General features: G+C 67.6%; 426 protein-coding genes, 3 tRNA genes, 3 rRNA genes, 1 other RNA gene, 2 pseudogenes and 1 riboswitch (2 of these 436 cut by a window edge). Of the genes and pseudogenes, 230 read left to right on the top strand and 205 right to left on the bottom strand.

The features are described from left to right. A protein-coding gene (locus O3I_RS11850) for a DUF3040 domain-containing protein (protein ID WP_014983151.1) crosses the window boundary here: on the bottom strand, positions 1–82 show its beginning. It extends 344 nt beyond the left edge of the window; the window shows 82 of its 426 coding nt (coding positions 1–82); the start codon lies at positions 80–82; the stop codon falls past the left edge of the window. Positions 83–229: 147 nt separating this feature from the next. Then, positions 230–670 carry an SAV_6107 family HEPN domain-containing protein gene (locus O3I_RS11845; RefSeq protein WP_041562568.1) on the bottom strand — a complete coding sequence of 147 codons (441 nt, stop codon included), beginning with the start codon at positions 668–670 and terminating at the stop codon, positions 230–232. A gap of 145 nt (positions 671–815) precedes the next feature. Here O3I_RS11845 and O3I_RS11840 point away from each other — a divergent pair, with 145 nt between their 5' ends. The 5 genes from O3I_RS11840 (at position 816) to O3I_RS11820 (ending at position 6,347) form a co-directional block, all read left to right on the top strand. Continuing rightward, complete coding sequence (locus O3I_RS11840) at positions 816–1,448, top strand: GNAT family N-acetyltransferase (RefSeq protein WP_014983149.1); 633 nt, start codon at positions 816–818, stop codon at positions 1,446–1,448. A 7-nt stretch (positions 1,449–1,455) separates the two neighbouring features. Next, positions 1,456–3,021, top strand: a complete 1,566-nt coding sequence (locus tag O3I_RS11835) for a phytoene desaturase family protein (RefSeq protein ID WP_014983148.1) — start codon at positions 1,456–1,458, stop codon at positions 3,019–3,021. Beyond that, a complete protein-coding gene (locus tag O3I_RS11830; protein WP_014983147.1) occupies positions 3,018–3,998 on the top strand; it encodes a carotenoid biosynthesis protein in 981 nt (326 codons plus the stop codon). Before O3I_RS11835 ends, O3I_RS11830 begins: the two co-directional genes overlap by 4 nt. 56 nt (positions 3,999–4,054) lie before the next feature. Beyond that, positions 4,055–4,828 (top strand): LppM family (lipo)protein, encoded by a 774-nt coding sequence (locus tag O3I_RS11825; RefSeq protein WP_014983146.1) that lies wholly within the window; start codon positions 4,055–4,057, stop codon positions 4,826–4,828. Positions 4,829–5,207: 379 nt separating this feature from the next. Then, positions 5,208–6,347, top strand: a complete 1,140-nt coding sequence (locus O3I_RS11820; protein WP_014983145.1) for a glycosyltransferase — start codon at positions 5,208–5,210, stop codon at positions 6,345–6,347. A 309-nt stretch (positions 6,348–6,656) separates the two neighbouring features. Here O3I_RS11820 and O3I_RS11815 read toward each other — a convergent pair whose 3' ends face one another. Further along, positions 6,657–7,397, bottom strand: coding sequence for a hypothetical protein (locus tag O3I_RS11815; RefSeq protein WP_014983144.1), 741 nt, complete (start codon positions 7,395–7,397; stop codon positions 6,657–6,659). Positions 7,398–7,695: 298 nt separating this feature from the next. Further along, positions 7,696–7,790: riboswitch (SAM riboswitch) on the top strand. Between the two features lie 259 nt (positions 7,791–8,049). Here O3I_RS11815 and O3I_RS11810 point away from each other — a divergent pair. From O3I_RS11810 to O3I_RS11745, 14 genes are all read left to right on the top strand, one after another. Beyond that, on the top strand, positions 8,050–9,057 hold the full coding sequence (locus O3I_RS11810; protein ID WP_014983143.1) for an amino acid ABC transporter permease: 1,008 nt from the start codon (positions 8,050–8,052) through the stop codon (positions 9,055–9,057). After that, positions 9,054–9,821, top strand: a complete 768-nt coding sequence (locus O3I_RS11805; protein ID WP_014983142.1) for an amino acid ABC transporter ATP-binding protein — start codon at positions 9,054–9,056, stop codon at positions 9,819–9,821. The genes O3I_RS11810 and O3I_RS11805 overlap by 4 nt, the downstream gene beginning before the upstream one ends. Further along, a complete protein-coding gene (locus tag O3I_RS11800) occupies positions 9,821–10,795 on the top strand; it encodes an ABC transporter substrate-binding protein (protein ID WP_014983141.1) in 975 nt (324 codons plus the stop codon). Before O3I_RS11805 ends, O3I_RS11800 begins: the two co-directional genes overlap by 1 nt. A gap of 4 nt (positions 10,796–10,799) precedes the next feature. Beyond that, positions 10,800–11,906, top strand: a complete 1,107-nt coding sequence (locus O3I_RS11795; RefSeq protein WP_014983140.1) for an LLM class flavin-dependent oxidoreductase — start codon at positions 10,800–10,802, stop codon at positions 11,904–11,906. Continuing rightward, positions 11,903–13,522: an ABC transporter substrate-binding protein gene (locus O3I_RS11790; protein WP_014983139.1), complete on the top strand. Its 1,620-nt coding sequence runs from the start codon at positions 11,903–11,905 to the stop codon at positions 13,520–13,522. The genes O3I_RS11795 and O3I_RS11790 overlap by 4 nt, the downstream gene beginning before the upstream one ends. 2 nt (positions 13,523–13,524) lie before the next feature. After that, positions 13,525–14,535, top strand: a complete 1,011-nt coding sequence (locus O3I_RS11785; protein WP_014983138.1) for an ABC transporter permease — start codon at positions 13,525–13,527, stop codon at positions 14,533–14,535. Then, the gene (locus O3I_RS11780) at positions 14,528–15,394 is read left to right on the top strand and encodes an ABC transporter permease (RefSeq protein ID WP_014983137.1); all 867 of its coding nucleotides are present in this window, start codon (positions 14,528–14,530) and stop codon (positions 15,392–15,394) included. The genes O3I_RS11785 and O3I_RS11780 overlap by 8 nt, the downstream gene beginning before the upstream one ends. A 3-nt stretch (positions 15,395–15,397) precedes the next feature. After that, entirely contained in the window at positions 15,398–17,092 is a 1,695-nt protein-coding gene (locus O3I_RS11775; protein WP_014983136.1) for a dipeptide ABC transporter ATP-binding protein, read from the top strand. Next, a complete protein-coding gene (locus O3I_RS11770) occupies positions 17,092–17,346 on the top strand; it encodes a hypothetical protein (protein ID WP_014983135.1) in 255 nt (84 codons plus the stop codon). The genes O3I_RS11775 and O3I_RS11770 overlap by 1 nt, the downstream gene beginning before the upstream one ends. Beyond that, positions 17,346–18,467 (top strand): LLM class flavin-dependent oxidoreductase, encoded by a 1,122-nt coding sequence (locus tag O3I_RS11765; protein ID WP_014983134.1) that lies wholly within the window; start codon positions 17,346–17,348, stop codon positions 18,465–18,467. The genes O3I_RS11770 and O3I_RS11765 overlap by 1 nt, the downstream gene beginning before the upstream one ends. Before the next feature lie 94 nt (positions 18,468–18,561). Then, positions 18,562–19,932, top strand: a complete 1,371-nt coding sequence (locus O3I_RS11760; protein ID WP_014983133.1) for an NtaA/DmoA family FMN-dependent monooxygenase — start codon at positions 18,562–18,564, stop codon at positions 19,930–19,932. Next, positions 19,929–20,756: a DUF1684 domain-containing protein gene (locus O3I_RS11755; protein WP_014983132.1), complete on the top strand. Its 828-nt coding sequence runs from the start codon at positions 19,929–19,931 to the stop codon at positions 20,754–20,756. The genes O3I_RS11760 and O3I_RS11755 overlap by 4 nt, the downstream gene beginning before the upstream one ends. Beyond that, on the top strand, positions 20,753–21,904 hold the full coding sequence (locus O3I_RS11750; RefSeq protein ID WP_014983131.1) for an LLM class flavin-dependent oxidoreductase: 1,152 nt from the start codon (positions 20,753–20,755) through the stop codon (positions 21,902–21,904). The genes O3I_RS11755 and O3I_RS11750 overlap by 4 nt, the downstream gene beginning before the upstream one ends. 189 nt (positions 21,905–22,093) lie before the next feature. Then, on the top strand, positions 22,094–24,121 hold the full coding sequence (locus O3I_RS11745) for a CocE/NonD family hydrolase (protein WP_041562567.1): 2,028 nt from the start codon (positions 22,094–22,096) through the stop codon (positions 24,119–24,121). Between the two features lie 35 nt (positions 24,122–24,156). On the opposite strand, the gene O3I_RS11740 is transcribed toward O3I_RS11745, so the two are convergent. Beyond that, positions 24,157–25,158, bottom strand: a complete 1,002-nt coding sequence (locus O3I_RS11740; RefSeq protein ID WP_081593964.1) for a methylenetetrahydrofolate reductase — start codon at positions 25,156–25,158, stop codon at positions 24,157–24,159. Positions 25,159–25,263: 105 nt separating this feature from the next. Here O3I_RS11740 and O3I_RS11735 point away from each other — a divergent pair, with 105 nt between their 5' ends. The 4 genes from O3I_RS11735 to O3I_RS11720 all read left to right on the top strand — a co-directional run bounded on the left by O3I_RS11735 (position 25,264) and on the right by O3I_RS11720 (position 30,867). After that, positions 25,264–26,415 (top strand): polyprenyl synthetase family protein, encoded by a 1,152-nt coding sequence (locus O3I_RS11735; RefSeq protein WP_014983128.1) that lies wholly within the window; start codon positions 25,264–25,266, stop codon positions 26,413–26,415. Between the two features lie 73 nt (positions 26,416–26,488). After that, the gene (gene crtI, locus O3I_RS11730) at positions 26,489–28,021 is read left to right on the top strand and encodes a phytoene desaturase family protein (protein WP_014983127.1); all 1,533 of its coding nucleotides are present in this window, start codon (positions 26,489–26,491) and stop codon (positions 28,019–28,021) included. Between the two features lie 123 nt (positions 28,022–28,144). Further along, complete coding sequence (locus O3I_RS11725) at positions 28,145–29,848, top strand: alpha-(1->6)-mannopyranosyltransferase A (protein ID WP_081593963.1); 1,704 nt, start codon at positions 28,145–28,147, stop codon at positions 29,846–29,848. Next, a complete protein-coding gene (locus O3I_RS11720; protein ID WP_014983125.1) occupies positions 29,845–30,867 on the top strand; it encodes a phytoene/squalene synthase family protein in 1,023 nt (340 codons plus the stop codon). The genes O3I_RS11725 and O3I_RS11720 overlap by 4 nt, the downstream gene beginning before the upstream one ends. 36 nt (positions 30,868–30,903) lie before the next feature. Here the strand turns inward: O3I_RS11720 and O3I_RS11715 are convergent, their stop codons facing one another. Beyond that, positions 30,904–31,272, bottom strand: coding sequence for an Rv2175c family DNA-binding protein (locus tag O3I_RS11715; RefSeq protein ID WP_029893656.1), 369 nt, complete (start codon positions 31,270–31,272; stop codon positions 30,904–30,906). Between the two features lie 241 nt (positions 31,273–31,513). Between O3I_RS11715 and pknB the strand changes: the two genes are divergently transcribed. Further along, positions 31,514–33,454 carry a Stk1 family PASTA domain-containing Ser/Thr kinase gene (gene pknB / locus O3I_RS11710; protein ID WP_014983123.1) on the top strand — a complete coding sequence of 647 codons (1,941 nt, stop codon included), beginning with the start codon at positions 31,514–31,516 and terminating at the stop codon, positions 33,452–33,454. Positions 33,455–33,498: 44 nt separating this feature from the next. On the opposite strand, the gene O3I_RS11705 is transcribed toward pknB, so the two are convergent. Then, positions 33,499–34,431: an undecaprenyl-diphosphate phosphatase gene (locus O3I_RS11705; RefSeq protein ID WP_014983122.1), complete on the bottom strand. Its 933-nt coding sequence runs from the start codon at positions 34,429–34,431 to the stop codon at positions 33,499–33,501. Positions 34,432–34,614: 183 nt separating this feature from the next. On the opposite strand from O3I_RS11705, the gene O3I_RS11700 reads away from it, so the two are divergent. Further along, positions 34,615–35,082 (top strand): MarR family winged helix-turn-helix transcriptional regulator, encoded by a 468-nt coding sequence (locus tag O3I_RS11700; protein ID WP_014983121.1) that lies wholly within the window; start codon positions 34,615–34,617, stop codon positions 35,080–35,082. Positions 35,083–35,130: 48 nt separating this feature from the next. Here O3I_RS11700 and O3I_RS11695 read toward each other — a convergent pair whose 3' ends face one another. Then, a complete protein-coding gene (locus O3I_RS11695) occupies positions 35,131–36,516 on the bottom strand; it encodes a class II 3-deoxy-7-phosphoheptulonate synthase (protein WP_014983120.1) in 1,386 nt (461 codons plus the stop codon). A 157-nt stretch (positions 36,517–36,673) separates the two neighbouring features. Here O3I_RS11695 and O3I_RS11690 point away from each other — a divergent pair, with 157 nt between their 5' ends. Beyond that, positions 36,674–37,168, top strand: a complete 495-nt coding sequence (locus O3I_RS11690; protein ID WP_041563673.1) for a polyadenylate-specific 3'-exoribonuclease AS — start codon at positions 36,674–36,676, stop codon at positions 37,166–37,168. A 56-nt stretch (positions 37,169–37,224) separates the two neighbouring features. Here the strand turns inward: O3I_RS11690 and O3I_RS11685 are convergent, their stop codons facing one another. The 4 genes from O3I_RS11685 to O3I_RS11670 form a co-directional block, all read right to left on the bottom strand. Then, positions 37,225–38,847, bottom strand: coding sequence for a cytochrome b (locus tag O3I_RS11685; RefSeq protein ID WP_014983118.1), 1,623 nt, complete (start codon positions 38,845–38,847; stop codon positions 37,225–37,227). Continuing rightward, the gene (locus tag O3I_RS11680) at positions 38,844–40,073 is read right to left on the bottom strand and encodes a ubiquinol-cytochrome c reductase iron-sulfur subunit (RefSeq protein WP_081593962.1); all 1,230 of its coding nucleotides are present in this window, start codon (positions 40,071–40,073) and stop codon (positions 38,844–38,846) included. The genes O3I_RS11685 and O3I_RS11680 overlap by 4 nt, the downstream gene beginning before the upstream one ends. A 73-nt stretch (positions 40,074–40,146) precedes the next feature. Continuing rightward, a complete protein-coding gene (locus O3I_RS11675; protein ID WP_167829130.1) occupies positions 40,147–41,010 on the bottom strand; it encodes a c-type cytochrome in 864 nt (287 codons plus the stop codon). A gap of 59 nt (positions 41,011–41,069) precedes the next feature. Continuing rightward, the gene (locus tag O3I_RS11670) at positions 41,070–41,681 is read right to left on the bottom strand and encodes a cytochrome c oxidase subunit 3 (protein ID WP_014983115.1); all 612 of its coding nucleotides are present in this window, start codon (positions 41,679–41,681) and stop codon (positions 41,070–41,072) included. Positions 41,682–41,896: 215 nt separating this feature from the next. Here O3I_RS11670 and O3I_RS11665 point away from each other — a divergent pair, with 215 nt between their 5' ends. The 3 genes from O3I_RS11665 to O3I_RS11655 all read left to right on the top strand — a co-directional run bounded on the left by O3I_RS11665 (position 41,897) and on the right by O3I_RS11655 (position 43,983). After that, a complete protein-coding gene (locus tag O3I_RS11665) occupies positions 41,897–42,313 on the top strand; it encodes a hypothetical protein (protein WP_014983114.1) in 417 nt (138 codons plus the stop codon). Between the two features lie 84 nt (positions 42,314–42,397). Beyond that, positions 42,398–43,453: an anthranilate phosphoribosyltransferase gene (trpD, locus tag O3I_RS11660; protein WP_014983113.1), complete on the top strand. Its 1,056-nt coding sequence runs from the start codon at positions 42,398–42,400 to the stop codon at positions 43,451–43,453. Between the two features lie 200 nt (positions 43,454–43,653). Next, positions 43,654–43,983: a hypothetical protein gene (locus O3I_RS11655; protein ID WP_141692281.1), complete on the top strand. Its 330-nt coding sequence runs from the start codon at positions 43,654–43,656 to the stop codon at positions 43,981–43,983. Positions 43,984–43,987: 4 nt separating this feature from the next. Here O3I_RS11655 and O3I_RS11650 read toward each other — a convergent pair whose 3' ends face one another. Continuing rightward, complete coding sequence (locus O3I_RS11650; RefSeq protein ID WP_014983111.1) at positions 43,988–44,263, bottom strand: Lrp/AsnC family transcriptional regulator; 276 nt, start codon at positions 44,261–44,263, stop codon at positions 43,988–43,990. 104 nt (positions 44,264–44,367) lie between these two features. Beyond that, positions 44,368–46,554 carry a DEDD exonuclease domain-containing protein gene (locus tag O3I_RS11645; RefSeq protein ID WP_014983110.1) on the bottom strand — a complete coding sequence of 729 codons (2,187 nt, stop codon included), beginning with the start codon at positions 46,552–46,554 and terminating at the stop codon, positions 44,368–44,370. A 620-nt stretch (positions 46,555–47,174) separates the two neighbouring features. Between O3I_RS11645 and O3I_RS11640 the strand changes: the two genes are divergently transcribed. The 13 genes from O3I_RS11640 to O3I_RS11580 all read left to right on the top strand — a co-directional run bounded on the left by O3I_RS11640 (position 47,175) and on the right by O3I_RS11580 (position 61,429). Then, on the top strand, positions 47,175–47,744 hold the full coding sequence (locus O3I_RS11640) for a C40 family peptidase (protein ID WP_014983109.1): 570 nt from the start codon (positions 47,175–47,177) through the stop codon (positions 47,742–47,744). A 260-nt stretch (positions 47,745–48,004) separates the two neighbouring features. Beyond that, positions 48,005–49,033 (top strand): NlpC/P60 family protein, encoded by a 1,029-nt coding sequence (locus O3I_RS11635; RefSeq protein WP_014983108.1) that lies wholly within the window; start codon positions 48,005–48,007, stop codon positions 49,031–49,033. A gap of 455 nt (positions 49,034–49,488) precedes the next feature. Then, positions 49,489–50,484 carry a hypothetical protein gene (locus tag O3I_RS11630; protein WP_014983107.1) on the top strand — a complete coding sequence of 332 codons (996 nt, stop codon included), beginning with the start codon at positions 49,489–49,491 and terminating at the stop codon, positions 50,482–50,484. Positions 50,485–50,643: 159 nt separating this feature from the next. After that, the gene (locus O3I_RS11625) at positions 50,644–51,771 is read left to right on the top strand and encodes a glycosyltransferase family 4 protein (RefSeq protein ID WP_014983106.1); all 1,128 of its coding nucleotides are present in this window, start codon (positions 50,644–50,646) and stop codon (positions 51,769–51,771) included. 124 nt (positions 51,772–51,895) lie between these two features. After that, positions 51,896–52,279, top strand: a complete 384-nt coding sequence (locus O3I_RS11620) for a hypothetical protein (RefSeq protein ID WP_014983105.1) — start codon at positions 51,896–51,898, stop codon at positions 52,277–52,279. Positions 52,280–52,320: 41 nt separating this feature from the next. After that, positions 52,321–52,758 carry an SRPBCC family protein gene (locus tag O3I_RS11615; RefSeq protein ID WP_014983104.1) on the top strand — a complete coding sequence of 146 codons (438 nt, stop codon included), beginning with the start codon at positions 52,321–52,323 and terminating at the stop codon, positions 52,756–52,758. Continuing rightward, positions 52,755–54,038 carry an ArsA family ATPase gene (locus O3I_RS11610; RefSeq protein WP_237748363.1) on the top strand — a complete coding sequence of 428 codons (1,284 nt, stop codon included), beginning with the start codon at positions 52,755–52,757 and terminating at the stop codon, positions 54,036–54,038. Before O3I_RS11615 ends, O3I_RS11610 begins: the two co-directional genes overlap by 4 nt. Further along, on the top strand, positions 54,028–54,732 hold the full coding sequence (locus O3I_RS46265) for a hypothetical protein (protein WP_014983102.1): 705 nt from the start codon (positions 54,028–54,030) through the stop codon (positions 54,730–54,732). Before O3I_RS11610 ends, O3I_RS46265 begins: the two co-directional genes overlap by 11 nt. Continuing rightward, the gene (locus O3I_RS11600; RefSeq protein ID WP_014983101.1) at positions 54,729–55,736 is read left to right on the top strand and encodes an ROK family glucokinase; all 1,008 of its coding nucleotides are present in this window, start codon (positions 54,729–54,731) and stop codon (positions 55,734–55,736) included. Before O3I_RS46265 ends, O3I_RS11600 begins: the two co-directional genes overlap by 4 nt. A gap of 342 nt (positions 55,737–56,078) precedes the next feature. Continuing rightward, positions 56,079–56,804 carry a lysophospholipid acyltransferase family protein gene (locus O3I_RS11595; RefSeq protein ID WP_014983100.1) on the top strand — a complete coding sequence of 242 codons (726 nt, stop codon included), beginning with the start codon at positions 56,079–56,081 and terminating at the stop codon, positions 56,802–56,804. A 567-nt stretch (positions 56,805–57,371) separates the two neighbouring features. Continuing rightward, the gene (locus O3I_RS11590) at positions 57,372–58,937 is read left to right on the top strand and encodes an alkaline phosphatase D family protein (protein WP_014983099.1); all 1,566 of its coding nucleotides are present in this window, start codon (positions 57,372–57,374) and stop codon (positions 58,935–58,937) included. A 51-nt stretch (positions 58,938–58,988) separates the two neighbouring features. Then, positions 58,989–60,266, top strand: coding sequence for an FAD-binding oxidoreductase (locus tag O3I_RS11585; RefSeq protein WP_014983098.1), 1,278 nt, complete (start codon positions 58,989–58,991; stop codon positions 60,264–60,266). A 377-nt stretch (positions 60,267–60,643) separates the two neighbouring features. Beyond that, the gene (locus O3I_RS11580; protein WP_014983097.1) at positions 60,644–61,429 is read left to right on the top strand and encodes an SDR family NAD(P)-dependent oxidoreductase; all 786 of its coding nucleotides are present in this window, start codon (positions 60,644–60,646) and stop codon (positions 61,427–61,429) included. 30 nt (positions 61,430–61,459) lie between these two features. Here O3I_RS11580 and O3I_RS11575 read toward each other — a convergent pair whose 3' ends face one another. The 3 genes from O3I_RS11575 to O3I_RS11565 all read right to left on the bottom strand — a co-directional run bounded on the left by O3I_RS11575 (position 61,460) and on the right by O3I_RS11565 (position 63,531). Continuing rightward, positions 61,460–61,948: a hypothetical protein gene (locus O3I_RS11575; RefSeq protein ID WP_014983096.1), complete on the bottom strand. Its 489-nt coding sequence runs from the start codon at positions 61,946–61,948 to the stop codon at positions 61,460–61,462. A 75-nt stretch (positions 61,949–62,023) separates the two neighbouring features. Next, positions 62,024–62,440: a cytochrome c oxidase subunit 4 gene (locus O3I_RS11570; protein ID WP_014983095.1), complete on the bottom strand. Its 417-nt coding sequence runs from the start codon at positions 62,438–62,440 to the stop codon at positions 62,024–62,026. Between the two features lie 14 nt (positions 62,441–62,454). Further along, on the bottom strand, positions 62,455–63,531 hold the full coding sequence (locus tag O3I_RS11565; protein ID WP_014983094.1) for a cytochrome c oxidase subunit II: 1,077 nt from the start codon (positions 63,529–63,531) through the stop codon (positions 62,455–62,457). 469 nt (positions 63,532–64,000) lie between these two features. Here O3I_RS11565 and asnB point away from each other — a divergent pair, with 469 nt between their 5' ends. Beyond that, positions 64,001–65,944, top strand: coding sequence for an asparagine synthase (glutamine-hydrolyzing) (gene asnB, locus O3I_RS11560; RefSeq protein ID WP_041562564.1), 1,944 nt, complete (start codon positions 64,001–64,003; stop codon positions 65,942–65,944). A 1,318-nt stretch (positions 65,945–67,262) separates the two neighbouring features. On the opposite strand, the gene O3I_RS11555 is transcribed toward asnB, so the two are convergent. Beyond that, positions 67,263–68,231: a carbohydrate kinase family protein gene (locus tag O3I_RS11555; RefSeq protein WP_014983092.1), complete on the bottom strand. Its 969-nt coding sequence runs from the start codon at positions 68,229–68,231 to the stop codon at positions 67,263–67,265. A 255-nt stretch (positions 68,232–68,486) separates the two neighbouring features. Continuing rightward, entirely contained in the window at positions 68,487–68,843 is a 357-nt protein-coding gene (locus O3I_RS11550; protein ID WP_014983091.1) for a HesB/IscA family protein, read from the bottom strand. A gap of 195 nt (positions 68,844–69,038) precedes the next feature. Between O3I_RS11550 and O3I_RS11545 the strand changes: the two genes are divergently transcribed. Beyond that, the gene (locus tag O3I_RS11545; RefSeq protein WP_014983090.1) at positions 69,039–69,710 is read left to right on the top strand and encodes a DUF3043 domain-containing protein; all 672 of its coding nucleotides are present in this window, start codon (positions 69,039–69,041) and stop codon (positions 69,708–69,710) included. Between the two features lie 73 nt (positions 69,711–69,783). Here the strand turns inward: O3I_RS11545 and O3I_RS45480 are convergent, their stop codons facing one another. Beyond that, on the bottom strand, positions 69,784–69,942 hold the full coding sequence (locus O3I_RS45480) for a hypothetical protein (protein WP_156055072.1): 159 nt from the start codon (positions 69,940–69,942) through the stop codon (positions 69,784–69,786). A gap of 85 nt (positions 69,943–70,027) precedes the next feature. Here O3I_RS45480 and O3I_RS11540 point away from each other — a divergent pair, with 85 nt between their 5' ends. From O3I_RS11540 to O3I_RS11520, 5 genes are all read left to right on the top strand, one after another. Further along, positions 70,028–71,005 (top strand): helix-turn-helix domain-containing protein, encoded by a 978-nt coding sequence (locus O3I_RS11540; RefSeq protein ID WP_014983089.1) that lies wholly within the window; start codon positions 70,028–70,030, stop codon positions 71,003–71,005. 365 nt (positions 71,006–71,370) lie between these two features. Next, entirely contained in the window at positions 71,371–71,898 is a 528-nt protein-coding gene (locus O3I_RS11535; protein ID WP_081593960.1) for a bifunctional adenosylcobinamide kinase/adenosylcobinamide-phosphate guanylyltransferase, read from the top strand. Between the two features lie 244 nt (positions 71,899–72,142). Next, positions 72,143–73,246, top strand: a complete 1,104-nt coding sequence (cobT, locus tag O3I_RS11530) for a nicotinate-nucleotide--dimethylbenzimidazole phosphoribosyltransferase (RefSeq protein WP_014983087.1) — start codon at positions 72,143–72,145, stop codon at positions 73,244–73,246. Positions 73,247–73,322: 76 nt separating this feature from the next. Further along, complete coding sequence (locus tag O3I_RS11525) at positions 73,323–74,072, top strand: adenosylcobinamide-GDP ribazoletransferase (protein ID WP_014983086.1); 750 nt, start codon at positions 73,323–73,325, stop codon at positions 74,070–74,072. Positions 74,073–74,910: 838 nt separating this feature from the next. Further along, positions 74,911–75,624: an MBL fold metallo-hydrolase gene (locus O3I_RS11520; RefSeq protein ID WP_014983085.1), complete on the top strand. Its 714-nt coding sequence runs from the start codon at positions 74,911–74,913 to the stop codon at positions 75,622–75,624. Between the two features lie 43 nt (positions 75,625–75,667). Here the strand turns inward: O3I_RS11520 and O3I_RS11515 are convergent, their stop codons facing one another. From O3I_RS11515 to O3I_RS11505, 3 genes are all read right to left on the bottom strand, one after another. Then, on the bottom strand, positions 75,668–76,765 hold the full coding sequence (locus tag O3I_RS11515) for a branched-chain amino acid aminotransferase (protein WP_014983084.1): 1,098 nt from the start codon (positions 76,763–76,765) through the stop codon (positions 75,668–75,670). A gap of 1,080 nt (positions 76,766–77,845) precedes the next feature. Next, positions 77,846–78,946 (bottom strand): glycine cleavage system aminomethyltransferase GcvT, encoded by a 1,101-nt coding sequence (gcvT, locus tag O3I_RS11510; RefSeq protein ID WP_014983083.1) that lies wholly within the window; start codon positions 78,944–78,946, stop codon positions 77,846–77,848. A gap of 292 nt (positions 78,947–79,238) precedes the next feature. Continuing rightward, a complete protein-coding gene (locus O3I_RS11505) occupies positions 79,239–79,844 on the bottom strand; it encodes a GNAT family N-acetyltransferase (RefSeq protein WP_014983082.1) in 606 nt (201 codons plus the stop codon). A 112-nt stretch (positions 79,845–79,956) separates the two neighbouring features. Between O3I_RS11505 and O3I_RS11500 the strand changes: the two genes are divergently transcribed. Next, positions 79,957–80,754, top strand: coding sequence for a TetR/AcrR family transcriptional regulator (locus O3I_RS11500; RefSeq protein ID WP_014983081.1), 798 nt, complete (start codon positions 79,957–79,959; stop codon positions 80,752–80,754). Then, positions 80,751–82,262 carry a leucyl aminopeptidase gene (locus O3I_RS11495; RefSeq protein ID WP_014983080.1) on the top strand — a complete coding sequence of 504 codons (1,512 nt, stop codon included), beginning with the start codon at positions 80,751–80,753 and terminating at the stop codon, positions 82,260–82,262. The genes O3I_RS11500 and O3I_RS11495 overlap by 4 nt, the downstream gene beginning before the upstream one ends. Before the next feature lie 490 nt (positions 82,263–82,752). Here the strand turns inward: O3I_RS11495 and O3I_RS11490 are convergent, their stop codons facing one another. After that, positions 82,753–83,115 (bottom strand): hypothetical protein, encoded by a 363-nt coding sequence (locus O3I_RS11490; protein WP_014983079.1) that lies wholly within the window; start codon positions 83,113–83,115, stop codon positions 82,753–82,755. A gap of 260 nt (positions 83,116–83,375) precedes the next feature. On the opposite strand from O3I_RS11490, the gene sucB reads away from it, so the two are divergent. From sucB to lipA, 5 genes are all read left to right on the top strand, one after another. After that, a complete protein-coding gene (gene sucB, locus O3I_RS11485; protein WP_014983078.1) occupies positions 83,376–85,148 on the top strand; it encodes a 2-oxoglutarate dehydrogenase, E2 component, dihydrolipoamide succinyltransferase in 1,773 nt (590 codons plus the stop codon). Between the two features lie 33 nt (positions 85,149–85,181). Continuing rightward, complete coding sequence (locus O3I_RS11480; protein WP_014983077.1) at positions 85,182–86,090, top strand: TIGR01777 family oxidoreductase; 909 nt, start codon at positions 85,182–85,184, stop codon at positions 86,088–86,090. After that, a complete protein-coding gene (locus O3I_RS11475; protein WP_014983076.1) occupies positions 86,087–86,623 on the top strand; it encodes a GNAT family N-acetyltransferase in 537 nt (178 codons plus the stop codon). Before O3I_RS11480 ends, O3I_RS11475 begins: the two co-directional genes overlap by 4 nt. Before the next feature lie 112 nt (positions 86,624–86,735). Continuing rightward, positions 86,736–87,434 (top strand): lipoyl(octanoyl) transferase LipB, encoded by a 699-nt coding sequence (gene lipB, locus O3I_RS11470; protein WP_014983075.1) that lies wholly within the window; start codon positions 86,736–86,738, stop codon positions 87,432–87,434. A gap of 75 nt (positions 87,435–87,509) precedes the next feature. Next, complete coding sequence (gene lipA / locus O3I_RS11465) at positions 87,510–88,526, top strand: lipoyl synthase (protein ID WP_014983074.1); 1,017 nt, start codon at positions 87,510–87,512, stop codon at positions 88,524–88,526. Between the two features lie 680 nt (positions 88,527–89,206). On the opposite strand, the gene O3I_RS44795 is transcribed toward lipA, so the two are convergent. Continuing rightward, positions 89,207–89,578 (bottom strand): Rv3235 family protein, encoded by a 372-nt coding sequence (locus tag O3I_RS44795; RefSeq protein WP_272944292.1) that lies wholly within the window; start codon positions 89,576–89,578, stop codon positions 89,207–89,209. A 1,358-nt stretch (positions 89,579–90,936) separates the two neighbouring features. Between O3I_RS44795 and O3I_RS11455 the strand changes: the two genes are divergently transcribed. The 4 genes from O3I_RS11455 to O3I_RS11440 all read left to right on the top strand — a co-directional run bounded on the left by O3I_RS11455 (position 90,937) and on the right by O3I_RS11440 (position 93,632). Further along, positions 90,937–91,266, top strand: a complete 330-nt coding sequence (locus O3I_RS11455) for an ArsR/SmtB family transcription factor (protein WP_014983072.1) — start codon at positions 90,937–90,939, stop codon at positions 91,264–91,266. A 341-nt stretch (positions 91,267–91,607) separates the two neighbouring features. After that, positions 91,608–92,273 (top strand): cation transporter, encoded by a 666-nt coding sequence (locus tag O3I_RS11450; RefSeq protein ID WP_041563667.1) that lies wholly within the window; start codon positions 91,608–91,610, stop codon positions 92,271–92,273. A gap of 207 nt (positions 92,274–92,480) precedes the next feature. Next, positions 92,481–93,002 carry a GNAT family N-acetyltransferase gene (locus O3I_RS11445; RefSeq protein WP_014983070.1) on the top strand — a complete coding sequence of 174 codons (522 nt, stop codon included), beginning with the start codon at positions 92,481–92,483 and terminating at the stop codon, positions 93,000–93,002. 183 nt (positions 93,003–93,185) lie between these two features. Next, positions 93,186–93,632: a hypothetical protein gene (locus O3I_RS11440; RefSeq protein ID WP_014983069.1), complete on the top strand. Its 447-nt coding sequence runs from the start codon at positions 93,186–93,188 to the stop codon at positions 93,630–93,632. Between the two features lie 10 nt (positions 93,633–93,642). On the opposite strand, the gene O3I_RS11435 is transcribed toward O3I_RS11440, so the two are convergent. Then, positions 93,643–94,986 (bottom strand): MFS transporter, encoded by a 1,344-nt coding sequence (locus O3I_RS11435; RefSeq protein WP_014983068.1) that lies wholly within the window; start codon positions 94,984–94,986, stop codon positions 93,643–93,645. A gap of 142 nt (positions 94,987–95,128) precedes the next feature. On the opposite strand from O3I_RS11435, the gene O3I_RS11430 reads away from it, so the two are divergent. Together O3I_RS11430 and O3I_RS11425 are read left to right on the top strand one after the other, a co-directional pair. After that, the gene (locus tag O3I_RS11430) at positions 95,129–95,542 is read left to right on the top strand and encodes a RidA family protein (protein ID WP_014983067.1); all 414 of its coding nucleotides are present in this window, start codon (positions 95,129–95,131) and stop codon (positions 95,540–95,542) included. A 161-nt stretch (positions 95,543–95,703) separates the two neighbouring features. Further along, on the top strand, positions 95,704–97,908 hold the full coding sequence (locus O3I_RS11425) for an elongation factor G-like protein EF-G2 (RefSeq protein ID WP_041562561.1): 2,205 nt from the start codon (positions 95,704–95,706) through the stop codon (positions 97,906–97,908). 58 nt (positions 97,909–97,966) lie between these two features. Here O3I_RS11425 and O3I_RS11420 read toward each other — a convergent pair whose 3' ends face one another. Further along, positions 97,967–98,872 carry a tyrosine-protein phosphatase gene (locus O3I_RS11420; RefSeq protein ID WP_041563666.1) on the bottom strand — a complete coding sequence of 302 codons (906 nt, stop codon included), beginning with the start codon at positions 98,870–98,872 and terminating at the stop codon, positions 97,967–97,969. Positions 98,873–99,231: 359 nt separating this feature from the next. On the opposite strand from O3I_RS11420, the gene guaD reads away from it, so the two are divergent. After that, the gene (guaD, locus tag O3I_RS11415) at positions 99,232–100,578 is read left to right on the top strand and encodes a guanine deaminase (protein ID WP_014983064.1); all 1,347 of its coding nucleotides are present in this window, start codon (positions 99,232–99,234) and stop codon (positions 100,576–100,578) included. Positions 100,579–100,720: 142 nt separating this feature from the next. Here guaD and O3I_RS11410 read toward each other — a convergent pair whose 3' ends face one another. The 4 genes from O3I_RS11410 to glnA form a co-directional block, all read right to left on the bottom strand. After that, the gene (locus O3I_RS11410; protein WP_041563665.1) at positions 100,721–102,196 is read right to left on the bottom strand and encodes a carboxylesterase/lipase family protein; all 1,476 of its coding nucleotides are present in this window, start codon (positions 102,194–102,196) and stop codon (positions 100,721–100,723) included. Between the two features lie 438 nt (positions 102,197–102,634). Further along, positions 102,635–102,964 (bottom strand): DNA-binding protein, encoded by a 330-nt coding sequence (locus O3I_RS11405; protein WP_202804928.1) that lies wholly within the window; start codon positions 102,962–102,964, stop codon positions 102,635–102,637. A 95-nt stretch (positions 102,965–103,059) separates the two neighbouring features. After that, on the bottom strand, positions 103,060–103,347 hold the full coding sequence (locus O3I_RS11400) for a hypothetical protein (RefSeq protein ID WP_041563664.1): 288 nt from the start codon (positions 103,345–103,347) through the stop codon (positions 103,060–103,062). A gap of 107 nt (positions 103,348–103,454) precedes the next feature. Next, entirely contained in the window at positions 103,455–104,891 is a 1,437-nt protein-coding gene (glnA, locus tag O3I_RS11395) for a type I glutamate--ammonia ligase (RefSeq protein WP_014983060.1), read from the bottom strand. A gap of 282 nt (positions 104,892–105,173) precedes the next feature. Here glnA and O3I_RS11390 point away from each other — a divergent pair, with 282 nt between their 5' ends. Then, positions 105,174–105,629, top strand: a complete 456-nt coding sequence (locus O3I_RS11390; protein ID WP_014983059.1) for an RDD family protein — start codon at positions 105,174–105,176, stop codon at positions 105,627–105,629. A gap of 120 nt (positions 105,630–105,749) precedes the next feature. Here the strand turns inward: O3I_RS11390 and O3I_RS11385 are convergent, their stop codons facing one another. Beyond that, positions 105,750–106,484, bottom strand: a complete 735-nt coding sequence (locus O3I_RS11385; protein ID WP_029893784.1) for a DUF4191 domain-containing protein — start codon at positions 106,482–106,484, stop codon at positions 105,750–105,752. Between the two features lie 177 nt (positions 106,485–106,661). Continuing rightward, positions 106,662–107,111, bottom strand: a complete 450-nt coding sequence (locus O3I_RS11380) for a TY-Chap domain-containing protein (RefSeq protein ID WP_041562560.1) — start codon at positions 107,109–107,111, stop codon at positions 106,662–106,664. 233 nt (positions 107,112–107,344) lie between these two features. Here O3I_RS11380 and O3I_RS11375 point away from each other — a divergent pair, with 233 nt between their 5' ends. Both O3I_RS11375 and O3I_RS11370 read left to right on the top strand, forming a co-directional pair. Continuing rightward, positions 107,345–108,085 (top strand): DUF2334 domain-containing protein, encoded by a 741-nt coding sequence (locus O3I_RS11375; RefSeq protein WP_141692068.1) that lies wholly within the window; start codon positions 107,345–107,347, stop codon positions 108,083–108,085. Then, positions 108,085–109,185 (top strand): glycosyltransferase, encoded by a 1,101-nt coding sequence (locus tag O3I_RS11370; RefSeq protein WP_014983056.1) that lies wholly within the window; start codon positions 108,085–108,087, stop codon positions 109,183–109,185. The genes O3I_RS11375 and O3I_RS11370 overlap by 1 nt, the downstream gene beginning before the upstream one ends. A 57-nt stretch (positions 109,186–109,242) precedes the next feature. Here O3I_RS11370 and O3I_RS11365 read toward each other — a convergent pair whose 3' ends face one another. Beyond that, positions 109,243–110,172 carry a DMT family transporter gene (locus O3I_RS11365; RefSeq protein ID WP_014983055.1) on the bottom strand — a complete coding sequence of 310 codons (930 nt, stop codon included), beginning with the start codon at positions 110,170–110,172 and terminating at the stop codon, positions 109,243–109,245. A gap of 147 nt (positions 110,173–110,319) precedes the next feature. Here O3I_RS11365 and O3I_RS11360 point away from each other — a divergent pair, with 147 nt between their 5' ends. The 4 genes from O3I_RS11360 to O3I_RS11345 are packed head-to-tail and all read left to right on the top strand — an operon-like array spanning position 110,320 to position 114,738. Beyond that, complete coding sequence (locus tag O3I_RS11360) at positions 110,320–111,990, top strand: CocE/NonD family hydrolase (RefSeq protein WP_014983054.1); 1,671 nt, start codon at positions 110,320–110,322, stop codon at positions 111,988–111,990. Continuing rightward, a complete protein-coding gene (locus O3I_RS11355) occupies positions 111,987–113,363 on the top strand; it encodes a M20/M25/M40 family metallo-hydrolase (protein WP_014983053.1) in 1,377 nt (458 codons plus the stop codon). Before O3I_RS11360 ends, O3I_RS11355 begins: the two co-directional genes overlap by 4 nt. Positions 113,364–113,406: 43 nt before the next feature. Then, positions 113,407–114,276, top strand: a complete 870-nt coding sequence (locus O3I_RS11350; protein WP_237748283.1) for an alpha/beta hydrolase — start codon at positions 113,407–113,409, stop codon at positions 114,274–114,276. Between the two features lie 9 nt (positions 114,277–114,285). Then, complete coding sequence (locus tag O3I_RS11345) at positions 114,286–114,738, top strand: 6,7-dimethyl-8-ribityllumazine synthase (protein ID WP_014983051.1); 453 nt, start codon at positions 114,286–114,288, stop codon at positions 114,736–114,738. Here O3I_RS11345 and O3I_RS11340 read toward each other — a convergent pair. The 4 genes from O3I_RS11340 to O3I_RS11325 form a co-directional block, all read right to left on the bottom strand. Further along, on the bottom strand, positions 114,735–116,180 hold the full coding sequence (locus O3I_RS11340) for a metallopeptidase (protein WP_014983050.1): 1,446 nt from the start codon (positions 116,178–116,180) through the stop codon (positions 114,735–114,737). The genes O3I_RS11345 and O3I_RS11340 overlap by 4 nt on opposite strands. A gap of 708 nt (positions 116,181–116,888) precedes the next feature. After that, positions 116,889–117,833: an endonuclease/exonuclease/phosphatase family protein gene (locus O3I_RS11335; protein WP_063632244.1), complete on the bottom strand. Its 945-nt coding sequence runs from the start codon at positions 117,831–117,833 to the stop codon at positions 116,889–116,891. A gap of 186 nt (positions 117,834–118,019) precedes the next feature. After that, a complete protein-coding gene (locus O3I_RS11330; RefSeq protein ID WP_014983048.1) occupies positions 118,020–118,667 on the bottom strand; it encodes a cysteine hydrolase family protein in 648 nt (215 codons plus the stop codon). A gap of 10 nt (positions 118,668–118,677) precedes the next feature. Continuing rightward, positions 118,678–119,004 (bottom strand): hypothetical protein, encoded by a 327-nt coding sequence (locus O3I_RS11325; protein ID WP_014983047.1) that lies wholly within the window; start codon positions 119,002–119,004, stop codon positions 118,678–118,680. Positions 119,005–119,016: 12 nt separating this feature from the next. Here O3I_RS11325 and O3I_RS11320 point away from each other — a divergent pair, with 12 nt between their 5' ends. Further along, positions 119,017–119,394 carry a winged helix-turn-helix transcriptional regulator gene (locus O3I_RS11320; RefSeq protein WP_014983046.1) on the top strand — a complete coding sequence of 126 codons (378 nt, stop codon included), beginning with the start codon at positions 119,017–119,019 and terminating at the stop codon, positions 119,392–119,394. A 27-nt stretch (positions 119,395–119,421) separates the two neighbouring features. Here the strand turns inward: O3I_RS11320 and O3I_RS11315 are convergent, their stop codons facing one another. The 3 genes from O3I_RS11315 to O3I_RS11305 form a co-directional block, all read right to left on the bottom strand. Further along, entirely contained in the window at positions 119,422–122,433 is a 3,012-nt protein-coding gene (locus O3I_RS11315) for a bifunctional [glutamine synthetase] adenylyltransferase/[glutamine synthetase]-adenylyl-L-tyrosine phosphorylase (RefSeq protein ID WP_014983045.1), read from the bottom strand. Between the two features lie 87 nt (positions 122,434–122,520). After that, positions 122,521–123,861, bottom strand: coding sequence for a glutamine synthetase family protein (locus O3I_RS11310; protein ID WP_014983044.1), 1,341 nt, complete (start codon positions 123,859–123,861; stop codon positions 122,521–122,523). A 99-nt stretch (positions 123,862–123,960) separates the two neighbouring features. Continuing rightward, positions 123,961–125,493, bottom strand: a complete 1,533-nt coding sequence (locus O3I_RS11305) for an alpha/beta hydrolase (RefSeq protein WP_041562558.1) — start codon at positions 125,491–125,493, stop codon at positions 123,961–123,963. Between the two features lie 205 nt (positions 125,494–125,698). Between O3I_RS11305 and panB the strand changes: the two genes are divergently transcribed. The 5 genes from panB (at position 125,699) to O3I_RS11280 (ending at position 129,822) form a co-directional block, all read left to right on the top strand. Next, positions 125,699–126,556, top strand: coding sequence for a 3-methyl-2-oxobutanoate hydroxymethyltransferase (panB, locus tag O3I_RS11300; protein WP_014983042.1), 858 nt, complete (start codon positions 125,699–125,701; stop codon positions 126,554–126,556). Positions 126,557–126,584: 28 nt separating this feature from the next. Continuing rightward, a complete protein-coding gene (locus tag O3I_RS11295; RefSeq protein ID WP_014983041.1) occupies positions 126,585–127,433 on the top strand; it encodes a hypothetical protein in 849 nt (282 codons plus the stop codon). Between the two features lie 74 nt (positions 127,434–127,507). Then, on the top strand, positions 127,508–127,954 hold the full coding sequence (locus O3I_RS11290) for a hypothetical protein (RefSeq protein ID WP_014983040.1): 447 nt from the start codon (positions 127,508–127,510) through the stop codon (positions 127,952–127,954). Further along, entirely contained in the window at positions 127,954–128,931 is a 978-nt protein-coding gene (gene pip, locus O3I_RS11285) for a prolyl aminopeptidase (protein ID WP_014983039.1), read from the top strand. The genes O3I_RS11290 and pip overlap by 1 nt, the downstream gene beginning before the upstream one ends. Positions 128,932–128,934: 3 nt before the next feature. Next, on the top strand, positions 128,935–129,822 hold the full coding sequence (locus tag O3I_RS11280; protein WP_014983038.1) for a CHAD domain-containing protein: 888 nt from the start codon (positions 128,935–128,937) through the stop codon (positions 129,820–129,822). Here the strand turns inward: O3I_RS11280 and O3I_RS11275 are convergent. Together O3I_RS11275 and O3I_RS11270 are read right to left on the bottom strand one after the other, a co-directional pair. Further along, a complete protein-coding gene (locus tag O3I_RS11275; protein ID WP_014983037.1) occupies positions 129,819–131,258 on the bottom strand; it encodes an RNB domain-containing ribonuclease in 1,440 nt (479 codons plus the stop codon). The genes O3I_RS11280 and O3I_RS11275 overlap by 4 nt on opposite strands. A gap of 16 nt (positions 131,259–131,274) precedes the next feature. After that, positions 131,275–131,607 (bottom strand): hypothetical protein, encoded by a 333-nt coding sequence (locus O3I_RS11270; protein WP_014983036.1) that lies wholly within the window; start codon positions 131,605–131,607, stop codon positions 131,275–131,277. 431 nt (positions 131,608–132,038) lie between these two features. Here O3I_RS11270 and O3I_RS11265 point away from each other — a divergent pair, with 431 nt between their 5' ends. Continuing rightward, positions 132,039–132,416, top strand: a complete 378-nt coding sequence (locus O3I_RS11265) for a hypothetical protein (protein ID WP_014983035.1) — start codon at positions 132,039–132,041, stop codon at positions 132,414–132,416. Positions 132,417–132,505: 89 nt separating this feature from the next. On the opposite strand, the gene O3I_RS11260 is transcribed toward O3I_RS11265, so the two are convergent. From O3I_RS11260 to rnpB, 3 genes are all read right to left on the bottom strand, one after another. Beyond that, entirely contained in the window at positions 132,506–133,375 is an 870-nt protein-coding gene (locus tag O3I_RS11260; protein ID WP_014983034.1) for a slipin family protein, read from the bottom strand. 107 nt (positions 133,376–133,482) lie between these two features. Next, entirely contained in the window at positions 133,483–133,893 is a 411-nt protein-coding gene (locus tag O3I_RS11255; protein ID WP_014983033.1) for a hypothetical protein, read from the bottom strand. A 213-nt stretch (positions 133,894–134,106) separates the two neighbouring features. After that, positions 134,107–134,522, bottom strand: an RNA gene (gene rnpB / locus O3I_RS43300) — RNase P RNA component class A. A gap of 76 nt (positions 134,523–134,598) precedes the next feature. On the opposite strand from rnpB, the gene O3I_RS11250 reads away from it, so the two are divergent. Then, the gene (locus tag O3I_RS11250) at positions 134,599–135,486 is read left to right on the top strand and encodes an alpha/beta hydrolase (RefSeq protein WP_014983032.1); all 888 of its coding nucleotides are present in this window, start codon (positions 134,599–134,601) and stop codon (positions 135,484–135,486) included. Positions 135,487–135,620: 134 nt separating this feature from the next. Beyond that, a complete protein-coding gene (locus O3I_RS11245) occupies positions 135,621–136,139 on the top strand; it encodes a TrmH family RNA methyltransferase (RefSeq protein ID WP_014983031.1) in 519 nt (172 codons plus the stop codon). Here the strand turns inward: O3I_RS11245 and O3I_RS11240 are convergent. Further along, positions 136,115–136,762 (bottom strand): TetR/AcrR family transcriptional regulator, encoded by a 648-nt coding sequence (locus tag O3I_RS11240; protein WP_014983030.1) that lies wholly within the window; start codon positions 136,760–136,762, stop codon positions 136,115–136,117. The two genes, O3I_RS11245 and O3I_RS11240, sit on opposite strands and share 25 nt — an antisense overlap. Positions 136,763–136,802: 40 nt before the next feature. Here O3I_RS11240 and O3I_RS11235 point away from each other — a divergent pair, with 40 nt between their 5' ends. From O3I_RS11235 to O3I_RS11225, 3 genes are all read left to right on the top strand, one after another. Continuing rightward, positions 136,803–137,501 (top strand): hypothetical protein, encoded by a 699-nt coding sequence (locus tag O3I_RS11235; protein ID WP_014983029.1) that lies wholly within the window; start codon positions 136,803–136,805, stop codon positions 137,499–137,501. 160 nt (positions 137,502–137,661) lie between these two features. Further along, entirely contained in the window at positions 137,662–137,949 is a 288-nt protein-coding gene (locus O3I_RS11230; protein ID WP_014983028.1) for a hypothetical protein, read from the top strand. Between the two features lie 39 nt (positions 137,950–137,988). Beyond that, positions 137,989–138,549 (top strand): NUDIX hydrolase, encoded by a 561-nt coding sequence (locus tag O3I_RS11225; RefSeq protein WP_014983027.1) that lies wholly within the window; start codon positions 137,989–137,991, stop codon positions 138,547–138,549. Positions 138,550–139,199: 650 nt separating this feature from the next. Here O3I_RS11225 and O3I_RS11220 read toward each other — a convergent pair. From O3I_RS11220 to O3I_RS11205, 4 genes are all read right to left on the bottom strand, one after another. After that, complete coding sequence (locus O3I_RS11220; RefSeq protein ID WP_014983026.1) at positions 139,200–140,375, bottom strand: hypothetical protein; 1,176 nt, start codon at positions 140,373–140,375, stop codon at positions 139,200–139,202. Next, entirely contained in the window at positions 140,375–141,394 is a 1,020-nt protein-coding gene (locus tag O3I_RS11215) for a YihY/virulence factor BrkB family protein (RefSeq protein ID WP_141692065.1), read from the bottom strand. The genes O3I_RS11220 and O3I_RS11215 overlap by 1 nt, the downstream gene beginning before the upstream one ends. 61 nt (positions 141,395–141,455) lie before the next feature. Next, positions 141,456–141,944 carry a GNAT family N-acetyltransferase gene (locus O3I_RS11210; RefSeq protein WP_014983024.1) on the bottom strand — a complete coding sequence of 163 codons (489 nt, stop codon included), beginning with the start codon at positions 141,942–141,944 and terminating at the stop codon, positions 141,456–141,458. Positions 141,945–142,144: 200 nt separating this feature from the next. Then, positions 142,145–142,552 (bottom strand): hypothetical protein, encoded by a 408-nt coding sequence (locus tag O3I_RS11205; protein WP_014983023.1) that lies wholly within the window; start codon positions 142,550–142,552, stop codon positions 142,145–142,147. Between the two features lie 136 nt (positions 142,553–142,688). Here O3I_RS11205 and O3I_RS11200 point away from each other — a divergent pair, with 136 nt between their 5' ends. Continuing rightward, positions 142,689–143,519: a helix-turn-helix domain-containing protein gene (locus tag O3I_RS11200; protein ID WP_424769581.1), complete on the top strand. Its 831-nt coding sequence runs from the start codon at positions 142,689–142,691 to the stop codon at positions 143,517–143,519. Between the two features lie 11 nt (positions 143,520–143,530). Here O3I_RS11200 and O3I_RS11195 read toward each other — a convergent pair whose 3' ends face one another. From O3I_RS11195 to cobC, 6 genes are all read right to left on the bottom strand, one after another. Next, on the bottom strand, positions 143,531–144,235 hold the full coding sequence (locus O3I_RS11195; RefSeq protein ID WP_014983021.1) for a S1 family peptidase: 705 nt from the start codon (positions 144,233–144,235) through the stop codon (positions 143,531–143,533). Between the two features lie 503 nt (positions 144,236–144,738). Then, the gene (locus O3I_RS11190) at positions 144,739–145,872 is read right to left on the bottom strand and encodes a bifunctional RNase H/acid phosphatase (protein WP_014983020.1); all 1,134 of its coding nucleotides are present in this window, start codon (positions 145,870–145,872) and stop codon (positions 144,739–144,741) included. Positions 145,873–145,903: 31 nt separating this feature from the next. Further along, positions 145,904–146,641 carry a zinc ribbon domain-containing protein gene (locus O3I_RS11185; RefSeq protein WP_014983019.1) on the bottom strand — a complete coding sequence of 246 codons (738 nt, stop codon included), beginning with the start codon at positions 146,639–146,641 and terminating at the stop codon, positions 145,904–145,906. 85 nt (positions 146,642–146,726) lie between these two features. Next, on the bottom strand, positions 146,727–147,368 hold the full coding sequence (locus tag O3I_RS11180) for a hypothetical protein (protein WP_014983018.1): 642 nt from the start codon (positions 147,366–147,368) through the stop codon (positions 146,727–146,729). Between the two features lie 142 nt (positions 147,369–147,510). Continuing rightward, complete coding sequence (locus O3I_RS11175; RefSeq protein ID WP_014983017.1) at positions 147,511–148,632, bottom strand: Nif3-like dinuclear metal center hexameric protein; 1,122 nt, start codon at positions 148,630–148,632, stop codon at positions 147,511–147,513. Between the two features lie 535 nt (positions 148,633–149,167). After that, complete coding sequence (gene cobC, locus O3I_RS11170; protein ID WP_014983016.1) at positions 149,168–150,208, bottom strand: Rv2231c family pyridoxal phosphate-dependent protein CobC; 1,041 nt, start codon at positions 150,206–150,208, stop codon at positions 149,168–149,170. A 445-nt stretch (positions 150,209–150,653) separates the two neighbouring features. Between cobC and O3I_RS11165 the strand changes: the two genes are divergently transcribed. The 3 genes from O3I_RS11165 to O3I_RS11150 all read left to right on the top strand — a co-directional run bounded on the left by O3I_RS11165 (position 150,654) and on the right by O3I_RS11150 (position 153,038). Beyond that, positions 150,654–151,172, top strand: coding sequence for a low molecular weight protein-tyrosine-phosphatase (locus tag O3I_RS11165; protein WP_041562557.1), 519 nt, complete (start codon positions 150,654–150,656; stop codon positions 151,170–151,172). Beyond that, complete coding sequence (locus O3I_RS11160; RefSeq protein ID WP_041563657.1) at positions 151,172–152,047, top strand: SURF1 family protein; 876 nt, start codon at positions 151,172–151,174, stop codon at positions 152,045–152,047. The genes O3I_RS11165 and O3I_RS11160 overlap by 1 nt, the downstream gene beginning before the upstream one ends. 244 nt (positions 152,048–152,291) lie before the next feature. Continuing rightward, the gene (locus O3I_RS11150) at positions 152,292–153,038 is read left to right on the top strand and encodes a hypothetical protein (protein ID WP_014983013.1); all 747 of its coding nucleotides are present in this window, start codon (positions 152,292–152,294) and stop codon (positions 153,036–153,038) included. Positions 153,039–154,244: 1,206 nt separating this feature from the next. Here the strand turns inward: O3I_RS11150 and O3I_RS11145 are convergent. Beyond that, positions 154,245–155,162: a cobalamin biosynthesis protein gene (locus O3I_RS11145; protein WP_041562555.1), complete on the bottom strand. Its 918-nt coding sequence runs from the start codon at positions 155,160–155,162 to the stop codon at positions 154,245–154,247. 1,080 nt (positions 155,163–156,242) lie between these two features. On the opposite strand from O3I_RS11145, the gene sigJ reads away from it, so the two are divergent. Then, positions 156,243–157,205: an RNA polymerase sigma factor SigJ gene (gene sigJ, locus O3I_RS11140; RefSeq protein ID WP_014983011.1), complete on the top strand. Its 963-nt coding sequence runs from the start codon at positions 156,243–156,245 to the stop codon at positions 157,203–157,205. Positions 157,206–157,354: 149 nt separating this feature from the next. After that, positions 157,355–158,545: a cytochrome P450 gene (locus tag O3I_RS11135; protein ID WP_014983010.1), complete on the top strand. Its 1,191-nt coding sequence runs from the start codon at positions 157,355–157,357 to the stop codon at positions 158,543–158,545. 89 nt (positions 158,546–158,634) lie between these two features. Here O3I_RS11135 and ald read toward each other — a convergent pair whose 3' ends face one another. Then, positions 158,635–159,750, bottom strand: coding sequence for an alanine dehydrogenase (ald, locus tag O3I_RS11130; RefSeq protein ID WP_014983009.1), 1,116 nt, complete (start codon positions 159,748–159,750; stop codon positions 158,635–158,637). Positions 159,751–159,878: 128 nt separating this feature from the next. Further along, on the bottom strand, positions 159,879–160,649 hold the full coding sequence (locus O3I_RS11125) for an MBL fold metallo-hydrolase (protein ID WP_014983008.1): 771 nt from the start codon (positions 160,647–160,649) through the stop codon (positions 159,879–159,881). A 71-nt stretch (positions 160,650–160,720) separates the two neighbouring features. Between O3I_RS11125 and O3I_RS11120 the strand changes: the two genes are divergently transcribed. The 3 genes from O3I_RS11120 to O3I_RS11110 all read left to right on the top strand — a co-directional run bounded on the left by O3I_RS11120 (position 160,721) and on the right by O3I_RS11110 (position 162,580). Next, on the top strand, positions 160,721–161,671 hold the full coding sequence (locus tag O3I_RS11120; RefSeq protein ID WP_014983007.1) for a GlxA family transcriptional regulator: 951 nt from the start codon (positions 160,721–160,723) through the stop codon (positions 161,669–161,671). 31 nt (positions 161,672–161,702) lie between these two features. Beyond that, a complete protein-coding gene (locus O3I_RS11115; protein WP_014983006.1) occupies positions 161,703–162,218 on the top strand; it encodes a gamma carbonic anhydrase family protein in 516 nt (171 codons plus the stop codon). A gap of 173 nt (positions 162,219–162,391) precedes the next feature. Beyond that, complete coding sequence (locus O3I_RS11110; protein ID WP_014983005.1) at positions 162,392–162,580, top strand: hypothetical protein; 189 nt, start codon at positions 162,392–162,394, stop codon at positions 162,578–162,580. A 24-nt stretch (positions 162,581–162,604) separates the two neighbouring features. On the opposite strand, the gene O3I_RS11105 is transcribed toward O3I_RS11110, so the two are convergent. Together O3I_RS11105 and O3I_RS11100 are read right to left on the bottom strand one after the other, a co-directional pair. Then, entirely contained in the window at positions 162,605–163,600 is a 996-nt protein-coding gene (locus tag O3I_RS11105; RefSeq protein ID WP_041562554.1) for a GAF domain-containing protein, read from the bottom strand. A 102-nt stretch (positions 163,601–163,702) separates the two neighbouring features. Next, positions 163,703–164,515, bottom strand: coding sequence for an SDR family oxidoreductase (locus O3I_RS11100; RefSeq protein ID WP_014983003.1), 813 nt, complete (start codon positions 164,513–164,515; stop codon positions 163,703–163,705). 215 nt (positions 164,516–164,730) lie between these two features. On the opposite strand from O3I_RS11100, the gene O3I_RS11095 reads away from it, so the two are divergent. Continuing rightward, positions 164,731–165,354 carry a TetR/AcrR family transcriptional regulator gene (locus tag O3I_RS11095; protein WP_041562553.1) on the top strand — a complete coding sequence of 208 codons (624 nt, stop codon included), beginning with the start codon at positions 164,731–164,733 and terminating at the stop codon, positions 165,352–165,354. 7 nt (positions 165,355–165,361) lie between these two features. On the opposite strand, the gene O3I_RS11090 is transcribed toward O3I_RS11095, so the two are convergent. Next, complete coding sequence (locus O3I_RS11090; protein ID WP_014983001.1) at positions 165,362–167,134, bottom strand: Eco57I restriction-modification methylase domain-containing protein; 1,773 nt, start codon at positions 167,132–167,134, stop codon at positions 165,362–165,364. A 237-nt stretch (positions 167,135–167,371) separates the two neighbouring features. On the opposite strand from O3I_RS11090, the gene O3I_RS11085 reads away from it, so the two are divergent. Beyond that, positions 167,372–168,067 carry a nitroreductase gene (locus O3I_RS11085; protein WP_014983000.1) on the top strand — a complete coding sequence of 232 codons (696 nt, stop codon included), beginning with the start codon at positions 167,372–167,374 and terminating at the stop codon, positions 168,065–168,067. Here the strand turns inward: O3I_RS11085 and O3I_RS11080 are convergent. From O3I_RS11080 to aceE, 7 genes are all read right to left on the bottom strand, one after another. Next, the gene (locus O3I_RS11080; protein ID WP_041562552.1) at positions 168,040–168,531 is read right to left on the bottom strand and encodes a winged helix-turn-helix transcriptional regulator; all 492 of its coding nucleotides are present in this window, start codon (positions 168,529–168,531) and stop codon (positions 168,040–168,042) included. The genes O3I_RS11085 and O3I_RS11080 overlap by 28 nt on opposite strands. Positions 168,532–169,022: 491 nt before the next feature. Then, positions 169,023–170,456, bottom strand: a complete 1,434-nt coding sequence (locus O3I_RS11075; RefSeq protein ID WP_014982998.1) for an acyl-CoA carboxylase subunit beta — start codon at positions 170,454–170,456, stop codon at positions 169,023–169,025. 126 nt (positions 170,457–170,582) lie between these two features. Next, a complete protein-coding gene (locus tag O3I_RS11070) occupies positions 170,583–171,833 on the bottom strand; it encodes a KasA/KasB family beta-ketoacyl-ACP synthase (protein ID WP_014982997.1) in 1,251 nt (416 codons plus the stop codon). Between the two features lie 10 nt (positions 171,834–171,843). Further along, positions 171,844–172,143 carry a meromycolate extension acyl carrier protein AcpM gene (gene acpM, locus O3I_RS11065; RefSeq protein ID WP_014982996.1) on the bottom strand — a complete coding sequence of 100 codons (300 nt, stop codon included), beginning with the start codon at positions 172,141–172,143 and terminating at the stop codon, positions 171,844–171,846. Positions 172,144–172,262: 119 nt separating this feature from the next. Next, positions 172,263–173,177, bottom strand: coding sequence for an ACP S-malonyltransferase (locus tag O3I_RS11060; RefSeq protein WP_041562551.1), 915 nt, complete (start codon positions 173,175–173,177; stop codon positions 172,263–172,265). Positions 173,178–173,304: 127 nt separating this feature from the next. Beyond that, the gene (locus O3I_RS11055; protein WP_014982994.1) at positions 173,305–174,639 is read right to left on the bottom strand and encodes a PucR family transcriptional regulator; all 1,335 of its coding nucleotides are present in this window, start codon (positions 174,637–174,639) and stop codon (positions 173,305–173,307) included. An 11-nt stretch (positions 174,640–174,650) separates the two neighbouring features. Beyond that, positions 174,651–177,560 carry a pyruvate dehydrogenase (acetyl-transferring), homodimeric type gene (gene aceE / locus O3I_RS11050; RefSeq protein ID WP_041562550.1) on the bottom strand — a complete coding sequence of 970 codons (2,910 nt, stop codon included), beginning with the start codon at positions 177,558–177,560 and terminating at the stop codon, positions 174,651–174,653. Positions 177,561–177,906: 346 nt separating this feature from the next. Here aceE and O3I_RS11045 point away from each other — a divergent pair, with 346 nt between their 5' ends. From O3I_RS11045 to O3I_RS44790, 5 genes are all read left to right on the top strand, one after another. Further along, positions 177,907–178,464 (top strand): hypothetical protein, encoded by a 558-nt coding sequence (locus O3I_RS11045; protein WP_041562549.1) that lies wholly within the window; start codon positions 177,907–177,909, stop codon positions 178,462–178,464. 115 nt (positions 178,465–178,579) lie between these two features. After that, positions 178,580–179,002 (top strand): DUF3052 domain-containing protein, encoded by a 423-nt coding sequence (locus O3I_RS11040; protein WP_014982991.1) that lies wholly within the window; start codon positions 178,580–178,582, stop codon positions 179,000–179,002. 75 nt (positions 179,003–179,077) lie between these two features. Further along, positions 179,078–179,542: a peroxiredoxin gene (locus O3I_RS11035; RefSeq protein WP_014982990.1), complete on the top strand. Its 465-nt coding sequence runs from the start codon at positions 179,078–179,080 to the stop codon at positions 179,540–179,542. 86 nt (positions 179,543–179,628) lie between these two features. Then, positions 179,629–179,700, top strand: a tRNA-Val gene (locus O3I_RS11030). An 823-nt stretch (positions 179,701–180,523) separates the two neighbouring features. Beyond that, positions 180,524–182,347, top strand: coding sequence for an NACHT domain-containing protein (locus O3I_RS44790; protein ID WP_167829129.1), 1,824 nt, complete (start codon positions 180,524–180,526; stop codon positions 182,345–182,347). Between the two features lie 451 nt (positions 182,348–182,798). Here the strand turns inward: O3I_RS44790 and O3I_RS47045 are convergent, their stop codons facing one another. From O3I_RS47045 to O3I_RS11000, 5 genes are all read right to left on the bottom strand, one after another. Next, complete coding sequence (locus tag O3I_RS47045; protein ID WP_424769568.1) at positions 182,799–183,029, bottom strand: DUF2399 domain-containing protein; 231 nt, start codon at positions 183,027–183,029, stop codon at positions 182,799–182,801. A gap of 186 nt (positions 183,030–183,215) precedes the next feature. Next, positions 183,216–183,794 (bottom strand): TIGR02679 domain-containing protein, encoded by a 579-nt coding sequence (locus O3I_RS11015; RefSeq protein ID WP_014982986.1) that lies wholly within the window; start codon positions 183,792–183,794, stop codon positions 183,216–183,218. Positions 183,795–183,926: 132 nt separating this feature from the next. Beyond that, a complete protein-coding gene (locus tag O3I_RS11010) occupies positions 183,927–185,279 on the bottom strand; it encodes a restriction endonuclease (RefSeq protein ID WP_202804927.1) in 1,353 nt (450 codons plus the stop codon). A gap of 25 nt (positions 185,280–185,304) precedes the next feature. Continuing rightward, complete coding sequence (locus tag O3I_RS11005; RefSeq protein WP_014982984.1) at positions 185,305–185,589, bottom strand: hypothetical protein; 285 nt, start codon at positions 185,587–185,589, stop codon at positions 185,305–185,307. Positions 185,590–185,971: 382 nt separating this feature from the next. Then, the gene (locus O3I_RS11000) at positions 185,972–186,340 is read right to left on the bottom strand and encodes a nucleotide pyrophosphohydrolase (protein ID WP_041562547.1); all 369 of its coding nucleotides are present in this window, start codon (positions 186,338–186,340) and stop codon (positions 185,972–185,974) included. A 181-nt stretch (positions 186,341–186,521) separates the two neighbouring features. Between O3I_RS11000 and O3I_RS10995 the strand changes: the two genes are divergently transcribed. Continuing rightward, positions 186,522–188,462 carry a DUF2075 domain-containing protein gene (locus tag O3I_RS10995; RefSeq protein ID WP_141692062.1) on the top strand — a complete coding sequence of 647 codons (1,941 nt, stop codon included), beginning with the start codon at positions 186,522–186,524 and terminating at the stop codon, positions 188,460–188,462. Positions 188,463–188,478: 16 nt separating this feature from the next. Here the strand turns inward: O3I_RS10995 and O3I_RS47040 are convergent, their stop codons facing one another. Then, positions 188,479–188,700: a DUF2399 domain-containing protein gene (locus O3I_RS47040; protein ID WP_081593957.1), complete on the bottom strand. Its 222-nt coding sequence runs from the start codon at positions 188,698–188,700 to the stop codon at positions 188,479–188,481. Next, the gene (locus O3I_RS47035) at positions 188,655–188,909 is read right to left on the bottom strand and encodes a DUF2399 domain-containing protein (RefSeq protein WP_167829127.1); all 255 of its coding nucleotides are present in this window, start codon (positions 188,907–188,909) and stop codon (positions 188,655–188,657) included. Before O3I_RS47035 ends, O3I_RS47040 begins: the two co-directional genes overlap by 46 nt. 1,366 nt (positions 188,910–190,275) lie before the next feature. On the opposite strand from O3I_RS47035, the gene O3I_RS10990 reads away from it, so the two are divergent. Then, the gene (locus tag O3I_RS10990) at positions 190,276–191,658 is read left to right on the top strand and encodes a carotenoid oxygenase family protein (protein WP_014982981.1); all 1,383 of its coding nucleotides are present in this window, start codon (positions 190,276–190,278) and stop codon (positions 191,656–191,658) included. Here O3I_RS10990 and O3I_RS10985 read toward each other — a convergent pair. Genes O3I_RS10985 through O3I_RS10975 form a run of 3 tightly spaced genes read right to left on the bottom strand, consistent with a single transcriptional unit; the run spans position 191,602 to position 193,412 of the window. Next, positions 191,602–192,249, bottom strand: a complete 648-nt coding sequence (locus tag O3I_RS10985) for a PadR family transcriptional regulator (RefSeq protein ID WP_081593955.1) — start codon at positions 192,247–192,249, stop codon at positions 191,602–191,604. The two genes, O3I_RS10990 and O3I_RS10985, sit on opposite strands and share 57 nt — an antisense overlap. 57 nt (positions 192,250–192,306) lie before the next feature. Further along, complete coding sequence (locus tag O3I_RS10980; RefSeq protein ID WP_014982979.1) at positions 192,307–192,714, bottom strand: RidA family protein; 408 nt, start codon at positions 192,712–192,714, stop codon at positions 192,307–192,309. A gap of 59 nt (positions 192,715–192,773) precedes the next feature. Continuing rightward, a complete protein-coding gene (locus O3I_RS10975) occupies positions 192,774–193,412 on the bottom strand; it encodes a GntR family transcriptional regulator (RefSeq protein ID WP_014982978.1) in 639 nt (212 codons plus the stop codon). Positions 193,413–193,531: 119 nt separating this feature from the next. On the opposite strand from O3I_RS10975, the gene O3I_RS10970 reads away from it, so the two are divergent. From O3I_RS10970 to O3I_RS10960, 3 genes are read left to right on the top strand one after another with little or no spacing between them, the layout of a single operon-like run. Further along, entirely contained in the window at positions 193,532–196,885 is a 3,354-nt protein-coding gene (locus tag O3I_RS10970) for a molybdopterin-dependent oxidoreductase (RefSeq protein WP_237748281.1), read from the top strand. Between the two features lie 17 nt (positions 196,886–196,902). Then, positions 196,903–197,844: an ornithine cyclodeaminase family protein gene (locus tag O3I_RS10965; protein WP_014982976.1), complete on the top strand. Its 942-nt coding sequence runs from the start codon at positions 196,903–196,905 to the stop codon at positions 197,842–197,844. A 16-nt stretch (positions 197,845–197,860) separates the two neighbouring features. Next, positions 197,861–199,297: a short-chain fatty acid transporter gene (locus O3I_RS10960; protein WP_014982975.1), complete on the top strand. Its 1,437-nt coding sequence runs from the start codon at positions 197,861–197,863 to the stop codon at positions 199,295–199,297. A gap of 157 nt (positions 199,298–199,454) precedes the next feature. On the opposite strand, the gene O3I_RS10955 is transcribed toward O3I_RS10960, so the two are convergent. Beyond that, positions 199,455–199,859, bottom strand: a complete 405-nt coding sequence (locus O3I_RS10955) for a C2 domain-containing protein (protein ID WP_141692060.1) — start codon at positions 199,857–199,859, stop codon at positions 199,455–199,457. A gap of 129 nt (positions 199,860–199,988) precedes the next feature. Continuing rightward, positions 199,989–201,011, bottom strand: coding sequence for an AraC family transcriptional regulator (locus tag O3I_RS10950; protein WP_014982973.1), 1,023 nt, complete (start codon positions 201,009–201,011; stop codon positions 199,989–199,991). A gap of 297 nt (positions 201,012–201,308) precedes the next feature. Between O3I_RS10950 and O3I_RS10945 the strand changes: the two genes are divergently transcribed. The 8 genes from O3I_RS10945 to O3I_RS10915 all read left to right on the top strand — a co-directional run bounded on the left by O3I_RS10945 (position 201,309) and on the right by O3I_RS10915 (position 209,089). Next, positions 201,309–203,066: a phytoene desaturase family protein gene (locus O3I_RS10945; RefSeq protein ID WP_081593953.1), complete on the top strand. Its 1,758-nt coding sequence runs from the start codon at positions 201,309–201,311 to the stop codon at positions 203,064–203,066. Then, the gene (locus O3I_RS46775) at positions 203,063–203,191 is read left to right on the top strand and encodes a hypothetical protein (RefSeq protein WP_272944291.1); all 129 of its coding nucleotides are present in this window, start codon (positions 203,063–203,065) and stop codon (positions 203,189–203,191) included. Before O3I_RS10945 ends, O3I_RS46775 begins: the two co-directional genes overlap by 4 nt. A 73-nt stretch (positions 203,192–203,264) precedes the next feature. Continuing rightward, positions 203,265–204,452 (top strand): LeuA family protein, encoded by a 1,188-nt coding sequence (locus tag O3I_RS10940; RefSeq protein WP_014982971.1) that lies wholly within the window; start codon positions 203,265–203,267, stop codon positions 204,450–204,452. Further along, positions 204,449–205,852, top strand: coding sequence for a 3-isopropylmalate dehydratase large subunit (leuC, locus tag O3I_RS10935; RefSeq protein WP_014982970.1), 1,404 nt, complete (start codon positions 204,449–204,451; stop codon positions 205,850–205,852). The genes O3I_RS10940 and leuC overlap by 4 nt, the downstream gene beginning before the upstream one ends. Beyond that, a complete protein-coding gene (gene leuD / locus O3I_RS10930) occupies positions 205,849–206,472 on the top strand; it encodes a 3-isopropylmalate dehydratase small subunit (RefSeq protein WP_014982969.1) in 624 nt (207 codons plus the stop codon). Before leuC ends, leuD begins: the two co-directional genes overlap by 4 nt. Then, a complete protein-coding gene (locus tag O3I_RS10925; protein ID WP_014982968.1) occupies positions 206,469–207,518 on the top strand; it encodes an isocitrate/isopropylmalate dehydrogenase family protein in 1,050 nt (349 codons plus the stop codon). The genes leuD and O3I_RS10925 overlap by 4 nt, the downstream gene beginning before the upstream one ends. Then, positions 207,515–208,690 (top strand): pyridoxal phosphate-dependent aminotransferase, encoded by a 1,176-nt coding sequence (locus O3I_RS10920; RefSeq protein ID WP_014982967.1) that lies wholly within the window; start codon positions 207,515–207,517, stop codon positions 208,688–208,690. The genes O3I_RS10925 and O3I_RS10920 overlap by 4 nt, the downstream gene beginning before the upstream one ends. Positions 208,691–208,741: 51 nt before the next feature. Beyond that, entirely contained in the window at positions 208,742–209,089 is a 348-nt protein-coding gene (locus O3I_RS10915; protein WP_141692059.1) for a hypothetical protein, read from the top strand. A gap of 61 nt (positions 209,090–209,150) precedes the next feature. Here O3I_RS10915 and O3I_RS10910 read toward each other — a convergent pair whose 3' ends face one another. Together O3I_RS10910 and O3I_RS47030 are read right to left on the bottom strand one after the other, a co-directional pair. Next, positions 209,151–209,783, bottom strand: coding sequence for a vitamin K epoxide reductase family protein (locus tag O3I_RS10910; RefSeq protein WP_014982965.1), 633 nt, complete (start codon positions 209,781–209,783; stop codon positions 209,151–209,153). A 68-nt stretch (positions 209,784–209,851) separates the two neighbouring features. After that, positions 209,852–210,511 (bottom strand): WhiB family transcriptional regulator, encoded by a 660-nt coding sequence (locus O3I_RS47030; protein WP_424769567.1) that lies wholly within the window; start codon positions 210,509–210,511, stop codon positions 209,852–209,854. On the opposite strand from O3I_RS47030, the gene O3I_RS10900 reads away from it, so the two are divergent. Both O3I_RS10900 and O3I_RS10895 read left to right on the top strand, forming a co-directional pair. Beyond that, the gene (locus O3I_RS10900; RefSeq protein ID WP_014982963.1) at positions 210,476–210,910 is read left to right on the top strand and encodes a pyridoxamine 5'-phosphate oxidase family protein; all 435 of its coding nucleotides are present in this window, start codon (positions 210,476–210,478) and stop codon (positions 210,908–210,910) included. The two genes, O3I_RS47030 and O3I_RS10900, sit on opposite strands and share 36 nt — an antisense overlap. Positions 210,911–210,958: 48 nt before the next feature. Further along, a complete protein-coding gene (locus O3I_RS10895) occupies positions 210,959–211,423 on the top strand; it encodes a hypothetical protein (RefSeq protein WP_141692058.1) in 465 nt (154 codons plus the stop codon). 63 nt (positions 211,424–211,486) lie between these two features. On the opposite strand, the gene O3I_RS10890 is transcribed toward O3I_RS10895, so the two are convergent. Genes O3I_RS10890 through O3I_RS10880 form a run of 3 tightly spaced genes read right to left on the bottom strand, consistent with a single transcriptional unit; the run spans position 211,487 to position 213,292 of the window. Continuing rightward, entirely contained in the window at positions 211,487–212,047 is a 561-nt protein-coding gene (locus O3I_RS10890) for a flavodoxin family protein (protein WP_014982961.1), read from the bottom strand. A 31-nt stretch (positions 212,048–212,078) separates the two neighbouring features. Then, complete coding sequence (locus O3I_RS10885) at positions 212,079–212,648, bottom strand: LpqN/LpqT family lipoprotein (protein WP_014982960.1); 570 nt, start codon at positions 212,646–212,648, stop codon at positions 212,079–212,081. Further along, entirely contained in the window at positions 212,645–213,292 is a 648-nt protein-coding gene (locus tag O3I_RS10880; RefSeq protein ID WP_041562545.1) for a response regulator, read from the bottom strand. Before O3I_RS10880 ends, O3I_RS10885 begins: the two co-directional genes overlap by 4 nt. A 638-nt stretch (positions 213,293–213,930) precedes the next feature. Between O3I_RS10880 and O3I_RS42545 the strand changes: the two genes are divergently transcribed. Continuing rightward, the gene (locus tag O3I_RS42545; protein ID WP_014982958.1) at positions 213,931–214,785 is read left to right on the top strand and encodes a hypothetical protein; all 855 of its coding nucleotides are present in this window, start codon (positions 213,931–213,933) and stop codon (positions 214,783–214,785) included. Between the two features lie 112 nt (positions 214,786–214,897). On the opposite strand, the gene O3I_RS10870 is transcribed toward O3I_RS42545, so the two are convergent. Next, positions 214,898–215,476: a flavodoxin domain-containing protein gene (locus O3I_RS10870; RefSeq protein WP_237748280.1), complete on the bottom strand. Its 579-nt coding sequence runs from the start codon at positions 215,474–215,476 to the stop codon at positions 214,898–214,900. 174 nt (positions 215,477–215,650) lie between these two features. On the opposite strand from O3I_RS10870, the gene O3I_RS10865 reads away from it, so the two are divergent. Beyond that, positions 215,651–216,841, top strand: a complete 1,191-nt coding sequence (locus O3I_RS10865; protein WP_014982956.1) for an RNA-guided endonuclease InsQ/TnpB family protein — start codon at positions 215,651–215,653, stop codon at positions 216,839–216,841. Positions 216,842–216,860: 19 nt separating this feature from the next. On the opposite strand, the gene O3I_RS10860 is transcribed toward O3I_RS10865, so the two are convergent. Then, positions 216,861–217,841 (bottom strand): Acg family FMN-binding oxidoreductase, encoded by a 981-nt coding sequence (locus tag O3I_RS10860; RefSeq protein ID WP_014982955.1) that lies wholly within the window; start codon positions 217,839–217,841, stop codon positions 216,861–216,863. A gap of 250 nt (positions 217,842–218,091) precedes the next feature. Here O3I_RS10860 and O3I_RS10855 point away from each other — a divergent pair, with 250 nt between their 5' ends. The 16 genes from O3I_RS10855 to O3I_RS10780 all read left to right on the top strand — a co-directional run bounded on the left by O3I_RS10855 (position 218,092) and on the right by O3I_RS10780 (position 233,082). Beyond that, a complete protein-coding gene (locus O3I_RS10855; RefSeq protein ID WP_051066564.1) occupies positions 218,092–219,849 on the top strand; it encodes a GAF domain-containing sensor histidine kinase in 1,758 nt (585 codons plus the stop codon). Between the two features lie 262 nt (positions 219,850–220,111). Next, positions 220,112–220,645, top strand: a complete 534-nt coding sequence (locus O3I_RS10850; RefSeq protein WP_014982953.1) for a hypothetical protein — start codon at positions 220,112–220,114, stop codon at positions 220,643–220,645. Positions 220,646–220,833: 188 nt separating this feature from the next. Next, on the top strand, positions 220,834–221,619 hold the full coding sequence (locus O3I_RS10845) for an alpha/beta fold hydrolase (protein ID WP_014982952.1): 786 nt from the start codon (positions 220,834–220,836) through the stop codon (positions 221,617–221,619). Then, positions 221,616–222,512 (top strand): alpha/beta hydrolase, encoded by an 897-nt coding sequence (locus O3I_RS10840; protein WP_014982951.1) that lies wholly within the window; start codon positions 221,616–221,618, stop codon positions 222,510–222,512. Before O3I_RS10845 ends, O3I_RS10840 begins: the two co-directional genes overlap by 4 nt. A gap of 10 nt (positions 222,513–222,522) precedes the next feature. After that, on the top strand, positions 222,523–223,311 hold the full coding sequence (locus O3I_RS10835) for an enoyl-CoA hydratase/isomerase family protein (protein WP_014982950.1): 789 nt from the start codon (positions 222,523–222,525) through the stop codon (positions 223,309–223,311). Between the two features lie 2 nt (positions 223,312–223,313). After that, positions 223,314–223,985, top strand: a complete 672-nt coding sequence (locus tag O3I_RS10830) for a CGNR zinc finger domain-containing protein (protein ID WP_014982949.1) — start codon at positions 223,314–223,316, stop codon at positions 223,983–223,985. A gap of 27 nt (positions 223,986–224,012) precedes the next feature. Continuing rightward, complete coding sequence (locus O3I_RS10825) at positions 224,013–224,498, top strand: hypothetical protein (protein ID WP_014982948.1); 486 nt, start codon at positions 224,013–224,015, stop codon at positions 224,496–224,498. Between the two features lie 90 nt (positions 224,499–224,588). After that, a complete protein-coding gene (locus tag O3I_RS10820; RefSeq protein ID WP_014982947.1) occupies positions 224,589–225,707 on the top strand; it encodes a 12-oxophytodienoate reductase in 1,119 nt (372 codons plus the stop codon). Between the two features lie 41 nt (positions 225,708–225,748). After that, positions 225,749–226,594: an NAD(P)H-binding protein gene (locus tag O3I_RS10815; RefSeq protein WP_014982946.1), complete on the top strand. Its 846-nt coding sequence runs from the start codon at positions 225,749–225,751 to the stop codon at positions 226,592–226,594. Between the two features lie 548 nt (positions 226,595–227,142). Further along, positions 227,143–228,132: a beta-ketoacyl-ACP synthase 3 gene (locus tag O3I_RS10810; RefSeq protein ID WP_337587889.1), complete on the top strand. Its 990-nt coding sequence runs from the start codon at positions 227,143–227,145 to the stop codon at positions 228,130–228,132. Positions 228,133–228,165: 33 nt separating this feature from the next. After that, complete coding sequence (locus O3I_RS10805) at positions 228,166–228,441, top strand: acyl carrier protein (protein ID WP_014982944.1); 276 nt, start codon at positions 228,166–228,168, stop codon at positions 228,439–228,441. A gap of 4 nt (positions 228,442–228,445) precedes the next feature. Beyond that, positions 228,446–229,573, top strand: coding sequence for a hypothetical protein (locus O3I_RS10800; RefSeq protein WP_041562542.1), 1,128 nt, complete (start codon positions 228,446–228,448; stop codon positions 229,571–229,573). Then, complete coding sequence (locus O3I_RS10795; RefSeq protein ID WP_141692057.1) at positions 229,566–230,504, top strand: hypothetical protein; 939 nt, start codon at positions 229,566–229,568, stop codon at positions 230,502–230,504. Before O3I_RS10800 ends, O3I_RS10795 begins: the two co-directional genes overlap by 8 nt. After that, on the top strand, positions 230,501–231,748 hold the full coding sequence (gene fabF, locus O3I_RS10790; RefSeq protein ID WP_014982941.1) for a beta-ketoacyl-ACP synthase II: 1,248 nt from the start codon (positions 230,501–230,503) through the stop codon (positions 231,746–231,748). Before O3I_RS10795 ends, fabF begins: the two co-directional genes overlap by 4 nt. Continuing rightward, complete coding sequence (locus O3I_RS10785; RefSeq protein ID WP_014982940.1) at positions 231,745–232,773, top strand: methyltransferase; 1,029 nt, start codon at positions 231,745–231,747, stop codon at positions 232,771–232,773. Before fabF ends, O3I_RS10785 begins: the two co-directional genes overlap by 4 nt. A gap of 72 nt (positions 232,774–232,845) precedes the next feature. Then, positions 232,846–233,082: an acyl carrier protein gene (locus tag O3I_RS10780; RefSeq protein ID WP_202804926.1), complete on the top strand. Its 237-nt coding sequence runs from the start codon at positions 232,846–232,848 to the stop codon at positions 233,080–233,082. A gap of 81 nt (positions 233,083–233,163) precedes the next feature. On the opposite strand, the gene O3I_RS10775 is transcribed toward O3I_RS10780, so the two are convergent. Both O3I_RS10775 and O3I_RS10770 read right to left on the bottom strand, forming a co-directional pair. Further along, entirely contained in the window at positions 233,164–233,757 is a 594-nt protein-coding gene (locus O3I_RS10775; RefSeq protein WP_014982938.1) for a nitroreductase family protein, read from the bottom strand. Between the two features lie 3 nt (positions 233,758–233,760). Next, a complete protein-coding gene (locus O3I_RS10770; protein ID WP_014982937.1) occupies positions 233,761–234,951 on the bottom strand; it encodes a CynX/NimT family MFS transporter in 1,191 nt (396 codons plus the stop codon). Positions 234,952–235,039: 88 nt separating this feature from the next. On the opposite strand from O3I_RS10770, the gene O3I_RS10765 reads away from it, so the two are divergent. After that, positions 235,040–235,522 carry an RrF2 family transcriptional regulator gene (locus tag O3I_RS10765; RefSeq protein ID WP_014982936.1) on the top strand — a complete coding sequence of 161 codons (483 nt, stop codon included), beginning with the start codon at positions 235,040–235,042 and terminating at the stop codon, positions 235,520–235,522. A 29-nt stretch (positions 235,523–235,551) separates the two neighbouring features. On the opposite strand, the gene O3I_RS10760 is transcribed toward O3I_RS10765, so the two are convergent. Then, a complete protein-coding gene (locus O3I_RS10760) occupies positions 235,552–236,103 on the bottom strand; it encodes a dihydrofolate reductase family protein (protein ID WP_014982935.1) in 552 nt (183 codons plus the stop codon). A gap of 142 nt (positions 236,104–236,245) precedes the next feature. Here O3I_RS10760 and O3I_RS10755 point away from each other — a divergent pair, with 142 nt between their 5' ends. The 4 genes from O3I_RS10755 to O3I_RS10740 are packed head-to-tail and all read left to right on the top strand — an operon-like array spanning position 236,246 to position 241,707. Beyond that, positions 236,246–237,643: a class I adenylate-forming enzyme family protein gene (locus O3I_RS10755; RefSeq protein WP_014982934.1), complete on the top strand. Its 1,398-nt coding sequence runs from the start codon at positions 236,246–236,248 to the stop codon at positions 237,641–237,643. Positions 237,644–237,665: 22 nt separating this feature from the next. Beyond that, complete coding sequence (locus O3I_RS10750; protein ID WP_014982933.1) at positions 237,666–239,234, top strand: NAD(P)/FAD-dependent oxidoreductase; 1,569 nt, start codon at positions 237,666–237,668, stop codon at positions 239,232–239,234. Next, a complete protein-coding gene (locus O3I_RS10745; RefSeq protein ID WP_014982932.1) occupies positions 239,231–240,313 on the top strand; it encodes an alpha-hydroxy acid oxidase in 1,083 nt (360 codons plus the stop codon). Before O3I_RS10750 ends, O3I_RS10745 begins: the two co-directional genes overlap by 4 nt. Then, positions 240,307–241,707, top strand: coding sequence for a cytochrome P450 (locus O3I_RS10740; RefSeq protein WP_014982931.1), 1,401 nt, complete (start codon positions 240,307–240,309; stop codon positions 241,705–241,707). The genes O3I_RS10745 and O3I_RS10740 overlap by 7 nt, the downstream gene beginning before the upstream one ends. A gap of 22 nt (positions 241,708–241,729) precedes the next feature. Here the strand turns inward: O3I_RS10740 and O3I_RS10735 are convergent, their stop codons facing one another. Genes O3I_RS10735 through O3I_RS10715 form a run of 5 tightly spaced genes read right to left on the bottom strand, consistent with a single transcriptional unit; the run spans position 241,730 to position 247,507 of the window. Continuing rightward, positions 241,730–243,352, bottom strand: a complete 1,623-nt coding sequence (locus tag O3I_RS10735; protein WP_141692056.1) for a hypothetical protein — start codon at positions 243,350–243,352, stop codon at positions 241,730–241,732. Positions 243,353–243,404: 52 nt separating this feature from the next. Beyond that, positions 243,405–244,415, bottom strand: a complete 1,011-nt coding sequence (locus tag O3I_RS10730; protein WP_014982929.1) for an ABC transporter ATP-binding protein — start codon at positions 244,413–244,415, stop codon at positions 243,405–243,407. Then, positions 244,415–245,239, bottom strand: a complete 825-nt coding sequence (locus tag O3I_RS10725; protein WP_014982928.1) for a carbohydrate ABC transporter permease — start codon at positions 245,237–245,239, stop codon at positions 244,415–244,417. The genes O3I_RS10730 and O3I_RS10725 overlap by 1 nt, the downstream gene beginning before the upstream one ends. Further along, positions 245,236–246,129, bottom strand: a complete 894-nt coding sequence (locus O3I_RS10720) for a carbohydrate ABC transporter permease (RefSeq protein WP_014982927.1) — start codon at positions 246,127–246,129, stop codon at positions 245,236–245,238. Before O3I_RS10720 ends, O3I_RS10725 begins: the two co-directional genes overlap by 4 nt. Continuing rightward, complete coding sequence (locus O3I_RS10715) at positions 246,122–247,507, bottom strand: ABC transporter substrate-binding protein (RefSeq protein WP_141692055.1); 1,386 nt, start codon at positions 247,505–247,507, stop codon at positions 246,122–246,124. The genes O3I_RS10720 and O3I_RS10715 overlap by 8 nt, the downstream gene beginning before the upstream one ends. Positions 247,508–247,596: 89 nt before the next feature. Between O3I_RS10715 and O3I_RS10710 the strand changes: the two genes are divergently transcribed. Then, positions 247,597–249,279: an ABC-F family ATP-binding cassette domain-containing protein gene (locus O3I_RS10710; RefSeq protein ID WP_014982925.1), complete on the top strand. Its 1,683-nt coding sequence runs from the start codon at positions 247,597–247,599 to the stop codon at positions 249,277–249,279. A gap of 16 nt (positions 249,280–249,295) precedes the next feature. On the opposite strand, the gene O3I_RS10705 is transcribed toward O3I_RS10710, so the two are convergent. After that, complete coding sequence (locus O3I_RS10705) at positions 249,296–249,553, bottom strand: LuxR C-terminal-related transcriptional regulator (RefSeq protein ID WP_014982924.1); 258 nt, start codon at positions 249,551–249,553, stop codon at positions 249,296–249,298. A gap of 242 nt (positions 249,554–249,795) precedes the next feature. Between O3I_RS10705 and O3I_RS10700 the strand changes: the two genes are divergently transcribed. From O3I_RS10700 to O3I_RS10645, 12 genes are all read left to right on the top strand, one after another. Further along, complete coding sequence (locus O3I_RS10700; protein WP_141692054.1) at positions 249,796–250,530, top strand: response regulator; 735 nt, start codon at positions 249,796–249,798, stop codon at positions 250,528–250,530. A gap of 281 nt (positions 250,531–250,811) precedes the next feature. Beyond that, positions 250,812–253,409, top strand: a complete 2,598-nt coding sequence (locus tag O3I_RS10695) for a tetratricopeptide repeat protein (RefSeq protein ID WP_014982922.1) — start codon at positions 250,812–250,814, stop codon at positions 253,407–253,409. Further along, positions 253,403–254,725 carry a hypothetical protein gene (locus tag O3I_RS10690; protein WP_014982921.1) on the top strand — a complete coding sequence of 441 codons (1,323 nt, stop codon included), beginning with the start codon at positions 253,403–253,405 and terminating at the stop codon, positions 254,723–254,725. The genes O3I_RS10695 and O3I_RS10690 overlap by 7 nt, the downstream gene beginning before the upstream one ends. Further along, positions 254,722–256,185, top strand: coding sequence for a hypothetical protein (locus O3I_RS10685; RefSeq protein WP_014982920.1), 1,464 nt, complete (start codon positions 254,722–254,724; stop codon positions 256,183–256,185). The genes O3I_RS10690 and O3I_RS10685 overlap by 4 nt, the downstream gene beginning before the upstream one ends. Then, the gene (locus O3I_RS10680) at positions 256,182–257,645 is read left to right on the top strand and encodes a CHAT domain-containing protein (protein WP_014982919.1); all 1,464 of its coding nucleotides are present in this window, start codon (positions 256,182–256,184) and stop codon (positions 257,643–257,645) included. Before O3I_RS10685 ends, O3I_RS10680 begins: the two co-directional genes overlap by 4 nt. A 126-nt stretch (positions 257,646–257,771) precedes the next feature. Continuing rightward, a complete protein-coding gene (locus O3I_RS10675) occupies positions 257,772–258,344 on the top strand; it encodes a hypothetical protein (RefSeq protein WP_014982918.1) in 573 nt (190 codons plus the stop codon). A gap of 3 nt (positions 258,345–258,347) precedes the next feature. Continuing rightward, complete coding sequence (locus O3I_RS10670; RefSeq protein WP_014982917.1) at positions 258,348–259,454, top strand: hypothetical protein; 1,107 nt, start codon at positions 258,348–258,350, stop codon at positions 259,452–259,454. Continuing rightward, complete coding sequence (locus O3I_RS10665; RefSeq protein ID WP_014982916.1) at positions 259,451–261,289, top strand: AAA family ATPase; 1,839 nt, start codon at positions 259,451–259,453, stop codon at positions 261,287–261,289. Before O3I_RS10670 ends, O3I_RS10665 begins: the two co-directional genes overlap by 4 nt. After that, positions 261,286–261,942 carry a 4Fe-4S cluster-binding domain-containing protein gene (locus tag O3I_RS10660; RefSeq protein WP_014982915.1) on the top strand — a complete coding sequence of 219 codons (657 nt, stop codon included), beginning with the start codon at positions 261,286–261,288 and terminating at the stop codon, positions 261,940–261,942. The genes O3I_RS10665 and O3I_RS10660 overlap by 4 nt, the downstream gene beginning before the upstream one ends. Then, on the top strand, positions 261,930–262,370 hold the full coding sequence (locus O3I_RS10655) for an FHA domain-containing protein (protein WP_014982914.1): 441 nt from the start codon (positions 261,930–261,932) through the stop codon (positions 262,368–262,370). The genes O3I_RS10660 and O3I_RS10655 overlap by 13 nt, the downstream gene beginning before the upstream one ends. Beyond that, positions 262,370–263,122 (top strand): PP2C family protein-serine/threonine phosphatase, encoded by a 753-nt coding sequence (locus tag O3I_RS10650; protein ID WP_014982913.1) that lies wholly within the window; start codon positions 262,370–262,372, stop codon positions 263,120–263,122. Before O3I_RS10655 ends, O3I_RS10650 begins: the two co-directional genes overlap by 1 nt. Further along, positions 263,115–264,845, top strand: coding sequence for a protein kinase domain-containing protein (locus tag O3I_RS10645; protein ID WP_014982912.1), 1,731 nt, complete (start codon positions 263,115–263,117; stop codon positions 264,843–264,845). The genes O3I_RS10650 and O3I_RS10645 overlap by 8 nt, the downstream gene beginning before the upstream one ends. Here O3I_RS10645 and ileS read toward each other — a convergent pair whose 3' ends face one another. Together ileS and O3I_RS10635 are read right to left on the bottom strand one after the other, a co-directional pair. Further along, positions 264,846–267,995, bottom strand: coding sequence for an isoleucine--tRNA ligase (gene ileS / locus O3I_RS10640; RefSeq protein WP_014982911.1), 3,150 nt, complete (start codon positions 267,993–267,995; stop codon positions 264,846–264,848). Between the two features lie 83 nt (positions 267,996–268,078). After that, positions 268,079–268,843 (bottom strand): IclR family transcriptional regulator, encoded by a 765-nt coding sequence (locus O3I_RS10635; RefSeq protein WP_014982910.1) that lies wholly within the window; start codon positions 268,841–268,843, stop codon positions 268,079–268,081. Positions 268,844–269,011: 168 nt separating this feature from the next. Between O3I_RS10635 and O3I_RS10630 the strand changes: the two genes are divergently transcribed. Genes O3I_RS10630 through O3I_RS10615 form a run of 4 tightly spaced genes read left to right on the top strand, consistent with a single transcriptional unit; the run spans position 269,012 to position 273,666 of the window. Next, positions 269,012–269,836, top strand: a complete 825-nt coding sequence (locus tag O3I_RS10630; protein ID WP_014982909.1) for a hydroxypyruvate isomerase family protein — start codon at positions 269,012–269,014, stop codon at positions 269,834–269,836. Between the two features lie 32 nt (positions 269,837–269,868). Next, positions 269,869–270,759, top strand: coding sequence for a 2-hydroxy-3-oxopropionate reductase (locus O3I_RS10625; RefSeq protein WP_014982908.1), 891 nt, complete (start codon positions 269,869–269,871; stop codon positions 270,757–270,759). 2 nt (positions 270,760–270,761) lie between these two features. Further along, positions 270,762–272,537, top strand: coding sequence for a glyoxylate carboligase (gcl, locus tag O3I_RS10620; protein WP_014982907.1), 1,776 nt, complete (start codon positions 270,762–270,764; stop codon positions 272,535–272,537). A 7-nt stretch (positions 272,538–272,544) separates the two neighbouring features. Beyond that, positions 272,545–273,666: a glycerate kinase gene (locus O3I_RS10615; RefSeq protein WP_014982906.1), complete on the top strand. Its 1,122-nt coding sequence runs from the start codon at positions 272,545–272,547 to the stop codon at positions 273,664–273,666. 75 nt (positions 273,667–273,741) lie between these two features. Here the strand turns inward: O3I_RS10615 and O3I_RS10610 are convergent, their stop codons facing one another. Continuing rightward, positions 273,742–274,482: an IclR family transcriptional regulator gene (locus tag O3I_RS10610; RefSeq protein WP_014982905.1), complete on the bottom strand. Its 741-nt coding sequence runs from the start codon at positions 274,480–274,482 to the stop codon at positions 273,742–273,744. A 92-nt stretch (positions 274,483–274,574) separates the two neighbouring features. Between O3I_RS10610 and O3I_RS10605 the strand changes: the two genes are divergently transcribed. The 4 genes from O3I_RS10605 (at position 274,575) to O3I_RS10590 (ending at position 281,111) form a co-directional block, all read left to right on the top strand. Beyond that, on the top strand, positions 274,575–275,741 hold the full coding sequence (locus O3I_RS10605) for a pyridoxal-phosphate-dependent aminotransferase family protein (protein ID WP_014982904.1): 1,167 nt from the start codon (positions 274,575–274,577) through the stop codon (positions 275,739–275,741). 187 nt (positions 275,742–275,928) lie between these two features. Beyond that, entirely contained in the window at positions 275,929–277,290 is a 1,362-nt protein-coding gene (locus O3I_RS10600) for an MFS transporter (RefSeq protein WP_014982903.1), read from the top strand. An 84-nt stretch (positions 277,291–277,374) separates the two neighbouring features. Continuing rightward, positions 277,375–280,320: an FAD-binding and (Fe-S)-binding domain-containing protein gene (locus tag O3I_RS10595; protein WP_014982902.1), complete on the top strand. Its 2,946-nt coding sequence runs from the start codon at positions 277,375–277,377 to the stop codon at positions 280,318–280,320. Positions 280,321–280,328: 8 nt separating this feature from the next. Then, complete coding sequence (locus O3I_RS10590) at positions 280,329–281,111, top strand: fumarylacetoacetate hydrolase family protein (RefSeq protein ID WP_014982901.1); 783 nt, start codon at positions 280,329–280,331, stop codon at positions 281,109–281,111. A gap of 79 nt (positions 281,112–281,190) precedes the next feature. Here the strand turns inward: O3I_RS10590 and O3I_RS10585 are convergent, their stop codons facing one another. From O3I_RS10585 to O3I_RS10570, 4 genes are all read right to left on the bottom strand, one after another. Beyond that, positions 281,191–281,562: a nitroreductase/quinone reductase family protein gene (locus O3I_RS10585; RefSeq protein WP_424769580.1), complete on the bottom strand. Its 372-nt coding sequence runs from the start codon at positions 281,560–281,562 to the stop codon at positions 281,191–281,193. Between the two features lie 13 nt (positions 281,563–281,575). Then, positions 281,576–284,425 carry a P-loop NTPase fold protein gene (locus O3I_RS10580; RefSeq protein ID WP_014982899.1) on the bottom strand — a complete coding sequence of 950 codons (2,850 nt, stop codon included), beginning with the start codon at positions 284,423–284,425 and terminating at the stop codon, positions 281,576–281,578. Between the two features lie 74 nt (positions 284,426–284,499). After that, entirely contained in the window at positions 284,500–285,033 is a 534-nt protein-coding gene (locus O3I_RS10575) for a DUF3145 domain-containing protein (protein ID WP_014982898.1), read from the bottom strand. A gap of 100 nt (positions 285,034–285,133) precedes the next feature. Next, entirely contained in the window at positions 285,134–285,958 is an 825-nt protein-coding gene (locus tag O3I_RS10570; RefSeq protein ID WP_014982897.1) for a serine hydrolase domain-containing protein, read from the bottom strand. Between the two features lie 42 nt (positions 285,959–286,000). Here O3I_RS10570 and O3I_RS10565 point away from each other — a divergent pair, with 42 nt between their 5' ends. The 3 genes from O3I_RS10565 to O3I_RS10555 all read left to right on the top strand — a co-directional run bounded on the left by O3I_RS10565 (position 286,001) and on the right by O3I_RS10555 (position 288,124). Then, a complete protein-coding gene (locus tag O3I_RS10565; RefSeq protein WP_014982896.1) occupies positions 286,001–287,194 on the top strand; it encodes a serine hydrolase domain-containing protein in 1,194 nt (397 codons plus the stop codon). Between the two features lie 7 nt (positions 287,195–287,201). Continuing rightward, complete coding sequence (locus O3I_RS10560; RefSeq protein ID WP_014982895.1) at positions 287,202–287,699, top strand: GNAT family N-acetyltransferase; 498 nt, start codon at positions 287,202–287,204, stop codon at positions 287,697–287,699. A 77-nt stretch (positions 287,700–287,776) separates the two neighbouring features. Then, on the top strand, positions 287,777–288,124 hold the full coding sequence (locus O3I_RS10555; protein ID WP_014982894.1) for an iron chaperone: 348 nt from the start codon (positions 287,777–287,779) through the stop codon (positions 288,122–288,124). Positions 288,125–288,166: 42 nt separating this feature from the next. Here O3I_RS10555 and O3I_RS10550 read toward each other — a convergent pair whose 3' ends face one another. The 3 genes from O3I_RS10550 to O3I_RS10540 all read right to left on the bottom strand — a co-directional run bounded on the left by O3I_RS10550 (position 288,167) and on the right by O3I_RS10540 (position 291,097). Then, positions 288,167–289,297 carry an NDMA-dependent alcohol dehydrogenase gene (locus O3I_RS10550; protein ID WP_014982893.1) on the bottom strand — a complete coding sequence of 377 codons (1,131 nt, stop codon included), beginning with the start codon at positions 289,295–289,297 and terminating at the stop codon, positions 288,167–288,169. A gap of 133 nt (positions 289,298–289,430) precedes the next feature. Next, entirely contained in the window at positions 289,431–289,961 is a 531-nt protein-coding gene (locus O3I_RS10545) for a DinB family protein (protein WP_014982892.1), read from the bottom strand. A 71-nt stretch (positions 289,962–290,032) separates the two neighbouring features. Continuing rightward, positions 290,033–291,097, bottom strand: a complete 1,065-nt coding sequence (locus O3I_RS10540; protein WP_081593949.1) for a phosphotransferase family protein — start codon at positions 291,095–291,097, stop codon at positions 290,033–290,035. Positions 291,098–291,177: 80 nt separating this feature from the next. Here O3I_RS10540 and pabB point away from each other — a divergent pair, with 80 nt between their 5' ends. Together pabB and O3I_RS10530 are read left to right on the top strand one after the other, a co-directional pair. Continuing rightward, a complete protein-coding gene (pabB, locus tag O3I_RS10535; RefSeq protein ID WP_014982890.1) occupies positions 291,178–293,409 on the top strand; it encodes an aminodeoxychorismate synthase component I in 2,232 nt (743 codons plus the stop codon). A gap of 109 nt (positions 293,410–293,518) precedes the next feature. Beyond that, the gene (locus tag O3I_RS10530) at positions 293,519–295,426 is read left to right on the top strand and encodes a TerD family protein (protein ID WP_063632242.1); all 1,908 of its coding nucleotides are present in this window, start codon (positions 293,519–293,521) and stop codon (positions 295,424–295,426) included. A gap of 9 nt (positions 295,427–295,435) precedes the next feature. On the opposite strand, the gene O3I_RS10525 is transcribed toward O3I_RS10530, so the two are convergent. From O3I_RS10525 to O3I_RS10510, 4 genes are all read right to left on the bottom strand, one after another. After that, on the bottom strand, positions 295,436–296,155 hold the full coding sequence (locus O3I_RS10525; protein WP_041562539.1) for a TetR/AcrR family transcriptional regulator: 720 nt from the start codon (positions 296,153–296,155) through the stop codon (positions 295,436–295,438). 56 nt (positions 296,156–296,211) lie between these two features. Then, the gene (locus O3I_RS10520; RefSeq protein WP_014982887.1) at positions 296,212–297,441 is read right to left on the bottom strand and encodes a cytochrome P450; all 1,230 of its coding nucleotides are present in this window, start codon (positions 297,439–297,441) and stop codon (positions 296,212–296,214) included. 146 nt (positions 297,442–297,587) lie between these two features. Continuing rightward, positions 297,588–298,979: a DUF1254 domain-containing protein gene (locus O3I_RS10515; RefSeq protein ID WP_014982886.1), complete on the bottom strand. Its 1,392-nt coding sequence runs from the start codon at positions 298,977–298,979 to the stop codon at positions 297,588–297,590. Between the two features lie 205 nt (positions 298,980–299,184). Next, on the bottom strand, positions 299,185–299,481 hold the full coding sequence (locus tag O3I_RS10510) for a hypothetical protein (protein WP_014982885.1): 297 nt from the start codon (positions 299,479–299,481) through the stop codon (positions 299,185–299,187). A gap of 424 nt (positions 299,482–299,905) precedes the next feature. Between O3I_RS10510 and O3I_RS10505 the strand changes: the two genes are divergently transcribed. After that, the gene (locus O3I_RS10505; RefSeq protein WP_014982884.1) at positions 299,906–300,184 is read left to right on the top strand and encodes a hypothetical protein; all 279 of its coding nucleotides are present in this window, start codon (positions 299,906–299,908) and stop codon (positions 300,182–300,184) included. 24 nt (positions 300,185–300,208) lie between these two features. On the opposite strand, the gene O3I_RS10500 is transcribed toward O3I_RS10505, so the two are convergent. Beyond that, positions 300,209–301,513 (bottom strand): carotenoid oxygenase family protein, encoded by a 1,305-nt coding sequence (locus O3I_RS10500; protein WP_014982883.1) that lies wholly within the window; start codon positions 301,511–301,513, stop codon positions 300,209–300,211. Positions 301,514–301,625: 112 nt separating this feature from the next. Between O3I_RS10500 and O3I_RS10495 the strand changes: the two genes are divergently transcribed. Then, positions 301,626–302,147: a PadR family transcriptional regulator gene (locus tag O3I_RS10495; protein ID WP_014982882.1), complete on the top strand. Its 522-nt coding sequence runs from the start codon at positions 301,626–301,628 to the stop codon at positions 302,145–302,147. Between the two features lie 7 nt (positions 302,148–302,154). Here the strand turns inward: O3I_RS10495 and O3I_RS10490 are convergent, their stop codons facing one another. Together O3I_RS10490 and O3I_RS10485 are read right to left on the bottom strand one after the other, a co-directional pair. Continuing rightward, positions 302,155–303,402 (bottom strand): VWA domain-containing protein, encoded by a 1,248-nt coding sequence (locus O3I_RS10490; protein WP_014982881.1) that lies wholly within the window; start codon positions 303,400–303,402, stop codon positions 302,155–302,157. 62 nt (positions 303,403–303,464) lie between these two features. Beyond that, positions 303,465–304,007, bottom strand: a complete 543-nt coding sequence (locus tag O3I_RS10485; protein WP_014982880.1) for a hypothetical protein — start codon at positions 304,005–304,007, stop codon at positions 303,465–303,467. Positions 304,008–304,103: 96 nt separating this feature from the next. On the opposite strand from O3I_RS10485, the gene O3I_RS10480 reads away from it, so the two are divergent. Together O3I_RS10480 and O3I_RS10475 are read left to right on the top strand one after the other, a co-directional pair. Next, the gene (locus O3I_RS10480; RefSeq protein WP_041562538.1) at positions 304,104–305,480 is read left to right on the top strand and encodes an MFS transporter; all 1,377 of its coding nucleotides are present in this window, start codon (positions 304,104–304,106) and stop codon (positions 305,478–305,480) included. Then, a complete protein-coding gene (locus tag O3I_RS10475; protein ID WP_014982878.1) occupies positions 305,470–305,889 on the top strand; it encodes a MarR family winged helix-turn-helix transcriptional regulator in 420 nt (139 codons plus the stop codon). The genes O3I_RS10480 and O3I_RS10475 overlap by 11 nt, the downstream gene beginning before the upstream one ends. 93 nt (positions 305,890–305,982) lie before the next feature. On the opposite strand, the gene O3I_RS10470 is transcribed toward O3I_RS10475, so the two are convergent. Further along, a complete protein-coding gene (locus tag O3I_RS10470; protein WP_014982877.1) occupies positions 305,983–306,666 on the bottom strand; it encodes a hypothetical protein in 684 nt (227 codons plus the stop codon). A gap of 149 nt (positions 306,667–306,815) precedes the next feature. Next, complete coding sequence (locus O3I_RS10465) at positions 306,816–306,989, bottom strand: CsbD family protein (protein ID WP_014982876.1); 174 nt, start codon at positions 306,987–306,989, stop codon at positions 306,816–306,818. A gap of 349 nt (positions 306,990–307,338) precedes the next feature. Between O3I_RS10465 and O3I_RS10460 the strand changes: the two genes are divergently transcribed. From O3I_RS10460 to O3I_RS10440, 5 genes are all read left to right on the top strand, one after another. Next, a complete protein-coding gene (locus tag O3I_RS10460) occupies positions 307,339–308,091 on the top strand; it encodes a GAF and ANTAR domain-containing protein (RefSeq protein ID WP_014982875.1) in 753 nt (250 codons plus the stop codon). A gap of 132 nt (positions 308,092–308,223) precedes the next feature. Then, on the top strand, positions 308,224–308,997 hold the full coding sequence (locus O3I_RS10455) for a phosphoribosyltransferase (RefSeq protein WP_081593948.1): 774 nt from the start codon (positions 308,224–308,226) through the stop codon (positions 308,995–308,997). Positions 308,998–309,126: 129 nt separating this feature from the next. Beyond that, positions 309,127–310,095 (top strand): STAS domain-containing protein, encoded by a 969-nt coding sequence (locus tag O3I_RS10450; protein ID WP_014982873.1) that lies wholly within the window; start codon positions 309,127–309,129, stop codon positions 310,093–310,095. A gap of 80 nt (positions 310,096–310,175) precedes the next feature. Then, positions 310,176–310,622 (top strand): anti-sigma factor, encoded by a 447-nt coding sequence (locus O3I_RS10445; protein WP_141692214.1) that lies wholly within the window; start codon positions 310,176–310,178, stop codon positions 310,620–310,622. Beyond that, positions 310,612–311,451 (top strand): RNA polymerase sigma factor SigF, encoded by an 840-nt coding sequence (locus tag O3I_RS10440; RefSeq protein WP_014982871.1) that lies wholly within the window; start codon positions 310,612–310,614, stop codon positions 311,449–311,451. The genes O3I_RS10445 and O3I_RS10440 overlap by 11 nt, the downstream gene beginning before the upstream one ends. A 5-nt stretch (positions 311,452–311,456) precedes the next feature. Here the strand turns inward: O3I_RS10440 and O3I_RS10435 are convergent, their stop codons facing one another. Both O3I_RS10435 and O3I_RS10430 read right to left on the bottom strand, forming a co-directional pair. Continuing rightward, complete coding sequence (locus O3I_RS10435) at positions 311,457–311,963, bottom strand: flavin reductase family protein (RefSeq protein WP_041563627.1); 507 nt, start codon at positions 311,961–311,963, stop codon at positions 311,457–311,459. A gap of 111 nt (positions 311,964–312,074) precedes the next feature. Beyond that, entirely contained in the window at positions 312,075–314,126 is a 2,052-nt protein-coding gene (locus tag O3I_RS10430; protein WP_041562536.1) for a phosphocholine-specific phospholipase C, read from the bottom strand. A 904-nt stretch (positions 314,127–315,030) separates the two neighbouring features. Between O3I_RS10430 and O3I_RS10425 the strand changes: the two genes are divergently transcribed. From O3I_RS10425 to O3I_RS10415, 3 genes are all read left to right on the top strand, one after another. Next, the gene (locus tag O3I_RS10425) at positions 315,031–315,885 is read left to right on the top strand and encodes a ParB/RepB/Spo0J family partition protein (protein WP_014982868.1); all 855 of its coding nucleotides are present in this window, start codon (positions 315,031–315,033) and stop codon (positions 315,883–315,885) included. Between the two features lie 308 nt (positions 315,886–316,193). After that, on the top strand, positions 316,194–316,868 hold the full coding sequence (locus O3I_RS10420; RefSeq protein WP_141692215.1) for a hypothetical protein: 675 nt from the start codon (positions 316,194–316,196) through the stop codon (positions 316,866–316,868). 45 nt (positions 316,869–316,913) lie between these two features. After that, positions 316,914–318,467, top strand: a complete 1,554-nt coding sequence (locus O3I_RS10415) for a M1 family metallopeptidase (RefSeq protein WP_014982866.1) — start codon at positions 316,914–316,916, stop codon at positions 318,465–318,467. Positions 318,468–318,555: 88 nt separating this feature from the next. On the opposite strand, the gene O3I_RS10410 is transcribed toward O3I_RS10415, so the two are convergent. Together O3I_RS10410 and O3I_RS10405 are read right to left on the bottom strand one after the other, a co-directional pair. Next, entirely contained in the window at positions 318,556–318,897 is a 342-nt protein-coding gene (locus tag O3I_RS10410) for a hypothetical protein (protein ID WP_041563625.1), read from the bottom strand. Positions 318,898–318,920: 23 nt separating this feature from the next. After that, the gene (locus O3I_RS10405) at positions 318,921–319,283 is read right to left on the bottom strand and encodes a MerR family transcriptional regulator (protein ID WP_014982864.1); all 363 of its coding nucleotides are present in this window, start codon (positions 319,281–319,283) and stop codon (positions 318,921–318,923) included. A gap of 50 nt (positions 319,284–319,333) precedes the next feature. On the opposite strand from O3I_RS10405, the gene O3I_RS10400 reads away from it, so the two are divergent. Next, the gene (locus O3I_RS10400; protein WP_014982863.1) at positions 319,334–319,972 is read left to right on the top strand and encodes an NAD(P)H-dependent oxidoreductase; all 639 of its coding nucleotides are present in this window, start codon (positions 319,334–319,336) and stop codon (positions 319,970–319,972) included. A 17-nt stretch (positions 319,973–319,989) separates the two neighbouring features. Here the strand turns inward: O3I_RS10400 and O3I_RS10395 are convergent, their stop codons facing one another. The 4 genes from O3I_RS10395 to O3I_RS10380 all read right to left on the bottom strand — a co-directional run bounded on the left by O3I_RS10395 (position 319,990) and on the right by O3I_RS10380 (position 324,948). Then, positions 319,990–321,213, bottom strand: coding sequence for a cytochrome P450 family protein (locus tag O3I_RS10395; protein WP_014982862.1), 1,224 nt, complete (start codon positions 321,211–321,213; stop codon positions 319,990–319,992). A 188-nt stretch (positions 321,214–321,401) separates the two neighbouring features. Continuing rightward, positions 321,402–322,238 carry an alpha/beta fold hydrolase gene (locus tag O3I_RS10390; RefSeq protein WP_014982861.1) on the bottom strand — a complete coding sequence of 279 codons (837 nt, stop codon included), beginning with the start codon at positions 322,236–322,238 and terminating at the stop codon, positions 321,402–321,404. Between the two features lie 47 nt (positions 322,239–322,285). Next, positions 322,286–323,392 (bottom strand): NAD(P)-dependent alcohol dehydrogenase, encoded by a 1,107-nt coding sequence (locus O3I_RS10385; RefSeq protein ID WP_014982860.1) that lies wholly within the window; start codon positions 323,390–323,392, stop codon positions 322,286–322,288. Next, complete coding sequence (locus tag O3I_RS10380; protein WP_014982859.1) at positions 323,389–324,948, bottom strand: GMC family oxidoreductase; 1,560 nt, start codon at positions 324,946–324,948, stop codon at positions 323,389–323,391. Before O3I_RS10380 ends, O3I_RS10385 begins: the two co-directional genes overlap by 4 nt. A 451-nt stretch (positions 324,949–325,399) precedes the next feature. Between O3I_RS10380 and O3I_RS10375 the strand changes: the two genes are divergently transcribed. Then, on the top strand, positions 325,400–325,885 hold the full coding sequence (locus O3I_RS10375) for an HAD domain-containing protein (RefSeq protein ID WP_014982858.1): 486 nt from the start codon (positions 325,400–325,402) through the stop codon (positions 325,883–325,885). 716 nt (positions 325,886–326,601) lie between these two features. Here the strand turns inward: O3I_RS10375 and O3I_RS10370 are convergent. The 4 genes from O3I_RS10370 to O3I_RS10355 all read right to left on the bottom strand — a co-directional run bounded on the left by O3I_RS10370 (position 326,602) and on the right by O3I_RS10355 (position 330,060). Then, a complete protein-coding gene (locus O3I_RS10370) occupies positions 326,602–326,883 on the bottom strand; it encodes a pyrimidine/purine nucleoside phosphorylase (protein WP_014982857.1) in 282 nt (93 codons plus the stop codon). 204 nt (positions 326,884–327,087) lie between these two features. Further along, positions 327,088–327,798, bottom strand: a complete 711-nt coding sequence (locus O3I_RS10365) for an MBL fold metallo-hydrolase (protein WP_014982856.1) — start codon at positions 327,796–327,798, stop codon at positions 327,088–327,090. Position 327,799: 1 nt separating this feature from the next. Then, the gene (locus O3I_RS10360) at positions 327,800–328,738 is read right to left on the bottom strand and encodes a fumarylacetoacetate hydrolase family protein (protein WP_014982855.1); all 939 of its coding nucleotides are present in this window, start codon (positions 328,736–328,738) and stop codon (positions 327,800–327,802) included. Next, the gene (locus tag O3I_RS10355; protein ID WP_014982854.1) at positions 328,735–330,060 is read right to left on the bottom strand and encodes an alpha/beta hydrolase family protein; all 1,326 of its coding nucleotides are present in this window, start codon (positions 330,058–330,060) and stop codon (positions 328,735–328,737) included. The genes O3I_RS10360 and O3I_RS10355 overlap by 4 nt, the downstream gene beginning before the upstream one ends. 106 nt (positions 330,061–330,166) lie before the next feature. Between O3I_RS10355 and O3I_RS10350 the strand changes: the two genes are divergently transcribed. Together O3I_RS10350 and O3I_RS10345 are read left to right on the top strand one after the other, a co-directional pair. Next, entirely contained in the window at positions 330,167–330,802 is a 636-nt protein-coding gene (locus tag O3I_RS10350) for a TetR/AcrR family transcriptional regulator (RefSeq protein WP_202804925.1), read from the top strand. A gap of 95 nt (positions 330,803–330,897) precedes the next feature. Further along, positions 330,898–333,840 carry a tetratricopeptide repeat protein gene (locus tag O3I_RS10345; RefSeq protein ID WP_167829125.1) on the top strand — a complete coding sequence of 981 codons (2,943 nt, stop codon included), beginning with the start codon at positions 330,898–330,900 and terminating at the stop codon, positions 333,838–333,840. 189 nt (positions 333,841–334,029) lie between these two features. Here O3I_RS10345 and O3I_RS10340 read toward each other — a convergent pair whose 3' ends face one another. Together O3I_RS10340 and O3I_RS10335 are read right to left on the bottom strand one after the other, a co-directional pair. Further along, entirely contained in the window at positions 334,030–334,716 is a 687-nt protein-coding gene (locus O3I_RS10340; protein WP_014982851.1) for an ATP-binding cassette domain-containing protein, read from the bottom strand. A gap of 247 nt (positions 334,717–334,963) precedes the next feature. After that, positions 334,964–335,464 carry a MarR family winged helix-turn-helix transcriptional regulator gene (locus tag O3I_RS10335; RefSeq protein ID WP_014982850.1) on the bottom strand — a complete coding sequence of 167 codons (501 nt, stop codon included), beginning with the start codon at positions 335,462–335,464 and terminating at the stop codon, positions 334,964–334,966. Positions 335,465–335,556: 92 nt separating this feature from the next. Here O3I_RS10335 and O3I_RS10330 point away from each other — a divergent pair, with 92 nt between their 5' ends. Next, positions 335,557–335,973, top strand: a complete 417-nt coding sequence (locus O3I_RS10330; protein WP_041562535.1) for a Rid family hydrolase — start codon at positions 335,557–335,559, stop codon at positions 335,971–335,973. A gap of 92 nt (positions 335,974–336,065) precedes the next feature. Here the strand turns inward: O3I_RS10330 and O3I_RS10325 are convergent, their stop codons facing one another. The 3 genes from O3I_RS10325 to O3I_RS10315 all read right to left on the bottom strand — a co-directional run bounded on the left by O3I_RS10325 (position 336,066) and on the right by O3I_RS10315 (position 337,988). Next, positions 336,066–336,692, bottom strand: coding sequence for a TetR/AcrR family transcriptional regulator (locus O3I_RS10325; protein WP_041562534.1), 627 nt, complete (start codon positions 336,690–336,692; stop codon positions 336,066–336,068). A gap of 521 nt (positions 336,693–337,213) precedes the next feature. Then, positions 337,214–337,561 (bottom strand): hypothetical protein, encoded by a 348-nt coding sequence (locus O3I_RS42540; RefSeq protein ID WP_014982847.1) that lies wholly within the window; start codon positions 337,559–337,561, stop codon positions 337,214–337,216. Between the two features lie 353 nt (positions 337,562–337,914). Continuing rightward, positions 337,915–337,988, bottom strand: a tRNA-Ile gene (locus tag O3I_RS10315). 141 nt (positions 337,989–338,129) lie between these two features. Between O3I_RS10315 and O3I_RS10310 the strand changes: the two genes are divergently transcribed. Continuing rightward, entirely contained in the window at positions 338,130–338,561 is a 432-nt protein-coding gene (locus O3I_RS10310) for a nitroreductase family deazaflavin-dependent oxidoreductase (protein WP_014982846.1), read from the top strand. 6 nt (positions 338,562–338,567) lie between these two features. On the opposite strand, the gene O3I_RS44780 is transcribed toward O3I_RS10310, so the two are convergent. Together O3I_RS44780 and O3I_RS10305 are read right to left on the bottom strand one after the other, a co-directional pair. Further along, positions 338,568–338,765, bottom strand: a complete 198-nt coding sequence (locus tag O3I_RS44780) for a hypothetical protein (protein ID WP_141692217.1) — start codon at positions 338,763–338,765, stop codon at positions 338,568–338,570. Positions 338,766–338,821: 56 nt separating this feature from the next. Beyond that, complete coding sequence (locus O3I_RS10305) at positions 338,822–339,829, bottom strand: zinc-binding dehydrogenase (protein WP_041563619.1); 1,008 nt, start codon at positions 339,827–339,829, stop codon at positions 338,822–338,824. Positions 339,830–340,123: 294 nt separating this feature from the next. Between O3I_RS10305 and O3I_RS45475 the strand changes: the two genes are divergently transcribed. The 3 genes from O3I_RS45475 to O3I_RS10290 are packed head-to-tail and all read left to right on the top strand — an operon-like array spanning position 340,124 to position 341,175. Continuing rightward, entirely contained in the window at positions 340,124–340,327 is a 204-nt protein-coding gene (locus O3I_RS45475; RefSeq protein ID WP_014982844.1) for a hypothetical protein, read from the top strand. After that, on the top strand, positions 340,324–340,629 hold the full coding sequence (locus tag O3I_RS45470; protein ID WP_167829124.1) for a hypothetical protein: 306 nt from the start codon (positions 340,324–340,326) through the stop codon (positions 340,627–340,629). Before O3I_RS45475 ends, O3I_RS45470 begins: the two co-directional genes overlap by 4 nt. Before the next feature lie 36 nt (positions 340,630–340,665). Further along, positions 340,666–341,175 (top strand): hypothetical protein, encoded by a 510-nt coding sequence (locus tag O3I_RS10290; RefSeq protein WP_014982842.1) that lies wholly within the window; start codon positions 340,666–340,668, stop codon positions 341,173–341,175. A gap of 12 nt (positions 341,176–341,187) precedes the next feature. On the opposite strand, the gene O3I_RS10285 is transcribed toward O3I_RS10290, so the two are convergent. From O3I_RS10285 to O3I_RS10275, 3 genes are read right to left on the bottom strand one after another with little or no spacing between them, the layout of a single operon-like run. Beyond that, complete coding sequence (locus tag O3I_RS10285; RefSeq protein ID WP_014982841.1) at positions 341,188–342,966, bottom strand: SDR family oxidoreductase; 1,779 nt, start codon at positions 342,964–342,966, stop codon at positions 341,188–341,190. Positions 342,967–342,996: 30 nt separating this feature from the next. Continuing rightward, positions 342,997–344,118 carry a PDR/VanB family oxidoreductase gene (locus O3I_RS10280; RefSeq protein WP_014982840.1) on the bottom strand — a complete coding sequence of 374 codons (1,122 nt, stop codon included), beginning with the start codon at positions 344,116–344,118 and terminating at the stop codon, positions 342,997–342,999. After that, positions 344,115–345,017 (bottom strand): metal-dependent hydrolase, encoded by a 903-nt coding sequence (locus tag O3I_RS10275; protein ID WP_014982839.1) that lies wholly within the window; start codon positions 345,015–345,017, stop codon positions 344,115–344,117. Before O3I_RS10275 ends, O3I_RS10280 begins: the two co-directional genes overlap by 4 nt. Before the next feature lie 276 nt (positions 345,018–345,293). On the opposite strand from O3I_RS10275, the gene O3I_RS10270 reads away from it, so the two are divergent. Next, a complete protein-coding gene (locus tag O3I_RS10270) occupies positions 345,294–346,685 on the top strand; it encodes a WS/DGAT/MGAT family O-acyltransferase (protein WP_014982838.1) in 1,392 nt (463 codons plus the stop codon). A 46-nt stretch (positions 346,686–346,731) separates the two neighbouring features. Here O3I_RS10270 and O3I_RS10265 read toward each other — a convergent pair whose 3' ends face one another. Then, complete coding sequence (locus tag O3I_RS10265; protein ID WP_014982837.1) at positions 346,732–347,628, bottom strand: alpha/beta fold hydrolase; 897 nt, start codon at positions 347,626–347,628, stop codon at positions 346,732–346,734. Positions 347,629–347,703: 75 nt separating this feature from the next. After that, on the bottom strand, positions 347,704–348,162 hold the full coding sequence (locus O3I_RS10260) for a MaoC family dehydratase (protein ID WP_014982836.1): 459 nt from the start codon (positions 348,160–348,162) through the stop codon (positions 347,704–347,706). A gap of 178 nt (positions 348,163–348,340) precedes the next feature. On the opposite strand from O3I_RS10260, the gene O3I_RS10255 reads away from it, so the two are divergent. Beyond that, the gene (locus O3I_RS10255) at positions 348,341–349,084 is read left to right on the top strand and encodes a glucose 1-dehydrogenase (protein ID WP_014982835.1); all 744 of its coding nucleotides are present in this window, start codon (positions 348,341–348,343) and stop codon (positions 349,082–349,084) included. Position 349,085: 1 nt separating this feature from the next. On the opposite strand, the gene O3I_RS10250 is transcribed toward O3I_RS10255, so the two are convergent. Then, positions 349,086–350,102, bottom strand: coding sequence for a YdcF family protein (locus O3I_RS10250; RefSeq protein ID WP_041563618.1), 1,017 nt, complete (start codon positions 350,100–350,102; stop codon positions 349,086–349,088). Positions 350,103–350,329: 227 nt separating this feature from the next. Between O3I_RS10250 and O3I_RS10245 the strand changes: the two genes are divergently transcribed. Both O3I_RS10245 and O3I_RS10240 read left to right on the top strand, forming a co-directional pair. Continuing rightward, positions 350,330–351,544, top strand: coding sequence for a lipase family protein (locus tag O3I_RS10245; protein WP_014982833.1), 1,215 nt, complete (start codon positions 350,330–350,332; stop codon positions 351,542–351,544). 60 nt (positions 351,545–351,604) lie between these two features. After that, on the top strand, positions 351,605–352,633 hold the full coding sequence (locus O3I_RS10240; protein ID WP_014982832.1) for an FAD-dependent oxidoreductase: 1,029 nt from the start codon (positions 351,605–351,607) through the stop codon (positions 352,631–352,633). A 49-nt stretch (positions 352,634–352,682) separates the two neighbouring features. Here the strand turns inward: O3I_RS10240 and O3I_RS10235 are convergent, their stop codons facing one another. Beyond that, a complete protein-coding gene (locus tag O3I_RS10235; protein ID WP_014982831.1) occupies positions 352,683–352,943 on the bottom strand; it encodes a CsbD family protein in 261 nt (86 codons plus the stop codon). A gap of 98 nt (positions 352,944–353,041) precedes the next feature. Next, the gene (locus O3I_RS10230) at positions 353,042–353,659 is read right to left on the bottom strand and encodes a LysE/ArgO family amino acid transporter (protein WP_014982830.1); all 618 of its coding nucleotides are present in this window, start codon (positions 353,657–353,659) and stop codon (positions 353,042–353,044) included. A 78-nt stretch (positions 353,660–353,737) separates the two neighbouring features. Here O3I_RS10230 and O3I_RS10225 point away from each other — a divergent pair, with 78 nt between their 5' ends. The 3 genes from O3I_RS10225 (at position 353,738) to O3I_RS10215 (ending at position 355,967) form a co-directional block, all read left to right on the top strand. Then, positions 353,738–354,622, top strand: coding sequence for a LysR family transcriptional regulator ArgP (locus O3I_RS10225; RefSeq protein ID WP_014982829.1), 885 nt, complete (start codon positions 353,738–353,740; stop codon positions 354,620–354,622). A 112-nt stretch (positions 354,623–354,734) separates the two neighbouring features. Further along, entirely contained in the window at positions 354,735–355,067 is a 333-nt protein-coding gene (locus O3I_RS10220; protein WP_014982828.1) for a histone-like nucleoid-structuring protein Lsr2, read from the top strand. 174 nt (positions 355,068–355,241) lie between these two features. Beyond that, positions 355,242–355,967 carry a PaaX family transcriptional regulator C-terminal domain-containing protein gene (locus O3I_RS10215; RefSeq protein WP_041563617.1) on the top strand — a complete coding sequence of 242 codons (726 nt, stop codon included), beginning with the start codon at positions 355,242–355,244 and terminating at the stop codon, positions 355,965–355,967. 35 nt (positions 355,968–356,002) lie between these two features. Here O3I_RS10215 and O3I_RS10210 read toward each other — a convergent pair whose 3' ends face one another. Beyond that, complete coding sequence (locus O3I_RS10210; protein ID WP_014982826.1) at positions 356,003–357,637, bottom strand: acyl-CoA dehydrogenase family protein; 1,635 nt, start codon at positions 357,635–357,637, stop codon at positions 356,003–356,005. A gap of 124 nt (positions 357,638–357,761) precedes the next feature. On the opposite strand from O3I_RS10210, the gene O3I_RS10205 reads away from it, so the two are divergent. Beyond that, on the top strand, positions 357,762–358,781 hold the full coding sequence (locus tag O3I_RS10205) for a crotonase/enoyl-CoA hydratase family protein (RefSeq protein ID WP_014982825.1): 1,020 nt from the start codon (positions 357,762–357,764) through the stop codon (positions 358,779–358,781). Between the two features lie 8 nt (positions 358,782–358,789). On the opposite strand, the gene O3I_RS10200 is transcribed toward O3I_RS10205, so the two are convergent. Next, entirely contained in the window at positions 358,790–359,515 is a 726-nt protein-coding gene (locus O3I_RS10200) for an AraC family transcriptional regulator (RefSeq protein WP_041563616.1), read from the bottom strand. Between the two features lie 85 nt (positions 359,516–359,600). On the opposite strand from O3I_RS10200, the gene O3I_RS10195 reads away from it, so the two are divergent. Further along, complete coding sequence (locus tag O3I_RS10195; protein WP_014982823.1) at positions 359,601–360,815, top strand: MFS transporter; 1,215 nt, start codon at positions 359,601–359,603, stop codon at positions 360,813–360,815. Here the strand turns inward: O3I_RS10195 and O3I_RS10190 are convergent. Both O3I_RS10190 and O3I_RS10185 read right to left on the bottom strand, forming a co-directional pair. Beyond that, on the bottom strand, positions 360,781–361,758 hold the full coding sequence (locus tag O3I_RS10190) for an enoyl-CoA hydratase/isomerase family protein (protein WP_014982822.1): 978 nt from the start codon (positions 361,756–361,758) through the stop codon (positions 360,781–360,783). The two genes, O3I_RS10195 and O3I_RS10190, sit on opposite strands and share 35 nt — an antisense overlap. Positions 361,759–361,882: 124 nt before the next feature. Further along, positions 361,883–364,363 (bottom strand): excinuclease ABC subunit UvrA, encoded by a 2,481-nt coding sequence (locus O3I_RS10185; RefSeq protein WP_041563614.1) that lies wholly within the window; start codon positions 364,361–364,363, stop codon positions 361,883–361,885. Positions 364,364–364,585: 222 nt separating this feature from the next. On the opposite strand from O3I_RS10185, the gene O3I_RS10180 reads away from it, so the two are divergent. Continuing rightward, the gene (locus O3I_RS10180) at positions 364,586–365,398 is read left to right on the top strand and encodes an NADPH-dependent F420 reductase (RefSeq protein WP_014982820.1); all 813 of its coding nucleotides are present in this window, start codon (positions 364,586–364,588) and stop codon (positions 365,396–365,398) included. Positions 365,399–365,497: 99 nt separating this feature from the next. Here O3I_RS10180 and O3I_RS43705 read toward each other — a convergent pair. The 10 genes and pseudogenes from O3I_RS43705 to O3I_RS10130 form a co-directional block, all read right to left on the bottom strand. Beyond that, a pseudogene (locus O3I_RS43705) lies at positions 365,498–366,577 on the bottom strand (hypothetical protein); the annotation flags it as partial. 992 nt (positions 366,578–367,569) lie between these two features. Continuing rightward, a 5S ribosomal RNA gene (gene rrf / locus O3I_RS10170) occupies positions 367,570–367,686 on the bottom strand. A 136-nt stretch (positions 367,687–367,822) separates the two neighbouring features. Next, positions 367,823–370,957, bottom strand: a 23S ribosomal RNA gene (locus O3I_RS10165). Positions 370,958–371,275: 318 nt separating this feature from the next. Then, positions 371,276–372,794 (bottom strand): 16S ribosomal RNA (locus O3I_RS10160). Together the 16S, 23S and 5S rRNA genes form the textbook arrangement of a ribosomal RNA operon. A gap of 546 nt (positions 372,795–373,340) precedes the next feature. Next, entirely contained in the window at positions 373,341–374,618 is a 1,278-nt protein-coding gene (tyrS, locus tag O3I_RS10155) for a tyrosine--tRNA ligase (protein ID WP_014982818.1), read from the bottom strand. Positions 374,619–374,726: 108 nt separating this feature from the next. Further along, positions 374,727–375,353 carry a DNA-3-methyladenine glycosylase gene (locus O3I_RS10150; protein ID WP_014982817.1) on the bottom strand — a complete coding sequence of 209 codons (627 nt, stop codon included), beginning with the start codon at positions 375,351–375,353 and terminating at the stop codon, positions 374,727–374,729. A gap of 12 nt (positions 375,354–375,365) precedes the next feature. Continuing rightward, complete coding sequence (locus O3I_RS10145; RefSeq protein WP_014982816.1) at positions 375,366–375,650, bottom strand: DUF3761 domain-containing protein; 285 nt, start codon at positions 375,648–375,650, stop codon at positions 375,366–375,368. A gap of 107 nt (positions 375,651–375,757) precedes the next feature. Continuing rightward, the gene (locus tag O3I_RS10140) at positions 375,758–376,906 is read right to left on the bottom strand and encodes a low temperature requirement protein A (RefSeq protein ID WP_014982815.1); all 1,149 of its coding nucleotides are present in this window, start codon (positions 376,904–376,906) and stop codon (positions 375,758–375,760) included. Between the two features lie 35 nt (positions 376,907–376,941). Continuing rightward, positions 376,942–377,832, bottom strand: coding sequence for an RNA polymerase sigma-70 factor (locus O3I_RS10135; RefSeq protein WP_014982814.1), 891 nt, complete (start codon positions 377,830–377,832; stop codon positions 376,942–376,944). A 44-nt stretch (positions 377,833–377,876) separates the two neighbouring features. Continuing rightward, positions 377,877–379,052 carry an NAD(P)/FAD-dependent oxidoreductase gene (locus tag O3I_RS10130; RefSeq protein WP_014982813.1) on the bottom strand — a complete coding sequence of 392 codons (1,176 nt, stop codon included), beginning with the start codon at positions 379,050–379,052 and terminating at the stop codon, positions 377,877–377,879. Between the two features lie 216 nt (positions 379,053–379,268). Between O3I_RS10130 and O3I_RS10125 the strand changes: the two genes are divergently transcribed. From O3I_RS10125 to O3I_RS10110, 4 genes are all read left to right on the top strand, one after another. Next, the gene (locus tag O3I_RS10125) at positions 379,269–380,792 is read left to right on the top strand and encodes a multicopper oxidase family protein (RefSeq protein ID WP_014982812.1); all 1,524 of its coding nucleotides are present in this window, start codon (positions 379,269–379,271) and stop codon (positions 380,790–380,792) included. Between the two features lie 121 nt (positions 380,793–380,913). After that, entirely contained in the window at positions 380,914–381,645 is a 732-nt protein-coding gene (locus O3I_RS10120; protein ID WP_014982811.1) for an ABC transporter ATP-binding protein, read from the top strand. A gap of 50 nt (positions 381,646–381,695) precedes the next feature. After that, a complete protein-coding gene (locus tag O3I_RS10115; protein WP_029892685.1) occupies positions 381,696–382,490 on the top strand; it encodes an ABC transporter permease in 795 nt (264 codons plus the stop codon). After that, entirely contained in the window at positions 382,487–383,107 is a 621-nt protein-coding gene (locus O3I_RS10110) for a TetR family transcriptional regulator (protein ID WP_014982809.1), read from the top strand. The genes O3I_RS10115 and O3I_RS10110 overlap by 4 nt, the downstream gene beginning before the upstream one ends. Here O3I_RS10110 and O3I_RS10105 read toward each other — a convergent pair. Continuing rightward, entirely contained in the window at positions 383,091–384,308 is a 1,218-nt protein-coding gene (locus O3I_RS10105) for a cytochrome P450 (protein WP_041562530.1), read from the bottom strand. The two genes, O3I_RS10110 and O3I_RS10105, sit on opposite strands and share 17 nt — an antisense overlap. Positions 384,309–384,329: 21 nt before the next feature. Further along, positions 384,330–384,527, bottom strand: a complete 198-nt coding sequence (locus tag O3I_RS10100; RefSeq protein WP_014982807.1) for a ferredoxin — start codon at positions 384,525–384,527, stop codon at positions 384,330–384,332. A 254-nt stretch (positions 384,528–384,781) separates the two neighbouring features. Here O3I_RS10100 and O3I_RS10095 point away from each other — a divergent pair, with 254 nt between their 5' ends. Next, entirely contained in the window at positions 384,782–387,889 is a 3,108-nt protein-coding gene (locus tag O3I_RS10095) for a BTAD domain-containing putative transcriptional regulator (protein WP_237748279.1), read from the top strand. Positions 387,890–388,175: 286 nt separating this feature from the next. On the opposite strand, the gene O3I_RS10090 is transcribed toward O3I_RS10095, so the two are convergent. Beyond that, the gene (locus O3I_RS10090; protein WP_041562529.1) at positions 388,176–388,820 is read right to left on the bottom strand and encodes a DUF4097 family beta strand repeat-containing protein; all 645 of its coding nucleotides are present in this window, start codon (positions 388,818–388,820) and stop codon (positions 388,176–388,178) included. A 346-nt stretch (positions 388,821–389,166) separates the two neighbouring features. Then, positions 389,167–390,060: an MBL fold metallo-hydrolase gene (locus tag O3I_RS10085; RefSeq protein WP_014982804.1), complete on the bottom strand. Its 894-nt coding sequence runs from the start codon at positions 390,058–390,060 to the stop codon at positions 389,167–389,169. A gap of 131 nt (positions 390,061–390,191) precedes the next feature. Here O3I_RS10085 and O3I_RS10080 point away from each other — a divergent pair, with 131 nt between their 5' ends. The 3 genes from O3I_RS10080 to O3I_RS10070 are packed head-to-tail and all read left to right on the top strand — an operon-like array spanning position 390,192 to position 392,360. Next, positions 390,192–390,395, top strand: coding sequence for a hypothetical protein (locus tag O3I_RS10080; protein ID WP_014982803.1), 204 nt, complete (start codon positions 390,192–390,194; stop codon positions 390,393–390,395). Further along, entirely contained in the window at positions 390,382–391,767 is a 1,386-nt protein-coding gene (locus tag O3I_RS10075; RefSeq protein ID WP_014982802.1) for an Asp-tRNA(Asn)/Glu-tRNA(Gln) amidotransferase GatCAB subunit A, read from the top strand. The genes O3I_RS10080 and O3I_RS10075 overlap by 14 nt, the downstream gene beginning before the upstream one ends. A gap of 32 nt (positions 391,768–391,799) precedes the next feature. After that, entirely contained in the window at positions 391,800–392,360 is a 561-nt protein-coding gene (locus O3I_RS10070; RefSeq protein ID WP_014982801.1) for a TetR/AcrR family transcriptional regulator, read from the top strand. A 10-nt stretch (positions 392,361–392,370) separates the two neighbouring features. On the opposite strand, the gene O3I_RS10065 is transcribed toward O3I_RS10070, so the two are convergent. The 3 genes from O3I_RS10065 to O3I_RS44775 all read right to left on the bottom strand — a co-directional run bounded on the left by O3I_RS10065 (position 392,371) and on the right by O3I_RS44775 (position 394,950). Next, positions 392,371–393,021 carry an HAD family hydrolase gene (locus O3I_RS10065; RefSeq protein WP_014982800.1) on the bottom strand — a complete coding sequence of 217 codons (651 nt, stop codon included), beginning with the start codon at positions 393,019–393,021 and terminating at the stop codon, positions 392,371–392,373. Between the two features lie 58 nt (positions 393,022–393,079). Further along, on the bottom strand, positions 393,080–393,964 hold the full coding sequence (locus O3I_RS10060) for a helix-turn-helix domain-containing protein (RefSeq protein ID WP_014982799.1): 885 nt from the start codon (positions 393,962–393,964) through the stop codon (positions 393,080–393,082). A 659-nt stretch (positions 393,965–394,623) separates the two neighbouring features. Continuing rightward, entirely contained in the window at positions 394,624–394,950 is a 327-nt protein-coding gene (locus O3I_RS44775) for an STAS domain-containing protein (RefSeq protein ID WP_081594287.1), read from the bottom strand. A 119-nt stretch (positions 394,951–395,069) separates the two neighbouring features. On the opposite strand from O3I_RS44775, the gene O3I_RS10055 reads away from it, so the two are divergent. Both O3I_RS10055 and O3I_RS10050 read left to right on the top strand, forming a co-directional pair. Continuing rightward, positions 395,070–395,957 (top strand): oxidoreductase, encoded by an 888-nt coding sequence (locus O3I_RS10055; protein WP_014982798.1) that lies wholly within the window; start codon positions 395,070–395,072, stop codon positions 395,955–395,957. 59 nt (positions 395,958–396,016) lie between these two features. Further along, positions 396,017–396,619: a TetR/AcrR family transcriptional regulator gene (locus O3I_RS10050; RefSeq protein WP_014982797.1), complete on the top strand. Its 603-nt coding sequence runs from the start codon at positions 396,017–396,019 to the stop codon at positions 396,617–396,619. A 30-nt stretch (positions 396,620–396,649) separates the two neighbouring features. Here the strand turns inward: O3I_RS10050 and O3I_RS10045 are convergent, their stop codons facing one another. The 8 genes from O3I_RS10045 to O3I_RS10010 all read right to left on the bottom strand — a co-directional run bounded on the left by O3I_RS10045 (position 396,650) and on the right by O3I_RS10010 (position 403,165). Beyond that, complete coding sequence (locus O3I_RS10045; RefSeq protein WP_051066547.1) at positions 396,650–398,056, bottom strand: lipase family protein; 1,407 nt, start codon at positions 398,054–398,056, stop codon at positions 396,650–396,652. 197 nt (positions 398,057–398,253) lie between these two features. Beyond that, on the bottom strand, positions 398,254–398,691 hold the full coding sequence (locus O3I_RS42535; RefSeq protein WP_141691959.1) for a DUF6640 family protein: 438 nt from the start codon (positions 398,689–398,691) through the stop codon (positions 398,254–398,256). 569 nt (positions 398,692–399,260) lie between these two features. Beyond that, complete coding sequence (locus O3I_RS10035) at positions 399,261–399,686, bottom strand: YbaB/EbfC family nucleoid-associated protein (RefSeq protein WP_014982794.1); 426 nt, start codon at positions 399,684–399,686, stop codon at positions 399,261–399,263. A 3-nt stretch (positions 399,687–399,689) separates the two neighbouring features. After that, a complete protein-coding gene (locus tag O3I_RS10030; RefSeq protein ID WP_014982793.1) occupies positions 399,690–399,953 on the bottom strand; it encodes a hypothetical protein in 264 nt (87 codons plus the stop codon). Beyond that, positions 399,950–401,338 (bottom strand): hypothetical protein, encoded by a 1,389-nt coding sequence (locus O3I_RS10025; protein WP_014982792.1) that lies wholly within the window; start codon positions 401,336–401,338, stop codon positions 399,950–399,952. Before O3I_RS10025 ends, O3I_RS10030 begins: the two co-directional genes overlap by 4 nt. Beyond that, complete coding sequence (locus tag O3I_RS10020) at positions 401,335–401,628, bottom strand: WXG100 family type VII secretion target (protein WP_014982791.1); 294 nt, start codon at positions 401,626–401,628, stop codon at positions 401,335–401,337. The genes O3I_RS10025 and O3I_RS10020 overlap by 4 nt, the downstream gene beginning before the upstream one ends. Before the next feature lie 4 nt (positions 401,629–401,632). After that, the gene (locus O3I_RS10015; protein WP_014982790.1) at positions 401,633–401,944 is read right to left on the bottom strand and encodes a WXG100 family type VII secretion target; all 312 of its coding nucleotides are present in this window, start codon (positions 401,942–401,944) and stop codon (positions 401,633–401,635) included. A gap of 216 nt (positions 401,945–402,160) precedes the next feature. Next, positions 402,161–403,165, bottom strand: a complete 1,005-nt coding sequence (locus O3I_RS10010; protein WP_014982789.1) for a M28 family peptidase — start codon at positions 403,163–403,165, stop codon at positions 402,161–402,163. Between the two features lie 772 nt (positions 403,166–403,937). Here O3I_RS10010 and O3I_RS46770 point away from each other — a divergent pair. After that, positions 403,938–404,069 carry a hypothetical protein gene (locus O3I_RS46770; RefSeq protein WP_272944290.1) on the top strand — a complete coding sequence of 44 codons (132 nt, stop codon included), beginning with the start codon at positions 403,938–403,940 and terminating at the stop codon, positions 404,067–404,069. Between the two features lie 79 nt (positions 404,070–404,148). On the opposite strand, the gene O3I_RS10000 is transcribed toward O3I_RS46770, so the two are convergent. Together O3I_RS10000 and O3I_RS45465 are read right to left on the bottom strand one after the other, a co-directional pair. Beyond that, positions 404,149–404,221: transfer RNA gene (locus O3I_RS10000), tRNA-Asn, on the bottom strand. A 76-nt stretch (positions 404,222–404,297) separates the two neighbouring features. Next, positions 404,298–405,212 (bottom strand): endonuclease/exonuclease/phosphatase family protein, encoded by a 915-nt coding sequence (locus O3I_RS45465; RefSeq protein WP_167829123.1) that lies wholly within the window; start codon positions 405,210–405,212, stop codon positions 404,298–404,300. Positions 405,213–405,393: 181 nt separating this feature from the next. On the opposite strand from O3I_RS45465, the gene O3I_RS45460 reads away from it, so the two are divergent. Together O3I_RS45460 and O3I_RS09990 are read left to right on the top strand one after the other, a co-directional pair. Then, positions 405,394–405,537 (top strand): hypothetical protein, encoded by a 144-nt coding sequence (locus tag O3I_RS45460; protein WP_156055026.1) that lies wholly within the window; start codon positions 405,394–405,396, stop codon positions 405,535–405,537. 291 nt (positions 405,538–405,828) lie between these two features. Then, entirely contained in the window at positions 405,829–406,074 is a 246-nt protein-coding gene (locus O3I_RS09990) for a hypothetical protein (RefSeq protein WP_014982787.1), read from the top strand. An 18-nt stretch (positions 406,075–406,092) separates the two neighbouring features. Here O3I_RS09990 and dnaG read toward each other — a convergent pair whose 3' ends face one another. From dnaG to O3I_RS09970, 4 genes are all read right to left on the bottom strand, one after another. Next, positions 406,093–408,027, bottom strand: a complete 1,935-nt coding sequence (gene dnaG, locus O3I_RS09985) for a DNA primase (RefSeq protein WP_014982786.1) — start codon at positions 408,025–408,027, stop codon at positions 406,093–406,095. Between the two features lie 55 nt (positions 408,028–408,082). Further along, entirely contained in the window at positions 408,083–409,342 is a 1,260-nt protein-coding gene (locus O3I_RS09980) for a deoxyguanosinetriphosphate triphosphohydrolase (protein ID WP_014982785.1), read from the bottom strand. 64 nt (positions 409,343–409,406) lie between these two features. After that, on the bottom strand, positions 409,407–410,099 hold the full coding sequence (locus tag O3I_RS09975) for a YdcF family protein (protein ID WP_014982784.1): 693 nt from the start codon (positions 410,097–410,099) through the stop codon (positions 409,407–409,409). A gap of 92 nt (positions 410,100–410,191) precedes the next feature. Next, the gene (locus O3I_RS09970) at positions 410,192–410,887 is read right to left on the bottom strand and encodes an MBL fold metallo-hydrolase (RefSeq protein WP_014982783.1); all 696 of its coding nucleotides are present in this window, start codon (positions 410,885–410,887) and stop codon (positions 410,192–410,194) included. Between the two features lie 65 nt (positions 410,888–410,952). Between O3I_RS09970 and O3I_RS09965 the strand changes: the two genes are divergently transcribed. Both O3I_RS09965 and O3I_RS09960 read left to right on the top strand, forming a co-directional pair. Then, complete coding sequence (locus O3I_RS09965; RefSeq protein ID WP_014982782.1) at positions 410,953–412,920, top strand: TPM domain-containing protein; 1,968 nt, start codon at positions 410,953–410,955, stop codon at positions 412,918–412,920. Between the two features lie 59 nt (positions 412,921–412,979). Then, positions 412,980–413,798 (top strand): MerR family transcriptional regulator, encoded by an 819-nt coding sequence (locus O3I_RS09960; RefSeq protein WP_014982781.1) that lies wholly within the window; start codon positions 412,980–412,982, stop codon positions 413,796–413,798. Between the two features lie 69 nt (positions 413,799–413,867). Here O3I_RS09960 and O3I_RS42530 read toward each other — a convergent pair whose 3' ends face one another. Together O3I_RS42530 and O3I_RS09950 are read right to left on the bottom strand one after the other, a co-directional pair. After that, positions 413,868–415,307, bottom strand: coding sequence for a molybdopterin-dependent oxidoreductase (locus O3I_RS42530; protein ID WP_141691960.1), 1,440 nt, complete (start codon positions 415,305–415,307; stop codon positions 413,868–413,870). 514 nt (positions 415,308–415,821) lie between these two features. Then, complete coding sequence (locus O3I_RS09950; RefSeq protein ID WP_141691961.1) at positions 415,822–417,153, bottom strand: phthiocerol/phthiodiolone dimycocerosyl transferase family protein; 1,332 nt, start codon at positions 417,151–417,153, stop codon at positions 415,822–415,824. Between the two features lie 62 nt (positions 417,154–417,215). On the opposite strand from O3I_RS09950, the gene O3I_RS09945 reads away from it, so the two are divergent. Both O3I_RS09945 and O3I_RS09940 read left to right on the top strand, forming a co-directional pair. Continuing rightward, positions 417,216–417,824 carry a TenA family protein gene (locus tag O3I_RS09945; RefSeq protein WP_014982778.1) on the top strand — a complete coding sequence of 203 codons (609 nt, stop codon included), beginning with the start codon at positions 417,216–417,218 and terminating at the stop codon, positions 417,822–417,824. Between the two features lie 54 nt (positions 417,825–417,878). After that, positions 417,879–418,328 carry a DUF1707 SHOCT-like domain-containing protein gene (locus O3I_RS09940; protein ID WP_141691962.1) on the top strand — a complete coding sequence of 150 codons (450 nt, stop codon included), beginning with the start codon at positions 417,879–417,881 and terminating at the stop codon, positions 418,326–418,328. A gap of 58 nt (positions 418,329–418,386) precedes the next feature. On the opposite strand, the gene O3I_RS09935 is transcribed toward O3I_RS09940, so the two are convergent. Beyond that, positions 418,387–419,778 (bottom strand): glycine--tRNA ligase, encoded by a 1,392-nt coding sequence (locus O3I_RS09935; protein ID WP_014982776.1) that lies wholly within the window; start codon positions 419,776–419,778, stop codon positions 418,387–418,389. Between the two features lie 195 nt (positions 419,779–419,973). Between O3I_RS09935 and O3I_RS09930 the strand changes: the two genes are divergently transcribed. The 3 genes from O3I_RS09930 (at position 419,974) to O3I_RS09920 (ending at position 421,884) form a co-directional block, all read left to right on the top strand. Beyond that, positions 419,974–420,324: an ArsR/SmtB family transcription factor gene (locus O3I_RS09930; RefSeq protein WP_014982775.1), complete on the top strand. Its 351-nt coding sequence runs from the start codon at positions 419,974–419,976 to the stop codon at positions 420,322–420,324. A gap of 3 nt (positions 420,325–420,327) precedes the next feature. Then, on the top strand, positions 420,328–420,774 hold the full coding sequence (locus tag O3I_RS09925; protein WP_014982774.1) for a Fur family transcriptional regulator: 447 nt from the start codon (positions 420,328–420,330) through the stop codon (positions 420,772–420,774). A 135-nt stretch (positions 420,775–420,909) separates the two neighbouring features. After that, complete coding sequence (locus O3I_RS09920; RefSeq protein WP_014982773.1) at positions 420,910–421,884, top strand: hypothetical protein; 975 nt, start codon at positions 420,910–420,912, stop codon at positions 421,882–421,884. Positions 421,885–422,012: 128 nt separating this feature from the next. Here O3I_RS09920 and O3I_RS09915 read toward each other — a convergent pair whose 3' ends face one another. Further along, positions 422,013–422,987 (bottom strand): hypothetical protein, encoded by a 975-nt coding sequence (locus tag O3I_RS09915; RefSeq protein WP_014982772.1) that lies wholly within the window; start codon positions 422,985–422,987, stop codon positions 422,013–422,015. Positions 422,988–423,089: 102 nt separating this feature from the next. On the opposite strand from O3I_RS09915, the gene O3I_RS09910 reads away from it, so the two are divergent. Beyond that, positions 423,090–423,707 carry a TetR/AcrR family transcriptional regulator gene (locus tag O3I_RS09910; RefSeq protein ID WP_014982771.1) on the top strand — a complete coding sequence of 206 codons (618 nt, stop codon included), beginning with the start codon at positions 423,090–423,092 and terminating at the stop codon, positions 423,705–423,707. Here O3I_RS09910 and O3I_RS42525 read toward each other — a convergent pair whose 3' ends face one another. Both O3I_RS42525 and O3I_RS09900 read right to left on the bottom strand, forming a co-directional pair. After that, positions 423,708–426,812, bottom strand: coding sequence for a tetratricopeptide repeat protein (locus O3I_RS42525; protein WP_051066545.1), 3,105 nt, complete (start codon positions 426,810–426,812; stop codon positions 423,708–423,710). It lies immediately after the preceding gene. A 98-nt stretch (positions 426,813–426,910) separates the two neighbouring features. Then, entirely contained in the window at positions 426,911–427,186 is a 276-nt protein-coding gene (locus O3I_RS09900) for a YggT family protein (RefSeq protein ID WP_014982769.1), read from the bottom strand. A gap of 253 nt (positions 427,187–427,439) precedes the next feature. Here O3I_RS09900 and O3I_RS09895 point away from each other — a divergent pair, with 253 nt between their 5' ends. Continuing rightward, the gene (locus O3I_RS09895; RefSeq protein ID WP_014982768.1) at positions 427,440–427,871 is read left to right on the top strand and encodes a hypothetical protein; all 432 of its coding nucleotides are present in this window, start codon (positions 427,440–427,442) and stop codon (positions 427,869–427,871) included. A gap of 45 nt (positions 427,872–427,916) precedes the next feature. On the opposite strand, the gene O3I_RS09890 is transcribed toward O3I_RS09895, so the two are convergent. The 7 genes from O3I_RS09890 to recO all read right to left on the bottom strand — a co-directional run bounded on the left by O3I_RS09890 (position 427,917) and on the right by recO (position 433,895). Beyond that, on the bottom strand, positions 427,917–428,522 hold the full coding sequence (locus tag O3I_RS09890) for a response regulator transcription factor (RefSeq protein WP_014982767.1): 606 nt from the start codon (positions 428,520–428,522) through the stop codon (positions 427,917–427,919). A gap of 72 nt (positions 428,523–428,594) precedes the next feature. After that, entirely contained in the window at positions 428,595–429,776 is a 1,182-nt protein-coding gene (locus tag O3I_RS09885; RefSeq protein ID WP_014982766.1) for a sensor histidine kinase, read from the bottom strand. Between the two features lie 188 nt (positions 429,777–429,964). Next, positions 429,965–430,750, bottom strand: a complete 786-nt coding sequence (locus tag O3I_RS09880) for an ABC transporter permease (protein WP_014982765.1) — start codon at positions 430,748–430,750, stop codon at positions 429,965–429,967. Between the two features lies 1 nt (position 430,751). Continuing rightward, entirely contained in the window at positions 430,752–431,717 is a 966-nt protein-coding gene (locus O3I_RS09875; protein WP_014982764.1) for an ABC transporter ATP-binding protein, read from the bottom strand. Positions 431,718–431,832: 115 nt separating this feature from the next. Then, a complete protein-coding gene (locus O3I_RS09870) occupies positions 431,833–432,243 on the bottom strand; it encodes a YbjN domain-containing protein (protein ID WP_041563599.1) in 411 nt (136 codons plus the stop codon). A gap of 14 nt (positions 432,244–432,257) precedes the next feature. Further along, the gene (locus O3I_RS09865) at positions 432,258–433,076 is read right to left on the bottom strand and encodes an isoprenyl transferase (RefSeq protein WP_424769579.1); all 819 of its coding nucleotides are present in this window, start codon (positions 433,074–433,076) and stop codon (positions 432,258–432,260) included. A 66-nt stretch (positions 433,077–433,142) separates the two neighbouring features. Next, a complete protein-coding gene (gene recO, locus O3I_RS09860; RefSeq protein ID WP_014982761.1) occupies positions 433,143–433,895 on the bottom strand; it encodes a DNA repair protein RecO in 753 nt (250 codons plus the stop codon). Between the two features lie 167 nt (positions 433,896–434,062). On the opposite strand from recO, the gene O3I_RS09855 reads away from it, so the two are divergent. Next, complete coding sequence (locus O3I_RS09855) at positions 434,063–434,443, top strand: DUF1870 family protein (protein ID WP_014982760.1); 381 nt, start codon at positions 434,063–434,065, stop codon at positions 434,441–434,443. A gap of 52 nt (positions 434,444–434,495) precedes the next feature. On the opposite strand, the gene O3I_RS09850 is transcribed toward O3I_RS09855, so the two are convergent. Both O3I_RS09850 and O3I_RS09845 read right to left on the bottom strand, forming a co-directional pair. Then, the gene (locus O3I_RS09850) at positions 434,496–435,095 is read right to left on the bottom strand and encodes a TetR/AcrR family transcriptional regulator (RefSeq protein WP_014982759.1); all 600 of its coding nucleotides are present in this window, start codon (positions 435,093–435,095) and stop codon (positions 434,496–434,498) included. After that, positions 435,082–435,948: an alpha/beta fold hydrolase gene (locus tag O3I_RS09845; protein ID WP_014982758.1), complete on the bottom strand. Its 867-nt coding sequence runs from the start codon at positions 435,946–435,948 to the stop codon at positions 435,082–435,084. Before O3I_RS09845 ends, O3I_RS09850 begins: the two co-directional genes overlap by 14 nt. Before the next feature lie 233 nt (positions 435,949–436,181). Here O3I_RS09845 and O3I_RS09840 point away from each other — a divergent pair, with 233 nt between their 5' ends. After that, the gene (locus O3I_RS09840) at positions 436,182–437,627 is read left to right on the top strand and encodes an amidase (protein WP_014982757.1); all 1,446 of its coding nucleotides are present in this window, start codon (positions 436,182–436,184) and stop codon (positions 437,625–437,627) included. A gap of 153 nt (positions 437,628–437,780) precedes the next feature. After that, positions 437,781–438,545 carry a hypothetical protein gene (locus tag O3I_RS09835; protein ID WP_041562522.1) on the top strand — a complete coding sequence of 255 codons (765 nt, stop codon included), beginning with the start codon at positions 437,781–437,783 and terminating at the stop codon, positions 438,543–438,545. Positions 438,546–438,558: 13 nt separating this feature from the next. Here O3I_RS09835 and O3I_RS42520 read toward each other — a convergent pair whose 3' ends face one another. Next, the gene (locus O3I_RS42520; protein ID WP_051066543.1) at positions 438,559–439,044 is read right to left on the bottom strand and encodes a phospholipase A2; all 486 of its coding nucleotides are present in this window, start codon (positions 439,042–439,044) and stop codon (positions 438,559–438,561) included. A gap of 306 nt (positions 439,045–439,350) precedes the next feature. Between O3I_RS42520 and O3I_RS09825 the strand changes: the two genes are divergently transcribed. Next, on the top strand, positions 439,351–440,166 hold the full coding sequence (locus O3I_RS09825) for a lysozyme (RefSeq protein ID WP_141691963.1): 816 nt from the start codon (positions 439,351–439,353) through the stop codon (positions 440,164–440,166). Positions 440,167–440,172: 6 nt separating this feature from the next. On the opposite strand, the gene era is transcribed toward O3I_RS09825, so the two are convergent. The 6 genes from era to O3I_RS09795 form a co-directional block, all read right to left on the bottom strand. Continuing rightward, entirely contained in the window at positions 440,173–441,090 is a 918-nt protein-coding gene (era, locus tag O3I_RS09820) for a GTPase Era (RefSeq protein WP_014982753.1), read from the bottom strand. Further along, on the bottom strand, positions 441,083–441,463 hold the full coding sequence (locus O3I_RS09815; RefSeq protein WP_014982752.1) for a cytidine deaminase: 381 nt from the start codon (positions 441,461–441,463) through the stop codon (positions 441,083–441,085). Before O3I_RS09815 ends, era begins: the two co-directional genes overlap by 8 nt. Continuing rightward, complete coding sequence (locus O3I_RS09810) at positions 441,460–442,821, bottom strand: hemolysin family protein (RefSeq protein WP_014982751.1); 1,362 nt, start codon at positions 442,819–442,821, stop codon at positions 441,460–441,462. The genes O3I_RS09815 and O3I_RS09810 overlap by 4 nt, the downstream gene beginning before the upstream one ends. Continuing rightward, on the bottom strand, positions 442,818–443,372 hold the full coding sequence (gene ybeY, locus O3I_RS09805) for an rRNA maturation RNase YbeY (protein WP_014982750.1): 555 nt from the start codon (positions 443,370–443,372) through the stop codon (positions 442,818–442,820). The genes O3I_RS09810 and ybeY overlap by 4 nt, the downstream gene beginning before the upstream one ends. Before the next feature lie 74 nt (positions 443,373–443,446). Beyond that, positions 443,447–444,508, bottom strand: a complete 1,062-nt coding sequence (locus O3I_RS09800; RefSeq protein WP_041563596.1) for a PhoH family protein — start codon at positions 444,506–444,508, stop codon at positions 443,447–443,449. Positions 444,509–444,667: 159 nt separating this feature from the next. Continuing rightward, positions 444,668–445,603, bottom strand: a complete 936-nt coding sequence (locus tag O3I_RS09795) for a LysR family transcriptional regulator (protein WP_014982748.1) — start codon at positions 445,601–445,603, stop codon at positions 444,668–444,670. 148 nt (positions 445,604–445,751) lie between these two features. On the opposite strand from O3I_RS09795, the gene O3I_RS09790 reads away from it, so the two are divergent. Then, positions 445,752–446,993, top strand: coding sequence for an MFS transporter (locus tag O3I_RS09790; protein ID WP_014982747.1), 1,242 nt, complete (start codon positions 445,752–445,754; stop codon positions 446,991–446,993). A 9-nt stretch (positions 446,994–447,002) separates the two neighbouring features. Here O3I_RS09790 and O3I_RS09785 read toward each other — a convergent pair whose 3' ends face one another. The 3 genes from O3I_RS09785 to hrcA all read right to left on the bottom strand — a co-directional run bounded on the left by O3I_RS09785 (position 447,003) and on the right by hrcA (position 450,076). Continuing rightward, positions 447,003–447,752: a 16S rRNA (uracil(1498)-N(3))-methyltransferase gene (locus tag O3I_RS09785; RefSeq protein WP_014982746.1), complete on the bottom strand. Its 750-nt coding sequence runs from the start codon at positions 447,750–447,752 to the stop codon at positions 447,003–447,005. Continuing rightward, on the bottom strand, positions 447,753–448,907 hold the full coding sequence (gene dnaJ, locus O3I_RS09780; protein ID WP_014982745.1) for a molecular chaperone DnaJ: 1,155 nt from the start codon (positions 448,905–448,907) through the stop codon (positions 447,753–447,755). Positions 448,908–449,044: 137 nt separating this feature from the next. Further along, positions 449,045–450,076, bottom strand: coding sequence for a heat-inducible transcriptional repressor HrcA (hrcA, locus tag O3I_RS09775; RefSeq protein ID WP_014982744.1), 1,032 nt, complete (start codon positions 450,074–450,076; stop codon positions 449,045–449,047). Between the two features lie 289 nt (positions 450,077–450,365). Between hrcA and O3I_RS09770 the strand changes: the two genes are divergently transcribed. Together O3I_RS09770 and O3I_RS09765 are read left to right on the top strand one after the other, a co-directional pair. After that, entirely contained in the window at positions 450,366–450,872 is a 507-nt protein-coding gene (locus O3I_RS09770) for a YbaB/EbfC family nucleoid-associated protein (RefSeq protein WP_014982743.1), read from the top strand. Beyond that, complete coding sequence (locus tag O3I_RS09765) at positions 450,869–451,183, top strand: WXG100 family type VII secretion target (protein ID WP_014982742.1); 315 nt, start codon at positions 450,869–450,871, stop codon at positions 451,181–451,183. Before O3I_RS09770 ends, O3I_RS09765 begins: the two co-directional genes overlap by 4 nt. On the opposite strand, the gene O3I_RS46255 is transcribed toward O3I_RS09765, so the two are convergent. Next, complete coding sequence (locus tag O3I_RS46255; protein WP_041562520.1) at positions 451,144–452,100, bottom strand: hypothetical protein; 957 nt, start codon at positions 452,098–452,100, stop codon at positions 451,144–451,146. The two genes, O3I_RS09765 and O3I_RS46255, sit on opposite strands and share 40 nt — an antisense overlap. A gap of 1,426 nt (positions 452,101–453,526) precedes the next feature. Between O3I_RS46255 and O3I_RS46250 the strand changes: the two genes are divergently transcribed. The 8 genes and pseudogenes from O3I_RS46250 (at position 453,527) to O3I_RS09710 (ending at position 460,669) form a co-directional block, all read left to right on the top strand. Then, on the top strand, positions 453,527–453,757 hold the full coding sequence (locus O3I_RS46250; RefSeq protein ID WP_041562518.1) for a hypothetical protein: 231 nt from the start codon (positions 453,527–453,529) through the stop codon (positions 453,755–453,757). A gap of 695 nt (positions 453,758–454,452) precedes the next feature. Then, positions 454,453–455,343 (top strand): annotated as a pseudogene (locus tag O3I_RS47025) (toxin glutamine deamidase domain-containing protein); the annotation flags it as partial. A 100-nt stretch (positions 455,344–455,443) separates the two neighbouring features. Then, on the top strand, positions 455,444–455,977 hold the full coding sequence (locus O3I_RS09740; protein WP_014982738.1) for a hypothetical protein: 534 nt from the start codon (positions 455,444–455,446) through the stop codon (positions 455,975–455,977). A gap of 48 nt (positions 455,978–456,025) precedes the next feature. After that, complete coding sequence (locus O3I_RS09735; RefSeq protein ID WP_014982737.1) at positions 456,026–456,559, top strand: hypothetical protein; 534 nt, start codon at positions 456,026–456,028, stop codon at positions 456,557–456,559. A gap of 20 nt (positions 456,560–456,579) precedes the next feature. Continuing rightward, the gene (locus tag O3I_RS45440) at positions 456,580–458,934 is read left to right on the top strand and encodes a hypothetical protein (RefSeq protein ID WP_041562516.1); all 2,355 of its coding nucleotides are present in this window, start codon (positions 456,580–456,582) and stop codon (positions 458,932–458,934) included. 27 nt (positions 458,935–458,961) lie between these two features. Further along, positions 458,962–459,453 (top strand): DUF6301 family protein, encoded by a 492-nt coding sequence (locus O3I_RS09725; RefSeq protein WP_014982735.1) that lies wholly within the window; start codon positions 458,962–458,964, stop codon positions 459,451–459,453. Continuing rightward, positions 459,450–460,394, top strand: coding sequence for a DUF6301 family protein (locus O3I_RS45895; RefSeq protein WP_014982734.1), 945 nt, complete (start codon positions 459,450–459,452; stop codon positions 460,392–460,394). The genes O3I_RS09725 and O3I_RS45895 overlap by 4 nt, the downstream gene beginning before the upstream one ends. Before the next feature lie 44 nt (positions 460,395–460,438). Beyond that, positions 460,439–460,669, top strand: coding sequence for a hypothetical protein (locus O3I_RS09710; RefSeq protein ID WP_014982733.1), 231 nt, complete (start codon positions 460,439–460,441; stop codon positions 460,667–460,669). Positions 460,670–460,687: 18 nt separating this feature from the next. Here O3I_RS09710 and O3I_RS09705 read toward each other — a convergent pair whose 3' ends face one another. Further along, positions 460,688–461,373: the 3' portion of a hypothetical protein gene (locus O3I_RS09705; protein WP_141691965.1), read on the bottom strand. 292 nt of this gene lie beyond the right edge of the window; 686 of the gene's 978 nt are visible here — the last part of the coding sequence; its start codon lies beyond the right edge, outside the window; its stop codon occupies positions 460,688–460,690.

Raw genomic sequence — 461,373 nt, 5'->3', positions numbered from 1 at the left:
ACGACGCGAACTTCGGATCCTCAGCATAGAGCGCGCTCTCGATCTGTTCGAGCATGCGCTGCTCGTGCTCGGAGAGTGGCACGGTACCTCCCCCGGCACTAGGCGTGGCTGTCGCCTCCGGGTAGGCGACTGATAGCCGACCTTGGCGGCTATCTGTCACCAATGATACGAGTTCGATCAGGGGCGTACCACCTAGTCGACCATAACTATGCGGTCGTGCCGCCTGTCACTATCCGGTCAAGCCGCCCGTCCAGCCCGGCGCGGGTCGCAAACGGGCTGATGCGGACAGCAGATCTTCCACGTCGTGCAGGAATGCGCCTACCCGCGAAGAGAACTCGTCGGCCTCGTCGTCGTCGACATCACGATCGAGTCCGGCCTCCAGCGCGGCGCGCAACTCCGAGCGCGAACTGAAGTAATCGGCCCACATCGTGAACTCGGGCGCGGCGCCCTGCATGAGCACCCACGCGTTGCGCGAACGCGCCCGCGGCGCGTTGTCCGCTCCGGTGAGCGCGATCACCGCGCCCGCGCCCCGCAGCGCGGCGAGATAGGCGGTGCGGAATCGTTCCCGCGGGTCTCGCTCCCCCGCGGCCTGCATGAGCAGGCCATCCGCTCGTTTCAGGAGCTTGCCCGCACGACCGGGCTGCCCCGGATGTTCGATCCGACCAGACATCTCCGGAGTCCCTTCACGACCTGAGCACCTGGAGCCAACACAGCCTTGGTGTGACCGAACAGGTATTCGAACGTTTGAATTGAGATTGAATATAGAGACGCCCACCGACAAACTTCCGCGCCTGCGCTGTGGACCGACGAGAGTTATGACCGCCGTCAAGCCCAATCACACTCCCGCACCCGTCGTCGTCGACCTCTCCGTCGCGACCCTGCGCTCCCGGCTGCACGATGCGCTGGCGGTGTACGTCGCGGCGATGGACTATCCGCGCGGCACCGAACACCATCGCGCGCCCATGTGGACCGAGCACACCACCCGGGCCGGGTGGCAGGCGGTCGCCGCGGTGGTCCCCGAGGATTCGGGCGAGGTCGACCTACGCTCGGCGCCCATCGTGGCGATCGCCTACGGCTACCGCGGCGCGGCGCACCAGTGGTGGCACCAGCAGGTGCACAGCGGGATGCGGCGCTCCGGCTGGCCGGAACACTCTGCGCGCGAACTCCTTTCGGACTACTTCGAACTGACCGAACTGCACGTGCACCCCACCGCACAGGGTCGCGGTATCGGCGCCACGCTGCTCGAACGGCTGCTGCGCGACCGCACCGAACAGGCGGTGCTGCTGTCCACACCCGAGGTGGACCGGGAGGACAACCGGGCCTGGCGGCTGTACCGGCGCCAGGGATTCGGCGACGTGGTACGGAATTTCGTGTTCGCGGGCGACAACCGGCCCTTCGCCATCCTCGGCCGGCGGTTGCCGCTCTACGGGACGACCGAGCAGCCGTGAGGGTCACGTGACGGTCATCGTCGTAGGTTCCGGCCACAACGCGCTGGTCGCCGCCTGCTACCTGGCGCGCGCCGGACACGCGGTCGAGGTACTCGAACGCGACGACGTGCTCGGCGGCGCGGTGTCGACGGTCGAACGGTTCCCGGGCCATCTGATCGATCGGGGATCCTCCGCGCACATCATGATCCGGCACACCGGGATCATCGAAGAACTCGAGCTGGCCGACTTCGGGCTGCGCTACATCGACTGTGACCCATGGGGTTTCACCCCGGCGACCGGCGACCGCGCGCCCTTGGTCTTCCACCGTGATCTCGACGCCACCTGCGCGTCCATCGCCGCGGCCTGCGGCGACCGTGAGGCCGCGGCGTACCGGCGGTTCGTCGAGGTCTGGGGTCCGCGCAGCGCCCGGGTGATGCGCGCGTTCGGCGGCGGGCCGACACCGGGCCGGCTGGTGCGCTCGTTCTGGGGGCTGGACGCGAAGAACGGCGGCAGCGCGCTCTCCCGCGAATTCCTGCAGTCCGGTGATGCCCTGCTGGACAGCTACTTCCAGGACGAACGGCTCAAGGCGTCGCTGGCCTGGTTCGGCGCGCAGTCCGGGCCGCCGATGTCGGAACCCGGCACCGCGCCGATGGTCGGATTCGCCGCGCTGATGCACACGCTGCCGCCGGGGCGCGCAGTCGGCGGCAGTGGTGCCCTGGCCGCGGCGCTGGTCGCACGGCTGCGTTCGGACGGCGGCGTGGTGACGGCAGGCGACGCGGTGACCAGCCTGCGCCGCACCGGCACCGGCTGGCGGGTGCGCACCGCCGCGGGCCGAGACCTGCACGCCGACAAGGTGATCGCGGGCACCCACGTGCTGACCACGCTGGACCTGTTGGGCGACGGCGGGTTCGACGCGGCGGTGCTCGAGGATTGGCGGCGGCGCATCCGGGTCGGCCCCGGCATCGGCATGGTGGTGCGGGCAGCCACCAGCGGGTTGCCGCACTACCCCGGCAGTTCCCCCGGCGAATCAGCCCGGGGCCTGCAATTTCTCGTCTCCGATCGCAGGCAGCTGCGGCTCGCGCACGGCGCGGCCACCGCCGGTGACCTGCCGCCCCGCCCGGTGGTGCTGGCGATGAGCTTCAGCGCGCTGGACCCGAGCATCGCGCCGCCCGGCGAACATCAGCTCTCGCTGTGGGCGCAGTGGCATCCCTACCGGCTGGCCGACGGCAGCGCGTGGGCCGCGCACGCGGAACGCGAAGCGGATCGGATCATCGCCGAAGTCGACTCCTACGCACCGGGTTTCACCGGCTCGGTGCTGCGTCGCCACGTGCAGACGCCGGTCGATCTGGAGCGGGAGATGGGTCTGCTCGGCGGCAATGTGATGCACGTGGAGATGTCGCTGGACCAGATGATGCTGTGGCGGCCGCTGCCGGAGCTGTCCGGGCAGCGGGTACCCGGTGCGCCCGGCCTGTATCTCACCGGCGCGTCCACCCACCCGGGCGGCGGGGTCTCGGGGGCGAGTGGTCGCAGCGCGGCCGCTTTGCTGCTGCGCGATCAGCGGCGCAGCCGATTCGCGTTGCCGCGCAGGCGATGAACGGGCCGGCCGAGGCGATGACGGGGCAGCAGGCAAAGGCTCCGGTCGTCCCACCCGTCGCGGTGACACCGGATCCCGGCGCAACCTCGGCAGCACAGACCGAGGCACTCGGCACCGCAGTCCGGCGCACGGCACGGTTCCTCGTGCCCGCCGCGTGCGCTGTCCTGCTGGTGCTCGCGCAGATCAGTTATCCGCTGACCTCGGGTACCGGCCGCGATCGGGTCACCGTGGTTGTCGTTCTGCTTTCGGCGGGTACAGCACTGGTGCACGCGACGGCGACCCGGGGGCTCCGGTTCGCGCTCGGGTTCGCGGTGATCGTGTCGGGGCTCGGGCTGCTCGCCGAGATCGTCGGCACGGCAACGGGTTTGCCGTTCGGGTGTTACGCCTACGCGACGGACCGGCTCGGGCCCGCGCTGAGCGGGGTGCCGCTGGTGGTCGCGCTGGCCTGGACCGGTGGGCTCTACCCGGTGTGGGTGGTGGCCGGGCTGCTGGCGCGCGGCCCGGCGCGGCGGATCGGGCTCACCGCGATCGGCGCGGTCGGCTGGGATCTGTTCCTCGATCCGCAGATGGTCGCCGACGGACAGTGGACCTGGTGCGCCACCGACGCGGGACTGCCCGGACTCGCGCACATCCCCTACACCAACTACCTCGGATGGTTCGGCGTGGCGCTGGTGATGGGCGCGCTGCTCACCGTCTGGGACCGCCGCACGGCGGCGTATGCGGGGCTCGACACATTGTCAGCAGGGCTCGACAGGACAGACCCCGGATCGGACCCCGAGACCGACGTGCTGGTGCCCGTCGCGGTGTTCCTGTGGACATGGCTCGGATCCGCGCTCGCGCACGCGGTGTTCCTCGGACTGCCCTACTCCGCCTGCTACGGCGGAATCGGGCTCGGTCTGCTCGGTGTTCCGCTGCTCCTGCGATACCGTCGGCCGCACGAAAAACGAGGCCTGCGCGCCGGCCGCACAGCCCGATGAACCTCGTTCCGCCCGTCGCGTGGGCATCTGGACGAACGGCCTGGCACGATGTCTGCGTGCAGCCGAGTCCCGTCACCACGATCCCCGATGCCCCGGTCCTACCGTCGCCGCGGACGCCCCGCCTCGCCAGGCGTATCGCCGCGGCCGTCTTGCTCACGGCATTGCTGGTTCCGGTCCTCGCGGGCTGCCTGCGCGTGCAGGTCTCGATGGGTGTCTCGTCCAACGATCGGGTCTCCGGACGGATCGTCGCCGCGGTCGTGCCGACCGACCCCAAGGACAAGGGCCCGCAGTTGAAGGCCCCCGATTCGCTCGCCGCGAAGGTGCGCGTGGAGCCCTACAGCCAGGACGGCTACCTGGGCAGTCAGGTGTTCTTCGAAGACATGTCCTTCGGCGAAGTCGCCCAACTGGGCCAGCTGTCCGAACAGACCCAGGGCATGTTCCAGTTGCAGTTCCAGCGCACCGGCGACCTGGTCAGCCTCAGCGGCCGGGTCGACCTGAAATCCGTGCCGCCGCACGGCTCCGACGTCCAGTTCACCGTCGCGTTCCCGGCCCGGGTCGCCAAGACCAACGGCAACCGCGAAGGCGACAACATCGTGTCCTGGAAACTGCCGCCCGGCGACGTCTCCACCCTGCGCGCCGAAGTCAGCTACGCCGACCCCAACACCCGCTCCTTCGCGGGCTGGGCAGGCATCGTCGGCGGCATCACCCTCGCGGTAGCCGCGATCATCGCCGCCATGGCCTACATGGACCGCAACCCCGCGGCCCCCGGCGCCCCGACCGGATTCTCCTGGAGCCGCTGGTGGCGCACCGTCAAACAGAACCGCTGGTAGGCCTGGAAGGGTTCGCCGGCACAGGGTTGCTCGGTGACAGCCGGATCACCTTGCTCCGGTTACCGACACACGCGGCCGGCATGGCGATATCGCCGGCGGCAGCGAGGTGCGGTGTGGCGGCTGCCGGAGTGGCCGTAGGCAGCCGGATCACCCTGCGACGAATAGCAGCACAGGCGGCCGACCTGCGGATTTCACTGTCACCGGCGGAGACCACTGCGGCGGGTGTCCCTACCGGAGTCGCCGGAGAAGGCCGGAGTGCCGCGCGGCACTCGCTGGAACCGGGCGCCGATACGGTGGAATCGCTGGATTCGGCGAGAACGGGTGCGGGGCAGTCGATGCTGCGGAAGGTTGGGTTGGCTTGCGGCGGTTGACGGGACGTATGGCCGACGTGGGGGCGTTGCTGACTTCGGTGGGGAGTGGGGTGGCCCTGGTCGGTGCCGGGATTGCGGCGTACAACTGGGTTACTGTGCGGCGGTTGACTGCTCAGGCGGACAGTGTGATCGAGCCGGTGACCGTGTGTGTTCCGGCGCGCGACGAGGCGACGCGGCTGCCGGGGTTGCTCGCGGACCTGCGGGCGCAGCGTGGGGTCGCGCGACTGCGGGTATCGGTGCTCGACGATGCGTCGACCGACGACACCTACGGCGTGGCGTTCGAGGCGGCGGCGGGCGATCCGCGAATCACGGTGCTGCGCAATGACACCGAGCCAGCGGACGGGTGGACCGGCAAAGCGGCGGCGTGCGCGCGGCTGGCCCAGGACGTGCGGACACCGGTGCTGGTGTTCCTCGACGCGGATGTGCGGCTCGCGCCTGACACCATCGCGGCGGCGGTCACCGAACTCCGCCGTCGCCGCGTCGCGCTGCTGTCGCCGTGGCCGTTCCAGCGGGCCGAATCCTTCGCCGAAGCGCTGGTGCAGCCGCTGCTGTGCTGGTCGTGGGCCGCGTCGCTGCCGATCACCGTCGCGAATCGGAGCCTGCGCCCGTCCACCGCGGTGGCCTGCGGACAGTTCCTCGTCTTCGACACCGCCGCCTACCGCGCCGTCGGCGGGCACGGCGCGGTAGCCGCGAGCCCCACCGAGGATCTCGACCTCGCCCGCACCCTGCGCCGCGCCGGTCACTCCACCGCCCTCGTCGCGGCGGGTCCCCTGGCCGCCACCCGAATGTACCGGGACGCAACCGAACTCGAAGCCGGGTACATCCGCTGGCTGTGGTCCGCCTACGGCGGCACGGTAACCGGCGGCTCTCTTATCGGAACCCTTGCCGCCCTGGCCTTTTGGGTCCCACCCCTGGCCGCCCTCCGCGCCCGCACCCGCCGCACCGGCCTGCTCGGTTACGCCGCCGCCATAACCACCCGCCTCCTCGCCCGATCCCTCGAGCGCGGCGCACCCCCCACCCCCACCGACCTCGCTGCGGCCGCGACCCACCCCCTCGCCGTCGCCACCTACCTCCGCCTCTGGGTTCGCTCCCACCACACCCACCGCCGCGGCCGCCTCGAGTGGAAGGGCCGCCCCCTCCCCACCTGATCCCCGCACCCTTTGTGTCGTACGGCGTGTCGAGTTGGGCGGTTACTCGCTGACCTGCCGGGTGCGAGAACGCAGAACAGTGCGGAAACTCAGCGCACCGCACTGAGCCCCACAAGGCCGCGCCATGGTTGGACACCATGCTGCGCGCTCGGCCATGGGTGCGCAGTCCCCGATGCGGAGCGACACCGTCGAACTCGACTCGTCACGTTGGCCACGGAGCGTTTTCTGATCTGCCGCACCCCTTTTGCGTTCCCGCACCCGCTGTGCCATGGCAGATCCGGTGCGGGAAGGCAGAAGGGGTGCGGGAGTTCAGGGGACTTCGGTGATGCCTACGGTGGGGAGGAAGAGGCAGGTGTCGGTGCCGTTTTCGACCGTGCCGAAGACAGCGGCCAGGACGGTGCCGGAGCCGGTGTCGACCGGGACCGCGCGGATGCCGCCGACCGGGAGTGCGGCGGCGAAGAAGTCTTGGACGGCGCGTTCGGCGAGGGGGCGTAGGGCGGGCGGAACCTCCGGGGGCACCATCGCGCGGAAGACATCCGAAAGCGAACCCATCGACGCCATGCCCCCGCGCCCGGTGGTCACGTTCATCCAGGCGACCCGCATCCCGCCGGTGTCCACGCTGTCGCGACCGAGCCCATACGGCATGAAGGTGAACATGGTCTGCCCCGCCTTGACGGCGGACATGTCGATCCCGGGCAACGTGATCGCCGTCTTCGGCCACGGCCCGGGCACGGCCCCCGCCACCGCCGGCGCCAACCCCAGCGTCGTCCCTTCCGAGCAGAACGCCGCCGCCGTCGGATACAGAAACGGCTGCATCCCGAACGCCCGCAACCCATCCACCGCAGCCTGATAAGTCCCGAACAGATCCGACGCCGTCGTCCCGGACTGACCGGCCCGACCCCCGGGCGGAACAGGCGCAACCGAAGCCTGCGGCGCGGCAGCAGGGGACGCGGCGGGGTCAGGGGTGGCGGCGGCTGGGGCGGTCGCGGCAAGGGTCAGGGCACAGGCCGCGGCCGCGGTGAGCATGGTGAGGCGGTGTGCTGCGGCCACAGGGACCTCTTCTCATCGTCGACACGACCGGGAGATGAACGGTACTCCGGCAAACGTCGGCACCACGAGAAATACGACATCGCTACCTTCTGGCGTGTCGTGCGCACTCCCCGTCCCGCGGCCCGCTCCACCGCGCCCCCGCCACGCTCAGCGCATGTTCGGCTATTGGTTATAGCGGGGGGTGGGCAGGGGCGGCAAGGTCTACGCTCACGGTGATCGGTTTCCTTGTGTCGGGGTTTGCGTGCTGGGCATGATAATTCGGCTCGACCCTGGCATCGCCCGATGTCCGGATCGGCGTCAACCATCCAGAGCGACCGAGAGACCTGGCTCGTCGACGTCGCAGCAACCCCCCGGTTCACCGGGTGCGGGTGCTTCCGCCGGGACCGATGGAGGAACCGAAGTGATCAGCTCTGCTGTCCGCAGTACCCGGTGGGGTCGCCGGCATATCGATCAGTGCAAGGTGACCGCCCAGAGCTGTCGGGGCTGACCCGCAGCCAGAGTGTGCACCCGTCGCTGGCCGGGTGATGCGACCGGCGCCCGACGCGGCGCGGTCACGTTCGTTCTTCCGAAGGACCCCGACCATGAGTGAGCGCAGCGAGCGACCAGCTGCCATGGCCGTCGAGACGCCGCCGAACCTCGGCGGGGTGGCGTCATGAGTGCGTCCACCGCCCCCGAAGCTCTGACCGGCGAAACCACCGTGGACGCGAAAGCACCACGCGCCGAACACGAATCCCTGTCGCAGACAGCCGCCCCGACGGTGGCCAAACCCTGGCATCCGTGGCGGTGGGTGATCAGCGCGATCGCGTTGATCCTGCTCGCCCAGTTCGTGCACGGCCTGGTGACCAACCCCGGCTGGGATTGGCCGACGTTCGCGAAGTACATCACCGCGAAATCGGTGCTGTCGGCGCTGCGGGTGACGTTGGAGCTCACCGCGTGGGGTACCGCGCTCGGCTTCCTGCTCGGCACCGCGCTGGCCATCGCGCGCCTGTCGAACAATCCGGTGCTGCGGGTGATCTCGTGGTGCTACATCTGGGCGTTCCGCTCGATTCCGCTGATCGTGCAGCTGCTGTTCTGGTTCAACATCGCCTACCTCTACCACACGCTCTCGGTCGGGATCCCGTTCGGCCCCGCGTTCTTCACGTTCGAGGTGAACGGCGTGATCAGCGGTTTCACCGCGGCGGTGATCGGGCTCGCGCTGCATCAGGCCGCGTATTCGGCCGAGATCATCCGGGCGGGCATCATCTCGGTGGACGCTGGTCAACTGGAAGCCGCTGCGGCGTTGGGTATTCCGCGGGTGCGACAGTTCCGCACAATCGTGGTCCCGCAGGCGATGCGGTCTATCCTGCCGAACGCGACCAACGAGGTGATCAGCCTGTTCAAGGGCACCTCGATCGTGTCGGTGATGGCGATCGCCGAACTGTTCTATCAGGTGCAGGTGATCTACGGCCGCAACGGCCGGGTGGTGCCGCTGCTCATGGTCGCCACCGCCTGGTACATCGTGCTGACCACCGTGTTGTCGGTGGCGCAGTTCTACATCGAACGGCACTACGCGAAGGGCGCGCAGCGCACGCCGCCACCGTCGCCGCTGCAGCGCGTCCGGCTCAAGCTGCGCGAGATCGCCGAATCCGGTTCCGCCGCACCCCGAGGAGCGACTCGATGACCGCCGCCACCGCCGTCGAGGTCCGCGGCGTCCGTAAGTCTTTCGGCGCGCACGAGGTGTTGCGCGGTATCGACCTGACCGTCCGATCCGGCGAGGTGGTGACGGTGATCGGCCCGTCCGGTTCGGGCAAGTCGACGCTGCTGCGGGTGATCAATCATCTGGAGTCGCTGGACGCGGGCACCGTGCACATCGACGGCGAGTTGATCGGCTATCGCCTGCGCCGCAACACTTTGCACGCCCTGCCCGATCGGGAAGTGCGAAAGCAGCGCTCCCGCATCGGTTTCGTCTTCCAGCAGTTCAATCTGTTCCCGCATCTGACGGTGCTCGACAACGTCACGCTCGCACCGCTTTCCGCGCAGCGCCGCGACCGCAAGGAGGTCGAGGCCGAGGCGCGGGTGCTGCTGGACCGGGTCGGCATCGGCGCGCTGGCCGACGCCTACCCGCGCACGTTGTCGGGCGGTCAGCAGCAGCGGGTGGCGATCGCGCGCGCACTCGCGTTGCGCCCCCGCGTGATCCTGTTCGACGAGCCGACCTCGGCGCTCGATCCGGAGTTGGTCGGCGAGGTGCTCGACGTGATCCGCGATCTCGCGCAGGGCGGCACCGCGCTGGTGATCGTCACCCACGAGATCGGCTTCGCGCGCGAGATCGCCGACACCGTCGTGTTTCTCGACGCGGGCGCCGTGGTGGAGCAGGGCCCGCCCGCGGCCGTGCTCGACCATCCCGAACATCCGCGCACCCGCGCGTTCCTCTCCAGAGTCCGCTGATGAACAGGTATCCGATGAAGCTTTCCGCTCTGGCCACCGCCGCCGCGACCGCCGTCGTGCTGCTGGCCACCGGCTGCACCGATCCCGAGGCGGAGTCGCAGACCCAGCCCGCCGGTGCGATCTCGTTCGATCTTTCGGCCGCCCAGACCGGCCGCGTCCGCGCGCACAAGGTGGACAGCATCGCCGCCGAGGTGCCGCAGGCGATCCGGGACCGCGGCACGCTGGTGGTGACCGGCGCGTCCGGCACCGCGCCGCCGCTGCGGTTCTATGCCGACGACGACAAGACCGTCGTCGGCTCGGAGGTCGATTTCGCCTCCTTGATCGCCGATATCCTCGGGCTGAAACTCGATGCGCAGGTGGCGGATTGGTCGCAGAACTTCGTGCGCATCGATTCCGGCGAGGTGGACGCGTTCATCTCCAACGTCACGGTGACCGAGGAGCGCAAGGAGAAGTACGACTTCGCCACCTACCGCAACGACACGGTCGCGCTGGAGGTGCCCAAGCAGAGCACCCTCGACTACCAGGACCGGAAGAGCTTGGCGGGCAAGCGGATCGGCGTGGGCACCGGCACCAACCAGGAGCAGTTGCTGGTGAAGTGGAACGAGCAGAACCGCGCCGAAGGCCTGGCCCCCATCGACATCGCGTATTTCCAGCAGGTCAGCGACTACTACCTCGCGCTCGCCTCGCAACGGCTGGACGGCTACATCGGACCGAATCCGACGGCGATCTATCACTCCAGCACGGCCAACCAGACCAAGATCCTGGCCACCTTCTCCGGCGCGGGTGAGGTGCTGCAGGGCGAGATCGCGGTACTCACCAAGAAGAACACCGGGCTGGTCACCGCGATCCAGCACGCGTTGAACTACGCCATCGAGCACGGCACCTACCAGCAGGTGATCGATCGGTGGGGCCTGAAGTCCGAGCAGGTCAGCGAGTCCCGGATCAATCCGCCCGGCCTGCCGAAACAGCGGTGATCGCATGAAGTTCCTCTTGTTCACCCTGGTCACTCGCGTTCCCGACCCGACGACCGGACGGCTGCCCGGCACCAGGGAACGCCTGTTGAACGTCGTCGAACAGGCAAAGCTGGCCGAGGATCTCGGCTACGACGGGTTCGCCGTCGGTGAGCGGCACGAGGATCCGTTCCTCTCGGCCGCACCGCCGGTGATCCTCAGCCACCTCGCCGCGGTCACCTCGCGCATCACGCTGTTCACCGCGGTCACCACGTTGAGCCTGCTCGATCCGGTGCGCGCGTTCGAGGACTACTCGACGCTGGACAACCTGTCCGGCGGGCGGCTGGAGCTGATCATCGGCAAGGGCAACGGGGCCGCGCAAGCCGAGCTGTTCCACGTCACCACCGACGATCAGTGGGACCGCAATCGTGAAGGCTACGAATTGTTCCGGGCGCTGTGGGACAGCGACAGCGTCACCTGGTCGGGCCGGTTCCGGCCGGAACTGAAGGACGCCAAGGCCTTACCGCGACCGTGGCAGCCGCGGGTCCGGATCTGGCACGGCAGCGCGACGAGCCGGGATTCGGTGGAACTCGCCGCGCGCAACGGTGATCCGCTGTTCTCGGCCAACGTCACCTATTCGATCGAACCGTATGCCGAACTGGTCCGGTATTACCGGGAGCGCTGGGCGTTCCACGGGCACGATCCGGCCGCGGCCCTGGTCGGTGCGGGTACCGCGGGATTCCATGTGGCGCGCACGTCGCAGCAGGCCAGGGACACCTACCGGCCGATCTTCGAGGCGCGACTGGCGTTGGCGCGCAAGCACGGCCTGCCGATCGTGTTCGAGACGCTCGACGACTTCCTCACCCGCAGTTCGGCTCTGGTCGGCAGTCCGGAACAGGTGATCGACAAAGTGGGCAGGCAGCACGAGCAGTTCGGGCACGAGGTGATCCACCTGTCCGCCGAACGCGACGGCCGCCCCGAGATCGACTACCTGGACGGCCTCGCCCTGTTCCAGACCGAGGTGGCGCCGGAGCTGCGCCGTCGAATTCCCAGCCGCCCCTTGGCCACCGGCACCGCCGATTTCGACCCGCGTGACGTGCTTGTCCGCGCCGATACTTCTGGAGTTACCCCGTGATCCGATCCCGCCCCCGACTCGTCGCGCTGGCAGGCGCATTGGCCGCGGCGACCACGCTGGCCGCCTGCGGCACCGATGCGGCCGCACCCGGCGGCGACGCCGGTCCGCCGCAGCCGGGCGGCACCCTGCGCTACGGCTTGTCCCAGGCGCCGACCTGCTCGGACCCCGCGCAGGCGGGCACCAACCAAACCCTGTACGTGACAAGGCAGATCGTCGATTCGCTGACCGATCAGGACCCGAAGACCGGCGAGCTGAAGCCGTGGCTGGCACAGAGCTGGGAGGTGAGCCCCGACGCGAAGGTGTTCACCTTTCATCTGACCGACGGCGTCACTTTCAGTGACGGCACCCCGCTCACCGCGGATTCGGTCAAGCAGACCTTCGATTCGGTGCTCCGGCTCGGGTCTGCCAAGGCGCCGCTGGCAGGCAGCTATCTCACCAACTACGTGGGCACCACGGCCGTGGACGAACTGACCGCGCGAATCGAGTTCAGCAAGCCGAACGCGCAGTTCCTGCAGGCGTCCTCGACCACCCAGCTCGGCATCCTGGCCGCGGCCACGACGGCGAAGCCGGCCGAACAACGCTGCCTCGGCGACAATATCGGCAGCGGGCCGTTCACCTACACGAACTACCGGCAGGACGCCTCCGCGACGCTGGCGAAGCGCACCGGCTACCAGTGGGGTTCGGCCGTCTTCGCGCATCGCGGCGAAGCCTATCTGGACAAGATCGAGTTCACGGTGGTGCCCGAATCCGGCGTGCGCACCGGCAGTCTCGCCTCGGGACAGCTGGACGCGATCAGCGATGCGCTGCCGCAGGACGCACCGCAGCTCGAGGCGACGGGTGGCCGCATCCTGAGCACCGCGAATCCCGGTGTGCCGTTCGGCTTCCAGACCAACGTGACGCGCGGTCCGCTGCGTGATCCCGCGGTGCGCCAAGCCCTGCTGCCCGCGATCGACCGTAAGCAGTTGGTGGACACCGTGCTCGGGCCGCAGTTCAAGCCCGCGACCAGCGTGCTGGCCAGCAGCACACCCGGCTACCGGGACTTCTCGGCGCGGCTCGCCTACGACCCGGCGAAGGCCAAGGCCCTGCTCAATCAGGCGGGCTGGGTACCCGGCGGCGACGGCATCCGTGTCAAGGACGGTGCGCGCCTGTCCTTCTCTGTGCTGTTCAGTCAGGTGTTCGCGGGCAATCAAGCGATCATCGAGCTGGTACAGCAGCAGCTGCGCCAGATCGGCGTGGAACTGAAGTTGGACCTGGTGTCGATCGCCGAGACCACGGCGCGGCAGGGCACCAAGGATTTCGACGCCAGCTATGGCAACACCACCCGCGCCGACGGCGATATCCTGCGCACTTCGTTCGGTCTGGACGGCCGTAACCTGAATGCGCGCGAGGCCATTCCGGCGCTCGACGACGCTTTGAACGGGCAACTGAGCACCGCGGACACCGCTACGCGCAACACCCTCATCGGCACCGCCCAGCAGCAGGTGCTCGACGCGGGCCTGTTGATTCCGACGGTGGAGCTGTCCCAGGCGATCGGTGCGAGCAGCACCACCCAGGATCTGAAGTTCGAGGCCTCGGCCCGGCTCCAGTTCTTCGACACCTGGCTGAGCGGGCGGTAGCGATGGCGCGCTACCTGGCTTCGCGGGTCCTGCAGGCGATCTGGGTGCTGTGGGCGGCGTTCACCATCTCGTTCGTGGTGCTGTATCTGCTGCCCGCCGACCCGATCTCGATCGCGGCCGACGGCGCCGGTGCGGGCACCCCGGTGGACAAGGCCGCCATCGCCGAGTTGCAGGCCCGTTACGGGCTGGATCGTCCGCTGTGGGAACAGTATTGGACCGCACTCGGGCATGCGGTGCGCGGCGATCTGGGCCATTCGATCGTGACCGGGCAGCCGGTCACCGGCGCGATCGGTGACGCGTTGCCCGCGACACTCGAACTGGCCGGGCTCGCCTTGCTTTTCGCGACCGTCGGCGGGGTAGCGCTGGCTCTGGTGGCCGGTTACACCCGGCGGCCATGGCTGCGCAGCACGCTCGGCGCGCTGCCGTCACTCGGCGTATCGGTGCCCACCTTCTGGACCGGATTGCTGCTGTTGCAACTGTTCTCGTTCCAGCTGCGCTGGGTTCCGGCGTTCGGCGGCCACGGGATCGCGGGCACCATCCTGCCCGCCCTCACCCTCGGCCTGCCGATCGGCGCGGTGATCGCCCAGGTGCTCACCGCCGGGCTCGAATCGACCTGGCGGCAGCCGTTCGTCGACGTGGCACTGGCCAAGGGCGGCTCGCGCTGGTGGGTGCAGCGCAAACACGTGCTGCGCCCCGCCAGCGTGCCCACCTTCACCATCGCGGGTGTGCTGGTCGGCAACATGCTCGCGGGCTCGGTGGTGGTGGAGACCGTGTTCGCCCGGCAGGGCGTGGGACGGCTCACCCAGACCGCCGTGCTGGCACAGGACATCCCGGTGGTGCAGGGCATCGTGCTGCTCACCTCGACGGTGTTCGTCACCGTGAACCTCGCGGTGGACCTGCTGTATCCGCTGCTCGACCCGCGGATCGCCGCCCGCTCCCGGCGCGCGGCCGCCCCGGCGGAACCGCCGCGCCGCACCACCGAGACCCCGGAGGTGGTCGCGAACCATGGTTGATGTCCTCGAGGAGGGCCGCCGCGCCGCCCTCCCCCGGCTGCGCCGACCGGCGCTGCGCTGGAAGTGGTTGCGCGACAACGCGGTACTGCTGCTGTCCGGCGTGGTCGCGCTGCTCGCGGTCGGCTGGGCGTTGTTCCCGTCGGTGTTCGCGAGCGGCGATCCGCTGACCGGCGTGCCCGCGCAGAAATTCCAGAGCCCCAGTGCCCAGCACTGGTTCGGCACCGACAATCTCGGCCGCGACCTGTACACGCGGATGGTGCACGGCGCCGGACTCTCGCTCACCGCGACGCTGGCCGCGGTGGGTATCGCCCTGGTCGCCGGGTCGATCCTCGGCCTGCTGTCCGGTGCGGCCGGCGGCCTCGTCGACACCGTCGTCATGCGCGTTGTCGATGTCCTGCTGTCGATTCCGGCGCTGCTGCTTTCGCTGGCGCTGGTCACCGCGCTCGGCTTCGGTACCCGCAATGTGGCGATCGCGGTGGGGGTTTCGCTGGTCGCCAACTTCGCCAGGGTGCTGCGCTCCGAAGTGCTGCGGGTGCGGCAGGCGGCGTTCGTCGAGGCCGCGCGGGCGGGCGGGGCCCGCTGGCACACCGTGCTGCTGCGGCACGTGCTGCCCAACTCCTACCAGCCGGTGCTCGCGCTGGCCGCGGTCGAGTTCGGTATGGCGGTGCTCGCGGTCTCGGCGCTGAGCTTCCTCGGCTACGGCGCGAAACCGCCCACCCCCGAATGGGGCTCGCTGATCTCGGAGGGCCGCAACTATCTCGCCACCGCGTGGTGGATGACCACGCTACCCGGCCTGGTCATCGTCGCGGTCGTGCTCGCTGCGCAGCGCCTGGGGCGCGCGGCAGGAAGGAACGAATAACTCATGACCACCGCTTCTTCGCCCCGCACGGCAACCGTCGAGGACCGGCCGGGCGCTGTGTCGTGTGCCGAACCCGCAGGGCGGGAAGCAGATCCGCTGTTGCAGGTGCGCAATCTCCGGGTCCGGTACCGGACGGACACCGGCCCGGTGACCGCGCTGGCCGGTGTCTCGCTGAGCGTGGCGCGCGGCGAAGTGGTCGCCCTGGTCGGCGAATCCGGTTCGGGCAAGTCCACCCTCGCGCAGGCGGTGATCGGGCTGCTCGGGAGCAATGCCGAGATCAGCGGCGGCACGGTGACGTTCGGCGGCCGGCTCGTCGATCTCGGATCGGAGCAGGCGCTACGCCGCCTGCGCGGCGCCCGGATCGGTTTCGTGCCACAGGATCCCGGTTTGTCGCTGAACCCGGTGCGCCGGGTCGGCGATCAGGTGGCCGAGGCGCTCGTGGTGCATCGGCTGGCCGACCGGCGTTCGGCCCGGGTCCGCGCGGTCGAATTGCTGGCCGACGCCGGGTTGGACCGCCCGGAGCTGCGCGAGGTGCAGTATCCGCACGAACTGTCCGGCGGGCAACGTCAGCGGGTGCTGATCGCGTCCGCGCTGGCTTGCGAACCGGAACTGGTGATCGCGGACGAACCGACCAGTGCGCTGGACGCCACGGTGGCGCGCCGGGTGCTCGATCAGCTGGCCGCGCAGATCAGCGCCCGGGGCACCGCAGTGCTGCTGATCACGCACGATCTCGCCGTCGCCGCGGAACGCGCGGATCGGCTCGTGGTGCTGAGCGGCGGCGAGATCGTGGAGAGCGGGCCGACCGCGACGGTGCTCGCCGCACCCCGGCATCCGTACACGAAACGGCTGCTCGCCGCCGCACCGAGCCTGGCCCCGCCGCGCGCGTACCGGCCGCCCAAGCCGCGCGAGGGCGCCCCGCTGCTCGCATTGCGCGAGGTGCACAAGCGTTTTCGCGCGCAGGCCGGCGGCTCGGTGACCGCGGTCGCCGGGGTGGGGTTCGAGCTCGGCCGCGGCGAAACCCTGGCGCTGGTGGGCGAATCCGGCTCGGGCAAGTCGACCACCGCGCGAATCGCGCTGCGGCTCACCGATCCCGACAGCGGCCGGGTCACCTTCGACGGCCACGAACTCACCCGGCTGCGCGGCACCCGGCTGCGCACCCTCCGCCAGCGCTTCCAGGTGGTGTACCAGAACCCGTACGCGTCACTGGATCCCCGGTGGCGGGTCGGCACGATCATCGAAGAACCGTTGCGCGCCTACGGCGTCGGCGACCGGGCGGCCCGGCAGGCGCGGGTGACCGAGTTGCTCGGGCAGGTGGCGCTGCCGGAGAGTTTCGCCCGGCGCCGGCCCGCGGAACTGTCCGGCGGCCAACGCCAGCGCGTCGCGATCGCCCGCGCGCTCGCACTGCATCCGGATCTACTGGTGCTCGACGAACCCGTCTCCGCCCTGGACGCCTCGGTGCAGGCGCAGATCTTGGAGCTGCTGGACCGGCTGCAGGCCGAACTGGCGCTGAGCTACCTGTTCATCTCGCACGATCTGGCGGTGGTCCGCCGGATCAGCGACCACGTCGCGGTGATGCGACACGGGCGAATCGTCGAATCCGGCCCCACCGCGGCGATTTTCGACGACCCGCAGCACGAATACACCCGGGAACTGTTGTCCGCCATCCCCACTCCCGCGCTCGCGAAAGGACAAGCCTGATGCCGGATCCGACCTACCGCCACAGCCGGGTACTCGTCCGCACCGGGCACCGGCCCCACTGCCGCAGTCGACCGGAGCCCGCCCAGCCGCCGCCCGGACCGGTGAAACGCTGGTGGCACACGCGGTTGCGGCCCCCGCAACGCGCCGCCGCCACCGCGCTGTGGCAGCACGCGTACTTCTTCGCCCCCGACATCGGCTGCGCCGGAACCCATCCCGCGGCGCGGCAGTGCATCGACTGGAAGGCACCCTGCTGATGACCGAATCCGACTTCTTTCTCGCGGTGGAACTCGCGGGCACCGGAGCGCACCCGGCGTCCTGGCGTCGGCCGGACTCGCGGGCCGAGGAGCTGTTCACCGGCGGGTACTGGGTCGACGCGGTCACCGCGATCGAAAAGGCCGGCGCCGACGCGGTTTTCCTGCCCGACTCGTTCGGCTTGCAGCCCGGCGGCCCCGGTGTCACCCGGGGCAGGCTCGACGCGGTGGCGATCGCGGCGCGGGTCGCCGCGCGCACCCGGCGCCTCGGCCTGCTCCCGCAGGCCCCCGTGACGCACACCGAGCCGTTCCATCTGGCCAAGGCCATCCAGAGCCTGGATTTCGCCACGCTCGGCCGGGCGGGCTGGGAGGTCACCGTCTCCGAAGGCGAGGAGCAGGCCAGGGCTTTCGGCCGCAAGCAGGCCCAGGACGCGGCATCGCTGTGGCACGAGGCGGACGAGGCGATCGAGGTGGTCACCCGGCTGTGGGACAGCTGGGAGGACGACGCGGAGATCCGCGATGTGCCCACCGGCCGCTTCATCGACCGGAACAAGCTGCACTACATCGACTTCACCGGCGACCACTTCGCGGTGAAGGGGCCCTCGATCACGCCGCGCTCGCCACAGGGGCAGTCGATCGTCGCGGTGCGCGCGCACGATGACCCGAGCACAGGTGTCGCCGTGCGAAGGGCCGATCTGATCCGCATCACCGCGGCCGGTCTGGACGCGGCGCGAAGCCACCGCACCGCGCTGCGCACGGCGCTGCGAGCGGCCGGTCGCGACCCCGACGCGGTGCGGGTGCTGCTCGACCTCGACGTGCACCTGGCCGAGTCGGCCGACGCGGCCAGCGCGGAGGTGGCCGAACTGGATGGGTGGGCCGCCCCGCCCGCCGAGACCGGTGTCCGGCACCTCGGCACCGCGGCCGCGCTGCGCGATCTGCTCGCCACCGTGCACCGCTCGGCAGCCGCCGACGGGGTGGTGCTGCGTCCGCTGGCAGTGCCCGCGACCCTGCGGCACCTTCCCGCGCTGGGCCGTACCGCTGTGTCCTCCACCACATTACGAGCCCGCCTCGGACTGTCCCGTCCCGTCAGCCGTTACACCGAGAAGGAAGGGGCTTCCGCATGAGCTCTGCTGCATCCGCGGTCCGATCGCCGCACCCGTGCCCGCGGGTACGGCGATCGGCTGTGCACGTCACCGGAGGGCGCGAGGGGGTGGCGTCGTGACCGGCAAACCACGCAAGCCCATCCACCTGGCGGCGCACTTCCCCGGCGTCAACAACACCACGGTATGGGCCGACCCGGCGTCGAAGAGCCAGGTCGATTTCGCCTCGTTCGTGCACCTGGCCCAGACCGCCGAGCGCGGGCTGTTCGACTTCTTCTTCCTGGCCGAAGGACTGCGCCTGCGCGAACATCTCGGGCGCATCCACGACCTGGACGTGGTGGGCAGGCCGGACACCTTCACGGTGCTCGACGCGCTGGCCGGGGTGACCGGCAAGCTCGGTCTCGCGGGCACGATCAACAGCACCTACAACGAACCCTTCGAGCTGGCCAAGCAATTCGCCTCCCTGGATCATCTGTCCGGCGGACGCGCCGCCTGGAACGTCGTCACCTCCTCCGACGCCTTCACCGGCGAGAACTTCCGTCGCGGCGGGTATTTGGAGCACAGCAGGCGCTACCAGCGCGCGGCCGAGGTCGTCGAGGTCACCCGCAAGCTGTGGGACAGCTGGGCCGCGGACACGCTCGTCGTCGACCGGGCGGCCGGCGTCTTCGCCCGGGAGGTCCCCGAAACCCGCCATCGCGGTTCGCAATTCGATATCGCGGGCCGCTTCGTCCTGCCGCCGAGCCCGCAGGGGCACCCGGTGCTGTTGCAGGCGGGCGATTCCGACGACGGCCGCGAGTTCGGCGCGGCGGCCGCGGACGCGATCTTCACCGTGCACGGCACGCTGGAGGCCGGGCAGCGCTTCTACACCGACGTCAAGAACCGTCTCGCGAAATACGGCCGGACACCGGACGAACTGAAGATCCTGCCCGCCGCGACGTTCGTGCTAGGCGACTCCGCGCAGGACGCCGAGGAGCGCGCTCGCCACATCCGGCAGCAGCAGGTCGGGCCACAGACGGCGCTCGCGTTCCTCGAACAGGTCTGGGGCCGTGACCTTTCCGGCTACGACCCGGACGGTCCACTGCCCGACGTCGACCCGGCGGACAACGCGGACATCACCCGCGGCCGGGTGCGCCACGCCAAGGACCCGCGCGCGGTCGCCGAGGCGTGGCGGGCCCGGGCGACGGCCGAAAACCTCAGCATCCGTGAGCTGATCATCGAGGTGACCGCGCGCCAGCAATTCGTCGGCACGCCCGCCGCGGTCGCCGAGCAGATCGACACCTATGTGCAGGCCGATGCCAGCGACGGTTTCATCCTCGTCCCGCATCTCACCCCGGGCGGGCTGGACGAGTTCGTCGACAAGGTCGTCCCGGAACTGCAGGAGCGCGGCAGTTTCCGCACCGAGTACACCGGCACCACCCTGCGCGACCACCTCGGTCTGCGTCATCCCCACCACCGCACCACCGCCCACGAAGGAGCACGAGCGTCATGACGACCAGCATCAGCACCGTTTTCGAAACCGAGTGGGCACAGTGGCAGCACGCGCGCGAGGACCAGCTGCGCGACCCGCTCGGCTTCCTGAGCCTGACCGCGCTGCACTGGCTCACCGATCAGCCCGAGCGGCTGCCGGACGTGCCGGGCACCTGGTGGGTGACCGACGACAAGGTGTTCATCACCGCGCAACCGGCCGACCGGCTGGACTACGACGGCGAGCGGATCGCCGGCGTGCAGATCATCACGCCCGCCGAGGGCGCGCCGGGACTCACTGTGCGGCACGAGGATCGGGTACTCGAGGTGATCCGCCGCACCGGTCTGTACGCGGTGCGCGTGCACGACCCGGCCGCGCCCACGCTGCTGAGCTTCACCGGCATCCCGAGCTACGCGCCGGACCCGCGCTGGGTGCTGAGCGGTAAGTTCACGCCGCTCGACGAGCCGCAGACGGTGACCACGGGCGCGGTGGTCGACGGACTCGAACACCACCACACTGCTTCCGGCACCATCGAATTCACGCTCGGCGCGGTCACCGAGCGGGTGCTCGCGTTCGGTGACCCGACCGATCTGCGACTGCTGTTCACCGATGCCACCAGCGGCGTCACCACCTACCCGGCGGCGCGCTCGCTGGCAGTCGGTGCGCCGGAGGCGGACGGCACGGTGCGCCTCGACTTCAACCGGGCGGCGAATCTGCCCTGCGCCTTCACCGATTTCGCGACCTGCCCGCTGGCGCCCGAGCAGAACCGGCTGCGGGTGGCCATCGAAGCGGGCGAGCAGCACCCCGGGTTGCCGCACGGCGAGCTATCGGAGCGGAGGACGGCATGACGGTCCCGCTGTCCATCCTGGACTTGGCGCCGATCAGCGCCGGGTCCACCGCGCAGCAGGCGCTGCGCAACACCGTCGATCTCGCGCAGCGCGCGGAACAGTGGGGCTACCACCGGTATTGGCTGGCCGAGCATCACTTCGTCTCGGTGGCCAGTTCCGCCTCGATCACGCTGATCGGCTTGGTCGCGGCGGCCACCTCGCGTATTCGAGTGGGCTCGGCGGCGGTTCAGGTCGGCCACCACACCTCGGCCTCGATCGTGGAGGCGTTCGGCACGATCGACGCGCTCTACCCTGGCCGGCTCGATCTCGGACTCGGCCGCTCCGGCCACCGCCGCAGCCAATACGGTTCGGAGCCCGCGCATCCCAAGGGTGGGCATCCTCGCGTCGACACCGCGACCGGCCGGACCGAGATCAGGGACGGCGTGGTGGTGCCGCCCCCGTTCGACCCCGGCCGGATCACCGATCGCTCGAAATTTCTCGCCTCGATCAGTGCGCTGCAACAGCGCGGCGCGCAGGCACCGCCGTTCGACGAGCAGGTCGACGAGGTGCGGGCGCTGCTGGACGGCAGCTTCGTCAGCCCCGAAGGCGTTGCCCTGCACGCCGTTCCGGGCGAAGGCGCACAGGTACAGTTGTGGGTCTTCGGCAGTTCGGCCGGAGAGAGCGCCGAACTGGCCGGGCGGCTCGGGTTGCCGTTCGCGGCGGCCTATCACGTCGCACCGGGCACCGCGCTGGACGCGGTCGCAGCCTATCGGGACGCGTTCCGTCCCTCCGCGCAGCTGGCCGAACCGTATGTGGTGGTCTCGGCCGACGTGGTGGTGGCCGCGGACGACGCAACCGCCCAGCAGCACGCCGCCACCTATGGACACTGGGTGCACAGCATCCGCAGCGGCGCGGGCGCGGCCGACTATCTCGACCCGGCCACCACGCCGCCGCTGACCCCGGAACAGCACCGGCTGGTGGACGATCGCCTCGCCACCCAGTTCGTCGGCTCGCCGAGCACCGTCACGAGCCGCCTGGCGGCACTGCAGCAGCACACCGGCGCCGACGAACTGCTCGTCACCAGCGTCACCCATCACCACGAGGACAGGCTGGAGTCGCACCGCCTCCTTGCCGACGCCTGGGGCCTGCGCACCGCCCGCGCCGCCTGAAGCCGACGCGCAGCGCGGGCGCGGCGGCGCTACCGAGTAGGTGCCACCGTGCCCGCAGTTCCGTCGCGCTGCACAAGAACCGCGCACCGAATCGGTGCGCCCGACGGTAAATGGGAGCGTAAGCGGAAACCCCCTTGAAACATACAATCGTGCATGTATATTTCTGCCGGTTGATGGAGGAGGGTATCGATGAGGATTGCTCTTGGCCGCCGCTGGGCCCGATGGTTCGTCGGAGCGGTTGCGCTGCTTACGGTTTCGCAGGTGGTCGTGGCCGCGCCCGGTGCCGCGACGCCGGAAGGGGCCGCGGCGTGGACGGCGCTGCACGACGGGCCACAACGGTTTCCGTCCATCCATATCGACTGGGACGTCCCCATCACGATGAGCGACGGGACCGTCCTGAAGGCGAACGTGTACCGGCCCGCCGACGCGCACGGCCCGATCGATACGCCGTTCCCGACCATCGTGAACATGACGCCGTACACGAAACTCGGGTCGATGGTCCTGCAGACCGCGCTGTCGGTGCCGGTCTTGTCCGACGCGGTGGTCGGATTGCTGCGCGACTTCGAATTGCCGGGGACGCCGCTGGAGGGCCTGACCGACGCGACCCGGGTCGCGGGCGGCGGGTTCGGCCGGGTGTTCTCGGTGGACCCCAACCTGATTCGCAGCGGCTACACCCAGATCGTGGTGGACGTGCGCGGTACCGGCTTCTCGCAAGGCAACTGGGAACCCTGGGGCCCGAAAGACCAGTCGGACACCCCGGAGGTCATCGCCTGGGCCGCGGCCCAACCGTGGTCGGACGGCAATATCGGGATGAACGGCGTGTCCTACTCGGGCATCAACCAGGTGCAGGCGGCCGAAAAGCAGCCGCCCGCACTGAAAGCCATCGTCCCGGTGGTGCCGGGCAACGATCTGGTCCGCGACATGATCGCGCCGGGTGGCGCGGCCATCGGCATCCTGCTGCCCTACCTGCTGGTCGTGAACGCGGCCAAACTCATGCCGGACCTGATGTCGTTGCTACAGGGCAGGTTCGACACGCAATGGCTGGCCGATCGCCTCGCCGACCCCCTGTCCTTCCTCGACGTCGGGCTGCAGACGCTGACCGCCGATTCCTTCGACACCATTCCGCCGCAACTGAGCAACGTGCTCGACCCGGACAGTCCGATCCGGCAGGCCTGGCTCGGCCATCCCGAGCGGATCCAGGTGCCGACGATGGTGATCGGCGGCTGGCACGACAACTTCGTCAACGGCGAACCCCGCATCTACCAAGACATTCCGTTGCCGCCCGGGCAGAAACAGTTGGTGATGGGCAACGGCTATCACGTGAGCACCGGCTTCGACATGCGCGGCAAGCCGGGCGAGCCGCCCCGCATCGACGTGCTGCAGCGCGCCTGGTTCGACAAGTGGCTCAAGGGCATCGACAACGGGATCGATCAGTGGGGCCCGGTGACGATGTGGCAGCAGGGCGGTGGCTGGACCACGGCCGAGCAGTTCCCGCGCCCGGAGGCCGAGCACCGGCGGATGTATCTATCCGCGGCGCCGAGCGGAACCTCGGCGCTCAGCGCGCACGACGGCTCGCTCGTGACCGCGGCGACCGCGGACAACGCCCGCCTGACCGTCGCGCCCGGCCTGGCGAGTTTGTGCTCGGCCGACGGAACCCAGGGCACCGCAGGCATTCTCGTCTTCACCGGCTGCGGCAAGGACGCCCGGATCCAGGAGGTCTCCGGCCTGACCTTCACCAGTCCCCCGGTCACCGAGCCGACGACGCTGTCCGGACCGATCGCGGTACATCTGAACACCGTGCACGACGCCACCGACGGCTACTGGACCGCGACGCTGAACGACGTTGCGCCGGACGGACGTTCGGTCACCTTGAGCACCGGACAACTGATGGCGTCGATGCGCGCCGTCGACGACGGCAGGAGCCGCCGGTCCGCCGACGGGGCCTACACCGATCCGTTCCCGGTCATGTCGCTGGCCGCCCGGCAGACCGTCGTGCCCGGCCAGGCCACGCAACTCGACCTCGGCCTCGCGCCCACCGACGCGATACTCCAACCGGGACACCGGCTCCGGCTCGACGTCTTCGCGGGCAACTATCCGAAGGGGCTGCCGATCCGGCCGATGCTCGACGGCACCGGCCTCAAACCGCAACACCTGCAACTGGATCCGGCGGAACCGAGCTATGTGAACGTCCCGCTGAGCGGCACCACCGGCTGGTGAGCGGACGCCCGCCGCGCGCCTGCGGGCGCGGCGGGTCAGGCGCTGATCGGCGCGGCGGTGACGCCGTAGCCGAGGTTGGTGAGCACCTCGGTGGTCGCCTTGGCGAAATTCAAGGTGATGAAGTGCAGGCAGGGCGCGCCCTCGTCGATGAGCCGCTGGGCCATCTCGGTGGCGATCTCGATGCCTGCCTCGCGGACCGCGGCCGGGTTGCCGTCGGGGGCATCGCCCGCGGCGTGGTGCAAGCGCGCCAGCACCGCGGGGGGCAGCGTGCGGCCGCAGAGTTCCTCGGCCCTGGCCACCGTGCGCAGCGAGGTGATCGGCATCAGCTCGGGAATGATCGGCTTGGCGCCCTCGATCGGGTCGAACTTCAGCACGCGATCGCGCAACCGCAGGTAGTGCTCGACGTCGAAGAACATCTGCGTGATCGAATACTCCGCGCCCGCACGCAGTTTCGCGGTCAGGAAGGCAGTGTCGGAGTCGAGGTCGGGCGAGCGGTGATGGCCCTGCGGGAACGAGGCGACGCCGACGTGGAAGTCACCGAGATCGCGCACGATGCGCACCAATTCCTCGGCGTACTCGACACCTTCGGGATGACGCTGCCAGGCGCCGAGCGGATCGCCCGGCGGATCGCCGCGCAGCACCAGGATGTTGCGAATCCCGGAATCGGCGTAGGAACCGACCAGTGAACGCAGCTCAGCCACACTGTGCTCCACGGCGGTCAGGTGCGCCACCGGCAGCAGGGTGGTCTCCTGTGCCAGCGCGCCGGTGACCCGCACGGTGCGGTCGCGGGTGGAGCCGCCCGCGCCGTAGGTCATCGAGACGAACGCCGGATGCATCCGCTCGAACTGGCGCACCGCGCGCCACAGCCGCGCCTCGGCGGGCGCGTCCCGGGGCGGATTGAACTCGACGGAAAACGGCACGGAAGTACCGGAGTGCGTCCGCAAACTCTGTACCACCGAGGGTGTCGCAGAGACGTTCGGCTGCGTCCGGGGCGGACCGCCAGGGGTCGAGCTGCCCCGCGCATTGTCGAAAGTCACTGATCCAGTGTAGAGGTGACCTGCGGTAGCCCCGACGGGTCGGCCGCCGACCGCCGCGTATTCTCGCTGCGAAGAGGGTGTGAGCGAGCGCCCGGCAACCCGACCTTGGAGGCCACGCTGTCCGCCGGAACCGGTACCCAGACGCCGCACCGCACCTCGGCGGCCGAGCTGATCGCGCCGATCCCGGGGACGCCCGCCTTCGTCGCGGCCGTGGAAGGCGCGCTGACCAGGTTCTTCGCTGACCGCCGCGGGACGGTCGAGGAGCTCGGCCCGGTCTTCGTCGAGGCCGCGGACGCGCTGGAACTGTTCGTGCTGCGCGGCGGCAAACGCACCAGGCCCGCGTTCGCGTGGACCGGCTGGCTCGGCGCGGGCGGCGACGCCGCGGGCCCGGACGCCGCCGCCGTTTTGACCGCGTGCGCGGCCCTGGAACTGGTCCAGGCGTGCGCGCTGATCCACGACGACATCATCGATTCCTCGCGCACCCGCCGCCGCTTCCCGACGGTGCACGTCGACTTCGAAACCCGGCACCGCGACCGCGGCTGGGCGGGTGATTCCGCGCACTTCGGCGCCAGCGTGGCCATCCTGGTCGGCGACCTGGCCCTGGCCTGGGCCGACGACATGGTGCACGCCTCCGGTCTCGAACCGACGGCCATCGCCCGGTTCGCCCCGGTGTGGGCCGGCATGCGCACCGAGGTGCTCGGCGGTCAGCTGCTCGACATCAACGGCGAGGCGGGCGGCGACGAGTCGGTCGAGGCGGCGCTGCGCATCAACCGGTACAAGACCGCCGCCTACACCGTCGAGCGCCCGCTGCACCTCGGCGCGGCCATCGCCGACGCCGACGCCGATCTGGTCGCGGCCTACCGCACCTTCGGCACCGATATCGGCATCGCGTTCCAGCTGCGCGACGACCTGCTCGGCGTCTTCGGCGACCCCGCGATCACCGGCAAACCCTCCGGCGACGATCTGCGCGAAGGCAAACACACGGTGCTGCTGGCCGAAGCCCTGCGCCGCGCCGACGCGTCCGACCCGGCGGCCGCGAAACTGCTGCGCACCAGCGTCGGCACCGATCTCGACGCGGACGAGGTGGCCCACCTGCGCACGGTGCTCACCGATCTCGGCGCCGCCGACGAGGTGGAGCGCCGGATCACCGAGCTGACCGACGCGGGCTTGGCCGCCATCGAGACGAGCACCGCGACACCCGCCGCGAAGCAGCAATTGCGCGCCATGGCCTTGGCCGCGACCAAACGCACCGCGTGAAAGTAGCTGCGGCACCGGCCGATCGGGTACACCTGAGCGGCACCGATCGCTGCCCGGCACCGAGGAGAACCGCATGCCTGACGTGAAAACCGTTGCCGGACCGACGGATCGCGTGGTCGTCGTCGGGGCGGGACTATCCGGCTTGTCCGCGGCTCTGTATCTGACCGGCGCCGGACGCCAGGTCACCCTGCTCGAACGAGCCGATCACCCGGGCGGCCGGGTCGGGCGCTATCAGGGGGCGGATTACGAGATCGACTCCGGCGCCACCATTTTGACGCTGCCCGAGCTGGTCGCCGACGCGCTCGCCGCGGTCGGCCGCACACCCGAGACCTGCAAGCCCGCGCTGCGCATCCATCAGCTCGCGCCGAGCTACCACGCCCGCTTCGCCGACCGCACCGAACTGCGGGTGTTCGCCGACGCCGACGCGATGGCGGCGGAAGTCGCGGCGGTCTGCGGCCCCGCCGAGGCCCGCCGCTATCGGCGACTACGGGACTGGCTGGCCCGGATCTACGCCGCCGAGTACGCCGAATTCATGGACACCAATTTCGATTCGCCGCTGGACCTGGTGCGGCTGCCCGAAAAGCGGCGCGCCCTGGCGACTTTGGTGCGTCTCGGCGGGTTCGGCAGGCTCGGGCCGCGGGTCGGGCGCTTCCTGCGCGACCCGCGACTGGCCCGGCTGTTCACCTTCCAGGCGCTGTACGCGGGCCTGCCGCCCACCGCGGCGCTCTCGGTGTACGGCGCGATCCCGCACATGGACACCTCGCTGGGCGTCTACTTCCCGGAAGGCGGCATGCGGGCCATCGCCTCGGCCATGGCCGAGGCGTTCACCGCGGCGGGCGGCACGCTCGAACTCGGCACCGAGGTCACCGGCGTGGACTACACGCGGCGGCGCGCCACCCGGGTCCGCACCGCGGACGGCCGTGGCTTCGACTGCGACGCCCTCGTGCTCACCGCCGATCTCGGCGCCATCGACCGGTTCGGCGTGCGCCGCCGCCGCGGCCTGCGCGCCGCGCCGTCGGCCGTGGTCGCGCACGGGACGGTGCCCGCGGCGCTCGCGCGGACCTGGCCGGTGCAGGCCCATCACATCATCGAGTTCGGGCAGGCGTGGCGGCAGACCTTCGCCGAGATCACCGGACGACGCGGCCGCGGCCGGCTGATGAGCGACCCGTCGCTGCTGCTGACCCGTCCAGCGCTCACCGACCCCGGGCTGCACATCACCCGCGCAGACGGTGCGCACGAACCGCTGTCCGTGCTCGCTCCGTGCCCGAATCTGGACTCGGCCGCACTGGATTGGCGCCGCATCGGGCCCGCGTATCTGCGCGAGTTGCTCGGGGTATTGGAAGCGCGCGGTTACCACGGCATCGCCGAGCACTTCACCGTCGACCATCTGGACACCCCGCGCACCTGGCAGGAACAAGGGATGCTCGCCGGAACTCCCTTCTCCGCAGCTCACCTGTTCCGGCAGACCGGACCATTTCGCCCGCGCAATTTTCCGCATGCCAGCGACAATGTGGTTATCGCAGGTTGCGGCACCACACCGGGGGTCGGCGTGCCGACGACTCTGCTGTCCGGAAAACTGGCGGCAACCCGGATAACCGGTGAATAAGCCCCAGCTCGAGATGAAACCCCGAGGACCAGCGGGATAGGGTTCGGTGCGACGCCGTAAACTAGGCGCCGACCTATTCACTCGCGGTTGCGACCGCTGACCATTCGGGGGGACCGACACCAGATGGCATCCCCCGAAACGCGCGCCGCAAAGGCCACAGTGACAGATATCGACGGCCACGCACCGAAAACCACAGCGCAGCGCGAATCGGCCGCCACCGACACGTCGAGTGTGCGGTCCTGGATGCGTACCAGTGCCGTCTTCCTGCGCACCCCCGAGGGACACGCGGCGCTGCTCGGGTTCTACGGCGCGATCATGATCACCCTCGGCGGGTTCGGCGCGGGCAGCACCCGCAAGCGCGACCCGCTGCTCGAGGCGCTACACCTGTCCTGGCTACGTTACGGCCACGGCTACGCGCTCTGCACGATCGTGATCTGGATCGGCGTGCTGCTGATGATCACCGCGTGGGTCCGGCTGGGCCGCGCCACGATCGGCAAGGGCGACAGACCCGACGTGCCCGTAACGTTGAACGAATTGCGGGCCATCGTCGGAATCTGGATCACCCCGCTGCTTTTCGCGGTGCCGATGTTCAGCCAGGACGTCTACTCCTACCTGGCGCAGGGCGCACTGCTGCGTGACGGTTTCGACCCGTATGTCGACGGCCCGGTGAAGAACCCCGGCGTGCTGCTCGACAACGTGAGTCCCGTCTGGAAGAACACCACCGCGCCCTACGGGCCGATATTCCTGCTGCTCGGTCGCGGTATCACCAGCATCACCGGCGAGAACGTCGTCGCGGGCACCATCGCGATGCGGCTGGTGATGCTGCCCGGCCTCGCGCTGATGATGTGGGCCGTGCCGTATCTGACCAAGCACCTCGGCGGCAAGCCGACGGTCGCGCTGTGGCTCGCGGTGCTCAACCCGCTGGTGCTGATCCACCTCTTCGGCGGCGTGCACAACGAGATGCTGATGGTCGGCCTGATGTGCGCGGCCATCGCGCTGGTGCTGGAGCGCCACCACGTCGCGGGCATCGTGGTGCTGGCGATCGGCGTGGCGATCAAGGCGACCGCCGGTGTCGCGCTGCCGTTCCTGGTGTGGATCTGGATGCTGCACGAGCGCGAGCGGCGCGCGGCCCAGCGCACGCGTCGCGCGCCGGACCAGTTACCGGAGAGCGAACGCCCGCACGATGCCGCGGAACCGACCGAGGACATGCCGCACCCGGCGCTGATGTTCGCCAAGATCGCCGGACTCGGCCTGAGCGTGTTCGCGGCGGTCTTCGTCGCGGCCTCCGCCATCGCGGGCGTCGGCATCGGCTGGCTGACCGCACTGTCCGGCTCGAAGAAGATCATCAACTGGCTCTCGCTGCCGACCATCATGATGCACATGGTCGGCTGGGTGACGACGCTGGACGGCGGCAAGGTGCTCAACGTGACCCGGCTGCTGTGCATGCTCGCGCTCGTCGCGCTGCTCGCCTGGACCTGGTGGCGGTTCCGGCACAGCGAGCGCGAGGCGGTGTTCGGCATCCTGATCGCCTTCGTCGCGATCGTCATCCTCTCCCCCGCCGCGCTGCCCTGGTACTACTCGTGGCCGCTCGCGCTGGCCGCCGGATTCGCGCTGTCCACCACGACATTGATGGTGCTCGTCGGAGTGTGCACCTGGCTGATGCTGGTGTTCCAACCCGACGGCTCGATCGGGCTCTACTCCTTCTGGCACGTCGCGGCCGCGACGTTCGCCGCGGTGGTGGCGGCCCTGTCGCTGCGCACGGTCGATCCGCTGCGGCTGCGGGCCGCGACGCCGAGCACCGAACCGGCCACGCCCGCCCGGACATGACCGGTTTCGCGCCGCCCGCGGTCGAACGCGCCCGGCGCGGCACGGCCGCCGAACTCGCCGTGGCGTATCGCGCCTGTCGGCAGATCGCGGCGCGGTACGGGCGCACCTATTTCCTGGCGACCCGGCTGCTCTCGGCCGAACGGCGACCGGCGATCCACGCGCTCTACGCGTTCGCCAGAGTGGTGGACGATATCGTCGACCACGCGGAAACCGGTGCGGTGCAGCGGTTTCCGGACGGCACCGGAGGTGAGCGGAGCGCGCTCGCACCGGCCGCGCAACTCGACCTGATCGAACGTCGGCTGCGCGCGCTGCTGGACGGCACCGTCCCCGCACCGGACGCCCTGTCGCACAAGACGTTCGAAGCGCACCGCCTGGCGCTGCTCGCGCTGGCCGACACCATCGAGCGCTATGACATTGCGGCAGCGCACTTCTGGACGTTCCTCGACGCCATGCGGATGGACGTGCCCGGCACCGCGCAGTTCCGCGACCGCTACGCCACGATGACCGAACTCCGCGAATACATGCGCGGCTCGGCGGCCGCCATCGGACTGCAGGTGCTGCCGGTGCTCGGCACCGTCGTGCCGCGCGCCGAGGCCGAACCGGCGGCCGCGGCCCTCGGCGAGGCGTTCCAGCTCACCAACTTCCTGCGCGATGTCGCCGAGGATCTCGACCGCGGCCGGATGTATCTGCCCGCCGACGAACTCGCCCCCTTCGGCGTGGACCACGATCTGCTCACGCACTGCCACCGCGCCGGTCACACCGACGCCAGGGTGCGCCGCGGGCTCGCCCATCTGATCGCGGTCAACCGGGACATCTACCGGCACGCGGACGCGGGCATCGACCTGCTGGAACCGCGCGTGCGGCCCGCGATCCGCACCGCCTCGCTGCTGTACGCCGGCATCCTCGACCGCATCGAGGACTCGGGCTACGCCGTGTTCACCCAGCGCGCGGTCGTCCCACGGCCGCGCCGCCTGCGCGTCGCCGCGACACAGTTCGCCACCGCCCTGACCGGACGCTGACGCCCGGCCGGGCCGTGCGCACGCCTGTGCGGCCGGTCAGAACGGATCGGCCGCCGCCCTGCGGACCACCTCGCGGGCGAGCGGGCCGTGCAGAGCGTCGATCGGCTTACCGGGCAGACTGTCGTCGTCGGTGAAGATCCACTGCAGGATCTCCTCGTCGGTGTATTTGGCGTCCTTCATCACGGTGATCAGGCCCGGCAGGGGCTTGACCACCGCGCCCTCCTTGTCGAAGAACCGCTCGGGAACACCTGCCACGCCGTCGCGGCGGATGGCGAGCAGTTGGTGGTCGCGCAGCATCTGATGAACGCGGGTCACCACGAGCCCGAGCCGGTCGGCCACCTCGGGCAGCGGCACCAGCGCCACGGACTCCGGAAGAACATCATCACTGCAGGGAAATGCGCTCATGACTGCGCCTCGCTGGCGCTCGGCTCCGTCATGAGCGCATCTGCGGCTGCGCTGTTGGTTCGTTCACTGCGCTCTCTCACGCCGATAACGGTAGACCGTCCCCCACCGCACGTCGTGAGACACCCGGGCGCGTTTCGCCGATACCATCGTGAGGGCCGCACGGGGCGGTCGATCGCTTGTGGGCGCAACCGCGAGGGGTGAGAACTTTGTGAAAGCCGGAGGACATCAATTGATCGGCCAAATGCTGGAAGGGCGCTATCGCATCGATGCGCCGATCGCCCGCGGTGGCATGTCGATGGTCTTCCGGGGGGTCGATACCCGGCTGGATCGCCCCGTCGCCATCAAGGTGATGGACCCGAAGTTCGCCGGTGACCCGCAGTTCCTCACCCGATTCGAGTTCGAGGCCCGCGCGGTCGCCAAACTCAAGCACCCCTCCCTGGTCGCGGTCTACGACCAGGGCGTGGACGGCGAGTATCCGTTCCTGATCATGGAGCTGGTGGAGGGCGGCACGCTGCGCGAGCTGTTGCGCGAGCGCGGCCCGATGCCGCCGCACGCGGTGCGCGCGGTGGCCGAGCCGGTGCTCGCGGCGATCGGCGTGGCGCACAGCGCGGGGCTGGTGCACCGCGACGTGAAACCGGAGAACGTGCTGATCTCCGACGCCGGCGAGGTCAAGATCGCCGATTTCGGCCTGGTCCGCGCGGTGGCGGCGGCCAACACCACCTCGGCCAGCGTGATTCTCGGCACGGCCGCGTACCTCTCCCCAGAACAGGTGACCAGCGGCACGGCCGACGCGCGCAGCGACGTCTACTCGTTCGGCGTGCTGATCTTCGAGCTGCTGACCGGGCGCGTCCCGTTCACCGGCGACACCTCGATCTCGATCGCCTATCAGCGGATCGAGAACGACGTGCCGAGCCCGAGCCGGTTCATCTCCGGTGTGCCGCCGGAGTTCGACGAGCTGGTCGCGAAGGCCACCGCGCGCGAGCCGGCGCACCGGTTCGCCGACGCGAACGAGATGGCGGCGGCGCTGCGGCAGATCGGCGCGAAGCTGAACCTGCCGCCCTACCGGGTCCCCGCGCCGCAGGAGTCGGCCGAACACCTGAGTGCCAGTTACAAAGTGGCCACCCCGGCCGTCCAGCAGCCCGCGGCGACCCCCGCGCCGCCGTACACGCCGCCGACGGTGCAGCACACGCGAGTGGTCACCGCGCCGCGCCCGCGCGCGGACTACGGCCCCGGCGACTACGACGAGCAGCCGGTACGCCAGCAACACGCGTCGACCCCGTACCAGTCCTACGCACCGGATCCGAACCGGTCGCGGCGCACGGCGTGGATCTGGATCGCCGTCGTGGCGATTCTCACGCTGGTGGTCGGCGTCGGCGGCTGGTGGCTCGGGTTCGGGCGATTCTCGCCGGTGCCCGCGATCGCCGGCCTCGACACCGACCGAGCGGTCGCGACCTTGCGCGACGCCGGATTCGAGACCGAGTTGCGGCAGAAGGCCTCCGACACCATCCCGATAGGCGGCGTGGTCGGCAGCGACCCGTCCGCCGGATCGCGGATCACCAAGGGGTCGACGGTCGCGGTGCTGGTCTCCAGCGGCAAACCGAAGGTGCCGGACCTCAATCCCGGTGACGACATCTCGAAGGTCAATCAGCTGATCCGCGACGCGGGGCTGCAACCGGTGGACTCCGGCGAAGAAGGCAATCCCGCACCGAAGGGCACCCTCGCGCGGGTAGAGCCCGGTCCCGGCACCGTGCTGCCGACCGGCGCGCAGGTGAAGGTGTACCGGAGCAACGGTGCGAAGCCGATCAAGATGCCCGACGTGCGCGGCAAGACGGCAGACGAAGCAGTGAAGCTGCTCACCGACGCGGGCATCAAGGTGCGCGACCGGCAGACCAAATTCGACAAGTCCGTCGAGGCGGACAAGGTGATCGGCACCGATCCGGTCGCCGGGACCACCGTCCAATCCGGTAGCGGCGTAACGCTTTTCGTCTCCAACGCGCTCAAGATGCCCAATCTGATCGGGTCGAGCGTCGGCAACGCCAGATCCAAGCTGGAAAGCCTGGGCCTGCAGGTCGAGGTCAAACAGCTCACGCCCACCGACGGCTCGGTGGTGATCGGCCAGGTGCCGGGGATCAGCGCGAACGTCGAGCCGGGATCCACTGTCCAGCTGACGGCACTGCCCTAGCGCGACAACAGGTTTCGGCCGTCGCGCTCGAACGACACACGGAATCAGAGGAATCGGACGATCGATACCGTTCCCGCGATCAAGCAGTAGACCGCGAACGGGAGCAGGGTGCGCGTCTGGAAGTAACGCTCCAGGAAGCGCACCGCCAACCACGACGACACTCCGGAGACGATCGCGCCGACCAGCACCGGTCCGCGGATTCCGGCGGTGTCCGGCCCGGCCAGCTCCGGGATCTCCATCAGGCCCGCACCCAGGATCGCCGGAGTGGCCAGCAGGAACGCGAATTTCGCCGCCTGCTCGTGCTGCAGGCCACGCCACAGTCCGCCGACCATGGTCAGTCCCGCGCGGCTGAATCCGGTCAGCAAGGCGCCGACCTGAGCGAATCCGATGGCAAGGGCGTCTTCCGGCTCGAGCGCGGCCAGGCGTCGATCCGATCGGCGCTTACGAGCTTCCGCGGTGCGCACGCCGGCCCGGCCGTGCAGCGCGAAACTTCGCCCGTACTGTGCGAGCGTCGGCTCGTTGCGGCGGCGCAGGCCCTCGCCGATGATCAACACGATGCCGTTGAGCACCAAGAAGATCGCGGCACAGATCGGCGCCGCGAACAGCACGTGCAGCGGATGTTGCAGAAACGGCCCCAGGGCCGCGATCGGGAGAGTGGCGATCACGATCAACAAGGCCAACCGCTGGGCGACCGTCTCGGCCCGGCCGGTGCGCAGCAGGCCCGCGAATCCGACGGCGATGGCCCGCCAGTCCCGCCAGTAGTAGCCGAGCAGCGCCACCGCGGTCCCCACGTGCAAGGCCACCACGAAGGCCAAATACGGTGTGCCCGTGCCGGTCTCACCCTGATCGACCAGCCGCTGCCAGTCCCCGCCGAGCCACGCCGCGAGCAACACCGAATGCCCCAGGCTGGAGATCGGGAACAGCTCGGTGACGCCCTGCACCACACCGATGACCGTCGCTTCGAAGTAAGTGAGCATCGCGAAGAGTTTCGCACGGCCACAGTGGCCTACCCGCACCCACCACAGCTCTAGACCGATATGCCCGAATCACCTATCCCCCAGTGACTTTCGGATATCGACCGCAGCGCCGCGATCGCCGATTTGACCTCAACCAAACTTGAGCTTTTATGGTGGCCAGGACGAACGAACAGAGGAACAATCATGACGACACAGCAGATCTCGGATGCGGAGCTGGCCGGACAGCCCGCCGCCTACTGGACCGGACTCGCCTACGAGGCGCTGATCGCGTTCACCCGCATCCGGCTGGCCGAACTCGGGATGACGCAGCCGCAGTACTGGATTCTGCGGAACCTGTCCAAGGCCGACATCTCACCCAACGGACAGGGCATGACGATTCCCGAACTGCGCCAAGCGATGAGCTCGTACCTGCGCCCCGAGGACGACCTCGACGCCGACTCGGCGGTGCTGCTCGAACGCGGCTGGCTCACCCGCGACGAGCAGCAGCGCTGGTGGATCACCGAGGCGGGCGACCAGGCGCGCGCCGCGATGGGGCCGGGCCTGCCCGCGATCCGCGCGCATATCCACCGGGGCATCGACGACGTCGACTACGTCACGACGCTGAAGGTGCTGCAGCAGATGATTCGCAACGTCGGCGGCACCGCACAATAGCCGGAGGGTGCATACTCGGCCGAGTACGCACCCTCCGGAAAGCCTTGCTCAGCGCAGCATTTCGGCGACCAGGAACGCCAGCTCCAGCGACTGCTGGGTGTTCAGGCGCGGGTCGCAGGCCGTTTCGTAGCGACCGGACAGGTCCAGATCGGAGATGTCCTGGGCGCCGCCGAGGCATTCGGTGACGTCCTCGCCGGTGAGCTCGATGTGCAGGCCGCCCGGATGGGTGCCGAGCGCGTGATGCACCTCGAAGAAGCCCTGCACCTCGTCGACGATGCGGTCGAAATGCCGGGTCTTGAAACCGGTGGACGCCTCATGCGTGTTGCCGTGCATCGGGTCGCACTGCCAGATCACCTGGTGACCGGTGGCCTGCACCTTCTCGATGATGGGCGGCAGCACGTCGCGGACCTTGCTGTTGCCCATCCGGGACACGATGGTCAGCCGGCCGGGCTCGTTGTTCGGATCGAGCCGCTCGACGTACTCCACGGCCTGATCGGGCGTGGTGGACGGGCCGATCTTCAGGCCGATCGGGTTCGCGAGCAGTTCGGCGAGCGCGATATGCGCGCCGTCGAGCTGCCTGGTCCGCTCGCCGATCCAGAGGAAGTGCGCGGACAGGTCGTAGAGCACCGGCTCGCCCGCCGCGTTCTCGCTCAGCCGCAACATCGCCCGCTCGTAGTCGAGGACGAGCGCCTCGTGGCTGGCGTAGATACGCGCCGACTTCAGGCTCGGATCGTTCACCCGGCAGGCGGTCATGAACGCGAGACCGCGGTCGATCTCCTCGGCCAGCGCCTCGTAGCGCGCACCGGCGGGCGACTTCGCGACGAAGTCGCGGTTCCAGTCGTGCACCTTGTGCAGGTCGGCCATGCCCGCGCCGGTCAGCGCGCGCACCAGGTTCATCGCGGCGCTCGCGTTGGCGTACGCGCGCACCAGCCGCGACGGATCGTGTTCGCGCATCGCGGCATCGGCGACGAGCGCGTTGACCATATCGCCGCGGTAGGACTTGAGGCCGAGCGAATCGGTGTCGGAGGAGCGCGGCTTGGCGTACTGCCCCGCGATCCGGGCCACCTTGACCACCGGCATGCTCGCGCCGTAGGTGAGCACGACCGCCATCTGCAGCAGGGTGCGGATGTTGCCGCGGATATGCGGCTCGGTGTTGTCGGCGAACGTCTCCGCGCAGTCACCGCCCTGCATGAGGAACGCCTCGCCGCGGGCCACCTCGGCGAGCTGTTCGCGCAGCTCCTCCACCTCGGCGGGCACACAGATCGGCGGCACGCTCTCCAGCACGGTGCGCATCACCGCCGCCTGTTCCGGATCCCACGACGGCTGCTGTAGCGCAGGGCGGGCCAGCGCTTCGTCCAACCGCCTGCGCAGCTCCGTGGGCAGCGGCGGCAGTTCCGGCAGGCGATCGATGGGTACGTCGACGGTCCAGTTCACTCGTTCAGAATACGGACCCTTCGGACGGCCGTGGTACCCACCGTAGGGGTGGTGACAACCACCACCCTGCCCCGATGCGAATCGCGCCCCCACCCCGCTTAGGGTGATTGACCGAGACATATCCGGGGGCAACACCGAACTGCGGAGGAGTAGAGCGATCTCGCTTCGATATTTTTACGACTGCGAATTCATCGAGGACGGGGTGGTCATCGACCTGGTCTCCATCGGTGTGGTCTGCGAGGACGGCCGCGAATATTACGCGGTATCCACCGAATTCGACCCGGGCCGGGCCGGGCCGTGGGTGCGCAGGCATGTGCTGCCGCAACTGCCCTCGCCGTCCTCGCCGCTGTACCGCAGTCGCACCCAGATCCGCGACGAGCTGTACAAGTTCCTGGTGCCGCGCTCGTCGGTGGTGCCCGAACTGTGGGCCTGGGTCGGCGCCTACGACCACGTGGCGCTCTGCCAGCTGTGGGGCTCGATGGTCGACCTGCCCAGCGCACTCCCCCGCTACACCAACGAACTACGCCAGCACTGGGACGCGCACGGCCGCCCCGAACTGCCCCCGGTCCCGCCGGACGCGCACGACGCCCTGGCCGACGCCCGGCACAACCTGGCCAAATTCGAAGCCATCGAAGCGGCCCGCCGGCGCTGACCACGAACGACGAAGGCCCCGAGTCGAATCCGACTCGGGGCCTTCGTTGTCAGCTGTCAGTGGCTGTGCTTGCCACCGTTTTCGAGCTCCTGGCGCTTCTGCAACACCGCGAGCTGACGGTGCTCCTCGGCGTGCTCGATCTCGAAGTGCTGCTCGCTCTCCTGCCACGGGTCGGCCCGCAGGAAGCTACCGGTGCCCGGCTTACCCGCCGAACCCAGCTTGTTCATCTTCTTCGGGACCGGGGCGCCCTGGTACTCCAGCGGCAGCGGGTGACCGTGATCGTCGACCGGGCCGAGCGGCTGGTGCACCTCGATGTACTCACCGTGCGGCAGGCGCTTGATCACACCGGTCTCGATGCCGTGCTCGAGCACCGCCCGGTCGCTGCGCTGCAGGCCGATGCAGAACCGGTAGGCGACGAAGTACGCCACCGGCGGCACCACGAGCAGGCCGATGCGGCCCATCCAGGTGGTCGCGTTCAACGAGATGTCGAACTTGAGCGCCAGGATGTCGTTGACGCAGGACAGCGTCAGGACCACGTAGAAACCGATCGCCATGGCGCCGATCGCGGTACGGACCGGCACATCGCGCGGACGCTGCAGCAGGTTGTGATGCGAACCCACATCGCCGGTGAGCCGCTTCTCGATCCACGGGTAGGCGATCAGGACGGTGAACACCAAGCCCATGATCAACGCGACCCAGAACACCGCGGGCACGGTGTAGCGACCCAGGTACAGCTCCCACGGCGGCATGAGCCGGGCCAGGCCGTCGGTCCACATCATGTAGAAGTCCGGCTGCGAACCCGCCGACACCTGAGACGGGTTGTACGGGCCCAGGTTCCAGATCGGGTTGATCTGGAAGACGCCACCCATGATGCCGACGATGCCGAGGGTGAACGCGAAGAACGCGCCCTGGTCCGCGGCGAACACCGGCACGATGCGCGCGCCGACCACGTTGTTCTCGGTCCGGCCCGGGCCGGGGAACTGGGTGTGCTTCTGGTACCAGACCAGCGCGACGTGCGCGGCGATCAGGGCCAGGATGATGCCGGGGAACAGCAGCACGTGCGCGATGTAGAGGCGCGGGATGATGATGTCGCCGGGGAAATCACCGCCGAAGATCAGCCAGTGCAACCAGGTGCCCGCGATCGGCACGCTCATCGTGATACCGCCGAACGCGGCGCGCAGGCCGGTGCCGGACAGCAGATCGTCGGGCAGCGAGTAACCGAAGAAGCCCTCGAACATCGCCAGGATCAGCAGCAGGCAGCCGATCACCCAGTTCGCCTCACGCGGCTTGCGGAACGCGCCGGTGAAGAAGATGCGGAACAGGTGGATGATGATCGACGCCGCGAACAGCAGCGCCGCCCAGTGATGCACCTGGCGCACGAACAGACCGCCGCGCACCTCGAAGGTGATGTTCAGCGACGACTCGTAGGCCCGCGACATGGTGACACCACGCAGCGGCTGGTACGCGCCGTTGTAGACGACCTCGGTCATCGACGGATCGAAGAACAGGGTCAGGTAGACGCCCGACAGCAGCAGAATGATGAAGCTGTACAGCGCGATCTCACCGAGCAGGAACGACCAGTGGGTCGGGAAGACCTTGTTGATCGACCGCTTCATGAACGCGGCGGCGCGATAGCGCTCGTCCGCCTCGTTCGCCTGAGCTGCAACGGAAGGGCTCATGAACGACGCTCCCAGAAGGCCGGTCCGAGCGGCTCGATGTAGTCGCCGTTGGCGACCAGGAAGCCCTCGGAGTTGACGGTGATCGGCAGCTGCGGCAGCGCGCGGGCGGCGGGACCGAAGACCGGCTTACCCCACTCGGTCGCCAGGAACTGCGACTGGTGGCAGGGGCACAGGATCTTGTTGGTCTGCTGCTCGAACAGCGATGTCGGGCAACCGAGGTGGGTGCAGATCTTCGAGTAGGCGAAGTAGTCGCCGTAGTTGAAGCTCTCCTGACCCTTGCGCTTGATCGCCTTCTGCGCGTCTTCGGTGCGCAGGCGAATCAGCATGACCGGGTTGCGGATACCGCGCAGCGACTGCAGGGTGGCGTGCTCGTCGCCGCGCCACTTCTCTTTCCAGGGGAACACCGTCTCCATGGCGCCCGCGTCCAGATCCTCCGGACGCACCAGCACGATGTCCTCCGGGCGACCGGTGTCGCGCCGGATGTAGATGGTCTCGCCCTCGTAGTCGGGGGTCCAGCCGGACACCCACAGCGGCGACTTGTCGCCCTTGGCCCACGGGTTCTTCACCATGCCGCCGACGAACACCAGCAGCGCGCCGATGCCGAGCACACCGACACCGGCGCCGGCGGTGCGGGTGATCAGCTTGCGGCGGGCGAGCGTGGAGGTCTCCAGCGCGTCGCTCAGTTCGGCGACCAGCGTGCGGCGCTCGACCTCGGGCGACGGACCGTCGTGCCGGTCCTGGATGGACAGTTCGGCCGGGATGAACAGCTTGCGGATCAACACCACCGCGATGCCGATGACCAGCACCGAGACACCGAAGGTGATACCGACCAGCGGCGTGAACAGCGAGTAGGCGGCGTGGCCGTCCTCCTTGTTGGCCTTGAACTCCCACGGCCAGAACAGGAACACACCGACCAGGGCGGCCGCGGCGATGCCGGACACGGCAAACCAGAACGCGACCGCGCGCTCGGCCCGCTTCTCGGCGCGGGTACCCGGCACCGGGAACCGCTCGCGCCGGTAGGCGACATCGACGCCGTCGCGCTCGGTGCCGAGCTTGACCAGCTCGTCGCGGCTCATCGCGTCGAGTTCGGCCTCGGTCGGCTCCGTCAGCGCATGGCCGTCAGTCTTGGCCACATGGGCGCCGGCCCCTGTGACCTGCTCGTTCGACGGCTCGACGCCGTCGTGGCCCTCATCCGGCCGACCCACGTTAGGCTCCTTCTCAGTCATGACTGCATCCTTCGGGTCATGCGCCCGGCCCCTGCGTGGTCACGCGGAGCTACCGCCTCCGGGGCTGACGTGCTCATGACCGGGACCCGATCCAAATCGCGGCACCCACGACCAGCGTGATGCCGACCACCCAGATGACCAGACCCTCGGTCGCGGGACCGAACCCACCGAGGTCCCAGCCGCCGGGGGCGCGCTCTTCCTTCGCGTTCATCACGTAGGCGATGATGTCGCGCTTCTCTTCCGGGGTCAGCTGCCGATCGGAGAACTTCGGCATGTTCTGCGGGCCGGAGATCATCGCGTCGTAGATCTGCTGCTCGCTGGCGGGCTCCAGCGGCGGCGCGAACTTACCGGAGGACAGCGCACCGCCGCGGCCGGTGAAGTTGTGGCAGGACGCGCAGTTCATGCGGAACAGCTCGGAGCCGCGAGCGATGTCGTCGCCACGCAGGGACTCCTGGGCGATCTCGCCGTTCGGGTCACGGACCACGCTGGGGCCGCCGCCGTTGGCCGCGACGTACGCCATCAGCGCGTCGGTCTGGTGCTCGTCGAACTTGGCGGGCTTGCGCTGCGCCTGGGCCTCGTTGCGGGCCATCGGCATCCGGCCGGAGGAGACCTGGAAGTAGACGGCGGCTTCACCGACGCCGATCAGGCTCGGGCCGCGGTCCTGGACACCCTGCAGGTTCGCACCGTGGCAGGTGATGCAGGACGTGTCGTACAGCTGGTTGCCCTCACGGATCAGCGCGGACTTGTCGTCGTTCGCGGTCGCGAGCTGCGGGTTCGGCGTCAGGGCCGCCGCGAGGAAGCCTGCTCCGACGAGGCCCACCAACAGCGCGAGGCCGCCCGCGATGCGACGGCGAACGCGGCGCTGCCTGCGCGTCTTGCTGGCCTCGCCGTTCCCTTTGCTTTCGGGCGCTGGCGCTGACGGGGGAGATGAACTCATCTGTGTCCCTTTGGAGTAGACGGAACCGACGTGTGCAAAAGACTGGGGTATCGCCCGGGTCAGCGGACGAAGTAGATCGTGGCGAACAACCCGATCCAGACGATGTCGACGAAGTGCCAGTAGTACGAGACGACGATCGCGGCGGTGGCCTGCGCCGGGGTGAACTTACTGACCTTGGTGCGGATCAGCAGGAACACGAAGGCGATCAGACCGCCGACGACGTGCAGACCGTGGAAACCGGTGGTGATGTAGAACACCGAGCCGTACGAGCTGCTCGAGATCGAGGTGCCCTCGTGGACCAGGTTCATGTACTCGTAGGCCTGGCCGCCGACGAAGAACGCGCCCATGATCAGCGTGATGACGTACCAGCGGCGCAGGCCGAACACGTCGCCACGCTCCGCCGCGAAGACACCCATCTGGCAGGTGAACGACGAGGCGACCAGCACGGCGGTGACCGGCACGGCGAGCTTCAGGTTCAGCTCGGTCGGCTCCGGCGGCCAGTTGCCGTGGGCCTGGGCGCGCGCGACGAAATACATCGCGAAGAGGCCGGCGAAGAACATCAACTCGCTGGACAGCCAGATGATGGTACCGACGCTGACCATGTTGGGCCGATTCAGCGAGTGCACACGCTGGGTTATGGCCGATCCGGGGGTCCCTACTGCGGTCGTCACGGGGGTAAGTATGACTCGTCGTAGTACGACACAAGTACCCGGGTGCGAAACTTGTGTCTCCGTGTCGGAAAACCCACGGACAGACAGGCTCTCGACCTGGGCTCGGCGTGTTGGAGATCGTTTCGCCGGACGACCGGGGTGAGCACCGGATGTCGCCGGGTGACGCCCGCACAGCATGACAGGCAGTACTGAGTAAAAGCTGAGATGGAGGCGATGTGGCAGCGGGGATATGGCGCCGATGGTTCGGCCGCCGCGGCGGGGCGACACTGGATCCGAGCCGGGCCGATCTGGTGGTGGTCACCGCGAGTTTCGATGACGCCGAGGCCTGTTCGGCGGCGCTGGCCCGCGCGGACGGCTGGACCGCCGACGCGCCCGCGGTGCTGCGTCATCATCTGCGGATCCCGGCCGAGCAGGTCGAGACGGTGTGCGCCATCGCCGCGCAGGACGGCTACGCGCCCGCGCCCCGGGTCGGCGGCCCGGGCACCGACCCGCTGGAAAACCTGATCTTGCAGCGGGTACAGGTGCTCGACGCGCTGCACTGCTCGCAGGAGCGTTCCCGGATGGCCGGTTTGGCGCAGCGGCACGAGGGCACCGCCGACGGATGGGACGCACTACAGCCGCGGCCGGTTTAAGCGCGGGCTTCCCCGCAAGGGAGCACAGTAAGCTTCTTCGCGACGAACTGGTGCCTGAACCAGTGTGAACGGGAGTAAGAGAACATGCGTAGCTGGCCACAGGTACTCGGAACCCTCGCCGACGGCGACGACCTGGCGGCAGCCGACACGGCATGGGCGATGGACGAGATCATGTCGGACAACGCCACCTCCGCGCAGATCGCCGCGTTCGGTGTCGCGATGAAGATCAAGGGGCCCACGCCCGCCGAGCTGGCCGGCCTCGCCACCGGCATGCTCGACCACGCGCGACTGGTGCACATCGACGGGGACGCGGTCGACATCGTCGGTACCGGCGGGGACCGTTCCGGGTCGGTGAACATCTCCACCATGTCCTCGATCGTGGTCGCCGCGGCCGGGGTGCCGGTGGTCAAACACGGCAACCGCGCGGCCTCCTCCAAGAGCGGCGGCGCCGACGTGCTCGAGGCGCTCGGGGTGAAGCTCGCGCTCGGGCCGGAGTCCGTCGCGCGGTGTATCCGCGAGGTCGGCATCGGTTTCTGCTTCGCGCCGGCCTTCCATCCCGCGCTGCGGTTCGCGGGCGCGGCCCGCAAGGAGATCGGCATTCCCACCGTCTTCAACGTGCTCGGGCCGCTGACGAACCCGGCCCAGCCGCGGGCCGGACTCATCGGCTGCGCCTTCCCCGACCTGCTGCCCGTGATCGCTGGCGTGTTCACCGAACGCGGCGGCAGCGCACTGGTGGTGCGCGGCAACGACGGGCTCGACGAGATCACCACCTCCGACACCACCGCCGCCTGGGTGGTCTCGGGGGGACGACGTCGCGAAACCACCATCGACCCGACCCGCCTCGGCATCCCGCGGGTCGATCTCGCCGCGTTGCGCGGCGGGGACGCCGAGGTCAACGCCGGGGTGGCCCGCGATGTCCTGGCCGGCCGCACCGGTCCGGTCCGCGACGCGGTCCTGCTGAATTCCGCCGCGGCCATCGTCGCCTACGACTTGTCCCAGGGCACAGTCGATTTCGACACCGACGTGCACGACGCACTGGCCACCGGGCTGACCCGCGCCGCCGAGGCCATCGATACCGGTAACGGGGCCGCACTGCTCGAGCGGTGGACGAAGCTCACCGTCACGCTCGGCGACCGCTGACTTATCGGTCACTTGATCACCAGGTAATGGTGGCGGACGACGATGCCGCCACCATTACCTGGTGATCGCTTGCCCAGGGGTGCGATTTGGTAGCTGAGGGACATAAGACCTGTTCAGCGGACTAAGGTTGCAGGCGGGGCCGACGCGGTGGCGTCGGCGTGCACGGCAGACCACGCGCGCGACACTCCCAAGCCAACTCGATGAAGGGCAGGCGTCTCACTCCGGAAAAGGAGCACAGCATGAAGCGCAGCTGTTCCGTATTACTGGGCGTACTGGCGACAGCGGGATTGGCCGCCGGCGCGCCGACCGCATCCGCCATCTCGGGCACCGTATCCATCAACGGCACACCGTATGCCGATCCGTCCGGCTGCATGATGGTCGGCGACGGAGGACCGATGTCCATCGAGAACAACACCGAAGGCACGGTGACCGTGTTCACCCGCGCCGACTGCGACGAAGGTGACGTGACCGGGGTGATCGGTGCAGGGGCTAGCGGTACCTTCCCGGGCAAATCCGTGATCGTGAGCTGAGGGGCTACTCCCCCAGCGAGAACCCGGCCTCCACATCGGCGCTCGAATACGACTTGAACGCGATATGCGTGATGGTCCGCGCGACGCCGGGCGTCTTGTCGATCCGTCCGGTGACCACGTCGGCGATCTGCTCGTGGTCGCGCACCCGCACGATCGCGATCAAATCCACATCGCCTGCGCACGAGTACACCTCGGCGACCCCTTCGGTATCCGCCACCGCCTGCGCGGTCTCCGGAATACGCCCGTTGTCGGCGTCGATAAGCACGATCGCGGTAATCATGGGATCAGCGTAGTGCGCGCCACCCGCCGCCCCCACCCCGCCACGTGACCCTTCCGCCGACCCTGCCGGACCCCGCCCAGAAGGTACGGAACGAGGCGATCCCTTCACCGCTCCTTGTACTCCTCCTCCACCGACCGGCTCCGAGCCGCGACATCCGCCACCTCCGCCCACCCCAACCAGCGTCCCGCCCCATACATCGGTTCCCGATACCCCTCCGTACTGCGCACAATCCGCACCCCCGCCCGCGCCAACCACCGCGCCACCAACGCCGCCTCCTCCGGCGAAGCGCCCCGCAACGGCGGCACATTGATCGAAACCCACTCCCCCGCAGCCGCAGCGCCGGGCACACCGACGGTGCCATCGACTCGGGCCGGCGAACCCGAATCGGCCGACTCGACTGTTGTGGATACCCCTTCGGAGGAAGTGGTTCGGACCGCCGAGGTCAGAGCCATGGCGGTGGTCGAGTGGGAGGCCGAGGCCGCATAACCCGCTGACAGTTGGGACGCGCCCCCGCTCTCGACGTCAGATCTCGGCTGAGCCGGGGGCACCTGAGGTCCGGCGGCGGCCCGTGCAGCGACTTCAGCGCCGGGCAAATCGGCGGTCCGGCCCGAGGTCAGGGCCATACAGTCCGCTGACGACCGGCCCGCGGCAGTCCGGCCCCTGGCGTCGGATCCCGGCCGAGCCGGGGGCGCCTGGGTTTCGGGGGCGGGTGGGGCTACTTCGGGAGTGGGCGATTCGGGGGGCACTCCCCCTTCGGGGATCACGGTTTCGGCGGCGGCGACGAGGTGTTCCACCACGGGCATGGGTGGGACGCCGCGGGGGGCAGTGCCTGCGGCGGCGAGGCGGCCGTAGCGGATGACGGAGAATTCCCAGCCGCCCGCGCCGTCGGGGTGGGCGGTGACGAGTTCGGCGATGCGGGCGACGGCCGCGAGGCGCTGGGTGCGGTGCAGGGCGCGGATCACCGCGACGGTGCGGTCCCGCAGTCGCGCGGCGGCCTCGAAATGCTGGGCGCGGGAATGGGTTTCGATGCGGTCGAGCATGGCGCGGACGGGTGCGTCGGAGCGCCCGGTGAACAGGGCGCGCACGAGCGCGGGAGCGGGCGCGTATTCCTCTGTATTAATAGGAGTCCCCGGCACGGCGGCGGGACAACCGCCGACGACCGCGGGCGGGCACTCGTGCGTCCCGCGCCGGGGCAGGCGGGTACTGCAGGTCCGCAGGCCGGTGAATTCGGCGATGATCAGCGCGAGGTCGGCGGCATCCATCCGAGAGTTGAAGGGCCCCAGCGCGTCTCGGTTCGGCGTGCGAACGACGGCGAACCGCGGGAACGGTTCGTCGGTGAGCGTGAGCCACCAGGCCCGCTTGGGAAACTTGGAACGCCGGTTGTAGGGCGGGGTGTGCGCGACGAGCAGTCGCAGCTCCCGCACCCCCGCTTCGAGGGCGTGCGCGCAGACCACATGGTCGACCCGGGTGGCGAGGGCGACCATTTCTTTCATCCGCCCCCGGGTTTCCGACCCGGTGAAGTAGTTGCGCACGCGGCGGCGCAGATTCACCGCCGTGCCGATGTAGAGGACTTCGTCGGATGGTCCGCGGAACAGGTAGACGCCGGGCGCGGCAGGCAGGTCCGCGGCCAGGAAACGCTTGGCGCGCTGGCGGGGTGTGACATCGGGCAGGTAGTCGACCAATTCGGTGAGGCTGTGCACGCCCTGGTTGCCGACCCGGCCGATGAGCGCGTGCAGCACGTCGACGGTCGCGCGCGCGTCGTCGAGGGCGCGGTGCGTCGGTTGCGTACTCGCGCCGAGCAACTGGGCGAGCACGCTCAACCGGACCGAGGGCGCCTCGTCCCGGCCGAGTACGCGCCGGGCCAGCTTCACCGTGCACAGCACTGTCGCGGACGGCCAAGGGGTCTCGCACTGGGCCGCGGCGGCCCGCAGGAACGCCATGTCGAACCGCGCGTTGTGCGCGACCAGCACCGCGCCCGCGGCGAACTCCAGGAAACCGGGCAGCACGGCGTCGATCTTCGGCGCCGCGTACACCATCGCGGTGGTGATGCCGGTGACCTGGACGATCGCCGGCGGCACCGCCCGTCCCGGGTTGACCAGCGTCGCGAATTCGCCCAGCACTTCGCCGCCACGCACCTTGACCGCACCGATCTCGGTGATCGCGTCGGCGCCGGGACTGGTGCCGGTGGTCTCCAGGTCGACCACCACGAAGGTGGTGTCGTAGAGGGGCGTGTCGAGGTCGTCGAAGACCAACTGCTGAGCTGCGGCCTTGCGCGGAGCGGGGACGGACACGGGCTGGAGCGTAGGCGGTGGGTCCGACAAGGACGGGTCCACGCAGCCGCCTACTTCCGCGCACGCGAAAGCCGCAGAGAATGTCCGAATTACTCTGTGGGGATTTCGTTTTGTTACCCATGAAACGATCTAGAAAGCCAAAAAGTGGCGTAGATCACATTGTTGCATAAACCGTATCAACGGGTCCGGCGTGTCCCACAGCCCGGGCGCGCCGTCAGCGGCGTGCTGTGACCGATCACAGCGAGACTGCCGACCGACCAGTCTCGAAGCTGGAGATGTCCGCGATATGAACGCAACGACCTGGGGAAATGTCCAATTCGTACACACTCCGCCGACCCGCGGACGCACCGAAGCGGACCGCGGTAGCGACCCAGACGCTCAACCGAGGCGGTGCGCCGTTATCTTTTCGTGATTGCTGGGACATATCTCACATTGATTAAGCGGAAATTCACACACGCGCACACAATTCGCCGAAGTCCGACTTTACAAACCACCGTGATGTGTTCGTAACCTTTTCGAGACCTCACGGAGTCCGCCGCATCGAACCCGGTGCGAACGACACGAAGTCCGCGGCACCAGTCAGGGTGCGGCGTCGTGGGGCAGATTGGGAGTACCGCATCATGACGACCGAATCCGTCAAGCGACAGGCGCAGCGCGCCATCGCCGCCGGGGCCGTCGGCGCTGCCACCATCGGCGCTTTCCTGCTTCCGGCCGCCCCCGCATCGGCTCAGCCGGTGACCATCCCCGGCGTCGGAACCTTCGAGGTGCCGAACGAGATCCAGATTCCGCAGGGCATCCCCGGCATCGAGCTGCCCGCGCAGCCGCTGCCCTTCGTCGCCCCGAAGCGGACCATCGGCGAAGAGGCCCTCGACGCCGCCATGACCAAGCTCGGCGCCCCGTACGTGTACGGCGCCGCGGGCCCGAACGCCTTCGACTGCTCCGGCCTCGTGAAGTGGGCCTACGCGCAGGCCGGCCTGGAGCTGCCGCGCACCAGCGGCGCCCAGCTGTCCGCCGGCAGCCCGGTCTCGATGGACGACCTGCAGCCGGGCGACCTGGTGTCGTTCTACGGCGGCGGCCACTCCGGCCTGTACGCCGGCGACGGCAATGTCGTGCACGCGTCCACCTCCGGCACGCCCGTGCAGGTGGCGCCGATCTCCTCGATGCCCATCGCCGGAGCCCGTCGCTTCTGAGAAACCGCTGGTCGGGCCGTACGTTGCGGCCCGACCACCGGACGGCGGCCGTGATCGTTTCGTTCTCTACTGGACACAGACCCAGGCCGTTCCGTAACCTAATCGAGACCTTCTGGATTTACCCGAGGCGCGCACTCCGCAAACCTCCGTTCCCCCGGAAGGCGTTGCGTCGGTTCAACCAGATCGAGAGAACAGGGGCACGGCAGCCTGTGGCAGCACACCGGAGACAGGGCACGCTGAGACTCGACACGAAACGTCTGGTGGGTGGCGCGTTGGCGGCCGGGGTACTGGCCACCACCACCGTCTACGGCGCGGGCCCGGTCGGCGCCGAACCGGTCGCCCTACCCGCGACCGCCGCCGACGCCGTGCAGCGGATGATCGACCTGTCCCGCCAGTCGGAACAGCTCAACGAGCAGGCACTCAACGCCCAATCCGACCTGGACACCAAACTCGGGTTGCAGCGTGAGGCCGACGCGAAACTGGCCGCCAGCACCGATCAGGTGAACCTGGCCCGCGACGAAGTGCGCAAGTATCAGCCGATCATCGACCGCACCGCGATCGCCGCCTATCAGGGCGCGCGCACCAACCGGTTATTCGCCGTCCTGGTCAGTGATTCTCCGCAGCAGCTGCTCGACCAGATGTCCACGCTGGACGTGCTCGCCGCGCAGACCTCCGATCAGCTCGCGCTCTACAAGAAGGCCACCGACGCCGCCGAGGGCGCGGAAGCCGATGCCCGCCGCGCCTCCGACGAGGCCCGTGCCGCCGCCGACAAGGCCGAAACGGTGCGTGGCGAGCTGGAACGCAAACGCAGCGATCTCAGCGGAGCCATCGTCCAGGTGGTGCAGGCGTGGACCGGGTTGTCCGCCAAGGACAAGTCCGCGCTCGCCGGCCCCGCCTTCCCACCCGGCTTCGACCGCGACACCCTGCTGCAAGGCTTGGTGCCCGGCAGCGGCACCAGCGCGCTGGCCGCGAGCCTCACCCGCATCGGCGACCCGTACGTCTGGGGCGCGACCGGACCGCACCAGTTCGACTGCTCCGGTCTGGTGCAGTGGGCGTTCAAACAGGTCGGCAAGGACGTGCCGCGCACCAGTTCGCAACAGGCGTCCTACGGCACGCCCGTCGCGCAGAACGATTTGCAGCCCGGCGACGTCGTGTTCTTCTACAACGACATCTCCCATGTCGGCATCTACGCGGGCAACGGACTCATGGTGCACGCCTCCACCTTCGGTGTCCCGGTCGCGGTAGCCCCCATCAGCACCACGCCGTACCACTCCGCTCGGCGATACTGAACAACCATGAGTGGGAACGCCTACCCGTCTCCCACCGCCGACCCCGAGCGCGACCCCATCCGAGGCGGTGCGATGAGCAGACCCAGTACGCAACTCGTGCACGCCTCGCGCACAGACCCTCACCGAGTCCAGCTGGGTCGCGCAGATGCCGCCGTGTGTGGCGCCGAGCGCCGACGGGGTCGAACCAAGAGCGCACATCATGCGCCGACGCACCTCGCGCCTGGTGAAGTCGAGCACCGACGCGGTGGCACCATGAACGAACCCGATGCGTGAGCCATGCACCGGCCGTGCCTGGTGGAACCGAACAACGGCGAGGTGGAGCCATGAGCAAACGCGATGCGCAGATCATGCGCGCCTCGCGCATGGTGGCATCGAGGTCGGCCGGTGATTGACCCCCGGGCGCGAATCATAGGCCGTCGCACCTCGGGCATGGTGAGGTCAGACGAGGTGCGGCCATGAGTGGCGCGGGGCGGTTGCGGGCGTGGTGGTCGGCGCGGCGGCGCTTCGAGTTCGTGCTCACCGTCACGATGGTGGTGGCGCTGACCGGATTCTGTGGCGCGCTGGTGCTGTTGCCGAACACCGCGCTGCCCAGGCCGCAGAGTGCGCAACAGCACGAGGCGGTCGGTCAGGCCACCGCCACCGATCCGCGGCTGGCCGAGATCCGGCGCAGTATCGAACCGTTCGGCACGATCGTCGCGCATCAGGTGCCGACCGGTGACGGGCAGCAGTCCCTGGTCGTCGGCCATCCGGCGCAGCGCATCGAAATGGATGTCCTGGAGCAGGCACTCGGTGCCGCGACCACCGCGGTGACCGATGTGTGGGGGCCGGGCTGGCCGCAGTCGACCGTGGTCGTCGTCGCCTCCTCCCCCTCCGAGTTCGCCGGGCTGGTGCACGCGGGCGCCACCATGTCCGCGGAGGTCGCCGCCGCTTCCGTGGCCGACCCGTACATCCCTGGCACCCCGCCCACCGGTCAGCGCATCGTCTTCAGTCCGGACGCGGGCCGGCGCCTCGATCCCGAGGGCCTGCGCACCCTGCTCCGCCATGAACTCACCCACATCGCCACGCGCGCCGAAACCCGCGACGGCGCACCGCTGTGGATGTTGGAGGGTTTCGCCGACTACGTCGCCCACCGCAACCAGGGCCATCCCTTCACCGACGTCGCCCCGAGTCTCACCGCCCGCACTCGCCTGCAGGCCCTACCGTCCGACCTCCCGGCCGATGCCGACTTCACCGGCCCCAAAGCCGCTGCGGCATACGAGCAGGCGTGGTCCGTCTGCGCCTACGTCGCCGACAGATACGACCAGCCCCGTCTCGTCGAGCTCTACCGCCGCCTGGCCGCCGCCCAGCAGACCCCGGCCACCGAAGACGACATCCTCCGCACCGTCCTGGGCACCTCCCGCCCCGACTTCATCGCCGCCTGGCGTGCCTGGCTCGCCACCCAAGTCAACTGATCCCGCGATCAGGAGGAATTGGTGGCGTTCGCCTCTCGCGCGATGCCGCCACCATTTCCTCCTGATCAGCCGACCGATCGCGACGCGCACGCATCGGGTCCGCGGGCCGCGTACCCGCCGCGCGCAGGCGCGGCGCAGCCAACCCAGTAGGTTGTTCGCATGGCCCGAACTCTGCTGGTGACCAACGATTTCCCGCCGCGGCCGGGCGGTATCCAGTCCTATCTGCATGCCCTGGCCGGTGAGCTGCCGCCCGATGATCTGGTGGTTTACGCGCCGCGCTGGCGCGGGGACAGTCATCTGAAATTCGATGCCAAGCAGAAATTCCAGGTGGTGCGCCATCCCACCACGCTGATGTTGCCGACCCCGCTGGTGCTGCGCCGGGCCACGCGGCTGCTGCGCAGCGAACAGTGCGACACGGTGTGGTTCGGCGCGGCCGCCCCGCTGGCTTTGATGTCGCCGGTGCTGCGCCGGGCGGGCGCGGAACGGATTCTCGCGAGCACGCACGGCCACGAGGTCGGTTGGTCGATGCTGCCGGGCGCCCGGCAGGCGCTACGTCAGATCGGCGAACACACCGACGTGATCACCTACGTCAGCAAGTACACGCGGCGCCGGTTCGCGTCGGCGTTCGGCCCGAATGCCGCGCTGGAGTATCTGCCGCCGGGCGTGGACACCGACACCTTCCGGCCCGATCCGGCCGCCCGCGCCGAATTGCGCGCCCGCTACGGCCTCGACGATCGGCCGACCATCCTGTGCCTGTCCCGCCTGGTCCCCCGCAAGGGTCAGGACATGCTGATCATGGCCATGCGCGAGATCCGTGATCGGGTGCCCGGCGCGATGCTCGTGATCGCGGGCGGCGGACCGTACGAGGAGAAGCTGCGGCACTTCGCCATCGCGCTCGGCGTCGCCGAGGACGTGGTGTTCACCGGCCGAGTGCCCTCCGGCGAGCTCGCCGCCCATCACACGCTCGCGGACGTTTTCGCGATGCCGTGCCGCACCCGGGGCGCGGGCTTGGACGTGGAGGGTCTCGGCATCGTCTATCTGGAGGCCTCGGCGTCGGGGGTACCGGTGGTCGCGGGCCGCTCCGGCGGTGCGCCGGAAACGGTGGTCGAGGGCGAAACCGGGCGGGTGGTGGACGGGCGTTCGGTGCAGCAGATCACCGATGCCCTGGTCGACATCCTGTCCGACCCCGATTCCGCCGCCCGCATGGGCGCCGCGGGCCGGGCCTTCGTCGAGGAGCGCTGGCGCTGGGACAGCCACGGCGCCCGGCTGCGCCAACTGCTGCGATGAGCGGGTGGACCGAGGCCCGAGGTGCGCGAATGAGCGCTACTGCGGCGCGGCTACCCGAATCGGATACGCTCACGGTTGTGAGCGAAGGAACCGCGCCGAGGGGCGCACGCGGCGAGGTGCGGGCATGAGCGCTATCCAGGTCGCCGACCAGACGTTCATCGCCGCACCGGGCGTCGCCGTCGCGGATTTGCTGGCCGCGTCGAACAATTGGCGCCGCTGGTGGCCGGATCTGACCTTGATCGTCCGGGAAGACCGGGGCGACAAGGGAATCCGCTGGACCGTGGCCGGCGCGCTGACCGGAACCATGGAGGTCTGGTTGCAGCCCGCGCTGGACGGGGTGATCCTGCACTACTTCCTGCACGCCGAACCGCAGCCCGCACTGGCGCCGAACAAGCTGGCCGCCGCCAATCGCGCACGCCGGGTGGCGGGCAAGCACATGTCCTTCGAATTGAAGTCGCGACTGGAGGCCGGTCGCCCGGCGGGCGTCGCGCCCGCCCACGCCTCTTGACGCTCACCCAGCACCGACGCTGAAAGGAACCGCTGTCCGCCATGGCCGACAGGACCCAGAGGTCGATCATCATCGAGGCCCCGTCGCAGCAGGTGATGTCCGTCATCGCCGATCTGGAGTCCTACCCGGAGTGGGTCTCGGCGGCACAGTCGGTCGAGGTACAGGAGAAGGGCCCGGACGGCCGGGCCCGCACCGCGCGGTTCGTGCTCGACGCGGGGGTGGTCAAGGACAGCTACGTGCTCGCCTACACCTGGGCCCCGGACAACAAGTCGGTGAGCTGGCAGCTGGTGAGCGGCGAACTGCAGAAGGCGCAGAACGGCACCTATGAACTCATCGATCAGCCCGACGGCAACACCGAGGTCGTCTACACCCTCACGGTCGATCTGAACATCCCGATGATCGGCATGTTCAAGCGCAAGGCCGAGAAGGTGATCACCGATACCGCGTTGAAAGAACTGAAGAAACGGGTCGAAGGCTGACGACACACACGACCCGGGTCGAGCTGTTCATCGGCAAAGGCGGGGTAGGCAAGACGACACTGGCGTGTGCCACCGCCATGTCCTACGCCAGGGCGGGCCGCCGGGTGCTGATCGCGTCGCTCGATCAGGCGCATTCGCTGGGCGATGCGCTCGGGTTCCGTTTTCCGCACGATCCCGGCACGGTCGCGGGGATCGCCACGGTGCTGCCCGGGCTCGACGTGATCGAAGTGGATTCGCTTGCGCTGCTGGAGGATCGGTTCCGCGAGGTGGTGCGGATGCTGTCCCCCGGCACCGGCCACGATCACGGCGTCGACCTGGCCGCGCTCGACCCGGCCGAGCTGACCGGCCTGCCGGGCGTGCAGGAACTACTGATGCTGGTGGAGATCACCCAGTTCGTGCACGAGGACGACTGGGATGTGGTGGTCGTCGACTGCCCGCCCTCGGCGGACATGCTGCGCATCGTCACCGCGCCGGACACGCTGCTCGGCTATCTGGAACGGGTGTGGCCGGCGCACGCCCGCGCGATGAGTTCGGTCGGCACGGACCTGCGCCGCGCGGTACTCGCGGCGACCGTCGAACGGATCGTCGAGGCGGTCACCGAGGTCCGCGACCTGCTCGCCGACCATCACCGCACCGGAGCCCGCCTGATCACCGTCGCCGAACGGGTGACCCTCGCCGAATCCGAACGCGTCCGTTCCGCCGCCGCCCTGCTCGGCCTGCGCCTCGACACCGTGGTGGTGAACAAGGTGCTCCCCGCCCTCGACGGCGCCGCGGACATCGATCATCCGGCGGCGCGCTGGTACGCCGATCGACGTGACGAGCAACTCACCGCGATCACCGAGTTACGGCGCGCGATGCCGGGTATCCCGGTGCTGATCGCGCAGCACACCGGACCCGAGCCGATCGGCCTGACCTCCCTCACGGCGCTGTCGCACGCGGTGGGCTCGGACGGGGACGCTGCCCTTATGCTGAGCGACAGTCCGGCGGAGGTTGACGGGAGTTCCGGCGAACCGGTGGTTCGATGTGAATCGGGCAGCGGCCTGCACGCGATATACACATTGCGGATGCCACTGCCCGTGGTCGACGCGACAACGCTGCGACTTGGCCGAGTGGAGGACGATTTGATCGTGGGAGCGGACGGTGTCCGGCGGCGAGTGCGTCTGGCGCCGGTATTGCGGCGGTGCACGGTCGACGGTGCCGAACTCGACGGCGGGCAACTCGTGGTGCGGTTCCGCCCCGACCCGCAGCTGTGGCCGGAAAGCGGCGGCGATGAACGGTGATCGAAGCACCGGCTTCTTCGGCCGGGTCACCGGTCGAGGCGGAGACCGCACGCACGAAACCGACGTCCGCGCACAGGGCGACGCAGACGAATCCGTCGACGCGCGCGCACAAGGCGGCACGAGCGAATCGACCGACGCGCGTGCACAGGGCGGCGCGGGCAATCCACGCAGTGCGAGCGACTCCCGTAGTGCGGGCAGTGCGGGCGACCCACGCAACGCGGGCAACGACACTCGCGCCCACGGTGCCACCCAATCCGGCGCGCAGCCGAAAAACGGCCCCTACCAAGGTGATCCGGGCGACGGCTTGGCCGAATTCGCCGCGGAACTCAAACTGCTCGCCGAAGCCGTGCTCGAGCGGGTGGAGCCGGTGCTGCGCCGGGCCGCCGACGGTCAGGTGGAGTGGTCGAGTTGCGACTGGTGCCCGGTCTGCGCCGCGGCCGCGCTGGTGCGCGGGGAACATCACGAGGTGTTGCAGAGCGTGGCCGATCACGGCACCGCCATCGTCACGGTGCTGCGCGAGGCGCTCGCCGGTGTGCCGGTCGACCCGGTGATGCCGGAGCACGATCACGCTGCGCCGCACCGTGATTCCCCCGCATCGCCGCACGATGCCACCGCCGGGCGTACGGAAGGCCGCGCGGGACAACGCCCGTCGCGATCCCGTTACGTCGCTATCCCAGTGACGATCAAGGCATGACGCACCGGCTGTCAGGTGCGCGACCGCTGACTGTCGGAATCGACGTCGGCGGCACCAACATTCGCGCATCGGTGATCGACAACAGCGGCGAGGTGCTCGACACTGTGCAGGCGCCGACCCCGCATTCGGCCCGGGCACTCGAGGACGCCCTCGCCCGTTCCGTGCGTGAGCTGTGCGACCGCCATCCGATCGGCGCGGTCGGCCTCGCGGTCGCCGGGTTCATCACCGCCGACCGCACCACCGTCCGGTTCGCCCCGCACCTGCCGTGGCAGGACACTCCGGTCGCACAGCGGCTCACCGAACGCCTCGAGCTGCCGGTCATTCTCGAACACGACGCGAACGCCGCGATGTGGGCCGAATATCGGTTCGGCGCGGCGGCGGGCGGGCACAACGTGGTGCTCGTCGCGATCGGCACCGGGATCGGCGCCGCGCTGCTGATCGACGGCCGGCTCTATCGCGGAACACACGGTGTCGCACCGGAACTCGGCCATCTACAGGTCGTGCCGGAGGGCCGGGCCTGCCCGTGCGGCAAACGCGGCTGCTGGGAACGGTATTGCAGCGGAACAGCTCTCGCCGATACCGCGATCGAGATGCTGGCCACCGATCCGGTGCGCTCGGTGCTCGCGAAGGACGTCTATCGCGATCCCGGTTCGCTGACCGGGCGCCGGGTCGCGGGCGCGGCCCAGGACGGTGACCCGCTCGCGGTGCGGGTGATGGCCGATTTCGCGCGGTGGCTCGGCCTCGGGCTCGCCTTCGTCAGCGATATCTTCGACCCCGACCTGGTCGTCATCGCCGGCGGCGTGAGCAGTTCGGCCCCGCTGTTCCTGGACGAGGCGCGCGAGGAGTACGCCCGCGCCGTCACCGGCGCGGGCCACCGCCCGCTCGCGCGGATCCGCACCACCCAGCTCGGCGAAGCCGCGGGCATGATCGGCGCCGCCGACCTCGCCCGCGCGGCGCTCATCGAGAGCGAGCACAAGAACTCCAGGGTCGCGCGCAGCCGCTGACCAAGATCACCAGGTAATGGTGGTGGCTTCTCGGCCGATGCCGCCAGGATTACCTGGTGATCTCGAAGCGATCCGTGCTCGGTCGACCCAGGACGCACATTCCACGTTTCGTGGCGCGCGCCAGTGGTATTCGAAGAACAGAAGATCTGCTCGGTCACCGATGACCACGATTCCGGTGGCCGGCAGTCCCGCTATCGGGCTTCGATTACAGCGCACCCGCTCGCGCATGGCAGAGTGTGGTGAGATTAGCCGCTGCGCTTGGATGTGATCTGCAACCAGCGGTAAAGTCGGCAACTGACGCAGGTGTGCCCGCTTCGATCCCGGTCCCGGGGGAAGGACGTCATGTTCTACTGGCTGCTGAAGTACTTGCTGCTGGGACCGTTCATGCATCTCTACAATCGGCCCACGGTCGAAGGTGTGGAGAACATTCCGGCCGACGGTCCGGCAATCATGGCGGGTAACCACCTTTCCTTCGCGGACTGGTTGTTCGCGCCGCTGCTCTCGCCGCGCCGCATCAACTATCTGGCGAAGGCCGAATACTTCAACACGCCCGGCGTCAAGGGCGCGTTCCAGAAGTGGTTCTTCACCACCACCGGCCAGTTCCCGATCGACCGCACCGGCGCCGACGCCGCCGAGGACGCGCTCAACGCCGCCCGCAAGCTGCTCGATCAGGGCCGACTGGTCGGCCTCTACCCCGAGGGCACCCGCTCCCCCGACGGTCGCCTGTACAAAGGCAAGACCGGCCTGGCCCGTCTCGCGCTGGAAACCGGCGTCCCCGTCATCCCGGTCGCCGTCATCGGCACCGACGACGTGAGCCCGCCCGGACCGTTCCGCTGGCGCCGCCGCAAGGTGACCGTCAAATTCGGCACCCCCATCGACTTCTCCCGCTACGACGGCATGGGCGGCAACCGCTTCGTCGAGCGCGCCGTCACCGACGAGGTCATGTACGAGCTCATGCAGCTCAGCGGCCAGGAATACGTCGACGTCTACGCCGCCAGCCTGAAGAAGAACGTCCCCAACGGCAGCGCCCGCGAAACCACCCGAATCCCGGACACCGCAGCCAGCTAGCTCCCAGTGGAGGACTGCGTCCTTCTGTGGCATCGAAGCTATCGTCGGCGGAGAGCCTGCCCTGCTGGAATCCTCGCGTTCGAATGTCGCCAGTCGTTTCATCGGCTGGCGACATTTCGCGTTGTAGGCCCACCTCACGTGCCCGAAGGTCCTCGCGGACCCCTGAAATCACCACCACCACTGCCGAACTCCGCTCCTCGCGGTGCCCGCCCCGTTCCGGAAGCCCGCACCCCTTCTCGTTGTACGGCTCACCTCGCGGCCCGAAGGTCCTCCGGGCTACATCGCGGACTGCGCCCCCTTCGCGATGCCCGCCATACTTTTCAGAACCCGCACCCCTTCTCGGGATTCGCACCCTTTGCGGGCGTCCAGAACGCGTGCGGATCCCGAGAAAGGGTGCGGCTGTTGCGATCCCGCGCTTACAGTCGGGGGTCGGATCGGTGGCTGGGAGGGCTTTCGCTTGATGGTCGTGAGGGGGTGGCGGGTACGCCACTCGCCGACAGTTTGCTCGCGTCGACTCGTTACCCCGGAGTTCATATTGCGTTGGGATAGCTGGGACAGGGTGATCCCATGACTGGTTCGACCTTCGGTTTCTCCCGGCGCACCCTGTTGCGCACCTCCGCGCTCGGTCTGGTGGCCGCTCCGGCATTGGCCGCGTGCGCCGCCAATGACGGGCCCGGCCTGGTGCGGCAGCGGCCGGTGCTGACCCACGGGGTCGCGGTGGGTGACCCGCGCACCGACGGCGCGCTGATCTGGGCCCGCTCCGACCAGCCCGCGAAGCTGATCGTGGAGACCGCGTCCACCGAATCGTTCACCAACGCAAAGAGGTTCGCCGGTCCCCTGCTCACCCCGGACAGTGACGGCACCGGCCGGGTGCGCGTCAACGGTTTGCCCGCCGGCCAGCAGGTGCACTACCGGGTGACGTTGGAGAACGAGAGCGGCGCCGTCTCCGAACCCGTCACCGGCGTGTTCCGCACGGTGCCGACCGGCGAGTCGGATATCCGGTTGCAGTGGTCCGGTGACGTGGTCGGCCAGGGGTACGGCATCAACCCGGATCTCGGCGGCATGAAGATCTTCTCCGCGATGGCCGCCCGCGACCCGCACCTGTTCATCCACTCCGGCGATTCCATCTACGCGGACAATCCGGTCAAAGAGTCGGTCACGTTGCCCGACGGGCGAATCTGGCGCAACACGGTGTCCGAGGCGAAGAGCGCCCCCGCCCAGACGTTGCAGCAGTTCCGTGGCAACTACGCCTACAACCTGACCGACCAGAACTACCTGCGCTTCAACTCCTCGGTCGCGCAGGTGGTGCAGTGGGACGACCACGAGACCGTCAACAACTGGTATCCGGGCGGCCTCGTCCCGGCGGCCAAGAACTACAACGAGCGCAGCATGGACACCTTGGCGACCCGGGCCTGGCAGGCGTTCCACGAGTGGATGCCGTTGGAGCCCAAGGAAGCCGTGGACGGCCGCCTCTACCGCAAGATCTCCTACGGTCCGCTGCTGGACGTCTTCGTGCTCGACATGCGCACCTACAAGGACACCAACGACGCGAACAACGGCCCCGAGGGCCGCATCTTCGGTGCGGCTCAGACGAAGTGGTTGATCGAGGGTCTGCGCGACTCGAAGGCGGTATGGAAGATCGTGGCGAACGATCTCCCGCTCGGCCTCGTCGTCAAGGACGGTGAACAACCGAATACCACCGCGTTCGAGGGGCCCGCCAACGGCGATCCAGGCGCCCCGTCGGGCCGCGAAACCGAGATCGCCCAGGTGCTCTCGGCGATGAAGGCGAACAAGGTGACCGACGTGGTGTGGCTGACCGCCGACGTGCACTACACCGCCGCACACCACTACGCCCCTGAGCGCGCGGCGTTCACCGACTTCGACGAGTTCTGGGAGTTCGTCTCCGGACCGCTCAACGCCGGCGCGTTCGGCCCGAACCCGCTGGACGGAACTTTCGGGCCGGAAGCCGTTTTCGTGCACGCGCCGCCGGTGCAGAACAGTTCCCCGCTCGATGAGTACCAACATTTCGGCGAGGTCCTGATCGACGGCAAGTCAAGGGAGCTGACGGTCAATTTGTGCGACGCGACGGGATCGGTACTGTTCAGCAAGCAACTCGCACCAACCGCCGGATAGCACCCGAGATCGGACGAGCGGCGGCGGCCGCGCTGTAGTAGCTTTCGTGCCATGAGCACGCCGCAGTTTGTCTCCGCCGAGGAGTATCTACCCCGCGATACCGCGGATGTCGTTCGCACGGTTCGGGATTCACGCGGCCGCGCGGAACGGCTGACCGTGCGCGGCGGGGAGCAACTGGACGACGGACTGACACTGCCCGCGCAGCCGACCGTGGTGTCGCTGCGCCGGATGAACCAGGTGCTGGACATCAACCTCGGCCGGCGGACGGTGCGCGTGCAGGCGGGCGCCAAGCTGTCCGATATCGATCGGCGGCTCGGCGCGCACGGGCTCGGCCTGCCGATCGTCGGCGACCACCGCGACATCACCGCCGGCGGTTTCGCCTCCGTCGGCGGGGTGAGCGCGGCCTCGCACAAGTACGGCATGTTCATCGACCAGGTCGTCGATCTGGAGTACGTCGACAACGACGGGCGGATCGGCACCTGCGGGCGCACCCACCACACCGAGCGGTTCCATCGCATCCTCGGTGCGGGCGGGCGCGCGGGCATCATCACCGCGCTCACCCTCGACGTGATCGACATCGACAAGGACCGCACCTGGCTCACCACCAACGCGGACCGGTTCCTCGACTTCGACTCCTTCGTGGAACACGCCTACGCCGAGATCACCCGGCCCGGCAACGCTGCGTTGCAGGTGGGACGCTGGGTCGACACCGCGCCGCTGAAGGTGACCCGCCCGGGTGGCGTCGGCCAGTTGCAACTGGGCACGGTGCGATTCGGGCAGTGGTCCACCCTGCATCCCACCACGCCGACCCGTTCGGTGCGGGCGCGGCGCGAGGTCGGTTCGCGGGCCCGAAAGTCCTTGGGCGTCATCGCCTCCGCCGCGAGCGGTCCCGCGGGCATGCCGCTGCGCAACGCGGCCGCGGGCGCGGTGCTCTTCGCGCCGAAGGTGCAGACCCTGCGCGACGCCGAATATCTCGCCGATACGGCGCTCAGTTCGTCCGAGCGTGGTCCCGCCTACCGGGTAGGTGTTTTCGCGCCGCTGTCGAGCTACACGTCGGTGTTCTACCGCCTGCACGATCTGTTCGCCGGACACCGCGAGCGCACCGGCTGCTTCACCGTCATCTCCGCGATGACCTACGGCGTCCGCTCCCGCTACCTGCGCTCCGAAGCCGCCACCCGCGGCCTCTCCCCCGAAGACCACGGCCTCATCACCTTCACCAGCCGCCTACGCCCCGCCGCCCTCCCCTCAGAACTCCTCCGCGACATCGTCTCCGGCATAGACGAAATCTGCCGCTCCGAAAACGCCCTGCGCTACGAGTCCCCGGAGTAGGCCCGACGCGGTCGGACCAACCCCACCAGCTCCCCGCCCCTTCCGAGGACCTGTCCACCAAACCAGGCCCTCAACGCCGAGCCCCGGAGCGGGCGATCTGTCGCAAGCCAGATGCGCCCGCCCACAGAGCTTGTCGACACCTCACACAACAACTTGCCGTGCGGCACGCCGACGCTCGGTGCGGGAGGTCTGTGAAGCGGCGCCGGGAGCAGGGTGGCGGGAGCATTCGCTCGATCAAGTCCATCAAACGGCTGGCAACCTTATACTGTGACCGGTCGCATATGTCGCCGGGAGGTTGCGGGGGCGGGCGGCTTCGGCACTGTCGGCGGGGTGCCGTGCGTGTGTTCAGTCGTTCGCATGTGAAGGTTGCTGTGCCGATGCCCGAATTCCGTACTGCCCCGGTCCGATTCATAGATCGCAAGCGTGCCCATCCGCCGGAATCGCTGGCGGGACGCCGGGTTCTGGTCACCGACGCGTGTTCCGATATCGGCCGCGCCACCGCGCAACTACTGGCCGCCCAAGGGGCGCAGCTACTTCTGGTGGCTCGGCGCGGCGACCAGTTGATCGCCGCCTGCGAGGAGATCCGCGGCGACGGCGGGGAGGCGCACTGGTGCCGCTGCGATATCGCGGCGCTCGGCGACGTCGACCAGCTGGTCACCTGGGTGCTCAGCGAATTCGGCACCGTCGACGTGCTGATCAACAACGCGGGACGGCCCGTACGCCGCCCGGTCACCCAGTCGCTGCACCGTTTCCGCGACTATCAGCAGATGATGGCCGCGAACTATTTCGGCCCGCTCCGCCTCACCTTGGGTCTGCTCCCGGCGATGCTGCGCTCCGGCTCCGGACATGTCCTCAACGTCGGACCGTGGAGCCCGCATATCGGCGCCGCACCGAATTTCGCGTCCTACGCCAGTGCCCAGGCCGCCTGGACCACCTTCGGCGACTGCGCCGACGCCGAACTGTCCCCGCAAGGCATCCAAGTCACCACCGTCCATTACACGCCCGGCCAACTCGATGAACCGGAGCAAGCAGCCCAACGCATCGAAACCGCCATCCACACCCGAGCCCCCCGCGTGGAACCCCGCTTCACCCGCACCCTCTACGCCCTCGCCGGCGTCGCCCCCCGCTCCACCGCCCGCCTGATGCACGCCTTCGGCATCTGACGAGAGGCGTCCGCCACCATCACCTGGTGATCAACTGTCCAGCCGCGGTCCCGTGTCCCGCGTCGACGCGTACATACAGTGCAGCAGATATTCGCTTGTGGTTTCGTCCGGTGCGAAGGTCAACTGCACCCCGCACGAGGTCTCGATGGTGGTCTGCGAGTCGAAGGTGAGCGGCGGAAACGGGTGCCATGGGCAGTCGTGCTCGTCGAGCAACGCCAAAGTCCGGTCCATCGGCAATACAACTACTCCACCTTGCACGGACCCGCCCCCGCCGGGCAGCTGGAATTCCGGTGCACGCCAACCGATTCGGTCCAAACCCAGCATGCGCAACTCGCCGTCGCCGATGTGCACCTCGACACTTTCCTCCCGCTGCAAAAAGTCCCTGAAATCGTCGGATTCCCGGAACGGCACACCGACCTCGCGCAGCGCCGCCACCAGTTCGTCGCCGCGCAGACCCAACCGCAGCGCCCCGATTCGACCGGTTTTCGCGAACGTGACGATCACGTCGATGATGTCCACGCGCCCAACCTAGGCGCGCACCGGAAACGACGAAAGCCCCCTCGGGCGAACCGAGGGGGCTTTCGCCGAACGGGCTCAGTGCTTTTCGGGGCCCAGGTAGTACTCGAACACCAGACCCGCGGCGGCGGCGAGGACGCAGACCACGCCGAGGCCGATCAGCCAGAACTGGAAGAAGGCCAGGCCGAGGGCGGTGATGGAGCCCGCGCCGGCGAGCAGGATGGGCCAGAAGCTACCGGGCGAGAAGAAGCCCAGATCGCCTGCGCCGTCCACGATCTCGGCGTCCTCGTAGTCTTCCGGCCGCAGGTCGAGGCGACGCGCGACGAAACGGAAGTAGGTGCCGATGATCAGCGACAGGCCCGCGGTCAGCACGATCGCGGTGGTGCCCGCCCACTCCACACCGGTACGGGACTGGCCGGTGAAGTAGCCGTAGATCACCGCGGTGATCGCGAAGAACAGCGTCAGCAACTCGAATATGCGCGCTTCGATCTTCATGTCAGATCAGTCCCTTACTTTGCCTCGGCCGCGGTCTTGGTCGTGCGCTCGGTGTTGAACGGCCGGGTCGACGTGGCGACCGGCGACTCACCGATGGACTCCAACGCTTCGGCGTTGGTCTTGCCCGCCCGGCGCGCATCCAGGTACTTGGTGAACTTCTCCGGCGAGACCGCGCGGACCTCGAAGTTCATCATCGAGTGGAAGGTGCCGCACATCTCGGCGCAGCGGCCGACGAACGCGCCTTCCTTCTCGATCTTGGTGATCTGGAAGACGTTGTCCGAGTGGTTTTCCTTCGGGTTCGGCATCACGTCACGCTTGAACAGGAACTCGGGCACCCAGAAGGCGTGCACCACGTCGGCGGCGGCCAGCTGGAACTCGATGATCTTGTTGGTCGGCAGTACGAGCACCGGGATCTCGGAGCTGGAGCCGTAGGTCTCGACCTTGTCGTAGTGCAGGTAGGACAGGATGTCGTTCTCCGGCTTGCCGTGTACCGGGCCCGGCTGCGGGTGACCGTCCTTGGTCCGCTCCTTGTACTCCTCGAGCTGCTCCTGGTTCGCGGCCTCACGCGTGGTGTCGATGCCCTCGAAGCGGTAGCCGTCCTTGAAGTTCACGTCGCGGTAGCCGAACTTCCAGTTCCACTGGAACGCGGTCACGTCGACGGTGACGTCCGGGTCGGCGACCTTCTCGTGCACGTAGTTCTGCACGACCACGGTGAAGTAGAACAGCACCGCGATGATGACGAACGGCACGGCCGTGTAGGTCAGCTCCAGTGGCACGTTGTAACCGGTCTGCCGCGGGAACTCCGGGGAGTCGGGCTTCTTGCGGTGGAAGACGACGGTCCAGAACGTCAGTCCCCACACGATCACACCCATCACCAGGGCGGCGATGATCGACCAGGTCCACAGTTCCCGCATCCGGGTGGCCTGCGGCGTGACACCCGAGGGCCAGCCGAACCGCAGCCAAACATTGTCGATCGAGCAGCCCGAGACGAGCAGCGCGGTGATCCCGAGGGACACCGCCAGCCCGGCCCGCCGAAGGATCCGGCCCCGCGAGGGTCGTGCCCCGATCTCTTCGCTCGCCTTGTGCGCCACGCTCACGCCTTCCTGGTCGCCACACATTCCGACATTTGCACCGCCGGGGCTGCGACCGCCCCGGCGATACGTTCTAAGCACATGTCAGGCCTCCCCGGTCGAGCGCGTGCGCCGCCTGAGAATGGCCTGAGTACTACGCAGCGTAGACCAAACGAGCGCCCCGTTTGTCGTCGGGTCGCATTCGACACTCCGCCGATCGCGCGCGGGCCAGGGTACCGGTCGTGTTCACCTGCGCGTCCGTCCCCGCGCACCTCGGCAAAAGCCCTGGACAGGGTGCGCGCGACGCGCGGAGGGGCGGCGTGCGGCATACTCGGACACAACATTTCGGCCGCTGTGCTCACCGCGAGGGCAGGCCCCGGCACGTCCCGGCACGACCGCTCGCGGCAGACACTGCGCGCCGCCCCCGCAAGACATTCGGGCGCCCCCGTCCGGGCCGCGCCCCTGCACGAGAAACGAGGTTGCCGACGCCGTGTGTGGACTGCTCGGGTTTCTGACATCTGACGAAGCAGCACCTGGCGTGGTCGAGCAGGTGTACGACGCCCTGCACTGCGTCCGGCATCGCGGCCCCGACGAGCGCGGCACCTGGCACGACGACCACATGATCTTCGGGTTCAACCGCCTGTCGATCATCGATATCGAGCACTCGCACCAGCCGCTGCGCTGGGGCCCGCCGGAGAACCGGGAGCGCTACGCGCTGACCTTCAACGGCGAGATCTACAACTACATCGAGCTGCGCAAGGAACTGGCCGAGGCGCACGGCGCGGAGTACGCCGGGGATTCGATCTTCCGCACCGAGGGCGACGGTGAGGCCGTCGTCGCGGCGTTCCACTACTGGGGTCCTGAGGCGGTGCGCAAGCTGCGCGGCATGTTCGCGTTCGCGATCTGGGACACCGAGACCAACGCGCTGTTCCTGGCCCGCGACCCGTTCGGCATCAAGCCCTTGTTCCTGGCCACCGGCCCCGGCGGGACCGCGTTCGGCAGCGAGAAGAAGAGCCTGCTCGAGCTGCTGGCCCCGCTGCAGCTGACCGACGCGCTCGACCCGCGCGCGCTGGAGCACTACACAGTGCTGCAATACGTGCCCGAAGCCGAGACCCTGCACAAGGACATCCGGCGGCTCGAATCCGGCAGTTACGCGACGGTGCGGCCGGGCGCGACGCCGGAGATCACCCGGTATTTCCACCCGCAATTCACTGTGCGTCCGTTCGCCGAAGGTGCGGCGGCCGCGCGCTACCGCGAGATCGCCGAGGCGCTCGAGGACTCGGTCGCCAAGCACATGCGCGCCGACGTCACCGTCGGTTCCTTCCTCTCCGGCGGCATCGACTCCACCGCCGTCGCGGCGCTGGCCATGCGACACAACCCGAAGCTGATCACCTTCACCACCGGGTTCGAGCGCGAAGGCTACTCCGAGGTCGATGTGGCCGCGGAGAGCGCCGAGGCGATCGGCGCCAGGCACATCGTGAAGGTGGTGTCCCCCAGCGAATTCGCCGCCGCCATCCCCGAAATCGTCTGGTATCTCGACGATCCGGTGGCCGACCCGGCGCTGGTGCCGCTGTACTTCGTGGCCAAGGAGGCGCGTAAGCACGTCAAGGTCGTGCTTTCCGGTGAGGGCGCCGACGAACTGTTCGGCGGGTACACGATCTACCGGGAGCCGTTGTCGCTCAAGCCGTTCGAGTACCTGCCCGGCGCGCTGCGCAGGTTGGCGGGCAAGCTGTCCGACCGCATCCCGGACGGCACCAGGGGCAAAAGCCTGCTGCACCGCGGTTCGCTCACTCTCGAACAGCGCTACTACGGCAACGCGCGCAGCTTCAACGACGCCCAATTGCGTTCCGTGCTGCGCGAATTCCGGCCCGAATGGACGCATCAGGACGTCACCGCACCGATCTACGCGCAGTCGCGCGGCTGGGATCCGGTGGCGCGCATGCAACACCTGGATCTGTTCACCTGGTTGCGCGGCGACATCCTGGTCAAGGCCGACAAGATGACCATGGCCAACTCGCTCGAATTGCGGGTGCCGTTCCTGGATTCCGAGGTGCTGCGGGTCGCCGAAGGGCTGCCGTTCGAGCAGAAGATCACCAAGGAAACCACGAAATACGCGCTGCGCCAGGCACTCGAGGGCATCGTCCCGCCCCATGTACTGCACCGCGCCAAGCTCGGTTTCCCGGTGCCGCTGCGGCACTGGCTGCGCGGCACCGAACTCTACGACTGGGCCCAGCAGCAGATCCTCGAATCACAGACCGACCACCTGCTGAACAAAGCCGCGATCAGCGACATGCTCGTCGCGCACCGCGCCGGCGGCGTCGACCACAGCCGCCGCCTCTGGACCCTGCTCGTCTTCATGGTCTGGCACGGCATCTTCGTCGAAGACCGCATCAAGCCCGATATCCAAGAGCCGGTCTACCCGGTCTCCCTGTAGATCACACGCGAAGTGCCCCTCCGCCTCCGGCCGCGGGGCACTTCGTCGTTCAGCGCACGAACAGCGCGATCAAAATGGCTCCCCCGCACCTATTCGCCCACCGCGCGCGTGTCCGTCAGCGGTGCGGACAGCCCGATCGACGCAGCTGCCGCGCACCAATCAGCCCGCCGCGCACCAATTAGCCCGCGGCGCACCAATTAGCCCGCGGCGCACCAATTAGCCCGCGGCGCACCAATTTGCTCGCCGCGCACCAATTCGCTCGCCGCGCGCGTGTTCGTCAGCAAACACGCGCGCAACCCGACAAAAAGTGCGCGGCAGCACAACTCACGTATTCCTGCTTGCCGCGTGTCCGCACGTCCGGCAACAATCGGCCGGAAACTGGCTGTGCGACACGCGTAACCCCAGATGCGCTCACGCCAGGTGATCCCCCGGGCCACGTGGATCCGGGCCACGCCCGCGACGCTGTGCTGAATCAGCCCGCCGCGCACCTATTCGCCCGCCGCGCACCAATTCGCCCGCCGCGCGCGTGTCCGTCAGCAAACACGCGCGCGGCCCGACAAAAAGTGCGCGGCGGCACAACTCACGTATTCCTGCTTGCCGCGTATCCGCACGTCCGGCAACAATCGGCCCGAAAGTGGCTGTGCGGCACGAGTAACCCTCGATACGCTCGCGCCGGGCGATCCGCCGGAACCCGCCCGCGACACTGTGCTGAATCAGCCCGCCGCGCACCTATTCGCCCGCCGCGCACCAATTTGCTCGCCGCGCGCGTGTTCGTCAGCAAACACGCGCGCAGCCCGACAAAAAGTGCGCGGCGGCACAACTCACGTATTCCTGCTTGCCGCGTATCCGCACATCGGGCAACAATCGGCCCGAAAGTGGCTGTGCGATCCCCCGGCCCTCGCCCGCGACGCTGTGCTGAACCAGCCCGCCGCGCACCTGTGCACTCCCGCAATTCGGGCGCGGCCTACCTCGCCCGGGTCGGCTGGAGTCGGCGCATCCGTGACGCAGGTCGTGCTCGTCAGTGCACGTGCCCGCCATCGCCTACCCGCACCGCACATCAGTTGGCGTGCAACGAGCCAATCCGTGCGACGCAGATCGCGCCCGTCAGTGCAACTGCCCGCCATCGCCTACCCGGCACCGCACATCGGCGGCCATACAACGAGCCAATCCGTGCGACGCAGATCGCGCCCGTCAGTGCACCTACCCGCCCTCGCCTACCCGGCACCGCACATCAGCGGCCATACAACGAGCCGATCGGTGGCTCGCAGGCGTCAGCCCGCCGTGCCCGACTTCGTCTGCGGCGGAACAGGTTATGCGCTCAGAGCAGGGGCTTGATTTCCGCGGCGGCGTCGGCGCCGTAGGCCTCGGCGAGGCGGTCCAGGGCGGTTTCCTTGTTCAGGGTCCACTCCTGGGTGCCCATGGTCTCCAGGACGAGCACGGCGATCAGGGAACCGAGCTGAGCGGAACGTTCCAGGCTGAGGCCCGCGGTGTGGCCGGTGAGGAAGCCGGCGCGGAACGCGTCACCGACGCCGGTCGGCTCGACCTTGGTGGTTTCCGGGACCACGCCGACGGTGAGCTCGGTACCGTCCCGATCGACGATCTGCACGCCGTGCTCGCTGAGCGTGGTCACCCGGACGCCGACCTTCTGCGCGATTTCGGCCTCGGTGAGCCCGGTCTTCTGCAGCAGCAGCGCCCACTCGTACTTGTTCGTGAAAAGGTATGCGGCGCCGTCGATCAGCTGCACGGCCTGGTCGCCGTCGAGGCGGGCCAGCTGCTGGGACGGGTCCGCGGCGAACGGGATGCCGAGCGCGCGGCATTCGGCGGTGTGCTTCAACATCGCCTCGGGGTCGTTGGCGCCGACCAGCACCAGATCCAGCGCGTGCTTCTGCGCGAGATCGCCGATCGAGATGTCGCGGGCCTCGCTCATCGCACCCGGGTAGAACGACGCGATCTGGGCCATATCGTCGTCGGTGGTGCACACGAACCGCGCGGTGTGCGCCTTCTCCGAGATCAGCACGCCGGAGCAGTCGACACCGTGCGATTCCAGCCACTGCCGGTATTCGGCGAAGTCGGCGCCCACGGCACCGACGAGCAGCGGCTTACGGTTGAGCAGGCCCATCGCGTAGACGATGTTGCCCGCGACACCACCGCGGCGGATCTGCAGATCGTCGACGAGGAAGCTCAGCGAGACGTGGTCGAGCTGATCGGCCAGCAGTGCGTCGGCGAACCGTCCCGGAAAACGCATGAGGTGGTCGGTGGCAATGGACGCGGAAACGGCGATGGACACGAGGCTGAGCCCTTCAACGGTAGGCGACAGGCGGTGAAGACCGGGAAAACAACTTCCCCTGCATCACCGTACCAATCCCGCGCCGCCGCTCCGATACCCCGATCGGGGCATATCTGCGCCGCGAGATCCACGGCGGCAAGCGATGGTTCGGCCCTGGCGTGGCAGGACACGACGCGGGCCGGAAACACGCAACCCCACGTGAGTTCTCACGTGGGGTGGGCTGTTACGCGGTGGACCCGCGGACGACGCGTGGTCTCAGTTGAAGGAATCGCCGCAGGCGCAGGAGCCGGTGGCGTTCGGGTTGTCGATCGTGAAGCCCTGCTTCTCGATGGTGTCGACGAAGTCGATGGACGCACCCTGCACGTACGGGGCGCTCATCCGGTCGACAGCCAGCTTGACGCCGTCGAAATCGACGGTCAGGTCACCGTCGAGCGAGCGGTCGTCGAAGAAGAGCTGGTATCGCAGGCCGGCACAACCACCCGGCTGCACGGCGATCCGCAGCGCCAGGTCGTCGCGACCCTCCTGGTCCAGCAGCGCCTTCGCCTTGCTGGCGGCAGCGTCGGTCAGCACCACACCGTGGGTTTCGGTGGCGGTCTCGTTCTGCACAGTCATGAACTCTCCTCGAGGAACCTGTCGTCGACCCGTGAACAGCGCACGGGTCGTGTCGGTCAACACCACTCGGCGGGCTGCTATTCCCCATCTTGCCACCATCGTGCGCGAAGGAACACGTCACCTCTGTGACCCCACGCACCTGCGCGAATCGGACCGCATTTCCCGCCGCGTATTCCATCGAATAGCCTGGTCGGTGTGAAATTGTTCCGTCGCGGCGAGTCCAGCAGCACCGACGCGGCCGCCGATGAGACGGCGACCGCGGACGGCAACTCGACCGCGGGCTCCACCCGAACAGCGGTTACCACCACTGCGGGCAAGGGCCGTCCCACTCCGAAACGCCGTGACGCACAAGGCAAGCGCCGTGGTCCGGTGGCTCCCGCACCCCTGACCGCGAAGGAGGCCCGCGCCCGGCGCAAGGCCACCCGCGGCACCAAGGAGGAGCGCAAAGCGGCCTCCGCCGAACGCAAGGCCGCGGTCGCCGACCGGCGCAACCGCATGCTCGCCGGCGAGGACAAGTACCTGCTGCCGCGTGATCAGGGGCCGGTGCGCGGGTTCGTCCGCGACCTCGTCGACGCCCGGCGCAACCTGGTCGGCCTGTTCATGCCGATGGCGCTGGTGCTGATCCTGTCGATGTTCGTGGCGCCCGCGCTGCAGACCATCGTCACGCTGGCGATGCTGGTCATGATGTTCTTCATGATCGCCGAGGGCTTCGTGCTCGGCCGGATCGTCAACAACCGGGTCCGGGAGCGCTTCCCCGACACCACCGACACCGGGTTCAAACTCGGCTGGTACGCGTTCGTCCGGGCGTCCCAGATCCGCAAGATGCGAGCCCCGAAGCCGCAGGTTTCCCCCGGTACCGCGGTTTAACGGGTCACCCCGAACATGAGTGCGGCCCGGTTCGCGGACACGAACCGGGCCGCTCGGGGCGGACACATGGGGATCAGTGGTTGGCGGTGCGGCCGAGCATGGCCGTCAGTTCGGCATGCATGCGCTGGGCGTCGCGATCGGTGACATTGGTCGAGCCGACCGGGCTGGAGAAGGTCCGAACGAAGGCGGCGAAAGCGACGATGACTGCCAGGGTGAGGAAGAAAGTAACCATGGCAGTAATTTTGCGCCCATTGAGTTACCGCCGAAAGTGGCGGTACTGACACACTTCGCAAAGATTCAGCCAGTATCCTTGGTGCATGCTGTCCAAGGTCGCCGTGGTGCTGTCCGATCGCATGGCCATGTTCGAGTTCGGGGTCCTCTGCGAGGTTTTCGGGCTCGACCGCAGCTCCTACGGGCTGCCCGCCTTCGACTTCCGAGTGTGCGGCGCCGAGCCGGGTAAAGCGCTGCGCTCCACCTCGCCCGGCCTCACCCTCACCCCCGAATACGGTCTCGAAGAACTCGCGGACGCCGACCTCGTCGCCATCCCGGCGGCCTCCGCGAAAAAGGGCTTCGACCCCCGCGTCGTCGACGCCGTCCGGGATGCCGCCGCCGCAGGCGCGACCGTCCTCACCGTCTGCTCCGGTGCGTTCCTGGCCGGCGCCGCAGGCCTGCTCGATGGCCGCAAATGCACCACACACTGGGGTTACGTCGACGAACTCGCCGCTCTGTACCCCGACGCGACCGTCGACCCCGACGTGCTCTTCGTCGACGAAGGCAACCTGATCACCAGCGCCGGCACCGCCGCGGGCATCGACGCCTGCCTGCACCTGGTGCGCCGCGAACTCGGCAGCGCGGTCGCCAACGCGATCGCCCGGCGCATGGTCGTGCCACCGCAACGCGACGGCGGGCAACGCCAATTCATCGAACGCCCCGTCGCCACCTGCACCTCCGACAGCCTCATCCCCACCCTGGAATGGATGAGCGACCACCTCGACCTCGCCCACACCATCGAGGACCTGGCCGCCCGCTCCACCATGTCCACCCGCACCTTCGCCCGCCGCTTCGCCGCCGAAACCGGCACCACCCCGGTGAAATGGCTGACCAACCAGCGCATCCTGCTCACCAAACAACTCCTCGAGGAAACCGACCTCGGCCTCGAACAGATCGCCGCCCGCGCCGGCTTCGGCTCCGGCGCCCTCCTACGCCACCACTTCCAACGCCTCGTCGGCATCGCCCCCACCGAATACCGCCGCCGCTTCGGCGCCCTCCCCGAAGTTGTCGAAACGCCTGCCTGAGGTTTCCGGCTCGATTGAGTCAGCGGTGGACCACGCACGTCGCCGACGCTCACCTCCTCGAAGCCTGAGGCAGCACCCAACCGGCACACCGTGCAGCGCCGATGGCCACCGCATCCTTCGCGCAGAGCACAGCCTGTCTCGAGGGTGCGGCCACCGCAGGCGCGGCTCGGGCGCGGCACTGCCGGGGCGGTTAATAGCGTGCGGGCGTGTCGCACACCGTTTAGGCCGTCGAGCCCCCTCGGACCCTGGCCTCGAGTGGGCGCGGTCAGGCAAGCGCAGATGGAGATGAGACACCAATGGGGCAGTCCGCACCGCATAGCTGGGGTGGTTGGTAGCGTGCGGGCGTGTCGCACAGTGTTTCGGCCGTGGAGCCGCTTCGGACCCTGGTGTTGGGTGGGGCGCGGTCGGGTAAGTCGGCTTATGCCGAGGAACTGGCTGCAGGTGGGGCGGTGCGGTATCTGGCGACCTCGGTGCCCGATCCGGCCGATCTCGATTTCGCCGAACGCATCGCCAAGCATCGCGACCGCCGGCCCGGCTCCTGGACGGTGGTCGAAAGTGCCGATCCGGCAACGGTTCTGCGTGGTCCCGCATTCGACGGCGCGACCCTCGTCGACGATATCGGCACCTGGCTCACCGCCCGCATCGACGCCCGCGACGCCTGGGAATCCCCCCGCGGCACCGTTACGCCCGACACCGACGCGTTGGTCGCCGCCGTAGCCGCATACCCGCGCCGGCTGATCATCGTCACCCCCGAAGTCGGCATGGGCGTAGTCCCCGCCACCCGCTCCGGCCGCCTGTTCCGCGACGAAATAGGCACCCTCAACCAGCGCCTGGCCCACACCTGCGACGAAGCCTTCCTCGTTGTAGCCGGCCTCCCCCTCCGCCTCAAATAGCAGAAAGCCCTCGCGTACGGACGCGCAAACGCGAAACCCGTCAGCGCCAGCCGCTGACCCGACTGGTCGACTGATCACCAGGTAATGGTGGCGGCATCGCCCGAGGAGGCTTCCGCCACCATTACCTGGTGATCATCCGTCCAGTGCTGGGGATGTGGGTGGGTGCGGTGGGGCGGGTGGGGAGCGGGCAAGATTGGGCGGGAGAGTGCGGTGGTCTGGGCCGCTCCGACCGGAAGGGTGGATAGTGACAGACGGATTCGGGGCGGTGACACCGCCCGACGCACAGGTTCGGGCGGCGGCCGAGCAGCGACAGGCACAGCTGACCAAACCAGGTGGGGCGCTGGGCCGCTTGGAGGAACTGGGCAACTGGGTCGCGGCCTGTCAGGGTGTGTGCCCGCCGAAGCAGTTCGAGCGCGCCAGGGTCGTGGTGTTCGCCGGTGATCACGGCGTTGCGCGGCACGGGGTTTCGGCGTACCCGAGCGAGGTCACGGCGCAGATGGTCGCGAACTTCCTCGCCGGAGGCGCCGCGGTGAACGCGCTCGCCGCGGTCGCGGACGCCACCGTCCGGGTCGCGGACATTTCCGTCGACGCCGACACCGATCCGGTGGTCACCAAGCACAAGGTGCGCCGGTCCAGCGGAGCGATCGACCGCGAGGACGCCCTGACCGAAGACGAAGTGCGCGCCGCCCTCGCGGCAGGCAAAGCGATCGCCGACGAGGAGATCGACGCGGGCGCCGACCTGCTCATCGCGGGCGATATGGGCATCGGCAACACCACCCCCGCCACCGTGCTGATCGCCACCCTCACCGATACCGAGCCGGTCGCCGCGGTCGGCCGCGGCACCGGGGTCGACGACGCGGGCTGGTCCCGCAAGGTCGCGGCGATCCGGGATGCCATGCGCCGGGCCCGTCCCGTGGTCAAGGACCCGGTCGAACTGCTCCGCGTCGCCGCGGGCGCTGATTTCGCCGCGATGGCCGCGTTCCTCGCCCAAGCCGCCGCCCGCCGGACACCCGTGCTGCTCGACGGCGTAGTCGTGACGGCTGCGGCGTTGGTGGCGGAGGATCTTGCGGCAGGCTCGGCGGCCTGGTGGCTGGCGGGCCACCGTTCCACCGAACCCGCGCATGAACTCGCCCTGCAACGTCTCCGGCTCGAGCCTCTGTTCGATTTCGGCATGCGCCTCGGCGAAGGTTCCGGCGCCCTCACCGCGCTCCCCCTGCTCCGTGCCGCCGTCGCCGCCCTCGCGGACATGTCCACGTTCGACGAGGCAGGCGTCAGCACCGCGGACACCGAAACCGCCGACAACACCGCCCTTTCCGTCCCCGCCGACACCCCGAACCTCCGCAAGTGACCCACCGCCCCTCGGCCGCGAGTGCACGAACGCCGGCAAGTGCGCGTGCGGCTTCGATGGACCGGTGCGGGCGCGGATGAACGGGGTGCGGTTGGCGGTTTCCTGGTTGACCGTGTTGCCGGTGCGTGGGCCGGAGACGGTGGATCGGGTGGTGGCGGGGCGGGCAATTGCGTTGGCCCCGTTGGTCGGTGTGCTGCTGGGGGCTGGGGCGGCGGGTCTGCTGTGGGTGTTGGATCGGGTGGGCGCTGGTTCGATACTGGCGGGGTTGGTGGTGGTCGGTGCGCTGGCCTTGATCACGCGCGGCATGCATCTGGACGGGCTCGCGGACACGATGGACGGGCTCGGCAGCTACGGCCCACCCGAGCGTGCGCGGCAGATCATGAAAAGCGGTGGGGCCGGGCCTTTCGGCGTGGCGGCCCTCGTGTTCTCCATTGGTGTGCAGGCATTTTCGTTCGCCGCCCTGGCCGAGGCCGAGCGCTGGTTCGCCGTAGCTCTAGCGGTCGCGGTCGGTCGTGTCGCTGTAGTTCTCGCCTGCCGCAAGGGTATCGAGGCTGCACCGGACACCGGTTTCGGCGCACTGGTCGCGGGCACCCAGCGTCCATTCACTGTCGCGGCTTGGTCCGTCGCTGCTTTGGCGGCAGCGACCCTCGCCACTCCGGAGCACCGCTGGCTGGGCCCGCTCGCCGTCCTGATAGCCCTCGCCGCAACCGTTCTCCTGGTCCGCCACACGGTCCGTCGCTTCGCAGGCCTGTCCGGCGACACCCTAGGTGCCACAATCGAACTCACCGTCGCCCTCACCGCCGCCGTCGTCTCCCTCCACCTCTGACCCTGAACACGCACGCCGACAACGCATCCCACGACACGACGCCCGTCGGTGCTCGTTCGGCCGCGAAATCGAATGCAAGACGCCGACTCATTGCGTGCGCGTCGCAGATGCACGGCGAGGCTCGTGACACCGCGCCGCACGCCCAACTGGCCGCAGGCTGCGACTGGCGGGCAGCGAACTGCTGGGCTGCACGACGCAGAGCTGCGGAGCGGCTAGCCGCAGGGCCGAACTGCGGGCAGCGAACTGCTGGGCTGCACGACGCAGAGCTGCGGAGCGGCTAGCCGCAGGGCCGAACCCGCGGGCCGCGAACTGCTGGGCTGCACGACGCAGAGCTGCGGAGCGGCTAGCCGCAGGGGAGAACTGGGGGCAGCGAACTGCTGGGCTGCGCGACGCAGGGCTGCGAGCTCGGGATGAGAGTTGCAGGGACCGCGGGCTACGGGGCGCGGCGAACCGCACGGCGAACCCGCGGGCCGCGAACTGCTGGGCAGCGCGACGCAGGGCTGCCCTATCGCTAACCGCAGGGCGAACTGCGGGCAGCGAGCTGCTGGGCGTTGAGTGCGGGGGCTACGGGCTACAACGAAACGCACCACTGCCCGTCGCACAGTCTGTCGTCGCACGCCAGTCCGATCGCTGTTGATGCCGTACCACCAAGCGAGATCCGGCACCCGCACACCGGCATACGCGCCCGCCCATCGTTGTCCACTACAGGACATCCACCCCATCCTCTTGATCTTGATCCGGACTTGGGTACGCGAATGTCCAGGTGGCGGGAGACGGTCGCCGGGTATTTACGGCTGCGGCGCGCGAAGCGTCTGGGTCGGGCAATAAGGTGTGCTGTATGTCTTCTGAGCGCCTGTATTTTCGCCAGCTGTTGTCGGGGAGGGACTACGCCGTCGGCGATCCGATTGCGACGCAGATGCGCAATTTCGCGTATTTGATCGGCGATCGGGAGAGCGGGGAGGCGGTGGTCGTCGATCCGGCGTACGCGGCGGCCGATCTGGTCGATATCGCCGAGGGCGACGGACTACGCGTGACCGGGGTGCTCGCCACCCACCACCACCCGGACCACGTGGGCGGCACCATGCTCGGGTTCACCCTGGGCGGCGTGCGCGAACTACTCGAAAAGACAAGCGTCCCAGTGCATGTCAACGCGAATGAGTTGTCCTGGGTGGCCAATGTCACCGGTATCGCGTCCAGCGAACTGACCGGCCATGAGCACGGCGACAAGGTCAGCGTCGGCGCCTTCGACATCGAACTGCTGCACACCCCGGGCCACACGCCCGGCAGTCAATGCTTCCTTTTCGACGGCCGGCTCATCGCGGGTGACACGTTGTTCGTGGACGGTTGCGGCCGCACCGACTTCCCGGGCGGGGATTCCGACGAAATGTTCCGCAGCCTGCGCTATTTGGCCGGTTTATCCGGTGATCCGGTCGTCTATCCAGGCCACTGGTATTCGCAGGACCCGTTCGCTCCGCTGTCCACTGTCCGGGACAACAACTACGTCCTGCGCCCGCAGACCCTGGAGCAGTGGCACATGCTCATGCCCGGCTGACAGACCGTGGGTGGAGGCCTCCGCAAGGAAGCCTCCACCAGGACTACATGCCGCGCATCCACCCGTGGATGTCGGCGAAGGTGCCGCGCTGGATCCCGGTGAGGGTGTCGCGCAACGCCATGGTGACCTCGCCGGGCTCGCCCCCGCCGATGGTGAACTCGCCGTCGCCGGAACGGACCCAGCCGACCGGGGTGATCACCGCGGCGGTACCGCACGCGAAAGTCTCGGTGATGGCACCGGATTCGGCGCCCTTACGCCACTCCTCGACCGAGACCTTGCGCTCCTCCACCGGGAAACCGGAGTCGGCGGCCAGGGTGAGCAGCGAGTCGCGGGTGATGCCGGGCAGCAGCGAGCCGGACAGTTCCGGGGTGACCAGGCGCGCCTCGGAGCCGGAGCCGAAGACGAAGAACAGGTTGTTGGTACCCATTTCCTCGACGTAGCGGCGCTCACACGCGTCCAGCCAGACGACCTGATCGCAGCCCTTCTCCGTCGCCTCCGCCTGCGCGAGCAGCGACGCCGCGTAATTGCCCGCGACCTTCGCCTCGCCGGTGCCGCCGGGCGCGGCGCGCACGTACTCGGTGGACAGCCACACCCGCACCGGCTTCACGCCACGCGGGAAGTAGGCGCCGGCCGGTGAGGCCATCAGCAGATACTTGTAGCCGGACGCGGGCTTCACGCCCAGGCTGGCCTCGGTGGAGAACATGAAGGGGCGCAGGTACAGCGAATCTTCGCCGCCCGCGGCCGGCACCCAGTCGCGGTCGACTTCGAGCAGCTGACGCACGGATTCGATGAACAGTTCTTCGGGCAGCTCGGCCATCGCCATCCGGCGGGCGGACCTGCGGAACCGGGCGGCGTTCGCGTCGATGCGGAAGCAGGAGACGCTGTCGTCGCTCTGCCGGTACGCCTTCAACCCTTCGAAAATGGCCTGGCCGTAGTGGAAAACCATGGTGGCGGGGTCGAGCGAGAGCGGGCCGTACGGCTCGACGCGCGCATTGATCCATTCGCCGTCGACGTAGTCGATCGAGACCATGTGGTCGGTGAAGAACCGCCCGAACCCGGGCGCCGCCAGTACCTCTTGTCGCCGCTGCGCCGGGGCGGGCGCGGGATGCGGAACACGGGCAAACTGTGCAGCAACGGTCATGCTGGTGATCCTATCGGGGTCGGTTCCCGGGTTCGCGGCCGATCACCCCTCTGACCGTAAAAGTTCCCGCCACCACAACCTCCCACGCACCACTTTGCACCCTGCGCCCCAAATCGCCCCAGGAAACCACACCGCTCAGTTCGCACCCTGCGCACCACTGACACCGCCGCGCCATGCCGCGCGACACGCCGATAAGCGCCTGTGTGCAGTGCGGACCTACGGATCCCCGACGCGCGGACGACACGCACGTCGTCGGCACGACGGGATGTCGGCACGACCGCACGTCGGGTCGGTCGGGACGCGGGACGTCGGTCGGGACGCGGCACGTCGGTCGGGACGCGGCACGTCGGTCGGGACGCGGCACGTCGGTCGGGACGCGGCACGCGGCACGCGGCACGCGGCACGCGGCACGCGGCACGCGGCACGAGCAAACCGCAGACAGCAGACAGCAGACAGCAGACAGCAGACAGCAGACAGCAGACAGCAGACAGCACGGCAACAAACCAACGCCGCACCGACAACCGGGGTTTCGCGCTGCCGCCCGACCATCGCCGCCACAGCAAAGGCCGGCATCCGCACCCCTTTTAGGCAAACGCACCCCGACTCGCCGCACGACACACCGCACCTCACCCCAGAAAAGGTGCAGGAGTTGCGCCCTCGCCAGGACGGCGGGCGCCATCGCCGACGACAAGTCACCGCGGACAGTACGAGCAACTGCGCCCGGCGCGAGTCACCTCAGACCGCATGGACGACGCGGTTCACTACAGACCGAACGAGAACCGCGATCCACCACGTACGGCATCGCCGCACGACACACCGCACCTCACCCCAGAAAGGGTGCGGGAGTGCGCGCACCCGTCGGGGCGGCGGGCGCGGTCGCCGACGGCGCGAACCACCGCGGACAGCACGTGCAACTGCGGGCGGCGTTAGCCTCCGCAGGATGCACGGGCGACGCGAACCACTTCGGACGGCGAGGCCTGTGCTGCCCATGTCGGTGAACGTGTCCTGGCGCATCGCACCAGAAACGCGAAAGGTGTGCGGCTGTCGAGAATCCGCGCCCGCACACCTTGGCCCCCGGCCTTACTTCGTGTTCGTCTCCACGAACGGCGGGCGCACGACCTCGCAGCGCAACGCGCGGCCGCGGACGTCTACCTCGACCTCGGTGCCGGGCTCGAGGCCCGCTTCGGTGTCGAGGAGGGCGAGGGCAATGCCGATCTTGAGGGTCGGCGAGAAGGTGCCGGAGGTCGTTTCGCCGACCGGCTCGCCGTCGCGCAGCACCGTCTGACCCTGGCGCAGCACACCGCGGTCGAGGGCTTTGAGGCCGAGCAGGGTGCGGCGCGGGCCCGCCGACTTCTCTTGTTCCAGTGCGGCTTTGCCCCAGAATTCCGGCTTCTTCCAGCCGACCGCCCAGCCCGTGCGGGCCTGCACCGGCGAGATCTCGAGGGACAGTTCGTGCCCGTGCAGCGGGTAACCCATCTCGGTGCGCAGGGTGTCGCGGGCGCCGAGGCCGGCGGCCTGACCGCCGGCGGCGCGCACCTGCTCGACGAGCGCGCGGAACAGCGGTGCGGCGTCAGCCCAGCGGGGCAGCAGTTCGTAGCCGTGTTCACCGGTGTAGCCGGTGCGGCACACGCGGACCGGACGGCCGTCCCATTCGGCGTCGGCGTAGGCCATGTACTCCATGTCGGTGGGCAGGCCGAGCGCGGTCAGCACGTCGGTGGATCGCGGACCCTGCACCGCGAACACGCCGTATTCGCGGTGCTCGTCGGTCACCGTGATGCCTTCGGGTGCCACCTTCTGCAGTTCCGCGACCACCGACGCGGTGTTGGCGGCATTGGGCACGAGGAAGATCTCGTCGTCGCTGACGTAGTAGGCGATCAGGTCGTCGATCACCCCGCCGTCGGGCGTGCAGCACAGCGTGTACTGCGCCTTGCCCGGCCGGATGCGGCCGAGGTCGTTGGTGAGCGCCGAGTTCACGAAATCCGCCGCGCCCGCACCGCGCACCGTCGCCTTGCCGAGGTGGCTCACGTCGAACAGTCCGACCGTGGTGCGGACCGACTGATGTTCGGCGACCGTCCCCGCATAGGAGACGGGCATTTCCCACCCGCCGAACGGAGCGAACGTCGCCCCGAGTTCGACGTGTACCTCATGGATAGGGCCTTGCAGCAGGTTCGAGTCGGTCACCCGGCGAGCTTATCCGCCGAGCCCCCATCCCGAACCCACTCCCTCACCCCCACCGTCTGACCGCCCAGACGGTGGGACCCGCACCCCGCAGCCTGCCACCGCTCCGCACCCGGCACCCAACCACCGGCCACAGTGTCGACTTCCCCGAGCAGCCACCCAACTACCTGGCGATCTCGAAACACTCCACAGCCACCGCCAGACGCCACCACTCGTCACCGCCTCGCCCCGCGCACCAGCGCCCGACGTCGCGCCCCGGCACCCCACCGCACTCCCCCGTCAGCGCACTCCGCGACTATCCCCGGAACCACATCGGGCGCAGCGTGGGCCCACCTTCGGGCAGGTCGTGGTCGATGTTGGTGCGGCCGAACCCGTTACGGGCGTACAACCTGGCGGACCGTTCCGTGCTCGCTTCGAGGTAGGCGGGTACACCGGCCGAGGACGCCGCTTTCGTCTGGCCCGCGAGGATCGCGCCGCCCGCGCCTTTGCCTCGATGCTCCGGCACGGTGACGATCACCTGCAGGTAGCGGTGCGGGAATTCGCGGGGGTGGGTGCGCGCCAGCAGGTCGGAGACGTACGCGGCGCGTTGCAGCGGACGGATGTCCGGCGCGGTCGCGGCCAACGCCCGCGCCTCGACCGCATCCCGTTCGAGCCGATCCGCGGATGCCACGTGCTGCCAGATCGAGACCGCCCAGATCTGCGAGCCCGAGCCCGCGAGCCAGATCTCGTCGTCGGCCAGTGCGCGGTCGATCAGACCGGGCACGTACTGCCCGCTGAACTGTTCGAAGGCATGGCCGGCGAGCACCCAGGCGGTCACCTCCTCGTCGGGGCTGGCGAGGGTGAACGCCTCGACGACCGCGTCGCGATCTTGCCGCTGTGCCTGTCGAACCGTGATCTCCATCGACTCGTTCCTTTCGCTTGTGAACACTGTGTGCCATCGCCAAGGTAGGCAGGTCAAAGGTAATTAGCTAGAATTTCGTCACAACTGTTCGTGTGTCGAAATGGAGGCTGCGATGGCCTGCGGAATCTGCGGCGAGACGCTCGCGCAGCCCGCGCGCGGCCGCAAGCGCCGCTACTGTTCGCGCGCCTGTCAGGCCCGCGCCTACCGAGCCCGGCGCGACGAGGTGACTCCCGCCGCACGCACCCCGCGACCGGCCAAATTGACCAACGTCGGCATCCTGCGCGCCGCCGTCGAGCTGGCCGATCGTGACGGCATCGACGGACTTTCCATGCGCCGCATCGCCAGCGCCCTCGGCGCGGCGACCGCGGGCCTGTACCGCCACTTCCCGGACCGGGAAGCGCTACTCGAAGGCATGGCCGAACTGGTGCTCGCCGAGATCCAGCCGCCCGCAACCGAACTCATCGACTGGCGGGCGCGCCTCGCGTACGAGGCGCGCGCGGAATGGCAGCTCTACCAGCGCCACCCGTGGATGCTGCCGATCCTCGCGCGCACCCGTCCACCGGTCGGTCCCGCGCTCGCCGACATCCTCGAACGGTCTTTCGCCGCCCTCGATCACCGCGGTCTCACCCGGGACGCGATGCTCGCGATCTATCTGTCGTTCTCCGGCTTGGTCCAGGGCCTGGCCCTGCTCACCAACTCCGAGCGCGCCGAGCGGTTGCGGGGTCAGGCGCTGGAGCCGCCGCCCGACCTCGCCGAGCTGCTCGACCCGGCCGCCCGACCCGTGCTGCACCGGCTCTTCTCGGCCGGCCCGCCCGGCCCCGACCTGGACTTGGACCACGTCCTGGAGGCCGGGCTCGCACTGCTCCTCGACGGGATCGCCATCAGACTGCCCAGTAGCCTGAGCCCATGACCGCTGTTGCAGATCGCTCACTAGGACCGGAACTCGCCCGCACCCAGACCATCAGCACGGACACCGACGTGCTCGTGCTCGGCTTGACGTCGTCGGAGAACGGCCCCGCCATCGTGCCCGAGGACCTGTTCGGCGACGTGCTCACCGCGGAGGTCCGAGCCGAACTGCTCGATCAGCTCGGCGCGGTCGGCGCGAAGGGCAAGACCGAGGAACTGACCAGGGTGCCCGCACCGGCCGGGCTCGACGGGGTGACCAGCGTGCTCGCGGTCGGCCTCGGCGCCGCCGAGAAGATCGACGCCGAGCAGATCCGCCGCTCGGCCGGGGTCGCCGCCCGTGCGCTGTCCGGCACCGAGCTCGTGGTGACCACGCTGTCCGGCCTGGACATCGGCGCTGCCGCGGAGGGTTTCTACTTGGGCGCGTACACCTTCACGCCGTTCAAGTCGGACAAGTCCGCACCCAAGCCGGACGAGCGCCCGGTGGCCCGGGTCGAATTGCTGGTGCCCGAGCCGGAATTCGGCGAGCAGGAGTTGTTCCGCGCGCAGCTGATCGCCGAAGCCGTCGCCACCGCACGGGATTTCGTCAACACCCCGCCGAGCCACCTCTACCCGGCCGAATTCGCTTCGCGCGCCCAGGAACTGGCCGAGGCCGCCGGGCTGCAGGTCGAGGTGCTCGACGAAAAGGCCCTGGAGGCAGGCGGTTACGGCGGCGTGCTGGGTGTGGGCAAGGGCTCGTCGCGGCCGCCGCGGCTGGTTCGTATCACCTATGCGGGCGGTCCGAAGAAGGTCGCGCTGGTCGGTAAGGGCATCACGTTCGACACCGGCGGCATCTCGATCAAGCCCGCGCAGAACATGGACAACATGACCTCGGACATGGCGGGCGCCGCCGCGGTCATCGCCACGACGCTGCTGGCCGCGCGACTGAGCCTGCCGGTCACCGTCACCGCGACGGTGCCGATGGCCGAGAACATGCCGTCGGCGACCGCGCAACGTCCCGGTGACGTGCTCACCCAGTACGGCGGCATCACCGTCGAGGTGCTCAACACCGACGCCGAGGGCCGGCTGATCCTGGCCGACGCGATCGTGCGCGCGAGCGAGGACGACCCGGATTACCTCATCGACGTCGCCACCCTGACCGGCGCCCAGATGGTGGCGCTCGGCACCCGCACGCCCGGCGTGATGGGCACCGACGAGTTCCGCGACCGGGTCGCCGCCGTCTCCCGCGCGGTCGGCGAAAACGGCTGGGCGATGCCGCTGCCCGCGGAGTTGCGCGCCGACATCAACTCCAAGATCGCCGACCTCGCCAATGTCGCACCGCACCGCTGGGGTGGCATGCTCTCGGCCGGCCTGTTCCTGAAGGAGTTCGTCCCGGAGGGTGTGCAGTGGGCCCACCTCGACGTCGCGGGACCGGCCTACAACACCGGCGGCCCGTTCGGCTACATCGGCAAGGGCGGCACCGGCGTCCCCGTCCGCACCCTCATCACCGTGCTCGAGGAGATCGGCGCGGAGTAGAAAAGCGCAGGCCTGTCGCCCGCGCGCACGAACGTCGACGACCTCGTGCGCGCGGGCACCCGGCCGCAGATTCCGGACGGGCGCGCAGACCACCGCACAAGCACGGGCCTCCTGGCAGGCGCAGATTTCCTGAGCTATCGCAGACTCCCATGCAGCCCAGAACTCGTGCGTCGTACGCCCGGGCATCCGGCTTCCCGGGGCAGGCACAGAGTCCCCATGCGCGAGCCCGGACCTCGTCCGCGGGACCTACCCCATCTGCGCCGTATCGCACGCGCGCGCCGAGGCACCGCTCCCATGTATCTACACGGACCTCGCATGCGCGGGGCGCACGACTCCTACCGAGCACCAGCTTCACGCGCGCAGCACAGAAGTTCGTGCGCGCGGGCACAATTGACGCGCCGCGGCAGCCACTCACCGGCGGACGGCCCGAGGCACGCAAACCCCCGTCGCCAGACGGTAGCCAGCGGCTATGGCAGCCCGTAGCCGACGGCTATAGATCGCGCAGATCCGCCTCGAATGCGCGCTGACGCTCGATCCGTTTGCGGGCGTCGTAGTCGCGCATCCGTTGTGGATATCCGGTCTTGCCGACGTCATAAACGGGAATCCGCAAATCCTTGGCAAGCCGTTGCGCCCCGCGCTCCCCGACGATCCGCCGGGTCCATTCGCCGTCGGCCGCGACCAGCACGACAGTGACATCCGTCACGGTTGTTTTCGGTTCCACATAGCCTTCGACGCCGACGTGGGTGCGCACCCAGTCGGCCAGATAGCGGGCGTCGGCCGTACCCCCCGAACCCGCTCGTATCGCGCCACCACCCCTGGTCGCGCCGCCTCGGAAACGATCCAGCAAACCCAACGACGCGCACCTCCTTTCACACCCCGGAGCATCTCGCCCACCGGTGTTTCCATCTTGCCAGCTCGAGCGAGTTCGCTGCCCTGTGCTACATGCCGCACCGCCAAGTGCAAGGATGGTTCGCGGTACAAGAACCACAAGGATCTCCGGTGCCACGCACAATGATCAGTGGCGTTCGGACTCGCGCCGCAACCCGCGACGGGGGTCCGCAGCGAGATCAACTGTTGTAGAAACCCGTCGAGCAGTCAGAGGAGTCAGAGGACATGGCCTTCTCCGTCCAGATGCCAGCTCTTGGTGAGAGCGTCACCGAGGGAACGGTCACCCGGTGGCTGAAGCAGGAAGGAGACACGGTCGAGGTCGACGAGCCGCTGCTCGAGGTCTCCACCGACAAGGTCGACACCGAAATCCCGTCCCCCACGGCGGGCGTGCTGTCGAAGATCGTCGCCCAAGAAGATGATGTGGTCGAGGTCGGCGGTGAGCTCGGCGTGATCAGCGAGGCCGGTGAGGCGCCCGCACCGAGCTCGGCCCCCGAACCCGAGGCCGCTGCCGCGCCCGCGCAGGAAGCGCCCGCCGAGGAAGCCGCCGAGCCCGAGCCCGCGCAGGAAGCCCCGGCTCAGGAAGCGGCCCCCGCGCCCGCCGCGAGCGCGTCCGCCGGTGACGGCACCCCGGTCAAGATGCCCGAGCTGGGCGAGTCGGTCACCGAGGGCACCGTCACCCGGTGGCTGAAGGCCGTCGGCGACGAGGTCGCCGTGGACGAAGCGCTGCTCGAGGTCTCCACCGACAAGGTCGACACCGAGATCCCCTCGCCGGTCGCGGGCACGCTGCTCGAGATCACCGCGCAGGAAGACGATGTCGTCGCTGTGGGTGGACAGCTCGGCGTGATCGGCAGCGGCGCCCCCGCGGCCGCCGCGCCCAAGGCACCGGCCCCCGAGCCGAAGCCCGAGCCCAAGCCGGAACCCAAGCCCGAGCCCAAGCCGGAACCGAAGCCCGAGCCCGCGGCCGCCGCCCCGGCACCCGCACCCAAGGCTCCGGCACCCGCCCCGGCCAAGGCGCCCGACGCCACCGCGACCGAGTCGGATTCCGCCGGTAACGGCGCCACCCCGTACGTCACTCCGCTGGTGCGCAAGCTGGCCGACGAGAACGGCGTCGACCTGTCCGCGCTCACCGGTTCCGGTGTCGGCGGCCGCATCCGCAAGCAGGACGTGCTCGCGGCCGCGGAAGCCAAGAAGGCGCCCGCCCCGGCTGCGGCCGCGCCCGCCGCGAAGGCCCCGGCCGCCAAGGCCGCGCCCGCGCCGAGCGCACAGCTGGCGCACCTGCGCGGCACCGTGCAGAAGGCGAACCGGATCCGGCAGATCACCGCGACCAAGACCCTGGAATCGCTGCGCACCACCGCGCAGCTGACCCAGGTGCACGAGGCCGATGTCACCAAGATCGCGCAGCTGCGGGCACAGGCCAAGGCGGCGTTCAAGGAGCGCGAGGGCGTCAACCTGACGTTCCTGCCGTTCTTCGCCAAGGCCGTCGTCGAGGCGCTCGGTGTGCACCCGAACGTCAACGCCAGCTACGACGACAGCACCAAAGAGGTCACCTACCACGCGGCCGTGCACCTCGGCATCGCCGTGGACACCGAGCAGGGCCTGCTCTCCCCGGTGATCCACAACGCGAGCGACCTGTCGCTGGCCGGCCTGGCCCGCGCCATCGCCGATATCGCCAACCGCGCGCGCAACGGTGGCCTGAAGCCCGACGAGCTCGCCGGCGGCACCTTCACCATCACCAACATCGGCAGCCAGGGCGCGCTGTTCGACACCCCGATCCTGCTCCCGCCGCAGGCGGGCATGCTCGGTACCGGCGCGATCGTCAAGCGCCCGGTCGTGGTGAAGGACGACACGGGCAGCGAGTCCATCGGTGTCCGTTCGATGTGCTACCTGCCGCTCACTTACGACCACCGCCTGGTCGACGGTGCCGACGCGGGCCGCTTCCTGACCACGATCCGGCACCGGCTCGAGGAGGCGGCGTTCGAGGCCGACCTCGGTCTGTAAGACGGGTCGCCACAGGAAGGTCATCGTGCGCGCATGAAGGTCGTGATCGCCGGTTCGTCCGGGCTGATCGGGACAGCGCTCGTCGCGGCCCTGCGCCGCGACGGGCACGACGTCGCCCGCCTGGTACGCAGGCGGGCGGCGGGACCGGACGAGTTCACCTGGGATCCGGTCCGCGCCGAAGTGGACGACCGCGCCCTGCGCGGCGCGGACGCGGTGGTGAACCTGTGCGGTGCGAGCATCGGCCGCCGTCGCTGGAACGGCAGCTTCAAACAGGAGCTGCGCGACAGCCGGATCACCCCCACCGACGTGCTCGCCGCGGCGGTCGTCGCCGCGGACGTGCCGACGCTGCTCAACGCCAGCGGCGTGCACTATTACGGTGGCGCGACCGGTGACCGGGTGGTCGACGAAACCTCTTCCGCCGGTTCGGGTTTCCTGGCCACCCTGTGCCGCGATTGGGAAGCCGCCACCGCCCCGGCCGTCGACGCCGGCGTCCGGACCATCCTGTTGCGCAGCGCCGTCGTGCTGTCCGGGCACGGCGGCATGCTCGGCATGTTGCAGCCGCTGTATTCGCTCGGCCTCGGCGGACGGCTCGGCAGCGGACGCCAGTACACGCCGTGGATCTCGATGGCCGACGAGATCGGCGCGATCCTGTTCGCGCTCGGCCACGACACCCTGCGCGGCCCGGTCAACGTGGTCGGTCCGGCCCCGGTGACCAATGCCGAGTTCAGCCGCGCGCTCGGCCGCTCGCTGCACCGGCCGACACCGCTGGTGGTGCCCGCGTTCGCGGTGCGCGCGCTGCTCGGCGAGTTCGCGCAGGAGGCGATCCTGCACGGCCCCAGAGCAATTCCCACGGCCCTCGAGGAGGCGGGCTACGAGTTCCAGCACCCCACCGTCGGCGCCGCGCTGGCGGCCATGGTGGGTCGACCCGGAGACGATCGATGACCGACCAGCTCGACACCCGCCCCGCCTCCCTCATCCGGGACGCGCGGCCCGCGGATCTGCCCGCCATCCTGGCGATCCACAACGCGAATATCGCCACCTCCACGGCGATCTGGGATCTGGAGCAGGTCGGCCTCGCGGAGCGCGAGGCCTGGTTCGCCGACCGCACCGCGGCGGGTCTGCCGGTGCTGGTCGCCGAGGTCGACGGCGAGGTCGCGGGATACGCGAGCTACGGTCCGTGGCGCCCCAAGGCGGGTTACCGCTTCACCGTGGAGAATTCGGTCTACGTCGACGACCGGTTCCAGCGCCGCGGCATCGCCACCGCGCTGCTCACCGAATTGATCGAGCGGGCCCGCCGGACCGGCTCGGTGCACGCGATCATCGCAGGCATCGAATCCGGCAACACCGGCTCCATCCAATTGCACGAGCGCTTCGGCTTCCGCACGGTCGGCGAGTTCCCGGAGGTCGGGCACAAGTTCGGTCGCTGGATGGACCTGACCCTCATGCAGCTGACGCTGCCCGTGCACGCGCGCTGACCACGATCCGGGAACTGGCGGCAATCGCCCACCCGGCCCGGTTCCCCTCGTGTGGTGAGCAGCACAGGGCACTGGTGGAAAGCCGTAAAGGCTCCGGCGTACCGTCAGGGTTGTGAACGACACGCGCACCACGTGGTCCGCTAGATTCGATACGACCCCGATCGTGGTCGAGGATCTCGGACTCATCGACTACCACGACGCCTGGGAGCTGCAACGCAAACTCGCGGCAGAGCGGGCCGAGGGCCTCGGGTCCGATCACCTGCTGCTGCTCGAGCACCCCTCCGTCTACACCGCCGGTCGCCGGACCGAGGCCGAGGATCTGCCGATCGACGGCAGCCCGGTGGTCGAGGTGGATCGCGGCGGCAAGATCACCTGGCACGGCCCGGGACAACTGGTCGGCTATCCGATCGTGCGGCTCGCCGAACCGGTCGACGTCGTCCATTACGTGCGCCGCCTCGAAGAAGCGCTCATCACCGTCTGCACCGGCATGGGACTCACCTGCGGCCGGGTCGAAGGACGGTCCGGCGTGTGGCTGCCCGCCACCGACGTGTTCGCCGAACGCAAGATCGCCGCGATCGGGGTGCGGGTGCAGCGCGGCGTCGCCCTGCACGGCATCTCGCTGAACTGCAACTCCGCCATGGACGGCTTCCAGGCGATCGTCGCCTGCGGTATCCGCGACGCCGGCGTCACCACGCTCAGCCGCGAGCTCGCCCGGGAAGTCACCGTCGCCGAGGTCAAACCGCTCGTCGCCGACGCCATCACCAGGGCGTTGAACGGCGAACTCCCGGTAACCGCGCACGACATCCGCTGAGCGCCGGTTATCGCACACGTCACACCCACCGGAGGGGTCGCGAGCGGCCGGGCCGGTAGGCGTAGTGTCGATCAAGTGACCTCAGCTTCAGCACCGGCAGGACGCAAACTGCTACGCATCGAGGCGCGCAACGCGGAGACCCCGATCGAGCGCAAGCCTCAGTGGATTCGGACCAAGGCGAAGATGGGCCCGGAGTATTCCGAGCTCAAAGGTCTGGTCAAACGCGAAGGCCTGCACACGGTCTGTGAGGAAGCGGGCTGTCCCAACATCTTCGAATGCTGGGAAGACCGCGAGGCCACCTTCCTGATCGGCGGCGAGCAGTGCACCCGGCGCTGCGACTTCTGCCAGATCGACACCGGCAAACCCGCCGCACTCGACCGGGACGAGCCGCGCCGGGTCGCCGAGAGCGTGCAGGCGATGGGCCTGCGCTACTCGACCATCACCGGTGTCGCGCGCGACGACCTCGCCGACGGCGGCGCCTGGCTCTACGCCGAAACCGTGCGGGCCATCAAGGCTTTGAACCCGAACACCGGTGTCGAACTGCTCATCCCCGACTTCAACGCCGTGCCCGAGCAGTTGGACGAGGTGTTCGCTTCGCGCCCCGAGGTGCTGGCGCACAACCTGGAAACGGTGCCGCGCATCTTCAAGCGGATCCGTCCCGCCTTCCGCTACGAGCGGTCGCTCTCGGTGCTCACCGCCGCGCGCGAGGCCGGGCTGGTCACCAAGTCCAACCTGATCCTCGGCATGGGCGAGACCCCGGAAGAGGTCACCCAGGCGATGCGCGACCTGCACGAGGCGGGCTGCGACATCCTCACCATCACCCAGTACCTGCGTCCCTCGCCGCGGCACCACCCCGTCGACCGCTGGGTCAAGCCGCAAGAATTCGTCGACCATTCCAAGATGGCCGAGGAGATCGGTTTCGCGGGCGTGATGGCCGGACCGCTGGTCCGCTCCTCCTACCGCGCGGGCCGGCTCTACGCCCAGGCGATGGCGCACCACGGCCGCGAGATCGCCCCCACCATGGCGCATCTCGCCCAAGAAGGCTCCGCATCGCAGGAAGCGTCGTCCGTCCTGGCGCGCTTCGGCAGCTGATTCAGTAGCCCCGGCCCGCATCTGTCCTACAGGTGCGGGCCCGTTTCCATGCGCGTCGCCGTCCGCCCCGCGGATGGGCGCACCGCGACCTCCACCGACGCGCAACTGCCGGACCTCGAGCGTTGCGGCGTGACGCCTCCAGGCAGCCGACGCGACGCACACCGGTCACGAGACGCGCCACCACGAGCACCACTTCGCGCCGGAATCTGAACCCCGTGGGTCGAGCACACAAATCCTGCACGCCGGCGACGCCCCCGAGCACGCATAGGCTGTCAGGTATTTCACGAGCGTTGCGGCAGCGCGAGCACAGCCAGCCGACGCGACGCGGGTCGGCATCACATGCACAGCTGCGAGAATCGACTCGCGCCGGAATCCGAACCTCCGCGAGCCCGAGCACAACGATGCGATGGGCTGCCGCGGCACAAGCACGACCGGTGTTCCTAGTTGCCATTGGCCCTGGGCTCGGATGATGCGGGCCGCCAGGACGAAATCCCTTGAACCCCGGTCCCCTTCCGCGCAGACCTCGGCACTGTTGGCGTCGAACATCGGCACAGTTACCCGGCCCAGCACCGCGACGCTCAGGCCTCCCCCAGCTCCCAAGCCGCACCCTTCTACGACTCCGCAACGTTCTCAGCACGCCGGAGCTGGCGCCACCGTAGACATGGTGCGGGCCTGCTGGATCACCGCACGCGCAGTGCAGTCAGGCGCCACTGGCCGCGGGTTCGGGTGATGCGGGCGGCCAGGGCGAAATGCCTTGGGCCCCGGTCGTATCCCGCGCAGACCTCAGCGGTTTTGGCGTCGACCATGCGCACGGTTACCCGGCCCGGCACCGCGACACCCAGACCCCTGCCCGGAATCACGTCGGTGTTCACCATCGTGCGCAGCGCGGCGACGATGCGGGCGTCGGCCACCGACGCCATGTGCGTGACCAGCCGCCGATGGTCCAGAACCTCCAGAACCAACCGAACCACCCACCGCGCAAACTCCTTGGCGGACAACACCGCTTCCGGATCCGGGTCCGTCCCACACCCCGCCCGCGACTTGGACCGCATGGCCCCGGCCCCACCCTGCGCCCGCCCACTCGGCCGACACCCTGCGACCTGCCTATCCGCGCCGGACTCATCCTTGGGCCCATCCGACCGACGCTTGTCCGCGCCGCGCTTCTGCGCAAACTCCTTGGCGGGCAACAGAGACACCGGGCCCGCGTCCGCGCCACACCCCACCCGCGACTCGGACCGCATCGCCCCGGCCCCACCCTGCGCCCGCCCAGTTGGCTGGCACTCTGCGATCTGCCCATCCGCGCCGGACTCATCCACCGGCCTATCCGACCGACGCTTGTCCGCACCACGCTTCTGCGCAAACTCCTTGGCGGACAACAGAGACACAGGATGCCCTTCCGCCCCACACCCCACCCGCGACTCGGACCGCATCGCCCCGGCGCCACCCTGCACCCGGCCAGTCGGCCGGCACCCCAGAGTCTGCCTGCCCGCGCCGCTCACCCGCCCATCCGTATCGCACCGCGGTGCGAGGCCTGCCCCGCGCCCTCCCGCACTCTCACTCGACTGGCAACCTTGCGCACGCCTATCCGGTCGGCCATCCTGCCCGGCTGATGGGATCTCCTGCACGCAACCCGACCGTCCCCCTTCCACACGCTCACCCGACCAGTTTCCCGGCGCGAGCGCACGCGATCGGCTCTGCGGACGGCCGCCCGAGCGGCACCCGAGCCTGTCATCGGAACGGCACCCCCGTGCACTGCCGTCTGATCGGCGCTTTTCCACAGGCCCATCAGATCGGCATCCATGCACGCCTGCCGACTGGTATCCGGGCACGCACACATCCGACTCGCAGACCTCCGCACACCGGCCCGACTGGCGACCTGGCGCGCACATATCCGGTCGGCTTTCCTCTGCCCGCCCATCCCATCGGCATCCCTGCGGCTTGGCAGTCGACTGCAACGCTCGATCCGATCCGGCCACCTGACCCCCTCGTTGCTTCCCCACTCTTCGGAGCCCCGATTTTGCTCCGTCGCCACCGGATCTCACGAGTACTCCACTACCCGACCCGCCACCCACAGACCGTTCACACACCTCACAGGGCATACAACTGCTGTGAACCGTATGGAAGCTCTGTGCGTCGACCGCTCGGCCCGGGCCGCGAACGCGGCAAACCGGTCGTGGGCGCGCAGCTGGCGCGGCGGCGTCCACTTACGGTTTGCTGCCGACTGTGGGCCGGGTGGGCTCGACGCACCATCAAGGCGCGCAGGTTTCGAGGAGCGCGCCGGCAAACTCGCACCACCGCTCAGCTGCGGTCGTCATGCTCGACGAGTTCTGCTGACTGTCTCGCGACCAGACAACCGCTACCCGATTGTTCAGAGTTTTATGAATACATCTAAATCTGTACTATCTATCGAGTGGAGACTTTGCAGCACAGTGACGCGCTGGCTCGGTTCGGGCACGCGTTGTCCGATCCGACGCGGACTCGGATTCTGTTGAGTTTGCGGGTCGGTGCGAGCTACCCGTCCGAATTGGCCGAGCAGATCGGCGTATCACGGCAGATACTGTCCAATCACCTTGCCTGCCTTCGAGGTTGCGGACTCGTCGTCGCGATTCCGGAGGGCCGCCGCAGCCGCTACGAACTCGCCGACGCCCGCATCGGCCACGCCCTCGGCGACCTCCTCGGCTTGGTCCTGGCCGTCGACCCCGCCTGCTGCCCTACCGCTGACGAACAAGGGTGCTGCTGATGTCCACACCACAGGGCATGCCCGCGCAGCGTGCGGCATCCGTGCCGCCGGCTACGCCGCGAGCGAATTCCGCACTGCCGGAGCCGATTCCGCTTTCTACGCACCCGAGCAAGATTGCATCCAGCTCCGCATCCGCACCTACACCCGCCGCACCCGCACCCGCACCCTCCACCTCCGCGCCCGCCGCCTCCGCACCTTCCAGCTCCGCATCCGCAGCCGCACCCTCCACATCCGCACCGACGCGCGACGACGCGGGCATCCGCATCGAGACCGGGCAATTCGACGGCACAGGCAGCGAAACCCTTTCCCTGCCCGATGCGCACACCGCCAGCGCGATCGACCTGATACACGGCGCCACGCCCCTAGCCCCCGCCAGGCGAGCCATACTGTCCCGACGCATCCGATGGTTCGTCGCCGCGACGATCACCTACAACGTGATCGAAGCGATTGTCGCGTTGAGCGAGGGCGCTCGGGTTTCGTCGACGGCTTTGATCGGGTTCGGGTTGGACTCGGTGATCGAGGTGTCTTCGGCGGCGGCGGTCGCGTGGCAGTTCGCGGGACGGGATCCGGAAAGGCGGGAGAAGGTGGCGCTGCGCATCATCGCGTTCTCCTTCTTCGCCCTGGCCGCCTATGTCACCGTCGATGCCGTCCGCGCACTGCTCGGCGTCGGCGAAGCGCAACACTCCCCGATCGGCATCGGCTTGGCCGCGGCCAGTCTGCTGGTCATGCCGGTGCTGTCCTGGCTGCAGCGCCGCGCCGGCCGCGAACTCGGATCCGCTTCTGCCGTGGCCGATTCCAAACAGACCCTGCTCTGCACCTACCTGTCGGCCGTCCTCCTCGTCGGCCTCCTCCTCAACGCCCTCTTCGGCTGGTCCTGGGCCGACCCGCTCGCCGCCCTCGCCATCGCCGCCATCGCCGTCCGCGAAGGCCGCAACGCCTGGCACGGCCAAACCTGCTGCCCCACCCCGTCCCACCCCATCGAAACCACCTGCTGCACCGAACACTGACCGCCGACACTCCGTGACGGTTGCCGCCGGAACAACCACACCGGGCCAACAGCCTGTCGCGGACACCGACCACTGACCTCCGGCACTCCGCTGACCGTCGTCGCCGGACAACCTCGCATCGGTCCGGCCGCTTGGCGCGAACGGTGACATTCGTGGCGCGCGGCAAAACACTTGCCGCACCACCCGTGGGATGCGCAAGATGACCGAGTGCTGCTATCCGATGGCGTTGTCGCACTTCGCCCGATCACGATGGCCGATGCCGAGGCGCATCTGGCCGGCGAGGACGACGAGCTGGCACGGTGGCTGAACGGCGGCCGCGGGACTTTGGAAACCGTCGTGCGACATATCGATCGGTGCATCCAGCAGTGGGAGCAGAACGGAACGAGCCGAACCTTCGCTGTGCTGGATATCGCGAGCGGAGCGCTCACCGGAACGGTGGACGTGCACACCAGAGAGCCGTATCTGGCTCTGCGCCAAGCGAATCTGGCTTACGGGATATATCCGCAGTGGCGCAAGCGAGGCATCGCCACCCGCGCGGTCGAGCTGGTGTGCCGGTATCTACGGACCGCCGACCTCGCCACTTACGCCGTGATCCGGGTCGACCCGGACAACCACGCGTCCGCGGCGGTCGCTCTGCGTGCCGGGTTCTTCTACAGCCACCACACCGCCGCAAGCGCGGACGAGGGACCGATCGACTGCTACCTGCGGGCCGTCACTCCCCGACGCTGAAACCGCTCCGCTCGCACGACAACGGCTTCCGCCTCGATGAGGAACTCCCGCCGGGGACTCGGTCCACCCAGCCGACCGAACTCTTCCAGCTGAGCCGATACCCCAGGCATCCTCGATCGACGCCCGCCACGGCGGAACACGCGGCTTCACACGCGATCGACGTGCAGTACCGAAGGAGTTTCCATGGGGTTCCGTCCACATCGCCTGACTCGGATTGTAATCGCTTTTATCGCAACAACTTTCACCGCAACCGGGATCGCGGCAGCCGACACCATCGGTTTCAACACTGCCGACCGCAGCGTCATCTGCCTCATGGGCGACGCCGAGGTGAAGTGCGCGGTCGCGCCGACTGCGGCGAACATCACCCTGCCCGGCCCGAAACCCTGTGGGGATTCTTCGATTCCGGTGTTCACGATCGGCCTGTCCGGTCGGGCGTCCGCCCAGTATTCCTGTGCCAGTTTCGGATATCCCGGCAACGAGCGGGTCGTCCGGCCGGGTGAGCGCGTCACGCACGCGGGTTTCCTGTGTGTCGCCTACGCCGATCGGGACGGCACTGCGGGGTACCAGTGCGCCAATCACGATCACAACTTCTGGGTTTCCCGCAACGACTACCACATGAGCGGCTACTGAAGCCCGAAACTCATTCGGGTAAAGCCTGTTTCGATTCGACTGCCGCTTGGGTGCGCGCAAGGATCCGCTTCCACAGGTACAGCACACCGACCGCGGAGGCGATCATGCAGGCGCCGACCACCCAAAGTCCCGCACGCTGGGTGCCGGTCCAATCCTTCAGCCAGCCGGTGATGTAGGGCGCGGCGAAACCACTGATGTTGCCGATGGAGTTGATCAGTGCGATGCCCGCGGCGGCGGCCGCACCGGACAGGAAGGTGCTCGGCAACGCCCAGAAGGTGGGCAGGGCGGCGAGGACGCCGACGGCGCACACGGTCACCGCGGCCATGGCCGCGAACGGGTTGCCGAGATACAGCGCGACCGGAATGGCGAGCCCGCCGATCAGGGCGGGCAGCGCGACATGCCAGGCCCGCTCGCCGGTCCGGTCGCCGTGCCTGCTCCAGAGCACCATCACCACCGCGCCGATGACGTACGGCACGGCGTTGATCAGGCCGCGCTGCACCACCGAGTAGTGCGTGCCGTACTGCTCTTGGAAGCCGTTGATGATGGTCGGCAGGAAGAAGCCGAGCGCGTACAAGCCGTAGACGATGCCGCCATAGACGAGCGCGAGCCCGAGTACCCGGGAATCGGTGAGCGCCTTGCGCAGCGTCCACTGTTCTTGTTTCTCCACGGCAGCTTGTTCGGCGGCGAGTTCGCTGCTGAGCCATTGCCGTTCGTCGCGGGTCAACCAGCGCGCCTGGGCGGGGCTGTCAGTGAGATAGAACCAGGTCACCACGGCGAGGAAGATCGCGGGCAGTCCTTCGACGAGGAACATGAACCGCCACCCGCTCAGCCCGAGCACCCCGTGCCCGTACTGGATGATCAGGCTGGACAGTGTGGAACCCAGCGCGGTGGACACGGGCACGGCCACCATGAACAGGGCGACGATCTTCGCCCGCTGGTTCTGCGGGAACCAGTAGGTGAGGTAGAGCAGGATGCCGGGGAAGAAGCCCGCTTCCGCGACGCCGAGCACGAAACGCAGGATGTACAGGACGGTTTCGTTCGGCACGAAGGCCATCGCGGTCGCGACCAGCCCCCAGCTGGCCAGGATCCGGGCGATCCAGCGGCGCGCGCCGAAGCGGTGCAGCGCCACGTTGCTCGGCACCTCGAGCACCAGGTAGCCGATGAAGAAGATCCCGGAGGCGAGGCCGAACGCCGTCTCGGTGAGCCCGAGGTCGGCTTTCATTCCGCTGGGTCCCGCGAAGCCGATATTGACCCGATCCAGATAGTTGACGAAGTAGAGCAGCCCGAGGAACGGCACCAGTCGGATTACGACCTTGCGCAGTGTCGCGCGGGAAACGTCGGGTGTGACATCCATCCGCGCACTGTCCCATATCGGGCATCAGGTTTCAGCCGATACGAGCGGCCGATCGGTATCCGGCCGGAATGGTCCGCCGAACGGCAGGTGACAGCAGAATCGAACGAGTCGCACCCGCGCCGGAGCCGACTACGCTGACGCCATGATCAACGAGAGGTTCTCCGATATCCCGGGCGTCGCACCGGGTTTCGGCTACGCCCACGCGGTGACCACCTCGGGTGGACTCGCCTTCGTGTCCGGTCAGATCGCGGTGGACGCCGCGGGCAACGTGGTCGGCCCGGACGATCTGGCCGCGCAGACCAGGCAGGCGCTGACCAACCTGGAGAACGTGCTGCGCGCGCTCGGCGCCGACTGGACCGACCTGGTCAAATTCACCTGGTTCGTGACCGATGTCAGCCAGTTGCAGGTGCTCCGCGACGTCCGCGACGAGTTCCTGCGCCCTGCGCTCGGCGACCGGCCCAATCCCGCGAGTTCCCTCGTTCAGGTGGCCGGGTTGTTCCGGCCGGAGTTCCTGGTCGAGGTGGAAGCCGTTGTCGCGCTGCGCGACGTGAGCTGAGCGGCGGGGACGACCTCCTCGCGCACCGAAACCGCACGGTATGCCCAGGTCGGAACCTGATATTCGGGGTATCGGATCTGGCGATCCCGGCACGGAGCGGGACCGCCGGTGGGAAGCTCGAAGTACCGCAGGTGTCGGGGCGCGAGGAAGCGAGACGCACAGTGGACAAAACGAGCGGATCTGCTGGAGGCAACGGCAGAGTACTTTCGGCCGAGCGGCCGGAACAGATACGAAATGTGGTCCTGGTCGGGCGCAGTGGATCGGGCAAAACCACGCTGGTGGAGGCGTTGGCGCTGACCACGGGGACGGTGAACCGGGCAGGCCGGGTCGAGGACGGGACGTCGCTGTCCGATTACGACGAGATCGAGCATCGGCAGCACAGGTCTGTGCAATTGTCCGTGGTGCCGCTCGCCTGGGCCGGGATGAAGATCAACCTGCTGGATACGCCCGGTTACGCGGACTTCGTCGGCGAACTGCGGGCGGGTCTGCGGGCCGCGGATGCCGCGCTGTTCGTGATCTCGGCGGCCGAGGGCGCCGAAGGCGTCAGCGGCGCGACGCGCGCGCTCTGGGAGGAGTGCGCAGCGGTCGGCATGCCGCGCGCGATCGTGATCACGCACCTGGACACCGCGCGGGCCGACTACGACGAGATGACCGAGACCTGTCGCACGGTACTCGGCGGCGGCGCGTCGGAAAACATTCTGCCGCTGCATCTTCCGGTGTACGGACCGAAGAGCGCGGACGGTCATCGACCGGTCACCGGACTCATCGAACTGCTGCCCAACTGCGTGGTCGACTACTCCTCCGGTGAGTGCGTCCAGGCCACGCCCACGCCCGAACAGCAACCGCTGCTGGACGAGGCCCGCAACCGGCTCATCGAGGGCATCATCGCCGAGAGCGAAGACGAGTCCCTGATGGACCGCTATCTCGGCGGCGAACCCATCGAACTCGCCACACTCGTCACCGACCTGGAACGCGCGGTGGCCCGGGGCAGTTTCCATCCGGTGCTGTTCGGCGCGCCCGCTCCGGAGGGTGCGAAGCAGGGGTTGGGCACGGTCGAACTGCTGGACCTGATCACCGGCGGCTTCCCGACGCCGGCCGAGCACATCGTCTCGGCCGTCACCGCAGCGGACGGCAACACCCGCCGCCGGCTCGACTGCGACCCCGACGGGGTGCTCGCGGCCGAGGTGATCCGCACCGCCTCCGACCCCTATGTCGGCCGGGTGTCGCTGGTTCGCGTCTTCTCCGGCACGCTGCGCGCCGACGATACCGTGCACGTCTGCGGGCACGGACTCGAGGAACGCGGGCACGAGAGCCACGACGTCGACGAACGGGTCGGCGCGGTCTCCGCGCCGTTCGGCAAGAGCCAGCGCCCACTCGGCCAGGCGATCGCCGGCGATATCGCGTACGTCACCAAGCTCGGTCACGCCGAAACCGGCGACACCCTCTCCGGCGTGGACAAGCCGCTGCTCATCGAGCCGTGGCAGATGCCGGATCCGTTGCTGCCCATCGCCATCACCGCGCACAGCAAGGCCGACGAAGACAAGCTCTCACAGAGCCTGGCCCGGCTGGCGGCCGAGGATCCCGCGGTGCGGCTCGAGCACAACATCCAGACCCATCAGCTGGTGCTGTGGTGTCTGGGCGAGGCGCATCGCGATGTCGCGCTGGAACGATTGCGCACCAGGTTCGGCGTGCAGGTGGACGTCGTCGAGCATCAGGTGGCGCTGCGAGAGACGTTCGCGGGCAAGGCTTCCGGACGCGGCAGGCACGTGAAGCAGTCGGGCGGGCACGGGCAATACGCGGTATGCGAGATCGAGGTCGAACCGCTGCCCGGCGGGTCGGGCATCGAGTTCGTGGACCGGGTGGTCGGCGGAGTCGTTCCGCGCCAATTCATTCCGTCGGTCGAGAAGGGGGTGCGCGCTCAGGCCACCCGCGGTGTCGCCGCCGGATATCCGCTGGTCGACGTGCGGGTCACGCTGTTCGACGGCAAGGCGCACTCGGTCGACTCGTCCGATGCGGCCTTCCAGACCGCGGGTGCGCTGGCATTGCGCGAAGCCGCGGCCACGGCGGGCGTTGCCCTGCTGGAACCGATCGCCGACGTTTGGGTCGTGGTCTCCGACGACTACGTGGGCCCGGTGTTGAGCGATCTGTCCGGCCGGCGCGGTCGCGTCCTGGGCACCGAACCACATGGCGTCGGCCGCACCAGAATTCACGCCGAGGTGCCCGAACTCGAACTCAGCCGCTACGCCATCGATCTGCGTTCGCTCTCGCACGGCACCGGCGATTTCAATCGCACCTACACCCGGCACGAATCGATGCCGAACCAGCTGGCCGCGAACCTGCGCGGGCAAGGCAAAAAGAAGTCCTGAGAACAGGATTCGGGCCCAACCACCGTCTGGTGCATGGGCCCGAACCACTTCCGGTCGATCAGCTGACAAGGTTCTTGCGCAGCTTCAGGATGGTGCCGGCGTCCAGCCCGAGGCCCTGGGTGAGGAACTTGCCGAAATCGCCGTAGTCCTGCTCGATCTTGGCGACGGCGACGTCCAGGTACGCGTCACGCACCTCCTGCAGCGGAATCAGCAGATCCGGATTCTGCATCAGCCCCGCCTGTTTCACCTGCTGCCGCAGCGCCGCGTCCGCCGCGGCGCGATACTGGTTGGACAGCAGATAGTCCTGCCGCGCAGTGCGTTCCGGCACGCCGACCGCACGCAAGGTGACGTACGTCAGCCAGCCCGTGCGGTCCTTGCCCGCGGTGCAGTGGTACAGCGTCACCTTGTCGGTGGCGGCGAGATCCTTGATGGTCTGCCCGAACGCGGCCCGCGACTGCTGGGTGAAGAAGCTGGCGTAGACGCCCTTCATGATCTCCTCGGCCTTGCCGTTGCCGAGCATCTCCTCCTGCTTCACCGGATCACGCAGCTGGATCACCGAGAGCAGCTTCTGGAACAGTCCGGTGTCATCGATCGGCCTGGCCACCGCCTGCGCGCCCGGGATCGGCTTGTCCGCGCCGGCGAACTGCACCTCGGCCGGGGTGCGGAAGTCGATCACCTTCTGCACTTTCAGGCCCGCCAGCTTCTGTACGTCAGCGGCGGTGAGCTTTTCCAGCGAGTCGGCGCGAACGGCTTTGCCCGACTTCACCTTCGCTCCGTCATAGGTGCGATATCCGCCGATATCGCGGGCATTGATCGCGCCTTGCAGATCGATCTTCCCGCCCGCCGCGATCGCGGACTCCGCCTGCGCGTCCGGTTGTGCGGTCGCGAACGGCGAGGCGGTCGTCGCCGTCAGCGCGAAGGTCGCCAGCACTGCGGCGAGTAGCGAAACTATTGAGTACCTCATGGCGCGGGACAGTAGGGCGCGCGACGCGGCCGCTGCCGGGTTTCCCGGTGATCCCGCCGTAGTTGCCCCGCTCACCGGAATCACCGCGCCGACCAGCGGGATCACCGCGCCGGACAACGGGATTCAGGCTGGACAACCGAGCAGATTCCGCACCCGAGGCGAGGGTGAGCGCCAGGAACACCTCGTGCCCCAGCGTGCGAATATCAGCAGGCGCTCGCCGCGATGGAGAGTTAGCAGGCGGCCGCACCGTACAGAGTTCCCCGCGCCCACCTTCCTCGGAGATCATCCCGGTTGGCCGCCGCTCTCGCAAACGCGCGCCGGGCCCGCCCCTCGGATGTCGAACAGCTAGCGTCGAGGACATGGCCGAACGCGTGGAGCTGCCCGCCGTTTTCCGCGGCACCGTGTTGCATTTCCTGCGCGATCCCGGCCCCGACAGCGCATCCGACGCATGGGAACTGTTCGAGGACGGCGCGCTCGCGATCGCCGCCGACGGCACCGTCGCCTGGGCGGGCGAGTGGTCCGCGCTGCCGGAGCGACTTCGCGGCACGGTGGTCGATCACCGGGGCAGGCTGATCGTGCCCGGTTTCGTGGACGCCCACATCCACTACAGCCAGTACGACATGATCGCGAGTTACGGTGCGCGCCTGTCGGATTGGCTACAAGACTACGTGTTTCCGGCCGAGCAGGAGTTCGCGGATCCCGCGCACGCGCGCCACATCGCCGAGCGCTTCCTCGACACCTTGCTGGCCTGCGGCACCACCACCGCGAGCGTGCACCCGACCGTGCATCCGGCCTCGGTCGACGCGTTCTGCGCCGCGGCCCGAGCCCGTGACCTGCGGATGACGTGCGGCAAAGTGCTGATGGACCGGCAGCCGGACGCGCCGGAGTTCCTCCGGGACCGGACGCTGTCCGACGCCGAAAACCAGACACGCCAACTCCGCACCCGCTGGCACGGGAACGGTCGCCTGACCTACGCGATCACGCCGCGCTTCGCGCCGTCCTGCACGGACGAGCAGCTGGCCTGGGCCGGTCGACTGTTCCGCGAGTTCCCGGATGTCGCGTTGCAAACCCATGCCGCGGAGAGCGGTCCGGAGACCGCACAGGTCCTCGCCCGCTTCGCCGACGCCCGTTCATACCTCGACGTCTACGACCGCGTGGGCATGCTCGGCCCCCGTTCGCTGTTCGCCCACTGCGTGCACATCGACGCGCGGGACCGGTCCCGGCTGGCCGAGACCGGTGCCGCCATCGCCTTCTGCCCCACCTCGAACCTGTTCCTCGGCAGTGGACTGTTCGACCTGCCGGCCGCCTGGCAGGCAGGCATCCGGGTCGGCCTCGGCACCGATTGCGGTGCGGGCACCAGCTATTCGATGCTGCGCACGCTCAACGAGGCGTACAAGGTGGTCATGCTCAGCGAGTCGGCGAAACCCGAAGCCCAGCGCACCAGCTTGGACGCGCTGCGCGGGTTCTACCTCGCCACCCTCGGCGGCGCCGAAGCGATGTACTGCGACGAGCGCATCGGCAACTTCCGCGCCGGCAAGGAGGCCGACTTCGTCGTGCTGGACTGGGCCGCCACCCCGGTCCTCGCGCACCGCGTCGACCGGGCCCGCGACATCCATGAACGGTTGTTCGCCCAGATGATGCTCGGCGACGAGCGTTCCGTGGTGGCGACCTACGTCATGGGACGGCGCGCATACGCCCGGCCTTAGGCCTTGTCTCGACGTCCGGCCGGATGCCTTCGCGGTTCCGCCCGTCGCCCGGCAAGTCGGGCCGGTGCCGTGGATGTCTCGGCGACGCGACGGCCAGGCGAGCTGAACCGCACAAGCGCCGGATGGGACTTCGAGGAAGGGCCTAACGCCGGGCCGCGCGCAACTCCTCGGCGCGCGGGTCGTACACCAGCTGCAATTCGGGGTGATCGAACACGCGCACCGGGCGGGTGGCCGCATCGAATCGCTGCCAGCCGGGATCGCCGTTTATGACGAAATCCACCCAGGCGCGGTGCATTTCGTCGGCGAGCGGCTGCGGCGGGTTGGGGCCGGTGATCGCGTGCGCGGACGCGAGACGGTCGAAAATGAATGCGGTCTCCAGTGCGTGACATGCACCGAGCCCGTCCACTCCGGAGGGCCAAGCGAATTCGTAGACAAACGTCGGCGCGTGCGCACAGGCTTCCGCAAACCGCACGATATCGGCTCGGAACGCGACATCGGTGAAGACCGCGGCCAGCAGATCCGCGGGCGTCGCGCTCGGCCGGTTGGCGGCGAAGACGTCGGCGAGTTCCGGTGCCATTCCGTAGCGGCTGAGGAAGAACGGCAACGTTTCGGCGGTCACCGCGGCGGCGACACCGGTCGGCATCAGGAAGAAGCGGAACTCCTCCGCAGCGTAGCCGCAGAGCAGCGGCAGCGCTCGATCCGGTTGCGCCTCCAGCACTTTCAATGGCGTGTCCGTCAGCATTTCCCCGTCGACCACCGGGAAGAAGTTGAGGATGCCGATCCCGTTGGTGATGAACGAGGCGCCCCAGCGTTCCGGCGACGGATCGATCATCTGGTCCAGCGCCACCGCTTCCTGCGCGTCCAGCAGTTCTTTCTCCTCGAGTGCGCCGAAAGCGGTTGCAGAGGGCTCTATTCCGAGCTTCGCCGCCGCGGCGGCCGACAATTTGCGGGCATCGTCCATGGGTGCGGCCGCGACGGTGGTGCCGTTCTGGATGATCGCGCGTCGAAAAAGCCCCTGCGCCAACGGAGAAGCCAGCAGCGCGGCCACGCTCATACCGCCCGCGGACAGGCCGCCGAGCGTGACATTGCCCGGGTCACCGCCGAAGGCGGCGACATTCTCCTGCACCCAGCGCAGCGCGAAGATCTGGTCGTGCAGACCACGGTTCGCCGGCGCGCCGTCCAGCACCGCGAACCCGGCCATACCGACGCGGTAGTTCATCGACACCACCACGACGCCGTCCCGCGCGAAGGCGCTGCCGTCGGCCACCGCGCCCGCATTGGAGCCGCGTGAGTATCCGCCGCCGTGGATCCAGACCAGCACCGGCAGGCCGCTCGTGCCCGGATCCGGCGTCCACACATTGAGATTCAAGTACTCGTCGCCCGGCACCCGGTTCATGGTGACCAGAGCCTGGATGCCGTCAGGATAGGGCCCCTGCGGGCAGGTCGCGCCGTACGTCACCGCGTCGCGCACCCCCACCCACTTTTCCACCGGCTTCGGCAATTCGAACCGCGCCGCCCCCACCGCCGGTGCGGCATAAGGAATCCCGAGAAACGCATACACCCCCTCCCGGACCACACCCCGAACCTTTCCCCCACTGACCGATACAACCGTTTCCACGGTCCCCTCCTTCTCCCCGTTCGTCCGCAGCGATCCCACGAACCCCACCCCATACTTCCCCCACCACCTCTGATCGAAACCACACCCCCACAAGCGAATCCCCAACCCGAATCCAGCGGCACTACAGCGGAGCGGTCTCCCAGGGACTGCCGCGCGTTTAACCACCCCGCGCACGTTCCGCCACCCCCGCGCGCGTTCCACCACCCCCGCGCGCGTTCCGCCACCCCCGCGCGCGTTCCGCCACCCCCGCGCGCGTTCCGCCACCCCCGCGCGCGTTCCGCCACCCCCGCGCGCGTTTCACCACCCCCGCGCGCGTTTCACCACCCCCCGCGCACGTTCCACCACCCCCGCGCACCTAATCGCGCGCCGCGCGCGTGTCGGTCGACTGACACGCGCGCGGCGCGCGATTAGGTGCGCGGCAGGTTATCGCCGACGAGCCTATGCAGTGATCAGGCGTATCGCCGGTCCGCAGAGTCGCCGCATGCCATCGGGGTCGCTGGTAAGCATCAGAACCGGCGGCGCCTGGCGTACAGCCATTTCTGCGACGACGGCATCGATCGCGTGCTCGTGCCCGTGCAGTCCGACGTCGAGGAGCAGGACCGAAGCGGCTTTGGCGGTGCTGTCGTCCACCGGTTCGATCCGGAGGGCCGACAGCAGCCAGGCGAGGCGAGCCCGGTCCGTTTTTCGGTGGACCGCTTCGATGATCGTGAGCGCACTGATCACGACTTCCATGCCACGGGAACGCGCTTCGGCGACCAACGCGACCACCGACAAAGAGTCATCGAGGAGCCGGGACAGTCCCTCGCAATCGAGGACCAACGTTCCGGCTTGCACTGTCTTCCGGCTTTGGCGCCCAGACTTGTTCAGCTTGCCGTGTGCCACTGTCCCGACTCACCCAGCGCATCATCGAACAGTTCCCGCGCACGCCGACGCTCCGCCTCGGGCAGCGGTCCGATCCGCCGCTCATGATCGGCGATGTACTCGTCGAGCAGCATCCCGCGCAACTCCCGCTCGACCGCGGAGGCGATGAACGACGAGAACTCACGCTTCCCCACCCGACGGCGAATCGCCTCGGCCGTACCTTCCGGCAGCGAAAGGCTGACCCGGGTAGCGGGCCCCTCCCCGATCCGATGCTCCGGCTCTGCGCTCACCACATCAGATTATCAATCGAAGTAGGAAACAGCAACGCTCCCCGGAAATGGGGCGAGCCCTCCCGCGCCGTTGCGGGAGGGCTCGAAACCACTTGGGGTCCTACGACTTACACGTCGAAGTAGAGTTCGAACTCGTAGGGGTGCGGGCGCAGGTTCACGGGAGCGATTTCCTGGTCGCGCTTGATGTTGATCCAGGTCTCGATCAGGTCGTCGGTGAAGACGTTGCCTTCGGTCAGGTAGTCGTGATCCTGCTCGAGGCGGTCGATGACCGTGGCGAGGCTGGTGGGGGCCTGCGGGATGTTCTTGGCCTCCTCCGGCGGGAGCTCGTAGAGGTCCTTGTCGACGGGGGCCAGCGGCTCGATCTTGTTCTTGATGCCGTCCAGGCCGGCCATCATCATGGCGGCGAAGGCCAGGTACGGGTTGCCCGAGGAGTCCGGCGCGCGGAACTCGATGCGCTTGGCCTTCGGGTTGTTGCCGGTCACCGGGATACGCACGGCCGCGGAGCGGTTGCGCTGCGAGTACACCAGGTTGATCGGGGCCTCGTAGCCCGGCACCAGACGGTGGTAGGAGTTCACGGTCGGGTTGGTGAACGCCAGCAGCGACGGCGCGTGGTGCAGGATGCCGCCGATGTAGTGCCGCGCCAGATCCGACAGACCGCCGTAGCCGGCCTCGTCGTGGAACAGCGGCTTGCCGTCCTTCCACAGCGACTGGTGCACGTGCATGCCCGAGCCGTTGTCACCGAAGAGCGGCTTCGGCATGAAGGTGACGGTCTTGCCCTCGGCCCACGCGGTGTTCTTCACGATGTACTTGAACAGCTGCAGGTCGTCGGCCGCGCCGAGCAGGGTGTTGAACTTGTAGTTGATCTCGGCCTGACCGGCGGTGCCGACCTCGTGGTGGCCGCGCTCGAGCTCGAAGCCCGCGTTCTGCAGGTTGGTCGAGATCTTGTCGCGCAGGTCGACGTAGTGGTCGTACGGTGCGACGGGGAAGTAACCGCCCTTGTTGCGCACCTTGTAGCCACGGTTCAGGGTGCCGTCCGGGTTGAACTCGGCGCCGGTGTTCCAGGAGCCCGAGACCGACTCGATCTCGTAGAAGGCGCCGTTCATGGCCGAGTCGTACCGGATCGAGTCGAAGATGTAGAACTCCGCCTCGGCACCGAAGTACGCGGTGTCGGCGATACCGGTGGAGCGCAGGTACTCCTCGGCCTTGCGCGCGATGTTGCGCGGGTCGCGGCTGTAGGCCTCGCGGGTGAACGGGTCGTGCACGAAGAAGTTCAGGTTCAGCGTCTTGGCCGCCCGGAACGGGTCGAGGCGCGCGGTGCTGAAGTCGGGCAGCAGCAGCATGTCCGACTCGTCGATCGACTGGAAACCACGGACGGACGAGCCGTCGAAGGCCAGCCCTTCCTCTGCGAGGTCGGTCGTGAACGCCTTCGCCGGGATCGAGAAGTGCTGCTGCACACCGGGAAGATCACTGAATCGGATGTCGACGTATTCGACTTCTTCATCAGCAAGAAATTTGATGACCTCGTCGGCCGTGCTGAACGTCACTTGTTCTCCTTACGGATCGGTTCCCAGCCAGTGTCGATTGCATGGGTTCGTCGCGTCCAGACGGTATGGACGCGGTGTTTCCCCGCAGTCAAGGCTGTGTTTCGCCAGTGTTACACGTGCCGCTGGCCAGGTGACCCGGCCCACCCGGGCGCCACCAGCATGGTAATCCTGCCATCCGCGCAGGCCCGCGCCGACGTGAACTCCTCTTATGTCACGCACGCATGCACGGCTCGTAAGCGCTCCGACGCCGGTCGGCCGGTCGCGCCCGCATATTGTGGGGGCATGGCACGCATGACGGGATCGTGGCTCTCCGGCCCTTCGGAGGGATCCGGCGACCAGGCAAACCCCGAGTACCCCGGCAAAGAATTGGGCCTGCCGAAGTCCGGCGCCGGATCACTGTCCGGCATGGCCCGCCGGATCGCCGCGCTGTTCGTCGACTGGCTCATCGCCCTCGGCATCGCCGCGATCATCATGCGCGGCGGGTCGGCTTCCAGCCTCACGCTGCTGGTCTGGTTCGTGATCGGGGTGGGGGCGGTGACCATGTTCGGGTTCACCCCCGGTCAATACTTCTTGCGCCTGCGCACCGTCCGGATCGACGCGCCCGTCCCCGTCGGCATCGTCCGCGCGCTGGCCCGCCAGGCCCTGCTGGTCTTCGTGGTGCCCGCCCTCTTCACCGACTCGGACGGGCGCGGCATGCACGATCGCGCGACCGGGACCGCGCTCGTCCACTCGCGCTGAGCGCCGAGGGGGAACTGGTGGCGGCATCGCCCGAGAGCCCGCCGCCACCACTTCCCCTTGATCTTGAAACACCGCAGGCCCGCACCCCTCGACGGAGGTACGGGCCCGCGGTGTTCGAGTTCAGCGCCTGCGGATGGTGCGCTGCACGCCACGCATCTTGGCGCCGGCGGGCATCGGGCCCTTCGGCATGGCCGGCCCGGTGCGGGAGCTGAGCGCGGAGAGGCGTCCCTCGATCAGGTCCATCCGCTTGGTGTCGATGTTGCGGGGCAGCTTGGTCAGGTAACGCTGCAACTCCTTGAGCGGCACCTGTCCCTCGTCGTTGCCGATGACGACGTCGTAGATCGGGGTGTCGCCGATGAGCCGGGCGGTGCGCTTCTTCTCCTGCGCCAACAGCGATTTCACCCGCTGCGGGGAGCCCTCGGCGACCAGCACCACGCCGGGCAGGCCGATCACCCGGTGCACCGCGTCGAGCTGGGTGGTCGCGGCGATGCCGTTGGTCACCCGCCACTTGCCCTGCAGGTTGTCCAGCACCCAGGCCGCGGCGCCCGCCTGCCCCTCCGCCTTGCCGTACACGCTCTTCTGCACCCGACGGCCGAAGATGATGAACGCGGCCAGCGCGCCCAGCACCACGCCGAACGGGACGAGCAGCCAGGTCAGCCCGAAGATCAGGCCGATCACCAGGAAGATCGCGGTGATGCCGAGCAGGGCGCCGATCATCAGCGGCAGCAGCAGCTTGTCTTCCTTGCGCTGCATCTGGAACGCCTGCCAGAGCTGCTGCCTGCGCTCTTTCGACTGCTGCTTGCGGGCCGCTTTCGCCGCGGCCTTCGCTTCCTTGGTGGGCTTACCTGCTGCCATGTCACTCAGGATAGTGCCCACGTCGCGCCGATTTCGCCACGCCTGTCCCGGGCCGTCGATTCCCGGTGCGGCGGGCTGCCGGATCACCCATCGACCGCGCAGCCGAGGCGAGCCTTTTGTTACCGGCCGGGGCCGGTGCCGGGATGCGCCGCCGACGGCGGTCCCGCGAGGGCCGGGTCAGTTCCAGCCGCGCCGAGCCATCGACCCCAGCACGGTGAGATCCAGATCACCGGAGGCCTCGGTCCACCCCATGGCCCGCAACTCCACCGGGGTCGCCACGCCGAGCGCGTCGCGGAACCCGATGGCGACCGACCGCGCGAACTCGACCAGATTGCCCGGCGAAATAGGCCAGAACATGGTCTTGGTCCAATTGTCGACTTCGCGCCGCAGCATCGGCTCGTTCCAGCCGAGTTCCCGTAATTCCGCCGCGGCGGCATCCGGAATGGGTTGCGCCAGATAGTGGTTACCGGCAAGCTCCGCCGACAATTTGATGTCGTATTGCATGAACTGCACGTACCGATTTCCCGGTGCGGCGATGATCAACGTGGCCCGGGAGGGAAGTTCGGACAGACATTGCGCCAGCGCTTGAACGAACTGTTCCCAGTCCGCGGTCACCGGCTCGTTCATTCTTCCCCCGGGCGCTCGCACTGGCCCGATCATACGCCGACCTGCCTGAGACACCAGGCGAATTGTCTTGCGACCCCGGACACTTCACCCGCACCATAGCCAAACCGAATGACCCGTTCACCGGGCGCGAACAGACCGCCGAGTTATCCGGAATCGGGCGAGGTGCCGATTCGTCGGGCAGCGGCACGCTGCTGTTCAGCTGGTGGCAACCGGCCGGTGTTAGCTTGCGGTGCGTGTGTGCGCGGTTGGTGGTGAGCGTCCATGACGTCGCACCCGCGAGTGCGGCGGAGACGGCGCGTTGGTGCGCGGATGCCGACGGGTTCGGGATCCCGGTATCGCTGCTGGTGATACCCGGGCCGTGGCGGGGCGCGTCGCTGGCGCGGCAGCCGGAGTATGCGGGCTTCCTGCGGGAACGCCGGGCACGGGGGGACGAGATCATGGTGCACGGGTGGTCGCATCGCGCCGGACCCGAGGGCGGGTGGCCGCGCCGGACGCTAGGGCGTGCGGTGGCCCGCGGCGCGGCCGAGTTCGCCGCGCTCGACCAAAGCCAGGCGGCCGCCAAGCTCCGCGACGCCCTCGCGGTGATGGCCGAATCCGGGCTGTCCACAACGGGTTTCACCCCGCCCGGGTGGCTGGCCTCACCCGCCGCCGAACAGGCTTTGCGCGCGGCGGGTTTCACGCACACCACCGATCACTTCGGCGCGAAGGACCTGCGCACCGGCCGTCGCCAGCGTGGCTTCGCCCTCTCGCACCGGCCCGGCGGCGGCTGGTCCGAACGCTTCGGCGCCGCCATGCTGCAGACCTTCGCCCAGCGCAACGCGCGCAACGGCGGGCTCGTCCGCCTCGCCCTGCACCCCGACGACCTGCATCATCCCGGCCTGCGCGCGGCCACGCTGCGCGCCATCGACGCCGCCCTCACCGCGGGCGCGCGCCCCACCACCTACGCCGCACTGATCGAAGCGGCGGCCTCCTGATGCGCATCGTGCAGATCGCGAACTTCTACACGCCGGCCTCGGGCGGTTTGCGGACCTGCTTGGACGAGATCGGGCGGGGCTATCTGGCGACCGGGCACGAGCGGGTGCTCGTGGTGCCGGGCCCGGCCGACGGGGACGAGGCGACGACGTCGGGGCGGCGAATCACGGTGCGCAGCCCGAAGTTCGGCGCAGGCGGCTACCACGTGCTGACCGCACGCCGGACCCGCCCGATTCTCGACCTGTTGCGCCCCGACGTGCTCGAATGCAGTGACAAGTTGAGCGTGCGGTGGCTGGCGCCGTGGGCGCGCGGTGCCGGGGTGCCGCTGGTGTTGTTCTCGCATGAACGCATCGACGCCATTCTGCGCACCCGCGTCCCACCCGGGTTCCCCCTGGCTACGGCGGCCGACCTGGCCAATCGCCGCCTCTGTGTGCGTGCCGAAAAGGTGGTGGTCACTTCGAGTTTCGCGACGGCGGAGTTCGCTCGCATCGGCGCCACCAACGTGCGGCGCGTCCCACTCGGCGTCGACCTGACCACCTTTCGCCCCGCGGCCGAAACATCCTGCGCAACCGGTGAATCGGTGCGCCTGGTGCTGGTGAGCAGGCTGTCCAAGGAGAAGTGCGCCGAACGCGCCATCGAAGCGGTACGCGTGCTGGTCGATTCGGGGTTGCGCTGCGAACTGGCCGTGCTCGGTGACGGCCCGCTCCGGCACCGGCTGGAACGCCTGGCCGCCGGGCTGCCGGTGATCTTCCACGGTCACCTCACCGATCGCGTCGCGATGGCAAGCCTGGTCGCGGACGCCGACATCGCGATATTCCCCTCCCCCGCCGAGACTTTCGGGCTCGCCGTGCTGGAGTCACTGGCCTGCGGCACTCCCGTGGTGGTGCCCGACGAAGGCGCCGCGGGTGAACTCGTGGACGCCGTCGGTTCCGGCATCGTGTCCGACGGCTCCCCGCACGGCCTCGCGGCAGGCGTGCGGGCCCTGCTGACGGTCCCCGCTCCGCAACGCCGCCGCGCCGCCCGCCGTGCCGCGGAACGCTTCCCCTGGTCCGCCACGGTCGCCGGCATGCTCGCCCTCTACGCCGATTACGAAGCCGCCTGATCCCACAGCCGCACTCGTCGTTCGCGCCCCGTCACAAGGAGGCTCGCGCCAGCACGCTCAAACGCTCTCCGGCACCGCCTGTTTCGCCGACCCCTCGGCAACTCGGTCTCGTTCGTCGTGCAGGGTGGGCGAATTCGCGAGCAGGGTGATGCCGGTGATCACCAGCACGGCCGCGAGCAGCAGGGGCACCGCCTGAGGGTGGACGGCGGCGAACAGGGTGACGCCCGCGGTATAGCTCAGGACCGGGTCGGTGATGGTCATCGCGGTGAGCGCGGTAGGCAGCGAGCCGCGCGCGTAGGCCTCCTGCGTCAGCAGTCCGCCCAGACCGGTGGAGATCGGGATGCCGAGCAGAGCCCAGCTCAGGTCCGGAAGTGCGGTGGTGGCGATGACCACCAAGACGGCCGTGGTGGCGAAACAGCACCCCGCCGCGACGGCGACCAGCGCCGAACGCACCTGGGTGGCGCGGGTCAGGCGGGAGAGCGCGATCAGCGTGACGATCACCAGGAACACTCCGGCACCGGCCATGGGCAACAGGCCGGGCCGCAACTCGGTGTGGCCGGCCGCGCTCTGCCCGACCAGCAGGATCAGCCCGGCGCACACGAAAACCGTCCCGGCCCAGTCCCGCCGCAGCAGCGGCCGCCTGCGCCGCGCCGCCGCGAACGGCAAGGCGAACAGCAGTTGTACCACCAGCAGGGACTGCACCACCGCGATCGCCCCGAGCCGCAGCGCCACCGCGTGCACGACGAACCCCGCCACGTTCGCGCCCTGCCCGGCCAGCCAGCGCCGATCGGTGAGCAATCGCCGGGCGATACCGGCGATCACCAGGAACCGTCCCTGCGGATCCGCGGTCGCGGCTTCGCGCGCGGCGCCCTGCTGCAGCGCTGCCGACACGGCGAACAGCAGCGCGGCCACCAGCGCGAGCGTGATCGTCCCCACTGCGGCCGCATCGATCGGCGCCGCACCCACCGCTTCGACGCCGTCCGCCATAACGCCAATGCTGGCGGGTCGCAGTGAACATCGGGTGGCGTCGGCCCGGCGAGTCGGCGACGACCGGCGAGATTCGTCCGGCGATCCGCTGATCCGCTACCCCGGTTCCGGGGTCTGGACGGTCGTCCGGGCACACTCGATAGTCCTATGGTGAGCGAACGACGTGTGCTGCTGCGTGCCCTGTGCGGGCTGCTGCTTCTGCTGGCCCCGGCCATTCCGGTGACCGCCGCGGCGGAGCCGTTGGGCGTGCCGTTCCAGTGGAAGCAAGCGTTCATCGACGCCCCCGACGGCACTCGCCTGCACGCGGACATCCTGCGGCCGGACGGTCTCGCCGACGATGTCCGCACGCCGGTCATCCTCACCGTGAGCCCCTACCGCGCGCACCTGGCGTATCTGAGCGAACCGCGGTTGACCGGCGGGCCGTCCACCGAGAACCTGCAGGCGGACATGTTCCTGCGCGCCGGCTACACCTACGTGATCGTCGACCTGCGCGGGTTCGGCGGCTCGTCGGGCTGCCCCGACTTCGGCGGTCCCGGTGAACGCTCGGATGTCGCGACCGCGGTGGAGTGGTCGGCGAACCAGCCGTGGTCTACCGGCAAGGTCGGCATGTTCGGCACCTCGTACGAGGGCTGGACCGGCTTGATGGGTCTGGCGACGAAGCCGAAGGGACTCGCCGCCGTCGCCTCCTTCGAACCGGTGGTCGATCCGTACTCGTACCTGTACATGCAGGGTGTGTCGTGGAAGTTCTCCGGCAAGCCGGTCACCGAGAGCGGCGTGCGCCCAGCCGATTTCGCCGGTCTGGAACATCTGCTGATCGCGTCGACGCCGGGCCGCCCGGAAGATTCGCCCGAATATCAGGCCGCCGCCGCGCAATTGCCGATGCAGTGCTATCAGCAATATCTCGCCGAGACCGGCAACCACGACGGCGATTCCGCATTCTGGCGCGACCGCGATCTGGTCGTGCCATTGCGCGGCAACACCATTCCGTTGTTCCTCGGCCAGGGTTTCGTCGACTACAACACCCGCGCCTATCGCGTTTTCGATCTGTGGAACGGCCTCGGCCCCGGCGCGCACCGCGCCTGGTTCGGGCAATGGGGTCACCGCACCTGTCACGAGAAATGCGGCACACCGCATTTCGACACCGAACTGCTCGCATTCTTCGACAAGCATGTGGCGGGCCGCGATGTCGAGATTCCCGGTCCGCGGATCACGGTCGGGCAGTTCGACGGTCGCTGGCGCGCCGAAACCGCCTGGCCGCCGGCCGATGCCGCGCGCGTGCCGGTGGAGCTGCGCCCGGGCAGCTACACCGACCGCGGCCTGGTGCCCGGGCCCGACCGCGAACTCTGGTCGGTCTCCGAGCCGTTGACCCAGGCCCAGCACCTGTCCGGAATCCCGACCGCGACACTGCAACTCGACGGTCCCGCGACCGCCACGGTCGCGGTCGAGCTGTACGACATCGCTCCGGACAACCTGGCCACCGTGATCACCCGCGGTATCGCGCCGGTCGGCGACGGCACCGCGGAAGTCCGCCTGCTCGGCCAGGATTGGCCGATCCCGGCGGGTCATCGCATCGGCGTGCGGGTCACCGACGTGGTCGACGACGTCTGGTCGCACACTCCAGCGCTCGCGTCGGTCACGGTGACCAAGGCCCGGGTCGAGTTGCCGATGCTCACCGGTGCGCGCACGGCCGACCTGCCGGGCGGTCTCACCGAGGGCATCGTGAAGTGGCGAAACGAGAAGACCATCCCGCTGGGGCCCGGCGTGTTGAACAATGCAACGGTGTCCATGAATTTGCCGAACCGCAGCGGCGACCGATGACCGAACCGGTCGACGATCGCACCGCCGAGCGCCTTGCCGCCGCATTGCGCTGCGTCACCGTGTCCACCGACGATCCGGACGATATCGACGACGCGGCGTTCGACCGGCTCTCCGCACACCTCGAGCAATCTTTTCCTCGAGTGCACGCCGAACTCGAGTTGACGCGGTTCGGGCACAGCAGGCTCTATCGGTGGGCGGGGGTAGAACCCGATCAGGTCGAGGCGATCCTGCTCGCCCACCAGGACGTGGTGCCGGTCGACGATCCGCAGCGCTGGACGCATCCGCCCTTCGCCGGCGTCGTCGACGGCGAATTCATCTGGGGCCGTGGCGCGATCGACGACAAGAGCAGGCTGCTCGCCATTCTGGAGGCGGTAGAGGCCGCCCTCACGGCCGGAATCCGCCCGCGGCACACCATCTTCCTGGCTTTCGGGCACGACGAGGAAGTCTTCGGCGATACGGGCGCGATGCACATGGCGCAGCACCTGCGTGCGCAAGGCGTGTTCGCGAACCTGCTGCTCGACGAGGGCGGCATGATCACCACCGGCGTCGCCGACCGCATCGAACCGCCGGTCGCCACGATCATGGTGGGCGAGAAAGGCTATGCGACGGTACGGTTTTCGGTCACCGAACTGGGCGGGCACTCGTCCATGCCCGGTAGGCAGACGGCGGTCGGGCGGATCGCCCGGGCGGTCGGCCGCATCCAGGATCATCCGATGCCGCTGCGGATGACCCCCGTCACCGCCGACATGCTCGCCCGGGTGCGCAAGGTCATGCCCGCGCCGCGCAGGCAACTGCTGCGCCTCGCCGATCTGGTCGCGCCGCTGGTCACCCGCGTGATGGCGGGGCGGCCGCAGACCGAGGCCCTGGTGCGCACCACCACCGCGCCCACCGTGATCAGGGGCGGCGTGAAATCGAACGTGCTCCCCCAGCACGCCGAGGCGTTCGTGAATTTCCGCATCCTGCCCGGCGATACCGTCGCGTCGGTCCTCGCGCACTGCCGGAAGGTGGTGCGCGACAACGGTGTCCGGATCGAAACGGCAGGTGTGTCCTCGGAGCCGACGGTGAACGCCGCCCCGGGTGCCGCGTTCGACCTCATCGCCGAGATCGCGCAGGCCATCGTCCCCGGCACGGTGATCACCACCGGCATCGTGCCCGGCGCCACCGACTCCCGGCACTATCACGACCTGGCCGCGACCCGCTGCAACTTCGCCCCCATCGTGCTGGAAGAACGCGATCTGGCCTCGATCCACGGAACCGACGAGCGCCTTTCCCGGGTGAACTACGCTCGACTCATCGAGTTCAACCGGCGGCTCATCACCGAGCTGGCGTACTCGACGAGCAGCGACCCGCACCCATCAGGAGCCGATGCATGAGAGAGCGCAGCAGGACCGAGCCGAGCACCGGCGAGGCGCGGTCGTGACCGCGGAACCGGAGGGCGAGGACGCGGGCATCCGCATCGAGACCGGGCAGTTCGACGGCACGGGCAGCGGAATCGCCTGGCGCGCCTGGCTGCCCGAGGCGCCGGCGCGCGGCGTGATCGTCCTGGTGCACGGCGTCGCGGAGCATTCCGGCCGCTACACCCACGTCGGCAGGCGCTTTGCGGGCGCCGGATTCGCGGTCTACGCGCTCGACCACATCGGCCACGGCAAGTCCGCGGGCAGCAAGGCCAATATCGGTTCGATGGACGGCGCCGCCGACAACGTGGCGGCGATGCTGGACATCGCGAGCCGGGAATACCCGGACGTGCCGCGCTTCCTGATCGGGCACTCGATGGGCAGTCTCATCGTGCTGCACCTGGCCACCCGCGCGCCGGTCGATGTCGCGGGCATCGTGCTGTCGGCTCCGCCATTGGTCATTCCGCTCGGCAACCCGCTGCAGCGCCTCGTCGCGCCGCTGCTCACCCGGCTCGCCCCGAATCTCGGTGTGCTGAAACTGGATTCGTCGCAGATCAGCCGCGATCCGGCGGTGGTCCGCGCCTACGACAACGATCCGCTGGTCTATCGCGGCAGCCTGCCCGCCCGCACCGCGGTCGAGATCCTGGACACGACAACCCTGGTGAAGCAGCGCCTCGGCCGGCTCACCGTGCCGCTGCTGGTACTGCACGGCACCGGTGACGCGATCGCCGCGCCCGCCGGCACGGACCTGATCGAGCGGGGCGCGGGCTCGAAAGACCTCACCGCGATCCGCTACGACGGCCTCTACCACGAGATATTCAACGAACCCGAGCAGGACGAGGTGCTCGGCAATGTAGTGGACTGGCTGGAGGCGCACGTTACCGGCAAGTAAGATCCGGCCATGGGAACTACCGGATCCATCGCTTTCCTCCGCGCCGGCTGGCACAGCTCGATCGTCGGCAAGGCCTACGAAGGTTTCACCGCCGAATACGCCGAGCTCGGCTACGACCCCGCCACCGTCGACGTCTTCGAGGTGCCCGGCGCGTTCGAGATCCCGTTGCACGCCCAGCGGCTGGCCCGCTCCGGCAAATACGCGGCGGTCGTCGCCGCGGCGCTGGTCGTGGACGGCGGCATCTACCGGCACGATTTCGTCGCGTCCGCGGTGATCGACGGGCTGATGCGGGTGCAGTTGGACACCGACGTGCCGGTGTTCTCCGTGGTGCTCACCCCGCATCACTTCCACGAGCACAGCGAGCACGTCACGTATTTCACCGAACATTTCGTGACCAAGGGCGCGCAGGCCGCACGCGCACTGGCCAGCACGCTGACTTCGCTGCGGTCCCTGCCGGTTTAGCGGTACCGCGACAGGCACGCCGCCTCGCCGTCCAGCACCCCCGTGCGGAACGCCTCGACGCGCTGATACCCGCTCGGCACGACCTTTCCGTTCACGTCGCTCGCGGCCAGGCCCGCGGTCAGCAGTTCGGAGACGGCCTCGTCGAGATCGTCGGCCGAGAGCCGCACATCACCGCCCGGCTCACTCAATTTCGTCGACACCACACCGGACAGGCACGCGGTGCGCAGTCCCGCCGTCTCCGCGCCGGTGAGCGACAGCCCGCGTTCGCGTTGCACGGCGAGGGTGTAGCGGGAGACGAAGAGGACGAAGGCGGAGTAGTCGCCCTGCACCATCGCCGAAAGCAGTTCCTCCTGGCCGCGCGCGGACGCGCCCAGCTTCGTGAGGGCGGGCACGTCGGTGCCGATCCGGTTCGCCGTCGGACAGTACGAAACCGGCTCTGTCACAGTGATGTTCGCGCAATCGCCACCGGCGCCCGCGTAGTCGAACCGCGGCGGCTCGGCCGCGGGGAAGAGCGCGAGCAGCGTCCGGCTCAACCGCTCCAGCGACTGCCGGTTCACCGGCAGCTGGAACAGCGCGTCGGCCACGCCGAAGGAAACCGGCAGCTGACCGCGGCGCTGCGCGATCTCCTTCGGCGTCAACGCCTTACAGCCCTTCGTGCCGTCGGAGTAGCCGATCTGCACCGCGGTGACTCGCTCGAACGCCGACCCGTGCGCGTTGCCCGGATCGCCGAAACCTTGATCGCGGAAGGCGACCGTCGCGCCGAGCACCGCGTTGAGCCCGTCCGTGGTATTCACCGTGAAATGCGCCGAATTCCCTTCGGCCACATGGCGTAAGAACACCCCGGCCAGGCAATCGGCCTGCTGCTCCAGCACCAGGGTCGGGGTGCGCACGCCCGCCAAACGCGCTTGGCCCTGGATCGCGTGCCCGTATTCGTGTGCGAGCACCATCACCACGGCCATCTCGCCGAACTTCTCGACGACCTGCGGCAGCAGAACCCCGCGGTCCCAGCCGATGGTGTGGTCGAGACCGCAGTAGGCGGCGTTCACGACGTGATACGTGGATTCGTCGCAGAAGCGGATCACCTGGTCTTTCGGAGCCGGCGCCGACCAGGAGAAGAAGCTCTGCACCGGGGTGAACGGGCCCGGAAAGTCCTTGTGGTACTCCGTCGTCCAGAATTCCTGCAGGTCCGCGAGCGAGTTCAGCGCGAGGGTATCGAGCCTGCCGCCGTCACCGTTCGTCGCGGTCAGCGGCGCGTCCGGCACACCGGGCCGCGGACCGCTCGGACCCGTGGCGGTCATGGAACCGGCGATCCCCCAGTCCGTCTCGGTGGCCGGGGCCTCCGGTGCCGCCGGATCCTGCACGGTCACACCGCATCCCGCGCACACCATCCCGAACAGCGCGAGCACCACCACCGCGCCGTTCCGCCACCGCTGCTTCCCCATTGCTGCGCCTCCCGAACCACCGCGCGCCGCTCGCTCAGGAGGGACCGAGATCTCGGCAGACCCTTGCCCGCCGTGCCCCCGATCGTAGTCGGCCGCACGCGCGCCCCACCAGATCTCGGCCGAACCCCGCGGCGGCCGAATCACCGCTCCGGCCGCGCATCAGCACCCGTTCAGACCCCGCACCTCGCCTCGCGCCACCCGAGAAAGCCTGCGGCCCCCGACCGCACGCCGCCGCACCCCGCGGCAAGAACGGGCATCCCCGCACCCCTTCCAGGTTCCCGCACCCCAACTCGCCGCACGACACACCGGGTCTCGCGCCAGAAGGGGTGCGGCATCCCAACCGCACGCCGCCGCACCCCGCCCGCACGAACAGACATCCGCACCCCTTCCAGGCTCCCGCACCCCGACTTGCCGCACGACACACCGAGTCTCACGCCAGAAAGGGTGCAGCCGCCCAACCGCACGCCGCCGCACCCCGCCGCAAGAACAGACATCCGCACCCCTTCCAGGCTCCCGCACCCCTTCCAGGCTCCCGGGCATCCCAACCGCACGCCGCCGCACCCGCCGCACGAACAGGCACCCGCACCCCTTCCAGGTTCCCGCACCCCGACTTGCCGCACGACACACCGGGTCTCGCGCCAGAAAGGGTGCGGATACGGAGCGCACCGCGCCGAGGGACCGGCTCGCCGGGCTCCGTGCCAGCACGGCTCATGTCAGCCGGACGTGGGCGATCAGGGCTCGGTGGTCGGAACGGGGGATGCTGAGGGTGCGGACTTCCTCGGCTTCGGCGTCGGCGAGCAGGACGTGGTCGATGCCGATGATCGGGCCCCACTGTTTGTCGTCGGGGAAGGTGAGCAGCAGGCCCGCGCCTGCCTGATCTGCGGCGGATTCGAATCGTCCGTGCAGCAGTTCGCGGTAGGCGGCGTGGTCGCGGGTGGCGTTGAAGTCCGCGCCGACGATCGCCGGACCGGGCTCGGCGTCCAGGATCTCGCGGATGCGGCGCATCTCCGCCAGCCAGTCGGCGAAGTTGAGCGGCGGCGGGATCGGGTGGAAGGCGAACACCGCGACGGGTCCGCGGTCCGGATGTTCCATCGTGGCGGACACCTGGTTCAGGATGAAGCCGCTGTATTTCTTGGTGTCGCGCAACGGGTATCGGCTGTAGATCCCGGTGCCGCCCCCACCGTCCGCGGTCGGCTCGACGTAGCGGTGCGGCAGGGCGGCGTCGAGTCCCGCTGCGGCCAGTCGGTCGACCGCGGCGTTGGTCAGTTCGTTGACGGTGAGCACATCGATGCGGTTGTCCAAGACGGCTCGCACTACCGCGCCCGCGTCGGCACCACCGAACAACAGGTTCGACTGCATCACCCGCACCTCGGGTCCGGCGGCGGCGCGTCCCTCCGGCACGAAGGTCGGCACCGCCGTCCACAGCACCACGCCGACCAGCACCGCGGCCACCCCCGCGCTGCGCCACCCCTTGGCGATCACGAAGCACACCAGCCCGATCACCGCCCCGACCATCAGATACGTTGCCCCCGACGCCAGCAGCACCAACAGCTTCTGCTGCCAGGCCACCAAGTGCAGCACCACCCCGGCCAGCCCCGCCGCCGCAGCGCACCACCCTGCCCCGAGCAAACCTCGCTTGACCCATCCACGCATACCCTGACCCTAAGGTCCCCGTGTGGAGCTACCGCGCCCCACCTGTGCAGCTTTTGTGTGCATCACCCGCCCTTACGCCCTGCAGGCAGCCTGAATGTCTCTCGCCGACCGGATGCACCAGGCTCACCACGTCGCCCTTCTATCGCGCGTTGGCGGTGGCTCGGTCTGCTCTGTATACCAAGGGCACTATCGGGACGGAGCGCTCATGAAATCGGTGAGGGCGGCGGTGTCGCTCACGAGCGTGCCGCCCGCGAATTGCAGGGCGGCGTGCGTACGTTGAGCGGCGGCAGGATGACCTGCGCCACAGGCGTCGGCGACGAGGATGGGCAGGTAGGCGAGGTCGAGGCTGTGCCGGATGGTGGGTTCGATGCCGACCTCCAGGGCGATACCCGCGATCGCGAAGGTGTCGATTCCGCAGTCGCGCAAAGCGATATCGAGCGGTGTCGCCGCGAAGGCGGACATGGTGACCTTGTCGAAGACCACCTCGTTGTCGTCCGGCGTGAGTTCGGGGACGAGCTGATATTGCGGCGAGCCCTGCGGGAAGCCGGCCCGCAACCCGGCCGGATCGTCCACCCGCTGCCACTGCATCGCGGTGCGCAGTTGCGCCACACCGGATGCCGCGATGGGCAGCGACATGTGCCGGGTGTAGAAGACCCGAAAACCGTTCGCCCGCGCGGCCTCTCGCAGTTGGACACAGGCGCGCACAATCTGGTCACCGTCCGGGAGCTGGGAAACGATACCGACCTGCATGTCGTAGATCAGCAACGCCATCCGGCGCGGATCGCACGCGTCCTCGACAGTTTGCGGAATGCTGAGACCGAAGGCTTCGCGCATCGCGGCGGCCTCACTTGGTCCGGTCGTAGGGTTCGGCGACGTCGACGTCCGCGTCCATCAGCGCTTCCAACGGGATCGGCGCCTGCACCGGAACATACGTCCACTCCAGGTAACCCCGCTTGGTCAGCGGGAAGTCGGCGACGTACTGCTGCGCCTCTTCGACGCTGTCCACCTCGAACACGATCACCACGCCCGGTTCGTCGGCGCGCGCGTAGTTCTCCCGCACGATGCCCGCTTTCCACAGCCGCCACACATTGGCGACTTCCTCGGGAAGATACGGATTGATGGTCTCCAACGTCACGCCGGGCTTGAAACGGTCGAAAACGATGACCTTCATAGGGGAGGCGAAATGATGCCCGACAAGCAGTACCACTGCCCGGTGGAGGTAACTGTCGACCTCATCGGCGGCAAATGGAAGCCCGTGATCCTCGCCCACCTGAAGGAGGGCGTGCACCGTTACGGCGAACTCCGCCGCCTGATGCCCACCACCAGCGAGAAGATGCTCGTCCAGCAGCTGCGCGAACTCGAAGCCGACGGCCTGGTCGCCCGCACCGTCTTCGACACCGTCCCGCCCCAGGTCGAATACGACCTCACCGACGAAGGCCGGACCCTCGTCCCCGTCTTGACCGCCCTCTACACCTGGGGCGAGCAGCGCGCCGAGCGAACCGGTCTCGTCCTCCGATCAGCCGCAAACCAGTTCAGCGACAACACTTCTCGGCTCCCGTAAACGGGATGTCAGTCGACCGCGACGGGTCTATTGGCCGAAGACGCGTTCCACCACCGCTTTCGCGCGCCGGGTGATCCGCATGTAGTGGTCGAGGAATTCGCTGCCGTCGTCGTTGGGCCAGCCCGCCACTCGGGCGACGGCGGACAGGAGGCGGCCCGGGCCGGGGAGTTGGTCGGTCGGCTTGCCGCGCACCAGGACCAGGGCGTTGCGGGCCTTCGTCGCGGTGAGCCAGGCGTCCCGGAGCAGTTCGACGTCGGCGGTGTCGAGCAGCTTGGTCTGCTCGATCACGTCGAGCGACTCCAGCGTGGACGTGTTGTGCAGGCCGAGCACGTCGTGGGCGTAGCGCAGCTGCATCAACTGCACGGTCCACTCGATATCCGCGAGCCCGCCGCGGCCGAGTTTGGTGTGCGTGGCCGGGTTCGCGCCGCGGGGCAGCCGTTCGGCGTCGACGCGGGCCTTGATCCGCCGGATCTCGCGCACCGCCTCGGTGGAGACGCCGCCCTCCGGGTACCGCACCTTGTCGATGATGTGCAGGAAACGCAGTCCGAGTTGCTGATCCCCCGCGACCTGGTGCGCCCGCAGCAGCGCCTGCACCTCCCACGGCTGGGCCCACTGCTGGTAGTACGCGGCGTAGGCGGCCAGGGTGCGGACGAGCGCGCCGTTGCGGCCCTCGGGACGCAGCCCGGCGTCCACGTGCAGCGGCGGGTCGGTGCTGGGCGCGCCGAGCAGACGCTGCACCTTGTCGGCGATGCCGATCGCCCACTTGACGGCCTTGGTCTCGTCCTCGCCGGGCCGGGGATCGCAGACGAACAGGACGTCCGCGTCGGACCCGTACCCGAGTTCCATGCCGCCGAGCCTGCCCATCCCGATCACCGCGAAATCGGCGGGCGCGGGCGTGCCCAGTTCCGCCTCACCGGCCCGGATCACCGCCGCGAGTGCGGCTTCGAGCACCGCGACCCACACCGAGGACAGCGCCCGGCACACCTGTTGCACGTCGAGCATGCCGAGCAGGTCGGCCGAGGCGATCCGCGCCAGTTCGTGTCTGCGCAGCGAACGTGCCGCCGCCACAGCGCGTTTCGGGTCGTCGTAGCGGGACGCGGCGGTCATGATGCCGCGCGCGACGTCTTCGGGTTGCGGGCTGAGCAGCAACGGCCCGCCCGGCCCGTCGGCGTACATGCGAATCGTGTCCGGCGCGTTGATCAGCAGGTCCGGCAGGTATTCCGAGGAGCCGAGCACGATCATCAGCCGCTGTGCGATCGCGCCTTCGTCGCGTAGTTCGCGCAGGAACCAGATCTGGTCGTCGAGCCCCTCCGACACCCGCCGGTAGGCGAGCAGGCCCGCGTCGGGATTCGGTGTCTCGCCGAGCCATTCGAGCAAGGTCGGCAGCAGCAGCGCCTGGATGCGGCCTTTGCGGGAGACCCCGCCGGTGAGCGCCTTCAGGTGCCCGAGTGCGTGTTCGGGCGCCTGGTAGCCCAGCGCGGCGAGCTGCCGAATAGCGGCATCGGGGCTGAGCCGCAGCGCGTCGGGGTCCATCTTGACCACCGATTCGAGCAGCGGTCGATAGAACAGTTTGGCGTGTAATCGTCTGACCCGCACCGCGTTCCGGCGGATCTCGGTGCCGAGCACGCCGACCGCGTCCTGCCTGCCGTCGGGACGGATGTGCGCGGCGCGCGCCAGCCAGCGCATGCCTTCCTCGTCGTCGGCGGCCGGCAGCGTATGCGTGCGCCGCAACCGCTGCAGTTGCAGCCGATGTTCGAGCAACCGCAGGAACTCGTAGGACGCGGTGAGATTGGCCGCGTCGTCGCGGCCGACGTACCCCCCCGCGGCCAGCGCGGTCAACGCCTCGACGGTGCCCTGCACGTGCAGCGACTCGTCCACCCGACCGTGCACCAATTGCAGGAGCTGGACCGCGAATTCGACGTCGCGCAGGCTGCCGTGCCCGAGTTTCAGTTCCCGCTCGCGCAGATCGGCGGGCACCAGATCCTCCACCCGCCGGCGCATCGCCTGCACGTCGGCGACGAAGTCGGGCCGCTCCGAGGCGTTCCACACCATCGGCATCAGCGCGGCCCGGTACTGCTCGCCGAGTTCCAGGTCGCCGGTCATCGGCCGGTTCTTCAGCAGCGCCTGGAACTCCCAGGTGCGTGCCCAGCGCTTGTAGTAGGCCAGATGCGAATCGAGCGTGCGCACCAGCGCGCCCGCCTTGCCTTCGGGTCGCAGTGCCGCGTCCACCTCGAAGTAGGCCGCGCTGGCGACGCTCATCATCTCGGCGGCCAGCCGGGTGGCGGTGGCGTCGGCCGGCTCGGCGACGAAGACCACGTCGACATCGCTGACGTAGTTCAGTTCCCGGGCACCGCTCTTGCCCATCGCGATCACGGCAAGGCGCACCGGCACCGGACCGTCCTTGCAGACCCGCGCGACCGCCACCGACAGCGCGGCGGTGAGCGCGGCATCGGCCAGGTCCGTGAGGTGCCTGCCGACCACCTGATACGGCAGCACCGGCTCGTTCTCCACGGTCGCGGCGAGGTCGAGCGCCGCGAGCAGCATGAGCTGGTCGCGGTATCGCTTGCGCAGCAACGCGACAACCTCGGGACCGTGCTCCCCCGCCCGGAAAAGCATCGGGCCCGCGTTGTCCCCTTCTTCGGGCACCGCATCGACCACGTCGAGCAGATCCGCCAGCACCTCTTCGCGGGCGGGCAAAGCCTTGCGCCGCAGGATCTCCCAGGCCGCCGGATCGGCGACGAGATGATCGGCGAACGCGCTGGACGCACCGATCAGCGCGAACAACCTGCCGCGTAGCGCGGTTTCCGACCGGATCGCCGAATCCAGTGCCGCCCAGTCCGTTCCGAGCTGCTCGTACAGTTTCAGCAGGGTGTTCAGCGCGAGGTCGGCGTCGGGCGCGCGCGACAGCGCCCACAGCACGGGGATACTTTCGACGTTGTCCCAGCCCAATTCGCGCAGCGTGGCAGCGGCGGACGGCTCGAGTAATCCGAGCCGACCGACACCGGGGACAGCGGAGCGCGCAGACGGTGGCCGGACCATAGCACTCAAATTACAGGCTCGAGGCTAACGGCAGGCCACCGCGGAACCTATCTTCGGTACCAGAACGGCGCAGGTGCCCGCCCGGATTCACAGTCCGAGGTATTCCTTGAGCTCGTACGGCGTCACCTGGCTGCGGTAGTCGGCCCACTCCCGGCGCTTGTTGCGCAGGAAGAAGTCGAAGACGTGCTCGCCGAGCGTCTCGGCGACCAGTTCGGAGCGCTCCATCGCCTGCAGCGCCTCGTCCAGCGTGCCGGGCAATTCCCGGAAGCCCATCGCGCGCCGCTCGGCCGCGGTCAGCGACCACACGTCGTCCTCGGCCTCCGGCGGCAGCGTGTAGCCCTTCTCGATGCCGCGCAAACCGGCCGCGAGCAGCACGGCGAAGGTCAGGTACGGGTTGCAGGCCGAATCGGGGCTGCGGATCTCGATGCGCCGCGAGGACGACTTGTTCGGCGTGTACATCGGCACCCGGACCAGCGCGGAACGGTTGGACCGGCCCCAGGACGCGGCGGTCGGCGCTTCACCGCCGTGGATGAGCCGCTTGTAGGAGTTCACCCACTGGTTGCTGATCGCGCTGATCTCCGGCGCGTGCTCGAGGATGCCCGCGATGAACGCGCGCGCGGTGACGGACAGGTTGATCGGATCGTCCGGATCGTGGAAGGCGTTGGCCTCACCCTCGAACAGGCTCATGTGCGTGTGCATCGCCGAACCGGGGTACTGGGCGAACGGCTTGGGCATGAACGTCGCGCGCACGCCCTCGTCGATCGCCACCTCCTTGATCAGGTAGCGGAAGGTCATCACGTTGTCGGCCATGGACAGCGCGTCGGCGTAGCGCAGGTCGATCTCCTGCTGACCGGGCGCGCCCTCGTGATGGCTGAACTCCACCGAGATGCCCATCGACTCGAGCGCGTCGATCGCGTGGCGGCGGAAGTTCGGCGCCGAATCGTGCACGGCCTGGTCGAAGAAGCCGCCGGAATCGGCCGGGATCGGCTGCGAGCCGTCCTGCGGGCCGTTCTCCAGCAGGAAGAACTCGATCTCCGGGTGCACGTAGCAGCTGAACCCGACATCGCCGGCCTTGTTCAGCTGGCGGCGCAGCACGTGGCGCGGATCGGCCCACGACGGTGAACCGTCGGGCATCGTGATGTCACAGAACATGCGAGCCGAGTGCTGATGCCCCTTGCTCGTCGACCACGGCAACACCTGGAACGTGGACGGATCCGGCCGCGCGACCATATCGGCCTCCGACACCCGGGCGAAGCCTTCGACGGCGGAACCGTCGAAGCCGATCCCCTCCTCGAACGCGCCCTCCAGCTCGGCGGGAGCGATGGCGACGGACTTCAGGTAACCCAAGACGTCGGTGAACCAGAGACGTACGAAGCGGATATCCCGCTCTTCGAGCGTCCGCAGCACGAATTCCTTCTGGCGATCCATGTCCGCGAGCGTAAGCACCCGGCGTTAAATCCGTGTTACATACACGCTGAGTGTGCCGTCCTTGTTGCCGGAAAAAGATTTCCCCGGCAGCCGGGTCGCTCAGCAGGTGAGGCCGGGCGCCGGATCCTTCAGGTCGACGAGGTAGTCGATCACCGCCTGATCCACGCACGACGAACCGCCGGAGAGCGCGATGGTATGCCTGCTGCCCTGGTAGGTCAGCAGCGACGCGCCCAGCTGGGACGCGAGGTCGACGCCCGCCTGATACGGCGTCGCCGGGTCCTCGGTGGTCGAGACGACCACCGTTTTCGGCAAGCCGGTCACCGTGATCCGATGCGGCTCACTGGTGTTCGGCACCGGCCACACCGTGCACTGATCCAGCGGCGCCGCGCCGGTGCCGCGGCCGTCGTCGAGGAACGGCGCGGCCTTGCGGTACTCGATGTCCTGCTTGCCGGTGACCCCGCGGTCGCTGATCCGCGGATCGTCCACGCAGCGAATGGCATTGAACGCGTCGGTGGTGTTGCTGTAGGTGCCGTCGTCGCGGCGTCCGTCGTACAGATCGGCCAGTTGCAGCAGCGTGTCACCGCGGCCGTCACGCAGTTCGGACAGCCCGAGGGTGAGCACCGACCACAGGTCGGTCGTATAGAGCGCTTGCCGCACCCCGGTGAGCGCGTCGCCGTAGCTGAGGCCGCGGGGATCGGTGGTCGGCGCCGATTTGTCCCACAGCGGATCCACCAGCGCCCGGAAGCGCGGCACCGCCTGCGCCTTGTCGGTACCGAGCGGGCAGTCCGCCTTGCTCACGCAGTCCGCGGCATAGGCGTCGAACACCTTCTGGAAGCCGGCCGCCTGGCGTAGCGATTCCTGCACCGGGTCCTGCGAGGAGTCGATCGCGCCGTCCAGCACGAGCGCGCGCACCCGGTCCGGGAACTTCTCCGCATACGCCGATCCGATCTTGGTGCCGTACGAGTAGCCCAGGTAGCTGAGCTTCGGGTCGCCCAGGGCGGCGCGCAGCACGTCGAGGTCCTGCACCACCTCACGGGTGCCGACGTGCGCCAGGAACTCCTTGCCGGTCCGGGCGGTGCAGCGGTCCGCATACTGCCGGTTCTCGTCCTCGGCCGCGGCGATCCCCTGCGGGGTGTTGTCCTTCTGTGCCTCGGCCCGCTCCGCGTCCTGCTCCTGCGCGGTCTCGCAGACGATGGACGGCGTCGACGAGCCCACCCCGCGCGGATCGAAGCCGACCCGGTCGAACCGCTGCGCCAGCGGCGTCCTGTTGCCGAGCCCCGACATGGTCAGCCCCGACTCCCCCGGCCCGCCGGGATTCATCAGCAGCGAACCGATCTTCTTGCCGGAGGCCTTGATCCGCGACACCGCGATCTGCGCGGTCGCCCCGTCCGGGGCGGCGTAGTCGATCGGCACGGTGATCTTCGCGCACTCCGCGCTCGGCGCGAACCGGTCCTCCGGCGAACCGAATCCGGCGCAACCGCCCCACTGCACGGTCTGGTGATAGAACTTGCCCAATTCGGCGGGCACGTCGGGCATCGGACCCGTCGGATGCCCCGCGGTCGTACACCCCGCCGCCACCAACCCCAGCACCGCCACGATCAGCGCACCGCGCCCACTCCGAACCAAAGCCATCCTCTGATACTGGCAGCACCCGGCGCGCGCCAGTGCACAGCCCGGCCGCGACGAGCCGCGGTCAGGGCCGCAACCTCGTGTGATGTGACCAATTGCATCGGGCCGAAGCCTTAATCGGGGCCGGTCACAGCTGGCACACTGAAGCTGTCAGACGAACCCGGGGACCCGGACGGGCCCCGAGGAGACAGCGACGAAAGGGACGATGATGTCCGTATCCGATTCGGAAACCCCTGCCTACGGCGCGGCGCCCAGCCAGCCGAAGAAGGCCGTGCGTAAAACCCGGGTGCATCATCTGCAGCAGATGAAGGCCGACGGCGAGCGCTGGTCCATGCTCACCGCCTACGACTACTCCTCGGCGCGACTGTTCGAGGAAGCCGGCATTCCCGTGCTGCTCGTCGGCGACTCCGCGGCCAACGTCGTCTACGGCTACGACACCACGGTGCCGATCACCGTGGAAGAACTCCTCCCGCTGGTCCGCGGCGTGGTGCGCGGCGCACCGCACGCGCTGGTGGTGGCCGATCTGCCGTTCGGCACCTACGAGTCCTCGCCGCAGCAGGCCCTGGCCACCGCGACCCGGTTCATGAAGGAGGGTCAGGCGCACGCGGTGAAGTTCGAGGGCGGCGAGCGCGTCGCCGAGCAGATCGCGCTGATCACCTCGGCGGGCATCCCGGTCATGGCGCATATCGGGTTCACCCCGCAGAGCGTCAACACCCTCGGCGGGTTCCGCGTGCAGGGCCGCGGCGACGGCGCCGAACAGCTCATCGCCGACGCCATCGCGGTGCAGGAGGCGGGCGCGTTCGCGGTCGTCATGGAGATGGTGCCCGCCGAACTGGCCGCGCAGGTCACCGGCAAGCTGACCATCCCGACCGTCGGCATCGGCGCCGGCGCGGACACCGACGCCCAGGTGCTGGTCTGGCAGGACATGGCGGGCTACACCAGCGGCAAGACCGCCAAGTTCGTCAAGCGATTCGGCGATATCGGTGACCAATTGCGTACCGCGGCAGCGAATTACGCGGACGAGGTGCGCCGGGGCACCTTCCCCGGTCCCGAGCACAGCTTCTAGCTCGCTCGAAACGAACAGCGCAGTGTCGATGACCGGCCGAGTGGTGCAGGCGCCCGCCGCACTGCTCGGACAGTCGATCGAGCCGTTGACCGATTGGGCGTTCGGCGTCCTCGCCGAGCACGGGCTCACCGTCACGGGCGCGCCGGTGGAAACCCGGCGGCGCGCCTGGTCGCTGGTCGTGCGCATCCCGACCAGCGCGGGCCCGATGTGGGCGAAAGCCAATGCCCGCGCCTTCGCGCACGAGGGCCATCTGCTGGAGCTGCTGGCCCGACTATGTCCGGGCAGCGCGCTGGAACCCGTTGCGGTGCAACCGGATCGCGGCTGGTTGCTCAGCAGGCACGGCGGTGACGTCGCCCCGGACACCGCCGCCGAATGGACCGGGCTGGTCCGGGCCTACGCCGACCTACAGCAGTCGCTCACGACGCACATCGATGAGCTACGCGCCACCGGAACGCCGTATCTGCCGCCCGCCCGGCTGGTCACCGTCTACCAGCACTACGAGCCGCGCATCCCCGGCCTCGGCGACCGGATCGCGGAGACCGCGGCGGAACTGGGCGACTACAACCGGCTCAGCATCGAACACAACGACGTGCACCCCGGCAACGCGTTCGCCGGCACCGGACTGCTCTTCGACTGGGCCGATGCGGTGATCACCCACCCGTTCCTGTCGCACAAGATCCTGCGCACCCCGCACCGGGCCGAATACTTCGCGCGCTGGCGGCGCGGCGGCCCTATCTCGCGCACCGAGATCACCCTCGCCGAGCGGCTCGCCCCGCTGATCGCGCTGCACCCCTGGCGCACCATCGACGTCTCCGCCCCACCGTTCGCCCGCACGGTCGACGCCCTGCTGGACGAGTTGCGCACCAGCTTCCGGTGAACGCAGTCCGGGCCGTGCCGGCGAATCAATGGCAGACTCGAGGCGGACATTGCCGACAACAGCAGAGGTATTTGATGCGCAGCCGTTGGATCTCACGCAGCACGCTGCTGCTGGCAGGCGTTTTCGCCGCCGCAGCACTGACCGCCTGCGGAACCGAGTCGAACCCGGCCCCTACCGGGAGCTCGGGTTCGACGACGGGATCCGCGACGGCGACCAGCAAGCCGAGCAGCACCGCCCCTAAGCCGGGCACCCCGGAGATCTCCGACGCCGCCGCGTCCCAGCTGTGCGACATGATCCGCCCGGAGCTGTCGAACTGGCGCGTGCAGGGCCCGACGCTCGGCCGGATCGGCCTCAACGCGATGGTGCACGAGTGGGCGCTGCGCAACGGCGGCATCAACGGCGCGGTGCTGGCCGACAAGCCGGTGATCGACCGGATCACCACCAAGAACTGCGCGGACGTGCACAAGCAGGCGATCGAGGCGCTGGAGCTGACCGACCTGGCCTCCGGGCTGGCGTTCTGATGGCGGGCAGCACGCTGCGCACGCTGTACCCCGAGATCGAGCCGTACGACACCGGGCTACTCGACGTCGGCGACGGCCAGGCGGTCTACTGGGAGGTCAGCGGCAACCCCGACGGCAAGCCGGTGGTGTTCCTGCACGGCGGGCCCGGCGGCGGCACCTCGCCGTATCAGCGGCAGTTCTTCGACCCGGCGGCCTACCGGATCGTGCTGCTCGATCAGCGCGGTTGCGGACAGTCCACCCCGCACCTCGCCGACAACGCGAGCCTGGCGACCAACACCACCCAGCACCTGATCGCCGACCTGGAGGCGCTGCGTACGCATCTCGGCATCGACCGCTGGCAGGTGTTCGGGGGTTCGTGGGGTTCGACGCTCGCGCTGGCCTACGCCCAGACCCATCCGGAGCGAGTCACCGAACTGGTGCTGCGCGGCATATTCCTGTTGCGCCGCAAGGAAATCGACTGGTACTACAACGGCGCCGCGGGCTACGTGTACCCCGACGAGTGGGAGAAGTTCCTCGCGCCGGTGCCGGAGGCCGAACGCGGCGACGACCTCGTCGCCGTCTATCACCGGCTGCTGCACTCCCCGGACGAACAGGTCGCGCTCGCGGCCGCGATCGCCTGGTCCACCTGGGAGGGCGCGACGAGTGCGCTCCTGCCGCAACCGGATCGGGTCGCCGAAACCGCCGAGCCGCGGTTCGCGCTGGCGTTCGCCCGGATCGAGAACCACTACTTCCAGCACCGCGGGTTCCTCGAAGAGGGCCAGTTACTCCGTGACGCCGGTACCATTTCCCATATCCCGACGGTCATCGTGCAGGGGCGCCACGACATCGTCTGCCCCGCGGTGAGCGCGTGGGATCTGCACAAGGCGCTGCCGAACTCGGAGCTGCACATCGTGGACGACGCGGGCCACGCGGCGAACGAACCAGGCATCACGCACCACCTGGTCGAAGCCACCGACCGATTCGCGAAAGCGGGGTAACCCATGACGGCCACAGCCGGTAACGCGATCATCGCGGCACTACGCGACGATGTCGACCGGCTGCTGGCCGCCGAACCCGACGTGCGGGCCGACGCACCCGATTCGGTGCACCAGATGCGGGTCGCGACCCGTCGGCTGCGCAGCGTATTGCGGTCCTACCGCAGTCTTTTCGAGCGGGCCTCGGCCGCCTCGATGGGCGAGGAGCTCAAGTGGCTGGCCGGTGTCCTCGGCGTGGCCCGCGACGCCGAGGTGCGCGGTGAGCGTTTCGAGGCGCTGTTGACCAAACACGCTCAGCAGGGCGAACATTCGGAGGCAGAACTGGCGCCGGTGACGGCCCGGCTGGTCACCGCCCAGCAGGAGCGCTACGCCGCCGCGCACGCCGATGTCCTGCTGGCGCTGGACAGCCCGCGCTACCGCGACCTGCGCGACGAACTCACGCACTGGCGCACCGAACCACCGTTGCGGGCGCGGCGCGCCGAAGTGCCCGCCGCCGAGTTCTTCGGTGTTGTGCTGCAACGTGATCGGGAACGGGTCGAACGGCTGATCCAGCTGGAACCCACCGTGACGGCAGACGAGCGGGTCGAGCTGCTGCACGATATCCGCAAGAGCGCCAAGCGCTTACGCTATTCCTGCGAGGCCGCCGAGCAGGTGCTCGCCGCCGCGGCGACCGGCCTCGGCGGACGCGCCAAACGGCTGCAGACCGTGCTCGGCGACCACCGCGACGCCGTCGAATCCCAGCACGCGCTCTACGGCATCGCCGCCGACGCCGGTGCCGCGGGCGAAGACCCGGCGCTGTACCGCGTCCTCGCCGGCGCCGAAGACACCGCCGCCCGCCAGGCCCTCAGCCGCTACCCCGAAGCCGCCGCCGCGTTGACCGCCAACGGCGACTAGCCCGTGGGGGCGTAGGTGAAGGCGATCTTGCGGGTGGTCGGGTCGGCGGCGGTCAGGCGGACGCGCACCTGTTCGCCTTCCGGTGGCTCGCCGGTACAGGGTCCGAGCACCGGCGGGTCGGCGATGAAGATCTCGGCGGCGCGGTTGCCGTTGGCTTCGCGCACCACGACCGCGTCGAACTCCGTGCCCGCGCGTTCGGCGAGCAGCGTCGCCTCGGTGAGGTCGATGCAGGCGCGTTCGACCTTGTTCGCGGTCGCGTCGCTGCGGCGCATGGTGTCCGCGGTGTCGGCGAGACCGTCGGTAACCCACTGCGGCACTTCGGTTCCCGCGCAGCGAGCCAGGCAGATCTCGGTGGCGTAGCGGTCGACCAGCCTGCGCAGCGGCGCGGTGACGTGTGCGTACGGCGCGTGCATCGCGCTGTGCTGCAACGTTTCCGGGGCCGCTTCGGTCGTATCGCCGTTCACCACGGTGTAGGACGCGCCGCGCAACAGGCTGGTCGCCTCCGACATCAGCACCAGCGCGGCCGGGGTGTTCGGGTCCAGTGCGGCGAGCAGCTGCCCGACCGGTTGCGCCGCGGGCCATGCCACGCCCAGCGCGGCCGCGGTCCGGCGCATGGACGCGATCGCGGATTCGGCGGGCGGCGGCATGGTGCGCAGCAGGGCGGGCGCGCCCGCGTCGAGCATGATGCGGGCCGCGCACATCCCGGTGAGCAGCGAGACCTGCTCGTTCCAGTCGTCGGCGGCGGTGCGTGGTTCGACGATCAGCCGCCAGTGCCCCGGCGAGCGATCGTCCCGGACGATGCTCTGCGCGGGCAGCCGCAAGCCGATCGCGCCACGGGCCAGTCCCGCCTCGATGCGCCGCTTGCCGAACTCCGGCAGGGCTGCGATCGAGGGGTGCAGGCGGCCCGCGTCGGCGTCGGCCTGCACGCCCGCGTAGTCGAGCCTGGCGCGCGAGCACACCAGCGCGCGTTGCACCGAAAACCGTTGCGGTTCGGCGTTTTCGTCGAGTTCGATGGTCCACAGCGCGGCCGGGCGCCGCTGCTGCGGCAGCAGGCTCGCGGTGCCCTCGGACAGCACCGGCGGATGCAGCGGCACCGTGCCGTCGGGCAGATAGAAGGTTTGTCCCCTGGCGCCGGACTCCTTGGCGAGCGCGCCGTCGGGAACGATCACGGCGCCCACGTCGGCGATGGCGTAGTGCAGCAGGAAGCCGGTGCCGGTGCGCTCCAGATGCAGGGCCTGGTCCAGATCCATGGCCCCCGGTGGGTCGATCGTCACGAACGGGATGTCGGTGCGATCGTTCCGGTCGCCCGCGAACGCGTCGGACGCGTCGCGGGCTTCCGCGGTGGCCTCGGCGGGGTACGCCGAGGCCAAACCGAATTCGGAACGGATGGCGCCGAAGTCGACCGGCGCCGAGACGATCCGCTGATGCAATTCCACGCTGGGTGTGCCAGTCCTACTGCAACGCCAGCATGGTGCCGTTCAACGAATCGAGCGGCCCGTAGACGGTGAAGGTGACATGTCCGCCCGGGACCGCCGCCGACACCGCGGCGGCCGCGTCCAGCGCCTGACCGAACGAAGGCGCCGAAGGATGGGGCAGACCGGCGAGGGTCTGCCCGAAACGGTTCTGGGCGACCCAGGCCGTGTCGGCAGGGCTGAGGTCGACCTGCACCCCGCCCGGCAGCGGTGTCACCGCTACGGCACCGGCGGAACCGGCCCCCAGCATGGCGAAAACCGAAGCAGCACCGGCGATCAACGCGCCGGCGACCAGTGAGCGAACAATCCGCATATGAGTTGAGACCTGCTTTCCCGCATTCGAAGTGTGAAGGGAACGTCGCGGCCCGGCAAACGGGCCAAGCCGACGGCCCCTACTTTATGACGTCGATCACGGTCCGGCTAGTTACTCGCGCATCGGCATGGCGGCCCGGCACGGCGCGCAGGCCGCCGACGTGGCTGCTAACGTTGCCCGCCGTAGCGTGGCTCACATTCGGCCCGCACATTCTGAAATGTCCTGTACGTCGACAATTGGGAGTTCCGTAGCTATGTCATCGATCTTGTTCGACTACCTGGCCCCGCTGATCGGCGCGGACCAGGCAGCCTATTGGGCCCAGGTCTTCGTCGTCTCCCCGGTCTGACCGACAGACCTTCTGCCACAACCTGTCGCCTCCCGTTCACCGGACGGGAGGCGACTTTGGTTCCGGCCCGCTAGCATCCCGCTCCGTGATCAGAACTACCGCCGCTCTCGCGGCCAGCGCGACCCTCTTTGCCCTGCTGCTCACCGGCTGCGGGGACGACAAGGCCACCACCGATGCCGCCTCTTCTTCCACCACCGCGCAGTCGAGCGGCGACACCCAGGTCGTCGACAATGTGAAGGCGGGCGCGTTCGTCGTCAGCTTCCGCGGTGCGTTCCCGAAACTCGCCGACGGCAAGGACGACGCGAAGATCTCCACCGTGCTCAGTGACACCTGCAAGGACATCAAGGCGGGCAAGCCCGAGGACGACGTCGTCAAGAACATCACCAAGCGGGCCTCCGGCAAGACCGAGGCGACCACCGAGGAGTCGAAGGCCATTTACCAGATGGCCAAGATGATGTGCTGAGCCGAGGCTGTTTCAGCTACCGATGCGGGACACACGGCGGCGCCCGAAAAGCGTCCGCCGTACCCGTATCGGGATAGCCACCAGCACGTCTAGGGGGCGATTTGTTTTGGGGGCGGCGGGTTGTCGGGAGAATTCAGTTCTTGCTGTTGTTCGGTGGTGGGAAGTTCGGGTTGAGGGGTCGTGGGGGCCGCGGTCGAGGGGGTGCTGCGCTCCAGGAAGCGCAGCAGTTCCACGGGGAAGGGCAGGACGAGGGTCGAATTCTTTTCCGCCGCAACCTGAACCACGGTTTCGAGCAGGCGCAGTTGCAGTGATGCGGGCGATTGGGACATCTGCTCGCCCGCCTGCGCCAGCATCTGCGAGGCCTGTAGTTCGCCCTCCGCGGAGATGACGCGGGCCCGGCGTTCGCGTTCGGCCTCGGCCTGCCGCGACATCGAGCGCTTCAGCGCATCCGGCAGTGCGACATCCTTGATCTCCACCCGATCGATGTGCACGCCCCAGCCCAGCGCCGGGCTGTCGATCATGATCTCCAGGCCCTTGTTCAGCTCTTCGCGGTTGGACAGCAGGCTGTCCAGGTCGCTCTTGCCGATGATCGAACGCAGCGAGGTCTGCGCCACCTGGCCGACCGCGAACAGATAGTTCTGCACCTCCACCACCGCGAGCACCGGATCGAACACCCGGAAGTACACCACCGCGTCCACCCGGACCGTCACGTTGTCCCGGGTGATGCCGTCCTGCGCGGGGATCGGCAGGGTGACGATCTGCGTCGACACCTTCTGCATTCGATCCACGAACGGAATCAGCAAGCGCAGCCCGGGATCTCGCGTCGCGATCACCCGGCCGAACCGGAAGACCAACCCCTTCTCGTACTGTGCGACCACCCGGGCGCTCGTGGCGGTCGCGATCGCGCCCGCCACCGCGCCCAAGCCGAAGATGCTGCCGACGATCGTCAGGAAATCCATGGCCCGCCCGCCTGAATCGCGTCCGCAGACAGCAGAGGCGGGTGCCTGGACGCTGCGGCCCCGCAGCTACTTCCATCATGACACCGAACACGGCGTTGCGGGGCAGACTATTTCAGAGTCAGCCGCTTCAGCGCGGTACCACCCTCGAGCGCCTGGTCGCCGTTGAACAGCGACGCGAAAATCCGCACGCTCTGGTCGGATTCGGGGGTGAACGGTTCGGCATCGGCCACCTTGGTCGCGGTGGCGCGCTGCTTCTGCGGCGTGCCGTCGCAGGTGGCCGCGGACTTCGCGCCGAGCGTCTGCTCGCCCTCCGCGCGGCGGATGAACACCTGCAGTGTCACCGGAGCATCGACGGGCTCGCACAGGTAGGTCACCGACACGACCACCTCACCACTGGCGCGTTCGGCCCCGGTGACATCGACCTTGTTCGGCGGAGCGGTGGCGGTCGTCGGTGCGGCGACGGCCGGGCCGACGCAGGCCACGGTGGCCACGGCCGCCGCGGCGGCGAGAACGCTCATCCGGCGCGGCTTGCTCTGAACGTTGATGACAATCTCCTAGCAGTCGATCTCACGGCCGCGCCGAATCGGGCACGCCGCACAAAACTCGACCGACAATACTGGTATCGCGGGCGTCCTGGCCGACCCAATCAGCTGGCCACAGAATGGATCTCGCCCGTTCACGTGGCGTTCGCCCGGAGACCACCGGCACGGGCGGATCCAGGCCCGAACGGGCGGACGAGTTGGCCTGTAAGCCGGATCCTGTCCCCGGTTCGCACCGGGGGGCGACCATCCATCTGGACACACCGTCGCCGGGTGTCTCGAGCGGTCCACCCGCAGGCTCGGGCGAGCAGCCCTCGAACACCTGCGCAGCCGCACCGCGAGCGATGCGACCTTCGACCTTGCTCCGGGCGGGGTTTACCTAGCCGCCCCGGTCACCCGGGGCGCTGGTGCGCTCTTACCGCACCGTTTCACCCTCACCGCACGACCTCGAAAGGCCGTGGGCGGTCTGTTCTCTGTGGCACTGTCCCGCGGGTCGCCCCGGGTTGCCGTTAGCAACCGCCCTGCTCTGTGGAGTCCGGACTTTCCTCGACTCCGGGCGGCGGCACAAATGTGCCCGTTCCCGATGCCGCGGTCGCCCGGCCAACTCGTCCGCGCTGCCAGAGTACTCGGCCTGGCAGCCTCCGCCAGGGTGCGGGGGCCGCGGACGCAGTACGGTGGTGTGCCATGGAACGTGTCGAGGTCGGCTTCCCGTCCGGAAGCGAGCAGTGTGCCGCCTGGCTCTACCGCCCGGACGGCGCGCCCAAGCCCCGCCCGCTCGTTGTCATGGGACACGGCCTGGGGGCGAACCGCGAGATGGGGCTCGATCGGTACGCGCGGCGTTTCGCCGCCGCGGGCATGGCCGTCCTCGTGTTCGACTACCGCAACTTCGGTGCGAGCCAGGGTGAACCGCGCCAGCTCATCCGGATCGGCAAGCAGCGCGACGACTGGCGCGCCGCCATCGCGTTCGCGCGCACCATCCGTGGCATCGATGCGACCCGGATCGCCCTGTGGGGCACCTCGTTCAGCGCCGGTCACGTCCTGGCGGTGGCCCCCGAGGACGATTACCTGGCCGCGGTGGTGGTGCAGGTGCCGTTCACCAGCGGCTGGTCCAGCGCGCTGGCGAAGGGCCCGATCAGCCTGACCAAGGTGACCGCCATCGCCGCCACCGACCTGCTCATCGGCCCGCTGCGGCGCAAGCCCATCGGCATCCGATTAGCCGGTCGCAAGCGTTCCGCCGCGCTGATGAGCGCGACCGACGTACCGGAGGGCAACGGCAGGCTGGCCGAGGAGAGCGAACACTACAAGCCGAAAGTAGCTGCCCGCATTGCCTTTTCGGCGATGTTCGACAAGCCCGGCCGGCGCGCCAAGGCGTTGAAGATGCCGGTGCTGTACGCCCTCGCCGACAACGACTCGATCACCCCGGTCAAGCCCGCGCTGCGCGCCGCCGAACGGACCAAGCACGCGGTCGTGAAGCGTTACCCGGTGGGACATTTCGACATCTACTTCGACGACACCTTCGAGAAGGCGGTGTACGACCAGACCGAATTCTTGGTGTCGGTGCTCCGGCCGTAGGGCGCGTGCGGGTGCCGTATGGTGGATATGCGGCCGTCGCCGCGAATGTCCTCGACGATGGCCCCGATGCGCCGCGAAGCATCCATTCCCATGAATTCTGTTCTCTGCCACGGGAAGGCTCTTCCCGACCACCGATGACAGCCGCGCGGGTGAAATCCCGCCCGGAATTGCGCAGGCAACGCAGGCCGCGTGCACACGGCTGCTGGAATCATCTGCTCATCGCGCCGCTGTGGCCCAAGTACGGCGTCAACCTGGGCACCCTGCTGCGCACCTGCGATGCGGTCGGCGCCTGCCTCGCCGTACCGCGCAAACCGTGGGTGCCCGATGCCCTCGCCCACGGCAACACACTGCGAAAACAGCAGTGCGTGCACTGGATCGACGGCCGGGTCGAGCGTTGGCTCGCTCGTCAACGTGCCGGCGGCTCCGCCATCGTCGGCGTCGAACTCACCGACGAATCGATCCGGCTCGCCGATCTCCCGACCGCGCGGCGGCGCACCGTCATCGTCCTCGGACACGAATCCACCGGCATCCCGCCGGAGGGGCTCGAGCTGCTCGACGTGGCCGTCGAGATCCCGATGATCGGCACCGGGCACAGTCTCAATGTCGCCGTGGCGGGGTCGCTGGTGCTCTACAAACTCGCCGGGCTCTGCTGAGGTAGGGCGAGGAGTTCGCGGATCAGCGTTGCCGCCCACCACTTTTCGACGCGTTCCGGCGGCCAGCCGCGTTCGGCGGTGAGCTCGGTGTAGACGTCGATGTTGCAGAGGGCCGCGTAGATGTCGAGCGCGGTCGCGAGGTCGAGGGTGGGGTGCAGGGTGCCCGGCGGCCACGAGCCGAGCACCTGGCGGTGGGCGTCGTCGGCCCGGCCGCGCGCGTCCCGATAGGCCTGCGCCAGTTCGGGTTCCGTGCGTCCGGCGTCGCGCAACAGGATGATGACATCGCCCGCGCGCTCGAACAGCCTGCGGTCGTAGGCCGTCATCGCCGTGAGCTGACCGGCCGGGTCGGCCGCCTCCAATTCGGTGAGCAGGTGCGGTAGGTCCGCCGAGAGGTCGGCGGCATCGGCCAGCGCCACAGTCAGCCCGGCCTTGTTGCCGTACGCGGCGTAGACCGTCGGCACCGAAACACCCGCCTCGCTCGCCACGTCCCGCACGGTCGTCGCCGCCCAGCCTTTGGCCAGGAACAAGGCCCGGGCGGCGCGGGCGATCTCCGCGCTCGTCTGCTGCGCCTGGGCGATCCGCCGCAACGAGTCATAGCGGCGGCGTGCCTGCTCTTCCGCCATAGGGGTTCCCCTTTCGGTTTACGCTACTTATATTCAATATATGACAATCCAAACGGAACGCCGCAACGCCTGGCCGTTCACCCGGTTCGGCGGCCTCGGCGCCATCGGCTTCGCCGCGCTCATCGTGGGCGCCAACCTCGTTCTCGAACCCGCGGGCATGCCCGTCATCGGCGCGGACATCGAGGAGGTGAACACCTTCTTCACCGCCGAATCCGGTGCCGTCGGCCTCTCGTCGAGCGTTACCCCCGCCGCGTGGTTGTGCGTCATCGTGTTCGGCGCCGCCGCGGTCGCGACCATCTGGCCGCGCGAACGGGCCGCCGGTTCGGCCTGGTCGCTCGTCGGCTTCGCCGGGCTGCTGCTGCAGACCGCCGCGTTCGTCGGCGTGGTCGCCATCCGCCTCGCCCTCAGCGCCACCACCGAGCGCTCCGGTACCGCCGCGCTGTGGGCGCTGCACAACGCGCTGTTCGTGCTGAACGGGGTGTTCCTCACCGTCGCCCTGCTCGGCTTGTCGCTCGGCGGTCGTCGGGCCGGGCTGATCCGCCGCTGGCACGCTGCCGTCGGATTATTCGCCGCCGCAGGGCTTTTCGTCTCCGCGACGCTCACTCCCCTGGTCATCGACCACGGCGGTCCGCTCGCTCTGATCAGCTTGATCAGCTGGTTGCTGTGGGTCGTCTGGTTGGTCACCTACGGTGTCACACTCCTGCGCCTCGCACCTGCAACCCGGCCGTCGGTCGCGTGAACGACGGAAGGACGCCGATTCGTGATGCGGGCGGCCGGTGCACAACTCTTGGCGGCGCTCGCCGCGACCGAGAGTTCGCAGGCGGTCGGAGCCGAGCGATCCAAGCCTGGCGGGCGGCGTAGATTACAGGCAAGCAGCATTGCGTGAATCGAGGTTTTACATGCTCTCCGATCCTTTGCTTCTGGAAGCCCGCCGCGCACATCTCCTCGACCAGCTTCGTGAACTGCGCAGCAGGGTAAGCCAATTGGCCGACGACTACGGCGCACTACAAACCGCGGGGCTGTTGATCGACACCGAGGGCGCCGGAGCGCTCACCACGGCCGCCTCCTGCGTCGCCGGTGCGCGAGAGGTTTTCGACGAGGCCGCGCTCGAACTCGCGGCGGCCGTGGACGCGCTCGACCGCGCCGGAACGTACACCACCCGGCTACGGCCGGTCACGCTCGACTGAGCACCGTTCTGTCTGTGCCGGACACTACAGTCCTCGCCCATGCATACCGCGACTGCTGCCATCGCCGAGATCGTGGGCGGGATCGCCCCTTTCGATGCGGTGGAAAAGGAACACATCGACGAGACGCTGACGTGGCTGGCGTCCACCGATGACGTGTTCCGCCGCGTGAAACCGGACATTCCGCCGCGACACCTGGTCAGCTACGTCGTCCTGGTCGACCCGGACGCTCGCGCCGTTCTGCTCGGGCGCCACCGCCTCGCCGGCTTGTGGTTGCCGACCGGCGGGCACGTCGACCCCGGTGAGCACCCGTTGGCGACCGCCCGCCGCGAGACGACCGAAGAGCTGGGCATCACCGCCGACTTCACCGTCACCGGTACCGCACCGCTGTTCCTCACCCGCACCACCACCGTCGGCACGCACGGCGGCCACGAAGACATCAGCCTCTGGTACGTCATCCGCGGCCGACGCAGCGCCACCTACACCCTCGAACCCCGCGAGTTCAGCGATCAGAGCTGGTGGGGCATCGATGGATTCGCGCTATCCGACACCGACCCCCACCTCCCCCGCTTCCTCGCCAAGCTCCAGCACGCTCTGCGTTGAAGTTGTGGGCGAGGGTGGAGTTGCCCGCTGCCGCCCCGCGCTCGCCGAGGGTCCACAGAACTTCTCTACGGTTCACAGGGCATATAACCGCTGTGAACCGTAGAGAAGATCTGTGGGTGCGAACCTATCTGTCGCTTGGTCCACAGCTGCTGCCCGAGGTCACCCGCCCGCGGTCATCGCTTGGTCCACAGCTACTGCGCGCGAGGTCAGCGACGACGACGCACGCCGCGCGGTCAGCAGCGGCGACGCAGGGCACCGGTCAGCGGCGGGCGAGAGCGGGACGCACGCCGAGCTGCCCGATACCGCCCGCACTCGCCGAGAATCCACAGACCTTCTTTGCGGTTCACGGGGGCACGCGGTCAACGGCGACGACGCCGGGCACGCCAGAGCCCGACGGCGAAGACGACACGAAGGCACCGGCGCGCGAGGGCGGAACGCGGGCCGAACTGCCGCTCCTGCCCGCGCTGGCCGAGGGTTCACAGAGGATCCATGCGGTTCACAGGGCATATAACGGCTGTGAGCCGTGTCGAAGGTCTGTGGGTGCGAACCTATCTGTCGCTTGGTCCACGGCTGCCGCGCACGCAGTCAGCAGCTGACGCAGTCAGCGGCGCGCGCGGTCAACCACGCACGCAGTCAGCGGCGGCGCGCGGTCAGCGGCGGCGGCGCAGGGCACGCCAGAGCACGACGGCGAAGCCGATCACGAAGGCGCCGGCGGCCGCCGGTTGCCTGCGGATCGCCCCGGCAAGCGAACGGCTCTGTTCCGCAACAGGTTCCGGGACCGAATCAGCGACCTTCTCGGCGGCGTCCCTGGCGCGCTCGGTGGCCTCATCGGTCCGCTCGACCGCCACACGGATCGACTCCGCAGCCTTCTCCGTTGCCGCCTTGGCCTTTTCCTGCGCCTTCTCGGCGACAGCAGCAGTCGCCTCCTTCGCATCATCTACTTTCGCGTGCGCCGCCCCGAGCACCGCTGCCGCGTTCGGGTTCTCGACGCCGACCTTCTCCTCGACCTTCCCGATAGCATCGGCCGCAGCCCTTTTCGCCTCAGCCGCAACCTTCGCGATCCCCTCCGCGGCCTCATCCGCCCCCGCCTGCACTGCCTCCGCCGCCTCACCCGCACTCTGTTGCGCGTCACCAGCCTGCGCCCGTGCCGCATCAGCCGAATCCGGTTGGGCAGAAACAGCCTTCACCTGCGCGGCAGCGGCGGAATCCGAGGCCTGCCCCGCGTCCGCCACCTCGGCCGACCTCTGCTGCGCGGCACCGGTCTCCGCCTGCACCGCGTCCGCCGAATTCGACTGCGCAACACCCGCCTTCGCCCGCGCGGCCGCCGCCGCACTCTTCTGAGCGCTGTCGACCTGCTCCGCACCGACCGCTCCGGCGGAGCTCTTCGCTGCGTCGTCAGACCGCGGCTGACCAGCGGGCGGGACAGCGCCGCCAGCACTCTCAGCAGTGCGCGGCTCCTCGCTACCGGCAGCGGCTTTCACCTGTGCGGCTTGCGTCTTCCCTTCGTCGATCACTTCCGCGGCTTTCTTCTTCGCTTGGGCCTGTGCGCCCCGGATCGCGGCGGCGGCTTTGCGTTTCGCTTCGGCGGTGTCGTGTTCTGCTTCCTGCTTTCGGTCCGCGGCGGCGGCTGCGGCGGCGCGCTCGGCTTCGGCGGCTTTGGCTTCGGCCTTGCGGGTCACTTCGGCTGCTTTCTGCTCGGCCGTCTCACGTACGCGCGCGGACTTCTCGGCGGCGAGTTTCTCTGCTGCCGCCGCCTTTTCGCGGACCGCGTCGGCTTTCTCCTGGAACTTGTCGGTTTCGGCATCGGAGGGTTTCGGCTCGCCCATCATCGGCTCCTGTCTGCTGCGGGCTGGTCGGCTGCGGCTCGAGCCGCATCGCCGGATTCGTTGTCTTCGGACATGGCTCGGGTGTCCCGCGGGGGCAGGAAGGGTTCTTCGTCCGGCGGGAACCCTTGTTCGATGCGCCGCCCGCGCGCGAGTTCGGCGTCGAATTCCGCGCCGAGCAACACCGCGATATTGGAGAGCCACAACCAGATGAGGAAGACGGCGACGCCGCCGAGCGAACCGTAAACCTTGTTGTAGGAACCGAAATTCGCGACGTACACGGCGAATCCGGCCGATGCGGCGATCCAGAGCAGTACGGCGAGCACGCTGCCGGGGCTCAACCACCGGAAGCCCGGCTGCTGCGCGTTCGGCGCGGCCCAGTACAACAGGGCGAACGCCAAGCTCACCAGCACGGCGAGCACCGGCCATTTCGCGATGTCCCACACCAGTACCGCGGCCGAGCCGATCCCGAGCCACTGCCCGACCCGCTCGGCGACCTGCCCGGTCACGACAACGCCGATGGCGCACAACGCGAGCAACACCACCATGAGCGCGGTCAAACCGAGCTGCACCGGAACGGTTTTCCAGATCGGCCGCCCTTCTTCGGTGTCGTAGATGGCGTTGGCGGCTCGCATGAACGCCCCGATATAGCCGGAGGCGGTCCACAGTGCCGTCGCCAATCCGATGACGGCCAACGGGCCGGACAACTGGCTCGCGCCTTGCAGCTGACGCAGGGAGTCGACGAGCAGCGCGGTGCCGCTGCTCGGCCCCATCTGCTGAATGGTGTCGATCAGCGACTGGGTCGCCGACGGGCCGAGCGCACCCAAGATCGCGGTGAGCACGACCAAGCCGGGGAAGATCGACAGCACGCTGTAATAGGTAAGCGCCGCAGCCCAATCCGAGAGATTGTCGTCCAGGAATTCGGTGACGGTCCGGCGGAACACACCCCACCACGAACGCCACCGCAACACCGTCGGCCCCGTCGACCAATCCACCACACGGTGCCCGTGCCGCTTCGGCATGTCCGTCACCTCCCGATCGAGGGGCGAATACCCGGCGACCAGGCAGGCAAACGCGGGTACGTCAGCGGCGGCGCACCAGTTCGTGCTCGAGGCGCGGATCATCCGGTGCCACTGGGCCGGTCACGCCGGTCCGCACGAATCCGTGCCGGAGATACAGGCGTTCGGCGACGGTGTTCCCGTCGGCCACCTCGAGCCAGACCGGCGGACTGCCCGCGGTGTCGGCCCAGTCGAGCACCGCCTCCACCAGTAGGTCCGACACGCCCGTGCCGCGGGCCTCCGGCGCCACCCACATCGAAATCAGGTGCAGGCCACCGCGGTCCGCGTCGCGCATGGCTCCGACGGTGCCCAGTTCCACACCGTCGGCGACGGCCATGAATTGCACCCGCTGGGACAGGGCGGCGCGCCACCCCTCCTCGGTACGCGCCTGCGCGTCGGCGAGCGTCGATCCGAAGAACTGCGGTGTGTCGGCCAAGGCGCGCAACCGGATCCGCCGGAACGTTTCCCAGTCGTCGGCGGCGAGCAAGCGGATGCCGATCGTCGATGTCCCCATCTGAGTTGTCTACCTGTCACGCGCCGTGCGGGGCAAACCGTTTACCAGCGCACCCGCGACCATCAGCACTGCTGCACCCAGCGACGCGACACTGCGGCACACCACGCGCATCGCGTGCGACACGGCCCGGCCGTAGCGCCGCACGATGATCGACCCGCGACGTCCGCTCGGCCCTCGAATCCGCAGACCGGGTACCGCGCTCAGTACCCGGCTCTGCGGATGCCGGTGTATTCGACCGCGGCGAAGGTGGCCACCACCCCCGCGCCGACCAACAGGAACGCGATGCCCAGACCGGTCAAGGCGATCAGCCCCGACAGCGCGAGCACCACCATCCCCACCGCCGACAACGTGTTGACCGCTACCACCGCGCACGCCTGCCCGAACGGAATCTCCGGGTATCCCGCGATCAACCGCAGGACCAGCGCGCCACCGAGCATGGCGACGCCGAACGGAACGGACCATGCGGTGGGCAGGCCGAGCGGGTCGCGCAGTGCGACCGCGCCGGCCAGCATGACCACCGCGAACACACCGGTCCCCCATCCGTCCACGCGCAAGGCAGTGCGTAGGAATTCGGTGCTCGTCTGGTCGGCGGAAAGAACTGTGCTCACTGTCGCGCTCCTGTTCGGTCGAGTTCAGCCGGACCGTTCGGCTCCGGAACCTCACCTTGCCGGTCTGAGGTGAGCGTCTCAATAACCTCTGAGGTCATGGCCCGTCCGCCGGACCACTGGTTACCCTGCTGACGTGGTGTCGACGCAGCTGGGAGCCCGGACGAGAGTGGGCGGGCTGCTCCGCGAATGGCGGCAGCGCCGCAGACTTAGCCAGCTGGATCTGGCACTGGCCGCGGACACCTCGGCCCGGCACATCTCCTATGTCGAAACCGGTCGCGCCAAGCCCAGCCGGACGATGGTGCTGCGCCTGGCCGAGGCGCTGGATGTGCCGCTGCGCGAACGCAATACGCTGCTGCTGGCGGCCGACTACGCGCCCGCCTACCGGGAGAGCGACCTGGACGACACGCACCTGGCCTCCGTCCGCGCCGCTCTGAAAACGATGCTGACTGCCCACGAGCCGTATCCGGCGGTGGTCGTCGATCGGGTGTGGAATGTGGTCATCGGCAACGCGGCGATGGGCGTGCTGCTGCACGGCATCCCGGACCACCTGCTGCTACCGCAGCCGAATGTGTACCGCCTGGTGCTGCACCCGGAAGGACTCGCCGGACGGCTGGCCAATCTGGGCCAGGTGCGGGAGTTGTTCCTGGAGCGGCTCGCTCGTCAGGTGAGCGCGAGCGGCGATCCGCAGCTGGCGGCGCTGCACGACGAGGTGCGTCGCTACCCGCCGCCGGCACACCGGCCCGACGAGCCGAAAGTCGGTGCGGGCGAACCGAGCCCGTTCGAGGTACCGATCCGGATCCGCACGCCGCGCGGCGAACTCTCGATGTTCAGCACGATGGCCACGTTCGGCGCACCCGCGGACGTGACACTGTCCGAGCTGGCCATCGAATTGTTCTACCCTCTGGACGAACTCACCGCGGCCGCGCTGCGTGAGCTGGCGGCCGCGGCGAATTCGTCACCGCAGTAACGCGATCAGCCTCAGATGGGCTGGAAGCCGGCGCCGATGCCGTTCTGCGCGTTGACAGCGGCGAGGATCACCGCGATCGGCTGGAAGAACGCGGGCGAGTGCACCGGGTTGGCGGCCGTGGTGCACGGCACGTCGAAACCGATCGGACCGATCCCGGTCAGCCGTCCCTGGTTCATGCCGACCAGTTGATCGCCGACGAAGACCGGACCACCGGAATCGCCTGGCTTGGAGCAGTATTGGTTGATGCTGGTGCCGTCCAGCGAGCCCCACACCACGCCGCAGTCGGTGCCGCTGGTGCGCCCGCTCGCACACACGGTGCCACCCGGGCCGGGCGGGACACCGATACCGGCGATGGTGGTCGGGCCGATGCTGCGCACCGGGGTGACCCGCTCCGGATCGAGTTGTAGCACAGCGTAATCCAGGCCCTCACCGTTGTCGGAGAACGCGACGGTGCCGATCACCCCGGCCGCGGGCGTGCGCTCGGCGATCAACCTGGCACCGGCGGGCGCGCAGTGACCTGCGGTGAGGCCGACGAGCCTGCCCGCGCTGTCGTGGCCGATGGTGGTCAGCGAGCACGCCGAATTGTTGTCGAAGATGATCCCGGAGCCGCCGCCGAGCACCGCGCTCGGCGCGGCCGAGGCATTGCCCGCACCGCCGACGATCGCGGTCGCCACGGCGGCCGCCGCGATCGCGAGAGATCTGAATTTCTTTGCCACTTCTCTCCTTTTCGAAAAGGTGCGTGCGCGTGCCGACACGCACGCACCTGGATCGGGGAGCAAACCACCCCCGATGGAATCTGCGGCCGCCCGCGGCGGTGGAACCAGCCGATGCAGCGGAATTCGAGCAATGCCAGCTACCTATCGGCTACCAAGCATGGCCACGGGAAGGCGGAGCGCACAACACTCTGTGCACTGCGACACAGTCGCGTGCCGATTGAGACGCAGGCCACACGACAGCGCGTCGACCATGAAAAGCGTTCACCCGAACAGACTTTCACTCTCACCCACCCCGAATACGGCCGAACCCGGCGGCCGACGATACTCAACTGTTATACGCTGCGCGACCGCCGCACGGCGAATCGACTCGGTGAGCACCGGAGCGGAGTCAGCGAGCCTGCGAATGATCGTCGAACACTATGACCGGGCAGCAGCACCCGGCAACGGCCGGGTGAACGGCGGCGGTCGAACAATCGACGTGGGGCGTTCCTATCGCGTCCGTATCAGAGGTACGAGGTGTCGTTGAACAGCCGGACGGACGAGCCCCCGTCGGGATAGAACTCCGCGATCGACAGCGCGGCCAGGTCCAGATGCAGCCGGTACAGCAGCGACGGCCCGGCGGCCAGCGCCAACTGCAGCAGCGTCTTGATCGGGGTCACGTGACTGACCACCACCAGATTCGTGCCCGGATACTGTGTGACCAGATCCCGGCGCACCGCGTCCACGCGCTCGCGCACCTGATCGAAGCTTTCGCCGCCGGGCGCGGGCACCGACGGGTCGCCGAGCCAACGGGCATGCAGTTCCGGGTCGCGCTGGGCGGCCTCGGCGAAGGTCAGGCCCTCCCAGTCGCCGAAGTCGGTTTCGATGAGGCCGTCGAGGACGGTCAGCGGCGCGTCGAGCGCGTCGGCCGCGGCCTGTGCGGTATCGCGGGCGCGACTCAGCGGCGAGCTCAGCACCGCGCTGATATCACCTTTGGCGGCAAGCATTTTCGCGGCGCGCGCGGCCTGCTCGCGGCCCAGCTCGGTGAGCGGCGGATTGCCCCGACCCGAATAGCGGCGCTGCACCGACAGTTCGGTCTGCCCGTGCCGCAGCAGCAACAGGCGGGTGGGGCGACCGGCGGCGCCGGTCCAGCCGGGGGCCGGTTGCGCTGCGACGGCCGTACTCGCCGGAGCCGTTGGCGCCGAGGACTGTTCGGCCGCGCGGGCGGTACGCACCTCGTCGATCAGTGTGCCGTCGTCCATCGCCTCGTTCGCCAGCCGGTCGGCGTGCGCATTCTCGTTGCGTGGAATCCAGGTGAAGCTCACCCGGTCGAAGCCGGCGACCAGCCTGCGGGCCCGGTCGGCGAGCGGAATCATCGCCGCGTGCTTGACCTTCCAGCGGCCGGACATCTGCTCGACCACCAGCTTGGAGTCCATCCGGACCGCGACGACCTGGGCCCCGAGTTCCGCCGAAGCCTCCAAACCCGCTATGAGGCCCCGATATTCGGCAACGTTGTTGGTGGCGACGCCGATGAACTCGCGACGCTCGGCGAGCACGCGCACATGGTCCGCGGCGTACACCACGGCGCCGTAACCGGCCGGGCCCGGGTTACCCCGGGAGCCACCGTCGGCCTCGACGATCACCTCGCGTTCGGTCACCGTGCCACTCGCTTCGCGCGGGCCACCACCGTCACAGTCCCGATTCCTTGGTGCGCACCAGGATCGCGCTGCATTCCGGGCAGCGCACCACCACGTCGGGCGCGGTCTTGGCGATCCGGGCGATCTCGCCGCGGTCCAGCTCGATCCGGCAGGCACCACAGCGGCGGGCCTGCAGCAGGGCGGCACCGACACCGTGCTGGCTGCGCTGACGGTCGTAGACCGCGAGCAGATCGGCCGGGAACAGCGTGACCAGCGCGGCCCGGTCGGCGTCGCAACGCCCCTGTGCCACTTCGAGATCCGCGAGCGCCTCGTCGCGCCGGCGCTGCGCGTCGGCGAGCTCCTGCTCGGTCTTGTCCAGCCGGGCGCCCGCGTGCTGGTAGTCGTCAGCCGAGGCCTCGCGCTTCTCCATCACTTCGAGCAGCTCGTCCTCGAGCACCGAACGCCGCCGCTCCAGGCTGCCCAGTTCGTGCTGGATCTCCGAAAGCTGCTTCGCGTTCACGGTTCCGGCGGTGAGCATGCCCTTGTCGCGCTCCTCGCGCTTACGGACCGCGTCGACCTCGCCCTCGAGTTTGCGGATATCGCGATCGAGATCGTCCAGCATGATCTGCACGGCGACCGCGGCATCCTTGTGCGTGTTTCGCTCGGCCTCCAGCCGGGCCACCTCCTGCTGTTCGGGCAGCACGGTGCGGCGATGCGCGATCCGCGTCAGCTCGGTGTCGACAGCGGCGAGCTGTAGCAGCTTGGCCTGGATCGGTGGTTCGACATTCAACGCGGACAAACTCCTGAACGCTATGGACGGGGTCGGCTCTCAACCGTACCCCGCCGGGGTCCGCTCCCTGACCGACGCCGCACCATTAGGCCGGTGCGCGCGTCTTGATCGCGTCGCGGGAGATGAAGACGTCGTATTCGCCGGGCACCGCGATCACCGCGTTGCCGTAGGCCGAGCGCACGAACGGCTCGGTCCACCAGCGGCCCTTCGTCATGTCGTTGAAGAAGTCCTCGTCGCCGTCGTTGAGGAAAATCTGGTTCTGCGTGGTGGCCACGCCGTCCAGTCGCTGCCCGTACAACCTGCTGATCTTGTATCCGGAGTGGAAGCCCATCGCGTTCACCCAGGGCTCCAGTTCGACGATGCCCGCCTGCAACACCCACATATCGCCCTCGACCTGGTAACGCAGGTGCTGATCCTCGTGGTCGTCGTCGCCGAACAGTGTCAGTTCGACGTCGAGGCGGTGCTCCTGCCCGGCGACGGGCTTCGCCACCACGTGCGCGGCCTTGATCTCGCCGGTCAATCCGAGATAGGTCTGCATGAGGGTCGCCACCCACAGCAGCACCACCGCGCCGAGCAGCAGCACCACACCGCTGCCGCCGCGGGTGATCAGCGCCCGCAGGCCGATCCGGCGCGCCAGCACCACCCCGGAGACGAGCAGCGCGATCCCGATCAGGATGATCAAGATCAATCCGACCTGTATGAAGCCGAAATTCACCGGGAAATTCATGCGGTAGTTGTACCCCCGAATGACCGCTCGACTCGCGCAATCCACCCGCGGCGCACGTCGATCCACCGGACACGCCCCGACACGCCGAACGCGAGTTTGTCACAGTCCCCCGAATACCGGCGTGTCCCACGGCAGTCGGCGTTCAGCTGGGCGCGCTGACCGTCCACGGGTCGGTGCGCAGGGTGCTGACCCGCGTTTCCAGCTCGGGCAGTTCGGACAGGACCACCCGTTCCGCCTGTGCGCACCAGGGGAATTCGGTGGCCCAGTGCGCGGCGTCGATCAGCGCGGGGCCGCCGCGGCGCAGCTGTTCGTCCACCGGATGATGGCGCAGATCAGCGGTGACGTAAGCGTCGACGCCCAGCCGCGCGACGGCGTCGAGGTAGGAATCGCCCGCGCCGCCGCAAACCGCGACCGTGTAGACGCTGCGGTCCGGGTCGCCCGCCGCGCGCACGCCCCACGCGGTCGGCGGCAGCGCGGCGGCCACCCGATCGGTGAAGGCGCGCAAGGTCTCCGGCGCCGCGAGGGTGCCGACGCGGCCGATCCCGAGCGCCGAAGGCAGCAGCGCCCGCTCGGTGATGTGATAGGCCGGATCCTCGTAGGGATGCGCGGCCCGCAAGGCGGCCAGCAGTGCCGCACGGGCATTCGGCGGCGCGACCACCTCCAGTCGCTCCTCCTCGACATGCTGGAGTTCGCCGCGCGCGCCGACCGCCGGATCGGCCTGCGACATCGGCCGGAACTGACCGATCGCAGGCACCCGCAGCGCGCAGTCGCGGTAGTCGCCGCTGCCGCCCGCGCCCGCCGCGAACAAGGCGGCCAGCACCGCGTCGCTGTGCGAGCGCGGCACCTGCACCACCCAGTTGTCCACGGGCGCCTCGGGTTTGGCGTCCAGCGGGCCGGTCACCGTGAGTCCGAGCGCGGCGGCCAGCGCGTCCGAGACGCCCGGATCGGCGGAATCGGCGTTGGTGTGCGCGGTGAACAGGGCGCAGCCGGAACGGATGAGCCGATGCAGCAGTGCACCTTTCGGCGTATTCGCCGCGACAGTGTCGACCCCGCGCAGCAGCAGCGGATGGTGCACCACCAAAGCCTGTGCCCGCCACTCGATCGCCTCGTCCACCACCGCGGCCGTCGCGTCGACCGCGAACAGCACCCGGGTGATCTCGTCGGCCGGATCACCGGCGACGAGCCCGACCGAGTCCCAGGATTCGGCGAGCCGCGGCGGGTAGGCGGTATCGAGCACCGCGATGAGATCCGCGAGCGTGGTCATCGTCTACCTTTCTCCGGTCGAATACTGCACTGTCGCAATCTTTGTCGGCGCACTCCGGCCGAACCGCGGTCGCGTCCGCTCGACGGCGCTGACTGCAACCGGCGCACTGCCGAGGCTCGCACATTCGCTACGCGGGTGCCGGGCGCGTCACGCACATCACCCGAGCCGGATGCGACCAACGCGGCCTTACGCAGACCATCCGAGCGCGCTGTGCGGGCGCTCGAGACTCGCACGATCGCTACCCGCGTGCCGGCCGCGCGCTCATCACCCGAAACGCACTCGTCATTCGACCTGATGCGGAGGAGCGAAATCGGTGTGCTCGCTTTGCCTTCCATCGATCCTTGATCCGTGCCGATCGAAGGGGCCGTCACTCGATGCTGTGCACACGGCCGAACCGGCCCCATGTCCACCCGACTCGAATGCGCGTCCATCCTCGGCCCGCGCGGATCGTGCCGACCGGCGGAGCAGCCATTCGACGCAGCGCGGGCGATCAAGCCGGACGCGTTACCGACGTGCCTGATCGGGGCCCGGACGGTCAGCACAGGTTTGCCGTTCGGATCGCAGCGATCAGCTGGTCTACTTCGGCGGGACCGCGCACCGCGAGGCGTAGCTGGTTCGGTCCCAGACCAGGAAAAGTGTCGGCGCGGCGTACGGCGATCCCCTTGTCCGCCAGGTGCTTTCGGAGGAGTTCACCGTCTGGGACCTGGATCAGCAGGAACGGGGCGGCGGCCGGGGTGTGCACGTGCACACCGAGTTCGGCCAGCCGGGCGATCATCGCGGTGCGGTCGGCGGCGATCCGTTTCGCCTGCCGCTGTTCCTGCTCGACCGCGTCAGGGGCCGCGGTGGCGGTGATCGCTTCCAATTGCAGTGTGCCCAAGGGCCAATGGGCGCGGCCGTGATTCAGCCGGGCCAGCACCTCCGGTGCGCCGAGGACGTAACCGCAGCGGAGCCCGGCCAGCGCCCACGTTTTGGTGAGGCTGCGCAGGACGAGCACATCGGGTGCGGCGAACCTGGCCAGCGACTCCGGCTCACCGGGGATCGCGTCGGCGAACGCCTCGTCCACCACGATGATCCGGCCCGGTCTGCGCAAGGCCTTGATCGCGTCGGCGGGGTGCAGCACCGAGGTCGGGTTGGTGGGATTGCCGAGTACCACCAGGTCGGCTTCCGCGGGCACCGCGGCCTGGTCGAGGGTGTACGGCGGGCCGAGTAGCACCCGGGTCACCGGAACTCCGGCTTCCCGTAGTGCGAGTTCCGGCTCGGTGAACGACGGATGCAGCACCGCGGCCAGCCGTCCCGCGAGCCGCGGCAGCATGGCGAAACCCTCCGCGGCTCCGGCCAGCAGCAGCACCTCGTCCGGACTGCGGCCATGCCGTTGCGCCACCGCGCGCCGCGCCGCCGACTCCGCCTCGGCACTCGGATACCGGCCGAGGTCGTCGAGCCGGGCCGCCAACCGCTCACGCAACCAATCCGGCGGCGCACTGCCCTGCACGTTCACCGCGAAATCGAGCATGCCCGGCCGCGCGTCCACGTCGCCGTGGTGGCGCAGGCTCGCATGGTCGACGCTGTCCTCGGGCACGAGAGCACCTTACGTGGGATCGTCGCCGGCCCAGTTCAGCGGCGAGGACATGCGTCGCGCGCCTGCTCTCCAGCTCTCCGCCTACCCGCCGCGCTGCAACTCTCCGCCACCCGCCGCGCTCTAACTCTCCGCCACCCGCCGCGCTCTAACTCTCCGCCACCCGCCGCGCTCCAACTCTCCCCCACCCACCGCGCTCCAACTCTCCCCCACCCACCCCCGCTCCAGCTCTCCGCCACCCACCCCGCTGCAACTCTCCGCCACCCACCCCGCTCCAGCTCTCCGCCACCCGCGTCAGGTCTGCACATCCGCCACCCGCACTGCCCGCCATCACCGCGGCAGCGCCACACCAGGACGGCTCTGCACCACCGTCGGCTCGGGTGACCGCGACCACCTTCGGCCCAGTCCGCGCACCCTCCGTGGCGGTGCCGACGGGCGACCGGCCAGAATGGCAGGCGTGGGTGAGCTGCACGTCTCGTTCGTCTGTACCGGCAACATCTGCCGTTCTCCGATGGCGGAGAAGATCTTCGCGGCGCATCTGTCCCGCGCGGGCCTCGCCGACCGGGTGCGGGTCAGCAGTGCCGGCACCGGTTCCTGGCACGTCGGCGACGACGCCGACCACCGCACGAACGCCACCCTGCACAAGTACGGCTACCGCACCGGGCACGCGGCGGCCGCGCTCGGCGCCGATCATTTCGACGCGGATCTCCTGATCGCGCTCGACACCTCACACGAACGCGAACTGGCACGGCGCGGTGTCCCCGCGGACCGGCGCAGGCTGCTGCGCAGCTTCGATCCGGACGCGGACGGCCCCGACGTGCCCGACCCTTACTACGGCGACACCGCGGATTTCGAACTGGTCCGCGATCAGATCGAGGCGGCGATGCCGGGCCTGCTCGACTGGGTTCGTGCCGCGCTCGGCGCCGAATCCGAGCCCCCCGATCCCGTACTGGACGGACGCGCATGATCCGCCGGCTGACCTTCCTGCTGCGCCCGAGCTGGGTGATCCTCGCGGTGCTGGTCGTCGCGTTCGCCTACCTCTGCTTCACCGTGCTCGCGCCCTGGCAGCTCGGCAAGAACACCACCACCTCGCACCGCAACCAGCTCATCGCCGACTCGGTGCGCGCCGACCCCGTGGACATCACCACGGTCCTCGGCACCCCGGCCACCGACGAAACGCACAGCGAATGGCGCAAAGTCATCGCTTCGGGCAGCTATCAACCGGATTCGACGGTGCTGGTCCGGTTACGCCACCTCGACGGCGCACCCGGGTACGCGGTGCTCGGCACGTTCCGCCTGGACGACGGCAGACTGCTGCTGATCGACCGCGGCCTGGTCGCCGCGGTGGACGGGGTGCGCCCGCCGCCGATCGTGGAACCGCCGCCTGGGCCGCAACGCCTCGAGGCCAGAGTCCGGATGTCGGAAGGTGTGACGCCGGGCAAGGATCCGTCCGTCCAGGACGGCTTCCGTCAGGTGTACTCGATCGATCTCGCGCAGGAATCCGCCGTGCTGCAACAACCGCTCACCGCCGTGCCCACCGGCGCGGACCGCGGCGGTTACCTGCAACTCGACGAAAACCAGCCCGGCGCATTCACACCGACGCCCCTCCCTCAACTGGACGCGGGCCCCTACCTCTCTTACGGCCTGCAATGGCTGGCCTTCGGCATCATGGCCCCGCTCGGTCTCGGCTACTTCGTCTACGCCGAACTGCGCGAACGCCGCAAGGAAAAGGGCAGCGCCCCAGCCGCATCCGCGACGAAACCCGAATCCGCCCCCGCCGCACCGCCACCCGTCACCACGGAATCGCGCCTGGCCGACCGCTACGGTCGCGGCCGCGACTGACCGTGTCCGGCTCGGCGGCCCCGCGCTGGACCGCCTGATCGAGGCCGCGCCTTTCGCCCGAGGCGATCCGGGAACGCGCCACCGACCTGCTCTTCGATCGCGACGCCGCGCTAATGCGGCGGGTCGCGACGGCGACCGAGTAGGTGCCGAACTCGATCAGCGCCAAGGGGCCGCCGAGCGCGCGTCCGGACCGTGTCGGTGAGTCTGTCTAGGCTCACACCGAATACGAGTCAGGAGAAGCACATTGGGGCATCTGCACCAGCCTGGACAACCCGGAGATCTGCCCGACCCGCAGCTGCTGTGGCGGCGGTGGGCCGGTGTCGCGGTCGCGACGTACAGCCGCGCACGAGAGGAGGAGTCACCCGTTCATCGTTCGGGATATTGGATCGATGACGGCGGCCTGCATTGGGACGACTGCGGTTGCACCTGGTGGGAACTGAAGTGGTACGGCAACGGCCGCGCCGTGCTCGTCGGCGAAGACGAGTCGAGCAAGGTCAAATGGCACGATCAAACGATCGACCTGCTCGCCGGTGCACCGGAATGGCTACCGCGCCAATACCTTCGAGGTTTGATCGATGCCTGCATGGTCGGGTGCGTCTATTGGTGCGACGAGGGTGCTTGGCACCGGGCGCCGTACCCCGAAGACCTGTCCGACGACGGACTCGACGCAGGCATCTCCGCTCTGACCAACCCTGCCGACGCACTCGAAAAGATCGCCGACTGGCTGCTTTTCGAGCCCGACAGCGAGATGCCGCAGCTATGCGCAGAACTGCTCGACGCCGCCGAGCGCGGCGCGGTCACCGAACGTCTCGTGCGGCACTACGCCGAGCAGATGACCCGTCTGGAAGACGAGCACTTCCCCGAAGACGAACACGACCGGGAGGACTTCCCCCCACGCACCGACGCCGACATCGCCGCCATGTTCGCCCTAGCCCAGCGCACCGGCCTGGACACCCCCACCTGGACAGGCACCCTCGGCATCCGCCTCTGAATCCCCCACCTCTCCCGCGAAATCTCTGCCTCTCCCGCAAAGCCTCCACTCTTCCCGCAAAACCTCCACTCCTCCCGCAAAACCTCCACTCCTCCGGCAACGCCTCCACTCCTCCCGCAAAACCTCCACCCCTCGGCAACGCCTCCACCCCTTCCGCGCACTTCCTGTCCTCCCGCGCGCGTCGATCGACAAACACGCGCGCGGCGCACCAAAGCGTGCGCGCGACAACAGGGCATGCGCGAGGCAACACGCCCCCCGGCTGCAAACGAGCGAAGCGCCGCCCACACCCCGCGCTCCGCGGGGCAACGTCGCACCGCGACAGCAGCCCTCTCCCTCCCGCGCGCCTTTCGTCACCCCGCGCGCGTGTCATCGACTAACACGCGCGCGGCACACCAAAACGCGCGCGGTACACCAGGACGCGCGGGGCATAGCGGGACGCCTGCGAGACAACGAGCCACCGGCGGCACCCGCCAAAGCACCACTTGCACGCCGCGGGTCAACGTCACATAGACGACGCACCGCCACAGCAAGCAGCCGCGAGAGCAGTCACCTACACCTCGCGCACCCCTCGTCCCCCTCACGCGTCCCTCCGCGCGCTTGACCTTGGACAGACATGCGCGCGGCACACCCCGTCGGGCGCGGGAGAACGGGACATACGCGAGACAACCGAACCACTGGCGGCAACCAACGAAGCGCCCACGTCCTGCGCCCAGCGGGGGCAAACGTCGCACACGCGACGCACCGCGAGAGCAGCCCTCTACCTCCCGCGCACGTTTTGGTGCGCCGCGCGCGTGTTAGTCGAATGACACGCGCGCGGCGCGACAAAACGTGCGCGGGAGGTTGGGGCTAGCGGCTCCGGGACGCCCTTCGCTGCGAGCCCCGGAGTAGGCGTAGCCGAACCAAGATCAAGGGGAACTGGCGGCGGTACCTTCTCGAACGATGCCGCCCGCAGTTCCCCCTGATCTTGTGACGACCCGCCAACACGTCCGGGGGTCTCCAATGGAGCACCCGGTGCGCCGGCTGAGGGGCACGCCAGGCACGGACGGGAGACGGATCCGCAGCACCGCCAGAACAGATCGCCCGTAGCACCTTCACAGAGGTTATCGACGCTTCACACAGCGAATTGCCTTGTGGCGTGCCGACGTTCGGCGTGAAAGGCCTGTGAAGCGGTTTCGATGAGGCGGCAAGCGGACGGCCGGGACTCGCCTAGCGGCGGGCTAGGGCGGCGCAGGCGGCCAGCGCTACGGCGGCGGCTTGGACGGCTTCGGAAAGGCGTACTGCGCGATGCAGATCGGCGACGGTGGGGGCGGGGCCGGTGCCGAGGGTGGGGCGGTGTTCGACGCCGTGGGGGTATTCGGTGCGACCGCCGAGGCGGATGCCGAGGGCACCCGCCATGGATGCTTCGACCACGCCGGCGTTGGGGCTGGGGTGTTGCGCGGCGTCGCGGCGCCAGGCGCGGCGGGCGGCGGCGGGGCGGCCGCCGACCAGTGGGGCGAGGGCTGCGGTGAGCAGGCCGGTCAGGCGGGCGGGCAGGAGGTTGGCCAGGTCGTCGGTGCGGGCGGCGGCCCAGCCGAAGTTCCGGTAGCGGGCGTTGCGGTAGCCGATCATGGCGTCGAGGGTGTTGATCGCGCGATACCCGAGCAGTCCCGGCACGCCGGCCAGCGCGCCCCACACCAGCGGCGCGACGGTCGCGTCGGAGGTGTTCTCGGCGATGGATTCCAGTGCGGCGCGGGCCAATCCGTCGGCGTCGAGCACCTCGGGGTCGCGCCCGCACAGCGACGGCAGCAACGCCCTCGCCGCGGCCAGATCTCCGGCTTCGAGCAGGTCTGCCATCGCGCCACCGGTGCGCGCGAGGCTGCGCCCGCCGAGCACGGTCCACGTCGCCAGCGCGGTCACCGGCCAGCCGCCGCGGTGTACCCCGAGCCCGAGCCCCACCACCGACCCCACCAGCACTACCTCGTGCACCACCCCGGCACTACGCCGGTCGGCATACGTCACTGACTCGAGTGCGGCCGCCGCAGTGCCGAACCCCGCCACCGGATGCCACCGCCGCGGATCCCCCAGCACCCGATCCAGCACAAACCCGAGCACCAGCCCCACGGCCGCCGAATTCCCCTTACGCACCCGCCGAGACTAACCGCCACCCAACCCACTAACACCTCCACGCCACCCGTGCCCGCACAATCAGACTTCACCGAGAGGAACCCTCGATCCAGGTCGAGCACACGGTGACTGTGGAGATCACCGACGTCGACCTGATGCCGTCGCAGCTGACCCAGCCACCCACAGGGACGCGAACCGCCCACCCACGCTCATGCCCCCAATACTTCAGACAGCCGACAACGGGCGCAGGCCAAAGCAACCGCCGCACCCCCCAACCGCAGCCGGCGCACTCCTGCCGCCCACACCACACGACAATGGGTGTGGGCCCAACCTGGCGCCACCCCACACCCGCATCACCCAGCAAACCTGGAGCAGGCGCGCACCACGCCGACTCCCCCACTCGGCAACCGAACGTGACGCGGGACAGACCAATCGCCGCCGCACCACACGGTCAGCGCACTCATATCCCTCGCCCGCCCAAGCACACTCGAAACCGGTGCGGCCAAATCAATCGCCGCACCCCCGGCGACACAACCTCCACGCCCCACGCCACCTGGAACGAGCACCTCGCGACCAGCACCCATGCCCTACCCATCCACCACACGACAACAGGTATGGCCCACACCACCGGGCAGCCGCGTCGCCGTCCGGATGGACCCGCGCATCCAGATCGAGCACACAGTGACCGAGGAGATCACCGACGTCGACCTGGTGCAGTCCGTCCCGAACAAGACGGAACCGCACCGCCCAGCAACCCAGTCGAGGTCGACGCCACCTTCGCCTGCGACGTCAAGCTCGGCGGCGAAGCCAAGAAGGTGACCTCACGATCTCACCAAGGCCCCGCCCGCTGAGCTTCGCGCACCCCTTCTGCATGCCCGCACCTCCTCCTGTGCCATGCCATAGCGAGTGCGGGAACGCAGAAGGGGTGCGTGAACGTGAAGCGAGCGCGGACCGCACGCAGTGATCCGCGACTCGCCAGAAAGGGCGTGCACCATCTGCGCTTTTCCGGCGTGTCACACTCTGAGGTCCTGCGTCGTCAACCCGGTGACGCACCCTTGGACTCGCCCTATCCCGGGCGCAACGATCGAACGGCGAACAGCAGTGACTTCCGCACAGTCTTCTCCTTCCGAACCTCTCGACCAGGCTGAGCTGGCCCGGCGGTTCGAGGAGCACCGGCCATACCTGCGCAGACTCGCCTACAGCACGCTGGGCAGTCTCACCGACGCCGACGATGTCGTGCAGGAGGCGTGGCTGCGGTTGCAGCGCCAGTTCGAGGCGGGCACGGCGGGCCAGATCGAGAACCTGCGCGCCTGGTTGAGCACCGTGGTCGGCCGGCTCGCCCTGGACCAGCTCGGTTCGGCGCGCGCCCGCCGCGAACAGTACGTCGGCGAATGGCTGCCCGAGCCGGAGGTGACCAGCTGGGACGATCCGGCGGACCGGATCACCCAGGACGAGCGGGTCACCACCGCGCTGCTGGTCGTGCTCGAATCCCTGTCTCCCGCCGAGCGCACCGCGTTCGTGCTGCAGGACGTGTTCGGCATGAGCGGGCCGGAGGTCGCCGAGGTGGTCGGGCGCACCCCGGCGGCGGTGCGCCAGCTCGCGTCCCGGGCCCGCAAGCGGGTCGAGGACGGCACGCCGCGTTTCCCCGCCTCGCCGGACGAGCAGGAGAAGGTCGTTTCCGCGTTCGCGGTCGCGTGGCGGTCCGGCGATCTCAGCGCGTTGCTCGGCGTGCTCGACACGAACGTCAGCCTCACCGCCGACGGCGGCGGCAAGGTGCCCGCGATCCGGCAGCCGGTGCGCGGCGCCGAGCTCATCGCGAAGATGCTGCTCGGTTGGTACCACGCGCCGTCGGCGGCGGGCGGTTGGGGTCGCGCGGTGCTGGTGAACGGTGCGCCGGGCCTGGTGGTGTTCGACGGCAACCACATCGGGGTCTTCGCCTTCACCGTCGACAACGGCCGAATCGTCTCCATCGATGTGGTGCGCAACCCCGACAAGCTGCACGACCTGCCCACCTCCGGCGAGCCGGACTGGTACCTCAACATGACGGACCCGGACGCCGAGTAACGCGAGGGCGGGCGCTGCCGCATCGGGCAGCGCCCACCGGAGCGCGTATAGCAAGGAACTGCTAGACGCGAATATCCGCCCACCGGAACATATCTGGCGCACTACCGTGAAGTCCTCCGACGAATTGTCTAGGCGGAAAGCGGACAGCGATGGGTGCACGGGATATGCGCCGATTCCGGCGGGATCCACTCGGTTTCCTGGAGCGACTGCGCCACAACGCGCCCGGCGGCGCGTTCCGCCTGCCGTGGGGCGGGGTGTGCGTGAGCGACCCCGAACTCGCGCAAACGGTGTTGCACGACAACGCCTTCAACACCGGCGGCTCCGGATTCTTCGGCACCATATTGCCCGCGCGGTCCGCGCAGCTGGAGTTGGGCCGCGCCGTGCGACAGGTGATCCGCTCGCGCATACCGGAGTTCCGGCTGCGCCTGGCCGAATCGGTTGCCGAACTGCCCGCCCGCACCCGCTGGCCCACGGCCGGAACAGCTCTGGTGCACCGGAGCACCGCCGAGCTGATGCTGCACCCGGACTGCGCGCCGCGCCTGCACCGGTCGCTGGCCCGCTCCGCCACCGCCGGTGTGCTGATCCGGCCACCCCGGCTGCACCAGCGCGCGTGGGCGGAAGTGTTGAGCGCCAACCTTTTCGGCACCGTCACCGCCCAGGTGCGCGAACGTCGCGCGGCGGCACCGCCCGACGAGCCACGCGACGTCCTGGATGCCGTGCTCGGCGCGTGCTCCGGCGAGATCAGCGACCGCGCGGTGGCCGACCTGTACGTGCTGATGTTCCGCTCGATCGTCGGCACGGTGGCGTACTCGGTGGCCTGGTCGGTGTTGCTCGGCAGCTTGCATCGGCCGAACGCACCGTGGCCGTGGCTCGCCGATCAGGTCGTCCGTGAGGCACTGCGGTATCGGCCTGTGGTCTGGATGGTCGGCCGCCCCGTCCCGCACGCTCTCGAACTCGGCGGTATCCCACTGCATCCGGGCGAGATGGTGTCGGTGTGTCCATACCTGTTGCACCACGACGAAACCCGATGGTCGCGTCCCGAGGTGTTCCGGCCGCAACGCTGGAGCGAGCCGGACGGTCGTGGCCTCTATCTGCCGTTCAGCGCGGGCCCGTTCGCCTGTTCCGGCGCCGTCGTCGCGCACACCTTGATCACCGAAACAGTTGCCGCACTTGCCGACAACGCCCGGCTGCACGTCACCGGCGCCGATCTGCGGCCGGTCGTCACCAATGCCGCGACCCCCAGACCCTTTGTCCTGCAGCGCACCACGGACCGCTCGTCCGGTCGACCGTGGAAGGAGGTGAACAGCCGTGATCGCTGTCTTGCGCCGGATCGTCGGTAACCAGCCCGCTCGATTCTGGAACATCAACCACACGTGGTGATCCGCGAACGGTGGCCCGGACACCGAGAGGCGTTCGGGCCACCCACCTGTCAGCCGACCAGACCCATCGGCTGCCGTGCCGCGTAGCCATGTGCCGCGGCCACTTCCACCGACACGAGCCGGCCTCCGTCGGCGGTGAGACCCTGCGCGAGTTCCGGATAGTTGGCGCAGGCTTGCTGCCAGCCGAGCCCGGCGATGGCCCGGACGTAGGGCAGGGTGGCATTGGTCAGCGCGAGGGTGGCCGTGTGCGGTACCGCACCCGGCATGTTCGCGACACAGTAGAACAGCGAATCATGCACGCGGAAAGTCGGATTCGCGTGTGTGGTCGGCCGCGATCCCGCGAAGCAACCGCCCTGGTCGATGGCGATGTCGACGAGCACCGAACCCGGCCGCATCTGTGCGACCAACTCGTCGGTGACGAGTTTCGGGGCCCGCGCGCCCGGCACCAGCACCGAACCGATGACGAGATCGGCGGCCGGCACGGCCCGCTCGATCTCGGCGGCATTGGACGCGACGGTCGTCACCCGGCCGTCGAACCGCGCGTCCAACTCGCGCAGGCGGTGCAAGTTGGTGTCCAGCACCGTGACTCGCGCGCCCATCCCCGCGGCAACCGACGCCGCGTTGGTTCCGGCGACACCGCCGCCGAGCACCACCACCTCCGCCGGGCGGACCCCCGGCACCCCGCCGAGCAGCATGCCCGCGCCGCCCAGCGGCGCCATCAGGTGATAGGCCCCGACCTGTCCGCCGAGCTTGCCCGCCACCTCGCTCATCGGCGCGAGCAACGGCAGCGACCCGTCGGTGGAGCGCACCGTTTCGTAGGCGATCGCGGTGATCCCCGAGCGCAGGATCGCGTCGGTGCACTCCCGGGACGCGGCGAGGTGCAGGTAGGTGAACAGCACCTGCCCCGCGCGTAGCCGTGGATACTCCTCGGCGATCGGCTCTTTCACTTTCAGGATCAGGTCGGCCTCCCACCACACCTGATCCGCCTCGGGCACCAGTCTCGCGCCGAGCGCGGTGTAGTCGGCGTCGGCAAACCCCGATCCGGCTCCCGCCCCGGTTTGGATCAGCACCTCGTGCCCCTGTGTGGTCAGCTCCCCGGCACCCGCCGGCGTCAGCGCCACCCGGAACTCCTGCTCCTTGACCTCCCGTGGAACTCCGATCCTCATACGGTCATCGTGGACCCCGCACCCCGGTCCCGCCACGAACGACGCGCGGGTGTCACACGATGATCACGAGTCCGCCCGGCCACCGCGCGTTTCTGCGCAGGTTGACCAGCAGACTCGGCGCGAGAACCTCAGACAGTGACCGCTTTGCCGAGCGGCGGGATGCGCAACTGGTCGGCGCGGCCCGCGTTCTCGAACAACTTGGTCAACCGCTCGAGCGTCTCGCTGAAATGCAGCCAGCCGTCCCCGTGCACCGGCACGATGGTCGCGTCCCCGAGCACCTCCGCGGCCTGCACCGCGGTGCGTGCGTTGAGCGTGACGTCGACATCGTCGAAGAGCCCGATATTCGCCGCGCCGACGAACAGGACGGCGACGTCGATCCGGCCGAACCGCTCGACGATCTGGCGCACCCGATCGACCGAGGCGTTGTCGCCGGAGACATACACGGTCGGCTCTCCGTCAGCTTGCAGCACGAAGCCGGTCACGACGCCGGTGACCGATTCGCAGCCTTCCGGCCCGTGCAGCGCGGGCACTCCGGTCACCTTGATGCCGTCGACCGTCACGGTTTCCCAATTCGCCAGTCCGCGAATGCCGTTGATGCGTTCCGCGGCGCCGGGGGTGGAAAGCACGGTCGGCACCGTCTGCAGGAATTCCCGGCCCGCGTTGTCCAGGTTGTCGGCGTGTTCGTCGTGCGAGAGCAGCACGATGTCCACCGGCCCGACCTCGGCCGCGGACACCGCGGGCCCGGCGAGCTTGTACAGCGTGACCGGTCCCGGGTAGACGCCCGGCTCGTCGAAGGTGGGATCGGTCAGGAAGGTGCGGCCCGCGTAGCGGAAACGCAGGGTGGGGCCGCCCACGTGCAGCGCCTCGAGCTTGGTGGTTCGTTCGATCGTTTCGGTCATGACAATGATCTTGTCCGGCCGCGCACCGGCCCAACAGTGGCCCGAGAGCCGCTGACCGCTAAAATCGGGCCATGCATACCGTGGCCGTGCTCGCCTACGACAACATCAGCCCGTTCCACCTGTCCGTGGCCAGCCTCGTCTTCGGCCGGATCGGCATCGGCGGCAGGTCGCCGTACCGGGTGGACGTGTGCGCGGAGCGCCCCGGAACCCTGCCCACCCCAGCGGGTTTCGATATCGACGTGCGCCATGGCCTCGACACCCTGGCCCGCGCGGACACCGTGGTGATCCCGAGTTGGGAGCGGCACCTGCCGATGTCGGCGCAGCTGCGCGAGGCGCTCTGGCAGGCACACGGCGCGCAAGCCAGGATCGTCGGGCTGTGCCTCGGCTCGTGGGCGGTCGCGGCCAGCGGGCTGGTCGACGGCCGCGAGATCACCACCCACTGGGCCGGCGCCGCCGAGCTGGCCGCCACCTTCCCCGCGGTCCGCGTCCGGGCCGACACCCTGTGGTCCGACCTCGGCGACGTGGTCACCTCCGCGGGCGTCGCGGCCGCCCTCGACTGCTGCCTGCACCTGGTGCGCAACGACCTCGGCAGCCGCGCGGCCACCGAACTGGCCAGAGAACTGGTGACGGCGCCGCACCGCAGCGGGTCACAGGCGCAGTACATCCCGGTCGCCGTGCCGGACGCCGCCGACGACGACCCGATCGAACGCGCGATGGTCTGGGCCCGAACGCATCTCGGCGATCCGATCGACCTGGACGGCTGGGCCCGGGTGGCCCTGATGTCGCGGCGCACGTTCACCCGCCGCTTCCGCGACCGCACCGGCAGCAGCCCGCAGCAGTGGCTGCTGCACCAGCGCACCGACCGGGCCCGGCTGCTGCTGGAGACCACCGAGGACACCATGGACCGGATCGCCACCGAGACCGGCTTCGGCACCGCCGTCAGCCTGCGGCACCATTTCCATCGCATCCTCGGCACCAGCCCCGCCGCGCACCGCGCGCTGTTCGCGACCCCGGTGCGCTAACACCGCGTGCACAAGACGCTAGGTTCAGCGCATGAGGATTCAGATCGGTGAGTTCGTTCCGGAGATCGACGAGGACGCGTGGATCGCGCCGACGGCGACAGTCATCGGGCGGGCGCGGCTCGCGGCCGAGGTGAGCATTTGGTACGGGGCGGTGATCCGCGGCGACCTGGAGCAGATCACCGTCGGCGCACGCACCAACATCCAGGACGGCTGTGTGCTGCATGCCGATCCGGGCTTCCCGCTCACCGTCGGCACCGGGGTTTCGGTGGGGCACAACGCGATTCTGCACGGCTGCACGATCGGCGACGACGTACTCGTCGGCATGGGCGCCACGGTGCTCAACGGCGCGGTGATCGGCGCGGGCAGCCTGATCGCGGCCAACGCGCTGATTCCGGAGGGCGCGCAGATTCCGCCCGGGTCGCTCGTCGCGGGGGTGCCCGGTAAGGTTCGCCGCGAGCTCAGCGCGGCCGAACAGGACGGCATTCGACTGAATGGGGCTGTGTACGTACACAACACGGCCAATCACCGCACCGCGAAAGAGGTGTGAGACAGAGCACACTGATCAAGCGTCCAGTAGGATTCGCTGATAACATTCTGCCAGCGTGCCCGGTGACCCGGGGTCTCCTGCCGACACGGTTGTCGTGCGGCTTGTAGCGCAGTGGTGAACCCACCCTGGGTCGGGTGGGAACGTGAGCTAGCGTGCAGGCAGGAGGTATCACGGTGGTTGCGTACGTGCAGGCGAGTATGCACCGGCCGATGGGGCGGATCAGTGTCGCCGACATCGCCGCCCAACCGGGTGGCGTCGAGGCATTACAACGACGGGTTCATGAACTGCGTTCCAGCGGAGTCGATTTCGCCGCGAACGCGATCGAACAAGAAATGGCGGCACTGGACTTACCCCGCCAATGAGTTCCGGCCACGGTCACCGCGATGTCATGACGCCGCGGTGACCGTGGCGAGTCCGGCCGTGGTGTGCTGATCCAGCACCATCAGCGCACCCCGCACCCGCACCGCCTGCCACCCTCCGTCCAGCCGCCGCAACCGCACCGTGCCCTCCGCGCGCCGGTGCGCCAATTCCCGCGACATCTCGCGCGCCACGGCGAGATCGTCCGGGTGGATCTGCGGCGCGGGCTCCCCCGGCAGGTCCGCCCAGGCAATACCGGGCATCGGCGGCCCGATCCAGCGAATCAGTTGCAGTGAGCGCAGATTCACGATCGCGCGATACTCCCCCGGCGCCGTGGCGGCCTCCAGCAGTTGATACTCGAGAATCATCGGCGGTGGCGCGGACGGTACCGCCGTAGCCGCGCCGATGTCCTGGGTCACGCCGCGGAACAGCACCGCACGCTCGCCCGCGGCGTCGGTCTCGATATTGATCCGGCACGCGAAATGTCCTGCCCGCAAGGCATTGTCGTCCCGCCGGATGGTCCACACCGCCTGATGCTCGGTGTCCGGCTCCGAATTCACCAGCTTCGCCAGCGCCTCGCTCTCGTCCCGATTGGTGACCAGCCGCGCGAACGCGCCCGCGATCGCCAGCTCCGCCGCGCGGTCCTGCGGCGCGACGCCGTAGAGGTCGAGCAGATCGATGCTGCGCACCGACCGATTGGTGGTGAGGTTGAAGTACCACGCGCCCACCGGTTCTCGCTCCGGCAGCGGTTCCCGCACCGGTCCCACCCACAGCCGGACGGCGTGCGCGCGGTCCGGCGTGATCAGCAGCGGCTCGGCGCGCACGGCGCGCCGCCCGTCCGCCGATACCCGCGCGACCACCGCACAGGTCGCGGCCGCCTGCGCCAGTGCTGCTTCGGCATCGGCCAGCGACAGCGGATTGCGCAGGATATGGCGCAGCGGCACGAAGGATTTCGGCGTGGCCCCGAGGGCGATCACCGTGCCCGGCGGGCCGGAGAAGCACTCGATCAGAAGCCATTTCGCCATCAATCGCACCCGATCAATCGCGTACGATTATTCTTCGTCCCGAGATGTGTTCGACCAGTTGCCATTTCGTCTGTCCGTTCCTGCCCGCGCCGGGTCGCGCAGTCAGGAACGAAATACCATGTCCAATACCCGTTCGTGATACGAGCCGGTGATTCGTGTGACCAGATCCACAAGAAGGGCGTCCAGTCCGACGAGCACCTTCGCCTCCCCGCGCGCGGCCCCGCGCAGAATCGTCCGCGCGGCCGCCGCCGGGCCGGTCCGCGCCACCCGCTCCTCGAAGCGCCGGGCCACCGCGGCGGCGTCGATCCCCGGCGCGACCCGGGCCGACCGCGCGATGGAGGTGAGCACGCCGCCGGGATACACCCCGGTGACCCGGACCACACCGCCCGCTGCGCGCATATCCTGCCGCAGCGAGTCGGTGAACCCGCGCACGGCGAACTTCGCCGCGTTGTACGGCCCGTGCTGCGCCACCCCGACCAGCCCGAAGGCCGAGGACATGTTCACCACGTGCGCCCGCTCCGCGGCCTGCAGGTAGGGCAGAAAAGCCTTGGTGCCGTTGACGACTCCCCAGAAATCCACGTCCATCACCTGTTCGAAGTCCCCGAACGGCGATTCGGCGACGCCGCCGACGTGCAGGATCCCGGCATTGTTGAACAGCGCCTCGACCCGGCCGAAGTGGGCGACCGTCGCCGCCGCGTGCGCGAGCACCGCCGACCGGTCCGTGACGTCCAAGGTCGTCACCAGGGGTTCGGAATGCAGCGCGGCGCAGAGCTTTCCGGTCTCGGCGACGGCCTGTGCCGACTTGTCCGACAGCGCGAGCAACGCGCCGTCGCCAGCCAGCGCCAGGGCCAATTCGCGGCCGATGCCCGCGCCCGCCCCCGTGATCGCCACCACCCGGTTCGCGAAATATGCCACGGCGCAACCTCTTCCGGCCCATTCAGCATCCAAGGTGGATATCCACAGGGTAATCACTCGAAGCTGGACATGCGACCGATAAGACAGAACACCCCCTGGTTCGGCCATCCCCGACCGCGCCGGCACCGGCCGATGAAATAATGAATGGCCCTCACCCGCACCGTCGCGATGCCGTCCGCTCGCCCCGGCGTCCGCGCGAATCGACTGGAGACCAGATGCCCACTGTCCCGCCCATGCTGCAGCGCATCCTGGAGAAGCCCGTCGCCGACGGCGAGAAGCTCCTGGAAAGCGCGCTCTCGGCCTTCCTGGACTTCGGCATCAAACGCACCAGCATGGGCGAGATCGCCCGCCGCGCCGGCATCAGCCCCGCCACCCTGTACCGCCGCTTCGAATCGAAGAACGACCTGGTCGAGGCCGTGAGCGTGCGGGAAGCCCAGCACTTCGTCGAGATGATCGACAAGCAGGTGCAGGCCGTCTCCGGCAGCGAGGACCAGCTGGTGGAGATCTTCGTCGCGTTCATCACCGCGATCGCGAACAACGAGCTGCTGCGCCGCCTGCTGCGCACCGAACCCGACCTGATCCTGCCCCGCCTCACCACCGACGCGGGCCCCATCCTCGCCGTCGGACGCGGCTACCTGGCCGAGAAACTGCGCGAACTGCGCGACACCGAAGGCACCCACGATTTCGACGCCGACCTCGTCGCCGAGATCATGGCCCGCCTCGCCCTCTCCCTGGCCCTCACCCCCGACGGCCTGATCCCCGTCGCCGACCGCGATGCTGCCCGCGACTTCGCGCGCCGCACGCTGCTCCCCATGGTGGGCGTCCACCTCACCCGCTGAGATCGCGTCAGCGGAAGGCTGCGGCTACTCGATCGTTCAGTTCGGCGTGGGTTGCGGGGTCCGCGCACCGGCCCTCGGTGAGGTCGCGGGCCACCGTGATGATCGCCGCGGCGTGCGGGGAGGCCGGATCCGGTAAAGGCAGGCGCGAGACGTACTGGGTGATCCAGCGGCGGCGACCGGAGTAGAGGCGATTGCCGCAGACGGTGTCGTAGAAGCGGAGGCCGAGGGCGGAATTGGCCACGCCCATCAGCAGATACGCGAGCTGCTCGGCCTCGGCGGGGTCCCGGGACAGGTCCGGTAGCGACAGCCAGTAGCAATCACCGTTGACCACCGCGCCGGATCGGTCCAGGGCGAAACGCGGGCGGTCGCTGATATCCGGGAAAACCACCTTCAGTTGCCGCCACAGTTGCGGACGCTGCGGCACCCAGATCTCGAACCACTCCCGGCCGGTCGCGCCGACATAGCGGCGGGCGGTGAGGGTGTCTTTGTGGTTGCGTAGATATTCAGCGGCACAGGGATATTCGTCGAGATCGATCGGCGTGCGGCGGGCCAGCGTCAGATCGTAGGGGTAGAGCACACGGGTGTCCTGGGCCCGGCTGATCCGCCACGGCTCGAGATCGTTGTGCGTGATCAGGTCCAGCAGCAGTTCCGCCTCGGGGACCGGCTCGGCCTCGGCCCATCGATCCGAGATGAACACCCGATCGGCAGTTGTCTTGATACCCACCCGGATTCGCGCGACCTCACCGAAAGTCCGCCAGGTCGCGGCGCCGATGGCGGCGAGCCAGGCGTCCACGCGCGCATTGGACATGCGCCAGGCGGTATCCGGTGTCGTGGGATGCGGCGGCGCTCGGTGTCTCGCCGCGGATTCGGCGTCGACCGGCGGGTCGGCACCCGGTGCTCGGGGTCGAATCACCAAGCCGCCGTTCGCCTTCGGCCCGCCCACGGATTCGCCGGTCACCAACGTGCCGATCTCGACCGCGAACTGCCGTCCCTCGTGGGTGACCAGACAGCCGGTCTCACCGATCATGGCCTCGAAAAGACCGGTCTCCGTGGCGATGCCGCCGCTGTCCACCTCGTACGCCGACACATAGCGGCACGTATCGGGGCTCGTGCCCCGCGTCGCGATGGTGATCGCGGGCAGCACCGCGGCTTCGAACAGCTTGGTGTCGCCGAGGTCGTACAGCTCGACCGGCGCCAGTTCGGCGAGCAGCAGCCGCCGGATGTTCGCCCCCGCCCTGGTCGTCAAAAACCGGTTGGCGCTGAGCAATCCGAGCACGCCGCCGGGGCGGAGCAGTCTGGGCAGGGTCGCCACGAACGGATGCGTCAGATCGATCCGCCCCCGCAACCCGAACTGCTTGCTCAGCAGTTGGGCGGTCGCACCGCCGAGCTGCTGGGTCCGCACGTACGGCGGGTTCGTGATCACCGCGTCGAACGAGCCCGCCGCCAGCTCGGCCGCGACCGTCAAGAAGTCGCCCACCTGCCAGTCGACGGCGATTCCCGCCGCGGCCGCCCGTGCCCGCGCCACCCGCAATGCCGCCGGATCGAGGTCGTAGCCGATCAGCTCGATCCGGGTACCCGGTAGTCGCTCGGCCGCCTCGGATCGCAGCGCGAACAGCAGCTCCCCGTCCCCGCAGGCGGGATCGAGTACCCGCAGCACGCCGGAGGGCGGCGGCGCGACGTGCGCGAGCAGCCGCGCGGCCAGGAAACGCGCCAGCACCGGCGGCGTGTAGTGCCTGCCGTGCCGTTTGCGATCCCGCGCGCCGCGGGCCTCGGACGCCATGCGTGGATTCTGCCCTTTTCGGGCGTCCCATTCGGCGTAATCCGAGCACTGCGCGCACAGCACCGAACACCGGGTTCCTAGGCAAGCACGAGCCTAGGGCCCGTTTCGTACGTCACGGCGGACCCCGAAGGCGCCGCCGTGACGTAGGAAACAGGCCCTAGTGGTTCCGGAGCATTCCGAGATCGCCCGGCCGATGCTAGCGTTTGGTCTCATAATGGGACCGAATGAGGAGATGGCATGACAACGGCCGAGGTGGACACCCAGGAATTCGCCACGCTGACCCGACTGCTCGACGAGCGCTGGACCTGCCGGCAGTTCCTGGCCGATCCGGTGCCGCGGGCCGTCATCGAACAGCTGCTGCGCCTGTCCCAGCGGACGGCGTCCTGGTGCAACACCCAACCGTGGCAGCTGGTGCTGACCGAGGGCGCGGGCACCGACCGTTTCCGCGCGGCACTGCTCGAGCACGTCCGAACCGCCACTCCGGAACCGGATTTCGCGTTCCCCGCACAGTACGCCGGGGTGTACCGGGATCGCAGGCGCGCGTGCGGCTTTCAGCTCTACGACAGCGTCGGGATCGCAAAAGGCGAGCACGAGAAGACCATGCGCCAGACGCTACGCAACTTCGAACTGTTCGATGCCCCGCACGTCGCGATCGTGACGACCGAGGCGGATCTCGGCGTCTACGGCGCCGTCGACTGCGGCCTGTACCTCGGCAACTTCCTGCTCGGCGCGCAGAGCCTCGGCCTCGGTGCGGCACCGCAGGCCGCGCTGGCCTCGTATGCGCCGTTCATCCGGGAGTACTTCGACATACCCGACCATCGCCGGGTGGTCGCCGGCATCTCGTTCGGTTACCCGGACACCGCGCACCCGGTCAACGGATTCCGTACCGCACGCGAGGGCATCGATCAGGTGGCGACCTGGTTCACCGATTGATCGGCGTCGAGTTCGGGCCCGAGCAGTCCGGGCCCGGGTTCGGGGGTCACGTCGCGGGCGGTGACCGCGCTGCCGCACACGTCGCACTCGAGTTTCGCGTGCACCTCACCGGTGCAGTCGCGGTGCGCGTAACGCACCGGCGGGCCGTCCGGCGCCATGTAGGTGTCGCCCCAGTCCCGGATCGCCATCAGGATCGGGTAGATATCGTGGCCCTTCTGCGTGAGCCGATATTCCTCGTGCGCGCCGACCGCGGCCTTCTGTTTCACCAGGATCTCGTGTTCGATCAGCCGATCGAGGCGATCCTGCAACCGGCTGCGGGAAATACCGAGCGCACTCTGGAACGCGTTGAACCGGCGCACCCCGGAGAAGGCGAACTTCAGGATCAGCAGCGTCCAGCGGTCGCCGAAGATCACGAGCGGACGCGTGATCGAGCACGGCACGTCGGCAAGTTCCTCATAGCGCACCTTTAGATGCTACCGACCACCCGCACACACCCTTTCCGCGTTCCAGCACCAGTTCCAACGCCTCGCACCCGCTGTGGCATGTCGGAGCGGGTGCGGGGAGACAGTACCCGTGCGAGAAACGGGTGCGGCGCGGCGCGGCGCAACACAGCGCGGCGCGACACAGCGCGGCGCGACACAGCGCGGCGCGGCGCGACACAGCGCGGCGCGACACAGCGCGGCGCGGCGCGACACAGCGCGGCGCGACACAGCACGGCGCGACACAGCACGGCGCGACACAGCGCGGCGCGACTACGGCGCGGTGCGGTACGACACGGCGCAGCGCGACACGACGCGGGGCAACACGGCGCAACACCGCGCGACACGGTGCGACACGGCGCGGCGCGACGTGGCTCGGAGGCCAGCGCGCGCGGAACCGGTACGGCGGAGGCGAAGTCCGGCCCCGTACAACGCAACTGGGCCCCGGACGTATCGGGGCCCAGTTGCGCGGTCGTTTACAGCGGGATGTTCTTCAACCTGCTCGGCCGCGACGGCGCGGCGGCCAGCGCGGCGGCGATGATGCTGCGCGTCTTGGCCGGGTCGATCACCTGGTCCACCACGCCGATCGCGACGGCGCGTTCGACGCCGCCCGCGATGCGCTCGTGCTCGGCGGTGAGCCGCTCGTGCAGCGCTTCCCGCTCGTCCTCCGGGGCGGCGGCCAGCGCCTTCTTGTGCAGGATGCCGACGGCCGCCTTGGCGCCCATCACCGCGACCTCGGAGCCGGGCCACGCGTACACGGCGGTCGCGCCCAGCGAGCGCGCGTTCATCGCGATGTAGGCGCCGCCGTAGATCTTGCGGGTCACCAGCGTGACGCGCGGGACGCGCGCCTCGGCGAACGCGTGCAGCAGCTTGGCGCCGCGGCGCACCACGCCTTCCCACTCCTGGCCGACCCCGGGCAGATAGCCGGGCACGTCGGTGACGACGATGAGCGGAATGCCGAACGAATTGCACAGCCGCACGAAACGCGCTGCCTTCTCGGCACTTTCGGAGTTGAGGCAACCACCGAGGCGGATCGGGTTGTTCGCGAGCACGCCGACGGTGCGCCCGCTCAACCGGCCGAGGCCGGTGACGATGCTGCGCGCGTAGCCGGCCTGCAACTCCTCGAACGAGCTTTCGCCGTCGACGTTGTCGAGCAGTTCGTGGATGATCGGCTTCACGTCGTAGGCGCGTTTGGGCGATTCCGGCAGCATCGCTTTGAGGTCGACGTCGCCGTGCGCGGCCGCCACCAGATCGAATTCACCCTGCTCGGCGAACATCGACACCAGCCGCCGGGCGCGATGCACCGCGTCGGCCTCGTCGTCGGCCACGATATGGGTGACGCCGGACTTCTTGCCGTGCGTCTGCGGGCCGCCGAGGGTGGCCATGTCGACCTGCTCGCCGGTCACGCTGCGCACCACGTCGGGACCGGTGACGAAGATCCGGCCCTCGGGCGCCATGATCACGATGTCGGTGAGTGCGGGGCCGTAGGCGGCGCCGCCCGCGGCGAAGCCGACCACCACGGAAATCTGCGGTACCAGGCCGGAGGCGCGCACCATGGCCTCGAAGACCAGGCCGACCGCGTGCAGGGCCTCGACGCCCTCGGCCAGCCGGGCGCCGCCGGAATGCCAGATACCGACGACGGGAACGCCGGAGTCGATGGCGGTGTCGATCGCGTCGACGATGTGCTTGCAGCCCTCCACGCCCATCGCGCCACCCATCACGGTGGCGTCGGAGCAGTAGGCCACGGTGCGCACGCCATCGACCTCGCCGATCGCGGCGAGCACGCCGGACTTGTCGCGCGGGTGCAGCGGAAGCAGCGTGCCGGGATCGAAGAAGCGCTGCAGCCGACCCAGCGGATCCCGCGGATCGGTCGATGTCGCCTGGTGCAACGCGGAAGCCATGGTTGTCATCGCGTTCTTCCCTCAACCTTCAGGAAAAGGCCGCGCAAGCGGCTGCAAAATGGCAATCCCGGCGGGATCTGGCCGTCGAAGCGGCAGATCCCGCCGGGATCGTTCGAGCAGTCTCAGTCGAAGCGGCTAGGCCCGACCGAAGGCGAGCGCGACGTTGTGCCCACCGAAACCGAAGGAGTTGTTGATCGCGTACTCGATCTCCTGCCGGCGCGCCTCGCCGTGTACCACGTCGAGATCGATGGCCGGGTCCTGGTTCTCCAGGTTCAGCGTCGGCGGGACGATGCCGTCCCGGATGCTGAGCACGGTCAGCACGGACTCGAGTGCGCCGACGGCGCCGATCGAGTGGCCCAGTGCGGATTTCGGGGCGTACACCGAAGCGTGCTTGCCGACGGCCAGGCTGATCGCGTTGGCCTCGGCGGTGTCACCGATCGGTGTCGCGGTGGCGTGCGCGTTGACGTGGGTGATGTCCTTGGCGGTCAGACCCGCGGTCTGCATCGCCCGCTTCATCGCCCGTGCCGCGCCGACGCCGTCCGGGGCGGGGGCGACCAGGTGGAAGCCGTCCGAGGTGATACCGGCACCGAGCAGGCGAGCGTGGATGGTGGCCCCACGCGCCTTGGCGTGCTCTTCGGTCTCGATGACCATCAGGGCGCCCGCCTCACCGAAGACGAAACCGTCGCGGTCCTTGTCGAACGGACGCGAGGCACCCTTCGGATCGTCGTTGCGGGTGCTCATGGCGCGCATCATGCTGAACGCCGCGATCGGCACCGAGTCGATGTAACCCTCGACACCACCGGTGACGACCATGTCCGCATCGCCCATGACGATCATCCGCCATGCGTTGGCGATGGCCTCGGAGCCTGACGAGCATGCCGAGACCGGAGTGACCACTCCTGCCCTGGCCTTCAATTCGAGGCCGACAACGGCCGAAGGACCGTTCGGCATGACCATCTGCACAGCCAACGGCGAAATCTTGCGATAGCCACCGTTCTTCAGCTTGTCCACCGAGTCGATGAGGGCGTCGCCGCCACCCAACCCGGTTCCGATGGCCACACCCAGCCGTTCCGGGTCGACCTCCGGGCTGCCCGCGTTACGCCAGACTTCGCGACCGAGCACGGTCGCGAGCTGCTCGACGTACGCCATGCGCCGGCACTCGACTCGGGTGAGCAGGGTCTCGGGCCGGACCTTCAGGTGACCGCCGATGCGGACCGGAAGGTCGTATTCCTCGACGAAGGAATCCTCGAGAACGTCGATACCGCTCTCGCCGTTGAGGAGTCCCTTCCACGTCGCATCGACGTCACCCGCGATCGACGTGGTCGCCGCCAGGCTAGTGACGACGACGTTGGGGAAATTCCCGTTCAAGGTGGAAGGAGTGGTCACAGTGTCGGCCCTACTCGGCGTCGAACTTGGCCTTGAGCTCCGCGGCCGCGTCAGCGTTCTCGGCCTCGAGCTTCTGGATGTAGGCGACCGCGTCGCCGACCGTCTTCAGGCTGGCCAGATCCTCGTCCGGGATCTTCACGCCGTACTTGTCCTCGGTCTGCACCGCAATCTCGACCATGGACAGCGAGTCGATGTCCAGGTCATCGACGAAGGACTTCTCGATCGTCACCTCGGAGGGTTCGATACCCGTCACCTCTTCGATGATCTTGCCGAGTTCCTCGACGATTTGTTCCTGGGTCAGAGCGGCCACTTCGTGGCTCCCTTCTTGTTCTTTGTAGGGCTCGTACCTGTTTTTTCGGATCGAGGCGGGCGATGGTTACGTCCGCTCGGTCACAACCGTGCATACCGATGCATGGCTGCCGGAAAAAGCTAGCCGGAGATGCTCACCCCGGCCAACGCGGGGAGGTCTTCGGGGGTCTTCAGGGCCAGTGTGCGCGTGCCCTTCAGCTCCCGCTTCGCGATACCGACAAGGGTGCCCGCCGGCGGCAACTCCGCCACCATGGAAACCTCTGCCTGCCTTACGGTTTCGGTGCACAGATCCCAACGGACGGGCCTGGTGACCTGGGCCGCGAGCTTGTTGATCGCATCACGTCCCGAGCTGACCGGCTGACCGTCGAAGTTCGACAGCAGCAGCCGCGTCGGCTCGTTCGGCACGATCTGCGATATGGCATCGGTCACAGCGTCCTGCGCCGAAGCCATGAACTCGGTGTGGAACGCACCCGCGACGGGCAGCGCGCGAATCCGCGACTTCTCCGGCGGGTTCGCGGCCAGTTCCGCCAGCGCGTCCAACCGACCCGCGGCGACGATCTGCCCGGCCGCGTTGCGGTTGGCCGGAATCAGGTCGAGTTCCGCGAGTCGTGCGAGCACGGTGGCCTCATCGCCACCGAGCACCGCGGACATGCCGGTCGGCTCCAACGCGCACGCCTTGGCCATTTCCGCTCCGCGGATGGCGGCCAGTTTCACCGCGTCGTCGGGCGAGATGACCCCGGCGACCGCGGCGGCGGCGAGTTCGCCGACCGAGTGTCCGGCGACGATGGTAGCGGCCGGAAGTGAATCCGTGGGGATTTGCGTGTACGCGAGCAACGCGGCGGCCACGACCAGTGGCTGCGTCACGGCGGTATCCGTGATTTCCTCGGCCGTCGCCGTGGTGCCGAGGCGGACCAGGTCCAGGCCTGCGGCCATGGACCAGAGAGTGAGCCGGTCATGCGCGCCAGGGAGGTCGAGCCAAGGCGCGAGCATGCCGGGAGTCTGGGACCCCTGTCCAGGGGCGAACAACGCGATCACTCCCTAAGAGAACACTGTGAGGCACCCCGCAGGAGATGTCGACGCGAATGAAGCTTGCCGCCGGGTTTTGTGGGACTCCCACAAAACGGCATGTGGGCTGTTCGGATCGAACAACCCACGATTTCCGTTACAGCCCCTCGTTGCCCAGGGCGAGATGAGTGGCCTCTGGGGTAGGTGTTGACGATTCGTTACGGGTTCGTGTCAAACGACCCACTGTGGCGGCGATTCTGAGCACATACGCGTCCCGCGGATTCATCGGATCACGACCTGTGATTTCGGCGATCCGTTTGAGGCGGTAGCGAACGGTATTTGGATGGACGTACAACTGACGGGCACAAGTCTCGACAGCGCCACCACAATCCAGATAGGCCTCGAGGGTGTCCGCCAGCGCCGATCCCGCCGCGGCCAACGGAAGGACAAGATACTCGTTCAACGCCTCGACCGCAGCTCGATCGCCGAGCAAAGCGCGTTCGGGCAGCAATTCGGTCGCATGCACCGGGCGTGGCGCACCGCGCCAGCCCACCACGGCCTCCATTCCGGCCAGCGCTTCGACCGCGCTGGCGTGCGCGGCGCCCAGCGTGCGGGTGGTCGGGCCGATCACCACCGGCCCGTCGGAGAAGACCTCGGCGAGCAGATCCGCGAGAAACGGGGATATATAGGACGACTCACCCAGGTGCCCGCTCACCACCATCACCAGGCGGGTGCCCTGCACCACGGCCAGCGCCGCGCGGCCGTGCCGGGCCGCGATCGCGTGCACCGAGCCCACCGACGACATGCCGTGCTCCGGCGGCGGTGTGCCCACCAGCACGGTCGCGGGCGCGGTGGCGTCCCAGTTCAGCGTCGCCGCCCGGGACAGCATGTCCGGGCCGGTGTCGCCGCGGACCACCGCGTCGACCACCAGCGCTTCCAGCCTGGTGTCCCACGCGCCCCGGGATTCGGCGGCACTCGCGTACACCGAGGCGGCCGCGAAACCGAGCTCACGCCCGTATCGCAGCACCGCCTCGGTCAACGCGACCAACTGCCGGTCGTTGCGCGCGAGCGCGGGCAGCCACTGTTCGAAGAACTCCATGGCCACCCGGACCATGTCCACGGTCTGGCGCAGCGTGAGCCGCCGCGCCAGATCCTGCGGGATCACCTGGAACGCGTCGAGGCTGAACCGGATATCGCTGTCCGGGTCCTGCAACCACTCCAGGAAGTTCACCACCGCGGTCTGCACCAGCATCTGGACGCCGGCGCGCTGCGCGGCGTCCAGATCGGCGAAGAACGGCAACCGATCCTGCATCGACCCGACCGCCTCGGTGGAGAGGCGTCCGGAGAACTGCTTCACCCGTTTGAGCAGCGTGTCCGGCAGCGGGTCGCGGGTTTGCCGGTTCGGGGAGAGCGCGCCCGTCGGCAGATACACCTCGTGCTCGGACGAGCCCTCGGAGATCCGGCGCGGCCGCGGCGGTTTACGGTCCACCATTCAATCGTCCGCTACTCGCCGTCCCCGTCGGAACTCGACGCGTTCTTCGGCGCGGCGTCGACATCATCGATGCGGTATTTCGCGGCCGCCTCGATCACCTTCGCCGGGTCGATCTTTCCGGCCTTGGCCAGCCCCGAGAGCGCGGCCACCACGATCGACTGCGCGTCGACGTTGAACACACGCCGCGCCGCGGCCCTGGTGTCGGAGAAGCCGAAGCCGTCGGTGCCCAGCGTGACGAACTCGCCCGGCACCCACTTGCGCACCTGGTCCGGCACCGCACGCATCCAGTCGGTCGCGGCCACGTAGGGACCCTCGGCCCGCGAGAGCGCCTCGGTGATATATGGCACACCGTGATCTTCGTCCGGGAAGCGCAGCGCGGCGATCTCCTTCTGCAACGCCTCCTTTCGGAGCTCACCCCACGAGGTGGCGGACCAGACGTCGGCCTGCACACCCCAGTCCTCGGCGAGCAGCGCCTGCGCGCGCAGACCGTCCGGCACCGTCACGCCGGAGACCAGGATCTGAGCGCGCACGTCGCCCGCTCCCCCGCGCTGGTACAGGTAGAGGCCCTTGAGCAGACCGTCGACGTCGAGTTCGGCAGGCTCGGCCGGCTGCTGGTACGGCTCGTTGTAGAGGGTGATGTAGTAGAAGACGTCCTCGCCGCCGAACCCGCCGTCGGCCTTGCGGGTATCGGTGCCGGGCACCGAATACGGAAGGGGTTCCGGTGCGCCGCCGCCGTACATCCGGCGCAGGCCGTCGCGCACGATGTGTGCGATCTCGAAGGCGAACGCCGGATCGTAGGTGACCACCGCGGGATTGGTGGAGGCGAGCAGCAGTGAGTGGCCGTCGTTGTGCTGCAGGCCCTCACCGGTCAGCGTGGTTCGCCCAGCGGTTGCTCCGAGCACGAATCCGCGCGCCAGCTGATCCGCCGCGGCCCACAGCCCGTCGCCGGTGCGCTGGAAACCGAACATCGAGTAGAAGATGTACAGCGGGATCATCGGCTCGCCGTGCGTCGCGTACGCGGTGCCCGCCGCGGTGAACGACGCGGTCGAACCGGCCTCGTTGATGCCCTCGTGCAGGATCTGCCCGACCGAGCTCTCTTTGTAGGCAAGCATCAATTCCGCGTCGACCGATGTGTACAACTGCCCGTTGCGGTTGTAGATCTTCAACGAAGGGAACCACGAGTCCATGCCGAAGGTACGGGCCTCGTCGGGGATGATCGGCACGATCCGCTTGCCGATCTCCTTGTCCCGCAACAGCTCCTTCATCAGCCGCACGAGCGCCATGGTGGTCGCCACGTTCTGCTTGCCGGAGCCCTTGCGCACCGACTTGTACGCCTCGTCACCGGGGAGTTGCAGCGGCTTTGCTGTGGTGCGACGCTCGGGCAGGTAGCCGCCGAGCGCCTTGCGGCGATCCAGCATGTACTGGATCTCCCGCGCCTCCATGCCCGGGTGATAGTACGGCGGCAGGTACGGATCTTTCTCCAATTCCGCGTCGCTGATCGGAATTCGCTGCAGATCGCGGAAGTCCTTGAGGTCCTGCAACGTCAGCTTCTTCATCTGATGCGTGGCGTTGCGGCCCTCGAAGTGCTTGCCGAGGGTGTAACCCTTGATGGTCTTGGCCAGGATCACCGTCGGCTGACCCTTGTGCGCCATCGCGGCCGCGTACGCGGCGTACACCTTGCGGTAGTCGTGGCCGCCGCGCTTGAGGTTCCAGATGTCCTGATCGGACAGATCCTGTACCAGCGCCTTGGTGCGCGGGTCGCGGCCGAAGAAGTGGTCGCGCACGTACGCGCCGTCGTTGGCCTTGTAGGTCTGGTAGTCGCCGTCGGCGGTGGTGTTCATCAGATTCACCAGTGCGCCATCGCGATCCGCGCCGAGCAGCGCGTCCCACTCGCGGCCCCAGATCACCTTGATGACGTTCCAGCCGGCGCCGCGGAAGAACGACTCCAGCTCCTGGATGATCTTGCCGTTGCCGCGCACCGGGCCGTCCAGCCGCTGCAGGTTGCAGTTGACCACGAAGGTCAGGTTGTCCAGGCCCTCCAGCGCCGCGACATGCGCGAGGCCGCGCGATTCCGGCTCGTCCATCTCACCGTCGCCGAGGAACGCCCACACGTGCTGATCAGAGGTGTCCTTGATGCCGCGGTCGTGCAGGTAGTGGTTGAACCGCGCCTGATAGATGGCGTTCATCGGGCCCAGGCCCATCGACACGGTCGGGAACTCCCAGAAGTCCGACATCAGCCGCGGGTGCGGGTACGACGGCAGGCCATGGCCGGGGCCGCCGTGGCTGTACTCCTGACGGAAGCCGTCGAGCCGGTCGGTGCCGAGCCTGCCCTCGAGGAAGGCGCGCGCGTAGATACCTGGCGAGGCGTGACCCTGAATGAAGATCGAATCGCCGCCGCCGGAGTGGTCCTTGCCGCGGAAGAAGTGGTTGAAGCCGACCTCGTACAGCGCCGCCGAGGACGCGTAGGTCGAGATGTGGCCGCCCACACCGATTCCGGGACGCTGCGCGCGATGCACCATGATCGCGGCGTTCCAGCGGATCCAGGCGCGGAAGCGCCGCTCCACCTCTTCGTCGCCGGGGAACCACGGCTCGTTCTCGGTGGGAATCGTGTTGACGTAGTCGGTGGAGGTCAAGGCGGGGATGGCGACACGCCGTTCACCGGCCCGCTCCAACAGGCGGAGCATGAGGTAACGCGCTCGGCCCGGGCCCTCCCGGTCGAGCATTTCATCGAACGACTCGAGCCATTCGCTGGTTTCCTCCGGGTCGATGTCCGGTAGGTAGGACGCCACCCCTTCGCGGATTACCCGCACCCGTCCAGCCGGAGCTGACGATCCGTTCGGATCGCGGCCTGCGGCGGGAGCGGGGGCGGCATCGGATCCAGCGGATTGCGCTGGAGCGGAAGAGTGGATCAGGTCGGTCAAATCTGCTCCTCGTACAGGGGTGGACATGCGGATGGCGTCGGTATCCCTGAGTGGCGTCGCGTGGGTCTGCGTGCCACTCGTGCTACGAAAGGTTCGGGCGCACCCTCCATCCTTCCCGATGGTGTGCCCCAGGTCATCATGTCAGCAGGAACTCCAGTACCGTGCGCTGGGCAACAGGGGCGCTGTCTCTTTGATTCACTAGCTACGCTCGCTCATGGCTGCGCCTCGCCGGCGCTCGGCTCCGCCGTGCCCGGGGGCGCTGCGTCTTCGATACGCTCGCGACGCTCACTTATGCGCCCGGGCCGCTGTAGTTTTCGACGTTGATCAGACCTGACCGGGAGGACGAGTGAGAACGCTGGACCCACGCCGATTCGGACTGATCTGCGCGACCGGGGCAGTGGCGGTCGGACTGGTCGTCGCGGGCTGCGGCAACCGGGTCCACGGTACGCCCAATCCCAACACCGCGGATCTGGCCGCCTACAAGACCGAGGCAGCCGCCTCCTCCGCCGCCGCGACCTCCTCCAAACGGGCTGCCGCGCAGACCAAGGCGATCGGCGACAACTGCGCCCAGTTCCCCACCACCACCGGCGTCGGCGTGTCCAAGTACAACGAGTTCATCGACGCGCACGACGCCAACGCCGGCGACTACGCCGCCAAACGAGAACTTGCCGCGTCCACCCTCGATGACGCCGCGAACAAAGTGGAGACCGGGATCAGCACCGCCAAGGACGCCATGCCCGACGATCTGGCTGCCAAATTCACCGACTACGTCACCGCCGCCCGCGCGCTGTCGGCCGAAACCCGCAAGATGACCTACACCGCGCCGGTCGGCCCGCTCAACGACGCGAGCAGGCGGGTCAACGACGCGCGAAACGCCGTCCGCGACGCCTGCCCGAAACGCTGAAGCGCACATCTTCTCGCGACATTCCGGGCCTTTTTCTGTCGATCGGCTTGCGCTGAGAGCCATAACCATGTTCGCTTGCAACTACCTATTGTCGGGAGTTGAGGAGGACACCACCGTGGTCGCCGCGGCGGACGCGCAGAACTACGCTCAGAAGCTTGGCATTACACACGGCATGGTTGTCCAGGAATTGGGCTGGGACGATGACGTCGACGACGACCTGCGGGCCGACGTCGAGGAGTCGATCGGCAGCGAGCTCGTCGATGAGGATTCCGACGAAGTAATCGACGTCGTGCTGCTGTGGTGGCGCGATGGCGACGGTGACCTGGTCGACGCCCTGATGGATGCGATCGGACCACTCGCCGACGAAGGCTTCGTCTGGGTACTCACGCCCAAGACCGGACATCCGGGCCATGTGGAACCGAGCGAAATCGCTGAATCCGCACCGACCGCCGGTCTGACTCAGACTTCGGCGATCAGCTTGGGAACCTGGGCGGGCAGCCGCCTGGTGCAACCGAAGGCGCCCTCGAAGCAGCGCTGACCCACCTTTCGCTATGGTGTCGCCGGGCGGTGAACGCGCCGCCCGGCGGAAAACCGACACGATGGAGGATTTGCGATGCCGCTCGAAGTTGGCACTGTCGCGCCGGATTTCACGCTCAAAGACCAGAACAACCAGGACGTCAGCCTGTCCGACTACCGCGGCAAGAAGAACGTGCTCATCGTCTTCTACCCGCTCGCCTTCACCGGCATCTGCCAAGGTGAACTGTGCAAGGTGCGCGACGAGCTGCCCAAGTTCCAGAACGACAACGCGGAGATCCTCGCGATCTCCGTCGGCCCGCCGCCCACCCACAAGATCTGGGCCGCCGAACAGGGCTACACCTTCCCCCTGCTGTCCGACTTCTGGCCGCACGGCGCCGTAGCCCAGGCCTACGACGTCTTCAACCAGAAATCCGGCTACCCCAACCGCGGCACCTTCGTCGTAGACCGCGAAGGACGCATCCGCTTCGCCGAAATGAACGCCCCCGGCGAACCGCGCGACCAGGCAGCCTGGGAGAAAGCCCTCGCCGCCCTGGACTCCTGACGCCTTCCACAAAAAGGGCCCTGACCAGTCGGCTTGGGATAACCCCCACCCCCACGCTAAATTCATAACCCGGCCGTCAAGGTCGAGGGCGTATAGCTCAGCGGTAGAGCTCTGGTTTTACACACCAGCGGTCGGGGGTTCGATCCCCTCTGCGCCCACAGATCCCATCAGATCCCCGTAGATGCCATGAGGTATCTACGGGACGTCCATGCGCGATGCAGTGCAGTCGAGCACTCGGTTGCGGGCGAGATTTCGCCCTGAGCACATCGGTGCCCGAACTCCCGAGCGTCGAAGATCTCGAAGTACCGGTTCCTCAACGGACTCAATGTTGAGTCCTGTTGCTATTCGGCCTGTGGCGACGTCCCGCGGCGGTACGACAAGGAGACGGCGCTCCCTGCCACAACTTCGTTCCGAGCGGATAGAGGAACCGACACCGAGCCCTCGGCATGCCTCCAAACCAGTCTTCGTACTCGAATGTGACCTGCGCCGCAAGGACAAGTCCGCTCGCCCGAAAGAATCGCGGATTGGAACGAGCGCGGCAATCCCCAGATTGCGGGTTCAGACGAGTGTCTTGCCGGGCGAGCTGGTCGGTGAGGTCCGGCGATGCGACGCTGACTGCCAAGGCATTCCCCATTCGGCAGCTTCAACGCCCTGGACTGCGCGATGGGGTAGTCGCCTAGCTGATCCGTAGCAGCCGCCGTATGGGACGAGGGCATCAACGGTCGAACAACGGCTCACGCATCCGGTAGTGCACCAGAGCTCATCGGAATGGCAGACTTGCAGACTGTGACGGGTGGAGGGGAGACGGCTGCGATACGGGCCGGCGTGAGCGTCGCCAGACCACTGCTCCAACAGGGCTACCGCAGAGTAATACCGGACACCTCTCCGCCCGCATTGACACTCGCCGCAAACCGTCTCGCCAGCAAGGTCAAGGCGAGGGAGACTCTCGCGCTCGGCCAGCTGCTAGGTAGTTCAGGCCGGATGATGGAGCTCAAGATCGGGACCACCAGACACACCGAAACCAGACCGATGGGTATAATTGGTCCGAGCAAACTTGGACAGTATTTTCGTCGGCTGCCAGAGCCGCAACGATTGCTCATCCTCGGCGAACAAGGCGCGGGAAAATCAGTAGCCGCAATTGAATTCGTGCTCGACCAATTGAAATACCGCAGTCGGGCCGCTAATCACGGAAGCGATGTACTCGTTCCGGTGAGGGTCAATATCTCCGGATGGGACGGTCGCCGATCCTTCTCGAACTGGCTGGCCGAGAAGCTCACAAGCGAATACCGCTTGCCGACACGTGTCGCACAGGCCCTTGTCAGAGATAACCGCATTCTTCCAGTACTCGATTGCCTCGACGAAATGGATGGCCAAGACACCGACCCGCAGCGTGCTCGCGCCGCGCTCGGTGTGCTCAGCAGGAAAGCACCTTGGAATCGCAGAGACCTCGTAATCCTGTGTCGCACAGACATATTCGACCGGATACAGCAACATGACGGCACAAACCTCCACGGCGCCGTGATAATCACGTTCCAGCCGCTCTCCGTCGCAGACATCCGCAACCACCTTCGAAAATTCCGCGAGAATTTCAAGATTGATGCAGCGCGGTGGGCCCCCGTCACCAATCAGCTCGAACACGCACCTGAATCCCCACTAGCTACCGCCCTGCGTACACCGCTAATGCTCGCGCTGGCGGCAGCGACCCTCGAACGCGAGGGTGAAACCGTCGCTGTACGGCTGGCCGCGGCCACCACCTTCACCGAAATCCAGGATATTCTTTATGCCTCGTTGACCCGTGCGAGTGTCGCCGGGACTGCTGATACCGACAATATGGAACCCCCGAACGCGCACAAAGTTCACATTTGGCTCAACGCCCTAGCCCGGCACCTCGATCATCAACGCAGCCGCGGTAATGACGGCACAACATTCACCCTCGATCAGATCTGGCGTATTGCTGGTACCTGGAGGTGTGCGCTCGTACACACCATCTTGTCCGGAATCATCGTCACTGCCGCGGTCGCGCTGGTATGTACGCTCGGGCGGACCACGAAAACTGGCGACTGGATAAGTTTGCCGCTCATCGCCACGATGCTGTTGGTGATCCTCTACCTCACCGATGGAACCAATGTTGCGCTCCCGGGGTTTGGTGGGACATCCGAGCGATTCGTCTGGCACGTCCCAGACCGCGTCCGATGGCGCAGGGGGCTCAGAAGCGCGCTCGTGGTTATCGCCGGTGGTGCAGTGCTCGTCGCCACGGTACTCGGCATCAGCTGGATACTCCTCCCCGCAACATCGATCAGCGCGATTCTGCCGTTTGGCATCGCTCTGCTCGGATTAGCGGTGTCGTTTGGCATCATCGCCGGGCTCGTAGTCGGCTTGAGCACAACACCGGACGAACGGCGTGTGGTAGGACAGGATGCACGACAGCTGATCTGGGACGGCGCGATCTCCGCCGCCGTCGCCGGTACCGTGTCGGTGCTTGTACTTGGACCTGTCGGTATGGCCGCCAGCAGGCTGCTGCGCCCGCACCCGGGCGATCTCATCGATACACTCCGCGACGGCCTATACACCGGCTTCCATACCGGATTCATTGTCTGGTTCCTCATCGGACTTACCACTCAGCGCTACATCGCCGCAGTGCTGATCTTCAGAGTCACCGGAAGCTACTCGGCCCGCCCTGCGCACATGCTCGAATGGGCACGCCGGGCAGACCTGCTCCGCACTACAGGCATCGCATATCAATTCCGCCATAACACTTACCAACAATGGCTCACCACCGCACCGCCACCAGCACCCGAAAACTGAACAAATAAGCGACCTCTTCTCCGCACACGTCTTCGTCTACCACAAATGTCCTACAGCTGTCGGAGCGTCGACACCGTTCCGTCCGATTGCAGGCCTCCAGCCATGCGGCAGCGTTGAAGACGACATGGCGCGATGCGTTGGAGGCGGACCGGGGCGATCTCGCGTGAGCGCAGGCGGATACGACAGGCTTGCCAGGACAGAACTTCGACCCCAGCGATTGCATGGCAGCGACTCAGTACGTGGGCAGCCAAGCTCGCCGTGTCCCGTGCTCGGGATTCGTCAAACGCTTGCGCATGTCGGTCCACAGTGCAGATACCCCCTGATCTACTGCGTCCGATTCCGGAGTTGTTCCCACCTCATTCCCCCGGACAGGGGGTCTTCGAGAAGCGCGTCGAGGATTCGTTCCTCGTGCAGCGCAATGCGGTGGGCATCGTGAACCTGGCGCAACGCCTCAATCGTGTCCAAAGAGGAAGCATCGGGGACATCGACGCCGAAGGCCCGCGTAGGTGCGCGTGTCGAAGCGCCAGGGCTGAGCATCGGGCGCGACGGCCAGAACCTGATCCAAGATGGTGAAGCCTGCGGAATCGATGTCGGCTCGTATCAACAGTCGGCAGGCGCACCGGGCGATTCCAGCGATCAGATCGATGGCGGCGCCGGATGCGATCCCGTCGGTACATACCAACGGCGGACACGCCGCCCCCCAGCATGTCGGCGGCCGTCTCGACAACCGTGGGGTTCTCGCAGACGTAGACCTCCGTAGCGTAGGTCGTCCACCTGCCGCGCAAGGACCGCAGCGTCAGCCACACCGGCTCGCCGACGGCGGCCGCGCACAAGCCGACCGCGGGCGCTGTACCTGCCAGCGGCAGATTCAGAACAAGTACCCGGGACGAGACGCCGTCGCAGTGCACTCCGATCGCCCCCATGCCTGACGCCAGGTCGGCCCGCTGCGCAGCGGGCGCTCCGTACCCTGCACGACCGCTGCGAGCCGCGCAACCGCCCGTCCGGCAGGTTCGCTGGGGTCGAGGCCGTGCGCATCGTGCACAATATCTGCCGCCAGCTTGCTCAGACGAACATGCTCGCCAGCAGGTGGAAGCCCTCGCCACACTGCCGCAACAATGTCGGCCAGCGCGGCCAGCGCCCCCTGGCCCGGGCGCGGCGAGGCAGAATCGACCAGCCAGGTCGCTACCGCATCCCGGTCTACTCCAGCCTCGACAAGAGTCGCAGTGACGTGCGCGCGCTCCTGCGCGGCGTCGGCTTCGGCCAGCTCGCGCAGCGTCCTGTTCTCTTCGATGGGCGCCCCGTCGATCAGCTCCACCAGCCGCCGGACCGAGAGGTCATGTTCGGCCAACCGCTCAGCAAGCATCTTCAGATTCACCGGTTTGCCGGAGATCTCCCACGGTGTGCCGAGCAACAGTCCGACCTGTCGGCGCTCCGGCAGCCATAGCATCCAGCAAACCGCCACGACGTGGCGATCGCTGTCAACTCTGGCGTATCGTCTGATTCGCTTCCTCGGGACCGATCGCACACTGGGGTCAGAATATGTTGTGTGTCTGCAACTTTCAGCGTGCAGCATCTCAACTTACCGGTCATAAGTCCGGACCTCAATCCCGTGTGCCTGCGCGCCCAGTTGGTGAATTGCGATGAGATCAGGGCGTTCAGACAGCAACGTTTCGAGACGACTGCCAGGCCAGAGCTCGATGTATGGCAACTTTCCATCTGTATTGTGTTTCTCGACAACACTGACAGCATCGGCGGTAAAGCGACCGCTGGTCGCGATGATCAATCCGCGAATCACTGGCGGTTCCCACAGCGACAACGAACCAAGCGTGGCGTTGATATCGACGGGAGACACCGATTTCGAAGTCCAATGCTTAGCCTGAACGATCACACGTTCGGTCCGCGTCGTTCCGCCATCATCACGAATGACCCGTTCACCCGACAGATCACGTCCACGATCAGGTGCTCGCGTCTTCATCAGCCATTCGACGTTCTGGTAGCTCGGAAAGCCTCTGAGCAGATCGAATAGCAGACGTTCGAACCCGTCTTCATCCACGTTGCTCCACGCCAGTCCAGTCGTAACGCCGCCGGACGGATTCGAAGACGCCGCCACGCCAAGGTCGATATCGGGGACTGGAAGCGGATCCGCCTCCGCTCGACTCGCGGCCTCGATGTCGGCTCGGACTGACGGCCAGTCCATGAGCGCAATATCATGCCAGTCCTGGCCCTGCCCCCAGCCAAGGTGGCGATGCAGCTCACTCCACCGTCCACGACGATCTATGGTGCCACCGAGTAGACGCTCAATCTCACTGATAGCCCCCACGATGGTCGCGGTCCTCGGATCTTCAAGCACCTCACGGGAATCTCGCGGCACACCAACGAGCAGTTGAGGAAGCGTACCGTTGACCACCGAGGTGATCTCCTCAAGCCGTTGACGGATTGCACGCCGCCGTGCATACCCGAGGCGGAACCGATATTCATCGAGTTGGCGGCCAGGTTCCTCAAGATCGTTCATGAGCCCGAACGCCGGCTCCTCCCCAATTTCCATGTAGTCGATGAACGCTTGTCCTGCCTGGTCGATATCCGGGAGCCCCTCTGTCACAGTCCATCCGTCTATAGGCGGCAGACCAGGCAGTAGGGAATTCCAGGTACGCGCCAAGTCGTCATACTCGGGCGTCGAACCACGACTGGGGCCAGAGGGGATCATCGCCTCGGCTCGTTCCCACACCGCAGAAAGCTTGGCGAGGTTCGCTGCGGCACGATCCATCACTTCAAGCAGCTCATCAAGATTCACTAACCAAGGATTCCACCGATCGATGACTCCAGCAATCAGCCAAACCAGCGGTCTTGGCGAGATCAGTCTCGCATTGAACTGGCTGGTTGCCGCATGGTTGCTTCGGCGAAGAACCTCGACGGTGTTCCGACGTGTCGCCACGCAGACACATCGGTGCTACCGAGCACTATTGCGTGGTCGTCCTGCAGACCGAATGAGAGCGCCGCGCTTCCTTTAGGGCGCGGTTGATGCTGCTGGCCGAGAACCCGGTCAACTCGCTACAGGCGGTCAGAGAGTTGCCGTCGCGGTAGAGCTGTTCGGCACGGTCGATGTCGCCTTCGGTCAGGGACTGATAGCGCCGCGGAACATCACGCTTGGTCAGCAGTTCCAGAATCGCGCTCTTGGACACTCTGTAACGTCTGGCGAGTTCCGCCGCCGAGGCACCGTCGCGGTAGGCCCGAATCAGCTCCACCCGGCGGGCTTCGCCCCCGGACCCTCCTGGGTACGCCAGACCCGAGGCCACGCCCCCCGACCCCCTCCTCGGTGCGCCAGACCCCAAGCCACACCCTCGGACCGCCTCCCAAGTACTCCACTCCTAAAGCCACCCCTCCGGATCTCCTTTCCGAGCGCCGGCCTCGAGGTTGCGCTCTTGATCCCCTCCCTGGGCTCGCCGACTTCAGAGCTGTCTCCCCCGACTCTCAACTCAGGCTCCGTCTCTCAATGGCGAACTCAACGACACGGAGACAACTCAGTTCAGGTTCGGCAGCCGGAACTGCGCGGTACTAACGCCCGCCGATCGCTGGGCCGGCACGTGGCCACCACACTGACGATGCCGTTCGCTCCTCCAAACACAACTAGTCGCAGGCGTTGCGGTGGAGATCCGAGCTCTTCACTGCCCGACCGCGGACGATGTCACTCGGATAGCGCTGAGCGTTCTTGCGCACCTTGGCTTCCGCTACTGCGAGAAGATCTATCCGCAGGACGTCTGCGAGTTGCAGGAGGTAGATGAATACATCGGCAACTTCGTCCTCAACCTGTGTCCGCCGCGTCGGGTCGTCCAGTATGGCTGAGCTCTCCTCGGCAGTTAGCCACTGGAAGAGCTCGGAGAGCTCACCGACCTCACCAGTTAGCGCCATCACGAGGTTCTTCGGCGTGTGGAACCGTTCCCACTGTCGTTCTGCAGCGAAGTCCGCAAGCAGGGCCTGAAGTCGGTCGATCGTCATACCAAGGTTGTAGCAGGCGGACACAGCACCCAGCACCGTGCGTTGCAGGAGAATCCGGCGACACGGCGGTAATCAAGCGGGTTTACAACAGTCACCACGCTATGGTCCCTTGGTCAGATCACGCCGTGCATTTAGGCAGATGGCTTCTACTGCAACTGGTTTCGTGTAGTTCGGAGGAAATGTGACGCGCAGATTGTTCAGGGCAACGGCCCGCGAGGTGTGCACTTCGTCTGCCGAGAAGATACTGTCGTCGCTGATTGCTGAACAGCTGAATCGGAAGCCGAGTCGATCGGCAGAACAGCGGGCGTGGGAGATGAGCCTGCCCAAGCTCGCCGATGTACTGGTCGATGCGGGTCTCGCCATGGTCGACATGCTTGTCGAATACCCACTGCCGCAATCAACTCGCCGAGCCGACGTGGTGCTCGCAGGGATCCATCCGGTGACCGGCAAGCCCAACTACGTCGTCGTCGAGCTGAAGCAATGGAGCGAAGCACAGCTCACCTGGAGTAGCGATCGAATCGTGCAAGTACATCGCATGCCTGGAGAACACCTCCACCCAGTCGACCAGGTGCGAGGGTACTGCAATTATCTACGGCAGTATGTAGAACTACTTCACAACGATCCCGAAGCCTTGCACGGAGTCGCGTATCTGCACAATGCAACTCGAAGATCGGTGAGCACGCTGCTGACACGGCGGCAAGACGACTTGGGACGACTTTTCACTGGCGACCGGCATGATGAGTTCAGTGAGTACCTAACTAGCCAGTTCGCTCCCGAGCCCGCTCCGTTCGCCGCGGATCGCCTACTCGCTAGTGAAATTCGACCGAGGCGGGCATTTCTCGATTTCGCATTCGACGAGCTCCGCACAGCGACCGAGTACTCACTGTTGGACAATCAGAAGCTTGCGTTCGAGGCCGTACGGAACCAGGTCAGGTTGGCACACGAGACGGATCAAAAGTGCGTCATACTAGTCACTGGCGGCCCTGGCAGCGGGAAGAGCATGGTGGCCGTTTCGCTGCTGGCCGAGCTCTACCGCGAAGGTCTCCGAGTGCAATACGCGACTGGCTCAGTTGCCATCACTGAGACGATGCGTCGGTTTCCGGCAAAGCGTTCCGCAGAGCTGAAGGGATTGTTCAAGTACTATCGAGACCTTGCCGACGTCGGCAAAAACCAGCTCGATGTCTTGATCTGCGACGAGGCACATCGTATTCGGAAGACGTCTACGAATCGGTGGAAGAAGCGGGAATCCAGGACGGACCGTCCCCAACTCGATGAGCTGATGTCGGTCGCGCGGGTACCGGTATTTCTTCTGGATGAGAACCAAGTAGTCCGCCCCGACGAGGTCGGCACACCTGAGGCGATCAGGGCCCATGCGGCTCGAAAAGGCTATCCCGTACATCACATTCAGCTCGATGGCCAGTTCCGCTGCGGGGGTAGCGCCGAGTACGACGAATGGGTGTTGCAGTTGGTCGGCCTAAGGAACTCTAGACCGACGGAGTGGAAGGGGGACGACTTCGAGGTGCACGTCGCCAGCTCGCCGCAAGAAATGGAAGACTTTCTTCGGGTGAAAAACGACAGCGGTCTTACCGCGCGCATCGCGGCCGGCTTCTGCTGGCCGTGGAGCGACCCCGAGCCTGACGGAACGCTCGTCCACGATGTTGTCATCGGCGGCTGGTCGAAGCCGTGGAACAAGAAGAACGACCTCCTTACTGGCATCGCGCCACCCGCCAAGCTTTGGGCTACCGATCCACGCGGCTACGAACAGGTCGGCTGTGTCTTCACCGCGCAGGGGTTCGAATACGACTGGGCCGGGGTTATCCTCGGACCAGACATTGCATTCAACGGCCAACGTTTGGGTGTGCGTAGAGAATTCCACGAGGACAAGAAGCTCAAGCTCACCCCGAGCAACCCAGTCTTCGACGAGGAGTTCGAACGTCTCGTACGCAATGCTTACAAGGTGTTGCTGACACGAGGGATGCAGGGCGTAGTCATCTATGCGACCGATCCGGCGACACAAGAGTTCATCACTGGTCTCGTGGGTTCCCGCGGCACAATCCCCAAGGGCGACTCCTTCCAGTCGACAGCCCTTACATCCTTGCCAACCGCAAGACCAAGCGCCTAGCTGGTCTGATCAATTTCTACGCGCGCAAGCAGGCAAGCAGACGCGAAGCACTACATACGGCACAACGTTCACGCGGTATGCCGAGGTCGTCCGATAGGACCTCAAGCAGTGATTCTTCGTGGACTGCCAGGCATATCTGAGCCATTGCGTCCTGCAGCTGCTCGTCCCACGGTGTCGGAACGGCGGGTCCGGCTAAGGGAGGTTGACAGATGTCGCGGGAAGCTGCGGCCCAGGTAATCGTCGGCGCTCATTCGCCACGGCTCGTCCCCTAGGCCGTACAGGCGGGGTGGCGACGACGGTTCCTGGCCAGTCGAAGTCCCCGGGGTTGCGGATCTGCACGCGTCCGGCGAGCAGGATCCCCGCCGTCGATGGGCTGCCGCTGAAGCACACCAGCGGCGCAGTGGTGCCGGTTTCCGCGGCCGCTGCAAGACCTGTAGATTCTCGCAAGCAGCGACAATCGTCGCTGGATCTGCCAAAGGCACTGTAACGGAGGCCAATTCAGCGACGGTGAGATGCATGATCAGGCAGCCCCTAGTCGGTGGGGCTCGACCTCTCCGCGCTTAGACACCGCGCCGGTCAACCGAACATAGGAGTACCGAACGAACCGCACGAATTTATCGCAACTTTCTACGCGACCACAACACGTCGGACTAAGCTCACCCGCCACAATGCAACATCAACTTTGGGGGATGATGGCGAGAGACGGACAGTTCGATCAGTCGAAACCCAATGATTTCCAACATGATTCGGTTAATCCAGCGTGTCTTCCAGTAGATTTTCCGAGACGTCGCCACACGGGCCAGCTCCGCGCCGATCGCGTCGAAATCGTCGAGCTTGATACTGGTCGGGTTATCGACCGCAAAGACAACTGCCGCAGCTATTAGGGCGCGAACTATGGCTGTGCAGCGAGCCACTCCTGGCAGCTCTGATGCCGAAACTGATAGGCGGCACCGGTAACTCGCAGTAGACCCGGCCGGTCGCCCAGTCCAGAAAAGGGCCTGAAGACGACGTGAAATCAGATCCAACCGTGAACAACAATCTCGCACATCCGTGTCGGATGCTCGCCTTGGCCCGTGCCAAGAAGATCAACACGCCGAAGGCGATACCCAGTGGAGTCCCAGCCAAAGCCATCAGGATCGCCATCAAAGGGCTCGGCGCCAGCAACGGCAGCGAGAGTTTGCCTTCACTAGCGGCTTTGGCGAACGCCAGGATGGTGATGATCGAAGCAGCACGAGCCACGCGGTCACACCGACATAGACGGCGGCCAGCACATCGTCACGAATGATCCGTCTCTCGTCGGACCGTGGTTGCCGGTGGCGGGTGAGGCCGATGCCGAAGATCAGCACCAGTGCAGTGAGGGCACCGCGCCGCGTTTGGTCAGCAAGGCAAGGATCGCGCTCTTGGACACCGCAACAGCACCGCCGGGTCATGGCCTAGCCACTTCGCCCCGCCGACACAGCCGCACCGGAGTCCAGCAGGATGGTGGCGGCAGTGTGCCGGATGTCGTATAAGCGGATCACCGGCTGCCCCGGCCGCCTTGCCTGGCGCTGGAACTCATCGGTCTATTACTTCGGCCGAATCGGCGACCCGCCCTCGTGGACGGAGACCCAATGAGCACGGAAGCCTGCAGGTCGACGCCACCGTTCTGCTCGCCCGTTGGACCCACCCCGCGCGCCTCAGCCCTTGATGGGGAAACCACCCATACCGCATCAGCTTTCGTGCGAAAAGCACGATCACCTCTTGCCGAATAGTCAAATCCATGCCTACTATTCGATATAAATACTCAACTTCTTTAGTAGTAGGAGAGTGGACTATGACAACGCTCGACACCCCTCGCTACTTGTCCGGCATCCTCGAGCCCGTGGCCATCGAGACCGAAAGCCGGAACCTGGAGGTCACCGGGGCCCTGCCGCCAGAACTGTGCGGCCGCTACCTGCGCAACGGCCCGAACCCCGCACCTGGCGCCGATCCCGGCCATTTGTGGGCCGGCCCCGGCATGCTGCACGGCATCCGGATCCGCGGTGGCCGCGCCGAGTGGTACCGCAACCGGTGGATCCGCACCACACCGCCGACCGACGGCTACGACTTGTTCGACTCCGCCCGGGATCTGTCGGTCGGCACGGCAAACACGCATGTCGTGCCGTATGCCGGGCGAATACTCGCACTTCAGGAGGGCATGCTTCCCTACGAGGTCGACACCGAACTCGATACCGTCGGCCCGTACGACTTCGGCGGTCGGCTGGCCACCGGGATGACCGCGCACCCGAAAGTGGACCCGGGCACCGGCGAACTGCACTTCTTCGACGCGTACCGCCCTACACCGCCACACCTGATCTATCACGTGGCCTCCCCCGACGGCGAGCTGTTGCGTAGCGTGCCGATCGAGGTCCCGGCCGTGACGTTGATGCACGATTTCGCGATCACACAGAACTATGTGATCTGGTTCGATCTGCCGGTGGTCGGCGATCCGGATCAGGTCGGACGCAATCCGTTGCCGATGCACTGGAGCGAGACCCACGAGCCGCGCATCGGGGTCATGCCCAAGCACGGTGCCAGTGCCGACATCGTCTGGATCACCGTCGACCCGTGCTGGATCATCCACACCGCGAACGCGCGGGAAGACGACAACGGTCGAATCGTGTTGGAAGGCAACCGCGTTGTACCGCAGGGTTGGGACGTCAGCTGGGCTCGGCTCGGCGGCTACGTCCAGCATGTTCCGGGCAATCTGGATGACCGCAACCCGCTGCCCGAGGCGTTCCTGCATCGCTGGACCCTCGATCCCGCGACCAGGACCGTGCGCGAAGATCAACTCGACGATCGCGCGGTCGAGTTCCCGACTATCAACGCAGACCGCACCGGTCGCGCGAGTCGTGACGTCTACGCGGTGGGCTACCCGCGCCAAAACGGCCCCGACGGCTACGAACTCGTCAAATACGACACCGTGGCAGGCACCAGCAGCTCCCACCGGTTCGGCACCACGCAGGTGCCCGGTGAAGCCGACTTCGTCGCTGCCCCAAGCGCACACGGCGAAGACGAGGGCTGGCTGGTCTCGCTCGTCACCGGAATCGGCACTGCCCCATCGCAACTGGTGGTGCTCGACGCCACCGATTTCTCGGGCCCGCCGGTCGCCCGGATCACGCTACCCACCCGGGTGCCCTACGGATTCCACGCCAGCTGGATCCCCGACGAGCCGTGACAACGCCACCGGATCAGACCGCACGGGCACCGGCTCACCCGCCGCCCGGGCGCGCAAAACAGCAGCGGCCCAACGGAACCACGCGTGATTCTCCGCCTCGAAGCCGCGCCCTCTGATCGCGGTGAGATACCGGCCGGGATGCGCGGATGTACTCAAATGGGTCTGCTCGTCGTCGTCACCCAGCAGGTCGGCCAAAATGGCGTCCAGCACCACCATTTTGGCCCGGGAACGTTCGGCCCGCTCCTCGAGTTCGGCGGCCAGCACCTCGGCCTCCGCGAACTCCGACGCATACACCTTGACGACCAGATCTTCCCGGATCGCACCCGGTTTCGACGACACGGCGACAAACGCGGACAGCTCGTCCCGACCGCTGCCGGTCACCGTGAACACCCGCTTGGTCTGCCGCCCGCGCCCGATCACGTCCCGGCCGCTGATCAATCCCGACTCCTCCAGCTTGGTCAGCTCCGCATAGACCTGCTGCGGCGTCGCGTGCCAGAAATTCGTCACGCCGACTTCGAAAGCTTTCGACAGCTCATACCCCGACGAATCGCCCCGTGAAAGCACCGCCAGCACAGCGTGTTTGAGCGCCATTCACCCTCCGAAGGCAAAACTGTTACTAGTCAATTATCGGAATAGTACCATTGCCTATTAATCCACGACGGCAGCCACCGCTTCGATCTCCACCAGTTGGTCGTCGTAGCCGAGCACCGTGACACCCAACAGCGTGCTGGGCACATCGTGTTCGGCGAACGCGTCCCGCACGACCTCCCAGGCCGTGACCAAATCCGCCTGCCGGGAACTGGCGACGAGCACCCGCGTGTTGATCACGTTCTCGAGGTCGGCACCGGCCTCGCGCAACGCGATCTTCAGGTTCTCGATCGCTTTCGCGGCCTGTCCCGCGTAATCCCCCACCGCCGCGGTGCTGCCGTCGGCATTCAGCGGGCACGCACCGGCGAGAAAGATCAGTCGCGCCTCCGCCGGAGCCGTAGCGGCATAAGCGTATTCGGCGACCGTGGCGAGCTTGCCGGATCTGATCAGCGTCACAGTCTTCGTCACGGCTCGATTGTTCCCGCCGGCCGAATCTCCGCCAACCGCATTTTATCGGCTCGCGCAGTTCAGCCGCTGGCCCAGTCCGCGCGGGTATGGCGCAGATGCGTATGCATCAGGTTTTCCAGCAACGTCCAATCGCGCGACGAGATGGCGGCGAGGATTTCTCGATGCTCGACCGCTGCCCCGATCAGCCGCCCGCCCTCGGCGAGTTTGTCCAGTCCGTACAGACGCGTTTGATCCCGCAGGGTGGCGATGCTGTCTACCAGCCGGCGATTTCCGCCGTGTGCCAGCAGGTCCAGGTGGAATCGCCGGTCGGCCTCGAGGAAGCCGGCGACATCACCGGCCCGGGCCGCGCTTTCGATATCGCCGGCCAGGCCGGCGAGCCGGTCCAGGTCCTCGGGTTCGATCTTCGCTCCCGCTGCGAGCGTGGCCGGGATCTCGAGTAGCTGACGCAGCTCGTAGATTTCGTCCAGATCCTGTTCGGTCATCGCGACGATTCGGTAACCACGGTTGCGCACCGGCTCCATCAAGCCCTGCGTGACCAGCGTCAGCATCGCTTCGCGGACCGGACTGCTGGATACCCCCAGCCGAGTCGCGAGCGCCGCGGCCGAGTAGATGTCTCCTGGCCGGAGTTCACCGGACACCATCGCTTGCCGCACGACCTCGAGCACTTGATCCCGCAGGTTGGTGTGCTGCAGTCGCACTGCTCCGTCCTCGGTCAACTACCTGCCTTTCGACGCCCGGTCTTGACTTCCCCACCTCTTTCCCGCATCTTACTTGTCACCGGCAATCGGTAACCGGTAGCCGGTTACTAAGGAGTAACATGATGGCTGAGGTGCGCGGCTATTGCACGCTGTGCCGCTCTCGGTGCGGCGCTGTCTACACGGTCGAGAACGGCGTATTGCGCGGTGTCCGGCCGGATTCCGAACATCCCACCGGTGCGGCGATGTGCCCGAAGGGCCGTGCCGCTCCCGAGTTGGTGTATTCCCCCGAGCGTCTGCGGCGGCCACTGCGACGGACCACGCCCAAATCCGATCCCGACCCGCGCTGGCGGGAAATCGGCTGGGACGAAGCCTTGACCGAGGTCGCGGAACGACTGGGCCGTATCCGTGCGGAAAGCGGCGCCGAGGCGGTCGCGTTCTCGGTGACCTCCCCGAGCGGCACGCCGATGTCGGACTCCATCGACTGGGTCGAGCGATTCATTCGATTGTTCGGCAGCCCGAATACGCTGTATTCGACCGAAATCTGTAATTGGCACAAGGATTTCGCGCACGCTTTCACGTTCGGGAGCGGGCTGCCGGGACCGGACTACGCGAACACCGACCTCGCCGTGTTGTGGGGTCACAACCCGGCGAAGTCCTGGCTGGCGCAGTCCGCGGCACTCGCCCGGGCGCGGGCCCGAGGGGCCCGGCTGGTGGTCGTCGACCCGCGCCGATCGACCAGCGCGCTGCAGGCCGACCACTGGCTTCGGGTACGCCCCGGCACCGACGGCGCGCTCGCGTTGAGTGTGGCCGGGCGGCTACTCGCTCGCCACGGCCACGACGAGGAGTTCGTCCGATCGTGGACCAATGCGCCGCTGCTGGTCCGGCTCGACACAGGCGAGTTCCTGCGCGCTTCGGACCTGCATCCCGGGGTGTCGGGCTATGTGGTGTGGGACGAGGTTTCCGGCCGGGCGGAGCCGTTGGACACCACCCGCGCGCCGCGCGGTGTGGAACGGTTCGCCCTGCGAGGCCGGCGGCGGGTGGTCACCCGGGGCGGACCGGTCGAATGTGTGCCCGCTTTCGACCGCTACGCCGCTGCCTGCGCCGCCTGGCCGGTCGACCGGGCCGCGGCGGTGACGACGGTCGCCCCGGCGGCGATCGAAGCATTCGCCGCGGAACTCGATGCGGCACAATCGGTGTCGTACGCGGCGTGGTCCGGGATCGGTCAGCATGTCAACGCGACCCAGACCGAGCGCGCGATCGCCACCCTCTACGCGCTCACGGGCAGCTACGACGCCCCCGGCGGCAACGTGGTGCTGCCCAAACTTCCGGTCGATCCGGTCACCGGCCCCGGCCAGCTCGCAGCCGCCCAGCGCGCGAAAGCCCTTGGCCTCGAAAGCTTCCCGCTGGGACCACCGGCGCATGGCTGGATCAATGCCCGCGACTTTTGCCACGCGGTGCTGCAAGGTGAGCCATATCCGGTGCGGGCGCTGGTGTCCTTCGGCGGGAATCTCCTACTGACTCAACCTGATCCGCGGCGGACCGCCGACGCATTGCGCAGCCTGGACTTCACAGTTCACCTCGACCTGTTCGAGAACCCCACCTCTCGCTTCGCCGACCTGTTACTGCCGGTCAGCACGCCGTGGGAGCGCGAAGCGGTCAGAGCCGGATTCGAGATCAGCGTCGCCGCGCAGCAGCGAGTGCAGTTGCGGCCGCAAATGGTCGAACCCGTGGGCGAGGCGCGTTCGGACACCGAGATCGTGTTCGACCTGGCCGTCCGGCTGGGGCACGGCGCGGACTTCTTCCACGGACGCATCGAGGACGGCTGGAACCACCAGCTCGCTCCGCTCGCGGTCACCGCGGCCGAACTGCGCGAACGCCCCGGCGGGATAGATCTGCCGTTAGAGGGCCGCTACCGCAAATACGCCGAAGAGTCCGACAACGAAACGGTCACCGGGTTCGCGACCCCGACCGGCCGGATCGAGCTCTACTCCGAGCAACTCGCCCAGCACGGGCAATCCGCCGTACCGGTGGCGGAGTCGCCGGCACCGGACGCGTCCTATCCGCTGGTGCTCACCTGCGCGAAGAACGGCTATTTCTGTCACAGCCAGCACCACGGAATCTCCTCGCTGCGTAAACGTTTCCCGGATCCGATCGTCGAGCTGAGCGCCGAACTCGCCGACGCTCGTGGGATCCGCGACGACGACTGGGTGCGGATCAGCACATCGCGTGCCACCGTCCGCATGCGCGCACGGATCGACCCGGACCTCCACCGCGACGTCGTCGTCGCCGAATACGGCTGGTGGCAGTCCGCGTCGGACCTCGCCCTGCCCGGTGCGGATCCGCTCGCCGGAAACGGCACCAATTACAACCTCCTGGTCGGTGACGGAAACCGTGATCCGATCAGTGGCTCTGTCGGGCTGCGCGCGGTGCCATGTGAGGTTCAGCTCGAGCACCCGAAACAGTGGCATGCGCAACGAGAGTTCCTGATCGAGCACTGTGAACTCGAAACCGAGGAAATCCTTGCGGTGCAGTTGCGGCCGGTAGACCGGGCACCGTTACCCGCGTTCCGCGCCGGACAGCACATCACGGTCGCATGGCCCGATCAACCCGACCTGACCCGCAGCTACTCGCTGACCGGACCCGCCGGACCGGGTGCTCAGGAGAGATACACGATCGCGGTGCGTCGCGTGTCCGGTGGCCGTTTCTCCACTACCGTGCACGACCGGCTCCGGCCCGGCACCCGCCTGCTCGTCACACCTCCTGCCGGTGGCTTCGCCGTGCCCAGCGTCCACTCCCGCCCGATCGTGCTCCTTGCCGCGGGCATCGGGATCACCCCGTTCCTCAGCTACCTCGAAACACTCGTTCTCGCCCCGTCCGCCGCCCCGGAGGTCGTGCTCCACTACGGCAACCGGGACGGTGCGCGCCACCCCTTCCGAGACCGGATCGCCACCCTCGCCGCGCACCTGCCGTCCCTGCGCGTGATCGACCACTACAGCCGGCCGGACGCGGGCGACCGCTACCACGTGCGAGGGCGGATGTCGGCGTCCGACATCGACTCCACCCTGATCGACCGGCGCGCGCGTTTCTACCTGTGCGGCCCCGAGGACATGCTCGACGAACTCACCGCCGGTCTGGTAGCCCGCGGCGTTCCCCGATTCGACATTTTCGCCGAGAAGTTCCACGCGGCACCCGTGCCGGTGCGCATCTCCGACGATGCGACCGCGACCGTTCGGTTCGCCCGCTCCGGCCGTGACGTCGCGTGGCGCAAATCGGACGGCACCCTGTTGCAACTCGCCGAGCAGGCGGGTCTGTCCGTGCCCAGCGGGTGCCGCGTCGGCCAATGCGAGAGCTGCGCGGTCCGGGTGCTCGACGGCACGGTGGCACACCTCGTCGCCGTCGGCGGCGAGCTGCCAGACGATCACTGCCTCACCTGCCAGTCAATGCCGACGTCCGACGTCGTGCTCGACGCCTGATTCCGAAAGGTCCGACCATGCTCATCGTCTCCGCCCACGAGACCGTCGACGCATTGCCGTTCGACACATTGATCCCAGCCCTGCGAACGGGTTTCGCCCGCGGCGCTACGACCCCACCGCGCCACCATCATCAGATCGACGAGACCACCGGCTCGACGTTGCTCCTGATGCCCTCCTGGGAGGCCGACGGGCTGCTGGGCGTCAAACTCGTGACCGTCTTTCCCGAGAACAACGTGCACGGTCGCCCGGCCCTGTCCTCCGCCTACGTCCTGGCCCGTGCGGACACCGGCGAACACCTGGCGGTCATCGATGGGAACGAACTCACTCGGCGGCGCACCGTCGCCACGGCGGCGCTGGCTTCGTCCTATCTCGCGCGGCCCGACAGCCGAGTCCATCTCGTCGTCGGAGCCGGGCACGTCGGCTCGCTCATCGCCGCGGCACATGCCGCGGTCCTCGACATCAGCACCGTGCTCGTCCACGATCAATACCGCGAAGCCGCAGAAGCCCTGGTCGCACAGCTGCGGGACGCCGGAACGGACGCACACGTCGCCGACGACCTCGACACCGCGATCCCCGACGCCGACGTGATCTCCTGCGCGACGCTCGCCACCAGCCCGCTCGTCCGCGGCGAATTACTGCGTCCCGGAACACATCTCGACCTGGTCGGCAGCTTCCGCCCGGACATGCGCGAAGCCGACGACGCCTGCCTGACCCGCGGTGTCCTCTACGTCGACAGCGACAACGCGCTCGAGGAATCGGGCGACCTCACCCAGCCGCTCGCCGCCGGCGTCATCACCCGCGACGACGTGATCGCCACGCTGCCCCAGCTCTGTCGAAATGAAGCTCTCGGTCGCCGAAACGACCACGAGATCACCGTGTTCAAAGCAGTCGGCACCGCACTGGCCGATCTGACCGCCGCGACGCTGGTCCACCACCACATCCTCCGGCACGCCGGTTGACCACTCAGGAGTTCGCATGTCCGTGCCCGATTCGCAGCTCACCGCCGACCCACCGGCCGGCCTGCTCGCCCGATTCGCAAGCCGCAGCGCGGCCTGGTCGGAAAAGTGGTTCCCCAACACCCTCGTCTTCGCACTGCTCACCGTCGCGGTGGTCGCCACCGCCGCGCTGGCGATCGGCTCCTCCCCCGCCGACGTCGCCGCGGTCTTCGGCAACGGCTTCTGGGACCTCATCCCGTTCACCATGCAGATGGCGATGGTCGCCATCGGCGGCTACGTCGTCGCCACCGCCCGGCCTGTCCAGCGGGCCATCACCGGGCTCGCCCGAGTGCCCCGCAATCCGCGTGCGGCGATCGCCGTCGTCGCCGCGGTCAGCCTGCTGTCGGCGTTGCTCAATTGGGGCTTCAGTCTCATCTTCAGCGCGCTGCTGGTCCGGCGCCTCGCCGATGGCCGCGAGCTGCGCATGGACTATCGGGCCGCATCGGCAGCGGCCTACCTCGGGCTCGGCGGGAGCTGGGCCCTCGGCCTCAGCTCGTCGGCCGCTCAACTACAGGCCAACCGTGCCAGCATTCCGCAGTCGCTGCTGCCCATCACCGGCGTCATCCCCTTCCGGGACACCATCTTCACCTGGCAGTCGCTCGTCGTGGCCGCGGTCGTCGTCACGGTATGTGTCACCATCGCGTTTCTGACCGCACCCCGCGCCGACACCGCCATTACCGCCACTGACCTCGGCATCGATCCCCGCGACCCCGTCGAAGACGATACGCCGCGCTCGCGTCCCGGCGAATGGCTCGAATACAGCCCGCTGCTCACCATCGTGGTCGTCGTCCTGGTCGGCGGGTGGGCGATCCAGGAATTCGCCGCCAAGGACCCCATCGTCGCGATCTCCGGTCTCAACACCTACAACCTGCTGTTCCTCGGCCTCGGCATGCTCTTGCACTGGCGTCCCCGCCGATTTCTCGCCGCGGTCACCAAGGCTGTACCGGCCACCGGCGGTGTGCTCATTCAATTCCCCTTCTACGCCGGGACTGCGGCCATGCTCACCAAGGCCACCGACAGCTCCGGCACCTCGATCTCCCACCACCTCGCCTCACTGTTCACCGCCACGGGCAACACCACCACCTTCCCGCTGCTCATCGGCGCCTACTCCGTGGTGCTCGGCTTCCTCATTCCCTCCGGCGGCGGCAAATGGATCATCGAGGCGCCGTACGTGATGCAGGCCGCAAACGACACCCACGTCAACCTCGGCTGGACCGTCCAGATCTACAACGCCGCGGAGGCGCTGCCGAACCTGATCAATCCGTTCTGGATGCTCCCGCTCCTCGGCGTGCTGTCCCTCAAGGCACGCGACATCGTCGGCTACACGTTCATCTACCTCGTGGCACTCCTGCCCATCGTCCTGGGCCTGCTCACCCTCTTGGCACCGACCCTGCCCTACCAACCACCGTCCTATTGACCGGCAAAGCCACCGATCTGGTCCGCCGAGTCACCGCGCCATCGGCCGCGAATGGCCCACCTCGGCGGAGGTCGCCGCCCGGCTGCACATCAGCCCTCGCAACCTGCGCCACAAGCTCGAGGAGGAGCACACCAGCCTGCGAGACGCAGCGTCGGAGTCACTCCCTCACGACGGTGATCCGGCCTCCCCCCGGCAAGGACAGGGTGACATTTCCCCCGGCGCGCAGGAACTCGGACACCGAGAGTTCGGCTTTGCCGACCAATTCGTCGCTGCCCATCCGATCGTGGTCCCACACCTCGATCCGGAGGGCGGACCCTTCACCATCACCGACATCGACGACGCAGGGCGCATACCGAGGATTCAGGTTGTTCTTCTGGATCTCGGTCATGGTGGCCAGCACCCACGATCCCGCGCGCTGGACATAGAGTTTCAGGTAAGGGTCCGTCTCACCGACCGTGTCGGTGTCCGGCAGGTCCTGGGCGGATAGAACGAGATTGATCTCAGCCATGACCGTCTCCTGCGCCAGCGAATAGGTGCCGAGCTCCGCGGCCAGGAACCACACGATCAATGGTGCACTAAAAGCGTTGCGAACGCGTTGTTTTCGATGCCAACCAGCGGCACCCGACCCGAGGCCGGAGATCGGCGTCGTGATCTGGCAGGCAGGAGCGAGTCGAGGTGACTGCCCTCCCGGCTACCGCCTCGATCCTGGCGTCCCTGAGCCTTGACGCTCTCGCACCCGCTCGAGGTCGATGATCGGTCGCCATTCGTAGTGCGCGGCGTGCCGCCATTCCCGTGGCGTCATCCCGTACGCGGCACGGAATCTGCGGTTGAAATGCGAGACGTTGCGAAATCCGTTCCGCTGGGCGATCACCGAGATCGGCAGCGCCCAGTTTTCCGGCCGGGCCAGCTCGCCGCGAACCCGTTCGAGCCGCTGCACGATGATCCATTGCTCCAGCCGAAAATCTGCGCGAGCACACAACTGATACAGGTATCGGACCGAGATGCGATGCGCGTGCGCGATCCGAGCCGCGTTCAGGTCAGGATCGGCGAGATGATCCAGTACGAAGTCGCGGACCCGGTCGAGCAGCATCGCGCCGGGCAGCGCCGCCCCGTCAGCGCATCGGGTCGCCGCGGAGGTCACGAGCGCGTGCACGAGTTCGATCCCGACCTCACCGAGTCTTCTTGCGGCAGGATCCGTTTGGAGCAGACCCCCCGCCGCCGCGAGGTGTGCGAGGTGGTCTGCCACCAATCGACGCAGTGGGCTGTGCCGCACCTCGCCGGCACCGCGACGAACGGTGTCGGACGGCAGATCGAGCCGGTCCAGCGGAACCTGCAGGTTCACCAGCGCACCGCCGCACCAGTCCGCGTCGTATGGCCGGTTGAGGTCGGATACCGCGAGCTCGCCGGAGCGGAACTCGTAGTGATCACCGTCCTGTGCCATGCGCCCGATCCGTCCGAGCACCACGGTGACCAGTAGCTGATCGGCCGGCGAGCAGCGCACCTGCTCGACGGTTCGCACGGCGCGGAAGCCGGCCACGGTCATGTGGGACAACGTCAGGTCACCGAACTGCCAGGCGTCGATGCGGCCGGACACCGCACGCTCGGGTCCGGTGAGATGGATGTGCGCCGGCGCGGACGCGGACTGCAGCGCGGCACTGACGAACTCGGCCCGATCCGATGCTTCGATCTGTGTGGTGTCGAGAACAAGAGCCATCGGTCCCACCTTCCCGATATGTCGGACGTGGTTCGCCGATGGGCCGTGTTCTCGACACCATCTGCCGTGCGCGCAGCGAGATTCCTTCGACAGCGCGGAACGATCTCCCGAAACAGATGGTAGAGGGCACAGTTCGCGCACGGGGCCGATGCCGCAGATTCTTCGAGTGACGGCTATGCCGACGTCGGCCGTCAGGACTCCTCGTTCGTGCATTGTTATGGCAACAGCCCCTATCGAACCGCTACCTGACGAGAACAGCACGCACAGTCAATCCGAGTGCACACACAGGCAAACCGGATGAGATTCGCACTCAAATTTTGCCCGCTGCTGCACACAGCGAAACATCCTGGCAAAACCGAAGTTCCTCCGATTCACACCGACCCGAAACAGGGAGCCACGCCGACACAGGGCTATCGCGCCGAGCGGTGGCCCACTTTTGCCGGACAACCGTACCCCGCGCCGCTTTCCGCCCAGCGTAAGCGACAACAAGAAACACAGCTGATGCACGCACAGATACTGGTCGTTCGAAATACTCTCTCCCACAGCAGATTGCAGGAAACTTTCCGGTTCACACCCCGAAGCCAGCAACACATCGGCAGCGAAATCCTGGGGTTCCGAATGGTTTTCGCACATGTCAGAATGAGCCGAGCAAACAAAGGCGTTCCACCATACGGCAAACTTGCGGCGGCGCGGGAGGATGCCATGACATCATCTGATGAAGGTGCATTCGACGTTATTGTCATCGGTGCGGGATTGGCCGGCCTGTCATCCGCTATCTCATTGTCTTCGAACGGTTTTCGAGTTCTGACACTGGAGCGGCGACGCAAACCCGGCGGACTCTGCGGCACGACGACCTTCGACGGCTATGAATTCACGCATGGCTGTAACGATTTCGGCTCCTCGATCGTGGCAACGATGCAAGAATTGGGCGTAGAGATCGAATTCAGCCGCCCGAAGTCCATTTTGTTCACTGCCGGAGCAACGTACCGGGTGCCGGTGACGCTGTCCACGATCGGCAATGTCGCCCGGCACGCACCGGACATCTTCCGCTTTGTCCGGGCGGTCCGTAGCGGCCGCTGCACCTATCTCGGGGAGGCGTTGGCGGGACTCGGCGACCACGGCTTTGCGGATCTTCTTGCCGCTCTCGGCGGCGCGTTCGGTGCCGCGCCCAGCGACTACCCGATGGCCGCTTTTCTGAATCTTTTCTCCAAGGAACTCGGCTACGGGTACGACAAGATGGTGGTCCCCATCGGCGGGCCCGGGCTGATGGCCGATCGGATGGCCACCCGGCTACGAGATCTCGGTGGACTGCTGCAACTGAATACCTCGGTCGAAAGCGTCGATTCCGCAGGTGTTTCGAAGTCGGTTACTACCGCAAACGCCACATATCACGCGCGCTACGTGGTGCACAGCAGGCATCGTCTGGACGTCTATCCACCATCGACGAAACCGAGTTTCGCCGTCGGCGCGCTGCACCTCGCGGTGCCCCGGACTGCGCCGTTTCCAGCGCAGGTCCACGGGCTTGTCCACGTACCGCCGAAAGCCCGGGTGGCACTCGATCGTTTGGCGGCCGGCGAGTTGCCCGAGGAGTTCGTCTTCAACATCTTCCCGACCGACTTCCTCGACCAGCGGGACTATCGTTCGCTCACCGCGTATATCGCACTACCGCACCGCCTCGAGCAGCCGCCGCCGGACACCATCGAGCGGATCGAGAGCTACCTCCTGTCCCAGCTGGAGAAACACGTGCCCGGGCTGACCGCACAGGTGCGCTACAAACGTTTCGTCTCGCCCCGGGATTACCGCGAGTCACACGGATTGTGCAGCGATCTGGTACCGGCGATCGTGCCGCCGGGATTCCGCAAACCCGACGGCTATGACGAGCGCCAGGACATCTACTACGTCGGCAACTCGGTGCAGCCTGCCTGCGAACACGCATGTAGCGCACTGGCTTCCGGCCTGCGCGCGGCGCGCGCCATCGAGCGGCGCGAGCGTGGCGGCGCCCCGATTCCGGCGGCGGAAACCGCATCGAGCACAGCTGAGGAGCTGGCGCCATGAGTCAATTCGATTCGCTGGGTACGCAATACGCGGCAAGCGTGGCGGAAATGCCACTGCGTGAATACGGCGAGATGCCCTCGATCCGGCGCGTGGTCGGTGACGTCACCGGCAAGACGGTGGCGTAAGCCGCCGAGTTCGCAAGACTGGCAGGCGGTTTGCGTCTACCACCGATATTTCGGACTCAGTAGGAGAGTTCTCATGGATACGCACCCCGATTCCGCGCCGCGGCGGATATCGATCTTCGACTCGACCTTGCGCGACGGCGAACAGGCTCCTGGCAACGCGATGTCCCCGGAACAGAAGCTCGAGGTCGCCTTGGCGATCGAAGCGGTGGGTGTCGACGTGATCGAAGCCGGTTTCCCGGCGTCGTCGCCGAGTGAGTACGAGGCCACCCGTCTGCTGGCGCGGGAACTGACCTCGGCCCGCATCGCGACCCTGAGCCGCGCGACCCGCGAAGACGTTCGCGTGGCCGTCGAGGCGGGTGGCACCGAGCGCCACCATCTCCAGATCCTGGCTGTCGGCAGCGAGATCCACCTGAAATACAAGCGCGGCATCAACCAGGCCGAGGCGATCCGCGAGGTCGTGGACACGATCCGCTACGCGCGCTCGCTCGGCGCCGAGCACCTCACCCTCGGCATCGAAGACGCTTCTCGTGGTTCGGACACGCTGCTGCGGCCGTTGGTGGAGGAATCTCTTGCCGCCGGTGCCGATATCGTGGCGGTCGGCGACACCACGGGCTGCCTGACACCGCGCGCATATGGTGCGTTGATCGGCAGAATCCGCTCCTGGTGCGGACCCGCCATCACCGTCAGCACACACTGCCATCAAGATCTCGGTCTGGCCCTGGCCAACGCGCTGGCCGGGATCGAGGCCGGCGCCGACGAGGTGCAGGCGACACTGGCCGGAATCGGGGAACGATCGGGTAATACTCCACTCGAAGAGCTGATCGCGGTACTCGCCTACAAGGGTGCGGAATTCGGCGTCACCACGTCCGCGGAAACCAGCGGTCTCTATCACGCGTTCGAGGTGCTCAGCGGTGTCATCGGATTGTCGGCGCCGCGAAACAAGGCCATCTTCGGCAAGAACGCGTTCGCCACTCAGGCGGGTATCCATCAGGCCGGGCTACTGCGTGATCCGATCACCTACGAATACATCCAAGCCAAGGATTTCGGCAGAACCCGCTCGATGCTGGTCGGCCGCAGTTCAGGGCGAGCAGTATTGCGGTATGTGTTCGACGACATGGGAATTCCCATCGATGAACAGCTCGTCGAAACCCTCTACCAGGAACACGTGGCCAACCGCACCGATGGGCACTGCATCGAGTTGTCCGAGGTCCGGGACCTCATCGCCCGACAGACCGCGACCACCGGCGGGCGGGTTCGATGAGCACCGCACCCACCCTGATCGAGAAGATCTGGCGTAGCCACGTCGTCACCCCGATCGACGAGCACACCGACCTGCTCTACATCGACCTGCATCTGATCCACGAGGCCAGCTCACCGCAGGCCTTCGACGGATTGCGGCTGGCCGGGCGCCGCGTCCGGCGTCCGGAACTCACGCTGGCAGTCGAGGATCACAACGTCCCCACCCGCTCACTGCTGTTGACCGACCCGATGGGCAAGGCACAGGTGGAAGCGTTGCGGCGCAACTGTTCCGAGCACAGCATCGAGCTGTTCCGGCTCGGCGACGCCCGGCAGGGGATCGTCCATGTAGTCGCCCCGGAACAGGGTTTCGTGCACCCCGGCATGTCGGTGATCTGCGGGGACAGCCACACCTCGACACACGGCGCGTTCGGTGCGCTGGCCTTCGGTGTGGGCACCTCCGATGTCGAACATGTGCTGGCCACACAGACGCTGCCATTGGCCCGGCCCCGCACGATGGCGGTCGAGTTCACCGGTGCGCCGCCCGCTGCGGTCACCGCCAAGGACCTGGTGCTTGCGCTGATCGCCCAGATCGGAGCCAACGGCGCGCACGGGCACATCATCGAGTTCCGCGGCCACCCGATCGAACGACTGTCGATGGAAAGCCGGATGACCCTGTGCAACATGACCGTCGAGGCCGGCGCCCGGGCCGGACTCGTCGCACCCGACAGCGTCACCGTCGACTATCTGCGAGCTCATCGCGCGCTGCCGGATGATGCGTGGGACGACGCCGTCGCCTACTGGGAAACGCTGCGCACAGAACCCGGCGCGGACTTCGACCGCACCGTCACCGTCGACGTCTCGGGTTTGGCGCCGTTCGTGACCTGGGGCACCAATCCGGGTCAGGCCGTGCCGATCTCGGGGGTGGTACCGGACCCGGGGGCCTTCCCGGACCCGGCAGATCAGGCTGCGGCACAACGCAGTCTGGACTACATGGGTCTGACCCCCGGGTTGCGGATGGATTCGATCGAGATCGACACCGTCTTCCTCGGGTCCTGCACCAACAGCCGCATCGAGGATCTGCGCTCGGCCGCGGCGATCCTGCACGGCCGCAGCGTCGCTCGCACCGTGCGGATGCTGGTGGTGCCCGGCTCACTGGCGGTGCGCAGGCAAGCCGAGGACGAGGGACTGGACACGATCTTCGAGCGAGCGGGCGCCCAGTGGCGACTGTCGGGCTGTTCGATGTGCCTCGGGATGAACGAAGATCGGCTCACCGGCCCCCACCGCTGCGCGTCGACCTCCAACCGCAACTACGAAGGCCGCCAAGGCGCGCAAGCCCGGACACACCTGGTGTCACCGGCGGTGGCCGCCGCCACCGCCGTCACCGGACGGCTCACCCACCCGGACACCCTGGGGGAACTGTGAATCCACTGACCGAACACCTCGGACGCGCGGTGGTATTGCGACGCAGCGATGTCGACACCGACCAGATCATCCCGGCGGAGTACTGCAAACGATTGACCAAGTCCGGCTATGCGGACGCGCTGTTCGCCGACTGGCGCACCGACCCCGATTTCGTGCTCGAGCGCCGGGACAGTGCGGGCGCCAGCATCCTGGTCGCCGGACACAACTTCGGCACCGGCAGCTCGCGCGAGCACGCGGTGTGGGCGCTGCGGGATTGGGGTTTCACCGTGGTCGTCGCCAGCAGCTTCGGAGATATCTTCCGGCGCAACGCCTTCAAGAACGGCCTGCTCGCGGTCGAACTGCCCGCAGCCGCGGTGACCGCGCTGGCCGAGGCGATCGAGCAGGATCCCGGCCGGCAGATCTCGGTGAGCCTTCAGTCGTGTGAAATACGCACGGACACACTGCGACACACGTTCGTCGTCGACGCGCGTGCGCGGGAGCTGCTCCTCAACGGCTGGGACGAGATCGCGGTGACGCTCGAACGCACCGACGCGATCGACGCCTACGAACGCACGCGCGCATACTGGCTACCGCAGCTCAGCCCGAGTCCTCCCGACCTGCTCAGCGAGGCGAGGCCATGACCACGATCGCGGTGATCCCGGGCGACGGCATCGGGCCCGAGGTGATCGATCAGGCCGTCCGAACCGTGGCGACACTCGGCCTCGAGCTGGATTTCGACATCCTCGACCACATCAACGCCGACACCTACCTCGAAACCGGGGTCGCCTTGCCGGACAAGGACTTCGACCGCGTTGCCGGCAGCGACGGCATCCTGCTCGGTGCGGTCGGCGATGCCCGAGCCGATGCCGAGTACGCGCGAGGGGTGTTGCTGCGGCTGCGGTTCGAGCTGGATCTCTTCGTGAACTACCGCCCGGCAACGCTTTTCCACGACCGGCTGAGCCCGCTGCGCGAGCAGGCGCGGCGGCCGATCGACTGCGTCGTGATCCGGGAGAACACCGAGGGCCTCTACACCGGCATCGGCGGCAGGCTGCGGCCGTCCACTGCGCACGAGACCGCGATAGACGCCGAAATCAGCACCTACCACGGTGTGTCCCGCATCCTGGAATTCGCGTTCGCGACCGCCCGCCGATCGGTGTGCATGGTGGACAAGTCGAACGCGGTCCGCCACGGCGGCGCGCTGTGGCAGCGCTGCTGGCACGAGGCGGTCCGCCGCCATCCCGAAGTGGCGGCATCGCATCTGTACGTCGACACCGCGGTGATGCGACTGGTGCAGGATCCGACCGCGTTCGACGTGATCGTCACCAACAACTCCTACGGCGACATCCTCAGCGACCTCACCGCCGACCTGGCCGGTGGTCTCGGCACGGCCGCGTCCGCGAACATCAACGGAAACAACGGATTCGGGCTCTATGAACCGGTGCACGGCAGCGCGCCGGATATCGCGGGCACCGGGACGGCCAACCCCATCGGCGCGATCCTGAGCGCAGCCCTCCTTGTCGAACGCCTCGGCCATACCGCGGCGGCGCACCACCTCCGCGACGCGGTGCGAGCGGTCATCGCCGCAGGTCAGGCCACCCCTGATCTCGGCGGAACCCTGTCCACCGAGGACGCCGGCGCCGCCATCCGAACCCAGCTGCACGACCGAATGCGAAGGCCCGCACCATGACCGTGACCGTGACTGTGCCGATCGCCTCCCGGGTCAGCAATCTGGCTTCCAATCGCTTGTTCCAATTGCTGAGCCGGGCCCACGATCGGCAGGCCGTAGATCTCGCTATCGGTGTTCCGGCGGCGCCGCCGACCCCCTCGGCGCTGATCGACGCCGCCTGCGCGGTGCTACGCGCGGGTGCACACAACCAGTACGCCGACCCCAATGGAAACCTCTTGCTACGCAAGCAGATCGCCGACGCACTACCCTCACCTGCCGATCCCGAGACCGAACTCACCATCACCGTCGGTGCGACCGAGGCGCTGCACGTGGCCATCCTGGCGATCGTGGAACCCGGCGACGAGGTGGTGGTGTTCGAACCGTTCTACGACAACTTCCTGAGCGCGATCGCGCTGGCCGGCGGCATCCCCCGCTTGGTTCCGGTGTCCCCGCCGGACTGGCGCCACGATCCGGATCGGCTGCGGGCCGCGTTCGGTCCGCGCACCCGGGCCATCGTCGTCGCCACGCCGAACAATCCCACCGGGCATATGCTCGGGTCCGCCGAGTGGGCCGAGATCGCCGAATTGTGTCACCGCTGGAACGCGGTCGTCATCTCCGACGAGATCTACGCCGGCTATGTCTACGACGGCCGACAGCACATCAGTGCCGCCGACCTGCCCGGCCTGCGCGACCGCAGCTTCGTCGCGGGCAGCCTGTCCAAGAGTCATGCGATCAGCGGTTGGCGGATCGGATATCTGCGCGCGAGCGCGCCGTTGACCACCGCGGCTCGCCGAATTCACACCGCCGTCTGCGGCGGCACCGCGGCGCCGCTGCAAGAAGCGGTGGCGCGCGTGGCCGCTGCCGCCCCCGGCCTCGCCGAGCCGGGCGCGAACCTTCGCGCGCAACGTGACCGCACCATCGAGATCTTCGACAACAGCGGATTCCACTGCCTTTCGCCGGACGGCGGCTGCTACGTGATGGCCGACATCACCCCGTTCACCGACAGCGGCAGTGAGTCCCTGACGGGCCATCTCCTGCAGAAAGCAGGAGTCCTCGTCATTCCCGGCAGGTACTTCCATCTGGATGACACCGACAACGCCGACGCCGACGCATATATCCGCATCGCCTTCAACCGACCACTCGCTCTTTTCGACGAAGTCGAGTCACGATTGCGCACCCTGCGGCACACCTGACCTGCTGCCGCGCTGTTTACCGGCGGGCCGTGGTCTCGATAAAGTGTTGTGGTGCAAAAGAGTTTGAGCAAAGGCGATGGTTGCGAACTGCCTGCGAGCGCTGTCCATTGGCTCAGCGACGATCCGCAGCCGGGGATCGTCTTGGTCGAATTCGCTGATGCGCACGGCCGACCTCACCAACTTGTAGGCAAGAGCGCTCTGTTCGGCGGCGAACTGCTGCCGACGTCAACTTATCCCCGCCCCACCACGATCCAGTGCACCATCGAAGAGATCAACGACGACACCGCCACCATCAGCACATGGTGGCTGTCCGGCGGCCCCGACGACGTACCGTTCGTCTTCGACGTGCGATCGGACCTCCTCACCCCAACCGACCGCCTACCGCCCTCAGATCCCTGAGCCGGGCATGACGGATTCTCCGGCACGCGCGGCGAGCAAAGGCGGTACGGGGCTGGCATCGTCAGATGAGGGACAGCCAGTAGTCCTGAAACGCCACGAAGACTTGCAGCACAACGGCTGTGCAGAAGAGCGCGACTACGGTCCAGCGCCAGCCGACTATCGCGCGTACCGGGCGGGGCAGCGCTGCGCTGAGCTGATTGCTCAGCACGGCCAGCATGGGAGTGACGACCGCCCACACCACCATGCAGTAGGGGCAGAGTGCGTGAATTCGATAGAGCGTCTGGAAGATGAGCCAGCACACGAACCCGACACCGCAGGCCGTGCCGATCCAGAGTCCGATCCAGATCCACTGTGGCAGCGCGATTCTGGCCACGCTCAGCAGCGCGAGCGGAATCACGACCGAGAACGCGACGACGCCGATGATCGGATTGGGGAAACCGAAAACGGCCGCCTGCGGTGTCGCCATCACCGACCCGCACGACAGAATCGGATTGATACTGCACGACGGCCGATAGTCCGAATCGACAAAAAGTTTGAACCGCTCCACCGTCAAGGTGAACGAGGCCAGCCAGCCCGCCGACGCGGCCAGCAACAGCACCCACGCGGTGCTCGGTCGAGCGACGGACAACCGGCTCGGCCGCACTTCCGCTGCCGCGTCGTCCACTTCGATGCGGGTCGGTTCGGCAAGGCTCATGTAACCCGATTATCCGGAACCGCAGTCGTCGTACGAGGGCCTTTGTGCCACCGGATACAGGCCGATCGTCACCGGCAATCGACCACCGTATGACGACCGGCGCCGTCCATGGCGGTCACCACGATCTCGATCGCACGAGAACGCCGGGCCGCGTCATGCGTTGCCGCCGCGCGCGATCGATCTGCACTCGCGCGCAGCCGGGACAGCTTGATCCGCTGCCGACGGGTGAGCCCACCCCAGATACCCAAGACCTCGTTGTGTTCCATCGCGTACTCGAGACAGGGTTCGCGCACTTCGCACCGGCTACAGATACGCACCGCGAGCAGCGAGGTCTCACCGGCCTCGGGGAAGAATTCTTCCGGATCGCTTTGTGCACAGCTCCCGCTTCCCGCCCACTCCCCCGCCTCGCGTTCGAGCAACTGTGCCGCCCGATCTAACACCGCACTACCGAAGATCTCATACCCGTAGAATTGGATATCGCCATTCCCGCATCGAGAGCCGAATGGCACACCTCGGTAGGGCCGAAAATCCCTGGTTTCCAGTCCGTGATGCTCGTCATGCTCGTCAGGACTTACGTCCTGTAAAACGCTGTCGGCACGGCGGTCCAGTAGAGCCGAATTACTCTGCCCGGCAAGCGGGTAAGGCGATAGCTTCTCGAGTGGACCGCTGGTCGAACAGAAAGAGGCGAGCCGATGGCCGAACTTGTCCGTACCTCCGATCTGGTGCACGAGCTCACGGTCGCTCAGTGCTGGGAAAGATTGGACGAGACCCAGCTCGGCCGGATCGTCGTGCACATCTCCGGCGAACTGGATATCTTCCCGGTGAACTACGCCGTCGACGACGGGAAGATCTATTTCCGGACCGCGCCCGGAAGCAAACTGCTCGAACTGACCATCAACTCGTCTGTGCTGTTCGAGGCGGACCAGGTACTCCCTGAGATCCAACTGGCCTGGAGCGTTGTGGCCAGGGGGCACGCCGAGCAGCTCAGTATCGCGCGCGACGTGCATCACGCGGACACTCTGGCAATCCGACCGTGGATCTCCACGCCGAAATACGAGTACGTCCGCATCGGCGTGCATGCGATCACCGGCCGGCAGTTCCGGCTGAACGACGAGGTCACGCACTGAACCGTGCCGGAGGCCGACTGGCACCACGATTCGAGGGATACCGACTGGATGTTCGCGAACTGCACTACCCCACAGCGGATCTGCACGACATATCGCGACCGGGGTCTGCCGGTGACCCTGCTCGGCTCCCATCCGTGTCTGCTCACCGATGACCGGTTCGGGATGGTCACCATGCCGCGGATACTCGGGTACGAGGTCTCCGCGGCAGTGCACACCGCCCCGGTCATGTTGCACACCAGGTCGAATCGCGTCGGGCTCCTCGTCCGCTACCCAGCCGACACACTCGAGCCGGACCTCATCCGGCGACTGGACGAGCTCGGCGTCCTGATCGTGGCACGCGGAAACCGGATCATGCTTCCGCATTCGGATCGGCAGCTCGGTTGGTCGCCGGTGTGGGTGGTCGAACCCGGCTACGTCACCACCCTTCCGATTCAGGCGGCCGTGCTCAACGCGGTCTGCGCGGTGGCCGGCGGCGTGCCGAACTCACGTTCCAGTCACGCCTCGACGACCTGAACCATCGACAGCGGCAACCGAGTATGTACTCGACTGCCGCTGTGCCACAACGGGTCCGGCTTATCAGCGCATTCCGAAGCGCATCAATCTTTCGACCAGCTCGCCACCCCAGCGCTCGGCCCGCGCGGACTCGTTGCCCGCCAACGGTCCCACCTTGGAGACAACCAGGAAACTTTCTCGCCCGAGGACATCGCAGGCGTGCCCTTGCAGGCGCTTCACGATCCGTCGCGCCGCGGACCCGGTGAAAACGCTCCGGCCTGCGACCGTATCGAACGCCGCGGCACGGACATTCAGCCGCGCGGGCAGCGCATCGAGCCACTCCCGCACACCGGTCACGGATTTGGCCGCACCGTGGCCCTCCGCTTGACGACGTGACGTCGGTGTCGACAGACCCGCATTGTGCGTCGGCGCTCCCACCAGCAGCAGATCGACGTCGTCCAGCGCAGGCATGATGTGCGCGCCGACCACCGTGACGCTCCCGCCGCGCGCCCGAATCCCCTCGGCGACAGCCTCCGCGATCCGCGCGGTGTTCCCGAAACAAGACTCTACGACTATCAAGACGTTCATGCCGCTCCCCTCGGCGTTACCGGTATCGCGTATTTCGGCGACAATGGAATTCGTCAACGTGTTACCTCCTGCATACCTACGACGGCCGTTATCGGGGCAGGGTCACCCACCATCCTTTGAACTGATCGAAATCTTTCGACGCCCACACCGCTGCCTCGGACGAAGAGGGCAGTTGGCTTGTGATGGTGAGCTGCACCAGATGCTGACAACCCCTTTCGCCTATGACGATGTATCGGGTGTCGGCCCGTAGTCGTAGCGAGTCGACGACATACGTACCCGCGATGAGGCAGGACGGATACCTCTCGTACCGCGATTCATCGACAGAGATTTCATCCCAGCCGTGCAGTCGACGTGCGTCGGACACGGCGTGTGTAAGCAGCTCGATGTAATCGACACCAGGAGTCAGTCGCACGACGACGAGCACCGCATTATCGACCCAGCCGTAGCCTTCGATCGGCGGCCGGGCCCAGATCGAATAGACGTCGCGGAAATATCCGCGATCCACTTGCGTCCAGGGCGACGGCGGGACGATCGACACCGTCGGCACACCGGTCGAACCCGGCCGCAGCTGCTCATATCGAACTCCGCAGGCAGCCAAGTAGGTCGCGAGGCCCGCGTCGGCGTCCCGCTCGTGCGGTGTCGGCCAGCTACCGTTCATCGCACGCCGCTGGAGGGCCGCAGTTCGAGGGCGAGCACCGCTGCCTGGCTTCGTCGCTCGACCCCCAGTTTGGTCAGCAGGCGGGAGACGTAGTTTCTGATCGTCTTTTCCGCCAGCGACATTCGTTCCGCTATCTGGCGATTCGACAGTCCTTCGCCGAGCAGTTCGAGCAGCGTTCGCTCCTGCGCGGTGAGATGCGCGAAAGGACCGCGCGGCGCGGCGCCGTCCGCGCGCAGCTTGGACATGAGCGCGGCGGCCGCGCGGTTGTCGAGCAACGATTTGCCCGACCCGACTTCACGAATGGCGTCGACCAACTCCACCGTGCCGATGTCCTTGATGACGTAGCCGCTGACTCCCGCCCGGATGGCATTCAGCATCGATTTCTCGTCGATGAACGCGGTGAGGATCAGCAACTGCGCGCCCAGCCCGTGATTCTGCAGTTCACGGCATAGTGCGATGCCGTCACCATCGGGCAGCCTGATTTCGAGCACGACTACGTCGGGACGCAGCCGCAGGATGTCTTCGATGGCCCGGGACACGGTCTCCGCCTCACCGACCAGTTCGAGGTCGGGTTCGGCGCCGATCAGGTCGGCAAGCCCGCGCCGGACGATGTGATGCCCATCGACCAGGAACACTCTAGTCACGCCACAACCCCTCCCGCAGAACTTCCGGGCGGGCAGCACTGCACCCGATACGCCACTCGGACAACAGGTTTCGCGTTCGGCGCCGGACTCGGGACCGATCCCCATCCGAGCTGATCGAGCCACGACCGCACAAGCTGCCCGACTCTACTCGCGGCCCAACGTATCGGAATGGGATGAATACGCCTGCGGGCAAAGGTCACAACGGTACCCGGCCAATGGGCCCGGGATTCAATGACTTTTGTCCCACCCGCGGCGGACCCGGCAGGTCCCGGACATGCTGTTCATCGAGGTAGTCGCGCGCGCCGGACAACGGCGACCGGGGACAGTCGTCACAAAATGTCCGGACAAAATGTCCCGGCGTCCGATGACTCCGGACTTCTATTCAAGGAACAGCCGCGATGGTTCGCTTGTCACTCGGCATCAGTTCTCGGATTCATGTTTCGAGAATCTCAACGATCGTCCGTGATGCCGCACAGGCTACGCGAAATTTCGGTAACGCGTAGCAGTCGAATGATCGAATCAAAGGAGAACGAATGTCCGCGAGACATGGCTTTGCGCGAATGGGAATCGTATCTGTCGTAGCAACGGCAGGAATTGCATCAGGCCAGTGCTTCGCTTCCGCCGAGCCGGTGGCTCAGTTGGCAAACCCGCTCCTTCGTACCGCCGCGGCGGACGTCGCCCAGCCCGTCGTCGCCCCCTGGGACAACGTCGGCCAGGGCCGGGGCACCGATTTCGAACCGGGAACAAATGGGGTCCTGAGCGATACCGTCATCAAACCCGAATACTTTCCACTGGTAGATCAGCGCCGGCGGGAACTGTTGTCGGCGGCCACGCTCGACGGCGCGGCCGACGGTGCGGCGATCGGCGGGATCGGCGGGGCGGCCGTCGGCGCGACCGTGGGGGCGATCACCGGACTCGGTACCGGCCTGGCCGCGGTTCCGATCGGAGCCGGCATCGGCGCCGGCGCCGGTCTGGTGATCGGCGGTGTCGGCGCCGCCACGATCGGCACGCTCACCGGCATGGCACTCGGCTGCGTCGTCGGGCTGCCGGCGGTGATCGTCGGATGCATCCCCGGCGCGGTGATCGGTGGCATCGTCGGTGGTGTGGCCGGAACCATCGCCGGAGCCATCGTCGGACCATTGGCCGGCACCGCGATCGGCGCAGGCGCCGGAGCGGGACTCGCGACCGCCGTGGGCCTGGGCACCGCCGCTGTCGCCGCCCCCGTCGGCGCGGCGATCGGCGCCGGTCTCGGCGCCGCGATCGGCGCGGCGACCGCGGCCTCGCAAGCCAATCAGGGTCTGGCTCAGCAGAACCTGAACGACCTCGAAGGTTTCGCGTACACGAAGCGTCAGGACGCCGCGGCACCCGTCGCGGCCGCGGTCGAGCCGGTGGCCAGCGCAGTCGAGCCGGTGGCCAGGCAGTTACAGCAAGGCCTGACCGATGTCAGCGCGGCAATCAATTCCGTCACCGAACAGTTCCAACTGGTGAAGTAACCGAGGCGGCGCGGTGCTCACACGGAGCCGGACAGTGGGCACCGCTCTGCCGTCGGAGGCGTCGGCCACCGGCGCGGTGCAGCAGACCGCGGACGCCGCCGAGCGCACGGATTCAAGGGCGGACAATGGTTACCGCGGTCTGCGGTAGCCCGAGCGATTCCCCGATCTTCGCCGACCATGCGGCTATATCGGCCCAGTCGCGCAGGTCCCCGTACCGCATGCCGCCGAGAACCCGATAAATCGTGCGGGCCTTGAAGTCGACCCCGGCCCGTTCGTAGTGACCCGCGAAAGCGTGATAGTCCTCGGGTGCGATCAATGCGCGCAGTGCGGCGATTTCCTTGGGCACCTTCCCACCCAGCCGCCGGCCTATCGGACCGACAAGCGCGGGCCCGAGACCGACACTGAACAGCCAGACCCGTTTCACGGCAAGGATATCCGCGTGCGCGCGGATGAACGACGCTGCCGGTGGGAGGAATTCGCGATGGTGAATCGCACTGCCCAGAATGATCGCATCGAACCCGGTGAGCTGCGGCGCGTGGTTGACACCCGCGACGACGACCTCGGCGCCTCGGGCAGTCAGGTCCTGCCCGAAGTATTCCGCGATGTCGCGGGTGGATCCTTGGGCCGTAGCGAATATCACTGCGATGCGAGTACCTGGCGTTCCCATGGCATTCATGTTGGCGTCACGCAACGGTTCTCGGCAGAGGCGTACGGCCCACGCGGTCAGGACGGAATGTCCCCGTCTGATGGACCATTCCCCCTTTTCCCACGCCGCGACGTTTGCCTATCGTGAAAAACGTCGATCCACGGTGTGTCCATGTCGTTGTGGCCACCGGCACAGACATCAGTCAGAGGGAGGTGACCGATGCGCTCCGTCCAATTGCGTTACAACTTCCGTTGCTATCCGGACGGTCCGCAGCAGGCCGCGCTCGCACGAGCTTTCGGTTGTGCCCGAGTGGTTTTCAACGATGCCCTCGACGCGCGCCAACAGGCCTCCGCTGCCGGTCGCTGGATATCGGACGCGGAGTTGTCCCGGCGATTGACAGCGGCCAAGCGGACCGCCGAACGTGCGTGGCTCGCGGACGTGTCGGCGGTGGTCCTCCAGCAAGCTCTCGCAGACCTGAACACGGCGTACCGGAACTTCTTCGCCTCGGCGACCGGTCGACGACTGGGGCCCACTGTCGGACTCCCCAGGTTCCGGTCCCGAAATGACCGGCAATCCATCAGATTCACCCGCAACGCCCACTTCGCCATCACCGCGGGAGGTCGGCTTCGGCTACCCAAAGTCGGTGCGGTGAAAGTGGTTTGGTCACGGCCACTGCCCGCGGAGCCGACGTCGGTGACGGTGGTCAGAGACACCGCGGGCCGCTACTTCGTCTCCTTCGTGGTCGAATCTGCCGCCGATCCGCTGCCCGAACAGTCAGCTCAGATCGGCATCGCCCGAGGGACGGGCACAGTAGCGGTGCTGAGCAACGGCGCCACGATCGCCGACCCGGAGTTCCTCCGGCAGGCGCAACACAGATTGGATCGGGCGCGGCGCATACTGTCCAGAAAGCAGCCGGGCAGCAAGAACCAGGTCAAGGCCCGGCTGGCGGTCGCCAAAGCCCTTGCGGCACTGACCGACACCCGGCGCGACTGGGCGCACAAGCAGTCGACCGCGATCATCCGCGAAAACCAAGCGGTGTATATCGAAGGACTGCCCTACCGCGCCAAGCCTCCGTCGCGCCGAACCCGCTCGACCGCCGACGACAGCTGGATCGTCCTCACCCGGATGCTCGGCCAGAAGGCCGCTCGCTATGGGCGGCACTTCGGCAAAGTTTCGCCCACACCCGCGCCCGGTTCGCACCACCCCGACCGTGCCGCCCGCACAATTCTCGCCGCCGGGCAGGCGGAGAGCAGAAACGCCTGTGGAGCCGACAAGCGGCCAGGACCCGTCCCGGCACTCGGCTACGAAACAGGAACCCGCCGTACGCGTTACCCACGCCAGCCGGAATCGTCCTTGCCTGCCGGGGCAAGGCACGAGGATGCCAAGACACGCACACCAACCCACCGATAACGCCGCTACCGCGGAGCACTCACGGAACGTCGAACGGATCCACCACCTCGTCGATGGCGCGACGCGGTGTGACGGGCAACGTTTCCGCGCTCGTCGGCGCCCAGCCGACTCTGATCACCACCTGCGCGTGCGCACCGTCGTCCAGCACTTCGAAACGAACCCGGTTGCGCAGCAACGGAAGTTCGAGCGGCTCGCTGAGCGGGCAGGTCGACAGTCCGATGTTCGCCGCGGTCAACAGGACCGCGCTCATGGCCTCGCCGGCACGTAGGCGCGAGACCTGATCGTCGGCCGACGTCGCCAGCACGAGCAGCTCGGCGGTGTCCGGAGTTCGGGCCTGGTCGAGCAGCTGCGGTTCAGTGAAATCTCTTGCGGGAACCTCGGCGTCGGCCCGGGGACGCGGAGTGCTCCTGGCCGGCACACCATCCGCGGACCCGTGGCGTCCGCTCCAGCTCGCGAGTTCGAAACGGTAGTCAGGATCCAGGGCATGTTCGGCGGCCGCGATCCGCATGGCATCGAGCAGGCGATCCCGCGACCGGTCGGTGACCCGGCGCACGAGCACACCCAGGCCCGCGGCGCGTTCGATCAGCAAGCCGAAATATCCGACCGGAATCGGCCAGGAACTGAATTGCCTGCGGTCGCTCTGCCGCCGCGAAATCGCTGCCGAGAGTTCGACATCCTGGGCCGTCGGCCGATGCGCGACCAACTCGATCGCCGCCAGATGATTCCGATCGTCCGGGTTCGGCAGGCGATGCACGATCGCCGACCAGCCCAGCGCCGCGAACGCGATACGCAGATGATGCAGTGCCGCACCACAGCTCAGCACCAGATCACGCTGATCCGGGTCGGTCGACGGTATCGCCCGGTCCGGATCCAGGAACAGATGCACCGACCTGTCCCCGATCCGCCACCGCCACGGTTGAATGTTGTGCACCGACGGTGCCCGTACCGCGAGTCTCAGTGCCGCGCGTACGGTTTCATCGTCCGGCATTCCATGATCCATACCGACTTCCTTAGTGTTCGGGTGCCATGACGGTCGCATACGGTCGTGCCGCGAAGAAGGGTCCGACGGCCCGCATAGCGAGGACCTCGGCCAAGGGTTCGGTCGAATTCGGCCGCCGAATGGCTCTGGTCGCGCCGATCGAGGGTCTTTGGCCCTCGAACCAAGGGCACTCTGCACATTTTCCGAGTGTGCGGCGTGCGTAAGGCTCGAAAGCGAAGGAAACGAAGACCGAAGGAGCCGAGACGTGCCGATGCGGTTTTCCGAACCAGCGCCGAGCGGATTGCCACCGGTCACCGAGACGCTCTCCCAGCTCCGATTACACGAACTACTCGAAGAGGTGCAGGAGCGCATCGCGCAGATCGTCGATACGCGAGATCGGATGGATCGGCTCATCGAAGCGATGCTGGTCGTCACCTCGGGGCTCGATATCGATGACACGCTCCGTTCGATCGTGCACGCGGCCCTGGAGTTGGTGGACGCCCGCTACGGCGCGCTCGGCGTGGTCGAAACCGGCCGGCCCGCCGCCCGGCTCACCGAATTCGTCTACGAGGGCATAGACGATCGCACCCGCGTCATGATCGGTGATCTGCCGCATGGTCACGGCGTACTCGGTCTGCTGATCAGCCAACCGCGACCGATCCGGCTTGCCGATCTTTCCGAACATCCCGCCGCGGTCGGCTTCCCCGAGAATCACCCGCCCATGCGGTCTTTCCTCGGCGTACCGATCCAGGTGCGCAACGAAGTATTCGGAAACCTTTATCTCACCGAGAAAGTGGGTGGCGGTGAGTTCACCGAAGACGACGAAGTCGTCGTGCAGGCGCTCGCCGCCGCGGCCGGCATCGCCATCGCGAACTCGCGCCTTTATGAAGAAGCTCGGATCCGACAGCAGTGGCTGGAAGCCACCCGTGATGTGGCCACCGAACTCCTCTCGGGCGGGACGAATCACGAGGTGTTGAAACTTGTCGCCGAGCGCACGCTCGCGCTCACCGAATCGGCCTGCACCCTCCTGGCCTTGGCCGCCGACTCGAGCACTATCGCGGAGGAGACCGAGCTGGTCGTGGTCGCCGCGGCGGGAAGCTGTGCCCAGCGGTTGATCGGCCGGCGCGAACCCGTGCGTACGACCGCGGTCGGCCGGTCCTATCGCGAGGGCCTGGCAGTCGCCGTGGACACGCTGGCCGGCGCGACGACCCTCGGCAACGTCGCGAAACTCGGACCGGCACTGATACTTCCACTGCAGGCCGGCCATTCGGTCGTCGGCGTATTGGCGACGATACGACCCGCGGGCATGCCGCAGTTGGACCGGGCCGCCCAGTCGATGATGGCGGCCATCGCCGATCAAGCAGCGCTCGCTCTTCGGCTGGCGGATACGCAACGGCGCATGCGCGAACTCGACGTCTTGTCCGACCGCGATCGCATCGCCCGCGACCTGCACGATCAAGTCATTCAACGCCTGTTCGCCGTCGGGCTCTCGCTGCAGAACACGATCCGGCGCACCGAGTCGGCGCAAACCCAGGCACGCCTCGCGGAAAGCGTCGACGATATCCAGACGATCGTGCACGATATCCGGCACTCGATCTTCGATCTGCAGACCAATACGGCCGCTGATTCGTCCACCTATCGAAAACGGCTGCACGGCATCGTTTCCGACATGACCAAGGACACCGGAATACGGACGCGAGTGCACTTGGCCGGACCTGTCACCGTCCTCGCGCCACCGTTGTCCGACGATGTCGAAGCAGTGCTGCGCGAGGCGATCAGCAATGCGGTCCGGCACGCGTCGGCCACGACGATTTCGGTCGAACTCAGCGTGCGTGACGACGTCACCGTCGATGTCACCGACGACGGAATCGGTGTGCCCGACGAGATCACGCACCGCAGCGGGCTGGCGAATCTCGCGGTGCGGGCCGAAAAGCACGGCGGCAGTTGCCGACTGGAGCGGCGCGCCGAAGGGGGCACGGTCCTGCGGTGGGCCGCACCGCTGCCCTCGCCGACCCGTACGGTGCGATAGGACAATTCCCGGCTTCGGCCGGGGCAATTTCCCATAAGAAAGGGCCTTTCGCCACTGGACCGAAACCACACCTTCGAAGTCGCAATTTTTCGGGGACTGCTCATTTTTCCTGATATCGAAAAGAATTCGCACGTAGACGATCCGGTTCGGCATTGTCGAATCCGCTCGCTTGTCGAATAAGAGGGCCCAGGTGAAGGTGAGTCCGCATCCCATCCGGCGATGCGATTGCGCATTCCGCGCCCCGCACAGACAGAGGGTATCGATGAGCAGAAGAAGCAATTCCACGATCAGACGCATTCTCGGCATCGCCGGATTCGCGGCAGTGCTGGTCGCGTCGGGCATGTCCACCGCGAACGCGACACCCACTCCGCAATATCCGCTGGATGGCCGGCTGGGCACGCTCTGGTCGTCCCAGCCGGAGCCGTCCCGGGACAAGCGCGATCCGGACCCCGCGCTGCCCTACATCGATGTGCCGGCCGACTACGTCTACAACCCGACCTTAGAACCGGTTGCCCGACATGACTACTGCACCTCGTCGTTCGACCAGTTCGGCAGCGCGAACTTCGCCGGACCGTGCGCGCGGCACGACATGTGTTACGACGTGGTCGACGCGCGGCGCGCCGAAGGGTGGCGCGAGGCCGGATACGGTCCGTGTAACGCAGCGTTCTACCAAGAACTTCTGGTCAATTGCCGAAACGCGTACTCGGATATCCAGTCCAACGCATTCTCCCTGTGCCACCGCGCCGCCTCCGTGTACGCGTACATGACCGAGGCGACACACTGGGGTCAGAACTGACCCTCGAAGTCCTCGTAGCCGACCAGCGCGCACGCCGAAACGTGCGCGCTGGTCGATCTTTCGCTAGTGACGCTCTTCACAGGAACCGCCCTTGGAAGATGACGACTCCTGTGCCAGCCTTGATATAGGTAACAGACTTTGACCTATAACATGCCCGATGTGCCACGCCCCCCACGAACCGAGGACTCATGGAACCCAACCCTGCCCCCGCTGTGGTGTTCATCCCCGGTTTCCTGGATGACAGGCACGTGTGGGGCCCGCTGATCGCACGATCGACACTGGACCCCACCCGATGCGTGCCCGTTGATCTCGCGGGATGCGGTGACCGCACAGCCGAAGCGGGCCCGTACTCGCTGGCCAGGTTCGCCGATGACGTGCTGACGGTGCTGGATTCGCTGGCGTCGCCGGTCGTGCTGGTCGGGCAGAGCATGGGGGCACCGATCGCGGAGCTCGCCGCGGTCGCCGCCGGTAGCAAGGTCCAGGGTTTGGCATTACTCACGCCGGTGCCGTTGGCGGGCACCGCTTTTCCCGAGGATGTGGTCGCCCCGTTCCGCGCAATGGCAGGCGACGAACGCGCGCAATCCCAGACCCGGACCGACCTGTCGTTCGCACTGCCGCCTGCGGAGTTGCGGCGCCTCGCCCGGACCGGTGCGCGCATTCGCACCGAAGTGGTTGCGGGGCTGGTCGATTCATGGAATGACGGGCTGCCGGGCGCACCGGTGCCGAGCGAGTTCACCGGCCCGGTGCTGATCGTGCGCGGGGATCGAGATCCCATGGTCACCGCCGAGATGGTCGCTACGCACGTGGCGCCGCGCTTCCCGGCGGCACAGGTGCACATGATCGCCGATTCAGGTCACTGGCCCCACCTGGAGCAACCGGACTCGATGGCCCGGCTGCTGGATTCCTTTGTACGGCAAGCACTCGATGGACGCGTCGAACGTTCCGTCACCGCACCCAGGAAGGACCGATCGTGACACAGCAACAAGAAGTCGAGTTCCCGGCCGAGGACGGTGTGCTGCTGCGCGGCACCCTCTACCTTCCCGACGGCCCCGGCCCGCATCCCGCGATCACCATGACCGGCGGCTTCGGCAGCGTCCGCCAGCAGGGCATCCAGCCCTACACCGACAAATTCGCCGGCGCGGGCTTCGTGGTGCTGTCCCACGACCACCGCAGCTTCGGCGACAGCGACGGCGAACCGCGCCAGGACATCGACCCGTGGCAGCAGATCCACGACTGGCGCCGCGCCCTGTCCTTTCTCGAAGCCAGCCCCGAGGTCGATGCTCAGCGAATCGGGCTGTGGGGCAACAGCTATGCGGGCGGGCACGCGATCGCGCTCGGCGCGACCGACCGCAGGCTGCGCGCGGTCGTCGCGCAGGTGCCCAATATCAGCGGCTATCAGTCGGGGCTGCGCCGGGTGCCGCCGGACCTGACGCCCGCCTTCGAGCACGAACTCGACGAGGACGAACGTGCGCAGGCACAAGGGAATCCGCCGCGCTACCAAGCCCTGGTCGACAAGGATCCCGCCACCCCTGCGGCCTACCACGCGCCCGATGCCGTCGACTTCTATCTGTCCACCGTGCCGGAAGGCGCGCGCTGGGAGAACAAGGTCACCTTGCGCTCTACTCGCAAGGCGCGAATGTACGACCCGGGCGGTTTCGCCGCCCGTGTCTCCCCCACTCCACTGCTGATGATCGTCGCCTCGCACGACACCATCAGCCCCACCGATCTCGCGTTGGCCGCGTATCGCGAGGCGCTGGAACCCAAACGCCTGGAACTGATGCCGGGCGGTCATTTCGACCCGTACCTGAGCGGATTCGAGCATTCCAGCGACGCGGCCCTCGACTGGTTCACCACCCATCTGGCCTGAGGAGAGCACTATGAGCACTGTCAGCCTTTCGATCGATGCAGACGTCGCCACGATCACCCTCGACAACCCGCCCCAGAACCGGCTCAGCGCGGAATTCATCGACGATCTCGATGCCGCGGTCGGTGCGGTCGAGGCCAGTGCGGCCCGTGCCGTCGTATTGCGCGCCGAGGGGGACGATTTCAGTCTCGGCGGCGATTTCGTGCCCTGGATCGACTTGTCGAACCGCGCGCGCCAAGCCTTCTTCGACCGTGCGATGGCGGTCTACACCCATTTCGAACGGATTCCGGTGCCGGTTGTCGCCGCGGTACAGGGCCAGTGCTTCGGCGGCGGCTTCGAGCTGGTGTTGCGGGCCGATATCGTTTTCGCGGGTGAATCCGCGCAGTTCAGTCACCCGGAACAGCTGCTGGGCATCACCACGCTGCTCGGTGGCGTCTACCGGGTGGCCGCACGGGTGGGCCGGGCCCGGGCGATGGAATGGGCGCTCACCTCACAGCGGATTCCGGCCGCTACGCTCGCCGAACTCGGCATCGTCAATCATGTTGTCCCCGATACCGACCTGCTCGACCGGGCGCGGGCGTTCGCCGCCGACGTGGCGACCGGCCCGACACTCGCGCACGCCGCGCACAAGCGGCTACTGCGTACCTGGGCCGACGGCGGCATCGCCGCGGCGGACAGCCAGGTGATCGAGACCTCGATACCGCTGTTCGAGACCGCCGATGTCGCCGCCGGATTGAAATCGGCCGCGGCTGCCCTCGCCGCCGGCCGGCCCCGCCCACGCCTGCAATTCCAGGGGCGCTAGCGATGGCCGAGCCGACCATCGCCGATCATGGATTCATGCGCACCCCCGCCGACAACGACCAGGCCGAAGCCGTGTGGCCGGCCAACCGACGGTATGCCGTCGACTCGGCGCCGGGTGCCCTCGGATTCGTGCACGACCTGCTCAATACCAGGTCCGCCGGCCGCCCGCGGCAACCCGACCTGCTCGAACACCTGGAATCCGCCCAGGCTTGGCTCGACGAGGCCATCGCCGCCTGGGCCGCCACGTCCGGCATAGCCGCCCAGCGGATCGATCTCGACGAACAGAGCCGGGCAGCCCTGCGCGGGTTCCGCGACAATCTGCACGCGCACATCTCGCATTCGCACAACAAATCCGGCGGCTCGAACTCACAGACACTCGCCGTACCCGGCGCGACCGTCGAGCTGTCCGTCCGCCCGGACGGCGAAATCGCCGTGGAGCCAAGCGGTTCCGGGTGGCGATACGTGGCGGCCGTGGCACTGTCGACGGCTTTGGCGGGGCAGTCGGACGGTTCGTGGTCGCGACTGAAAACCTGTCGCAACCCCCGCTGCCAGGGCGCGTTCTACGACCGCTCCCGCAACAACAGCGGAGTCTGGCACGACCTGTACGCCTGTGGAATGCCCAGTAATACGCGCGCACACCGGGCACGCCGACGCGACGACACCACGATCGAGTAGCACGAATCGACGCTGTACGGAGGCACCATGACCAGCGAGCTGGAAACGGTCCAGGAAATCGGCAGATGGTTCTTCGATGACTACGTACCGCTGTGGAACGAACTGGCCCGCGACGCCACCCGTGACCCGGCCGTACTGCTCCGATACTGGTCGCCGCCACTGCATTTCATCGTCGAGGATCCCGACACGCGTCGCACGGTGAACGGCTGGGCGACCACCGAAGAAGACATACTGGCTGTCCTGCGCGAACAGCATCGCCCGCTCCGGGCGGCCTCGTACGTCGACACCACGGTGCTGGACCGGCACATCTTCGCGTATACACCCAACGCCGGGGGCATCGACGCCATCTGGTCACGCCGGAGCACCACCACCGAAATCGAACGCCTTCTAGTGCATTTCGAAGTCCGGCGGCATCACAACGGCCGCTGGCAGGTGACTTCCATTGTCGCCCAAGCCACCTCGGAGCAAACCATCGATGCGGCGCGCGCCGCCGGTTTCACCGAGCCGAACTAGACCGAGCAGCAGGCAACACCTCGCGATCGCGCCGACCGGCCGAACGCGCGCCCGACTGTGGCTAAAAGTCCCTGATACGAGGAGTTTTCCGTGAGCACACAATCCACCGACCGCGCGGTCCAGCTACTCGGACGGTCATTCGCCCTCGGCAGTCTGAGAACCCGGAATCGGATCGTGATGGCGCCGATGACCCGGCAGAAATCGCCGCACGGCATACCGGGCCCGGATGTCGCCGCCTACTACGCCCGCCGGGCCGCGGGTGGCGCCGGCTTGATCATCACCGAAGGCACCTACATCGATCGGGCCGCCGCCCCCGCCTATGCCGATGTGCCGCACTTCTACGGTGCCGACGCATTGTCGGGCTGGGCCGAAGTCGTCGCTGCCGTGCACGCGGCGGGCGGCGTCATCGCACCGCAGCTGTGGCATACCGGCATGCAACGCCGGCCCGGCACGGCACCGCTCGGGGTACCGGCCGAAGGCCCGTCCGGCATCGACCTCAACGGCGACAGTGCCGGAAAAGCCATGTCTCAGAACGATATCGATGCCGTGATCGCCGCGTTCGCGGACGGTGCCGCCGCCGCCCGCGAACTCGGCTTCGACGCCGTGGAGATCCATGGCGCCCACGGCTATTTGATCGATGACTTCCTGTGGGCACACACCAACCGGCGCACCGACCGCTACGGCGGCGACCCGGCTTCCCGCGCGAGCTTCGCGGCCGAAACAGTCGCCGCGGTCCGCGCGGCCGTCGGACCGGATTTTCCGATCAGCTTCCGGCTGTCCCAGTGGAAGGAAGAGCACTACGACGCCCGGCTCGCGGACACTCCCGACGAGCTCGAGCGCCTGCTAACCCCCATCGCCGACGCCGGCGTCGATATCTTCCACGCGTCGACCAGACGCTACTGGACACCCGAATTCGCAGGGAGCGACCTCAATCTCGCGGGCTGGACCAAGAAGCTCACCGGAAGGCCGGCCATCACCGTCGGTTCTGTCGGCCTCGACAGCGTGTTCCGCGACCACAACGGCTTCAATGCCCGAGCCGACGCAACCGATATCGACCAGCTCCTGGACCGGCTCGAACGCGACGAGTTCGACCTGGCCGCCGTCGGCCGCGCCTTTCTCGCCGACCCGCAGTGGCCACGAAAAGCCCTGTCCGGTCACCTATCCGACGCTACGCCCTTCGACGTCAGCGTCCTGCAAACCCTGTTCTGAACCACCCGAGCACACGCACCGCCGAAACAGAAGGGGCGACGATGAATTCCATCGCAGTAGTGGGTGGCACCGGCCGCGTCGGCAGCCATCTGGTGAAATACCTGACCGCCGAAGGGATTCGACCATGGGTCCTGACGCGGCGCGACCTCGCGGACGACGAACAGGTCTCCTATGTACGGGCCGACTACTCGGACGCGTCAACTTTGCGCCGCGCCTTGTCCGGGAGCAGCCGGGTCTTCCTGGCGCACGGCTCGAGTCCCGACCAGGTGCAGCACGAAAAGGCCGTCATCGACGCCGCCGTCGCCGCCGGCGTGCGGCACCTCGTGAAACTGTCCGCCATGGGCGGACCGGCCAACACCCACCCCTGGGATTGGCACGCCGAAATCGAAACCCATCTCGCCGCCGCCCCGATCGGCTTCACCGTCCTGCGGCCCGCCACCTTCACCGATATCCTCGCGGTGTCGGCGCCCTTGATTCGAGCCGGAACCTGGGGCGGCACAGCGGCATCCGGTCGCGTCAACCTCATCGATGCCGCAGACGTGGCCGCCGTCGCCGCCCACGAACTCCGCACTGCCACGGACGACACCCAGCGCTCGCTCCACCTGACCGGCGCCCGCCCCTGGTCCATGCCCGAACTAGCCGAACTGTTCACCACCGAACTCGCCCGCCCGGTCACCTACACCCACCGCAGCCCCGACGACCAACGCCGAATCCTGCTCGAGGCGGGACTGAACAGTGCCGCAGCCGAAATCCTTCTCGGCATCGATACCGCCTACCGGCACAACGCCCTCGCCGAGACCACCCTGACCGTCCAGGACACCCTCGGCCGCACCCCCCGCACCGTCGCCGAGTGGATCAGAACCCACCGGTCCCTCTTCGAGCGTTGAACCCTCGTTCAATTGGGCGTGAGTCGCAACGCACAACCTCATCCGGGCGAGCTCGGCGCTGACTAGGACCAACCTGGTCGAACGGCAGCATGAAGATCGACCATGTCAACACCGGTTGATATTCGAAAGTGCCAGAGAAACAGGGGACTTCGGTGGCGAAGCCCACTGGTTGCCGACAACCGCAGCTCCTCACAGAATCCCCACCCGAATCGATCGGCCTGGATTGATATCAATGAGGGCATCGGGAGTCAGCAGCACCGCTGCGAGAAACAAGGCGGCGCCGGTACATCGGGTAGCGGTCGGCGGCAGTTGGCCGCGACGTTGCCGCTGTTTCACCCTCGAGTTTCGAACCCGATCCACGGCAGTCGAAATTGATCTTCGCCGCGCCGCAATGAATTCCATAAGCTGCGTACGACACCCCCAGGCCTGTCCGATAATAAGATCATCAATTGCTGATCGACATTATCTCGATACCACGCCGAGAGAATGCATATCCATGCCGACAGGTCGCAAACGGCTGATTCCATTTGCGGCAACATCGATAGGAGATTGCGATAGTACAAAATCATCTCCGCACTCCGAAAAGCAGTTCTCCGGGGTCGCGGATTCGTTCCATCGGCGCCTACCGCCCGAGTGTCGTTGTCGACAATGATGCGCTATCGGCAGAAATAGGTCCACCGGTCGACGATGCGTGGATCCGGCAACGAGTGGGGATTTCAACCCGAGGGTTCGGCACCGACGACGAGACCGTTGTCGCGATGGCCACCGCTGCAGCCGGCAGCGCCATCAGGAACGTCGATGCCCGGCCCGGCGAGATCGACGGCGTCATATTGGCCACGTGCTCGCAGCCTTCGCCTATTCCGAATGGAGCGGCATCGGTCGCGGCAATGCTCGATATTCCCGAGGCCGCGGCATTCGACATCAACGCAGGCTGCTCGGGGTTCTGTTATGCCCTGGCCGTGGCAGACTGCCTGATCCGATGCGCCACGGCCGAGCAGGTGCTGGTGATCGGCGCCGAGCGCCTCCGGGACTGGACGGATCCGTCCGATCCGATCACCGCACCGGTGTTCGCGGACGGCGCAGGCGCGGTTCTGGTCACGTCGAGTTCCGGCACAGACATCGGGCCGGTGGTCTGGGGTTCGGACGGGAGCGGAGCGGAACTCATCCGGGTTCCCGCTTGGCAACGCCGGATAACCATGCGCGGCCGCGAGGTCTACCAATGGGCTGTTACCGAGCTCGTCGACGTGGCTGTGCAGGCATGCGCCAAAGCAGGGGTGAAAGTCGACGAGGTGGACGTGTTCGTTCCGCACCAGGCCAACACCCGAATGATCGACAGGCTGACCCGAAGCATCGGAATCCGCCGCGACGCAGTGGTGGCCCGCGATATCAGCTCGTCCGGCAATACATCCTCAGCGTCCATTCCGCTGGCATTGGATCGGCTGACAGCCGAATACCCCACAGTCGCAGGAAGTCTCGCGCTGCTGTTGGGCTTCGGCGCCGGCCTGACCTACGCGGCACAGGTCGTGCGGCTGCCGTGACGATCACGAAGCACCGAAAGGACTACCGAGCAAGTGAGCCCGGACAACGATCGTGTTCTCGACCGTGACAAGTTGCTGGCATTCATCGCCGGCTGGCTCCATGACCGGCGCGGTGTCGACCCCGCCCAGGTCGTCGAGGCCGCACGACTCGGCGATGGCCTGGATGTCGACTCGCTCGAGTTGATGGCCCTGGTTGTCGATCTGCGCAAGGCCACTGGGCTGGACCTCGATACCGAGAGCCTCTTCGACGCCGACACCGTCGGGGATCTGCTCTCGCTAGCCGAACAACTCACCACCCGAAGGAGGTAAACCGATGCCCGTATACATCACAGCAATGGGGCGATTCCTACCTGGGGAACCGGTGTCCAACGACCAAATGGACACTTACGTGGGTCGGCCCGGGCCGAGTACGCGCGCTCTCAAGAACAAGGTGCTGACCAACTCGGGGATCACCACGAGGCACTACGCCCTCGACCAGCAGCAGAAAGCGGTCTGGTCGAACACGCGCATGTGCGCCAAGGCCGTGAACGATGCCATCGCCCGGTCCGAAGTGTCCCTTGCCGATATCCAGTTCTTGGCCGCCGCGACCACTGTCGGCGATGTCATCATGCCGGGTTTGGCTTCGCTGGTGCACGGCGAACTGAAATCAGCACAGTGTGAGGTCATCAGTACCTACGGCGGCTGCAATGCCGGAACCTCAGCCCTTCAGACAGCGCACCTGCATGTCGGGTCCGGCACGAAAAACACAGCGGTGGTGGTCGCGTCGGAATGCAATGGCCGAATCTTCAAGAACGCGCATTTCGATACCGTCGCCACCGATACCGGGGAACTTCCGATGGAGGCGGCCTTTCTTCGCTACATGCTGTCCGACGGGGCCGGTGCGGCAATCCTGCGTGACCAGCCGGCTTCCCGCGGAGTGTCGTTGCGGATCGACTGGATCTCCCTGAATTCCTATGCGCACGTCCATGAGACCTGTATGTATCTGGGTTCCGCATCCGATGCACCGCTTCGCTCTTGGTGGGACTACCCTTCCGCTGCGGCGGCTGAAGCGGCGGGAGCCCTGGCATGGCGCCAGAACCTGCACCTGATTCCAGAGGTGGTTCGGGTCTGCGTCGAGGATTACGAAGGGTTGTGGAAGTCCGACCGCATCGATCCGTATCGGATCCGGTGGATGCCGGCACATTATTCCAACGAGCGATTGAAGGGCCTGCTGCTCCGCGAGTTCTCCCGACGTGGCATACCAGTACCACCGAGCGAACGGTGGTACTCCAATCTCACTCGTGTCGGAAACATCGGCAGCGCCGCTATATTCGTGATCTTGGAAGAAATGTTGGCACGGGATCTCATAGAGGCCGGTGACACATTGTTGTGCTTTGTTCCGGAGTCCGCACGGTTCTCTGTCGCTTACGTGCACCTTACCGCGGTGACCGCCGATGACTGACCGTACTGCGCACACGGCATCAGTCGTGTGGTTCTCCCAGACCGGCCAGCTCGGCACGGTCCTCGACACCCTCGTGCAGCCACTCGCGCAGTCCGGATGGCGGGTCGAGCGACACGAGATCGTCCCACGGGCACCATTCCCCTTTCCCTGGTCGCTGCGACAGTTCGTGTCGGTGTTCCCCGCGGCTGCCGACCCGACAGCCGATATCGAAGTACAACAAATCGAGTTACCGCCCTGTCGACCAGGCGATCTACTCATCATCGGTGCACAGGTGTGGTTTCTCGCGCCGTCACTCCCGGTCCGCGCCATGATCTCGCGGCTGCGCCCGCAGTTGCGCGGACGCGATGTCCTGGTCGTCTTCGCCTGTCGGAACATGTGGTACGCGGCGGCACTCGACCTGTACCACCGGATCACCGATGCCGGCGGCCGCCATCTGGGGACTGTGGCCGCCACCGATACCCACGCACCGGAGCAGACGATGGTCACCACCCTGCGGTGGTTGATCACCGGACGTAGCGAAGCATTCGGCCGGTTCCCGCCGGCTGGCGTCGGGCCCGATGAATACGCCCGCCTCGAACGCCTCGGCCGAGTGCTGGCCGAGCAGCTCGCCGCCGCCGCATCCGACGAAGTGGCAGACCATGTACGTGTGGTGCTCGCCAATGAGCGTGCGGCACCGATCGATGTACTCGCCGCTGCTGTGGACCTCGCCGTCACACCACGCTTTCAGCGCTGGAGCAGCTTCATCCGCGCAGCTTCACCGCCTGCCGGACTACGACGCAGAGCACTCTTGGTGAGCTTCGTGGTCTGGCTGCTCGGGACTGTGCTGTCTTTGCCGATTCGCATGCGCCGTCTCGCCGCCGCACCCGACACCGCCGCACGAGTCGCGGCCAGCCTCGAGCCAGTCGTAGCAGGTGCCGGAGCAGGGCCATGACCGACCGGCGGCGGGTTGTCGTCACAGGAATCGGGCTGGTCACACCTTTGGGAATCGGCACAGACACCGTGTGGAAAGCCTGCCTCGCCGGGCAATCGGGGATCGGTCCGATCAGCGGAATCGACGTCACCGACCTTCCGGTGCGCATCGCCGGTCAGGTTGCTGGATTCGATGCCGCGGACTGGCTCGATCCGAAGGAACGCCGACTATATGATCGGTTCAGCCAACTGGGAATCGCCGCCGCCCAGCTGGCTCTCGATGACGCCGCACCTGGCGCGCTGCCGCAACGCGTCGCCACGATCATCGCCTCCGGTGAAGGCGGTATCGCGTCGCTCAGTACCGGCGTATCCGCCGCACAGATCAGTCCGCAGCACGTATCTCCGACGCTGCTTCCGGCGATAGTGCCCAATGCGTGCGCATCGGCCGTAGCACGGCGCTATCGTTTCGACGGCCCGTCCTATAGCCCCACTACCGCCTGTTCCTCGGGAGCCGATGCGGTCGGGCAGGGTTTCCAGCTGGTCGCCGACGGCTACACCGACATGTGCGTGGCCGGCGGCACCGAAGCGCCGATCGCACGATGGTTCCTTGCCGGGTTCGCGAACATGCGCGCCCTGAGCCGGCGCAATGACGATCCGGCCCGCGCCAGTCGCCCGTTCACCCTCCATCGCGACGGATTCGTACTCGCCGAGGGGGCCGCGATCCTGGTGCTCGAGGACCTGGACTCGGCAATTGCCCGGCACGCCACCATTCACGCGGAGGTTCGCGGATACGCGGCGGGCACCGATCACCATCACCTCACCGCACCGGACCCCACCGGCGCGGCTGCTGCCCTGACCATCTCCAGAGCGCTCCGCGATGCGGATCTCACCCCGCCCGAGGTCGGGTACATCAATGCGCACGGAACCTCGACCCGTCTCAACGATGCCGCCGAAACCCTCGCGATCAAAACGGCATTCGGCGCCCACGCACACAGCGTGGCGATCTCGTCAACCAAATCCATGACAGGTCACATGCTTGGAGCGACCGGTGCGGTGGAAGCCGCTCTCTGCTGTCTGGCATGTCGGCATCAGACCGTCCCGCCCACGATCAACTACAACGACCCCGACCCCGCCTGCGATCTGGACTACACCCCGAACGTTGCCCGCCGCCTGCCGATCAATGTCGCGATGTCGACGTCGCTGGCCTTCGGCGGCCACAACGCAACCCTCGTCGTCCGCCGCTACCCAGAAAGTGCCGACACATGACCGATCCCACCGAGATCCTGCGCATAGCCACCGGATTCTGGGCCTCCAACACGCTGGCCGCGGCCTTGGACGTCGACCTGTTCGCCGTTCTGGACGTCGACCATGGCCTGCGGGCGCACGACATCGCTGCCAAGTTGCAGACAGCTGAACGCCCCACCGGCCAACTCCTCGCCGCCTGTACGGCATTGGGGCTGATTGTCCGCCATGCCGACGGCACCTATGAACTCACGCCGACCACTCGCGCGTGTCTGCTACCTGATCAACCGGGGTACCTGGGCGGATTCATCCGCTTCATCCACAGTCAGGAATACCAATCCTGGTACCGGCTACCCGAGGTGCTCCGCACCGACCAGCCCGTCACGTGGGATACCGAAGGCGGTCATGCCTCCGCGTTCGATGTCGACGATCCCCGCCTCAGCGAATTCTGGTCGGCCATTCACTCCGCGGGACTCGCGACCGGCACAGCGCTCGCCCATACGGTTCGCGCTCTGACGAACCGTCAGCGCCTGCTCGACGTAGGTGGCGCGACCGGCTCACACGTCATAGCCCTGTGCCGGGAAATCCCGCACTTGCGGTGCACGGTCTACGACCTGCCGACGATCGCCGCCCGTACTCCTGTCTGGATCACCGAAGCCGATCTGTCCGACCGAATTACCAGTGTGGCCGGTGACTTCTTGACCGACCCGGACCTCCCCGCGGGGCACGACGCGATCTTGCTGTCCTCGGTGCTCCACGACTGGGGCCCTGACGTCGTGGACATGCTGCTTGGCAAAGCCGCCGCAGCGCTCCCGCCCGGCGGGCTGATCATCATCACCGAACTGATGCTCGCCGACGACAAGTCCGGACCCGCCGACGCCGCGCTGATGGGGCTCAACATGGTCATCGAAACCGAACACGGCAGAAGCTATTCCACCGCAGAACACACCGCCGCTCTCGCCCGCGCAGGATTCACCGGCATCGAACTCGTCCCACTCGATCTGCCCACCGTCAACAACGCCCTGATCGCCACTCTCCCCCATCGGTGAACACGTCCGAAGTCGAACGAAAGGCACTGAGCGACAATGACGCCGGCAGATCTGGAGCGAATCCTTACCCAGGTGATCAACTTCGGAGACGGGCCACCGAAGATCATCGTGGAACTACCTGAACACGAACTGGACCGGACGTTCGAGGAACTGGAAATCGACTCCCTGGCTCGCGTCGAAATGGTGCTGATGATCAGCGACAACTACCACATCACGATCAGCAACGCTGAAGCAGACGCGCTCGAAACCCCGCGCGCGGTACTGGAACTCGTCGCGGCAAAGTCCACGAATGTCAGTGGCGCCGAGTAGCCGGCACAACGCCGCGCCAGCTCCTTCACGACCGTCGTCACGACAAACCAGAATCAGATCATCGACCGCTCCCGGTCCAGCTCACCGCCAGACCACCAGCTCTTCGAGCGGTTTGCGGCGGTCGGCGAGGCGACGGTCGGGTGCGGCGTCCGGGTCTGCGGGATAGCCGAGGGTGAGGATGCCGACGAGGGCGACGTCGTCTGGTAGCTGGGCGATCTTCGCGAGGGCGTCGAGTTCGTCGGGCGGGGCGGGACTGTAGAAGCCAGTGGTCAGTCCCGCGTCGATCGCGGCGAGTTGCAGGAGCGTGAACAGCGCGCCGGCGTCGAACCACCAGAACGGGACGGGCCAAGGGATTTCGGCGCCGTCGGTGAGTTTGTCGGATTCGGTGTAGCGCTCGTGATAGGACGCCTCGCGTATCCCGAGGGCGATGTGCACCGGGGCTTGCGAGATCCACGGTTGATGACCGTGTTCGAGATACCAGGGCTCGGCGACCGCCGCCAACTGCCCGCGCACGACCGGATCGGTGATCACAACCAGTCGATGGCCTTGGCTGTATCCGGCGCTGGGGGCGCGACGCACGACCCGCACCACCTGCCGCAGCGTCTCCGCGGGCACCGGATCGGGCCGGTAGTGGCGCACCATCCGGCGGCCACGCAGTACTTCGGTGAATTCCATCGTTCAAGCCTTTCGGTTCAGGGCGGGTCGTAAGTGGCGGATGGGCAGCAGGGTGAGCAGGCCGAGCCCGGCCAGCAGGGCGAAGGCGAGCCGGAAATCGCCTGTGCTGTCCCGCAGTACGCCCACCAGCACGGGAGCCGAGGCGGCACTGCCGTAGCCGACGAAGAACGCCAGCGCACTGATCCGTCCAGCTTCACCGGGGTCGCGGCTCACCAGCACCGGCATGGTCAGCACGAGCGTGAAGAGGCCGCCGTGCCCGACGCCGAGGGCGACGATCCACACCCACGTCGCCGTGTCCGGCGCGAGGGCCAAGCCCAGAAAGCCTGCGGCAGTGACGATCATGGTGACCGCGAGGCCGCCACGCTTGTCCTCGCGCTCACCGAGCAGCAGCGGCACGGCCGGCATCGCGACGACCTGGATGGCGATCATGACCGTCAGCATGACGCCGGATGCGGCCGCGCTGTAGCCCCCACTGTTGTGCAGCAGCGGTGCGACCCAGGCCAATTCGCAGTAATACAGCGCCGAGTTGACCGCCGACAGTACGGTGATCCGCCACGCCGAACCGCTGCGCCAGGGCAGACCGCGGGTCGCCGGACCCGCAAGGGCGGCAACACCATCCAGTCCCAGCGCACCTTTCGCACCGGACCACAGCACCATCCCCGCCACCGCGAGGACCGACCACGAGGCCAGCGCCCCCGGCCAGGAGCCCAGCAGGTCGGCCAACGGCGCGCTGACACCGGCCGCCACCGCTCCGCCCAGTCCGAGACCTGCGGTGTAGATGCCGGTCACCAGGGCGGCTCGATCGGCGAAACGCGTTTTGACCACGGCAGGCAACAGGGTCTGCGCGATCGCGATACCGGCCCCCACGATCGCCGCACTGCTCAATTGCAGCCAGGTGGACGCGCCGGCCGAGCGGGCCGCCGTGGCGATCGCGATGATCGCGAGCCCGAGCAGCACCCCGCGCTGCAATCCGTAGCGACGTCCCACATAGGCGCCCAGCGGCGCGCAGACGCCCATCGCCAGCGTAGGAACGGTCGTCAGCAATGCCACGCCGGTCGCGGACAGATCCAGGTCGGTCTGGATGCGGTCCACCAGCGGCGAGACGGCCGCGATGGCCGGACGCAGGTTCGCGGCGGCGGCGAACAACGCGACCGCGGCGGCTCCCAGCGAGGTGCGGGACGCAATGCCTGTCATGAGTACCTCAGTGTTGATCTCGGATAATTTCTATCCGAGTTCTATCACATCTCGGATATCTCATGTCCGAGATCGGTACGATGGGTGCGTGAAGATGTCGAACGGTGTGGAGTGGGCCCTGCACAGCTGCGTCACGCTCAGCCAGAGTCACGAGCCGGTACCCGCGGCTCGGCTGGCCGAACTGCACGGCACTCCGCCGGCGTACACGGCAAAGCACCTACAGGCCTTGTCCCGGGCGGGCATCGTCCGCTCCACGGCCGGTCAGGTCGGCGGATACACCCTCACCCGACCGGCCGCGCAGATCAGCGTGCTCGACATCACGCAGGCGATCGACGGGACCGAACCGGCCTACCGCTGCGCGGAGATCCGGCAGCGTGGACCACTCGGGATTCCCGCCGGGCAGTGTGCGCGTCCGTGCGCGATCGCCCGCACCATGGCCACCGCTCAGCAGGCATGGTCACGCGCGCTCGCCGAGGTCTCCGTAGCCGACCTGGCCGCGGGCATCGATGCCGACAGCGGCGGCACCGCGCTGGCCGATGTGCGGGGATGGCTGCTCGGCACTCGAAGCTGAGGCGGTTCGGTGCTGTGCGGTCGCGGACGTCAGTCGAGCACGTAGCGCATGTGCACCACCTTGTCGAAATGTTTCGTTTCGGCCAGGCGGAGCTGAATTCGTTTGTCCAGCAAGGGGAACAGCGGGGTGCCGCCGCCGAGGACCACCGGGCTGACGAACAGCCAGTACTCGTCGACGAGGCCGTGCGGGATCAGCGCGGCGCCGAGCTCCGCGCCGCCGACCTCCATCACCCCGTCACCGTCGGCTTTCAATTTACGGACTTCCTCGACCGCGTTCTCCCGCACCAACGTGCTGTTCCACTGGACCTCCGTGAGCGTCCTGGAGAAGACCACTTTCGGCTTGTCCGTCCAGAGGCGGCCGAACTCGCGCTCGATGGGCGACGCATCCGCGGGCACGTGCGGCCAGTATTCGGCCATCAACTCGTACAGGCGACGGCCGTGCAGCGAGATCTCGATCTCGCGATACCGGTCGTTGTGGAACTGGTGCAGTTCGTCGTCCGGATCCGACCAGTCGATCTTGCCGTCCCGATCGTTGATGAAGCCGTCCAGAGAGACGGTGAACGAATAAATCAGTTTTCGCATGACTGACCAGACCTCCCGGACGCGCGAAACTCATCGGACAGGGTGGGACACATTATGCGCCGCCGGTCAGGTCCACTTGCCGAACCGGCCAAACTTGTTGAAACTCAAACTATTCCGACCGCGCAGTTCTTATCATGGTCGAGTGAGCTTTCCCGGGTCGATCGTGCGGGCGTTGCAGGTGGAACCGGGAAAAGTCGTGGTCGAGCACGGTTCGCGCACCGTCACCAAGGGACAGTTGCTCGCGATGATGGGCGCTATCGCGGGCGGGCTGCGGGAGCGGGGGCTCGGTCCCGGGCGTGGCGTGGCGATGATGGTGGACGTCAGCGCCGAATCGCTGGCCGCGTATCTGGCGGCCTACACCCTCGGCTGCCATGTCGTCGGGGTGCGGCCGGGGCTCAGCGCGCGGCAGCTACAGCATGTGCTGAGCAACGGGGTGGACGCGGTTCTGGACGACGAGCAGGTGCGCGCGCTCCTGGCGGGCCCGGCGCAGCCGGTGACGGTCGAGGCGCGTTCCGGTGACATCGCCCGTGTGGCCTACACGAGCGGCACCACCGGTCTGCCGAAGGGCTGCGCGCAGACCTACCGGGCGATGTCGGCGCATTGGTCGTGGGGTAAGCAGACCTGGAGCCCGGAGACGGCCGCGCTCGCCGCCTGCGCGCAGCGCTATCTGCTGTTCGGCACCCTGGCCAGCGCGGTGGTGCAAGACTATCTCGCGCTGTGTCTGCTGGGTGGCGGCACCGCGGTCATCCCGGAACCTGTTGGTACAGACCTCTTTCCAGAGGTGATCGAGCGACTGCGGATCACCGCCACGATCATGAACGTGCCCCGCCTCTACCAGATGCTGGACGCACTGCGCGCCACCCCGAGGGACACGAGCAGCCTGCGCGCCATGGTGGTGGCGGGCTCGCCACTGGCTCCGCATCGGCTCGCGGACGCGGTGCGGGTGCTCGGTCCAGTGGTGCATCAGGCGTACGGGCAGACCGAGACCGGCGGCTTGACCGCGTTGACGCCCGCCGAGATCGACAGCGGCGTACTCGCTTCGGTCGGTCGCCCGCTACCCGGTGTCGCAGTGGACATTCGGGACGGCGAGATCTACGTCCGCAACGAGTACATGATGTCCGAGTATCTCGGTGACCCGGCCGAAACCGCCGACGTCCTCGTCGACGGCTGGGTACGCACCCGCGACCTGGGTTACCTCGCGGACGGCTATCTCTATCTGACCGGCCGGGCGCGTGACGTGATCATCGTGGACGCGCTGCCGGTATACGCGGGTCCGATCGAACGACTGCTGGCCGGGCACCCGGATATCGACCAGGCCTACGTCGTCGGCGCACCGGACGACCGCCGCGGTGAAGCGGTGCACGCCTTCGTGGTACCGCGCCCGGGCCGTACGCCGGACCCGATCGCACTGTCCGCCCTCGTGCGCGCGGAACTCGGGGAATCGAGTGTGCCGCAGTCCTACACGGTGGTGCCGGAAGCCCCGACCGCGGCGAGCGGGAAGCCGGACAAGAAAGCCCTACTGGAGCTGTATCCACGGTAACGCCAGACATTTGGAGGAGACGTTGTCCGAACTCGACTACCTGATCATCGGCGCTGGACCGGCGGGCCTCCAAATGGGTCACCACCTACAGCAGGCGGGCCGCGACTATCTGATCGTGGAGGGCGGGCCCGCGGCGGGCACGTTCTTCACCAGATATCCCCGGCACCGCCAGCTGATCTCGATCAACAAGGTGCACACGGGCTGGGACGATCCGGAGCTGAACCTGCGCATGGACTGGAATTCGCTGCTGCCGGGCCCGCCGTTCAAGGACTACTCGCGACGCTTCTTCCCGGCTGCCGACGATATGGTCCGCTATCTCCGTGAATACACTGCGCGGCAAGGCTTGTCGATCCGCTACGACACCATGGTCGAACGGATCAGCCGACCGGATCTGTTCGAGGTCGTCGATCAGCGCGGCGAGGTCCTGCGCGCACACCGGCTGATCGTGGCCACCGGCGTCTCGAAACCCTATGTGCCCGATATCCCTGGTATCGAGACAGCCGAGCTGTACAGCGAAGTGTCGGTCGACCCAGCGGATTTCACCGATCAACGGGTGCTCATCATCGGAAAGGGCAACTCGGCCTTCGAGACCGCCGACAACCTCATCGAGACCACCGCGCTGATCCACGTCGCCGGACCACATTCGGTGCGACTGGCCTGGCAGACCCACTTCGTCGGCCATCTGCGCGCGATCAACAACAACTTTCTCGACACCTATCAGCTCAAATCGCAGAACGCGATCCTGGACGGCAACGTGGTCGATATCGTGCGGCAGCCGGACGGGTCGTACCTGGTGACGGTGAGCTTCTCCCGGGCCGACGAGGTCACCAAGGGCATTCGCTACGATCGGGTGATCGTGGCGACCGGGTTCCGGTTCGACGCCTCGATCTTCGCCCCGGAGTGCAGGCCGGAACTGGCGATCAACGATCGCTTCCCGGCTCAGACCCCGGCGTGGGAGTCGACCACGGTGCCCGGGCTGTACTTCGCGGGCACGATCACGCAGGAGCGCGATTTCAAGAAGTCCACCAGCGGCTTCATCCACGGGTTCCGCTATGGGACAAGGGCATTGCACCGCATCCTGGAGCAGCGACACCATCAGCAGGTCTGGCCACACCGCGAGCTCGGCACGACCACGGCCGACGTCGGCGAGGCGATCCTCGAGCGGGTGAACCGGACCTCGGCACTGTGGCAGATGTTCGGCTTCCTCGGCGATCTGGTCACGGTAGGTCCGGACGCGCAGGCGCGGTACTGGACGGAACTGCCGGTCGACTACCTCGGAACCGCCATCGCGGCAGGAGATTTCGGCGAGGTGGAAACCTACTTGGTGATCACCCTCGAGTACGGAAAGGATCACGACCGCTTCGACCCGTTCGACATCAACGCTCGGCGTATCGCCCAGTCCGACGCCGAACACGCCCTCGACGGCCGGTATCTGCACCCGGTCGTCCGGCAGTACCGCGACGGTCGCCAGATCGCCGAACATCACATCACGGAGAACCTCGAAAACGAGTGGACGCACGAAACAGTGCACCGCAAGCCGCTGTTCGACTTCTTGGTAACCGCGCTGCCCGCCCCGGAGCCGACCCGGTGACCTGCCCGCCGGCCACGCTCGAGCAGCGGGCGAAGGAATTGCTCGAGCCCGCGCACTACGACTTCTTCGCGGGCGGCGCGGGCGAAGAGATCGCGCTGGCCGACAACGAGCAGGCCTTTCGCCGCCTGGCGCTGCTGCCGCGGGTGCTGCGGGACACCAGCGGCCGGTCCATCGCGACGACCCTGCTCGGCGATCCGAGCGCGATGCCGGTGTTCGTCTCGCCCACCGCGTTTCATCGCCTGGCCCATCCCGAGGGGGAACGCGCGACCGCCAGGGCGGTCGCCGCCGCCGGGCTCGTGCTGATCGCCAGCATGGCCGCGACCGTGGCCATCGGCGAGATCACCGCGGCGGCCCGCGAGATCGACCGGAACGCACGGGTGTGGTTCCAGCTGTACCTGCAGCCCGAGCCGGACGTGACCACCGAACTCGTGCGCCGAGCGGAGCGCGCCGGCTGTACGGCACTGGTGGTGACCGTCGACTCCCCCGTCTTCGGGCGGCGCACCAGAGACGATCGGAACGACTTCCACGACCTGCCCGCCGGGCTCTGTGCCGAGAACATGCGCGGCCTGCCCGGCACCGCCGGAGACGGGCCCCGGCCTATCGCGATGTCGCCCACCTTCACCTGGGACCATCTGGAGTGGCTGCGCGAGGTGACGGCACTTCCGTTGGTGCTCAAGGGGATCATGCACCCCGAAGACGCTCGGCTGGCGATCGAATTCGGCGCCGACGCGATCCTGGTGTCCAATCACGGCGGACGCCAACTCGATGCCGCGCCCGCGACGTTGGACGCCTTGCCCGCGATCGCCGCCGGTGTGGCCGGCCGGATCCCGATTCTTCTGGACGGCGGCGTGCGCCGCGGCTCGGATGTCGTGCTGGCGCTGGCGCTGGGCGCGACAGCGGTAGGCCTCGGGCGACCGGTGCTGTGGGGCTTGACCGTCGGCGGCGACAAAGGTGTCGCGGAAGTGCTGGACACCTTGCGCACGGAAGTCGAGCAGACGCTGACCCTGTGCGGCGTGGCGGCGCTGTCCGAACTGGACACCGACCTGGTGACGGTCCGAGGGACGGCGGCGCGGTGCTGAGGCGAACGACGCTGCTGCTCGCGACGACCGGGGCACTCTGGGCGGTATCCCGTTGGCTGCCAAAGGCGGTGGTGGCCCTGCGGGTCTGGATCTTCGCGAAAGTCAACGGCCGCAACGAGATCACCCTGCCCGGCGAGCGCGGTGGCCCGGAGTTGTTCCAGCGCCTGTACGAACATCCGGCGGCCAACGGACGCAGCAGAGGAGCGGCCCTCTCGGATCTGTTCTGGTATTGGCTGGCACCGGGTCCCGAAGTGCATCAGGAACACCTGGAGGACGGCCCCCGCTACACCGAAGCGGCACGCACCACCAGGGCCGTGCTCGCCCTGCCGACCGCCGAGATCGAGCAGCTCGCCGCACGCTGCGCCCGCCGGATTCTCGCGGAACTGCCCGCCGGGCCGGTGACACTGGTGCGCCTGCGTGACCTGATGATGCCGATCTGGGCAGAATTCTTCTACGAGTTGGTCTTTCGCGAGCCGTGCCCGCGAGCCGCACGCGACCTCATCGTCGGCAATGCCGACGACGTGGTGACGTCGCTGAAATGCACCGGACTGCGGCACCTGCGCCGGCGCGACCGCCTCACCCGCTACCTGCTCGCCCGGATCGAGGCGGGCGAGGTGCCGCATCGCCTGCCCGGCCTGTTCAGCCCGCGGGAGCACGCCTACTACCTGCAAGGCGCGTTCTTCAATACCGCCGTCGTCCAGATGTCGGAGGGCATGGCGCATCTGCTGCTCGCCGTCGCCCAGCACCAGGACGTGCAGCGCCGCATCCTGGCCGAACCGGGCAGCTCGTACCTGGAGCACGTGCTGGACGAAACCTTGCGCCAGTTCCCGCTTTTCGGCATCGCACACCGGATCACCACCGGCGATATCGCGGTGGGCGACGGGAGCACGATCCCCGCGGGCACGGTGCTGTGTTTCAACTATCAGCAGTTCGAGCGCACCGGCCACCTCGACCCCGACCGCTTCGACCCCGATCGGTGGACCACGCACCGCGCCAAGGACACCCACCACATCCCGTTCGGCGTTGCCGCCAATCGCCCGTGCCCGGCCTGGCGGCTGTCACCGATCGCGATGCGCGCGGTCGCCCGCACGGTGCTGGACGACTACCGCCTGCACTCGTCGGTCTCGCACACCCGCTCGATACCGCACCGTGCCCCGTGTCTGCTGCTGGCCGCCGACCGGCCCCCGTCACCGATCATGTTGCGCGCCATGCTGACCGGGCTGCGCGCTCGCGATCGGTTCGAGGACGTCTGGCGCGGCCTCACCCAGCTCGGCCTCGGTACCTGGATGGTGCTCGACGCCCGCCGCCTACGCCCCTGCGCCCGGTACTTCGCCGACCTCGACGCGCAGCAGACACCGGCCTGCCCGGTCCGCAGCGGGCATGCCACCGACTGAACGAGCGACCTCCGCGTCCGGCTCAGTCCCAGCGATCGATGGTGTAGCGCGTGCGGATTCCGGCGCTGGTGACCAGGAAGGTGTGCCCGAGGCTGCCGCCTTTCGACATCAGCAGGCCGCAGACCTCGGCGTCGTCCTTGCCCGCGACCACCGCCTGTTGCGTATGCGCTTCCAACGTCTTTCGGATTTCGTGCAATTCGCTCGAGAGGAACTCCGGGAAGAACCCCGCGCCGTTGGTGTAGCCGGTATCGGTGGCGCCGGCGAGGGCGAACAGCACGGATTGTTCGCGAGCCGTGCGATCGTCCTCGACATACCAGGTGGCGGGGTGCGGGACCACGGCGGTCACGTCGCGGTGCTCGCCGGGGCGCAGTCCCCACTGCTTCGGCGGGGAACCGTTCACGTAGACGTACCAGGTCACCGGGTTGCGGCGGTCCGGCGAATCCCACTGCACGATCGGCGGCGCGGCCGGGTCCGCCGCGGTCACCATCGCACCGTAACTGGTTGCCGAACCGGGTACTTCGTACTCGATCCGATCCGCGTCCGGCAGCACGGTGCGCGCGAACTTCGTCCAGGTGAGCACCACCGGGCCGACGTCGAGATCAGCGGCGCCCCTGTGCTTCTCGGCAGGCACGAGATGCCCGAATACACCACCGGAACGACGGGTCGGCGCCGACCGCGCCCACATCGGGCGCACATCGGCGAGTTTCGCGAAACGGCGGGCCAGCGATCCGGCCGCCTCGAGTTCGGCGATGACCTTTTCGGCGCGCGCGATCATCGCTGCCGTCGGGGCCGCGGTGGGCCTGCGGTACTGCAGCGGATTCATCTTCTCGGCGAAACGCCGCTCGACGCTCTCGTACGACAGACCCGCCGCGAGATCGCTGAGCAGCGTGCCGATCATGCCGCTCTTGACGTGACAGAACCCGGCCGGTGCGGTCGCGGCGGCGAGCCAGACCAGATTGTCGCGCTGCCGTTGCGCGGCCGCACCGTGCCCGCGGACCGCGTCGAGTTGCTCGTGCACTGTCGAAAGCCATTGACCGGCACCGAGTATCGCGTCCGAGCGGTAGAGCTGTTCGGTACGCAGCAGTGCCACCGCCTTTTTCACGACCGGAGCCGGGAATTCGGCGAGGGCGCGTTCGAGTGTTTCCCGGTCGGCGTTCTTCGCCGCGACATACTGGCCCGTCGAGACGAGCGCCGTCGGCCGATGCAGCAGGTGCTCGGCGGGCGCGAGCGCGAGATGCGTCCACGAACCGCGTTCGGCGCAGCCCCAATTCGTCGCGCTGGACCGGAACAGCGATGTGATCGGCCTGCCCTCGACCGTCTCGGCGAGCGCGGCCACGGCGCGGGCATAGCTCGGCGGACTATCGCTCGCCGACCACAGCACGGATTTCGCAGTTCCGTCCGCATCAACGCAGACCAATCCCCCGTATCGGCGCAGGAACGCCCGGCAGGTGCCGCAGTTGTTCGCCGCGGCGAGTTCCGGGGTGAGCGCGCCGAGGAACACCTCGAACAGATCACCGGCGTCGACCGTGAACAGCGCCGCGCTCTCGGCGGCTTTCGTTTCGAACGTCCGCCGCACCCCGTCCAGGAATTCGTCGTACCGATCATCGATGGGCGGCTCGGCACCCACCGGGGCTTGCGTTGTCATAATGTCCCGAGACTAGCGGCCGGAGCGCCGGACACCCCACGGAATTTCGGCGTCACGGCAGCAAGCGGCCCGATTCCGCGTCGTACAGCAGTACTCGATCGGCCTGCGGAACGACCCACCCTTCGGTGCCCGGCTCCGGCTCCGCCGCCTCCGGCACCGTCACGCCGACGGTGTATCCGTCCCCGGCCACCGTGACCAGTGCGGTCGCACCGAGATGCTCGACCGTCGACACCTGACCGTGCAGTGCCCCGGCCACCGCGGTGCCGGAGAAGTCGAGATACTCGGGCCGCGCGCCCCAGATGACCGAATCGGCCAACCCGACCAGTTCGCCGGGGATCAGGTTCATCGGCGTGGACCCGATGAAGTTGGCCACGAAAGTGTCGGCGGGCCTGCGGAATACCTCGCGGGCCGTGCCCAGCTGCCGGATCCGCCCGGCCGCGAGCACCGCGATCCGATCGGCCAGGGCCAGCGCCTCGGCCTGGTCGTGGGTGACGAACACCGTGGTCACGCCGAGTTCGCGTTGCAGCTTCTTGAGGAAGGTCCGCGCTTCCAGCCGCAGCCGCGCGTCCAGGTTGGACAGCGGTTCGTCGAACAGGAACACCTTCGGGTGACAGGCCATCGCGCGGGCCAGCGCGACGCGCTGCTGCTGCCCGCCGGACAGTTCGGCGGGCCGGCGCGCCAGCAAACCTTGCAGGGACAGCTGATCCGCGGTCTCGGTCGCCTTCGCGACCCGGCTGCGCCGGTCGGCACCGCGCACCTTCAACGGATAGGCGATGTTGTCCGCCACCGACATGTACGGGAACAACGCGTAGTCCTGGAACACCATGGCCACATCGCGGCGGCCGGGTGCGAGCCGGGTGACATCGCGGTCGCCGATCCGAATCCGGCCGCTGGTCGGCGTTTCCAGTCCGGCGATGGTGCGCAGCAAGGTGGTCTTGCCGCATCCGGAAGGACCGAGCAGCGCGAAGAACTCGCCGTCCTCGATCGCGAAAGACAAGCCGTCGAGCGCTCGCACGCCGCCGGCGAATTCCTTGGTCAGCTCCACCAGTTCGATCTGCGCCATCAAGCCTTGATCCCTCCGTGCAGCCGAAAGCCGTAGCGCCGGTTGACGAACAAATACATCAGTACAACCGGAATCGAATACAGCAGCGAAAACGCGGAAATCGGCCCGAGCTGCGCCGCACCGCCCTCGTCGTAGAAGGTGCGCACGACCACGGCGGCGGGTTGCTTGTCCTGATCACGCAGCAGCAGGAACGGCACCAGGTAGCTCCCCCACACGTTCACGACGGTCCACACCGCGATCGTGGCCAGACCGGGCCGCGCCACCGGAACCACGATGTCCCACAGTATCCGCAGCGGACCCGCACCGAACACCCGCGCCGATTCCTCGTAGGACCGCGGCACCGAGTCCATGAAGTCCTTCAGGATGAAGATCGCCGCGGGCAACAGGCCGCCGGACAACACCAGCACCACGCCGAGTTGGCGGTCCAGCAGACCCAACTTCCAGATCATCAGGAAGATCGGCACCATCGCCGCCGTGCCCGTCACCACGCTGGACAGCAGTAGCAGCAGGTACAGCAGCGCGTCCCGGCCCGGAATCCGCACGCGTGACAGTGCATAGGCCGCCAGCGCCGCGGCGGCCACGACGAGCACCACGCACGCGCCGGACAGCAGCACCGAGTTCCACAACGATCCCATCGCGAGGTCGTTGTCGAACAGCGCCGAAAAGTGTTCCAGAGTGGGCTTTTTCGGGAGACGCGGGGCGTAGCCGGGGGTAGCGTCGAACGGGGCGGACGCCAGCCACAGCATCGGCAGCGCGAAGCAGCCGGTCACGACCGCGACGAAGGTGTAGAAGCCGATCCGGGCGACGATCTGCCTGGGATTCATGCCGGCCTCCGCCGCAACAGTCGCAGGTAGAACAGTGCGAGCACCAGGTTGATCAGCAGCATCAGCACCGAGGCGGCGGCGCCGTAACCCAGTGCGCCGTCATCGATGCCCTGCCGGTACAGGAAGATCGGCAGGGTCTCGCTGCGATGGTTCGGTTCGCCACGGGTCAGCAGGTACGGCGTGAAATCGTTGAAGGTCCACAGGCTGATCAGCAGGGTGTTGGTCAGAACGTGCCCCCGCACATGCGGAAACACGGCGTCCCGCAACACCTGTGGGCCGGACGCTCCGGCCAGACGAGCGGTCTCCAGCTGCGACGGCGGCACCGTGGACAGCGCGGCCGAATAGAGCAGCATGGAAAACGCCGTGCCGCGCCAGATGTTGAACACGATGATGACGGCCAGCGGGTGCTCGATCATCCACGCGTAGCCGGGACTGTCCAGCAGCCGGTTCACCGTTCCCTCGTCGCGGTCCAGCATCGCGATCCACAGCACCGCAACCACACTGGCGGGCAGGATCCAGGCCAGCAGCACCAGGCTCTCCACCACCGCACGCAGCCAGCGTGGCACGTCGCGCAGCGACCAGGCCAGCGTGAAGCCGAGGAAGTTCTGCCCGATGATCGCCGAGCCGAACACGAAAAGCAGGGTGATCCAGACACTGTTGCCGAACAGCGGGTCGGTCAGCGCCTTGCCATAGTTGTCCAGTCCCACCACCGAGACGTGCACGGAGGTGCGCCCGGACACCGTGAGGTCGGTGAGCCCGATCCACAGCAGCCACAGCGCCGGGAACACCAGGAACGCGGCGATCAGCAGCAGCGCCGGTGTGACGAACGCGCTCGCCTTCCAGCGCCCCAGTCCCGCCACATCGGAATCGGTTGCGGCCCGGTCAGTCACCGGCCACCTTGTCCTTGCCCACCGCCTCGGCCACCGCGGCGCCGTACTCGGCGGCGGCGTCGGCGGGGCTCGTTCCGGTGATCACATCCAACGTCGCCTGCTGGATCGCCTTCGACACCCGGGTGTATTCCGGTAAGGCGGGGCGCAGCGACGTGGTCGGCAAGACCTGTTGCGATACGAAGGTCAGCAGCGGATCACCGCTCAGCACATCGGCATTCACGTCCTGGCGCGCGGTGATCCGCGGACCTCCCGCGGCCAGCAGTTGTGCGAACGCCGCGGGCGAGTTCATGAATTGCAGCAGTTCCCAAGCGAGTTCGATGTTCTTGCTCTTCGGATTGAGCACCCGGCCGCCGCCACCGGACATGCTCACGAGGTCCTGTTGACGCACCCCGGTACCCGGCGTCGTCGCCGGAATCCGCGCCCACCCCACCACGGTGTCCCGGTCCGCCATCGGGACGCTGCCCCCGGCCGGGTTCAGCACGCCACGCCAGAAATAGTCGCTCTCCAACAGGATTCCGACCTGCCCCTCGGCGAACTTCTCGAAACTCTTCTCCCGGCCCTTGGCATCCTGCTGCAGTTGCGCGTCGCCCAGTTTCTCGCCGTACAGGGTGCGGTAGAACTCCAGCACCCGGCGGAATGGCGCGGTGTTGCCCACCCACTTGCCGTCCTCGTACAGCTCGCTGCCCGCGCCGGCCAGCAAGGGCAGCACGCCCTGCATCGTCGTCGCCTCACCGAAACTCGTGCCCGCGTCGAGTTGCACCGGAATCACACCCGGCACCGCTTTCAGCTTGCGACCCGCCGCGAGCACGTCGTCCCAACTGGCCGGCTGCCAGTCCGCCGGTAAACCCGCCTGCGCGAACAGCTTCCGGTTGAAGAACAGCACCCGCCCGTCGGTCTCCTGCGGGATGCCGTACTGCGCGCCGTTGTAGGACAGCAACCGCTGCACCGATTCCGGCATCTGCCGCCAGCCGTCCCACGCCTTGACCTTGTCGGCGCCGACCAGCTCGTCCAGCGGCGCGATCTGCTCGCCCTCCGCGAACTCACCGACCCAGATCCCGTCCAGCGAAACGACATCCGCACCGGTGCCGGTCTTCAGATCCTTGGCGATCCGGTTCTTGTAGTCCTCGTCGGGCACCCCCGTCGCCTGGAACTTCACCCGCACGGTGACGCCCTTGGCGCGCTGCTGTGCCACGAATTCCGGGATGACCCAGTCTTCGATCCACTTCGCTTCGGCTGCGTTCTTCCCGCCCGCGGAATTGATCGCGTTCGCGGTGATCGTCAGCGACTCGCCGTCGCTGCCCGACCCGCAGGCCGTCACCCCCGTCAAGGACAAACCGACGCTCACCGCCACCGCGAGCACCCGCATTTTCGATCCCATCTTCAGACGGTGTCACAAGACGCCCGGTACCGGCGCGCATTGCGAAATTCGGTTGCGGTGAACAAGCGGAAAGGGTTGCCTGGAACCCTGTGGCCCACGTAGATGTTTCCGATGTCGACTATTTCCTCCCGGATGGACGACAGCTCCTCGACGGGGTGAATTTTCGTATCGGCGAGGGCGTGAAGGCCGTGTTGATCGGTCCGAACGGGACCGGTAAGACGACGCTGGTGCGGATCATCGCGGGCGATGTCGCGGCTGATGAGGGCGCGGTGACCCGGTCCGGATCGCTGGGCGTGATGCGGCAGTTCATCGGGCAGATCGACGACGAATCGACGGTCCGCGACCTGCTCCTCTCGGTGGCCGCGCCGCCGGTGCGAGCAGCCGCGCGGGCGCTCGACGCCGCCGAGGATGCGTTGATCGAAACCGACAACGAGACAACACAATTGGCCTACGCGCATGCGCTGACCGGGTGGGGTGACGTCGGCGGCTATGAGATCGAGGCGTTCTGGGACAACGTGACCACCACCGCGCTCGGCGTGGCCTTCGACCGCGCCAAGTGGCGGGCGGTGCGCACGCTGAGCGGCGGCGAGCAGAAACGCCTGGTGCTGGAGGCGTTGTTCGCGGGCCCCGACGAGGTGCTGCTGCTCGACGAGCCGGACAACTATCTGGACGTCCCGGGCAAGCAGTGGCTGGAACGCACGATCGCCGCGTCCGCGAAATCCGTGCTCTTCGTCAGTCACGACCGCGAGCTGATCGCGAACGCGGCCACCCGGATCGTCACGCTCGAACCCGGAGTCAGCGGGGCGAGTTCGTGGATCCACGGCGGTGGCTTCGTCAGTTATCACCAGGCGCGCGAGGATCGTACGGCGCGCCTGGCCGAACTGCGCCGGCGCTGGGACGAAGACCACGCGAAACTGCGGGCACTGGTGCTGCGGTTACGCGAGAAGGCCAAGTACAACGACGGCGTAGCGGCGCGCTACCACGCCGCGCAGACCAGGTTGGCCAAATTCGAGGCGGCCGGGCCGCCGGAGGCGATTCCGTTGCGGCAGAACGTTTCCGTGCGTTTGCGCGGCGGGCGGACGGGCAAGCGGGCGCTGGTGTGCACGCAGCTGGAACTCACCGGGCTGATGCGGCCGTTCGACGCGGAGATCTGGTACGGCGACCGCGTTGCGGTGCTCGGCGCCAACGGATCCGGCAAATCGCACTTCCTGCGCCTGCTCGCGACCGGCGGTACGGATCCCGCTGCCGAACATCGCCCGATCGGCGATCTCGACCTCGCGCCGGTCCCGCACACCGGCGTCGCCGCTCTCGGTGCGCGTGTCCGGCCGGGATATTTCGCGCAGACCCACGCCCGGCCGGATCTGGCCGATCGCACCCTGCTGGAGATCCTGCACACCGGCAACGAGCATCGCGACGGTATGGGCCGCGAGGCCGCCAGCCGCGTGCTCGACCGCTACGGCCTCGTGCAGGCCGCCGAACAACGCTTCGACGACCTGTCCGGCGGTCAGCAGGCGCGGCTGCAGATCCTGCTGCTCGAACTGTCCGGCGTCACCATGCTGCTGCTCGACGAGCCCACCGACAACCTGGACCTGCATTCCGCCGAAGCCCTCGAACAGGGCATCGCCGATTTCGCGGGCACCGTGGTCACCGTCACCCACGACCGCTGGTTCGCCCGCCAATTCGACCGCTTCCTCGTCTTCGGCTCCGACGGCACCGTCTACGAATCCCCCACCCCCATCTGGACCGAACCCCGCGTCCAACGCACCCGCTGAACGGGTAACGGGGGGTTCACCATTCGTCGAGGGTGACCAGGTCGTCCTGGATGGCGCGGGCGAAGAGGGCGGCTTTGGTGGGGGCGGGGCGGGCGGCGGCGGCGTATTTGGCCCGGATGCGGGCGATGTGGGTGTTGACGGTCGCTACGGAGAGGTAGAGGGTGCGGGCGGCGGCGGCTTTGGAGTCGCAGCGCAGCCAGACGAGCAGGACCTGCTTTTCGCGCGGGCTCAGGGCCGGGCATGCGCAGGCCGGGTAGCCGAGCGGTTCGGACATCGGTGCTCCCTCCGAGGGCCGCACGTCGAATGCTCCCGAGGCTGCGACGAACGGATGGGTTGTGGCGGTGGCGACGTCACCGAAACGATGTCATCGACGCCCGTCAACAATGCGCGGAACTCGCGGCGGATACAGCGGGTAATGCTGCATGCCTGTGGCGATTTCGAGCATGGACACACCACGGCGCGCGACATACCGGCAACATCTTGCTCGATCCGGGAGCGCGCGCGATGATCGCCGGCATGGATTACCGCATCCTGGTGGCATCGCCGTTGGGCCGGGTGATCGAGCCCGTGATCGCCTCGGTGTTCCCGCGCTCGACCGTGGCGGTCGCGATCGACAAGGACGACGTCCGCCGGCACATCATGGACAACGTCCGCTTCGATGTCGTGCTCACCGACCTGGTGTGGAACCGCCCCGAACTGGCCCTCGAACTCGCCTTCGACGGCCTCGACGTGCTCAGCACAATGCACGAGGCCGACCGGGTGGCTCCGGTGATCCTGGCCGCCCAAGGCCACAGCATGGAACGCGAACATCTGGAGGAGGCACGCAGGCGGCCGGAAGTGGCCGCGGTGTGCCAGAAGTCGGCCGGCGTCGAGCCGTTGCTCGCCGCGATCCGCACGGCCGCCCTCGGCCGCCGCCCACCGCCGCCGGGCGCGACGACTCTGCCGCGCCCGCTGTGCGAATGGTTCGAGGGCAGGCGTGGCAACACCGCCGCCCGCCTCGCGGGCGCGATCGCCGCCGGCGGCGCGGTCGACCTCGCCTCCCTCGCTGAGGTCGCCGGTGTCGGCCTCAACACCGCGAACAAGGTCACCAATCACTATCTGGGGCCGATCATCCGGGCGCGAGGCGAACACGATCCGCTCGTGCCGATGACGCTGCCCGCTGTCGCCCGCTGGTGCGGCCTGCACATGCGATACATCGTCAGCTGGTGCCGCCGCCACGGCAGCGCCGATGTGGTGCGCCCTTACGGGTAGCGCCCGGATCTTGCGGCGGCACTGGCTGATTCGGCCGATTCATCTGTTCGGCGGATACTGCCCGGCGCGCCTGCTCCGTATCGTTCTCGATATTCGCCGAATTCGGCTCGGAGCAACGAGAAAGATACCGTCATGCAGTGCGAGAAATGCCCGAAACATCTGAACGATTGCCAGTCGTGTAAAGGTCGCGGCGGTGGCTCGAACGTATTCGGCCACATGAACTGTGACACCTGCAAGAATACCGGGCTGGTCTGCAATTCACACGGCGGCAACTGGAAGCGATGACCCATCCGCCGCCCGAATCCCCTTGGCCGAGCGACGTTTTCCTGCACGGCCTGGCCCTCCTCGAGGACGGGAACGCCGCCGACGCGATCGGCGCGTTCACCGCCGCGCTGGCCGAATGCGACGGCGCGCAGACCGCGCGCACCGCCGAATGCCTCTACGGTATCGGCGCCGCGCACGCGGAATCGGAACAGGTCGAGCAGGCGACCGACGCATACGCGCGTGCCGCGGATCTGCTCGCCGAGGGTCCGCTCACCGAATTGTCCGTCGAATGCGCCGAAATGGCCGGCCGCGGCTTCGATGTGCTCGAACAGCCCGAGCGCGCGGTGCCGTATCTGCGCCGGGCCGCCACCGGGCTCGAATGCTTCGGCGATCTCGAAGAGCAGGCCGATTGCGACGCGATCCTCGGCAGCGCGCTCGCCGATACGGGGCAGTTCCACGAAGCCATGATCGTGTGGCGGCGCGCCGCCGAGCGCTACCTCGCCGTGAACCGGATCGTCGAGGCCGCCGAATGCCGGGAGTCCTGCGGCGAGGCGGCGATGGAAATCGAGGACGCGCATCAGGTCCGCGACGAACATCGCACCGCCCGCGAGCTTTACGAACGTGCCGGGGAGCTGTCGCGGACCGGCGCATGCTCCTACGCCATCGGGCTGGCGTGCCGGGAGTTGGGTGAGACCGCCACGGCGGAAAAGGAATTCGTTCGCGCGAAGGCCTCAGCAACAGTCGAGGGGAATGCTGCTGGGGCCGCGAACTGCGATGAAGAACTCGCCGAGCTGTACCTCGCGGACGGACGCAAGGAGGATGCGGCGGCCGCGTTCAGCGCGGCCGGTTCGGGGTATGCGGCGGCGGGCAAGCATCTGCAGGCGGGTCAGTCCCGTTTCCGGGCAGGCGAACTCCACCTGCGAACGGGCCGGTTACGAGCCGCGATCCTCGAATTCACTGCCGTGCGTGCGCAGTGGTTGGCGGCGGACGAACCCGGCTTCGCCGCAGCCGCCGACGTGATGTCGGGCATAGTGCTACAGAATTGCAGCGACTACGAAGACGCCACGGCGGCCTATCGGCGTGCCCGAGAGCATTATGCGGGGGCGGGTGAACTGCTCGACGTCGCCGAATGCGATATGCACCTCGCCACGGTGCGGATCTCGATGGGCGATTTCACCGAGGCCGCGGAGTTGCTACAGCAAGCGACCGCGGTCTTCGAGAATCACCGCGACGACCCGCGTTACGCGCAGTGCCTCCTGAATACGGGTGCGGTGCAGGGTCATCGCGGGCGAATCCCCGAAGCCCGGCACCTGTTCGCGCAGGCACGCCGCTACGCCGCCTCGGACGAACTGCGCCGCTCATGTCTGATGGAGGAAAGTCGGCTGATCGTGCACGGCGGCGGTGATTTCACCGAAGCGCTGACCATGCTGGACGAGGTTCGAGCCAGTGCCGAGCAAGCGCAGGAGTGGGCGCAGGCCGCCCAGTGCCTGGAATTCAGCGGCCTCTGTAGGTACCACCTGAGCCACTACGCCGTGGCGGAGGATCTGCTGAACCGCGCCCGCAAGGCGTATGTCCTGCTAGGGCTCCGCACCGAGATGGCCACCGCCGATCTGCACCTCGGTCTCGTGTACTACCAGACCGGACGTAGTGCCGAAGCGGAAGAAGCACTAGAGCGCGGCCGCGCCGGTTTACGCGAGTTCGAACACCACCCCTACACCGCCCATACCGAATCGCTCATCGGCGGTCTGCACATGCGGGCCGGTCGCTATCGGCAGGCAGCAGAGGCGTTCCGCACGACCGCGGCCATGCTGACTCGCGCCGGGCTGCTGTTCCCGGCGGCCGTCGCCCGGCTGAGTCTGGGCGGCGCCCTCATCATGCAGGGCGACCACGGTATCGGTGCCGAGCTCACCGAATCCGTCCTCACGGTGTTCGACTCCGATCCCGCCAATCGCCGTTATCACGCCGTCGGGCTGCTCAATCTCGGCTGCGCCGAGCTGATCTCCGGCCACTACGACGCCGCGCGCTCGCGCGCGCGAGCCGCGCGACAGGTCACCCTCGACATCGGTGACGTGGTCACCGCCGCCAAATGCGACCTGATCGGCGCGGCTGCGGCCGCCGAATCCGGTGACGTGCGCGCCGCGCTCGAACAAGGCTTGCCCGCTGCCGTTTTCGTCGACGCCCAGCGCTTCGGCTTCGCCTCCGCCACGGCCCGCATCTCGTGGCGCGAGATGAACGCGGTGGTCCTGGCCGGAATGTTCCAGTGGGCGGACCAACTCGGCGACGCCACGCTCCTGGCCGATCTGATCGAGACCACGATCAATTCCGGAACCCATGTGGCCGAGCATCATTCGGCCGACGACGGGGGCGACCTCCAGGCCACCCTCGCCGCGCTCGCTGTCTCGGGTGCAGACATGTCGGACCCGATCATCGACCAGCACCTGGCCGAATCCGGCATAAGCGGTGCGGCCGCACTGATTTCCGGTGCGATCCTGCCGATGCGCCCGCCGCCGCGGCTGCGCATGCCCGACGGTCATGTGGCGCTCGCCCCGTACCTGGCGGCCGCCGACGCCGCCTATGCGCCCATCGAGCGGCCCGGGGAGGTGGCGGTGTGGTAGCCGAATTGCCCTCGACCACCGCCGAAACCGACGAACTCGACACGCGGCGCGCCTTCGTCGACCGTTGGGTGCGCGCCTCGGCCGCGCGGGTCCCGGTGGACCGCAAGTGCCTGACCCATCAGGTGAACGCGTGGTCGCTGGATCTGTCGAAACCCGATTGGGTCGCACACCGTTACGGCCGAGCGGCCACCGTCTGCGCGGGTGCACCACCGACGAGCGAGTTGACCGGGTGGCGCGGCGTCCGAAACCTGTACGGCGACTTCGCCGATCCACTCGCGCGCTACGTCGTCTCGTACTACTACGCGACCTGGGCGCTGCGTCCGGCCGGGATTCCGAACAAGCTGCGCGATCCCTTCCGTGAACAAGCCCGGTCGACGGCCTGCACCGCGGTCCACCTCCGCCTCGTGCGTGGCTCCGCCGCGGAACCCGGCGTGCTCGGCACCGAGCAGGTGGCCACGTCGTTCGTGACGCAGGTGGCCGCGGACGCCGTGGAACACCGTGCCGCGCACCGGCAGTCGGCGGTACTCGCCTTCGCCGACGGCATCCTGGATCAGGCGAGAATGCTCGACCGCGACCATGTCGCCGTCGCCGATCGCTTCGGGCTGCCGTTCGGCGCGGTCGAACCGCTCATCGCACGGCTCATCGACAGTGCGGACCGGCTCATCGCGGAATACGACCGGGATCTGCCGACCGCGCCGCAGGCGTCGGAGCGCACCGAGGACCTGCTCCGGTTCGTGGACCAGGAGTACGCGGACGTCGTCGCGGCGATCCGGCGGCACACCCTGGCCGGCGTGCCACCGCCGGTCCAGCTCGAACGCCGGTCGGAACACCTGACCGAGGCCAGGGCACGCACCCACCGCGCGCTGCTGCGGGCGATCCGCCGCGGCTGCGCCATGACCGACGAGGATGCTCGTCGCATGTTCTACGCGCGCCTGGGCTGGCTCCTGCGCGGCGAGGCGAAAATGAAGTCACACAGGCAGTTCGACGATCGTGCGGCCGCGGACACGGCCGATCACGGCACCGCAAGGGACGAATTGCTCACCGCGCTGCGGACGTATCTGATCCGGCACCGTGCCGAGATCCCGCTCGGCATCGGTGCGGCGGCGGAGTACGACCTCGTGCTCCGGCTCCTGGGCTTGCCCGGCCTCGAAGCCGAACTTCTGATCGGTGACACCGCCGCGCTCACCGCGTGGTGCACGGCGGCCTGGAGCCAACAGCGCCCGGATCACGCGCTGGCGATGGATCCTGCCGCCGCCGCGGATGTCCTCCTGCATGCCGTCCGGTGGGCGGTCGAACAGTCGAGGGACGGGGCATGACCGGACCGGACAGACCATCCCAGACGATCCGTGTCGGCGGCATCCCGATATCGCTCGGACCACCGCCCGCGGTGTGGCGGTCCGCCTCGGTGGCGGCGGTCGCCGAGGTCACGGTCGCGGTCGGGCCCGGTGTGTCCGTGACGGTGGACGCCGCCGACCCGGGGACGGTCCTCGCCTGGTCGGTTGCCGCGCAGGCGGATCCCGCCCCGCTCGCCGGTGCCTGCACCGACGACGTGACCGCGCTCGTCGCGCAGGTCCGTGCCGGTCTCGGCACCGCTGCGGACACCCCGCTGCGGCTCCGTCCGGCATGGACCCGGCGCGCGCTGATAGCCGCTGTGTCGCAACGGTTTCCGGTGCCGCTGCACGAGGGAGCGCTGCTGCTCGATGCCGCAGCGGCCGATCAAGGCGTAGGCCATTCGGCGCTGGCGGCAGTCACGCTGGGCTGGGCCGCGCCGGTGCTCGACGCGCTCGCCACGGCAAGCCTGACCGGCGAACTCACCGGGGCTGCCGTCGCCACCCTCAACGACGTTGCGCAGCAGTGCAAACGAGCGGCCGCGGGTGTCGACGTCGGCACGGATGTGACCGCGATCGCCGATCAGCTCGCCCGCCGACAAGCCGCCGATGCGGAGCGACGGCTGGGTCCATTGCTCGAATGGCTGGCGCGAAGCGGTGATTCGGCGTCGGCGTTCACCTTGGGCGGCGACACCGATCCCGGTGGAACACCGGCGGGGTTGCCGGAGGAAGTGGATCTGCTTGCGGTGCCCGCGCGAATCCTGCGCTGGGCCGGATCTCGCGAACCGGAGATCCGGGTGCTGTCCGCGACACGCGCCGGAGACGGGGGCCACGAGACCGCCCGCGTGCAGGTGCCTCTCGCGGATCAGGTGGACACGCTGTGCCGGGAGGCCGGCGTCCTGCGCGCCTATGCCGCCGACGGGCAGAGCGGCCGACTGCTGTGCACCGCCACGATGCAGGTGCGGGACCGAATACTGGTGGGTGATATCAGGTTTCGACGGCGGTACGGCGACGATCCGGTCTTCGGCGTCTTCTCGGCCGAGCTGGGGCCGGGCGTCCTGCGCTGCACGCCCACCGGGCGCGCGCTGCGCTCGATCGACCGTCTGATGATCGACGCGTGGTCCGCCCACCGCGGGGCCGTCGCGGCGGCCGCGGCTACCGATCCCGACGCGCCGGACGCGATACAGGAACAGCTGCGGGGACGCGCCGAGGGCATGCTCGTGCGCGCCAGATCGCTGACCAACAACGCGTTGGATCGGCTGGAAGTACTGGCCGCGCGGGTCTCTCCGGACGATGAACTGCTGGGTGACCAGCTCGACGCACGGCTCGATGCCATCGATGGCTATATCTCGACGCTGGAAGGCAGTGCGCTGCATCTCGCGCCCGGAACCGAACCGCTGCTGGCCGAGCAGGTTCCGGCCGACGACGCGGAGGGCGAGCGCGCGTGAACGACCCGGTCACGGAGATCGAACTGCTCGTGCGCGCCGCCGATGCGGGCGACACCTACCTGTCGTGGACCTGGTTGGACGGGGCGCGCACGCCCACCGTCTGCCGCCTCGATGCCCGGAACCGGGAAAAGCTCCTCGACACTCTGGAAGACGCACTGCCGCACCCGCGCCCGACCGGGAACGGCAGCGACGCTCGGCAGGAGTCCGAACCCGAAGCCGTGCGGCGTGCGCTGACCATCGGCGCCTTCGCCGCGTACGCGACCGAACACGATCTGTCGACGCGCCTCGCCGACACGCTGCTACCCCGCGACGTGCGTACCCGGCTGGCCGAACATGCCGGGGACCAGCACATCCGGATCAGGGTCGCGCCGAGTGCCCGGCTCGCCCAGGTGCCGTGGGAACTGCTCGTGCTCGACGGTGACCGGCGGCTGCTGGATATCGCCGAGATCGTCTACGACCCACCCGCGACGCTGCATGCCGGTCGCAGCAGGCCACCGGTGCCCTGGGCACAGCAGCGACAGCTACCGCCACTGCACGTGATCGACCCTATTCTGCCGTCCAGCGCACAACCCGCGCTGCACAACGTCTTTCGCGATCCGGACGACCTCGGTGCGCTGGGCGAGTTCGAGGGTCGGGTCGTGCGCGAGCGCCGCACGGCCGGCCGCGGTACGCACCGCCGTCGCGGGCAGGACCGCGCCGCACGACCCGTGCCCGCTCTGGTGCCGGTGCAGGGTGAAGTCACCCGGGTGCAACTCAGCGCGGCACTGATTCGGGGCTGCTCCAGATTCCTGTACTTCGGCCATGTCTCGGCGGCGCCGAACGAACCAGGCTCCGCGGCAATTCATCTCGGTGATGTCGTCGGCCCGTCCGATGCGCCGGGCGGGGCATGGGGCCTGGCCACGCCGCGGGGCGGAGCCCCGGGCCACACCCGCGGCGCGCATCTCCCGCTGTGCGCGCTCGACTTCCTCTTGGGCACAACCCGATCCGACGACCCCGAGGTATGGGCCCGCTACGGGGCGACCAACCCGCAGTTGGGCCACGAGATCTGGCCGATGCCGAGCCGGGTCGCGCTCATCGCCTGCGAAGGCGGCGTCGACTTCCGGTCCGCCGAGACCTTCGGATTGATCATGGCCGCCCTCGACGCGGGCGCGGAATTGGTCACCACCACCCGCTGGGTGCTGCCCACCGATGCCGCCTTCCGTGCCTGTCTCGGCCTGCTGCCCACGCGACGCCCGACCACGGACCTCGCGCTGCATGTCGACGACGCCCACAACGACCCTGATCCCGTTGCCGCACTGACGCGTTGGCAGCGCGACCAGTTGCGCACCTGGCGCGACACCGGTGCGGTGTCCTGTTCGCCGATCGTCTGGGCCGCACTCACCAGCACCGTCGCGCCCGCACGCGAACCCGCCGAGCCGAGCCAGGCGCACGCCGCCGCTGTCGGTCGATCGCACGACTGACGACGGCCCTTGCGCAGCGGGAGAATCGACGGCAACGCCCCGTGGCGACCGTCCGCCGCCGACGAAAGGCCAACCCATGCAGTACTCGCGCACCACTCCCCTGTCCCCGCGCGGTTAGCCGTTTCCATGCTGTCGAATCGAATGCTCGCGCTCGTCCTGCTGGTGGACGCCGCAGCCGATACCGCACGGGACGAGGCGGCGGCCGAACGGCAGCGCCGGGACGCGCGGGTCACCGAGCAATGGCGGGCCCGGCAGCGTCAGGCCGCGGACCTGCGCCGTCGCGTCCTGATCAGGGCCGGTCGGCTCGCGGTCCGAGCGGTCGTCCTCGCATTCCTGGTGTCGGCATCCGGAGCCATGGCCGCGGCTTTCAGCGACGATGTCGCGGACACCGTTTGGTTCGCGGCCTATGACGTCCGTTCGGTGACCTTCAGCGATTTCGTTTCGCTGTGGCTGTACGCGTCGATCGCACTGCTGAGCGCCGTGGCCGCCCTCTCGGTGCTCGCGTTCCAGTTCCCGTATCCGGTCGGACAGGAAGTCGTATCTCCGTTTGCCACATGGGGTTTCGCTGCGGGTACGGGGCTCTTCGTCGTGCAGGCGCTCAGCGGCGCCGGGGCCGGTGTCTGGTGGCTACCGTCGGCGTTCGCCGTGGTGGGGCACCTGGCCTACGGGATCTACCGTGGCACGCGAGCGAACGGGTAGCCGATGAGCAGTGCCGCCATCCGCTATCAGGTGGTGCCCGAACACACTGTGCGCGAGCAGGCGCAGCGGCGGCTGCGCGCGCTCGGCGCGCGCGCCGCCCGGGTGTCCGCACGGTGCACCGCGGTCGGCCTTCCCGCGCCGCAAGCACCCACGGGTCGGTACACGACGTCCGCAGAGATCAACGCGGCGTGCGAACAGTGGGAGACCGCGCTCGCCGCGGCGGAACCCGCGATCCAGCAGGCACAGACCCGGCAGCGGGCCGACCAGATCGGCCGTGACGTGGCGGCAGCGCTCGCCGATCTGGCCCGGACTCAGCCGGTGGTGCCGGAAATCGAGCGAGCCGAGCCGGATACGCCCACCCTCCGGCGGCTGTCCGCACGTGTCGAACGGCTGCTCACCACGCTGCTCGCCCCGGCACCCGAATTCGCGCAAGCCGGTGCCGCTGTGCTCCGGTGCGCCGATCCGGCGCGGGCCGAAATGCTGCTCAGCGACCTCGATTCGCGCATCGCCGCCGCCAACGCGGCAACCCGCAGAACAATGGCCGACCGCGAGCAACTCGCGGAACTGCGCACCGCCGCAGCAGAACTGGCCGACCCGAGCATCGTCTCCGGGTTACTCGACAGCGCCGAACGCCATCTCGACCGTGGGCTCGACCCGACGGCAGAACTGGCACAGGCCCGCACACTCGTCGCTGCGCGGATCGCACACGAAGACGCCACGCGCGAGCGCCGATTCGTACTGGACGCGGTACAGCAGGCCTTGACAGACCTCGGCTATGCGGTCACACCCGTCGCCATGGACACCGCCGGATCGATCGTGCTCGCCGCGCCCGGATCGGCGGCGTTGGGCGTACGCGCCCGGATCGTCGACGGGGAGATAGATATTCGCACGGTGCATACGGGTGCGGAGCCCGAGCAGGTCACGTTGCCCGCGCAAGCCGAGATCTGTGCCGACCTCCGCGCGCTGCCGGATCGGCTACGCGCACACGGCGTCGTACCCGACCGGTTCCGGCAATCGGGGGCCGGACTGGCCGCCGTCGAGGTCGTGCCCGCGGCGGCGGTGACCGCGACCGTCCGCCGATCCGCCGTGGAACGGAGTGCCGAGCAATGAGTTCCCCGGTGGTCGAGGCGCTGCCGTCCTGGCTGCGCGAGATCGATGTGGCGCTGGCCGCGAACCCGCAGATCATGGTCACCGGCGCGCTGCGTGATCTCGTGCTGCTGCCCGGCCCCGACGGCACCCCGACCAGGCTGGTGAGCGTGGCGGAGGCGCTGCGCAGCGTGCTGGCGGAGGCGGGGCATCGGTCGGTGATCGCGCTCGATCCGGTGGACGGCGCGCGCGTCATGATGGACGACGGCGGCGTGGCCGCCGCGATCGTCGGCGCCGCCGCCTCGTCGAATTCCCGGACACCGACCGATCCGCTACCGCTGCTGCGCCGGGTGCTGCACGATGTCGTGCTCTCCGAACGCCCCTGCTGCCTGATCATCGACTCGGCCTCCCGGCTGGTCCCCGCGGCGGATCTGGGCAGCGCGGAACTGCACCGCGTCTTCATCACCGCGGAGCGGCTGATGACCAATGCGCCCCGCCGCACCGTGCCGGGACCACACCGGACCTCGCTGTACAACACGGTCTTCTGGCTACTGGACCGAGAGAACGACCTGCCGCACTGGATGATCAGCGGCCAGCTCGCCCGGGTGGTCTCCATTCCGGCGGCCGGGCTCGCGCAGCGTCGCGCGGTGGTCTCGCTGCTCATCTCGTCGCTCCCGGCAGCACCCGTACGGGATTCGGTGCAGTACCAGGCCGTCGTCGACAGCTATGCCGGGCAGACCAGCGGTCTGACGCTGCGCTCGATCAAGGAGATCAACCGCCTGGCCATCGATCGACGGATCCCGGCCGAGCGGATCGAGGACGCCATCCGCACCTTTCGTGTCGGCATCCCCGAAAACCCTTGGCAGGACGCCGCGCTCAAGCAGCGGATCCGGATGGGCACAAAACTGCTCGGTGCGAAGGTGCTCGGCCAGCCGGTCGCCGTCCGCAAGTCGGTGGACATCCTGATCCGCTCGGCGATGGGACTGACCGGCGCCCACACGGCAGGCAGCGGCACCCGCCCGCAAGGGGTGCTGTTCTTCGCCGGACCGACCGGAGTCGGCAAGACCGAATTGGCCAAGTCGATCGCCGAACTCGTCTTCGGCCGCGCCGACGCGTTCGTCCGGTTCGATATGAGCGAGTTCTCCGCCGAGCACACCGAGGCCAGGCTGATCGGCGCGCCACCGGGATACACCGGGCACAGCGCCGGCGGCGAACTGACGAATGCGGTGCGCCAGCAGCCTTTCCGGCTGATCCTGTTCGACGAGATCGAAAAGGCCGCGCCGCGGATTCTGGACAAGTTCCTGCAGATCCTGGGTGACGGCAGGCTCACCGACGGCAGCGGGTCGACCGTGTATTTCTCCGAGACGCTCATCGTGTTCACCTCGAATCTCGGTGTGTACCGGACGGATTCGACCGGGCAGCGGGTGCCGATCGTGGCCCGCGGCACGCCCTACACGACGGTCGAATCGACCATCCGAGCGGCGATCGCCGACTACTTCACCAAGGAGATCGGCCGGCCGGAGTTGCTGCGCCGGATCGGCGACGACGTGGTGATCTTCGACTTCATCTCCGACGAGACCGCCGCGCAGCTGGTTCCGCAGTTCGTCTCGAACGTGATCGACCGGGTCCGCACCACCACCGGCATCACGGTGACGGTCGAGGACGCGGTCCGCAAGCAGCTGCTGGCCGCGGCGCTGACCCGGCTCGATTTCGGCGGCGGCGGGGTGGCCGCCGCGGTGGAGGCACTGCTGGTCAACCCGCTGGCGCGGGCGCTGTTCGACCTGCCGCCCGGTACCGACGCGGCGACGGTGACGGATCTGGCCGAGTCGGACGACGGATGGACGGTGACCCTGAGATGACGTCGATGTTGTTGTCACGCTTGCACTATCCGGTGAGCAATCTGGGCTTCGGCACCCGCGCGGGCGTCTGGTTCCAAGGCTGCACGATCGGCTGTCGTGGCTGCCTCGCCCGCGATACCTGGCCGTCCGACGAAGCGACCCGCTGCGATGTGCGGCGGGTGCTCGAGCGGCTGCGGCACACCCCGGGACCACTGGACGGCGTGACCATTTCCGGCGGCGAACCCACCGACCAACCCGAGGCATTGCGTGCCCTCTTGGCCGGACTCGAGCGCAGGCACGCCGAAACCGGTGCGCCGCTGGATGTCCTGCTGTTCTCCGGTCGCTCGGCGAAATGGTTGCGCGCGAAATGCGCGTGGGTGTTCGACGCCGTCGACGTCCTGGTGAGCGAGCCGTTCGTCGCCGCGAAAGCGGGGTGCGAGCCGCTGCGTGGCTCGTCGAATCAGCACGTGCACGTGCTGACCGACCTCGGCCGCGAACGCTACCTCGGACCGGACTTCACCAGGTATGCCGCGCAACGACGGCAACTCGGCGTGCACGTGGACGGCGGAACCGTTCGGCTGGTCGGCATTCCGTTGCCGGGCCATATGGCGGCGCTGACCGCGGCGCTGTCCGAGCAGGACATCGAACTGGACGACGCGTCATGGCTGAGCTGACCGACGAAGAGGTCACCTGTCCCGCCTGCGGCAGCCGCGGCGCACCGACGCTGATGTGCCCGAACTGCGGCCACGACCTGCCGGATACCTCGGCACCGCCGGAGCCCGAAACCCCCTCGCGCGGTGGGCCGCTCGAACTGGTCGTCGCCTCGGGCGCGCGGCTGCGGATACTGCCCGGCCAGCTGGTGGGCATCGGCCGTGACGAAGGGTTCCCTGCCGCAGTGGTTTTCGAGAACTACACCAATGTCTCGCGCTTCCACGGCGAGCTGCGCTACGACGGCGATCGCCTGTATTTCACCGACACCTCCACCAATGGCACGTTCGTGAACGAGGTCCGGATACCACAGCACGAAGAGCATCCGATCGGTCGCGGCGACACCCTGCGGCTCGCCGCGGACGTGCCGGTCACGATCGAATGGGAGCCCTGATGCGGATCCGGGTCGCCGCGGTGACCCATCGCGGACTGGCTCGCGCGCACAACGAGGACGCGCTGGGCTGGGGCGGCTGGGCGTTGCAAGGCGCGACGCCCGCGACGATCACCACCGAAATACGCGTCGAGCGGCCCACCACGCTCGTCGTCTGCGATGGGCTCGGCGGCCATGCCGGGGGCGCGACCGCCAGCCGGTTGGCCTGCGAATTCCTTACCGCGCCGGAAACGGTCGCCGTGTCGGTGGGAGCCGAACAGACCAGGGCCATCATCGGCGCGCTGCTGCAACGGATCTCGGAGACGCTCGACGACCTCGGCGCGCAACGAGCCGAACTGCGCGGCATGGGCTGCACCGTGGCGGGGGTGACCGTGCACCCGGACGGGTCCGCGCTGGTGTTCAACGTCGGTGATTCGCGCGCCTATCGGCTGGAGGGCCGTTATCTGGCCCAGCTGACGCTGGACCACCGTGCGGCCCATTCGAATCGGCTGCAGCAGGCTCTCGGCGGCGGTCGGCGCACCCTGCTGGATCCGGCGTTCTTCGACTGCCGCCTGCCTTCGGACCCCGGCATGCTGCTGTGCACGGACGGCCTCGACGACTACGCGAAACCCGAAGCGATCGAACGGCTCTTCGCGGCAGGCGCGGCCGACCTGCCCGCACAGCTCCGCGATCTGGCCCTCGCGGGCGGCGGTGGCGACAACGTGACCGTTCTGCAGGTCATGGCCTGCGACGGCGAAGGAGACGACGATGGCTGACGAAACACGCATGGACGCCCCGGGTTCCGGTCGGCGCGCGGCGCCCGAGACGCGACTGGATCGCACGGGCCCCAGTGCGCCGCCGACCCGGTTCGATCATCCCGGCAGCGCCGCGCACAGCGAGACCGCTGCGCGCCCACCCGCGCCGCAGACCCGGATCGACAGCAGCCCGCACGATGCGTTCCAGCCCCTGCCGCCCGCGCTGGCGTCCCGATTCACCGTGCAGCGCAAGCTCGGCAGCGGTGGCGAGGCGACGGTGTGGCTGTGCCGGGCCACCAACGGGCACGACTTCGCGATCAAACTGTTCCACCAGGTGCCCCGCTACCGCGTGGATTTCGAGGCGCCGCAGTATCGGGACAGCTTCCGGGCCGAGCATTCGGTGCGCGTCTTCGAGCGCGGCAGCGACCTGGACATCCATTTCGAGGTGATGGAGTACTGCCGGCTCGGCTCGCTCGACAGCTTCTTGCGGCAGCGTGATCCGCACGGTGGCGCAGCGGATCTCGCGGTGGAGGTGCTGCGCCAGCTCGCGGCGAAGCTGCACGCGTTGCAGCGGCCGAACGGCACCACGCTCGTGCACGGCGACGTGAATCCCCGCAACATTCTGGTGCGTTCGGACGCACCGCTGGAGTTGGTGCTCGCCGACTTCGGCCTCGCGGTGGATCTGGGCGGCCGGTCGAAGATCACCAACACCGGTCAGGGCACCGCCGCCTACAGCGCACCGGGCGCGCCGCAACGCTGGCGGGTCGAGGACGACTGGTGGAGCGTCGGCATGGTGCTCTACCGGGTGCTCGTCGGCCGCGGCTACTTCGAGGACGACGCGGGCAGACAGCTGGCGGACAGCACCATCGACGCCGAGGTGAACACCCGCGACATCTCCTTGGCCGCACTGGACGACCTGGCGCTGCGGCCCGCGATGCGCAGCCGGTGGCAGCGACTGCTCGCCGGTCTGCTGACCCGAGATCCGCTGCAGCGCTGGGGTTTCACCGAAGTCGAGGCGTGGCTCGCCGGGAAGGCCCCGGCCGTGCACCGCGCGGCGCCGAGCGCCGAGGAACCCGCGAGCCGCGGGCGGCGTGCCCTGACGCCGTTCGCGCTGCCCGGCGTCGGCACGTTTCACGACAGCGCGTCGCTCGGCGCCGCGATGGCCGGCTATCCGGAGCCCGCCGCCCGCGCACTGGCCGGTCGGGGCCGTGCCGCACTGCTCAACTGGCTGATCGACGATGTCCGCACCGGTGAGTCATATGCCGAGCTGAAGTCCTACGGCGACGGCTGGGGTCCGGAGGAACTCGCCACCTATTTCACCGCCAAGCTGGCCCCCACCGCCGCTCTCACCTATCGGGGGCACGCCGTGGACACGGTGGCCGAACTGTGCGGCCTCGCCACGACATTCGACGCCGCCGAGGTGGTCACGTCCCTGTACGACCGGCAGTTGGTCGGCAGCCTGAGCGGTCCGCAGCGCTCGAACTATCCGATGATCGACGCCGATTGGCGCGATATCGTGCAGCACGCCGACGAGTTGGGCGAGCAGTACGGTTTCGATATCCGCTTCGGCCGCGCTCCCCAGCGTGCCCACGTCATCCGCTACGCCCTGCTGTTGGCGGCGGGCGACGAGGCGGTCGCCGACAGCTTCATAGCCGGTGTCCGCCATCGCCTCGCGGACCCGGACATGTTCTCGGCCGACGAGGTTTCGTGGTTCGCCCAGCTACGGCAGGAGGCGCGCCTCTAGCTAGGCCCGTTCGACCCGCACCGCGATCTCGGCGGAAGTACCGACGGTGCCGGTGTATCCGTCTTCGACCGACTCCGCGTACACCACGGTGGTCGCGAGCGTCTCCTGCGCGATGAAGGTTTCGTGCTGTCGTACGATCTGCGCGACCTCGGCGTCCGCGGCGACGGTGAGCACGATGCGGTCGGAGACCGCCAATCCCGCTTCGCGCCGGGCATTCTGGACGACGCGCACCACATCCCGGGCGCTGCCTTCGGCCGCGAGTTCCGGGGTGATCTCGGTGTCCAGTGCGATGGTGACGCCACGCTGGGATTCGACCACCCGGCCGCTGCGCGGCAGCTCGGAGACGAGCACATCGCCGGCGGTGAGTTCGATCGCTGCGCCGTCGAAATCGACTGTCGCGGAGCCGTTCTCGCGAAGCTGGGTGACCAGCTCGGCCGCGTCCGCACGGTGGATCACATCGGCGACCGCCTGCGTCTGCTTGCCGAAACGTTTGCCCAGCGCCCGGAAGTTCGCCTTCACCGCGATGTCGAGCACCGTCGCCGCGGACTGCAACCGTTGCAGGCTCTTGACGTTCAGTTCGTCCGCGACGTCGTCGAGCAGCTCGCGCGGCAGTTCGGTGCCCGGCGGCAGGCCGACGAACGCCCGGGCCAGCGGCTGCCGCACCCGCACCTTGCTCGCCTTGCGCGCCGCCCGCCCGGCCTCCGCGAGCGTCTGTGCGGTGCGTACCTGCTCGGCCAGCACCGGATCGATCAGGGCCCGGTCGGCACCGGGCCATTCGGCGAGGTGCACCGAATCCGGGGCCGAGGGCAGGCCCGGCCGCACGACGTCCTGCCACACCCGTTCGGTGAGGAACGGGATGAACGGAGCCAGCAGCCGCGTGCCGACCTCGAGGCATTCGAACAGCGTGGACAAGGCGTCCTGCTCGCCGTCCCAGAACCGTTGCCGCGAGCGTCGCACGTACCAGTTCGACAGCGCGTCGACGAATTCCGCGAGCAGCCGACCGGCGCCGGTCGTGTCGTAGGACTCGAGCCGGGCATCCACTTCCACGGTGAGCGTGTGCAGTTCGCCCAGAATCCACCGGTCGAGCACGGGGCGCTCGGCCACTGGACGCGCCGAATCAGGTTGCCACGCTGAGTTACTCGCGTAGAGCGCGAAGAAAGAGGCGGTACTCCAGTATGTCATCAGCAGGCGCCGCGTGATCTCGTCGAGCGGGCCGGGGCCGACCCGGCGCGCCGACCACGGCGAACCCGAGCAGGCCATGAACCAGCGCAGCGCATCGGCGCCGTGCGCGTCCATCAGCGGGACCGGGGCGAGCACGTTGCCGAGATGCTTGCTCATCTTGCGGCCGTCTTCGGCCAGGATGAGCCCGAGGCAGACGACGTTCTCGTAGGCGGACCGATCGAACACCACCGTGCCCACCGCCATCATGGTGTAGAACCAGCCGCGCGTCTGGTCGATGGCTTCGCAGATGTACTGCGCCGGATAGTTGCGCTGGAACGCCCCGACGCTCCCTTCGACGTGCGGATAACCCAAGGCGGCGAACGGCATCGACCCCGAGTCGTACCAGGCGTCGATCACCTCCGGCACGCGGGTGGCGGTGCTCGCGCACTGCGGACAGGCGAAGGTCACGGCGTCGATGTACGGGCGGTGCGGATCGATGCTCGCCACATCGGCCCCCGCCAGAGTGCCGAGTTCGGCGCGCGAACCGACGGCGGTCACATGCCCGTTCTCGCAGCGCCACAACGGAAGTGGCGTCCCCCAGTAGCGACTGCGCGAGAGGGCCCAGTCGACGTTGTTGTCGAGCCAGTTGCCGAAGCGCCCGTGCTTGATGGTCTCGGGGAACCAGTTGGTCCGCTGGTTCTCGTGCCGCAATTGCTCACGTACCGCGGTGGTCCGGATGTACCAGGAGGGCTGCGCGTAGTACATGAGCCGGGTGTGGCAGCGCCAGCAGTGCGGGTAGCTGTGCTCGAAATCGGTGCGGCGGAACAGCAACCCGCGTCGCTGGAGTTCCTGGATCAGCACCGGATCGGCGTCCTTGAAGAACAGCCCGCCGATCAGTGGCAGATCGCCGAAGAACCGGCCGTCGGATTCGATCGGATTGACCAGCGGCAGCCCGTTGGCCTGGCAGACGATGAGGTCGTCGGCGCCGAACGCCGGGGCCTGATGAACCAGTCCGGTGCCGTCGGCGGTGGTCACGAAGTCGGCGAGCACGATTCGATGCGCGTTCGGGATATCGACCAGGTCGAAGGCGGGACGATAGCGCAGGCCGGCCAGCTCCGCGCCGGGCACCTCGGCGAGCCGCTGCGCGCCCTCCCCCAGCACGTCAGCCGAAAGCGTCTCGGCGACAAGGAATGTCCCGGCGTCGGTGCGCGCGACGACGTAGTTCACCGCCGGATGGACGGCGACGGCGGTATTGGCGGGCAGTGTCCACGGCGTCGTGGTCCAGATCAGCAGGTCGACGCCGTCGAGGCCGGCCACCGGGTCCACCAGCGGCAGGCGCACGTAGACCGACGGATCGGTGACGGTCTCATACCCTTGCGCCAGTTCGTGATCCGACAATGTGGTACCGCACCGGGGACAGTACGGCGCCACCCGGAAGTCCTCGGTGAGCAGTCCGCGCTCGAAGATCCGCTGCAACGACCACCACACGCTGTCGACGTATTCCGGTGACATGGTGGTGTACGGGTGCGCCAGATCGATCCAGTACCCCATGCGTTCGGTCATCCGCTCGAACTCGCCGACGTGGCGCATCACCGATTCCCGGCAACGCGCGTTGAACTCGGCGACACCGAACTTCTCGATCTCCGGCTTCCCGTTGAGGCCCAGTTCCTTCTCCACCGCCAGCTCGACCGGCAGTCCGTGGCAGTCCCAACCCGCCTGCCGCGGTACCGAATAGCCCTTCATGGTCTTGAACCGCGGGAAGACGTCTTTGAAGACCCGGGCCTCGACGTGATGCACGCCCGGCGACCCGTTGGCCGTGGGCGGGCCCTCGTAGAACCCCCACCGCGGCCCGTCCGCGGTGCGCTCCAGGCTGCGCGCGAAAATGCGCTGCGCCCGCCACCATTCGATGATCGACGACTCGGCCGCGGGCAGATCGATGCGCGTCGGCAGGACGCTGAACGGTGACGCGGGCAGATCGTCGTGGACCACCGAGGACTCCTAGGTTTCGTGCTCGGACAGGCAAGCTGAAGCAAGCAGGCTAACAACGACCGCCGCGCGCGGGCACCCGATATTCAGCTCAGGTCAGCCGAGAGCGCCTGGCTGACCTCGGTGAGCAGCGGCACCGCTCGCTCGACGAGTTCCTCGGACATCCGGCCCACCGGACCGGAAATGGAGATCGCCAGCTGGGCGGGCGCATCGGGCACCGCGACAGCCACGCACCGCACGCCGAGTTCCTGTTCGCCCTCGTCCATGGCGTAGCCGTGCTGCGCGGCGGTCGTCAATTGCGCGGCGAACTCGACCGGGTCGGTGATGGTGTGCTCGGTGTAGCGCGGCATGCCGGTGCGCTGCAACAGTTCTCGGGTCTGCTCGGCCGGCATCCCCGCCAGCAGCACCTTGCCGACCGCGGTGCAGTGCGGCAGCACCCGGCGGCCCACCTCGGTGAACATGCGCATCGAATGCCGTGACGGCACCTGCGCGACGTACACGATCTGATCGCCGTCGAGCATGGCCATGTTGGCGGACTCGCCGAGTTCGTCGACGAGCCGGGCCAACTGCGGGCGGGCCCGGACGCTCAGCATGTGCGCCGAACTCTCACCGAGCTTGATCAGCTTCGGACCGAGGACGTACTGACGCGACGGTTCTTGGCGCAGATAGCCGAGATCGACGAGCGTGCGCACCAGGCGATGAATGGTCGGCAGCGGCAGACCGGACGCCGTGGCGAGTTGCGAGAGGCCCATCATCCCGCCCTCGTCGGCCATCGTCTCGAGCAGGCCGAAAGCACGCTCGATCGATTGGACGCCGCCGGTCCGTCCTTTGGCTTCGCTCGCTGCGGTCACCAGGCCACCTCCATGTTTCCGGATGGCGGAAGTCTACCGAGGCCAGCCGACGGGCCGAGGCCAGCCGAACGCTGCGCGTTTTCCTTGACGAGGCCGGAGCCGGACTCCTAGCATATTCCACATAACAGAAGTCTTTTTCCGTATAGCGGAATTTACTCGGAGGTATCCGTGGGTCATTCGCTTCGCTACGCCGTCAACTGCTCACTCCTGTTCACCGAACTACCCCTGCTCGAACGGGCCGCGGCGGTCCGGGCGGCCGGGTTCGACGCGGTCGAGTTCTGGTGGCCGTTCGACCGCGCCGTGCCCGGCGACCGGGAAGCCGATGCGTTCGTCGCCGCGATCGCCGATGCGGGCGTGGCGCTGGTCGGCTTGAACTTCGCGGCCGGCAACATGCCGCTCGGCGACCGCGGACTGGTGTCCTGGCCCGCCAGGTCCACCGAGTTCCGCGACAACATCGACGCCACCCTCGCGATCGGCGAGCGACTCGGCTGCCGAATGTTCAACGCGCTCTACGGCAATCGGGTCGACGAGGCGTCCGCCGAAGAGCAGGACGCGGTGGCGACCGAGAACCTCGCGCTGGCCGCCGCGGCCGCGGCCCGGATCGACGGCACCGTGCTGATCGAGCCGGTCAGCGGCGCGACCCGATATCCGCTGCGCACCGCGGCGGAGGCGCTCGCGGTGCTCGACCGGGTGCAAACCGCCACCGGCGCACCGAATATCGCCTTGCTCGCCGACCTCTACCACCTGGCGGTCAACGGTGACGACGTGGACAAGGTGATCGCCGCGCACACCGCCCGCATCGCCCACGTCCAGATCGCCGACAACGACGGCAGGCACGAACCCGGCACCGGCGACCTGCCGCTCGACCAGCAACTCGGCGCACTCGAGGCCGGTGGCTACCGCGGCTGGGTCGGACTCGAATACAAGCCGTCCGGCGACTCCGCCGACAGCTTCGGCTGGCTGCCCCGCGAACGTCGCGGCGTCACCGCCTAACCACTGCCACGCAACAACTTCAGGGATATCGCATGAGCACAATCGCATTCATCGGACTCGGCATCATGGGCAGCCCCATGGCCGTGCACCTCGCCACCGCCGGTCACTCGGTGACCGCCTACGACCACAGCACCAACAAGGCCGCACCGCTCGTCGCGGCGGGCGGACGCGCCACCACCTCGATCGCCGACGCCGTGCACGGCGCCGAGGTGATCTGCGTGATGGTGCCCGACTCCCCCGATGTACAGGACGTGCTGGCCGGGGAGAAGGGCGTGTTCGACAGCGCCGAACGCGGCGCGCTGATCATCGACTTCTCCAGCATCCGGCCCGATGTCACGGTGGAACTCGCGAAACAGGCGGCGCAGCGGGGCTTCCGGCTGCTGGACGCCCCCGTCTCCGGTGGCGAAGCGGGTGCGGTCGGCGCCACGCTGTCCATCATGGTCGGCGGCGACGCGGCGGATTTCACTGCGGCACAACCGATCTTCGACGTGGTCGGCAAGACCGTCGTGCACGTGGGCCCCAGCGGCTCCGGCCAGACAGTCAAGGCCGCCAATCAGCTGATTGTCGCGGCCAACATCCAGGCCCTGTCGGAGGCTGTCCTCTTCCTCGAGGCATACGGCGTGGACACCGAGGCGGCGCTGCGCGTGCTCGGCGGCGGGCTGGCCGGGTCGAAGGTGCTCGAGCAGAAGAAGGACAACATGCTCTCGCGGACCTTCCAGCCTGGCTTCCGAATCGACCTGCACCACAAGGACATGGGCATCGTCACGGCCGCGGCCCGCGAAGCCGGCGTCGTGGTTCCGTTGGGCGCCTTGGTCGCCCAGCTGGTGGCCGCCGCCAAGGCGAACGGCGACGGCGGACTCGATCACAGCGCCCTGCTACGCGGGGTGGAACGCCTCAGCGGGCGCGCGGACAAGGAGAACTGACGATGGCTCGGATGCGTGCGGTTGATGCTGCGGTGGCGATTTTGGTGAAGGAGGGGGCGTGTCAGGCGTTTGGTTTGCCGGGGGCGGCGATTAATCCGTTTTATAGTGCGATGCGTGCGCATGGGGGGATGCGGCATGTGCTGGCGCGGCATGTGGAGGCGGCGTCGCATATGGCGGAGGGGTTCACGCGGGCGGTGGCGGGGAATATCGGTGTTTGTGTGGGGACGTCGGGTCCGGCGGGGACGGATATGATTACGGGGTTGTATTCGGCGAGTGCGGATTCGATTCCGATTTTGTGTATTACGGGTCAGGCGCCGGTGGCGAAGTTGCATAAGGAGGATTTTCAGGCGGTTGATATTGCTGCGGTGGCGGGGCCGGTGGCGAAGTGGGCGGTGACGGTGTTGGAGGCGGGGCAGGTGCCGGGGACGTTCGCGAAGGCGTTCCGGGTGATGCGGGAGGGGCGGCCGGGTCCGGTGTTGATCGATTTGCCGATTGATGTGCAGTTGGCTGAGATCGAGTTCGATATCGAGGCGTATGAGCCGTTGGTGGTGGGGCGGCCGGTGGCGTCGCGGGGGCAGGCGGTGAAGGTGCTGGGGATGTTGAACGCGGCGGCGCGGCCGGTGATCGTGGCCGGTGGTGGGGTGGTGAATGCGGATGCGGCGGGGTTGTTGGTGGAGTTCGCGGAGGTGACGGGGGTGCCGGTGGTGCCGACGTTGATGGGGTGGGGTGCGATCGGTGATGATCATCGGTTGCATGCGGGGATGGTGGGGTTGCAGACTTCGCATCGGTATGGGAACGCGACGATGCTGGAGTCCGATTTCGTGTTGGGGATCGGTAATCGGTGGGCGAATCGGCATACCGGTGGGGTGGAGACGTATACGCGGGATCGGCGGTTCGTGCATGTCGATGTCGAGCCGACGCAGATCGGGCGGGTCTTTTCCCCGGATTTGGGGGTGGTCTCGGATGCCGGTGCGGCGTTGGAAGTTTTTATCGAGGTCGCGCGGGAGATGAAAGCCGCGAGCACCCTCGCCGATCGGACGGAGTGGGCGGATCGGGTCAGGTCCCGGAAGCAGGAGGGGTTGCGGAAGACCCATTTCGATAATGTGCCGATCAAGCCGCAGCGTGTTTATGAGGAGATGAACCGGGCGTTCGGGCGCGATGTGCGTTATGTCAGTACGATCGGTTTGTCGCAGATCCAGGCGGCGCAGTTGTTGCATGTGTATCGGCCGCGGCATTGGATCAATGCGGGGCAGGCGGGGCCGTTGGGGTGGACGTTGCCTGCGGCGTTGGGGGTGGCGACGGCGGATCCGGATGCGATGGTGGTGGCGTTGTCGGGTGATTACGATTTCCAGTTCCTGATCGAGGAGTTGGCGGTCGGGGCGCAGTTCAATATTCCGTATATCCATGTGGTGGTGAATAATTCGTATCTGGGGTTGATCCGGCAGGCGCAACGGCAGTTCGATATGGATTATTATGTTCAGCTCGATTTCGACAACATCAACAGTCCCGAGGTCGGTGGTTACGGTGTCGATCATCTCAAGGTCGCGGAAGGGTTGGGCTGCAAAGCGATCCGGGTCTTCGAACCCGACAACATCGGTCCCGCACTGGAAGACGCGAAGAAGCTGATGGCCGAACATCGTGTGCCGGTGGTGGTCGAGGTCATCCTCGAGCGGGTCACCAACGTGTCCATGGGCCTCGAGATCGACAACATCGTCGAATTCGAAGAACTAGCCGCCTCCGCCGCAGACGCACCAACAGCCACAGCACTGCTGGACTGACGCCCCGATGCCACGCGTGCTGATCGCCTCCGACAAGTTCAAGGGCTCGCTGACCGCTGCGGCGGTCGGACGCGCCACCGCCGCCGGAATCCGGGAAGTACTGCCGGATGCGGCGATCTCCGTCGTCCCGGTCGCCGACGGCGGTGACGGAACCGTCGCCGCCGCGCTGGCCGCCGGGTTCACGGCCGTACCGGTGACCGCCGCCGGGCCGACCGGAGAACCGGTCGACACGGCTTACGCCCGGCGCGACGACCTGGCCGTGGTGGAACTGGCGGACGTCTCGGGGCTGGTCCGGCTGCCCGGCGGGGACTTCGCGCCGATGACCGCGACCAGCCGCGGCACGGGCGAGGTGATCGCCGCGGCGATCGCCGCGGGCTGCCGACACGTGGTGCTCGGCATCGGTGGCAGTGCGGGCACCGATGGTGGCGCGGGACTGCTGCGCGCCCTCGGTGCCCGCCTGCTCGACGCGGAAGACGCCGACATCGGTGACGGGGGTGCGGCTCTCACCGAGGTCGCCACCCTCGACCTCACGGCTTTGCGAGAGCGAACCGCCGGGGTCGAGTTCACCGTCGCCTGCGACGTGGACAACCCGCTGCTCGGCTCCCGCGGCGCGGCAGCCGTCTACGGGCCGCAGAAGGGCACGGACGCGGCGCAGGTGAGCATCCTCGATGCGGCACTGGGGCATTGGGCCGACGTTGTCGCCGCGACGACCGGCAGCGATCTCCGCGACACTCCAGGGGCGGGCGCGGCCGGCGGCGTCGGCTTCGCGGCCATCGCAGTGCTCGGGGCCCGGCTGGCGCCGGGCATCGAATTGGTATTGGACCTGGTCGATTTCGACCGGCAGCTCGCTCAGGCGGATCTGGTCGTGACGGGCGAGGGCACGCTCGACGAGCAGACGCTGCACGGCAAAGCGCCCGCGGGCGTCGCGGCGGCAGCAGGCGCGGCGGGCGTACCGGTGGTCGCCGTGTGCGGACGGAACACGCTGCCGGAGTGGCGCTTACACGAGTCCGGTTTTACGGCCGCGTATTCGCTGCTGTCGATCGAGCCCGACGTGCGGCGCTGCCTCACCGACGGCGAGGTCCTGCTGCGGCAGCTCGGGGCACGGATCGCCGCCCGGCACCTGTCCTGACCGCACGCCTTCCGGTTTCGCGCACCCGGCTCCGGCCCGCCCGCGGCGGGTGCGCGAAAACGGTTGCGCCCCGGCTCACTTGCTCAGGCGCGCACCGATCGTGTGCGCCGCCTCGCGCACCGCGGCGCCCCAGGCCGGCTCGGATTCGGCCGTCAGCCTGCTGATCGGCACGTTCACGCTCAGGCTCGCGATCGGCTTAGCCGCGCCGTCCAGGACCACCGCCGCTACCGCGCCGACATCGGAGCGCCATTCGCCGCGGTTCACCGCAAATCCGCGCGCCTTGATCTCGGCCAGCTCCGCCTGCAGCGCCGCCGGATCGGTGATCGTGGTGTCGGTGTAGCGCGGCAGCTCACCGGCCACCAGCTTGCGCACGGTATCGGGATCGCTGTGCGCGAGTACGGCTTTGCCGTTCGCGGAGGCGTGCAGCGGCAACGAGTGTCCCAGCGCCATGTTGGTGCGCACCGGCTTGTCGGTCTCGAGCCGCTCGATCAGGACCATCTTGCCGTCCTCCGGGATGGTCAGGTGGATGGTCTCCTCGGTGCGCCTGCGCAGGTTCTCCATGATCGGCAGCGCCACTCCGCGCAGCCCGAGATCGCCCCCGGCCCGGCTGCCGACCGCCAGCGCCTTCGTGGTCAGCACCCACCGGGTGATCTCCCCGGACGCCGGGCGAATCCACCCGGCCGTGTCCAGGGTGACCAGCACCCGCTGCACCGAACTCTTGGGCATATCCAGCACTCTCGACAATTCGCCGACGCCGATCGGCTGCCGGGCCGCGACCTCCTCCAATACCCGCAGCGTGTTGAGGACATTGCGCAAAGTCTTGACTCCTCTATCTCACATCCCTACCCTTGCTGAACCTTCTCACGGCACAGTGTGCCATAACACGGCACAGATTGGAAATTGATGTGATGACCGCGCACAGCGGACGGCATTTCCTGCAGATCCCCGGACCGACCAACGTCCCCGACCGGGTACTGCACGCCATCGCGCAACCGACCATCGACCATCGCGGGCCCGAGTTCGCCGAACTCGCGCTCGATCTGCTGAACCGGCTCAAACCGGTTTTCGGCACCGGCAACCCGGTTGTCGTCTATCCCGCCTCCGGCACCGGAGCCTGGGAGGCGGCCCTGGTCAACACCCTTTCCCCGGGCGATCGCGTAATCGCCTTCGAGACCGGCCATTTCGCGAGCCTGTGGCGGGACATGGCCGAACGCCTCGGCCTGACCGTCGATTTCGTGCCGGGCGACTGGCGCCACGGCGCCGACCCGACGGCCCTGGCCGAGCGCCTCGCCGCCGACACCGGACACGAAATCGCGGCGGTGATGGTCGTGCACAACGAGACCTCGACCGGTGTCACCAGCCGGATACCGGAGATCCGCGCCGCCATCGACGAGGCCGACCATCCGGCGCTGCTGCTGGTCGACACGATCTCGTCCCTGGGATCCATCGACTACCGGCACGACGACTGGGGCGTCGACGTGACGGTCGCCTGCTCCCAGAAGGGGCTGATGCTGCCACCCGGGCTGAGTTTCAACGCGATCAGCGATAAGGCCCTGGCGGCAGCGACGACAGCGCGACTGCCGAAATCCTTCTGGGACTGGACGCCGATCCTCGACAACAACGAGCGCGGCTTCTACCCCTACACACCCGCGACCAACCTGCTCTACGGCTTGCGCGAAGCCCTGCTCATGCTCGAGGAAGAAGGCCTGCCGAACGTCTTCGCACGACACCGCCGGCACGCGGCCGCCACCAGGGCCGCCGTACACGGCTGGGGCCTGGAGGTGTTGTGCGCCGACGAGCGTGAATACTCCGGCGCGTTGACCGCCGTGCTGCTCGGCACCGAGTACGACGCGGACAAGGTGCGCCGAATCATCCTGGAGCGCTTCGACATGTCGCTCGGCACCGGGCTCGGCAAGCTCGCCGGACGCGTCTTCCGGATCGGCCACCTCGGCCACTTCAACGATCTGATGCTCGCGGGCACGCTGTCCGGCGTGCAGATGGGGCTCGAGTTGGCGGGCGTCACCGTCGACCCCGCCGGGCTGCCCGCCGCGCTCGCGGTGTTACGCGCCGAATAGCGCTCGGCGCGCGCCGAATCTGTTCTCGTCCCGTCCCTTTCGCTCCCAGCTGGGCCCCCGCTTCGACAGCCTCCTGCTCGACTCTCGATGCTCCGCCACGAGCGACTCTCACCCGGCTCCCCCACGAGCCGGGATCCGATATTCCACCGGCGCCGATCACGCCGGTCACCTACGAGGAGGTAGGTCGTTGTCCGAGCGGACCTCTCCCATCCGGCGCTTCTCCGAAATGAAGCGCTGGACCTATATTTTGCCGGTCGTCGTCTTCATCTACGTCATCTGTTATATCGACCGGACCAATATCAGCTTCGCCCTCACCCATCTCGAAGCCGATATGGGGCTCACCAAGGCGCAGCAGGGCCTCGCGAGCGGCATCTTCTTCTGGGGCTACCTGCTACTGCAGATCCCCGGCGGCTACATGGCCGAAAGATGGAGTGCCAGAAAGTGGATCGCGATCCTGATGGTGCTATGGAGCGTGGCCGCGATGGCCCAGGGCTTCACCAACTCCGTCGGCCAATTGCTGCTGGCCCGATTCCTGCTCGGGGTGGCGGAGGGCGGCGTACAACCCGCGCTGATGGCCACCATCCGGTCGTGGTTCCCGTTCGCCGAACGCGGTAGGGCCTACGCGATTTTCAAGCTGTACACCCCGATCGCGGCGATCGTCGCCGCGCCGTTCTCCGGCATCCTGCTGACCTACACCGACTGGCGCTGGATGTTCATCATCCAGGGCGGCGCGCCGCTGATCGTCGGACTCATCGCCTGGCTCGCGGTGATTCGCGATACGCCGGCCAAGGCGGGCTGGTTGTCGAAGAACGAACGCGACTACATCGAACGTTCCCGGCTCGAGGAAGGGGAACCGCTGCAACACCGTGGCACCTTCAAGGCCGCGTTCACCAGCCGGATCGTGTGGCATTTCGCCCTGATCTACACCCTGACGCAGATGGGCTTGCTCGGCCTCACCCTGTGGCTGCCGAGCGTGTTGAAGAAGGCGTTCCACACCGATATGAAGGTGGGTCTCGTCGCGATCCTGCCCCAGATCGCGGCGGGCGTGGCCATCATTCTCATCGGCCGGTCGGCAGACAAACGGGGCGGCCATATCGCACACATGTCGCTGGTACTCGGTGCGGCGGCGATCATCCTCGGTGGCGCGAGTTTGATTTCACCGCAACAGAAGTGGCTGGTGCTGGGGGCGATGATCCTCGGCACCGCCGCCTCGATCGCCTGGTACGGCCCGTTCTGGGCGACGGTCACCAAGCTCGTACCGGTGGCCGCCGCGGGCGCGGGCTTGGGGCTGATCAACGGCGTCGGTAACCTCGGCAGCTTCTTCGGGCCGTACATCGGCGGCTGGCTCAGCGATCTCAGCGGCGGTGGGTACGCGCTCACCCAGGCCTTCTTCGGCGGGGTGTTCGGCGCCGCAGCGCTGCTCGTGCTGACCTTGCGCAAAAAGTTGCGCGAGGCAACGCAATCGATGGTGGTCGAGCCACTCCCGGTCGACAAGGCACGGGTCGAGCCGGCGCAGCAGTCAGCACCGGATCGGGCCCCGCTCGTCTGAGTACCACGGCGGCCGGTTCCGCAGAGCGGGCCCGGCCGCCGTGTCCCCCTTCGGCGAACTCCCACGGATCCAGAAGGAATCCCCATGAACTCCCCCACGATCGACAGCGCGGCAGCCGAGGTGTCGGCCCGCTTGGAGCGCGCCCTGCGCGAAACCATGACCGGCGAGGTGGCTTTCGACGACTACAGCCGCCACATCTTCGCCCGCGACGCGAGCATGTATTCGATAATGCCTGCGGGCGTGGCCTTTCCCCGTGACGCGGACGACGTCGCGGCGGCGGTGCGCGCGGCAGGCGAACTCGGGGTGCCCATCGTGGCGCGCGGCGCGGGCACGAGCTTGGCCGGGCAGACCATCGGCCCCGGTCTGGTGCTCGACCTGTCCCGGCACATGAATCGGATCGTGCAGCTCGACCCGGTGGCCCGCACCGCGCTGGTCGAGGTCGGGGTGGTGCAGGACCAGCTCAACCAGGCCGCCGCCGCCCACGGGTTGATGTTCGGGCCGGACACTTCGACCAGCAACCGCGCCACCATCGGCGGCATGATCGGCAACAACTCCGCGGGCAGCGGTTCGCTGACCTACGGCATGACGATCGATCACGTACGGGCGCTGGACGTGGTGCTCGCCGACGGCTCCCGGGCCAGGCTGGAATCGGTCGACGAGCTCGAGCGTAAGCGCCGCGCCACCGCGCCCACCTTGGAAGGCCGGATATACCAAGAGCTTTCGGATCTCGTCACGGCCAACGTGGACATCATCGAGGCCGGTATGCCGGTGTTCTGGCGCCGGGCGGGCGGGTACCGGCTCGACCGGCTGGTGGGCTTCGGCGCCGAGAAACCGTTCGACCTCGCCAAATTCGTGGTCGGCGCGGAGGGCACGCTGGTGATCGTCACACATGCGCTGGTCGACCTGGTGCCCAAGCCGGCCCGGACGGTCTACGCGGTCGGCCACTTCACCGACACCGTGAGCGCGATCGCGGCCACCACCGACGCACTGAGCTGCGACCCGAACCAGGTCGAGCTGATGGACCGCACCATTCTCGAATTGTCCAGGCAGAAGATCGAATACGCCGAACTCGGCACGATCCTGGTCGGCGATCCCGGTGCGCTGCTGTTCGTCTCGTTCAGTGGTGACGACGAGACGCGCCTGGTCGCCGAGCTGGACCGGCTGGAGGCGCTCTGGCAGCGCAACGGGCACGGCTATCACACACTGCGCGCCGTCACGCCCGCCGATCAAACGGCATTGCTGAAGGTCCGCAAATCCAGCCTCGGGCTGCTGATGGCCGCGGGTGAGGGCACCCGCCGCCCGCTCGCCTTCGTCGAGGACACCGCCGTGGACCCGGTGCACCTGACCGAATACACCAAGCGGTTCAAGGAGATTCTCGACGAGCACCAGATGCAGGCGGGGTTCTACGGCCACTGCTCGGTCGGCTGCCTGCACATCCGTCCGTTCGTCGATCTCACCCGGCCCGACGAGGTGGCCAAGATGCGCACGGTCGCCGAGGCAGTGCAGAAACTCGTCGCCGAATACGGCGGGGTGAACTCCAGTGAGCACGGTGACGGTCTCGCCCGCAGCGAGTTCAACCGCGAGATCTTCGGCGACGAGCTGTACGAGACGATGCGAAAAGTGAAGCGGCTCTTCGATCCCGGCAACATCATGAATCCGGGCAAGATCGTCGACGCGCCGTCGATGACCGAGAATCTGCGCGACCGCGACGCACTGCCGCCCGCGCCGCCGCTCACCACCGCACTGAAGTTCGAGGTCGTCGGCGGCATGCGCGGCGCGGCGGATCGCTGCATGAACATCGGCCTGTGCCGCAAAGCCACCACGGGTGTGATGTGCCCGTCCTACATCGCGACCAAGAACGAGGAGCACGCCACCCGCGGCCGCGCCAACGCGCTGGTCAAGGCGCTCTCCGCGCCGGATCCGCATGCCGCGCTCGGCGACGAGCGGTTGCACGAGATCCTCGATCTGTGCCTGATGTGCAAGGCGTGCAAGAGCGAGTGCCCGATGAGCGTGGACATGGCCTCGCTCAAAGCCGAGACCCTCGCACATCATCACGAGATCCACGGAACACCCCTGCGCTCCAGGGTTTTCGGTTCGATTCGCGCGCTCAACCGGCTCGGCTCGGCGACCGCGCCGCTGTCGAACCTGCCCGGCCGGATCGGTTTCGCGCGGCGGATGATGGATCGCACGCTCGGCATCACCGCCGCTCGTCCGCTACCGGTGTTCCAGCGGGCCAACCTGATTCGCGGCTTCCGCAAGCATCGGCGGGCCACCCCGGCTGTGCCCGCCCCGCTGGGCACCGTCAATTGGCTCGCCGATTCCTTCACCACCTATACCGAACCGCACATCGGCATGGCGGCCATCGAACTGCTGGAACTGGCGGGCTGGCAGGTGGAACTCGCGAGCGGCGGCTGCTGCGGCCGTTCCAGTATGTCCAAGGGACTGCTCGACGACGCCCGGAAAAAGGCCGCGGGACTGATCGATTCGCTCACCACGCACACCGAGCCGGGGTCGCCCATCGTCGGCTGCGAGCCCTCGTGCCTGTTCATGCTGCGCGACGAGCACGCGGCGCTGGTGCCGGACGTGGACGCGGTGCGCGCGGTCGCGGCCCGAGTCAAACAGGTGGAGGAATTACTGGTCGAGGCGATCGACGCGGGCCGGCTGTCGCTGAGCGGCGCTTTCGCCGGTCGCCGGATCGTGTTCCACGGGCACTGCCACCAGAAGGCCGAGGTCGGCACGGCCGCGACGATGGCACTGCTGCGGCGGATTCCGGGGGTGCAGGTCGAAGAGATCAACTCCGGCTGCTGTGGCATGGCGGGCTCGTTCGGCTTCGAATCGGAGCATTACAACACGTCGATGGCGGTCGGCGGCGACCGGCTCTTCCCGGCCCTCGCCGCGGAACCGGACGACACGATCGTGGCAGCGACCGGAGTGTCGTGCCGGCAGCAGATCTTCCACGGCGCGGGACGCACCGCCTGGCACCCGGTCGAGCTGGTGCGCGAGGCACTGGCCGGGCCGGCCGGCGAATAGGAGACAACATGCGTATCGTCCGCTATTCCCGCGACGGTCAAGCCGCGCGCGGGGCCGTCATAGGCGATATGGTGCACTGCCTTTCGCTCGACAACGAGCCCGGAGCAGAGGTCGGCCCGCTGGCCGAGCAGACCTTGCTCGCCCCCTGCGAGCCGCGCACCATCGTGTGCGCGGGAAGCAATTACGCGGGCCAGATCATCGAGAAGGGCAGGCCGTGGCCGCAGCGTCCGTCGCTGTTCCTCAAGTCCCCCAACGCCGTCACCGATCCGGACGCGACGATCCTGCGGCCCGCCGAAGTACGGCGGCTGGAGTACGAAGGCGAACTGGCCGTCGTCATCGGGCGCACGGCGCGCAACGTGCCCGCCGATCGGGCCGCGGACTACATCCTCGGCTACACCTGCGCCAACGATGTCACCGCGGACGACTGGCGGTCCGACGGGCAGTGGGCGCGCGCGAAAAGCGCGGACACCTTCTGCCCCTTGGGGCCTTGGATCGAGACCGATGTTTCCGATCCGTCGGCGCTGCACCTCGTCACCCGCCGCAACGGGCAGGTGGTCCAGCAGGCCGCGGTCGCGGACATGGTCTTCGGTGTCGGTGCGCTGCTGTCCTTCGCCACCCGCTGGATCACCCTGCGTCCCGGCGACATCCTGCTCACCGGCAGCCCCGCCGGGGTCGGGCCGATGGAACCCGGCGACACGGTGGAGGTCGAGATCGCCACCATCGGCACACTGCGCAACACCGTCGCGGACCGCGAGAGTCACGAGACCGGCGGTGTCACCGTCGTTCGCTAGTCCCTCGGCCCGGCGCCGCGAGCCGCTTTCACTGTTCGGTCGCGGGCGGAAGCCGAGTCTTCCGCCCGCCTGGGGAAGTTCAGTCGGTGGTGGCCAGATCGATGCGGATGCTCAGCAGGTTGTTGCCGAGCAACCGGACCCCGGCGCTGTTGCCTTTCGGCAGCTTCTCGAGCAATGCGACGGGGTCGTGATCGGGCAGCAGATGCGCTGTTCCCGAATGCCACTTCCCCTTCAAACGCAGCCGCACCTGGTTGTTCACCATGATGTTCCGTACGTACTGCGACCGTTCCCCGAACTCGGAGACGAGCCAGAACGACCCATCGATCAACCGCCCGCCGATGGGCGTGATCCGCGGTGCCCCGCTCACCCGCCCGATGGTCTCCAAGAGTTCCTGGTTGGGCATCCGGACTCTGATCGGGTTGGCGATCCGCCGCTGAATGGCATTGACTATCTTTTGTTTTCGATCAACCGCGTTCGGCACCCCCGGAGGTTAGCACCACCCTCGGCGTCGCCAGAGGTGTGGCGGTCACCAAGGTGTAAGAGAAGCGGCGGACACGGGGCAGCCAGGTCTGGAGGACGGTGAGGTCGGGGAGTTCGACGGCCTCGGTGAGGTCGGTCACCCCCTGATGGAGCCGGATCCACTGGGACAGATGGCTTTCCGGGAAGGATCCGACAACCCGATTGCGCCAGGACGGTTCCGACCAGCGCGGTTCGAGATCCGCGACGAACTGGCGCCAAGACGAATCGGCCGCCCGGTGCGCCAGGCCACCCTCGACATCGTTGCGGGGGTCGGGCCGCGCGTCGAGTACACCGCCGAGCAGACAGGGGTGCGCGGTGAGCAACCCGAGCAGGACCACGACGGCCTGATACTCGCCCAATTGCCCGTTGGAGCCGAGGAAGTGCGAGGCGTCGGAGAGGTCGCGGGTGGCGCGAATCATGCGGTACAGGTTGAAGATTCGTTTCGCTTCACGCGGGGTGGTGATGAGCGTGTCCAAGGACGCCAGCAGGGCCAGTTCTGCCTCGCCGATCGGCGTCGGTACGGTCGCTGTGCTGATCGAACTCTCCTGCGCGGCCACCTCGGATCCGGCCTCGATGGTGATCACGCCACTGGAGCCGTCCGAACGGGATGGCGGTGCCGTGCGATCGTTCGGATCGGTTGCCCGGGCCGAGGTTTCGCGCTGCCCGTCCGCCGACTCCGCGGCCGTGACCGGTGGATCGGCGATCGAACGCAGCAGCCGACCAAGGCTTCCGTCCGACATAGCGGGCAGTACCAGCGGGATGTTGAGGATCTTCTCCAGATAGTCTGCGGGCGTGTGCCATGCGTCGGCCGCGCCCTCTGCGATGTCGTCCCGCAGCAGATCCGCGTATCGGCTGCGCAGCGAGCGCAGCAACCAGGTGGGATCGACGCCGACCACGACGACGAACAGTTTGAACGCCAGCAGCAGATGCACCGCTTGCAGTACCTCGACCACCTGGTCGGGCCGGCAGCGATCGAGATCGTCGATGTAGAGCACGATATGGTCGGGTGGTCGTTGCGCACCGGCCCATTCCTCGGGGTGGGCGCGCCAATCGTCCATCAACTCGACGAGTTGGGCGAGGTCCTTACGGATGGTCGAGACCAAACCCAAGTTCCCCGAGTAGGAATCGCCCTGTGCGCGCTCGGCGAGGAACGAATAGAGGCGGCGTCCCGGCTCGAGCTGTGCCAGCTCCCGGCCCAGCTCGCCCACATGCGCGACGACATCGTCGAGCTGGGCCTGCGCGATGCGCTGCGACGCTTCGGCGGCACGTAACTCGTCGAGCGTGCCTGCCAATTCCGCGTGCGCCGATTCTTCGGTGGCGTGGTCCAGGTGGGTCCGCACCTCCTCGGTGATCGTCCGCAATCCGCGCAACCCGTCCCCGGCCCGTTTCAGATAGCCGAGACCGACACCGGCGAGCACGGTGAACAGGCCGAGCGCCGGCGCGATCCAGTCCCGCACGGCCGGCACCGCCACGGCCACGACGGCACTGACGAACAGCAGGGCCACCGCGACCACCAGCGCGAAACGACCGCGGCGACCCGACGATGCACGGCGCAAACCGTCTGCCTCGCTCAGCGTGCCGTCCAGTTCGGCCGCGAAGAGTTTCGCCTGCTCGGACTGATCGGTGACGCCGAGTTGCCGCCACAGGTCCTCGACCCGGCTCTGAAACGCGGGCGATCGCCGCAGAGTCCGCAGGAGATCACCGGCGGTGGCTCGGCGTTCGGCGACGGCCCGATCCACCTCCGCCTGCAAGCGCGCCACGGTAGCCGTCGCCTGCCGAGTGGCGAGGGTCAGCTGATCCCGTTGATCCAGGTGCTCGGCGATTTCCCGGCGAATTTGCTTCGCCTGTTCCTTCGGGTCGATGTCCGGACCCGCCAGCTGCCGGAAGATCTCATCGCCCAGACTCGCCCACAGGTTGGTATCCGCGTAATGCCAAGCGTTGAAGCCGATTTGTGCAATGTGCGCGCAATATGCCGTGTCGGAGCCTGCGAGCAGGCGAATTCGTTCGCGCAGCATCGCCATGAATGTGCTTTTGCCCGAACCCCATTCCCCGAACACACCGATCGACAGCGGCAGCGGTGTGGTTCGATCCGCGATAACCGTGGCCAGCATGCTGACGTAGGGGGCGAAGCCGAGTTGATCGCTGGACAGCGGAAGTCCGGCGTTCGGGTCGACGAGGTCACTGGTCAAACCGCCGGACAGGGTTATCCCGGAGCCCGCTCGATACCGCTCGAAGTCGTTGCGTATCAATTCCGCGTGCTCGACTGTCTGGCAGATGAATGTGACCCGATCGAGGTCGAATATGCCACGGTTGCGCGGGGCCTGTGCCGCTTCGATCACTGCGGGCACGAGGACTGCCGACACACGATCGGCGGGCTCGGACAGCGCTCCGGCACCCAAGAGCGGAAACGCGAGTGCATGTGCGCCGCCGGTAGCCGCGGCGTCGACCGTACTCACGGCAGCCAGACGCAACGAGTCAGCGGTGACATCACCTCGGTCGCCGATACCGTCGCGGGGCGTGACAAGAATCGCGCGGCGGAGCCGCGTGCCCGCACTCCGCGACCCGGCCAAGTCGACGACGACAGGCGCCGCCGCCCGAATCTCCTGATAGCGGGTCGCGCCCCAGTCCGATTCGGGGAATTGATCGGCCAGTGCCCGGCCCAAGGTCCCCAGGACGCTGCCGAACGACACAACGATCGCGTCGATATCCAATTCCCATGGCCGACTTGTCACTTCGACCGAATACTGGATGCCCCCGATGTTGCCGAGAATGCTCTCCGTCGAAAGTTCCGCCACCCGTCCCCCTGTCGGCGACTGCGCTCCTACCGCGAAAAGCAGTGTAGTGCAGCCGACCTCGGTGAACGGGGGATCTACCCTACGTCGCGGCGCAACCAGGTGACCTCGGCGCCGGATTCGGTGCCGTAGCGGTATACCTCGAGGTCTTCGTCCCAGGGGGTGCCGAGCGCGCGGTCGATTTCGGCGGCGAGGTCGTAGTTGTTGTATTTGCCGAGTTCGCCTGCGGCTTGCAGCATCGCGCGCAGGCGCATCTCGCCCAGGGTCACGTCGCCGTTGGCACTGGTCGAGCCGTGCCAAAGCCCTAATCCGGGCACGAAACAATAACGTTCGCCGTCGACGCCTTCGCTGGGGTCTTCGGTCACTTCGAATCGGAGCACCGGCCAGGAACGCAGCGATTGCGCAATACGGGAGGCGGTGCCGACGGGTCCGAGCCATTCACTGGTCGCGCGCAATTGGCCGTCCGCGGGTTGCGCGGTCCAGCGCAATTTCGCGGGCGAACTCAAGGCCGAGGTGAGTGCCCACTCGACGTGCGGGCACAGCGCGGCAGGCGACGAGTGGATGTACACCACACCCGCCGTCACGTCCGCGAACTGACTCGATGCGCGCACCACTAACACCTCCAGCGTCGACGGGGGACGTCTTCCCCAACGACCCGTCCAGCTGGTGTTGCCTGAGTGTACTGGAGTGCCCGATGTTACATGTGTTACTTCATCCCCGTGTTGCGTGTGCCGCCTCCGCAATGACCGCGTCGCTGAGTGGCGGCCAGGCCGCCCTGGCCCAGTCGCCGAAATTCTGGTCGGCCAATGCCAGACACGCCAACCGCGACGCGGGGTCCACCCAGAGAAATGTGCCGGACTGTCCGAAATGGCCGTACGTTCCGGGGGAATTCGAGCTTCCGGTCCAGTGCGGCGACTTACCGTCGCGGATCTCGAAGCCGAGTCCCCAATCATTCGGACGCTGCGAACCATAACCGGGCAGCACACCATTCAGGCCGGGAAATTGGACTGATGTCGCCTCGGCATGAGTCGGTTCGGAGATCAACTGCGGGTTCAGCAATTCCGCCGCGAAACGGGTCAGATCGGCGACGGTGGATCGCGCCGCGTGCCCGGCGGAACCGGCCAGCACCGAGTCGGTCATGCCCAGTGGCGCGAAAACCGCGTCGCGCAGGTACTCCTCGAACGCGATGCCGGTCTGTTCGGCGACGAAACGGGCCAGCACCTCGAAGCCCGCGCTGGAGTAGATCCGGCGGGTACCGGGTGCGGCCTGGATATCGTCGGTGTCGAAGGCGAGGCCGGAGGTGTGCGCGAGCAGGTGGCGCACCGTCGACCCCGCCGGGCCGGCCGGCTGATCCAGTTCGATCGCGCCCTCTTCGACCGCGACCAGCACCGCGTACGCGACCAGCGGCTTGGTCACCGAGGCGAGCGGGAACACCCGATCGACCTCGCCCTCGGTCGCCGCGGCGCCGTCCGCGCCGACGACGGCGGCCGCCGCATGCCGGACCGGCCAATCCCTGATCTGCTCGAGTGCACGCACCCCGCGAGCCTACGAGACGCGCGCCGATACCATCGAACGACTATGAGTGAAACGCCCACGGTCCACGGCGAGGTGGAGTCCGGCTTCGGACCCGTCGCCGACGCTTTCCGCCGCAACTTCGCCCAGCACGGTGAGATCGGGGCGGCGGTCGCGGTATACGCGGGCGACCGCCCGGTGGTCGACCTGTGGGCGGGCCATCGGGACCGCCGCCGGACGCTGCCGTGGGAGCGCGACACCATCGTCCCGGTTTTCTCCTCGACCAAGGGGCTGGCCGCGTTCACGGTCGCATCCGCGGTGTCGAAGGGTCTGCTCGATTACGAAGAGCCGGTGGCGACCTACTGGCCCGAGTTCGCGGCACACGGCAAGGCGGCGGTGACGGTCCGGCAACTGATCGATCATCAGGCCGGACTGTCCGGGCTGGACCCGATCGTGCGGTTGCCCCAGATCGCGGATCTGGACGGGCTCGCCGCGATCCTGGCCGCGCAGAAACCGGCGTGGCGCCCGGGCACCCGGCACGGCTACCACGCGATCACGCTCGGGCTGTACCAGGGCGAACTACTGCGCCGGGTCGACCCGCATCGGCGCACGCTCGGGCGAATCTTCGCCGAGGACATCGCGAAACCGCTCGGCTTGGACTTCTTCATCGGGCTGCCCGCCGAACAGGGATTGGAGCGCATCGCCACGATGGCCGCGACCCGCGGGCTGGACGCGCTGCGTTTCGAGCGCGACCTCCCGCTGCGGATCGCCGCGCAACTCGCCGCCAAACGCGGCCTCGCCTACTCGGCGCTCACCAACCCGCGCGTCGGCGATCCGGTGCGGGCGACGCGACGCGAATTCCTCGAGGTGGAGCTGCCGGGCTCCAACGGCGTCGGCAATGCGAGATCGCTGGCGAAGATCTACGGCGCGGCGGCAGGCCGTACCGGTGCACTTCCCATCGAGGACGCGCTGCTCGATCGGCTCGCCGCCGCGGACACCGCCGACGACGTGCCATCCGGCGATTTGGTGCTGCTGCTCAAAACCCGCTATCACCTCGGGTTCCGCAAGTCCGGCGGCGAATTCCGCTTCGGCTCCGACAAACGCGCCTACGGCACCACCGGCCTCGGCGGCTCCTTCGGATTCGCCGACCCCAGCACCGGTCTCGGCTTCGGCTACACCATGAACCGGCTCGGCCTCGCCGTCCTCGACGACATCCGCAGCCGCAACCTGCGTAACGCCCTGCTCCGCTGCACCCACTGAGCGCACCGTGACCGCGAGCACCTGGGTCGTCGCGGCGGAGCCGTTCGACTCCGCCACGGCGGCACAGCTATGGCGCGCGTACTACACCGAGGTCAGCGACCGGTGGTATCGGCTGCACGAGAACAGGGCGACCGATCCGGCGGAACTCGAGCGGGAGATCGCGGCGGTGCAGGGGCACGAATTCGCGCCGCCGCGCGGGGTTTTGCTGGTGGGGCGGCTCGACGGCGAGGCGGTGGGCACGGCGGGCGTGCACCTGCTGGATGCCGCGACCGCGGAGTTGAAGCGTGTGTTCGTGCGAGCGGATATGCGCGGAAAGGGTGGCGCCGCCTTGCTGGTGGCGGCGGCCGAGGACGCCGCGCGTGAGCTGGGGGCCGAGCAGATCGTGCTGGACACCCGGCGAGATCTGGTGGAGGCTCGGGCGTTGTACGCGCGGCTCGGCTACCAGGAGTCGGCGCCGCACAACGACCAGCCATACGCGCAGTGCTGGTATCGCAAGAAGGTGTAGCGAAGTCTGCTTAGACTGGCGGTGCTCCACTTTCGCAACGACGCAATCGAGAGCCGCTCACGGAATCGAGGCACCTCGTGGTAGAGCAGACCGCAACCGTCGACACCTATATCGCGTCGTTTCCCGAAGACGTGCGCAGCATCCTCGAAGAGATCCGGGACAGCATCAAACGTGTGCTGCCCGAGGCGACCGAGGCGATCAGCTACGACATCCCGACCTTCAAGGTGAACGGCCACAACGTCGTCCACTTCGCCGGCTGGAAACACCACGTCAGCGTGTATCCGATCCCGGCGGGCGACAAGGCCTTCGAGCGCGCCGTCGAGCCGTATCGCGCTGGAAAGGGAACCCTCAAGTTCCCGCTCACCAAACCGATCCCCTACGACCTGATCGCCGAGATCGCCACCAAACTGGCCGCCCGCCGCTGACCGCTGCCGCGAGTGGCACATCGCGCCACTCGCGGAGGCGAATCACCAGTCGGCTTCGGTGTACTTGATGATGCCGCGAATGTTCTTGCCGTCGAGCATGTCCTGGTAACCCTGGTTGATCTCCTCGAGGGAGTAGCTCCGGGTGACCATGTCGTCGAGGTTGAGCTGGCCGGCCTTGTAGAGGCGCAGCAGGTTCGGGGCGTCCTGGCGGGCGTTGCCACCGCCGAAGATGCAGCCCTTCACTGTCTTCTGCAGCATGGACAGCAGGAAGCTGTTCATCTTCACCTCACCGGCGTCCATCCGGCCCATCGAGGTGACGACCAGGGTGCCCGCCTTGGCGGTGAGGATCAGGCCCTCTTCGATGTAGTCGCCGTGCATCTCGCCCATGGTGAGGATGACCTTCTCCGCCATCCGGCCCTCGGTGGCGTCCATCAGCGGCATGATCGCGGCGGCCATGCTCTCGTAGGTGTGCGTAGCGCCGAACTTCTGTGCCTGCTCCCGCTTCCACGGATTCGGGTCGATGGCCACGACCTTCGACGCGCCGGAGAGCACCGCGCCCTGCAGTGCGCTCATGCCGACACCGCCGATGCCCGCGATCACCACGGTCTCGCCGGGCTCGACCTTGGCCACGTGGGTGGACGAGCCGAAGCCGGTGGGCACACCGCAGCCGACCAGGCAGGCCACCTCGAACGGAATGCTGGGATCGATCTTCACCACGGACGTGTGGTGCACCGTCATGTACGGCGAGAAGGTGCCGAGCAGGCACATCGGGATGACGTTCTCGCCGCGCGCCTGGATCCGATAGGTGCCGTCGCTGATCGCCTGACCCATCAGCAGACCGGCGCCGAGGTCGCACAGCGCCATGTTTCCGCTCACGCACGCCGGACAGCGCCCGCAGGCGGGGATGAACGACAGGATCACGTGATCGCCGACGGCGAGGTCGGCGGGGCAGTTCGGCCCGAGCTTGGTGATCACGCCCGCGCCCTCGTGGCCGCCCATCACCGGGAAGGCCGGCATCGGCGTCGCACCGGTCACGATGTGATGGTCGGAATGGCACATGCCCGCGGTCTCCAGCCGGATCTGCACCTCGCCGGAGACCGGATCGCCGACCTCGATCTCTTCTACCGACCACGGTTGGTCGATCCCCCACAGGATCGCGCCCTTCGTCTTCATTCCTGTCGACCCTCTCGCATGCACGTGCTTATATGTGACTGCACCCACACTACGAGAAAAGTGGAACGCGTTCTAGTACTGCGCCGAAAATTCAGCGGCACGAGGGATCGGACCACACGAACACGTTCTAGTATCAGCCCCGCACATCGTGCACGTGGTGCACCAGGTCGTGGATGAAGTACCGGGCGAACGAGTCCACCGTGAAGATCGAGCCGTCGCTGCGTTCGCCGCGCAGGTGACGCTGCGACAGCGGGACGGATTCGAACGAACGGGCCACCCGCTCCGCGGCGTCCACGAGTTCGGCACTCACCCGCGCCGGGTCCTGCTGGTCGTATCGCTCGGCGACCGCGGTCTCGTCCTGATCCCAGTTCGAGAAGCGCGGCACCGAACCGTCCGGCGTGCCGGCGAGCATCAGGGCCAACCGGGAATCGAACAGGCGGCACACGTCGCGCACATGCGCGCCGTACTCCAGCGGCGACCAGGTCGAGTCGTCCGGGCGAACTCGCACATCGGGACGCTGGAGCACGTCGGCGAACCGGACGGCGGCATCGCGCGTCAGCGCGGGCACGGCTTCGAACGCGGTGCCGTTCGGGTCGAAACCGCAATCGGCACAAGCCCGTTCGACCACCCAGGTCCAATTCTTCACATCGGGAACGATCGGCATGCGCCCAACCTAACCTGGCGGAATATCAGCTGCGATAGATATTCCGCCAACCCTCGCCAACATCCCGACAATCACTCCATCAGGCGCTGCGCGCGCTCGAACAGCTCCAGCGTGATGGCGTGCAGGAAGTCGCCGACCTGCTTGGGTGCCTTACCCGCGAACGCGCGCGCGTGCGTGCCCTCCAGCACGATGCCGAGCTTGAAGCAGGCGAGCACGGTGTACCAGTTGACGGCGCTCAGGTCGCGATCGGAGAACTGCCCGTAATGCGCGACCATCTCCTCGGGCGTGGGCAACCCGCCCGCCGCACCCAGCTTGCCGACCAGCGCCGCGCCGGTGGTGCCCGGTTCCGGACGGGTCGCGATCTGCCAGCCGAGATCGAGCAGCGGATCCCCGATGGTGGACATCTCCCAGTCGACCATGGCCGCCACCTGCGGGCCGTCGTAGGCGAACATCATGTTCGCCAGGTGACAGTCGCCGTGCAGGATGCCGGGCGTCCACTGCGCGGGGCGGTGGCGTTCCAGCCACTCCCCGGTGCGCTCGACGCCGGGGATCTGCGGGCCGGGATAGCCCTCGTTGGCCGCATAGGATTCGAGTTCGCCGAGCCAGCGCGGCACCTGACGTTCCAGGAACCCGTCCGGCTTGCCGTAGTCGGACAGCCCGAGCGCCTGATAATCGAGCGCGCCGAGCCGGGCGATCGCCTCCACCGCGGACAGGCCCATCGCCTTGCGGATCGCGGGATCGCCCGCATGCAGCTCGGGCAGCTCGTTGGCCGGGTTGAAGCCCTCGATCGGCTCCATCAGATAGAACACCGCGCCGATCACCGACTCGTCGGGGCACGCGGCGATGACCCGGGGTGCGCGCACCTCGGCCCCGTTCAGCGCACCGAGCAGGCGCGCCTCGCGGCGGATCACCTCGTTGCTCTTGGCCCGCAGATGCTTCGGCCCACGGCGCAGGACGTAGGTGTGCCCGCCGCGCGCGAACCGCAGCATGACGTTCTGCGTCCCGCCGCCGAGCGCGGTCACCTCGTCGAATTCCCCTGCGGGCAAACCCTGCTCATCCATCCACTTGCCGACGAGGGCGAAGTCGACGAGTTCACGATCCACGCCGCTCGGTTGCGCAACAGACATGCCCCACATTGTGCACCACGGGAATCAGCAAACTGAAGGCACATGACAACAGTTAGCCGGAATCGGCGCGGCGTAGGGTTTCGGGCACCATGCGCACGTTGCTCATCGACAATTACGACTCGTTCACCTACAACCTGTATCAGCTGATCAGCGAGGTGAACGGGCTCGAGCCGACTGTCGTGCGCAATGACGAGGCAGGCGAGCTCGAACTGAGCAGATTCGACAACATCGTGATCTCTCCCGGGCCGGGCCGCCCGGACGTGCCGCGCGACATCGGCATCTCGGCGACCGTGATCCGCGAGGCCGAGCTGCCGTTACTCGGCGTATGCCTGGGCCATCAGGGCATCGTGGTGGCGGCGGGCGGGATCGTCGCCCCGGCCCCCGCGGCACGGCACGGCTATCTCGATCGGATCGAACACGACGATCGCGACCTGTTCGCGGGGGTGCCGCAGGGTTTCACCGCGGTCCGCTACCACTCGCTGTGCGCGCAGCGGCCCCTGCCGGACACCCTGGAAATCACCGCGTTGTCGGCGGACGGGGTGATCATGGGCGTGCGGCACCGCGGCAGGCCGCAGTGGGGCGTGCAGTTCCACCCCGAGTCGATCGCGGGGGAATTCGGCGCCACCCTGTTGCGCAACTTCGCGGAATTGACTGCGGCGCACCGGAAGACGAACTCCCGCGGCCGAACCCGCAGTCAGCGAACGGATCCGGTGACGATGCGTTTGCGCCCGGTGCCCGTCCCGTCGAACCCGCCTCCGCCCGTCACCCCGTCGGCCGCCGACACCCTGGCACCCGAGCAATTCCCCGCCGGGGCAGAGCAATTCGGCCTCGACGCCGGTGCGCCCGCCCATACCGCCGACCTGGATCGCTGCGGCGGGCCGCCGCGACAGTGGCAGCTCCAGCACACGGTGATCGAGCGGGCCATCGACACCGAGAGCGCCTTCGTCCGGCTGTACGCCAACTCCCCCACCGCGGTGTGGCTGGACAGCGAACACGTCGAGCCCGGACTGGACCGTTTCTCGTTCCTGTGCGACGCGAGCGGACCGTTGTCGGAAGTCGTGCGGTACCGGGTCGGCAGCGGCGAGGTGACCGTGGAGTCGTCCGACGGGCACCGGCGGGTGGTCGCGGGCGGCGTGCTCGACTACCTGGCCGCCGAACTCCGCCGGCGTCGCCTCGAACTGCCCGCGCTGCCTTTCGATTTCGCCGGGGGGTATGTCGGTTACCTCGGCTACGAGGTGAAGTCGGACTGCGGCGGTGCGGCGGCCCACCGGGCGCCGACGCCGGACGCGCAGTGGCTCTTCGCCGATCGGCTCGTGGTCGTCGATCATGTCGGCGGGCGCACCCATCTACTGTCGCTGACGGATTCGGCGCCGGAGACACTGCGCGCGGGCGCGGACTGGCTGCGCGATACCGCCGAAACCTTGGCCTCCCTGCCGACCTGGGCGAATCCGCCCACCCTGGACATCCCGTCGGACGGCGACGCCGTCGAGCCGCTGCTGATCCGTGGCCGCGAGCGCTACCTCGCCGATATCGATGTCTGCCAGGAACGGTTGCTGGCGGGCGAGTCCTACGAGATCTGCCTCACCGACGGCGTCGTCATTCCCGCCGCGGAAGACGACGGACTCGACTTCTATCGAACGCTGCGCCGCTGCAACCCCGCGCCCTACGCCGCCTATCTGCGCTTCGACGATCTCGAAATCGCCTGTTCCTCACCGGAACGCTTCCTGAAGATCGATCGCAGCCGCACGGTGGAGAGCAAGCCGATCAAGGGCACCGCACCGCGCGGCGTGACGCCCGCCGAGGACGCGCGGCTGGCCAGGGACCTGGCCGACAGCCCGAAGACCCGGGCGGAGAATCTGATGATCGTCGACCTGCTGCGCAACGATCTGGGCCGGGTCTGCGAGATCGGCAGCGTGCACGTGCCGAAGTTGATGGCGATCGAGTCGTATATGACCATGCACCAACTGGTTTCCACCGTGCGCGGCACGCTGCGGCCGGAGGTCGACGTGATCGACTGCCTGCGTGCGTGTTTCCCCGGCGGCTCGATGACCGGTGCGCCGAAACTGCGCACCATGGAGATCATCGACGAGCTGGAAACCGAAGCACGCGGCGTCTATTCGGGCACCATCGGTTTCCTCGGCCTCGGCGGCACCGCGGATCTCAACATCGTCATCCGCACCGCGGTCCGCTACGACGGCCGCTGGCGTATCGGCGCGGGCGGGGCCATCGTGCTCGACTCCACCGCCGACGACGAATACCACGAGATGACCCTCAAAGCCGCGGCTACCTTGCGCGCCGCCGCCGACCGCGCCGTGCACTGAGCCGGAGCGGTCCCGGCCTGGAGAAACCCGCGCTACGCGGGCCCGCCCCGCCGAACGGGGGCACCGGCGGATTCGGCGTGTCGGAGGGTCGTGGCATAGTTCGGGGACGATGAAACTCAGCAAAGGCGCCAACGCACCGGTACCGACATCCCTTCTTGCCGTGGTTGTTTCGTGGCAGTCGGCGCATGCGGTGGACGGGCATGCCCTGTTGCTCGGCGCGACCGGGACGGTGCGCAGCGACCGGGATCTGGTCTTCTACAACGCGCCGCGGCACATCTCGCAGGCCGTGACCATCGATCAGGAACCCGCGCCCCGCACGGCCCGGCTGAGTGTGTCGCTGCCCCGCACCGAGGCTGCGGTGCAGCGGATCGTGATCGGCGGATCGGTCGACGAAGGCACCTTCGGCGATATCACCGGGCTGACGCTGACCATCCACGACGCGAACGGCCCGATGACCGAGTTCGCCATCGAGGACGCCGATCCGGTGACCGCGCTGATGTTCGGTGAGTTCTATCGCCGGGACGGGCAGTGGCGCTTCCGCGCGATCGCCCAGGGTTGGTCCACCGGATTGTCCGGGCTGGTCACCGAATTCGGCGTCAGCGTCGACGAACCAGCCGACGGAGCACGCGGAGCCGAATCCGCCGTGGGTCGGCGGCCGCCGCGCGAACCCGCGGTTTCACCCTTGCCGGAACGTCTTCCACGCGACTCGGCGACCGGTCGCCCGGGTCGAGCCGATCGGCTCGACGAACCTGAGCACCAGCTCGACGAGCCCGAGCACCAGCTCGATCAACCCGAGCACCAGCTCAATCGACCCGAGCACCACCGCGGCGGGACCGAACGCACCGACGTCCGAACGCATCCGCCCGTGCCGGACACCGCGATCCGTACCCGGACCGGCCGCCCGGTCGACCTCGCCCGCCGCCCCGCCGAGACCGCCCCGCCCCCGCCGCCACCGGATCCCGAACGGGCGGACTGGTATCCGGACCCGGAGAACTCCGCCCGCCTGCGCTGGTGGGACGGCACGGAATGGACCTCGGCCACGCACCGGCGCCGCCCGCCGGACGAGCGCCATTGCGCCCGTTGCGGAAACCCGCGACGCCGCAGGCTGTTCCGCGGGCTCGTACCCTGCGAGCCGTGCACGGCCGAGACCGAGGAATTCCTTGTGCACTGGCACAGCCAAGCGTGGCGGGTGCTCACCACGCATGGGCCGCGCGGGCCCGAATGGGCGGCGCTGTGGGCGTCATTGCGGTATCAGCGCATCGACGAGAACGCGGGCCGCGCCGCGCTGCACGACGCGGCGCTGAGTTACGTCGAACGTCTCGTCGCGTTCACCTTCGCCGACGGCGAGGTCGAGGAAGGCGAGCTGGCCGCCTTCGAGCACGCCGTCGCCGAACTGCTGCTCTCCGGTCCGCTCATCGAAGACCTGCGCAGGCGAATGCATCGCGGCCGCAGCCTGTCCCGGCTGCGGGCCGGCGACCTTCCGGTGGTGCGCACGCCGGGACTGCATCTGGACCCGGAGGAGAAGGTGCATCTCGATCTGCCCGCGATCCATGTCCGCCAGCTGGCTCGCGGGCCGCGGCTGACCGAAGGCAGGCTGATCGTCAGCAACAAGAAGCTGCGTTTCGTGGGCGACGGCACCGGCGTCGAATTGCCGTGGTCCCGTGTCGTTTCCGTGCACACCGAACAGAACACGGTGGTGCTCGCGGCGACCTCGGCGCGCGGCGGCGCCGGCTTCACCGTGAACGACCCCGACCACGTCGCCGCCGCGCTGGAGGGGGCGCTACGGGTGGCCAAGCGCCTCGTCCTCACCCCGGGCCAGCGCGATACCCGCAGCATCCCGCAGGAGGTGAAAGCCGAAGTGTGGCAACGCGACGGCGGTAAGTGCGTCGAATGCGGCGACAGCCACTACCTGGAGTTCGACCACATCATCCCGCTCAGCCGCGGCGGCGCGACCAGCGCGGCCAACTTGCAGATCCTGTGCCGTTCGTGCAATCGCGCCAAGGGTGCCCGCATCTGAGGCGGAGCTTCAGGTCAGGCCCGCCGTGCGCCCCAGATCGGCCAGCATCGCGTCGAACAGCACCTCGGGATTCGAGAGCGGGATCGGGTAGTTGCCGAAGACCTCCAGCGTGACGTGACCGTAGAGACGCGCCCAGATCTGGATCATCAGATACATCACGCCCAGGTCGAGCTTCTCGGCCGGGAACTTCTGCCCGGATTCGGACAGCGCGGCGAGCAACTCGGTCTGGAAATGCACCAGGTCCTCGTGCAATTCCGGCGGGATGACATCGGTCGGCGGGGTGACGATGTCGTAGTTGGCCAGCAGCCGGCCCGCGGCGGCGAGGAAGATCCGGCCGAACGGCTCGTCGAAGCGGCGGAGCGCCCGGGCTTCGTCACCGCCGGGCGAGGCGAACACCAGGGTGAACTCCCTGGTGTGCGCCAGCGCCCAGCGCCGAAATCCCTTGCAGATGGCGAAGAACTGCACCACGCCGTCGTCGGGCAGGGTGGCGATCTCGGCCGACAGCTCGGCGGCGAGATCGGCGCAGAACTCCAGGCGTAGCCGTTCCATCAGCTCGTCCAGCGAGCGGTGGTACCGATACAGCGCGGGCGCGGTGATACCGAGGGCCCGCGCGATCGCACGCAAACTCACCGCGTCGGGCCCGTGTTCGACCAACAGCGTCCTGGCCACCCGCCGGATCTCGGCGTCGGTCACGACCGGCGAGCGGCCCCGGGGTCTGGGGTTACTCATGCTGGTTAGATTAGGCGTCATCGAAGCCTCGCGTGGTCGTGCGGACCGCTGTGCGGTCACGCGTATTCGACATCCCACCGCTTGATGCCGTTGAGCCAGCCCGAGCGCAGCCGCACCGGCTCGGACACCTGACGCAGGTTCGGCATCGCGTCGGCGATCGCGTTGAACATCAGATCGATCTGCAGCCGGGCCAGATTCGCGCCGACGCAGTAGTGCGTGCCGGTGCCGCCGAAGCCGACGTGCGGGTTCGGGTTGCGCAGCACATCGAAGCTGAACGGATCCTGGAACGCCTCCTCGTCGAAATTGGCCGAACCGTAGAACAACCCGACCCGTTGCCCCTGCTTGATCTGCTGTCCGCCGAGTTCCAGGTCCTCCGTGGCGGTGCGCTGGAAGGCGTTCACGGGGGTGGCCCAGCGGACGATCTCGTCGGGCGCGGTGCGCGGCCGCTGCTCCTTGTAGATCTCCCACTGCTCCGGGTTGTCCACGAACGCCTTCATGCCGTGGGTGATCGAGTTGCGGGTGGTCTCGTTGCCCGCGACCGAGAGCAGGATGACGAAGAAGGCGAACTCGTCTGAGGCCAGACCCTCGCCGTCGATGTCCGCATTGACCAATTGGGTCACGATGTCGTCTGCGGGACACTTGCGGCGTTCTTCGGCCATATTCCACGCGTAGCCCATGACCTCGGCGGTGGCGACCTGGTGATCGCCTTCGAACTCCGGATCGTCGTAGGAGATCATCTGATTGGACCAGTCGAAGATCTTCTTGCGGTCTTCCTGCGGGATGCCGATCAGCTCGGCGATGGCCTGCAAGGGCAGCTCACAGGCGACCTGCTCGACGAAGTCGCCGCTGCCGGTTTTCTTGGCCTCGTGCACGATCCGGGCCGCCCGCTCGGTGAGCGCGGCGCGCAGGCTCTCGATCGCGCGCGGGGTGAAGCCCTTGGAGATGATCCGGCGCACCTTGGTGTGCTTGGGCGGATCGAGATTGATCAGCAGCATGTCGCTGAGCATGTCGATCTGCTCGGTGGTGACGTCCTCGTTGAACCGGATGATCGAACCGTTCTGATGCGAGGAGAACAGTTCCGGATGCTTGGAGATCTCCTTGATGTGGTCGAGCTTGGAGACCACCCAGTAGCCGCCGTCGTCGAAGCCGCTCGACCGGCCCGATTGCGCACACCACCAGACGGGGGCGGTGCGCCGCAGCTCGGCGAACTCCTGGACCGGCAGCCGGGTGGCGAGCATGTCTGGATCGGTGAAATCGAATCCTGCGGGAATCGAGGGCGTGGTCACGGTCACTGCTAACTCCTACCGGTCTGGGCTGCAGACCTCACGACACTGTGCGGAACACGTTCTGGATCGATAGAAGCACAGAACAGGGGTTTGTGAACAGTGTTTAGTAAAACCCGTTTACTGAATCCGCCGGTGCGGTCGTGGCGTCATTGCACCGGAGTCAGCGGCGGAGGCTGCCAACCACCTCGGACGGCCTCCTCTTTCGGGGCATACAGGCGCAGGGTGAGGGAGAACTGGCCGGATTCCGGGATGGGCAGCCAGTTGCCCGGCGGGACGGCCGGACCCGGATCGGCGTGTTGCACGGTGAGGTCGACCGAGCCGTCCGGGTTGGGCACAACGGGGAGCTGGTGACCGACCGAATAGATCCCGGCGGGGTTGTCGATCAGATAACTGTCCGGGCCGTAGGCGGTCAAGGACCAGAAGGCCGCGACGGGCGGGGTCCGGCCGGGCGGGAAATGCAGGCGGAAGCGGCTGCCGTCGGCCCCCGCCGTGGCGAACAAGGTCGGATAGATCGCGTCCTGCGCGAGATTGGCGCCGAGGCCTTTCCACGCGATCGCCGCGCGCTGGAGATAGTTCGTGCCATAGGCGCCGATGGACGGGTCGAAGGTCCAGCCGTTCTCGTGCACCGCTTGCGGGTCGAGATAGACCGGAATCTGTTGCTTCGCAGTGGCCACCGCCGCGGTGAGCTCAGCCGCGGAGATGCCGGTGACCTTGCCGCCCGGCGTGATCCCGAGCGTGGCAAAGCGTTTCATCGCGGGCGCGTCGTCCGGGGCGGGCGGCGTCGTCGCGAGGACCGCGCACAGACGGTCGAAGAAGGTGCGCGCGTCCATGGCGGTGACCTGCTCGGCGGGCGGTGTCGAATCCGCCTGCGGCGCAGGCGCATCGGCCTGCGGCCCGGCGTCGCCACTGAGCGGCGTCAACGTGAGCTGCTGCTGAATGGCATGCACGGCAGGCAGATCCGCCTCGCCGTTCACCTGGATCCGGCCGAGCAGCCATACGGTCGAGGTCGGCATGGGCAGTGGGGTGACGTCGTCGGGCAGGGGGCCCGACCACCCGGGACCGACCACCGCGTAGGTATGCGGCGCCGCGGACTTCGCCTGCGGCCGAACGCTACTCGGGTTGTGCACGGTGTTCGTCCAGGCGTCGAGCAGCTGCATCAGCCAGTACCGGCCGTCCTCGATGGCCGGTACCCGCAACAGGATCGGCGCGGCGCGTAGGTCCAGCCATGCCGCCGAGTACAGGGTGTCCCGGTTGAGGCGCACGACGTCTCGTCGCGCAGGCGTCGGCAACGTCGACGCGTGCTGGAAGCGGTTGGTCGCCCCGGCCGCGACCCGGGTGACGTCCATCAGAACGAGCGGATAGCCGAAGATGTAGGCGTCCTTGGCGATCGCCGCGGCATCAGTGAGCCGGGTGGTCGGCGCGGCCGGCGGTTCGACCTCGGACTCCCCGCAGGACGACACCCCGGCCGCGGCCGCCGCCACGGTCGCCGCCAGCCCGAACATGCTGCGGCGGGAAAGCCCGCCGGTCCGATCACCCATGGTTCCCCTGCTTCCCGATCCGATCGGACAGTGCCAGAGCCGCGCACCGCAGTATAGCCAAGCGGTAGCCGAAGCTACGGGAAAGCAGGGGTACAGACGTCGGCCACGAAGGGCACATCGACGGAATCGCAACTGACGAGCACACCTCGTACTACGTACGCAGACATGACGATCCGAGCAGTTGCCGATCGGTAACCGAACGAGCTCAGGTGCCGAGGACCGCGTTCATGATGGTGCCCGCGCTCGTAGCCACCACACCGCCGACCATGGCGCCCGCGATCATCTTCGGCGATTGCAGCGCACCGCCCTGCCACTTCTCCCACGCGAACTTGCCGCCCGCGAAGACGATGGCGAGGATGCCCGACAGCAGCGCGAACCAGGTCAGGTAGCGAACCATCTGCAGGATCTTGTCCGACAGCGGCGGCGCCTCCGGCGTGGGGTTTCCGACTTGCGCCAGTGTCGTGAAGGTATCGCCGACCGACGCCAGAATGATGCTCACCATCTACTCCCTACGCTCCACTACAACCGTGCCGCCGCCCGAGCCGCCACACGAAAGCTGTTAAACCGCCGATGAATTCGATCTTGGACGAGGATACGGGCTCATCGTTACTTCCGTGGATACCCGGTACGCAACAGCGCACACCCCCGTGCCGAGTCGTACGCTGCATTCCGCGGAATCGCCCCCAAGCGGTAGTAGCAACCCGCCGGCGGCGCCGTCGGGACGCGGCCGCCGAGCGCACCGGCCACCGCGCCCCTCCATCATCGGCGAGCATCGGCAACCCGGCAAGGTGCTCGCGGCACCGAACTTCCTTGGGGCGCTGACTCGAACCGTCCCGAAAGGAAGGCCGCATTGCAGCGAACAAACCGATACCATCACAGGCAGCGACTTTCCTGCCCTGTCCCGAACCCAGAATGAGCTGACGACGATGATCCTGGCCGCCGCTTACGACACCCTGCTCGCGCAGATCGGCAATCCCAGCCCCGAAGCTCCGCCGGTCTCCGACAAGTTCCTCCAACTGGTTCGCTACTTCACCTGGTTCGTGCTGCTGGCCGGCATCGTGGCCATCATCTACGCGGGCGGCAAGTTCGCGTGGGAGAAATGGACCGGCGGCGGCCTGGACTCGCCGAAGATGGTGGCGGGAGCCATGATCGGTGGCGTGGTCGCGACCAGCGCGGGCACCATCATGAACGCCGTCATCGGCTGAGCACCGCGCAGGCCCGCCGCGCCGCTACACGTCCGGGAGCCAGCTGCCGTGGAATCCGAACGGAACCCGTTGCGGCAGGTGCACAGTGGCCACCGGGGCCGCCGCGAGATCGTCGGCGCGCAGAATGACCAGATCACTCAGCTCTGACGTGGCGTTATAGACAAAGGACATGAGATATCCGCTGCCGCCGGGATGTTCGCCCCCGGGTGCGAACACCGCTTCCGCGGGCACGCGGCCCGCACCGAACTCATGTGTGCTCCGATCGCCGGTGTGCAGGTCGTAGCGGATCAGCGCGCCCGAGTCGCCGCCGACCGTCACATGGCCGAAGCGCGCATCCTGGCCGATCAGCCGATCGTCCACGCGGGGGAACTCCGCGACCCGATCGTCGAGTTGTTCCTCGGTCACGGCGCCGGTGACCAGATCAATGGTCCAGCGCCACAACGTGGACTCGTCGAAGCCGTCCGAGTCGTGCTGCCACAGCTGCGGATAGCGCATGACATACAGCACGATCTTTCCCGGCTCGTCGTGCGCGTTGAGCGTATGGAACACATAGCAGGGGTCGATGCCGAACCAGCGGACCTCGCCGTGCGGATCGTCGCGGCGCAGCACGCCGAGGCGGGCCGGATAGGACTCGCTCCAGCGAAACGGCATCCCCTCGCGGGCCAGCGCCGTGGGCAGGTCGAAAACCACAGGTAGATCCATGAATACGACGTGTTGCGCGGTGAGATTGAAATCGTGCTGCATGGTGGCGGCGGGCACCTCGATGGGCCTGCTGAGCAGCAACGTGCCATCGGCATCGGCGCGATGGTAGGTGAGATACGGCTCTTTGAGCACTTCATAGCCGAAGAAGTGCAGCTCACCCGTGCTCGGACAGGTCTTGGGGTGCGCGGTCATCGGCGTGTGCAGCGCGCCGTCGAAGTCGTAGGGCCCGACTGTGTCCAGCTCGCAGGTCAATTCGTACGGATAGGACGATTCGACCAGTGCCAGCGTCCGGCCCGCGTGCCGGATGACGTGCGTGTTGGCCACGCCCGCGGCCAGATCGCGATTGCCCTCGTCGTCGATAACCCGAGCGCCGTCGGTGAACGTCTTGGTACGCACCCAGCGATTGCGGTACGAGACGGCGCGTCCGTGCTCGATCCGGATGCCGTGCACCATGCCGTCACCGGTGAACCAGTGCCGGGACGCGGCGTCGTGCGGATTGGGTCCGTTGCGCAGGTACCAGCCGGTGAGTTCGGCCGGAATCTGTCCGGTGACCGGAAGGTCATGGGCGGTCAACTCTTCGGCGACCGGGGCGTAGTTGCCGGCGAGATGCGGGACTGGAGAAGTCATGCGGAACGACCGATCTGAGCGGGGGCGGCAGCGCCCAATATTCCTGTTTAGACATGTCGAAACTAGAGTTTGAGAAATCGACCTGTCAATAGTGGAATGTATAGTGACCCGCATGAGTCTCCGATTCGCCGTGCTCGGGCTGCTCGCCGACCGCCCAGCCAGCGGATACGACCTGATCCAGCGCTTCAAGGTGTCGCTGGCCAATGTCTGGACGGCCACCCAGAGCCAGATCTACACCGAACTCGGCACGCTCGCCGACGCCGACCTGATCTCCGTCTCGGACGAAGGGCCGCGTGGCCGCAAGGAATACACGATCACCGAGTCCGGCCTCGCCGAACTACGGCACTGGCTGGCCGAGACGAAGCCGAAGCACTCGGTTCGCAACGAGACGACGCTGCGCGTCTTCTTCCTCGGCGTGCTGGCACCGGCCCAGGCCGCGGCTTACCTGAGCGATATCGCGACCCGAGCCGCGGAAGGTCTCGCGGCGCTGCGTGCCTTGGAGGAATCGATCCCGTGGGAGGACGACAACGAGTTCTCCCGCTACGGCCGGATCGCGCTGGAATGGGGTCAGCGGTTCCACGCGATGAACGAGGAGTGGGCGCGCTGGGCGAGCCAGCAGATCCCCGAGCAGTGAGCGCGTTTCAGCGCAGCACGCCCGCGACGCGGGCGGCGCGCAGCCAGTCCGGGAATTCGCCGAGCAGGCGGGTGTACAGCTCGCCGTCGTCGACGCGGTCGATGTCGTCGAGGGCGAAAAAACCCGCGTTGTCGACCAACCGGTCCGACAGTTCGTCGAGCGTGCGGAGCAGTCCGTAGTTCGCCTTGCCCAGACCGATGAACTGCCAGAACACGGGCAGCCGCGCCGCGTCCCGCATGAGCGCGCTGATCTCGCGCTTGTTCGCGAAGCCGCCGTCGGTGAAGAACAGGATCAAGGTCGGTCCGTCGCCGGGACGCACCGAGGACAGGATGTCGCGCATGATCGGCAGTTCGTCGTTGCGTCCGCCGATCCGGTCGTAATCGATGCCCGCGTGGTTCCCGCCGAGATGCAGGTAGGTCTGCGCCCATTCGTCACTGTGCTCGACGGTGATATCGGGCAGTTTGGCGAACGACAGCGCGTACAGGTACGCCTCGAGTCTGCCGTTGTCGTCGAGCTGGGTGGCGATCGGAACCATGCGCTGCACGACGCGGTGCACCACCTGATTGCGGTACTGCTTCTGCATGCTGCCGGTCTTGTCGAGCACCAGCACGACGCGCGCACGAATGCCGAAGGCGCCCTTGTCTATCAGCACCTTCGCGACAGCACGCTTACGCAGGTCGAGCTTTTCGCGTTTCTCGAACGACAGCGCCGCCTCACCGGGCACGGTACGCACCGGTGGCTCCGGCGTCGCGGTGGGCGTATCGTCCACGCGCACACCATGATCGGTGACCAGTGCCGCGAAGCCGCCCGCGTAGCCCTGGCCCACCGCCCGCACCTTCCAGACCGCCTCGCGGCGGTACAGCTCGAGCGCGATCACCACGGACTCGCTCGTCAGACCCTCGATGCGGTACTCGTACACCGTGTTTCCGGCACCGTCGGTGACCGTCACCACCGGCGCGGCGAACTGCCCGAACGTCGCGGACGCGTCGGCGAGGGTGAGGATCGCGCGCACCTGCGTGATCTCGGCGGGCAGGTCGGCGGGCGAAACCTCCAGCGCGGCGGCGCCTTCGGTGCGCAACCGCACGCCGGGCCCGCTCGGCTGATTGAAGAACACGAAGTCGGCGTCGGACCGCACGACGCCCGCCGCGGTCACCAGCAGGGCCGACAGATCGACCTCGGCCTCGGTCCGCACCGACAGCACCACCCGCGGCTCGGTCAGTGCCCCGTTCTGTCCCTTGACCAGTGCAGCGCCCATCGAGACTCCCTTGCTGAAATCGTCGCCAGAGTATGACAGTGCCGCGGCCGCCGCGGGCGCGCTCAGGCGACCACGAACGGGTCGGCCTGCCAGCCGGTGAGGGCGACGACCTCCGCGGCGATCTCTTCGGGGGTCCGGTCGGTGGTGTCGACAACCCGGACCCATGCAGGCACCGCGTGGTCGAGTTCCCTGGCCGTCGCGATGCTGCGCTCGATGTGCCGCTGCAGTTCGATGCCGTTCTCGCGCCCCGCGAGCCGCGCCGAAGCGGTCCGATCGTCACAGGTCAGCAGTACTGCGGTGACTGTCGGCGTATCCCCCATCGCCGCCGTGAGTTCCGCGATGACCTCGGGGAACACGCTCGCGGTATTGGTGTAGATCAACCGCCGGTAGCCGAGCACGCGGTAGTTCCCCCACATCGCCGCCAGATTCTGCTCGGCGAGGCCGTGCTCCCAGGTGGGCGGGTACGCCAGGTCGAGGCTGTCCCCTTCGATCAGCGCGTGCCGCACGTTCGCCGCAGCGAGTACCGCGTGCACGGCGAGACCGACCCGGCTCTTGCCGACGCCCGAGCGCCCGCCGAGGAACAGCGCCTCCGATTTGTCGATCACCCGTCCAGAATGCCAACCCGCCCGAGGCCGGCCGAGCCGGTGCGACCTGGATCACAGCCCTTGCATGTGGAACAGTTGTAAGAACACAATAGTTATATGCTTACAACTGTTGAGGGGTTGTCCGCCCGTCGCAAAACGATCGTGCTCGCGACGTGCTGTCTGAGCCTGCTCATCGTGTCGATGGACGCGACCATCGTGAACGTGGCGATCCCGGCCATCCAGGCGGATCTGCACGCGCCGCTGCCGCGGCTGCAGTGGATCGTCGACGCCTACACCCTCACCCTCGCCAGCTTCCTGATGCTGGCCGGGACCACGGCCGACCGGTTCGGCCGCCGCAAGGTGTTCCGCATCGGACTGGCCACCTTCGCGCTCGGTTCCCTGCTGTGCAGCCTCGCGCCGACCATCGAGGTGTTGATCGGGGCGCGGTTCCTGCAGGCGATCGGCGGCTCGATGCTCAATCCCGTGGCGATGTCGATCATCACCACCGTGTTCACCGGTCGGGTCGAACGCGCGCGGGCGATCGGGGTGTGGGGTGCGGTGGTCGGCATCTCGATGGCGCTGGGGCCCACCGTCGGCGGCGTGCTGATCGATGCGCTGGGCTGGCAGTCGGTGTTCTGGATCAACCTGCCGGTCTGCGCGCTCGCCTTCGTGCTCACAACCCTCTTCGTGCCGGAGTCGAAGTCGGCAACGGTGCGCGGTATCGACCCGATCGGCCAGCTGCTCGCCGTCGTGTTCCTCTTCACCACCGTGTTCGGCCTGATCGAGCGGCAGCCGTTGATCTTCGTCGTCGCGGCGATCGCGTTGGCGGCGTTCATCTACTACGAGTCGCGGCGGGTGGATCCGTTCATCGATCTGCGCTTCTTCCGCAGCGTGCCGTTCTCGTCGGCGACGGTGATCGCCATCTTCAGCTTCGCGACCCTCGGCGCGTTCCTGTTCACCTGCTCGCTGTACCTGCAGACGGTCCGGCACTATTCGGCCGTGCACACCGGCTTGCTGTATCTGGCGATGGCGGTCGCGATGGTGATCTTCTCCCCGCTGTCCGGACGACTCGTCGGCAAGCACGGCACCCGGCCCTCGCTCATCGTGGCCGGGGTCATGATGACCACCGCCGCCGTCCTGCTCAGCACACTCACCCCGGACACCCCGGTCTGGGCGCTCATCGTGATGTTCGCGATCTTCGGCGTCGGGTTCGGCATGGTGAACGCTCCAATCACCACCACCGCGGTCAGCGGGATGCCGCTGGACCGGGCGGGCGCGGCCGCCTCGGTGGCCTCGACCAGCCGCCAGGTGGGCGTGAGCATCGGCGTGGCGCTCTGCGGTGCGCTGACGGGAGCGGGTCTGTGGTGGGTGATCGCCATGCTGACCGCCGGGGTCGCCATACTCGGGGTGGTCGCGAATACGCCGTGGGCCAAGCGGTCCAGCGACCGCGTCGCCCCGTTACTCGAACAGAAAGTGCCCGCGCATGTCGGATGACACCCCCACCGCCGACGAGGTGTGGGCCCAACTCACCCGGCTCGTGCTCTACGGCCGCGACCCGTGGCGTCGCGCGGCCGTCGAGCGAACCGGCCTGCCGTTCAGTCGCATTCGAGTGCTCCGCCGGCTACAGGCCGCGCCGCTGACCGTCAAAGAACTGGCGCACGCCGCGGCGATCGACGCACCGGCGGCCACGGTGGCGGTGAACGATCTCGAGGAGCGGGGACTCGTCGTGCGCGAGGTGGACCCCACCAACCGGCGCCGGAAACAGGTATCGCTCACCGCGGACGGACGGGCGATCCTGGCCGAGGCGCTCGCCACTCCGGACCCCGCACCGACCTCGGTCGCCGCGCTGACCGAGGACGAGCTGCGCACCCTGCACGAGATCCTGCGCAAGCTCGAGCACTGAAACGGCACGCAATTCAGCGCCGACGCCTTCAGCCCCAGGTGCGCGAAGACGAATTCGGGCGCGAGGGATTGCGCTCGAGGCAGCGAAACCTGTTCAGGCGCTGACGAATTCGCGATCGCCGTATTGCACGCTCGCGGCGTCCCAGTCCCCGCCGATCCCGGCCACGAAGCGTCGCGCCAGCTCCAGATCCGCGACGTCCACCACCAGGATGAGCACGTTCGCCTCGGTGACCGAGCCGCCGACGAGCCGCTCCCTGGCCACCGGATCGGCGACCAGCCCGTCGTGGAATCGCCGCACATCGATGCCGGGGATCGCGACCGTCAACGCGTCGACTTCCGGCGAATTCGGTGTCAGCCGTTGGAAAGTCAGCACCGACTCCTGCTGGAATCGGGTGCGCACCTGATCCGCGATCTGCCGCAGCTCCGCCGCGCCGACGCAGGCCAGGTGGAATTCGCGGGACCGCTCGTAGGTCGCCTGCTGCCGCTCGCCGGACCAGAACACGCCGCTGACCAAGGTCGACCCGACCGGTAATCCGATGTGCTGCACCGCGATCCCGTCCACCACCAGCTCGAAGCCGTCGAGCCGCTGTTGCAGCCGGGGATCCTGCGGATCGGTGATCGTCGCGGTGTTGTCGGTCGCGAACAGTTCCGCGGTGGGCTGCAACGGATTTCCCGCCGCACAGGCCGCAGGTCCGGCCGTCGCGGGCCCCGCTCCCCCGACCAGTCCCGCCGCGACGAACACCGTCGCCACCACAGCCATCATCCGTGCCGCGATCATCCCGATCCCTCCGAAGCCAGCGCTCGCCGTTATGACGACAGCACCCTATCCCCGGGCTCGCCAGGATCGGAGCGGTTCGGTCCGCTCAGCGAAACACGCCGAGCGGGCGGCGCCGGTATGGCGCTCGCCCGCTCGGTGGCTGTGCTCGATCAGTTGCGGAAGGCGTCCTTGACCTTCTCGCCCGCGTCCTTGAGGTTGGACTTGATCTGATCGCCCTTGCCCTCGTTCTCGAGTTCCCGGTCATCGGTGGCCTGACCGAACTTTTCCTTCGCCTGACCGGCGAGGTCTTCAGCCTTGTTCTTGGCCTTGTCAGCTGTGCTCACTGTCTAACCCCTTTCGTCGGGCTGGACCGACCCGCTGTTTTCGGCCGGACGCTTGGCGGATAGCCGCTCTGCGCCGACGCAAACACGCCGGATCCGCACGAACGTCTTCTCGACCGCGACCCGTGCCGCTGAGCAGGGGTTCTGGCATAGAATTGCCGACGTAAACGCAAGCCACCAGCGCCGCGCCACAGGTCGGCGGGGATTTCGGCGGCATGGTGTCGCCGGCCGTGCAGGTGGAGCGGCAGATGCCCGCGGCGTACGCTGTTCTCGTGTGGTCGCGATCGGAGACCTGCCACGCCCGGCTGCGGTGGGAATACCGCGCGGATTTTGCCGACCTGCAAGAGATGCCATGGCTGACGACCTCGCGACCGGTCTGTCGGAACTGACCACGCTGCTGCTGCATCGAGGCGATGTCCCCGAATCCCTGTGCGCCGCCGCCGATATCGTTGCCCGGATGCTGCCCGACTCCTTGATGGTCGGCATCACGCTTTCCCGCGCCCAGGGCGCCATGGCAGGCGGTTCCGTCGGCACCCAACCGATTCTGCGTGAGGAGTCTCGACTGAGTGCGGGGCAGGCGCCGAGCGCACAGGCGATCGCCACCGCACAGCAGGTTTTCATCCCGGACGTCACCCAGGAGCAGCGCTGGGGCACCTATCCGCGCAGACTGCTCGCGCACGGGGTGAAATCGGTTCACATCCAACCTGTTTCGGCGACAGGGGAAGTACTCGGCGCGTTGTCGCTGTATTCGAACCATGTACACACCTTCACCGCACAGTTGCGCCAGGACGCGGCGCTGACCGCCGCGCACATCGGCGTACTGTTCGCCGTCGGGATCGAAGCCGCCCGGCAAGCAGCGCTGACCGACCAGCTCCGAGCGGCACTGGCCTCGCGATCCGCCATCGACCAGGCGCTGGGCGTTCTCATGGCCGAGCGACGATGCACTCGCGACGCGGCCTTCACGGTGCTGCGTGAGCTATCCCAGCGGCGCAACATCCGGGTCGCCGAGCTGGCGGTCGAGATCATCGAGGCGATCACCGGCCGCGCCCCGGGCCCCGTGCATTTCGCCGAGCCACAGCCACCGCGGCAACGCCACCGTCGCTGATTGCGGCACTGCCCCAGCGCATTTCGCGACAGGGCGCACGGCGCATCGAACCCGCGCCGGAAGCACTACCGCCGAGTACAATTGGGCTTGTCCTCCCGAGTCCCGAAGCGCGGCTCCGGATCATGCCACTCGATGCACGGGGGAAGGATGGACCGCGCCGCACGACCCGGCGACCACACAGGTCGCCGGACACCTCAGCATTCACTGTTTCTCGACCGGCGCGACGCGGGCCGTCGCCTTGCCTATCAACTACAAGCGTTTCGCGGTCCCGATGTCGTCACGCTCGGTATACCGCGCGGCGGGCTGGCGGTGGCGTACGAGGTCGCGGCGGCACTGCGGGTTCCGCTGGACACGGTCATCGTCAACAAACTGCGGGTGCCCTACCGGCCCGACCTCACCTTCGGCGCGGTCGCCGAGAACGACACGCAGCTGATCGACGAGGTCGTCGTGCGCAGCGCGATGTTGACGCCCACAGAGCTCACCGCCGCCGAACGGCACGGACGCGACCGGCTGCAACGGCTGTGTCAGCGGTTCCGCACGCGCCGCGGGCAGGCGGAGGTGCACGGTCGCACCGCGCTGGTGGTCGACGACGGCGTCCGCACCGGCATCACCGCCCGCACCGCCTGTCAGGCGGCCTATCGGCGCGGGGCGGTCCGCGTCGTCCTCGCTGTCCCGGTCGCACCCCATCGGATCGCGCGCACCCTGTTCTATTACGCCGACAAGGTCGTTTGCCTGGAAACACCGGCTCAGGTCCGTCCGGTCGGCCAGTCGTACCAGCGTTTCGACCCGCTCACCGACCGCGATGTGGACGACCTGCTCCGGGGTGACACCGCAGCCGGCCGCATGCCCCCGCACAACCATCGGCCGGGCCCCGGCACGGCAGCGGAGCGGCAATCCGCCGAATAGCCGCCGTTCCAACGGTTCACGGCGCCCGTACCGGCGGCGCGGACGGCCGTTCCGGAAACGTGCCGAAGTTCCTGGCCGAGACCCCGGATGGGTATACGATTCTGCGGTCGGTGGAACAGTCCAACGAGCGTGCTGGCCACCGCTTCTTCGAGCACGTGGGTCGACTCGCGTGGGGACGGACCGGAGGCGGCATTGTCCGAATTGTCGATTGGTACGTTGGCTGCGGACAGCAACTCCAACGGTGTCAGCGAAGGCCTGCTCTCCGAGCTCGTCGAACATCTGCGGCAGAACCGCACCGCACTGCGTGAGGAATGGGCGCGCCGGATCACCGACGCGCAACTGCTCACCGCGATGACCCCGGACGAGATGTTCTCCGAGGCGACCTCCGTCTACGACAACTACGTCGCTGTTCTCGAAACCGGCTCGGTCGAGGCCCTGCAGGACTATGCCCGCGATCTGTCCGAGCGCATCATTCCGCGAGGCGTCGAAACCGACGAGGTCCTCGGCATCGTGCTGCTGCTGCGTGACGTGCTCGCCCGCTCGCTGTTCGAGAAGTACCAGACCGACTTCCAATTGCTCAACGCCGTCCTCGACGCCTACGAACCGGCCGCCAACCGCATCGCCAACACCGTGGGCGTGTCCTTCGTCGAGGAGCGCGAACGCATCATCCGCCAGCAGCAGGAGGCGATCCGCGAGCTGTCCACACCTGTGCTGCAGGTGCGTGAACAGCTGCTCATCCTGCCGATCATCGGCGTGCTGGACAGCCAGCGCGCCCGCCAGCTCACCGAACAGTTGCTGCGCGCGATTCGCTCCAATCGCGCCAAGGTCGTCGTGATCGACATCACCGGTGTGCCGCAGATCGACTCCACCGTGGCCAACCACCTGGTGCAGACCGTGGACGCGTCCGGCCTGATGGGCGCGAACGTGATCATCACCGGCCTGTCCTCGGAGATCGCGCTCACCCTGGTGACCATCGGTCTGGACCTGTCCAAGATGAACGCGGTCGGCGACCTGCAAGGCGGCATCGAAGAGGCCGAGCGGCTGCTCGGCTACGAGGTCAGCCGCAGCGGCGACACCAGCAGGCGTCCGGAGGCCTGACTCCGTTTTACCGATCTTGCCGGTTGGGTTGCTGTGGCGCGGGTATGGCCATCAGTGACGCGATGGGAGGCGGTGCACAGATGAAGGTGGATTCCGAGACTTCGACACCGTGGCAGACCTCGGTGCTCGCGCACCGGGTCTCGCTCGAATTGGCTGCTGAACTGCGCGAATTGGGGATGTTGCGGGCCCTCACCGATACCGTGTGCATGATGGCCGACATCACCCTGGACGCGATTCCCGATATCCGGCTGGTGGTCAGCGAAGCGGCGACCGCGATGATGCTGGAGGCGCTACCGGGTAGCACACTGCGCTGTGAGTTCGATTACACCAGACGCAGATTCAGCGCGCGGATCGCCGCGACGGCGACGCGCGACGCCGAGAACCGGCGCGACCCGTTGAGCTGGCAGCTGGTGCAGTTGCTCACCGATTCGGCCGAATCGACCCGCGACCCTTTTGACCCGGTCGCCGGCGGGTATCCGGCCGTCATCGAATTCAGTTGGGAGCGAGGAACATCCGATGCAACGTGAGTTCACGAAGGACGAGGCCGGCCGCGCACCGCGCACCCACTCCCGGGGCGACAGCTACGACAACATCGAGCCCTGGTTCGAGAAGCTGACCGCGCTCGACCCCGACGACCCGCACCGCAGCGAACTACGCGAAGAAGTCACGCAGCGGTGCCTGCCGCTGGCCGAGCACATCGCGCGCAAGTTCGCCGGTCGCGGTGAGAGCTTCGATGATCTGCACCAGATCGCCCGGGTGGGTTTGGTGCTCGCGGTGGACCGCTTCGATGTCACGCGCGGCAGTTCGTTCCTCTCCTTCGCGGTTCCGACGATCATGGGCGAGGTGCGCAGGCACTTCCGGGACAACACCTGGGCGGTGCGAGTCCCCCGTCGGCTCAAGGAGATTCAACAGCAGATCGGACCGGCCACCGAACTGCTGTCGAACCGGCTCGGCCGGGTGCCGACGGCGCGGGAGATCGCCGCCGAGTTGTCCCTCGACGTCGGCACGGTCACCCAGGCGTTGATCGCGAGCAACGGCTATCAGACCAGGTCACTGGATGCCGTGGTGCGCGAGGACAGCGAAAACGCGCCGCTGCCCGCCGCCGCCGGGCTCGGCGCCGACGAACCGTGCTACCGGCTGCTGGAGGAGTCGATGACGGTACGGCCGCTGATCGCCGCGCTACCCGAACGGGAGCGCCGGGTGCTGATCATGCGCTTCTTCGAGTCGCTCACCCAGGCGCAGATCGCCGAACGGCTCGGTGTCTCGCAGATGCAGGTGTCGCGCATCCTGTCCAAAACCCTCGACACCCTCCGCGAGCAGGCGCTCGAGCCGGAGCGATCGGTGGACGTGGCCTGATTCGATCAGGCGACGTGCCCGGGCTTCAGATCGGCGACAGCGCGGTAGCGTAACGCTTCCTTTCCGGTGGGCGGCGCGGCGGCCGCGGTCGGCTCGACCACCATGCCGACGTGATCGCCCAGGTCGTGCCGGGCCAGGATGCGTCCGGTGAACCAGCCCGCGGCCGCGTCCAGGATCGGCACGTCGGCGGGCCCCGGCCGCCACTTGCAGTGCGCGAACTTGTTGATGTCGTCACCGGTCTCGGCGCCGAAAAGCGCGGCCAGCGAGGACTGTTCCCGGCTGAGCAGATGCACGGCGAGCTGCTCGGCCCGCGCCGCGACGCCGTAGGTGAAGTTCGTCTTCGAGATACCGACGAGGAAACGCGGCGGATCGATGCTCACCTGCGAGGTGAAGCCGACCAGACACCCGGCGTTGCGTCCACCCGCGTGCGTGGTGACGACGAACACCGGATAGTCCGCGGCCGCGATCACCGCGTCGAACGCGCTTCGATCTGCTGTGGCATTGTCCGACATGGTCCTCACGCTCGGATCGGCCGCAGCCGAGCCGCGCCGGAGATCGGCACGGCTCGCGACCACGGCGAGTGGGCAGTCCAAGACCACAGTACGAGACCGCGCGGACTCCGGTCAGCCGGTCACGCTGGGCTGCCCGTTCTCGATGTGGCCACGGAAGTGGCGTTGAAAGGCCGGGTCGACGTCCACGGTCAGCGACAGGTCGTACCACCCCTTGCCGTAGCTCAGCGCGTTCCAGGTGTCGACGACGGTTTTCCCCGGCGCGAGCTGGTAGGTCCACGGACCGTCGGTGCGGTAGCTGTTCGCCCGCACGGTGACGGTCGCCGCCGTCTTGCCCTTGTTCGTCATCGACAACTGCAACTTGTAGTCGGGGGTGTAGGCGGCGCTCACCTCCAGCGGCGAGGTCGAGGTGCCGGCCAGCCGCCAGAGAAACCGGTTGGGCCCGTGCACCGCGACGCCGTATTTCTTGTCGGGATAGGCAGGCACGTTCCAGGTGTCGGTGACCGTCGTCCCCGCTTTCACGTCGTAGCGCCACGGGCCGTCGGTGCGGCCGTCGGCCCGATAGGCGGCCAGTTGCAGATCCGCGATGCCGGTGTTGCGGAACGCGGTGACGAGCGCGCCCTCGGGGGTGAGGGTTCCATTGACCGCGGGCGCGTACGGCAGCGGCCGGGCCGGACGGGTGCCGGATTCCTGAGCCGGCGGACGCTGACCGCCGGCCGGTGGCGGTGCGGGAGCGGGCAGCGTGCGCTGGGTGGCATCGGCCTGCGCGCGCAACGCGGTGGTGTCGGGCAGCATCGGGATGGTGGTGTCGGTCTTGCCGAAATCGAAACACCCGGTGAGATCGCCGCAGATCGAGCGCCGCCAGGCCGAGATGTTCGGCTCGTTCACCCCGGTCCACTTCTCCAGGAAGCGAATCACCGAGGTGTGGTCGTACACCTGCGAATTCACCCAGCCGCCGCGGCTCCACGGCGAGATGACCAGCATCGGCACCCGCGGGCCGAGGCCGATGGGCGCTCCGTTGACGTACTCACCCGGTGTGCCCGGCGGTGCCATCGGCGGCGGCACATGGTCGAAGAAGCCGTCGTTCTCGTCGAAATTGATCAGCACGGCCGTCGAGTTCCACAGCGTCTGGTTGGCCCACAACGCTTTCAGCACCGCCGAGGTGTACGCGGCGCCGTCGACCGGACGCGCCGCCGGATGCTCGGAGTAGCCGTAGGGTGCGACCACCCAGGACACCTGCGGGAGCCTGTTCGCCTTACAGTCGGCCAGGAAGTCAGCGAGCACATGCTCGACGTTCTTGCCCTGCCCGGAGTCCGGCTTCCAGTTCTGAGCGCCGAATACCTTTGCCCGCGAGGCGAGTTCAGCCTTGTTCGGATCGTGGTAGGCATCGAACAGCCACAGCGGGTTGTCGCCGTAGTCGCCGACGAACGGGTGGCCGGAATCGTCGCCCACCTCGTCGTTGGCGTAGACCTTCCAGCTGATGCCCTTGTCCAGCAGGCGTTCCGGATACGTCGTCCAGCGGTAGACGGGACGGTAGTCGGCGGGATTGCTGATCGCGGGTCCGCCGTTCTGTCCGGCCGGATCGATGGTGCCGGTCCAGTGGTACAGGCGATTGGGCGTGGTGGGCCCGAGCACCGAACAGTAGTAGTGGTCGCAGACCGTGTACGCGTCGGCGAGCGCGCGATGGAACGGGATGTCGTCGGCGGTGAAGTAGCTCATCGCCATCTCCCCCTTCGCCGCGATCCAGCCGTCGCTCCAGCCGCCGCGTACCGCGCGATGCTGATCGTCCCAGCCGTGCGGGAGATCGCCCAGGTCTTGACCGTCGACCACCTTCGTGTCCACATGGAACGGCAACAGGTAGCCGCCGTCGGGGCGGCCCGCATCGGGCTGGTGATAGATGTCGCGACCGTCCGGCCCGGCCACGACCGAGGCGTCACCGAGGCCGCGCACACCGCGCATCGTGCCGAAATAATGGTCGAACGAGCGGTTCTCCTGCATCAGGATCACGACGTGCTCGACGTCACCGATGACGCCCTTCCGGTTCGGTGCGGCCAGGGCCTCCATCATGCCGGGTGGAAATGCCTGCAAACCGCCGGCCAACGCGGCGGCGCCCAATGTACCGCCCAGGAAACGGCGTCTGGGAAAACCTGAATCCGACTGTGACACAACATTCCTCTCGATCAAACACGGGACCGGTGCGCGGGCAAAGGATGTTCGTCTACCGATGAGCTGATCGGCAGGTTGTCAGGCGCGAAAGAATGGCCCGTGAACATACCGTTACACGCAGCGAATGAGCGGAGGAAAAAATTCGTCGGACCCCGTCGGAGTCGGTCGCCGACATATCAGGGAAGAATTGTACGAATAGATGGAATCCGGTCCGATGTTACGGATCCGGCACAGCGCACATTTTACCGTGGACCATGATTCCGCGCGGTTGATTCGCGCCGGAGCACATGCGAAGCTTTGGCCGACGGTGGTGCAGTAGTGTGGTTGTAGCGCTGGACGTTTGCCGCGCTACGGCTTATACGAGGACATGGCAACGAGCCGCATCACGGAAATCGCTGCTGATGAGGGCAATCGTCGGAAAATACGGCCAAGGAGCCCTCCGTCCGTCGCGCGGATGAGTAGGTCATCCGATGATAGGCGATCTGCCGCGCCACCGCAGATCAACTGGCAGACAAGCACATCGGAATCGCCCGGACATGACAGTTTCGATAGATGAACCTATGGTCCGGTGGCGTGTCCGACGCCCGGGAGCCGGTCGCCGGAACTGGCGGTTTCCGGCGATCAGGGCCCTTCTCGGCCAATGAACACCATTCACTAAATAGCGCAAGTGCGCCATTCCGGGGCGCGCCCGAACATCGCGATTGTATGAACGTTTGGACACCGTATCGTTGCCGTCTTGCTGCGAATGTGAAATATTGCTGTCCGCGCTACAAAGTCACCGTCTGCCCCGGCACAGCGCCGTGGCTCCTGCACCGATTCGTCCCGCCATCAGCGCTTCGGATCGACAGTGGCGGTGCGGAATTGCTACGGAATGTGATCTCGGCTTCGACGCAGGAGTACCGCCGTGAGTGAACACAGGTTGAACGTGGACAACGACGATACGAGAGTGGGGGTCACCGACGTAGTCGTAGAGATCCCCATCGAGTCCATAGACATCGGCGGCGCGCTGCGGGTACGGGCCGAGGACTCCGCGCACACGCAGGTGCTCGCGCAAACGGAGACCGAGCTGCCGCCGATTCTGGTGCATCGCGGCACGATGCGGCTCATCGACGGCGCCCATCGGCTACAGGCCGCAAAACTCAAGGGGGCCCGGGTTATCCGGGTGCGGTTCTTCGACGGCACGGAGGAGGAGGCGTTCGTGCTCGCGGTGCAGGCCAACATCGCGCACGGACTGCCGCTGTCGGTGATCGACCGCAAAGCCGCTTCGCTGCGGATCATGCGGATGTATCCACTGTGGTCGGATCGGAAGGTAGCCGAAGTGGCCGGGCTCGACCACAAGACGGTCGGCGCGGTGCGCAGACAATCGTCTGGGGATGTTCCCCAGACCGGACAGCGACTAGGCCGGGACGGCCGGATGCGCCGGGTGCGCCGCGCCGACGGAAACCGGCAGCGCCGCACCGACCCCTGTGACAGCCCCGCCGGCACACACCGCCCCGCCGAGCCGGCCGCGGCGCCGCGGGTGTGCCCCGCCTCGGTGTTGCAGAGCTTGCGCCGCGATCCGTCGTTGCGGCTCACCGAAACCGGGCGCACGCTACTGCGCTGGCTCGACGCCAGCCCGCGCACGCCGACCCAGTCCCTCGATCTCGCCGACCGGATCCCGGAGCACTGCCTGAATCTCATCCACGACATGGCCAGGCAGAACGCCGCGAATTGGCAGGATTTCGCCACCCGGATCGGCGATCGGTTGCAGTGCAAGTGAAGAGCGGCCCGATCGCGTAATCCCGGGCGGGACTTGCGAATCGAGCCTTGCATCCGGCGGTCTTGCGAGACGGGTGCTTCGGTACCGTGATCTCGTCGTTGCCGAGGTGAGTGGCGTTGGCACGCAACGCGAATGCCACCCGCTTCGGCAGATGGGATTGCGGCACCGGAGACCGGAGCACCGCAACCTGCCGGCGTCTCGCTGTGCCCCGATTCTTTCGTATTTCCCGGAATTCGCGCCGGAGCCATTAATCGAAATGGCTCCCCAGTTATTCCCCACTCGAATGACCACCTCGAATGTGGTTCTACTTGAGTATGAATTCCCGGCATCCCGAAGGCACCGAGCTCACCACCGTGCCCAAGACGGTGCTGACCGACCACCAGGGCGTCGTCACGCAGGTGGTGCCGGACACCCCGCTACCGCCGCCGCCGGGCGTGCCGGGCGAGGCCACGGCCATCGCGGCGGCGTGGGCGGAGGACATCCGGCAGCTCTTCGGCGCCGGATCGGTCGGTGTGCTCGTGGTCGACGCGGTATTCGCGATCGGCGAGGGCGCCACCGTCCGGTTGCGACAGGAGATCGACTCGATCCGGGTCTACGGCGCCTCGGTCGCGCAGTCCCTCGATGGGACCGGCGCGCTGCTCTCGGTGACCGGGGCCTTGGCACAGCAGTCGCGTGGGGCGTTCCCGCCGGGCACAGCGGCGCCGCCGCCGGACGCCGCGCGCACGGCCCGGCAGGCAATGGCGAGCCGAGCGAACGCGCCGATCGAGCAGTTCACCGCGGGAACCGCGCTGCCCGTCTGGTACGACCCGAAGCTGGCCGCCCAGGACACCGCCCCGAGCGTGGCCGTCCCCGCCTATCTGGTCGAGGTCAACGGCGACGGACACGGTAGGCAACCCGAACTCTGGGTGGTGTTCGTCGACGCGACCAACACCGGCCGGGTGCTCGACAGCTGGAGCGAGACCAAGCACTTCGACCACCACTGAACCACCTCGTCCGGCAGTCCTCCTCTACCGAAATGGTCGTGCCCCATGCGAATTCGACAACTATCGGGTGAGTACCGCCCGATCCCCGCGGTCCTGCGTTCCCGTCCCGCGGTCGTGTCCGTGGCGGCCATCGCGGCCGTCCTCGTGGCGGGGGCACCCGCGTCGGCCGACCCCGCGCCGCCCGCGGCCGGCGAAGCGGCCGCTGCCGCAGGGACTCCGGGATCGGACGGCCTCGGCGATCCGTACTACCCGAAGGACGGCAACGGCGGCTACGACGCGACCGACTACGACGTCGCCATCGACTACAACCCGTCGAGTCATCGCTTGGTGGGCAAGACCAAGGTCACCGCCAAGGCCACCCAGGCCCTGTCCGCGTTCAACCTCGATTTCGCCGGTCCCGCAGTCGGTTCCGTCATCGTCAACGGTCAAGCCGCCGGCTTCAAGCGGGCGGGCGAGCACGAACTGGTCGTGACACCGAAAGCGGCGCTGCCGGTCGGGCAGTCGTTCACGGTGGTCGTCGATTACGCAGGCACCGCGCCGGATACCAAAGGCAACGGCTGGACCTACTCGCCGAGCGGGGGCGCCTTCGCCGCGGGCGAACCGCATTCCGCGACCACCTGGTTCCCGCTGAACGACACCCCGCTGGACAAGTCCACCATCACCGTGCGCGCCACCGTGCCGACCGGCTGGGACGTCGCCTCGAACGGGCTGCGTACCTCGGACACGCCCGCCGGCGCGGGCAAGCACACCGTCACCTGGCAGGCGAAGGACCCGATCATCGGATACCTGACCACGATCGCCATCGAGAAGTTCACCCGGCTCAGCCAGAACCTCTCGGGCAGAACGCCATTGGAGAGCTTCTTCGCGCCGTCGGCGAAGAACAAGCAGGACCTGGAGAAGAGGCTGCCCGCGGTGCTCGGCTTCGCCGAACAGCTCTACGGGCCGTACCCGTTCGAATCCGGGGGCGGCATCTACGTGGACACCAACCTGCAGTTCTCGCTGGAGACCCAGACGCGGCCGATCTACGCGCCATGGACCGACCTGAACACGGTGGTCCACGAGAACGCCCACCAGTGGTGGGGTGATTCGGTATCGATCAAGGACTGGCGCGACGTCTGCCTGAACGAGTGCTTCGCCAGCTACACCGCCGATATCCTGTGGCCGGAACGGATCGACCACCGCAACGCCGATCAGATCTACCGCAGGGCACTCGCCAGTGCCGATCAGCAGAACGTCTGGGCGACACCGCTGTACGACCCCGGCAAGGGCCGGGAGTTCACCACCGTGTACACCCGCGGCCCGCTGTTCCTGCACGCGCTGCGCCGCGCCATCGGCGACGACGTCTTCTTCACCGCCGTCCGTGATTTCGCGCAGAGCCACCGACACGGCAACGCCTCGATCCCGGAACTTCGCCAGTTCGTCCAGTCCAGGACGCAGCAGAACCTGACCGGGTTCTTCGACGCCTGGCTGAACGGGAAGAAGCGGCCCGCGTCCGAATACCTCTACCCCGGCAGCCTCGGCAGCCAGGGTCTGCAAGAGAGCCCCGAAGCGCCCGATCCTGCCGGGGATCGGCCCTTCGGACTCGGGGACCGGAAGTGACACTGCCCTAACCGCCGGCTGTCACGTCAACCCCGAAAAGGCAGGCCAGAGTGGGAGATTCCCGCTCTGGCCTGCCTGCCGTGGCAGGTCAGCCGGTGGTGATGCCGGTCGAGAACTTCACCACGACTTTGTCATTGGTGACCTCCTGCACCGTGGCGCTAAGACCGTCGGCCGGCTGGGTCTCGCCGAGCGGCACGCTCGTCTCCTGACCCGCGACGCGCAGGGTGACCGTGTTGCCGTTGACGGCAACCAGTTCCGCGTCGACGCCGAGAATGCTGGCCTTGGCGTTCACGCCGCGCGCGAACGTCACGGTGCAGCCGGAGGGTTTGCATTCGGTCTTGGTGCCCGGTCCCTCCGCGGTGCAGGCGGCCACGCCGAACGGGGCGAGCAGAGCGAACAGGGATACCGCGAGCAGCTGTCGTACAGGCACGCAGTCAGTGTAGGACGCGCAGGTCACCGACCGGCCGCGATATCCGCGCGGAGCTTGCCGAGGCTGGCGCGTTCGGCGAGCAGCCGGTCGATGCCCGCGTCCAATTGCCTGCTGCGCTCGTCGAGTTGGGCCAGTACGGCGGCCCGGTCGTCGTCGGTCGCCGTCTGCGGTGCGGTGCAGGCGATATGAATCAGCTCGGCGGCCTCGACCAGCGACAGACCCGAATCGAGCAGACAGCGGATGTCGTGCACGGTCTTGATGTCCTCGGGCCGGTAGCGCCGATAGCCGTTGGGGTCGCGGCCGGGTGTCAGGACGCCCGCGTTCTCGTAGTGCCGCAGCATGCGCGGACTCGCACCGGTGGCTTCGGCCAGATCGCTGATCCGCACCCGACTCACTCCTTGACATTGACGTTGATGTCATACTTTACCTTGGCCGTATGACGAACGAATCGAGCCGACCGAACGTCCTGCTCGTGGTCGCGCACCCCGACCACGATTCGGCCACCTGGACCATCACCCGCGCCGTCGAGCAGGGCATCCAGGCCGATAGCAGCACCGATGTCGTGACGCACGATCTGACGGCGACCGGCTTCGATCCGGTCTTCACCGCGGCCGACCTCGCGGTGCATCGACTCCGCGGCGAGGTCCCCGACGATGTGCGGCGCGAACAAGAGCTGATCGAATCCGCGGACGTCGTCGCGCTGTTGTTCCCGGTGTACTGGTGGTCGCTGCCCGCCCTGGCGAAGGGCTGGATCGATCGGGTGTTCAGCCGCCGCTGGGCTTATGAGAACCCCGCGACCGAAAGCGGCAGTGCCGTCGACGAATTGCACTTCCTCGCGATCGCGGGCGTAGGCGAAGGCACCTACGAGCGCCGCGGCTACCGGGAGGCGGCGGAACTGCAACTGCGGCACGGCATCGCCGGATACTCGCAGATCGCCACGTCCACACTGCAATTCCTCTACGGCAGCGAGACCGACGACCCGCAGACCCACCAGGAACTCGCGGCACAGGGCTACAAACTCGGCGCCGACCTCGCCCACCGGGCCCAGTCCGCGTTCGACCTGCGACTGAAATGAGTTGCGGGCGTACGCACCTAGCCGTGTAGTCGCACGGGCAGGGCTTCGAGGCCGCGGATGAGCAGACTGGGTTGCCAGCGGAGTTCGGATTCGTCGACGGCCAGCTTCATGTTCGGGAATCGTTGCAGCAGAGCGGTGAACGCGATCTCCGCCTCGAGCCGGGCCAGGGGCGCGCCGACACAGAAGTGGATGCCGTGACCGAACGCCAGGTGTCCGGTCGTCTCGCCGGTCACGTCCACCTGTTCAGGATCGGCGAACCTGGCCGGATCCCGGTTCGCGGCGTTGAGCGATACGTACACGAATTCGCCCGCGGGGATCTCCGTATCGCCGACCACCATCGGTTCCGCGGTGTAGCGCACCGTAGCCCAGTCGACCGGACCCTCGAAACGAAGGAACTCCTCCACCGCCGCCGGAATCCCCGCCGGGTCGGTGCGCAACGCGTGGAACTGGGCTTCGTTGCGCAGCAACGAATACGTACCGTTGCTGATGAGGTTCACGGTGGTCTCGTGGCCTGCGATCAGCAGCAGGAAAACCATGGAGACCACCTCCTCGTCGGACATCTGGTCGCCGTCGGCGCGCGTCTGCACCAGACCGGAGAGCAGATCCTCGCCCGGTTCGGCGCGCTTGGCCTGCGCCAGTTCGCGCAGATACGGCGCGATCTCGGCGGCACAGCGCCGGCGTTCCTCGAGCGCGCCGATCGCGCCGACCAGAACTTTTGTCCAGTACTGGAAGGTTTCCCGGTCCGCGAACGGCACGCCGAGCAGTTCGCAGATCACCGTGACCGGCAGCGGCGTCGCGAACACCGCCAGCAGGTCGACCTCGTCCTGGTCGGCCATCTCGTCGAGCAACGCGGCGGTGATCTGCTCCAGCCAGGGTCGCATCGCGGCCACCCGCCGCCCGGTGAAGGTCTTGTTCACCATCTTGCGCAGGCGCGTGTGATCGGGCGGATCGGAATTCAGCATGTGCGAACTCAGCATCAGCAGATCACCGTTCAGCGTCAGGTCGGGTGTCTTGCGGCGCTGCACCTCGACGACACCGGCCAGGCTCTTGTGCAGCCGCGCGTCGGCCAGCGCGGCGCGTGCCTCGGCATACCGGACGATCAGCCACACCGGCATACCGGTCGGAAAACGCACCTTGACCACCGGCCCGCGCTCCCGCCAGCGCTGGTAATAGGTGTGTGGATCGGTGTAGAAATCCGCGCCGATGACCTCGATCCGGTCCTGCGCCTCGATATCGACCATGATGCCTCCCCACTCCGCGAACCGGTCCGGTCGAGCCCGTGGGGCCACCGGCCTGCCCCACCACAACCACCGTACCGATGCCCCGCGCGCGCCGATTGCGTTGTCGGTCAGCAGATTGCGGCGCGAGCACCGGATCGAGCCCGCCGACGCACGGCGAACGTTGCGATCTCGTCAGGGGTTCGCCGCGCTCAGACCTTGGCGGCCGCGGTTTCGATCAGGTCGACGACAGCCTGCGGCTGGGACAACGCGATCGCGTGACTGCCTGGGCTTTCCACGACGGTCGCCCGCATCCGGGCGGCCATCTCCCGCTGACCGGCAGGCGGGATCATCCGATCGTCCGCGGCGACGAGGGTCCAGCTCGGCAGCGTCTTCCAGGCCGGCTCGGCGGACTTGTCGGTGAACGAGGCCACCGCGATCGGGCGCTGCCCGGCGGCCAGGATCGCCGCCTCGCCGGCGGGCAGATCCTGCGCGAAGAACTCGCCGAACTTGTCCGGCGCGATGCTCAGCTCAGGCGCGCTGCCCCGTCCGTCCGGCAGCGGATACTCGTGCGGCGCCGTGATTTTGGTGGCCGGGCCGCCGAATCGGCCGTCGAGTTCGCCGAGGCTCTCGCCCTGATCCGGAGCGAACGCCGCGATGTAGACCAGGCCCGCCGCTTTGGCCGAACCGGTTGCGGCATTGGTGATCACGGCACCACCGTAGGAGTGGCCGACCACCAGGGTCTTGCCCGGCATGCTGTCCAAAATGCCGCGGATGTAGCCGGCGTCGTAGGTGAGTCCGCGCAGCGGAACGGCCGCCGAGGTCACCTGGTAGCCGTCGCGCTGGAGCCGTTCGGCCACCTTCGCCCAGCTGGACCCGTCGGCGAACGCCCCGTGCACGAGCAACACCGCCGGCTTGACCGCCGGGGTCTCGGCCGGCGCCTTATCGTCGGCAGCTGCCGAACAGGCCGTCGCCGCCAGGCTCGACGCGACTGCCATGGTGATCACCACGGTGCGGCCGAACCCGGACCGCTTGCGGAGGTAACTCATTCTCGAACTGGCCCTTCTGCTGAATCCAATAGTCGAACTCTCGGTGGTCATGTCGTGAGCACCGCCTTGACTGTCGTGCCCGCCTCGACGTCGGCCACGGCGGCGTTGATCTGGGCCAGCGGGTACGTGCGCACCAGCCGGTGCACCGGAAACCGGCCCTGCTGATACAGGCGCAACAGACGCGGGATCAGCACCCCGGGCGCCTGGTGCCCCATCACCGATCCGGTGACGGTGCGCCCTTTGAGCAGTTCGAAAACAGTGGCCCGCAACGCGGCCTCGGGTGCGGTGACCCCGAGGATCGCCGCCGCACCCAGCGGGGCGAGCGCCTCGATCGCACTGTTCATCACCGTGAGCACGCCCGTGGATTCGATGCTGTAATCCGTGCCGCGGCCCGCGGTCAACGCACGAACGGCGGCGACCGGGTCCACTGCGGTGGCGGCGACGGTGTCGGTGGCGCCCAATTCGGCGGCCAGGGTGAGCCGTTCGGTGTTGCGGTCGATGACGATGATCTGTGCCGCGCCCACCACCACGGCCGCCAGCACCGCGCTCAAACCCACCGCGCCCGCACCGAATACCGCTACCGTGCTGCCCGCACGTACCCGTAGCGAGTTGAGTACCGCGCCCGCACCGGTGATGACGCCGCAACCCATCGGCGCCAGCAGTTCGAGCGGGGTCGCCGGATCGACCCGCACCAGGCTGCGCGGGTGCGCGAGACCGTGGGTGGCATGCGAGGACTGACCGAAGAAGTGGTCGTGCACCGGCCGCCCGGCGGCGTCGCGCAGCCCGACCGAACCGTCGGCCCGCACCGCGTGGAAGTTCAACGGGATGTGCTGCACACAGTATCCGGGCTGCCCGGCCAGGCAATTGCCGCAGCTGCCACAGGAATCCAGGCTCAGCAGCACCCGATCGCCGACGTCGAAACCGGTCACCGCGGCACCGACCGCTTCGATCACACCCGCGCCCTCGTGCCCGAGCACCACCGGACGCGGCGTCGGCACCGTGCCGCGTGCGGCCTCCAGATCGGTGTGGCACAGGCCGGAGGCGACGTACCGGACCAGCACCTCGTCCGGCCGAGGGTCCGCCAATTCCAGTTGCTCGATGTGGAATTCGGCACTGTCCTCGCGGGCGACCGAGGCGGTGACGGTCGTCGTCATGCGCACACCGCCGATCGGCCGAGGATCAGGTCGGCGGCCTTCTCGCCGATCATGATCGTGGGGCCGTTGGTGTTTCCGCTCGGCAGGGTCGGCATGATCGAGGCGTCGGCGACCCGCAGACCGGAGACGCCGTGTACGCGCAGCTCGGGATCGACGACGGATCCGGCATCCAAACCCATGCGGGCGGTGCCGACCTGGTGATGTCCGCTGACCACGGTGGCCCGCACGTGATCGCGCAGCTGTTCCCGGGTACGCACCGCCGGTCCCGGAATCGCTTCGCCGTCGGTCCAATCGCCGAGCGCGTCCTGAGCGGCGATCTCGCGCAACAGTTCCAGATTGTCGACCAGGGTCTCCAGGTCACGCGGATCGGCGAACACGCGCGGATCCAGGATCGGCGCGGCCGTGGGATCGGTGTCGCGCAAACGCAATTCGCCCCGGCTGAACGGATGCAACAACTGCGCCACCGCCGAGAAACCCTGTTCGGGAAGCACGGCACCAGGTAGCGGATAGACCCAGGACAGAAACAGCGGCTGGATATCCGGTGCGATCAATCCGGGCCTGGTGCTCGCGAACAGGTGTGCTTCCAATCCCTGTGCCGCCCACGCCGGTGTCGGTCGCTTGGACCGCCAGATCAGCGGACTCGACCAGTGATCTTGCAGATTCTGACCGACACCGGGAAGGTCGGCCCGCACCCGTAGCCCCAGCGCGCGCAGCTGCCCGGCCGGACCGACGCCGGAGAGCATGAGCAGCTGCGGCGACCCGAAAACTCCTGCCGACAAGATGATTTCGGCATCGGCGTAGGCCGTGTTCGACAGCCCCTCGCGCAGATACTCGACGCCGATCGCGCGTGTCCCGTCGAACAGCACGCGCGTGGTGTGCGCGCCGGTGACGACGGTCAGCTTCGGATCGTCCCGCACCGCAAGGCCATAGCCGACCCAGGTGCTCTGCCGACGGCGGTCGCGGATGGTGTGCTGGGTATAGCTGACCCCGGTGCTGTCGCCCGCGTTGTAGTCGTCGTTGAACGGCAGCCCGTACTCTTGCGCGGCCGCGACCCAGGCTTTGACCAATGGGTCCGGTCCCGGATTGCGCTGCACGAACTGCGGTCCGTCGGTGCCGCGACCTCCGGCCGCGCCGCCGTCGAACCGCTCCAACCGGCGAAAGTAGGGTTCGACACCGCGCCAATCCCACCCTGCCGCACCCTGATACGCCCACGCGTCATAGTCGGCGGCGAGGCCGCGGACATAGATCATGCCGTTGAACGCGCTGCTGCCACCAAGCGTCTTGCCGCGCGGCCATGGCAGCGACCGCCCGTCGGCGTAGGTCTGCGGTTCGGTACTGAACGCCCAGTCGACCTCGCTGCCCCACAGTTCGACCGATCGGGTCGGATCGTGGATCGCCGGATTCGAGTCGGCCGGCCCCGCTTCCAAGAGCAGCACCCGGTGTCCGGCATCGACCAGGCGACGCGCGATGACCGCACCCGCCGAGCCCGCGCCGACCACGATGTATTCGTGTGTCGCGGCTTTCCTCGTGCCCGCGACGTTGATCTCCGAGCTCATGCACTTCCTTGTCCGGAACAAGTGCCGAGCGGTTCCCCGGCACCGGCACCGATGATGTGGAAGCGGGCTCACCACCTGCTGAACGGTTCCTGAACGAGCTGTTCAGCAGGGGTATTCGGATCGCCGGGCGGACACGCGAGATCACCGGCAGGCAGCTCGCCCTCGACCAGGTAAGCGGCGGCGAGGGCGCAGCTACTGGTTCCGGGAATCGAACCGGGGAGGCCGCCGGGTCGGGTTCATAGCCGCCCGGGCCGGCCGGTGTATGCGGTTCGGGCCAGAACGCGCAGACCGCGCTGAAAGATCGTCAACGCTGCGAGAACATCGTCCCCGGTGCTACCGAACACCTTGCCGCGCAGGGCAAGCCATGGCGCGCCCCTCCCCCTGAGCCCGCCTCGCGCGAATCCGGTTCAGCCCACGGAGGTCGCCGATCGGGAGCGCTAGGCTGCAAGCAGTGGATGCATTGCTGTTCCTCGACGTCGACGGACCACTGATTCCGTTCGGCGCGGCCGACGATTCGGCTCGTCCGGAGCTACTCGACGCGAATCCTTTACTGGCACGGCTCGATCCCCAACTCGGGCCGCTCCTGGCCGCACTGCCGTGCCGACTGGTTTGGGCCACCACCTGGATGCACGAGGCGAACACCACGCTGAGCCCGATCCTGGGCCTGCCGGAACTCACCGTGCTGGAGTGGCCGACAGCTACGGACGATCGAGTCGACCAATGGTTCGGATTGCACTGGAAGACCCGCGCTTTGGTCGACTGGGCGGCCGGACGACCGTTCATCTGGGTGGACGACGAGATCACCGACCGTGACCAGGACTGGGTGGCGGCCGAATACCGCGGCAGCGCACTGCTGCACCGTGTTGATCCACGGAAAGGATTGCAGCGCAGCGACTTCGAGGTATTCGGTGCGTGGTTCGCCGCCCACCCGGACTGATCGGGCGGCTAGGCTCCGTCTCGAAGTCCCATCCGGCACCTGCCTAGTTCGGTGCACCTGCCGCAGGAGTTACCGGAATAGTGCTGAGCACGTCGTGTGCCGTACCCGGCTTCAGGTGCAGGTCAGGTGCGCGGGGTGGGGTTCCGGCGTGGTCATCTGGCTGTGGTGGCGTCTCGAGCGGCTTGGGAAAGACAGGGGCGGTTGGGTAGCGGGCCGGGTGGTGTGGACCAAGCGACAGATAGGTTGGGGTCACAGAGTTTTCGTACTGCTCACAGGGTTTATAGCTGCTGTGAACAGTATGGAAAGTCTGTGACCCCGCGACTCGCCCAGCAAAACACGCCGAGCCACAACCCCCACCCACCCGAAACCGCTGCTACCTCGTCAAGGAACTCTCGAAAACAGCACCACAGCCAGACGACCACGCCGGAACCCCACCCCCGCGCACCTGACATGCGCCTACAGCCGGGAACCCCACCTGACGCGCCCAGCACCATCCCTGTAACTCCCGCGGCAGGCACACCGAACTGGGCAAGTAACACTTCGGCAGCCAGCCAACAAGCCCGAACGCAAGCAAACCAAGCGACAGATAGCCCCGTGTCGACACGCGAAAGCCGCACACCTGCACCACTTCTCGGGATCCACACCCCTTCTGGCCGCCCAGAAAAGGTGTAAATCCCGAGAAATGGTGCAGATGCCGAGAAGCGGGAGCGGCTACCTCAGCGGTACTCGCACAGATACGCCGTATCGCTCGCCACCTGGACGTCGAACTTGCTGTCCGCGGGTACCTCGAACCGCTCACCGGCCGAGTACGTCACGAACTCGTCGGAACCGGGCAGCTTGACGGTCAACGCGCCCGAAACCACGTGCATGATCTCCCGCTGCGCGGTCCCGAACTGGTACTCCCCCGCCGCCATCACCCCGATGGTCGCCGGCCCGTCCGCCGCCTCGAACGCCAGCGATTTGACCGTGCCGTCGAAGTACTCGTTGACCTTGAACACCCACACTCCTCGATTCCGATGAACGGCCAGATTACCGGCTAGGGCCTGTTTCATGAGTCACGGTGGATGCATTCGGGGTTCAGCTCGTCGCCTGGCAAGGCGGAGGAGGAGCCGATACCGGGGTTGTATCGGCGACGACGACAACGCGGCCAGGCGGCGGCGAGCTGAACCCCGAAGGCGCCGCCGTGACTCATGAAACAGGCCCTAAGGCGCGCCCAGCTTCTCGGGCTCACCGTGTCCGGGGACGATCAGGCGGGGCGCGGGGTCGAGTAGGGATTGCGCGGTGCGGCGGGTGAGGTCTTCGTCGTGATTGAAGACGGTGGGTAGCGTCTGCGGGCCGACGGTGGCGAGCAGCGGGTGGCCGGTGACGAGGGCGTCGCCGCTGAACAGGATCTGCTGATCGGGCAGGAAGTAGGCGGTGTGACCGGTGGTGTGACCCGGCGTCGGTACGGCGGTGAAACCACCCGGCAGTGCGCGCAGAGCGTCGTCGTCATAAGCGGTGGCGGTGGGAACCTTCATTTTGATGTGCCCCATCACCGCCCGCACCGTCTGTGCGACCCAGCGTGGCCCGCCCGGCGTACGCAATTGACCGACCATCTCGACGGGGGTGATCTGCTCCAAGTACTCGCGCCGCGCATGCGCCGCTTCCGCCGCACCGGTGTACACGGGGACGCCCGTGCGACGCACCAGCGTCGGAATCGCGCCGATGTGGTCGAGGTGGGCGTGGGTGACCAGCACCGCCGCCAGATCACCGAGGTCGTGCCCGATCTGCCGGATGGAGTCGAGCACATCGTCGGTATCTCGTGGATACCCGGCGTCGACGAGGGTGACGCCGGAGCCGTCGGTCACCAGCGACCAGTTGACGTTGGTGCCCGCCACGACATAGACGGAGTCGGCAACCTGTGTGATGCGCATGTCAGTGGTTCGCCTCTCCGATGTGATGTTCGATCACGCCGACCTCATCGATCTCCAGGCGCAGCCGGTCGCCCGGCCGCAGCCACTGTCCCAATTCCATGCCACTGCCTCCGGGCAGCGTCCCGGTCGCGATCAGTTCTCCCGGGAAGAGTTGCTCGTCCCTGGAGGCGTGCGCGATCGCTTCGGGCACCGAGTATCGCATGGTGCGAGTGCTCGTGCGCGCCACGGTTTTCCCGTTGACCTGCACGCTCGCGGTCAGCTCGTCGATGCGGTCCAGCACGGTGGACGCGGTCACCGCGATATCCGACATCGAGGTGCGGAAGTGTTTGGACTTCTGCGGGCCGAATCCGGAGCGCATTTCGGCGAGCTGCACGTCCCGCGCGGAGAAGTCGTTGATCACCACGACGGCCGCGATCGCTGCCGCCGCTTCGCGGACGGTCGCGTCGCGCAGTGGCGAGCCGAGGACGACACCGAGTTCCAACTCGAAATCCAGTGCGGCACTGTACGAGGGACACTGCACATCGGTGCCGCTGGGTACCACCGTCAGGGCGTTGGACATGTAGTAGATCGGCTGTCGATACCACAGGCGGTTCGGCCGAAAGGGCGGGAACGTCCGGCGGGTGATGCTTTCGAACGCGGACGCGACGCGATGCACCGCGGGCAGGAAACGGCTCGCCATACCGCGGGCGGCGTCGATCGCATGCGTCTCGTAGAGCATGAAGTCGCGAAAAGACAGCGGGCACACCGGCAATACGGTCGCGCCGTCGGGCAGGCCGAGCTGTTCGTAGCGGGCGAGCTCGAACTCTTCGGTGTATCCGCGGGGCAATCCAACGTCCACCGCGGTGTCGTCGGCGGGCACCCACCCGGCGCCGTAGTCGAGATGCAGGTCGATGCGAGATACCTTGCGGTTCAACGTCCGCCGAATCCGGTGCGGAATCATCGCACGACCTGCTCGGCGACTGCCAGGTGCTCGGCCAGAAACCGGATCGACAGCTCCATCCACTGGTCGGCATGCTCCATCGCGCAGTGGTCGTCCCCCGCGTACAGCGCCAGTTGCGCACGCGGCGCGGCGGCGGCGATATCGATCGAATCCCTGGTGGCGATCAAGGTGTCGTCGGTACCGTTGATCACCAGCATCGGAATTTCGATGCGAGAGTAGTACTCACGCAGCGACATCGCGGTGAGCCTGCGCGTCAGGTCCACTACGCTCGTGGCCCCGGTGGCGGACCGAAGGGTACTGACCATGATTTCGGGAAGGCCTGTCGCACTGCCGATCTGGAAGCTGCGATGGGTCGGTGCGCCGTTCGCGATCGCGACCCGCAACCGCCGGTCGGTCGCCGCCAAGCGCGTCGCCCAATATCCGCCGAAGCTCAGACCCATCATCCCGAGCCGGTCGGCATCCACTCGGTCGTGCGCGCTCAGGTAGTCGATCACGGTGGTGTACACGCGCTCGGCGGCCGGCGCCAAGGGCTCGCGATAGGAGTACGTCCCCGGCATCTCCATCACGAAAACGCCCATCCCCCTGTCGCGATGGGCCAGCACCGGCAGCATCGCCTCCGCCAGGGTGCCTTCGACACCGTTGGTGACCAGCACCGTCGGCACCCGGTCGACGCCGTGCGGAGTCATCAGATAGCCCCGGACGGCGTCGTCGCCGCCGAGGGGAATCCGGACGACTTCGACGTCCACGCCCATGGCCGGCGCGAGCGCGGTCACCAGGACTTCACCGAGGCGATGCGAGGTTTCGTAGGCGCGCAGCCGTCGCGGCGTCCAACCCGGCCACGCTGCGACGAACTCGTACACCATAGTCTTGATCAGCGCGTCCAGAGCCGTTGCAGCAGTGCGACTTTCCGGATAGCGCGCGCTGAACTCGGGCACGGCGTGTTTCGGGGCGATCGCCCCGCGGTCGGCGAGGATCTCGACTGCGGGAGCCAGCAGCTCACCCAGGACAGAGGTATCGACGGCCGACGGGTCGAGCAGCTGCCGAGTCGACGGACCGCCGAGGGTGGACAGGGCTGCGTCGGCGACGGCGAGGTGCTCGGCGGCCACCGCCTCCCAATACGGGGTCCATCGGTTGTCCGCGAAGGAGCGGCATTTGCTCAACTGCCGCTCGAACACGGCGCGTTCGATGCCGCCCAGGTGCGTGAACCGGTCGCTGAACAAGGCGGGCAGGAATCGGCGGGGACCGAGCAGTCGGGTCGCCCATTCGGTGGTCCGGGTCAAAGCGCATGCACTCACCAGTAGGCGCTCGGCAACCGATGCCATCGCGGCCCTCCTTCAACTTCGACAACTAAAGCAGTGGCTACTGCTTTAGCCAGCGTAGGGCTCGTCGCGATCCAAAAGCAATACTTTCTGCTTTAACATCGAGGGCGTGACGGAACCGGACAGCGCGACGCCCAGACGCCGCCCAGGCGGACGGTCGGCCAGGGTGCGCGAATCCGTGCACCGAGCGGTCCTGGAGGCCCTGATCGAGCACGGCGTGGAGCGAGTCGGCATCCCCGACATCGCCCGGCGCGCCGCGGTGCGCGACTCCTCGATCTACCGGCGGTGGGGCACCAGGGAGAACTTGATCGTGGAGGCATTGCTCGCCTACAGCGAGGAGACGTTGCCGCCGCCGGACACCGGCACCCTGCACGGGGACTTGGCCGCCTTCGCCCTCGAACTCGCGAACTACCTCGCCACGCCGCTCGGCGGCGCGCTCGCCAGATCCATGGCGTTGATCAGCGACTCCCCCGAGGTAGAAGCCGCCCGAAACACCTTCTGGGCGAACAGATTCAGTAAGATCCGCCCCCTCATCACGCGCGCCGTCGACCGCGGCGAACTCCCCGCAGACGCCGACGCCCGCCAAGCCCTCGAACTACTCATCGCCCCCCTCCACTTCCGCGCCCTGCTCACCCGCACCCCCACCACCCCCTCCGATGCCGAACAATTGGCCACCTTGGTGACCCGCGCTCTCCAGGCCCGCGACCGTACCGGGGATCGCAACATCATCGCCCCCGATATGTGAGGTACCTCATGCTGGATTCGTAACTGTCGGCTCGCTGCGAATGTGCCCACCGGGTCCGATGGCACATGCCCCTATCGTCTGTTGGTGTGCACGTCATGATTAGTGAGACCGGTCCGAACGGAGGTCGTGACGAAGACGCATCACCCCGGGCGCTCTTCGTGGCCAGGTTGGCGCAGTTGTGGGAAGCCGCAGGCAATCCCACCTTGCAGCGGGTCGCGACCGCGACCGAGGCCCGGTTGAAAGCCGCTCGCGCGGCGGCACCCGGTCAGCGTTCCTCGATGCAGCGCATCAGCGACTGGCGGACCGGGCGCAACGTGCCCTCCCGCTTCGAATCGTTGGATCCGGTGCTGGTGACGTTGATTTCGCTGGCCCGGCAAACCTCCGGGCCCCTGCCCCCGGACCTGTCGAACCGATCGGCGTGGCGGCGGCTGTGGAAAGCGGCCAGCGCGCAACCGGTGCGCCCCACCGTGCTGACCACGCTGCGCCGCGACGTCCCCACGTTCGTCGGGCGCGATGCCGAGGTGCAGCGGATCCTGGACGCCGCGGGACCGGATCGGGTGGTGTCCATCCACACTGTCGATGGCATGCCGGGCGTCGGGAAAACCGCTCTGGTCGTCCGAGCGGCCCATCTGCTGTCCGACCGGTTTCCGGACGGCAGGTTCTTCGTCGAGCTGAATTCGCACACGCCCGGCCAGGTGCCCGCCGATCCGGCGGCCGTGCTGGCCACCCTGCTCACCGGTCTCGGCATCGCCCCGGGACATATCCCGGACACCCTCGACGCGCGGCGCGACCTGTGGCGCGACCGGGTCGCCGGTAAGCGGATGCTGCTGGTCCTCGACGACGCCCGCGACCACGCTCAGATCGAACCCTTGCTGCCCGCGGGGCCCGAATGCCTCACTTTGATCACCAGCCGCCGCCGGCTCGTCGCGCTGGACAGCGCTCTCCCGCTCCCGTTGGGCACCCTGGAGCCGGACAGTGCGATCGACCTGTTCTGCCGCCTGGCACAACGGAATCCAACGGGCGACGAACTCGCGGCCGTAGCCGAGATCGTCCAGTTGTGCGGCTACCTGCCGCTAGCGATCGTGCTGCTGGCCGGTCGGCTCGCCCATCATCCGGCGTGGACGCTGGCCGGCCTGGCCGAGGAGTTCCGCACCGCACAGGATCGGCTCGGTGAACTCGACGCCGGACAGCGCGCGGTGCGCGCCGCGTTCACCGCCTCGTACGAGAGCCTGCCGCCGGCACGGCGACAACTGTTCCGCAGGCTGGGCCTGCACCCCGGCCCGGATTTCGATCCCTACGCCGTCGCTGCCCTGCACGGTAGTTCGCTCGCCGAGGCGCGCGCCGAACTCGAGGCGCTGTTCACCTGTCATCTCGTCGAGGAGACCACACCCGGCCGCTACTGCCTGCACGATCTGGTGCGCGAATACGCTTGCGCCCTTGCGGTTTCGTCCGGCGAGGACAGCGATGCGATGCAACGACTGCTGGACTACTACCGAGCGGCCGCCGCAGCCGCGGACCACTGGCTGACCCGCAGGCCGCGCCGCGACCGCGCCGCCGACAACGCCTGTGCCGTACCCGAATTCGACAACGAGAGACCCGCGCTGGCGTGGCTGCGGCGGGAACGGGCCAACCTGCTCGCCTGCCTCGACCACACCGCCGAGTGCGATCCCGCACGCATGGTCGGGCTGACGGAGGTGCTGGCGGAACTGCTGGAGCGCGAAGGTCCGTGGCCTACGGCCCGGCAGTTGCATCGGCGCGCCGCCGCGGCCGCGGGCCGGCTGGGTAATCGGCTCGGCCGCGCCGACGCACTCACCAATCTCGGCACGCTCGAATGGCAGACCGGGAATTTCGACCGAGCCTCGGACCTGCTCCGGCAGGCCCTGGCTTTGTATCGGGAGACCGGTCACGCGCTCGGTACCGCGGACGCGCTGCGCAACCTCGGCACCGTGGAGTGGCAGACCGGGAACTACGACCGGACGGCCGATCTGTTCCGGCAGGCCCTCACCCTGTATCAGGAGGCGGACTACCCGCTCGGCGAGGCCAACACCCTCGCCGGCCTCGGCGGCGCCCGCCGCGACAACGGCGACTACGAACAAGCCACCCAACTACTCGAACAAGCTCTAGATCTTTACCGGGACACCGGCTTTCCCCTCGGCGAAGCCAACACTCTCGCCAGCCTCGGCGGCGTCCGCCGCGACAACGGCGACTACGAACAAGCCACCCGACTACTCGAACAAGCCCTGGCCCTGTTCCAGGAGGCGGGTTATCCGCTCGGCGAAGCCAACGCACTCGGTTTCCTCGGCAGCGTGCGCCGCGAGATCGGGGACTATCGGCAGGCCGCGGACCTGTTCCGACACGCAACAGCACTGTTCCAAGAGATCGGCCACCGCCGCGGCGAAGCCAACGCCCTCGGCAACCTCGGTCTCGTCCACCGCGACACCGGCGACCATGCGCAAGCCGCCGCAGTGCTGCGGCAGGCGCTGGTGGTCTCCCGCGAAATCGGCCACCGCATCGGCGAAGCCGTGAACCTCAACTATCTGGCCACCGTGCATCGGGAAACCCGAGACTACGGGCGGGCGGCCGATCTCTCCCAGCAAGCCTTGATCGTGTTCCGGGACACGGGCTATCGCATCGGCGAAGCTGAGGCCCTCGCCAACCTCGGTGCCATATGCGGAAAGACCGGGCAGCGCCCGAAGGCCGCGGAGCTCTCCCGGCAGGCCCTCGCTCTGTTCCGTCAGATCGGCTATCGCGCCAAAGAAGCCGAGGCCCTGAACAACACCGCAAAGGTGCTGCTGGCGGCTGGTGCGCCTGCCGAAGCGCTGACGATGTTCGCCGAGGCGCTTACCGTGGCTCGGGCTATCGGCTGCGAAATTCAGCAGGCGCACGCCCTGGCCGGGACCGCTCGCTGCCACACCGCCCTGGGCGACACCACCACCGCGGCCACCCTGCTGCGCCAGGCGATCGATATCTACCACCACCTCGGTGCGCCCGAAACCGAGGACGCGGCAACCGATCTCGCCACGCTCCACCCTGTGTAGTTCAGAAACGCCGCTGGTCCCCTCCACCTGCGGCGCCTCGATCACCGGCCCTGCTCCTTCGCCGGTGACGTTGTCATCATCGCCGCGGGTCGCGTGGTCCGGCCAAAGCCGAGAGTCCGGTTGCTCGCCTGAACAGCAGCTCAGCGGGGGTAGATCGAAATTCCGGTCCGGAACGACCGGATGCCGCGCTCAACTTCGGAAATACATCCGCACCCGCGAATCATCGGAAACGATCAGGTCATCCAGGCTGCCTGCCGCAACGACCTGCCCTTTGCTCATGATCACCAGATGGTCGGCGTAACCGGTCGCGATGAGCAAGGGCATGTCGTGGGTGATCACGAGCACCGCAGCGCCGGTGTCCGCGTACTCCCGGATCGACTTCCACACGCCGAAAGCCGTGCCCTGATCCAGCGAGGCGGTCGGGCTGTCCGCGATCAGCACATCCGGGTCGGCGAGCAGCGCGGCGGCGACCGCCGCGCGCTGAATCTGACCGGCAGAGTTGTGCTGTGGCAACAGATCCAGCGCTTCGAGCGGATAGCACGCGGCGGCACAGGCTTGGTCGACCGTCCACGCTCCGTCCCCCGATATCAACTCCCGCAATTGCGCACCAACCGACCGATCCCTGGCGAACGCATCGATACCGTCCTGCGGGACGTAACCGACCCGCCCATCGACCAGCACCTCCCCGATAGTCCGCGCCGACTCCGGCAAACGGCCGGTCAACGCATACGCGACCATCGTCTTGCCATCCCCCGGCCCGCCCAGCAACACAGTGACCTGCCCGTCGCGCACCCGAAGATCCACTTCCGTGAGCACCGTGTCACGCCACCGCCCGGTATCGATATCGACAGTGAGAGAACGCAGTTCAGCAGCCACACCCCCAGTCTCACCCGGACGTGCCCGATAGGCTCGACCCATCGCGACCGGCGTGGCGCGACCGGTGGTCATGCCGAGGCCCGCACCCCCGATCGGCCGGGCCAGGGCAACCCCACGTGGTCCCAGGCAGAGGCGCCCATGGGAGCCCTTTACCGAACCGCGCACCCTGATCGACAACGTTGGGACCACCGCCTCGGCGCTGGCCATGCTTCACGCCGAACTGCGCGACGACAAAACTTCCCGAAGTTCAGGCCAGGTCCTGCGGTCGCACGCGCAGCTTGGCGGCGATACGGGCGAGAGCTTGCTGGTCGGTGGCGGTGAGCCGATCGAGCACCACCTCGCGCACCGCGCGCACGTGGACGGGTGCGGCGGCGGCGACCAGGTCGTACCCGAGGTCGGTGAGCGCGGCGATGGTGTAGCGGCCGTCGTCAGGGTCGGGTGAGCGCCGCACCCAACCCCGCTGCTCGAACCGTTTGACGACGTTGGACAGGCGCGAGAGCGATCCGTTGGCCAGGTAGGCCAGTTCGCTCATCCGCAGCCGCCGGTCCGGGGCCTCCGAAATATGGCTCAGCGCAAAGTATTCGAACAAAGTCAGCCCGGCTTCGTGCTGTAGCGGCGACTCGAGCCTGCCCGGCAGCAGCCAGATCAACGAGACCAGCCCGGTCCACGCCTCCTTCTCGGACGCGGTGAGCCACAGTGCCTGGTCGGACTCGTCCCCGCCAGGTTTCGGGGCGCCGGTGCTGGCCATGGCGGCATCATACCGAGCCCCGGTTGACTTCACGCATGAAGTGAATCGTGCTAGCTTTACTTCACGCTTGAAGTCAGATCGAAAGGGTCACCATGTCTGAGCCGGAGTTCTTCGCCACTCCTGGATACGGCGCGACAATGCTCGCCAATATGCACTACAACCAAGCCGTTCGAATCGGCGATCGAGTCGAGACCTCAGGACAGGGCGGCTGGGACGCCGAGTGGAACTTCCCCGAGTCCCTAGCGGACGAAATCGTGCAAGCCTTCGAGAATGTCGAGCAGACCCTCGCCCAAGCCGGCGCCACCTGGCGCGACGTCGTCTCCGTGAACTCCTACCACGTACCGACCGCCGCCGACGCCATCGGCGAAGACCACAACCGCGTCATGGTGGAGCAATTCCGCAAACGCATGGGCGAACGCGCACCCATCTGGACCGAAATCGGCGTACCCGCCCTCGGCGCCCCGAAAATGCGAGTCGAAATCCGCGTGACCGCCATCGTGGGCGGGTGAGTTCGCGCCCACACGAAGCCTGTCGGCTGATCAGTCCGCCGCGCTCTCGCAGCCACACCCGGGTGCGACCGGAGAAGGACTCCGTGAGCACGTCATCGGCCGGCGTTCTCGGCGTGTGCTTCCAGATACCGGGTGATGGCGAGGACCCCCTCCGCGATGACGGCCGGATCCCCGCCCGGCGCGCGGCGGTGGGCGAGCTCCACCACGCGGTCGCCGAGTTCGACGGCCAGCTCGGTGACCAGCACGTCGGTGCTCGCAGGAAGCAGGCCCCTCGTGATCATGGCCTCGTGGACCATGGCGGCGAAGCGGTGCCGGTGCGGGACGGCGTCGGGGAGCTCGCCGGTCAGCCGGCCCTGGTGGTAGATCGTCACCAACTCCGGGTAGGCGTTGCGGTAGAGGTTGCGGTGCAGCTCCATCAACTGGTCCACCATCTCCGCGAGGGTGCCGGCCGACAGCGCAGCCAGACGTTGCGGCAGTTCCTCGTCGAGACGATCCATGATGCGCAAGGCCAGTTCGCCCAGCACTGCTTCACGATTGGCGAAGTACTGATAGAGCGTGGCAACGGGCAGTTGGGCACGTTCGGCGATCGTGCGGGTGGTGACAGCCTCTGCGCCTTGTTCGTCGAGGAGATCCTTGGCTGCGCGCAGTAGCCGCTCGACGCGCTCGCGACTGCGCTCCTGGACCGGCTCGCGGCGGCGATGCGGGAATTCGCTGGCCATGCGTGCCATCTTCACACGCCAAAAACCTGAATGCGATTCATGTTCATGTTAATCTAGACGTGGCTGCTCTCACACGAGAAGTCAGGCCCGGGGGAAATGAGGGGGTTCTGGTGTCGGCGGACCGATGATGTTCCGTCGACCCGCTCCCGGTCATACCGATCGCCCGCACCTACCCCTCGGCCAGATCCAGGACTCCGCCGATTCCCCCTGGCGGCAAGCTCGTGCTCATCCGGTGAGCATCGACCTATGCTTCGCCGGTGCCCAAGATCAGGTTCAACAACATCTCCGATGAGACCGTTGTCGTGTTCGTGGAGCCGTGGGCAGGCGCGTCCGAGGAGCGCGGTCACAGCGTGGGCGCGGTGCGCCGCCGCGCCCGTGCAGGCGGGTGCGGCGGCGACCAGCGCGAGCCCGGCAACACGAAAGGGCTCGCCGACGAACTACCCACGCCCTACCAGGCCAAACAAGCCGCGGTACTCGCACCGCTCGCCAGCGGCGGCTCGGCGATCGTGTCACGTCAGCGGCTACTTCTTGATCTTGTCCAGGGGATATCCGGCCATGGAGCAGACGACGATGGCGTAGACCGCCAAAAGAACCAGAACCGGCAGAGGGATTCGTCGTTCGGGATCAATCGCTACGTAGGCGGTGTAAGCGATGGGCGGGATGCAGAGGGCAGCGGATAGGGTCGCCCAGAAAGCCACCAGATTGTTCGCTTTCCTGCGGCGCTGGGGATCGGTGAGTGTGGTGTCCGGGATGTCCTCGCCGTAGCCCTCACTCGGACTGGTTGCGACGCCGCGGTATCCCTTCGAGGCGGCATAGGTGCAACTGACGAAGATGAGCCCGAATATCAAGCCGACGATGAATGCTTGCATGACCCCTCACTCCACCTCCGTTATACGCGACCCGGGTCCACCGACGGTGCAGTGTTAGGCCGACCCGCCACCCTCACGATGCCGAGTCCCCTAGTCCGGAATCGCTTGCCGCGCAGCGGACGCAAGGCGAACTCGATGAGCTGGACATCCATCGATCGGGCTCCGGATCGACCGTGGATTCGCTGGTCTCGAACAGCACGCGTCCAGCGACCGAAGCCGTACCTATCGGATCGCGAACGGACGCCGAGCTGTCCCATGCCCAGATGGTGCGTCCGTAATCCATTCGTGGAAGAGCGCTGTTCTGGATCGAAAGCTCTCCAGAAAACGAAAACCCCCTGCTCAGAGGGGGTTTGTGGGGCGGGTGGGGCTCGAACCCACGACCAATGGATTATGAGTCCACGGCTCTAACCGACTGAGCTACCGCCCCCGGGCCGCGGGCAGGTTCCGCAGCTTCGGGGATGGTACCGGCTCGGGTGGGGCGGACACCACTTCGACCCGCGGGTGGTAGGTGTGACCAGGGGTGGCGGTTAGGGTGGGGTGTCCCGCAACCCGTATGGAAGGTTGGACCATGGCCGGTGTGTTCGCGAATGTGCTGAAGGTGCACCAGTGGGTGTACGAGAACAGTGGCGGGCTGGTGGGCCACCGGATCTTGTTCGGGAATCCGACTTTGCTGCTGCGGACGGTGGGGCGCAAGACGGGGCAGGCGCGGACGTCGGCGCTGACCTATGCGCGTGATGGTGCGGATTATCTGATCACGGCGTCCAATGGCGGATCGCCGCGGCCGCCGGGCTGGCTGGCGAATCTGAAAGCGCGGCCGGAGTGCGAGATTCAGGTCGGCCGGCGCACCACGCGGGTGACGGCGCGGGCCACGTATCCCGAGGATTCGGAGTATGCCCGCCGGTTCGCCCTCGTGGACAAGGTGAACCAGGGTCGCTACACGGAGTACCAGAAGCAGACGAAACGGCCTATTGCCGTAGTGGTGCTGACGCCGGTCGGCTGAACGCTGTCAGTCGCGGCGGTAGTCGTCGTAGTCGTCGTCATCGGTGTAGCCGTCGCGCCGTTCGTCCCATTCGGCCTCGTACTCGTCGGGATCATCCCGCTGCCAACGGTTCCCGTCGGCCGGGGGTCTGCTGGCGATTTGCACGACAGCGACCACGACAGCGAGCACCAGCACGACCACACCTACAACGATCAGAGTCTCCACGCAGGGCACCCTAGCGCCGAGCCAGGGTGCCCGCCAGACCGTCGAACCGACCGGTCTCAGACAGTGGATTCGATGGTCAGCAGCGTGCGCCCGAGCGCGGCCCGCGATTCGATGGCGGCGTGTGCGCGTTCGGCCTCGTCGAGCGAAAACGTCTGTCCGATCACGACTTCCAGCCGTCCGGCGACAGCCTCGGCGAGCGAACGTTCGGCTAGCTCCTGCCAGTCCGTGTCGCTGTCGGTCAGATCGAACAAGCCGTAGACGGTGATGTTGTGCGCCGCCACAACTTCGGCGTCGGGGACCGCGAATTCGCCTGCGGAACCGCCGTATCCGAGGAATCGGCCGTGCGCCGCGACGGCCGCGAGCGCGGCCTCCCCCAGCGCGCCGCCCGCGCCGTCGAAGACGACCTGTACGCCGGTGCCGCCGGTGGCCGCGCGAGCGGCGGCCGCCCAGCCGGGTTCGGCATAGTCGACCACCACTTCGGCGCCGAGCCGTTGCGCCAGTTCGAGTTTGGCGCGGCCGCGCGCGGCGGCGATCACGTGCGCGCCCGCGGTCCGGGCGAGCTGGATCAGCAACGTACCGAGCCCACCCGCGGCAGCGGTGATCAGCACCCATTCGCCCGGCCGGACGGCGGCGCGATCGAACACTGCGAGCGCGGTCCTGCCGTCATGGGTGAGCGCGACGGCCTGCTCGGAACTCATGCCCTCGGGCACCTCGATGAGCGAATCGACGTTGGCCAGCGCCTTTTCGGCATACCCGCCGATCGGCTTACCGCCGCCGACCCGGCTGGCCGCGGTGGCGGTGGCGACCCGCCGCCCGACCCAGGACGGGTCCACGTCGGCACCGATCGCGCGCACGACGCCGGACACCGCACCGCCGGGCACATACGGCGGCTCCAGCTGGAAGTAGTCACCGCCCCAACCGCTGCGCAACCGGGTGTCGAGGAACATCACATCGGCAGCGGCCACCTCGACGACCACCTGTCCGGGTCCGGCGACGGGTTCCGGCACCTCACGCACCGTGAGTACTTCCGGCCCACCGAATTCCACTGCTTGCACGGCCCGCATGACATCCTCCATCGCTGTTCTGCCGGTTTCGACAGAACCCAGCTTGGAACCTCGAGCTTTATTGAGGTCAAGTCGGCGGTCGTGATTATGCTCAGCGCGTAATCGTCAGGAGCTGCTGCCGCCCCCGCAACTACTGCCGCCCCCGCTACCGCTTCCGCCGTCGGAACTGCCACCGCCCCAATCGTTTCCGCCGTCCCCCGCCGATCCGGAATCACCGGCGGACCATGACCGATCGCTACTGCCGAACCACCCACGCCCTCGCCGGCGTGGCCTTCTGGACCATTCGGTCAGCACATGGACGAACAGGAACAGGCCACCCAGGATCACGGCGACCACGATGAACAGCTCGACCAGCGCCAGCACGGAAACCACGCTATCGGCGGTCAGGAACTGCCGCCACCACAACTGCTGCTACTGCCGCCCCCGCAGCTGCTGCCCCCGCCGCAACTACTGCTGCCCCCACCGCTACAGCTGCTCCCACTTCCCCCGCTGTCATGATGTCCCCCGTGGTGGTGATGATGACCGCCGTGCCCGGGATCCCACCCTCCACCGCAACTACTCCCCGCATCGGTACCGGCGAACCCGGCGGCACCGGCGCCCCAGAACGGATCGGAGTTGCCGTATCCCCCGCTGCGTCGCCGCGGATCGCCGCCGCGCTGCCCGCCGAACGGTGGAACACGCACATTCCGAGTCGAATTGCGCACCACACGGATGATGACGAGCGGCAGCACAACGATCATCACCAGCAGGAAGATGACCATCCCGAGGACGATCAGGCCGACGAGCACACTCATTCATGAACGGTAACGTCCCCGGCCTGCTGCGTACAGTGAACTGTGCTGTCTTTCGGATTTCGCAGATCGCGGCAGCGGGGTATCGACCTGGCCGAGGTCGGCGCCGCGGTCGCCGCGCTGGAATTGCCCGATGCCGTGTTCAAGACCTGCCCGTGGGAGCCACGCGAATTGGTGGCGACCGGTTTGCGGCAGTGGTTGCGCTGCTGCGGTGCGGCGATGCGGGACGGGCAGGTGATCGGTATGCCCTCGCACGCGGTCGACGAGGCGTGGCACGGATTCATCCTGTGCACCGAACGCTATGCCGCGTTCTGCGCCGGCGCCTACGGACGCTTCTTGCACCACTTCCCGGAAGGCGCCGGACCGCCGAACCCCGCGCACGGCTCGATGGGTCAGCAACTCGGCCGCACGGTAGTGGCCTGGACGCTGGTGGCCGAGCCCGATGAGACCTGCGTGCTGTGGGATCTGGACCGCCGGGTCGGCGTCGAGCACCCGTGGGGTGTCGACGCCGAGCGCGTCGCGGCCGTCGAGGCCGAACTGCGCACCCTGTCCTGAGGAACGCCGGACCTAGGTGAGCTTCACCCGCGCCGCGACGAACCGGCCGACGGCGGGCGCGAGCCTGCTGAAGTGGTACTGCAACCGCGCCTCCGGCGTCACTGGGACGATGCTGCGGTCCTTCTCCACGGCCCGCACGATCTGCTCGGCCACCTTCTCCGGCCCGTAGCTGCGCTTGCGGTAGAGGTTGTCGTACTTCTCCTGCTTGCGCTTCTCCTCTTCGGCGCTGACACCCGAGAACCTGGTGTTGGCAACGATATTGGTGTGCACGATGCCGGGGCAGATGGTGTGCACGGAGATCCCGCGTCCGGCCAGTTCCGCGCGCAGGCAGTCGGAGAACATGAAGACGGCCGACTTGCTGGTGGAGTAGGCGCTGAAGTTCTGCTGCGGACTGTAGGCCGCCATGCTGGACAGGTTGACGATGTGCCCGCCCAGACCCCGCTCCGCCATGGCGGACCCGAAGGCCCGGCAACCGTTCACCACGCCGCCGAGGTTGATCCGCATGACGCGGTCGAACTCCGCGGCCGAGGTGTCGAAGAACCCACCCGCCTGGCCGATTCCGGCGTTGTTGATCAGAATGTCGGGCACGCCATGGGTTTCCAGCACGACCGCGGCGTGCTCCTGCACCGCGGCCTGATCCGCCACGTCGAGCTGATAGGCATGGGCCACACCGCGTTCGGCGGCGATCAACTCCGCGGTCTCCTTCGCCGCGACGAGATTGAGGTCCGACAGCACGATTTCGGCGCCGCGCCGCGCGAGTGCCAGCGCGGTCTCGCGGCCGATGCCGCTGCCGCCGCCGGTGATGACCACCAGCTGATCCTCGAATCGCTGTGCGCTGCGGCCGACTTCGGCACGGCGCAACCCGCGTGGCGCGGAACCGCCGTTGACCGTGTCGATCAGCTCGGTCGCCGCGGTGGCGAGCAGTTCGGGGTGTGAGAACGGCATCCAGTGTCCGGCGGGCACGTCACGCCGCCACAGCCGCCGCACCCACTTGTTCTCGTCGTCGTAGCCGGCGGGCCGGACCGCGACATCGCGACCCGCCACGATCAGCTGCACCGGTACGTCGGTGTGCCGCTCGCGCGGTGAAAGGATGCGCTGCACGATGTTCGCACGGTAGATGAGCAGGCCGTCGACGGAATCCTGCCGGAACGTCGGCCCCAGCTTCACATTCGACGGCGCGGTCTCGTTCATGATCGAGACGATCCGTTGCCAGCGCTGCTCGGTGCCGAGCAGGCCGAAGACCGCCCGCGGCAATCCCGGTGTCATGAAGAAGAAGGTGTAGGCCGAGGACAGCAGCTGAGTGAACGGCTGCCAGACGTTGCGCGGCGTCGGCCGGGACAGCCGATTGCGCATCCAGTGCCCCATGTGGTCGAGGTTCGGCCCGGACACCGAGGTGAACGAGGCGACGCGGGTGGCGGCCTGCGGTTCGCAGACCGCCTCCCACACCTGGACCGAGCCCCAGTCGTGGGCGAGCACGTGCACCGGACGGTCAGGGCTGACCGCGTCGGCGACGGCGTAGAAGTCGGCAGCGAGGTGATCGAGCCGGAAGTCCTGGGTGCGCTTGGTCCGGGTGGACCGGCCGTGTCCCCTGGTGTCGTAGGTGACGACGTGGAAACGGTTGGCCAGCAACGGCACCACCGCGTCCCACAGGTGGTTGGTGTCGGGCCAGCCGTGCACGAGCAGCACGGTGTCGGCGGCCGGATCACCGTATTCGTAGACAGCGAGCTCGAATTCGCCGCTGCGCACGGTGCGCTCGGCGGCCACGAGCTCCGGCCGATCGATGGTCGTCATCGGGTTTCTCCTTGGTGACCGGGGTCGTAATTACAGGTCGAGCACGAGTCGCCCGCCGGCCGCACGCGAGACGCAGACGAGCATCTCGCCTGCCTCGTGTTCGGCTGGGGTGAGGACGGTCTCGCGATGTTCCGGTGCGCCGGCGAGTACCCGCACCTTGCAGGTGCGGCAGAAGCCCTGACGGCACGAGTACGGCCGATCCGGCTGGGTTTCCAGGATGGTGTCCAGGGCCGTGCGGTCCGCGGCGACCTCGACCACCGCGCCGGTCGAGGCGAACTCGATCTCGAAGGGCACGCCGTTCACGATCGGCGGCGGTGAGAAACGTTCGGAATGCAGTTCCACACCGGGCATTTCGCGCACGGCGTCGGCCACCGCGGCGGTCATCGGCACCGGACCACAGCAGTAGACCGCGGTGTCGGCGCCGACGCCCGGCAGCAGCGCGGCGGCGTCGGGCAGGCCGTGCTCGTCGTCGGTGCGCACGGTGACGCGGCCACCGAATCCGGCGATCTCGTCGAGGAACGGAATGGTGTCGCGGCTGCGGCCGGTGTACACCATCGACCAGTCGATACCGAGCCGATGCGCGAGCCGGGCCATCGGCAGGATCGGCGTGATGCCGATGCCACCGGCGACGAAATGCAAACGCGCGGCGGGTGATCCGTAGCCGGGCACGGCGAACGGGAAGGCGTTGCGCGGCCCGCGCACGGTGATTCGCGCGCCGACCGGCAGTGCGTCGTGCACCTCCACCGAGCCGCCGAGACCCGCCGGAATCCGCCGCACCGCAACGCGATACGCGCGGGTGTCGGCCGGATCGCCGCACAGCGAGTACTGGCGCAGCCGCCCCGACGGCAGCTCGAGATCCAGATGCGCGCCCGGCCGCCACGGCGGCAGCTCACGCTGATCCGGCGCGGCCAGCCGCAGGCTCACCACGTCCTGGTCGTAGGCCTCGATCCGGCGCTCGGTGACCACCAGCGCCAGCCGCCGATCGTCCACGTGCGGGGTCAGATCGCGCCGGTTGATCAGCGTGGTCCAGCGCAGCCGGGCCGAGGCGACCGCGTCGAGCACCCGCACCGCGCGATCCTGGCCGGGCTTGCCGAACAGGTCCGCGGGAAGTTGCGCGGGTACGGGCCGCCGGCTCACCACTGCACCCGTCACGACGCGATCGCCTGCGCGGCAGGCGATTTCGCCAGGTACGCCACCGCCTGCGCGGTCGACCCGACCGAGCCGGGGTTGTAGCCCGGCTTGAAGGTGGTCAGCGCGCTCCACAGCAGCGACGGGACCCCAGGCAGGGCACCGCGCCACATCGCGCCGAACACACGCTTGATCAGGCGCGGATAACCGAGGTCGGGCAGCGCGGGGTCCTGATGCACCATGTATTTCGTGCCGCGCACGACCAGGGTGAGGAAGGTCGGGAAGACGAACGTCATGATCGCCGCGCGCCGCAGATAGCCCGCGCCGAAGTAGACGGCGACGTCATGGGCAACGTGCCGGTGCTCGACCTCCTCCGCGCCGTGCCAGCGGAACAGGTCGGCGATGCGCGGCTCGGCATCGAACTTCTCCAGGTCGGCGTTGAGCACCCAGTCGCCGAGATAGGCGAAGAAATGTTCCAGGCAGGCGATCACCGCGAGCCGTTCGACCAGCGTCTGACGGGCCGCGACACCCTCGTTGTCCCGAGGTCCCAGCGTCTTGCGGAACAGGTATTCGGCTTGGCGCACATAGGGTTGCGGATCGATGCCGTGCGCGACCAGCACCTCGTGCAGCACCTTGTCGTGCGTCTCGGCATGCATGGATTCCTGACCGATGAACCCGAGCATGGCTTCGCGCAGTTTCTCGTCCTTCACGAACGGCAACGCCTCGCCGTAGGCGGCGCAGAACATGCGCTCCCCCTCGGGCAGCAGCAGGTTCAGCGAATTGATCAGATGTGAGGCGATCGGCTCGTCGGGCATCCAGTGCAGCGGGGTGTCGGCCCAGTCGAATTGCACATTGCGCGCATGCAGCGCAACCTCGCCCGGATCGATGTCCGGCCGCCGCTCTCCCCTACGAAGTAGCTTCATCGATACTCCTCGTCCCTCGCTCATCCCGCGGCGAAGCCCGGGCCCGGCCGCTTCGCTGCGCACCTTCCTGCATGGCCGTAGCAATCATCATACACATACATAGAACTTTGAGTTACATATAGACGCACTGGAACATTTTCGCAGGCAGAGACGGCGTTCCCGGGTCGACCGGTCGCACCCAATGTCGTTAGCCCGCTTGACAATAACGGCCATCACTGTGACCCATCTCCCTCCGGTTCAGGCCAAAACTAGAACGCGTTCTAGTAGTCTTTCGCTATGGAACGACTCACCGGATTGGATGCCAGCTTTCTCTACCTGGAAACCGGGACCCAGCACCTGCACGTCTGTGCGCTGCTCCTCCTGGACCCCACGTCAGGGGACTATTCCTTCGACCGATTCAAGGCCGAACTCGGCCGGCGACTACCGCTGATCCCGCAGATGCGCCGCCGGGTGTACGAGGTGCCCTTCAACCTGGACCACCCGGTATGGGTGGAGGACCAGAACTTCGACCTGGACTATCACATCCGGCGCATCGGCATCGCCGCGCCGGCCGGGCGACGCGAACTGGCCGAGCTGATCGGCGATATCGCCAGCCGCCCGATGGATCGGGACCGGCCGCTGTGGGAGATGTCGGTGGTGGAGGGTCTCGACGACGGCAAGGTCGCGGTGATCTGCAAATACCACCACGCCGCGGTGGACGGCATCACCGGCACCAACATGATGATGCACCTGTGCGACCTGGAACCGAACGCGGCCAAGACGCCGCCCGCGCAGCAGTGGCGACCGGAACCGAGCCCCAATGATTGGCAGCTGCTGGCCAAGGCCGTGGTCAAGTTTCCGACCAAGGCGGGCATCGTCGGCATGGTGCCGAAAACCCTGGGCATGGTCGCCGGGTTCGCACAGCGCCGACGAAAAGACAAGGCGGGCATGGCCTTACCGTTCTCCGCACCGCGCACCCCGTTCAATCTGGCGATCACGCCGCACCGCGCGGTCGCGTTCACCGAGGCGGAACTCGGTGCGGTCAAGGAGATCAAGTCCGCCTTCGGCGTGAAGATCAACGATGTGGTGCTGACGATCGTCGCGGGTGTGCTGCGCACCTACCTCGACAAGCACGACGAACTGCCGGACCGCTCACTGGTCGCCTCGGTACCGGTCTCCGTGCACGAATCCTCGCGGCACACCGCGGGGATCAACAAGGTGTCCACGCTGTTCGCGCGGCTCGGCACCGATATCGCGGACCCGGTGCAACGCCTGCTGCAGGTCGCCGAGGAGAACCGCGGCGCGAAGGAGGAACACGACCTCATCGGCGCCGACTTCCTCCAGGATTGGTCGAAGTACGCGCCGCCGAACACCTTTCAGCTCGCGGCCCGGGTGTACTCGTCACTCAAGCTCGCCGAACGGCATCCGGTGGTGCACAACCTGGTGGTGTCGAACGTGCCGGGTCCGCCGATGCCGCTGTATTTCCTCGGCGTACGCGTGGACGGCATGTATCCGTTCGGACCGGTTTTTCACGGCGCCGGACTTACGGTCACTGTGCTTTCGAACAACGACGACCTCGATTTCGGCTTCATCGCCTGCAAAGAGCTGGTGCCCGACGTCGCCGAACTCGCCGACGCGGTACCCGATGTCGTCGCCGAATTGCTCACCGCGGCACGAAAACTGGGCTGATTCGGATCGCCCCTGTTCGCCACCGCCGCCGAACAGGGTGGGCCGCCTACAATCTCGCGGCGACCGCCGCACAGGCCTCGAGCAGCACCGGCACGAACCGGTCGGCCTCCAGCACGCAGGCCGCATGCCCAGCCTTGACCAGGTGGATGCTCGCCTTCGGAATCAGCGTCGCCAGTTCCAACTGCCGATAGACCGGAATCGCCCGGTCCTGGGTCGTGATGACGACCGCTGTCGGCATGGTCAGCTCGGGCAGCCAGTCACTCGCGTCGAACCGGCCCACCTCCGCGACTACCTGCGCCACCGCCCACCCGCTCGTACTGCGGAACTCGGTGAGCGCCCACCGGTCCAACCGCCCCGGCGCCCAGACGATTTCCGGCAGTTCGGGCAGCTTGCCCGCGAATTCCGCGATCTGCCGCGACGAGTAGGGCAGCATCGCGGCGGCCAGTTTGCCGAAGGCCTGATGGAAGGCCCGCTCGCGCCACTTCTCCTGGAACCGGTACGGCGTCGCGCACAGCACCAGTCCGCGCACCCGCTCCGGATGCCGGTGCGCGGCAGCCAGACTCACCACCCCGCCCAGCGAGAAGCCCACGCATACCGCCTGTGCGACGTCGAGCGCGTCCAGCACGGCGACCACATCGTCGGCGCAGTCGTCCACCGAGAAGCGCTCGGAGCGAATCCCCCGGCCGTGCCAGCGCTGGTCGAACAGGATCACCCGGTAGCGCTCGGACAGCGCGGCCAGCGACGGAAACCAGCCCAGATAGGCGGTGCACGCCGTGCCGTGCAAGAGCACCAGGGCGGGCGCACCCGCCGGTCCGGCGATATCGACCACGTAGGTCCGCCCTCGTCCGGGCAGTTCGACCAGCCGCCCGCCGGGCACCTCGGCGATGTCGGGGACCCGCCGGGCGAACCGTCGCAGCACCGCCGAGGATCGTGGGTTCGTCATCGTGAGCCTCCCGCGCCGGTGGCAAGAACTAGAACGTGTTCTACACGATGATGCCATATCGGCGGCGGCCGCCGGTCACGCCAGCGCGCGCACGATCGATTCGGCGACACAGGCCGGCTTGTCGGCCCCCTCGCATTCGACCGTCGTCGCGAGCACCACCTGCAGGCCACCCGGGACCTCGTCGACGGCGACGATGCCGGTCCGGCCGCGAATCCGGGAGCCGGCGGGCACCGGCGCGGGAAAGCGAACCTTGTTCAGGCCGTAGTTGATCCGCAGCCGCGCGTCGGTGAGCCGGAAGAGCTGCGCGTTGATCCACGGCAGCAGCGACAGGGTCAGAAATCCGTGCGCGACGGTGGCGCCGAACGGCCCGTCCGCCGCTCGGACCGGGTCCAGGTGAATCCACTGCCGATCCTCGGTGGTCTCGGCGAATGCGGTGATCCGGTCCTGGTCGACGAGGATCCAGTCGCTCACGCCGAGGTCGGTACCCGCGGCATCCCGCAACGTCGCCATCGTGAAGGTGCTTGCCTCGCTCATGCGACGAACCCTAGATCGCCGCGCCCGCCACCGCACTCACCCCGGAAGATTCCGGCCCGCAAAGACTTTGCCCCGCACCGCGCACGATTATGGCAGCATCGGACCCGGGAGGACCGCCGGACGGGGCGCAATTCTGTAACGTGTTCCAGACAAGTTCGCAAAAGATGGAGGTGCCGCGATGGGGCGGTTGAGCGGCAAAGTGGCGTTGATCAGCGGTGGCGCGCGCGGCATGGGCGCAGCGCATGCCCGAGCCCTGGTCGCCGAGGACGCCCGCGTGGTGCTCGGTGACGTGCTCGACGAGGAAGGCACCGCGGTCGCCAAGGAACTCGGCGACGCCGCGACCTACGTGCACCTCGACGTGCGCGAGCCGGATGCGTGGCAGGGCGCGGTCGCCGAAGCCGTGCAGCGCTACGGTGCGCTGAACGTGCTGGTGAACAACGCGGGCGTGGCGAACGGGAACCTCCTGGTCGACTTCGACCTCGCGGAATGGCAGCGGATCATCGACATCAATCTGACCGGCACGTTCCTCGGGATGCGCGCCGCGACCCCGGCCATGATCGAGGCGGGCGGCGGCTCGATCATCAATATCTCGTCCGTGGAAGGCCTGCGCGGCAGCCCGGGCCTGCACGGCTATGTGGCGACCAAGTTCGCGGTGCGCGGCTTGACCAAATCGACCGCACTCGAGCTGGCGCAGTACAAGATTCGGGTCAATTCGGTGCACCCCGGCCTCATCACCACGCCGATGACCGAGAACATTCCGGCCGAATTCCTGCAGATCCCGCTGGGCCGGGCCGCCGATCCGAGTGAGGTGGCCGCTTTGATCACCTTCCTGGCCAGCGACGAGTCCTCGTACTCGACCGGGGCGGAGTTCGTCATCGACGGCGGGCTCACCGTCGGCATTCCGCACAAGACCTTCGGCTGAGTCAGTCCCCGTACTGGTGGGGCAGGTCGCGCGTGAGCAGCAACGCCAGTATCGGCAGCGAAACCAGTGCGACACAGGCGATCAGGTTGATCCACTTGTAGGCGACCACGACGGCGGCGAACTCCCGCAAGGTCGCCGCGGGCAGGTAGTAGAACGCGGTGCGCGCCCCGGTGACCTCGGCGTCCAAGCCGAGCCGCCGGGCCAGCATCGCGGTGCGCAGGGTGTGGAAATCGCTCGTCACCAGCACCATTCGGGTCGACTCGCCGCGCTCGCCCAGTAATCGCTTGGTGAACAACAGGTTCTCCCTGGTGGTCGCCGAACGATCCTCCTGCAGCACACTTTCGACGGGGATGCCCCGCTCGACCAGGTACCCGGCCATGGCCTCGGCCTCGGACTTCAACTCGTCGGATCCCTTACCGCCGCTGGTGATCAGCAGTGGGCTGCGCCCCGCCGTGCGCTCGGCTCGAAAGACCTCGATCGCCCGGTCCAGCCGGCCCGCGAGCAGCGGCGGCACCCGGTCGCCCTTCAGCCCGGCGCCGTGCACGACGATCGCGTCCATCCCCGGTCGATACGGCAGCGCCCCGTACAACAGCGAATACAGCAGAAAACTGGCGAACAGGAATCCGATGTAGCTCACCGCCATGGTCAGCGACGCCAAAATCACGACGACCCAGATATCGCCGGTGAATATGGCCAGCGCGAGCAAGACATATGGAACGAGCAACGCGAGGCCGAGCCCGAACGGCAACAGGTTCGCCAGGCGCAGTCCTTCGCGGCGGACCATCTGCCTGCCGTTGAGGATCAGCAACCCGGCGAGCACGAGCACCAGGAGCGGCGACAGCAGCACGAGCAGCTCCGCCAAGATCATCGGCAGGTCGCCTTTGGCGCCCGAGCCGAGCACCCACACGCCGACGAATATCAGCCCTAGCAGCAGATACACCCCGTTACCCAACCGTCGTCGGTCTTTACGGAAGCGCAGCAGGAACACCGCGAGCAGGGCGAGGCCGATCACGAGCATGATCACCCAGCCACCGTATCGGGCCCGCGGCGGCCGCGGGCCGCGCCCGGCCGTGGATCGCCTGCGTCGCTCGGCGCGGCACCCCCGGGCTTTTCCGTTTCTCCCCTAACCTTGCGCAGGTCCGAATATCTGCCAATCGCTTGTGCCCGGCCAGTTTCGGATTATTCGACTTTCCGCGTGCCCAACGTCCCTGACGATGTCGTGATGAATGGGAGCCGATCTTCGCCATGTTCTGCCGAATCAATACCGCGCTCACCGCAGCCGTCCTGCTGGTAGCGGCCACCCAACTGGCCGCGCTGCCGGGAACCGCTGCGGCACAACCGCTCTACCCGCTACCGGACCCCGACCCGTTCTACGCGGCACCCGCGGATCTGGACCGGGCCGAACCCGGTGACGTGCTCGACACCCGGCCGATGCCCGGGTTGCTCGCTTTTCCGGGCACCACGGTCACGATGATCAAGTTCCGGTCGACCGATTCGGCGGGCGCGCCGATCGCGGCGACCACCACCGTGCTGACCCCGGCCAATCACGTGCCGGGCGGGCCCCTGCTGTCCTATCAGCACATCATCAACGGCCTGGGCACCCAGTGCGCCGTATCCCGCGTGCTCTACACCGGTGACCCGAATCTGGCTGTGCGCGAAGCGCCCGCACTCAACACGGTGCTGCTGCGCGGCTGGTCGGTGGCGCTGCCCGACCATCTCGGCCCGACCAGCGCCTACGGGGCGGCCAGGCTCGGCGGCATGATCACGCTGGACGGCATCCGGGCGGCGCGCAAGGTCGCGCGACTGGGTGTGGCCACCAGCCCGGTCGCGATGTTCGGGTACTCCGGCGGCGGCATGGCGACCGGCTGGGCGGCGGCGCTGGCCCCGACCTACGCACCGGAACTCGATATCGTGGGCGCGGCCGAAGGCGGCGTCCCGATGAACCTGGTCAAGATGACCGAGGGCCTGGGCTACCACCCGCACCCGGCGTTCGGGCTGGCCATGGCGGCGGCCATCGGACTCGAACGCGAGTACCCGACTCGGCTGCCGATCAGCGACAGCCTGAACCCGACCGGGCTCGCCATCCGCGATCGGATGGCCAACGGCTGCACCAACGAGATCCTGGCCGCCGGCGCCGGACACAGCGTCCTGGACGTCGCCTTCTCCACCTCGCTGGCCGAAGACCCCAGTGCGCGTGGCGTACTGGAGGAGAACAGCCTCGAGCTGTACGAGGGCGTCCCGAAAATGCCTATCTACCAGTGGCGTTCCCACGACGACGCACTGATACCGGTCGCGGCGATCGACAACACGATGCGGCGCTATTGCGCGGCGGGCGTGCGCGTCCAATCGAAGCTGTTCCCGAGCCCTGATCACCTCAGCACCGCGGTACTCGGCGCGCCGGAGGCGATGGGCTGGATCGAGGCCCGGTTCCGCGGGGAAACCGCACCACGCAACTGCTGACATCGGCGCGGGGCCGCCGATTCCCGCTGCAGTGGAATCGGCGGCCCGTAGGGTGGATTCATGGTCACGATCATCGGCGGTGGCATAGCCGGAGCGGTGCTCGCGGGAGCGCTCGGCCGTGCGGAGCGACCCGTCACCGTGTACGAAAGCCAACCGACCGGTGGTGCCGGCGCGTTTCTGGTGCTCGACGGACGCGCCCACACCGCATTGGTGGGATTGGGTGTGTCGGCCGATCAACTGCACGCTGCCTCGCATCCGGTGGAAGCGCTACGCGCGGACGGGGTTTCGGGACCCGCGCGCGGCAACTCGACCGCGGAGCGGCGACTCTATCTGCGGGCCGAGCTCATGCGGGTGCTCACCGAATTCGCCGCGGGCAGTTCCGCGGTCCTGCGGTTCGACACACCCATCACCGAGGTGGACGGCACCGCGGGCACCCTCGGCAGCGGTGGACGACCGGTGCCGGCCGACGAGCTGATCGTCGCCGCCGACGGCATCGACTCGGTCGCGCGGCGCGCCCTGGAACCCGGACGAACCGCCGAATACGCCGGGCAGATCGTCATTTACGGCGTCACCCGGCAACCGGTCCGGCCAGGCACCGACCCGGCCGTCCTGCATTTCGATCGCACACTCGGTCCCGACGGCCGTCCCCTGACCACCTTCGGGCACCTGTGGAACGACACGGTCTCGGTGTGGTTCACCCGCTTGACCCGGCCGCCGCTGGACCGGCAGCACAAGGGCGCACAGCCGATGGATCAGTGGACAGATGCCGTCCTGGCGGCCTCGCCCGCCGTGCGCGACGTCATCGAACCCTTACTGGCGCAGACCGATTCGGTGCACGTCTCGAACGCACGCACCGTGCCGCTCGCCGGTGCCCGGCCCCCGCAGCTCCCGGTGCTGCTCTGCGGCGACGCCGATCATGCGATCACCCCGGCCGCGGGCGTCGGCGCCCGCGACGCCATCGAGGACGCGGCCGCGCTGTACGAGGCGATCGTTTCCGGCGGCGCACCGGCCGCCGCGATGGCCGAGCGACGGCGGCGCATTCTCGCCGAACGAGAGCGGGCCGCCCAGATGTTCCGCGCCGCAACATAAAAAGCGGCGCGGGAACGAAACCCGTTCCCGCGCCGCCCAAGTAACGCAATCAAGAGTTGTCGGCTTCCTTGCCGCTCTGGTAGGCACTCTGGCGCGCCTCATCGAGTTTGGCCTCGGCCCGCGCCTTTTCGGCTTCGGCTTCCTTCTTCGCGGCTTCACGCTCCGATTCGGCCATGTCCTGTTGAGCGCGGCCCTCGCTCTTCAGGCTTTCGTCTCCGGTGACGATGCCCGCGGCTTCCTTGGCCTTGCCCTTGACGTCCTCGACGATGCCCTCGACGGCTTCGCGCGGTCCGCTGTCGTGCTTGGTCATGGCAACTCCTCCATGCTGGGTATGGGCTGTCACTCCGACGCATACCCGGCACTTCGGGCTCCAATCGGAGACGGACGGCTCGACGGCTGTGTCTCCCGTCACCCGGAGCAGACCAGTCCCACGGCGAGCACCGTCATCATCACCGCGATGCCGGAGTCGAGAACCCGCCACGCGACCGGGCGCGCGAAGATCGGGCCGAGCAGGCGCGCGCCGTAGCCGAGGGCGGCGAACCAGACCACGCTGCCGAGCATCGCGCCCGCGCCGAGGAACCAGCGATCGGGTGTGGCATAGGTATTGGCGAACGAACCGAGCAGCACCACTGTGTCGAGATAGACGTGCGGGTTGAGCCAGGTCAACGCCAGGCAGGTCGCGATGGTCGCACCGAGCGCGACGGTCGCGCCCGCGGTGTCCATGGTCAGTGCCGCGGACGCGAAGGCTCGGCGCGCGGCGAGCAACGCGTAGCCGAGCAGGAAGGCCGCGCCCGCGTAGCGCACCACCGTGACCACGGCGGGCACCGATTCGACGACCACACCGAAACCGCCCACCCCCGCGGCGATCAACAGGATGTCCGACAGCGCGCACACCGCGACCACCGCGAAGATGTGCTGCCCGCGCACGCCTTGGCGCAGGACGAACGCGTTCTGCGCGCCGATCGCCACGATCAGTGAGAGTCCGAAACCGAGACCGGAGAGAGCCGCGAGAGCCGCCGAAGACATTGTCACTTCTTCGACGCTAAGCAGGGCATTATCCGCTGGCAAACTAAAGTTTCTGCACTACCATTACGATTCCTTAACATGGACCTGCAGCTCGACCAGCTCCGCGCGTTGCACGCGGCGGTCACCGAGGGCACCTTCGACGCCGCGGCGAAGAGCCTGCGGATCACCCCGTCCGCGATCAGCCAGCGCATCAAGGCACTGGAGGACGCCGCGGGGCGCGTCCTGCTGCAACGCACGAAACCGGTGCGCCCCACCGAATCCGGGCTCGCGGTGCTGCGCCTGGCGCGGCAGATCGAGCTGCTGGCCGGCGACACCGCGCGCGAACTCGGCGACGCGCACCGCGCGACCGACCGGCCGCTGCGGCTGCCGATCGCGGTCAACGCGGACTCGCTGGAGACCTGGGCGTTGCCCGCGCTGGCCGCGGCCCCGCCGGGCGTCTGCTTCGAAATCCACCGGGAGGACGAGGAACACACCACCCGGCTGCTGCGCGACGGCACGGTGATGGCGGCCATCACCTCGACCGCGACGCCGGTGCAGGGCTGCCGGGTGGAACCACTGGGCGCGATGCGCTATCGGCCGATGGCGCAACCGCGCTTCGCCCGAACCTGGTTTCCCGACGGCGCCACCGCGAAAGCCTATGCGGTGGCACCGGTGGTGCTGTTCGATCGCAAAGACGATCTCCAAGACCGGCAGTTACGCAAACGCAGTCGGCAACCGCTCGACCCGCCGCGCCATTACGTTCCCTCCTCCTCCGGTTTCGCCGAAGCGGTACGACTCGGACTCGGCTGGGGTATGTTGCCCGATCTGCAAACCCGGAATTTCGGGCGTGCCGAACTCGTTCCGATCGATGGTGCGGCATTCATCGATGTGCCGCTGTACTGGCAGCAATGGCGGCTGGACTCACCGGCATTGAGTGCGGTGGCCACGGCGATTGCTGCGGCCGCGGCCGATTCACTGCGCTGAATGCCGCGCTCGATACCCGCCCGAATGCAGCACTATTTCTCATAACCGAGTTCCATGCGATACGGTATTAGTATTTCGTAGCGATACCCGTGACTACGCAAAGGACGCACCGATGGCCAAGAAAGTCACCGTCACCCTCGTCGACGACTACGACGGCAAGTCGAAAGCGAATGAAACAGTTCAGTTTTCGATTGATGGGGTGGCCTACGAGATCGATCTGTCCACCAAGAACGCGGGTAAGCTGCGCGTGACGCTGGAGCCCTGGGCGGAAAAGGCGCGCAAGATTGGCCGGGCGAAGCGCAAAGGTACCGGGAAAGCCACTTCCGCGACCGATCGTGAGCAAACAGCCGCGATCCGGGAATGGGCCAGGACGAACGGGCACAACGTATCCACCCGTGGCCGGATCCCCGCCGACATTGTCGCGGCATATAACAACGCGAACTAGCGGCGAATCCCCCTCGACCTGCATCGCAACACCCGGCGCGCGGCGACCGCCGAGTACTCGGCGCGAGCGATGGCGCGCGACGGGAGCGACGGACTCGTCGGTAGAATTCCGGTTTCGGATGGGCCCGAATCGGCCGGCGGTAACTCGGGTAGAACGGGGTGTGTGGCGATGCGCATGCGGAAGCTGACCGCGCGGTCGGCGATTCTGAGCGCGTTGCTCGGCGCACACCCGGCGCAGGCGCCGGTCAGCTGGATCGTTTCGGTGGCCGAGGAGCTCGGGCTGCAGCAGTCGGCCGTGCGCGTCGCGCTGACCAGGATGGTCGCCATGGGCGACCTGGAACGCGGTCAGGGCGTGTACCGGCTCTCCGACCGGCTGATCGAACGACAGCGCAGGCAGGACGCGGCGGTCAGTCCGCTGCTGAAAGCCTGGGACGGGGAATGGTATCTGGCGGTGGTGACCGCCGTCGGCGATGACGCGGCCGCGCGCACCGCGTTCCGCGACACGATGCGCGCACGCAAACTCGGCGAATTGCGGGAAGGCGTCTGGACCCGGCCCGCGAACGTCGAGATCGCGCTCGGGCCGGATGCGAGCAGGCGCGTTTCCGTGTTCACCGCGGCACCGCACGATTCGCCGGTCGAGCTGGCGGAAAACCTTTTCGCGCCACAACTCTGGGCGCGCGACGCACAGCGGCTGCTGCGCGCCTTCGCGGATTCGACCTCGCTGCGCGAGCGGTTCGAGGTGGCCGCGGCGGCGGTGCGGCATATTCTCGACGATCCTTTGCTACCCGAGCCGCTGCTGCCCGCCGACTGGCCGGGTGCGCAGCTGCGCGCCGAATATGCCGCGTTCCGTACGGAATTCATGGCATTCGCCGAGCAGCTGCTCGTCCCCTCGGAGGCTTAGGGCCTGAAACAGGCCCTAGCCGCGCCGTTCGCGGTTCAGTGCGCCGTCTTCGGCGTCGCGCGCTGAATGATCGCGGCACTATCGATACCGGTCGGTAGCGTGCCGAACACATCGCCATGTTCCCCGCCGAGCCGGCTGACCGTGAAAGCGTCGGCGACCGCGGGATGGCCGTAGCGGACGAGCAACGACGCCTGGAGCACCTGCGCCATCGCACCGACGATCCGCCGCGCCCGGTGCTGAATTGTCTCGAAGTCCGCGAATTGTGTTTTCAGCCGGGCGATCGCGGCATCGAGATGACGATCCGCGCCCGCGGCGCGTTCGACTTCGGCGAAGAACGCGCCGAGGGTTTCCGGTTGTTTCGCCATGGCGCGCAACGTGTCGAGCGCCGCGACATTGCCGGAACCTTCCCAGATCGACATCAGCGGTGCTTCCCGATAGAGCCGCGGCATCCGCGACTCCTCGACATATCCGTTGCCGCCCAGGCATTCCAGCGCTTCGGCGGCATGGATCGGACCGCGTTTGCACACATAGTATTTGCTCACCGCGAGCGAGATCCGGCGCAACTCGTCGGCGCCGTCCACCCCGGCCGTCGCCCGGTCGGTGAGCTCGGCGAGCCACAGCGCGACCGTGGTCGCCGCCTCCGCCTCGATCGCGAGATCGGCGAGCACATTGCGCATCAGCGGCTGATCGGCGAGGGTCGCGCCGAACGCGCTGCGGTACGCGCCGTGATGCGCGGCGGCAGCGACGCCGGTACGCATCGCCGTCGCGGTGCCGAGGGTGCAGTCGAGCCTGGTCAGGTTGACCATCTCAATGATCGTGGGGACACCGCGCCCCTCCTCGCCGACCAGCCAGCCGACCGTGTTGTCGTACTCGACCTCGCTGCTCGCGTTGGAGCGATTGCCCAGCTTGTCCTTGAGCCGTTGCAGCGCAAAGGGATTGCGCGTGCCGTCGGGCAGCACCCGGGGCACGAAGAAGCAGGACAGGCCGCCCGGCGCCTGCGCCAAGACGAGGAACACGTCCGACATCGGCGCGGAGGTGAACCATTTGTGCCCGGTGATCCGGTAGGTGCCGTCCGACATCGGCGTGGCCGTGGTCGTGTTGGCCCGAACGTCGGAGCCGCCCTGCTTCTCGGTCATCGACATCCCGGCGATCAGCCCACGCTTGGTCAGCGGGGCACGCAGGCCGGGATCGTATTCCCTTGCGCACAACAGTGGTTCGTACTGCGCGGCGAGCTCCGGAGCGGCGCGCAGGGCGGGCACCACCGCGTAGGTCATCGAGATCGGGCAGCCGTGCCCGGCGTCGACCGGACCCCACACGCTCAACTTCGCGGCCCGCGTCAGGTGCGGATTCGGCCGCGGATCGGTCCACACCGCACCGTGCAGGCCGAAGTCGATCGCGTGGGTCAGCAGCCGGTGATAGCTCGGGTCGTAGACGACCTCGTCGACACGATTGCCGAACCGATCGTGCGTGCGCAGTGTCGGCGGGTGCGTTTCGGCGAGGTCACCGAGTTCGATGGCCGCGGCGCTGCCCGCGAGCCGCCCGATCGCGTGCAGCTCGTCGAGAGCGTGCTCAGCTCCGGCCCGCTGCAGCGCCTCGAGCAGCACCGGTTGTTCGGCCGCGTCGTAATCGACCAGTGGAGGTACTTGATTGGTCACCGTATGAGTGGGCATGGGAGGTCCTTTCGCAGGCTCCGGATACTCGCCAGTATTACAGTCTTCCATCGATTGATACAAGTATGTAATATGAGGTTCTGCCGCGCACGCGCCGAATACACCGACATAGTCAGGAAACCCGTTGCCCGACTTCGACAATCACTCCGGCACCCGGCCGGCCGCCTGGTACGAGGGGCTCACCGAGTCGCCCGATTCCCCCTGGTCGGATCGTCCGCTCCCACCCGCCGAGGCCACCTACCGCACGCTGACCTACGAAGTCACCGGCCGGATCGCCCGGATCACGTTCAACCGCCCCGAGCACGGCAACGCGATCACCTCCGACACGCCCGTCGAGCTGGCGCACGCGGTCGAACGCGCCGACCTCGATCCCCGGGTACACGTGATGGTGGTGTCCGGGCGCGGCAAAGGGTTCTGCGGCGGGTACGACCTGTCGATCTTCGCGGAGAACTCCTTCGGCCCCGCCGAGGCGGCAGATTCGCCGGCTGGCACCGTGCTCGATCCCGTGATCCAGGCGCGCAACCACACCCCTTGGGACACTTGGGATCCCATGGTCGACTACGCGATGATGAGCCGGTTCAACCGCGGCTTCGCCAGCCTGCTGTACGCCAACAAACCGACCGTGGCGAAACTGCACGGCTTCGCCGTCGCGGGCGGCACCGACATCGCGCTCTACGCCGACCAGATCATCTGCGCCGACGACACCAAGATCGGCTACCCGCCCACCCGGGTCTGGGGCATCCCGGCCGCGGGCATGTGGGCGCACCGGCTCGGCGATCAGCGCGCGAAGCGGTTGCTGTTCACCGGTGACTGCCTGTCCGGCAAACAGGCCGAGGAATGGGGTCTCGCGGTCGAGGCGCCGCCGGCCGATGAACTCGACGCACGCACCGAGGCCCTGCTCGAGCGCATCGCCCGGATGCCGGTCAACCAGCTGATCATGGCCAAACTGGCGCTCAACAGCGCGCTGCTGGCCCAGGGCGTGGCCAACTCCGGCATGATCAGCACGGTCTTCGACGGCATCTCCCGGCACACCCGCGAGGGCTATGCCTTCCAATTGCGTGCGGCCACCGAGGGTTTCCGCGAGGCCGTCCGGGAACGCGACGAACCGTACGGAGACTGGAAGCGGGCCCAGTTCGAAAAATAGGCGACCGCTCAGTTCGGCCGGTACGCCCCCGGCGTGTGGCCGAGCGAGCGGCGATAGACCTCGATGAACGCGCTCGCCGACGACCAGCCGCACCGATGCGCGACGACGGTCACCGGCACCCGCTCGGCGAGCAACTGCACGGCATGGTGCAGGCGCAGCTGCGTGCGCCACTGCGGATAGGTCATCGCCAGTTCGGTGCGGAACAGCCGGGTCAGCGTGCGCTCGGCCGCACCGACCTGGCGCCCGAGCCCGGCCAGCGTCCACACCTCGGTCAGGTCGGACTCGACCAGCGCGCAAGCTTTTCGGAGCCGCTCGTCCCGGGCGGCGGGCAACCGCAACGGTTGCTCGGGGCTGCGCCGCAACTGATCGAGCAGCACCCGGCGTAAGGGCACGAGTTCGTCGTCGGGCAGGTCGGTCGAGGTCGAACAGGTGATGATCAACTCGCGGACCAGCGGCACCGCGGCGATCACCGAGGGCGTGGTCCAGTCGGGTGCCAGGTCGAACGGAAAACCGACGGTATGGAATCGCGTCGGCCCGTAGAAGTGATGCTCGTGCGCACACCCGGCGGGAATCCAGATCGCCCGGTCCGCGGGCGCGATCCAGCTCCCCGCGTCGGTGCGGACCTCGGCCACTCCGGAACTCGGATACACCACCTGGTGCTCGGCATGCCGGTGCCGATCGATGCGCGCGCCACCGTTCAGCGTCTTCGCCACCGTCGAATCTTGGCTGAATATCGGCACAGCTGGGCATTTTATCGGAAGTCGGCAACCCCGATCCGTTCATAGGCTGCTGAGCGGTACGGATGGAGGAGGACTTTCGATGGTGAGCGCCGAGCTCGAACAGACCTTGCGGACCGAGCACCTGTCGCCGTGGAAACGGATGCGGTACTGGATGGTCGCGCACGCGGTCGACGACTTCTACCAGGGCCTCGTGCCCGCCAGCATCCCGTTCTTCGTGCTGGAGCGGCACTACAGCTACGTGGCCGCGTCGGGGCTGGCGCTCGCCGCCACTCTGGGCAGCTCCTTGCCGCAGCCGATCCTCGGGGTGCTCGCCGACCGGTGGCGGCTGCTGTGGCTGGCGCCAGCAGGGCTGGCGGTCGCGGGCATCGGGGCCGGTCTCGCAGGACTGGCACCGGCCTACTGGTTGGTGTGGATGCTGCTGCTCGTCTCCGGCCTCGGCATCGCCGCCTTCCATCCCGCGGCGGGCCGGGACGCCCGCCGCGACGCGGGCCACAGCGCTTCTGCGATGAGCCTGTTCGCGGCCGGCGGCAGCGTCGGGTTCTTCCTCGCGCCCGCACTCGCGACACCGGCCCTGGTGGCCTACGGGGTGGGGGCGACCGCGTTGTTCATCCCGCCCGCGGTGCTGATGGGATTCGTGCTGTGGCGCTATCAATTGCGGCGCACCTCGGGGTTGCGTGGCGTGGTCGCCGCCGCCGGACACGATCGCTGGCGGCCGTTCTTCGTGCTCACCGCCGTCGCGGTGGTGCGCTCGATCATCTCCTTCGGCCTGAACACTTTTCTCGCGCTGTACTGGATCAATGCGCTGGGCAGCTCGCCCACCCTGGGCGGCGTCGCCTTGGCGGCCTTCCTGGTCGGTGGCGTCGCGGGCACCCTGCTCGGCGGCCGCATCGCCGACCGCATCGGCATGACCCGCACGATCCAGATCGGCAGTGTCGCAGCGATTCCCGCGATCGCCGCACTGCGGTTCGTGCCGAGCCCGCACCTCGCGCTCGCCCTGGCCGCGCTCACCGGCGTGATCGTGAACATCCCGTTCGCGGTGCTGGTCAAGCTGGGCCAGGACTACCTGCCCAGCCGTCCCGGCACCGCCGCGGGCGTCACCCTCGGGCTCGCGGTGAGTGTGGGCGGGCTCTTCGTGCCGCTACTCGGTCTCATCGCCGATCATCAAGGGCCACAGGCGGTTCTCACCACCCTGTGCTTCGTGCCGATCGCCGCGATCGGGCTCAGCCTGATGCTGCCGCCAGTCGAGCGAACCCGGAAAGCTAGCGATCCTGTTGTTTCCCAGCCGGATTCGTGAAGTCGACCACGCTGCCCTCGACCCAGCGGGGCAGCCTTTCGGCCACGAAACTCGCCAGGTCGCGGCCGTCGGACTCCACCGCACGGATCTCGTCGAGATAGGCCCTCATTGCCCGCTTGGCCACCGGAGTGGAACTCGTCTCCAGGAAACCGGCGCGCTCATAGTGCAGCCCCTTTTCGAGCGGCTCCGAACCGCCTTCGTAGATGGCGCGTTTCAACGCGCCGACCGCCACCGGCGAGCGCCGAGCGAGCCGGGCGGCGGTCGCCTGCGCCTCGGCGAGCAGGCCGGACGGCTCGACCAGGCGGTGCACCAGACCGATCTCGAGCGCACGGGCGGGTGTGATCGGCGCGCCCTCCAGGCACAGTTCCATCGCCCGGCCCGCGCCGAGCACCCGGGTCAGCATCTGCGTGCCGCCACCCCCGGGAATGATGCCCACCAGGATCTCCGGCTGGCCGATTTCGAACGGACCATCGGCCATCAGCCGCAGATCACACGACAACGCCAGTTCACAACCGCCGCCCAGGGTGCGTCCGTTCAGTGCGGCGATGAATACCTTGTCCGCGTTGCGCATTCGCCGGCAGACCTCGTGGTACTGCCGCAGATCCGCGACACCGCTCGCGCCGGCCCTGGCCAAGACGGCCTGTCCGCCCGGGATCCGATCGGCGGCGCGACTCGCATGCAGGGCCGCCGACGCCGTGCGCTGGGTGAGGGTGACCGGCGCGGCTTCCGCGCCCGCCAGGATCTCGGCCACGTCGTAGTGGCTGACGAACACGTCCTCGACCGCGCTGGTCAGCACCACGGCGCGAATCTCGGCATCGGTTTCCAGCGCGGTCAGCAGCGCCGCCAGTTCGGACATGATCGCACTGGTCAGGAAGTTGTAGGGCGGATTGTCCAGCCATACGGTGAGAACGGCACCGTTTCGGTCGGTACGGATCAGGCTCATGGTTCCTCTTCTGCCGATGGACTTCTCGCGCGACAACCAGGATAGAAAACGACCGCTCGCTATTGGGTGGTTCGACGGGATCGCAGGAGAAGACTGTCCGCGTGCACGATCCAGCCGGTCACCGCTAGACCGTACGCACAGAGTCGGCTCCCCGCCCGGCGAGATGACGCCCGAGCCAGTAGCCCGTCCGGCTGTCGGCCGCCGCGGTGATCTCGGCCGGTGTGCCGGTGGCGACGATCCGCCCGCCGTCCGGACCACCGCCGGGTCCTAAATCGATGATGTGGTCGGCGTTGGCGATCACGTCCAGATCGTGATCGATGACGAGAACCGTTGCGCCCGCGTCGATCAGCCGATCCAGGACGGCGAGCAGAGTACGAACATCGTTGGGGTGCAATCCGATCGAAGGTTCGTCGAAGACGTACAACGTATCGGCCTGCTCGGAGCGCAGCGCAGTGGCCAGGCGCAGTCGCTGGGCCTCACCACCGGACAAGCTCGGCGTGGGCTCGCCGAGGCACAGGTAGCCGAGGCCGACATCACGCACCGCACGAAGGGGCGCAACGATCTTCGGGTGCGCGGCGAACCGGTCGACCGCCTCGGCCACCGTCAGCGACAGCACATCGGCGATGGTCAAGCCGTCGACGGTGACGGCACGCACCTCCGGGTTGTAGCGGGCGCCGTGGCAGTCCGGGCAGCTGACCGTGAGATCGGGCAGATACTGGATGTCGAGATCCAGCTCGCCGAGGCCCAGGCAGGTCGGGCACTGTCCCGCCGCGGTGTTGTAGGAGAAGTGCGCGGCGGTGCGGCCGGATTCCCGGGCGAACCAGCGGCGGATCGGGTCGAGTGCGCCGCTGTAGGTGACCGGGGTCGACCGGGAGTTGTTGCCGATCGGAGTGGCGTCCACCTCGACCACGGCGCGGATACCCGCGCGGTCGAGTAGCCGCACATGCGCGGGCGGTACGTCCGCGGTGAGCGCGGGAACGAGGCTGTCCAACACCAGTGCCGTCTTGCCTGATCCGGACACGCCCGTCACTACGGTCAAGCGCCGCAGCGGGATTCGCGCGCTGACATCGCGGAGGGTGTACAGCCCGTCGACGGTGATCTCCAGTGCGGCGGTGTCGATTGGGTGCGGGGCGCGGAATTGCGTTCCGGCACTGCCGGAAAGGTACGGTCCGGTCACCGAATCCGCGCATGCCGCGAGATCGGCGGCGCTCCCCTGCGCGACCACCGTCCCGCCCTGCCTGCCCGCCCCCGGCCCCATCTCGATCAGGTGATCGGCTTCGCGCAGCAACGCGACGTCATGATCGACCACCACCACCGAATTGCCCGCCGCGACAAGCCCACGCAGTACCGCGCGTAATCCGTCGACATTGGCCGGATGCAGGCCGACCGATGGTTCGTCCAGCACGTAGAGCATGCCCGTGGAACGCGCCTGCAACGTCGACAACAACTCGATCCGTTGCCGCTCCCCCGTCGACAACGTCGCCCCGGCCCGATCCAAGCTCAAGTATCCGATGCCCAACCGGCGCAACGGTTCCACGGCCGCGGTCAGCTCCTCGGCGAGCCGATCCGACAGTGGCCGCATCTCGGCGGGCAGTGTCACCGCCACCTGTTCCGCGAAATCGGCCAGCGCGTCCAGACTTTCGGCACTCACCTGCGCGATGTCGCGGTCCGACAGCGTCGTCGTCAGCGCCTCGGGCCGCAACCTGCTGCCCTGACAAACCGGACAGGTGTGCGTGGTGAAGAACCTGCTCAAACGCTGGCGGGTGGTTTCACTCGTGGTTTTCGTCGCCGCGTTCTGCACTGCGCGACGGGCACTTTCGTAGGTCATGTTCGCGCTCACCGCGCGACCTGCCTTGCTGGTGAGAGTAACAAGGCGCGGCTCGGGCGGGCCGTCGAGCAGAATCGCCCGCTCCGCGTCGGTCAATTCCGCCACCGGCACATCGATCCGCACCCCGAGATCCGCGGCCACCTGCGGCATATAGCTGCGGCCTGCCAGATTCCATGGCGCTACCGCGCCTTCGAGGACGCTCAGGCTGTCGTCGGGAATCAGTGTCGCCGTGTCGATTTCGTCGCGCACCCCGAGGCCGTCGCAGCCGGGGCACCGGCCCAGCGTGTTGAACGAGAACGATTCCGCGCTCGGATGCTCGAAATGCGCGCCACACACCGGGCAGTCCAGCCACAGCTGCGCACTGCGCACCAGATTCGGCTCGATCCGATGCCCGTTCGGGCACACATGCCGGCCGAGCCGGGAAAACATCAGCCGCGCCACATTCAGCACCTCGGTCATCGTCCCGACCGTGCTGCGCCGCCCCGGCACCGGCGGGCGCTGCCGCAGCGCCAGTGCCGACGGCAGAAAATCCACCCGATCCACATCCGGACGGGCCACCTGCCCGATCCGGCGCCGCGTGTACGCGGACAACCCGTCCAGGTACCGCCGCGACCCCTCCCCGTACAGCACCCCCATCGCCAGCGACGACTTCCCCGACCCCGACAGTCCGGTCAACATCACCAACGACCAGAGGGGGACGTCCACATCGATATTCCGGAGGTTGTGCGTACGCGCACCCACCACCTCGACAGCCTTCGGCAACCGCACTTCGGACATCGACACCCCTCTTCAGCACACCGAGTGAGTCAAACCGACCGCACGGTCACCCTATCGGGTAGAGCGTGCCGAACTGCTGAGCGCGGCACGGGGTCGACTCCCGCCCACGTCCTGCGGACATGCACCGATTGGTAGGTAACCGGAAGTCCACCATGGTCGTGTGCAAGACCATGGGTGCCGCAACGTCGGCGCCGTGGATCTTTTCGGGAAAGGAGTCTGGAGATGGTGACAATTGGTGTGATCGGTGCGGGAATTCTCGGCGGTACCCTCGCGCGGCACTTGGCAACGGTCGGGCACACGGTGCAGGTCGCGAACTCGCGCGAACCGGAATCGTTGTCCGACTTGCTGGTCGACGGACTGAGTGCGGGCTGGGCCGCCGATGTAGCCGCCGCTTCGGAGATCTTGTTCCTCGCGCTGCCTTACAGTGCCGTGAAAAAGGCCGCCGCGCTGGTAGCCGAGCACGCGGGGCCGGAGACGATCATCGTCGACACCGGCAACTACTACCCGGGACGCGACGGTGTCCTGCCCGGACTAGGTGATACCGATACCCCGGACCCGGACACGGTGTGGCTGTCCGGGCTGATCGGGCGCCCGATCTTCAAGGCGTTCAACAACATCACCTACGTGAGTATCCGTGACGGCGGCCGAGCGCCAGGGTCGCCGCAGCGGTTCGGGCTGCCGATCGCAGGCCCCGACGGGTCCGCAAAAGACCGCCTCAGCGAGCTTGTCGACCAGGCCGGATTCGACCCGGTCGACGGCGGCGCCCTCGACCGGTCCTGGCGCCAGCAGCCCGGCTCGCCGGTCTATGCCACCGATCTGCCCGCGGTCGAGTTGCGCAAGGAGCTCGAGGCCGCCGTGCCGCAGGACGCGGCGATCTACCGGGCCAACCGGGCTCGATTCGACGACGTCACCGCTGCCGGCTACGAAACTATCCGCAGCCTGCGCGAACAGGGGCTGAGCTTCGACCAGGTGCTCGATGCGATGGCCGCAGACACCGAAGACGCCGTGTCCAAAGTCCACGACGCCCAGAAATAGGCCACACCTGCGATTCGAGAGGAGCACTCAGGTGGGGTCGAGAAACTGGTTGATCAGCGGTGCAGGGCGAGGCCCTGGATGGGCGCTAGCCGGGCGGTGTCACTGCTCCGAGTCGTTGTCGGGGAAGTTGTTGCCGGTGAGTTCGTCGGCGCGTTCCTCGGCGTCGGTTTCGCCGTCCAGGTCGGCGGAGGCGGCGTTGAGGAACCAGGTGAGTCCCTCGTCGGTGCGGCCGGCGGCGACCAGAGCGTCAGCGTAGGCGTAGAAAAGGCGGGCCGCGGCCGAACCGGTGCGAGCCGGGTCCAGTTCCGAGGTCTGCAAAGTGACCACGGCCTGGTCGTACTCACCGAGATCCATGCGGGCGCCGGCGACGACGATGCGCAGCTCGGTCGCCTCATCGCCGGTGAGGGCGCGGGCCTCATCACTACGGCCGAGCTCGATCGCGCGCTCGGGACGGCCGAGGCCGCGTTCGCAATCCGCCATGACAGCGAGCAGACCGGACCCACCGGACATCCGGCGCGCGGTCCGCAACTCGGCCAAGGCCTCCGCCCATTCACCCGCGTGATACGCCGTCACGCCGGCGGTCTCCCGGACCACCGCGATACGGCCCGCACGCTGACGTGCGGCACGCGCATGCGCGAGCGCCAAACGGGGATCGTCGTCGATGAGCCGAGCCGCCATCACCAGGTGCCGGGCCACGGCCTCCGCATTCGACTTGTCGAGGCTCAGCAGATCACGGCGGACCGCAGGCTCGAGATCGGCGGCCTGCACGTCATCGGGAAGATCAGGCTCTTCCGGACGAGGTGCGCGCCGGTCCTGCGACCGATCGCCACCACCGACGCGGGCGCCTTCACCACCGCGACGACGATCGTCCGGGCCACTACCCCGCGATTCGCTACCCCGATCGAAGCTGCGGCCACCCGAATCGCCGCCCCGCCGGAAGTTTCCGCGGTCAGAGTCTCCTCGATTGAAGCCGCCACGATCGCCCGAGCCGCCGCGTTTAAAGCCGGTGCGATCGTCGGAGCCGCCGCGCTTGAAACCGCCGCGCTCACCAGAATCGCCACCACGGTTGAACCCGCGATCGTTCGAATCGCCGCCCCGGTTGTCACCGCTGCGGCCGCCGGAATCACGGTTGTAGCCGCCGCGATCGTCGGAACCACCGCGCTTGAAACCGCCCCGTTCACCGGAGTCGCTGCCGCGATTGAATCCGCCGCGATCGTTCGAATCACCGCTGCGCTTGAAGCCACCACGGCTGTCGGAATCGCCACCGCGGTTGAAACCCTCACGGTCTCCGGAACCGCTGCGGTTGAATCCGCCGCGCTCGTTCGAATCGTTGTTGCGCTTGAAACCGCCACGGTTGGCCGAGTCGCCGCCACGGTTGAAGCCGCGGTCTCCGGAACCCCCGCGGTTGAAACCGCCACGATCGCCCGAGTCGCCGCTGCGCTTGAAACCGCCACGGCTGCCGGCATCGCCGCCGCGATCGTCCGAACGGCGATCGAAGCCGCCGCGTTCGGAACCGCGTTCGCGGTCGAAACCGCCACGGCCGGAGTCGGCACCGCGCGTGAAACCACCACGGTCGCCCGAGTCACTTCGGTTGAAGCCCCCGCGACCGGAATCACCGCCACGATTGAAACCACCACGTTCACCGGAACGGTTGAATCCGCCGCGGTCTCCGGAGCTGCCGCGGTTCGACCCGCCGCGCTCGCCGGAATCGCTGCTGCGGTGGAAGCCGCCGCGCTCGCTGGAACGGTTGAATCCGCCGCGATCACCCGAGCCGCCGCTGCGGTTGCCCGAATCGCGGTTGTAGCCGCCGGAACCCTCGCGGCGCTGGTATCCACCGCGCTCACTCGAGTTGTTCCGGTTGCCGGAGTCGCTGTTGCGCCGGAAACCGCCGCGCTGGCCGCTGTCGCGGTCGGGACGGTTCCGCGACGAGTCGCCGGCCCCACTGCCCTGAGAGGGGCGATCGGATCCCTCGCCGCGCCGGAAGGAGTTCCGGTCGTCGTTCTGTTCCGACACGGTGATCCCTTTCTGAGGTCCGCAAGAGTTGGTCGGGGCCCCACAAATTGAATCACGTGTCCTGGTGGGGGCCTGACACGGCGATGTCGTCCTGGCACGTCAAGGTGCTGAAACGACGATAGGGGACCCAGAATCTGGGTCCCCTATCGTGAAGGATGTTCCGGCGGTGTCCTACTCTCCCACACCCTGTCGAGTGCAGTACCATCGGCGCTGGCAGGCTTAGCTTCCGGGTTCGGAATGGGACCGGGCGTTTCCCTGCCGCTATGGCCGCCGTAACTCTATGAAACTATCCACACAGCAGCGCTGACAACCACCCCCGCCAACCCTCCGAAAAGGGACTGACAGACTGGGTATCTGCTGCAGTGTCTGTGTGTTGTTTCAGATACTGCACAGTGGACGCGTAGCTTCTTTGTTGGTAAGTCCTCGGCCGATTAGTACCAGTCACCTACACCCGTTACCGAGCTTCCAGTTCTGGCCTATCAACCCCATGGTCTGTGGGGGGCCTTAACCCTTCAAGAGGGTGAGAAACCTCATCTTGGAACAGGCTTCCCGCTTAGATGCTTTCAGCGGTTATCCCTTCCGAACGTAGCTAACCAGCGGTGCTCCTGGCGGAACAACTGGCACACCAGAGGTTCGTCCGTCCCGGTCCTCTCGTACTAGGGACAGCCTTCCTCAAGTTTCTGACGCGCGCGGCGGATAGAGACCGAACTGTCTCACGACGTTCTAAACCCAGCTCGCGTGCCGCTTTAATGGGCGAACAGCCCAACCCTTGGGACCTACTCCAGCCCCAGGATGCGACGAGCCGACATCGAGGTGCCAAACCATCCCGTCGATATGGACTCTTGGGGAAGATCAGCCTGTTATCCCCGGGGTACCTTTTATCCGTTGAGCGACACCGCTTCCACTTGCCGGTGCCGGATCACTAGTCCCGACTTTCGTCCCTGCTCGAGCTGTCGCTCTCACAGTCAAGCTCCCTTGTGCACTTGCACTCGACACCTGATTGCCAACCAGGCTGAGGGAACCTTTGGGCGCCTCCGTTACATTTTAGGAGGCAACCGCCCCAGTTAAACTACCCACCAGGCACTGTCCCTGAACCAGATCATGGTCCGAGGTTAGAAGTCCAATACGATCAGAGTGGTATTTCAACGATGACTCCCTCGACACTGGCGTGCCGATTTCACAGTCTCCCACCTATCCTACACAAACCGTACCGAACACCAATACCAAGCTATAGTGAAGGTCCCGGGGTCTTTTCGTCCTGCCGCGCGTAACGAGCATCTTTACTCGTAATGCAATTTCGCCGAGTCTGTGGTTGAGACAGCAGAGAAGTCGTTACGCCATTCGTGCAGGTCGGAACTTACCCGACAAGGAATTTCGCTACCTTAGGATGGTTATAGTTACCACCGCCGTTTACCGGGGCTTAAATTCTCAGCTTCGCAACCCGAAGATCGCTAACCGGTCCTCTTAACCTTCCGGCACCGGGCAGGCGTCAGTCCGTATACATCGTCTTACGACTTCGCACGGACCTGTGTTTTTAGTAAACAGTCGCTTCTCTCTGGTCTCTGCGACCCAACCCAGCTCAGGCAGCACGTGCCATCACCAGACCGGGTCCCCCTTCTCCCGAAGTTACGGGGGCATTTTGCCGAGTTCCTTAACCACAGTTCTCTCGATCGCCTTAGTATTCTCTACCTGACCACCTGTGTCGGTTTGGGGTACGGGCCGTGTACCAACTCACTAGAGGCTTTTCTCGGCAGCATAGGATCACTGAATTCGCCTCAATCGGCTACGCATCACCTCTCAGGCGCATGAGACGCGGATTTGCCTACGTCTCGCCCTACAGGCTTACACCAGTACAACCACTGACTGGCCCAGCTACCTTCCTGCGTCACCCCATCGCTTGACTACTACAGCCAGGGTCCCATGCAGCCCCCTCCAGCTTCCCGAAGGAAGTCTTTTGGGTTTTGGATGGTTAGCACAACTGATTCGCCATTGGGCGCGGATACACGGGTACGGGAATATCAACCCGTTGTCCATCGACTACGCCTGTCGGCCTCGCCTTAGGTCCCGACTCACCCTGGGCGGATTAACCTGGCCCAGGAACCCTTGGTCATTCGGCGGACGAGTTTCTCACTCGTCTTTCGCTACTCATGCCTGCATTCTCACTCGCACAGCCTCCACAACTGGATCACTCCGCTGCTTCCATGGCTGCACGACGCTCCCCTACCCATCCACACCACTGCACCACCCTCCGTAGAAGATGGCGGATGTATTGTGTGAATGCCGCGGCTTCGGCGGTGTACTTGAGCCCCGCTACATTGTCGGCGCAGGATCACTTGACCAGTGAGCTATTACGCACTCTTTCAAGGGTGGCTGCTTCTAAGCCAACCTCCTGGTTGTCTTCGCGACCCCACATCCTTTTCCACTTAGTACACGCTTAGGGGCCTTAGCCGGCGATCTGGGCTGTTTCCCTCTCGACTACGAAGCTTATCCCCCGCAGTCTCACTGCCACGCTCTCACACACCGGCATTCGGAGTTTGGCTGATTTCGGTAAGCTTGTAGGCCCCCTAGACCATCCAGTAGCTCTACCTCCGGCGTGAAACACGTGACGCTGCACCTAAATGCATTTCGGGGAGAACCAGCTATCACGGAGTTTGATTGGCCTTTCACCCCTACCCACAGCTCATCCCCTCAGTTTTCAACCTAAGTGGGTTCGGGCCTCCACGACGTCTTACCGTCGCTTCACCCTGGCCATGGGTAGATCACTCCGCTTCGGGTCTAGAACATGCGACTCAAAACGCCCTATTCGGACTCGCTTTCGCTACGGCTACCCCACACGGGTTAACCTCGCCACATGCCACTAACTCGCAGGCTCATTCTTCAAAAGGCACGCCATCACCCACAGTGACAAGTCACTCGCAGGCCCTGACGGATTGTAAGCGCACGGTTTCAGGTACTATTTCACTCCCCTCCCGGGGTACTTTTCACCTTTCCCTCACGGTACTAGTCCGCTATCGGTCACCAGGGAGTATTCAGGCTTACCGGGTGGTCCCGGCAGATTCACAGCAGATTTCACGGGCCCGCTGCTACTCGGGTATCTTCCACGCAAGCCGTTGAGTTTTCGTCTACGGGACTCTCACCCTCTACGACAGGCCGTTCCAGACCACTTCGACTAACCCAACGGTTTCTGACTCACGCCCAATCCGGCAGAATTGAGAAGAAAGACCCCACAACACCGTCCAGACAACCCCTGCCGGGTATCACATCTGAACGGTTTAGCCTCTTCCGCTTTCGCTCGCCACTACTCACGGAATCACTATTGTTTTCTCTTCCTGTGGGTACTGAGATGTTTCACTTCCCCACGTTCCCTCCACACACCCTATATATTCAGATGCGGGTAACACGACATCACTCGTGCTGGGTTTCCCCATTCGGAAATCCTCGGATCTCAGCTCGGTTGACAGCTCCCCGAGGCTTATCGCAGCCTCCTACGTCCTTCATCGGCTCCTGGTGCCAAGGCATCCACCGTACGCTCTTAAACACTTACTAACAAAGATGCTCGCGTCCACTGTGCAGTTCTCAAACAACACACAAAACTCAGCCCACCTGCAGCACCAGCCGAGGAACCCTCGCGGTATGACTGCGGACCAAGTCCTGTCGTTATCTTGCCTGGAAAGAACGTCTGTTCTTTCAGGACCCAATAGTGTGTCGGTATATCACCGCGGACCGAAGACATGGCTCCGATCACGATGCGATGAGCTTGTCAGCGTTCCACCCATGAGCTCCGCCGGACCACATATGAGTCCGAAACGGCTCTGCCAGAAGCAATCTCGACTCTTCGAGACACTCACTGGAGATGCTCCTTAGAAAGGAGGTGATCCAGCCGCACCTTCCGGTACGGCTACCTTGTTACGACTTCGTCCCAATCGCCAATCCCACCTTCGACGGCTCCCTCCCACAAGGGGTTAGGCCACCGGCTTCGGGTGTTACCGACTTTCATGACGTGACGGGCGGTGTGTACAAGGCCCGGGAACGTATTCACCGCAGCGTTGCTGATCTGCGATTACTAGCGACTCCAACTTCACGGGGTCGAGTTGCAGACCCCGATCCGAACTGAGACCGGCTTTAAGGGATTCGCTCCACCTCACGGTATCGCAGCCCTCTGTACCGGCCATTGTAGCATGTGTGAAGCCCTGGACATAAGGGGCATGATGACTTGACGTCGTCCCCACCTTCCTCCGAGTTGACCCCGGCAGTCTCCTGCGAGTCCCCGGCATAATCCGCTGGCAACACAGGACAAGGGTTGCGCTCGTTGCGGGACTTAACCCAACATCTCACGACACGAGCTGACGACAGCCATGCACCACCTGTACACCGACCACAAGGGGGCCTACATCTCTGCAGGTTTCCGGTGTATGTCAAACCCAGGTAAGGTTCTTCGCGTTGCATCGAATTAATCCACATGCTCCGCCGCTTGTGCGGGCCCCCGTCAATTCCTTTGAGTTTTAGCCTTGCGGCCGTACTCCCCAGGCGGGGTACTTAATGCGTTAGCTACGGCACGGATCCCGTGGAAGGAAACCCACACCTAGTACCCACCGTTTACGGCGTGGACTACCAGGGTATCTAATCCTGTTCGCTACCCACGCTTTCGCTTCTCAGCGTCAGTTACTTCCCAGAGACCCGCCTTCGCCACCGGTGTTCCTCCTGATATCTGCGCATTTCACCGCTACACCAGGAATTCCAGTCTCCCCTGAAGTACTCAAGTCTGCCCGTATCGCCCGCAAGCTTGGGGTTGAGCCCCAAGTTTTCACGGACGACGCGACAAACCGCCTACAAGCTCTTTACGCCCAGTAATTCCGGACAACGCTCGCACCCTACGTATTACCGCGGCTGCTGGCACGTAGTTGGCCGGTGCTTCTTCTACAGGTACCGTCACTTGCGCTTCGTCCCTGTCGAAAGAGGTTTACAACCCGAAGGCCGTCATCCCTCACGCGGCGTCGCTGCATCAGGCTTCCGCCCATTGTGCAATATTCCCCACTGCTGCCTCCCGTAGGAGTCTGGGCCGTGTCTCAGTCCCAGTGTGGCCGGTCACCCTCTCAGGTCGGCTACCCGTCGTCGCCTTGGTGGGCCGTTACCCCGCCAACAAGCTGATAGGCCGCGGGCCCATCTCGCACCGATAAATCTTTCCACCCAACAGCATGCACTGAAAGGTCATATCCGGTATTAGACCCAGTTTCCCAGGCTTATCCCGAAGTGCGAGGCAGATCACCCACGTGTTACTCACCCGTTCGCCGCTCGTGTACCCCGAAGGGCCTTACCGCTCGACTTGCATGTGTTAAGCACGCCGCCAGCGTTCGTCCTGAGCCAGGATCAAACTCTCCGTTGAAGACTCTCGAAACACCCTCCGAAGAGAGCGAATCAGAAATATCTAACTAGAGTCCGAAAACCCAGCAAAACAAAACGCCAGCAAAAAGATTTGCTGACTAAATGTCCAACCTCACCCAGACGGGGGTCCAGAGAGGCCGGAACCAATAAATAATTGGCACTGACATTCATCGACACACTATTGAGTTCTCAAAGAACACACGCACACACTTCGTCCCCGGCGTTAACCGGATCGTCCGTGAGGCAACTGTTCCAGCCTAAGTGGCTTCTCCCGCAGAGTCAAGTCCGCGTGATCACCCTAGACATCTTACTTGGTTGGCCAGGCGCTCCCCGTACTACCTCGTTTCCCGGTCCTTCCGCTCAGCGTTTCCGCTGGCTTCTCGGCTCCGGGTCGGTGTCCGTGTCGCTCTGACCTGGAATAAGTTACGCGGCGGATAACGCTACGTCAAATCCGCTGCTCACGCTCGCGTTTCCGCAGGTCAGAGCGTCGCGATCGGGCCGCCGAACGGCTTGAATCACACGGATGTGACTCAAGCCACGGCGATCTTCATGCGCCTGCCCGCAGAACGCCGGCGAGGTTCTTCTTGCCGCGGCGCAGCACCAGCCAGCGTCCGTGCAGGTAGTCGCTGTCCGCGGGGGTCCATTCGAGGTCCGAGATCCGCTCGTTGTTCACCGACGCGCCGCCTTCGTTCACCGCGCGACGGGCCGCGCCCCGGCTTTCGCTCAGTCCGGTGGCGACGAGCAGGTCCACGATCGTGCTCGGCTCCCCCGCCTGCAATTCGGCGACGGCGGCTTCGCGCAGTGCCGCACCGAGGGTCGGTTCGTCCAAGTCCCGGAGTTCGCCGCGGCCGAACAGCGCTTGGCTGGCCAGTTGCACAGCTCGGGTGTTCGCCTCGCCGTGCACCAGCGTGGTCATCTCGGCGGCCAGCCTGCGCTGCGCCTCCCGCGCGTGCGGACGTTCCGCCGTGGCCTGTTCCAGTTCGGCAAGTTCCTCACGGGAGAGGAAGGTGAACCAGCGCAGGTTCCGGATGACATCGGCGTCGGCCGTGTTCACGAAGTACTGGTACCAGGCGTACGGGCTGGTCATCTCCGGGTCCAGCCACAGGCTGCCGCCACCGGTCGACTTGCCGAACTTCTTGCCGTCGGCCGAGGTGACCAGCGGAACGGTGAGCGCATGCACCGCGGCGCCGTCCACCCGCCGGTTCAGTTCGACGCCCGCGATGATGTTGCCCCACTGGTCGGAGCCGCCGACCTGCAACGTGCAGTCGTAGTTGCGGCGCAACTGCAAGTAGTCGTTGGCCTGCAAGAGCATGTAGCTGAACTCGGTGTAGGAGATGCCCTCACCGTCGAGGCGGCGCTTGATGGTGTCGCGCGCCAGCATGACGTTCACCGAGAAGTGCTTGCCGACATCCCGCAGGAAGTCGACCGCGGACAGCTGGCCGGTCCAGTCCATGTTGTTGACGACCACCGCGCCGGTCGACGAATCGTCCAGGTCGACGAACCGTTCCAGTTGCGAACGGATCCGATCGGACCAGTCCCGCACGGTGTCGTTGGAGTTCATGGTGCGCTCACCGACATCGCGCGGGTCACCGATGAGGCCGGTGGCGCCGCCGGCCAGCACGATCGGGCGATTGCCAGCGCGCTGGAAGCGCTTCAGCGCCAGCAGCGGAACGAGGTGCCCGGCGTGCAGGCTGGGCCCGGTGGGATCGAAGCCGGCATAGACGGTCAACCGGCCAGCGTCCAGGGAAGCGCGCAGCGCGTCCAGGTCGGTGGATTGCGCGATCAGTCCGCGCCAGGTCAGTTCGTCGATGATGTCGCCGCTCACGGTTGCCCATCTTTCCGCACGGGTTGTCGTGCCTCGAGTGGGCCTCAGTGTCTCGACATCGTCACCCGCAGGTCGAGCGAATTTCCGGGCATCGACGGGGCTCGGCGATCAGGACGCCGCGGCGCGCGGCGCGCGCGGACTGCGCCGATACGCGGACACCGCGGCAACACCCGGCAGCCAGAACCGCCAGGGCAGGTCCGCCGCGACGCTGACACCGACACGCGGGCCACTCGCGATGTCCTTCGCGGCCACCGGGTCGGCGAGCTCCAGCCGGATCGCCGAGGACGGCTCGAACAGCGGAGTTCCGTAGTCGCTGAGTGTGATTCCCAGCGCACTACCGAGATTGCCCGGCCCCCTTGCCAAGTCGGCATCGGTGCGCGCGGCCGGACGGCGCGCGCGGGCCTCGTCGAAACCCGCGATCACCTCGCCCGACCTGATCAGCGCCGCGCTGGCGGTGCCGTCCGGTCCGCTGGTCACGTTGACGCACATGTGCATGCCGTAACTGAGGTAGACGTACAGCACCCCCGCCGGGCCGAACATCACCGCGTTGCGCTTGGTGCGCCCGCGCCCGGAGTGCGACGCCGGATCGTGCCACGGTCCGGCCGGATCACCGCCGTAGGCCTCGACCTCGACGATCCGCACACCGACCGGCCCGGACCACAGTGTCGAGCCCAACAGACGACGAGCGGCGGTGGGCGGTTCGACGGCAAGCTCATCGGCACACACACCCACCATTGTCCAAGACGCCTACTTGGGCAGATTCACCAGCCACTCGGCGACACCCTTGTGCCCCGAGCAAGTGCCGCTGCGGTGCTGGCTGAAGCTGTAGGTGCCGTCCTTGCACCGCGCGGTCGCGCCGTCCGGCGGGGTTGCCGCCTGCTGTGGCCGCGGCACGCAGCGGTTGTCCACGTTCTCGTACTGGCCCGACGGGCACGCCGCGGACAGCAGAGGCGTAGCAGAGGCGGGCGCGGAGATCAGGGCGGCAAGACCGACGACGGCAGCGAACAAACCGAGCAGCGGTTTCGAAGGCATAGCGAAATTCCTTGCAACAGAGCGATATTCGGCGAAATGTCCAGCAAACTCGCTGGGTCGCCCCAACATATCGCGCGTCGCCCGCGCCGCGGTATCGGTCGCGTGATCTACACGTAGGAGCTGTGCTGCCCCGAGCGCAGGGTGATCAGGTCGTCCGCGATCACCGCGAGATAGCCGACGGCGACCAGTGCCGCCAGCTGCGCCCAGGCCACCCACACCACGCCGATCGGGATGGTCGCGGTGACCGCCGCCGCGGCGATCAGGCGCATCCAGGGCCGGGGCAGCCGCAGCGCCGATCGGAAGCAGAACTGGGCGAGGAAATACAGCGCGACGCCGCCGGACAGTGCGGCCGCGGTGGCCACGCCGACGGATTCGTTCCCGTGCCCGATGCTCATCTGGATACCGGCCGCGGTGAGGATCACGCCGATGAGCAGTGGATACAGAGCGTAACCGTAAGCGACCAGTGCCGGACGGGAACGTTCCCGATCAGGCACCGCGGCCAGCGCGTGTTCGCCCCGTTCGTCGTCGAAGCCGAAGAACGCCCACCACAGGACGTAGGCGAGGCACAGCGCGAGCGAGACCGTGACGATCAGCTGCGGCGTGATCTTCTCCCCGGCCAGTCCGGCGCCGATCGCCACGATGGACTCGCCGATCGCGACGATGATGACGAGCCCGTGCCGCTCGCAGAAGTGCGTCGCGCGGACCACGAAGTCACCGGTATCGATCAGGTAGGGGCTGACGATCTGCACGGCGAACGCGACTCCCCAGCAGAGGTACTGTGCCCAGCCGTGGACGAAGCCACCCGCCAGCACCAGGGCGGCGGCGACCGCATTGAACGGCCCGATGTGTTTGATGGCGAGCGCGGCCGACGCGCCGCCCCCGGACGCGAACAGCGCGGTGTGCACGGCGGTCACCAGGACGTAGCCGACACCGAACGCGATCCCGGTGCCGTGGAACGCGTCCGGGATGGCCAGCGAGAGCACGAAGAACGAGAACATGCCGATCAGCAGCCAGGTGCGCCGCGCCGAACTGTTCGGCGCCACCTCGTTGGTGAGCCACACGTACCCGCTGTACATCCACCAGATCAACCCGAAGACCAGGGCTACCTGGCCCAGCGCCGGCCAGCCCGGGTGATGGGTGAATACGTGCGTCAACTGGGTGATGGTGAAGACGAAGACGAGATCGAAGAACAGCTCCAGGGTCGAAGCCCGCACCTGTCCCCCGTCGGCGGACAGCTCTGCGCTCTGGTTGGTCACGGCAGGAGCCTAGAACGTCGGCCGCCCGCACCCCGTCATCCGAGTGGGTCGGGGTCCAGGTAGAGACCTTTCAATTTGGTCGGGTTCACCTGGAAACGCAGATTCTGGATACGGCCGTCGACGATGTCGTAGGTGAACGCACCACCCGGATTTCCGTCCAGGCAGGCCAGCGCGCCGAGTTCACCGTTGACGTAGGCGGATTCCAGCTCGATGCCCGCGGACACCGGTTTCGCCAGCACGCCGAGAATCCAGCGGGCGACGTGATCCGGGCCGTGCAATGGACGGCGCGCCGCGGTCACGATGCCGCCGCCGTCGGACCACAGCGTCACGTCCGGTGCGAGCAGATCCATCAGCGCGTTGAGGTCGCCGCCGGCACAGGCGGCCATGAATTGCGCGGTGATGTGGTCCCGCTCGGCTTTGTCGGTGTCGACGCGCGGCCGCCGCGATTGCACGTGCCCGCGGGCGCGATGCGCGATCTGGCGGATGGTCGCCTCGGGACGGTCCAGGGTGTCCGCGATTTCGGCGTGCGTGTAGCCGAACACCTCCCGCAGCACGAACACGGCGCGTTCCACCGGTGTCAGGGTTTCCAGGATCACGAGCATCGCGGTGGAGACGGTGTCGGCCAATTCGGTCTCCTCGGCGACATTCGGTGCGGTGAGCAGTGGTTCGGGCAGCCAGGGGCCCACGTAGTTCTCGCGGGTGGCCCGGGCGGAAGTGAGCCGGTTGAGCGACAGGTTGGTGACGGTGCGCACCAGGTAGGCCTTCGGGTGTCGCACCGTCGCCTGATCGGTCTCGTGCCATTTGAGCCAGGTGTCCTGCAGGACGTCTTCCGCATCGGTGACGGTGCCCAGCATCCGATACGCGGTAGCGAACAGCAGCCGCCGGTGTTCTAGAAAAGGATCCTGCTCAGGCATTACGTCGATCATCCGGTCATGCTCCCAAACGCACCCGACACATCTCCGAATCCGCGTCACACGGCAGGTGCGTCGGCGCGACGGCCGGCCCGCAACTTGACCGGAACGTTCATCCGGCGGCTGAACCGGACGATCGGAACCGGGCTGGCGCTGACCGACTCCTTGTAGGCCACCGCGGCCCGGCCGGTCAGGTAGAACCGGCCCGGTGTGTCGTCCGACCTGGTGAACTGGATGATCGCATCCCGGCGGCCCAGGCTGACCGGCTGATGGAAGTAGCCGAACCGGAACGGCTTCGGCGCCTTCCCGCGCAGCTCGCGTGCGATCGCATCGGCGGTGTACGCCGCCGTCGGTATGCCGCTCTGGCAGGTGCCGTGGATCTGCCCCCAGGGCATCCGGATCGCGGCCGCGTCACCCACCGCGTGGATGTTCGGATGTGAGACCGAGCGCAGGGTCTCGTCGACCACGATCAACCCGCGCTCGTCGGTCGCGATGCCCGCCGCTGCCGCCAGCGGCGCGACCCGCACACCGGTGGTCCACAGCGTGAGATCGGCGGGAACCACAGTGCCACCGGCCAATTCGACCGCGTCCGGCAGCAGCTTGGTGACCGCCCGGCCGATTTCGCGGACAACGCCCAGGCGATCGAACGCACGGTTCAGGTAGGCACGCGCCTTGTCGCTCATCATGGCGCCGGGCGCACCGCTGCTGATCAGCGTGACCCGCAATCCCGGGTGGTTCTCGGCGATTTCGGCCGCCGCCTCGATGCCGGTCAGTCCGCCACCGCAGACCGCCACGGTACCGCCCTGCGCCGCAACCACATTCAAACGTTCGGCGAAGCGGTGAGCCGCCCGGGGATCGTTGAGCGTCCACGCGTGGTCGGCCGCACCGGGCACGATATCGGTGTCGGTGCTGCTGCCCAGCGCATAGATCAGTTCGTCGTAGGGCAGCGTCCGGGTGCCGTCGACGAGGACGTGACCCGAGGCCGGGTCGAGGGAAGTGGCCCAGCCCTGGACGAATTCGACGCCGGTGCCGGCCAGGATGTCGGCGATGCGATGGTCGGCCAGCTCTTGGCCCGCGGCGATCTGGTGCATCCGAAGCCGCTCGGTGAAGCGCGCCGACGGGTTCACGAGCGTGATCCGCACGTCCTGCTTGCGGGTGCGCCGAGCCAATCGCGCGGCCGCCACCATTCCGGTGTAGCCGCCGCCGAGAATGACGATGCGGTGCGCGGTGTCCATGGGGTTCTCCGATGCTCGGGGGCTTGATGACGACCATGGGACAAACGACCCCTCGGCAACGTGACACCTCAGCACTGTGACCTGCACCACATCGCATAGCCGCAGTTCAGACGCCTTTCCGGGTGTCCGCCCCCGAGAACGCGGCTGTCGGAAATCAGGGCCGGCTCGGGACACTCCCGGATGCGCCGCCGCCCCGCCGATTCCTACCGTCGGACAATGTCTTCGGTTTTCCGGCCGCGCAGGTGGCGGCGGTTCGTTCTGATTCTCGGCACCCTGGCCGTACTGTTCGCGCTCACCGCCGGCGGCGCGGTCACGTGGGTTTTCGTGCACGCCACCGTGTCCACGGTGGGCAGCACGGAATTCCGCAACGAACTCGCCGTGCCACCCCTTGTGACGGGCCGCCTGCGCGCGGACGGCACTCGCGAGTTCGAGCTCGACATGCGTTCGGGGCGAACCGAATTCCGAGCCGGTCACGCTACCGAGACGTGGGGATTCAACGGCACCTACTTGGGTCCGACGCTGCGGGCGCGGCGCGGCGAGAACGTCGCGGTGACCGTGCGCAATCAGCTACCCGAGGCGTCGACCGTGCACTGGCACGGCATGCACCTCCCGGCGGCCATGGATGGCGGGCCCCATCAGATGGTGCAGGCCGGTGCATTCTGGCAACCGCAGTGGCGGATCGAGCAGCCCGCCGCGACGCTCTGGTACCACCCGCATCCACACGGCGCGACCGAGGACCATGTACGGCGCGGATTGGCGGGCCTGTTCCTGCTCGACGATGAGATCTCCGAAACACTGCCGCTACCAAAGAATTACGGCGTCGACGATCTGCCGGTCATCGTCCAGGACGTGAAGTTCCGTGGGGCCGAATTGGATTCGTCGCACGCGATTTTCCGCGACGTCGGTTTCCTCGGCGATCAGACCATGGTGAACGGCACCATGGCGCCCTATCGTACGGTCGGCGACGAACTGGTCCGGCTGCGACTGCTCAACGCGTCGACCGCCCGCACCTACACCTTCGGCTTCGCCGACGAGCGCGCCTTCGCCCTTGTCGCGACCGATGGCGGGCTGATCGAACGGCCGCTCTCGCTGGACCGATTACCGCTCTCGCCGGGCGAGCGAGCGGAGATCGTCGTGCGGATGCGGGCGGGTGAACGAACCATCCTGCGCAGCAACGAACTCGACGCCGGTCTCGACTTCTGGACCCAGCGCTTCGCCGGCGGCGACGACACCTTCGACGTCCTGGAACTCCGCGCCGCCGACACGTTGCGCCCGTCGCCCGAACTGCCCGCGGCACTGGCGCAACCGTCGACTCCGGACGGTTCCGATTCGGTCGTCGAACGTCGCTTCGAGTTGAACCTGTCCGGTATCAACGGGAAACCGATGGCGATGGACCGCATCGACTTCACCGTCACCCGCGGGACCGTCGAAACCTGGACCGTGCGCAACAACGACGGCATGCCGCACAACTTCCACATCCACGACGTGCAGTTCCGCGTGCTCCGCAGGAACGACGGACCACCGCCCGCTCATCTCACCGGCCCGAAAGACACCGTCTTCCTACCGCCGAACACCACCGTGCAACTGGCCCTGCGGTTCGACGGTCCGGCCGATCCGACGACGCCGTACATGTATCACTGCCACCTGCTCTGGCATGAAGACCGCGGCATGATGGGCCAATTCGCGGTGGTCGATCCGGGCGGTTCCGCCGTGCCCCCGCCCCCGCATCACGGCCACTGACGCCGCTTCCAACCACACGAGCGCAACACGCCGAGCAGATGCACCAGGGTCTTGCCTGGACAGGCATGCCGCGCTAAATTCATCACACAGTGAATTCAACACTTGATGAATTGAGGCGGCCATGTCGCAAACCCACTCCTCCGCGGCCGTGGATGTCCGGAACCTTTCCGTGCGGCGCGGCGGACGCCGAGTCCTGCACGATGTCTCGCTGACCATTCCGCGCGGCTCGATCACCGGGCTGCTCGGGCCGTCGGGGTGCGGGAAGACCACGCTGATGCGCAGCATCGTCGGTACCCAGATCGTCGAATCCGGCGAGATCTCGGCGCTCGGCCTGGCTGCGGGATCGGCGGCATTACGGCACCGCATCGGCTACGTCACGCAGGCGCCCAGCATCTACTCCGATATCAGCGTGCACGAGAACGTCGCCTACTTCGCGGCACTGTACGGGCGCGAACGCGCCGCCGTCGACGCGGCGATCCAGGCGGTCGGCCTCGGCGAACACGCCAGGCAGCGCGGCGACGAACTCTCCGGCGGGCAGAAGACTCGCGCGTCACTGGCCTGCGCCCTGGTCGCCCAACCGGACCTGCTCGTGCTGGACGAGCCGACCGTCGGCCTGGACCCGGTGCTGCGCGTCGATCTGTGGAAACAGTTCAAGGAGCTGGCCGCGGCCGGCACCACGCTGGTCGTGTCCAGCCATGTCATGGACGAGGCCGAACACTGCGATCGGCTGCTGCTCATGCGCGAAGGTCGCCTGCTCGCCCAGCTGAGCCCGGACGAATTGCGCGCCGAAACCGGCGAACAGAACCTCGAACGCGCTTTCCTCGCACTGATCACGATGGGACGGGCGGCATGAGCACCGACCATTCCCTCGCAGGCACTGCCCATACGACCCGAGGCCGCATCATGACCCGCAGCACCGAGTCCGCGACACGACGGACTCCCACTCTCCGCCCCTATCTCGCGACCACCACCCGCATCCTGCGTCAGCTACGCAACGACCATCGCACCGTGGCCATGATCGTGGTGGTGCCCGCGTTGCTGATGACGCTGCTCTACTTCATCTACAAAGACACCCCGCCCAGCCCGTTCAATCCGGTCTCGCTGTTCGACCGGGTCGGCATCAGCATGCTCGGCATCCTGCCGTTCATCGTGATGTTCCTGATCACGGCCATCGCCATGCAGCGCGAACGCACCTCGGGCACGTTGGAGCGGCTGCTCACCACGCCGCTGGCCAAGCTCGACCTGCTCGGCGGTTACGGCACCGCGTTCTCGTTGGCCGCGGCGGCCCAGGCCGGGGTGGCCTGCCTGGTGTCGTTCGGGCTGCTCGGGCTCGACTCCGCGGGCAACCCCGGCTGGGTGGTGCTGATCGCGGTGGTCGACGCGGTGTGCGGTGTCGCGCTCGGCCTGCTGGCAAGTGCGTTCGCGCGCACCGAATTTCAAGCGGTGCAGTTCATGCCGGTGGTGGTCGCGCCGCAGATCTTCCTGTGCGGCTTGCTCGTTCCGCGCGGGGAGCTGCCCGGCTGGCTGGAGGCGATCAGTAACGTATTGCCGATGAGCTATGCGGTCGATGCGCTGCAAGAGGTTTCGACACATCCGAACGCGACCGGCACGATGTGGCGCGATCTCGCGGTGGTCGCCGGGTTCTCGGTGGTCGCGTTGTGCCTCGGCGCCGCGACACTTCGGCGGCGCACTCAGTGAACGGTTCCCGAGGTCGCCCCGCGCGTTCCGGACGCCGGCCAGGGCAGTCCGGAGCGCGCGAGGCGATCCTGGACGCGGCCCGCGCCCGGTTCGCGGAGGCGGGTTTCGACAAGACCTCGATCCGTGCCGTCGCGTCGGACGCGGGCGTCGATCCGGCCTTGGTGCACCACTACTTCGGCACCAAACAGGAGCTTTTCGGCGCCGTCGTGCAACTGCCGGTGAATCCCGAACACACGTTGGGCGCCGTCGACGCGGCCCCGATCGACCGGCTCGGCGAAACCATCTTGCGCGGGGTGCTCGCCGTCTGGGATTCGCCGGCCGGCGCCGGTGTCGTCGCGATGGTGCGCAGCATCATCGCGGGCGGCGACACCTCGCTGGCCCGTTCCTTCATCCTCGAGGTCGTACTGGAACGGGTCCGCCTGCGCATCGCCACGCCGGACGACGACGGACGCCTCCGGGTCGCATTGGTAGGTTCCCAAATGATCGGTCTCCTGATGGCCCGCAAGATTGTCGGCATCGAACCCATGGCCTCCGCCCCCGCCGAAGACCTGATCACCGCCATCGCCCCCACCTTGCAGCGCTACCTGACCGGCGAGATAACTACACCGTCCAAGTGACCGGGAGTTCGTGGACGCCGTAGATGTTCATGTCGGTGCGCAGTTTCACGTCGGCGGCGGGGACGGCCAGTTCGAGGGTCGGGAAGCGGCGCAGGAGTCGCTCGAACCCGGCGCGCATCTCGATGCGGGCCAGCTGCTGGCCGAGGCACTGGTGGACGCCGTGGCCGAAGGACAGATGGCCGCGGGAGGTGCGATGCAGGTCGAGGTCGTCGGGGCGGTCGAAGCGCAGCGGGTCGCGGTTGGCGGCCAGCAGCGAGACGACCACCGTCGACCCCGCGCGGATGGTTTCACCGCCGAGTTCGATGTCCTCGGTGGCGTAGCGATAGAAGATGTCGGCGACGGACAGATAGCGCATGAGTTCCTCGACGGCATCGGGCACCAGCTCGAGGTTCGCGCGCAGTTCCGCCAGTTGCTCGGGGTGTTCCAGGAGCGCGAAAGTGCCGAGGGCCAGCATGTTCGCGGTGGTCTCGTGCCCCGCGAGCAGCAGCAGGAACGCGATTCCGGTCAGTTCCTCGATGGTCAGATCCTCCTGTTGGGCCAGGTCGGACAGGATGTCTTCACCGGGGGCGGCCCGCTTCTGTGTGACCAGTCCGGTCAAGTAGCCCAGCATCGCGCCGAACGCGGCCATCTTCTCGTCGAGCGTCTGATCCTTGACCAGGAACTTGGCGGAATTGACCTGGAACGTCTCGCGGTCCGCGTAGGGGACGCCGAGCAGTTCGCAGATCACCAGCGAAGGCACCGGCAGCGCGAACGCCTTGACCAGGTCGACCGGCGGCGTGAGCCGCGCCATCTCGTCCAACTGCCGCTCGGTGATCTCGATGATGTGTTCTTCGAGCATCTTCATCCGCCGGACGGTGAAGGCGCCGATCAACTTGCGCCGGAACCGAGTGTGCTCCGGCGGGTCCATCGCGATGAACAAGCCCGGCATCGGCGGGGACGGCTCGGTCGCGGCGGGCATGCCGGGGGTCTCGTACGGGACGTGCACGATGCCGATGTCCTGCCGAGAGCTGAACCGGGTGTCTGCCATGAGCTGCCGGACGGCGTCATAGCCGGTCACGAGCCAGCCTTCGTGACCGTCCGGGAAGATCAGGGGGCTGACCGGGCGAGCAGCGCGGAGCTGGGTGATCTCCCGGGGTGGATCGAAGGGGCCGGCGTTGCGTTCCATGGGGAGGCCGTGCGGGACTGGAACGGTCGTATTCATCAGGTTTCCTTTTCGTTTGGTTCAGTTGGCGACGAAGGTGATCGCGCCGGAGGGGCACATCTCGACCGCCTCGCGGACGGCCTGCTCCTGGTCCGGCGTCGGGGTGCGGCGCAGCGGCAGCACCCGTCCGTCCTCGTCGGCTTGGTCGAACATGTCCGGGGCGGTCAGCACGCACATGCCCGCGCCGATGCAGCGTTCCCGGTCCACCCTGAGTTCCATCAGTGACCCCGCTCGCCGGTGACCTGCACTGCGGGGAAGATCATGTCCCCGTGTGCCTTTCGCGGCCCGGGAACTGCAATCGCTGAACTGTTCACGAGTAGAACTGTCGCCGGGCTCGCTGACACCGACCTGATACCGGCCTGACACGGCGTCAGCTCGTCGCATCCGCCATGGTCAGACGTTCCAAGGCCGACCGGCCGCCCTGGAACCGTGCACGGCAGAATGGTCCGGTGCGGATCGGGATGCTTGGACCTTTGGAAATCCGATCAGACGACGGCGGATTGATCGAGGTACCAGGTGCTCGGTTGCGGGCGTTGCTGGTCGCGCTCGCGCTCGAACCCGGTCGCGTGGTGCCGAAAGCGACCCTGGTCGACTGGATCTGGGGCGAACAACCACCCGCCGACGCGGCCAATTCGCTGCAGGCGCTCGTCTCCCGGCTGCGGCGGGTACTGCCGGATGGGTCGCTCGACGGGCAGCCGGGTGGATACCGCCTGACGGTGCAGCCCGACGCTGTCGACGCCGTGCGCTTCGAACAGCTCCTCGATCAGGCTCGGGGCGGTACCGACGCGGACCGCGCCGCGCTGCTGCGCGAAGCTCTCGAGCTGTGGCGCGGAGCGCTGTTGCAGAACGTCGAGATCCAGGACAGCGAAGCCTTCGAAGCGATGATCACCCGGCTCGACGCGCTGCGCCTGGCCGCCATGGAGGACCGCTACGAGACCGAGATCCGGCTCGGCCGAGGTCCCGGCCTGGTGGCCGAGCTGACCGATGTGGTGGCGCGAAACCCGGTGCGGGAAAGGCTCGTCGGCGCGTTGATGCGGGCGCTGGCGGCGGCGGGTCGCAGCAGCGAGGCGCTGGTCGTCTTCCAGCGGGCCCGCGACGCGCTCGCCGACACATTGGGTGTGGATCCCGCGCCGGAACTGTCGGACCTGCATGTCGCGCTGCTGCGGGGCGAAGTGGGCGCGCAGCAGGACGACCGGCGCACCAACCTGCGCGCCGAATTGACCGGCTTCATCGGCAAATACGCCGATGTCGCCGTCGTGCGTGAGCTCATCGCGCAACATCGGCTCACCACGTTGACCGGGCCCGGCGGCTCGGGCAAAACCCGGCTGGCGGTCGAGACCGCGCGAACATTGCTCGAGGACCTGCCCGACGGCGCCTGGCTGGTGGAGCTGGCGCCCCTCGGCGGGGGTGCCGACGTGGCCCAGTCGGCGCTCGCCGCGCTCGGGCTCCGCGACGCACTGCTCGGCGGCCCGCCCGACGCCGAACCGATGGATCGGCTCATCGCGGCCCTGCGCGAGCGCGAAACACTACTGATCCTGGACAACTGCGAGCATGTGATCGAGTCCGCGGCGGCGTTCGCGCACCGCGTGCTCGGCGAATGCCGCAAGCTGCGGATTCTCGCGACGAGCCGCGAACCGTTCGGCATCACGGGCGAAGCGCTGTGGCAGGTGCTGCCACTCGCCCTGCCGGCTGACGACGCCGGGACCGACGAAATCGAAGCCTCCCCCGCCGTTCAGTTGTTGCGGGACCGGGCCGGTGCCGTACGCAAGGACCTCCCGGACGACGCCGCGGCCGTGGCGACCATGGCCCGCGTCTGCCGCGCACTCGACGGGATACCGCTGGCCATCGAATTGGCTGCGGCCCGGTTGCGCACCATGTCCCTCGACCAGCTGGCCAACCGGCTCGACGATCGGTTCCGGCTGCTGACCGGTGGCAGCCGGACCGCGCTGCCGCAGCACCGGACATTGCGCTCGGTGGTCGACTGGAGCTGGGAATTGCTCAGCGACGCCGAACGAGTGCTGCTGCGCCGGCTCGCGGTGTTCGCCGGCGGCGCGAGTTTGGCTGCGGCCGAACAGGTTTGCGCCGGCGGGGCGGTCGAGCAGTGGGAGGTGCTCGAACTGCTGACCGCACTGACCGAGAAGTCGCTGTTGCTCACGGCAAGCGACAGCGAGCCGCGCTACCGCATGCTCGAAACGATCAAGCAATACGCCGAAGATCGTCTCGTCGAAGCGGGCGAAGCGGATTCGACGCGGTGCGCACATCTCACGTATTTCACCGAACTCGCCGCCACCGCCGAACCCCGCCTGCGCCGCGCCGACCAACTGGAATGGCTCGCAACACTCGAGACCGAGCACGACAACATCGCCATCGCGATGCGTGGCGCGCTCGCCGCAGGCGATACGCCCGGCGCAATGCGGCTCGCGGCCGGCGCCGGTTGGTATTGGTGGCTCGGCGGGCACAAGGCCGAGGGTCTGGACCTGGTGACCGCGGCCGCCGAACTGCCCGGCGACGTGGACGACCCGACCCGGGCGACCGTATACGGGCTGGTGGTGCATTTTCTGAGCTCCGGGCGCAATGACGAACGCCAAGTGGCGGAATGGATCCGCAAGTCGTATCAGTTCAGCCGCAACGCCCGATCCGACCATCCGACACTGGCGTTCGCCACCGCCCTGGAACGCATCCTGCGCGGACCCGACGAATATTTGCCCGCTTTCGAAGCGTTGCTCACCGACGACGACCCTTGGGTGCGCGCCCTGGCCCGGCTGCAACTGGGCAAGATGCGCATCGTGCTCGGCCACGACGGGTCGGACGCACTGCTCGAACAGGCGCTCACCGAATTCCGCGCACTCGGCGAGCGCTGGGGAATCTCGTTCGCGCTGACCGAGCTGGCCGGCCGGCTCGCCACGCGCGGCGAATTCGCCGAGGCGTGTGCGCTTTTCGAGCAGGCGATCGCGGTGATCGTCGAAGTCGGCGCGATCGAAGACGTGGTCCGCATCCGTGCGCGCCAAGCCCAGCTGTACTGGCTGCTCGGCGACTCGGCGGCGAGTTCGAGGGCCCTTCGCGAAGCCGAGCGGTTCGCCGACCGGGCCGCCTGGCCGAACGCCGTTGCCGAACTGGCCTTGGCGAAAGCGGAACTGGCTCGCTGGCAAGGCGACGGCGAGCAGGCGTACCGCCAAATCGACATCGCGACAAGCGCATTGGGCAACGATGCGAACCAGTGGCATGTCGGCGCGGTGATCCACGACCTGCGCGGCTACCTCGCCGACGATCTCGACACCGCCCGAACCGAGCATGCCGCCGCGTTCCGGGCAGCCGCCGAAGCGGGCTACGCACCGCTCGTCGCCCAAATGCTGGTCGGTGTCGCGGATCTCGCGCTGCGCCGCGACCACGACGAGCTGGCCGCGCAGCTACTCGCCGCCCGCACCAGCGTGTGCGGACTCGCCGATCGCTCCCTGCCCGACGCGGGGCGAATCGAGGAGACAGTCCGTGCTCGCCTCGGCGAAGCGCGGTTCGCCGAGGCGACAAACGAAGGGACACAGGCGAACTACGAGGAACTGGTCGCGGCCGCACTCGCCGGGTGAGCGCTGCAGGTTCCGAGCGGAACTGGTCGCCGCCACGCTCGCCGGATGAGCACTGCAGGTTCTCGCCGGGTGAGCGCTGGAGGTTCCGAGACGCGGCGTACCTGCATACCTGCCGGGCAGCGGGCGCAGGCGCGCGTGCTCACCCGGTCGAATCCTCCTGGACGGCTGATCACCAGGTAATGGTGGCGGACCCCACTCGGCCGATGCCGCCACCATTACCTGGTGATCACTCGTCCAACTGTGGGCACAGGCGCACTTCCGGCGGCGAAGGAGAACTCCGCGCACACTAAGCGGCGACGGCGTGCCGAATGATCACGTTGCCGAAGGTATTCCGCGCATACACCTGCACGGTGTCCTCGTCCGCTGCCGGCCGATGCACCGCCCCCAGGTGGTTCTGCACAGTGCCCGACTTGGCGTCCACCTCCAGCCGCGCCGCACTACCCGGCCGGATACCGACCTCCAACTCCCCCATCGACGTCTCCAACCGCAGCACACCTCGCGCCGCATCACCAACGCGAACATCGCCTTTGGCGACCTTCGCCGTCACCGCACCTCCCGGCCGCTCGACGGTGATATCGCCCGCCGAAATCTCCAGATCGGACTGCCGCAGTTCCCCCACCACCAGCAACCGCCCCACTGCCGCACTGGCTTTCAGCAGCGAACCAGTGGGCACCTCGACACGCACCATGATCGACGGATTCCCGCCGAACGGCGTATACGTCCGCCACTGCTTCGGCGTCCGCACCGTCAAAACCCCTTCGGCGAAAGCAACTTTGGTCTGCTCGGCAGCCAGCACGTCTCCCTTCTTCGTCGCATCCGCAGGCCGAACCTCGACCACCGAATCCACCCGATCCGAGGCGATCACCGTCACATCTCCACTGAGCACCTCAACAGTGAGCGCAACCGGCTTCGGCGTAGTGAAAGTAGGCATAGCAGTACTCCTCCATCTGTGATTTCAGCTCCGGGTCCTGTCCCCGTCCTCGCTGACATGAACCACCCTCCCCACCCCACCTGACACGACCCTGACGCCGCCCTGACACGTCCTCTGAGACGGATCACTGATGCGAAATGTCGCTGCCATGCTCGATACGGTTGCTTGGCTCTGCGTGTGGACATGCAAGTTGATCAGCGACTAACCTGCGCCAAGCTCGTACTGCTCGACTCTTACCTGGCGGCATAAAACGAGCGCCAAGGGCTTTGGACAGCCGCTGCGACATGCATCGTCACCTGAGCGAGCTACAACTCACTGATCACTTCGGTTTCAATGGGCCGGTCGCTCAGTACCGAATCGGTTGTGAGTCGCTGATCGGAGACAACCGGTATCCACCTTCGTGCGATCGCACATAGCCGGCTGTCGGGTCCGGGAAATGTGTTCCGAGGAGCAAGGTTTCGGTATCGGCCAGCTCGCTGAGCAGGGCGCGACGGGTGGCCTCGGCTTGGCCGGGATCGATGTCGACACAGCTGGAGATTTCGGGATGGGACAGCTGGACGGGATGGTGCATGCAATCGCCGGTGATGACGGCTTCAGCTGAGCCGCTCCGCAATTCGACCGCGAGGTGCCCCGGCGTGTGTCCGGGCGTCGGGATCAGCCGGAGCGACGGCGTAATCGCGGAACCACTCGCCGGGACGTCGATGAGGTCGAGCAGCCCGGCGTCCTCGATCGGATGGACCGAGTCACGGAACATCTGGCTGCGCGCTTCGTCCATGTCATAGCTCGCCCAGAACTCACGTTCGGCACGCGCCGTGAGGTAGCGCGCATTGGGGAAGGTGGGCACCCAATTTCCTTGTTCCGCAACGGTGTTCCAGCCGACATGATCGGCATGCAGGTGGGTCAGCAGCACCAGATCCACCGCTTCCGGCGCGAACCCGATGTCGGCGAGGCGGGCCAGGTAATCGGTGTTCAGGTCGTGCCAGGCGGGATTCGCCCGGGTCTTTCCGTTGCCGATCCCGGTGTCGATCAGCACGCGCAGTCCGTCGACGAGCACCGCGAAACTGTGGCTGGCGAAACGCAGGATTCCTTGGTCGTCCGCGAAAGCCGGTTGCAGCCAGGGCTGCCCGGCGATCAGGTCCGGCGTGGCCGATGGCAGCAGCCACGCACCCGTTTCCGCCGCCAGGGCGAGTTCGTCCACCCGGTGGATCGTGAGGTCGCCCACCGGCCAAGCGGTCGACACGCCGGCTGTCCCTGTCGTCTGCATACCGTCCTCCACAAAAGCAAAGTGTTTGCTTTAACGAACCGTATGCCCTAACGTCCATTAACGCAAACCCTTAGCTTTTGTAGCTGTGACCCGCTGGAAGGTGATCGATGACCGCCGAGCTCAGCAGAGCCCCCGGAACCGCTGAATGGGCGGCGCGAGTGGACTTTTCGTTGCCGGTCGACCGCCGCGCGGAGGTATCCGCGACGCTCGACCACATCCTGTCCGTGGTCGGACTGTTGCGAGAACTGGATTTCACGGACACCGTCCCCGCGACCGTCTTCCACGCAGGCGGCCGCGATGCAACCGTATGAGCTGACGCTTGCCGACGCGTCCGCCGCGATGCAGGCCGGCCAACTTTCACCGGTCGAACTCGTGGATTCGATACTGGACCGCATCGAGCACGTCGAGCCCTTGCTCGGTGCGTATGTGACGGTGACAACCGACCGTGCGCGCACGGCGGCACGGCAGGCCGAGCGGGAAATTGCGCAACAACGGACGCGTGGGGCATTGCACGGCATCCCGGTCGCGCTGAAAGACCTGATCGACGTCGCCGGGCTACCGACCACGGCGAGTTCGCGCGTCCGGGCAGGCCACCGAGCCGAGACCGACAGTGCCGTCACGACCCGCTTGGCCGCAGCGGGCACCGCCTTGCTCGGCAAAACCCACACGCACGAGTTCGCGTACGGCCTGACCACACCCCAGACGCGCAACGCTTGGAACCTCGAGCGGGTTGCCGGCGGCTCGAGCGGCGGTTCCGCGGTCGCGGTCGCGGCGAGCGCGGCGACCTTCGCCCTCGGCACCGATACCGGCGGCTCCATCCGGGTGCCCGCCGCCCTCAACGGCGTGGTCGGGTTGAAGCCGACCTACGGCCTGGTCTCCCGACACGGCGTCACCGCGCTGTCCTGGTCACTGGATCACGTCGGACCGATCACCCGCACCGTCGCCGACGCGACGCTGGCCCTCACCGCCCTAGCCGGCCCAGACCCCCGCGACCCGGCCAGTCTGTCCCACACCGCCGACTATCGACTCGACACCGATATCGACCTGCGCGGTCTGCGCATCGGCGTGCCCGTGAACTACTACTTCGACCGCGTCGAGCCCGGCATCGAGACCGCCGTACGGGCCGCTATCGACCACCTGTCCGGACTGGGTGCCGAGCTCGTCGAGATCGAGATCCCGATGACCCGCTACATCAAAGCGATCCAATGGGGACTGATGGTGCCGGAAGCCAGTGCCGTGCACGAAAATTCGTTGCGCAGCACACCTGACCGCTATGGTCCGGACGTCCGGAACCTGTTGGAGGCAGGCACATTTCTCCCGGCAGCCGACTACCTGCGCGCTCAGCGCGCCCGAACCCTCTTGCGAGAAGCCGTCATCCGCCTCTTCAACGACGTCGACTTGATAGCCGCACCGACCGTCCCCGCAACTGCCGCCCGCGCCGGACAGGACGAATTCCATTGGCCCGACGGCACAGTCGAGACCGTCGCCGACGGCTACGTGCGGCTCTCGGCACCGGCGAACATCACCGGAATCCCCGCCATGACCATCCCAGTCGGACACGACCCGGCCGGTCTGCCGATCGGCATGCAGCTCATGACCCGGCCCCTCGGTGAGCCGTTGCTGCTGCGAGCCGGGCACGCCTACGAGCGCACCACCGTTCGTCAGCCGCTACCGGTGCTGTGAACGTCCCGCACGAGCCCATTTAAGGTGGAGCAGTGAGCCGCAGATCGATAGTTCGACCCGGCGGGCGCAGCGCCAGGGTCCAGCAGTCGGTCCACACCGCCGTCCGTGAACTCGAGGCCGAGGTGGGCCGGGCCGCCCTCACCGTGCCGCGGATCGCCGCCCGCGCCGGCGTCACCCCCTCCACCATCTACCGCCGCTGGGGCGACCTGCAGGAACTCCTCTCCGACGTCGCCGTCGAACGCCTCCGCCCCGACAGCCCACCCGAAGACCACGGCGACCTCCGAGCCGACCTGCGCGCCTGGACCGAACAATTCATCGAAGAAATGGACTCCCCACCCGGCCGCGCCTACCTCCGTGACGCCCTCCTCGCCGACCCCGAAGGCGCCAACGCCGGCCAATGCTCCCAGTTCGCCGCCGACCAAATCGCCACCATCCTCGACCGAGCCACCCGCCGCGGCGAATGCCCACCCGCCCTGGAACCCGTCCTCGACCAACTGGTCGCCCCCATCATGTACCGAATCCTTTTGCGCCCCAGCGCTATCGATGCGGAATACGCGCGGGGGCTAGTGAGCAGGGTTGTCGATCAGTGCTGAGCGGCCCGGTCTAAACGTTCTCGGCAGCAACGATTCCGGGCAGCTCGGTAAGGTCGCGGATCCGCCAATCCGACAGCCTCGCAACCTCTGGCTTGTCTCGATGGATCCATCCCCACGGGCCACGCTGGATATAGGCGGCGCGCATGCCCGCCGCCTTCGCGGGCGCGACGTCGTTATCGATCCGGTCTCCGACGTAGACGATCTCCTCGCCAGTACACGGCGCGACCTCGACCACTTTGGCGAAGAACTCCGGCGAGGGCTTCGCCACACCCCAATCATCCGAAGTCGCAATGAAATCGGCAGGCAGGTCAAGGCTGCGCAGGATGCGCCCTGATCGAACGGTCTGGTTCCCGACAACCCCGACCCACACACCCAATTCGCGCAGTTTCGACAAGGCCGGCCGGACGTCTGGATATAGGTCCTCCTCGCCGTAGGTCTCCGGTCTACCGGCCTGAGCACGCGCTTCGCGCTCGCGGGCAAGATCGAACCCCGGTTGGAAAACCTGGAACGCCGCACGGTAGTCGTGGCCCAGAGCGATCGTCGCGCCCAACACCGCCACGAACGTATGTCGCGGCACGCCAAGCCAATCCGCCCACGTCCGGTACTCGCGTGTCTCGTCGACGAGAGTTTCACCGACATCGAACACGACCGCCCCGATCATGGGATCACGGTACCTGGGGCGATTTCGGAGATGAGGGCAACGACCCGTCAGCGTGGACTTACAGCGCCGCAGCGGCGTCCATCATCAACTCGCGTGAACGGTCCGGAGTCTCCGCCTGAACCGAGAGGCGGTCCATGACCCCGCGGTAGAGCCGAACATCCTCCTTACGATCCAGATACAGCGCGGTGGTCAGCTGCTCCAAGTAGATGATGTCCGGCAAATCCAGTTCGGCGAAGCGCAGCATGGTGAACGAACTGCCCGCGGCCGCGCTGCCACCGGAACGGTAGGACAGCACCTGGATCGTCACGTTGGGCTTGGCCGACATAGTGACGAGATGCTCGATCTGTTCCCGCTGGACCGCCGCACCGCCGACCGGCCGGTGCAGCACCGCCTCGTCGAGCACCGCCCACAAGAGCGGACCGCCAGGGGCATCCAGGATCCGTTGCCGGTCACTGCGCAACGCCACGCGCCGCGCGGCCTCGTCGGTCTTCTCCCCCATCCCGACAACGGCGGCAGCGTAGTTCTCGGTCTGCAACAGACCCGGAACCAGTTGGCCCTCATAGGTTCTGATCACTCGTGCCGCGCCCTCGAGACCGACGTAGGTCTCGAACCATTGCGGCAACAGGTCGTTGTACCGATGCCACCAACCCGGCTCGTTCGCCTTGCGCGCCAGATCGACGAACATCTCCCGCTGTTCGGAATCCGGCACTCCGTACAGGTCCAGCAGATCCACGATGTCACGTTCTTTGAACCCAGTGCGGCCGAGCTCGAGCCGGCTGATCTTGGCGTACGAACCGCGAATGTGGTCACCCGCCTCTTGCGGTGTGATGCCACGATATTCACGCAGTTTGCGGAGTTGACCACCGACCGCGATCCGCAGCGCCGTCGGGCCTCGCTCTGCGACGCCAGGATCGACAACGATCTGGGCAGGTTCTGCGGTCACGAGTTCTCCGATGTTGGAAGTCCACCAGCAGCAGCGCCGCCGCACCCGCACCCTCACACGAGTCACACTGCGCCAGCGCAAATGATATCGCTTGGGTAACACAACATCCAACGACCCGGCGGAAACCGGCGGAAGTTGGCCTACCCACGGGGCGTTTCATCGGTCATACGCTCGTGCGCCGGGGCAGTGACGATGCGTGCGTCCTTTGACGCGACCAGGCGGACCGCACGGGGCGCGAGGCAACCGTGTGAGCTGCCCCTCGCCGACCGGTCCGCCACGACGGCGGCGGCCCCAGATCGAAGTCGACCTTCAGCGAATGGTTTCGCGTATCTCGGCGTAGGCGGTGGCAAAGTACCGCAGAACATCCGCAGCGGTGACGTGCGGGCGCCAGGAGCTGGTACGCAGGTACCCCCTTGCGTATAGAGCGTGATCAAGCGAGGTGAGGGAAACGGGACTTCCGGGTGCCGTGCGTACCGAATCTGACCATCCGCGCACCGAGGGCTCTCCGAGACCGGTTGTGCAATAAAAGATCTCATCGCTGAAGAGGTCGGCGACGGCACACTCCGGACCCAGACGAGCTATCACATGCAACTCGAGAGTCCTACGTATCGTCGTTGTCCGGGCTTCTGCAGGAATCCCGGACAGACGGAACGCGCCCGTCACGTCGCACGCGCAGAGGTGAGATCGGCACAAAGTACAACAGCCCGGTCCAAACCACCCGCCCGAAGCGCACGCCGGATATAGGGGGAAGGCACGATGCGAACCGGCCGAGGCGCCGCATTCCGGGTGGTGAGCACCAGTGCCGCGAGGCCGACGGCACCGCAGTGGTCCACGCGCGAAAGATCGACAATGACCAGCGGCCTTGGCATTTCGACAGCCCGGCGCAGGGCGGTCACCAGGCTCAGTGCGGAAGTCAGGCCGACGTCGCCTCCTCCGGTCACCACTACTGCATCGGTGTAGCAGTCGAGACTGATTTCAAAAGGCATACCTTCAATGTAGACACTGCCCACCATTGTGGTCAACGCCCACATCGTCGCGACCACCTCCGCGGCGCGTAGCCAATGTGGACATTGACCATTATGTGGTCGTTGACTACATTGGAGACATGGCTGACCACAAGTGGACATCAACCGATCTCCCCTCGTTCGCGGGCCGCCGTGTCGTCGTGACCGGCGCGAACAGTGGACTCGGGCTGATCGTGACCCGAGAACTCGCCAGAGTGGGCGCCCACGTGGTGCTCGCGGTCCGCGATGTCGCGCGCGGCAACGAGGCGGCACGACGGATCGCGGGGTCGACCGAAGTGCGCGCGCTCGACCTGGCCGACCTGGCCTCGGTCCGGCGCTTCGCCAAGGAATGGACCGGTGACCTCGACGTTCTGGTGAACAACGCCGGCATCATGCTCGTGCCGGAGGGGCGCACCCACGACGGCTTCGAAAATCAGATCGGCACCAATCATCTGGGGCACTTCGCCTTGACGAACCTGCTGTTACCGCATTTGACCGACCGCGTGATCACCGTGTCCTCGCAAGCACACCGCCGCGGCACGGTCGATCTGACCGACCTCAACTGGGAGACCCGGAAATACAGCGCATCCGGCGCGTACGCCCAGTCCAAACTCGCGAACCTGCTGTTCACCCTCGAACTGCAGCGACGACTGATCGCGGCCGGTTCCCGCCGCGCTTACAGCGCGCACCCTGGAATTGCGGCGACGAATCTGCAGCGACATTCAGGCAGCCTGCTCACCGGCGCTCTGATGCATCTGGGCAATCGGCTCCTGGCTCAGCCCGCGCACACCGGAGCGCTCCCCATCCTTTACGCCATCAGCCAAGACCTGGCGCCCGGCAGTTACGTCGGACGCGACGGGCTGTTCGAGTACCGTGGCTCCCCGACTCTCGTCGGGCGCTCGGCTGAGGCTCGCGATGCCGAGAAGGCGCTCGAACTATGGAAGTTGTCCGAGCAGCTGACTCACGTGAAATGCCCTCTTCCGCACTGAAATTCCGATGGTCTCGCGCACCAAGGGCAATGCCCACATTCTGTTAGGCTCTGAGCACTATGTGCGCCGACCGTCCCTATCACCACGGCGACCTGCGGAATCGGCTGCTCGAACGCGCCGAACTGGCGTTGCGCGAACATGGCGTCGAGCAGCTTTCGCTACGTCAACTCGCGCGCGACGCGGGTGTCACACACAACGCTCCCAGCCGCCATTTCGCGGACAAGCAAGCACTCCTCGACGCGCTGGCCGTCACCGGATTTCAGCGACTCGGCGCCGCGTTGGACGCCGTCGCCGGCGAAGCCGAGCCGCTACCGTTCGAGGGGCGCTTCCGCGTGCTGGCACGTGCCTACCTCGACTTCGCCTTGGAGAATCCAGCACTGCTCAGTCTGATGTTCGCGCGAAAACACAGCCCGACGGGTGGCACCGAAATGGGCGCGGCCGTGATGACTGCGTTCACGCTGCCGGTGACCCTCACCGCCGACGCACAGTCCCGCGGCGAGATCATCGATGGCGATCCACTGCGCATAGGCTGGACCGTCGCGATCGCTTTGCAGGGGCTGGCCAGCTTTGTCACGGCCGGGCTGGTCGGTGACGACGGCGTCGATGCCCTACTGAACGAAACCGTGACGAACCTGATCCACGGCCTGCATCCCCGCCCGTAGTGGCGGTTTCGGAGTCCGTGGATTTGCCCGTCAGACGGGCAGGCCGAGGGCGGCGGCCAGGGTCTGACCGAGAGCATCGACCGCAGTGGTAATCGCTCCGGGGTCGGCGAGTTGAGTGGGAACGTCGCGGTTGTGACAGCCTTCCGAAGGCGCTGCCCCGTTGAGGCGGTCGTCGAGCCACAGCAGGGCGGCGGGTGCGCCGGAGAGTGCCGCGACGGCGTGCTCGCTCAACACGTTTCGGGTGTAGGACACGCGGGCGCCGGTTGCACAGTACGCGTCGTACAGCCGGTTCACCGAGTTCACGGGAATGATTTGATCCAGCGGTGATTCATAGATGTAGACCGGCGCGGTGGGTGTGCGCTTACCGAGTGCGAGATCCTCGAGCACGGGTTGCAACTCCGGTGCGTCCAGCGGATCGCCGGGATAGTCGAACAGTCCCTTTATGTTCACAAAGGGAAATGCCGCGACTTGCACACCGAAGCATTGGTTTTCGTGCACCATCCGCAAGCCCTTCCCCAGCGGATTCATATACCTGTCGATGAATTGATCGAGCACTGGATACTCGCGGGCCACACCGAACAGTCCACCGAGCACGGCGCCGCCGAGCACCGACGTGCCATTGTTGTAGTCGACACCATCGCGGATATCCGTCATCAGGCCACCTGTCGCGGAACCGACCAGGTTCAACTCCGGGGCATAGTCAGGTTGCAGTTCCGCGGCGTGCCCCGTGGGGATGGCACCGCCGGAGTAACCCCACATCGCAACCCTCGTGTCAGTACCGGGTAACCGGGCGGGATCGAATTGCTCGGCCGCACGTATCCCGTCCAGGGTTATGCGGCCGCCGAGCGGACCGGCAGCGTAAGCGCCTTCGACACCTTGATGATCAGGTATGACGACAGCGTGCCCGAGTTGCAGCATGGCCTGCACCTCGACGAACTCGATCTGGTGAATTCCATTGAGCGGATTGGGCAGGGCTCCCATCTGCAGGGCGTAAGACGGTGCGCAGTTGATCGACAGCGAATCTTCGGCGATCTGAAACGACAGCAGGCTCCGCTGCCCACTCGCAGGTAGTCGACGCGGAACGACCACGGTCGCGACAGCCGGAATCGCTTCCCCGCGCGTGTTGGTGCTACGAAAGGACAGCTGCCAGGCGTCCGCATTGAGCGGCAGCAGCCAGGCATTCGCCAAATGGACTTGCCGCGCCGCCAGAATTTCACCCGGCCGCGCGGCGACGACTTTCGCCGGATCCGGCTGGTAGAACGCGGAATCCAGATAGGGCGGCGCAGGTGGCAGGGGGAACGGCAGCGGCGGAGCAACGGAAACAGGGCTCGCTTCCGCATCAGGTGCCACACCCGGGCACACGGCGACGACAAGGGCAGCGGCGAGTGCTGCGGTGGTGCGCGCAAAGTACGAATGGAAGCCATTTACGGCAGCCATGGCAACTCCTTGACTGATTTAGGGCATAGCCCATTGAGAGCACCGCAAATCATGCGAGACGAGATCGACTACGCGACATGTGGACATTGCCTACTTTAGTGGCCAGTGTCCACATTGACAAGAGGTGCGCAGCTCGCGAAGGTGTAGCCGTTCGAGCACTGAGGCAAGGCCCCGCTCACGGGCCGCAAAGCTCCCCGCTACACGCCGCGCGGGCGCACCCCGACGCGGCGGCGTTCGAGCCAATAGCCGGTTGCGACCATGACGAGCGCCGAGGGAACAAGGGCGCGCAGATCGATCGGCGCACCGAAGAGGTGCGGTACGTCATCGGCGAATTCGGCGTCGCGGTGAGACGCACCCGGAAACAGGAAGGCAGCACCCGCACCAACCCACCACACACCAGCAAAAAGAGCGCCGACCAGAAGTCGTTCGCGGTTGTAACCAGGCCACCACAGATAAATCAACGCCAGTACACCCAGCGCGGTGGCCAAGGTTATGGTGATTCCGTCGTGAAATTTGGCATGCGCAGTGAAATCGGGATTGAAAATGTGCGTGCCGTTGTAGTCGTCGATCCACTGCAATGCCGCGTTTCCGATGGCGACAAATGACAGAATCCATCGTCCGATACCAAGGCGCATGATTATCCCCTTCGCATCCGGCACTAGTCCCGAAAGGCTTTGAAAGACCAGCCGATCATTCCTCGCACCACCATCGGTCCCGGGCCAGCCACCACCATAGTGGTCAATGACCACATAGGCAAGGACCCTCGAGCGCGTGGATCAGGCACCTTCGAACGACCAGATCCTCGCTGATGGCAGCACCGAGGAGCCACCAGCGGTCGCACCGGTGGCGAGTAGATCGCCCCACTCGGCATCCAGTCGGGTTGCGAGCCAATCCTGCGTGAACTGCGAGACAAATGTGCGGGTTCAGAAACGTCGAGACGCGAAATCGTTCCTCGCTGGCCTGTTTTCAGCCATTCACCAGCCAATCTCTCAGCTTCTCCAAGCGATCCGGAGCGTGGTGCTTGTCCTGCCTGTGTCGGCTCACTCAGGTCGAGCGGGGCCATGATTGTCGGCAGCACGTGAAAGATGATCGGCGCGCCGTTGACAGTCCGAGGTTCGAGGGGCCCACCGCGAAGAGCCGCTATTAATCGGTGGAGTTCGAACTCTCGATTTCCGATTAGCCTGCTGGCGGAATCTTGTCGCGGTCAGCACGTATTGGACCAGCCGTCTCGGTTCATCCGCTCGAAGTACTCGTCGTCGGCGCGCTGAATTTCTTCCTCAGTCAGCTGAGCTCGGGCCGCTGGGGGAGGTTCGCGGTGCTGTGGGAGTTGTCTGCCGAGGCGTGGATCAGCCTTGGCAAGGATGCGTTCAACTCTGGCTTTGGCCTCGGCTCGGGCTTTGCGATGGCAGTCAATCAGGACCGTACTGAGTTGATTTCTGCTCCAATGCATCGCGGCCGGAGCGATCTGCATCGTGGTGATGTCACCATCAGCGTTGACCTCGACAAGGACACCATGTCCTTCGCTGCGCCCTCGCACCGCGGCAATTGCGTTAGCGAGTTGTGCACTGCTGCGGCGGATCCCGGCGAGCTCGTGCTCGAGCTGCCGCTCCCACGCTTCGATGTCGGCCATTCGTCATCCCTGACGATCGATAACGGTTCCGGCGGTCACGATCGGCCGCAGCCCTGCATCCAGCAGGATGGTCGTTTTTCCTGGCCGCGTGTGTATTTCGATCGATTTGATGGTCGTGCTCGTTGCTTGGTCGCCGTGGCGGATCGACACCTCGTCGCCGACGCTAACCGGCTCGCCCGAGAGGGTGCCGGTGACGAAGATCCAATCGGGTCGACTCGGGAGGTAGTCGACCCGCTCCACGATCAGCTGCGAGTTTCCGTCGGTCATTGCGTGTTCCTCCGCCAAATGTCGACGAAGCCATCCTCGGCTGCGTACGCTTCATCCTCCAGTGCCCGTGTCATCGAATTGACCTTGCCCTCCGCGTACTGGCGGACATGCACATTCTCGTGCGCCAGCGTACGCACCAACGTTTCCGCGTCTTGGAAGGCGGCCGGGCCGAGTTGGACGCCGAGAGCATCGGTTCTTGCGATGGCACCTTGGAAGTCCAGGTAGGAGATCGTGTCGGCGTCGTCGAGGATCTCGATCTTGGCACCGCGGAGATCGATGCCGGCCAGCTGGGCGTAGTGCTCGATCGTGTCCATGTCCCGGGTCAGGCCGATGTTGCCTTCCAGGACTTCCCGGTTGGTCAGCGCGCCACCACGGGAGTACAAGGCGGTGGGTCCGCTACGGCCGAGGAATTTAGTGCGGGCCGCTTCGACCCAAATGCGGATCTTCTCGACCAGCGGCTTCAACCGTTGCACGAGCGGCCGCACGACGTCGGCCACAATCTTCGCTGCCTTAGCGGCGAGCTCGGCAATGATCGTCGCGATGCGTCGCGCTTTGGTGGTGATGCGCGCGACCAAAGCCACGTTGCCGACCCACTCGGACAGGGTGGCGGTGACCGGTGCCAGGATCGCGAAAGCCGCTTCGGCGGCGACAGTTTCGATGGCGATGTCTTTGAGTTCGTCGAGGATCTTGCTGTGCGCCTCGTCGAGGTGGTGGGCATATTCGCCGCACGCGTCGCCGAGCCCCTGGCAGACGTCGGCGAGCGCGTTCAGGTCCGTCTGACGGGTGTTGCACGTTTGGATCCCGATCTCGATCTCGGGTGACTGCTGGTTGGCGAGCAGACCGACTGCACTCGGTACAGCACCGGCCACAGTGCGGAAGTCCGAGGAAGCGGTATGCCACGCTGCTTTGGCGCCGTTGAGCTGATCCTGATGGCCGTTGGGCCAAGCCCACCCGACGAGATCTTTGATAAACGACCACCCGAACGGCTCCGGTATCCCGTCCCCGGCAGCAGAAGGCGCGGTCTCGGGCAGACACGGATCACTCCACAGTGACGGTGTCGGTGGCGCGGGCAGCTCCCGCAGGTTGGCTGCCGCTTCAGCGACCTGATGGTTGTAGGCACTGACCACGATCAGATCCCGGGTCTGGCCACACGCGGTCGCCAGTTTCGACGACATCGAGATCGCCAGCTGCGCGGCCTCGTCATAGCCCGCCGCCCACTCGGTGCCGACGCTGTCGCTGCCCGCCATCCCTTTGTATGCGGTCAGCACCGCGACCAACGCGCAATGAGTGGTCACCGTATCGGTCGACATCTGACCGAAGACCTCGCCAGCCGAGGTGTACTCCTCGGCGCGGTGCACGATCAACGGCACGGTCGGCGTCGTCACTGCGGCCACATCTCTACGTTGGTTTGCACGGCGTGGCCGTAGCTCGTATGCGCGCGCCGGGCGACCTCGCACAGTTCGTCGAGGTTCTCGCGCATCTCCGCCGCGCCCGCCATCCATCGGCCGTGCGCGGCACGCTGCGCTTGGGCGGCAGAACTATCCCACGACAGATGTAGCTCGGCGACCTTGACGTCGACTTCGCGCAGCAAACCCTCGACCTCGGCACCGAAGGCAGCCATGGCCGCGACCGCTTCGTCGAGCTGGCTCAGATTGACTCGATAGTCGTCACCCACCGGCCTACACCTGGCCACCGGCTTGGTCGATCGCGTCCCGGAAAGCAGTGTCGCGCCGCTCGTACTCATTCGCCGCCGTCAACAGGTTCGCCGCTGAATCCTCGAGAGCAGCAACGATCTGCTCGGCGCCCTGCTTCCACTCGACCCACGACTCGTCATAGGCAGACGCGGCCTTGCCCTGCCACCCGTCGACGAGCAACTCCCGCCCGACTGTGCCATCGAGCTTGCCGACACCATCCTTGATGCGGCGAGCCTTCTCCGAGACAAACCGCGCCGCCTCGCGGAGCTGATCCGCCTCCACCCTCAGCTCGCCCACCTCGCCTCCCCTTCCGGCAACTGCCTACCCGAGCCCTTTGCACTATAAGCCTGCACAGCTCCGACTGGGTCTTGCCCCAGGCGCCACACCTCGCGTCGCGCACGACGGACGATCACGGGCTGCGGTGCGAGGTGGAGTGGGCCAGGACCCTCGACGGTGCGCTGCGCGGTGTACCGCCCATCCAACCGCTACAACCCGGCCCGGTCTGGCCCGTGCTCAGCCCGGGAACGCGTCGCCCGCCGCCGCGAGGAGTGCCGTGGCCGTCGCCACCGTCGCCAGCCGACCGTAGTCGAGCGTCTGCGGCACGTCGGAAGCCTGGTGGTAGTGCGCGTTGCGGAAGTTGGCCGTGCCGGTGAGCATCAGCGCCGGGATCCGGCGGTTCCAGTAGGCCGCGTGGTCGCTGCGGCCCAGGTGGCCGAGGGCCGGGACCGCGAGGCCGATCGCCGCGCCCAGCGGTCCGTCCGGGCGGGGGTCGCGCAGCAGGACGGCCGGGAGCGCGGGGTCGGCCCGCGCCGCCGCTGCGCGCCAGAGTTCGGCAGCGCGCTGCGAGGAGCGCCGGTGCACCACCAGCGTGAAGTCGCCGCGGTGCCCGGCCTCCCGTACCTGTGCGACCGCCGGGCCGAAGACCAGCCCCGCGCCCTTCGGCAACCGCTGGGTCTCCGGCGCGTCCGCGAAGTAACCGACGGACTCCAGGCAGACCATGCCCGCGACGGGCCGCGAGCGGGTCTGCGTACGGGCTGCCACGCGGGCGCCGATCAGGCCGACCTCCTCGTGGTCGAAGATCATCAGGGTCACCGCAGGCCGCTCGGGGCGGGCGGCGAGCAGCCGGGCCACCTCCAGAACGACCGCAACGCCCGAGGCGTTGTCATCGGCGCCCGGCGAGCCGTACACGGTGTCCAGATGGGCACCGATCACCACAGCCGGTCCGGGGGCGGCGCCCGGCAGTTCCGCGCGCAGGTTCGCACCGGTCAGTCGCGGGTGAACTCTGACCTTCAGGGGCAGGGCCCGGTTCCCGTGCCGGTCCGTGCAGCCGACCGCCCAGCGGGCGGTGAACGGCTCCCGGTGCACCTGCCAGCCGGCGGCGGTCAGTTCGCCCGTCACGTACTCCTCAGCCATGACCATCGCCTCCGGCGCGTGCCGGCGGCTGCGAGGCCCGGTGGCGAGCACCTCGACGTCGTGCCGCAGCCGGGCGGGGTCGGCGGGCCCAACGTCCTCAACCATTTCCGCAGTCTAGGCACGGCGACCGCCGCGCCCCGGGTCAGCCCGTACTGGGCCCTACACCCGGTGGCGGCCCAGACCTCCCCGGACATCTCGGTCGGCTCCAGCAAGTCCCAGCGCGCTGTCGACCGAGCCGGAACAGCCGACCGGGCGACTGAAGGCGAACGTCGCTAGCGGTAACGGCGCGCCGCACTCGGGCACGCGACGCACGCCCATCAGCAAGCGACGCGACGGCCCACCCGTAACCCCACGTGCCAACTACACCCAGACACTCCACCGACGTGCCAACTAAGACTGGACTGCGCCAACTACATCTGGACACGACACCCCCACCGCTACTCGGCGATCCCGCACCCTTTCCTAATCGACTGGGCGCGTTCACATGTCGTATCCGCGGCAGGTGACTTCGACGCAGCCGTGCACATCATGCTCGATGCGCTCGGCCCACCCCGAGGTACGCTCATGACGCAAGTTCGACGCCGAGGTTCGGAGTTCGTGCGTGACGCCGCTGCACGATGGGGCACGACCGCACGGCTACAAGATCCGTTCACGCCGACGCTCCCACCAAAGACTCCGCATCGAAACCTCATGTCACAGTTGCCCATCCGGGTCTTTGAAGACCAGTCCGATAGAGCTGCCGCCACGGCGCAGACCGCCAGTGCCACCAGCGATAAGGCCGAGGCGGAAATCACGGGAGCTGTCATGGTCGCACTCGAACGTCGTCCCTGTTCATACGAGTGGGACGTGATCTCCCGGATTCCGCTCGGAGGCTGACGTGCCCAGCCACGCGTACACCGGTTCGATACAGCTCGGCCACGCCAACGATTCGGTCACCAAACGCCACTACATCGACCAACCCACCGAGGCACCCGACTTCACCCCCGCGCTAGGCGGCCTCGCACGCTGAAAGCGTGTCGTTTCCGTGTCGTTCTGACCCCGAAAAGCAAAAAACCAGGGTCGAACGTTACCGTTCGCCCTGGTCACTGCTCCCCCATCTGGACTCGAACCAGAAACCTGCCGATTAACAGTCGGCTGCTCTGCCAATTGAGCTATAGGGGACTACCCTGGCTCGCCTTGCTGGGCGGGCCGAGGAGAAACTTTAGCGTATGGGCGGGCGGGGGCCCAAATCGCGTCGCTACCTGCTGTCTTGTGGGGATTGAGTGAGGGTGGCGGTGGTGGCTCGGTGGCCGCCGGCGGTGGGTGGGAGGACGGTGGCGGCGCGGGTGGTGAAGCCTCGGGTGAGGATGTGGTCGGGGCGGGTGAGGGGGAAGGGGGACGGCCAGGTGAAGCCGAAGCCGCTGCGGGCGTCGTGCAGGGTGTCGGTGAGGGTGCTCAGGTGGGGGTCGGTGGAGGCGGTGTTGAGGTCGCCGAGGATCAGGAGGCGGTCGGCGGGGTCTTGGTGGATGAGGTCGCTGAGGGTGCGCAGGGTGCGGTTGCGGGAGTCGGTGTCGCCGAAGCGGACGCTGCCGAGGTGGACGGCATAGACGGTGACATCGCCTGTGGGCGTGTGCATTCGGGTGCGGAGGGCGCGGGCCCAGCCTTGGCCGAGGTCGAGGCGCTGGATGTCGGTGAGCGGGTAGCGGCTCCACAGGCCGACGGTGCCCACGGTGGCGACGTAGGGGTGTGCGGGGTCCAAAGTTGTTGTGACCGCGGGCCGGTTGCGGTCGGTGAGTTCCTGGACCGCGACGACGGGTACGTCGGCCAGTGCGGGGGCCGGGCCGCCGGTGCCGAGATTCTGTGTGGCGACGCGGAATTCGCCGGTGTCGGTTTCGCTGCCGGGGCCGGCGACCAGTTGGGGTACGAAAAGCACGGCCCACGTCGCGATGGGCAGCACAACGGTCAGCAGGCCTACCCGGGATCCGGTTGCGAGCGCCACGGCCGCCACGAGGAGCGTGGGGGCCAGCAGCCACGGCAGGAAACTCTGCACCGGCTGGGCGATGAGTTCGGGTAGCCAGCGGCGGGCGACGAGCAGCGCGCCCAGTGTCAGCGAGGACGCGGCGAGCGCGATGTCCCGCGCGAGGTGGCCCTGCGAAGCGGTCTCATGCAGCATGCGGGCCACGGTGCCCGCGGGGGATGAGAGATTGATGAAATCCGCCGAATGCCACATCTACCGGTAACAAGCGGTAACAGTATGGCCACCATCGGGGGAGACTATGAAAACAGAGGGCTGAGCGTGGCGCTGAGCGGGAACTCCTCAGCGACCCGCTGAGCAACGGAACGAGGAGGCCGACATGAGCGAATTCGCCTGCGGCGATTGCTGGCGCCGAGAGAACCTCACCTTCGCGCAACGACTGGATCCGGCGCACATCCGCCGCAGCAGCCGTTACTACCTGTGCGACGAGCATCGGGCCAAGCGGGAAGAACTCGCCGCCTGACACTGGTTCGCCTCGAACCGGGTCATCGCCCGACGATGACCGATAGCGGATCCGCCGTGTGCCCGAATCCAGTCGCCGGTCGCAGTTCTGCCGAGGGCCAACGCCTGCGCGAAACATGGTGTGGGTCTTCCCCATTCGATGGCGAGGCGGTGCAGGAACGGTCTTGCCACGCTTCGGTTCACCGATCAAGTCAGCCGGGCTCCACACGGCCTCGCCTATCCGGATCGACAGGTCTGTCGGGCGTCGGGCAGGATAGAGCGGCGAACAGGCAACTGGGAGGAGCACATCGAGATGCTGCGGTTGATCATCGGCGTGGCAGCCGGGTATGTACTCGGCAGCAAGGCCGGGCGAGCTCGCTACGAGCAGATCAGCGCGGCGACCCGGGCGCTGACCGAGAGCCCGGTGACCCGCAAGCTCGTGCTGGTGGGCAGGCAGCGCCTGTCGGACAAGCTGAGCACCCGCCCGAAGCTGGAACCGATGGAGCCGCTGGACGAACGCACCACGGTACTCGTCCCGCAGGATCAGCTGCGCCGCTGAACGCGCGCCACCGGTCCCCTAAGCGCCGGTGGCGAAATCGTCGTGGTTGCCCATCGCTTGGGTGAGCAGGCTCTTGCGGTACTGCTCCAACGCCACGAGGTCACCGAACAGGGCCATGTACGCGTCGGGCTGCTCGGTGGACGACACCCGCTGCAACTTCGACTTCAGCTCGGCGATCTGGCGGCCGACCCACGCCTCCTGGGTGCGTGCCAGCACGCCGGCGACGAAACGCGGCATACCGGCCGCGTTCTTCACCGGTAGCGGCTCGCTGGCTAGTTCGGAAAGCAAGGCACGCATGGTGAGGTCGTCGGTGCGGTCCGCGACGGCGTTGAGCCATTCCGCGCCGCCGAGTCCGGCCGCGGTGCCACCCGCTTCGGCGATCAACTGCCGGATCGCCGCGTAGGCGGGGTGGGTGAACGCGTCGGTTTCCAGCGCGTCGAACGACGACCCGGCCATGGCCGGGTATTGCAGCGCCGCCGCCAGCACCTGACGCTGCGGCAGCAGGGTCGGATCGTTCGGCTTCGGCCGGGCCGCCGGATGTTCGGCGACCACCTCGGGCTGCGGGGCGGGTGCGGCGGGCTGACGGGCACCGTTGGCGGGGCGGGCGCCGCCCATTCGATTCCGTTTGGCTTCGTCGCCGACCCGGCGCACCACGGTCTGGATATCGTCCCAGCCGACCCAGCCGGCCAGTTTCGTCGCGTAGGCCTTGCGCAGCGCGTTGTCCTTGATCTGGGCGACCACCGGGACGGCCCGGCGCAGCGCCTCGACCTGCCCTTCGGCGGTGTCCAGATTGTGGTCGGCGAGCAGGCCGCGAACGACGAACTCGTACAACGGGGTTCGGCGGGCCACCAGGTCGCGCACCGCGCCGTCGCCGGAGTGCTGGCGCAGCTCGCACGGGTCCTGGCCGTCGGGCGCGACCGCGATGTAGGTCTGGCCGGCCAGCTTCTGGTCGCCCGCAAAGGCTTTCAGCGCCGCCGCCTGGCCCGCCGCGTCACCGTCGAAGGTGTAGATGATCTCGCCGCGCCAGAAGTTGTCGTCGAGCAGCAGCCTGCGCAGCAGCGCGAGATGCTCGTCACCGAAGGCGGTGCCACAGGACGCGACGGCGGTTTTCACCCCGGCCAGGTGCATGGCCATCACATCGGTGTAGCCCTCGACGACCACGGCCTGGTGGCCCTTGGCGATATCGCGCTTGGCCAGGTCCAGGCCGAACAGCACCTGAGACTTCTTGTACAGGATGGTTTCCGGGGTGTTGATGTACTTGCCCGGCATGGTGTCGTCGTCGAAGAGCTTGCGCGCACCGAAACCGATGACGTCACCGCCGAGGTTGCGGATCGGCCAGAGCAGCCTGCGATGGAATCGGTCGATCGGACCGCGCTGGCCCTGCCGGGACAGCCCGGCCGCCTCCAGCTCCTTGAACTCGAAACCCTTGCGCAGCAGATGCTTTGTGAGCGTGTCCCAGCCCGCGGGGGCGTAACCGCAGCCGAACTGCTGCGCGGCGGCGGCATCGAAATTGCGGTCGGTGAGGAATTTGCGCGCCGTCTCGGCTTCCGGCTCGCGCAGCTGCGCCATGTAGTACTCGTGCGCGGCGGCGTTGGCCGCGACCAGCCGCGAGCGGGTGCCGCGGTCCCGCTGCACCGAGGTGCCGCCGCCCTCGTAATTGATCTGGTAGCCGATCCGATCGGCCAGCTGCTCGACCGCCTCGACGAAACCGACGTGTTCCATCTTCTGCAGGAACGCGAAAACGTCACCGCCCTCGCCGCAGCCGAAGCAGTGGAACAGCCCGTGGTTCGGCCGGACATGGAACGACGGCGACTTCTCGTCGTGGAACGGGCACAACCCCTTCATGGAGTCGGCGCCGGCGCGTTTCAACGCGACGTACTCGCCCACGATGTCTTCGATCCGGACACGGTCACGTATCGCCGCGATATCGCGATCTGGGAGTCGTCCGGCCACGGCAGTGAGCGTACCCGGCGCGGCCCGCGTTCTTCACCTGTGGCTGTTCACACGCTCAGACGCCGAGCAGCGCGGCCACCCGTTCGAGCCGGCTCTCGGTGTAGGACGCGATCTGATCGACGATGACGCGCACCCGCGCGGTGTCGTCGGCGGCGGCGTGCCACCACGGCAGCAGCAGGGGGTCGAGTCCGTTCGGCGCGGTCGCGAGCAGCCGGGTGGCGACCGCCTGGATCTGGTCGCGCTGCCCGGCCTGGCGCAGTTTGTGATCACGGTCGGACATGACGTAGTGCAACGCCACGGTCTTGAGCACCGCGACCTCGGCGGCCGCGATGAGCGGCACCTCGAGATCCGCGCCGTACCGCGACAGTGGTCCGGTGCCCGCGGTCTCGCGCGTCGCGGTGATCGCGCCGGTGGCGAACCGCCCGACGAGTTCGCTGGTGAGTCGTTTCAACGCGACCGAGCTGGCCAGGGTGCCGTCGTAGGCGGGAACCGCGGCGACGACCGGCAGCTCGGAGAGGCGTTGCGCCGCGGCGACGAGTTCCTCGGCGGACAGCGAGTAGTGCTTGTGCCGGCCGAGGCTGGCCAGCGCCTCCTGCTCCCACGGGTCGGCCAGCGCCCGCAGATCGATGCGTCCGGCGATGACGCCGTCCTCGACGTCGTGCACGGAGTACGCGACATCGTCGGCCCAGTCCATGATCTGGCATTCGAGGCTGCGGCGACGTTCGGGCGCGCCCTTGCGAATCCACGCGAGTCGTTCGGCATCGATGTCGTAGGCGCCGAACTTGGTGCCGGGACCGGTTCTGCCCCAGGGATACTTGAGTGCCGCGTCGAGCGAGGCCCGGGTGAGATTCAGGCCCGCGCTCACCCCGGCGGGGTCGAGCACCTTGGGTTCGAGGCGGGTGAGGATCCGCAGGTTCTGCGCGTTGCCTTCGAAACCGCCGTGCGCGTCGGCGAAATGGTCGAGCGCCTTCTCGCCGTTGTGCCCGTACGGCGGGTGGCCGATGTCGTGCGCCAAGCCGGCCAGGTCCACCAGGTCGGGATCGCAGCCGAGGCCTTCGCCGATGCTGCGGCCGATCTGGGCCACCTCGAGCGAATGGGTGAGCCGGGTGCGCGGCGTGTCCCCGTCGCGGGGGCCCATCACCTGTGTCTTGTCGGCGAGCCGGCGCAACGCCGCCGAATGCAGCACCCGGGCCCGATCGCGGGCGAATTCGGTGCGGTGCCCGACCTCGAATTCGCTACCCGGCGCGCCGAGGCCCGCCGTCTTCGGCCGCTCGACGACCAACCGTTCGTAGTCCGGCTCGCTGTAGTTCTGCACTACTCCACCTCGCTCACGCACGGCCCTTTCGGGCCGAAAACCCTACCGCACCTTCGGTTCTCGCTCACTGTCCGGCCGTGTATCGGAAGTCCGCCGCGAAATGGGTGAGCTGATACCAGAGCAGAGCGCCTGTCTCCCTGGCGATTCCGTGGGCCTGCGACTCACGGGTGTAGACGGCGGGCCCGGTTCTGGTCGGCGCGGTCCACGCGTCGAGGCCCTCGTCGCGGGCCATGGTGCGGGTGCGCAGCGAATGCCACGGATCGCTCACCAGCACGGCGGCGGACATGTCGCGGGCCTGCATGGCGGTGGCGACCGCCTCGACGCTGCGCAGCGTGTCCGAACCGGTCTCCACCGCGAGGATCCGGTCGCTCGGGATGCCGCGCGATTGCAGATAGTTCTTGCCGGACGCCGCCTCGGTGTAGAGGTCACCCTCCTGTTTGCCGCCGACGGTGATCACCCGCGGCGCCACGCCGAGCCGGAACAGCTTGTAGGCCTGGTCGAGTCGGGCCTCGAACACCGAGGACGGCGTGCCGGAGTACTGCGCGGCACCGAGCACCACGATGGCGTCGGCCTGGGTGTAGTCGTCGATCCGCGCGACCTGCCAGACCCGGAAGGCGGTTCCGCCGACCAGCACCAGCCCCATCAGCACCGAGCCGACGACCAGCCGGCGCGTCCAGCGCAGCAGCCCGGCGGCGAAACCGCGCGCGGGCGGCGTGGCCTGGGCAGGGTCGGGCGCCGCACCGGCTCGAGCGCGCATCGATGGCAAATCCACTCCCCAAGTCTGCCAGTAGGTGTCTCGCGCGCGGGTTGTTCGCCCCAGCGCGACGGGGGTGAGGCTACCGGCCGGGGTTACCAGCCGCGTTCGCGCCATTCACCGAGATGGGGACGCTCGGTACCGAGCGTGGTGTCGTCGCCGTGGCCGGGATAGACGACGGTGTCGTCGGGGTAGCGGGCGAAGATCTTGGTCGTCACGTCCTGGTAGAGCGAGTCGAAGTCGGCCGGGCTGTTGGTGCGGCCGACGCCGCCGGGGAACAGCGAGTCGCCGGTGAACAGGTGCACGAGACCGTCGCCGTCGGTGCACGCGAGGGCGACCGAGCCGGGCGTGTGGCCGCTGAGATGGATGACCTCGAACGAAAGGTTGCCGACCTCGATGTGCTCGCCGTCGGCGAGCAGCCGATCGGGACGCACCGGCAACGGATCGGCGTCCAGCGGGTGGGCCGCGGTCGGCGCGCCTGTCGCGGCGGTCGTCTCCTTCAGCGCGAACCAGTGGTCCGGATGCTGATGGGTGGTGACGATCAAGGCGATCTGACCGGGCGCCACATGATCGACGAGGGCTTCGATGCGCGCCGGGTCGTTCGCGGCGTCGATGAGCAGCGTGGCGCCGGTACCCGTGCATTGCACGAGGTAGCAGTTGTTGTCCATGCCGCCGACGGACATCTTGACTATGCGCGCACCCGCGACATCGCGCTGCTGCGGATTCGAATCCGCCGAAACATGGCCGGTATACGGGCGATCGATGGTGATCACGTTTTCGATGCTAGTCACCTGGCGCCTACCGCGACCACTCGCGGCACCCACCGCCTCGACCTGCCGCGCGCTAGATTCGTCGCATGTCGCTACCGAGTCGTGTCGTCCGCTGGACCGCCGCGGTGGCGGCCTGTCTCGCTGTCACCATCGCGGGCGCGCCCCTGGCACACCCCGAGCCGCCGGTCCGCTTGGACACCTACGTGGTCGATCCGGCGAAAGCCCTCGACCAAGGACAGCTCGATCAGGTGCGCTCGGCGGTGAACCAGCTGTACGCGGACCACCAGGTGCGGTTGTGGGTGGTCTATGTGCGCGATTTCGGCGGTCTCGGGTCACAGCAGTGGGCCGATCAGACCGCGGCGAAATCGGATCTCGGCACGCGCGATCTGTTGCTCGCCATCGCGACCCAGGATCGCGCCTACCGCCTGGACGGCGACGCGCCGAGCGGTATCAGCGATGCCGAGCTGGACAGCCTGCTCACCCGGGAGGTGGAGCCCGCACTGCGCGACGGCCGGTGGGCGGACGCAGGCATCGCCACCGCGGACGGCCTGAACTCGGCGATGCGCGGCGGCACCGACATTCGGGTGCTGCTGCTTCTCGGCGGCGTACTCGTGCTCGTCATCGTGGGGTTGGTGCTCTACTCCCGCAAGCGAAGTCGCACGCGGGCACGAGCCGAACTCGCGGCGGCCCGGAACATAGACCCGGACAACACCACCGCACTGGCGGCCTTGCCGGTCGAGGCGTTGGACGCGCGCTCGCGCGAGGCCCTCGTCGAGATCGACAACGCCATCCGGACCAGCGGCGAGGAGCTGGAACTGGCCAGCGGCGAGTTCGGCGCGACCGCCACGCTCCCCTTCACCACCGCGCTCGACCACGCGAAAACCGCCGCCGCCAAGGCCTTCTCGATCCGGCAGCGACTGGACGACGATATTCCGGAAACCCCGGACGAGCAGCGCACACTGCTGGTCGACCTGATCGGCACGGTGGGCCGCGCCGATCGCGAACTCGACGCCCAGGTGGCCGAATTCGACGCGATGCGTAACCTGCTGATCAACGCCGCCGACCGATTGTCCGGGCTCACCAGGGATCTGGTCGAATTGAAGAGCCGCGTCCCAGCCGCCGAGGCGGAGATGTCCCGGCTCACCGCGGCACATCCGGCGAGCGTGCTCGCCCCGATCCACGACAACGTGACCATGGCGGGGGAACGAATCACGTTCGCGGAGCAGAACATCGACGCGGGCCGCAGCGCCCTCACCCAGCCCGTCGGCAAGCAGGGCGGCGCGGTGGCCGCGATCCGGTCGGCCGAAGCGGCGGTCGGGCAGGCTCGCACGCTGCTCGACGCCGTCGAGAACGCCGCCACCGATATCCAGCAGGCGCGCGACGGACTGCCCGCGGTGCTGGACGAGCTGCGCCGCGATATCGCCTCCGCCACCGAGCTTTCCGAGTACGGCGGCCCGGAACTGGCCGCCGCGACCGATGCGGCACGAACGGCGCTGACCAGAGCCGCAGCGGCTGCGGAGGCCGACCCGCTGGACGCCTTCCACGACGCCGTGGCCGCCGACACCGACCTGGACCGTGCCATCGCCGCGGCCACCGACCGCAAACTCGCCGCCGAGGATCTGCGGCGCAGACTCGATCGCGCGCTCACCGACGCGGGCGCCCGGGTGCGCGCGGCGGCCGACTACATCACCACCCGGCGCGGCGGGATCGACGCCGAGGCGCGCACCCGGCTGTCGGAGGCGCAACGCAATCTCGCGGCGGCGCAGCAGTTGAGTCCCACCGATCCGGCACAGGCCCTGACCAACGCCCAGGCCGCCGCCGACCTCGGCGGACGCGCACTGCAGGCGGCGCAGGCCAGCGTGCGAGCCTGGGAGGCGAGCCAACCGCCGTCGGGCACCGCGCAGGCGGGTGCGGTACTCGGCGGCATTCTGATCGACGGACTGCTGCGCGGCGCCGCGAGCGGTGGCCGCCGTGCCGGATCGGGTGGCTGGGGCGCGGGCTCCTACGGCGGCTCGTCCGGGTCGCGGCGCATCAGTCGCGGCGGCCGATTCTGATCGAATACCGGGCGCTACTTGACCCTGACACCGTGTGAGGCCATAGACCGGGAGTCGTTATGTTCACCATCGGAGACTTCGCCAGACACGGACGGGTGTCGGTGCGCATGCTGCGCCACTACGACGCCATCGGACTGTTGCGCCCGGATCGGGTCGACGCGTCCAGCGGCTACCGCTTCTACTCGGGCGGCCAGCTGGCCCGGCTGAATCGCGTTGTCGCGCTCAAGGATCTCGGCTTCACGCTGGACCAGGTCGGCCGGATTCTGGACGACAAGGTCACGGCCGCGGAACTGCGCGGCATGCTCACGCTGCGCCGCGGCGAGCTGGAGCAGCGCATCGCGAGCGACAGCGCCCGGCTCGCCCAGGTCGAATCGAGGCTCCGCATCATCGAGAAGGAGGGCGCTATGCCCGTCCATGATGTGATCGTCAAACCCCTGCCCGCCGTTCGGGTGGCCGTACTGTCCGATACCGCAGGCGATTTCGAGCCCAGCTCGATCGGCCCGGTGATCGGGCCGCTGTTCGAGGACATCTGCCGCAGGCTGGAGGTGGCGGGCGTGCCGATCGTCGGGTGCGGCATCGCGTATTACGAACAGCGCGAAGACGGTTCGGTGCTCGCGCACGCCGCGATGCCGGTCGATGTCGAACCCAGCGCGGCCTACGACTTCGAGATCGTCGATCTACCAGCCATCGAGCGGGCGGCCACGGTGGTCCACAAGGGCAGCATGAACGATGTCCTGGAACCGTGGCAGGCGCTCGGCCGCTGGATCGACGAAAACGGTTATCGCACCACCGGTCCCAGCCGCGAGGTCACCCTCGTCTACACCGAGGACCAGAGCGGCTGGGTGACCGAACTCCAGGAGCCGATCGTCGCCAAGTGACCGCGCTCAGGGGGAACTGGTGGCGGCATCGCCCGAGAGCCTGCCGCCATCAGTTCCCCCTGATCTTGGTCAGACCTGGACGGTGACCGTGTGGAAGCCCGACGGGCCCGTCGGGAACGGCGCGCGGTGCTTGCCCTCCTGAACATCACCGGCGCGGCTGATGGCGCGGGCCTGCACGACGTGTTCACCCGGCGGGAGGTCGACGGTGGTGCGCCAGCGCCGCCACGCGGCCGGGGCGAGCTCGGTGCCGAGCTCGGCGGGGAACCAATCACCTTGACCGACACGAACTTCCACGTCTGATACGCCCTGCGGCGGGGCCCAGGCGACACCCGCCAAGGTGGTGGTACCGGCGGCCGTCCGGCCCGGCGCGGTGACATCGATGCGGGCCTGCGGGGGTACCCACAGCGGTCCGGCGGGCCAGCCTCGCTTCCACCAGTAGTCGACGTGGCTGTCGTCGGCGAGCTCCAGCTCCCCCAGCCATTTCGCGCCGGTGTACTGGCCGTACAGACCCGGCACGAAGACGCGGGCGGGGAAACCGTGTGCGGGCGTCAGCGGTTCGCCGTTCATGCCGATCACCACGTAACCCGGCCATTCGCCGGAACGCAGCGGCTCGACCGGCAGCGAGATCGTGTAGCCGTCCACGGCTTTGGTGACCAGCCTGGTCGCGCCGGTCTCCGGGATCGCGTGCTTCAGCAGATCGGCCAGCGGAACGCCGAACCAGCGCCCGTTCGCTGCCCGTCCCTCGCCGGGGCGGTTGTGCACGCACACCATGACTGCGTCGAATTCCACCGCGTCCTCGGCCAATTCGGCCAGCGACAGGCGCAGCGGATGCGCGACCTTGCCGGTGACCGACAGCCGCCAGTGGATCGGATCGATCCGGGGCGGACGCAGGTTCACGTCGGCGACGTACATCCGCCGGGCCGCGGTGACCAAGGGCGACAAGCCGGGCTCGCCCTCCAGGCCGTCCTCGGGTACGACCCCGAGCGCCCCCATCGGACCGACCCGGCGAATGTCGTTGTCCTGCTTGCGGTCCAGATCGTGGTGCAGGGTATGCGCGGCCGCGAACATCCCGCCGCCGGCCGCCGCCCAGGCGAGCGTGCGCAGCAGTCCGCGCGGCCGCCGGGGCAGTCCGGTGGCCAGCACGCCGGCCGCGGCGACCGCGCCCGCGACGGTGGACGTGGAGCGGGTGGACAGCCGGGTCGCCAGCGCCGCGGCGCCGGCCCCGAACGCGATCGCGGCGGGGGTGCGCAAGCGCTGCGGCAGCGCACCGAGTCCGACGGTCGCCGCCACCGCGCCCGCGCCGACGCCCAGCCGGGTGGCCGCCTTGTCGTGCCGGCCTGACAGCGCGACAGTGGCCTCCACCACCGGCACCGGCGTGACGTCGATCACGGCCCGCCCGAGCGTGTCGATCAGCGAGCCGCCCCTGGTCGCAGCGATCGCCTCGCCGACGCCGAGGGCCGCTATCCCGACCGCGGCCGCGCCCATCCTTCCGTCTCCGTTCGTCACCATCGCCGGCACCCGCTTCCAACCCGATCGTCCGCTGTCACCCAGCATTCTGCCCGACCTGCCCAACCGGCCAACTCGTTTCACCCCCGCCGTCCCTAGTACGGCACCGCTGCCCGGACCACCCGCCGACCAGCCGGACACGATGCCGAAAGCCACGCCGACCAGCGGCGTCGGCCACGTCGACCAGCGATGTCAGCCACGCCGACCAGCGGCGTCGCGCCACGCCGACCAGGGACGTCAGCCACGCCGACCAGCGGCGTCGCGCCACGCCGACCAGCGGCGTCGCGCCGCGCACACGATCGGGTCCACCGCGCCGCGCGCATATTCGCGTCCCGCGCGCGGATTCGCCGACGATTTCGTGCGCGGCGCGACGAAACGTGCGCGGCGTACTCGCGGCCGCGTGGCCGCGTGGCCGCGTGGCCGCGTGGCCGCGTGGCCGCGTGCCCGCGTGCCCGCGCCGACCTGGACGGCAGCGCAAGTGCCGCGCCGTTCGGGTGCTGCGGCCGCACTGCGTCAGCTACCGGTCATCGCTGAGGATCGTCTCGCCGGACAGGGCGAGCAGTTCTTTGCGTACCGCGTCCAGGAGCCCGTTCGCCTCGGAACCGCCACCCAGCAGGCCGATCGTCAGTGCGCCGTGGAAGGTGTAGACGAGGAAGGTCACGGCTGCCGAGGCTCCGGTGGACGGGCGCGGATGGGCCGAGAGGTAGACGATCTCGTAATCGGTGAGTTCCAAGCCGGCCGGGGTCCGGAACGACGGCACCGCCCCGGTGTTCGTCACCGCGACGTGACCGGCCAGCGAGTGGATCCGCTTGTCCCCGAAGAAGTCCGGGAAATGCAGCACCGACTGTTGCACGATGCCCGCGGCGAGGTCGGCACGCAACTGCTGCGCGATCCGCCCGCCCAGCTCGAGGACGCTCGCCGACAGGTCGACCTCGGCGGCGAACGAGGCGAGCCCCGCCATGTTGGTGCCCTCCCCGGGAGCCACCTTCGGCACCAGCCTGGCACGCATATCCACCGGATACAGGCAGCCGAGCGGCACCGGACCGGTTGCGGCATCGGTGATTCCGGACGCGAACGCGCGCAACAGCGCCGCGGTGACCAACCCGTTCACGCTCACCCCGCGATGCCGCCCGAGCGCGACGATCCGTGCCGTGACCGCCGCGTCGAGGCGGGTCCGCAAGGGGCGGGCAAGGGAGCTGGGCACCGCGACCGCGGACCCGGACGACCGGATGGTCACCGATACGGCACCGCAGGCGTCCGCGCGAGCCGCGGTCACGACGGGGGCGGGCACCGGCAGCGGCCGGGTGACGGCCTCGAAACCGGACACCGCCCCCGCAACGATCCCCCGTTGCGCCACATGCCATTCCAACGGCTGCGGGTAGTCATGCGGCACACCGGCCACCGGTGTTCCTTCGACGAGGCCGGTGTAGTGGTCCCAGAATCGGGCGAGCAGTTCGACGCAGTGCCCGGCGTCCGCGACGCTGTGATGCGCGAACAGTGTGAGCCGCCAACGGTCTTCGGACCCGACCACGTCGAGGTAGGCGAGCTGGGTGCCGGGGTCGAGCGGCGTCGCGGGCAACCCGATCGTCTCGACATCCCCGTCGGTCACCGTCGCCCCGACCGGCGAATCCCCCGGGCGCAGTAGATATCCGGTCCCCTCGTCGTCTTCACCGATCCGGCAGGTGATCACCGGATACGTCGCCTGCAACGCGGCGAACGCCCCCTGCACCGCCGCGATATCCACCGCTCCCCGCACCGACACCGAGCGCCCCGTGTACGTGCCGTGCCGTACGAACCGCTGTTCCGACGGCGCCAGCACCCGCACCACCGCATCCTCATCCCGCAACACCTCGCAAGCGTGCGGTAACACCCGCGCGGGTGCAAACCGCGGGGTACGCAAGACTGGTCGGCATGAGTCTTGCCGCACATCTGGAGGAACTCGGCCGTCCGCTGGTCGAGCATCAGCTCACGCATCCCACGGTGGCCGGGATCGCCAAGGGTGATCTGCCCGAGCCGATCTTCCGCTCCTGGCTCGAGCAGGACTACCTCTTCCTGCTCGACTACGTCCGGGTGTTCAGCCGCCTGGCCTGGCAGGCGCCGTCGGCCCACCTCGCCGACCTGGTGGATCTGGCGCACGCCACCTACCACGACGAACTGTCGCTGCACCGCTCCCTGGCCGCCGAGTTCGGCGCCGACCTCGACGGCGCCACCAAAGGCGTTGCCTGCACGGCATATACGTCATTCCTGCTGGAGTCGGCGGCCGACTACGCCGAGGGCCTGGCCGCCCTCTACCCGTGCATGTGGGGTTATTCGAACCTGGGCGCGCGGCTGGCCGAGAACCCGCCCGCCGAACCGCGCTACCGCCGCTGGGTCGACACCTACGCCGACCCCGGCTTCGCCGACCTCACCCGCCGCATCGCCCAGATGATCGATGAGGCGGGCGCGGACCCCGCCCGGGCCGAAGCCCTGTTCCTGGAGGGCATGCGGCACGAGCTGGCGTTCTGGGACGTTCCCCGCTGACCACACCAGAACAAGTGGTGCACAGGTGGCGCGCCACGTCCTACGCTGACTGTCGTGGGAGTGGAGCACGTGCGGGCCTCTGACGCGGACCGCGAGAAGATCGTCGAACAACTGCGTCTGGCGATGAACGAGGGCAGGTTGAGCCTGCACGAATTCGACGACCGGTTGCAGCAGGTGTATGCCGCCAAGACCTACGGCGAGCTGACGCCGCTGCTGGCCGACCTGCCGACGCAACGCAATACCCGCGAGGCCGTGTCGAAACGGGTGCCGCAGTGGGTGGTCATCATGTGGACCCCGTGGGTCTTCGTGAACATGCTCTGCCTGTTGATCTGGGCGGCCACCGGTTTGGGGTACTTCTGGCCGTTCTGGGTGGCCGTGCCGTGGGGTTGCGCCCTGCTCATCCCGACGGCGATCGGAATCACCGTGCGCGGCAACGAGTCCGAATCGCAGCGGCCACCGCTGCCGCCGACTCCGCCGACACCACCGCTGCCGCCGAGTCACTGAACGACGAACGACCCGCGCCGACTGATCGGCGCGGGTCGTTCGTCGGGTCGCGAAAGGCTCAGGAGCCCAGCAGATGCTGGGCCAGGTAGCCCTCGACCTTGTCCAGCGCGATCCGCTCCTGGGCCATCGAATCCCGTTCCCGGATGGTCACCGCCTGATCCTCGAGCGTGTCGAAATCGACGGTGATGCAGAACGGGGTGCCGATCTCGTCCTGCCGACGGTAGCGCCGGCCGATCGCGCCCGCGTCGTCGAACTCCACGTTCCAGTTCCGCCGCAGCTGTGCCGCAAGGTCTTTCGCCTTCGGCGTGAGATCCGCGTTGCGCGACAGCGGCAGCACGGCCGCCTTGACCGGCGACAGCCTGCGGTCCAGCCGCAGCACGGTGCGGGTGTCCACGCCGCCCTTGGCGTTCGGCGCCTCGTCCTCGGCGTACGCGTCGACCAGGAAGGCCATCAGCGAGCGGGTCAGGCCGGCCGCGGGCTCGATCACGTACGGGATGTAGCGCTCGTTGGTGGTCTGGTCGAAGAAGCTGAGCTCGGTGCCCGAATGCTCGGAGTGCGTCTTCAGGTCGTAGTCGGTGCGGTTGGCGACGCCTTCCAGCTCACCCCACTCGTTGCCCTGGAAGCCGAAGCGGTACTCGATATCGGTGGTACCCGCCGAGTAGTGCGACAGCTTTTCCTTCGGGTGCTCGTAGAGCCGCAGGTTGTCCGGGTTGATGCCCAGATCGGTGTACCAGGAGAACCGGGTCTCGATCCAGTACTTGTGCCATTCGGCGTCTTCGCCGGGCTTGACGAAGAACTCCATCTCCATCTGCTCGAACTCGCGGGTGCGGAAGATGAAGTTGCCGGGGGTGATCTCGTTGCGGAAACTCTTGCCGATCTGCGCGATACCGAACGGCGGCTTCTTGCGCGCGGTGGTCATCACGTTCGCGAAGTTCACGAAGATGCCCTGCGCGGTTTCCGGGCGCAGGTAGTGCAGGCCTTCCTCGGACTCGATCGGGCCGAGGTAGGTCTTCAGCATCATGTTGAAGTCGCGCGGCTCGGTCCACTTGCCGACAGTGCCGCAGTTCGGGCACGCGAGCAGCTCCATCGACACGGTGTCCGGGTCGTCGATCTTGTTCTTGAGCGCGTAGGCCTCCTGCAGGTGGTCCTGGCGGAAGCGGTGGTGGCAGTTGAGGCATTCGACCAGCGGGTCGTTGAACACGCCGACGTGGCCGGAGGCCACCCACACCTGGCGCGGCAGAATCACCGACGAGTCGAGGCCGACGATGTCCTCGCGGCTGGTGACCATCGAACGCCACCACTGCCGTTTGATGTTCTCCTTGAGCTCGACGCCCAGGGGACCGTAGTCCCATGCCGATTTGGTGCCTCCGTAGATCTCACCGCTCGGGTACACCAGACCCCGGCGCTTGGCGAGGTTGGCAACGGTGTCCACCTTCGACTTGGGTGCCACTCGAGAATTCTCCATCCACTACGAGTCGGATTCAGTCGGGTCCGATCAGACCTCGCCCACAGCCTATCGGCCCTGCCCAACCGAGTTTCCACCGCACGGGCATCGCCGCGGCACCAGCACTGTTCGGCGCGCCCGTTTGACATGCGCAACTGTGCATATCAAAATGGGATCGCTTTCCAATAAGGAGTTGGTGACATGACCACCGAGACTGCCGCGGTGCACCCGCACAACCCGTACCGCTCGCCCGCGCCGGCACCGGTACCGGCGCGCAACGTCCTGGAGGACGCGGGCGAACTGCTGCGCGCCCTCGCCGCACCGGTCCGCATCGCCATTGTGCTGCAACTGCGCGAGTCGCCGCGCTGTGTGCACGAACTGGTCGATGCGCTCGGCGTCACCCAGCCGCTGGTGAGCCAGCATCTGCGCATCCTCAAGTCCGCGGGCGTCGTCCACGGCGAGCGGTCCGGTCGCGAGGTGCTCTACGAACTCGTCGACGACCATCTCGCGCATATTGTCGTAGACGCCGTCGCGCACGCCGAGGAAGGGTGATTCGTGCCAGACAACACGGTCGTACCGCAGAAGCCGGTCGGCATCCGCAGTACCCGGCAGCGCAGCGCGATCGCGGCGCTGCTGGGTGATATCGAGGAGTTCCGTTCCGCCCAGGAATTGCACGACGAGTTGCGCAAGCGCGGCGAGGGCATCGGCCTGACCACGGTGTATCGCACCCTGCAATCGCTGGCCGACGCGGGCATGGTCGACGTATTGCGTACCGATACCGGCGAATCCGTCTATCGGCAGTGCTCCACCGGCCACCACCATCACCTGGTCTGCCGGCATTGCGGACGCACCGTCGAGGTGAAGGGCCCGACGGTGGAATCGTGGGCCGACGCGATCGCGAGCGAACACGGCTTCACCGAGGTCAGCCACACCATGGAGGTGTTCGGCACCTGCCGCTCCTGCAAGTCGGCCGGCAACGGCGACGGCCGCACCGCGCCCTAGCCGCCTGCGGTCCGCTCAGCGGACCCGTCTCTGGTTAACACCGCGCTTCCCCCGGCAGATTTCAACGCGAACCCAGCGACGCCCGGCCGACCCGGGCATCGCGCTCTGGGGTTTCGCACATCTTCTGGAGGCAGCGTGCGCTCGACCCTGATCTCATCCGCAGTCCCCGCGCGACCCCGGCGGCTGCGCACCACCGCGGCAGCGGCCGCGTTGCTCAGCGCCGCCGCGCTCGCGCTGACGGCATGCAACGACAAAGACGGCACGGCGACACCGGCTTCCGGCACGCCGGCCACCAGCGTGGCCGCGACCGGTGCGCCGGGTAGCGCGGCTCAGGCGACGGTGCGCACGGTCGGCAAGACCGGCTGGTTCGAGGGCTTCGACATCACGGTCGACAAGGCCACGGTCGTGCCGGACGAATTCGGCGGCGCGAAGGTGCTGATCGACATCACCTACAAGAACACCACGCTCGACAACAAGACGATGAGCAACAACACCTCGCTGCTGGTCGGCACCGAGGTAGACGGCGGCGCGAGCTGGGACAACCCGACGGTGCCCGGCAACGGATCGGCCAAGGGGTCGGTGACCACGCCGGTCAAGTCGGCCAAGGACGCGGAGCATCTGCTCGACACGATGACCGTGGTCTACGGCCAGGCCTCGGACAACCAGACCAAGATTCCGCTCAGTGCCGCGGGCAAGGTCGAGAGCGTCCAGCCGAAGACGCTGCCCGTCACCGGCACGCTGGTGCAGGACCAGACCACGATCGAGGTGACCGCGGGCAAGCTCGCTCCCAGCTACGCCAAGAACGAGCACGGCAAGGACGAACTCGCGCTGCGCGTCAAGATCAGCGGCGGGCCGGGGATCGCCGCGGGCGGCACCAACATCTTCACCGAGTATTTCTCGCTGCAGACCCCCGACGGCAAAACCGTGGTCGCCGACGACCGCGGCCAGATCAACGAGCTGCTCGACGCGGGCAAGACCATCGACAACCCGAAGAACTACGTCGTCTTCGTCGTCCCCGCCCCCGCGACCGGCAACTACGTCCTCACCTATAACAACCAGAAAGCCGAAGGCGCGGCCACCGCACCGACCTTGGCGTTCACCATCGCCTGAGCCGAGCCCGCCGCTTTCCCTCGAGTCCCACTGTTTCAACCCGCGGACTCGCGTGTGGTCATTGCCCGAACGCACACGAGAACGGGGCATGCGGGCGCAGTCTGCGCCCGCATGCCCCGTTGGCGGAGTCAGCTCACAGCAGCGGGAACTGGTGCGGCGGTAACGGTCTCGGCCGCAGCGCGGGGACGGAAAGCGGCGACGGCGAGCAGTGCCAGGCCGGCAACCGCCCAGATCAGCAGGACCACAAGGGGTCCCGTGGCGGCGGCGCCGTCGAAGAAGGCGACCGAGCGGAACAGCGAGGCGGCGGCACCGGGCGGGAGGAGCTGGCCGATCGCGCCCCACGGCTGCGGTAGCAGCTCGGGGGCCGAGGTGGCCGCGGAGAACGGGTTGCCGATGAGCAGCAGGGTGAGGGCGGCGATCCCGATGCCCGCCCGGCCGATGACGGCGGCGAGCCCGACGACCGCACCCGCCACCGCGAACGAGGCGAGCCCGGCGACCGCGGACAGCACCAGGTAGGAACCGGGGATCACCGACATCCACCCGTGCACGATCTCCATGCTGAGCAGGCCACCGACCACACCGAAGGTGCACAGTCCCAGCGCTTTTGCGCCGAAGGCCGGGATCAGCAGGCTGAGCAGGACGCCCGCCGCGAGACCGGACATCACCAGCGGCAGCACCATCGCGCCGAACGCGGTGCCGCGCGGATCGTCGGCATCGGCGGCCACCACATCCTCCACCGGCGCCGCCGCACCGGCGGACAGCTGCTGCCCGATCTGCGTGAGTTGTTGCGCCACAGCGGGACTCGCGGCCGAGGCGACCAGCACCCGGGGCGGGCCGTCGCCGGTGACGATCGCGCCGTACACCTCGCGGTGCTCGATCGCGGCACGGGCCGCCGCCGCGTCACCCGGCCGGGAAATCTCGAACGCGTCCGGACTGTGCGCGGTGAGCTTGCCGACCACCATGTCGGCCTGCGGGCCGGTGACGGCGATCGGCACGTCACGCGGTGCGATGTTGGCCGCGGGCCAGGCGAAGGCGACCAGCATCAGCGCTTGGAGCAGGGCGGCGCCGACACCGATGGCGAGCGCTCGCTGGTTGATGTTCATGACGTTCTCCCGTAAATCGAATGACCGTTCTTTTTCGATGGATCGAGCGTCGCACGCACCCTCGGACTTGTCAAGAACGGATATTCGTTTTACTTTGGACCCATGCCCAAGGTCAGCGAAGAACACCTGGAACGTCGCAGGCAGCAGATCCTGGACGCCGCGCGGCTGTGTTTCGCGCGCAGAGGTTTCCACGAAACCTCCATGCAGGATGTCTTCACGGAATCGGGCCTGTCGGCCGGTGCCGTCTACCGCTATTTCAAGAGCAAGGACGAGCTCATCGCGGCGCTGGCCGGGCAGACCTCGGTCGGCCTGCGCGCGGTGATGGGCGAGTTGATCCACGCCGATCCCCTGCCGACACCGGACCGTCTGGTCGGCGCGATCGCCGAGAACATGATCGCGCAGAGCGGCCCCGACGGACCGCTCCGTTTAGCCCCGCAGGCGTGGGCGCTGGCACTCGTGCACCCCGAGGCCGCGGTGTACGTCAAGGAGGCGATCATGGGCATCCGTGACCGCATGTACGAGTACACCGAGCTGATGCGCGACGCGGGCTGGCTTCCCGACGATGCCGACCTGCACGCGGTGGCCGTCGCCATCATGGGAATTCTCCCCGGATTCATGTTGCAGCACTTGATCATCGGCGATGTCGATCCGGAGACGCTGGCGCGCGGCGTCCGCACACTGCTCCCCTACGGCAGCACCACGAGCCCGGCGCAGGCCTGATCACGTCGAGCCGCGCCAGTATTCGAGCTCGGCGACGGTCTTTCTGGTATGCGGGTGCTGGACGCCCAGTACCCGAATCCGATCGGCGAGCACGCGCTCCAGTTCGGTGACCGCACCCGGCACATCACCGGCACGGCCGCGACAGCGCGCCAGGTCGTATCGGGTCCGCAGCGTATCGGTGTGGTCCGGGCCCAGGATGCGCCGCCGGTCGGCCAGCACCTGCTCGAAACCGACTATTCCCCTGGCAGTTTCGCCGTTCTGCACCCGCCACCAGGCCAGCCGGTTACGGGTGGACAGCGTGGCGATGTTCGACCTGCCGAGGACGCGGGTCTGCTCGGCCAGCAACCGCTCGAGTTCCGCGACCGCCCGAGCGGTGTCCCCGCCGTGCCCGATCCATTTGGCGAAATGACACCAGGCGCCGAAGGTGTGCAGATCGTCGGGGCCGAAGATTCGTCGCTCGTCTGTCAGCAGCAGTTCGGAATCCGCTGTGGCACCGGCGATGTCGCCGCTCTTGCCGCGCCACTGCGCAAGATCGAAGCGGGTCGCCAGGGTGCTCGGGTGCTCCGGGCCCAACACCCGTCGCCGATCGTCGAGCAATTCGCGCAACTCGTGGACAGCCCGGTCGGGTTCACCGTTGCGACCGTGCAGCCACGCGAGATTGCTTCGGGTGGCTAGGGTGTCCGGATCGTCGCGGCCGAGCACCCTGACACGGTCGTGCAGCAGGGCCTCGGTATCGGCGATCGCACCGGCGAAGTCGCCGCCGCGGCCACGCCAGTAGGACAGATTTCCCCGCGCCCGCAAGGTGGCCACATCATCGGACCCGAGCACGCGCAGCCGATCGCGGAGCAACACCCGATACTCCGCGACCGCGTGCGCGATCTCGCAGTTCTTGCCATGCCACCAGGCCAGATTGTCGCGGGTGTCGAGGGTCTCGGGGTGGTCGTCGCCGAGCGCCACACGCCGGTCGGCGAGCAAACGCTCGTAGTCCTCGACGGCTGCCTGTTTGTCGCCGCTTTCCCCGCGCCACCAGGCGAGGTTGTAGCGGGCGCGCAGGACGTCGAGCGGATCGGCCGACTCGTGGAACGCGGGCAACCACGCCGCCCAACGGTCGCGGTTGTCCGAAGCCCGTCCGGTGTCGAGACTTTCGAGATACCGCAGCGCCGCGGCGGAATCGCCGTAGGCGAGGTAGTGCCGCACCGCCGACCCGTTGGCGTACTCGGTCGCCTGCACCGACGTAATGCCCGCCAGCGCCGCGGCGATGGCTCGATGCCCGTCGCGCAGGTCGAAACCGTTCTCGCGCAACACGTCCATCAGCGGGGCTACGAAGGCGCTGTGCGCGATGCCCAGGCTCTCCTCCGCCACACCGGGTCTCCCCCGCGCGATCAGCGCGCCCAACGCCACCACGCGATCCCGAATCCGCGCCTCGCTCAACGCGATATGCCGATCCGCCAGCGCCGCGCGCAACAGCTCGATCGGCAGCACCGTACCCGCGCCGGCCGCGGTGAGCACGCCGAGCACCGGCAAGGTCGCCGAATCCTCCTCGGCCCCTTGCAGCACCGCCGCGACACGACGCTCGATCAGACCCGTCAGACCGACCGCCTCGAGCACATCGGTATCGCCGCCGCGGTGATACACGATCTCCGCAAGCAGCCGGGCGAGCAGCCAACCACCGGCCGGAGCCTGCGCCGCCAGCCGGTGCCACGCGTCACCGATCCACTCGGCCCACGGCGCTTGCGCGAATTCGGCTCGCCCTCTGCCGATCACCCCGGCGATGTCCCGGGCGGTGGGCGGCTGTAGATCGATCCGGCACATATGGCCGAGCGCGGCGGTGTGTTCGATCCCCGCACCCTCCCGGATCCCGGTGATCACATGGACATTGCGGAGATCGGCGCGGGTGGTCAGCTCGGCGACGGCGGCGACGACGAATTCGCGCGTGCCCGGTCGCGGCTGGTCGAGGCCGTCGACCACGATCGTGATGCGATGTTTTTCGCGCAGCCCGCTCAGCGGCTGAGTCACCGTCAACGCGAACTGGTCGATATCGGGCCCGGAACGACCCAGGTAGGCACGCTCGACTTCCTCGCGCGCCGCGGCGAAACCCGCGACGCGATCGGTCAATTGGGTGGCCAGCTCGTCCACGAACGACTCGAGCGAACTCGACACGTCCAGGAAGACCGCGGCCGTGATGCTGCGCGGGGACTGGTCGTCGAGATCACCCACCAGATCGGGCCGGACGAGCAAGGACATCAAGGTCGACTTCCCGCATCCTGCCGAGCCGACCACCGCACGCAACCGCCAGCCCCGTGCATTCACCACATCCTCGAGCCGCCGGCGCAGCGTGGCGGTCAGCACGACGCCGCGGGTCAGCTGATCCACCAGGCCCGCCGCGCGGCGCCCCGCCACCGCGTCGCGATGCCGCGCGACATTGGGCACGAGCCACAGCCCGGCATCGCCGCCGAAAGCCGCGCCGAGGTGACTGGGATGCTGACCGATACACGTGGTGGCGATCGGTGAGCGCAGGTCGGAGGGCAACAGGTTCGCCCCGCCCAGGTCCAGACCGGTCGCGAAGGTCTGCACCATCGTCCGGGTGAAGCAGCCGCCGTACGCGCTGCCGTCATCGGCCGCGACCAGCAGCTCCACACGGCCGGTTGCCTGGTCGATCCGATCGAACCACCGGGTGGCCGCGCCGGTGAACGCCTGCCCGGTTTCGCACGCGTCGACGAGCACGATCAAACCGTCGAGCGACGCCCGGTTCAAGCGCTCCCGGATTTCCTGCGGCAAATGAAAAGCGTTGTGCAGGTTGACGTCTTCGGGCGTGTCCACCGCCAGCAGATAGAAATCCGAAGCACCCGTCGCCCGGCCGTGACCGACGAAACTGATCAGCAGGGTCGCCTGCCGGGTCGAGGCCGACCGGAAAGCCTCGTCCATCGCCGAGAGCAGCTCGGTCGCGGTCGGATCGACAATAGGCCCGTCATAGGAGGTCGCCGGTTGCCATGCGCCCCGTTCACTCAAACTCGAATACAGGTCCCAAGCCAATTGTTTCGGAAACGAAAGGCGCGGCAGCACAGCGCATTCCGATCCGATCACCAGCGCGAGTCGTCCTCCCACACAGAAAATATAAGGCTACCGATGTCGCGGTACGGCCGCTTTTGCCGCCCTGTATACCGAACGAATGAATTCGGAAACAGCCTCGGCGGCAACGCCGATCAGAGGCTGAACGCGACCGCGCGCAGAATCAGCGCGACGATGAACACCGCGGTAAAGGCCAGGTCGATCGACAACCCGCCCGCGCGGATCGGCGGCAACACCTTGCGCACCGGCGCGATCACCGGCTCGGTCGCCGCGTGCGTGACGTCACGCGCCTTACCCGACCACGCCGGGCTGTTGCCGAGCACGCCGATCCAGTCCAGCACGAGCCGGGCCAGCATCAGCAGAATGAACACCGTCAAGACGATTCCGAGCAGCGTCCCGATGAGACTCATACCGCACTCCTTCGTGGTGGCCGGGTCGGCCCTCTACCGGTGTCAACGCCGCAAGCCCGGAAAAAGTGTCTGCTTTGCCTGATTCTCAGAGGACTATCAGGCGAGCATAGTTCCGAAGTTCGCTGGTCACCGGTAGCGGCGACGCGTCGCGCCGAGATATCAGCCGCTCGGCCCATTGATCTCGGCCAGCGCCTGTGCAAGTGTCGGGCGTGCCCCAGCCAGGGGAATTCGTTGTCGGAAGGAAGAATTTGTCGTGATCTTCTCGACCAAAACCGCCGCCGCGGTTACGGCGTTCGGTGCGGTGACCGCCGCGCTCGCGCTCGCCGCGCCCAGCGCGAGCGCCTCGGTGTCCCGGATCGAGGTCTCGCCCGGGCTGAGCTTCGGTAGCTCGGGCGCGTCGCTAGGCGCCGGCTGCTCCTACACGGTCACGGCCACCGCGAAGCCGGGCGCCACGGTCGTGTTCCTCGACGAGGTCGACGGTGCGCGCACCGACACCACGTTCAAGCCGGTCGGTCCGGTCGCGGACGCGTCGGGCAAGGCCAGCACGGTGTGGACGCCGGCCAAGAAGGGCGAGCACAAGATCTGGGCCGCCGAGTACGTGCAGGGCGAGGCCTACACCCTCACCACGGTGACCGTCGCGGGCTCCGGCATCGGCGCGGGCCCCGCCTGCGTCGTGCTGGGATAGTCGCCTGCACCCGCGGCGAAGCCGTCCGGACGCGGCGACAGCCGCTCAGAGCCAGCCGAGTCGCTCGGCGGCGCGGACGGCTTCGGCGCGGGTGGTGCTGCCGGTCTTGCCGATGGCGGCCGAAAGATGGTTGCGGACCGTGCCTTCGGACAGATGCAGCTTCTTCGCGATGGCCCCCGCCGTGGCCCCGTCGGCCGCGGCGGCGAGGACTTCGCGCTCCCGTTCGGTGAGCGGCGACGTACCCGCCGTGAGCGTTTCGGCCGCGAGCGCCGGATCCACCACTCGCAGACCCAACTGCACCCGGCGCACGGCATCGGCGAGTTCCCTTGCCGGAGTGTCCTTCACGACGAAGCCGTCGGCGCCCGCGTCGATCGCGCGACGCAGATAACCGGGCCTGCCGAAGGTCGTCACCATGAGAATCCGCACGCCGGGGTGTGCGGCATGGATCTGCGCCGCCACGGCGATCCCGTCCATGCCCGGCATCTCCACATCCAGCAGCACCACATCGGGATTCGCGCGGCCGACGGCCTCGAGCACCTCGTCACCGCGCCCCACCTCGCCGACCACCTCCAGGTCGGACTCCAGTCCGAGCAGCGCGGCGAGTGCGCCGCGAACCAGCGCCTGGTCGTCGGCCAGTAGCAGCCGGATCATCGGTCCCACTTCCTGTTTCGCAAGGGCGCGGGGCGAACCGCGCTCGGATCGTTCGTCGGTAGGGGTAATGCCTCAGCCGGGCACGCTGGCGCAGACACGCAAACCCCCTCCTTCCGGGGTGGTGAGGGTCAACGTGCCGCCCGCCGCGCGCACGCGCTCACGCAGGCCGGTCAGCCCCGAACCGGAGCCCGCGACCGCGTCGAGGCCGCGGCCGTCGTCGACCACCTCGATGCTGGTGGCGCTCACCCGCACCGCGCAGTGCCGGGCGGCGCTGTGCCGGATCACGTTGGTCACCGCTTCGCGCAGCACCCAGCCGAACAGCTCGCCGTGCGCCGGATCGGGCACGTCGCCGGGGAGGTCCGCGACGATATCGGCGGCGGCCAATGCCGTTCTCGCATTGGCCAGTTCGCCGCGCAACGACACCTCACGGAGGCCGCCGACGGTCTCCCGCACGCCGGCCAGCGCCTCCCGCGCGAGGCGTTCGATATCGGCCATCTCGGTCCGTGCCCGCGCCAGATCGACATCGATGAGCCGCTGTGCCAGTTCGGTTTTCACCGTGATCACGGTCAGCGAATGGCCCAGGATGTCGTGCACGTCGCGGGCCACCCGGTTGCGTTCCTCCACCAGGTCGAGTTCCGCCCGCTGCCTGCGGTTCAGCTCGGCCAATCGCTCGCCGCGCAGGCCGAGCTGCCGGGCCAGCCAGATCCCCACCGGAATGAAGGCCAGGTAGAACGGCATGTCGGCCAGCTGCGACCGGGGCGCGACGATCGGCACGAGCAGCAGCGCGACCATCACCACGAGCACCACGTAACCGGATTCCCGCAGCGGCAGATGGAAGATCGCGACCACCGCGACATACAGCGCGGTCGGCAAGGCGGCCCCGCCGAGGGTCGCCACCAAAGCGACGTGCAAGACGACCAGCAGGGCGAGCACCACCCAGATGCGCTGATCGATCGGCTGATCCACCATCAGGTCGCGGGGACCGGTACGCCGGAACACCAGGAACGAGCCGACGATCAGCGCGGCGAAGCCGAACAGGAACAGGGCGGCCAGCGCGGCGTCGCCTTCCTCGCCGCGCGACCAGCGCTGCACGATCGGCGGCACCAGCCAGACCAGCCAGATCACGGCGATGAATACCCCGAACCAGCCGCGGCGCCGGCCGTTCACCGAGAACGACTGGTCCTCCAGGGCGCGATCGATGAGCCCGGACAGGCCCACCGCCCGCAGGGCGCGCAGCCGGGTGTTCAGTCCCATGCCACGCCTCCGGCCTGCGCCGGGCGGCCGAGAGCGCTGCGGAAATGGTGGACGATCACGAGGACTGACGGTACCGAACCCGTGCCTGGCCCCAGCACGCGCCGAATGTCACATGGCGTCATCTCGACCTTTCCGTGCGGCCGGCCGCGACGCGGTCGCCCACCCCTCGACGGGCGACCGCGGGCAGCTCAACGCGCAGTGTCGCGGCGGAACAGAAACGCCGACCCGCCGATGAACAGCGCCGCCCACACCACCACGTTCAGCACGCCCAACGCGATCGAGCCGGCGCTGCTGTCGCCGAACGGAATTCGGGACAGCGTCGCGACGCCGTTGGTCGGGAACACCCGGGAGACGGTGTCGAACCACCCGTGCAGCGGGATGAACAGCCCGCCCGCGAACGACAGCACGGCGAGCACCGGGCCGAGCAACTGCATCACGTTCTCCGAAGGCAGCAGGTAGCCGACGAACAGCCCGAACGCCGCGAAGACCAGCGAGGTGAGCCAAGCGAGCAGGAAGCAGCTCACCCAGGCGACCGGGGTGAGGTGCGCGCCGAGCGCCCCGCCGACCACGAAGACCGCGGTCACCGACACCAGCCCGAGCACCATCGCGACCGCGACCTTGGTGGCGATGTAGGCGACGGGACGCAGTGGCGTGAGCCGCAATTGGCGACTCCACCCCTGGGCGCGTTCGATCGCCACCATGGCGCCCCCGCTGGTGGTGGCCAGCATCGCGCCGTACACGGCCATCGACACCATCACGTAGCCGGTCACGTTGCCGGAGCCGTAGGACTGCGTCCGGAAATCGGCTTGCAGACCGAAGATCACGAAGAACAGCGGCGGAATGAGCAGGGTGAAGATCATCGTGCGCCGGTTGCGCAGCATGCGGCGCAGCTCCACCCGCAGGAAGCCGAGGCTGAACCCGCCCAGCGGGGTCGGCCGGCGGGCGGAAACCGGTTCGGCGGCAAGGGTTGTCATCTCAGTTCTCTCCGGTGGTCAGCGCGAGGAAGGCGGATTCGAGGTTGTGCGAGGTGATTTCGAGATCGACGGCCGTGGTCTCGGTGAGCAGGTAGCGGGCCACCGCATCGGAATCACTGGTGTGCACGACGATTCGGTCACCGCGCGACTCCACGTCATCGACGCCGGGCAGCGCGAGCAGCTCCGGCGGCACGGCACCGGCAAGCGTGGCACTCACCGCGCGGCCCGAAGCCAGATTCTTGATCTCGGCGGCACTGCCGTCGGCGACCACCTTGCCCGCCCGGACGAGCACGATCCGATCGGCGTACGCGTCGGCCTCGTCCAGGTAGTGGGTGGCGAACACGACGGTGCGGCCGCGCTCGGAGTCCTCTCGCATCGCGTTCCAGAAGTCCCGGCGCCCTTCGACATCCATGCCGGTGGTGGGTTCGTCGAGCACGATCAGATCCGGGTTCGGCAGCAGCGCCAGCGCGAACCGCAGCCGCTGTCGTTGCCCGCCCGAGCATTTGCCGACCAGCCGGCCCGCGATCTCGGTGATACCCGCCCGCGCGAGCACCTCGTCGACCGGTCGCGCGCCCGAGTACAGGGTCGCGACCAGCCGCACCGTCTCGGCGACGGTCAGATCGGGCAGCAACCCGCCGGATTGCAGCACCGCCGAGATCCGGCCCACCGCAAGCGCTTCCGCCGGGGTACCGCCGAACACCGCGACGCTGCCCGCGTCCGGGGAGGCCAAGCCGAGCACCATGTCTAGGGTGGTGGTCTTGCCCGCCCCGTTCGGCCCGAGGAAGGCGACGATCTCGCCGGGTTCGATCACGAGATCCAGCCCGTCCACGGCCTGCACCGCGCCGCCACCGGGTAGCGCGAAGCTCTTACGCAGGTCGCGCAGTTCGATCGCGGGCGCAGCCGAACGCGGTTTCGTGGAACCGCCGGCCGTTGCGCGGACGGCGCCGGTCGTCAGTGCTGATGTCATGCCTCAACACTCGCGCACCGAGGCGCGCACAGCCCCACATGACTGTCACGTGTCGCGCATGACAGTTGTCATGGGTGCGCGGACAACTCGCATACCGGACGGACCGGGCGCGAACTCAGGGCACCAGACCCTGGCGGGCCTTACCCGCGCCGGAGAGCACGAGCACCAGCATGGTGGCGAGGGCCTGATCGTCCAGGCCCGCGGCGGGGAAGGTGTAGCGCAGGATGATGTCGGCGAGCTTGTCGTGCCCGATCACGGTGAGCGAACCGAACTGCAGGGCGTTGTTCCGCTCGGCGACCCGCTTGTGCAGTTGCGCGTTCAGCGGCCGATCCCAGGCCAGCACGCAGGTCAACGTCAGCACATCGAGGCCGGGGGCCAGGCTGACCGCCCGCAACGAGCACAGCGCGCCCTCGTATTCGAAGCCGATCGAGCCCTCGGGATCGACGCGCACGTCGATGTCGTAGTACGACAGGGAGGCGCCCGCGCGCGCCTGCAGCTCCTGTTCCGGAGTCACCGATGATTCCATGCCTGTGCCGCCGTTCACTTGGTGCCGCCGAAGCGCCGATCACGCGAAGCGTACTCGAGGCAGGCGGCCCACAGGTTGCGCCGGTCGAAATCGGGGAAAAGGGTGTCCTGATAGACGAATTCGGCGTAGGCGGACTGCCAGATGAGGAAGTTCGAACTGCGGAATTCCCCGGAGGGGCGCAGGAACAGGTCGACGTCGGGCATATCCGGTTCGTCCAGGAATCGCGCCACCGTCGCCTCGGTGACCTTCTCCGGATCGATCTCCCCCGCCGCCACCCGGCGCGCGATTTCCCTTGCCGCGTCGGCGATTTCGGCGCGTCCACCGTAGTTGACGCACATCGTCAGGGTCATCACCGTGTTGTGCTTGGTCATCTCTTCGGCGACCTCGAGCTCATTGATCACGCTGCGCCACAGCCGGGGCCGCCGGCCCGCCCAGCGCACCCGCACGCCCATCTCGTTCATCTCGTCGCGCCGGCGCCGGATCACATCCCGGTTGAAGCCCATCAGAAAGCGCACCTCGTCGGGGCTGCGCCGCCAGTTCTCGGTGGAGAAGGCGTACGCCGAGAGCCACTTCACGCCCATTTCGATACAACCCTCGACGGTGTCCATCAGCACCGCCTCACCGCGCTCGTGCCCCGCGGTGCGCGGCAGCCCGCGCTCCTGGGCCCAGCGGCCGTTGCCGTCCATCACCAGCGCGACGTGGTTCGGCACCAGCTCAGCCGGGATAGCCGGCGGACGCGCCCCCGACGGGTGCTGCGAGGGCGGGCGAACGGTGCTGGTCGCGACCGACCCCGCGGGGTTCGGCCGGGTCGCGGTGGAGGAGTCTCGGCGCAGGATCACGGCCCCTATCCTGCCTGATGGATGTGGAGACCCTGTGACGGTCTCCGTCCAGGCCCCTGATCAGGCGGGCGAGCCCACCGCCCTGGACCGCTCGATCAGCGGCAACGTGCGCAACTGCCGCTCCAGATGCCATTGCAGATGCGCGGCGACCAAGCCGCTGGCCTGCCTGCGCACCCCCTCGGGCACCGCCTCGACGTACTCCCATTCCCCGCGCAGCAACGCCACCAGCAGATCGAGTACACCCTGCGCCGGCGTCGCCGCGCCGGGCGGACGGCAGTGCACGCACACCGCGCCACCCGCCGCGACATGGAAGGCCCGATGCGGACCGGGGGTCGCGCATTTGGCGCATTCGTCCAGCGCGGGCGCCCAGCCCGCGAAACCCATGGCGCGCAACAGGTACGCGTCCAGGATCAGCTCGTGCGGTCGCTGTTTGGCCGCGATGGCGCGCAGCGCGCTCGCGGTGAGCGCGTGCAGCCGCGGCGCGGGCGCGCGCTCCTCACCGGCCAGCCGTTCCGCGGTCTCCAGCACCGCGCAGGCCGTGGTGTAGCGCCCGTAGTCGTCGATGATGTCGGCGGCGAACGCCTCCACCGTGTGCACCTGGGTCACCACGTCCAGCGTGCGACCGGGATGCAACTGCACGTCGATGTAGGCGAACGGCTCCAGCCTGGCCCCGAACTTCGATTTGGTTCGGCGCACCCCCTTGGCCACGGCACGCACCAAACCGTGCTGGCGCGTCAGCAACGTGACGATGCGGTCCGCCTCGCCCAGCTTGTGCTGGCGTACCACCACCGCCACATCCCGATACAAACGCACGCCTCATCCTCCCATGAACACCCGACAGCCCTCGGCAGGCGCGCACCCCTATACCGGTCCGGCGCCAGTAGGGGTTGATCGACCAGTCCCGGCGAATCCGCCATTACCGCTCGTTGCGCTGACCTATTCTTTTCCTCTACCGCACTGTTGGGGAGGGGTTTTCACAGTTGGACGACCTACTTGGCACCGGAACCGCCGCGGGTTTCCGGGCCACTCGAGAATTACTCGGCCTGCCGGTGCCATGGTGCGCCCGGCTCTTCGCCGTGGCCGAGCGCACCGTGGAGCGCTGGGAGAAGGGCGCGTTCCAGATCCCGGACACGGTCGCGCGTGAGCTCGCCGAAATCGCCGACGAGACCGAGCAGGTCGTCGACGCGATGGTCGACGCCATCGGGGCGGGTGAGATCTCGCCGCGCCTGCACACCTACCGGACCAACGACGACTACTGCAGGCACGAGCCGGGCACCCGCTACCCCGCCACCTGGCATCGCGCCGTCTGCGCCCGGGTGATGGCGGAGTTGCCGCAGGTCGAGCTGCAGTTCGTGGAGTAGCTCGGCGCGATCGGGCGTTGCGCCGGCCCGGCAATGCGCTCGAGCTGATTCGTCACTTCCGCAGCAGGCCGAAGATCAGCAGCAGCACCGACTGCTGCGCTTCGGTGCGGGCGGCGTCGGGGTCGTCCGCGTGCGCGACGATCAACGCCGCCTCGCTCAGCGCGCTGAGCACGAGTTGACTCAGCACTCGCACCGGCGCGTCCGCGATCAACCCGGCGGCGCGAGCGCGCTCCAACTGCGCGGTGATCAGGCCGAGACCATGCCTGCTCTCGAATTCGCGCCAGGCCTGCCAGCCCAGCACCGCGGGCGCGTCGGTGAGCGCGATCCGCAGCATGGGCGGGCGTTGGCAGATCTCCAGGAAGAGACCGAGGCCGACCGCCATCGCGGCCATCACATCGTCGGAATCGACTGCGCCGATGGCGGATTCGATCTCCGCGGTGCTCTCGATCTCGATCTGCTCCAGCACCGCGAGGAACAGACCGCGTTTGTCGCCGTAGTGGTGATGCAGCGCACCGCGGGTGACCCCGGCCTCGGTGACCAGCTCTTCCGCCGAGGTCGCCGCGAAGCCGCGCTCGGTGAACAGGCGACGTCCGGCCTGTTCGAGCGCGGCCCTGGTGGTGCGGGAGCGATCCTCCTGGCTACGGCGTGGCATGCAGCCGAGTGAACTCCAGGATCGCTGCGGTGAGCAACTCGGGCTGGTCCTCCGGCAGGAGGGTGTAAGCGTCGTCGACGACCTGCAACGTCGCGTGCGGCAGGTCGCGGGCCAGGCGTTCGGCGAACGAGAGCGGGAAAACCCGGTCCTCGCGCGCCCACACCAGCAGCACCGGAACCTCGACCCCCGCGAAATGTTTCGCGGCTTCCAGCGTGTACTTGCGGCGCGCGGTCTTCAGGAACCGCCGCAGGTCTCGCCGCACCCCGCCGGACCTGCGGCTCGGCAACACATACGAATCGACGACCTCCCGCGGCGGCAGCCGCTTGACCACTAGGCCGAATGCCAGCGGCGTGCGGTGCAGCGCCCGGATCCGCAGGGCTTCCAGCAGCGGCCGCAGCGAACCCGGCACCCACCCCAGCCAGCCCAGTGCGGTGAACGGCGCGGGCAGGAAACTCTCGTAGCTGTCGACCGCGGCCAGCACCACCCGTCCGATCCGCGCCGGATGCCGGGTCATCAGCACCTGGGTGATCGCGCCGCCGGTGTCGTTGGCGACGATCGTGACGTCGGTGAGGTCGAGCCGCTCCAGGAAGGCGGCGATGAGGTCGGCCACCCCGGTCGGCGTGAGATCCGCGTCGGGCACCGGAATCGAATGCGCGCCGAGCGGCCAATCCGGGGCCAGGCAGCGGTAGCCGGCCGCAGCGATGCCCGGCACCACGTTGCGCCACAGATCCGCGTTGACGAGCAGGCCGTGCACGAAGACGACGGGCGGCCCCTCCCCCGTGTCGTGGTACCGGATGCGGCCGCCGGGCAGATCGATCTCGTGCGTCCGGCCGAGTGCGGTGCTGGTTGCCATCGTCTTCCTCCATCGAGTCGCGGTGCCATCACCTTTACATACATACCGTATGTATGTCTAGAGCCTGGTTGACCACAGCCTCCGCGCCCGCACGGGGTTCTCAAGAGAGGCAAGGGAACTCGGCCCGCCCTCGTTCACCCGGACAGGACCGCGCAGCCCGAGACAGCAGGCGGACTAGTCGCTTGTCCAGGTTCGCGTTACGGTTCTTCCACCGCCGACGAGACGGAGCTCACATGACCGCTACCGATCCCACCCGGCCACCCGCCGAACCGCTGACGGGCGACATGGGGCTGACCGATCTCGCGGCTGCGATCGCCGACGGCACGATCAGCTCGGCCGCCGCCGTGGGTGCCGCGCTCGACCGGATCGACGCCGCGCAGTCGACGCTCAATGCATTCCGGATCGTGCGGCGTACACACGCGCTGGCCGAGGCCGCCGCAGCCGACGCCCGGCTCGCGGCAGGTGAGCGACTGCCACTGCTCGGCGTGCCGGTCGCGGTGAAGGACGACACCGATATCGCAGGCGAGCCCACCGCGTTCGGTTGCGGCGGCACCTTCCCGCCGAAAACCGAAGACGCCGAATCGGTTCGGCGGCTGCGCGCCGCGGGCGCGGTGATCGTCGGCAAGACCAACACCTGCGAACTCGGCCAGCTGCCGTTCACCAGCGCCGCCGCCTTCGGCCACACCCGGAATCCGTGGGCCGCCGACCGCACGCCCGGCGGTTCCTCCGGCGGCTCGGCGGCCGCCGTCGCGGCCGGATTGGTGCCCGCCGCACTGGGTTCCGACGGCGCGGGCTCCATCCGCATCCCCGCCGCGTGGACCAATCTCGTCGGCATCAAACCGCAGCGCGGCCGCATCTCCACCTGGCCGCACGCCGAAGCCTTCTACGGTCTCACCGTGAACGGCCCGCTGGCCCGGACCGTCGCCGACGCCGCACTGCTGCTCGACGTGGCCGCGGGACCGCATTCCGGCGACCGGCACACGCCCGCACCGATCTCGGCCACCGACGCCGTGGGACGCGATCCCGGGCGGCTGCGCATCGCGCTCTCGCTGCGAATTCCGTTCACCGCCACCAGAACTACGCTCGACCCGCAGATCGCGGCGGCGGTCCGCGGCATCGGCGACACGTTGCGCACGCTCGGCCACACCGTCACCGTCGCCGATCTGCACTACGGGCTGCTGATCGGTGCGTCCTTCCTGCCGCGTTCCATGGCGGGCATCCGCGCGGTGCACCAGAACATGCCCGGCGCCGAAGTCGATCCGCGCACCATCGCCAACACTCGCTTCGGCAGACTGCTCGGCGGTCCGGCCCTGTTCGCCGCGCGCCAGGCAGAACCTTTGCTGCACAAGCGAATCGGCAGCTTCTTCCAGAACTACGACCTGGTCCTCGCCCCCACCACCGCAACCCCGGCACCATTCGCCGAAGACATCGACGGCATCGGCGTCCACGCCACCAACAACCTGATCACCGCCGCCTGCCCCTACACCTGGCCGTGGAACGTCCTCGGCTGGCCGAGCGTGAACGTCCCCGCCGGCTTCACCGACACGGGCCTCCCGATCGGCGCGCAACTGATGGGCACCGCCGATACCGAGCCCCTCCTGATCTCCGTTGCCGCACAACTGGAATCGGAGCTGCACTGGGAGCGTGCGCGACCTGAACCGTGGTGGACAGCCGCCTGAGCCTGAGGTAGCGCGGCCGGCGCCGAGATTCCGAGGCGTGTCGCACCGGTCTCATACTCGACTGCCGATATCGTGGAGCGTCTGCTACCGAGTTCGGCCACCACACCGTTTTTCTCCGGGCATCGAGATGCCCGTCCGTCCTGCAAACAATCGTTGGATCAGGAGGAGCGGTATATGAAAGCGATATTCTCGGCCCGGGTGAGCGTCCTACCGCTGGCCGTCATGGCGTGTGTGGGCCTGCTCGCTATGGCGCCGGATGACGGGCAGACCGGCGCCGGCAGCCAGCCGAATATCGCGCTGGCCGGCGACGACGATATGGAAAGCGACGACGACTCGCCCGGCGCGAAAATCACCGACCAGCAGCTGCACGCGCTCGGACTCTGCACCGCCGCCGAGGAAGCGGCCGAGCAGGGCCACGGCGCCACATGCGCAGGCAAGCGCGACATGAGTGCGCTCGCCCGCTACAAAGCCATTCCGTTACCGCTCGCCAGCGAAGCACGGCTCAGCCTCGCCACACCGTTCGAAATGAAGAGCGCGATGGGGGTCGATGAAGCAACTCGCGCAGCCATGTTCTCCGGACTCGCACCCGAGGACGCCGCGGAAGCCGCCGCGTTGGATGCGTGTGGCTTCTTCGCCGCCAAGGGCGGCGGCGTCTGCGACAAGTACCTCGACACAGATTGTGCGGCGCAGGAGAACAATCGCGGCTTCTGCTTGATACGCGCGGGCTACGGCATACCCGGACCACATGACGACCAGAACCTCTCTGCAGCCGATATGGCCGTGAAGGACGCGGCGGTGCACGCCTTGCGTGCCGCACGCAGTGCACGGGTCTCCGATTCGGTGCCGCTCGCCGTCGCCGCGGATAAAGCGGAAGCCGCCGCGGTGTTGCAGTGGCAGGCCGCCGGCTGGGCGATGTAGTCGAGCGCCGCGCTCAATCCAGGTGGGTGACGGTTACTGCGGCCCAGTAGATTTCGGCGGTGGCTTTGCAGGTTTGTAAGGCGGTGCCGGAGGTGCCGTAGGCGTAGATGCAGTTGGTGATCATGTCGGTGCGGAGGGCGGAGTTGCAGGCGGTGTAGTTGGTGCCCGCGGCGTCGGCGCGGTCGTAGCACATGTCGTGGCGGGCGCAGGGGCCGCGGAAGTCGGCGGCGAAGTAGCTATCGGGGGCGGAGGTGCAGTAGTCGTGCCGGGCGACAGGTTTGAGTTTCGTGTTGTACACATAGTCGCTGGGCACTCCGACGAACGCCGATGCCATCGAACGCGACTGCGGGACAGGTTCGCCCGGGTACACCTTGGAAGCCGCTTCGGCGGCGGGGTCGAGCGGGTATTCGGGAGTCGGGGTCGCGGCCGCGTAGCCGGAGGTCAGGAGCAGCGCGGCGGGAAAGGTCAGACAGACGAGAGCCACATCACGGATCCTCATGCCGAGTACCTGACACCGCGCGCATTGCCGGAGCCGACCGATTCGACCAATGGCGTGTTAACCGCACCTTAAATACCTTTCACACCACGACACCGAACCGAATTCCAAACCGCGCCCAGCGCACGACAATTCACCGATTACGGGCAATTCGGCGAAAATCCACGCCGCCCCAGATTCGTTCCAGTGGCCCTCTATCGGCCCGGCTTAGCGTCACGACCGCCTCCGCGATTGCGGCCTACCGCAAACATATTCGGGCGAGGCCGCGCCACCTCCATGTCGAATCGGTGAACTACAGAGGGGATATCGGTGAATCTCAACAGAAGACGCACACTGTCGGCCGCCTTGTTCGCGGGCCTGGCCACCCTGCTCGTGCTCGCCCCCGCCACCGCGGACCCGGCGCCGACCGAACAGGGCGACGACCACACGCTGGGCTCGCAGATCGTGGTGCACGAAGGGGCCGGCGCCGGGGATCCCAGCCAGGAGCGGTCGTTGTCGGCGGGGTCGGTGGAGGGTATCGACGTGTCCCGTTACCAAGGCGACGTCGACTGGAAGAGCCATTGGGACAACGGGATTCGCTTCGCCTATATCAAGGCGAGCGAAAGCACCAACGTCACCAACCCGTACTTCGCCTCCCAGTACAACGGATCCTACAAGCAGGGTTTGATCCGCGGCGCCTACCATTTCGCCATCCCGAGCAGCTCCAGCGGAGCCAGCCAAGCGGACTACTTCATCGCGCACGGCGGCGGCTGGTCGCGTGACGGCAAGACGCTGCCGGGCGCGCTCGACCTCGAATACAACCCGTACGACAAGAACAACCAGTGCTACAGCAAGTCGCAGAGCGCGATGGCGTCCTGGATCCACGATTTCAGCAATCGCTATCACGGCACCACCGGACGGTGGCCGGTGATCTACACCTCCACCAGTTGGTGGAACCTCTGCGTCGGCACCGCAGGCGATTACAGCGCGAACAGCCCCCTGTGGGTGGCCCGCTACAACTCGACCGTGGGCGCGCTGCCGTTCAATTGGCGGGTGTACAGCTTCTGGCAGTACACCTCGACCCCGCTGGACAAGAACCGCTTCAACGGCGATCTGTCCCAGTTGCAGGCGATCGCCAACGGCTGATCGAACCTAGAACCCCAAGCGGCCCAGCTGTTTCGGGTCGCGCTGCCAATCCTTGGCGACCTTCACATGCAGGTTGAGATAGATCCGGGTGCCGAGGATGTGCTCGATCTGCTTGCGCGCGTTGGTGCCGACCTCCTTGAGCCGAGCCCCGCCCTTGCCGATGATGATCGACTTCTGGCTGGGGCGTTCGACATAGAGGATCGCGTGCACGTCGAGCATGTCCTCGCGCTCCTCGTACGGCAGGATCTCCTCGATCACCACGGCGAGCGAGTGCGGCAGCTCGTCGCGGACTCCTTCGAGCGCCGCCTCGCGGATGAGCTCGGCCATGAGGGTTTCCTCCGGCTCGTCGGTGAGCTCACCGTCGGGGTAGAACGCCGGTCCCTCCGGCATTTTCGCGGCGATGACGTCGACGAGCACCTCTACCTGCTCGTTCTTCACCGCCGACACGGGCACCACATCGGCGTCCGGGCCGAGCAGTTGCGAGAGCGCGAGCAGTTGCTCGGCGATCTGGTCCCGGCCCACCTTGTCGATCTTGGTGACGACCCCGAGCACCGTCGTCTTCGGCGCCATCTGCTTGATCTGCTGCACGATCCAGCGGTCGCCCGGGCCGATCTTCTCGTCCGCGGGCACGCAGAGCGCGATCAGGTCGACTTCCGAATACGTATCGCGCACAAGGTCGTTCAACCGCTGACCGAGCAGGGTGCGGGGCCGGTGCAAGCCCGGCGTGTCGACCAGGATCAGTTGTGCGTGCTCGCGGTGCACGATGCCGCGAATGGTGTGCCGGGTGGTCTGCGGCCGCGACGAGGTGATCGCGATCTTCTGCCCGACCAGCGCATTGGTCAGGGTCGACTTGCCGGTGTTCGGCCTGCCGACGAAACAGACGAACCCGGAACGGAATTCGCCCGCGCCCTTGGCGTCAGCCACCGCGCACCTCGCCGGCGGGCTGGGCGTCGACCGCGAGTTCCGCGTCGTCGACGATCTCGAAGACAGCGCCGTCCCGGTCGGTGAAGATGATCTTGGCGTCCGGCGACACCTCACGCACCGCGGTGACGCCGTAGTCGGACAGTCGTCCGCTGACCACCACGGCCGCCTCGAAACCCTCTGCGCCGCTGGAGATCGCGGCCGCCACCGCCGCCTGGAGCGCGGTCAGGCGCAACGCGGTCAGGCCCACCTCGCCCGCCGCGTAGGTGCGGCCGTCGGTGTCCCGGATCGCCGCGCCGCTGGCGCCGCCGGTGCGCCCCATCGCACCGCGCGCCAGCACGAGCAGCTTGTTGTCCTCGGGATCCAGTTCGGTCATTCGGAGTCTCCGTCCTCATGTCGACCGGCCGGGTTGTCCCGATCCGATCCGTTGCCCTTGCGTTTGCCGTTCGACTTCTCGTCGCCGTCCGCGTTCTGCGATTTGTCCGTCGCCTTGCGCACCACCACGGTGTGCACCCGCACCCGCCCGCGCGTATCGGCGCCACCCTCGCCGCGCAGCACCAACCCGTGCACCTCGACCTTGGAGCCGGGCAACGGCACGCGGCCGAGCTCGTGCGCCAGCAGGCCGCCGACGGTGTCGACGTCCTCGTCTTCGATATCGAGCCCGTACAGCTCGCCGAGGTCCTCGACCGGCAGCCGCGCGGACACGCGATAGCGGCCGTCCCCCAGGTCTTCGATGGGCGGCGTCTCGTCGGTGTCGTATTCGTCGGCGATCTCGCCGACGATCTCCTCGAGCACGTCCTCGATGGTCACCAGGCCGGCGATGCCACCGTATTCGTCGACCAGCAGCGCCATATGGTTACGCCTGCGCTGCATTTCGTCGAGCAGGCTGTCCAGCGGCTTGGAGTCCGGCATGAACACCGCGGGCCGCATCACCTCGCGCACCAGCACCTTGCGGCCCCGTTCCGCGTACGGCACAAGGTCTTTCAGGTAGACGACGCCGAGAATGTCGTCGACGTTCTCGCCGATCACCGGAATCCGGGAGTGTCCCGAGCGCACCGCGAGCGACATCGCCTGCGCCGCAGTCTTGTCCGCCTCGATCCACACCATCTCGGTGCGCGGCACCATCACCGCGCGGGCCGCGGTGTCGCCGAGTTCGAAGACGGACTGGATCATCCGGCGTTCGTCGTCGGCCACCACGCCGCGCTCGCTGGCCATCTCGACCACTTCGCGCAGTTCGATCTCGGACGCGAAGGGGCCGTTGCGAAATCCCTTACCGGGGGTGATCGCGTTACCGAGCAGGATGAGCAGCCGGCTGAGCGGGCCGAGCAGCGCGCCGATGAACTGCAGCGGCAGCGCCGACGCCAACGCGATCGAGTAGGCGTGCTGGCGGCCGAGGGTACGCGGCCCCACCCCGATCACCACATACGACACCAGCACCATGACGATCGCGGTGACCAGCAGCGCCCAGTCGTCGGCCCAGACGGCGAGCAAGCCGGCGGCGAGCAGCACGGTGGCGCCGATTTCGCACAGAATGCGCAGCAGCACCATGAGATTCACGTAGCGGGCGCGGTCGGCGACGATACGGCTGAGCCGCACCGCGCCGGGCCGATCGGCCCGCACCATATCGTCGACCCGCGCCGGTGAGATGGTGTTCAGCGCCGAATCGACGCCCGCGAACACCCCGCCCACTGGGACGAGCAGGACGGCGAGCAGGATCAGGGTCAGCGAATTCACGCGGGTCCCAGTGCGTCACCCGGTGTGGTGAAGCCCGCCTTCCCCAGCAACCTGGCGTCCCGGGCGGCGAGTTCGGCGCGCCGCTGCGCTTCGCGCAGGCTCTCGTACCACTCCTCGAGCAGCCGGGCCTGCAGCGCGAACATTTCCTTCTCCTCCTCCGGCTCGGCGTGGTCGTAGCCGAGCAGGTGAAGCACGCCGTGCACCGTGAGCAACGCGAGTTCGTGGTCCAGCGAGTGCCCGGCCTTGCGGGCCTGGCCCGCCGCGAACTCGGGGCACAGCACGATGTCGCCGAGCATGGACGGACCGGGCTCGGGGCTGTCCGGGCGCCCGCCCGGCTCGAGCTCGTCCATCGGGAAGGACATCACGTCGGTGGGCCCGGGCAGGTCCATCCAGCGCATGTGCAGGTCGGCCATGGTGTCGAGATCGACGAGCACCATGGACAGTTCCGCGGCCGGGTGCACGTCCATCCGGGTGATCACGAAGCGCGCGACACTGACCAGATCTTCTTCGGGTACGTCGATACCCGACTCGTTGGCGATCTCGATGCTCACCCGGTCAGCCTAATGCCGCAGGTCGACACCCGATGCCGTTGGGTGTCGACCGAACGACCGACATGCGGCGCATATCAGCGCCGATCGCCTCGACTCGCCGCTCTGCGCTGTGCCCGGTTGCCCGGGTAGTGCGGGCCGACCTGCGGCCTGGCCTCCGCCTCGGCCCGGTCGTAAGCGTCGACGATGTCCGCGACCAGCCGGTGCCGGACCACGTCGCTGCTGGTGAGTTGCGCGAAGTGGATGTCCTCGATATCGGTCAGGATCTCGCTGGCCGCCCGGAGCCCGGAGCGGGCACCGGTGGGCAGATCGACCTGGCTGACGTCACCGGTCACCACGATCTTCGAGCCGAACCCGAGCCGGGTGAGGAACATCTTCATCTGTTCGGCCGTGGTGTTCTGCGCCTCGTCGAGCACGATGAACGAGTCGTTCAGCGTGCGACCACGCATGTACGCCAGCGGCGCGACCTCGATCACCCCGGCCGCCATCAGCTTCGGAATGGCCTCGGGATCCATCATGTCGTGCAGCGCGTCGTAGAGCGGGCGCAGGTACGGATCGATCTTCTCGTTGAGCGTGCCCGGCAGGAAGCCGAGCCGCTCCCCCGCTTCCACCGCGGGGCGGGTGAGGATGATCCGGGTGACCTGCTTGGTCTGCAGCGCCTGCACGGCCTTGGCCATCGCCAGATACGTCTTACCGGTACCGGCCGGACCGATGCCGAACACGATGGTGTTGGCGTCGATCGCGTCGACGTAGCGCTTCTGGTTCAGGGTCTTCGGCCGGACGGTCTTGCCGCGCCGGGACAGGATGTCCAGGCTGAGCACCTCGGCCGGGGAGTCCGAAGAGCCTTCCGTGAGCATCGAAACGGTGTGCCGCACCGCCTCCGGGGTCACCACTCGGTTCCGGCCGGTGAGCGCGACGAGCTGTTCGATCACTCGCTCGGCGAGCGCGACATCGGCCGCTTTGCCGGTCAGGGTGACGGAATTGCCACGGACATGGATGTCCGCGTCGAGCAACTCTTCGAGTTCACGCAGATTCTGGTCGGCCGAACCGAGGAACGGGAACACGGATTCGGGAGCGAGTTCGATACTGGAACGCACGGTACGTGCTGCGGGCCCCGAGCCGCTGTCTTCGGCACCGATTCCGGCTGCGGAGGTTGTCGGGTCGCCGATCTCGCCTTGTGTTCTCAAAAGTGGCTATAGCCTGCTTTCCGGTCTCGACGTGCTGCTGTGTTGAGGAAAGTTTAACGCGCCCCACCGACACCGCCCAGTGAATAAGCCGCTAACGGAAGGACCAGGTGATCACGGGATTCCCCGTCGCCGCTGCGCCCAATCCTCGGTGAAATCACGAAACCGTCGCGCCGCGCCGGAGGCCGGTGTCGCGGCCGACCACACCAACCCGACCTCGCGGGTCGCGCCGGCGTCCGCGAGCGGGATCAGCACCGGGCCGGCCAGACGCGCCTCCGGTTTCGCACCGGCCACCCGCGGCGCGTTCGCCGGGCCCGGATCCTCCTCGGGCAGCACCCCGACCCCGAGACCCGCGGCGACCAGGCCCGCGACCGTGACCAGGTCGCTGGCCTCGAACGAGATCCGCGGCCGCAGGTCGGCGGCCGCGCTCAACTGATCGACGATGCGGCGCATGCCGTAACCGGGATGCATGGTGATGAAGTCCTCGTCCGAGACCTCGTCCAGGCGCACCTGCCTGCGGCCCACGAGCCGGTGGTCGGCGGGCACGGCCAGCGCGAGCCGCTGCCGCAGCAGCCCGCGCCAGCCGATGCCGGACATGGTCGGGCGGGGCGAGACGATGCCGAGATCCGAAGTCCCGCTGAGGACATCGTCGTTCACCATTTCCGCGGGTCCCTGTCGCAGCGCGAAAGTTATCCGGGCCGAACCGCGCCGGAATTCGCCGACCAGTTGCGGCACCAGCCAACCACCGAAGGAATGCAGAAAAGACAGGCGCACAACACCATTGGCGGGACTGTTCAAATCGGCGATGGACTTGGCCGCGGTGTCGAGTTCGGATTGCGCCCGCCGGGCCTGCTCGTAATAGATGCGACCGAACTCGTTGAGCACGATGCGTTTGCCGCGGCGATCGAAGAGTTCGACGCCGAGCCGGCGTTCCAGCCTGCCGAGCATGCGCGACAGCGTCGGCTGCGTGAGGTGCAGACGCTCGGCCGCCGCGCCGACCCGTTCCAGTTCGGCGAGCGTGATGAACCACTCCAGATCCTCGCCCAGCATCTGCCACGCCTTCCTTAGTGATGAGTGTCACACCCCGCCGCAGGACCGCTACCTGCGCAAAGTGCCCTCGCTATATGCACTGTGCGCATGAACTCCGTCATTATTATTCATTTCCCTTCGGAAAGGTCGAGGGGAGATCCTGAAACCCATGACCCTGACGAAGACCCGGCCCGTCGCCGGGGGCCGCACCACGCATGAACGCCGGATCGCCGCCGCGCTGTTCGCGGCGGGGCTGGCCACCTTCGCGACCATGTACAGCGCACAGGCCCTGCTACCCAGCCTGTCCGAGGCCTTCGATGCGACGCCCGCCCATGCGGCGCTTGCGGTTTCGCTCACCACCGGGATGCTCGCGCTGGCCATCATCCCGGTGAGCGCGCTGTCCTCGCGGATCGGGCGCACCAGGGTGATGACGGTCTCGGCGGTGACGTCGGCGGTGATCGGGCTGCTACTGCCGTTCAGTCCGTCGCTCGAGGTACTGCTGACCGGGCGGGCGCTGCAAGGCCTGACCCTGGCCGGGGTGCCGGCCGTGGCGATGGCCTACCTGGCCGAGGAGATCGGCGCCGCGGGACTCGGTGCGGCGATGGGCGTCTATATCGCGGGCACCAGCATGGGCGGGCTGGCCGGTCGGGTGATTCCGGCGTTCACGCTCGGCCTGGGTTCGTGGCGCTGGGCCGAGGCCACCATCTCGGTCGCGGCAGCGGCATGCACCGTGTGGTTCGTCCGCAGTCTGCCGCCCTCCCGCGGTTTCGTCGCCCGGCCGGCCGGAATCCGCACGGTGCTGGGCGATCTCGCCGTCCAGCTGCGCCACCGCGGACTACTCGCGCTGTTCGGGCTGGCCCTGGTGCTCGTCGGCACCTTCGTCTCGCTCTACAACTTCCTCGGCTATCGACTGACCCAGCCGCCCTTTGAATTGCCCGATGCGGTAGCGGGTTTGGTGTTTCTGCTCTATCTCGCGGGCACCGCGGTCGCGACCGTCGCCGGGCGGCTCGCCGATCGCGTCGGCCGGCACCGCGTGCTCGCGGGCACGGTCGTGCTCATGGGACTCGGATTGGCCCTGACCATTCCGGACAACCTGGTGGTGCTCATTCTCGGCATGTCCCTGTGCACCGCAGGGTTTTTCGGGGCGCATACGGTCGCCAGCGCCTGGGTCGGCGCCATGGCGTCGGGTAATCGCGGCGCGGCTTCGTCGCTATACCTGTTCTCGTTCTACGTGGGCAGCGCCGTCGTCGGCGGCGCGGGCGGTGTCGCCTACACCCACTACGGCTGGGCCGGTCTCACCGTAGGCGTCGCCGTGCTGCTGCTCATCGCGTTGATCCTGGTGTGCACCTTGGCGATCCACAGTTCGGCGCGGATGCCCGCGCGGCCGGCCGAAGCCGAACCGACCGCGTGACGCAGCTCCCTAGCTCGCGCCCCAGCGAGGGGTCAAAGCGCCCAGCGCGCCGAGTGCCACCGCGGCGGCGGTCGACGTGCGCAGCACCGTGGGGCCGAGCAGCACGATATCCGCGCCCGCCGCGGTACAGGCGGCGAGTTCGGTCTCGTCGAGACCGCCTTCGGGCCCAACTATCAGCACCACTTCGGGGACGCCGTCGAACGGCAACGCGGTGAAACGGGCGGCGCCCGATTCGTGCAGCGCCGCGACGATCGCGCCGTCCGCCTCGGCTTTCCGGATCAGCTCGAGCACATCGCGGGTGCGATGCAGCTCGGTGACCTCGGGGATGTAGGCGCGCCGGGACTGTCGCGCAGCCGAGCGCGCCGCAGCCCGCCATTTCTCGACGGCCTTGCCCGCCTTGCCTTCCCAGTTCGCGACGCAACGCGCGGCCTGCCACGGCACGATCGCGTCGGCACCGGCCTCGGTCATCAATTCGACCGCCAGCTCCGAACGATCGGACTTCGGCAACGCCTGCACCACCGTCACCCGCGGCGTCACCGGTGCTGCCACCGCGCGGTTCAGCACCCGCAGCTCCAGCCGGTCACGTTGGGCCGCAACCACTTCCGATTCGGCAAGGACACCGCGGCCGTCCGACAGGGTGATCGGCTCACCGACCCGGATGCGGCGCACCGTCGCGGCGTGCCTGCCCTCCGGGCCGTCGAGCACGGCGAGGGCGCCCGGCTCGGGCACCTCGTCGAGGTAGAAGACCGTCGCAGCCAATCAGCGCCCGCTGAACGAGGCCCGCAGCCGGGCGAACAGCCCGCTGTTGTGCTCGGACTGCGTCGACATGACCTCGGCGCGCTCGTTCGGGCGGGTGCCCTTGTACTTGCGCAGCAGGTCGGTCTGCTTGCTGTCCAGCTTGCTCGGGATGACGATGTCCAGGTGCGCGAGCAGGTCACCGCGCGCGCCGGAGCGCAGCCGCGGCATACCGTGGCCGCGCAGCACCGAGACCTCGCCGGGCTGAGTGCCGGGCGCGATGGTCAGTTCGGTCGGGCCGTCGAGGATGGTGTCGATCACCACGGTGGTGCCCAGCGTGGCGTCGACCATCGGCACGCGGATGGTGCAGTGCAGGTCGTCGCCGTCGCGGACGAACACGTCGTGCGGCTGTTCGACGATCTCCACGTACAGATCGCCCGCGTGCCCGCCGCCGGGACCGACCTCGCCCTGCGCGGCCAAGCGCACCCGCATACCGTTCGCCACGCCCGCCGGGATCGGCGCCGCGATCTCCCGTCGCGCGCGCACCCGGCCGTCGCCGCCACACTTGTGGCACGGATCGGGGATTGTCTCGCCGGCACCGCGGCAGGTCGGGCACGGGCGCGACGTGAGCACCTGGCCCAGGAACGAGCGCTGCACGGACTGCACTTCGCCTGCGCCACCGCAGGTTTCGCAACGCACCGGCTTCGACTTGCCGTTGGTGCCCGCGCCGGTACACACGTCGCAGAGGATCGCGGTGTCGACGGTCAGGTGCTTGGTCACGCCGACCGCGCACTCGGCCAGGCTCAACCGGGTCCGCAGCAGCGAATCCGCGCCCGGCTGTACCCGCCCGCGCGGCTTGCGCGTGCCACCCGAGGCACCGCTCATGCCACCGAAGAACGCCTCGAACACATCGCCGAGCCCGCCGAAACCGGCGCCCGAGAAGCCCGCGCCGCCACCGCCGGCTTCCAGCGGGTCGCCGCCCATGTCGACGACGCGCCGCTTCTCCGGATCCGACAGCACCTCGTAGGCGGCCGACACTTCTTTGAACCTGGCCTGCGCCACCTCGTCGGGGTTGACGTCGGGGTGGAGCTCGCGAGCCAGCTTGCGATAGGCGCGCTTGATCTCCTGGTCGGTCGCGTTCTTCGCGACGCCGAGCAGTCCGTAGTAGTCCCGTGCCACTTGAGTTCTCTAGTCCTTGGTCGTTCTCGACAGTGCCCGACGGTACTTTCACCGTGCCAACCGCATGCCCAGCATTAGTCGGATGCACTCAACTTTATCCGCCCGAAGGTTCGAGGGTAGCAGCGGCATCGGAGCCGTCAGCGTTCGGCGAGGACCTCACCGATATAGCGGGCGACGGCCGCGACCGAAGCGATCGTGCCCGGGTAGTCCATCCGCGTGGGACCGAGCACACCCATGCCGCCCAGAATGGTGCTCGCCGTGCCGTAGCCCGTCGACACCACCGAGGTGCCGCGCATCTGCTCGACCTGCGTCTCCTCGCCGATCCGCACGGTCACGGTGCCGGGCTGCTGCGCGGCCGCGAGCAGTTTGAGCACAATCACCTGTTCTTCGAGCGCCTCGAGCACGTCACGCAGCGAGCCCGGGAACCCGAAGTCCGCCGCGTTGCGGGTCAGGTTCGCCGTGCCGCCGAGCACCAGACGTTCCTCCGGATGCTCCACCAGCGTCTCCACCAGCACCGTCGACACCCGGATCAGTACGTCCCGCAGACGCAGCGGCGCCCGCTCGGGCAACTCCGCCACCGCGGCCGACGCCGCGGCCAGCCGCTTGCCGTCCATCGCCCCGCCGAGCATGCCGCGCAACGCGGCCAAGTCCTCGTCATCGATCAACGCGCCCAACTCCACCAGACGCTGATCGACCCGCCCCGTGTCGGTGATCACCACGAGCAACAGCCGCGCCGGATTCAACGCGACCACCTCGATATGCCGCACCGTAGACACCGACACCGACGGATACTGCACCACCGCGACCTGCCTGGTCAGCTGCGCCAGCAGCCGCACCCCGCGACGCAGCACATCGTCCAGATCGACGCCCGACTCCAGGAACTCCATGATCGCCCGGCGCTCCGCGCCCGACAGCGGCTTCACCTCCGCGATCCGGTCCACGAACTGCCGATAGCCCTTGTCCGTCGGAATCCGGCCCGAGCTGGTGTGCGGCTGCGTGATGTAGCCCTCCGCCTCCAGCACCGCCATATCGTTGCGCACCGTCGCACTGGAAACGCCCAGATTGTGCCGCTCGACCAGGCTCTTCGACCCGATCGGCTCCTTCGTCGCCACGTAGTCCGCGACGATCGCGCGTAGGACCTCGAAGCGCCTGTCCTCGGTGCTCGACATGGCCCCACCTCCTCGCTTCGTCCTCGGGCACGCCACCGACAACCCGATCCCATCGCACAACACCCTGTGCATCCCGGTCCGTCTGGTTAACCAGTCTAATTGCCTATACCCGATTCGCCCCGCTCGCACACCGGGGGCCGGTGCGGGGGCGACGCGCCTGCAGAGACACGGGAACGGCTTGCCTGTACCGAGTCGCGGTGATGAAATCTGAAACTCGGTGGAACCGATCGTCGGTCCGGCGCGTCTGTGTTGAGTAACGGATCGAATCTCGAATCAGGGGGGTAGACCGGTGGATGACGGACGCCGCGACGACGCGCGCACACGCAATGACGAACTACGTGACCAGATCGATTCCCTACTGGGCACTTTCGAGCAGCAGCAACGAGATCTGGCCGAAGCGCAGTCCACGCTGGCGGCCACCACGGTGACGGCGTGGTCCTCGGACAATCTGGTTCGTGTGGTGAGCAACGCCGCGGGAGTTCCCACCGAGGTCCACGTCGAACCCACCGCGTTCAAGCGGTCCACCCCGGCGAAATTGGGCCAGTCCATTACGGAGGCGGTCCAGGCCGCCGCACGACAAGCGCTGGCAGCGACGCAGCAGGCGATAGCTCCGATGCAGCAGGCCGCCGCCGGCCTTCCCGATCTGTCCGATCTCGTTCCGGGCGCACCGAGTATTCGTCACCTGGTCGACACGATGTTTCCAGAGCCCGCCATCGCGCCGCAGGAGCCGCCCGCGCCGCCGGAAGACGAGGACGAGTACTACCGCAACCGGTCCTATCTGCAGGACCGCCCGTGACGAACTTCCGTGTCGACCCGGACGCCCTGCGCGCGACGCGCACCGAATTCGTCAGTGTCGCCGACCAGATCACCAGTGCCGCACAGAAACTGCGCCAAGTGATCGAGGCCGAGGGTGAGTGCTGGGGGTCCGACAAAATCGGCCAGAGTTTTGCCAAGAACTACACCCCCGGTGTGCCGAAGGCCCTCGCGGGCGTCGACGGCCTCGGCAAGGCGATGAGCACGCTCGGCGACAAGATGGTCGCGACCGCGAACGAACTGCAGAACCGCGATCAGATCAACGCGGCCCAGCTGAACCAGAACAACCCCTGATGGGCATCGAGATCCCGGAATCCCTGCAGTGGGTCGCCAAATGGATTGTCGGTGCGGGTGATTGGCCGCAGGGCGATGAGACCGCGATGTGGCGCGTGTCCGACGCGTGGTCGGCGATGTCGTCGGCACTCAACGAAATCGACGACGAGGCCGCACATGCGGTCGGGCAGGCGTTGGCAGCCATCGATGGCCAAACCCACGAGGCCATCGCGGCGTACTGGGACCAGCTGACCGGTCAGAAAGGCGCTTGGACGAGCCTGGTCAAATATCTCGACTCGCTCGCCGATCAAATCGGCGACGGCGCAGCCGATATCGAGCAGACCAAACTCGTCATCATCGGCACGATGGTCATCTTCGCGATCGAGATGGCCCCACTGCTGGCCACCGCCTGGACCGGGATCAGTGCTGCGGGCGCGGTCGCTCTGCGAGTGGCCACCCAGATCACCATTCGCATGGCGATCAAGCAGCTGATCGCTCGAATGCTCACCCGTGCCGCCGCCAAGGCCGCCGCTCGCGCCGCGCTGCACGGCGCCATCTTCGAAGCCATCGAAGAGGGTGGATTGGAGATCGGTACCAAAATTCTGCAGGTCGGCATCGGCCACCGCGACGAGATCACCATGCAGGATGTGAAGGACGCCGGTGTGGCGGCGGCCGCAGGTGCCGCGGGCGGTGCGGTGGGTGCCGGCCTCGGCAACGGGGGGTTGCTCTCCGGTGCGGCCGATATCGCGTCCAGTCGGCTCGGCCGCGCCACCGTGGCCGCGACAACCGAGGCGACCACGGGTATCGCGGGCGAAATAGCGGGTGCCGCGACAGCTGCCGCACTCACCGACCAACCGTTCAATCTCACCCTCGACAGCATCACTTCCTCTGCGGCCCAGGGTGTTCCGGCCGGTGTCCACGCGGCGGGCAACCACCACTCCGATACCGATGCGCCCACGCCCGATCCGAGTATCGAAGACCTGGGCAACACTCCGCCCGCCCCGAGCACTCAGCAATCCGAAGGCACGCAGCCCGCCGCACAAGCTGAACCGAGCGAAACGCAGAGCGCTCCCTCGCCGGACAGCACGACGCCTGCGGCCGCCAACCCCGCCGCGGACACCACGTCTCCGGCGAACTCCGCTGATACGAACCAGGCACCCACGCCTGAACACAACGAATCCACGAGCGCGGCGCCGTCCGAAAACGCTGGTACCCGAACCGATCCGACCGCACCAGCCACCTCGGAGACGGAGGCGCCCACTGAATCGGCGACGAATCCGCTGTCGCAAAACCCGTCCGTCACCGACGGGGTCGCACCCGCCGAATCCGGCATCGCCACGGACAACCCGGCCAGTCACCAGGATTCGAGTCCATCCACGCCGAGTACTGGCGCTGGTCCCGATACTGCCGCCTCCGCGGGGATTTCGAGTACCGCAGACTCGCCGCAAGCAGCGGCGCCGACGTCCGAGCAGCTCTCCTCAACCCAGCACCCCGGCACGACGCCTGATTCGCCTGCTGGGCAACAGGTCTCAGCTCAAAGCCCTGAGCCGGCGACAGCCGATTCGCCTGTGGGTCAACCGACGCAGGCGACCACTTCGCCGACGGACAATGTTCCGGCGCCGGCAACACCCGGACCATCTCCAGATCGGTTCGAATCGTCGACAACGGCCCTGCCGCTGTCGGACACGGCCGCTTCGGCACCGCACCAGGCCGAAAGTTCGACCAACGCCACTGCTCCCGTCTCCACTACCACCGCGTCCGCTCCGACCATCAGCCCACCGTCGACCTACGCGCCCGCTGCCGACTCCGGGCATCGCGCGACAGTGCCCACGACCGATGCAGCGGCTCCCACGCAGTCCGCGAATCCCGCACAGGCGGCCAATCCGACACAAGCACCGGCGAGCCCGGCACCGGCGGCGACTGGTCCAGCGCCAGGACCTCGTGTTGTCGCGCCTCCCCTCGCTCCTCTCGGCCCCACCAGCTCTGGGCCGACGAACCTGATCTCCGACCCCGCACGCAGTCCCCGCACAACGCAGGCACCGCTGTCCTACGAGCCGGCTCGTCCATCGGATCCCGCTCGCCCTCAGCCGAACCCTGCGCCGCCGGACTCGGCACGCACGACACCGACGAGCCCGAGCACCGCGGATCCGAGCCGTGCGGTACCGAACAGTCCCACCGCTACGCCGAGCACACAACGTCCGCCCGCGGTCGAGCAGGCGCGAACAGATTCTGCCGAAGCACCGGCGGGTCCGGACGAGTCGGACCGTGGCGATCCTGATCCGTCCGACCGCACCCCGGCCACGGACACCGCTCCAGACGATCCCGCAGCCGGCAAGCGATACGACACCCTTCGGGGAGCGGAAGATGGCACTGCTGATCTACTTCAACCAGATCAGGGACGACCCGACCGAGGTGGAGTACCGATTCAGGGAGACGAGGGACAACCTCGATCGGAGCCTGATCATCGACAAGACGGACAACACCGTCCGGACGGCCCAACCGGAGGACGGGATTTTCCGCTCCGCAGCGGGACAGATCCTGATCAGAGCCAAACGCGAGAAGACCTGGCCGCCGAACGGCGTGATCGCCTCGTAGATCCGTCCGCGACCACCCTCGCGACGCCGACCGGCACCGAATCGAGTTCCGCTCCGCTCCCACCGCATTCGGCGGCGCCGCGTGATTCCACCCCGAACGTGCCGAGTACTCCTCTCGCGCAACCACATTCGGTGCCGAATCGAAGCGCGCCGGACTACACCGAACCCAGTGTCTCGTCGTTGCCGTCCGGCTACAGCCATCTCGACCCCGACTTCCACCAACGGCAATCTCGACTACCCGACTGGTGGCCGCGCGAGGGCGCACCGACCGGTACCCCGCAGCCGAGTGATGCTCGGGCACAACGTGATTCCGAGCCCGGAACCCACCCCGACCAACCTCGCCGCAACCCCAACCCCGTTGTCGACAACTTCATCGCCCGCGCCCCGGAATCGCTGCCACCGTCCCGCCGACCCGGTCGCGAAACCCTACCGAACCAGCCACCGACGCAGGCGCACCGCGCATCGAATCCTGCCCAGCATCAACAGGATCCGGCCCGCGCAGCCCGCGAGTACTTCCGCAACCAGCGGCCCGACTCGGACCGAGTCACCGAGGTGCATCCTGCACGCCATCCCTTCTCCCCCAACGCGCCGGCGTTCGATGTGCGGCGCTACGCCGACCGCGGCATAAGCGTGATCAGCGTCCGGGTGCATCTCGTCCCCGGCCCCTACGCCTCGCCGTTGGAGATCCAGAACCTGATGGAGTCGGCACAACGCGCCACCGACCAAGCCTTCAACACCGCACCGCGCCTGCTCAACGGCGACCGCCTACTCATCGACCTCGTCTTCACCACCGACCCTTCGACCGCCCACCTCCAAGCGAACGTCACTCAGGCCCCCGGCGACCTCAGCAACTGGTCGGTCCACGCCCGCCCGGAAACCTTGGCCAACAACATCCGTCAGCAGTTGGGGCTGCTCTCGAACGAGCCCGGCACCCACCCCGGACTCACCGCGGCAGACCTGCGCCAAATCAGCAACGACATCGCCGCGGCACACACCCCGAGCAGCTTCACCGACCTCCCCGGCACCCGAGTGATCGACCATCATCGGCTCGATGAGCTGGAGTTCGCGGCGTACCAGGAAGCAGTCGAAGACTCGTTACGAGACGGGGACCGGTTCATTCGAGGCGCCGACCCTCGAACCCACCCGTATGGCCGGCTGATCAACGACGGCGGCACCCGAGTTCAAGGTCGTAGCAACAACTGCCTGGACAACGCGCTGGCAGCCCTGTCGTCCTTCTTCGGCCGTCCCCAAGTGGCCCTTCCGAGATGGCCGGACACGCTCCCCGACGGGAGCATCGACGACGGCAGCGGTGAGCGCGGGGGACTCGAACGAGCCGCTGCATGGCTTGGCAGCGGTCTCGTCGGTTTCAGCGGCCGAGGTCTCTCCATCCCGGATCAATTCGACGCAGTCCACGACTGGATGGCGAATCTCGGCCCCGGCTCTGCGGCACTTGTCCTCAATCAGTGGCACGCTCGTGACGCGAACGGCGAATTGGAGTACGACTCGAACGGTGATCCGGTCACGAAGAGCAGCCACGCGACCGTCATTGTCTATCCGCCCGGAGCTACCGCGCCTATCTGGTGGGATCCACAGTCAGGCGAAACATCGGACCTACCGCCGAGCTGGATGGTCGATTACTCGTGCGGGCTAGGGTTCACACCGATTTCACCGGACCAAGGAGCGGCCTATGCCGGAGCAATATCGAACCAAAGCGCGAGTGGAACAGTACCTGGCGCAGATTTACGGACCCGGTCGGAGATACCGTCTCAACCAGTTCGAGCACGGGTGGCTCTGCACTCCGATCTTGACGCAGGAGGAGAACACCGCCGGCCAAGGCCTCGGACTGGCGACCATGGTGATCGACTCCGAGACGGGAGCAGTGCTCCAGTATCCGAGTTGGCCGGACCCGAAAATAGCGAACGACTACAGCGAAGCGAAACGGACAGGTCGGCTGCCGATGGGGCGCCAGATCTATCCCCATCAGTGGCAGGTGACCTTCGAACGAACGCGGGAGGACCAGACAGAAGTGGAGTACCTGGTCCGAGCAACGTCAACGATGGAACCGCTCATCCAACACCAACTGATCATCGACAAGCCGACGCTCCGCTCGCGAACGAACACCCCCGCGATTCATCCGGTGTGCGCCCGCACGAAAGCCTGGGCTCACGCGAACCGGAGTCCGGACGGGGCCTGGCCGCAACGGGGAACGTTCACCTTCTAGAAGTCGCCGGGCCGCGCGTGCCCGACACTCGGAGTCAGGGAGTACTCAGTGCTGGAGCCGATTCGGACCAGGGAGCAAGCGGAGAAGTATCTGGCGCAGATCTACAAAAACCATCGGCAGTATCAGGTGCTTCAGTTCGAATTCGGTTGGGCGGCCTCGCCGATCCTGACGAACAGCGAGATAGCAGCAGGGCAGGGGCTCGGACTCACGAGGCTGGTGATCGATTCATCGACCGGGCTGGTATTCGACTACCCGAGTTGGCCGATGAGAAAGGTCATGGACGACTACAGCGAAGCGAAGCGGACAGGCCGCCCACCGAGGGCGCGCCAGGTATATCCACCTCTATGGCTAGTAGAGGTGGACTGGCTTCAGGAAGACCCGACCGAGATCCAGTACATGGTCTTCGCGACGACGGAAACACAGCCAGTAGTTCATCACCAATTGATCATCGACAAGCGAACCCTCCACTACCGGACCAACGCTTCGGCGATCCATCCCGTCTGCACTCGGGCAGCAGCATGGGCGTGCGCGAACCGCTCGCCAGACGGGATCTGGCCTCAACGGACGAAGTTCGAGTTCTAGCTACGCCGACCGGCCCTCCGATGGGCGATAACACCGCCCGCTCGACGACCTCCCTGCAGCCGACCCCCTTCGCTGATGGCATTCTTGCCGACCCGGGACAAAGTAGGGACGTCCCAGCAAGCCCCGAGAACTCCCGCGAGCGTCACAACCGCAACGAAGAGACCGGCGATCATTCTGCCGCAGCAGATTTGCACCGCGACGCGGACGAACTGCTACACAAACCGGGGGACCGCGCCGACTCGTACCGAGATCTTGACGGCAAGCTCCATCGCATAGGGGACCGCGAGGGCACGTACCGCGACAGGACATTCCAACTGAGGGACAGCCAAGGCTGGGCCTCCGACCCGACGGTGCGGGAAGACATCGTATTCCTCTCAGAGAGAGGCCCTGCAGAGCCCTACGAGGTGGTGGATCCGAACATCAGACGAGGCCTCGAAGAACTCGCTGTGGAGGCGGTTCGACAAGAGTCCGAGCGCGCCGTGGCGAGCGCGGCGGCCAAGTCGCTCATGAAAGAATTCGGAGTCGACAAGATTGATCAGTTGAGCGAGCGAAAGCTCAACGAAATCATCCAGGATCGACAAGATCGAATCGAAAACGACACGTCACTCACCGACTCGGAGCGGCAAGCCAAGCTCGGGCGACTGCTCGAGATGAGGGACAATGCGCGCGAGTACAACAGACTGGGCACCGAGATGGTGCGAACTTCGAAGGCCATGGGCGAGTTGGGCGGTTTCGCTCACACGACCGGCAGGCCCGATGTAGTTGTGCTCAGCCCTTTTGATGGCGCGGTAGACGGACGTGACACCTTCGACATCGTCGCATTCACTGAAAGCCCTGAAGCCACCTTGCTTATCGACGAGTGCAAAGGCGGATCGTCGATCTTGGGCGCGGCAGATACTGAACACGGCCGCGCACAGCAGGGGTCGCCTGAGTACGGCCAGCGCACTGCCGCTATCGAGAAGAATCTTCTGCGACTGCTCGCCGAGACCCCCGAGCAGATGCAAGCTCGCGGCGTGGACCCGAACGGCCCCGCCGGACAACAGATTCTTCAGGCGCGGGATGCGCTACTTCGCGCTCATGCCGACGGCAGCCTCCGAGTGGAATACAACTTAGTCCAAGTCGCGCGTGACGGAACGATCATGGTTTCGCGCTTCGGCCTCGAGCGTGACGGGCAGCCGTTCTCACTGGAGGTCATCGGAGGAATCGATAGGGCTCGCGCGCAGGAGCTGGTTCGCGACGTGGAGACACGTGAGCTCACACAAGTGATCGAAATCGAAATTCAACAATATCGAGCAGCCGTATTGCAGTCTCTGACCCCCAGCGATCGTGAAGTTGTGCTGCAAGCAGTCGAGTTCGCCAGGGAAATGTCGATAGAGGGCAGTACGACAGAGGAGCTACGCACACGAATCATCGAAACCATAGAGAGAGCGAAGGAAGCGCGAGCGCACGATTTCGGCCGCGACAGCAGAGAAATAATCGCCGCCTACAAAAGCTTGGAGCAGTTACAAGGCACTAGCGTCGGTCGCGGTATCGACATATTGGAAAACCTCAATCTAAACGTAGAGCAAAGGGATGCAGCAGCCAATCTGCTGAAAGCTGAAATTGCCGATCGTGACCGTAGCGTCGCGGCATCGCTCGAGATCGCAGATCGAGAGCTTGTGGCTGCAGCCACGCGGGAAATACAGTACGCACAGGACCCGCAACGGCAGGCTCGGGAAACACTCCTCGAGCAAACAGCGGAGAAAGTCAAACAGCTAGAGAAGGACCGCGAGCAATCAGCAGTTCCAGGATTGGGCCAGTTGGTTGAGGCACACAACTCACTGGAGCGAATGGTAGCAGCAGAACGTGCAGCCACCGCCCGCGCAGTCGAACTGATGGGCCTCACACCCGAGCATGCACTCGATGTGACAGCCGCTGTGAATAACTCACGCGACCAAGCCCTGGAACAGATGCGCGATTCGATCGCCAGAGAAACCGCCCAGCAGCACAATCTCACTGTCGAGCAAAACCCCGCCTTGAGACTTACAGGTGGCCGGGCAGCATCGTTTGATGCGCGGACCTACATCCTGTGCCTGGAGCACAATTCCATCGGTTTCGACAGAGAACAGGCCGCATTTATCTATCAGGTGCCTGGACGAGAACCGGAGTTGGTCCCGTATGATTCGCAGGCGGCTAGGCTCGCCCGGGCAGTAAGATCAATACAGCACGGACTTCCAATCAGGTCTGCGGCCGAGATGCACCTGGCACGAGTGGGTCAGGGCGTTCCCGCACATGAAGTCGTACGTAACCCGCCGACAGCTGAAGAGCTGCAAATGCGCGGGCGAGGTCTAGAACTCGACCGCGCACGCGAACGAGGTACGGAGCGTGAACGTTGAAGTCACGATCGAAAGTAAGGTGCTGCCATGACTGAGTGGCGAGCGTCGAGCGATACCGAGGTTGTCCGACTAGCCAACCGACTGCGCTCGTTGGACTGGTCATGGCAGATGGCGGACGTCCCTCAACTCGCCGCCGCCTTCGGCTGGAACGTTCAGACAGTGCTGCCACAGTCGGTAATGCTCGATGTCGGACTAGGGATGGCAAGCGGCGGAATCCAAGGACGCAATGGGCAAGCAGAGATCATCGAGATAGGTGTGGCAGCAGGTGCCGCCAGAGATGCCGAGGGTCAGGCTCTCGTGCGCGACACCTTCGCCCGCCTGGCATCTGCGATCACCGAAGCGCTGGGCAGTCCGACAAGCCGTCTCCCTGGGGAAATTCCCGAGATACGTTGGGCTGATACAGATTTCACCCTTCAACTGATCTGTTTCAAAACCACGGTCCGGCTGTTCCTGGTAACGAATACATGGCTCGCCGTCCACGATGAGACCGTGGCACTTCAGGAGCAGGGGTTGATATGACCGGTTGGGCGAAGTTCACCGAGGGGCTCGTTGAGCACCTGGCCACGCTGCCGGTCGGCGTCGTTGTCATCATCAGTGAGGACGAGGCGCGGCAGGAACGGTGCCGGTCCGCTCAGTTCCGCCAGCTCGACGACATGATTTGGGCGGAGTTGGTGGGTGATAGTTGGTTGGAGCCCGAGTTTCGTGCTGGTGCGAGGGGACGTCTTATCGGCGAGGCCGGTTGGCGGCAGCCGGATGCCGATCATTGTGACAACTGGTGGTTCGAACTGCCGTGGCCGGCCGGGTCGAGCGACTACGAACGTCTCGCGGCCAGGATCACGGCCGGGCTGCGCGATGGGTTCGGGATACCGGAGCCGGGAAAGCTGATCTACCGGACGTGGAACGAGCGTGAGGGCAATCGGAAAGTCGAATTGCCGCTCCTCGGCATCGCTTACGGTGAGCCGACAGCGGCTGCGAGTACCGATGCTCTGCCCTGCGAGCAGCGCGTGATGGGTGATGACGACATCGTCGATCTGGCGAACAAGCTGTATTCGTTGCAATGGCCGTGGCGGATGGACTACCTCGTCATGCTGCTGGACGTGTTCAGATGGCGGGATCCGATGATCAGATCGCCGGACTGGGTTCGGTTCGACGCCGGATTGGGTTCCGGCACTTGTGACGTGATCGGCCGAGCTGGGAACGCAGAGCGCATCGAGGTCGCCGTGACCACGCTCTTCCCTGACGATGCGGAGGGCTGGGCGGGAATCGACGACGCGTTCGCCCGGATGAGTTCCACCCTGATTGCCGCTCTCGGCGAGCCCACTGCCCGGATAGACGGCCGGTTTCCTGAAATCCGTTGGGGTGGTGCGGAAAACACATTGCGGCTGACCAACCTGGCGGTGATGGTCCACCTGGACCTGGTGATCAATGAATGGCTGGCGGAATTCGACGTGGCACACTGAGTGGAGGGCAGGTTACGGGCCTGCGGTCGAAAACAGTTGGGGGAATGATGGCTTTGTATGCGGAGATCCGGAAGGTCAACGAAGACAACCAGTTTGTACGCTACGCGTATGTCGATGCGGGCGGTGCGGAGCAGACGGTGTTGCTGAACAAGACAGCGGAGACTATTTCGCTGGAGAGTGGAGTCGAAAACATGCTTTATCGCGCGGTTGCGCGGAAGATCGCTTCGACCTGGTTGAGCGGATCGGTGCCGGAGCGCATGATCGTCCAGTCTTGACCGGTACCGCTGCGTCGCCTATGGCACCGAGCGGAGGACTGCGGGGACTATTTGGGTGGTTTGGGCGCAGGCGTCGAAGGGGAAGGGTGGGCTGGCGGGGGCGATGTTCATCGATACGTGGATGAGGTGGGCGTTGTTGGCGGTGGGCGGGTCGGCGCGACGGTAGTTGAGGGTGATTGCGCAGCTGGTGTTTTGGCGGGTGGGGTCGGTGGATTGGACGGTCCGCAGCTCGGTACCGGTGAGACCGTCGAGGGTGAGGTGGCGGCCGTACTGGATGGATTGGCCGCCGTCGACGCCGGACGGAAGCCGCAGGACCTCCCCGGTTTTCACCATCTGCTCACTGTTCCGTTCGAACGAGATCTCGACGGTCACGCGGTGCGAACCACCCGGCTGGACGATGGTGATCGCGCACTTGTAGGCCTTGCTCCAGCCGACCGAGGTCATCTTCCAGCCCAGGAACTGCGCGCTGATCTGGGGTTCGGCGGCGCACGGATCACGTTGCGCCAGTGACCTTCCGGTCGGTTCGGCGATCGGACGCGGTGGGAGGGCCACGAGTCCGTCGAGGGTGGCGGCGAGATAACCCTTGGTGAACTGGCAGGGTTGCGACCACGGGACGGGCGTCTTTTTCGGGCCGGTGACCTTGGCGACGGTCACCGTGTGCGCGAAACCGGTGTCGTCGGCCGGGATTCGGTAATCGCAGCGGT

This window comes from Nocardia brasiliensis ATCC 700358, assembly GCF_000250675.2.
Classification (GTDB): domain Bacteria; phylum Actinomycetota; class Actinomycetes; order Mycobacteriales; family Mycobacteriaceae; genus Nocardia; species Nocardia brasiliensis_B.
Note: the sequence above shows the minus strand (reverse complement) of the source record. Positions and strands in the feature narration are given on the sequence as shown.

Excerpts from the sequence above, each read along its gene's own strand:
- O3I_RS11845 (WP_041562568.1), bottom strand. The coding sequence starts at position 670 with ATGTCTGGTCGGATCGAACATCCGGGGCAGCCCGGTCGTGCGGGCAAG.
- O3I_RS11840 (WP_014983149.1), top strand. The coding sequence starts at position 816 with ATGACCGCCGTCAAGCCCAATCACACTCCCGCACCCGTCGTCGTCGAC.
- O3I_RS11830 (WP_014983147.1), top strand. The coding sequence starts at position 3,018 with ATGAACGGGCCGGCCGAGGCGATGACGGGGCAGCAGGCAAAGGCTCCG.
- O3I_RS11820 (WP_014983145.1), top strand. The coding sequence starts at position 5,208 with ATGGCCGACGTGGGGGCGTTGCTGACTTCGGTGGGGAGTGGGGTGGCC.
- O3I_RS11810 (WP_014983143.1), top strand. The coding sequence starts at position 8,050 with ATGAGTGCGTCCACCGCCCCCGAAGCTCTGACCGGCGAAACCACCGTG.
- O3I_RS11805 (WP_014983142.1), top strand. The coding sequence starts at position 9,054 with ATGACCGCCGCCACCGCCGTCGAGGTCCGCGGCGTCCGTAAGTCTTTC.
- O3I_RS11800 (WP_014983141.1), top strand. The coding sequence starts at position 9,821 with ATGAACAGGTATCCGATGAAGCTTTCCGCTCTGGCCACCGCCGCCGCG.
- O3I_RS11795 (WP_014983140.1), top strand. The coding sequence starts at position 10,800 with ATGAAGTTCCTCTTGTTCACCCTGGTCACTCGCGTTCCCGACCCGACG.
- O3I_RS11785 (WP_014983138.1), top strand. The coding sequence starts at position 13,525 with ATGGCGCGCTACCTGGCTTCGCGGGTCCTGCAGGCGATCTGGGTGCTG.
- O3I_RS11780 (WP_014983137.1), top strand. The coding sequence starts at position 14,528 with ATGGTTGATGTCCTCGAGGAGGGCCGCCGCGCCGCCCTCCCCCGGCTG.
- O3I_RS11775 (WP_014983136.1), top strand. The coding sequence starts at position 15,398 with ATGACCACCGCTTCTTCGCCCCGCACGGCAACCGTCGAGGACCGGCCG.
- O3I_RS11770 (WP_014983135.1), top strand. The coding sequence starts at position 17,092 with ATGCCGGATCCGACCTACCGCCACAGCCGGGTACTCGTCCGCACCGGG.
- O3I_RS11765 (WP_014983134.1), top strand. The coding sequence starts at position 17,346 with ATGACCGAATCCGACTTCTTTCTCGCGGTGGAACTCGCGGGCACCGGA.
- O3I_RS11755 (WP_014983132.1), top strand. The coding sequence starts at position 19,929 with ATGACGACCAGCATCAGCACCGTTTTCGAAACCGAGTGGGCACAGTGG.
- O3I_RS11750 (WP_014983131.1), top strand. The coding sequence starts at position 20,753 with ATGACGGTCCCGCTGTCCATCCTGGACTTGGCGCCGATCAGCGCCGGG.
- O3I_RS11745 (WP_041562567.1), top strand. The coding sequence starts at position 22,094 with ATGAGGATTGCTCTTGGCCGCCGCTGGGCCCGATGGTTCGTCGGAGCG.
- crtI (WP_014983127.1), top strand. The coding sequence starts at position 26,489 with ATGCCTGACGTGAAAACCGTTGCCGGACCGACGGATCGCGTGGTCGTC.
- O3I_RS11725 (WP_081593963.1), top strand. The coding sequence starts at position 28,145 with ATGGCATCCCCCGAAACGCGCGCCGCAAAGGCCACAGTGACAGATATC.
- O3I_RS11720 (WP_014983125.1), top strand. The coding sequence starts at position 29,845 with ATGACCGGTTTCGCGCCGCCCGCGGTCGAACGCGCCCGGCGCGGCACG.
- O3I_RS11715 (WP_029893656.1), bottom strand. The coding sequence starts at position 31,272 with ATGAGCGCATTTCCCTGCAGTGATGATGTTCTTCCGGAGTCCGTGGCG.
- pknB (WP_014983123.1), top strand. The coding sequence starts at position 31,514 with ATGCTGGAAGGGCGCTATCGCATCGATGCGCCGATCGCCCGCGGTGGC.
- O3I_RS11705 (WP_014983122.1), bottom strand. The coding sequence starts at position 34,431 with ATGCTCACTTACTTCGAAGCGACGGTCATCGGTGTGGTGCAGGGCGTC.
- O3I_RS11700 (WP_014983121.1), top strand. The coding sequence starts at position 34,615 with ATGACGACACAGCAGATCTCGGATGCGGAGCTGGCCGGACAGCCCGCC.
- O3I_RS11685 (WP_014983118.1), bottom strand. The coding sequence starts at position 38,847 with ATGAGCCCTTCCGTTGCAGCTCAGGCGAACGAGGCGGACGAGCGCTAT.
- O3I_RS11680 (WP_081593962.1), bottom strand. The coding sequence starts at position 40,073 with ATGACTGAGAAGGAGCCTAACGTGGGTCGGCCGGATGAGGGCCACGAC.
- O3I_RS11675 (WP_167829130.1), bottom strand. The coding sequence starts at position 41,010 with ATGAGTTCATCTCCCCCGTCAGCGCCAGCGCCCGAAAGCAAAGGGAAC.
- trpD (WP_014983113.1), top strand. The coding sequence starts at position 42,398 with ATGCGTAGCTGGCCACAGGTACTCGGAACCCTCGCCGACGGCGACGAC.
- O3I_RS11655 (WP_141692281.1), top strand. The coding sequence starts at position 43,654 with ATGAAGGGCAGGCGTCTCACTCCGGAAAAGGAGCACAGCATGAAGCGC.
- O3I_RS11650 (WP_014983111.1), bottom strand. The coding sequence starts at position 44,263 with ATGATTACCGCGATCGTGCTTATCGACGCCGACAACGGGCGTATTCCG.
- O3I_RS11640 (WP_014983109.1), top strand. The coding sequence starts at position 47,175 with ATGACGACCGAATCCGTCAAGCGACAGGCGCAGCGCGCCATCGCCGCC.
- O3I_RS11630 (WP_014983107.1), top strand. The coding sequence starts at position 49,489 with ATGAGTGGCGCGGGGCGGTTGCGGGCGTGGTGGTCGGCGCGGCGGCGC.
- O3I_RS11625 (WP_014983106.1), top strand. The coding sequence starts at position 50,644 with ATGGCCCGAACTCTGCTGGTGACCAACGATTTCCCGCCGCGGCCGGGC.
- O3I_RS11620 (WP_014983105.1), top strand. The coding sequence starts at position 51,896 with ATGAGCGCTATCCAGGTCGCCGACCAGACGTTCATCGCCGCACCGGGC.
- O3I_RS11615 (WP_014983104.1), top strand. The coding sequence starts at position 52,321 with ATGGCCGACAGGACCCAGAGGTCGATCATCATCGAGGCCCCGTCGCAG.
- O3I_RS46265 (WP_014983102.1), top strand. The coding sequence starts at position 54,028 with ATGAACGGTGATCGAAGCACCGGCTTCTTCGGCCGGGTCACCGGTCGA.
- O3I_RS11600 (WP_014983101.1), top strand. The coding sequence starts at position 54,729 with ATGACGCACCGGCTGTCAGGTGCGCGACCGCTGACTGTCGGAATCGAC.
- O3I_RS11595 (WP_014983100.1), top strand. The coding sequence starts at position 56,079 with ATGTTCTACTGGCTGCTGAAGTACTTGCTGCTGGGACCGTTCATGCAT.
- O3I_RS11590 (WP_014983099.1), top strand. The coding sequence starts at position 57,372 with ATGACTGGTTCGACCTTCGGTTTCTCCCGGCGCACCCTGTTGCGCACC.
- O3I_RS11585 (WP_014983098.1), top strand. The coding sequence starts at position 58,989 with ATGAGCACGCCGCAGTTTGTCTCCGCCGAGGAGTATCTACCCCGCGAT.
- O3I_RS11580 (WP_014983097.1), top strand. The coding sequence starts at position 60,644 with ATGCCCGAATTCCGTACTGCCCCGGTCCGATTCATAGATCGCAAGCGT.
- O3I_RS11570 (WP_014983095.1), bottom strand. The coding sequence starts at position 62,440 with ATGAAGATCGAAGCGCGCATATTCGAGTTGCTGACGCTGTTCTTCGCG.
- O3I_RS11550 (WP_014983091.1), bottom strand. The coding sequence starts at position 68,843 with ATGACTGTGCAGAACGAGACCGCCACCGAAACCCACGGTGTGGTGCTG.
- O3I_RS45480 (WP_156055072.1), bottom strand. The coding sequence starts at position 69,942 with ATGGTTACTTTCTTCCTCACCCTGGCAGTCATCGTCGCTTTCGCCGCC.
- O3I_RS11540 (WP_014983089.1), top strand. The coding sequence starts at position 70,028 with ATGCTGTCCAAGGTCGCCGTGGTGCTGTCCGATCGCATGGCCATGTTC.
- O3I_RS11525 (WP_014983086.1), top strand. The coding sequence starts at position 73,323 with ATGAACGGGGTGCGGTTGGCGGTTTCCTGGTTGACCGTGTTGCCGGTG.
- O3I_RS11520 (WP_014983085.1), top strand. The coding sequence starts at position 74,911 with ATGTCTTCTGAGCGCCTGTATTTTCGCCAGCTGTTGTCGGGGAGGGAC.
- O3I_RS11515 (WP_014983084.1), bottom strand. The coding sequence starts at position 76,765 with ATGACCGTTGCTGCACAGTTTGCCCGTGTTCCGCATCCCGCGCCCGCC.
- O3I_RS11505 (WP_014983082.1), bottom strand. The coding sequence starts at position 79,844 with ATGGAGATCACGGTTCGACAGGCACAGCGGCAAGATCGCGACGCGGTC.
- O3I_RS11500 (WP_014983081.1), top strand. The coding sequence starts at position 79,957 with ATGGCCTGCGGAATCTGCGGCGAGACGCTCGCGCAGCCCGCGCGCGGC.
- O3I_RS11495 (WP_014983080.1), top strand. The coding sequence starts at position 80,751 with ATGACCGCTGTTGCAGATCGCTCACTAGGACCGGAACTCGCCCGCACC.
- sucB (WP_014983078.1), top strand. The coding sequence starts at position 83,376 with ATGGCCTTCTCCGTCCAGATGCCAGCTCTTGGTGAGAGCGTCACCGAG.
- O3I_RS11480 (WP_014983077.1), top strand. The coding sequence starts at position 85,182 with ATGAAGGTCGTGATCGCCGGTTCGTCCGGGCTGATCGGGACAGCGCTC.
- O3I_RS11475 (WP_014983076.1), top strand. The coding sequence starts at position 86,087 with ATGACCGACCAGCTCGACACCCGCCCCGCCTCCCTCATCCGGGACGCG.
- O3I_RS44795 (WP_272944292.1), bottom strand. The coding sequence starts at position 89,578 with ATGCGGTCCAAGTCGCGGGCGGGGTGTGGGACGGACCCGGATCCGGAA.
- O3I_RS11440 (WP_014983069.1), top strand. The coding sequence starts at position 93,186 with ATGGGGTTCCGTCCACATCGCCTGACTCGGATTGTAATCGCTTTTATC.
- O3I_RS11435 (WP_014983068.1), bottom strand. The coding sequence starts at position 94,986 with ATGGATGTCACACCCGACGTTTCCCGCGCGACACTGCGCAAGGTCGTA.
- O3I_RS11430 (WP_014983067.1), top strand. The coding sequence starts at position 95,129 with ATGATCAACGAGAGGTTCTCCGATATCCCGGGCGTCGCACCGGGTTTC.
- O3I_RS11420 (WP_041563666.1), bottom strand. The coding sequence starts at position 98,872 with ATGAGGTACTCAATAGTTTCGCTACTCGCCGCAGTGCTGGCGACCTTC.
- guaD (WP_014983064.1), top strand. The coding sequence starts at position 99,232 with ATGGCCGAACGCGTGGAGCTGCCCGCCGTTTTCCGCGGCACCGTGTTG.
- O3I_RS11390 (WP_014983059.1), top strand. The coding sequence starts at position 105,174 with ATGGCACGCATGACGGGATCGTGGCTCTCCGGCCCTTCGGAGGGATCC.
- O3I_RS11385 (WP_029893784.1), bottom strand. The coding sequence starts at position 106,484 with ATGGCAGCAGGTAAGCCCACCAAGGAAGCGAAGGCCGCGGCGAAAGCG.
- O3I_RS11380 (WP_041562560.1), bottom strand. The coding sequence starts at position 107,111 with ATGAACGAGCCGGTGACCGCGGACTGGGAACAGTTCGTTCAAGCGCTG.
- O3I_RS11370 (WP_014983056.1), top strand. The coding sequence starts at position 108,085 with ATGCGCATCGTGCAGATCGCGAACTTCTACACGCCGGCCTCGGGCGGT.
- O3I_RS11365 (WP_014983055.1), bottom strand. The coding sequence starts at position 110,172 with ATGGCGGACGGCGTCGAAGCGGTGGGTGCGGCGCCGATCGATGCGGCC.
- O3I_RS11360 (WP_014983054.1), top strand. The coding sequence starts at position 110,320 with ATGGTGAGCGAACGACGTGTGCTGCTGCGTGCCCTGTGCGGGCTGCTG.
- O3I_RS11355 (WP_014983053.1), top strand. The coding sequence starts at position 111,987 with ATGACCGAACCGGTCGACGATCGCACCGCCGAGCGCCTTGCCGCCGCA.
- O3I_RS11345 (WP_014983051.1), top strand. The coding sequence starts at position 114,286 with ATGGGAACTACCGGATCCATCGCTTTCCTCCGCGCCGGCTGGCACAGC.
- O3I_RS11340 (WP_014983050.1), bottom strand. The coding sequence starts at position 116,180 with ATGGGGAAGCAGCGGTGGCGGAACGGCGCGGTGGTGGTGCTCGCGCTG.
- O3I_RS11335 (WP_063632244.1), bottom strand. The coding sequence starts at position 117,833 with ATGCGTGGATGGGTCAAGCGAGGTTTGCTCGGGGCAGGGTGGTGCGCT.
- O3I_RS11330 (WP_014983048.1), bottom strand. The coding sequence starts at position 118,667 with ATGCGCGAAGCCTTCGGTCTCAGCATTCCGCAAACTGTCGAGGACGCG.
- O3I_RS11325 (WP_014983047.1), bottom strand. The coding sequence starts at position 119,004 with ATGAAGGTCATCGTTTTCGACCGTTTCAAGCCCGGCGTGACGTTGGAG.
- O3I_RS11320 (WP_014983046.1), top strand. The coding sequence starts at position 119,017 with ATGATGCCCGACAAGCAGTACCACTGCCCGGTGGAGGTAACTGTCGAC.
- O3I_RS11315 (WP_014983045.1), bottom strand. The coding sequence starts at position 122,433 with ATGGTCCGGCCACCGTCTGCGCGCTCCGCTGTCCCCGGTGTCGGTCGG.
- O3I_RS11310 (WP_014983044.1), bottom strand. The coding sequence starts at position 123,861 with ATGGATCGCCAGAAGGAATTCGTGCTGCGGACGCTCGAAGAGCGGGAT.
- O3I_RS11305 (WP_041562558.1), bottom strand. The coding sequence starts at position 125,493 with ATGGCTTTGGTTCGGAGTGGGCGCGGTGCGCTGATCGTGGCGGTGCTG.
- panB (WP_014983042.1), top strand. The coding sequence starts at position 125,699 with ATGTCCGTATCCGATTCGGAAACCCCTGCCTACGGCGCGGCGCCCAGC.
- O3I_RS11295 (WP_014983041.1), top strand. The coding sequence starts at position 126,585 with ATGACCGGCCGAGTGGTGCAGGCGCCCGCCGCACTGCTCGGACAGTCG.
- O3I_RS11290 (WP_014983040.1), top strand. The coding sequence starts at position 127,508 with ATGCGCAGCCGTTGGATCTCACGCAGCACGCTGCTGCTGGCAGGCGTT.
- pip (WP_014983039.1), top strand. The coding sequence starts at position 127,954 with ATGGCGGGCAGCACGCTGCGCACGCTGTACCCCGAGATCGAGCCGTAC.
- O3I_RS11280 (WP_014983038.1), top strand. The coding sequence starts at position 128,935 with ATGACGGCCACAGCCGGTAACGCGATCATCGCGGCACTACGCGACGAT.
- O3I_RS11270 (WP_014983036.1), bottom strand. The coding sequence starts at position 131,607 with ATGCGGATTGTTCGCTCACTGGTCGCCGGCGCGTTGATCGCCGGTGCT.
- O3I_RS11260 (WP_014983034.1), bottom strand. The coding sequence starts at position 133,375 with ATGGATTTCCTGACGATCGTCGGCAGCATCTTCGGCTTGGGCGCGGTG.
- O3I_RS11255 (WP_014983033.1), bottom strand. The coding sequence starts at position 133,893 with ATGAGCGTTCTCGCCGCCGCGGCGGCCGTGGCCACCGTGGCCTGCGTC.
- O3I_RS11250 (WP_014983032.1), top strand. The coding sequence starts at position 134,599 with ATGGAACGTGTCGAGGTCGGCTTCCCGTCCGGAAGCGAGCAGTGTGCC.
- O3I_RS11245 (WP_014983031.1), top strand. The coding sequence starts at position 135,621 with ATGACAGCCGCGCGGGTGAAATCCCGCCCGGAATTGCGCAGGCAACGC.
- O3I_RS11240 (WP_014983030.1), bottom strand. The coding sequence starts at position 136,762 with ATGGCGGAAGAGCAGGCACGCCGCCGCTATGACTCGTTGCGGCGGATC.
- O3I_RS11235 (WP_014983029.1), top strand. The coding sequence starts at position 136,803 with ATGACAATCCAAACGGAACGCCGCAACGCCTGGCCGTTCACCCGGTTC.
- O3I_RS11230 (WP_014983028.1), top strand. The coding sequence starts at position 137,662 with ATGCTCTCCGATCCTTTGCTTCTGGAAGCCCGCCGCGCACATCTCCTC.
- O3I_RS11225 (WP_014983027.1), top strand. The coding sequence starts at position 137,989 with ATGCATACCGCGACTGCTGCCATCGCCGAGATCGTGGGCGGGATCGCC.
- O3I_RS11220 (WP_014983026.1), bottom strand. The coding sequence starts at position 140,375 with ATGGGCGAGCCGAAACCCTCCGATGCCGAAACCGACAAGTTCCAGGAG.
- O3I_RS11215 (WP_141692065.1), bottom strand. The coding sequence starts at position 141,394 with ATGCCGAAGCGGCACGGGCACCGTGTGGTGGATTGGTCGACGGGGCCG.
- O3I_RS11210 (WP_014983024.1), bottom strand. The coding sequence starts at position 141,944 with ATGGGGACATCGACGATCGGCATCCGCTTGCTCGCCGCCGACGACTGG.
- O3I_RS11180 (WP_014983018.1), bottom strand. The coding sequence starts at position 147,368 with ATGAATTTCCCGGTGAATTTCGGCTTCATACAGGTCGGATTGATCTTG.
- O3I_RS11175 (WP_014983017.1), bottom strand. The coding sequence starts at position 148,632 with ATGACCACGCTCGCGGATCTCATCGCGGTGCTCGATACCGCCTACCCG.
- O3I_RS11165 (WP_041562557.1), top strand. The coding sequence starts at position 150,654 with ATGGCAGGCGTGGGTGAGCTGCACGTCTCGTTCGTCTGTACCGGCAAC.
- O3I_RS11135 (WP_014983010.1), top strand. The coding sequence starts at position 157,355 with ATGGGTGCACGGGATATGCGCCGATTCCGGCGGGATCCACTCGGTTTC.
- ald (WP_014983009.1), bottom strand. The coding sequence starts at position 159,750 with ATGAGGATCGGAGTTCCACGGGAGGTCAAGGAGCAGGAGTTCCGGGTG.
- O3I_RS11125 (WP_014983008.1), bottom strand. The coding sequence starts at position 160,649 with ATGACCGAAACGATCGAACGAACCACCAAGCTCGAGGCGCTGCACGTG.
- O3I_RS11120 (WP_014983007.1), top strand. The coding sequence starts at position 160,721 with ATGCATACCGTGGCCGTGCTCGCCTACGACAACATCAGCCCGTTCCAC.
- O3I_RS11115 (WP_014983006.1), top strand. The coding sequence starts at position 161,703 with ATGAGGATTCAGATCGGTGAGTTCGTTCCGGAGATCGACGAGGACGCG.
- O3I_RS11105 (WP_041562554.1), bottom strand. The coding sequence starts at position 163,600 with ATGGCGAAATGGCTTCTGATCGAGTGCTTCTCCGGCCCGCCGGGCACG.
- O3I_RS11095 (WP_041562553.1), top strand. The coding sequence starts at position 164,731 with ATGCCCACTGTCCCGCCCATGCTGCAGCGCATCCTGGAGAAGCCCGTC.
- O3I_RS11090 (WP_014983001.1), bottom strand. The coding sequence starts at position 167,134 with ATGGCGTCCGAGGCCCGCGGCGCGCGGGATCGCAAACGGCACGGCAGG.
- O3I_RS11085 (WP_014983000.1), top strand. The coding sequence starts at position 167,372 with ATGACAACGGCCGAGGTGGACACCCAGGAATTCGCCACGCTGACCCGA.
- O3I_RS11075 (WP_014982998.1), bottom strand. The coding sequence starts at position 170,456 with ATGACAACCATGGCTTCCGCGTTGCACCAGGCGACATCGACCGATCCG.
- O3I_RS11055 (WP_014982994.1), bottom strand. The coding sequence starts at position 174,639 with ATGGTGGACCGTAAACCGCCGCGGCCGCGCCGGATCTCCGAGGGCTCG.
- O3I_RS11035 (WP_014982990.1), top strand. The coding sequence starts at position 179,078 with ATGCCGCTCGAAGTTGGCACTGTCGCGCCGGATTTCACGCTCAAAGAC.
- O3I_RS44790 (WP_167829129.1), top strand. The coding sequence starts at position 180,524 with ATGATGGAGCTCAAGATCGGGACCACCAGACACACCGAAACCAGACCG.
- O3I_RS11015 (WP_014982986.1), bottom strand. The coding sequence starts at position 183,794 with ATGCTATGGCTGCCGGAGCGCCGACAGGTCGGACTGTTGCTCGGCACA.
- O3I_RS11000 (WP_041562547.1), bottom strand. The coding sequence starts at position 186,340 with ATGACGATCGACCGACTTCAGGCCCTGCTTGCGGACTTCGCTGCAGAA.
- O3I_RS10990 (WP_014982981.1), top strand. The coding sequence starts at position 190,276 with ATGACAACGCTCGACACCCCTCGCTACTTGTCCGGCATCCTCGAGCCC.
- O3I_RS10985 (WP_081593955.1), bottom strand. The coding sequence starts at position 192,249 with ATGGCGCTCAAACACGCTGTGCTGGCGGTGCTTTCACGGGGCGATTCG.
- O3I_RS10970 (WP_237748281.1), top strand. The coding sequence starts at position 193,532 with ATGATGGCTGAGGTGCGCGGCTATTGCACGCTGTGCCGCTCTCGGTGC.
- O3I_RS10965 (WP_014982976.1), top strand. The coding sequence starts at position 196,903 with ATGCTCATCGTCTCCGCCCACGAGACCGTCGACGCATTGCCGTTCGAC.
- O3I_RS10960 (WP_014982975.1), top strand. The coding sequence starts at position 197,861 with ATGTCCGTGCCCGATTCGCAGCTCACCGCCGACCCACCGGCCGGCCTG.
- O3I_RS10950 (WP_014982973.1), bottom strand. The coding sequence starts at position 201,011 with ATGGCTCTTGTTCTCGACACCACACAGATCGAAGCATCGGATCGGGCC.
- O3I_RS10945 (WP_081593953.1), top strand. The coding sequence starts at position 201,309 with ATGAGATTCGCACTCAAATTTTGCCCGCTGCTGCACACAGCGAAACAT.
- O3I_RS46775 (WP_272944291.1), top strand. The coding sequence starts at position 203,063 with ATGAGTCAATTCGATTCGCTGGGTACGCAATACGCGGCAAGCGTGGCG.
- O3I_RS10940 (WP_014982971.1), top strand. The coding sequence starts at position 203,265 with ATGGATACGCACCCCGATTCCGCGCCGCGGCGGATATCGATCTTCGAC.
- leuC (WP_014982970.1), top strand. The coding sequence starts at position 204,449 with ATGAGCACCGCACCCACCCTGATCGAGAAGATCTGGCGTAGCCACGTC.
- O3I_RS10925 (WP_014982968.1), top strand. The coding sequence starts at position 206,469 with ATGACCACGATCGCGGTGATCCCGGGCGACGGCATCGGGCCCGAGGTG.
- O3I_RS10920 (WP_014982967.1), top strand. The coding sequence starts at position 207,515 with ATGACCGTGACCGTGACTGTGCCGATCGCCTCCCGGGTCAGCAATCTG.
- O3I_RS10910 (WP_014982965.1), bottom strand. The coding sequence starts at position 209,783 with ATGAGCCTTGCCGAACCGACCCGCATCGAAGTGGACGACGCGGCAGCG.
- O3I_RS10900 (WP_014982963.1), top strand. The coding sequence starts at position 210,476 with ATGGCCGAACTTGTCCGTACCTCCGATCTGGTGCACGAGCTCACGGTC.
- O3I_RS10895 (WP_141692058.1), top strand. The coding sequence starts at position 210,959 with ATGTTCGCGAACTGCACTACCCCACAGCGGATCTGCACGACATATCGC.
- O3I_RS10885 (WP_014982960.1), bottom strand. The coding sequence starts at position 212,648 with ATGAACGGTAGCTGGCCGACACCGCACGAGCGGGACGCCGACGCGGGC.
- O3I_RS10865 (WP_014982956.1), top strand. The coding sequence starts at position 215,651 with ATGCGCTCCGTCCAATTGCGTTACAACTTCCGTTGCTATCCGGACGGT.
- O3I_RS10860 (WP_014982955.1), bottom strand. The coding sequence starts at position 217,841 with ATGGATCATGGAATGCCGGACGATGAAACCGTACGCGCGGCACTGAGA.
- O3I_RS10855 (WP_051066564.1), top strand. The coding sequence starts at position 218,092 with ATGCGGTTTTCCGAACCAGCGCCGAGCGGATTGCCACCGGTCACCGAG.
- O3I_RS10850 (WP_014982953.1), top strand. The coding sequence starts at position 220,112 with ATGAGCAGAAGAAGCAATTCCACGATCAGACGCATTCTCGGCATCGCC.
- O3I_RS10845 (WP_014982952.1), top strand. The coding sequence starts at position 220,834 with ATGGAACCCAACCCTGCCCCCGCTGTGGTGTTCATCCCCGGTTTCCTG.
- O3I_RS10835 (WP_014982950.1), top strand. The coding sequence starts at position 222,523 with ATGAGCACTGTCAGCCTTTCGATCGATGCAGACGTCGCCACGATCACC.
- O3I_RS10830 (WP_014982949.1), top strand. The coding sequence starts at position 223,314 with ATGGCCGAGCCGACCATCGCCGATCATGGATTCATGCGCACCCCCGCC.
- O3I_RS10825 (WP_014982948.1), top strand. The coding sequence starts at position 224,013 with ATGACCAGCGAGCTGGAAACGGTCCAGGAAATCGGCAGATGGTTCTTC.
- O3I_RS10815 (WP_014982946.1), top strand. The coding sequence starts at position 225,749 with ATGAATTCCATCGCAGTAGTGGGTGGCACCGGCCGCGTCGGCAGCCAT.
- O3I_RS10800 (WP_041562542.1), top strand. The coding sequence starts at position 228,446 with ATGCCCGTATACATCACAGCAATGGGGCGATTCCTACCTGGGGAACCG.
- O3I_RS10795 (WP_141692057.1), top strand. The coding sequence starts at position 229,566 with ATGACTGACCGTACTGCGCACACGGCATCAGTCGTGTGGTTCTCCCAG.
- fabF (WP_014982941.1), top strand. The coding sequence starts at position 230,501 with ATGACCGACCGGCGGCGGGTTGTCGTCACAGGAATCGGGCTGGTCACA.
- O3I_RS10785 (WP_014982940.1), top strand. The coding sequence starts at position 231,745 with ATGACCGATCCCACCGAGATCCTGCGCATAGCCACCGGATTCTGGGCC.
- O3I_RS10775 (WP_014982938.1), bottom strand. The coding sequence starts at position 233,757 with ATGGAATTCACCGAAGTACTGCGTGGCCGCCGGATGGTGCGCCACTAC.
- O3I_RS10770 (WP_014982937.1), bottom strand. The coding sequence starts at position 234,951 with ATGACAGGCATTGCGTCCCGCACCTCGCTGGGAGCCGCCGCGGTCGCG.
- O3I_RS10760 (WP_014982935.1), bottom strand. The coding sequence starts at position 236,103 with ATGCGAAAACTGATTTATTCGTTCACCGTCTCTCTGGACGGCTTCATC.
- O3I_RS10735 (WP_141692056.1), bottom strand. The coding sequence starts at position 243,352 with ATGACAACGCAAGCCCCGGTGGGTGCCGAGCCGCCCATCGATGATCGG.
- O3I_RS10730 (WP_014982929.1), bottom strand. The coding sequence starts at position 244,415 with ATGGCGCAGATCGAACTGGTGGAGCTGACCAAGGAATTCGCCGGCGGC.
- O3I_RS10725 (WP_014982928.1), bottom strand. The coding sequence starts at position 245,239 with ATGAATCCCAGGCAGATCGTCGCCCGGATCGGCTTCTACACCTTCGTC.
- O3I_RS10715 (WP_141692055.1), bottom strand. The coding sequence starts at position 247,507 with ATGGGATCGAAAATGCGGGTGCTCGCGGTGGCGGTGAGCGTCGGTTTG.
- O3I_RS10705 (WP_014982924.1), bottom strand. The coding sequence starts at position 249,553 with ATGTCCGAACCGCTCGGCTACCCGGCCTGCGCATGCCCGGCCCTGAGC.
- O3I_RS10700 (WP_141692054.1), top strand. The coding sequence starts at position 249,796 with ATGGATTACCGCATCCTGGTGGCATCGCCGTTGGGCCGGGTGATCGAG.
- O3I_RS10695 (WP_014982922.1), top strand. The coding sequence starts at position 250,812 with ATGACCCATCCGCCGCCCGAATCCCCTTGGCCGAGCGACGTTTTCCTG.
- O3I_RS10685 (WP_014982920.1), top strand. The coding sequence starts at position 254,722 with ATGACCGGACCGGACAGACCATCCCAGACGATCCGTGTCGGCGGCATC.
- O3I_RS10675 (WP_014982918.1), top strand. The coding sequence starts at position 257,772 with ATGCTGTCGAATCGAATGCTCGCGCTCGTCCTGCTGGTGGACGCCGCA.
- O3I_RS10670 (WP_014982917.1), top strand. The coding sequence starts at position 258,348 with ATGAGCAGTGCCGCCATCCGCTATCAGGTGGTGCCCGAACACACTGTG.
- O3I_RS10665 (WP_014982916.1), top strand. The coding sequence starts at position 259,451 with ATGAGTTCCCCGGTGGTCGAGGCGCTGCCGTCCTGGCTGCGCGAGATC.
- O3I_RS10660 (WP_014982915.1), top strand. The coding sequence starts at position 261,286 with ATGACGTCGATGTTGTTGTCACGCTTGCACTATCCGGTGAGCAATCTG.
- O3I_RS10655 (WP_014982914.1), top strand. The coding sequence starts at position 261,930 with ATGGCTGAGCTGACCGACGAAGAGGTCACCTGTCCCGCCTGCGGCAGC.
- O3I_RS10650 (WP_014982913.1), top strand. The coding sequence starts at position 262,370 with ATGCGGATCCGGGTCGCCGCGGTGACCCATCGCGGACTGGCTCGCGCG.
- O3I_RS10645 (WP_014982912.1), top strand. The coding sequence starts at position 263,115 with ATGGCTGACGAAACACGCATGGACGCCCCGGGTTCCGGTCGGCGCGCG.
- O3I_RS10625 (WP_014982908.1), top strand. The coding sequence starts at position 269,869 with ATGAGCACAATCGCATTCATCGGACTCGGCATCATGGGCAGCCCCATG.
- gcl (WP_014982907.1), top strand. The coding sequence starts at position 270,762 with ATGGCTCGGATGCGTGCGGTTGATGCTGCGGTGGCGATTTTGGTGAAG.
- O3I_RS10615 (WP_014982906.1), top strand. The coding sequence starts at position 272,545 with ATGCCACGCGTGCTGATCGCCTCCGACAAGTTCAAGGGCTCGCTGACC.
- O3I_RS10605 (WP_014982904.1), top strand. The coding sequence starts at position 274,575 with ATGACCGCGCACAGCGGACGGCATTTCCTGCAGATCCCCGGACCGACC.
- O3I_RS10595 (WP_014982902.1), top strand. The coding sequence starts at position 277,375 with ATGAACTCCCCCACGATCGACAGCGCGGCAGCCGAGGTGTCGGCCCGC.
- O3I_RS10590 (WP_014982901.1), top strand. The coding sequence starts at position 280,329 with ATGCGTATCGTCCGCTATTCCCGCGACGGTCAAGCCGCGCGCGGGGCC.
- O3I_RS10565 (WP_014982896.1), top strand. The coding sequence starts at position 286,001 with ATGAGTGAAACGCCCACGGTCCACGGCGAGGTGGAGTCCGGCTTCGGA.
- O3I_RS10550 (WP_014982893.1), bottom strand. The coding sequence starts at position 289,297 with ATGAAGACGAAGGGCGCGATCCTGTGGGGGATCGACCAACCGTGGTCG.
- O3I_RS10545 (WP_014982892.1), bottom strand. The coding sequence starts at position 289,961 with ATGCCGATCGTTCCCGATGTGAAGAATTGGACCTGGGTGGTCGAACGG.
- O3I_RS10540 (WP_081593949.1), bottom strand. The coding sequence starts at position 291,097 with ATGTGGGGCATGTCTGTTGCGCAACCGAGCGGCGTGGATCGTGAACTC.
- pabB (WP_014982890.1), top strand. The coding sequence starts at position 291,178 with ATGCGCACGTTGCTCATCGACAATTACGACTCGTTCACCTACAACCTG.
- O3I_RS10530 (WP_063632242.1), top strand. The coding sequence starts at position 293,519 with ATGAAACTCAGCAAAGGCGCCAACGCACCGGTACCGACATCCCTTCTT.
- O3I_RS10525 (WP_041562539.1), bottom strand. The coding sequence starts at position 296,155 with ATGAGTAACCCCAGACCCCGGGGCCGCTCGCCGGTCGTGACCGACGCC.
- O3I_RS10515 (WP_014982886.1), bottom strand. The coding sequence starts at position 298,979 with ATGGGTGATCGGACCGGCGGGCTTTCCCGCCGCAGCATGTTCGGGCTG.
- O3I_RS10510 (WP_014982885.1), bottom strand. The coding sequence starts at position 299,481 with ATGGTGAGCATCATTCTGGCGTCGGTCGGCGATACCTTCACGACACTG.
- O3I_RS10505 (WP_014982884.1), top strand. The coding sequence starts at position 299,906 with ATGATCCTGGCCGCCGCTTACGACACCCTGCTCGCGCAGATCGGCAAT.
- O3I_RS10500 (WP_014982883.1), bottom strand. The coding sequence starts at position 301,513 with ATGACTTCTCCAGTCCCGCATCTCGCCGGCAACTACGCCCCGGTCGCC.
- O3I_RS10495 (WP_014982882.1), top strand. The coding sequence starts at position 301,626 with ATGAGTCTCCGATTCGCCGTGCTCGGGCTGCTCGCCGACCGCCCAGCC.
- O3I_RS10490 (WP_014982881.1), bottom strand. The coding sequence starts at position 303,402 with ATGGGCGCTGCACTGGTCAAGGGACAGAACGGGGCACTGACCGAGCCG.
- O3I_RS10480 (WP_041562538.1), top strand. The coding sequence starts at position 304,104 with ATGCTTACAACTGTTGAGGGGTTGTCCGCCCGTCGCAAAACGATCGTG.
- O3I_RS10475 (WP_014982878.1), top strand. The coding sequence starts at position 305,470 with ATGTCGGATGACACCCCCACCGCCGACGAGGTGTGGGCCCAACTCACC.
- O3I_RS10470 (WP_014982877.1), bottom strand. The coding sequence starts at position 306,666 with ATGATCGCGGCACGGATGATGGCTGTGGTGGCGACGGTGTTCGTCGCG.
- O3I_RS10460 (WP_014982875.1), top strand. The coding sequence starts at position 307,339 with ATGGCTGACGACCTCGCGACCGGTCTGTCGGAACTGACCACGCTGCTG.
- O3I_RS10455 (WP_081593948.1), top strand. The coding sequence starts at position 308,224 with ATGCACGGGGGAAGGATGGACCGCGCCGCACGACCCGGCGACCACACA.
- O3I_RS10445 (WP_141692214.1), top strand. The coding sequence starts at position 310,176 with ATGAAGGTGGATTCCGAGACTTCGACACCGTGGCAGACCTCGGTGCTC.
- O3I_RS10440 (WP_014982871.1), top strand. The coding sequence starts at position 310,612 with ATGCAACGTGAGTTCACGAAGGACGAGGCCGGCCGCGCACCGCGCACC.
- O3I_RS10435 (WP_041563627.1), bottom strand. The coding sequence starts at position 311,963 with ATGTCGGACAATGCCACAGCAGATCGAAGCGCGTTCGACGCGGTGATC.
- O3I_RS10415 (WP_014982866.1), top strand. The coding sequence starts at position 316,914 with ATGCGAATTCGACAACTATCGGGTGAGTACCGCCCGATCCCCGCGGTC.
- O3I_RS10400 (WP_014982863.1), top strand. The coding sequence starts at position 319,334 with ATGACGAACGAATCGAGCCGACCGAACGTCCTGCTCGTGGTCGCGCAC.
- O3I_RS10395 (WP_014982862.1), bottom strand. The coding sequence starts at position 321,213 with ATGGTCGATATCGAGGCGCAGGACCGGATCGAGGTCATCGGCGCGGAT.
- O3I_RS10390 (WP_014982861.1), bottom strand. The coding sequence starts at position 322,238 with ATGAGTTACCTCCGCAAGCGGTCCGGGTTCGGCCGCACCGTGGTGATC.
- O3I_RS10385 (WP_014982860.1), bottom strand. The coding sequence starts at position 323,392 with ATGACGACGACCGTCACCGCCTCGGTCGCCCGCGAGGACAGTGCCGAA.
- O3I_RS10380 (WP_014982859.1), bottom strand. The coding sequence starts at position 324,948 with ATGAGCTCGGAGATCAACGTCGCGGGCACGAGGAAAGCCGCGACACAC.
- O3I_RS10365 (WP_014982856.1), bottom strand. The coding sequence starts at position 327,798 with ATGCGCATCACACAGGTTGCCGACTCCGTCTATGTCGTGGCGGGCACC.
- O3I_RS10360 (WP_014982855.1), bottom strand. The coding sequence starts at position 328,738 with ATGATTCCGCACCGGATTCGGCGGACGTTGAACCGCAAGGTATCTCGC.
- O3I_RS10355 (WP_014982854.1), bottom strand. The coding sequence starts at position 330,060 with ATGGCATCGGTTGCCGAGCGCCTACTGGTGAGTGCATGCGCTTTGACC.
- O3I_RS10345 (WP_167829125.1), top strand. The coding sequence starts at position 330,898 with ATGATTAGTGAGACCGGTCCGAACGGAGGTCGTGACGAAGACGCATCA.
- O3I_RS10335 (WP_014982850.1), bottom strand. The coding sequence starts at position 335,464 with ATGGCCAGCACCGGCGCCCCGAAACCTGGCGGGGACGAGTCCGACCAG.
- O3I_RS10330 (WP_041562535.1), top strand. The coding sequence starts at position 335,557 with ATGTCTGAGCCGGAGTTCTTCGCCACTCCTGGATACGGCGCGACAATG.
- O3I_RS10325 (WP_041562534.1), bottom strand. The coding sequence starts at position 336,692 with ATGGCCAGCGAATTCCCGCATCGCCGCCGCGAGCCGGTCCAGGAGCGC.
- O3I_RS42540 (WP_014982847.1), bottom strand. The coding sequence starts at position 337,561 with ATGCAAGCATTCATCGTCGGCTTGATATTCGGGCTCATCTTCGTCAGT.
- O3I_RS10310 (WP_014982846.1), top strand. The coding sequence starts at position 338,130 with ATGGCCGGTGTGTTCGCGAATGTGCTGAAGGTGCACCAGTGGGTGTAC.
- O3I_RS10305 (WP_041563619.1), bottom strand. The coding sequence starts at position 339,829 with ATGCGGGCCGTGCAAGCAGTGGAATTCGGTGGGCCGGAAGTACTCACG.
- O3I_RS45475 (WP_014982844.1), top strand. The coding sequence starts at position 340,124 with ATGGACGAACAGGAACAGGCCACCCAGGATCACGGCGACCACGATGAA.
- O3I_RS45470 (WP_167829124.1), top strand. The coding sequence starts at position 340,324 with ATGATGTCCCCCGTGGTGGTGATGATGACCGCCGTGCCCGGGATCCCA.
- O3I_RS10285 (WP_014982841.1), bottom strand. The coding sequence starts at position 342,966 with ATGACGACCATCGATCGGCCGGAGCTCGTGGCCGCCGAGCGCACCGTG.
- O3I_RS10275 (WP_014982839.1), bottom strand. The coding sequence starts at position 345,017 with ATGAAGCTACTTCGTAGGGGAGAGCGGCGGCCGGACATCGATCCGGGC.
- O3I_RS10270 (WP_014982838.1), top strand. The coding sequence starts at position 345,294 with ATGGAACGACTCACCGGATTGGATGCCAGCTTTCTCTACCTGGAAACC.
- O3I_RS10265 (WP_014982837.1), bottom strand. The coding sequence starts at position 347,628 with ATGACGAACCCACGATCCTCGGCGGTGCTGCGACGGTTCGCCCGGCGG.
- O3I_RS10260 (WP_014982836.1), bottom strand. The coding sequence starts at position 348,162 with ATGAGCGAGGCAAGCACCTTCACGATGGCGACGTTGCGGGATGCCGCG.
- O3I_RS10255 (WP_014982835.1), top strand. The coding sequence starts at position 348,341 with ATGGGGCGGTTGAGCGGCAAAGTGGCGTTGATCAGCGGTGGCGCGCGC.
- O3I_RS10250 (WP_041563618.1), bottom strand. The coding sequence starts at position 350,102 with ATGCTCGTGATCGGCCTCGCCCTGCTCGCGGTGTTCCTGCTGCGCTTC.
- O3I_RS10245 (WP_014982833.1), top strand. The coding sequence starts at position 350,330 with ATGTTCTGCCGAATCAATACCGCGCTCACCGCAGCCGTCCTGCTGGTA.
- O3I_RS10240 (WP_014982832.1), top strand. The coding sequence starts at position 351,605 with ATGGTCACGATCATCGGCGGTGGCATAGCCGGAGCGGTGCTCGCGGGA.
- O3I_RS10235 (WP_014982831.1), bottom strand. The coding sequence starts at position 352,943 with ATGACCAAGCACGACAGCGGACCGCGCGAAGCCGTCGAGGGCATCGTC.
- O3I_RS10230 (WP_014982830.1), bottom strand. The coding sequence starts at position 353,659 with ATGTCTTCGGCGGCTCTCGCGGCTCTCTCCGGTCTCGGTTTCGGACTC.
- O3I_RS10225 (WP_014982829.1), top strand. The coding sequence starts at position 353,738 with ATGGACCTGCAGCTCGACCAGCTCCGCGCGTTGCACGCGGCGGTCACC.
- O3I_RS10220 (WP_014982828.1), top strand. The coding sequence starts at position 354,735 with ATGGCCAAGAAAGTCACCGTCACCCTCGTCGACGACTACGACGGCAAG.
- O3I_RS10215 (WP_041563617.1), top strand. The coding sequence starts at position 355,242 with ATGCGGAAGCTGACCGCGCGGTCGGCGATTCTGAGCGCGTTGCTCGGC.
- O3I_RS10210 (WP_014982826.1), bottom strand. The coding sequence starts at position 357,637 with ATGCCCACTCATACGGTGACCAATCAAGTACCTCCACTGGTCGATTAC.
- O3I_RS10195 (WP_014982823.1), top strand. The coding sequence starts at position 359,601 with ATGGTGAGCGCCGAGCTCGAACAGACCTTGCGGACCGAGCACCTGTCG.
- O3I_RS10190 (WP_014982822.1), bottom strand. The coding sequence starts at position 361,758 with ATGAGCCTGATCCGTACCGACCGAAACGGTGCCGTTCTCACCGTATGG.
- O3I_RS10185 (WP_041563614.1), bottom strand. The coding sequence starts at position 364,363 with ATGTCCGAAGTGCGGTTGCCGAAGGCTGTCGAGGTGGTGGGTGCGCGT.
- O3I_RS10180 (WP_014982820.1), top strand. The coding sequence starts at position 364,586 with ATGGTGACAATTGGTGTGATCGGTGCGGGAATTCTCGGCGGTACCCTC.
- O3I_RS10150 (WP_014982817.1), bottom strand. The coding sequence starts at position 375,353 with ATGGTGGGTGTGTGTGCCGATGAGCTTGCCGTCGAACCGCCCACCGCC.
- O3I_RS10145 (WP_014982816.1), bottom strand. The coding sequence starts at position 375,650 with ATGCCTTCGAAACCGCTGCTCGGTTTGTTCGCTGCCGTCGTCGGTCTT.
- O3I_RS10135 (WP_014982814.1), bottom strand. The coding sequence starts at position 377,832 with ATGATCGACGTAATGCCTGAGCAGGATCCTTTTCTAGAACACCGGCGG.
- O3I_RS10130 (WP_014982813.1), bottom strand. The coding sequence starts at position 379,052 with ATGGACACCGCGCACCGCATCGTCATTCTCGGCGGCGGCTACACCGGA.
- O3I_RS10125 (WP_014982812.1), top strand. The coding sequence starts at position 379,269 with ATGTCTTCGGTTTTCCGGCCGCGCAGGTGGCGGCGGTTCGTTCTGATT.
- O3I_RS10120 (WP_014982811.1), top strand. The coding sequence starts at position 380,914 with ATGTCGCAAACCCACTCCTCCGCGGCCGTGGATGTCCGGAACCTTTCC.
- O3I_RS10115 (WP_029892685.1), top strand. The coding sequence starts at position 381,696 with ATGACCCGCAGCACCGAGTCCGCGACACGACGGACTCCCACTCTCCGC.
- O3I_RS10105 (WP_041562530.1), bottom strand. The coding sequence starts at position 384,308 with ATGAATACGACCGTTCCAGTCCCGCACGGCCTCCCCATGGAACGCAAC.
- O3I_RS10100 (WP_014982807.1), bottom strand. The coding sequence starts at position 384,527 with ATGGAACTCAGGGTGGACCGGGAACGCTGCATCGGCGCGGGCATGTGC.
- O3I_RS10090 (WP_041562529.1), bottom strand. The coding sequence starts at position 388,820 with ATGCCTACTTTCACTACGCCGAAGCCGGTTGCGCTCACTGTTGAGGTG.
- O3I_RS10080 (WP_014982803.1), top strand. The coding sequence starts at position 390,192 with ATGACCGCCGAGCTCAGCAGAGCCCCCGGAACCGCTGAATGGGCGGCG.
- O3I_RS10075 (WP_014982802.1), top strand. The coding sequence starts at position 390,382 with ATGCAACCGTATGAGCTGACGCTTGCCGACGCGTCCGCCGCGATGCAG.
- O3I_RS10065 (WP_014982800.1), bottom strand. The coding sequence starts at position 393,021 with ATGATCGGGGCGGTCGTGTTCGATGTCGGTGAAACTCTCGTCGACGAG.
- O3I_RS44775 (WP_081594287.1), bottom strand. The coding sequence starts at position 394,950 with ATGCCTTTTGAAATCAGTCTCGACTGCTACACCGATGCAGTAGTGGTG.
- O3I_RS10055 (WP_014982798.1), top strand. The coding sequence starts at position 395,070 with ATGGCTGACCACAAGTGGACATCAACCGATCTCCCCTCGTTCGCGGGC.
- O3I_RS10050 (WP_014982797.1), top strand. The coding sequence starts at position 396,017 with ATGTGCGCCGACCGTCCCTATCACCACGGCGACCTGCGGAATCGGCTG.
- O3I_RS10045 (WP_051066547.1), bottom strand. The coding sequence starts at position 398,056 with ATGGCTGCCGTAAATGGCTTCCATTCGTACTTTGCGCGCACCACCGCA.
- O3I_RS42535 (WP_141691959.1), bottom strand. The coding sequence starts at position 398,691 with ATGCGCCTTGGTATCGGACGATGGATTCTGTCATTTGTCGCCATCGGA.
- O3I_RS10035 (WP_014982794.1), bottom strand. The coding sequence starts at position 399,686 with ATGGCCGACATCGAAGCGTGGGAGCGGCAGCTCGAGCACGAGCTCGCC.
- O3I_RS10030 (WP_014982793.1), bottom strand. The coding sequence starts at position 399,953 with ATGACCGACGGAAACTCGCAGCTGATCGTGGAGCGGGTCGACTACCTC.
- O3I_RS10010 (WP_014982789.1), bottom strand. The coding sequence starts at position 403,165 with ATGGTTGAGGACGTTGGGCCCGCCGACCCCGCCCGGCTGCGGCACGAC.
- O3I_RS45465 (WP_167829123.1), bottom strand. The coding sequence starts at position 405,212 with ATGCTGCATGAGACCGCTTCGCAGGGCCACCTCGCGCGGGACATCGCG.
- O3I_RS45460 (WP_156055026.1), top strand. The coding sequence starts at position 405,394 with ATGAGCGAATTCGCCTGCGGCGATTGCTGGCGCCGAGAGAACCTCACC.
- O3I_RS09990 (WP_014982787.1), top strand. The coding sequence starts at position 405,829 with ATGCTGCGGTTGATCATCGGCGTGGCAGCCGGGTATGTACTCGGCAGC.
- O3I_RS09975 (WP_014982784.1), bottom strand. The coding sequence starts at position 410,099 with ATGCGCGCTCGAGCCGGTGCGGCGCCCGACCCTGCCCAGGCCACGCCG.
- O3I_RS09965 (WP_014982782.1), top strand. The coding sequence starts at position 410,953 with ATGTCGCTACCGAGTCGTGTCGTCCGCTGGACCGCCGCGGTGGCGGCC.
- O3I_RS09960 (WP_014982781.1), top strand. The coding sequence starts at position 412,980 with ATGTTCACCATCGGAGACTTCGCCAGACACGGACGGGTGTCGGTGCGC.
- O3I_RS42530 (WP_141691960.1), bottom strand. The coding sequence starts at position 415,307 with ATGGTGACGAACGGAGACGGAAGGATGGGCGCGGCCGCGGTCGGGATA.
- O3I_RS09945 (WP_014982778.1), top strand. The coding sequence starts at position 417,216 with ATGAGTCTTGCCGCACATCTGGAGGAACTCGGCCGTCCGCTGGTCGAG.
- O3I_RS09930 (WP_014982775.1), top strand. The coding sequence starts at position 419,974 with ATGACCACCGAGACTGCCGCGGTGCACCCGCACAACCCGTACCGCTCG.
- O3I_RS09915 (WP_014982772.1), bottom strand. The coding sequence starts at position 422,987 with ATGAACATCAACCAGCGAGCGCTCGCCATCGGTGTCGGCGCCGCCCTG.
- O3I_RS09910 (WP_014982771.1), top strand. The coding sequence starts at position 423,090 with ATGCCCAAGGTCAGCGAAGAACACCTGGAACGTCGCAGGCAGCAGATC.
- O3I_RS09900 (WP_014982769.1), bottom strand. The coding sequence starts at position 427,186 with ATGAGTCTCATCGGGACGCTGCTCGGAATCGTCTTGACGGTGTTCATT.
- O3I_RS09890 (WP_014982767.1), bottom strand. The coding sequence starts at position 428,522 with ATGATCCGGCTGCTACTGGCCGACGACCAGGCGCTGGTTCGCGGCGCA.
- O3I_RS09885 (WP_014982766.1), bottom strand. The coding sequence starts at position 429,776 with ATGGGACTGAACACCCGGCTGCGCGCCCTGCGGGCGGTGGGCCTGTCC.
- O3I_RS09880 (WP_014982765.1), bottom strand. The coding sequence starts at position 430,750 with ATGACAACCCTTGCCGCCGAACCGGTTTCCGCCCGCCGGCCGACCCCG.
- O3I_RS09875 (WP_014982764.1), bottom strand. The coding sequence starts at position 431,717 with ATGACATCAGCACTGACGACCGGCGCCGTCCGCGCAACGGCCGGCGGT.
- O3I_RS09870 (WP_041563599.1), bottom strand. The coding sequence starts at position 432,243 with ATGGAATCATCGGTGACTCCGGAACAGGAGCTGCAGGCGCGCGCGGGC.
- O3I_RS09850 (WP_014982759.1), bottom strand. The coding sequence starts at position 435,095 with ATGCCACGCCGTAGCCAGGAGGATCGCTCCCGCACCACCAGGGCCGCG.
- O3I_RS09845 (WP_014982758.1), bottom strand. The coding sequence starts at position 435,948 with ATGGCAACCAGCACCGCACTCGGCCGGACGCACGAGATCGATCTGCCC.
- O3I_RS09840 (WP_014982757.1), top strand. The coding sequence starts at position 436,182 with ATGACCGCTACCGATCCCACCCGGCCACCCGCCGAACCGCTGACGGGC.
- O3I_RS42520 (WP_051066543.1), bottom strand. The coding sequence starts at position 439,044 with ATGAGGATCCGTGATGTGGCTCTCGTCTGTCTGACCTTTCCCGCCGCG.
- O3I_RS09815 (WP_014982752.1), bottom strand. The coding sequence starts at position 441,463 with ATGACCGAACTGGATCCCGAGGACAACAAGCTGCTCGTGCTGGCGCGC.
- O3I_RS09795 (WP_014982748.1), bottom strand. The coding sequence starts at position 445,603 with ATGCTGGGCGAGGATCTGGAGTGGTTCATCACGCTCGCCGAACTGGAA.
- O3I_RS09790 (WP_014982747.1), top strand. The coding sequence starts at position 445,752 with ATGACCCTGACGAAGACCCGGCCCGTCGCCGGGGGCCGCACCACGCAT.
- hrcA (WP_014982744.1), bottom strand. The coding sequence starts at position 450,076 with ATGTCGAGCACCGAGGACAGGCGCTTCGAGGTCCTACGCGCGATCGTC.
- O3I_RS46250 (WP_041562518.1), top strand. The coding sequence starts at position 453,527 with ATGGCACTGCTGATCTACTTCAACCAGATCAGGGACGACCCGACCGAG.
- O3I_RS09740 (WP_014982738.1), top strand. The coding sequence starts at position 455,444 with ATGCCGGAGCAATATCGAACCAAAGCGCGAGTGGAACAGTACCTGGCG.
- O3I_RS45440 (WP_041562516.1), top strand. The coding sequence starts at position 456,580 with ATGGGCGATAACACCGCCCGCTCGACGACCTCCCTGCAGCCGACCCCC.
- O3I_RS09725 (WP_014982735.1), top strand. The coding sequence starts at position 458,962 with ATGACTGAGTGGCGAGCGTCGAGCGATACCGAGGTTGTCCGACTAGCC.
- O3I_RS45895 (WP_014982734.1), top strand. The coding sequence starts at position 459,450 with ATGACCGGTTGGGCGAAGTTCACCGAGGGGCTCGTTGAGCACCTGGCC.
- O3I_RS09710 (WP_014982733.1), top strand. The coding sequence starts at position 460,439 with ATGATGGCTTTGTATGCGGAGATCCGGAAGGTCAACGAAGACAACCAG.